Source organism: Phytopseudomonas argentinensis, from assembly GCF_900113905.1.
Lineage (GTDB): Bacteria > Pseudomonadota > Gammaproteobacteria > Pseudomonadales > Pseudomonadaceae > Aquipseudomonas > Aquipseudomonas argentinensis.
Map to the genome: position 1 here is coordinate 544,772 of NZ_FORC01000002.1, position 454,604 is coordinate 999,375.

General features: G+C 63.6%; 407 protein-coding genes, 2 tRNA genes and 3 pseudogenes (1 of these 412 cut by a window edge). 203 read left to right on the plus strand and 209 right to left on the minus strand.

Translation table 11 applies throughout. The features are described from left to right. Positions 1–4: 4 nt before the first annotated feature. Positions 5–81 (minus strand) — tRNA-Met (locus BM154_RS11050). 212 nt (positions 82–293) lie between these two features. Further along, positions 294–1,919, minus strand: coding sequence for a methyl-accepting chemotaxis protein (locus tag BM154_RS11055; protein ID WP_074883269.1), 1,626 nt, complete (start codon positions 1,917–1,919; stop codon positions 294–296). Positions 1,920–2,328: 409 nt separating this feature from the next. Between BM154_RS11055 and dinB the strand changes: the two genes are divergently transcribed. After that, a complete protein-coding gene (gene dinB, locus BM154_RS11060; protein ID WP_074883271.1) occupies positions 2,329–3,405 on the plus strand; it encodes a DNA polymerase IV in 1,077 nt (358 codons plus the stop codon). A 44-nt stretch (positions 3,406–3,449) separates the two neighbouring features. Here dinB and BM154_RS11065 read toward each other — a convergent pair whose 3' ends face one another. From BM154_RS11065 to BM154_RS11080, 4 genes are all read right to left on the minus strand, one after another. Then, the gene (locus tag BM154_RS11065) at positions 3,450–3,851 is read right to left on the minus strand and encodes an META domain-containing protein (RefSeq protein WP_074883274.1); all 402 of its coding nucleotides are present in this window, start codon (positions 3,849–3,851) and stop codon (positions 3,450–3,452) included. After that, positions 3,851–4,288: a hypothetical protein gene (locus BM154_RS11070; protein ID WP_074883277.1), complete on the minus strand. Its 438-nt coding sequence runs from the start codon at positions 4,286–4,288 to the stop codon at positions 3,851–3,853. Before BM154_RS11070 ends, BM154_RS11065 begins: the two co-directional genes overlap by 1 nt. A gap of 94 nt (positions 4,289–4,382) precedes the next feature. Continuing rightward, entirely contained in the window at positions 4,383–4,985 is a 603-nt protein-coding gene (locus BM154_RS11075; protein ID WP_074883280.1) for a biliverdin-producing heme oxygenase, read from the minus strand. Positions 4,986–5,001: 16 nt separating this feature from the next. After that, complete coding sequence (locus BM154_RS11080; protein WP_074883283.1) at positions 5,002–7,755, minus strand: ATP-binding protein; 2,754 nt, start codon at positions 7,753–7,755, stop codon at positions 5,002–5,004. 134 nt (positions 7,756–7,889) lie between these two features. On the opposite strand from BM154_RS11080, the gene BM154_RS11085 reads away from it, so the two are divergent. From BM154_RS11085 to BM154_RS11150, 14 genes are all read left to right on the plus strand, one after another. Beyond that, positions 7,890–8,597 (plus strand): response regulator transcription factor, encoded by a 708-nt coding sequence (locus BM154_RS11085; RefSeq protein WP_074883286.1) that lies wholly within the window; start codon positions 7,890–7,892, stop codon positions 8,595–8,597. 1 nt (position 8,598) lies between these two features. Beyond that, positions 8,599–9,954: a sensor histidine kinase gene (locus BM154_RS11090; RefSeq protein ID WP_074883289.1), complete on the plus strand. Its 1,356-nt coding sequence runs from the start codon at positions 8,599–8,601 to the stop codon at positions 9,952–9,954. 147 nt (positions 9,955–10,101) lie between these two features. Next, positions 10,102–12,387 carry a TonB-dependent siderophore receptor gene (locus BM154_RS11095; RefSeq protein ID WP_074883292.1) on the plus strand — a complete coding sequence of 762 codons (2,286 nt, stop codon included), beginning with the start codon at positions 10,102–10,104 and terminating at the stop codon, positions 12,385–12,387. Positions 12,388–12,452: 65 nt separating this feature from the next. After that, positions 12,453–13,958, plus strand: coding sequence for a class I SAM-dependent methyltransferase (locus BM154_RS11100; protein WP_074883295.1), 1,506 nt, complete (start codon positions 12,453–12,455; stop codon positions 13,956–13,958). Beyond that, positions 13,955–14,911 carry an alpha/beta hydrolase gene (locus BM154_RS11105; protein ID WP_074883299.1) on the plus strand — a complete coding sequence of 319 codons (957 nt, stop codon included), beginning with the start codon at positions 13,955–13,957 and terminating at the stop codon, positions 14,909–14,911. The genes BM154_RS11100 and BM154_RS11105 overlap by 4 nt, the downstream gene beginning before the upstream one ends. Positions 14,912–15,032: 121 nt before the next feature. After that, a complete protein-coding gene (locus tag BM154_RS11110; RefSeq protein ID WP_139225440.1) occupies positions 15,033–15,956 on the plus strand; it encodes an ABC transporter substrate-binding protein in 924 nt (307 codons plus the stop codon). Next, on the plus strand, positions 15,953–16,966 hold the full coding sequence (locus tag BM154_RS11115; RefSeq protein WP_074883303.1) for a FecCD family ABC transporter permease: 1,014 nt from the start codon (positions 15,953–15,955) through the stop codon (positions 16,964–16,966). Before BM154_RS11110 ends, BM154_RS11115 begins: the two co-directional genes overlap by 4 nt. Further along, a complete protein-coding gene (locus BM154_RS11120; protein WP_074883306.1) occupies positions 16,963–18,021 on the plus strand; it encodes a FecCD family ABC transporter permease in 1,059 nt (352 codons plus the stop codon). The genes BM154_RS11115 and BM154_RS11120 overlap by 4 nt, the downstream gene beginning before the upstream one ends. A gap of 38 nt (positions 18,022–18,059) precedes the next feature. Further along, entirely contained in the window at positions 18,060–18,878 is an 819-nt protein-coding gene (locus tag BM154_RS11125) for an ABC transporter ATP-binding protein (protein ID WP_074883309.1), read from the plus strand. A 195-nt stretch (positions 18,879–19,073) separates the two neighbouring features. After that, positions 19,074–19,979, plus strand: coding sequence for a cysteine synthase CysM (gene cysM, locus BM154_RS11130; RefSeq protein ID WP_074885290.1), 906 nt, complete (start codon positions 19,074–19,076; stop codon positions 19,977–19,979). Next, positions 19,979–21,328: a 23S rRNA (uracil(1939)-C(5))-methyltransferase RlmD gene (gene rlmD, locus BM154_RS11135; protein ID WP_074883313.1), complete on the plus strand. Its 1,350-nt coding sequence runs from the start codon at positions 19,979–19,981 to the stop codon at positions 21,326–21,328. The genes cysM and rlmD overlap by 1 nt, the downstream gene beginning before the upstream one ends. A 111-nt stretch (positions 21,329–21,439) precedes the next feature. Continuing rightward, positions 21,440–23,686: a GTP diphosphokinase gene (gene relA / locus BM154_RS11140; RefSeq protein WP_074883320.1), complete on the plus strand. Its 2,247-nt coding sequence runs from the start codon at positions 21,440–21,442 to the stop codon at positions 23,684–23,686. Positions 23,687–23,728: 42 nt separating this feature from the next. Then, on the plus strand, positions 23,729–24,556 hold the full coding sequence (gene mazG, locus BM154_RS11145; protein WP_074883323.1) for a nucleoside triphosphate pyrophosphohydrolase: 828 nt from the start codon (positions 23,729–23,731) through the stop codon (positions 24,554–24,556). Positions 24,557–24,633: 77 nt separating this feature from the next. Further along, complete coding sequence (locus BM154_RS11150; RefSeq protein ID WP_074883326.1) at positions 24,634–25,173, plus strand: DUF2058 domain-containing protein; 540 nt, start codon at positions 24,634–24,636, stop codon at positions 25,171–25,173. 53 nt (positions 25,174–25,226) lie between these two features. Here BM154_RS11150 and BM154_RS11155 read toward each other — a convergent pair whose 3' ends face one another. From BM154_RS11155 to purM, 4 genes are all read right to left on the minus strand, one after another. Beyond that, entirely contained in the window at positions 25,227–25,409 is a 183-nt protein-coding gene (locus tag BM154_RS11155) for a hypothetical protein (protein ID WP_074883329.1), read from the minus strand. Between the two features lie 201 nt (positions 25,410–25,610). Next, positions 25,611–26,327 carry a DUF3108 domain-containing protein gene (locus tag BM154_RS11160; protein ID WP_074883333.1) on the minus strand — a complete coding sequence of 239 codons (717 nt, stop codon included), beginning with the start codon at positions 26,325–26,327 and terminating at the stop codon, positions 25,611–25,613. Continuing rightward, positions 26,312–26,986 (minus strand): phosphoribosylglycinamide formyltransferase, encoded by a 675-nt coding sequence (purN, locus tag BM154_RS11165; protein WP_074883335.1) that lies wholly within the window; start codon positions 26,984–26,986, stop codon positions 26,312–26,314. Before purN ends, BM154_RS11160 begins: the two co-directional genes overlap by 16 nt. A 10-nt stretch (positions 26,987–26,996) precedes the next feature. Further along, positions 26,997–28,055, minus strand: a complete 1,059-nt coding sequence (purM, locus tag BM154_RS11170; protein ID WP_074883338.1) for a phosphoribosylformylglycinamidine cyclo-ligase — start codon at positions 28,053–28,055, stop codon at positions 26,997–26,999. A 295-nt stretch (positions 28,056–28,350) separates the two neighbouring features. Here purM and BM154_RS11175 point away from each other — a divergent pair, with 295 nt between their 5' ends. The 3 genes from BM154_RS11175 (at position 28,351) to hda (ending at position 31,492) form a co-directional block, all read left to right on the plus strand. Then, positions 28,351–29,451, plus strand: coding sequence for a DUF2066 domain-containing protein (locus tag BM154_RS11175; protein WP_074883341.1), 1,101 nt, complete (start codon positions 28,351–28,353; stop codon positions 29,449–29,451). A gap of 102 nt (positions 29,452–29,553) precedes the next feature. Then, positions 29,554–30,648 (plus strand): AI-2E family transporter, encoded by a 1,095-nt coding sequence (locus BM154_RS11180; RefSeq protein ID WP_074883344.1) that lies wholly within the window; start codon positions 29,554–29,556, stop codon positions 30,646–30,648. Between the two features lie 139 nt (positions 30,649–30,787). Further along, the gene (gene hda / locus BM154_RS11185) at positions 30,788–31,492 is read left to right on the plus strand and encodes a DnaA regulatory inactivator Hda (protein ID WP_074883347.1); all 705 of its coding nucleotides are present in this window, start codon (positions 30,788–30,790) and stop codon (positions 31,490–31,492) included. 23 nt (positions 31,493–31,515) lie between these two features. Here the strand turns inward: hda and BM154_RS11190 are convergent, their stop codons facing one another. Genes BM154_RS11190 through arsC form a run of 3 tightly spaced genes read right to left on the minus strand, consistent with a single transcriptional unit; the run spans position 31,516 to position 32,886 of the window. Further along, the gene (locus tag BM154_RS11190; RefSeq protein WP_074883350.1) at positions 31,516–31,938 is read right to left on the minus strand and encodes a DUF2069 domain-containing protein; all 423 of its coding nucleotides are present in this window, start codon (positions 31,936–31,938) and stop codon (positions 31,516–31,518) included. Further along, positions 31,931–32,536 carry an NAD(P)H:quinone oxidoreductase gene (gene wrbA, locus BM154_RS11195; protein WP_074883355.1) on the minus strand — a complete coding sequence of 202 codons (606 nt, stop codon included), beginning with the start codon at positions 32,534–32,536 and terminating at the stop codon, positions 31,931–31,933. Before wrbA ends, BM154_RS11190 begins: the two co-directional genes overlap by 8 nt. Beyond that, complete coding sequence (gene arsC / locus BM154_RS11200) at positions 32,533–32,886, minus strand: arsenate reductase (glutaredoxin) (RefSeq protein WP_074883357.1); 354 nt, start codon at positions 32,884–32,886, stop codon at positions 32,533–32,535. Before arsC ends, wrbA begins: the two co-directional genes overlap by 4 nt. 229 nt (positions 32,887–33,115) lie before the next feature. Between arsC and BM154_RS11205 the strand changes: the two genes are divergently transcribed. Both BM154_RS11205 and BM154_RS11210 read left to right on the plus strand, forming a co-directional pair. Further along, complete coding sequence (locus tag BM154_RS11205; protein WP_074883360.1) at positions 33,116–34,345, plus strand: YihY family inner membrane protein; 1,230 nt, start codon at positions 33,116–33,118, stop codon at positions 34,343–34,345. Positions 34,346–34,480: 135 nt separating this feature from the next. Further along, the gene (locus tag BM154_RS11210) at positions 34,481–34,687 is read left to right on the plus strand and encodes a hypothetical protein (RefSeq protein WP_074883362.1); all 207 of its coding nucleotides are present in this window, start codon (positions 34,481–34,483) and stop codon (positions 34,685–34,687) included. Here the strand turns inward: BM154_RS11210 and BM154_RS11215 are convergent. Both BM154_RS11215 and BM154_RS11220 read right to left on the minus strand, forming a co-directional pair. Then, a complete protein-coding gene (locus BM154_RS11215; RefSeq protein WP_074883365.1) occupies positions 34,672–35,070 on the minus strand; it encodes a hypothetical protein in 399 nt (132 codons plus the stop codon). The two genes, BM154_RS11210 and BM154_RS11215, sit on opposite strands and share 16 nt — an antisense overlap. Positions 35,071–35,173: 103 nt before the next feature. Continuing rightward, positions 35,174–36,574, minus strand: coding sequence for a PilZ domain-containing protein (locus BM154_RS11220; protein WP_074883368.1), 1,401 nt, complete (start codon positions 36,572–36,574; stop codon positions 35,174–35,176). Between the two features lie 30 nt (positions 36,575–36,604). Between BM154_RS11220 and BM154_RS11225 the strand changes: the two genes are divergently transcribed. Both BM154_RS11225 and BM154_RS11230 read left to right on the plus strand, forming a co-directional pair. Next, on the plus strand, positions 36,605–37,084 hold the full coding sequence (locus BM154_RS11225) for a TlpA disulfide reductase family protein (RefSeq protein ID WP_074883371.1): 480 nt from the start codon (positions 36,605–36,607) through the stop codon (positions 37,082–37,084). 3 nt (positions 37,085–37,087) lie between these two features. Beyond that, the gene (locus tag BM154_RS11230; RefSeq protein WP_074883374.1) at positions 37,088–37,363 is read left to right on the plus strand and encodes an acylphosphatase; all 276 of its coding nucleotides are present in this window, start codon (positions 37,088–37,090) and stop codon (positions 37,361–37,363) included. 4 nt (positions 37,364–37,367) lie between these two features. On the opposite strand, the gene BM154_RS11235 is transcribed toward BM154_RS11230, so the two are convergent. The 3 genes from BM154_RS11235 to BM154_RS11245 all read right to left on the minus strand — a co-directional run bounded on the left by BM154_RS11235 (position 37,368) and on the right by BM154_RS11245 (position 41,570). Next, a complete protein-coding gene (locus tag BM154_RS11235) occupies positions 37,368–38,321 on the minus strand; it encodes a hypothetical protein (RefSeq protein WP_074883377.1) in 954 nt (317 codons plus the stop codon). Positions 38,322–38,338: 17 nt separating this feature from the next. Continuing rightward, the gene (locus tag BM154_RS11240) at positions 38,339–40,054 is read right to left on the minus strand and encodes a proline--tRNA ligase (protein WP_074883380.1); all 1,716 of its coding nucleotides are present in this window, start codon (positions 40,052–40,054) and stop codon (positions 38,339–38,341) included. A gap of 259 nt (positions 40,055–40,313) precedes the next feature. After that, positions 40,314–41,570 (minus strand): OprD family porin, encoded by a 1,257-nt coding sequence (locus BM154_RS11245; RefSeq protein ID WP_074883383.1) that lies wholly within the window; start codon positions 41,568–41,570, stop codon positions 40,314–40,316. A 657-nt stretch (positions 41,571–42,227) separates the two neighbouring features. Here BM154_RS11245 and BM154_RS11250 point away from each other — a divergent pair. Together BM154_RS11250 and BM154_RS11255 are read left to right on the plus strand one after the other, a co-directional pair. Next, positions 42,228–42,653 carry an HIT family protein gene (locus tag BM154_RS11250; protein WP_074883386.1) on the plus strand — a complete coding sequence of 142 codons (426 nt, stop codon included), beginning with the start codon at positions 42,228–42,230 and terminating at the stop codon, positions 42,651–42,653. After that, positions 42,654–42,860 (plus strand): SlyX family protein, encoded by a 207-nt coding sequence (locus BM154_RS11255; RefSeq protein ID WP_074883389.1) that lies wholly within the window; start codon positions 42,654–42,656, stop codon positions 42,858–42,860. 57 nt (positions 42,861–42,917) lie between these two features. On the opposite strand, the gene BM154_RS24655 is transcribed toward BM154_RS11255, so the two are convergent. Both BM154_RS24655 and BM154_RS11265 read right to left on the minus strand, forming a co-directional pair. Continuing rightward, positions 42,918–43,520, minus strand: coding sequence for a cold-shock protein (locus BM154_RS24655; protein WP_074883392.1), 603 nt, complete (start codon positions 43,518–43,520; stop codon positions 42,918–42,920). 239 nt (positions 43,521–43,759) lie between these two features. Continuing rightward, positions 43,760–44,230 carry a Dps family protein gene (locus tag BM154_RS11265; RefSeq protein ID WP_070885442.1) on the minus strand — a complete coding sequence of 157 codons (471 nt, stop codon included), beginning with the start codon at positions 44,228–44,230 and terminating at the stop codon, positions 43,760–43,762. Positions 44,231–44,513: 283 nt separating this feature from the next. Between BM154_RS11265 and aspS the strand changes: the two genes are divergently transcribed. The 15 genes from aspS (at position 44,514) to BM154_RS11340 (ending at position 56,594) form a co-directional block, all read left to right on the plus strand. Next, positions 44,514–46,289, plus strand: coding sequence for an aspartate--tRNA ligase (aspS, locus tag BM154_RS11270; protein WP_074883395.1), 1,776 nt, complete (start codon positions 44,514–44,516; stop codon positions 46,287–46,289). Positions 46,290–46,381: 92 nt separating this feature from the next. Beyond that, positions 46,382–47,128, plus strand: coding sequence for a YebC/PmpR family DNA-binding transcriptional regulator (locus BM154_RS11275; RefSeq protein WP_074883399.1), 747 nt, complete (start codon positions 46,382–46,384; stop codon positions 47,126–47,128). A 187-nt stretch (positions 47,129–47,315) separates the two neighbouring features. Next, complete coding sequence (gene ruvC / locus BM154_RS11280; RefSeq protein ID WP_074883402.1) at positions 47,316–47,840, plus strand: crossover junction endodeoxyribonuclease RuvC; 525 nt, start codon at positions 47,316–47,318, stop codon at positions 47,838–47,840. Positions 47,841–47,927: 87 nt separating this feature from the next. After that, positions 47,928–48,533: a Holliday junction branch migration protein RuvA gene (gene ruvA, locus BM154_RS11285; RefSeq protein ID WP_013790635.1), complete on the plus strand. Its 606-nt coding sequence runs from the start codon at positions 47,928–47,930 to the stop codon at positions 48,531–48,533. Next, the gene (gene ruvB, locus BM154_RS11290) at positions 48,534–49,589 is read left to right on the plus strand and encodes a Holliday junction branch migration DNA helicase RuvB (RefSeq protein ID WP_074883405.1); all 1,056 of its coding nucleotides are present in this window, start codon (positions 48,534–48,536) and stop codon (positions 49,587–49,589) included. 50 nt (positions 49,590–49,639) lie between these two features. Next, positions 49,640–50,095: a tol-pal system-associated acyl-CoA thioesterase gene (gene ybgC / locus BM154_RS11295; RefSeq protein WP_074883408.1), complete on the plus strand. Its 456-nt coding sequence runs from the start codon at positions 49,640–49,642 to the stop codon at positions 50,093–50,095. 32 nt (positions 50,096–50,127) lie between these two features. Next, positions 50,128–50,799, plus strand: coding sequence for a protein TolQ (gene tolQ, locus BM154_RS11300; protein ID WP_074885293.1), 672 nt, complete (start codon positions 50,128–50,130; stop codon positions 50,797–50,799). A 33-nt stretch (positions 50,800–50,832) separates the two neighbouring features. Continuing rightward, the gene (gene tolR, locus BM154_RS11305; RefSeq protein WP_070881690.1) at positions 50,833–51,291 is read left to right on the plus strand and encodes a protein TolR; all 459 of its coding nucleotides are present in this window, start codon (positions 50,833–50,835) and stop codon (positions 51,289–51,291) included. Continuing rightward, positions 51,288–52,271, plus strand: coding sequence for a cell envelope integrity protein TolA (gene tolA, locus BM154_RS11310; RefSeq protein ID WP_139225441.1), 984 nt, complete (start codon positions 51,288–51,290; stop codon positions 52,269–52,271). The genes tolR and tolA overlap by 4 nt, the downstream gene beginning before the upstream one ends. Continuing rightward, on the plus strand, positions 52,268–53,566 hold the full coding sequence (gene tolB / locus BM154_RS11315) for a Tol-Pal system beta propeller repeat protein TolB (RefSeq protein WP_074883414.1): 1,299 nt from the start codon (positions 52,268–52,270) through the stop codon (positions 53,564–53,566). Before tolA ends, tolB begins: the two co-directional genes overlap by 4 nt. A gap of 57 nt (positions 53,567–53,623) precedes the next feature. Then, positions 53,624–54,121, plus strand: coding sequence for a peptidoglycan-associated lipoprotein Pal (pal, locus tag BM154_RS11320; protein ID WP_070885435.1), 498 nt, complete (start codon positions 53,624–53,626; stop codon positions 54,119–54,121). A 6-nt stretch (positions 54,122–54,127) separates the two neighbouring features. Next, on the plus strand, positions 54,128–54,949 hold the full coding sequence (gene ybgF, locus BM154_RS11325; RefSeq protein ID WP_074883417.1) for a tol-pal system protein YbgF: 822 nt from the start codon (positions 54,128–54,130) through the stop codon (positions 54,947–54,949). Positions 54,950–55,135: 186 nt separating this feature from the next. Then, positions 55,136–55,783: a 7-carboxy-7-deazaguanine synthase QueE gene (gene queE, locus BM154_RS11330; protein WP_074885295.1), complete on the plus strand. Its 648-nt coding sequence runs from the start codon at positions 55,136–55,138 to the stop codon at positions 55,781–55,783. Position 55,784: 1 nt separating this feature from the next. Beyond that, positions 55,785–56,459: a 7-cyano-7-deazaguanine synthase QueC gene (queC, locus tag BM154_RS11335; protein WP_074883420.1), complete on the plus strand. Its 675-nt coding sequence runs from the start codon at positions 55,785–55,787 to the stop codon at positions 56,457–56,459. 59 nt (positions 56,460–56,518) lie between these two features. Then, positions 56,519–56,594 (plus strand) — tRNA-Lys (locus tag BM154_RS11340). A gap of 119 nt (positions 56,595–56,713) precedes the next feature. On the opposite strand, the gene BM154_RS11345 is transcribed toward BM154_RS11340, so the two are convergent. After that, positions 56,714–57,733 carry a branched-chain amino acid aminotransferase gene (locus tag BM154_RS11345; protein ID WP_074883425.1) on the minus strand — a complete coding sequence of 340 codons (1,020 nt, stop codon included), beginning with the start codon at positions 57,731–57,733 and terminating at the stop codon, positions 56,714–56,716. A gap of 377 nt (positions 57,734–58,110) precedes the next feature. Here BM154_RS11345 and nadA point away from each other — a divergent pair, with 377 nt between their 5' ends. Continuing rightward, complete coding sequence (gene nadA / locus BM154_RS11350; RefSeq protein WP_074883428.1) at positions 58,111–59,169, plus strand: quinolinate synthase NadA; 1,059 nt, start codon at positions 58,111–58,113, stop codon at positions 59,167–59,169. Positions 59,170–59,223: 54 nt separating this feature from the next. On the opposite strand, the gene BM154_RS11355 is transcribed toward nadA, so the two are convergent. Beyond that, positions 59,224–60,660: a M48 family metalloprotease gene (locus tag BM154_RS11355; protein ID WP_070885430.1), complete on the minus strand. Its 1,437-nt coding sequence runs from the start codon at positions 60,658–60,660 to the stop codon at positions 59,224–59,226. A gap of 109 nt (positions 60,661–60,769) precedes the next feature. Between BM154_RS11355 and BM154_RS11360 the strand changes: the two genes are divergently transcribed. Next, a complete protein-coding gene (locus BM154_RS11360; protein ID WP_074883431.1) occupies positions 60,770–61,021 on the plus strand; it encodes a sulfurtransferase TusA family protein in 252 nt (83 codons plus the stop codon). A 49-nt stretch (positions 61,022–61,070) separates the two neighbouring features. Here BM154_RS11360 and BM154_RS11365 read toward each other — a convergent pair whose 3' ends face one another. Both BM154_RS11365 and BM154_RS11370 read right to left on the minus strand, forming a co-directional pair. Beyond that, positions 61,071–61,541, minus strand: a complete 471-nt coding sequence (locus tag BM154_RS11365) for a peroxiredoxin (protein WP_074883434.1) — start codon at positions 61,539–61,541, stop codon at positions 61,071–61,073. A 13-nt stretch (positions 61,542–61,554) separates the two neighbouring features. Beyond that, entirely contained in the window at positions 61,555–62,112 is a 558-nt protein-coding gene (locus tag BM154_RS11370; protein ID WP_074883437.1) for a glycine cleavage system transcriptional repressor, read from the minus strand. A 199-nt stretch (positions 62,113–62,311) separates the two neighbouring features. On the opposite strand from BM154_RS11370, the gene dapA reads away from it, so the two are divergent. From dapA to estP, 5 genes are all read left to right on the plus strand, one after another. Next, positions 62,312–63,190, plus strand: a complete 879-nt coding sequence (gene dapA / locus BM154_RS11375; protein ID WP_070885426.1) for a 4-hydroxy-tetrahydrodipicolinate synthase — start codon at positions 62,312–62,314, stop codon at positions 63,188–63,190. A 17-nt stretch (positions 63,191–63,207) separates the two neighbouring features. Further along, positions 63,208–64,326 (plus strand): outer membrane protein assembly factor BamC, encoded by a 1,119-nt coding sequence (gene bamC, locus BM154_RS11380; protein WP_074883440.1) that lies wholly within the window; start codon positions 63,208–63,210, stop codon positions 64,324–64,326. Positions 64,327–64,481: 155 nt separating this feature from the next. Continuing rightward, the gene (locus BM154_RS11385) at positions 64,482–65,348 is read left to right on the plus strand and encodes a phosphoribosylaminoimidazolesuccinocarboxamide synthase (protein WP_074883443.1); all 867 of its coding nucleotides are present in this window, start codon (positions 64,482–64,484) and stop codon (positions 65,346–65,348) included. Positions 65,349–65,719: 371 nt separating this feature from the next. After that, the gene (locus BM154_RS11390; protein ID WP_074883445.1) at positions 65,720–66,310 is read left to right on the plus strand and encodes a recombinase family protein; all 591 of its coding nucleotides are present in this window, start codon (positions 65,720–65,722) and stop codon (positions 66,308–66,310) included. 202 nt (positions 66,311–66,512) lie between these two features. Further along, positions 66,513–68,357, plus strand: a complete 1,845-nt coding sequence (gene estP / locus BM154_RS11395; RefSeq protein ID WP_074883448.1) for an esterase EstP — start codon at positions 66,513–66,515, stop codon at positions 68,355–68,357. Between the two features lie 151 nt (positions 68,358–68,508). Here the strand turns inward: estP and BM154_RS11400 are convergent, their stop codons facing one another. Both BM154_RS11400 and BM154_RS11405 read right to left on the minus strand, forming a co-directional pair. Further along, positions 68,509–69,480 (minus strand): membrane dipeptidase, encoded by a 972-nt coding sequence (locus tag BM154_RS11400; RefSeq protein ID WP_074883451.1) that lies wholly within the window; start codon positions 69,478–69,480, stop codon positions 68,509–68,511. Positions 69,481–69,577: 97 nt separating this feature from the next. Next, the gene (locus BM154_RS11405; RefSeq protein WP_074883453.1) at positions 69,578–70,489 is read right to left on the minus strand and encodes a pyridoxal-phosphate dependent enzyme; all 912 of its coding nucleotides are present in this window, start codon (positions 70,487–70,489) and stop codon (positions 69,578–69,580) included. Positions 70,490–70,893: 404 nt separating this feature from the next. On the opposite strand from BM154_RS11405, the gene putA reads away from it, so the two are divergent. From putA to BM154_RS11420, 3 genes are all read left to right on the plus strand, one after another. After that, complete coding sequence (gene putA / locus BM154_RS11410; RefSeq protein WP_074883456.1) at positions 70,894–74,070, plus strand: bifunctional proline dehydrogenase/L-glutamate gamma-semialdehyde dehydrogenase PutA; 3,177 nt, start codon at positions 70,894–70,896, stop codon at positions 74,068–74,070. A 182-nt stretch (positions 74,071–74,252) separates the two neighbouring features. Beyond that, entirely contained in the window at positions 74,253–75,743 is a 1,491-nt protein-coding gene (gene putP / locus BM154_RS11415) for a sodium/proline symporter PutP (RefSeq protein ID WP_074883459.1), read from the plus strand. Between the two features lie 100 nt (positions 75,744–75,843). Continuing rightward, on the plus strand, positions 75,844–76,056 hold the full coding sequence (locus BM154_RS11420) for a VF530 family protein (RefSeq protein WP_074883461.1): 213 nt from the start codon (positions 75,844–75,846) through the stop codon (positions 76,054–76,056). 528 nt (positions 76,057–76,584) lie between these two features. Here BM154_RS11420 and BM154_RS11425 read toward each other — a convergent pair. Beyond that, the gene (locus BM154_RS11425; protein WP_074883464.1) at positions 76,585–79,695 is read right to left on the minus strand and encodes a transglycosylase domain-containing protein; all 3,111 of its coding nucleotides are present in this window, start codon (positions 79,693–79,695) and stop codon (positions 76,585–76,587) included. Positions 79,696–79,863: 168 nt separating this feature from the next. On the opposite strand from BM154_RS11425, the gene BM154_RS11430 reads away from it, so the two are divergent. Next, entirely contained in the window at positions 79,864–80,685 is an 822-nt protein-coding gene (locus BM154_RS11430; protein ID WP_074885299.1) for an aldo/keto reductase, read from the plus strand. 277 nt (positions 80,686–80,962) lie between these two features. On the opposite strand, the gene rapA is transcribed toward BM154_RS11430, so the two are convergent. Beyond that, positions 80,963–83,806: an RNA polymerase-associated protein RapA gene (gene rapA, locus BM154_RS11435; protein WP_074883466.1), complete on the minus strand. Its 2,844-nt coding sequence runs from the start codon at positions 83,804–83,806 to the stop codon at positions 80,963–80,965. A 175-nt stretch (positions 83,807–83,981) separates the two neighbouring features. Here rapA and BM154_RS11440 point away from each other — a divergent pair, with 175 nt between their 5' ends. The 7 genes from BM154_RS11440 (at position 83,982) to BM154_RS11460 (ending at position 88,768) form a co-directional block, all read left to right on the plus strand. After that, a complete protein-coding gene (locus BM154_RS11440) occupies positions 83,982–84,278 on the plus strand; it encodes an aspartate-semialdehyde dehydrogenase (protein WP_074883469.1) in 297 nt (98 codons plus the stop codon). Between the two features lie 5 nt (positions 84,279–84,283). Further along, complete coding sequence (locus BM154_RS11445) at positions 84,284–84,907, plus strand: alpha-ketoglutarate-dependent dioxygenase AlkB family protein (protein WP_244157134.1); 624 nt, start codon at positions 84,284–84,286, stop codon at positions 84,905–84,907. After that, positions 84,904–85,065 carry a hypothetical protein gene (locus BM154_RS24180; protein WP_167364680.1) on the plus strand — a complete coding sequence of 54 codons (162 nt, stop codon included), beginning with the start codon at positions 84,904–84,906 and terminating at the stop codon, positions 85,063–85,065. Before BM154_RS11445 ends, BM154_RS24180 begins: the two co-directional genes overlap by 4 nt. Before the next feature lie 346 nt (positions 85,066–85,411). Then, positions 85,412–85,528 (plus strand): cytochrome c oxidase subunit CcoM, encoded by a 117-nt coding sequence (gene ccoM, locus BM154_RS24555; protein ID WP_279626219.1) that lies wholly within the window; start codon positions 85,412–85,414, stop codon positions 85,526–85,528. A gap of 202 nt (positions 85,529–85,730) precedes the next feature. Beyond that, positions 85,731–87,716 carry an FUSC family protein gene (locus BM154_RS11450; protein WP_074883472.1) on the plus strand — a complete coding sequence of 662 codons (1,986 nt, stop codon included), beginning with the start codon at positions 85,731–85,733 and terminating at the stop codon, positions 87,714–87,716. Beyond that, positions 87,703–87,906, plus strand: a complete 204-nt coding sequence (locus BM154_RS11455; RefSeq protein WP_074883475.1) for a DUF1656 domain-containing protein — start codon at positions 87,703–87,705, stop codon at positions 87,904–87,906. Before BM154_RS11450 ends, BM154_RS11455 begins: the two co-directional genes overlap by 14 nt. A gap of 10 nt (positions 87,907–87,916) precedes the next feature. Further along, entirely contained in the window at positions 87,917–88,768 is an 852-nt protein-coding gene (locus BM154_RS11460) for an efflux RND transporter periplasmic adaptor subunit (RefSeq protein WP_074883478.1), read from the plus strand. A 130-nt stretch (positions 88,769–88,898) separates the two neighbouring features. Here the strand turns inward: BM154_RS11460 and codA are convergent, their stop codons facing one another. The 4 genes from codA to BM154_RS11480 form a co-directional block, all read right to left on the minus strand. Continuing rightward, complete coding sequence (codA, locus tag BM154_RS11465) at positions 88,899–90,134, minus strand: cytosine deaminase (protein ID WP_074883481.1); 1,236 nt, start codon at positions 90,132–90,134, stop codon at positions 88,899–88,901. Further along, positions 90,131–91,372, minus strand: a complete 1,242-nt coding sequence (locus BM154_RS11470; protein ID WP_074883483.1) for a PucR family transcriptional regulator — start codon at positions 91,370–91,372, stop codon at positions 90,131–90,133. The genes codA and BM154_RS11470 overlap by 4 nt, the downstream gene beginning before the upstream one ends. Then, positions 91,369–92,640: a cytosine permease gene (codB, locus tag BM154_RS11475; protein ID WP_074883485.1), complete on the minus strand. Its 1,272-nt coding sequence runs from the start codon at positions 92,638–92,640 to the stop codon at positions 91,369–91,371. Before codB ends, BM154_RS11470 begins: the two co-directional genes overlap by 4 nt. Before the next feature lie 388 nt (positions 92,641–93,028). After that, positions 93,029–93,535, minus strand: coding sequence for a DUF1993 domain-containing protein (locus tag BM154_RS11480; RefSeq protein ID WP_074883488.1), 507 nt, complete (start codon positions 93,533–93,535; stop codon positions 93,029–93,031). Positions 93,536–93,879: 344 nt separating this feature from the next. Here BM154_RS11480 and BM154_RS11485 point away from each other — a divergent pair, with 344 nt between their 5' ends. After that, positions 93,880–94,851 (plus strand): IS110 family RNA-guided transposase, encoded by a 972-nt coding sequence (locus tag BM154_RS11485; RefSeq protein ID WP_074883491.1) that lies wholly within the window; start codon positions 93,880–93,882, stop codon positions 94,849–94,851. A 65-nt stretch (positions 94,852–94,916) separates the two neighbouring features. Here BM154_RS11485 and BM154_RS11490 read toward each other — a convergent pair whose 3' ends face one another. Both BM154_RS11490 and BM154_RS11495 read right to left on the minus strand, forming a co-directional pair. Further along, the gene (locus tag BM154_RS11490) at positions 94,917–95,387 is read right to left on the minus strand and encodes a MaoC family dehydratase (protein WP_074883495.1); all 471 of its coding nucleotides are present in this window, start codon (positions 95,385–95,387) and stop codon (positions 94,917–94,919) included. Then, positions 95,384–96,346 carry an alpha/beta hydrolase gene (locus tag BM154_RS11495; protein WP_074883498.1) on the minus strand — a complete coding sequence of 321 codons (963 nt, stop codon included), beginning with the start codon at positions 96,344–96,346 and terminating at the stop codon, positions 95,384–95,386. Before BM154_RS11495 ends, BM154_RS11490 begins: the two co-directional genes overlap by 4 nt. Positions 96,347–96,495: 149 nt before the next feature. On the opposite strand from BM154_RS11495, the gene fadD2 reads away from it, so the two are divergent. The 6 genes from fadD2 (at position 96,496) to BM154_RS11525 (ending at position 105,483) form a co-directional block, all read left to right on the plus strand. Continuing rightward, positions 96,496–98,184: a long-chain-fatty-acid--CoA ligase FadD2 gene (gene fadD2 / locus BM154_RS11500; protein WP_074883501.1), complete on the plus strand. Its 1,689-nt coding sequence runs from the start codon at positions 96,496–96,498 to the stop codon at positions 98,182–98,184. Positions 98,185–98,545: 361 nt separating this feature from the next. Beyond that, positions 98,546–100,234 carry a long-chain-fatty-acid--CoA ligase FadD1 gene (gene fadD1, locus BM154_RS11505; RefSeq protein ID WP_074883504.1) on the plus strand — a complete coding sequence of 563 codons (1,689 nt, stop codon included), beginning with the start codon at positions 98,546–98,548 and terminating at the stop codon, positions 100,232–100,234. Between the two features lie 138 nt (positions 100,235–100,372). Next, positions 100,373–101,281 (plus strand): LysR family transcriptional regulator, encoded by a 909-nt coding sequence (locus BM154_RS11510; RefSeq protein WP_074883507.1) that lies wholly within the window; start codon positions 100,373–100,375, stop codon positions 101,279–101,281. Between the two features lie 138 nt (positions 101,282–101,419). Further along, complete coding sequence (locus BM154_RS11515) at positions 101,420–102,970, plus strand: MFS transporter (protein ID WP_074885304.1); 1,551 nt, start codon at positions 101,420–101,422, stop codon at positions 102,968–102,970. 16 nt (positions 102,971–102,986) lie between these two features. Further along, entirely contained in the window at positions 102,987–104,045 is a 1,059-nt protein-coding gene (locus tag BM154_RS11520) for an HlyD family secretion protein (protein ID WP_074883510.1), read from the plus strand. A gap of 1 nt (position 104,046) precedes the next feature. Then, positions 104,047–105,483: an efflux transporter outer membrane subunit gene (locus BM154_RS11525; protein ID WP_139225442.1), complete on the plus strand. Its 1,437-nt coding sequence runs from the start codon at positions 104,047–104,049 to the stop codon at positions 105,481–105,483. Between the two features lie 29 nt (positions 105,484–105,512). On the opposite strand, the gene BM154_RS11530 is transcribed toward BM154_RS11525, so the two are convergent. The 6 genes from BM154_RS11530 to BM154_RS11555 form a co-directional block, all read right to left on the minus strand. Beyond that, positions 105,513–106,538 carry an apurinic/apyrimidinic endonuclease family protein gene (locus tag BM154_RS11530; protein ID WP_074883515.1) on the minus strand — a complete coding sequence of 342 codons (1,026 nt, stop codon included), beginning with the start codon at positions 106,536–106,538 and terminating at the stop codon, positions 105,513–105,515. A 66-nt stretch (positions 106,539–106,604) separates the two neighbouring features. Beyond that, complete coding sequence (gene phnE / locus BM154_RS11535; RefSeq protein WP_074883519.1) at positions 106,605–107,372, minus strand: phosphonate ABC transporter, permease protein PhnE; 768 nt, start codon at positions 107,370–107,372, stop codon at positions 106,605–106,607. Then, entirely contained in the window at positions 107,369–108,196 is an 828-nt protein-coding gene (locus tag BM154_RS11540) for a PhnE/PtxC family ABC transporter permease (protein ID WP_074883522.1), read from the minus strand. The genes phnE and BM154_RS11540 overlap by 4 nt, the downstream gene beginning before the upstream one ends. Next, entirely contained in the window at positions 108,190–108,987 is a 798-nt protein-coding gene (locus BM154_RS11545; protein WP_074883523.1) for a phosphonate ABC transporter ATP-binding protein, read from the minus strand. The genes BM154_RS11540 and BM154_RS11545 overlap by 7 nt, the downstream gene beginning before the upstream one ends. Beyond that, the gene (locus BM154_RS11550) at positions 108,984–109,835 is read right to left on the minus strand and encodes a putative selenate ABC transporter substrate-binding protein (RefSeq protein ID WP_074883526.1); all 852 of its coding nucleotides are present in this window, start codon (positions 109,833–109,835) and stop codon (positions 108,984–108,986) included. Before BM154_RS11550 ends, BM154_RS11545 begins: the two co-directional genes overlap by 4 nt. A 163-nt stretch (positions 109,836–109,998) precedes the next feature. After that, on the minus strand, positions 109,999–111,300 hold the full coding sequence (locus tag BM154_RS11555) for an Nramp family divalent metal transporter (protein WP_074883529.1): 1,302 nt from the start codon (positions 111,298–111,300) through the stop codon (positions 109,999–110,001). 200 nt (positions 111,301–111,500) lie between these two features. On the opposite strand from BM154_RS11555, the gene selD reads away from it, so the two are divergent. After that, positions 111,501–112,535 carry a selenide, water dikinase SelD gene (gene selD / locus BM154_RS11560; RefSeq protein WP_074883532.1) on the plus strand — a complete coding sequence of 345 codons (1,035 nt, stop codon included), beginning with the start codon at positions 111,501–111,503 and terminating at the stop codon, positions 112,533–112,535. Further along, complete coding sequence (mnmH, locus tag BM154_RS11565; protein ID WP_074883535.1) at positions 112,535–113,626, plus strand: tRNA 2-selenouridine(34) synthase MnmH; 1,092 nt, start codon at positions 112,535–112,537, stop codon at positions 113,624–113,626. Before selD ends, mnmH begins: the two co-directional genes overlap by 1 nt. A 141-nt stretch (positions 113,627–113,767) precedes the next feature. On the opposite strand, the gene BM154_RS11570 is transcribed toward mnmH, so the two are convergent. Both BM154_RS11570 and BM154_RS11575 read right to left on the minus strand, forming a co-directional pair. Beyond that, on the minus strand, positions 113,768–114,928 hold the full coding sequence (locus BM154_RS11570) for a cyanate transporter (protein ID WP_074883538.1): 1,161 nt from the start codon (positions 114,926–114,928) through the stop codon (positions 113,768–113,770). Continuing rightward, on the minus strand, positions 114,925–115,827 hold the full coding sequence (locus BM154_RS11575; protein WP_074883541.1) for a DMT family transporter: 903 nt from the start codon (positions 115,825–115,827) through the stop codon (positions 114,925–114,927). The genes BM154_RS11570 and BM154_RS11575 overlap by 4 nt, the downstream gene beginning before the upstream one ends. Positions 115,828–115,910: 83 nt before the next feature. Between BM154_RS11575 and BM154_RS11580 the strand changes: the two genes are divergently transcribed. Further along, a complete protein-coding gene (locus BM154_RS11580; protein ID WP_074883543.1) occupies positions 115,911–116,408 on the plus strand; it encodes a MarR family winged helix-turn-helix transcriptional regulator in 498 nt (165 codons plus the stop codon). A gap of 14 nt (positions 116,409–116,422) precedes the next feature. Next, on the plus strand, positions 116,423–116,719 hold the full coding sequence (locus tag BM154_RS11585; protein WP_074883546.1) for a hypothetical protein: 297 nt from the start codon (positions 116,423–116,425) through the stop codon (positions 116,717–116,719). A 49-nt stretch (positions 116,720–116,768) separates the two neighbouring features. Here the strand turns inward: BM154_RS11585 and BM154_RS11590 are convergent, their stop codons facing one another. Both BM154_RS11590 and BM154_RS11595 read right to left on the minus strand, forming a co-directional pair. Further along, positions 116,769–119,309, minus strand: coding sequence for a bifunctional diguanylate cyclase/phosphodiesterase (locus tag BM154_RS11590; RefSeq protein ID WP_083414540.1), 2,541 nt, complete (start codon positions 119,307–119,309; stop codon positions 116,769–116,771). Between the two features lie 281 nt (positions 119,310–119,590). Beyond that, the gene (locus BM154_RS11595; protein ID WP_074883554.1) at positions 119,591–120,484 is read right to left on the minus strand and encodes a LysR family transcriptional regulator; all 894 of its coding nucleotides are present in this window, start codon (positions 120,482–120,484) and stop codon (positions 119,591–119,593) included. Positions 120,485–120,578: 94 nt separating this feature from the next. Here BM154_RS11595 and BM154_RS11600 point away from each other — a divergent pair, with 94 nt between their 5' ends. The 4 genes from BM154_RS11600 (at position 120,579) to BM154_RS11615 (ending at position 123,994) form a co-directional block, all read left to right on the plus strand. After that, positions 120,579–121,748, plus strand: coding sequence for an MFS transporter (locus BM154_RS11600; protein ID WP_074883558.1), 1,170 nt, complete (start codon positions 120,579–120,581; stop codon positions 121,746–121,748). A gap of 419 nt (positions 121,749–122,167) precedes the next feature. Then, a complete protein-coding gene (locus BM154_RS11605) occupies positions 122,168–122,470 on the plus strand; it encodes an ArsR/SmtB family transcription factor (RefSeq protein WP_070885386.1) in 303 nt (100 codons plus the stop codon). A gap of 157 nt (positions 122,471–122,627) precedes the next feature. After that, positions 122,628–123,632: a zinc-dependent alcohol dehydrogenase family protein gene (locus BM154_RS11610; RefSeq protein WP_074883561.1), complete on the plus strand. Its 1,005-nt coding sequence runs from the start codon at positions 122,628–122,630 to the stop codon at positions 123,630–123,632. Positions 123,633–123,643: 11 nt separating this feature from the next. Beyond that, positions 123,644–123,994 (plus strand): antibiotic biosynthesis monooxygenase family protein, encoded by a 351-nt coding sequence (locus tag BM154_RS11615; RefSeq protein WP_074883564.1) that lies wholly within the window; start codon positions 123,644–123,646, stop codon positions 123,992–123,994. 106 nt (positions 123,995–124,100) lie between these two features. On the opposite strand, the gene BM154_RS11620 is transcribed toward BM154_RS11615, so the two are convergent. Beyond that, entirely contained in the window at positions 124,101–124,541 is a 441-nt protein-coding gene (locus tag BM154_RS11620) for a helix-turn-helix domain-containing protein (protein ID WP_074883568.1), read from the minus strand. Between the two features lie 67 nt (positions 124,542–124,608). On the opposite strand from BM154_RS11620, the gene BM154_RS11625 reads away from it, so the two are divergent. Both BM154_RS11625 and BM154_RS11630 read left to right on the plus strand, forming a co-directional pair. Beyond that, positions 124,609–126,012, plus strand: coding sequence for an MFS transporter (locus BM154_RS11625; RefSeq protein WP_074883572.1), 1,404 nt, complete (start codon positions 124,609–124,611; stop codon positions 126,010–126,012). Between the two features lie 287 nt (positions 126,013–126,299). After that, a complete protein-coding gene (locus tag BM154_RS11630) occupies positions 126,300–127,514 on the plus strand; it encodes an aldose 1-epimerase family protein (protein WP_074883574.1) in 1,215 nt (404 codons plus the stop codon). 227 nt (positions 127,515–127,741) lie between these two features. Here the strand turns inward: BM154_RS11630 and BM154_RS24410 are convergent, their stop codons facing one another. The 8 genes and pseudogenes from BM154_RS24410 to BM154_RS11665 form a co-directional block, all read right to left on the minus strand. Further along, positions 127,742–128,284 carry a hypothetical protein gene (locus BM154_RS24410; protein WP_244157138.1) on the minus strand — a complete coding sequence of 181 codons (543 nt, stop codon included), beginning with the start codon at positions 128,282–128,284 and terminating at the stop codon, positions 127,742–127,744. 42 nt (positions 128,285–128,326) lie between these two features. Then, positions 128,327–128,791, minus strand: coding sequence for a hypothetical protein (locus BM154_RS24415; protein WP_244157140.1), 465 nt, complete (start codon positions 128,789–128,791; stop codon positions 128,327–128,329). Positions 128,792–128,899: 108 nt separating this feature from the next. Next, positions 128,900–129,120 (minus strand): annotated as a pseudogene (locus tag BM154_RS24295) (LasR-specific antiactivator QslA). A gap of 72 nt (positions 129,121–129,192) precedes the next feature. Further along, a complete protein-coding gene (locus BM154_RS11645) occupies positions 129,193–129,435 on the minus strand; it encodes a hypothetical protein (RefSeq protein ID WP_074883577.1) in 243 nt (80 codons plus the stop codon). Positions 129,436–129,898: 463 nt separating this feature from the next. Beyond that, the gene (gene fabF / locus BM154_RS11650) at positions 129,899–131,188 is read right to left on the minus strand and encodes a beta-ketoacyl-ACP synthase II (protein WP_074883580.1); all 1,290 of its coding nucleotides are present in this window, start codon (positions 131,186–131,188) and stop codon (positions 129,899–129,901) included. Positions 131,189–131,241: 53 nt separating this feature from the next. Next, complete coding sequence (locus BM154_RS11655; protein WP_074883583.1) at positions 131,242–134,322, minus strand: efflux RND transporter permease subunit; 3,081 nt, start codon at positions 134,320–134,322, stop codon at positions 131,242–131,244. Next, complete coding sequence (locus BM154_RS11660) at positions 134,319–135,425, minus strand: efflux RND transporter periplasmic adaptor subunit (protein ID WP_074883588.1); 1,107 nt, start codon at positions 135,423–135,425, stop codon at positions 134,319–134,321. The genes BM154_RS11655 and BM154_RS11660 overlap by 4 nt, the downstream gene beginning before the upstream one ends. An 80-nt stretch (positions 135,426–135,505) precedes the next feature. Further along, positions 135,506–136,120, minus strand: coding sequence for a TetR/AcrR family transcriptional regulator (locus tag BM154_RS11665; protein WP_074883591.1), 615 nt, complete (start codon positions 136,118–136,120; stop codon positions 135,506–135,508). Between the two features lie 89 nt (positions 136,121–136,209). On the opposite strand from BM154_RS11665, the gene BM154_RS11670 reads away from it, so the two are divergent. Next, positions 136,210–137,673 (plus strand): efflux transporter outer membrane subunit, encoded by a 1,464-nt coding sequence (locus BM154_RS11670; protein ID WP_074883596.1) that lies wholly within the window; start codon positions 136,210–136,212, stop codon positions 137,671–137,673. A gap of 122 nt (positions 137,674–137,795) precedes the next feature. Here the strand turns inward: BM154_RS11670 and BM154_RS11675 are convergent, their stop codons facing one another. After that, positions 137,796–139,916: a TonB-dependent siderophore receptor gene (locus BM154_RS11675; RefSeq protein WP_074883599.1), complete on the minus strand. Its 2,121-nt coding sequence runs from the start codon at positions 139,914–139,916 to the stop codon at positions 137,796–137,798. 707 nt (positions 139,917–140,623) lie between these two features. Between BM154_RS11675 and BM154_RS24560 the strand changes: the two genes are divergently transcribed. Both BM154_RS24560 and BM154_RS11685 read left to right on the plus strand, forming a co-directional pair. Beyond that, positions 140,624–141,916 (plus strand): methyl-accepting chemotaxis protein, encoded by a 1,293-nt coding sequence (locus BM154_RS24560; protein WP_074883602.1) that lies wholly within the window; start codon positions 140,624–140,626, stop codon positions 141,914–141,916. A 127-nt stretch (positions 141,917–142,043) separates the two neighbouring features. Beyond that, entirely contained in the window at positions 142,044–142,715 is a 672-nt protein-coding gene (locus BM154_RS11685; protein ID WP_074883605.1) for a response regulator transcription factor, read from the plus strand. Here the strand turns inward: BM154_RS11685 and BM154_RS11690 are convergent. Next, complete coding sequence (locus BM154_RS11690) at positions 142,696–144,327, minus strand: hybrid sensor histidine kinase/response regulator (RefSeq protein ID WP_074883609.1); 1,632 nt, start codon at positions 144,325–144,327, stop codon at positions 142,696–142,698. The genes BM154_RS11685 and BM154_RS11690 overlap by 20 nt on opposite strands. Positions 144,328–144,573: 246 nt before the next feature. On the opposite strand from BM154_RS11690, the gene BM154_RS11695 reads away from it, so the two are divergent. Together BM154_RS11695 and BM154_RS24305 are read left to right on the plus strand one after the other, a co-directional pair. Beyond that, positions 144,574–145,083, plus strand: coding sequence for a ProQ/FinO family protein (locus BM154_RS11695; protein WP_074883612.1), 510 nt, complete (start codon positions 144,574–144,576; stop codon positions 145,081–145,083). A gap of 832 nt (positions 145,084–145,915) precedes the next feature. Further along, positions 145,916–149,299 (plus strand): PAS domain S-box protein, encoded by a 3,384-nt coding sequence (locus tag BM154_RS24305; RefSeq protein WP_244157167.1) that lies wholly within the window; start codon positions 145,916–145,918, stop codon positions 149,297–149,299. Between the two features lie 100 nt (positions 149,300–149,399). Here the strand turns inward: BM154_RS24305 and nhaA are convergent, their stop codons facing one another. The 5 genes and pseudogenes from nhaA to BM154_RS11725 all read right to left on the minus strand — a co-directional run bounded on the left by nhaA (position 149,400) and on the right by BM154_RS11725 (position 153,393). Beyond that, positions 149,400–150,671: a Na+/H+ antiporter NhaA gene (nhaA, locus tag BM154_RS11710; protein WP_074883614.1), complete on the minus strand. Its 1,272-nt coding sequence runs from the start codon at positions 150,669–150,671 to the stop codon at positions 149,400–149,402. Positions 150,672–151,074: 403 nt separating this feature from the next. Next, positions 151,075–151,188: pseudogene (locus BM154_RS24600) on the minus strand (arsenical resistance protein ArsH); the annotation flags it as partial. Positions 151,189–151,245: 57 nt separating this feature from the next. Next, positions 151,246–151,716: an arsenate reductase ArsC gene (locus BM154_RS11715; RefSeq protein ID WP_074883617.1), complete on the minus strand. Its 471-nt coding sequence runs from the start codon at positions 151,714–151,716 to the stop codon at positions 151,246–151,248. Between the two features lie 26 nt (positions 151,717–151,742). Continuing rightward, complete coding sequence (locus BM154_RS11720) at positions 151,743–153,026, minus strand: arsenic transporter (RefSeq protein WP_074883620.1); 1,284 nt, start codon at positions 153,024–153,026, stop codon at positions 151,743–151,745. Between the two features lie 19 nt (positions 153,027–153,045). Further along, complete coding sequence (locus BM154_RS11725) at positions 153,046–153,393, minus strand: metalloregulator ArsR/SmtB family transcription factor (protein WP_074883623.1); 348 nt, start codon at positions 153,391–153,393, stop codon at positions 153,046–153,048. 578 nt (positions 153,394–153,971) lie between these two features. Here BM154_RS11725 and BM154_RS11730 point away from each other — a divergent pair. The 5 genes from BM154_RS11730 to BM154_RS11750 all read left to right on the plus strand — a co-directional run bounded on the left by BM154_RS11730 (position 153,972) and on the right by BM154_RS11750 (position 161,319). Beyond that, entirely contained in the window at positions 153,972–154,265 is a 294-nt protein-coding gene (locus BM154_RS11730; protein WP_167364681.1) for a hypothetical protein, read from the plus strand. 111 nt (positions 154,266–154,376) lie between these two features. Further along, on the plus strand, positions 154,377–158,459 hold the full coding sequence (locus tag BM154_RS11735; RefSeq protein WP_244157142.1) for a CHASE domain-containing hybrid sensor histidine kinase/response regulator: 4,083 nt from the start codon (positions 154,377–154,379) through the stop codon (positions 158,457–158,459). Positions 158,460–158,463: 4 nt separating this feature from the next. Next, the gene (locus BM154_RS11740; protein ID WP_074883628.1) at positions 158,464–159,459 is read left to right on the plus strand and encodes a diguanylate cyclase domain-containing protein; all 996 of its coding nucleotides are present in this window, start codon (positions 158,464–158,466) and stop codon (positions 159,457–159,459) included. A gap of 195 nt (positions 159,460–159,654) precedes the next feature. Continuing rightward, complete coding sequence (locus BM154_RS11745; RefSeq protein WP_074883631.1) at positions 159,655–160,425, plus strand: SDR family NAD(P)-dependent oxidoreductase; 771 nt, start codon at positions 159,655–159,657, stop codon at positions 160,423–160,425. Between the two features lie 309 nt (positions 160,426–160,734). Further along, on the plus strand, positions 160,735–161,319 hold the full coding sequence (locus BM154_RS11750) for a DUF1349 domain-containing protein (protein ID WP_074883637.1): 585 nt from the start codon (positions 160,735–160,737) through the stop codon (positions 161,317–161,319). A 123-nt stretch (positions 161,320–161,442) separates the two neighbouring features. Here BM154_RS11750 and soxR read toward each other — a convergent pair whose 3' ends face one another. Then, on the minus strand, positions 161,443–161,844 hold the full coding sequence (soxR, locus tag BM154_RS11755; RefSeq protein WP_083414542.1) for a redox-sensitive transcriptional activator SoxR: 402 nt from the start codon (positions 161,842–161,844) through the stop codon (positions 161,443–161,445). Between the two features lie 59 nt (positions 161,845–161,903). On the opposite strand from soxR, the gene BM154_RS11760 reads away from it, so the two are divergent. The 5 genes from BM154_RS11760 (at position 161,904) to BM154_RS11780 (ending at position 169,806) form a co-directional block, all read left to right on the plus strand. Next, the gene (locus tag BM154_RS11760) at positions 161,904–162,323 is read left to right on the plus strand and encodes a RidA family protein (protein WP_074883642.1); all 420 of its coding nucleotides are present in this window, start codon (positions 161,904–161,906) and stop codon (positions 162,321–162,323) included. 224 nt (positions 162,324–162,547) lie between these two features. Continuing rightward, a complete protein-coding gene (locus tag BM154_RS11765; RefSeq protein WP_083414578.1) occupies positions 162,548–165,481 on the plus strand; it encodes a PAS domain-containing hybrid sensor histidine kinase/response regulator in 2,934 nt (977 codons plus the stop codon). A gap of 371 nt (positions 165,482–165,852) precedes the next feature. Beyond that, complete coding sequence (locus BM154_RS11770; RefSeq protein WP_074883649.1) at positions 165,853–166,368, plus strand: RNA polymerase sigma factor; 516 nt, start codon at positions 165,853–165,855, stop codon at positions 166,366–166,368. Positions 166,369–166,370: 2 nt separating this feature from the next. Beyond that, entirely contained in the window at positions 166,371–167,291 is a 921-nt protein-coding gene (locus tag BM154_RS11775) for a FecR family protein (RefSeq protein WP_074883652.1), read from the plus strand. A gap of 91 nt (positions 167,292–167,382) precedes the next feature. Beyond that, positions 167,383–169,806 carry a TonB-dependent siderophore receptor gene (locus BM154_RS11780; RefSeq protein ID WP_074883655.1) on the plus strand — a complete coding sequence of 808 codons (2,424 nt, stop codon included), beginning with the start codon at positions 167,383–167,385 and terminating at the stop codon, positions 169,804–169,806. Positions 169,807–170,057: 251 nt separating this feature from the next. On the opposite strand, the gene BM154_RS11785 is transcribed toward BM154_RS11780, so the two are convergent. Next, on the minus strand, positions 170,058–170,822 hold the full coding sequence (locus BM154_RS11785) for an AraC family transcriptional regulator (protein WP_074883658.1): 765 nt from the start codon (positions 170,820–170,822) through the stop codon (positions 170,058–170,060). 305 nt (positions 170,823–171,127) lie between these two features. On the opposite strand from BM154_RS11785, the gene BM154_RS11790 reads away from it, so the two are divergent. Further along, on the plus strand, positions 171,128–172,816 hold the full coding sequence (locus BM154_RS11790; RefSeq protein ID WP_074883661.1) for a 2-isopropylmalate synthase: 1,689 nt from the start codon (positions 171,128–171,130) through the stop codon (positions 172,814–172,816). A 238-nt stretch (positions 172,817–173,054) separates the two neighbouring features. Here BM154_RS11790 and BM154_RS11795 read toward each other — a convergent pair whose 3' ends face one another. Further along, positions 173,055–173,297, minus strand: coding sequence for a DUF7660 family protein (locus BM154_RS11795; RefSeq protein WP_074883664.1), 243 nt, complete (start codon positions 173,295–173,297; stop codon positions 173,055–173,057). 241 nt (positions 173,298–173,538) lie between these two features. Between BM154_RS11795 and BM154_RS11800 the strand changes: the two genes are divergently transcribed. Next, positions 173,539–173,988 (plus strand): hypothetical protein, encoded by a 450-nt coding sequence (locus BM154_RS11800; protein ID WP_074883667.1) that lies wholly within the window; start codon positions 173,539–173,541, stop codon positions 173,986–173,988. Between the two features lie 11 nt (positions 173,989–173,999). Here BM154_RS11800 and BM154_RS11805 read toward each other — a convergent pair whose 3' ends face one another. Continuing rightward, positions 174,000–174,221 (minus strand): hypothetical protein, encoded by a 222-nt coding sequence (locus tag BM154_RS11805; protein ID WP_074883669.1) that lies wholly within the window; start codon positions 174,219–174,221, stop codon positions 174,000–174,002. Positions 174,222–174,414: 193 nt separating this feature from the next. Here BM154_RS11805 and BM154_RS11810 point away from each other — a divergent pair, with 193 nt between their 5' ends. Continuing rightward, on the plus strand, positions 174,415–174,633 hold the full coding sequence (locus BM154_RS11810; RefSeq protein WP_074883671.1) for a hypothetical protein: 219 nt from the start codon (positions 174,415–174,417) through the stop codon (positions 174,631–174,633). A 24-nt stretch (positions 174,634–174,657) separates the two neighbouring features. On the opposite strand, the gene BM154_RS11815 is transcribed toward BM154_RS11810, so the two are convergent. Beyond that, positions 174,658–175,440, minus strand: coding sequence for a helix-turn-helix transcriptional regulator (locus tag BM154_RS11815; protein ID WP_074883674.1), 783 nt, complete (start codon positions 175,438–175,440; stop codon positions 174,658–174,660). 139 nt (positions 175,441–175,579) lie between these two features. On the opposite strand from BM154_RS11815, the gene BM154_RS11820 reads away from it, so the two are divergent. From BM154_RS11820 to hrpA, 4 genes are all read left to right on the plus strand, one after another. Then, entirely contained in the window at positions 175,580–176,395 is an 816-nt protein-coding gene (locus BM154_RS11820) for a carbon-nitrogen hydrolase family protein (RefSeq protein WP_074883678.1), read from the plus strand. A gap of 102 nt (positions 176,396–176,497) precedes the next feature. Further along, the gene (locus tag BM154_RS11825; RefSeq protein ID WP_074883681.1) at positions 176,498–177,820 is read left to right on the plus strand and encodes an APC family permease; all 1,323 of its coding nucleotides are present in this window, start codon (positions 176,498–176,500) and stop codon (positions 177,818–177,820) included. 190 nt (positions 177,821–178,010) lie between these two features. Next, positions 178,011–178,811, plus strand: coding sequence for a PA3715 family protein (locus BM154_RS11830; protein WP_074883684.1), 801 nt, complete (start codon positions 178,011–178,013; stop codon positions 178,809–178,811). Between the two features lie 190 nt (positions 178,812–179,001). Next, positions 179,002–183,045, plus strand: coding sequence for an ATP-dependent RNA helicase HrpA (gene hrpA / locus BM154_RS11835; RefSeq protein ID WP_074883687.1), 4,044 nt, complete (start codon positions 179,002–179,004; stop codon positions 183,043–183,045). A gap of 167 nt (positions 183,046–183,212) precedes the next feature. Here hrpA and BM154_RS11840 read toward each other — a convergent pair whose 3' ends face one another. Both BM154_RS11840 and BM154_RS11845 read right to left on the minus strand, forming a co-directional pair. After that, entirely contained in the window at positions 183,213–183,767 is a 555-nt protein-coding gene (locus BM154_RS11840; RefSeq protein ID WP_074883690.1) for a nucleotidyltransferase family protein, read from the minus strand. Continuing rightward, entirely contained in the window at positions 183,764–184,669 is a 906-nt protein-coding gene (locus BM154_RS11845) for a LysR substrate-binding domain-containing protein (protein WP_074883693.1), read from the minus strand. The genes BM154_RS11840 and BM154_RS11845 overlap by 4 nt, the downstream gene beginning before the upstream one ends. A gap of 159 nt (positions 184,670–184,828) precedes the next feature. On the opposite strand from BM154_RS11845, the gene ycaC reads away from it, so the two are divergent. The 3 genes from ycaC (at position 184,829) to BM154_RS11860 (ending at position 189,109) form a co-directional block, all read left to right on the plus strand. Next, complete coding sequence (gene ycaC / locus BM154_RS11850; protein ID WP_074883695.1) at positions 184,829–185,461, plus strand: isochorismate family cysteine hydrolase YcaC; 633 nt, start codon at positions 184,829–184,831, stop codon at positions 185,459–185,461. A gap of 195 nt (positions 185,462–185,656) precedes the next feature. Beyond that, complete coding sequence (locus BM154_RS11855) at positions 185,657–188,005, plus strand: FdhF/YdeP family oxidoreductase (protein ID WP_074883698.1); 2,349 nt, start codon at positions 185,657–185,659, stop codon at positions 188,003–188,005. A 198-nt stretch (positions 188,006–188,203) separates the two neighbouring features. Then, entirely contained in the window at positions 188,204–189,109 is a 906-nt protein-coding gene (locus tag BM154_RS11860; protein ID WP_074883701.1) for an SDR family oxidoreductase, read from the plus strand. A 250-nt stretch (positions 189,110–189,359) separates the two neighbouring features. On the opposite strand, the gene BM154_RS11865 is transcribed toward BM154_RS11860, so the two are convergent. Further along, positions 189,360–189,578 carry a hypothetical protein gene (locus BM154_RS11865; RefSeq protein ID WP_074883704.1) on the minus strand — a complete coding sequence of 73 codons (219 nt, stop codon included), beginning with the start codon at positions 189,576–189,578 and terminating at the stop codon, positions 189,360–189,362. 213 nt (positions 189,579–189,791) lie between these two features. On the opposite strand from BM154_RS11865, the gene BM154_RS11870 reads away from it, so the two are divergent. Beyond that, positions 189,792–190,229: a hypothetical protein gene (locus tag BM154_RS11870; RefSeq protein ID WP_074883707.1), complete on the plus strand. Its 438-nt coding sequence runs from the start codon at positions 189,792–189,794 to the stop codon at positions 190,227–190,229. A gap of 3 nt (positions 190,230–190,232) precedes the next feature. Here the strand turns inward: BM154_RS11870 and BM154_RS24660 are convergent, their stop codons facing one another. Both BM154_RS24660 and BM154_RS11880 read right to left on the minus strand, forming a co-directional pair. Further along, positions 190,233–190,499, minus strand: coding sequence for a DUF1652 domain-containing protein (locus BM154_RS24660; RefSeq protein ID WP_074883710.1), 267 nt, complete (start codon positions 190,497–190,499; stop codon positions 190,233–190,235). A 90-nt stretch (positions 190,500–190,589) separates the two neighbouring features. Further along, the gene (locus BM154_RS11880; protein ID WP_074883713.1) at positions 190,590–190,814 is read right to left on the minus strand and encodes a PLDc N-terminal domain-containing protein; all 225 of its coding nucleotides are present in this window, start codon (positions 190,812–190,814) and stop codon (positions 190,590–190,592) included. Positions 190,815–191,212: 398 nt separating this feature from the next. On the opposite strand from BM154_RS11880, the gene BM154_RS11885 reads away from it, so the two are divergent. Beyond that, a complete protein-coding gene (locus BM154_RS11885) occupies positions 191,213–191,554 on the plus strand; it encodes a hypothetical protein (protein WP_074883716.1) in 342 nt (113 codons plus the stop codon). 58 nt (positions 191,555–191,612) lie between these two features. Then, positions 191,613–191,885, plus strand: coding sequence for a DUF1652 domain-containing protein (locus BM154_RS11890; RefSeq protein ID WP_083414544.1), 273 nt, complete (start codon positions 191,613–191,615; stop codon positions 191,883–191,885). Positions 191,886–191,907: 22 nt separating this feature from the next. On the opposite strand, the gene BM154_RS11895 is transcribed toward BM154_RS11890, so the two are convergent. The 3 genes from BM154_RS11895 to BM154_RS11905 all read right to left on the minus strand — a co-directional run bounded on the left by BM154_RS11895 (position 191,908) and on the right by BM154_RS11905 (position 196,452). Then, the gene (locus tag BM154_RS11895) at positions 191,908–193,707 is read right to left on the minus strand and encodes a methyl-accepting chemotaxis protein (protein WP_074883722.1); all 1,800 of its coding nucleotides are present in this window, start codon (positions 193,705–193,707) and stop codon (positions 191,908–191,910) included. A 252-nt stretch (positions 193,708–193,959) separates the two neighbouring features. Next, positions 193,960–195,120, minus strand: coding sequence for an L-talarate/galactarate dehydratase (locus BM154_RS11900; RefSeq protein ID WP_074883725.1), 1,161 nt, complete (start codon positions 195,118–195,120; stop codon positions 193,960–193,962). Positions 195,121–195,414: 294 nt separating this feature from the next. Next, positions 195,415–196,452, minus strand: coding sequence for a LacI family DNA-binding transcriptional regulator (locus BM154_RS11905; protein WP_074883728.1), 1,038 nt, complete (start codon positions 196,450–196,452; stop codon positions 195,415–195,417). A gap of 83 nt (positions 196,453–196,535) precedes the next feature. Between BM154_RS11905 and pnuC the strand changes: the two genes are divergently transcribed. From pnuC to BM154_RS11945, 8 genes are all read left to right on the plus strand, one after another. Beyond that, positions 196,536–197,198: a nicotinamide riboside transporter PnuC gene (pnuC, locus tag BM154_RS11910; RefSeq protein ID WP_244157144.1), complete on the plus strand. Its 663-nt coding sequence runs from the start codon at positions 196,536–196,538 to the stop codon at positions 197,196–197,198. A 1-nt stretch (position 197,199) separates the two neighbouring features. Continuing rightward, the gene (locus tag BM154_RS11915; protein ID WP_074883731.1) at positions 197,200–198,240 is read left to right on the plus strand and encodes an AAA family ATPase; all 1,041 of its coding nucleotides are present in this window, start codon (positions 197,200–197,202) and stop codon (positions 198,238–198,240) included. Between the two features lie 91 nt (positions 198,241–198,331). Continuing rightward, complete coding sequence (locus BM154_RS11920; RefSeq protein WP_074883734.1) at positions 198,332–199,498, plus strand: zinc-dependent alcohol dehydrogenase; 1,167 nt, start codon at positions 198,332–198,334, stop codon at positions 199,496–199,498. Between the two features lie 333 nt (positions 199,499–199,831). Further along, positions 199,832–200,185 carry a DUF3509 domain-containing protein gene (locus BM154_RS11925; protein ID WP_074883737.1) on the plus strand — a complete coding sequence of 118 codons (354 nt, stop codon included), beginning with the start codon at positions 199,832–199,834 and terminating at the stop codon, positions 200,183–200,185. A 295-nt stretch (positions 200,186–200,480) separates the two neighbouring features. Next, positions 200,481–200,990 carry a ferritin-like domain-containing protein gene (locus BM154_RS11930; RefSeq protein WP_074883739.1) on the plus strand — a complete coding sequence of 170 codons (510 nt, stop codon included), beginning with the start codon at positions 200,481–200,483 and terminating at the stop codon, positions 200,988–200,990. A gap of 80 nt (positions 200,991–201,070) precedes the next feature. Further along, positions 201,071–201,619 (plus strand): RipA family octameric membrane protein, encoded by a 549-nt coding sequence (locus BM154_RS11935; protein WP_074885314.1) that lies wholly within the window; start codon positions 201,071–201,073, stop codon positions 201,617–201,619. 121 nt (positions 201,620–201,740) lie between these two features. Continuing rightward, a complete protein-coding gene (locus tag BM154_RS11940) occupies positions 201,741–202,349 on the plus strand; it encodes an SCO family protein (protein ID WP_074883742.1) in 609 nt (202 codons plus the stop codon). After that, positions 202,342–202,992 (plus strand): cytochrome c oxidase assembly protein, encoded by a 651-nt coding sequence (locus BM154_RS11945; protein ID WP_074883745.1) that lies wholly within the window; start codon positions 202,342–202,344, stop codon positions 202,990–202,992. The genes BM154_RS11940 and BM154_RS11945 overlap by 8 nt, the downstream gene beginning before the upstream one ends. A 46-nt stretch (positions 202,993–203,038) precedes the next feature. Here the strand turns inward: BM154_RS11945 and BM154_RS11950 are convergent, their stop codons facing one another. Continuing rightward, the gene (locus BM154_RS11950; protein ID WP_074883747.1) at positions 203,039–204,685 is read right to left on the minus strand and encodes a methyl-accepting chemotaxis protein; all 1,647 of its coding nucleotides are present in this window, start codon (positions 204,683–204,685) and stop codon (positions 203,039–203,041) included. Positions 204,686–205,023: 338 nt separating this feature from the next. Between BM154_RS11950 and BM154_RS11955 the strand changes: the two genes are divergently transcribed. From BM154_RS11955 to BM154_RS11985, 7 genes are all read left to right on the plus strand, one after another. Further along, positions 205,024–205,875, plus strand: a complete 852-nt coding sequence (locus BM154_RS11955) for an STAS domain-containing protein (RefSeq protein WP_074883750.1) — start codon at positions 205,024–205,026, stop codon at positions 205,873–205,875. Positions 205,876–205,879: 4 nt separating this feature from the next. After that, entirely contained in the window at positions 205,880–206,242 is a 363-nt protein-coding gene (locus tag BM154_RS11960; protein WP_074883752.1) for an STAS domain-containing protein, read from the plus strand. Beyond that, positions 206,239–206,643, plus strand: coding sequence for an anti-sigma regulatory factor (locus BM154_RS11965; protein ID WP_074883754.1), 405 nt, complete (start codon positions 206,239–206,241; stop codon positions 206,641–206,643). The genes BM154_RS11960 and BM154_RS11965 overlap by 4 nt, the downstream gene beginning before the upstream one ends. Further along, positions 206,640–207,650, plus strand: a complete 1,011-nt coding sequence (locus BM154_RS11970; protein WP_074885316.1) for an ATP-binding protein — start codon at positions 206,640–206,642, stop codon at positions 207,648–207,650. Before BM154_RS11965 ends, BM154_RS11970 begins: the two co-directional genes overlap by 4 nt. Next, complete coding sequence (locus tag BM154_RS11975; protein ID WP_074883758.1) at positions 207,643–208,518, plus strand: sensor histidine kinase; 876 nt, start codon at positions 207,643–207,645, stop codon at positions 208,516–208,518. The genes BM154_RS11970 and BM154_RS11975 overlap by 8 nt, the downstream gene beginning before the upstream one ends. Continuing rightward, positions 208,508–210,451, plus strand: coding sequence for a response regulator (locus tag BM154_RS11980; RefSeq protein WP_074883762.1), 1,944 nt, complete (start codon positions 208,508–208,510; stop codon positions 210,449–210,451). Before BM154_RS11975 ends, BM154_RS11980 begins: the two co-directional genes overlap by 11 nt. 352 nt (positions 210,452–210,803) lie before the next feature. After that, positions 210,804–212,762: a methyl-accepting chemotaxis protein gene (locus BM154_RS11985; RefSeq protein ID WP_074883766.1), complete on the plus strand. Its 1,959-nt coding sequence runs from the start codon at positions 210,804–210,806 to the stop codon at positions 212,760–212,762. A 245-nt stretch (positions 212,763–213,007) separates the two neighbouring features. Here BM154_RS11985 and BM154_RS11990 read toward each other — a convergent pair whose 3' ends face one another. The 4 genes from BM154_RS11990 to BM154_RS12005 all read right to left on the minus strand — a co-directional run bounded on the left by BM154_RS11990 (position 213,008) and on the right by BM154_RS12005 (position 215,937). Beyond that, complete coding sequence (locus tag BM154_RS11990) at positions 213,008–213,394, minus strand: NUDIX hydrolase (RefSeq protein WP_074883769.1); 387 nt, start codon at positions 213,392–213,394, stop codon at positions 213,008–213,010. A 207-nt stretch (positions 213,395–213,601) separates the two neighbouring features. After that, positions 213,602–214,882: an OprD family porin gene (locus BM154_RS11995; protein ID WP_074883772.1), complete on the minus strand. Its 1,281-nt coding sequence runs from the start codon at positions 214,880–214,882 to the stop codon at positions 213,602–213,604. Then, on the minus strand, positions 214,879–215,280 hold the full coding sequence (locus tag BM154_RS12000) for a DoxX family protein (protein ID WP_074883776.1): 402 nt from the start codon (positions 215,278–215,280) through the stop codon (positions 214,879–214,881). The genes BM154_RS11995 and BM154_RS12000 overlap by 4 nt, the downstream gene beginning before the upstream one ends. 468 nt (positions 215,281–215,748) lie before the next feature. Beyond that, positions 215,749–215,937, minus strand: a complete 189-nt coding sequence (locus tag BM154_RS12005) for a con-10 family general stress protein (protein ID WP_074883779.1) — start codon at positions 215,935–215,937, stop codon at positions 215,749–215,751. Between the two features lie 328 nt (positions 215,938–216,265). Here BM154_RS12005 and BM154_RS12010 point away from each other — a divergent pair, with 328 nt between their 5' ends. Next, positions 216,266–216,529, plus strand: coding sequence for a DUF1652 domain-containing protein (locus BM154_RS12010; protein WP_074883782.1), 264 nt, complete (start codon positions 216,266–216,268; stop codon positions 216,527–216,529). 47 nt (positions 216,530–216,576) lie between these two features. Beyond that, positions 216,577–216,831, plus strand: coding sequence for a hypothetical protein (locus BM154_RS12015; RefSeq protein ID WP_074883785.1), 255 nt, complete (start codon positions 216,577–216,579; stop codon positions 216,829–216,831). A 12-nt stretch (positions 216,832–216,843) separates the two neighbouring features. On the opposite strand, the gene BM154_RS12020 is transcribed toward BM154_RS12015, so the two are convergent. Together BM154_RS12020 and BM154_RS12025 are read right to left on the minus strand one after the other, a co-directional pair. Then, positions 216,844–219,390 carry a PAS domain-containing protein gene (locus tag BM154_RS12020; RefSeq protein ID WP_074883787.1) on the minus strand — a complete coding sequence of 849 codons (2,547 nt, stop codon included), beginning with the start codon at positions 219,388–219,390 and terminating at the stop codon, positions 216,844–216,846. 4 nt (positions 219,391–219,394) lie between these two features. Further along, positions 219,395–220,330 (minus strand): substrate-binding periplasmic protein, encoded by a 936-nt coding sequence (locus BM154_RS12025; protein ID WP_074883790.1) that lies wholly within the window; start codon positions 220,328–220,330, stop codon positions 219,395–219,397. A 257-nt stretch (positions 220,331–220,587) separates the two neighbouring features. Between BM154_RS12025 and BM154_RS12030 the strand changes: the two genes are divergently transcribed. After that, positions 220,588–222,399: a sensor domain-containing phosphodiesterase gene (locus tag BM154_RS12030; protein ID WP_074883793.1), complete on the plus strand. Its 1,812-nt coding sequence runs from the start codon at positions 220,588–220,590 to the stop codon at positions 222,397–222,399. 88 nt (positions 222,400–222,487) lie between these two features. Beyond that, positions 222,488–223,120, plus strand: coding sequence for a LysE family translocator (locus BM154_RS12035; RefSeq protein WP_074883795.1), 633 nt, complete (start codon positions 222,488–222,490; stop codon positions 223,118–223,120). Between the two features lie 83 nt (positions 223,121–223,203). On the opposite strand, the gene BM154_RS12040 is transcribed toward BM154_RS12035, so the two are convergent. Both BM154_RS12040 and BM154_RS12045 read right to left on the minus strand, forming a co-directional pair. Next, entirely contained in the window at positions 223,204–224,670 is a 1,467-nt protein-coding gene (locus BM154_RS12040; protein ID WP_074883797.1) for an alanine/glycine:cation symporter family protein, read from the minus strand. A gap of 246 nt (positions 224,671–224,916) precedes the next feature. Further along, positions 224,917–225,978, minus strand: a complete 1,062-nt coding sequence (locus BM154_RS12045) for an SDR family oxidoreductase (protein ID WP_074883800.1) — start codon at positions 225,976–225,978, stop codon at positions 224,917–224,919. Positions 225,979–226,064: 86 nt separating this feature from the next. Here BM154_RS12045 and BM154_RS12050 point away from each other — a divergent pair, with 86 nt between their 5' ends. Then, positions 226,065–226,445 (plus strand): winged helix-turn-helix transcriptional regulator, encoded by a 381-nt coding sequence (locus BM154_RS12050; RefSeq protein WP_074883804.1) that lies wholly within the window; start codon positions 226,065–226,067, stop codon positions 226,443–226,445. A 79-nt stretch (positions 226,446–226,524) separates the two neighbouring features. Here BM154_RS12050 and BM154_RS12055 read toward each other — a convergent pair whose 3' ends face one another. Continuing rightward, entirely contained in the window at positions 226,525–229,716 is a 3,192-nt protein-coding gene (locus BM154_RS12055; RefSeq protein WP_074883807.1) for a hypothetical protein, read from the minus strand. A 317-nt stretch (positions 229,717–230,033) separates the two neighbouring features. On the opposite strand from BM154_RS12055, the gene BM154_RS12060 reads away from it, so the two are divergent. After that, positions 230,034–230,930, plus strand: coding sequence for a glycoside hydrolase 64/thaumatin family protein (locus tag BM154_RS12060; protein ID WP_074883809.1), 897 nt, complete (start codon positions 230,034–230,036; stop codon positions 230,928–230,930). A 28-nt stretch (positions 230,931–230,958) separates the two neighbouring features. Here the strand turns inward: BM154_RS12060 and BM154_RS12065 are convergent, their stop codons facing one another. Beyond that, positions 230,959–232,404 carry a SulP family inorganic anion transporter gene (locus tag BM154_RS12065; RefSeq protein ID WP_074883811.1) on the minus strand — a complete coding sequence of 482 codons (1,446 nt, stop codon included), beginning with the start codon at positions 232,402–232,404 and terminating at the stop codon, positions 230,959–230,961. 320 nt (positions 232,405–232,724) lie between these two features. Between BM154_RS12065 and fabV the strand changes: the two genes are divergently transcribed. Further along, on the plus strand, positions 232,725–233,933 hold the full coding sequence (gene fabV / locus BM154_RS12070) for an enoyl-ACP reductase FabV (RefSeq protein WP_074883814.1): 1,209 nt from the start codon (positions 232,725–232,727) through the stop codon (positions 233,931–233,933). 67 nt (positions 233,934–234,000) lie between these two features. Here fabV and BM154_RS12075 read toward each other — a convergent pair whose 3' ends face one another. After that, complete coding sequence (locus tag BM154_RS12075; protein WP_074883816.1) at positions 234,001–235,107, minus strand: Gfo/Idh/MocA family protein; 1,107 nt, start codon at positions 235,105–235,107, stop codon at positions 234,001–234,003. 204 nt (positions 235,108–235,311) lie between these two features. Between BM154_RS12075 and BM154_RS12080 the strand changes: the two genes are divergently transcribed. Continuing rightward, entirely contained in the window at positions 235,312–235,689 is a 378-nt protein-coding gene (locus BM154_RS12080; protein WP_083414552.1) for a DUF1090 domain-containing protein, read from the plus strand. A gap of 65 nt (positions 235,690–235,754) precedes the next feature. Here the strand turns inward: BM154_RS12080 and BM154_RS12085 are convergent, their stop codons facing one another. The 14 genes from BM154_RS12085 to BM154_RS12150 all read right to left on the minus strand — a co-directional run bounded on the left by BM154_RS12085 (position 235,755) and on the right by BM154_RS12150 (position 252,780). Beyond that, positions 235,755–237,050 (minus strand): NAD(P)/FAD-dependent oxidoreductase, encoded by a 1,296-nt coding sequence (locus BM154_RS12085; RefSeq protein ID WP_074883822.1) that lies wholly within the window; start codon positions 237,048–237,050, stop codon positions 235,755–235,757. Positions 237,051–237,096: 46 nt separating this feature from the next. Further along, complete coding sequence (locus tag BM154_RS12090) at positions 237,097–237,519, minus strand: RidA family protein (protein WP_074883824.1); 423 nt, start codon at positions 237,517–237,519, stop codon at positions 237,097–237,099. Between the two features lie 27 nt (positions 237,520–237,546). After that, complete coding sequence (locus BM154_RS12095) at positions 237,547–238,686, minus strand: ornithine cyclodeaminase family protein (protein WP_074883827.1); 1,140 nt, start codon at positions 238,684–238,686, stop codon at positions 237,547–237,549. A gap of 432 nt (positions 238,687–239,118) precedes the next feature. Next, positions 239,119–241,062 (minus strand): methyl-accepting chemotaxis protein, encoded by a 1,944-nt coding sequence (locus BM154_RS12100; RefSeq protein WP_074883831.1) that lies wholly within the window; start codon positions 241,060–241,062, stop codon positions 239,119–239,121. Between the two features lie 196 nt (positions 241,063–241,258). Then, positions 241,259–243,202 carry a methyl-accepting chemotaxis protein gene (locus BM154_RS12105; RefSeq protein ID WP_074883834.1) on the minus strand — a complete coding sequence of 648 codons (1,944 nt, stop codon included), beginning with the start codon at positions 243,200–243,202 and terminating at the stop codon, positions 241,259–241,261. Between the two features lie 168 nt (positions 243,203–243,370). Beyond that, a complete protein-coding gene (locus BM154_RS12110) occupies positions 243,371–244,135 on the minus strand; it encodes a hypothetical protein (RefSeq protein WP_074883837.1) in 765 nt (254 codons plus the stop codon). A 35-nt stretch (positions 244,136–244,170) separates the two neighbouring features. After that, positions 244,171–245,001, minus strand: a complete 831-nt coding sequence (locus tag BM154_RS12115; protein ID WP_074883840.1) for a metal ABC transporter permease — start codon at positions 244,999–245,001, stop codon at positions 244,171–244,173. Between the two features lie 2 nt (positions 245,002–245,003). Then, complete coding sequence (locus tag BM154_RS12120; RefSeq protein WP_167364682.1) at positions 245,004–245,858, minus strand: metal ABC transporter permease; 855 nt, start codon at positions 245,856–245,858, stop codon at positions 245,004–245,006. Beyond that, entirely contained in the window at positions 245,858–246,739 is an 882-nt protein-coding gene (locus BM154_RS12125) for a manganese/iron ABC transporter ATP-binding protein (RefSeq protein ID WP_074883846.1), read from the minus strand. The genes BM154_RS12120 and BM154_RS12125 overlap by 1 nt, the downstream gene beginning before the upstream one ends. Next, the gene (locus BM154_RS12130; protein ID WP_083414554.1) at positions 246,739–247,644 is read right to left on the minus strand and encodes a metal ABC transporter substrate-binding protein; all 906 of its coding nucleotides are present in this window, start codon (positions 247,642–247,644) and stop codon (positions 246,739–246,741) included. Before BM154_RS12130 ends, BM154_RS12125 begins: the two co-directional genes overlap by 1 nt. A gap of 296 nt (positions 247,645–247,940) precedes the next feature. Further along, on the minus strand, positions 247,941–249,041 hold the full coding sequence (locus tag BM154_RS12135; RefSeq protein WP_074883849.1) for a polyamine ABC transporter substrate-binding protein: 1,101 nt from the start codon (positions 249,039–249,041) through the stop codon (positions 247,941–247,943). A gap of 41 nt (positions 249,042–249,082) precedes the next feature. Further along, complete coding sequence (locus BM154_RS12140; protein WP_074883852.1) at positions 249,083–250,111, minus strand: histone deacetylase family protein; 1,029 nt, start codon at positions 250,109–250,111, stop codon at positions 249,083–249,085. A gap of 182 nt (positions 250,112–250,293) precedes the next feature. Then, positions 250,294–251,298 (minus strand): AraC family transcriptional regulator, encoded by a 1,005-nt coding sequence (locus BM154_RS12145; protein WP_074883855.1) that lies wholly within the window; start codon positions 251,296–251,298, stop codon positions 250,294–250,296. Between the two features lie 684 nt (positions 251,299–251,982). Beyond that, the gene (locus tag BM154_RS12150; protein ID WP_074883860.1) at positions 251,983–252,780 is read right to left on the minus strand and encodes an undecaprenyl-diphosphate phosphatase; all 798 of its coding nucleotides are present in this window, start codon (positions 252,778–252,780) and stop codon (positions 251,983–251,985) included. A gap of 228 nt (positions 252,781–253,008) precedes the next feature. Here BM154_RS12150 and BM154_RS12155 point away from each other — a divergent pair, with 228 nt between their 5' ends. Both BM154_RS12155 and BM154_RS12160 read left to right on the plus strand, forming a co-directional pair. Further along, complete coding sequence (locus BM154_RS12155; protein ID WP_074883864.1) at positions 253,009–254,292, plus strand: MFS transporter; 1,284 nt, start codon at positions 253,009–253,011, stop codon at positions 254,290–254,292. 74 nt (positions 254,293–254,366) lie between these two features. Next, the gene (locus BM154_RS12160) at positions 254,367–254,807 is read left to right on the plus strand and encodes an HIT family protein (protein WP_074883867.1); all 441 of its coding nucleotides are present in this window, start codon (positions 254,367–254,369) and stop codon (positions 254,805–254,807) included. A 113-nt stretch (positions 254,808–254,920) separates the two neighbouring features. On the opposite strand, the gene BM154_RS12165 is transcribed toward BM154_RS12160, so the two are convergent. After that, positions 254,921–255,850 (minus strand): DMT family transporter, encoded by a 930-nt coding sequence (locus BM154_RS12165; RefSeq protein WP_074883869.1) that lies wholly within the window; start codon positions 255,848–255,850, stop codon positions 254,921–254,923. A gap of 159 nt (positions 255,851–256,009) precedes the next feature. On the opposite strand from BM154_RS12165, the gene BM154_RS12170 reads away from it, so the two are divergent. Continuing rightward, positions 256,010–256,438 (plus strand): 3-isopropylmalate dehydratase, encoded by a 429-nt coding sequence (locus BM154_RS12170; RefSeq protein ID WP_074883872.1) that lies wholly within the window; start codon positions 256,010–256,012, stop codon positions 256,436–256,438. A 36-nt stretch (positions 256,439–256,474) separates the two neighbouring features. Further along, a complete protein-coding gene (locus BM154_RS12175; protein ID WP_074883877.1) occupies positions 256,475–257,776 on the plus strand; it encodes an FAD-dependent oxidoreductase in 1,302 nt (433 codons plus the stop codon). Here the strand turns inward: BM154_RS12175 and BM154_RS12180 are convergent. Then, positions 257,773–258,969 (minus strand): MFS transporter, encoded by a 1,197-nt coding sequence (locus BM154_RS12180; protein ID WP_074885321.1) that lies wholly within the window; start codon positions 258,967–258,969, stop codon positions 257,773–257,775. The two genes, BM154_RS12175 and BM154_RS12180, sit on opposite strands and share 4 nt — an antisense overlap. An 84-nt stretch (positions 258,970–259,053) precedes the next feature. Next, positions 259,054–259,842 carry a substrate-binding periplasmic protein gene (locus BM154_RS12185; RefSeq protein WP_074883879.1) on the minus strand — a complete coding sequence of 263 codons (789 nt, stop codon included), beginning with the start codon at positions 259,840–259,842 and terminating at the stop codon, positions 259,054–259,056. A gap of 192 nt (positions 259,843–260,034) precedes the next feature. On the opposite strand from BM154_RS12185, the gene ahpC reads away from it, so the two are divergent. Next, a complete protein-coding gene (gene ahpC, locus BM154_RS12190; RefSeq protein ID WP_070881569.1) occupies positions 260,035–260,598 on the plus strand; it encodes an alkyl hydroperoxide reductase subunit C in 564 nt (187 codons plus the stop codon). A gap of 236 nt (positions 260,599–260,834) precedes the next feature. Continuing rightward, complete coding sequence (gene ahpF, locus BM154_RS12195; RefSeq protein WP_074883887.1) at positions 260,835–262,388, plus strand: alkyl hydroperoxide reductase subunit F; 1,554 nt, start codon at positions 260,835–260,837, stop codon at positions 262,386–262,388. Between the two features lie 854 nt (positions 262,389–263,242). Here ahpF and BM154_RS12200 read toward each other — a convergent pair. Further along, positions 263,243–263,638 carry a hypothetical protein gene (locus BM154_RS12200; RefSeq protein ID WP_074883888.1) on the minus strand — a complete coding sequence of 132 codons (396 nt, stop codon included), beginning with the start codon at positions 263,636–263,638 and terminating at the stop codon, positions 263,243–263,245. Positions 263,639–263,775: 137 nt separating this feature from the next. On the opposite strand from BM154_RS12200, the gene BM154_RS12205 reads away from it, so the two are divergent. After that, entirely contained in the window at positions 263,776–264,906 is a 1,131-nt protein-coding gene (locus tag BM154_RS12205) for a M14 family metallopeptidase (RefSeq protein WP_074883891.1), read from the plus strand. Here BM154_RS12205 and BM154_RS12210 read toward each other — a convergent pair whose 3' ends face one another. The 3 genes from BM154_RS12210 to BM154_RS12220 all read right to left on the minus strand — a co-directional run bounded on the left by BM154_RS12210 (position 264,907) and on the right by BM154_RS12220 (position 269,605). After that, positions 264,907–265,437, minus strand: coding sequence for a hypothetical protein (locus BM154_RS12210; RefSeq protein WP_074883896.1), 531 nt, complete (start codon positions 265,435–265,437; stop codon positions 264,907–264,909). Positions 265,438–265,592: 155 nt separating this feature from the next. After that, positions 265,593–267,968: an ATP-dependent DNA helicase gene (locus BM154_RS12215; protein ID WP_074885324.1), complete on the minus strand. Its 2,376-nt coding sequence runs from the start codon at positions 267,966–267,968 to the stop codon at positions 265,593–265,595. Continuing rightward, positions 267,965–269,605: a VRR-NUC domain-containing protein gene (locus tag BM154_RS12220; RefSeq protein ID WP_074883898.1), complete on the minus strand. Its 1,641-nt coding sequence runs from the start codon at positions 269,603–269,605 to the stop codon at positions 267,965–267,967. Before BM154_RS12220 ends, BM154_RS12215 begins: the two co-directional genes overlap by 4 nt. A 152-nt stretch (positions 269,606–269,757) precedes the next feature. Here BM154_RS12220 and BM154_RS12225 point away from each other — a divergent pair, with 152 nt between their 5' ends. The 7 genes from BM154_RS12225 to BM154_RS12255 all read left to right on the plus strand — a co-directional run bounded on the left by BM154_RS12225 (position 269,758) and on the right by BM154_RS12255 (position 278,765). Continuing rightward, entirely contained in the window at positions 269,758–270,918 is a 1,161-nt protein-coding gene (locus BM154_RS12225) for a two-component system sensor histidine kinase NtrB (protein WP_083414555.1), read from the plus strand. A 108-nt stretch (positions 270,919–271,026) separates the two neighbouring features. Continuing rightward, on the plus strand, positions 271,027–272,469 hold the full coding sequence (locus BM154_RS12230) for an ATPase domain-containing protein (protein WP_074883909.1): 1,443 nt from the start codon (positions 271,027–271,029) through the stop codon (positions 272,467–272,469). Positions 272,470–272,499: 30 nt separating this feature from the next. Further along, the gene (locus BM154_RS12235; protein ID WP_074883912.1) at positions 272,500–272,862 is read left to right on the plus strand and encodes a response regulator; all 363 of its coding nucleotides are present in this window, start codon (positions 272,500–272,502) and stop codon (positions 272,860–272,862) included. 324 nt (positions 272,863–273,186) lie between these two features. Further along, positions 273,187–274,695, plus strand: a complete 1,509-nt coding sequence (locus BM154_RS12240; RefSeq protein ID WP_074883916.1) for an ATP-binding protein — start codon at positions 273,187–273,189, stop codon at positions 274,693–274,695. A 452-nt stretch (positions 274,696–275,147) separates the two neighbouring features. Then, complete coding sequence (locus tag BM154_RS12245) at positions 275,148–276,257, plus strand: nitroreductase family protein (protein ID WP_083414557.1); 1,110 nt, start codon at positions 275,148–275,150, stop codon at positions 276,255–276,257. A 23-nt stretch (positions 276,258–276,280) separates the two neighbouring features. Continuing rightward, positions 276,281–277,570, plus strand: a complete 1,290-nt coding sequence (locus BM154_RS12250) for a flippase (protein ID WP_167364683.1) — start codon at positions 276,281–276,283, stop codon at positions 277,568–277,570. Position 277,571: 1 nt separating this feature from the next. Then, complete coding sequence (locus BM154_RS12255) at positions 277,572–278,765, plus strand: polysaccharide pyruvyl transferase family protein (RefSeq protein ID WP_074883929.1); 1,194 nt, start codon at positions 277,572–277,574, stop codon at positions 278,763–278,765. Positions 278,766–279,725: 960 nt separating this feature from the next. Here the strand turns inward: BM154_RS12255 and BM154_RS12265 are convergent. The 16 genes from BM154_RS12265 to BM154_RS12340 form a co-directional block, all read right to left on the minus strand. Continuing rightward, on the minus strand, positions 279,726–280,520 hold the full coding sequence (locus BM154_RS12265) for a WecB/TagA/CpsF family glycosyltransferase (protein ID WP_074883933.1): 795 nt from the start codon (positions 280,518–280,520) through the stop codon (positions 279,726–279,728). A 241-nt stretch (positions 280,521–280,761) separates the two neighbouring features. After that, a complete protein-coding gene (locus BM154_RS12270) occupies positions 280,762–282,192 on the minus strand; it encodes a mannose-1-phosphate guanylyltransferase/mannose-6-phosphate isomerase (protein ID WP_074883936.1) in 1,431 nt (476 codons plus the stop codon). Further along, a complete protein-coding gene (locus tag BM154_RS12275) occupies positions 282,189–282,941 on the minus strand; it encodes a WecB/TagA/CpsF family glycosyltransferase (protein WP_074883944.1) in 753 nt (250 codons plus the stop codon). Before BM154_RS12275 ends, BM154_RS12270 begins: the two co-directional genes overlap by 4 nt. 62 nt (positions 282,942–283,003) lie before the next feature. Beyond that, positions 283,004–283,768, minus strand: a complete 765-nt coding sequence (locus BM154_RS12280; protein ID WP_074883946.1) for a glycosyltransferase — start codon at positions 283,766–283,768, stop codon at positions 283,004–283,006. After that, positions 283,731–285,014 (minus strand): hypothetical protein, encoded by a 1,284-nt coding sequence (locus BM154_RS12285; protein ID WP_074883951.1) that lies wholly within the window; start codon positions 285,012–285,014, stop codon positions 283,731–283,733. Before BM154_RS12285 ends, BM154_RS12280 begins: the two co-directional genes overlap by 38 nt. A 68-nt stretch (positions 285,015–285,082) precedes the next feature. Beyond that, positions 285,083–285,544 (minus strand): GDP-mannose mannosyl hydrolase, encoded by a 462-nt coding sequence (locus BM154_RS12290; protein ID WP_074883952.1) that lies wholly within the window; start codon positions 285,542–285,544, stop codon positions 285,083–285,085. A gap of 1 nt (position 285,545) precedes the next feature. Beyond that, positions 285,546–286,520 carry a GDP-L-fucose synthase gene (fcl, locus tag BM154_RS12295; protein WP_074883954.1) on the minus strand — a complete coding sequence of 325 codons (975 nt, stop codon included), beginning with the start codon at positions 286,518–286,520 and terminating at the stop codon, positions 285,546–285,548. Between the two features lie 2 nt (positions 286,521–286,522). Next, positions 286,523–287,647 carry a GDP-mannose 4,6-dehydratase gene (gene gmd / locus BM154_RS12300; RefSeq protein ID WP_074883957.1) on the minus strand — a complete coding sequence of 375 codons (1,125 nt, stop codon included), beginning with the start codon at positions 287,645–287,647 and terminating at the stop codon, positions 286,523–286,525. A 65-nt stretch (positions 287,648–287,712) separates the two neighbouring features. Next, positions 287,713–288,861 (minus strand): glycosyl transferase family 2, encoded by a 1,149-nt coding sequence (locus BM154_RS12305; protein ID WP_074883961.1) that lies wholly within the window; start codon positions 288,859–288,861, stop codon positions 287,713–287,715. A 30-nt stretch (positions 288,862–288,891) separates the two neighbouring features. Further along, a complete protein-coding gene (locus BM154_RS12310) occupies positions 288,892–290,256 on the minus strand; it encodes a lipopolysaccharide biosynthesis protein (protein ID WP_083414561.1) in 1,365 nt (454 codons plus the stop codon). A 22-nt stretch (positions 290,257–290,278) separates the two neighbouring features. Next, positions 290,279–291,625, minus strand: a complete 1,347-nt coding sequence (locus BM154_RS12315; RefSeq protein WP_074883967.1) for a UDP-glucose dehydrogenase family protein — start codon at positions 291,623–291,625, stop codon at positions 290,279–290,281. Between the two features lie 55 nt (positions 291,626–291,680). Next, the gene (locus BM154_RS12320; RefSeq protein WP_074883970.1) at positions 291,681–293,072 is read right to left on the minus strand and encodes an undecaprenyl-phosphate glucose phosphotransferase; all 1,392 of its coding nucleotides are present in this window, start codon (positions 293,070–293,072) and stop codon (positions 291,681–291,683) included. Between the two features lie 234 nt (positions 293,073–293,306). Then, the gene (locus BM154_RS12325) at positions 293,307–294,032 is read right to left on the minus strand and encodes a tyrosine-protein phosphatase (protein ID WP_074883973.1); all 726 of its coding nucleotides are present in this window, start codon (positions 294,030–294,032) and stop codon (positions 293,307–293,309) included. Between the two features lie 46 nt (positions 294,033–294,078). Further along, a complete protein-coding gene (locus BM154_RS12330) occupies positions 294,079–296,310 on the minus strand; it encodes a GumC family protein (RefSeq protein WP_074883975.1) in 2,232 nt (743 codons plus the stop codon). 2 nt (positions 296,311–296,312) lie between these two features. Beyond that, positions 296,313–296,852, minus strand: a complete 540-nt coding sequence (locus BM154_RS12335) for a polysaccharide biosynthesis/export family protein (protein ID WP_074883977.1) — start codon at positions 296,850–296,852, stop codon at positions 296,313–296,315. Between the two features lie 129 nt (positions 296,853–296,981). After that, positions 296,982–298,139 carry an outer membrane beta-barrel protein gene (locus tag BM154_RS12340; protein WP_074883980.1) on the minus strand — a complete coding sequence of 386 codons (1,158 nt, stop codon included), beginning with the start codon at positions 298,137–298,139 and terminating at the stop codon, positions 296,982–296,984. 1,254 nt (positions 298,140–299,393) lie between these two features. On the opposite strand from BM154_RS12340, the gene BM154_RS12345 reads away from it, so the two are divergent. After that, positions 299,394–300,437: a glycosyltransferase family 2 protein gene (locus BM154_RS12345; protein ID WP_074883983.1), complete on the plus strand. Its 1,044-nt coding sequence runs from the start codon at positions 299,394–299,396 to the stop codon at positions 300,435–300,437. Here BM154_RS12345 and rfbC read toward each other — a convergent pair. The 10 genes from rfbC to BM154_RS12395 all read right to left on the minus strand — a co-directional run bounded on the left by rfbC (position 300,429) and on the right by BM154_RS12395 (position 310,995). Continuing rightward, on the minus strand, positions 300,429–300,977 hold the full coding sequence (rfbC, locus tag BM154_RS12350; protein ID WP_074883986.1) for a dTDP-4-dehydrorhamnose 3,5-epimerase: 549 nt from the start codon (positions 300,975–300,977) through the stop codon (positions 300,429–300,431). The genes BM154_RS12345 and rfbC overlap by 9 nt on opposite strands. Next, positions 300,974–302,335, minus strand: a complete 1,362-nt coding sequence (locus BM154_RS12355) for an NAD(P)H-dependent oxidoreductase (RefSeq protein WP_074883989.1) — start codon at positions 302,333–302,335, stop codon at positions 300,974–300,976. The genes rfbC and BM154_RS12355 overlap by 4 nt, the downstream gene beginning before the upstream one ends. A 13-nt stretch (positions 302,336–302,348) precedes the next feature. Next, positions 302,349–303,125, minus strand: a complete 777-nt coding sequence (gene rfbF / locus BM154_RS12360) for a glucose-1-phosphate cytidylyltransferase (protein ID WP_074883991.1) — start codon at positions 303,123–303,125, stop codon at positions 302,349–302,351. 75 nt (positions 303,126–303,200) lie between these two features. Continuing rightward, on the minus strand, positions 303,201–304,247 hold the full coding sequence (locus BM154_RS12365; protein ID WP_074883994.1) for an NAD-dependent epimerase/dehydratase family protein: 1,047 nt from the start codon (positions 304,245–304,247) through the stop codon (positions 303,201–303,203). Positions 304,248–304,539: 292 nt separating this feature from the next. Continuing rightward, positions 304,540–305,514 (minus strand): D-2-hydroxyacid dehydrogenase family protein, encoded by a 975-nt coding sequence (locus BM154_RS12370; RefSeq protein WP_074883997.1) that lies wholly within the window; start codon positions 305,512–305,514, stop codon positions 304,540–304,542. A 50-nt stretch (positions 305,515–305,564) separates the two neighbouring features. Then, positions 305,565–307,079 carry a tripartite tricarboxylate transporter permease gene (locus BM154_RS12375; RefSeq protein ID WP_074884000.1) on the minus strand — a complete coding sequence of 505 codons (1,515 nt, stop codon included), beginning with the start codon at positions 307,077–307,079 and terminating at the stop codon, positions 305,565–305,567. A 4-nt stretch (positions 307,080–307,083) separates the two neighbouring features. Then, on the minus strand, positions 307,084–307,539 hold the full coding sequence (locus BM154_RS12380; RefSeq protein WP_074884003.1) for a tripartite tricarboxylate transporter TctB family protein: 456 nt from the start codon (positions 307,537–307,539) through the stop codon (positions 307,084–307,086). A gap of 45 nt (positions 307,540–307,584) precedes the next feature. Next, a complete protein-coding gene (locus BM154_RS12385) occupies positions 307,585–308,568 on the minus strand; it encodes a Bug family tripartite tricarboxylate transporter substrate binding protein (protein ID WP_074884006.1) in 984 nt (327 codons plus the stop codon). A 44-nt stretch (positions 308,569–308,612) separates the two neighbouring features. Beyond that, the gene (locus BM154_RS12390) at positions 308,613–309,875 is read right to left on the minus strand and encodes an OprD family porin (protein ID WP_074884010.1); all 1,263 of its coding nucleotides are present in this window, start codon (positions 309,873–309,875) and stop codon (positions 308,613–308,615) included. Between the two features lie 34 nt (positions 309,876–309,909). Beyond that, positions 309,910–310,995 carry a 4-oxalomesaconate tautomerase gene (locus BM154_RS12395; RefSeq protein ID WP_074884013.1) on the minus strand — a complete coding sequence of 362 codons (1,086 nt, stop codon included), beginning with the start codon at positions 310,993–310,995 and terminating at the stop codon, positions 309,910–309,912. 213 nt (positions 310,996–311,208) lie between these two features. Here BM154_RS12395 and BM154_RS12400 point away from each other — a divergent pair, with 213 nt between their 5' ends. From BM154_RS12400 to BM154_RS12455, 12 genes are all read left to right on the plus strand, one after another. Further along, the gene (locus tag BM154_RS12400; RefSeq protein ID WP_074884016.1) at positions 311,209–312,123 is read left to right on the plus strand and encodes a LysR family transcriptional regulator; all 915 of its coding nucleotides are present in this window, start codon (positions 311,209–311,211) and stop codon (positions 312,121–312,123) included. A 147-nt stretch (positions 312,124–312,270) separates the two neighbouring features. After that, complete coding sequence (locus BM154_RS12405) at positions 312,271–312,582, plus strand: YgaP-like transmembrane domain (RefSeq protein WP_074884019.1); 312 nt, start codon at positions 312,271–312,273, stop codon at positions 312,580–312,582. A gap of 69 nt (positions 312,583–312,651) precedes the next feature. Next, on the plus strand, positions 312,652–312,978 hold the full coding sequence (locus tag BM154_RS12410; protein ID WP_074884022.1) for a thioredoxin family protein: 327 nt from the start codon (positions 312,652–312,654) through the stop codon (positions 312,976–312,978). 84 nt (positions 312,979–313,062) lie between these two features. Then, positions 313,063–313,500 carry a phosphotransferase system, HPr-related protein gene (locus BM154_RS12415; RefSeq protein WP_074884025.1) on the plus strand — a complete coding sequence of 146 codons (438 nt, stop codon included), beginning with the start codon at positions 313,063–313,065 and terminating at the stop codon, positions 313,498–313,500. A 129-nt stretch (positions 313,501–313,629) separates the two neighbouring features. Beyond that, positions 313,630–314,016: a MerR family transcriptional regulator gene (locus BM154_RS12420; protein ID WP_074884028.1), complete on the plus strand. Its 387-nt coding sequence runs from the start codon at positions 313,630–313,632 to the stop codon at positions 314,014–314,016. A 58-nt stretch (positions 314,017–314,074) separates the two neighbouring features. Continuing rightward, on the plus strand, positions 314,075–315,256 hold the full coding sequence (locus BM154_RS12425; RefSeq protein WP_074884031.1) for an isovaleryl-CoA dehydrogenase: 1,182 nt from the start codon (positions 314,075–314,077) through the stop codon (positions 315,254–315,256). An 81-nt stretch (positions 315,257–315,337) separates the two neighbouring features. Continuing rightward, positions 315,338–316,945 (plus strand): carboxyl transferase domain-containing protein, encoded by a 1,608-nt coding sequence (locus BM154_RS12430; RefSeq protein WP_074884035.1) that lies wholly within the window; start codon positions 315,338–315,340, stop codon positions 316,943–316,945. A 107-nt stretch (positions 316,946–317,052) separates the two neighbouring features. Continuing rightward, positions 317,053–317,850: a gamma-carboxygeranoyl-CoA hydratase gene (locus BM154_RS12435; protein WP_074884038.1), complete on the plus strand. Its 798-nt coding sequence runs from the start codon at positions 317,053–317,055 to the stop codon at positions 317,848–317,850. Beyond that, the gene (locus BM154_RS12440; protein WP_074884041.1) at positions 317,847–319,745 is read left to right on the plus strand and encodes an acetyl/propionyl/methylcrotonyl-CoA carboxylase subunit alpha; all 1,899 of its coding nucleotides are present in this window, start codon (positions 317,847–317,849) and stop codon (positions 319,743–319,745) included. Before BM154_RS12435 ends, BM154_RS12440 begins: the two co-directional genes overlap by 4 nt. Beyond that, entirely contained in the window at positions 319,742–320,644 is a 903-nt protein-coding gene (locus tag BM154_RS12445) for a hydroxymethylglutaryl-CoA lyase (RefSeq protein ID WP_074884044.1), read from the plus strand. Before BM154_RS12440 ends, BM154_RS12445 begins: the two co-directional genes overlap by 4 nt. 249 nt (positions 320,645–320,893) lie before the next feature. Beyond that, complete coding sequence (gene bamJ, locus BM154_RS12450) at positions 320,894–321,631, plus strand: BamJ family beta-barrel-assembly machinery protein (RefSeq protein ID WP_074884048.1); 738 nt, start codon at positions 320,894–320,896, stop codon at positions 321,629–321,631. A 354-nt stretch (positions 321,632–321,985) separates the two neighbouring features. Further along, positions 321,986–322,417 carry a YkvA family protein gene (locus tag BM154_RS12455; RefSeq protein WP_074884050.1) on the plus strand — a complete coding sequence of 144 codons (432 nt, stop codon included), beginning with the start codon at positions 321,986–321,988 and terminating at the stop codon, positions 322,415–322,417. A 13-nt stretch (positions 322,418–322,430) separates the two neighbouring features. Here the strand turns inward: BM154_RS12455 and bdcA are convergent, their stop codons facing one another. Then, positions 322,431–323,144 (minus strand): SDR family oxidoreductase, encoded by a 714-nt coding sequence (bdcA, locus tag BM154_RS12460; RefSeq protein ID WP_074884054.1) that lies wholly within the window; start codon positions 323,142–323,144, stop codon positions 322,431–322,433. A gap of 32 nt (positions 323,145–323,176) precedes the next feature. Further along, positions 323,177–324,379: an MFS transporter gene (locus BM154_RS12465; protein ID WP_074884057.1), complete on the minus strand. Its 1,203-nt coding sequence runs from the start codon at positions 324,377–324,379 to the stop codon at positions 323,177–323,179. Between the two features lie 111 nt (positions 324,380–324,490). On the opposite strand from BM154_RS12465, the gene BM154_RS12470 reads away from it, so the two are divergent. Further along, entirely contained in the window at positions 324,491–325,096 is a 606-nt protein-coding gene (locus BM154_RS12470) for a TetR/AcrR family transcriptional regulator (protein WP_074884060.1), read from the plus strand. A 56-nt stretch (positions 325,097–325,152) separates the two neighbouring features. Here BM154_RS12470 and BM154_RS12475 read toward each other — a convergent pair whose 3' ends face one another. Further along, entirely contained in the window at positions 325,153–326,334 is a 1,182-nt protein-coding gene (locus tag BM154_RS12475) for an acetyl-CoA C-acetyltransferase (protein ID WP_074884064.1), read from the minus strand. A 175-nt stretch (positions 326,335–326,509) separates the two neighbouring features. Between BM154_RS12475 and BM154_RS12480 the strand changes: the two genes are divergently transcribed. The 3 genes from BM154_RS12480 (at position 326,510) to BM154_RS12490 (ending at position 328,996) form a co-directional block, all read left to right on the plus strand. Then, positions 326,510–326,791, plus strand: coding sequence for a DUF2218 domain-containing protein (locus BM154_RS12480; RefSeq protein ID WP_074884067.1), 282 nt, complete (start codon positions 326,510–326,512; stop codon positions 326,789–326,791). Positions 326,792–326,856: 65 nt separating this feature from the next. Continuing rightward, positions 326,857–327,777, plus strand: a complete 921-nt coding sequence (locus BM154_RS12485; RefSeq protein WP_074884070.1) for a lipid A biosynthesis lauroyl acyltransferase — start codon at positions 326,857–326,859, stop codon at positions 327,775–327,777. A gap of 22 nt (positions 327,778–327,799) precedes the next feature. Then, a complete protein-coding gene (locus BM154_RS12490; protein ID WP_074884073.1) occupies positions 327,800–328,996 on the plus strand; it encodes a patatin-like phospholipase family protein in 1,197 nt (398 codons plus the stop codon). Positions 328,997–329,032: 36 nt separating this feature from the next. Here BM154_RS12490 and zapE read toward each other — a convergent pair whose 3' ends face one another. The 3 genes from zapE to BM154_RS12505 are packed head-to-tail and all read right to left on the minus strand — an operon-like array spanning position 329,033 to position 330,716. Beyond that, positions 329,033–330,148 carry a cell division protein ZapE gene (gene zapE / locus BM154_RS12495; RefSeq protein WP_074884075.1) on the minus strand — a complete coding sequence of 372 codons (1,116 nt, stop codon included), beginning with the start codon at positions 330,146–330,148 and terminating at the stop codon, positions 329,033–329,035. Further along, a complete protein-coding gene (locus BM154_RS12500; RefSeq protein ID WP_074884078.1) occupies positions 330,145–330,342 on the minus strand; it encodes a helix-turn-helix transcriptional regulator in 198 nt (65 codons plus the stop codon). Before BM154_RS12500 ends, zapE begins: the two co-directional genes overlap by 4 nt. After that, a complete protein-coding gene (locus tag BM154_RS12505; RefSeq protein ID WP_074884081.1) occupies positions 330,339–330,716 on the minus strand; it encodes a hypothetical protein in 378 nt (125 codons plus the stop codon). Before BM154_RS12505 ends, BM154_RS12500 begins: the two co-directional genes overlap by 4 nt. 136 nt (positions 330,717–330,852) lie before the next feature. On the opposite strand from BM154_RS12505, the gene BM154_RS12510 reads away from it, so the two are divergent. From BM154_RS12510 to BM154_RS12525, 4 genes are all read left to right on the plus strand, one after another. Then, entirely contained in the window at positions 330,853–331,350 is a 498-nt protein-coding gene (locus tag BM154_RS12510; protein ID WP_167364684.1) for a GNAT family N-acetyltransferase, read from the plus strand. 83 nt (positions 331,351–331,433) lie between these two features. Next, positions 331,434–331,880: an acetyltransferase gene (locus BM154_RS12515; protein ID WP_074884086.1), complete on the plus strand. Its 447-nt coding sequence runs from the start codon at positions 331,434–331,436 to the stop codon at positions 331,878–331,880. A gap of 141 nt (positions 331,881–332,021) precedes the next feature. Then, positions 332,022–332,807, plus strand: a complete 786-nt coding sequence (locus BM154_RS12520) for a sulfite exporter TauE/SafE family protein (RefSeq protein ID WP_074884089.1) — start codon at positions 332,022–332,024, stop codon at positions 332,805–332,807. A gap of 131 nt (positions 332,808–332,938) precedes the next feature. Beyond that, positions 332,939–333,910 carry an aldo/keto reductase gene (locus BM154_RS12525; RefSeq protein ID WP_074884090.1) on the plus strand — a complete coding sequence of 324 codons (972 nt, stop codon included), beginning with the start codon at positions 332,939–332,941 and terminating at the stop codon, positions 333,908–333,910. Here BM154_RS12525 and BM154_RS12530 read toward each other — a convergent pair whose 3' ends face one another. Further along, complete coding sequence (locus tag BM154_RS12530) at positions 333,911–334,429, minus strand: O-acetyl-ADP-ribose deacetylase (protein WP_074884093.1); 519 nt, start codon at positions 334,427–334,429, stop codon at positions 333,911–333,913. It abuts the gene before it with no gap. Beyond that, entirely contained in the window at positions 334,426–334,869 is a 444-nt protein-coding gene (locus tag BM154_RS12535) for a hypothetical protein (protein ID WP_074884096.1), read from the minus strand. The genes BM154_RS12530 and BM154_RS12535 overlap by 4 nt, the downstream gene beginning before the upstream one ends. Before the next feature lie 92 nt (positions 334,870–334,961). Between BM154_RS12535 and pdxY the strand changes: the two genes are divergently transcribed. Continuing rightward, positions 334,962–335,840 carry a pyridoxal kinase PdxY gene (gene pdxY, locus BM154_RS12540; RefSeq protein WP_074884099.1) on the plus strand — a complete coding sequence of 293 codons (879 nt, stop codon included), beginning with the start codon at positions 334,962–334,964 and terminating at the stop codon, positions 335,838–335,840. Further along, the gene (locus tag BM154_RS12545) at positions 335,837–336,238 is read left to right on the plus strand and encodes a hypothetical protein (protein ID WP_074884102.1); all 402 of its coding nucleotides are present in this window, start codon (positions 335,837–335,839) and stop codon (positions 336,236–336,238) included. The genes pdxY and BM154_RS12545 overlap by 4 nt, the downstream gene beginning before the upstream one ends. A gap of 12 nt (positions 336,239–336,250) precedes the next feature. On the opposite strand, the gene BM154_RS12550 is transcribed toward BM154_RS12545, so the two are convergent. Together BM154_RS12550 and BM154_RS12555 are read right to left on the minus strand one after the other, a co-directional pair. Beyond that, complete coding sequence (locus BM154_RS12550) at positions 336,251–336,505, minus strand: hypothetical protein (protein WP_074884105.1); 255 nt, start codon at positions 336,503–336,505, stop codon at positions 336,251–336,253. 102 nt (positions 336,506–336,607) lie between these two features. Further along, the gene (locus BM154_RS12555) at positions 336,608–337,018 is read right to left on the minus strand and encodes a hypothetical protein (RefSeq protein ID WP_074884108.1); all 411 of its coding nucleotides are present in this window, start codon (positions 337,016–337,018) and stop codon (positions 336,608–336,610) included. Between the two features lie 274 nt (positions 337,019–337,292). Between BM154_RS12555 and BM154_RS12560 the strand changes: the two genes are divergently transcribed. From BM154_RS12560 to rbsD, 6 genes are read left to right on the plus strand one after another with little or no spacing between them, the layout of a single operon-like run. After that, positions 337,293–338,249, plus strand: coding sequence for a sugar ABC transporter substrate-binding protein (locus BM154_RS12560; protein WP_074884111.1), 957 nt, complete (start codon positions 337,293–337,295; stop codon positions 338,247–338,249). Continuing rightward, positions 338,246–339,814 (plus strand): sugar ABC transporter ATP-binding protein, encoded by a 1,569-nt coding sequence (locus BM154_RS12565; RefSeq protein WP_074884114.1) that lies wholly within the window; start codon positions 338,246–338,248, stop codon positions 339,812–339,814. Before BM154_RS12560 ends, BM154_RS12565 begins: the two co-directional genes overlap by 4 nt. After that, positions 339,811–340,791, plus strand: coding sequence for an ABC transporter permease (locus BM154_RS12570; RefSeq protein WP_074884118.1), 981 nt, complete (start codon positions 339,811–339,813; stop codon positions 340,789–340,791). Before BM154_RS12565 ends, BM154_RS12570 begins: the two co-directional genes overlap by 4 nt. 6 nt (positions 340,792–340,797) lie before the next feature. Continuing rightward, on the plus strand, positions 340,798–341,805 hold the full coding sequence (locus BM154_RS12575; RefSeq protein WP_074884121.1) for a LacI family DNA-binding transcriptional regulator: 1,008 nt from the start codon (positions 340,798–340,800) through the stop codon (positions 341,803–341,805). 39 nt (positions 341,806–341,844) lie between these two features. Then, a complete protein-coding gene (gene rbsK / locus BM154_RS12580; RefSeq protein WP_074884123.1) occupies positions 341,845–342,753 on the plus strand; it encodes a ribokinase in 909 nt (302 codons plus the stop codon). After that, positions 342,750–343,154 (plus strand): D-ribose pyranase, encoded by a 405-nt coding sequence (rbsD, locus tag BM154_RS12585; RefSeq protein ID WP_074884126.1) that lies wholly within the window; start codon positions 342,750–342,752, stop codon positions 343,152–343,154. Before rbsK ends, rbsD begins: the two co-directional genes overlap by 4 nt. A 255-nt stretch (positions 343,155–343,409) precedes the next feature. Here rbsD and BM154_RS12590 read toward each other — a convergent pair whose 3' ends face one another. The 10 genes from BM154_RS12590 to BM154_RS12635 form a co-directional block, all read right to left on the minus strand. Then, complete coding sequence (locus tag BM154_RS12590) at positions 343,410–344,132, minus strand: leucine-rich repeat domain-containing protein (protein ID WP_074884129.1); 723 nt, start codon at positions 344,130–344,132, stop codon at positions 343,410–343,412. A gap of 313 nt (positions 344,133–344,445) precedes the next feature. Continuing rightward, positions 344,446–345,030: a DUF805 domain-containing protein gene (locus tag BM154_RS12595; RefSeq protein ID WP_074884132.1), complete on the minus strand. Its 585-nt coding sequence runs from the start codon at positions 345,028–345,030 to the stop codon at positions 344,446–344,448. Between the two features lie 242 nt (positions 345,031–345,272). Further along, positions 345,273–345,737 carry a hypothetical protein gene (locus BM154_RS12600; protein ID WP_139225444.1) on the minus strand — a complete coding sequence of 155 codons (465 nt, stop codon included), beginning with the start codon at positions 345,735–345,737 and terminating at the stop codon, positions 345,273–345,275. Positions 345,738–345,742: 5 nt separating this feature from the next. Next, the gene (locus tag BM154_RS12605; protein WP_074884140.1) at positions 345,743–346,165 is read right to left on the minus strand and encodes a hypothetical protein; all 423 of its coding nucleotides are present in this window, start codon (positions 346,163–346,165) and stop codon (positions 345,743–345,745) included. A gap of 380 nt (positions 346,166–346,545) precedes the next feature. Beyond that, entirely contained in the window at positions 346,546–347,199 is a 654-nt protein-coding gene (locus BM154_RS12610; RefSeq protein ID WP_074884143.1) for an HAD family hydrolase, read from the minus strand. Further along, a complete protein-coding gene (locus BM154_RS12615) occupies positions 347,199–348,185 on the minus strand; it encodes an ABC transporter ATP-binding protein (RefSeq protein ID WP_074884146.1) in 987 nt (328 codons plus the stop codon). The genes BM154_RS12610 and BM154_RS12615 overlap by 1 nt, the downstream gene beginning before the upstream one ends. Then, positions 348,182–348,979 carry an ABC transporter permease gene (locus BM154_RS12620; RefSeq protein WP_074884149.1) on the minus strand — a complete coding sequence of 266 codons (798 nt, stop codon included), beginning with the start codon at positions 348,977–348,979 and terminating at the stop codon, positions 348,182–348,184. Before BM154_RS12620 ends, BM154_RS12615 begins: the two co-directional genes overlap by 4 nt. Next, positions 348,966–349,814 (minus strand): ABC transporter permease, encoded by an 849-nt coding sequence (locus tag BM154_RS12625; protein ID WP_074884152.1) that lies wholly within the window; start codon positions 349,812–349,814, stop codon positions 348,966–348,968. The genes BM154_RS12620 and BM154_RS12625 overlap by 14 nt, the downstream gene beginning before the upstream one ends. Next, complete coding sequence (locus tag BM154_RS12630; RefSeq protein ID WP_074884156.1) at positions 349,811–350,617, minus strand: alkaline phosphatase family protein; 807 nt, start codon at positions 350,615–350,617, stop codon at positions 349,811–349,813. The genes BM154_RS12625 and BM154_RS12630 overlap by 4 nt, the downstream gene beginning before the upstream one ends. Positions 350,618–350,723: 106 nt before the next feature. Continuing rightward, a complete protein-coding gene (locus tag BM154_RS12635; RefSeq protein WP_074884160.1) occupies positions 350,724–351,782 on the minus strand; it encodes an ABC transporter substrate-binding protein in 1,059 nt (352 codons plus the stop codon). 292 nt (positions 351,783–352,074) lie between these two features. Between BM154_RS12635 and BM154_RS12640 the strand changes: the two genes are divergently transcribed. Together BM154_RS12640 and BM154_RS12645 are read left to right on the plus strand one after the other, a co-directional pair. Continuing rightward, positions 352,075–352,791, plus strand: coding sequence for a UTRA domain-containing protein (locus BM154_RS12640; protein ID WP_074884163.1), 717 nt, complete (start codon positions 352,075–352,077; stop codon positions 352,789–352,791). A gap of 778 nt (positions 352,792–353,569) precedes the next feature. After that, a complete protein-coding gene (locus BM154_RS12645) occupies positions 353,570–354,760 on the plus strand; it encodes a sugar transporter (protein ID WP_074884166.1) in 1,191 nt (396 codons plus the stop codon). Positions 354,761–354,779: 19 nt separating this feature from the next. Here BM154_RS12645 and BM154_RS12650 read toward each other — a convergent pair whose 3' ends face one another. Together BM154_RS12650 and mdaB are read right to left on the minus strand one after the other, a co-directional pair. Further along, positions 354,780–355,325 carry a GNAT family N-acetyltransferase gene (locus BM154_RS12650; protein WP_074884169.1) on the minus strand — a complete coding sequence of 182 codons (546 nt, stop codon included), beginning with the start codon at positions 355,323–355,325 and terminating at the stop codon, positions 354,780–354,782. Positions 355,326–355,391: 66 nt separating this feature from the next. Next, positions 355,392–355,979, minus strand: a complete 588-nt coding sequence (gene mdaB, locus BM154_RS12655) for an NADPH:quinone oxidoreductase MdaB (protein ID WP_074884172.1) — start codon at positions 355,977–355,979, stop codon at positions 355,392–355,394. A 156-nt stretch (positions 355,980–356,135) separates the two neighbouring features. On the opposite strand from mdaB, the gene BM154_RS12660 reads away from it, so the two are divergent. Beyond that, entirely contained in the window at positions 356,136–356,447 is a 312-nt protein-coding gene (locus BM154_RS12660; protein WP_074884176.1) for a putative quinol monooxygenase, read from the plus strand. Here the strand turns inward: BM154_RS12660 and amaA are convergent. Continuing rightward, a complete protein-coding gene (amaA, locus tag BM154_RS12665) occupies positions 356,437–357,723 on the minus strand; it encodes an L-pipecolate oxidase (RefSeq protein WP_074884179.1) in 1,287 nt (428 codons plus the stop codon). The genes BM154_RS12660 and amaA overlap by 11 nt on opposite strands. A 13-nt stretch (positions 357,724–357,736) precedes the next feature. After that, positions 357,737–359,230, minus strand: a complete 1,494-nt coding sequence (gene amaB / locus BM154_RS12670; protein ID WP_074884181.1) for an L-piperidine-6-carboxylate dehydrogenase — start codon at positions 359,228–359,230, stop codon at positions 357,737–357,739. Between the two features lie 162 nt (positions 359,231–359,392). On the opposite strand from amaB, the gene BM154_RS12675 reads away from it, so the two are divergent. From BM154_RS12675 to BM154_RS12685, 3 genes are all read left to right on the plus strand, one after another. After that, positions 359,393–360,298, plus strand: a complete 906-nt coding sequence (locus BM154_RS12675) for a LysR substrate-binding domain-containing protein (protein WP_074884184.1) — start codon at positions 359,393–359,395, stop codon at positions 360,296–360,298. 119 nt (positions 360,299–360,417) lie between these two features. After that, positions 360,418–361,815 (plus strand): 2-oxoadipate dioxygenase/decarboxylase HglS, encoded by a 1,398-nt coding sequence (gene hglS, locus BM154_RS12680; RefSeq protein ID WP_074884187.1) that lies wholly within the window; start codon positions 360,418–360,420, stop codon positions 361,813–361,815. A gap of 63 nt (positions 361,816–361,878) precedes the next feature. After that, a complete protein-coding gene (locus tag BM154_RS12685) occupies positions 361,879–362,463 on the plus strand; it encodes an eCIS core domain-containing protein (protein WP_074884190.1) in 585 nt (194 codons plus the stop codon). A gap of 7 nt (positions 362,464–362,470) precedes the next feature. Here BM154_RS12685 and BM154_RS12690 read toward each other — a convergent pair whose 3' ends face one another. Both BM154_RS12690 and BM154_RS12695 read right to left on the minus strand, forming a co-directional pair. Continuing rightward, the gene (locus tag BM154_RS12690; RefSeq protein ID WP_074884194.1) at positions 362,471–362,827 is read right to left on the minus strand and encodes a DoxX-like family protein; all 357 of its coding nucleotides are present in this window, start codon (positions 362,825–362,827) and stop codon (positions 362,471–362,473) included. Then, on the minus strand, positions 362,820–363,245 hold the full coding sequence (locus BM154_RS12695; RefSeq protein WP_208609435.1) for a thiol-disulfide oxidoreductase DCC family protein: 426 nt from the start codon (positions 363,243–363,245) through the stop codon (positions 362,820–362,822). The genes BM154_RS12690 and BM154_RS12695 overlap by 8 nt, the downstream gene beginning before the upstream one ends. Before the next feature lie 333 nt (positions 363,246–363,578). Here BM154_RS12695 and BM154_RS12700 point away from each other — a divergent pair, with 333 nt between their 5' ends. Both BM154_RS12700 and BM154_RS12705 read left to right on the plus strand, forming a co-directional pair. After that, positions 363,579–364,892: a methyl-accepting chemotaxis protein gene (locus BM154_RS12700; protein ID WP_074884200.1), complete on the plus strand. Its 1,314-nt coding sequence runs from the start codon at positions 363,579–363,581 to the stop codon at positions 364,890–364,892. 153 nt (positions 364,893–365,045) lie between these two features. Continuing rightward, positions 365,046–365,903, plus strand: coding sequence for an alpha/beta hydrolase (locus tag BM154_RS12705; protein WP_074884203.1), 858 nt, complete (start codon positions 365,046–365,048; stop codon positions 365,901–365,903). A 40-nt stretch (positions 365,904–365,943) separates the two neighbouring features. Here BM154_RS12705 and BM154_RS12710 read toward each other — a convergent pair whose 3' ends face one another. From BM154_RS12710 to antA, 9 genes are all read right to left on the minus strand, one after another. After that, the gene (locus tag BM154_RS12710) at positions 365,944–367,197 is read right to left on the minus strand and encodes an OprD family porin (RefSeq protein WP_074884206.1); all 1,254 of its coding nucleotides are present in this window, start codon (positions 367,195–367,197) and stop codon (positions 365,944–365,946) included. Positions 367,198–367,320: 123 nt separating this feature from the next. Continuing rightward, entirely contained in the window at positions 367,321–368,010 is a 690-nt protein-coding gene (locus BM154_RS12715) for an ABC transporter ATP-binding protein (protein ID WP_074884210.1), read from the minus strand. Beyond that, entirely contained in the window at positions 368,003–368,752 is a 750-nt protein-coding gene (locus tag BM154_RS12720) for an ABC transporter ATP-binding protein (protein WP_074884213.1), read from the minus strand. The genes BM154_RS12715 and BM154_RS12720 overlap by 8 nt, the downstream gene beginning before the upstream one ends. After that, positions 368,749–369,768: a branched-chain amino acid ABC transporter permease gene (locus tag BM154_RS12725; RefSeq protein WP_074884216.1), complete on the minus strand. Its 1,020-nt coding sequence runs from the start codon at positions 369,766–369,768 to the stop codon at positions 368,749–368,751. The genes BM154_RS12720 and BM154_RS12725 overlap by 4 nt, the downstream gene beginning before the upstream one ends. Positions 369,769–369,778: 10 nt before the next feature. Then, complete coding sequence (locus BM154_RS12730; RefSeq protein WP_074884219.1) at positions 369,779–370,690, minus strand: branched-chain amino acid ABC transporter permease; 912 nt, start codon at positions 370,688–370,690, stop codon at positions 369,779–369,781. A 58-nt stretch (positions 370,691–370,748) separates the two neighbouring features. Beyond that, complete coding sequence (locus BM154_RS12735; protein WP_074884222.1) at positions 370,749–371,912, minus strand: ABC transporter substrate-binding protein; 1,164 nt, start codon at positions 371,910–371,912, stop codon at positions 370,749–370,751. A gap of 113 nt (positions 371,913–372,025) precedes the next feature. Continuing rightward, positions 372,026–373,051 carry an anthranilate 1,2-dioxygenase electron transfer component AntC gene (gene antC, locus BM154_RS12740; RefSeq protein ID WP_074884228.1) on the minus strand — a complete coding sequence of 342 codons (1,026 nt, stop codon included), beginning with the start codon at positions 373,049–373,051 and terminating at the stop codon, positions 372,026–372,028. 19 nt (positions 373,052–373,070) lie between these two features. Continuing rightward, positions 373,071–373,562: an anthranilate 1,2-dioxygenase small subunit gene (gene antB / locus BM154_RS12745; RefSeq protein WP_074885330.1), complete on the minus strand. Its 492-nt coding sequence runs from the start codon at positions 373,560–373,562 to the stop codon at positions 373,071–373,073. A 2-nt stretch (positions 373,563–373,564) separates the two neighbouring features. Continuing rightward, positions 373,565–374,962 (minus strand): anthranilate 1,2-dioxygenase large subunit, encoded by a 1,398-nt coding sequence (antA, locus tag BM154_RS12750; RefSeq protein ID WP_074884232.1) that lies wholly within the window; start codon positions 374,960–374,962, stop codon positions 373,565–373,567. A gap of 559 nt (positions 374,963–375,521) precedes the next feature. On the opposite strand from antA, the gene BM154_RS12755 reads away from it, so the two are divergent. Beyond that, positions 375,522–376,532, plus strand: coding sequence for an AraC family transcriptional regulator (locus tag BM154_RS12755; RefSeq protein ID WP_074884234.1), 1,011 nt, complete (start codon positions 375,522–375,524; stop codon positions 376,530–376,532). Positions 376,533–376,543: 11 nt separating this feature from the next. Here BM154_RS12755 and BM154_RS12760 read toward each other — a convergent pair whose 3' ends face one another. Then, entirely contained in the window at positions 376,544–376,981 is a 438-nt protein-coding gene (locus tag BM154_RS12760; protein ID WP_074884237.1) for an Lrp/AsnC family transcriptional regulator, read from the minus strand. Positions 376,982–377,112: 131 nt separating this feature from the next. Here BM154_RS12760 and BM154_RS12765 point away from each other — a divergent pair, with 131 nt between their 5' ends. After that, the gene (locus BM154_RS12765) at positions 377,113–378,012 is read left to right on the plus strand and encodes a DMT family transporter (RefSeq protein WP_074884239.1); all 900 of its coding nucleotides are present in this window, start codon (positions 377,113–377,115) and stop codon (positions 378,010–378,012) included. A gap of 62 nt (positions 378,013–378,074) precedes the next feature. Here the strand turns inward: BM154_RS12765 and BM154_RS12770 are convergent, their stop codons facing one another. From BM154_RS12770 to BM154_RS12785, 4 genes are all read right to left on the minus strand, one after another. Next, the gene (locus BM154_RS12770; protein ID WP_074884242.1) at positions 378,075–378,803 is read right to left on the minus strand and encodes a SapC family protein; all 729 of its coding nucleotides are present in this window, start codon (positions 378,801–378,803) and stop codon (positions 378,075–378,077) included. A gap of 43 nt (positions 378,804–378,846) precedes the next feature. Beyond that, the gene (locus BM154_RS12775) at positions 378,847–392,097 is read right to left on the minus strand and encodes a two-partner secretion domain-containing protein (RefSeq protein ID WP_074884245.1); all 13,251 of its coding nucleotides are present in this window, start codon (positions 392,095–392,097) and stop codon (positions 378,847–378,849) included. A gap of 15 nt (positions 392,098–392,112) precedes the next feature. Beyond that, the gene (locus BM154_RS12780; protein WP_074884248.1) at positions 392,113–393,792 is read right to left on the minus strand and encodes a ShlB/FhaC/HecB family hemolysin secretion/activation protein; all 1,680 of its coding nucleotides are present in this window, start codon (positions 393,790–393,792) and stop codon (positions 392,113–392,115) included. An 834-nt stretch (positions 393,793–394,626) separates the two neighbouring features. Beyond that, on the minus strand, positions 394,627–396,630 hold the full coding sequence (locus BM154_RS12785) for a peptidase U32 family protein (protein WP_074884251.1): 2,004 nt from the start codon (positions 396,628–396,630) through the stop codon (positions 394,627–394,629). Positions 396,631–396,782: 152 nt separating this feature from the next. Here BM154_RS12785 and BM154_RS12790 point away from each other — a divergent pair, with 152 nt between their 5' ends. Next, positions 396,783–397,430: a UPF0149 family protein gene (locus BM154_RS12790; RefSeq protein WP_074884254.1), complete on the plus strand. Its 648-nt coding sequence runs from the start codon at positions 396,783–396,785 to the stop codon at positions 397,428–397,430. A gap of 10 nt (positions 397,431–397,440) precedes the next feature. Here the strand turns inward: BM154_RS12790 and BM154_RS12795 are convergent, their stop codons facing one another. Continuing rightward, entirely contained in the window at positions 397,441–397,896 is a 456-nt protein-coding gene (locus BM154_RS12795) for a BRO-N domain-containing protein (protein WP_074884258.1), read from the minus strand. Positions 397,897–398,008: 112 nt separating this feature from the next. Here BM154_RS12795 and BM154_RS12800 point away from each other — a divergent pair, with 112 nt between their 5' ends. Beyond that, on the plus strand, positions 398,009–398,416 hold the full coding sequence (locus tag BM154_RS12800; protein WP_074884261.1) for a transcriptional regulator: 408 nt from the start codon (positions 398,009–398,011) through the stop codon (positions 398,414–398,416). 169 nt (positions 398,417–398,585) lie between these two features. Here BM154_RS12800 and BM154_RS12805 read toward each other — a convergent pair whose 3' ends face one another. The 4 genes from BM154_RS12805 to BM154_RS12820 all read right to left on the minus strand — a co-directional run bounded on the left by BM154_RS12805 (position 398,586) and on the right by BM154_RS12820 (position 402,375). After that, positions 398,586–399,407, minus strand: coding sequence for an HDOD domain-containing protein (locus BM154_RS12805; protein ID WP_074884264.1), 822 nt, complete (start codon positions 399,405–399,407; stop codon positions 398,586–398,588). 335 nt (positions 399,408–399,742) lie between these two features. After that, on the minus strand, positions 399,743–400,831 hold the full coding sequence (locus BM154_RS12810) for an SMP-30/gluconolactonase/LRE family protein (protein ID WP_074884268.1): 1,089 nt from the start codon (positions 400,829–400,831) through the stop codon (positions 399,743–399,745). Positions 400,832–401,068: 237 nt separating this feature from the next. Continuing rightward, positions 401,069–401,416, minus strand: coding sequence for a cupin domain-containing protein (locus BM154_RS12815; protein ID WP_074884271.1), 348 nt, complete (start codon positions 401,414–401,416; stop codon positions 401,069–401,071). Between the two features lie 101 nt (positions 401,417–401,517). Then, positions 401,518–402,375 (minus strand): DMT family transporter, encoded by an 858-nt coding sequence (locus tag BM154_RS12820; protein WP_074884274.1) that lies wholly within the window; start codon positions 402,373–402,375, stop codon positions 401,518–401,520. Positions 402,376–402,626: 251 nt separating this feature from the next. Between BM154_RS12820 and BM154_RS12825 the strand changes: the two genes are divergently transcribed. Next, a complete protein-coding gene (locus BM154_RS12825) occupies positions 402,627–403,328 on the plus strand; it encodes a DUF2076 domain-containing protein (RefSeq protein ID WP_074884278.1) in 702 nt (233 codons plus the stop codon). Between the two features lie 29 nt (positions 403,329–403,357). Here the strand turns inward: BM154_RS12825 and BM154_RS12830 are convergent, their stop codons facing one another. Further along, positions 403,358–404,530, minus strand: coding sequence for a GGDEF domain-containing protein (locus BM154_RS12830; protein ID WP_074884281.1), 1,173 nt, complete (start codon positions 404,528–404,530; stop codon positions 403,358–403,360). 146 nt (positions 404,531–404,676) lie between these two features. Continuing rightward, a complete protein-coding gene (locus tag BM154_RS12835; RefSeq protein ID WP_074884285.1) occupies positions 404,677–405,345 on the minus strand; it encodes an ion channel in 669 nt (222 codons plus the stop codon). A gap of 230 nt (positions 405,346–405,575) precedes the next feature. Between BM154_RS12835 and BM154_RS12840 the strand changes: the two genes are divergently transcribed. Next, the gene (locus BM154_RS12840; RefSeq protein ID WP_074884288.1) at positions 405,576–406,319 is read left to right on the plus strand and encodes a class I SAM-dependent DNA methyltransferase; all 744 of its coding nucleotides are present in this window, start codon (positions 405,576–405,578) and stop codon (positions 406,317–406,319) included. Between the two features lie 238 nt (positions 406,320–406,557). On the opposite strand, the gene BM154_RS12845 is transcribed toward BM154_RS12840, so the two are convergent. Both BM154_RS12845 and BM154_RS12850 read right to left on the minus strand, forming a co-directional pair. Next, positions 406,558–407,073 (minus strand): hypothetical protein, encoded by a 516-nt coding sequence (locus BM154_RS12845; RefSeq protein WP_244157149.1) that lies wholly within the window; start codon positions 407,071–407,073, stop codon positions 406,558–406,560. A 148-nt stretch (positions 407,074–407,221) separates the two neighbouring features. Then, complete coding sequence (locus BM154_RS12850; protein WP_074884291.1) at positions 407,222–407,914, minus strand: GNAT family N-acetyltransferase; 693 nt, start codon at positions 407,912–407,914, stop codon at positions 407,222–407,224. Positions 407,915–408,046: 132 nt separating this feature from the next. Between BM154_RS12850 and BM154_RS12855 the strand changes: the two genes are divergently transcribed. Both BM154_RS12855 and BM154_RS12860 read left to right on the plus strand, forming a co-directional pair. Continuing rightward, complete coding sequence (locus BM154_RS12855; RefSeq protein WP_074884294.1) at positions 408,047–408,382, plus strand: hypothetical protein; 336 nt, start codon at positions 408,047–408,049, stop codon at positions 408,380–408,382. Further along, complete coding sequence (locus tag BM154_RS12860; protein ID WP_074884296.1) at positions 408,366–408,554, plus strand: DUF1289 domain-containing protein; 189 nt, start codon at positions 408,366–408,368, stop codon at positions 408,552–408,554. The genes BM154_RS12855 and BM154_RS12860 overlap by 17 nt, the downstream gene beginning before the upstream one ends. Before the next feature lie 57 nt (positions 408,555–408,611). Here the strand turns inward: BM154_RS12860 and BM154_RS12865 are convergent, their stop codons facing one another. After that, positions 408,612–409,244 (minus strand): hypothetical protein, encoded by a 633-nt coding sequence (locus tag BM154_RS12865; protein ID WP_074884298.1) that lies wholly within the window; start codon positions 409,242–409,244, stop codon positions 408,612–408,614. Positions 409,245–409,355: 111 nt separating this feature from the next. Further along, positions 409,356–410,099, minus strand: coding sequence for a hypothetical protein (locus tag BM154_RS23900; protein ID WP_139225445.1), 744 nt, complete (start codon positions 410,097–410,099; stop codon positions 409,356–409,358). Between the two features lie 344 nt (positions 410,100–410,443). On the opposite strand from BM154_RS23900, the gene BM154_RS24430 reads away from it, so the two are divergent. From BM154_RS24430 to BM154_RS24435, 3 genes and pseudogenes are all read left to right on the plus strand, one after another. Beyond that, positions 410,444–410,866, plus strand: coding sequence for a tetratricopeptide repeat protein (locus BM154_RS24430; protein ID WP_244157154.1), 423 nt, complete (start codon positions 410,444–410,446; stop codon positions 410,864–410,866). Positions 410,867–410,881: 15 nt separating this feature from the next. Then, positions 410,882–411,049, plus strand: a pseudogene (locus BM154_RS24565) (tetratricopeptide repeat protein); the annotation flags it as partial. 6 nt (positions 411,050–411,055) lie between these two features. After that, the gene (locus BM154_RS24435) at positions 411,056–411,409 is read left to right on the plus strand and encodes a tetratricopeptide repeat protein (RefSeq protein WP_279626225.1); all 354 of its coding nucleotides are present in this window, start codon (positions 411,056–411,058) and stop codon (positions 411,407–411,409) included. 136 nt (positions 411,410–411,545) lie between these two features. Here the strand turns inward: BM154_RS24435 and BM154_RS12875 are convergent, their stop codons facing one another. Next, the gene (locus tag BM154_RS12875; protein ID WP_074884301.1) at positions 411,546–411,899 is read right to left on the minus strand and encodes a MerR family transcriptional regulator; all 354 of its coding nucleotides are present in this window, start codon (positions 411,897–411,899) and stop codon (positions 411,546–411,548) included. Positions 411,900–411,982: 83 nt separating this feature from the next. Between BM154_RS12875 and BM154_RS12880 the strand changes: the two genes are divergently transcribed. Then, positions 411,983–412,789: an aminotransferase class IV family protein gene (locus BM154_RS12880; protein WP_074884304.1), complete on the plus strand. Its 807-nt coding sequence runs from the start codon at positions 411,983–411,985 to the stop codon at positions 412,787–412,789. 126 nt (positions 412,790–412,915) lie between these two features. On the opposite strand, the gene BM154_RS12885 is transcribed toward BM154_RS12880, so the two are convergent. The 5 genes from BM154_RS12885 to BM154_RS12905 all read right to left on the minus strand — a co-directional run bounded on the left by BM154_RS12885 (position 412,916) and on the right by BM154_RS12905 (position 420,755). After that, positions 412,916–413,662, minus strand: coding sequence for a substrate-binding periplasmic protein (locus tag BM154_RS12885; protein WP_139225446.1), 747 nt, complete (start codon positions 413,660–413,662; stop codon positions 412,916–412,918). 1,093 nt (positions 413,663–414,755) lie between these two features. Next, positions 414,756–415,868, minus strand: a complete 1,113-nt coding sequence (locus tag BM154_RS12890; protein WP_074884311.1) for a protein kinase family protein — start codon at positions 415,866–415,868, stop codon at positions 414,756–414,758. Positions 415,869–415,870: 2 nt separating this feature from the next. Then, positions 415,871–416,284, minus strand: a complete 414-nt coding sequence (locus tag BM154_RS24665) for a DUF3010 family protein (protein ID WP_074884314.1) — start codon at positions 416,282–416,284, stop codon at positions 415,871–415,873. A 124-nt stretch (positions 416,285–416,408) separates the two neighbouring features. Then, complete coding sequence (locus BM154_RS12900) at positions 416,409–417,671, minus strand: ribonucleotide-diphosphate reductase subunit beta (RefSeq protein ID WP_074884316.1); 1,263 nt, start codon at positions 417,669–417,671, stop codon at positions 416,409–416,411. Between the two features lie 171 nt (positions 417,672–417,842). Continuing rightward, entirely contained in the window at positions 417,843–420,755 is a 2,913-nt protein-coding gene (locus BM154_RS12905; RefSeq protein WP_074884318.1) for a ribonucleoside-diphosphate reductase subunit alpha, read from the minus strand. Positions 420,756–420,765: 10 nt separating this feature from the next. Between BM154_RS12905 and BM154_RS24570 the strand changes: the two genes are divergently transcribed. Then, positions 420,766–420,894 carry a hypothetical protein gene (locus tag BM154_RS24570; RefSeq protein ID WP_279626221.1) on the plus strand — a complete coding sequence of 43 codons (129 nt, stop codon included), beginning with the start codon at positions 420,766–420,768 and terminating at the stop codon, positions 420,892–420,894. 595 nt (positions 420,895–421,489) lie between these two features. Here the strand turns inward: BM154_RS24570 and BM154_RS12910 are convergent. From BM154_RS12910 to minC, 7 genes are all read right to left on the minus strand, one after another. Beyond that, on the minus strand, positions 421,490–422,323 hold the full coding sequence (locus tag BM154_RS12910; protein WP_074884320.1) for a 5'-nucleotidase, lipoprotein e(P4) family: 834 nt from the start codon (positions 422,321–422,323) through the stop codon (positions 421,490–421,492). A 136-nt stretch (positions 422,324–422,459) separates the two neighbouring features. Continuing rightward, a complete protein-coding gene (locus BM154_RS12915; protein ID WP_074884323.1) occupies positions 422,460–424,607 on the minus strand; it encodes a TonB-dependent siderophore receptor in 2,148 nt (715 codons plus the stop codon). 129 nt (positions 424,608–424,736) lie between these two features. Then, positions 424,737–425,309 (minus strand): class I SAM-dependent methyltransferase, encoded by a 573-nt coding sequence (locus tag BM154_RS12920; RefSeq protein WP_074884326.1) that lies wholly within the window; start codon positions 425,307–425,309, stop codon positions 424,737–424,739. Further along, positions 425,309–425,944 carry an RluA family pseudouridine synthase gene (locus BM154_RS12925; protein ID WP_074884329.1) on the minus strand — a complete coding sequence of 212 codons (636 nt, stop codon included), beginning with the start codon at positions 425,942–425,944 and terminating at the stop codon, positions 425,309–425,311. Before BM154_RS12925 ends, BM154_RS12920 begins: the two co-directional genes overlap by 1 nt. A 183-nt stretch (positions 425,945–426,127) precedes the next feature. Next, positions 426,128–426,382, minus strand: a complete 255-nt coding sequence (gene minE, locus BM154_RS12930; RefSeq protein ID WP_013790888.1) for a cell division topological specificity factor MinE — start codon at positions 426,380–426,382, stop codon at positions 426,128–426,130. Further along, positions 426,379–427,194 carry a septum site-determining protein MinD gene (gene minD, locus BM154_RS12935; protein ID WP_074884333.1) on the minus strand — a complete coding sequence of 272 codons (816 nt, stop codon included), beginning with the start codon at positions 427,192–427,194 and terminating at the stop codon, positions 426,379–426,381. The genes minE and minD overlap by 4 nt, the downstream gene beginning before the upstream one ends. A gap of 181 nt (positions 427,195–427,375) precedes the next feature. Further along, positions 427,376–428,107 carry a septum site-determining protein MinC gene (minC, locus tag BM154_RS12940; RefSeq protein WP_074884337.1) on the minus strand — a complete coding sequence of 244 codons (732 nt, stop codon included), beginning with the start codon at positions 428,105–428,107 and terminating at the stop codon, positions 427,376–427,378. Between the two features lie 160 nt (positions 428,108–428,267). Here minC and BM154_RS12945 point away from each other — a divergent pair, with 160 nt between their 5' ends. From BM154_RS12945 to BM154_RS12965, 5 genes are all read left to right on the plus strand, one after another. After that, positions 428,268–428,804 (plus strand): AAA family ATPase, encoded by a 537-nt coding sequence (locus tag BM154_RS12945; protein WP_074884340.1) that lies wholly within the window; start codon positions 428,268–428,270, stop codon positions 428,802–428,804. Continuing rightward, positions 428,801–429,316: a GNAT family N-acetyltransferase gene (locus BM154_RS12950; RefSeq protein WP_074884343.1), complete on the plus strand. Its 516-nt coding sequence runs from the start codon at positions 428,801–428,803 to the stop codon at positions 429,314–429,316. The genes BM154_RS12945 and BM154_RS12950 overlap by 4 nt, the downstream gene beginning before the upstream one ends. Positions 429,317–429,349: 33 nt before the next feature. Next, positions 429,350–430,249, plus strand: a complete 900-nt coding sequence (locus BM154_RS12955; protein ID WP_074884346.1) for a LysR family transcriptional regulator — start codon at positions 429,350–429,352, stop codon at positions 430,247–430,249. A 185-nt stretch (positions 430,250–430,434) separates the two neighbouring features. Then, entirely contained in the window at positions 430,435–431,649 is a 1,215-nt protein-coding gene (locus BM154_RS12960) for an MFS transporter (RefSeq protein WP_074884349.1), read from the plus strand. A gap of 221 nt (positions 431,650–431,870) precedes the next feature. Next, on the plus strand, positions 431,871–432,539 hold the full coding sequence (locus BM154_RS12965; protein WP_074884352.1) for a TIGR04211 family SH3 domain-containing protein: 669 nt from the start codon (positions 431,871–431,873) through the stop codon (positions 432,537–432,539). Between the two features lie 268 nt (positions 432,540–432,807). On the opposite strand, the gene BM154_RS12970 is transcribed toward BM154_RS12965, so the two are convergent. Continuing rightward, complete coding sequence (locus BM154_RS12970; RefSeq protein WP_074884355.1) at positions 432,808–433,707, minus strand: LysR family transcriptional regulator; 900 nt, start codon at positions 433,705–433,707, stop codon at positions 432,808–432,810. Between the two features lie 105 nt (positions 433,708–433,812). Between BM154_RS12970 and BM154_RS12975 the strand changes: the two genes are divergently transcribed. After that, positions 433,813–435,168: an MFS transporter gene (locus BM154_RS12975; protein ID WP_074884358.1), complete on the plus strand. Its 1,356-nt coding sequence runs from the start codon at positions 433,813–433,815 to the stop codon at positions 435,166–435,168. 59 nt (positions 435,169–435,227) lie between these two features. Then, complete coding sequence (locus tag BM154_RS12980; RefSeq protein ID WP_074884361.1) at positions 435,228–436,502, plus strand: glucarate dehydratase family protein; 1,275 nt, start codon at positions 435,228–435,230, stop codon at positions 436,500–436,502. A 46-nt stretch (positions 436,503–436,548) separates the two neighbouring features. Here the strand turns inward: BM154_RS12980 and BM154_RS12985 are convergent, their stop codons facing one another. After that, entirely contained in the window at positions 436,549–437,106 is a 558-nt protein-coding gene (locus BM154_RS12985) for a cysteine hydrolase family protein (protein ID WP_074884365.1), read from the minus strand. Positions 437,107–437,351: 245 nt separating this feature from the next. Between BM154_RS12985 and BM154_RS12990 the strand changes: the two genes are divergently transcribed. Further along, positions 437,352–437,702, plus strand: a complete 351-nt coding sequence (locus BM154_RS12990) for a hypothetical protein (protein ID WP_074884368.1) — start codon at positions 437,352–437,354, stop codon at positions 437,700–437,702. 97 nt (positions 437,703–437,799) lie between these two features. Here BM154_RS12990 and pgm read toward each other — a convergent pair whose 3' ends face one another. Then, the gene (gene pgm, locus BM154_RS12995; protein ID WP_074884371.1) at positions 437,800–439,464 is read right to left on the minus strand and encodes a phosphoglucomutase (alpha-D-glucose-1,6-bisphosphate-dependent); all 1,665 of its coding nucleotides are present in this window, start codon (positions 439,462–439,464) and stop codon (positions 437,800–437,802) included. 326 nt (positions 439,465–439,790) lie between these two features. Between pgm and BM154_RS13000 the strand changes: the two genes are divergently transcribed. Continuing rightward, positions 439,791–441,428, plus strand: a complete 1,638-nt coding sequence (locus BM154_RS13000) for a methyl-accepting chemotaxis protein (protein ID WP_074884374.1) — start codon at positions 439,791–439,793, stop codon at positions 441,426–441,428. Between the two features lie 68 nt (positions 441,429–441,496). Beyond that, positions 441,497–441,898: a hypothetical protein gene (locus tag BM154_RS13005; RefSeq protein WP_074885336.1), complete on the plus strand. Its 402-nt coding sequence runs from the start codon at positions 441,497–441,499 to the stop codon at positions 441,896–441,898. An 18-nt stretch (positions 441,899–441,916) separates the two neighbouring features. Here BM154_RS13005 and BM154_RS13010 read toward each other — a convergent pair whose 3' ends face one another. After that, positions 441,917–442,366 (minus strand): Rrf2 family transcriptional regulator, encoded by a 450-nt coding sequence (locus BM154_RS13010; RefSeq protein ID WP_074884377.1) that lies wholly within the window; start codon positions 442,364–442,366, stop codon positions 441,917–441,919. A gap of 146 nt (positions 442,367–442,512) precedes the next feature. Between BM154_RS13010 and BM154_RS13015 the strand changes: the two genes are divergently transcribed. The 4 genes from BM154_RS13015 to epsC all read left to right on the plus strand — a co-directional run bounded on the left by BM154_RS13015 (position 442,513) and on the right by epsC (position 447,185). Further along, positions 442,513–443,400 carry an NAD(P)/FAD-dependent oxidoreductase gene (locus BM154_RS13015; protein WP_074884381.1) on the plus strand — a complete coding sequence of 296 codons (888 nt, stop codon included), beginning with the start codon at positions 442,513–442,515 and terminating at the stop codon, positions 443,398–443,400. Positions 443,401–443,476: 76 nt separating this feature from the next. Then, a complete protein-coding gene (locus tag BM154_RS13020; RefSeq protein WP_074884384.1) occupies positions 443,477–443,905 on the plus strand; it encodes a c-type cytochrome in 429 nt (142 codons plus the stop codon). Between the two features lie 120 nt (positions 443,906–444,025). Next, positions 444,026–446,101: a maltose alpha-D-glucosyltransferase gene (gene treS / locus BM154_RS13025; protein WP_425272833.1), complete on the plus strand. Its 2,076-nt coding sequence runs from the start codon at positions 444,026–444,028 to the stop codon at positions 446,099–446,101. Positions 446,102–446,222: 121 nt separating this feature from the next. Continuing rightward, complete coding sequence (gene epsC, locus BM154_RS13030) at positions 446,223–447,185, plus strand: serine O-acetyltransferase EpsC (protein ID WP_074884390.1); 963 nt, start codon at positions 446,223–446,225, stop codon at positions 447,183–447,185. A gap of 251 nt (positions 447,186–447,436) precedes the next feature. Here the strand turns inward: epsC and BM154_RS13035 are convergent, their stop codons facing one another. From BM154_RS13035 to BM154_RS13075, 9 genes are all read right to left on the minus strand, one after another. Then, complete coding sequence (locus tag BM154_RS13035) at positions 447,437–448,324, minus strand: metal ABC transporter solute-binding protein, Zn/Mn family (protein WP_074884393.1); 888 nt, start codon at positions 448,322–448,324, stop codon at positions 447,437–447,439. Next, positions 448,321–449,220, minus strand: a complete 900-nt coding sequence (locus BM154_RS13040) for a metal ABC transporter permease (RefSeq protein ID WP_074885339.1) — start codon at positions 449,218–449,220, stop codon at positions 448,321–448,323. The genes BM154_RS13035 and BM154_RS13040 overlap by 4 nt, the downstream gene beginning before the upstream one ends. Beyond that, complete coding sequence (locus BM154_RS13045) at positions 449,220–449,975, minus strand: metal ABC transporter ATP-binding protein (RefSeq protein ID WP_074884396.1); 756 nt, start codon at positions 449,973–449,975, stop codon at positions 449,220–449,222. The genes BM154_RS13040 and BM154_RS13045 overlap by 1 nt, the downstream gene beginning before the upstream one ends. Further along, positions 449,972–450,898: a metal ABC transporter substrate-binding protein gene (locus tag BM154_RS13050; RefSeq protein WP_074884399.1), complete on the minus strand. Its 927-nt coding sequence runs from the start codon at positions 450,896–450,898 to the stop codon at positions 449,972–449,974. Before BM154_RS13050 ends, BM154_RS13045 begins: the two co-directional genes overlap by 4 nt. A 36-nt stretch (positions 450,899–450,934) precedes the next feature. Continuing rightward, positions 450,935–451,501 (minus strand): DUF6162 family protein, encoded by a 567-nt coding sequence (locus tag BM154_RS13055; protein WP_074884402.1) that lies wholly within the window; start codon positions 451,499–451,501, stop codon positions 450,935–450,937. Continuing rightward, entirely contained in the window at positions 451,498–451,824 is a 327-nt protein-coding gene (locus BM154_RS13060; RefSeq protein WP_074884405.1) for a hypothetical protein, read from the minus strand. Before BM154_RS13060 ends, BM154_RS13055 begins: the two co-directional genes overlap by 4 nt. After that, a complete protein-coding gene (locus tag BM154_RS13065) occupies positions 451,821–452,366 on the minus strand; it encodes a thiamine pyrophosphate-binding protein (protein WP_074884408.1) in 546 nt (181 codons plus the stop codon). The genes BM154_RS13060 and BM154_RS13065 overlap by 4 nt, the downstream gene beginning before the upstream one ends. Next, positions 452,363–453,550: a PepSY-associated TM helix domain-containing protein gene (locus BM154_RS13070; protein WP_074884411.1), complete on the minus strand. Its 1,188-nt coding sequence runs from the start codon at positions 453,548–453,550 to the stop codon at positions 452,363–452,365. The genes BM154_RS13065 and BM154_RS13070 overlap by 4 nt, the downstream gene beginning before the upstream one ends. Before the next feature lie 187 nt (positions 453,551–453,737). After that, on the minus strand, positions 453,738–454,604 hold the 3' portion of the coding sequence (locus BM154_RS13075; protein WP_074884414.1) for an AraC family transcriptional regulator. Its footprint extends 192 nt past the window's final position; 867 of the gene's 1,059 nt are visible here — the last part of the coding sequence; its start codon lies beyond the right edge, outside the window; it ends in the stop codon at positions 453,738–453,740.

The window sequence follows — 454,604 nt, forward strand, 5'->3', positions numbered from 1 at the left end:
TATCTGGTTGCGGGAGCCGGATTTGAACCGACGACCTTCGGGTTATGAGCCCGACGAGCTACCAGACTGCTCCATCCCGCGGCCGCCATTCTATTCATCTGAGGCCGGCTGTCAACGCTTATCAGGGAAAAATCTGTTTTCCGTTCAAATGCTTAGCGTATGAGAGCAGCGGTTCCCAGGGCTCAAGCACGCGTCCTGCGGGGGCGCCGGCGTGTTGTTAGGTTGTCCTTCTCGGCCGATCAAACGGCGCGGCTCGGCCCCGATCGCTCGGTGCCAACAGCGCCGCCGAACGATCAAATCACGAACTCTCCCACCACACGGTTGAGGCCAACCGCGAGCTTCGAAACCTCACCGCTTGCCAGGGCAGTCTGGCTGGCGCCCTCGGCGCTTTGCGCCGACAGATCCCGGATGCTGGTGATATTGCGATCGATCTCTCGGGCCACCTGGGCTTGTTCTTCCGCTGCGGTGGCGATGAGGATGTTGCGCTCGTTGATCAGGGTGATGGCCTCGGAAATCTGCTGCAGCGAGCTGTTGGCATTCTGCGCGACCGATGTGGAGTCGCTGGCCATCTGCTGGCTATGCTCCATGGCCCGGACGGCCTGCACGGAGTCGTTCTGTATGCCGCCGATCATCTGCTCGATTTCCTGGGTGGACTGCTGGGTGCGATGCGCCAGTGCGCGTACCTCATCGGCCACCACAGCGAAGCCACGGCCTTGTTCGCCAGCGCGAGCCGCTTCGATGGCGGCATTGAGGGCCAGCAGGTTGGTTTGTTCGGCGATGGCGCGAATCACCTCGACCACCTTGCTGATTTCCTGGGCGCGCGATGACAGCTGCTGCACCTGGCCACTGGTGTTGCCCACGTTCTGGGTCAGGTCCTGGATAGCCTTGAGCGTGCGAGCCACGTTGTCGATGCCGGCGCTGGTGAGTGCGTGGGTGCGCTGTGAGGCGTCAGCTGCTTCGGCGGCGTTACGGGCGACCTCATCAACGGCGGCGCTCATTTCGGTTACCGCCGTCGCCGCCTGGTTGACCTCGTCATTCTGGCGGACCAGGCCACGGCTGGATTCCTCGGTTACCGAGGCCATTTCCTCCGAGGCAGAGGCCAGTTGATTGGAGCTGTCGGCGATGTGGCCGATGGTCTGGCGCAGGTTTTCCTGCATCTGCTGAAGGGCGCTCAACATGGCAGCCGCTTCATCGTTGCCGACCAATACGATTTTTTCCGTCAAATCCTTCTTGGCGATCCGCTGGGCAATCTGCACCGCTTCGCTGATCGGTACGGTAATACTGCGGGTCAACAGGTAGGCCAGCAGAATAGTGGCACCGATGGCGATAGCGATCAGGGTGCCGACCAGGGTCAGTCCGGTGGAATAGGCTTGGCTGGCGCGAATACCCGCCGCTTCGGCACCACGGTCGTTGTAATCGCGCAGGGCGCTAATCTGTTCCTGCATGGCATTGGTCGCCGGCCTGATCGTAGTGTTGATCAATGCCACGGCCGCAGCATTGTCACCGCTGCGCATCATGGGTTCGAACTGATCCAGAAGCCGTGCGTAAGCCTGGGCGCTGGTACGGATATCCCCGTAGAGCTTGCGCTCGTCTTCGCTTGACACCAGCTTCTCGTAGTTATTGACCGCCTCGAAGAATGCCGTCCGGTACCCCGCGAAACCATCGAGGGTTTGCTGGCGAATTTGTGGGTCTTCCGAGGTGGTGCCCCGCAGGCTTTCCAGTCGCAGCCGCAGTACGCCGGCGTTCATCAGGCCTGCCAGGCGTACGCTGGCCATCCAGTTGGTTTCCACGTCCTGTTCGACTTCGCGCAGGGTTTTCATCTGGATGATCGCCACTGCGCCCAGCAGCACGACGATCAACACGATTAATGAGAAAAACAATGCTGCTCGTGGAGCCACATTTATGCGTCGTAGAAGCATGATGATCGCCTTTCGCTGGATGGAACGCCGTTACCTGGGTTATCGGCCGTGGCAGACGTGGCTTCAGTCCACATCCGCCGCGAGGTCGCCGATTTTTCTGCTGCAAGGGGAACTTTCGGATGGCCGGTCATAGGGCGGTAAAAAAGCGCCGTCTGATGTATTCAGGTGTAGCTCTTCCATCAGGAATTGCTGGGCGGATGCGCATTCGCGGAAGACAATGGCAGGCATGCGGCAGATCACTGGCGCTGTAAGGACTGCAGCAGCAGGTGTTGAGTCTTTACAATGCGCTGGCAGTTTTGCGGGCGCATGAAACACCGTATTGCGATGCCCCGGCGAGCGCCGACATGCCGCAGTTGTTCTGATGCGCTGGCGCTAAACCCCTTTAATCTGGGAACACTCGATAATTTGCATGGATAGGCGGCAGAGAAAGATCATCCACGTCGACTGCGATGCCTTCTATGCCTCGGTCGAAATGCGCGACAACCCGGCCCTGGCCGACAAGCCGATGGCCGTGGGCGGCTCGGCTGATCGGCGCGGGGTGATCGCCACCTGCAACTACGAAGCGCGAGCCTATGGTGTACGTTCGGCGATGGCCTCGGGGCATGCGCTGAAGCTGTGCCCGGATCTGCTGATCGTCAAACCACGCTTTGATGTGTACCGCGCGGTGTCCCGGGACATTCACGCGATCTTTCGCGACTACACCGACCAGATCGAGCCATTGTCCCTGGACGAGGCCTTTCTCGATGTCTCTAACTGCGAGCAGTTCGGCGGTAGCGCCACGCGTATAGCCCAGGACATCCGCCGGCGCGTGTCCAGCGACCTGCACATCACCGTGTCCGCCGGCGTGGCACCTAACAAGTTCCTCGCCAAGATCGCCAGCGACTGGCGCAAGCCCAACGGCATCTTCGTGATCACCCCGGATCAGGTCGACAGCTTCGTGGCCGAACTGCCGGTCAACAAGCTCCATGGGGTGGGCAAGGTCACCGCGGACAAGCTAAGCCGCCTGGGCGTACGCACTTGCCGTGACCTGCGCGAGTGGAACAAGCTGCGCCTGGTGCGTGAGTTCGGCAGCTTTGGTGAGCGTCTGTGGAACCTGGCTCATGGCATCGACGAGCGGGTGGTGCAGACCGACAGCCGCCGCCAGTCGATGAGCGTGGAGAACACCTACGATCAGGATCTGCCGGACCTGCCGGCATGTCTGGCGCAACTGCCGGCCTTGCTGGAAGAGCTGGAGCGGCGCATGACGCGCCTGGACAGCAGCTATCGGGTGGGCAAGCCGTTCGTCAAGGTCAAGTTCCACGACTTCACCCAGACCACCCTGGAGCAGGCGGGTGCCGCGCCAGACTTGGAAAGCTACCGGGTGCTGCTGACCAATGCCCATGCGCGTGGCAATCGGCCGGTACGTCTGCTGGGCGTTGGCGTGCGCCTGCAGGATTTGCGCGGCAAGCATGAACAGCTGGATCTGTTCACCAACCTCGGGCAGTAGAGAGCACCGCCAGGCGGGCCCGCGCCCACCTGCCGCGCGTCTGGCTACTGGTCAGGCCACAGGCGGATCGGCTTGCCGCTGGCCGGCCACAGGCGCAACTGGTCGATCGGCGAGATATCCCAGCGCTCGATGGTCGTCAGGCTCTGCAGAAAACGGTTTTCCTGCTCCATCAACGCCGGCGCGCACATTTTGCGGGTGCTGCCGGCGTCACTGAAGGTCAGCTTGTCGCCATCTCGCTGATAGCTGGCGAACCAGTGGTTGCAGCCGGCGTTGCCGTAGGCACGGCCATCTTCGCCGAGGATGATGGTCAAGTGACTGTTGTCGATCAGCGGGCGTTCGCCGATCCATTCCACGCTGTAGGTGCGCTCGGTTTCCAGTTGCAGGGGTTTGCCAGCACAGCCAGCCAGGGCTGCGGCGAGCAGGCCCAGGGCGAGAAGCGGTTTCATCAGGCCTCCTTGTTCAGGCACGCAGGGCAAAGGTGGTTGTCCTGCTGTTTACGCCAGCCCAGCTCGACAAGCCGGGCGTCGGCGGCGGGCGCCTGGGCTTTCTTGCCCAGTGCAGTATCGACCGCGAATTCGAAGTCCAGTTGCTTGCCACAGCTGTCGCAGGTGACTTGCCAGTTGAAGATCGACAGCTCGCTGAAGGCCGGCCCATGGGCAACGGCGACCCACTGGCCAGGCGGGTTGATCAGGTGGCGAACCTTGTCGACCTGCAGGCGCATGCTCAGGTCGCGGCTGCCCTTGAGGCTGACGACCAGGGTGTCGCTGCCCTTGATCGAGCCACCATTGCCGGTGACCTGGTAACGGCCTGGAGCCAGGGCGCGGCACTCGATCAGGGTGTGTTCGGGGTTGAGCAGGTTGTAGCGAAAATCGTGTTCGGCCATGGGTCCTCCGGGTGAGGAGGGCATTCTAGCAGGCCGCGACACCGGCGGGCGGGGTGGCGACGCCAGGGCCTGGCCCAGGCGTCGCGGTGAGGCATCAGGTGGCAGGAAAGACGTCCCGCAGGGCTTCCCGGTAGCAATCGAATGCCGCCACCGCGCCGCTGACGGCTTCTTCACACTGGCTTTCGCTCAGCGCCAGGCCATCGAGCAGGGCAACGAACTGATGCCAGTGCAGGCCTCGGCCATCCGGGTGGGCGGCCAGGTGGCGGGCACCTTTTTCAGCGCTCATGCCGATCTGCCGGGTGTGCTTGAACAGAAACGCGGCACCCAGGTTGGAGCCCTCGCTGCAATACAGCCAGCCCAGCGCGGCATAGATACTGGTCGGGGCAATGGCAGAGGGCGTGGGTGGCAGCGGCAGGCCCAGATCGGTGATGTCGGCGCACACCGCGTCGAAGCGTGGCAGCTCGCTCAGGCCCGGCAGCAGGCGATTGAGTTCGGTGTCGTCGTACAGGGCGCCGATCGAACCATGAAAACGGTGCTGCAGGCGCAGGAAGCAGCCGTAACGCTCGAGGCTGTCGAAAGGCCGAGACTGCATGACCAGCGTATCGACACTGTCGTGATCACGGCGGGTGCCGGCCTTCAGCTGCTTGCTCAGCGGCAGTTGCCCGGGCGACGTCACCGGCATCGTTACCGCGCGCATTGCTGGGGCCTCTTGATCAGACGGGCGCATCGTACGCGTCCTCCTGCAGGCGTTCGATCGCCTGTTCGAGCTCGTCGAGGCCGCTGCTGCGGATCGGCTGATCCTGCTTGAGCTGGGTTTCGCTGTGCTGGCAGGCGGCGCGCAGTTGCGGCACGCCGCAATAGCGGGTGGCACCGTGCAGGCGGTGGATGCGCTCGATCAGCGCGTTGCGATCGCCGTCGGCGCGTGCCTGGCGGATTGCCTGCAGGTCGCCCGGCAGCCCGGCCAGCAGCATGTTGAGCATGTCGGCGGCCAGGTCGGCCTTGCCGGCGGCCAGGCGCAGGCCTTCTTCCTTGTCGAGCACCGCCGTGGCAGGCGCGGCGGCGGCTTCGGGTGGCGGCTCCTGGGGGTTGCCTGCCAGGGTCAGGCCAGTCCACTTGAGCACCACCTGGGCCAACTGGCGCTCGCTGATCGGTTTGGTCAGGTAGTCGTCCATGCCGCTTTGCAGCAACGTGCGTTTCTCGTTGGCCAGAGCGTGGGCAGTCAGGGCGACGATGGGCATCGGCGTGCGGGCGTTGTCGTGTTCCCACTGGCGGATCGCCTCGGTGGTCTGGCGACCATCCATGCCGGGCATCTGCACGTCCATGAACACCAGGTCGAAGTCCTGTTCCTGAGTGATCGCCAGGGCATCGAAGCCGCTGCTGGCGACCGTGACCTTGGCGCCCATGTCATCGAGCAGGGTCTGCACCAGCAGCAGGTTGGCGGCGTTGTCATCGACACAGAGAATGGCCGGTGAGCGTGCCAGGTTATGGCGCACCGCCTGGCGTACCTGCCGTGGCACCAGCAGTTCGATGAGGGCGCGCTGCAGGCGTCGGGTACAAGCCGGTTTGGCCTGTAGCTGGCTGTGCCAGTCGGGCACGCTGTCCTGGTAGAGCGTTTGCTCGGTGGTGGGACAGAGCACCAGGCTCTTGCAACCCAGGCGCTCGAGATTCCAGACGTACTTGTCCAGTACGTTGGGCGGCAGCGTATCGCTGGTGACGCCCAGCACGGCGCAACTGAAGGGTTGTGCGCTGCCGGCCGCCGAGGCGATCGCGTCGTGCAGGCCGTCAAGCTCGCTGAACACACCGACCTGCAGGCCACAATCCTCCAGTTGATGCTGCAGCGCCTGGCGGGCCAGCTCGTGGGCTTCGAGGATCGCCACCCGGCGGCCGGCCAGGGCGCGCGGCTGCTCGTCGACTTCGCTGCGGGCCTTGGGCAGGTTGAGGCTGACCCAGAACTCGGAGCCTTCGCCCGGCGTGCTGTCCACGCCGATCTCGCCGCCCATCTGCTCGATCAGGCGCTTGGAGATCACCAGGCCCAGGCCGGTGCCGCCGGCCTGGCGGGTCATCGAGTTGTCGGCCTGGCTGAAGGCCTGAAACAGGGTGCGCAAATCCTCTTCGGCCAGGCCGATGCCGGTGTCGCGCACACTGATGCGCAGCTGCGCGCGGTCGTTGCTTTCTTCCTCGAGCATGGCGCGGATGACGATGCTGCCTTCGCGGGTGAACTTGATGGCATTGCTGACCAGGTTGGTCAGCACCTGTTTGAGGCGCAGCGGGTCGCCCGACAGCCACACCGGGGTGTCGCGATAGACCAGCGAGAGCAGTTCGAGCTTCTTCTCGTGGGCGGTCGGCGCGAGGATGGTCAGGGTATCCTGCAGCAGGTCGCGCAGGTTGAAGGGGATGTTTTCCAGCACCAGCTTGCCGGCTTCGATCTTCGAGAAGTCGAGCACCTCGTTGATGATGCTCAGCAGGCTGTCGGCGGATTTCTCGATGGTGCTCAGATAATCCTGCTGGCGCGGGCTCAGCTCGCTTTTCTGCAGCAGGTTGGTGAAGCCGAGGATGCCGTTGAGCGGGGTGCGAATCTCGTGGCTCATGTTGGCCAGGAACTCGGACTTGATGCGGCTGGCTTCCAGGGCTTCCTTGCGGGCGAAATCCAGCTCGATGTTCTGGATCTCGATGTTTTCCATGTTCTGGCGCAGGTCCTCGGTGACCTGGTCGATGCTGTGCTGCATTTCCTCCTGGGCGGCCTGCAGCGACTCGGCCATGCGGTTGATGCCCGACGCCAGCTCGTCCAGTTCGTGGCTGCCCAGGGGCGGAAGGCGGGTTTCCAGCTGGCCGTCCTTGAGCAGGGCGACGCCATGCTTGATACGCAGCAGTGGGTCGTTGATGCTGCGGCTCATGCGCAGGGCCAGCAGGCCGGTGATGATCAGCCCGGTGACCACCAGCAGCAGGCTGGTGAGCAGGCTGCGGTAGCCGCTGAGCAGGGTGTTGTGGTGCGACAGTTCCAGCTCCACCCAGCCGATCGGCTCGGCTTCGGTGCTGGCCCTTTCCTCGCCACTGAGGGTCAGGTGCTGGGCCATCACCGGCAGCAGGAAACGCGTCGCGTCCTGGCTGCTGTGTTCGGCGATATCCACGGTGTCGCTGTCGATCACCGGGCGCTCGTTGAGCATGCTCGGGCCGGCGTGGGCCAGGCGGTCGCTGTGGGTGGCCAGGAAGCTCACCGCGCGCACGTCCGGCTGCTCCAGCGCCTCGGTGGCGATGCGCTGGAGCAGCGCCTGGTCGCCATGCAGCAGGGCGGGGGCGGCCAGGGGCGCCAGTTGTTCGGCGATCATGTGGCCGCGTTGCAGCAGTTGCGCCTGCAGCCCGGAGAGCTGCATCCAGATGAAGTAGCCGCCCAGCACCAGTGCCAGCAGGCTGGTGGGCAGCAGGGTAAGCATCAGTACCCGGCCCTTGATGCCGATATCCTTGAACACGCAATGCCCCCTTTCGACGATGCCAGGCAGTGTAGCGATTCCGGCCGGGCGACGCTTGCCCGTCGTAAGGCGGGTTACGGGCGTCCGGGCAATAGGTAGAATCGCTCGCATTTGCTTTGCAGAGCCACTTTGTCATGACCCCTTCATCCAGCAGCCCCACCCGGATTCTCGCGGTCGAAGACGATCCGTCCCTGGCCTCGCACCTGCAGGCGCACCTGCAAGGCCACGGCTTCGAGGTGACCCTCAGCCACGATGGCTGCGAAGGCCTGCGCCTGGCCCGCGAGCAGCACTTCGATCTGATCCTGATGGACATCCTGCTGCCCGGCAGCAACGGCCTGGACGTGCTGCAACGCCTGCGCAAGCAGCGCCATGTGCCGGTGATCCTGATGTCTGCCCTTGGCGCCGAGCAGGATCGCATCGCCGGTTTCAGCAAGGGGGCCGACGACTACCTGCCCAAGCCGTTCAGCCTGGGCGAACTCAGCGTGCGTATCGAGGCCATCCTGCGTCGGGTCGCCTACGAGCGGCGCGGACAGCCGCCGTTGCAGGCCGATGCCCTGAGCTTTGATGAAGAGCGCTGTGACGTCTGCCACGATGGCCAGTGGGCGATGCTCACCTCGACCGAGTACCGGCTGCTGGAAACCTTTTCCCGGCACGCCGAAGAAGTGCTCAGCAAGGCTTTCCTTTACCAGCATGTGCTGCACCGTGGTTATTCCCAACACGACCGCAGCCTGGACATGCACGTCAGCAACGTACGGCGCAAGCTCAAGAGTATCGGCTACAGCGGCAAGCGTCTGGAGTCGGTGTGGGGCAAGGGTTACGTGCTGACGGCCCGGGAATCCTGAGGTGCCGGGATGGCATTCGCTGTTCTGGAAACTGATCGTCGGCTTGGCGCTGTTCTGCCTGCTGACCGTCAGCATGCACCTGGACCTGGAGCAGCGGGTGTACGACTCGATGTCCACGCTCTCCGCCAGCAGTCGTCAGGAGCTGACGACGTTCGCCCGCGAGGCGGAAGGTGCCTGGCGTGAGCGAGGCCGAGTCGGCCTGGACGCTTTTCTGCGCGACTTCTACCAGCGCGAACAGGTCTGGATCGTGGCGGTGGACGAGCACCACCAGTCGTTGTCCAGCTGCCCGCTTAGCGAGGAGGAGGCGCTGCGCCTGAGCTTCGTGCGGCGGCTCGATCAGAAGGTCGGTCGGCCCGGCGGTCGGCCGGTTTTCTATGTGCCCTTCAGTGATGGCAGCGGGCGCCTGGTGATGGAGCTGCCGGCGCGCCTGGACCCACGCACCGACCGCCCCCTGTGGGAGTTCTTTCTGCGCAGCGTGCTGCCGGCCTGCCTGGCGATTCTGCTGGGTACGCTGTTGTACCGCTGGCTGATCGCGCCGCTGGTGATTCTGCGCCGCCAGGCCAACAGCCTGAGTGCCGGCGACCTGCGCGCCCGGGTCGGTCCGCAGGTGGCGGTCCGCCAGGACGAGCTGGGCGAGCTGGGGCGCGCCTTCGATCACATGGCCGAGCGCCTGCAGGGCACGGTGGTGTACCAGCGGCGCCTGCTGCGCGACCTGTCCCACGAACTGCGCACGCCGCTGAGCCGCCTGCGTGTGGCCAGCGATGGCGAGAGCGACCCGCAGGTGCTGCGCCAGCGGCTCGACCGGGAAATCACCATCATGCAGACCCTGGTGGAGAATTCCCTGGAGCTGGCGTGGCTGGATTCCGAACGCCCGCAGTTCGCCCGCGAGCCGATCCTTGTGCTGCAACTCTGGGACATGCTGGTCGAGGACGCCTGCTTCGAAGCCGGCTGGTCCAGCGAGCGCCTGCTGTTCGAACTCGATGAACACTGCACGGTGTACGCGAACCTGACCAGCCTGGCCCAGGCCCTGGAAAATCTGCTGCGCAACGCCATTCGCCACTCACCGCCGCAAGGGCGGGTGCGCCTGAGCGGCGTGCGGGAAGATGATTGCTGGCACCTATGCCTGGTCGATGAAGGCCCCGGTATCGATGAGCGCTACCTGGAAACCATTTTCGAACCCTTCGCACGGCTCGACAGCGCCCGCCCCGGGGACGGCGGCTTCGGCCTCGGCCTGAGTATCGCGCGCAGCGCCATCGCCCTGCAGGGCGGCCGGCTATGGGCACAAAGCCCGCCAGGCAGCGGGCTGCAGATGCACCTGTTGCTACCCGCCGGCGAAGTCGCGGAGCAAAATGTATAGACTGTAAATGACGTTTACTCTCATATGATATTAACTATCATTTGCGCCGTTATCACGGCGGGAAGGCTCTAGGAAGCGCCTTCAGAAGATCCACTACCGCCGTTTTCGCCCGCCTGGGCCTGACAATCATGCGGTATGGGGACGTCGATGAATCCAAAGTACAAACCGAGTCTGCTGGCCACGGCCATCATGGTGGCGTTGGGTGCGCCGACGGCAGTCACTGCACAAACCAGCGAAATCACCCTCGATGAGGCGGCCGTCAGCGACGGCCTGCAGGTCGAACAGGGTGGCCAGGCACTGGAAATCGGCGAAACTCGGATCATCGGTACCGCCGAGCAGGAGCTCAAGCAGGCCTCGGGGGTGTCGATCATCACTGCCGACGATATCCAGCGTCACCCGCCGGCCAACGACCTGTCGGAGATCATCCGGCGCATGCCGGGCGTCAACCTGACCGGCAACAGCGCCAGCGGGCAGTTTGGCAACAGCCGGCAGATCGACCTGCGCGGCATGGGCCCGGAAAACACCCTGATCCTGATCGATGGCCGGCCCGTCGCCTCGCGCAACGCGGTGCGCATGGGCCGCTCCGGGGAGCGCAATGGCCGCGGCGACAGCAACTGGGTGCCGGCCGAGGCGGTCGAGCGCATCGAGGTGCTGCGCGGCCCGGCTGCTGCCCGCTATGGTTCGGGGGCAGCAGGCGGGGTGGTGAACATCATCACCAAGGCCCCCGGCAAGACGGTCTCCGGCTCGGTCACCGCTTACACCAATGTGCCGGAAAACAGCGATGAAGGCGCGACCCGGCGCTTGAGCTTCAACACGGCCGGGCCGCTGACCGACAACCTGTCGTTTCGCGTGTACGGCAACCTGAACAAGACCGAAGCCGACGACGCGGCACTCAACGAGGGTTACGCAGTGGGCGCCAACCCCGCGCCGGCCGGGCGCGAAGGGGTACGCAACAAGGACATCAACACGCTGTTGCGCTGGGACGTCACCGCGCAGCAGAGCCTCGAATTCGAGACCGGCTTCAGTCGCCAGGGCAACATCTACGCCGGCGAACGTGCCCAGGATCACCCCAGTACGGTGGCCAACACCAATACGCTGCTGGGCCGTGAGACCAATACCATGTACCGCCAGACCGCGGCGATCACCCATCGTGGCGACTGGGACATCGGTACCTCCCAGGTCGGTATCTCCTACGAGAACACCCGCAACCGGCGGATGGCCGAAGCACTCGCCGGCGGGCCGGAAACCGGCATCAGCGGACAGACCAAGTCGACGTCCGAACTGGACAATTACCGCCTGCATGGTGAGCTCAACCTGCCACTGGAACTGGGTTTGCACCAGACGCTGACCGTTGGCGGTGAGTACCTGCGTGAAGAGCTCGACGACCCGTACTCCAATGGCCAGGCTGCCTCGTTCGGCGGCATCAGCCTGCCTGGGTTCGCCCAGGGCGCGCGCAGTGGCAAGTCGGATGCCGACAACTACGCACTCTACATCGAGGACAACATCGAGCTGACAGCCGACTGGACGCTGACCCCGGGCCTGCGTTTTGACGACAACAGCATCTTCGGCAACAACTGGAGCCCCAGCCTCAACAGCGCCTACAAGCTGACCGATACCCTCACCCTCAAGGGCGGCGTTGCCAAGGCGTTCAAGGCGCCGAACCTGTATCAGTCCAACCCCAACTACATCTACTTCACCAAGGGCAATGGTTGCCCGGATGGTTCGGGTGGTGGTGGCGGCTGCTACATCCTCGGCAACGCCAATCTGGAGGCCGAAACCAGTATCAACAAGGAACTGGGCATCGCCTTCGATGACGCGGGCTGGGTCGCCGGGCTGACCTATTTCCACAACGACTACAAGAACAAGGTCGTGGCCGGGATGGGCGATGGCTCCGCTCCCATCCAGGTGCTTCCGGGCGCCGGCAACTACGCCGAGGTCTATCAGTGGGTCAATGCACCCAAGGCCATCGTCTCCGGTTGGGAGGGCAATCTGAGCATTCCGCTGCTTGGCAATCAGGGCGAGACGCTGAGCTGGAGCAACAACTTCACCTACATGATCCAGAACAAGAACAAGAGCACCGGGGAGCCGCTGTCGGTGATTCCCAAGTACACCGTCAACTCGATGCTCGACTGGGGCGTGACCGAAGCCCTCGATCTGTCGCTGGTCGTCACCCACTACGGCAAGCAGGAGCCTCGGCGCCTGACCAGCCAGGGCAGCGCCGCCTCGGGTGATGCATTACGAGCCAGAGACCCGTACACCCTGGTAGGCCTCAGCGCCGATTACCAACTGAACGATAACTGGCGCTTCGGCGCCGGCGTCAACAACCTGTTCGACAAGCAGATCCGCCGTGAAAGCATCGCCGGTGGCGAAGGCGCCAACACCTACAACGAGCCTGGCCGGGCGTTCTATGTATCGGCAACGGCTTCATTCTGACGAGCTGCATCCAGGCCACCGCCCTCGACCAGGGTGGTGGTTTTGCATGGAAACGGACTGACCCGATGGCTGCCGATTACATCACCGACGTTGCCTACCCGCACTTCTTCCAGCTTGAGACCACGCCGATCTGGCTGAGCTTCGCCGCGCGCGCGCTGGGGCGCCCGAGCCCGGATCTGCGCCAGCCCTACGTATCCTGCGAACTGGGCTGCGGTCAGGGCTTCGCCACGCTGCTGCAAGCCGTCGCCAACCCCCAGGGCCACTTCGTCGGCGTGGATTTCAACGCTGCGCACATCGCCCACGCCAGGGCGCTGGCACAAGCGGCCGGTGTAACCAACGTGGAATTCGCCGAGGACAGCTTCCAGGGCGTGCTCGAGCAGGCCGAGGCGCCGCCGCGTTACGACTTCATCATCCTGCACGGCATCTACTCCTGGGTATCGACGACGGATCAGCAGCGCCTGCGGCAGTTCGTCGAGCGCCAGCTCAAGCCCGGCGGCATCGTCTTCGTCGGCTACATGGCCCAGCCGGGGCTGGACTTCTTCGCGGCGCCGCGGCGTTTCGTCCAGCAGTACGCGCAGACCCTGTCAGGCAATTCGGCCCAGCGTGTGGTCGAGGCGCTGCGGGCGCTGCAGCGCCTGGCCGCAAGTGGGGCAGGGCTGTTCGCCCATGACCGCCAAGTGGCGACCTATGTGCAGCGCTGCCTGCAGGACGACCCTCACTACCTTGCCCATGAGTTGCTCAACGAGCACTGGCACACCTTGCCGGTCGCCGATGTGATGGCCGCATTCGAAGCCTGTGGCACTTGCTACATGGGCAGCGCCAGCCTGATGGACAACATCGACGATCTGTCCCTGCCTACCAACGTGACCGAGCAGCTGGCTGGCCTGCAGGGCAGTGCGCTGCGGGAGACGTTCAAGGATCTTGCCCGTAACCAGACCCAGCGCCGGGATCTCTACCAGCGCGATACGCGGGAACTGGATGAGTATGCCCACAAGGCGGCGCTGTGCGATCAGGTGGTGGCCGCGTTGCCAGGTGCGCCGACCCAGGGCTGCGTGACGTTCGATACGCGCATTGGCGCGGTCGAAGGGGCCGAAAGCCTGTTTTCGCCGATCCTGCAGGCACTGGCGCAGCGGCCGCAGAGTTTTCCCAGCCTGTTGCGGCTGCCGGCGCTGGCCGGGCAGGCCGGCAGCATCAGCCCGGCGCTGCAGGCGTTGGCCGCGGCAGGTCATGTACACCCGCTACTGCCCGGGCAGGTCAATGTGGCCGCTTGTCAGGCCTTCAACCGGGTGATCTGCGAGCGTGTACTGGCAGGCGCCCGCTATTCCCATCTGGCGGCACCGAGCCTGGGATCGGGGGTGGCAGCGAGTTTCGTCGAGATGGCCGCCGCCCGCGTGCTGCTCGACCATCCGACGCTGCGTGGCGCGCCGCTGGGCCAGACCGTGGATGCCTTGCTGCGCAAGGTCGGCTGGCAACCGCTGGACGAGCCGGCCGACTCGCTGCAGGCCCAGTTGGAACGCTTCGAGCGTGACACCTTGCCGATCTGGCAGCGGCTTGGGGTGGTCGGCTCATGAACCGGTGGCTGAGCACTCTCCTCGTGCTGCTGACCCTCAGCGGGGCCGCCGTGGCCAAGCCTGATCTGTCCCAGCCACTGGGCCCGACCCTGGCCGATCGCGGTTCGCCGCATTACCGTTTCAGCCGACAGGAACTCGCCTCGGTCGACGGCCAGCGCCACTACCGTGTCTGGATCGCCATTCCCGAGCAGCCCGCGCCCCGGGCAGGTTATCCGGTGCTGTACCTGCTCGATGGCAACGCTGCCCTGGGCGCTTTGCAGGACGCGCAACTGGCCGATCTCGCCAGGCGCGGGCCGCCGGTGCTGGTGTTTATCGGCTACGCCACCGACCTGCGCTTCGATGCGACGGCGCGCGCCTATGACTACACGCCGCCGCTGCCAGGCGGCGAGCCGGTGATCGATGACATCGCCCGGCAGCGGCGTGGCGGCGGGGCGGATGTGTTTCTCGACCTGATCGAACAGCGCATCAAGCCCCTGGTGCAGGCCCAGGCGCCCATCGACCGGCAGCGTCAGAGCCTGTGGGGGCATTCCTACGGCGGTCTTCTGACCCTGCACGCGCTGTTCACCCGGCCGGCAAGCTTCCAGCGCTATATCGCCGCCGATCCGTCGTTGTGGTGGCAGGGCGGGTTCATCCTCCAGGAGGCCCAGGCTTTCACCGCCAACCCGCGACCCTTCGACCTGACGCTGCTTACCGGTGGTGCGGTGCGCGAACGCCCGCCAGCTGGCAACGACGCGGACCCGCAGGTGCGTGCCCGCCGTGAAGCCGTCGCAGCACTACCGGCCAATGCCGCCGAGCAGTTGGCCGAACAGCTGGCAGTTAGCGGGCACGGCCCGGTTCGTTATCGACGTTATCCCGATCTGAGCCACGGGCCGATGTTGCCGGCCTCGCTGGGCCCGGCGCTCCGCCTGAGCGCCGGGGATGACGGCGGCATTGCCCGGTGGGTACCGCATTGAGTTACCAGGGATTTACATATGTAAATGACAATCTTGCGCATTTGTGCGGCAGTATTGCCGTTGCCGCGCCACGGTCGTCGGAGGCCGTGGCACGTATTACCGTTGAAGAAAGGATATGTTGATGATCGCTCGCCTGTCTCGATGCTCCCGCCTGCTGGCGCTCTCCGGCCTGTTCGCACTGCTGCCCCTGGGCGGTGCCCTGGCCGAGTCGCGCAGCCTGGATACCGCTTATGGCGAGGTCAAGCTGGCGGGCACGCCGCAGCGTGTGGTGACCCTGAGCGAGAACGCGCTGGACGTGGCCCTGGCGGTTGGCGTCAAGCCCCTGGGCAGCGTCGCCACCCGCGGCGGCAGCGACGTGTCGGCGTACCTGAAGGACAAGGCGGGCGATATCAGGATCGTCGGCACCGCGCGGGAAACCAACCTGGAATCGGTATTCGCCCTGCAGCCGGATCTGATCCTGGCCGCGCCGGAGCTGACCAGGGACCAGTACCAGAAACTCAGCCTGATCGCGCCGACCCTGGTGCCAAAGGGCAATTCCTTTGACGACTGGCGCCACAACGTCGAGTTCTATGGCCAGGCGCTTGGCAAGCAGCAGGAAGCCGAGGCCGCCATCGCGGCGGTCGATGCACGTATTGAAGGCCTCAAGGGCAAGATCGAGCCAGGCCAGGTGGCCTCCGTGGTGCGCTGGAGCCCGCAAGGGCCGGGCGTGATGTCCCAGCACCTGTTCGTCGGTCAGCTGCTGGGCCAGCTAGGCTTTGCGGGAACGGCCATGGCCGCCGAGCTGACCAAGAAACCCCATAGCGATGCCCTGAGCCTGGAGAACCTGTCGCGTATCGACGGCGACTGGTTGTTTCTCGCCACCCTCAACGCCGACGGCGACAAGGCGCTGGAGCAGGCCCGCCAGCAGCCGGCGTTCGCGCGCCTGAAGGCGGTCAGCAGTGGCCGTGTGCAGAGCGTCGACGGGCAGATCTGGAGCAGCGGTGCCGGGCCGCTCGCCGCCCAGGTGATTCTCGATGACGTGGAGAAGGCCGTCACCTCGCAATGAGCAAGGCTGCAAAACAGGCTCGTCTGCCCCTGGCCAGTGCGCTGCTGTGGGTGAGCGCCGCGCTGGCGTTGCTGTGCATCGCTAGCCTGCTGATCGGCGCAGGGGAGGTGGGCATCCTGCGCAGCCTGTCGGCGCTGGTTGGCGCCACGGACGACGAAGCGCGTTTCGTGCTGGTCGAGCTGCGCCTGCCGCGCACCCTGCTCGGCGTGCTGGTCGGCGTGGCGCTGGGCGCGGCGGGCGTGGTGCTGCAGTCGGCCACTCGCAACCCGCTGGCCGAGCCCGGTCTGCTGGGTGTCAGCGCAGGTGCCTCGTTCGCCGTGGTGCTGGCGATCAGCCTGGGCGCCAGTGCGGCCACCCTGAACCTCGGTGTGGCCGTCGGCGGCGCCATGGTCGGCTGTTTGCTGGTCTTGCTGGTCACCCAGGTACGCGGCGTCGGCGACGACCCTGTGCGTCTGGTGCTGGCCGGTGCCGCGTTCTCGGGCATCCTCACCGCGATCAGCACGCTGATCCTGCTGCACGACCAGCGCAGCTCCGACGAAATCCGCTTCTGGATCATCGGCGCCCTGGCCGGTCGCCCCCAGGACGTGCTGACCTGGAGCGCCCCAGGGCTGCTCCTGGGCTTACTGCTGCTGACGCCGTTGATTCGTCCGCTGGCGGCCCTGGCGCTCGGCGAGAAGATGGCCACCGGGCTTGGCCATCATCCCGGCCTGACCCGTCTGGGCGCCTTGCTCGGCGTCGCCGTGCTGGTCGGCACCGCGACGGCAGCTGCCGGGCCCATGGCCTTCGTCGGCCTGGTGGTGCCCTTCGTGGCGCGCCGCCTGGTGGGGCCGGACATCCGCCGCACCATCGGTCTGTCGCTGCTGCTCGGGCCGATCATCGTGCTGTTCGCCGACATCCTCTCGCGCCTGCTGGTCAGCCCCTACGAACTGCCGATCGGCGTGGTGACCGCGCTGATCGGCGCGCCGGTGCTGATCGCAGTGGTGCGCAGCCACCGGTTGCCGACCTTATGAAGGCATCGTCTTCAGTCAAGGCGCCCAGTGGCTACTGGTTGCTGGCCCTCGGCTCGCTGCGCGTACTGCTCAACCGCCGCGGCGTGTTCGCCGCGTTGGGCCTTGCCCTGGCCATCGTGATCACCAGCGCTGTCAGCCTGGCCTCCGGCGCCGCCGGTCTGTCGCCGTGGAAGGCCCTTGCTGCTGCCTTTGGTCAGGGCGAGCCGATGCACGTATTTCTGGTACAGGAGCTGCGCCTGCAGCGCCTGGTCGCCGGCCTGCTCACCGGCGCGGCATTCGGCATCGGTGGCTGCCTGTTGCAAACCTTGGCGCGCAACCGCCTGGCCACCCCAGGGGTGATCGGCATCGATGACGGCGCCACGGCCTTTGCGGTGGCGTCCATCGTCGCCGTGCCGACCACCCTGGCGCCTTCCGCCCTGGCGCTTACCGGCGCCACCACGGCCGCGGTACTGGCCTTCGGTTTGAGTGCTGGGGCCGGGGCGCGGGGCTATCGCTTCATCGTGGTGGGTATTGCCGTGGGCGCGGTGTTCGGCGCGCTGACCAACCTGATGCTGGCGCGCGCCGATATCGACGCCGCCAATGTCGCCTATCCCTGGACGGTCGGCAGCCTCAATGCGCGGCCCGCCCAGGCCGTGTGGCTGTTGGCTATCGGCCTGCTGTTGTGCCTGCCGCTGGTCAAGTACCTGGCCCAGCGCCTGGAACTGATGCGCTTTTCCGACAGCGTGGCAGTGGGCCTGGGCGTACGCCTGAGGGCCATGCGCCTGCTGACGCTGATCACCACGGTGCTGCTCACCGCGCTGGCGGTCGCCGTGGCCGGCCCGGTTGGGCTGGTGGCACTCGCGGCGCCGGAGATGGCCCGCTACCTGAGTGGCCACCGCGGCGTGCCGGTGCTCTGTTCGGCGCTGGCCGGTGCGCTGTTGATGACCGTGGCCGACTGGGTGGGGCGCACCTGGCTGGCGCCCATCGAAATTCCCGTCGGGGTGATCACCGCCGTGGTGGGCGGGCCCTATCTGCTGTGGATCCTGTTGCGCCAGCCGTCGCGCAAACTGACATGAAAGGCCGTACCAATCGTGGCCGCTGTGGAGCTGAACCCATGACCACCTCCAACCTGTTCGCCACCAGGCCCGAGGCCGAGGTCACCCTGCAGGCCGAGCGCCTGAGCCTGGGTTACCCGCAGGCGGCGATCATCGAAGCACTGTCCCTGCGCATTCCGCCGGGGCAGGTCACGGCCATCGTCGGCCCCAATGGCTGCGGCAAGTCGACCCTGCTGGCCGGGCTGTCACGCCTGCACAAGCCCACGGCCGGCGCGGTGCTGCTCAACGGCAAGGCTATCGGCAGCCTGCCGTCCAAACAGGTCGCCCGGCAACTGGCGCTGCTGCCCCAGGACGCCTCCGCGCCGGACGGCCTGACCGTCTCCGAACTGATCCGCTTCGGCCGCCAGCCGCACCAGAGCCTGCTGCGCCAGTGGTCGACCGAGGACCAGGCGATCGTCGAGGAAGCACTGCGCGTGGCCGACCTGCAGGCCCTGGCCGAGCGCCCGCTGGAGTCGATGTCCGGCGGCCAGCGCCAGCGCGCCTGGATCGCCATGGCGGTGGCCCAGCAGACGCCGTTGCTGCTGCTCGACGAGCCCACCTCGGCGCTGGACCTTGGCCACCAGATCGAGGTCTTCGAGCTGATTCGCGATCTGGCCGCGGCCGGCAAGACCGTGGTCATGGTGGTGCACGACCTGTCCAGCGCCTGCCGCTATGCCGATCATCTGGTGGCGATGAAGGCCGGGCGCATCGTCGTCGAGGGCGCGCCAGCCGATGTCGTCACCCCCGAGCTGGTCGAACAACTGTACGAGGTGCGCTGCACCCTGATGCGCGACCCGCTCAGCGGTACGCCAATCATCGCTGGCATCAGTCGGCGTTAGATGAATCGGTTATCAGCTTAGATCGCCTGGTTCGCCGACACCCGGCCACTAGCCGGCAAGGCCGCCAGCGGCGGGCTCGGGCGCGATCGGGGCGTCATGCCCGTTCCCGTTGGCGCGCGTAGCGGGGAGTAGGGGTTGCATCGATTTGCCGGTATCATGGCCGCCCCCTGCAGCCGTCTGGACCCGATCGACGCCATGACCCAGCAATACCCCACGATCGCCGAATGCGTCGGCAACACGCCGCTGGTTCGCCTGCAACGCCTGCCCGGCACCACCAGCAACACCCTGCTGGTCAAGCTCGAAGGCAACAATCCGGCCGGCTCGGTGAAGGATCGCCCGGCGCTGTCGATGATCGCCCGTGCCGAGCTGCGCGGTGACATCCAGCCTGGCGACACGCTGATCGAAGCCACCTCCGGCAACACCGGCATCGCCCTGGCCATGGCCGCGGCGATCAAGGGTTACCAGATGATCCTGATCATGCCGGACAACTCCAGCGCCGAGCGCAAGGCGGCGATGACCGCCTATGGCGCCGAGCTGATACTGGTCAGCAAGGAAGAGGGCATGGAAGGCGCCCGCGACCTGGCGCTGGCCATGCAGGCCGAGGGCCGCGGCAAGGTGCTCGATCAGTTCGCCAATGGCGATAACCCGGTCGCCCACTACACCAGTACCGGCCCGGAAATCTGGCGCCAGACCGGCGGGCAGATCACCCACTTCATCAGCTCCATGGGCACCACCGGCACCATCATGGGCGTGTCGCGTTACCTCAAGGAGCAGAACCCGGCCGTGCAGATCGTCGGCCTGCAGCCAATGGAAGGAGCGGCCATTCCGGGCATCCGCCGCTGGCCGCAGGAATACCTGCCGAAGATTTTCGAATCCGAGCGGGTCGACCGCATCGTCGACATGGGCCAGGCCGAGGCTGAGGATGTGATGCGCCGTATGGCCCGGGAAGAGGGCATCTTCTGTGGCGTGTCGTCCGGTGGCGCGGTGGCGGCCATGCTGCGCCTGTCCCGGGAACTGGAAAACGCCGTGCTGGTCGCCATCATCTGCGATCGCGGCGACCGCTACCTGTCCACCGGCGTGTACGACGCCGTCGCGCGCTGATGGCCCGCAAGAACGGCGGCCTGCGCTTTCAGCCCAGCGGTGGCACCCGTGCCGCCCAGGTGCCGGTGGGCAAGAAACAGCGCCTGACGATCGAGCGCCTGGCCAACGATGGCCGGGGCATCGCCTTTATCGACGGGCGTACCTGGTTCGTCAGCGGTGCGCTGCCGGGTGAAGAGGTCGAGGCCCGGGTACTGGATGCGCGCAGCAAGGTGGTAGAGGCGCGCACCGAACGGGTGTTCCAGGCCAGCCCCGAACGTCGCCCTGAGCCCTGCGTGCATGCGCGCATCTGTGGTGGCTGCAGCGTGCAGCATATTCCCCATGCCGAGCAGCTGGCACTCAAGCAGCGCATGCTCGCCGAACAGCTCGAGCGCCTTGGCGGCCTGCAGCCCGAAAGCTGGGCCGAGCCGCTGACCAGCCAGGAATTCGCCTACCGTCGCCGCGCCCGTATTGCGGTGCGCTGGGATGCGCGCAACAAGCGCCTGGAGGTCGGCTTTCGCGCCGCGGCCAGCCAGGACATCGTCGCCATCAGCGAGTGCCCGGTGCTGGTCGAGCCGCTGCAGCCGATCCTGCGCGCACTGCCGGCGCTGCTCGGCGGTTTGCAGGCGCCGCGCGCCATTGGTCACGTGGAGCTGTTCCAGGGCACGGCCAGTGCCATCCTTGTCCGCCATACCGAGCCCCTCAGTGAAGTGGACCTGGCCCGCTTGCAGGCGTTCTGCTCGGTCCATGACGCCCAGTTGTGGCTGCAGGGCGAGGGCGCGCCGCAACCGCTGGATGCCAGCCAGGTGCTGGGCTATTGCCTTGATGAGTGGGATCTGCAGTTGGCCTACCGACCAGGCGACTTCGTGCAGGTCAACGCGGCGGTCAACGCCGCCATGGTGGCCCAGGCCTTGCAGTGGCTGGCACCGCGTGAACACGAGCGGGTGTTGGATCTGTTCTGCGGGCTGGGCAATTTCGCTCTGCCGCTGGCCCAGCGCGCCCGCGAGGTGATCGCCGTGGAAGGCGTGCAGGCCATGGTCGAGGGGGCGGCGGACAATGCCCGCAGCAACGGCCTGGCCAATGCGCACTTTTACCAGGCCGATCTGTCCAACCCGCTGGCCGAGGCCGGCTGGGCGGCGGGCGGTTTCGACGCCATCGTGCTCGACCCGCCGCGTGACGGCGCGCTGCAGGTGGTCAGGCAGATGGCCAGTCTTGGTGCCAGGCGGCTGGTTTACGTTTCCTGTAATCCAACGACCCTGGCGCGCGACAGTGGCGAATTGTTGCAACAGGGTTATCGCTTGAAGAAAGCCGGTATTCTCGACATGTTTCCGCAAACGGCGCATGTCGAGGCGATGGCGCTGTTCGAGCGCTAAGCTGTCAGTAATGCAGTGGCGCACAGGATTTGCGCCGATTGGTCAACCGACCGGCTCGCAGAAGCCCGGCGACATTCAGCGGGGCGTGCCCCGTGATAGGGAAGGTAATAGATGGTTCAGGTTAGAGTGCACCAGCCCATCAACGACGATGGCAGTATCAATCTCGAGGCCTGGCTGGAGCACGTCACGAGTGTCGACCCGGCGCTCGACCGCGACGCGCTGCGTGCTGCCTGTGAATTCGCCCGGGCGGCCGAGCAACAGGCCAACGCGGCGCAGAATCTGTGGACCGAAGGTGCCTCCAGTTTCAGTGCGGGCCTGGAAATCGCCGAGATTCTCGCCGACCTCAAGCTCGACCAGGACTCGCTGGTCGCCGCCGTCATCTATCGCGGCGTGCGTGAAGGCAAGATTCCCCTGGCTGACGTACGCCAGCGCTTCGGTCCGGTGGTCGCCAAGCTGATCGAGGGTGTGCTGCGCATGGCGGCCATCAGTGCCAGCCTCAACCCGCGCGGCGAGTCCACGGTGCTGGGTTCCCAGGCCCAGGTCGACAACCTGCGCAAGATGCTGGTGGCCATGGTCGACGACGTGCGCGTGGCGCTGATCAAGCTGGCCGAGCGTACCTGCGCGATCCGCGCCGTCAAGGACACCGACGAGGAGCGCCGCCAGCGCGTGGCCCGCGAGGTCTTCGACATCTACGCGCCGCTGGCCCATCGCCTGGGCATCGGCCATATCAAGTGGGAACTCGAGGATCTTTCGTTCCGCTACCTGGAGCCCGAGCAGTACAAGCAGATCGCCAATCTGCTGCACGAGCGGCGCCTGGACCGCGAGCACTACATCAACGAAGTGATGGAGCAGTTGCGCGAGGAACTCGAGGCTACCGGCATCCAGGCCGACATCAGCGGCCGGGCGAAACATATCTATTCGATCTGGCGCAAGATGCAGCGCAAGGGCCTGCAGTTCAGCCAGATCTACGACGTGCGCGCGGTGCGCGTGCTGGTGCCGGCGGTGCGCGACTGCTACACCGCCCTGGGTATCGTGCATACGCTGTGGCGGCACATCCCCAAGGAGTTCGACGACTACATCGCCAACCCCAAGGAGAACGGTTACCGCTCGCTGCACACCGCGGTGCTGGGCCCGGAAGGCAAGGTGCTGGAGGTGCAGATCCGCACCTCCAACATGCATGAGGAGGCCGAACTCGGCGTCTGCGCCCACTGGCGCTACAAGGGCACCGACGTCAAGTCCGGCTCCAACCACTACGAGGAGAAGATTTCCTGGCTGCGCCAGGTGCTCGAATGGCACGAGGAGCTGGGCGACATCGGTGGCCTGGCCGAGCAGCTGCGCGTCGACATCGAGCCTGACCGGGTCTACGTGTTCACCCCCGACGGCCACGCCATCGACCTGCCCAAGGGCGCCACACCACTGGATTTCGCCTATCGGGTGCATACCGAGATCGGCCACAACTGCCGCGGCGCCAAGATCAACGGGCGCATCGTGCCGCTCAACTACAGCCTGCAGACCGGCGAGCAGGTGGAGATCATCACCAGCAAGCAGGGCACGCCGAGCCGCGACTGGCTGAACTCCAACCTGGGCTACGTGACCACCTCGCGGGCACGGGCGAAGATCGTCCACTGGTTCAAGCTGCAGGATCGTGACCAGAACGTCGCTGCCGGCAAGGCCATGCTCGAGCGAGAGCTGGCCAGGGTCGCGCTGCCACCGGTGGATTTCGAGAAACTCGCCGAGAAGGCCAATCTCAAGACCGCCGAGGATCTGTTCGCGTCCCTGGGCGCTGGCGACCTGCGCCTGGCGCAACTGGTCAACCTGGCCCAGCAACTGGTCGAGCCGGAGCGTGGCAACGAGCAGCTCGAACTGATCCCGCGCAAGGCCCAGGGCTTCAAACCGGGCAAGCGCGGCGACATCCAGATCCAGGGCGTCGGCAACCTGATGACCCAGATGGCCGGCTGCTGCCAGCCGCTGCCGGGCGACCCCATCGTCGGCTACATCACCCTGGGCCGCGGCGTCAGCATCCACCGTCAGGATTGTGCGGCGGTGCTGCAGCTCGGCAGCCGCGAGCCCGAACGGATCATCCAGGTCAGCTGGGGGCCGGTGCCGGTGCAGACCTATCCGGTGGACATCATCATCCGCGCCTACGACCGTTCCGGCCTGCTGCGCGACGTCACCCAGATGCTGCTCAACGAGAAGCTCAACGTGCTGGCGGTCAATACCCGCTCCAACAAGGAAGACAACACCGCGTCGATGTCGCTGACCGTGGAGATTCCCGGCCTGGATGCCTTGGGCCGCCTGCTCGGACGCATCTCGCAGCTACCCAACATCATCGAAGCGCGGCGCCACCGGGCGCCGTGAGTACCCGGGCGCGAGGCGCCCCGGCATCGACTGGATCTGTACATGTACCAACTCAACGATCTGCTCAACCTGATGGCCCGCTTGCGAGACCCGCAGCACGGCTGCCCGTGGGACGTGAAACAGTCCTACGCGAGCATCGTGCCGCATACCCTCGAGGAGGCCTACGAGGTGGCCGATGCCATCGAGCGCGAGGCCTTCGATGAACTGCCCGGCGAGCTTGGCGACCTGCTGTTCCAGGTGGTCTATTACAGCCAATTGGCCAGGGAGGAAGGGCGCTTCGATTTCGCTGCGGTGGTCGATGGCATCACCCGCAAGCTGGTGCGGCGCCACCCCCACGTATTTCCCGATGGCGACCTGTATGGCCCGCTCGATCAGCCGCGCCTGAGTGAAGCCGAGGTCAAGCAGCGCTGGGAGGCGATCAAGGCCGAGGAGCGGGCCGAGCGTTCGGCGGCGCCGCAGCAACTGTCGCTGCTCGATGACGTGCCCGCCGTCCTGCCGGCGCTGAGCCGCGCCAAGAAGCTGCAGGGTCGTGCCGCGCGGGTCGGTTTCGACTGGCCGGATGCGCTGCCGGTGCTCGACAAGGTGCGCGAGGAACTGGACGAAGTGCTCGAAGCCATCAGTGAGAACGACCCCGAGGCCATCGCCGAGGAGATCGGCGATCTGCTGTTCAGCGCCACCAATCTGGCCCGGCACCTGAAGGTCGATCCCGAGGCGGCCTTGCGTGCGGCCAACGGCAAGTTCGAGCGACGTTTTCGCTTTATCGAGCAGGCATTGCGCGAAGCGGGCCGGCCCATCGAGAATTGCACCCTGGATGAGCTCGACGCCCTGTGGGGCGAGGCCAAGAAAATCGAGAAGCAGCGGGGTTGCTGAGCCGTACAGGCGCAGCGGCTTCGACGGATATCCGATGGGCATGCCCATCTCATTAATTGTCTGCGGATAGGTAGGTTATGGCGATTTCACTACGTGACCAGTTGCTCAAGGCAGGGCTGGTCAACGAGAAGCAGGTCAAGCAGGCCAGCAAGCAACAGCACAAACAGCAGCGCATGGTGAAGAAGGGCCAGGCCGAAGAAGACAAGAGCAGCCAGCTTGCGGCCCAGCAGGCCAAGGCCGAGAAGGCCGCGCGCGACCAGGAACTCAACCGCCAGCAGCAGGAAAAGGCCGAGCAGAAGGCCCGTGCGGCGCAGATCAAGCAATTGATCGAGGCCTCGCGCCTGCCCAAGCTGACCACCGAGGACTACTACAACTTCGTCGACGACAAGAAGGTCAAGCGTCTGCCGGTCAATGCCCTGATGCGTGACAAGCTCAGCCGCGGTTCGCTGGCCATCGTGCGCCACGGCGGTGGTTACGAGGTGATCCCCCGCGAGGCCGCGCTGCGGATCCAGGAGCGCGACCCACAGCGCGTGCTGCTGCTCAACACACCGACCGAAGCGCCCGACGAGGACGATCCCTACGCGGCATATCAGGTACCTGACGACCTGATGTGGTAAGCCATTGAGGCATGAAAAAGCCCGCGATCAGCGGGCTTTTTCATGCTGTTTGGTCAGTGGGTCTGGGCTGCTTCGGAGGATTCCAATTCCGCTCGGTAGGCAACGGCCTCTTCTTCAGAGGGAAAGATGCCGACCAACTGGTCGTTCTGATAGACGTCCCAGATGCGTTTGCCTTCGGCCTGGGCTTCATGAGACATGTGGTGTTCGTCACGCTCGGTCACTACTACTACGCTCATTGTTGTTTCTCCAGTTTTGCCGGATAGATGCGGCGCAAAGCCTTTTACGTGCGTGCTTAGCCTGCTAAGCAACGACAGGATTACGACTGTATCAATTAGTTACAAGTTCCCCGGGCGCTTCGTTTGTGCCATGACGCCGTCTGCAAACGACAGGCGCAAAAAAGCCGGGACATGCCCGGCTTTTCGTTGCAACGATCGCTATCAGTCTCGTCGACCCTCGACATTCTTGCCGTCGACCGTGCCCGACTTGAGCATGATCTGGTATTCCTTGCCGTCCTTTTCCACCTGATGCAGGCGTACCAGTAGGTAGTCCCAGTCCTTGGCGAACCACAGGATGGTCTTGCGGCTGCTTTGCGTCGGGTCACGAACACGCTCGACCTTGATGGCGTCGATCAGGCCGGCGGCGGTGCGTACCACCTCTTCGCCCAGAATTCGGAAGTCGTAGGTTTCGATCTCGTCGCCATCGACCACCTGATAGCTCATGCTCTTCTCGCCGGCGGCCACGTCATGTTGCAGGGCCAACTGGTAGGTCGACTTGTCCTGCATGCCGCGGTTGAGCGGAAAGCGCACCGGATTGCCACGGTCGCTGCCGATCACCTGTTTTTGCGACCAGTCGAAATCGAACTCCACGTCCTTGCTCTTGCCAAGGCCGCTGCGCTCGAACTTGTAGCTTTGCGGCAGGAAGGCATCACCATCGACCGTGAAGGTGCTCTGTTCGGTCAAGCCGGCGACCAGCATGGAGGCCTTGAAGACCAGTTGCCAGCGGCCATCGTCGAGCTTTTGCAGGCTGCGTTCGGCTGAGCCGCTGACCGGAACCTGCTTCCAGTCGGCGGTGTAGCTGGCGGAGAAGGGCTTCGGCTCTGCGGCGAGGGCAGGCAGGCTGAACAACGCCAGGGCAAGCATTAAGGCGCGGCGCATGGAGTCTCCTTGCTATTGATGGGGTAACCGGTGGGCGGCAGTGCAACACCGTCGAACTGGGGGCCGGCGTCCGTGAGGAGCAAACGCCCCTCGGCGAACCAGCGTACGGCCAGCGGGTAGATCCGGTGCTCCTCGGCGTGAACCCGCTGCGCCAGGCTGGCGGCCGTGTCCTGCGAATGTACCGGGATCACTGCCTGTACGACCAGAGGGCCACCATCGAGTTCCTCGGTCACGAAGTGCACGCTGCAGCCATGTTCGGTGTCACCGGCCTCCAGCGCGCGCTGATGGGTGTGCAGGCCTTTGTGGCGCGGCAGCAGCGAGGGATGGATGTTCAGCAGGCGACCATGGTAGTGGCGCACGAAGGTCGGGGTGAGAATGCGCATGAAGCCGGCAAGCACCACCAACTGTGGGTCGAAGCCGTCAATGGTCTGCATCAGCGCGGCATCGAAGGCGTCACGGCCCTGATAATCACCGTGCTCGAGTACCCGGGTAGCGATGCCGGCGGCCTGCGCGCGTTGCAGGCCGTAGGCATCGCTGCGGTTGGCGATCACCGCGGCGATGCGCGCCGGGTTCTCGCCATCAGCGCTGCTGTCGATCAGCGCCTGAAGGTTGCTGCCGGTGCCCGACAGCAGCACCACTACATTGCAGGATGGCGGCATTAGGTGCCTATCAGTGGGTTTTCAGATTGTTCAGCACCACGCGCTCGGCGCCTTCGGCTGCCGCGGCGATCTGGCCGATGACCCAGGGCTGCTCACCGGCGCTGCGCAGGCTCTGCAGGGCGGTGTCGACCTGATCCTGAGCGACGCAGATGACCATGCCCACGCCGCAGTTCAGCACGCGGTGCATCTCGTGCTCGTCGACATTGCCTTTGTCCTGCAGGAAGTCGAACACCGCCGGGCGCTGCCAGCTGGCCACGTCGATCACCGCCTGAGCGTTGTCCGGCAGTACGCGCGGGATGTTGTCCAGCAGGCCGCCGCCGGTGATGTGGGCCATGGCCTTGACCGCGCCGGTCTTCTTGATCAGCTCCAGCAGCGGCTTGACGTAGATGCGCGTCGGCGCCATCAGCAGGTCGGCCAAGGGCTTGCCATCGAGCTGGGTGTTCTCGATATCGGTGCCGGACACTTCGAGGATCTTGCGGATCAGTGAGTAGCCGTTGGAGTGCGGGCCGGAGGAGGGCAGGGCGATCAGTGCATCGCCAGTGGCGACCTTGGAGCCGTCGATGATCTCGGCCTTTTCCACCACGCCCACGCAGAAACCGGCCAGGTCGTAGTCTTCGCCTTCATACATGCCCGGCATCTCGGCGGTTTCCCCACCGACCAGCGAGCAGCCGGCCAGCTCGCAACCGGCGCCGATGCCGGTGACCACGGTGGCAGCCACGTCGACATTGAGCTTGCCGGTGGCGTAGTAGTCGAGGAAGAACAGCGGCTCGGCGCCACACACCACCAGGTCGTTGACGCACATGGCGACCAGGTCCTGGCCGATGCTGTCGTGCTTGTTGAGGTTCAGCGCCAGGCGCAACTTGGTACCCACGCCATCGGTGCCGGACACCAGTACGGGCTGCTTGTAGCCGGCCGGGATCTCGCACAGGGCGCCGAAGCCACCCAGGCCACCCATGACTTCAGGACGGGCGGTGCGCTTGGCTACGCCCTTGATGCGTTCGACCAGGGCTTCGCCCGCGTCGATATCTACACCTGCGTCCTTGTAGCTGATGGAGGGTTGCTTGCTCATAGATCCAGGCCTTTGGAAGGGGAAAGTCGGAATAGCGTCGACCCCTGGGGGCCGTTCTGCGAAGGCGCGCGATTTTATCAGGCTTGCCGGGCAGCGGCCAGCCACCGTGCCGAGTGCGGGTCACCGGGCAGGGGGGCAGGCGCTGAAACCTGGCCTGGCATCGCCGGTCATACCCTGGGCCAGCCATGGGCGGTAATGGCCACGCGCCTTGCGATGCCATGGCAACAGCCCCTAAGGTATAGCGCCACGGCCTGTTACCGCGCGCCGCCTTCTTTCAGCCGAGAGTTCTCCGTTCATGCGCCCGACCTTCCGCCCCCTGCTTCTTTGCCTGTCACTGCTGAGCCTGCCGACCCTGGCGGCTACGGTAAGCGACCTTTACCAGGTGCGCGAAACGGTTGCCAGCCAGCAGCCCGAAGAGCGTGATGCGGCCTTGCAGCGCGCGGTCGAGACGCTGGTGCTGCGTCTGACCGGCAAGCCGGAGGCGGCCAAGGGCTCGGCACTGGCCGAATTGCGCAAGGATCCCCAGCAGATCATCAGCCAGTACGGTTATGAGGGCGATCATCTGGTCGTCGATTTCGATGCGGTGTCCACCGATCGCTCCCTGCGCCAGGCCGGCTTGCCGCTGTGGGGTGTCAACCGCCCGGCCATTCTCGCCTGGTGGCTGAACGAAACGGTCGATGGCGCGAATGTGGTCGGTGATGGCCAGGCCGCCGCCGAGCCACTACGTGAGGCGGCCCAGCACCGTGGCCTGCCACTGCGCCTGCCGCTGGCCGATCTCAGCGAGCAGCTGGTGGCCACCAAGGAAGCGCTTGGCGCCAAGGATCCGGGTGAGCTGCGGTCGGCCTCCGAGCGTTACGGCGCCGACGCCTTGCTGGCGGTGCGCGCCAGCCAAGCGGACGGCAAGTGGCAGGCCAACTGGCAACTGTGGCTGGGCGACGAGCGCGAGCAGGGCAAGGCCGAAGGCGCTGATCAGGCCGCGTTGGCCGATGCCGTGTTGCTGGCGGTTAGCGAGCGCCTGGCGCCGCGTTTCGTCGTCGCGCCGGGCGCCAGCTCGACGCAGACGGTGGAAATCATCGGTGCCGATCTGTCGCGTTATGCGGAATTGCAGCGGGTGCTCGAGCCCTTTGGCGGTCAGTTGCAGTCGGTAGCAGCCGATCGGCTGATCTACAAGGTCAGCGCCAGCGCCGAGCAACTGCGCACCCAGCTGGGTCTGTTGCAACTGCATGAGGTGTCGGCTGCCGAGCTGGCTGCCGAGGCGCCGGCCCCCCTAGAGCCGCAAGCCTCCGCCGAGCCGCAGGAGCCTGTGGACGCCAGCCAGCCGCCCACGCAGCCTCAGGCGACTCCGCCGGCAGCCGATGCTAAACCCCGTGGCGATGTCCTGTACTTTCGCTGGTAGACTGCCGCTCATCTGAACCGCTTCGCTTTCGACGACCTCGGCCATGGCCGAGGTCGTTTTGCGAGTGCGCCCTGACCTGATATCTGTTTCTGAGGATCGAGCATGCCCGTTTCGTCTCGCTGGCTGTGGATCACTGCCGTGCTGGTGCTGGGCGGCCTGCTGTACCTGTTGCATCCGATCCTGTCACCGTTTCTGGTCGGTATTCTGATCGCCTACCTGGGTGATCCGCTGGTCGACCGCCTGGAGCGCCTGAAGCTGTCGCGCACCTGGGGCGTGATCGTGGTATTCGGCCTGTTCACCTTGCTGATGGCGCTGGCCTTGCTGGTGCTGATCCCGATGTTGGGCAAGCAGCTGGCGCGTCTTTACGAACTGCTGCCGCAGATGCTCGACTGGGCGCAGAACCAGGCGCTGCCCTGGATCCAGATCAAGCTCGGGTTGAACGAGGGCTTCTGGCGGTTCGACCAACTGAAGCAAGCTTTCTCCGAGCATCTGGGCCAGACCACCGGCATTGCCGGACTGGTACTCTCCCAGGTCACGGCCTCGAGCCTGGCCCTGGTGGCCTGGGTGGCCAATCTGCTGCTGATCCCGGTGGTCAGCTTCTACCTGATGCGCGACTGGGATCTGCTGGTCGCCAGGCTGCGCAGCCTGGTACCGCGCGACAACGAAGGCGTGGTGGTAAAGCTGTGCGGCGAATGCCACGAGGTGCTGGGCGCCTTCCTGCGTGGGCAATTGCTGGTGATGCTGGCGCTGGGCGCGATGTACGCGGTCGGTCTGATGGCCATCGGCCTGGAGCTGGGGCTGTTGATCGGTGTGTTGGCGGGGCTGGCGAGCATCGTGCCGTATCTGGGCGTGGTGGTGGGCATCGGCAGTGCGCTGCTGGCCGGCCTGTTCCAGTTCGGTGGCGACCCTTACCCATTGCTGGCGATTGCCGGGGTGTTCGTGGTCGGGCAGTTGCTCGAAGGCATGCTGCTGACGCCGCTGCTGGTCGGTGATCGCATCGGCTTGCACCCGGTGGCGGTGATCTTCGCGATAATGGCCGGCGGTCAGTTGTTCGGCTTCACTGGCATCCTCCTGGCGCTGCCGGTCGCGGCGGTGATCATGGTGCTGTTGCGTCACGTCCATGCGCTGTACACGCATTCGGGCACCTACGCCGGGCACGGCCCGGTCGCGCAGCGGGAAGGGCGCAACAGGCGTTGATCACGATTCGCCCTTCCAGCGCAGCTAAGCCCTTGTATTGCCTTGTAAAGTGCGGCAATGACAGGAGCCTGCCAAGGGTATAAACTGCGCAACCTTCTATCCAGAGCGTCAATCGGGGCCGACGAGCCCTCTCTCCAGCATGAAGCCGATTCAATTGCCCCTGGGTGTGCGTCTGCGTGATGATGCCACCTTCGCCAACTACTACCCGGGCGCCAACGCCGCTGCCCTTGGGTATGTGGAGCGTCTGTGCGAAGCCGAGGCAGGCTGGACGGAGAGCCTGATCTACCTGTGGGGTGGCGAAGGCGTCGGGCGTAGCCACCTGCTGCAGGCCGCCTGCCTGCGTTTCGAACAGCTCGGCGAGCGCGCCGTCTACCTGCCACTCGCCGAGGTGGTGCAATACGGCCCGGCGATTCTCGACAACCTGGAGCAGTTCGAGCTGGTATGCCTGGATGATCTGGAAGCCGCCGCCGGCCAGCGAGCCTGGGAAGAGGCGCTGTTCCACCTGTTCAATCGCCTGCGTGACAGCGGTCGGCGGTTGTTACTGGCTGCCAATGCATCGCCTCGCGAGCTGTCGATCAAGCTTCCAGACCTCAAGTCTCGCCTGACCCTGGCCCTGGTGTTCCAGCTGCAGTCGCTCTCCGACGAAGACAAGCTGCGCGCCCTGCAGCTGCGTGCTTCGCGCCGCGGCCTGCACATGAGCGATGAAGTAGGGCGCTTCATCCTCACCCGCGGCGAGCGCAGCATGAACGCGCTGTTCGAGCTGCTCGAGCGTCTCGATCAGGCCTCGCTGCAGGAAAAGCGCAAGCTGACCATTCCGTTTCTGAAAGAAACCCTGGACTGGTAGTCGGCGCTTCGGCGCAGCCCCTCTCAGCCTTCGCTATTCTCGTCAACGCGGCCGATGCGCTGGTACTGCGCGCACCAGCGTGTATAGAGCAGCGCGCTGGTGAACAGCGTGAGGCTCAGTAAGATCTCCAGCCAGCCGAATACCCGCTTGGAAGGGTCGAACGCGGCCAGCACGCCCTGGATGAAATACAGGTTGACCACGAAGCAGGCCCACGAGTGGGTGCGCGGGTGGCCGCCGATGATGCCGGGCGCGAGCAGCAGCAAGGGCAGCAGTTGAAAGGCCAGCACCGCCCACAGCAGCGATCGGGGTACGGCCGCATAACCCAGGTTCCAGACCAGCAGCAGTAACGCCAGGGCGAAAAAGCTGGCTAGGCTCAGGTAGCGACAGATGCGCAGGCGCGGCAGCAGCCAGTCCACGCTGGGCAACGCTCTGGCTGCCCTAGTCACGGGTGTCGCCCAGCTTGAGGGCGATGCTCGCCAGGCGCTGGCCCAGGGCGCGGCACAAGGCCACCTCGTGCTCATCCAGGGCGCGCTTGCCATCGGCTCCTGCGTGATGGCTGGCCCCATAGGGCGTGCCGCCACCGCGGGTTTCGACCAGCGCAGATTCGCTGTAGGGCAGCCCGGCGATCAGCATGCCATGGTGCAGCAATGGCAGCAGCATCGACAGCAGGGTGCTTTCCTGGCCGCCATGCAGGCTGGCCGTGGAGGTGAATACGCCAGCGGGTTTGCCGACCAGGCTGCCGGTCAGCCACAGGTTGCTGGTGCCGTCGAGGAAATACTTCATGGGCGCGGCCATGTTGCCAAAGCGGGTCGGGCTGCCCAGCGCCAGGCCGGCGCAGTTCTTCAGGTCGTCGAGGCTGGCGTAGGGCGCGCCCTCTGCCGGAACACTGGCACTGACCGCTTCGCATTCGGTGGAAACCGCCGGTACGGTACGCAGGCGCGCCTCCAGCCCTTGGAGCTCGATACCACGGGCGATATGGCGGGCCATCTCGGCGGTGGCGCCGTTGCGGCTGTAGTACAGCACCAGGATGTAGGGTGGGGTCATGGCAGCAGCTCCAGGATGTTTTCCGGCGGACGACCAATCACCGCACGGTCCGCGGTTATCAGGATCGGGCGCTCGATCAGGCGCGGGTGGCTGATCATGGCATTGATCAATTCGGCGTCGCCAAGGTTTTCGTCGGCGAGGTTCAGCTCCCGGTACTCGTCTTCGCCCTGACGCAACAACTGGCGTGGCGACAGACCAAGCTTGTCCAGCAGCTCGCGCAATTGCGTCGCGCTGGGCGGGTTGTCGAGGTAGTGCACCACGGTCGGCTGTAGGCCGCGCGCTTCCAGCAACTGCAGGGCGGCGCGGGATTTGGAGCAGCGCGGGTTGTGATAGAGAATCAGATCGGTCATGGCGGGCATCGCTTCTGGCAGCAGATGGCGGCTATTCTAACCGCGTCAGCGGCCCTCGCTGAACGGGGTGCGGCAATCGAGGCGAACCTAAGTGCCACCCCAGCGTCTGTAATGCGTCGGTCACCATGGCTTGTGGCCAGCTTTTCCTGCTCGTCTGCATTGCTGGTGCCGCCGATGGTACCGGCCTGAGAATGACAGGCACGTTTCCGACTGCCCTTGTGAGGTGGGTATGCAGCAACGTCTGCACGATTGGTTCGAGTTCTGGCGATTCCTCTGGCAGCGCTTTCTTGACAATCGTGGTGCCGATAACGCGGCGGCACTGACCTACACCACATTGTTCGCCGTGGTGCCGATGATGACCGTCACCTTCGCGGTGCTCTCTGCCGTGCCGGCATTCCAGGGCACCGGGGAGCAGATCCAGGCGTTCATCTTCCACAACTTCGTGCCGTCTGCGGGCGAGGCGCTGCAGGAGTATCTGCGCAATTTCACCACCCAGGCGCGGCAACTGACCTGGATCGGCGTGGCGGTGCTGGCGATCACCGCGTTCTGGATGCTGGTGACCATCGAGCGCACCTTCAACACCATCTGGCGGGTGCGCCAGCCGCGCCGCGGTATCGCCACCTTCCTGTTGTACTGGGCGATTCTCAGCCTTGGTCCGATGCTGCTGGGCGCCGGCTTCGCGATCAGCACCTACGTTGCCTCGTTGTCCCTGCTCAGCGGCCCGGATGCGGTGGTCGGCGCCCAGACCCTGCTGCGCTTCACGCCACTGCTGTTCAGCGTGGCGGCTTTCACGCTGCTGTATGCGGCCGTGCCCAATGCCCGGGTACCGTTGCGCCATGCTCTATGGGGCGGGCTGTTCACGGCGGTACTGCTGGAACTGGCCAAGGCGATATTCGGCATGTACGTGCGCGTCTTTCCTGGCTATCAACTGATTTACGGCGCCTTTGCCACAGTGCCGCTGTTTTTGCTGTGGGTGTTCCTGTCCTGGCTGATCGTGCTGCTGGGCGCCGAGCTGGTGTGCAACCTGGGGGTTTCCCATCAGTGGCGCAGGCGCGCGATGCCCAGGGCACTGGTACTGCTGGGTATCCTGCGGCTGTTCCACTCGCGTCAGCGTTCAGGGCTCAAGGTGCGCCATCGCGATATTCAGCGCCAGGGCTGGCTGCTGCCCGAGCACGAGTGGGCGGAGGTACTGAGTTTTCTGGAAAGCCAGCGCCTGGTGGCCAGCACCGGCGGCGATAGCTGGATGCTCAGCCGCGACCTGTCCCATTATTCGTTGCAGCAGCTGTTCGAGCGCAGCCCTTGGCCGCTGCCCCATCTGAGCCAGCTGCCTGAAGAGCTGGACGAGCCCTGGTACCCGGCGCTGCGCACGGCGCTGCAGCGGCTGCACGACGAACAGACGCTGCTGTTCGGTGACAGCCTGGCGCATTGGCTTGAGGGGCAGGGCAGCGACACAAAGTGACGGTTTTCAGCACATCAGGTTGCTGCATCCCAGCATGCAAGTACCTGAGTTTCCGCCGATTGCTTGGCGTCAGTAAGCTGGCATGTTTCTGGCTAAGGGAGTTGCATCAATCGCGCGCCAGCAAGAGAGCTTTCCATGACACGCCTACCTGCCAAGGTTGTGATGCTTCACGCGCCGGATAGCGACCGCGCGCTGGAGAACCTCAACCGCATCACCGGCCTGCGGTTCAGTCGCTGGCCCGAATCGCTGGCGCTCGCAGAAGATGACTCGTCTCGGCCCGCTGCCGATCGCTTGCATGGCGAAGGCGCGACACCGGCTGCGCTCAGTCAGGCATTGGCCTGAGCTGTCAGCGCGGGAGCAACCGTGGGTTCTACGGCCTGCACGAAGAGTTCCTCGACCTTCACCTCGAGGCGCGGCAGCGCCGAACGCAGGCGGATCTGCATCTCCTCGATCCGCTGGGCGACCGGCAGGCGCGCGACGCCTGAGAGCAGGATCTTGTCCTGGGCGCCGACCTTGGCGTGATCCAGATTGACCGAGCGCAGTTGGTCGCCATCGCGGTAGCGAACCTGAAGGGACACCAGGCTGTTGGCCTGGCCCGGCAAGTGCAGCCAGGCGGCGACGTTGAATTCCGCCACCCGACCTTCATAGTCGGTCAGCTGCAGGTGCGCGCTCTGCACTAGGTGCGCGGGGACTTGGCCGATCAGCGTTTCATGGGCGTTAGGCATGCGAATTCCCTGGCTGGCGAAAGACGTCAGCGGGCAAGTATAAGGAGCACGCCTACCCGCAAACTGTGCGCCAGGCCGCCATTGCACGTGATCTGCTTCTCATTCAGGGCAATTCCAGCGGATGGCGGCTCACCGTTGCGCTGGCCAGGTTGCTGGGCGCGAGTTGCAGGGAATTCTGGCTGACTGCGTTGGGTAACTGCAGCCAGAGGTTTTCGCCGTCGGTGAATTGCTTGTGCGCGACCCAGAGACCATGGTGCCAACCCTGCCGTGGCTTGGGGGTGCTTTGCAGGATGCCCAGGTGCGGCTGGCTGCTGGGTGTACGCCTGAGCCAGGTGGGTTGCGCCAGCCCCTTGAGATAGCGCAAGCCCAGGTGCAGCCCCTCGCTGTTGAGGTGGCGCCAGCAGACCAGCGCCAGCACATCGCTGTCGGCAATCAGCAGTACCAGTTGACCGATCGGTAAGTCCTGGGCGGCGTGTGCCGGGCAGATCAGCCGTGCGCCGCCCGGGCCGATATCCAGAACCTGCGCCGGCGTGCAGGGCGGGCGCTGTTGCAGCAGTTGGGCATGAATGGCGGCGATGCCGATGGCCAGCCGGCAGTCGCTTTGCTGCGGGGTGCGCGGATGGCGGCGCTGGTCGTTACCCAGCCAGTGATGATGTACCCGTTCGAGCAGGTCGCTTTCTGCGCGGCTGCGCAAAGGCGCGGGCTCGCCGAGCGCTACCAGCAGTGCACCCAGTTCCAGGCGGCGCAGGGTGTCGTGGCCCTCCTGGGGGCGCTGCTGATGGGGCAGGCAGGGTTGCGCGCACTGCAGGTCGATCAGCGGGCCGTCGGATTTGTCCTCGGCGTCCCAGGGCAGCAGGCGGGCGAGGGCGGCAAGGGGCGCCAGGGCCGAAAAAAGTTGCTGGCTTTCATGGGGGTGCAGATGGGGCGGGTTGCTCAGTGCCAGCAGCAGCGTCTGCTGGTAAAGGCCGCGCAGGGTATCTGCAGGCGTCGGCGAAAAGGCCGCTGCCACCGGTTCGTCGAGGCAGTGGTGCTGCTCGCCGAGCCAGTAGAGCAGGTGGCTGTCGCGCCACAGTGCGGCCTCCGGCTCGCGATACTGCTGGTAGTGGCGCAGCAGGGTCTGGGCAACGAAGTGCTGGGCCATGTACAGGCACCATGCCAGATGCGGTTGCGACGGTTTATGGCCCTGGAGTATCTGCAGCAGCAAGCGCTTGTAGCCGATCGCCAGTTCAGCGCACAGCCGTAGGGCTGGCTCCACTGCTACGCTGGCGCACGCCACGGTGGCGTAGTAGCGGTATTGATCGCTGAAGTTTTGCAGCGCCCGTTGTCTTTCGAGTAAGGTCATCGCGCTGCGGTTAAGCTGTACGAGTAACCCGAGGACCGCTTCCAGCCCGGCTTCGGCCGGCAGCTGGCGAGCCGCGCTCAGGCTTTCGCCTAGCGCTGTCTGGTTGACCGAATCGGTCTGCAGCGCGTCAGGTATGTCGAGCTGCGAGGCATCCAGCGTCATAGCAACCTTATCAATATGAGGACCGTTTCCATGGTAAAGCGACTCCAGTCAGCCAGGCGGCTCGTGATGGTGCTTGTCACTGCTGCGCTATTGGCAGGTTGCGGGGATGATGTGGGTGTCGACCAGCATGGACAGAAGGTAGCGGTTGAGCGTCTTGAAGGCCAGTGGCTGGTTATCAATTATTGGGCCGAGTGGTGCGGCCCCTGTCGTTCCGAAATCCCCGAGCTGAACGCGCTGGCGCCAGAACTGGCGAAGCAGTCGGTGGGGGTATTCGGGGTGAATTTCGACGGCCTGCAGGGTGAGGAACTCAACAAGGCGGCCACGGCGCTGGGCATCGAATTCACCGTGCTGGCGAAGGATCCGGCCGAACGCTACGGGCTGCCGCCCAGCGACGCGTTGCCGGTGACCTATATCGTCGATGACCAGGGCCAGGTGCGTGAGCGCCTGCTCGGTGAGCAGAACGCCGAGGGGCTCAAGGCGCGCCTGGCGGCGCTGCGTCAGGACAGCTGAGCAATGGCTGCCATCTGTCGGCACGCGTATGTCGCGGGGCGTGTGCAAGGTGTCGGCTTTCGCCAGAGCACGATGTTGCAGGCCAGGCGTCTGCAGTTGGCTGGCTGGGTGCGCAACCTGCCAGATGGCCGGGTGGAAGTGTTGTTCGAGGGCGAGGAGGGTGCCGTGGGTTTGCTGGCGCAATGGCTGGGGCAGGGGCCGGAGGGTGCTCTTGTATCGTCCGTGACGCTGCAAGAGCAGCCTGTGCAAGGCGTGCGAGGCTTCGAGGTGCTGCGCTAGCTGCTCAGTCCTCGCCCGGGTCGGCGGCAAGACGGCCGGCGTTCTGGGTTAGTGAACGCAAGAACTCCGCTTGCAGTTCCGGATCGTTGCGGGTCAGTTCGATCAGGCTCTGTTCCAGTTCGCTGGCCTCTTCTTCGAGCCCCAGGTCAGACAGGCGCTTGACGCGATGCACCCACTGCTCGACATCGGCGCCCTCGAGGTCATCGTAGATCAGGTCATGGGCCTCACGCAGCTTGCCGCGCAGTGTGCGGCTGACCAGCAGGGTGGCTTCGGCGCTGGTGGTGTCCTGCTCGTCGGTGACGGTCAGCAGCAGGGTGCCGACGCGGGCGATGTCCTGGTCGGCGAAGGGGCTGTCGAGCAGGTTGAGGCGCAGCACACCATTGCGGTCGGTGAGCAGCTCGTGGGTGTGCTCACCGGCCTTGATCATCACCGGTCGCTCGGCCCAGGGCAGGCTGGAGTAGTCGGTGCGGGTGTCCTGGCGTTTTTCGTCGATAGCCGCCAGGTTCTGCTGCGAGCGGCCATTGGACTCAACGTTCATGAACGGATTGATCCCGGCCACGCCGTAACTGATCCAGTCCTTGGTGGCGGTATCGGGAATGCGACCCAGTGCCACCACGTTGAGCACGTTGGCGCCAATGCCGCCGACGATGGCCACCGCTCCCAGCGGCACCTCGTACAGCTCGCGCCATGGCTGGTAGGGCGTGTAGCGGTCGTAATGACGGGTGACTTCGAATGGCGTTACCTCGAAAACCTTCTGCTCATGCACCCGCACCCGCCGTTGCGGCAGTTCCAGCACCTCGGGTTGCCCCACGTCGATCTGTAGGCTGTGACTCAGCAGTTTGCGTTCGACGCGCTCCTCATGCTCGCTGCGCTGCGGCAAGTGATTGGCGCAGCCAGCGAGAAATAGGGCGCCACAGGTAGTGGCGCCAAGAAGGCGTAAGGTGCTTCGCTTGAACATGACGGCTCTTCGGCGGGTCAGCGGCGGATACGGTTCTGGATGAACGGCAGGATCTCGTTGACGGCAACTGGCTGAGCCTCGGTGTCCAGGCGGCTCTTGTACTCCAGGTTGCCCTCAGCCAGGCCGCGGTCGCTGACCACGATGCGATGCGGAATGCCGATCAATTCCATGTCTGCGAATTTGATGCCCGGACTGGTCTTTTTGTCACGGTCGTCGAGCAAGACTTCGAAACCGGCTGCGGTAAGTTCGGCATACAGCTTGTCGGTCGCTTCGCGTACCGCATCGGTTTCATAGCGCAGCGGCACCAGGGCGATCTGGAAGGGCGCCAGGGCATCGTTCCAGATGATGCCGCGCTCGTCGCTGTTCTGCTCGATGGCGGCAGCCACCACGCGGGACACGCCAATGCCGTAGCAGCCCATGCTCAACACCACCGGCTTACCGTTCTCGCCCAGCACCTGGCAGTTCAGCGCCTCGCTGTACTTGGTACCGAGCTGGAAGATGTGCCCGACTTCGATGCCGCGCTTGATCTCCAGGGTGCCTTTGCCGTCCGGGCTCGGGTCGCCTGCCACCACGTTGCGCAGGTCGGCGACGGTCGGTACCGGCAGGTCGCGCTCCCAGTTGACGCCGAAGTAGTGCTTGTCGTCGATGTTGGCACCAATGGCGAAATCGCTCATCAGCTCGACCGAGCGGTCGATGATAATCGGCAGCGGCAGGTTCAACGGGCCCAGGGAGCCCGCACCGGCGCCGATGGCGTCGCGCAGCTCGGCATCCGAGGCCATCACCAGCGGGCTGGCGACGCCGGGCTGGTTGGCTGCCTTGATCTCGTTCAGTTCGTGGTCGCCGCGAACGATCAGGGCGATCAGTTTGCCCTCTTCTTCGGCATGCACGATCAGCGTCTTGATGGTGCGCTCGATAGGCAGGTCGTAACCCTCGACCAGTTGCTGAATGGTCTTGGCGTTCGGGGTGTCGACCAGGCGCAGCGCTTCGCTCGGCGCAGGGCGCGCGGACTCGCGAGGAATGGCCTCGGCCTTCTCGATATTGGCGGCGTAATCGGAGGCGTTGCTGAACACGATATCGTCTTCGCCCGACTCGGCCAGTACGTGGAATTCGTGGGAGCCGGCGCCACCGATCGAGCCGTTGTCCGCAACCACTGGGCGGAAGTTCAGGCCCAGGCGGGTGAAGATATTGCAGTAGGCCTGGTGCATGCGGTCGTAGGTCTGCTGCAGGGAAGCCTGGTCAGCATGGAAGGAGTAGGCGTCCTTCATGATGAATTCGCGGCCGCGCATCAGGCCGAAGCGCGGGCGGATCTCGTCGCGGAACTTGGTCTGAATCTGATAGAGGTTCAGCGGCAGCTGCTTGTAGCTGTTCAGCTCGTTGCGGGCCAGGTCGGTGATCACTTCCTCGTGGGTCGGGCCCACGCAGAATTCACGGTCGTGGCGATCCTTGACGCGCAGCAGCTCAGGCCCGTACTGCTCCCAGCGACCAGACTCCTGCCACAGCTCTGCAGGCTGGATGGCGGGCATCAACACTTCCAGAGCGCCGGCAGCATCCATCTCTTCGCGTACGATTCTCTCCACCTTGCGCAGGGTGCGCAGGCCCATCGGCAGCCAGGTGTACAGGCCGGATGCCAGCTTGCGGATCATGCCGGCGCGCAGCAGCAGCTGATGGCTGATCACGACAGCATCGGAGGGCGTTTCTTTGAGGGTCGAAAGCAGGAACTGACTGGTGCGCATGATGGGCCGTTCTGTCGATTGCAAAGGGAATTTTATGGCTCGGCATTGTACGGCGCGCGGCTGGTGGCGTACAGGATGCGAAGTGCTGAGGGGGATTACGATGGTAGGTTAGGGAGCAGGTGTGCGGTCGATTGCTCGGTGAGACCGCGGACAAGCAGGCTTGTCGTGGGCTCGGTGCATTTACGGGCTGAGTGCATGACGGGCAATAAAAACCCGGCCGAAGCCGGGTTTTCTGGACTGCTATCAGGCTTTTGCGAGATTACAGAACGCTGAGCGGGTAGTTCACGTAGAAACGAACTTCGTTGGTGTCTTGAACGTTTTGGGAGCTGACGTCCGAGTTGGCGCGCAGAACCGAGCTACGCAGGCGGAAGGACAGATCCTTGGCCGGGCCGTTTTGAACGGTGTATTTAACTTGGTTGAAGAACTCGTGTTCTTTACCGTTGTTGCTCTCGGCGGTTTGGATGTTATCAGCCCAGATGTATGCGGTCTTGAAGCTGAGGCCTGGCACGCCATAAGTGGCGAAGTCCAACTCGTAGCTGGCTTGCCAGCTGCGCTCGTCTTCCTGGTTGAAGTCGGAGAGGAAGCTGTTGGCTACGAAAATCGCGCCACCACCGTCACCTACGCCGTAATCGAAACCACGGTCACCGGTGTTGCGCTGGTGAGCCAGGATGAAGGCGTGCGCGCCAACGCTGTACTTGGCTGCCAGGCTCCAGATGGTGTTGTCACCGCCGCCGAACTGACGGTCGTAGTCGCTCTTGTAGATGTTGAAGTCGAAGCCCAGGGCTTGCTCTTCGGTGAGCGGCAGGTTGTAGTTCAGATTGGCGTACTTACGCTTGTAGCGATCTTCCAGATCGCTGTAGTAGAGCGCAGCGCTGAAATCCTTGGTAAAGGCGTAAGAACCACCTGCCACGTTGATGGACTTCAAGCCGGCGCTGTCGCGGCCGGATTGACGCATTTCGTTTTGTGCGGTGAAGCGACCGGCGTTCAGCTCGAGACCTTCGATCTCCTTGCTGGTGACCATGGTGCCTTCGAAGGTTTCCGGCAGCAGGCGGCCGTCATCGTAGGCCAGAACCGGCAGGGCAGGCATTTGCGAGCCGTAGGTCAGCGTGGTGCTGGAGATGCGTGCCTTGACTGCAGCATTGGCGATGCTCAGATCCTTGCCTTCGTTCTCCGGGAACATGTTGACGCCACGGCGGCCGCCGCCAGTGTCCAGCTGCCAGAGGGCGCCGGCATAAGCGTTGACGCCGAAGCCTACAGTGCCTTGGGTAAAACCGGACTCGAACAGGGCACGGGCGCTGGCGCCCCACTCTTCAGAGTAGCCATTACGGCGGTTGGTATCGCTTGGACGAGCCGAACCATTACGGGCATCACGGTTGTAGTACATGCTGCGCGCCAGGAGCGACAGGGTGCTGTCTTCAACGAAACCCTTCGATTCGGACTGCTCCGAAGCCACTGCCATCTGAGAGGTACCCGCGGCCACAGCCAGGGCGATTACGCTCCACTTCATCACTCGCATCGTGATTTGCTCCTTTGGTTTAGAAGAGTACTACCACTGCTCAATAAGGTTGTTATGGCGAGCAGCTCTATTTCTTTTTGTGTCGGATGGAACTTATAGCACGGCACTTTGTATTGGCGATAGTTTCGATCTATCCATTTCGTCGCCATCCCCGCACTTGTCGTTGCGCGCGAAAGGTGCGTCGCAACCAGACAAGCCCGTACCGGCTGAGTACCATCCAACGATTTACAGCTCAATTACAGGGCTTTGAAGCGTTACCGCCAAGCCCCATTCGGGAGCATTGCAGGCTTCAAAGCAAAAGCCGTGCTCAAAATTACCTGGGGTGCTGAATTACTGGGGTTCATGCACTTCCTTTTGCGAGAAAGTACAGATTATCGACCTTAATATCCGTTTTTCCCCTCTCTTGTTAGTGTGCTTTTTAGTAGCTGGCTATCTATGTAGCTAAGTTATTGATAATGAGTTTTAGTTGACGTTCGAATGTGCGGGTCAATGTTTACTTTGGGAAACAATATGGTGCGTCTGAAAAGTCGAATTTGCAGATTGTGCACGCTTTTGGTGCGCTTGGTTTGGGGTTAATTTTCAACACTTTGCCGAGTATGCTGCGCCCTTTATCGGGCTACCCGCTCCGCTAGGGGCTCATTGAGATGAGGTGAGCACATGTTCGTAATGGATTCGCGCCTGCAGCAAGACACCTTCGTGCTGGGGGATCTGCCGCTGAGTCGCGTACTGCTCAGTAACGATGCCCGTTATCCGTGGTTCATTCTGGTGCCGCGGCGTGAGGATGTCAGTGAGGTCTTCCAGCTGAGCCGCGAGGATCAGCAGGCGCTATGGGCGGAAACGGCCTTGCTGGGCGAGGTACTCAAGGATGCGTTCAAGGCCGACAAGATCAATATCGCCACCCTGGGTAACGTGGTCAGCCAGTTGCATATGCATGTGATCGTGCGTTATCGAGGTGACGATGCCTGGCCCGCGCCGGTGTGGGGGCGCCATCCGGCCAAGCCTTACGAGCAGGCGCAGGTGGTTGCGCTGCGTGACAAGCTGCGCTCGGTGATGCCGGGGCAGTATCGGCCTGGAGATGTTTGAATGAACCCGCTCGAAGAACGTATCGTCGAGCTGGAGAGCCGCCAGGCTTTCCAGGATGACACCATCCAGGCACTCAATGATGCCCTGGTGGAGCAGCAGAAGCTGATCGAGCGCCTGCAGATTCAGATGCAGGCACTTGCCAAGCGTCAGGAGGAAGTCAGCCCGTTCAGTGGTACGCAGGATGAAGCGCCGCCGCCCCATTACTGATGGCAGTGCCAATATGAAAAAGCCCAGCAGATGCGGGGCTTTTTGTTGCTTGGTGGATCAGCGTCGAGTGGGCAGGGCAGCGATCACGTCTTCAGCTTGCAGGCCCTTGTCGCGCTGCATCACGGAAAACTCCACGCGCTGGCCTTCGACCAGTACGCGGTGGCCTTCGCCGCGGATCGCACGAAAGTGCACAAAGATATCCTCGCCTGCATCGCGGGAAATAAAGCCGAACCCCTTCGAGGTGTTGAACCACTTTACTGTACCGGTTTCGCGATCCCCCAGGTCTTGCGCAGGCGCCGCCTTCTTTCTATCGAAGCGCAGGTTGGTGGCAAGGTGCAGCGCAACGGCGAGGGCGATGATCAGCAGGCTGAACAGCAGGGCGGGCTGTTCGGCGATAAACGGCAGCGGAGCGATCAGGATCAGCGCCTGCAGCAGGGTGCCAAGGATCAGCAGGGCGCACGCCAGGTTCTGCAGATGTTGGCGGGCATTGCTGTGCCACAGTGGAAACTGCGTAGCCAGCAGTAGGTTGAGAAAGCCGAAGAGCGCCAGGCACAGAGCGTCGGGGTGTTGCAGGAACGGCTGAATGCCGTCGTTCAGGCCAGGGGCGATGGATAACAGCAGGGCAGACAGCCCTACCAGCAGGTGGACGATTTTCAACATGTTCAACGCACTCACTAGATAAAGGATCACCAGGAAGAGCTGGCTCCACGCGATTTGCCGTGAGGTAAGGGCGATGAAGGTTCGGGAGGGCCAGCCTATGCGCCGGCCCAGGAAGTTGGGATGGCGGCACGGGGCGTATTTAACAGCAAAGAGAAGGGCTACTCAAATTGATCACAGCTGCGCTGTGGTGTGGCGGCAAGAAACGAAACAGGGCTGCCGTAGCAGCCCTGTTGGTGGACTCAGGCAGCCAGCAGGCTGCGCAGCATCCATGCGGTTTTTTCGTGAACCTGCATACGTTGGGTCAGCAGGTCAGCGGTCGGTTCGTCGCTGACCTTGTCGAGCAGCGGGAAAATGCCGCGAGCGGTGCGCACCACGGCTTCCTGGCCCTGCACCAGCAGCTTGATCATCTCGTCGGCGCTTGGCACCCCTTCTTCTTCCTTGATCGAAGACAGGCGAGCGTAGGCCGCATAGGTGCCCGGAGCAGGGAAGCCCAAGGCGCGAATGCGCTCGGCAATGGCGTCAACAGCCAGGGCCAGCTCGGTATACTGACCTTCGAACATCAGGTGCAGCGTATTGAACATCGGCCCGGTAACGTTCCAGTGGAAGTTATGGGTTTTCAGGTACAGGGTGTAGGTGTCCGCGAGCAGGCGCGACAGGCCTTCGGCGATGGCTTCGCGGTCTTGTTCGGCGATGCCGATGTTGATTTCCATGGTTGCTCTCCTAAGTAAGCAATGGGTAAGAGTCGATGGCAAAAAGCCTATCATGACCGTTCGTCACATGCTCCGGGTTCGTCTCAATAGCGGCCATGCTTTGAATCAATCGTAGCGCGGCAGGTTCACCTCTTTTACCAGAGCGATGGCGCATATCACGTGCTGCGCCATGCCGATAAAGGCTATATAATTCCGCCCTTTTCACGCGTGCGGCTCAGGCGCTCTGCCCAAATGGCAGGCGATGTCGACGAAATCAGAACCGATCAGAGAAGCGAACCCGATCATGATGCGCAGCCACTATTGCGGCCAGTTGAACGAAAGCCTGGACGGCCAGGAAATCACCCTCTGCGGATGGGTTCACCGTCGTCGTGACCACGGTGGCGTGATCTTCCTCGACATCCGTGACCGTGAAGGCCTGGCCCAGGTGGTGTTCGACCCGGATCGCGCCGAGACCTTCGCCAAGGCTGATCGCGTGCGCAGTGAATACGTGGTCAAGATCACTGGCAAGGTGCGCATGCGCCCGGAGGGTGCACGCAACGCCAACATGGCGTCTGGCGCCATCGAAGTGCTCGGCTACGAGCTGGAAGTATTGAACGAGGCGGAAACCCCGCCGTTCCCGCTCAACGAATACACCGATGTGGGTGAAGAAACCCGCCTGCGCTATCGCTTCATTGACCTGCGTCGCCCGGAAATGGCCGAGAAGCTCAAGCTGCGCTCGCGCATCACCTCGAGCATCCGTCGCTACCTGGACGAGAACGGCTTCCTCGACGTGGAAACGCCGATCCTCACCCGTGCCACGCCGGAGGGCGCCCGCGACTACCTGGTGCCGAGCCGTACCCACGCCGGCAGCTTCTTCGCCCTGCCGCAGTCGCCACAGCTGTTCAAACAGTTGCTGATGGTCGCCGGCTTCGACCGCTATTACCAGATTGCCAAGTGCTTCCGCGATGAAGACCTGCGTGCCGACCGCCAGCCGGAATTCACCCAGATCGACATCGAGACCAGCTTCCTCGATGAAGCCGAGATCATGCATCTCACCGAAACCATGATCCGCAACCTTTTCAAGGAAGTGCTGGGCGTGGAATTCGGCGAACTGCCGCACATGACCCTGGCCGAGGCCATGCGTCGTTTCGGCTCCGACAAGCCGGATCTGCGTATTCCGATGGAGCTGGTCGATGTCGCCGACCAGCTCAAGGATGTCGACTTCAAGGTCTTCTCCGGCCCGGCCAACGACCCGAAAGGCCGCGTAGCCGCGCTGCGCGTTCCGGGCGGGGCGAGCATGCCGCGCAAGCAGATCGATGACTACACCAAGTTCGTCGGCAACTACGGCGCCAAAGGCCTGGCCTATATCAAGGTCAACGAGCGCGCCAAGGGTATCGAGGGTCTGCAGTCGCCGATCGTGAAGAACATCGCCGAGCCGAACCTCAACACCATCCTTGACCGCGTTGGTGCCGTTGACGGTGACATCGTGTTCTTCGGCGCCGACCGCGCCAAGGTGGTTAACGATGCCCTAGGCGCGCTGCGCATCAAGCTCGGTCATGACCTCAACCTGCTGACCGCCGAGTGGGCGCCGCTGTGGGTCGTCGACTTCCCGATGTTCGAAGAGAACGACGACGGCAGCCTGACCGCCATGCACCACCCGTTCACCTCGCCGAAATGCACGCCGGCGGAGCTGGAAGCCAACCCGGCCGCTGCGCTGTCGCGCGCCTACGACCTGGTGCTCAACGGCACCGAGCTCGGTGGTGGTTCGATCCGTATCCATGACAAGGCCATGCAGCAGACCGTGTTCCGTGTGCTGGGCATCAGTGAAGACGAGCAGCAGGAGAAGTTCGGCTTCCTGCTCGACGCGCTCAAGTACGGTGCGCCGCCCCACGGTGGCCTGGCCTTCGGCCTCGACCGCCTGGTGATGCTGATGACCGGCGCTTCGTCGATCCGCGAAGTGATCGCCTTCCCGAAAACCCAGAGCGCAGCCTGCGTCATGACCCAGGCGCCTGGTGTGGTGGACGGCAAATCGCTGCGCGAGTTGCACATCCGCCTGCGCGAGCAACCCAAGGCCGAATAAGCCGACACAAGAAGCCTGGTTATCCAGGCTTCTTCGTTATTGAGCGTGAGTTTTCAACTTCTGCAATCACTGTAATGATGATGGAGTGAGTTATGGCTGGTCATTCCAAATGGGCCAACATCAAGCATCGCAAGGGACGCCAGGACGCCAAGCGCGGCAAGATCTTCACCAAGCTGATTCGCGAGCTGACCGTCGCCGCCAAGCACGGCGGCCCGATCCCGGCGGATAACCCGCGCTTGCGCCTGGCGGTCGACAAGGCGCTGACCAACAACATGTCGCGTGACGTGATCGACCGCGCCATCGCCCGCGGGGCTGGTAACAACGAAGCCGATAACGTCGTCGAGTTCAGCTACGAAGGCTACGCGCCGAGCGGCGTGGCGATCATCGTCGAAGTGATGACCGACAACCGCAACCGCACCGCCGCCGAAGTGCGTCACGCGTTCACCAAGTGCGGTGGCAACCTCGGTACCGATGGTTCGGTCGCCTATATGTTCGAGCGCAAGGGGCAGATCAGCTTTGCCTCCGTTGACGAAGATGCGCTGATGGAAGCAGCCCTGGAGGCGGGCGCTGATGACGTGGAGATGGGCGAGGAGGGCGATGCCCTGGTGTCGACCAGCTTCACCGAATTCCATGCCGTCAACGAAGCCCTGGCCGCTGCCGGATACAAGGCCGAGGAAGCGGAAATCGCCATGATCCCCTCGATCAGCGCGCCGATCAGCGATCTGGAAACCGCGCAGAAGGTCTTCAAGTTGATCGACATGCTTGAAGACCTGGATGACGTGCAGAACGTCTATCACAACGCCGAGGTCTCGGACGAGATCATGGAGCAGCTGGGCTGATCCATCGCTCTATACAGGCCGGAAGTTTGCCGTCGTGCGCTTCCGGCTTTTTTATGGGCGCCGTTCCGGCGGTCGTTGCACAACGCCTGGGCGAATCCTTTGGGTGACGGCTAGCGCTCGGCGCCCCTATACTCGCGCCTGGATAAATAGACAGTGTGGCGACCTAAGCCACTGGTGGATTAAAGGCATGACGCTGATTCTGGGAATCGACCCCGGCTCCCGCATTACCGGCTACGGTGTAATACGCGATACCGGGCGCGCCTGCGAGTACGTGGCCTCCGGCTGTATCCGCACTGGCGCCGGGCCGTTACCCGAGCGGCTGCAGATCGTGTTTCGCGGCGTCAGCGAGGTGATCCGCACCTTCGGCCCGGTGACCATGGGCATCGAGCAAGTGTTCATGGCGCGCAACGCAGATTCCGCCCTCAAGCTCGGTCAGGCGCGTGGCGCCGCCATCGTCGCGGCGGTCGAGGCTGGCCTGGAGGTCAGCGAGTACACTGCCACCCAGGTCAAGCAGGCGGTGGTGGGTACTGGCGGGGCCGACAAGGAGCAGGTACAGATGATGGTCATGCACCTGCTCAAGCTGGTGCAGAAACCGCAGATCGATGCCTCGGATGCGCTGGGCATCGCCTTGTGCCACGCGCATCATCGGCAGAGTCTTATTCCCCATGGGCTGGCGGGCGCCAAACGGCGCGGTGGCCGGCTTCGCTTGTAAGCCCTGTTCGCCGTTGCGCAGCTCGTTGAGCGTTCTCGCCGGCAAGGCTGCAAGCAGATTTGAATTTTCTACACGAGGAATGCGCCGGTGATCGGACGTCTACGCGGCACCCTGGCGGAAAAACAGCCGCCCCATTTGATTCTGGATGTGAATGGTCTGGGCTATGAACTGGAAGTCCCCATGACCACGTTGTACCGTTTGCCTCCGGTAGGTGAGCCACTGACGCTGCACACCCATTTGGTGGTACGCGAGGATGCTCACCTGTTGTATGGCTTCTTCGAGAAGCGCGAGCGTGAGCTGTTTCGCGAACTGATCCGCCTCAATGGCGTGGGCCCCAAGTTGGCCCTGGCGCTGATGTCCGGGTTGGAGATCGATGAGCTGGTACGCTGCGTGCAGGCCCAGGACACGGCTGCGCTGGTGAAGATCCCCGGCGTCGGCAAGAAAACCGCCGAGCGGTTGCTGGTCGAGCTCAAGGATCGCTTCAAGGCCTGGGAAGCGGTACCCGGCATGGCCCCGCTCGTGGTTGAACCTCGTGCCGGGGGCGCAGTCTCAAGCGCGGAGAATGATGCGGTAAGTGCGCTTATTTCCCTGGGCTACAAGCCACAAGAAGCCAGTCGCGCCGTTTCGGCAGTCAAAGAAGATGGATTGAGTAGTGAAGACATGATCCGCCGCGCGCTGAAAGGAATGCTGTAGATGCTCGAAGCCGACAGGTTGGTGACGGCTGGTGGCCGCGACCGCGAAGAGCAGGTCGACCGTGCCATTCGTCCGTTGAAGCTGGCCGAGTACATCGGGCAGCCGGTGGTGCGCGAGCAAATGGAGCTATTCATTCAGGCAGCGCGCGGACGCAAGGAGTCCCTGGATCACACCCTGATCTTCGGCCCGCCAGGGCTGGGCAAAACCACCCTGGCCAATATCATTGCCCAGGAGATGAACGTTTCCATCAAGAGCACCTCGGGCCCGGTGCTTGAAAGACCGGGCGACCTGGCGGCGCTGCTGACCAATCTCGAGCCGGGCGATGTGTTGTTTATCGACGAGATCCACCGTCTTTCACCCATCGTGGAAGAGGTGCTGTATCCGGCAATGGAGGATTTCCAGCTCGATATCATGATTGGCGAAGGCCCCGCAGCGCGCTCGATCAAGCTGGATCTGCCGCCGTTCACCCTGGTCGGCGCCACCACTCGGGCCGGCATGCTGACCAATCCACTGCGTGACCGCTTCGGTATCGTCCAGCGCCTGGAGTTCTACAACACCGAGGATCTGGCCACCATCGTCAGCCGTGCCGCTGGCATCCTCGGTCTACCCATCGAAGCGCGCGGCGCCGTGGAGATCGCCCGTCGTGCCCGCGGCACGCCGCGCATCGCCAACCGCCTGTTGCGCAGGGTGCGTGATTTCGCCGAAGTGCGCGGTCAGGGTGCGATCACCCAGCAGGTCGCCGACCTGGCGCTGAACCTGCTGGATGTCGACGAGCGCGGCTTCGATCATCAGGATCGGCGTCTGCTGCTGACCATGATCGAGAAGTTCGACGGCGGCCCGGTGGGCGTCGACAGCCTGGCCGCGGCGATCAGCGAGGAGCGCCACACCATCGAGGACGTGCTCGAGCCGTACCTGATCCAGCAGGGCTACATCATGCGCACGCCGAGGGGGCGTGTGGTCACCCGGCACGCTTATCTACACTTCGGTCTCAATGCCCCGAAACGCATGGATGAGCGGCCGACGCTCGATCTGTTCGACGAGGGAGAGGCGCCATGAAAAAAATACTTGCGCGGCCAATTGGCAAGACACGGGGCTGGCACTAGAGTATGCGCGCGCAAGATGCCGGTCAGCCGTTCGCTCATCGTTGTCGGGTCTATTACGAGGATACCGATGCGGGCGGAGTCGTCTATTACGTCAACTATCTCAAATTCATGGAGCGTGCCCGTACCGAGCGATTGCGCGAGCTGGGGTTTTCCCAGTCGACGCTGGCCGGGGAGGGGCTGCTGTTCGTGGTGCATTCCAGCGAGGCGCGCTATCACGCGCCGGCGCGGCTCGACGACGAACTGATGGTCAGTGCCGAAGTGAGCGAGTTGAACCGTGCCAGCCTGCGCTTCAGGCAACAGGTAAGGCGGGTTGCGGATAATGCGCTGCTCTGTGAGGGGCAGTTTCTGGTGGCCTGTGTGCGCGCCGATACTTTCAAACCCCGGGCCATGCCCTCGTCTCTGCGAATCGCGTTCGCCGAGCAGGGCGGCGGTGCCGGTACATCTACTGCAGGAGAGTAAGCGTGGAAGCCAACGCAAATGCCGTTGACCACATGTCGATGTGGAGTCTGATCAGCAACGCCAGCCTGGTGGTGCAGTTGGTGATGCTCACCCTGGTGGCCGCGTCGGTCATGTCGTGGGTGATGATTTTCCAGCGCAGCAATTTCCTGCGCTCGGCCAAGCGAGCGCTCGACAGCTTCGAAGAGCGTTTCTGGTCTGGTATCGACCTGTCCAAGCTGTATCGTCAGGCTGGCAGCAACCCGGATCCGGATTCCGGCCTGGAGCAGATCTTTCGCGCCGGCTTCAAGGAGTTTTCCCGCCTGCGCCAGCAGCCGGGCATGGACCCTGACGCGGTGATGGATGGTGTGGCCCGTGCCATGCGGGTGGCCATTTCCCGTGAGGAAGAGAAGCTCGAGCAGAGCCTGCCGTTCCTGGCCACCGTCGGCTCCACCAGTCCCTATATCGGCCTGTTCGGCACCGTGTGGGGGATCATGAATTCCTTCCGCGGCCTCGCGCAGGTACAGCAGGCGACTCTGGCCACCGTCGCTCCCGGTATCGCCGAGGCGCTGATCGCCACGGCTATCGGCCTGTTCGCGGCGATCCCGGCGGTTATCGCCTACAACCGTTTCTCCGCGCGTGGCGAAATGCTGATCTCGCGTTACTACACCTTCGCCGACGAATTCCAGGCGATCCTGCACCGCAAAGTACACAGCAGCGAAGAATAAGCTTCCGGCGCACTCAATACAGGTTTCAAGACCATGGCCAGAGCCAGAATTCGCAACAGACGCAAGCCCGTCGCCGAGATGAACGTGGTGCCCTACATCGATGTGATGTTGGTGCTGCTGGTCATTTTCATGGTCACGGCGCCCATGCTCAACCAGGGCGTCAAGGTCGATCTGCCCCAGGTCAGCAGCGAAGTGCTGCCCCAGGACAACGACTCTCAGGTGCTGACCATTTCCATCAAGTCGGACAAGTCCTACTACTGGAACATGGGCACCGAAGTGGACACCGATACGGTTCAGGATCGCGCCCTGACCCTGGATGAAATGACCCGCGCGGTGACCGCCATCATCAACCAGACTCGCAGCCAGGGTAAGCAGGTACAGGTGTTCGTGCGCGGCGACAAGGCCGTTGATTACGGCACCGTGATGTCCGCCATGGGCGGTCTGCAGCAGGCGGGCGTGGGTAACGTCGGCCTGATCACCGAGGCGCCCTGATGCAGCAGCGTGAACGCTCACCTTCGGAAAGCCTGTTCTGGCCGGTGGTCTGGGCCGTAGGGCTGCACGTGCTGATGTTCGGCATGCTGTTCGTCAGTTTTGCCTTCGCACCCGAGCTGCCGCCTGCAAAACCGATCGTGCAGGCTACCCTGTACCAACTGAAGTCGCAGAGCCAGGCCACCACCCAGACCAATCAGAAGATTGCCGGTGAGGCCAAGAAGACCGCTGCGCCGCAATACGAAACCGAGCAGCTCGAGCAGAAAAAGGCCGAGGCGGCAGCGCAGGCCAAGGCTGAAGCGCAGAAACAGCAGGCTGCTAAAGCGGCGGAACAAAAGAAAGCCGAGGAGGCTCAAAAAGCCGATGCGGCCAAGAAGGCCGAAGCGGATGCAGCAGCCAAGGCTGCCGAACAGAAGAAACTTGCTGATGTAGCCAAGGCGAAAGCTGCACTGGAGGCCGACAAGAAGAAGGCCGCCGAAGCCGAGGCGAAGAAGAAAGCCGCCGAGGATGCCAAGAAAAAGGCAGCCGACGCCGCTAAAAAGAAAGCAGCCGAGGATGCCAAGAAGAAAGCGGCGCAGGCTGCCGAACGCAAGGCTGTCGAGGACAAGAAAGCGGCCGCACTGGCCGAGCTGCTGTCCGAGGATACCGAGCGCCAGCAGGCGTTGGCCGAGACCCAGGGTGACCAGGTGGCCGGCAGTCTCGACGATCTGATCGTCAAGCTGGTGAGTGAGCAGTGGCGACGTCCGCCGTCTGCTCGCAACGGCATGAGTGTCGAGGTACTGATCGAGATGTTGCCCGATGGCACTATCGTCAATGCCAGCGTCAGCCGTTCCAGCGGTGATTCGCCTTTTGACAGTTCAGCGGTACAGGCAGTACGCAACGTGGGGCGTATTGCAGAAATGCAGCAACTTGATCGTGCCACGTTCGATCGGCTCTACCGGCAGCGTCGTGCCGTCTTCAAACCGGAGGATTTAGGTCTGTGAATACCCTGATGCGAATCGTTGTACTGGGTCTGGCCATGCTGGTCGGTACCGTGCAAGCGGCTGACCCTTTGGTCATCAGTACCGGCACCGATCGGGCTACCCCGATTGCCGTGGTGCCCTTCGGCTGGCAAGGCGGCAATGTGCTGCCCGAGGACATTGCCACCATCGTCGGCAACGACTTGCGTAACTCCGGGGTATTCGAGCCTATTCCGCGGCAGAACATGATCAGCCTGCCGACCCAGGGCAGTGAAGTCATCTACCGTGACTGGAAAGCCCTCGGCGCCCAGTACGTACTGGTGGGTAACATCGTGCCCAATGGCGCGCGCCTGCAGGTACAGTTCGCGCTGTTCAACGTGGCGACCGAGCAGCAAGTGCTGACCGGTACCGTGGGCGGCGGCACCGATCAACTGCGCGACATGGCCCACCATATCGCCGACCAGTCGTTCGAGAAGCTCACCGGTGTCAAAGGTGCGTTCTCTACTCGGATGTTGTACGTCACTGCAGAGCGCTTCGGGGTCAACAATACCCGCTACACCCTGCAGCGTTCCGACTATGACGGCGCCCGCGCGGTGACCTTGCTGCAGTCGCGCGAACCGATCCTGTCGCCTTCCTTCGCCTCCGATGGCAAACGTATCGCCTACGTGTCGTTCGAGCAGAAGCGCCCACGCATCTTCGTGCAGCACATCGATACCGGCCGTCGCGAGCAGGTCACCAACTTCGAAGGCCTCAACGGTGCGCCGGCCTGGTCGCCGGACGGCACCAAACTGGCATTCACCCTGTCGCGCGATGGCAACCCGGAAATCTACGTGATGGACATGGGGTCGCGTAACCTGCGCCGTGTCACCAATCATTCGGCCATCGATACCGAGCCGTTCTGGGGTAAGGATGGTCAGACCATCTACTTCACCTCCGATCGTTCCGGTAAGCCACAAATTTATAAGACCAACATCAACTCTGGTGCGGTCGAACGAGTGACCTTCGTCGGCAACTACAATGCCAACCCTAAATTGTCTGCCGACGAAAAGACCCTGGTAATGATTCATCGCCAGGACGGTTACACCGTGTTCAAGGTAGCGGCTCAGGACCTCGAGCGTGGCAATCTGCGTATTCTTTCCGACACAAGTTTGGATGAGTCGCCTACTGTTGCGCCCAATGGCACCATGCTAATCTACGCTACCCGCCAGCAGGGGCGGGGAGTCCTGATGTTAGCGTCCACCAATGGTCGCGTTAGGCTCCCTCTACCTACCGCTCAAGGCGAAGTTCGAGAGCCATCCTGGTCCCCCTTCCTGAACTGATGCGCGGTGCTTTACCTGTTTGATGCTTAACACACTGGGGTTCATTAGGAGTTACACATGGAAATGCTGAAATTTGGCAAGTTTGCTGCACTGAGCCTGGCTCTCGCCGTGGCTGTTGGCTGTTCCTCCAAAGGCGGTGACACCGCTGGCGAAGGCGCTGTAGATCCGAACGCTGGCTACGGTGCTAACACCGGTGCCGTTGATGGTAGCCTGAGTGAAGAAGCCGCTCTGCGCGCTATCACCACTTTCTACTTCGAATACGACAGCTCTGACCTGAAGCCGGAAGCCATGCGCGCTCTGGACGTTCATGCCAAGGACCTGAAAGGCAATGGCGCTCGCGTCGTTCTGGAAGGCCACGCTGACGAGCGCGGTACCCGCGAATACAACATGGCTCTGGGCGAGCGTCGTGCCAAGGCCGTCCAGCGCTACCTGGTTCTGCAGGGCGTTTCCCCAGCTCAGCTGGAAGTTGTTTCCTACGGTGAAGAGCGTCCTGTTGCCACTGGCAACGACGAGCAATCCTGGGCTCAGAACCGTCGCGTCGAACTGCGTAAGTAATTCGATATGCGAACGTGCCGACGTGTAGTAACCGTTTTGGCCCTGAGCCTGCCGCTTGCGGCTTGGGCTCAGGTTCCCGTTCAGGATGGCGGTACCGGCAACGGTAGTGGTTATCCGGCAGGCGGTGGCGGCACGTCCGGCGCCTACGCTGGAGGTGGAGTGCAAACTCCATCTACAGCGCAGGGCATGCTGTTCAGTCAGCTCCAGCAGATGCAGCAGGAAATTGCGCAACTGCGTGGCATGCTCGAAGTGCAGCAGAACGACATTCAGCGTTTGAAGCAGGAAAGCCTGGAGCGTTATCAGGACCTCGACAAACGTCTGAGCAGTGGGGCCGCCGCTGGCGCAGCCACCACCCAGAATTCTCAAGCCGCGGGTGCCAGCAATGGCGCCGGTGGTGCTTCCGCAGGCGCCGGTGACGCAGGGGCACAAGCCTCCGGCGAGCCGGCCGATCCTGCCAAGGAAAAGCTGTTCTACGATGCAGCTTTCGACCTGATCAAAGCCAAGGATTTCGACAAGGCCAGCCAGGCATTTGCCGCTTTCCTGCGTCGTTATCCCAACAGCCAGTATGCTGGTAATGCACAGTATTGGCTGGGCGAGGTGAACCTTGCCAAGGGCGACTTGCAAGGCGCCGGCCAGGCGTTTGCCAAGGTCAGCCAGGCCTATCCGCAGCACTCCAAGGTGCCGGATTCGCTGTACAAGCTGGCCGATGTGGAAATTCGCCTGGGCAACAATGACAAGGCCAAGGGCATCTTGCAGCAAGTCATCGCGCAGTACCCGGGTACTTCAGCAGCCCAGTTGGCGCAGCGCGATCTGCAGCGCATCCGCTAGTCTCCTGTTGCCAAAGAAACCCGCGCCTGTCGCGGGTTTTTTGTGCCTGCTGTTAGGCATCGGTGCGCGCTGCAGTCTGCCGCCGGCCGTATGGCATGGCTCTCAGCCATTCTTTTCGTTTAGAATTGCCGCCCTTTTTCGCAACGGAGGCGGATGGCCTGTTTCGCCGTCACGCCCGTGGCCCCAATGAAAGATACCCTGCGCATTACCGAGATTTTCTTCTCGTTGCAGGGGGAAGCGCGTACCGCCGGCTTGCCGACGGTATTCGTACGCCTGACCGGCTGTCCCCTGCGCTGTCAATATTGCGATACCGCCTACGCGTTCAGCGGCGGTGAGCTGCTTACCCTGGATGCCATCCTCGAGCAGGTGGCGAGCTATCGCCCGCGGTATGTCTGTGTGACTGGCGGCGAGCCGCTGGCGCAGCCGAACTGCATCCCCTTGTTGGAAAAACTTTGCGATGCCGGCTACGAGGTTTCTCTGGAAACCAGTGGTGCCTTGGACGTTTCGGCTGTGGATCCGCGGGTCAGCAAGGTCGTCGACCTGAAAACCCCGGGCTCGGCGGAGATGGGCCGCAACCGCTACGAGAACATCGTGCACTTGCGACCCCACGATCAGGTCAAGTTCGTGATCTGCTCGCGGGAGGACTATGACTGGTCGGTGAGCAAGGTCATCCAGTACGGCCTGGCCGAGCGGGTGAGCGAGGTGCTGTTTTCGCCGAGCCATGGGCAGGTCAGCGGGCGACAGTTGGCCGAGTGGGTGATTGCCGACAACCTGCCGGTACGCATGCAATTGCAGCTGCACAAGATCCTTTGGAACGACGAGCCGGGGCACTGACATGAGCGAAAAGAAAGCGGTCATCTTGTTGTCGGGCGGCCTTGATTCGGCCACCGTCGTGGCGATGGCCAAAGCGCAGGGTTACAGCTGCTTCAGCATGAGTTTCGATTACGGCCAGCGACACCGCTCTGAGCTGCAGGCAGCCGAGCGCGTCGCGCGACAGTTGGGCGTGATCGAGCACAAGGTCATCGGCATCAACCTCGACGGTATCGGTGGCTCGGCGCTGACCGATGCCAGCATCGACGTGCCGCAGGCCCCGACGACAGGTATTCCGGTTACCTACGTGCCAGCGCGCAATACCGTGTTTCTGTCCCTGGCGCTGGGTTGGGCCGAAGTGCTGGGCGCGCAGGACATCTTCATCGGCGTCAATGCGGTGGACTATTCGGGCTACCCGGACTGCCGGCCGGAATTCGTAGAGGCCTTTGAGCGCATGGCCAATTTGGCCACCAAGATGGGTGTGGAAGGGCAGAGCATTCGCATCCAGGCGCCGTTGCAGATGATGAGCAAGGCGGAAATCGTGCAGGCTGGTTCGCGCTTGGGGGTGGACTACGGTCTGACCGTATCCTGCTACCTCGCGGACGCCGATGGTCGAGCCTGTGGCAGGTGTGACAGCTGTCGGCTGCGTGCAGCCGGTTTTGCCGCCGCCGGCATGGTTGATCCAACGCGTTATCAGTAAAAAAGTTTTGGCGGGTGTTGAATTTCTGAATTAAATCAGTATTATACCGCTCGCACCACGGGTCGTTAGCTCAGTTGGTAGAGCAGTTGGCTTTTAACCAATTGGTCGTAGGTTCGAATCCTACACGACCCACCATCTCAAGCCTTCCAAGCGAAGGCGCACTAAAAAGCCCGAATCTCGAGAGAGCTTCGGGCTTTTTAGTTTCCGCTTCGCAGGGTGGGGCTGGCAGCTCAGTGAGCTGCCAGCTACGCGGTTTACACCTTGACGATCCAGCCTTGCGGCGCCTCGACGTCACCGGCCTGAACGCCAGTGAGTTCGGCATACAGGCGACTGACCACCGGGCCCACTTCCGTCTCGCTGTAGAATACGTGCAGCTTGCCGTTGTACTCGATGCCGCCGATCGGGGTGATCACCGCGGCGGTGCCACAGGCGCCGGCTTCCTTGAAATCCCCTAGGTTATCGATGAGCACATCGCCCTCGATGACTTTCAGGCCAAGGCGGCTCTGGGCCAGCTCGATCAGCGACAGGCGAGTGATGCCCGGCAATACCGACGGCGATTTCGGGGTAACGAACTCGTCGTTGTGGGTGATGGCGAAGAAGTTGGCCGAGCCGACTTCTTCGATCTTGGTGTGCGTCTGTGGATCGAGGTAGATGCAGTCGGCGAAGTTGTTCTTCTTGGCCTGGGAGCCGGGCATCAGGCTGGCCGCGTAGTTGCCACCGACCTTGGCAGCGCCGGTGCCCTGAGGGGCTGCACGGTCGTAGCTGGAGATCACGAAGTTGTTCGGCTTCATGCCGCCCTTGAAGTACGGGCCGACCGGGATACAGAACACCGAGAAGATGAACTCTGGAGCTGTGCGCACGCCGATGTTGTCGCCCACGCCGATCACGAACGGGCGCAGGTACAGCGCGCCACCGGAGCCGTATGGCGGGATGAAGCGCTCGTTGGCCTTGACCACCTGCTTGCAGGCTTCGATGAACTGCTCGGTCGAGGGTGCCGGCATCAGCAGGCGGGCGCAGCTACGCTGCATGCGCAGGGCATTCTGGTCGGGACGGAACAGGTTGATCGAGCCGTCCTTGCAGCGGTAGGCCTTCAGGCCCTCGAAGCATTGCTGGCCGTAGTGCAGGGCGGTCGAGCCTTCACTGATGTGCAGCACGTTATCTTCGGTCAGCTTGCCTTGGTCCCACTCACCGTCGCGCCAGTGCGACAGGTAGCGCTGGTCGGTCTTGATGTAGTCGAAACCCAGCTTGTCCCATTCGATGTTTTCGTAAGCCATGACATCCTCAATCGCTGAACGGCCACTGCGGCGCGCGCATGTCCGTTGATTTTTTCAAGGTGATCACACAGGTACGGGCTTGTGCGCTCAGGTAAAAGGGTGGGCTGCATGGTTGGTCAGGCGATTGAAGCTCGCCTGACAGATTAACGATGGCCTTGGTGGTGATGATGCGGCGGATTATCACGGCGATCAACCGGTGTCGCGTCGGCCGGTGGGGCGAGATTGAAAAAACCTGGCCAATGCACCACCATGCGCGCCCGCGCCACCCGCCGTTGCCCATTGTTCTGGGCTCGAGGGCGGCGTGTTCCGACCGGCGCAGTGCGTCTGGCGGTATACTCCACGTCCCGTGCAGATAGACCTCGATAGGCCCTGACGACATGACGCACATTGCCGAACGACTTCTTGTCCAGGCTCACCTCGATGCCAAGCAGCCAGAGACGCTGACGGCGGAGCAGGAAGCGTTCTACCGTGATGAAATTGGCAAGGAACTGAAGCGCCAGAATGCCGTTCTGGTCGCCCACTATTACTGTGACCCGGTACTGCAGGCGCTGGCCGAGGAGACCGGTGGCTGCGTGTCCGATTCGCTGGAAATGGCCCGCTTCGGCAACCAGCATTCGGCGCAGACCGTGCTGGTGGCCGGCGTCAAGTTCATGGGCGAGACGGCGAAGATCCTCAACCCGGAAAAGCGCGTGCTGATGCCGACCCTGGAGGCGACCTGCTCGCTGGATCTGGGCTGCCCGGTCGACGAGTTCGCCGCTTTCTGCGACCAGCATCCGCAGCGCACCGTGGTGGTCTATGCCAATACCTCGGCTGCCGTGAAGGCGCGCGCCGACTGGGTGGTAACCTCCAGCTGCGCGGTGGAGATCGTCGAGCACCTGATGGATAACGGCGAGAGCATCATCTGGGCGCCGGACCAGCACCTGGGGCGTTACATCCAGAACAAGACCGGCGCCGATATGCTGCTCTGGGACGGTGCCTGCATCGTCCACGAGGAGTTCAAGGCCCGCCAGTTGGAAGAGATGAAGGCGCTGTACCCCGACGCCGCTGTGCTGGTGCACCCCGAGTCGCCCACCGCGGTGATCGAGCTGGCCGATGCGGTCGGCTCCACCAGCCAGTTGATAGCAGCGGCCCAGCGCATGCCCAACAAGACCTTTATCGTCGCCACCGACCGCGGCATCTTCTACAAGATGCAGCAGCTGTGCCCGGACAAGGAATTCGTGGCAGCGCCCACCGCCGGCAACGGCGCGGCGTGTCGCAGCTGTGCCAACTGCCCGTGGATGGCCATGAACACCCTGCAGCGCACCCTGCAGTGCCTGCGCGAAGGCAGCAACGAAGTGTTCGTGGATTCGGCGTTGATTCCGCGGGCCATCAAACCGCTCAAGCGCATGCTCGACTTCACCCAGGCTGCCCGCCTGAAACTCGCCGGCAACGCCTGACCGTCGGCAGCACGGGCTATCGGTCGATAGTTCGTGCTGCCGATTGCTGCGCCATCAGCCGCGCAGCATTTCCTCGGTCATCCGCTTCTCTTCGATCAACTCCTTCTGGCGCGCATCGATGCGCGAGGCCATCTGGAAGTTGTTGGCCGCGCGACGCTTGGCGAAGTCGAGCTGTTCGATGGCCTGGTTGAAGTCGCCGACCAGGGCGAAATATTCGGCCCGGGCCTGGTGCAGGCCGATGGTGTTGCCGCTCAGGCCGCGCACTTCCGCCACCTGATACCAGACGTCCGGATCCTTCATGCGCCGCTTGAGCAGGTCGTTGAGCGCCTGTTCGGCCGCCGGGATCTTGCGCTGCTTGAGCAGCAGGTCGATGCGCGCCTGGTTGACCGGGTAGTTATTGGGGTACAGCTCGAGCAGGCGGGTGACGCGTTGCTCGGTAGCCGGCAGGCGATTGGCCGCCGAGTCCAGACTGATCTGCGCCAGGTTGTAGGTGATGTCGTTGGGCGCCTTCTGCAACAATGGCGCGAGCACGTCGCGCGCCTCGTCGAACTGGCCCCCCTTGGTCAGGGCGATGGCCAGGCCGTAACGCGCCGTGTCCATGTTCGGGTTTTCATCGAGCTGGGCGCGGAAGCGCTTGGCGGCGATACCTGGGGTTTCTTCGTAGGTCAGCTGCACGCGGGCGCGCATCAGTTGGTAGCGCAGGCTGTCTTCTGTGCCGCCGCCGGGGAACTGCTCGGCGCGGTTGCGGGTATCGGCGATTCGCGACTCGGACACCGGGTGAGTGAGCAGGAACTCCGGCGGCATGCGGTCGTATCGGTACTGGCGCATCAGACGCTCGAACATGCTCGGCATCGAGCGCGGGTCGTAGCCGGCTTTCTCCAGGTTGACCAGGCCGATCCGGTCCGCTTCCTGCTCGTTCTGCCGGGAGAAGCGCCGCTGTTCCTGAATGGCCGCCGCCTGGGTCGAGGCGATGGCGGCGATACCGGCATCACCGGCACCGGCGGCAGCGGCGACGATACCCGCGAGCATGGCCGCCATCACCGGCAGCTGCATGCGCTGCTGGGCTTCCAGGCCACGGGCGAAGTGGCGCTGTGACAAGTGCGCCAGTTCGTGGGCCAGCACCGAGGCGTATTCGCCTTCGGTCTGCGCATAAAGGAACAGCCCGCCATTGACGCCAATGATCCCGCCAGGGGCGGCGAAGGCGTTGATCTGCGGGCTGTTGAGCAGCACGAATTCGAGGCGCCGGTCCTGTACCTGGCTGGTTTCGGCCAGGCGGTAGACGCTGCTTTCGACGAAGTCCTTGAGCTGCGGATCCGACAGCTGGCTGACCTGGCCACGCACGATGCTCAGCCAGGCGCGGCCCAACTGATATTCCTGTTGCGGAGACACCAGCGCAGAGCTGGCATCGCCGAGTGAGGGCAGGTCGCTGGCCATGGCCGGTTGTGCCAGCAGGCAGGCGAGCGTCAGCAGGGTGGGGCGCAGAACATTCATGCACAAGGCTCTTGTTTGATCAGTGGCGTACTGTAGCCGGGTGGAGACTTGCCTGACCAGCACCGGCAGGCCTTGGGTTATGCTGTCGGACTGCAAACGGGAGGGTGTTATGAGTGATGTATCGGGTTGGCAGGGCGAGCATCAGGCCGAGCTGGATGCCTGTGGGCTGAATTGCCCGCTGCCGCTACTCAAGGCCAAGGTGGCGCTCAATGGCCTGGCCAGTGGCGAGGTGCTCAAGGTGTCGGCCACGGATGCCGGGTCGCAGCGCGACTTTCGGGCTTTCGCGCGCCTGGCCGGCCACGCGCTGTTGCGCGAGGAAAGCGAGGGCGGGGTGTTTCGCTACTGGCTACGCAAGGCGTAACCCTGGGGGATGAAAAAATGCCGCTCGAGAGCGGCATTTTTCAACTGTATCAGGCTTTGTTCAGGGCCTGGGCGGCGGCCAGTACCGCGTCGACATGTCCGGGCACTTTCACCCCGCGCCACTCCTGGCGCAGCACGCCGTGCTTGTCGATCAGAAAGGTGCTGCGGTCGATGCCCAGGTATTCCTTGCCGTAGAGCTTCTTGAGCTTGATCACGTCGAATAGGCCGCAGACGCTTTCGTCCTTGTCCGAGATCAGCTCGAAGGGAAAGCCTTGCTTGGCCTTGAAGTTCTCGTGGGTCTTCAGGCTGTCGCGGGAGACGCCGACGATCACCGTGTTGGCGGCGGCGAAAGCCTCGTGGGCATCGCGAAAGCCCTGGCCCTGGGTGGTGCAGCCCGGGGTGTTGTCCTTCGGGTAGAAGTAGATCACCAGTTGCTTGCCCTTGTGGGCGGCGAGGTCGAAGTCACCGCCGGTGGCCGGCGCGCTGAAGTCGGCAACGGGGGAATCGATAGCGATGGCCATGGGGCAGGGCTCCTTATGGATTCTGGGGGCGCCAGGGTTCGATCAGGGCATCCAGGTTCAGCGCGTCGGCGAAATCCAGGAACTGGTCGCGCAACCAGCTGATCTGGGTGCCCGCTGGCAGGGTGACGGTCAGCGTGGCGTTGAGCATGGTGCCGCCGGTCTGCGGTGCCTGGTAGGTATCGCAGGTCAGCGCTTCGAGTTCGACACGGTGGTCGATGAAGAACTGGCACAGCTCGTTGAGAATGTCCGGGCGGTACACCGAGCTTACGTAAGCCACGTAAGGCAGCGCCTGGGGGCGGACTTCCTGGGCGGCGCTGCGGATCACGTTGGCAGTGAACTCGTGTTTCTTGGCCAGTGCCGGCAGGCCGGCTTCCAGACGCGCCAGAGCATCCCAGCTGCCGGAAATCTGCAGCACCAGGGCGCTGAGCTCGCCGTGGCGGCTCAGGCGCGTGCTGATGACCGCGCAGCGGTTTTCATGGCTGGCCCGGCACAGCACATTGGTCAGCTCCATGGCATTGCTACCAAGGGCGCTGATGACGAGAAATTGTTCGCGAACGGGGGGGGTGGACATGCAGCCTTCCTAAACGTTGGACGCCCGGCGCTATAGACAGCACCAAACAAACTCGCAGGGTAGCGAAAAGCGCTCGCCAGGGGAATGACCAGATGGGGGCGAGCGCACGTAATGCCAGTAATCACAGCCACCTGGTCGCTTGTGCAAGGCTGGTGGCGCCAGTACCATTACGGCTCTCTTTTTCGGCAGGAGCGGTTGCATGATTGCGGGCAGTATGGTGGCACTGGTCACGCCCATGGATGCGCAGGGTAATCTCGACTGGGAGGCCCTGAGCAAGCTGGTGGATTTCCACCTGCAAGAGGGCACCCACGCCATCGTCGCGGTCGGCACAACCGGCGAGTCGGCGACGCTCGATGTCAACGAGCACATCGAAGTCATCCGCCGCGTGGTGGATCAGGTCGCCGGGCGCATTCCGGTCATCGCCGGCACCGGCGCCAACTCCACCCGCGAAGCGGTCGAGCTGACCCAGAATGCCAAGACCGCCGGCGCCGATGCCTGCCTGCTGGTCACCCCGTACTACAACCGGCCGACCCAGGAAGGCCTGTACCTGCACTTCCGCCATATCGCCGAAGCCGTGGCCATTCCGCAGATTCTCTACAACGTGCCGGGCCGTACCGCCTGCGACATGCTGCCGGAGACCGTCGAGCGCCTGGCCAAGGTCGACAACATCATCGGCATCAAGGAAGCCACCGGCGACCTGCAGCGTGCCCGTGACATCCTCGACCGCGTGGGCTCGAATTTCCACCTGTACTCCGGCGACGACCCGACTGCGGTCGAGCTGATCCTGCTCGGCGGCAAGGGCAATATTTCGGTGACCGCCAACGTGGCGCCGCGGGCGATGAGCGATATGTGCTCGGCAGCCATGCGCGGCGAAGCGGCGATCGCCCGGGCCATCAACGACCGCCTGATGCCGCTGCACAAGAACCTGTTCATCGAAGCCAACCCGATTCCGGTGAAGTGGGCCCTGAATGAAATGGGCATGATGGCCGACGGCATTCGCTTGCCGCTGACCTGGTTGAGCCCCCGTTGTCACGAACCGCTGCGTCAGGCCCTGCGCCAGTCCGGTGTATTGGTCTAATCGAGGAATTACGACGCATGAAGCGACTGGCCGGACTTTCCGCACTTGCCCTGATCATCACCAGCACCAGCGGCTGTGGCTGGATCTGGGGCGAAAATGGCTACTTCCGCGACCGCGGCAGTGACTACCTGACCGCACGGCAGACCGCGCCGATGCAATTGCCGGCCGACGTCCAGGCCAAGCGCCTCGACCCGCTGCTGCCGGTTCCCCAGCAGATTCGCGATAGCGAAGCCAAGGGCGAATACGAAGTGCCGCGCCCGCAGGCGCTGGCCGTCAGTGACAACGTCAGCGAATTCAGCCTGCAGAACAGCGGCGATTCCAGCTGGCTGGTCGCCCAGCGCGTGCCGGCCGAAGTCTGGCCAGGCGCTCGCCAGTTCTTCGAGGATGGCGGCTTCCGCATCGTCGACGAACGTCCGCAGACTGGCGAGTTCAGCACCGATTGGCAGCGTTTCGATGCGCTGTCGAGCAGCATGCAGAGCCGCCTGACCGGCCGTGTCGGTGGTCTCGACAGCAACACCGAAACCCGCGTGCACGTGCGCCTCGAGCCTGGCGTGCAGCGCAACACCAGCGAAATCTTCGTGGTCACCGCGCAACGCCCGGCGGGCAGCAACGCCGAGGTGCCGTTCACCGAGCGCAGCGTCAACAAGACCCTCGACGCCGCGCTGCTCGACGAGCTGCAGGCCAGCCTGACCCGCGGCGTGGAGCAGGGCGGTTCGGTGTCCCTGCTGGCCGGCCGCGACTTCGATGCGCCAAACCGCGTAGCCCTGTCGCAGGATGGCAACGGCAACCCGGTGCTGAACCTGAGCACCGACTTCGACCGTGCCTGGTCTGGCGTGGGCCGCTCGCTGCGCATGGCTGACCTGCGTGTCGACGACATCAACCGTACCCTGGGCGTCTACTACGTCAACCTTGCCGAAGGCCCGCAGCGTGCCAACGAAAAGCCAGGCTTGTTCAAGCGCATGTTCGGCGGCTCGGACGACAAGGAAGCCATCGAAGCGCGCGCCGAGCGCTACCAGGTACGCCTGACCGCCGTGGGCGACACCGTGCAGGTGACCGTCGAGAAGGACATCAACACCGTGGCGCCGGCCGATGTGGCCCGCCGGGTGCTGGGCATGATCCAGGAGAACCTCGGCTAGGCATTCCTGGCACGTGGTTGGCGATAGGCGAAACCCCATGGGTTTCGCCTTTTGTTTTCACAGGCAGGGCGTTTCCCTGTCGACCCTTACAGCCGTGACGCGTCTGCTTTGACGCCATGCGGCGCGACTATCCCGCGACGAGGCGCTATCTCGACATGACCACACCTTCCCTGAGCCTGAAAAAAATCTATTCGGGCAAAGTCCGCGACCTCTACGAGATCGACGACAAGCGCATGCTGATGGTCGCCACGGATCGCCTCTCGGCCTTCGACGTGATCCTCGAGCAGCCGATTCCGGACAAGGGCAAGATCCTCACCGCGATCTCCAACTTCTGGTTCGACAAACTGGCCCACGTGGTGCCCAACCACTTCACCGGTGATCGCGTCGAAGACGTGGTGCCGGCTGCCGAACTGCCCCTGGTCGAAGGCCGCGCCGTGGTCGCCAAGCGCCTCAAGCCGGTGGCCGTGGAAGCCATCGTACGCGGCTACATCGTCGGCTCCGGCTGGAAGGAATACCAGAAGAGCGGCACCGTATGCGGCATCGCGCTGCCTGCCGGCTTGAAGGAAGCGGCCAAGCTGCCCGAGCCGATCTTCACTCCGTCGACCAAGGCCGCCGTGGGCGACCATGACGAGAACATCAGCTTCGCCCAGTGCGAGGCGATCATCGGCGCCGAACTGGCCGCCAAGGTGCGCGACACCTCTATCGCCCTGTACAAGGCAGCGGTGGAATACGCGGCCACCCGCGGCATCATCATCGCCGACACCAAGTTCGAGTTCGGTCTCGACGAAGACGGCACCCTGACCCTGATGGACGAAGTGCTGACCCCCGACTCCAGTCGCTTCTGGCCCGCCGACAGCTACGCCGAAGGCAGCAACCCGCCGAGCTTCGACAAGCAGTTCGTGCGCAACTGGCTGGAGTCCACTGGCTGGAACAAGGAGCCGCCGGCGCCGGCCGTGCCGGCTGACGTTGCCCAGAAAACCGCCGACAAGTACCGCGAAGCGCTGACCCGGCTGACCGCCTGAGCATCGATTGCCAGAGCAGGCGCCGCCGTTACCGCAAGGTACTGGCGGCGTTTCTGTTGCGTTCGGCGCGGTTGTGTGGGGAGCGCCGTCGGCCGAGGGCGATATCCCTCGGCAGCCTGTAGCGCGCGTGCCCCCTGCGTTGCCGAGCGCACACCCAGCCTTTTCTCGCCGTAACGCTTGGTGTAGGTTATTGCCCGGGTGCCACCGCCGTTGCGGCAAGGCAGGTTCAATTGCGCACTGGTCGGGCCGCCAGCGCAGAGCAAACGCAGCGTGATTCCAGCCTTGTCTCGCCAATCCTCGCCAATGAATCCACACACATCCTGCAGTGCCTCACTGGCTCGAAATGACGCCCCGATGGGGGCTGCCCAACGATGAGCCAGCCGGATTCGGGGCAGAGCGGCCCCCGTTACCTGGGCTATGCACGAGCCAGTGAAACGCCCAACCTGCTCAGCCAGCTGTTCGGCCTGGAGTTGGCAGGCTGTACCCGACTGGTATCCGAGCAGACCAAGAACAATTGGCGCAATCGCCCTGAACTGACTCGCCTGCTCGGCGAGCTGGGCCCTGGCGACGTGCTCACCGTGACCAAGCTCGACCGCCTGGCACGCAGCACCCGCGAATTACTGGAAATCGCCGAACGCATTCATATCAGCGGCGCAGGCCTGCGCAGCCTGTCCGAGCCCTGGGCGGATACCACCACCGAGAATGGCCTGGCGGTGCTGGCGGTATTCGCCGGCATCGTCGAGTTCGAGCGCTCGCTGATCCTCGAGCGAACCAAGGACGGTCGCGAGGCGGCCAAGGCGCGTGGCGTGAAGTTCGGCGCGAAACCCACTCTGAGCAGCGAGCAGATCGACGAGGCGAAACGTTTGATCAATCAGGAAGGCCAGTCGGTCGAGCAGGCTGCCAAGATGCTCAAGGTGCACCGGTCTACGCTTTATAGGGCGCTGCGGCGGGTTGAGAAATAGCGCCTTGGTAGTCGATGCGCCGGCCGCATCAGCTGTGCCGGCAGGGTTTTTCCGACAGTAAGGTTGGTGAGCGACCACACCGTCCCCCGGAGTGCAAGTGCTCCAATAACTAAAAACTATTCCCTTTCCTTCAGGCTGCGCTTTCGTCGCACACTGGCTACAGTTTGTCGGGCGGTTCACTCCAATAATAAAAGGACTTGCCATGAAACGCTTGCTCACGCCCCTGGCGGCTGCCGGTCTGCTGGCCAGCGCCACCTCGCTTTACGCCGCGCCGTATGGGGCGCTCTACGTCTTTGGTGACAGCCTCAGCGATGCCGGGTGGTTCGCCGATGCCGATGGCCCGGCAGGGGCGACCACTCGTTTTACCAACCGTACCGGCCCGACCTATCAGGATGGCAGCGGCGAAATTTTCGGTGAGGTATCGCCCATGCTGCTGGGCAATGCACTCGGGCTGTCGGGCCCCGGCCTGGGATCAGCCAATACCGTGGCCGGTGGCAACAACTGGGCAGTTGGCGGCTATCGAACCGATCAAATCCTCGCTGCCATCACCGGGCCCGGAGGCTATCTGCAGTCCACAGGCGGCCGAGCCGACCCCAACGCCTTGTACTACCTGACGGGCGGCGGCAACGATTTCCTGCAGTTTCGGGTCGTCGACGGGCCCAGCGCCCAGGCGGCAGCGGGGCGTCTGGTCGATAGCGCCGAAGCGCTGCAGCAGGCGGGTGCGCGCTACATCATGGTGTGGGTACTGCCGGACCTTGGGCTGACGCCGAACTTCTTCGGCAGCCCCCTGCAGGGCCAGGTCAGTGCACTGGGGGCAGCCTTCAATACCGAGCTGGTGAGCCAATTGGCGGCGCTTGACGCCAATGTGATTCCGTTGAACATGCCGCTCTACCTCTCCGAAGTGGTCAGTGATCCTGGCCGCTACGGCCTGGTCGCCGATCGCGCCACGGTGATCGGTACCTGCTTCTCGGGGTGCAGCAACCCCAACCCGATTTTCGGGCTCAATGGCAGCGCGCCGGATCCGACGAAACTGCTGTTCAACGATGGCGTACACCCGACCATTGCCGGCCAGCGCCTGATCGCCGACTACGCCTACTCGCTGCTGGCGGCGCCCGGGGAGGTCACCCTGTTGCCGGAAATGGCCCTGGGCACGCTGCGTGGCCATCAGGATCAGCTGCGCGCGCAATGGCTGGCGGACTGGGAGGGCTGGCAGGCGGTCGGTCAGTGGCGCACCTTCGTCAATGGCGGCGGCCAACGGCTGGAATATGAACGTCAAGGTGGCAATGCCGATGGCAATGGCTACAGCCTCAACTTCGGCGCCAGCTATCGCCTCGACGACGCCTGGCGCGTCGGCCTGGCCGCCGGGCTGCATGAACAGAATCTCGAGGCCGGCGCGGCGGACTCCGATTACACCCTGCGTAGTTACATCGCTACCGCGTTCGCCCAGTATCAGCACGATCGCTGGTGGGGCGATCTGTCGGCCAGTGCCGGTCACCTCGACTATGACAACCTGAAACGCAAGTTCGCCGCTGGCCCGGCCACCAATTCGGAGAAGGGCGACACCGACGGCAAGCTCTGGGCCGTCAGCAGTCGTTTCGGTTATGACATTGCCAGGCCGGGTAGCCAATGGCACCTGAGCCCCTTTTTCAGCGCCGACTACGCGCAGGTCGATGTGGACGGTTACCGTGAGAAAAGCCAGCGCTCCACCGCGCTGGGCTTCGACGACCAGACGCGCAAGTCCCGGCGGCTGGGGGCTGGTCTGCAAGGGCTGTATGACCTGAGCCCGCGGACCCGGGTATTCGGCGAGCTGGCAATGGAGCGCGAGTACGAGGATGACCCCGCCGAGCTGCGCATGTCGCTGAACAGCCTGCCGGCAGTCGGCTTCGAGCTGCCCGGCCATCGCCCGGACGATCGCAGCCTGCGCGGCCACTTCGGTGTCAGTCATCGCCTTGGCGAGGGCCTGTCACTGCGCGGCAGCTACAGCTACCGACACGCCGACGACGAGTTTCAGCATGGCTTGAATCTGTCGGTGGCGTTGGATATCTGACCCGGCAGCGACGATTTCGCCACGCGCTCATGGCTCGCCAGCCCGATCACACTCAGGTTCACGTCAGCCAATCGAGAAAATCTTCATGCAAGAGTGGGGAAGGGGGACAGGTGTTGATCGGTGATGCGGCCCACGCCGGGGTACTGGGCGCCTATTCGGGCCATGCGGCCCGTGCAGTGCGCATGAAGTTCTCACCGAAGATGGCGCGGATGTCGGCAGGCGCATAGCCGAGATCCTGCAGGCGCTCGGCTACCCTGCCCAGATCTTCTGGCTGCAATTGCCTGTGTCCGTTCATATGGCCGTAATGCGCGTGGGGCCACCAATCTTCCTCCGCTGCGTCTTCCGGTAGATCCTTGTTTTCCGGGTGCAGCTCGGTGTCCAGGCCCAGGCCAATGTGATGCGCCCCGACGCGCTCGGCCAGGTAATCGATCTGGCGAACGAAGGCCTCTACCGACGCCTCGGGGTCGCCCATGAAAATTCCCAGGCCGGTAAGGCCGATAACGCCGCCCTGTGCGGCGCAGGCATCGATCTGCTGGTCGTCGATAGTTCGCGGATGATCGAAAATGGCTTTGACGTTGCTATGGGAGAAGATCACCGGTCGGCTGGAGATCTCCATGATCTCGAGGCTTGAGCGTTTGCTTGCATGGGAGCAGTCGATGACGATTCCCGAAGCATTGGCCACGCGTACAACATCGCGCCCAAGTGGCGTCAGGCCGGTACCTGCCCCGTGGCATCCACCGGCGCAACTGTTGTCTCGATTGTAGGCGAGCAGCATCTGCCGCACGCCCAGCGCCCCATACAGCTCGACCATCGCGGGGTCATGAAGCAGCATGTTCGAACCTTCCAGATCGAATGAAACGGCAAGCTTTCCAGCCTTGCGAGCGTTGTTCAGATCGGCAATGGTGCCAGCCAGTACGAACGCCTCGTGGTGCCGATCCAGCCAGCTTCGAAAGCCGGCGATTACCTGCATCACGGTGGTGAAAGGCGTCATGTCCATGCCCACGTTGACCGACACGTGGTGAAAGCCGGCATCCCGGTAACGGCCCAGGCGGGACATGTCCTGCCCGGGAACCAGGGGCAGGCAGGCGTGGGCTTCCCAGTGAAATGCAGTAGCGTCGCTCATCTTGACTAACACCTCGGCTCTCGACAGTCGCCACATGCACCCAGGCCAAGCGCGGATGGCCGGCAGCAGAGCGCTCGTGCTGCATTGAAGGCAGGCATCAGCCGCGCATGGCGAGCAGCGATTCGATGGTTGCAGTGGAGCCACCGCATACGATGACGAGGACATTGCTCCGCTCATCGAGGGGCGTTTTGTTTCCATACAGCATGGCCAAGGAGGCGCCACAGGCTGGCTCGACCAGGGTGCGGTGATCATCCAGGTAAGCCAGGCAGGCCTCTACAGCCTCCTGGTCGGTCACCTGAACGGGGATCACCGGGCGCTCCCGGGAGACCTCGTATGCGCGACGGCAGACCTGGCGAGCTGCAAGGGAGGTGGCCACCCCGGAAACCGCCGGGATCTCCACCAGCTGGCCGGCGTTGATCGAGGCCTGCAGCGAGGCCGTTCCCTGCGTCTCGACGGCATAAACCGGCACGCTGTCCAGGCCATTGCGGCGCAGGCCCTCGTCGACGCCAGCCAGCAGGCCGCCACCGCCGACAGACAGCACCACGGCATCCGGGCGCACGCCATCGGCAACCACCTCATCGATCATCGACGCATGGCCCTGCCACAGCAACGGATCGTCGAAGGGGTGAATGAAGGCGTCCGCTGCCGTCTGCAGCGAACGGGCAAGCTCATTGGCCTCGAACCACGACTTGCCGTGCACGATCACTTCAGCGCCTTCCAGGCCCAGCAGGCTGCGCGCCCGCGCTGTGGTTGTCTCAGGAACCACCACGATGACCGGTACACCCAGGCGCCGCCCGGCGTAGGCAACGGCGAGGCCGGCATTGCCGCCCGAGGAGGAAATGAAACGCTGGGCGCCCTGTGCATGGTGCTGCTCACAGGCGAAGCCAACGCCACGGATCTTGAAGGATCCGCCTGGTTGCATGGCCTCCATCTTCATCCACACCTTGGCGCCAACACACTGGCTAAGGGGCAGCGAGTGCAGAAGAGGGGTCTTGATGCTCAGCGACATGCGTTCAACTCCGCGAAATTAAATTGATTCGGTTCATGGCCAGCAGGCGAGGCTTGCCACCTACGACCAGGGCAGCACGACCCGCCTCGAGTAAGGCCAGAGAATACCTGTTCGGCTGGCCGATGACTAAAGCGCATTAATCACCTGGGCAGCGGCCGTGAACCTCTGATGAGGCTACCCATTTCTGCGCCGTACAGCTGGGCGGTCGTGTTCGTTTCCAGGGCTAAGGGGTTGTTCGGAGTTTTCCGCAAAAACTCCAGAGCTTTCTGCAAGAAGCGATCATCGATCTGCCACTAAATTCCGCCATCCGCTTCTGCACGCGTGGGATCGCCAGATTCCCGTATCTGGGCTAGACCCAAAGCAGAGGTACCCCCATACATAATCCCTACAAGAGGATGGGCGTGATGTTCAAAGCCAGTCACGTCTTGCACCAGGAGTTCCTCGACCGGATCTCCGCTGCCAAGGCCGCCGATTTCTTCCCCACCATCAGCGCCAACTACAACGTTGACGAAGCCGCCTATCTGCAAGAGCTGCTGCAGCTGGCCGACCCGGGCGCTGCCGGTATCGAGAGCATTCGCCAGCAGGCGCGCAGCCTGATTCAGGACGTGCGCGGCCGCGACAATGCCGTCGACACCCTCGATGCGTTGCTGCGCCAGTACAGCCTGGATACCCAGGAAGGCCTGATGCTGATGTGCCTGGCCGAAGCGCTGCTGCGGGTGCCGGATGCGGCCACCGCCGATGCGCTGATTCGCGACAAGCTCAGCGCCGCCGAGTGGGAACGGCACCTGGGCAAGAGCGACAACGTGCTGGTCAATTTCGCGGCCTGGGGCCTGGTGATGACCGGCAAGGTGGTCGACCCGCAAGCCGCGGACGGGCGCCCGAAGAAGGTGCTCGGCCGGCTGATCCAGCGCTCCGGCGAACCGGTGATTCGCGCGGCGATGAACCAGGCCATGAAACTGATGGGCAAGCAGTTCGTACTCGGCCGCACCATCAGCGAGGCGCTGAAGAACGGCCGCCCGGAGCGCGAGAAGGGCTACACCTATTCCTTCGACATGCTCGGCGAAGCTGCGCTGACCGCCGAAGACGCCGAGAAGTACATGGCCGACTACCGCAAGGCCATCGACACCGTCGGCGCCGAGCCGCAGGTCGGCCCAGGCCCTAAGCCATCGATCTCGATCAAGCTTTCCGCGCTGCACCCGCGTTATGAAGTCGCCCAGCGCGAACGCGTGCTGAGCGAGCTGTTCGCCAACGTGCGCGAACTGGCCATCCGTGCCCGCAAGCTCGATGTCGGTATCTCGGTGGACGCCGAAGAGGCCGACCGCCTGGAACTGTCCCTGGAGCTGTACGAGAAGCTGCTGCGTGATCCGGCCATCGCCGGGTGGGGCGAGTTCGGCCTGGTGATCCAGGCGTATTCCAAGCGCTGCTTGCCGGTGCTGGTGTGGCTGACCCTGCTGGGCAAGGAACTCGGTGAAAAGATGCCGCTGCGCCTGGTCAAGGGCGCCTACTGGGACAGCGAGATCAAGCAATGCCAGGTGTGGGGCCTCGACGGCTACCCGGTGTTCACCCGCAAGGAGGGCACCGATACGTCCTACCTGGCCTGCGCGCGCTACCTGCTCAGCGACTTCACCCGTGGGGTGATCTACCCGCAGTTCGCCAGCCACAACGCCCACACTGTCAGCTGCATCCTGGCCATGGCCGCCGAGCAGTCGTCGCCGCGCGACTTCGAGTTCCAGCGCCTGCACGGCATGGGCGATGCGCTGTACGACACGGTGCTGGAGAAGCACCGCAAGACCGTGCGCATCTACGCCCCGGTCGGCGCCCACAAGGACCTGCTGCCGTACCTGGTGCGCCGCCTGCTGGAAAACGGTGCCAACTCCTCGTTCGTGCACCAGCTGGTCGACCCGAGCGTGCCGGTCGAGTCGCTGATCGACCACCCGGTTACCCAGCTGCGCAAGTTCGCCAGCCTCGCCAATAACAAAATCCCGCTGCCGCCTGCGCTGTACGGGGCCACCCGGAAAAACTCCCAGGGCATCAACATGAACATCCAGAAATCGCTGACCGAACTCGAAAACGCCTACCGTCCGCAACTGGATCGCCAGTGGCAGGCCGCGCCGGTGATCAACGGCCAGACCCTGAGCGGCACCGCCCAGGAGGTTCGCTGCCCCTTTGATCTGAACAAGCTGGTCGGCACCGCCCAGTTCGCCACCGCCGCCCAGGCCGCCCAGGCCCTGGATGGCCTGAGCGCCGCCTGGCCGAACTGGAACGCCACCACCATCGACGCGCGTGCCAGCGTGCTCGAGCGCCTCGCCGACCTGCTGGAAAAACATCGCCCCGAGCTGATGGCGCTGTGCACCGTGGAAGCCGGCAAGTCGCTGCAGGACGGTATCGACGAAGTGCGCGAGGCAGTGGATTTCTGCCGTTACTACGCCCAACAGGCGCGCCTGAAACTCGGTCGTGAAGAGCTCAAGGGCCCGACCGGCGAGCGTAACGAGCTGTTCCATGAAGGCCGCGGCATCTTCGTCTGCGTCAGCCCCTGGAACTTCCCGCTGGCCATCTACCTGGGCCAGATCAGTGCCGCGCTGGTGGCCGGCAACGTGGTGCTGGCCAAGCCGGCCGAGCAGACCAGCCTGATCGCCGCCCGCGCCCTGGAGCTGATGTTCGAAGCCGGCCTGCCGAAGGACGTGATCGCCTTCCTGCCAGGCGACGGCGCGACCCTGGGCGGCGTGTTCTGCCGCGACCCGAGGGTGGCCGGCGTGTGCTTCACCGGCTCAACCGACACGGCACGGATCATCAACCGTCAACTGGCCGAGAAGGACGGCATGATCGCCACCCTGATCGCCGAGACCGGCGGCCAGAACGCGATGATCGTCGACTCCACCGCGCTGCCCGAACAGGTGGTCAAGGATGCCGTCGGTTCGGCCTTCACCAGCGCCGGCCAGCGTTGCTCGGCCCTGCGCGTGCTATACGTGCAGCGCGATATCGCCGACCGGGTGATCGACCTGCTCAAAGGCGCCATGGCCGAACTGAAGATCGGCCCGACCCACCTGCGCGAGAACGATATCGGCCCGGTCATCGATGCCGAGGCCCGAGACGGCCTGCTGGCCCATATCAACCAGCTCAAGGGCGAAGGCAAGCTGATCGCCGAGGCCTCGGTGGCAGGTGATCTGAACGGCCATTTCGTCGCGCCGGTGGCCTTCGAGATCGGCGGTATTCACGAACTGAAGAAAGAACAGTTCGGCCCGGTGCTGCATGTGGTGCGCTATGACGCCGCCGATCTGGAGAAGGTGGTCGCCGCCATCAACGCCACTGGCTACGGATTGACCCTTGGCATTCACAGCCGAAACGAGGAAACTGCCGCCCGCATCGAAGCCCTGGCGCGGGTCGGCAACCTGTACGTGAACCGCAACCAGATCGGTGCGGTGGTCGGCGTACAGCCGTTCGGGGGCTGCGGCCTGTCCGGCACCGGCCCGAAAGCCGGTGGCCCGAGCTACCTGTTGCGCTTCGTCAACGAGCGCACCACCTCGGTGAACACCACGGCGGTGGGCGGCAACGCCTCACTGCTGTCGCTGGGCGACGAGTAACAGACAACGGGTGGGAATCGATGAGATTTCTGCCCGTTTTGCTATTGGGGGCTGATGTCCCGAATCGGTAACGCCACCATAGAGCGGCGTACCTGGAGCACGACCGAGATTGATGGTCGTGATGTGCCAACTGGATCGGAAATCCCGGTTCGAATAAAAACAAACGAGAGGGGCTTTCCCCAATGACTGCAAGTACTCCCATGCTGGTCACCTTCGTGGTCTATATCCTGGCCATGGTGCTGATCGGCTTCATTGCCTACCGTGCGACCAAGAACTTCTCCGACTACATCCTCGGCGGCCGCAGCCTCGGTAGCTTCGTCACCGCGCTTTCCGCCGGTGCCTCCGACATGAGCGGCTGGCTGCTGATGGGCTTGCCGGGCGCGATCTTCATCGCCGGTATCTCGGAGAGCTGGATCGCCATCGGCCTGATCCTCGGCGCCTGGATGAACTGGCTGTTTGTCGCCGGTCGCCTGCGGGTGCACACCGAGCACAACAACAACGCGTTGACCCTGCCTGACTTCTTCACCCACCGCTTCGAAGACAACAGCAAGCTGCTGCGCATCTTCTCGGCGCTGGTGATTCTGGTGTTCTTCACCATCTACTGCGCCTCTGGCGTGGTGGCCGGTGCGCGCCTGTTCGAATCCACCTTCGGCCTGAGCTACGACGTGGCCCTGTGGGTCGGCGCGGCGGCGACCATCGCCTACGTCTTCGTCGGCGGCTTCCTCGCGGTGAGCTGGACCGACACCGTGCAGGCCACCATGATGATCTTCGCGCTGCTGATCACCCCGGTGTTCGTGATTCTCTCCCTGGGCGATTTCGATGCGGCGATGACCACCATCGAGCAGGCCAACCCGGCCAACTTCGACATGTTCCGTGGCCTGTCCTTCGTCGCCATCGTGTCGTTGCTGGCCTGGGGCCTGGGCTACTTCGGCCAGCCGCACATCCTGGTGCGCTTCATGGCGGCCGATTCGGTCAAGTCGATTCCGGCCGCACGCCGTATCGGCATGATCTGGATGGTTCTGTGCCTGGGCGGCGCCGTGGCGGTCGGTTTCTTCGGCATCGCCTACTTCGCCAACAACCCGGCCCTGGCCGGCCCGGTCAGCGATAACAGCGAACGCGTGTTCATCGAACTGACCAAGATCCTCTTCAACCCCTGGGTTGCCGGTATCGTGCTGTCGGCCATTCTGGCCGCGGTGATGAGCACCCTGAGCTGCCAGTTGCTGGTGTGCTCCAGCGCCCTGACCGAAGACTTCTACAAGGCCTTCCTGCGCAAGGGCGCGAGCGAGAAGGAACTGGTGTGGGTCGGCCGTCTGATGGTGCTGCTGATCGCCATCGTCGCCATCGCCATCGCCTCCAACCCGGACAGCAAGGTACTGGGCCTGGTGTCCTACGCCTGGGCGGGCTTCGGCGCGGCCTTCGGCCCGGTGGTGATCCTGTCGCTGGTCTGGAAGGGCATGACCCGCAACGGCGCCCTGGCCGGCATGGTGGTCGGTGCGGCCACCGTGGTGCTGTGGAAGAACTTTATCGGTCTGGGTCTGTACGAGATCATTCCGGGCTTCATCCTCGCTACCCTGGCCATCGTGGTGTTCAGCAAGATAGGTAGCCCGGCCTCGCCGGCGATGGTCAAGCGCTTCGACGAAGCCGAGAAGGAGTACCAGGACGCGCATCTCTGATCGCACCTGCGTAGTGTGTTGAGCGAAGGCCCGGACAGTGTCCGGGCCTTTTCATTGGCGCCTGCTGGTAAGCTTGTCGCCCAGCCATCAGGAACCCGCCATGACCCCCTCCAAAGACCCGCTGCACGGCATTACCCTCCAGGCCATCCTGACCGAGCTGGTCGAGCAGCTGGGCTGGGACGGCCTGGCCCAGCGTATCGATATCCGCTGCTTCAAGAGCGACCCGAGCATCAAGTCCAGCCTGACCTTCCTGCGCAAGACGCCCTGGGCGCGGGAGAAGGTCGAGGCGTTGTATCTGAGGCAGAAGCGCTAGCGATTATTGGTGGTAGTTAGAGAGATGCGCATAAGGCAGAAGCGGGCGTGCGCGTAACTCGTAGGAGGGGCCCGGCGGCGATCCGCTTTAGCCGCGAGCTCTTTACGTTCCATACGTGATGCGTGAGCTGTGGTTTGCCAGCGTTGTTGCGTTGTTCATACGTTCGGTTCCGCTCTATCGAGCGGGTTTCTTTTGGCATCGCCCGGATGGCCGGCCCCGCCAAAAGAAACCAAAAGGTCTAGCCCCGACATCCGGCCCCGGCTTCGCCGGGGTTCCCTCGCTACATCGTTGCTCCGAGGGCCCGACCTAGGCGGCCCCCCACGAAGGGCCATCCTTGGCCCATCGCGGCTCTCGCGACATCCATGTCGCTCAAGGCTGCCCGCTCGGCCCTCTCCGCAACGATTCCGCTTGGCCTCCTGAAGGGGCGATTGCTGTCGCCTGCTAATTTTTCGGCATGAGGAGCACCGAAAGCCAAAGCGGTCGACCGGCTGCTCGTGCCATAGTGGCCAGCCTATATCGAAGCCGCCTCTAGCGCACCAATTGCGCCGTCTGCTGCTGCGGTGGCGGCGCACATTGTGTGCGTGCGCCGGTTTGCAGGTAGGGCGCCAGGATCGGCTGCATGCCCTTGAGCACCTGCACCGGCAGCGCCGAGGTGAAACGGAAGTTCTCCGCCGCGCGGCCGGGTACGAAGGCGGTGAGGGTGCCGAAATGATCCGGGCCGAGGAAGAACACGAAGGTAGCGGTGCGGTTCTGTACCCGCGAGCTGATCACCTGGCCGCCGCGGCCCACGCTGGTCATGCGGTTGTCGCCGGTGCCGGTCTTGCCGCCGAGGACCAGCGGGCTGCCATCGGCCAGGGTGAAGGCGCCCTGCAAGCGCCGCGCGGTACCGCCATCCACTACCTGTGACAAGGCTTCGCGCAGCGCTGCGGCGACCTCCGGGGCCATCACCCGCTTGCCGGCCTCGAGCACATGCCCCAGGCGTGTATCGTAAGGCGTGTCCTCGGCGAAGTGCAGGCTGTCGATGCGCACCGTGGGCAGGCGGATGCCGTCGTTCTGGATGATGCCGATCAGCTCGGCCAGGGCCGCAGGGCGATCCCCTGAGCTGCCCAGGGCGGTGGCCAGAGAAGGTACCAGGTACTCGAAGGGGTAGCCCAGGTTCTGCCAGCGCTGGTGAATATCCAGAAAGGCCTCGACCTCCAGCATGATGCGAATGCGGCTGTCGCGGGCGCTCTTGTGGCGGCTCTTGAACAGCCAGCCGTAGACCTCCTGGCGCTGCTCGGCGCTGGCGGTGACCGCGTCGTTGAAGGAGGCCTGCGGGTGGTCGATCAGGTATTTCAGCAGCCACAGCTCAAGCGGGTGCACGCGGGCGATATAGCCCTGGTCCGGCAGGCTGAAGGCGCCCGGGCCATAGCGTCGGTAGAGCTCGTCGATACGCTTGTCGTTGATCCGTACACCGGGCAGGTGCGCGCGGATGAAATTGGCGAAGGTCGCCTGATCCACCCCGGGCATCAGGTAGCGGTGCACCGCCGCCAGGCGCGTGTCGGTCAGGCGCAGGCCACCGATAAAGGTGTACAGACGCTCCTGGGCAGACTGGCCCTGGTACTTGCGCCAGAAGCGCAGCATGAAGGTGGTGCCCTCGCGGTCGGCGAAGCGGCTCAGGTACTCCTGGCGTCGCGGGTCCTTGTCGTCCTTGAGCAGGGCAGCGCTGTTGCCCGGCGCCTGGTAGGTGCTGTAGCGCACCAAGTCGCGCATCAGGCGCACGAAGGGCAGGTTGATCGATTCGCGTAGTGACTCGCGCAGGGTCGGGCGCCGGCCATTGTCCTCATTGCGGAAGTTGCCGAAGGTATGCAGGCCACCGCCGGTGAAGAAGCGTTCCGCCGGGCTGGCCGAGTAGCGACGCTCCAGTGCAGCACCGAGCATGGGGGTGAGGTTGGCACCCGGGTTGCTCAGCAGGTAGTCGATGGCCCAACGGCTGAGCAGGTCCTGGTCGGCCACCTCCTGGCTGCGCAGCTGCGTCGGGCTCATGCCGGCGAGCCGGCCATGCAGTTCGGCGATCACTTCCAGGTAGGTGGCCATCACCCGCAGCTTGGCGGTGGAGCCCAGTTCCAGCTTGCTGCTCTCGTTGATGTCGAAGGGCTGGTGGGTGTTGTCGGTCTGCACGCGCACCTGGTTGCCATTGGCCGTACGTTCGAACAGGGTGAAGCTGTAGCGCACGTCACCGGTCTTGCTGGGCGACAGCAAGCGGTCGCCGAACAGGCCGACGCCTTCGGCGAAGGCCGGGTCGGCGAGTTGTTCGAGGTACAGGCTGACCTGTTGCTGCAGGTCCGAATTCAGGCTCGAGCGCGCTTCCAGGTCGAGCCTGTCGAGTTCGTAGTAGGACAGGTTGAGCAGCCCGGCCAGTCGTGCCCGCGCCATGCTGATGCCCTTGTCGCTGTCGATACGCTGCAGGTTGGGGTCGGTCTGCCAGTCGCGATAGGTCACCTGCTGGGCCAGGGCCACATCACGCAGCCGGCTGTCCAGCACGCCACCATCGGCCAGCAGGCGCAGGTGGCTGTCCACCAGCGCGGCCAGTTCCGCCCGGCCCTGGGCCAGGTAATACGACGGCCTGCGCTGGGCGATCATCAGCGACAGCACCTGGCGCAGAGCCAGGCCGCGTTCGGCCAGGTTGGCATCGTCGGCCTGCTCGGTGCTGAGCAGGCGGTTGGTGGTGACGAAATCCACGCCGAACCAGATGCGCAGGCCGTCGGCCAGGCCGTGCACCTCGCCATGGCCAGGGGCGGCCGAAAGCGGCACGCTGTTGAGGTAGTCGCGCACGATGTTCTGGCGGGCGTCGAGGGTCTGCGGCCCGCCCTGATAGGCACGCACGCTGGCGGAGATCATCTGCCGCAGTTTTTCGACCGGCGCATGGGTGATGCCGTCCGGCGAGTGACGGTATTTCTCCAGCTGAGTGGCCAGGGTGCTGCCGCCGGCGGACTGATCCTGCATGCCGACGTACTTGCCCACCTGGGAAAGCGCCGCCTTGACGAAACGCGGCCAGTCCACCGCCGGGTTGGCTTCGGCCGGCTCGGCGGCAAGCAGCTGGCGATCCTCGATGAACAGCAGGCTGCCGACCACCAGCGGCGGAATCGCGGCGAAGTCGCTGTAGCGCTGACGTGGGTTGCGCACGGTGTAGAAGGGCGTGCCGCGGCAATCCTCGATGTTCACGCCGGTCTGCGCCTTCTCGGCATAGGGCGGGAAAAAGCCGCGCTCGGCGTAGTCGCTCAGCGCTGCGGAGAAACGGGCCTGCTGCAGCACCTCGAAGCCGCGGCCCTGCAGGCGCTCGATAAAGCTCGGCAGACGACTGTAGCCCTGGCGTTGATCGAAGGGGCCATTACCGGGATAGACGATGGCATCGCTGGGGCCGTCCTTGACCTCATAGGTGAGCGTGGCGGCATAGCGGCTCAGCTCGGCCGATTGGAAATGGGCGGTGCGCAGTTCGAACACCGCAAACCCGGTGACGCCAATGAGCCCGAGCAGCAGCATCGAGCCCACCACCCAGCGCACGCGATGCCTGCCGGGCCGAGATTTGCGCGGCACCGCGGTCGCGACTTTATGTTCGCGGGCAGGCGGTGCGGGGTCGGATCGCCATAGTGCGCCCATCTTCAACTGGCCCTGGCTTGTCCTTTCCATGCAGCGTAGTCGCTGCGTGGCGCACTGTCCGACCGATCGGTCAAAAAAAGCCAGTCTTTACATATGCCTAGGTTTGGATCATTGGCTTGAACCTGAGCTATAGGCGCGGGTCAGGATGCAGTCACTGGAGGAAGCATGATGCGCACACTCGAATTGGCCGGCGTTCAGGTGCCGGTGATAGGCCAGGGCACCTGGCGCATGGGGGAAAACCGCGATCGGCGCAAAGGGGAAGTCGCTGCGCTGCGTGAAGGTATCGAGCGCGGCTTGCGGCTGATCGATACCGCCGAGATGTACGGCGAAGGCGGCGCCGAAGTGGTCGTTGGCGAGGCGATCAGCGGCAAGCGTGATCAGGTGTTTCTGGTCAGCAAGGTCTACCCGCACAACGCCAGCCGCAGTGGCGCGGTGGCGGCTTGTGAGCGCAGCTTGCAACGCCTCGGCACCGAATACCTCGACCTCTATCTGCTGCACTGGCGCGGCCAGCACCCGCTGGACGAAACGGTCGAAGCCTTCGAGCGCCTGCGTGAGCAGGGCAAGATCGGCCGCTGGGGCGTGTCCAATTTCGATCTGGACGATCTGCAAGAACTCGGCGAGCCGGCCTGTGCGACCAATCAGGTGCTCTACAACCCCGAGGAGCGTGGTGTGGAGTTCGACCTGTTGCCCTGGCAGCAGTGCCAGAACATGCCGTTGATGGCCTACTGCCCACTGGGGCAGGGCGGTGCGCTGCTAGCCGATGCGGCACTGCGACAGGTGGCCCAGCAGCATGGCGTGAGCACCGCCCAGGTCGCCCTGGCCTGGGCGCTACGCCAGCCCAACGTGCTGGTGATTCCCAAGGCCAGTGACCCGCGGCACCTGGCCGAGAACGCCGCGGCCGCCGAGCTGCAGCTCAGCGCTGACGACCTGCAGGCGATCGACAGCGCCTACCCGGCGCCGACGCGCAAGCAGCGGTTGCAGATGGTATAGAAGAGCGCGCAAGGCCGCGCGCTCACGCTTGTGGTCGCTTGGGAGCCGTGCCAGGTGGCACTTGTGTGGGAGCGCGCCATGCGCGCGATGGCTTCGCGGGCATGGACTAGGCGTCCACGTCTGACCTCACAAAGCCGCTTGGGAAGAACCCATGAGGGGGCCGGTGAGGCTGACGCCATTTGATGGGTTGCACCCATCCTGCAGACTCAGCCTCGTAGGATGGGCCGGGCCGCGTAGGTGAAACCCATCAATGGATTGGCGGGGCCGCCGGCTTACCTCAACCCGCGACCAGCACCCGTATGGCTTCCAGGCGCAGGGCAGCCTTGTCGAGCATGGCCAGGCCTTGCTCGCGCTGCTCGCGCAGGGCCTCCAGTTCGCTGTCGCGCACGCTTGGGTTGACCGCTTGCAGCGCGGTCAGGCGGGCCAGTTCTTCGTCCAGTTCGGCGGCCAGGCGGCGTTTGGCTTCGCTGACGCGCTCGACATGGCGCGGTGAGACCTTGGCCTCCCCGGCGGCGATCTTCGGCGTCAGCGCATCACGCTGGGCCTGCACGAACTTGTTGGCGCTGGCGCGCGGCACCGCTTCGAGCTGGTCGTTGAGGGTATCGAAGGACACCTTGGAGGCCAGGTCGTTGCCGTTGCCGTCGAGCAGGCAGCGCAGGGCGGCAGGGGGCAGGTAGCGGCCCAGCTGCAGTTTGCGCGGCGCCACCACCTCGCTGACGTACAGCAGCTCGAGCAGCACGGTGCCAGGCTTGAGCGCCTTGTTCTTGATCAGCGCCACCGAGGTATTGCCCATCGAACCTGAGCGCACCAGGTCCATGCCGCCCTGCACCATGGGGTGTTCCCAGGTCAGGAACTGCATGTCTTCGCGGGACAGGGCCAGGTCGCGGTCGTAGGTGATGGTCACGCCTTCGTCGTCGCCGAGTGGGAAGCTGGCATCGAGCATCTTCTCGCTGGGGCGCAGGATCAGGGCATTGTCGGAATGGTCTTCGCTGTCGATGCCAAAAGCGTCGAACAGCTGCTCCATGTACATCGGCAGGGCGAACTGGTCGTCCTGCTCGAGGATCGCCTCGACCAGCGCCTCGCCTTCACCGGCACCGCCGGAGTTGAGTTCCAGCAGGCGGTCGCGACCGGCGTGCAGGTCGCCTTCCAGGCGCTTGCGCTCGTTGGTGGCTTCGTCGATCAGCGCTTGCCACTGGCCGTCGTCGGCGTTTTCCAGCATCGGCAGCAGGCGGCTGCCAAACTGGTGCTGCAGGGCGTTGCCGGTCGGGCAGGTGGCCAGGAAGGCATTCAATGCCTGGTGGTACCACTGGAACAGGCGCTCCTGGGGGCTGTTCTCCATGTACGGCACGTGCAACTGGATCTTGTGCTTCTGGCCGATGCGGTCGAGGCGGCCGATACGCTGCTCGAGCAGGTCCGGGTGGGCCGGCAGGTCGAACAGCACCAGGTGGTGGGCGAACTGGAAGTTGCGGCCTTCGGAGCCGATTTCCGAACAGATCAGCACCTGGGCGCCGAACTCCTCATCGGCGAAGTAGGCCGCGGCGCGGTCGCGCTCGAGGATGCTCATGCCCTCGTGGAAGACGGTGGCCGGGATGCCGGAGCGCACGCGCAGGGCGTCCTCCAGATCCATGGCGGTTTCGGCGTGGGCGCAGATCACCAGCACCTTGAATTTCTTGAGCATCTTCAGGGTGTCGATCAGCCACTCGACGCGCGGGTCGAAGCGCCACCAGCGCTGGTCTTCCTCGATGTCGGCCTGGCCCTGGTAGCTGACTTCCGGGTACAGCTCGGCGTGCTCGCCGAGCGGCAGTTCCATGTACTCGTCCGGGCTCGGCAACGGGTAGGGGTGCAGCTCGCGCTCCGGGAAGCCCTGGACCGCGGCGCGGGTGTTGCGGAACAGCAGGCGGCCGGTGCCATGACGGTCGAGCAGCTCGCGTACCAGGCGGGCGCGGGCGTCGGTGTCGCCACCGTCGGCGGCATCCAGCAATTGGCGGCTTTCATCGCCGAGGAAGCTACCGATGGCATCGCGGGCCTGGGCGCTGAGCTGGCCCTGGTCGAGCAGCTCCTGTACCGCCTCGGCCACCGGTTTGTAGCTGGCGCTTTCGGCGCGGAAGGCATCCAGGTCATGGAAACGATTCGGGTCGAGCAGGCGCAGGCGCGCGAAGTGGCTGTCCTGGCCGAGCTGTTCCGGGGTGGCGGTGAGCAGCAGCACGCCAGGGATGACTTCGGCCAGTTGCTCGACCAGGCTGTACTCGCGGCTGGCTTTTTCCGGGTGCCAGACCAGGTGGTGGGCTTCGTCGACCACCATCAGGTCCCAGCCAGCGGCGAACAGCGCGTCCTGGGCCTTTTCGTCCTCGCACAGCCACTCCAGCGCAACCAGCGCCAGTTGTGCGTCCTCGAACGGGTTGCTGGCGTCGCTCTCGATAAAGCGCTCGGCGTCGAACAGCGCGACTTCCAGGTTGAAGCGCCGGCGCATTTCCACCAGCCACTGGTGCTGCAGGTTTTCCGGCACCAGGATCAGCACGCGGCTGGCGCGCCCGGAGAGCAGCTGGCGATGGATCACCAGGCCCGCTTCGATGGTCTTGCCCAGGCCCACTTCGTCGGCCAGCAGTACGCGCGGGGCGATACGGTCGGCCACTTCACGGGCGATGTGCAACTGGTGCGCGATGGGTTGCGCACGCACGCCACCCAGGCCCCACAGCTGGGACTGCACCTGCTTGCTGGTGAACTCCAGGGTGCGGTAGCGCAGGGAGAACCACGGCAGCGGGTCGATCTGCCCGGCGAACAGGCGGTCGCTGGCCAGGCGGAACTGGATGAAGTTGGACAGCTGGGTTTCCGGCAGGGTGACGGCCTGGTTCTTGGCGTCGAGGCCGTGATAGACCAGCAGGCCATCGACGTCGTCGACTTCGCGTACGGTCAGCTTCCAGCCTTCGAAGTGGGTGATCTCGTCGCCCGGCGAGAAACGCACGCGGGTCAGCGGCGCATTGCGAGCCGCGTACTGGCGGGTTTCGCCGGTGGCGGGGTAGAGCACGGTGAGCATGCGGCCGTCCTGCATGAGGATGGTGCCCAAGCCCAGTTCCGCTTCGCTGTCGCTGATCCAGCGTTGCCCCGGTTGATACTCCGCCATGCTGCCTGTCTCCACCTGTGAAAAAGCCGGCTATGTTACCGCAGTGCCAGGTTTGACCAAAGGTGCATCACGGCCGATTTGGCACTTACCGACGCTCGCCCGGTCAGACAGTGTAGTAACGCAGCCATAAAGTCGCCCGCCGTATGGCCGATAAGGCTGCAAAGGGAGGTTCTCCATGCTGCCGCCGATTCCTCATAGCCTGATTCCCGTCACCGCCCAGCAGGACGTGGTCAAGCCGCGCCCGGATATCGCGCCGGTGACGGCGACCGCCGAAACGGCTCAGGAAGATTCGGTCGGCCTGGACAAGCGCCATCCCGACGAAGTGGCCGAGCGCCTGCGCGAAGAGCAGCGCCGCCGGCAGCGACGTGGCTACACCGCGGCGGAGTTGGCCGAGGGCGAAGTCGACGAGGCCGATGAGCCGGCCATCGACCAGTTGCCCCGCCAGGGCCTCTGGGTAGACGTCGAGGTTTGACCCGCGTGGATGCTCCTGGCACTCAGGGCGGGCTGTTCGATGGCGGTGCATTGCAACTCGCCGATGCCCAACTCACTTATCTACCCGACTGGCTCGACGGCGCCACGGCCGATGATTGGCTGCATCGCCTGGTCGAAGAGACGCCCTGGCAGCAACCCGAGGTGGTGCTGTTTGGTCGCCAGTTGCCGGTGCCACGTCTGGTGGCCTGGTATGGCGACCCCGAGGCGCGCTACCGCTACTCCGGCATGACCCACCAGCCGCTGCCCTGGACGCCGCTGCTCGGCGAGATCCGCCAGCGCCTGGTCAATACCTTGGGCCAGCCGCTCAATGGCGCGCTGCTCAACTACTACCGCGATGGCCAGGACTCCATGGGCTGGCACAGCGACGACGAACGCGAGCTGGGCGCCGAGCCGCTGGTGGCATCCCTGAGCCTGGGCGGCGTGCGGCGCTTCGACCTGCGTCGCAAGGGCACCACGCGCATCGAGCACTCGCTGCAGCTGGAGCACGGCTCGCTACTGGTCATGAGCGGCCAGACGCAGCATCATTGGCAGCACCAGGTGGCCAAGACGCGCAAGCCCTGTGCCCCTCGCCTGAACCTGACGTTTCGTCTGATCCGGACGCCGCTATGAGCAATGATGTGAAACTGATCGACTTCGCCGCAGAGCGCGACAAGCGCATCCACGACCTGCGCGACAGGAAGCTCGAGGAGATGCGTAACGCCTTCGAACAGGCGCTACCACTGCCCAAAGGCAAGAAGAAGCCCAAGAGCAAACCGAAGAAACGATAGGAACCTGCTCAGCATCCTCGAGCCGGATTTCATCGATGCTGGCTGCAAAGTAGCGTAGCGACCCGGTCGCGATCGTGGGAGGGGCCGGCGGCGATCCGCTTCAGCCGCAAGCTTTGAGGTGCAAAGGGCTCTCGGCTGAAAACCGCTCCACCAATAGAACGCTCTGCTCACCGCATTGCAGCGTATCTGTTTGCACTGCCCCACACCTGTCCAAATTGATGCAGATCAGCCGCTGTCTGGCGTTGGGGCTCGCGCGTGCCTGGCAGTTGACCTGGATCAATGGCCGGCGGCGCCTGGCTGTTAACGTAGCCCCATACCCGAGCAACAACGGATGCAAGGAGGCAGCATGTTCCTAGATGTAGTGGTTCTGGCCGGTATCGGCACCGTTGGATTGATGATTGTGTTTGGCGTCGGGTTCACCTATTTCGTCTGGAAGGATGCGAGCAAGAAAAAGCCGCTGTGATATCCGGATTCACGAGCACGCAAGGCATTGGGGCGACTTCGGTCGCCCTTTTTTTCGTCCTGCGTTTGCGCACGGATGATCTGAACGCCGCGCCTGCTCTGGATAGTACATGCTTAGCTAGCTAATAATTCGCGTCCTGCACGGAGGCGGAACCCTTTGGCTAGGGCTATGTTCAGAGCTGAGACCCTTTCAGGTAACCACCGTGCGTGATTCCTTGCTGGCGTTCATTGCGCCGAGCACCCAAGCCCTGCAATTTGCGATCAAGACCCTGCTAGGCGGCGGTCTGGCGCTCTGGCTCGCCCTGCGCCTGGGCCTCGAGCAGCCGCAGTGGGCCCTGATGACCGCCTTTATCGTCGCCCAGCCGCTCTCCGGCATGGTGGTGCAGAAGGGCCTGGCGCGCCTGTTGGGTACCCTGGTCGGCACCTTCATGGCGGTGGTGATGATGGCACTGTTCGCGCAGATGCCGCTGCTGTTCGTGCTGGCCTTCGCCCTGTGGCTGGGCCTGTGCACGGCGGCCTCGACCATGCTGCGCAGCGCCTGGTCCTACGCTTTCGTGCTGGCCGGCTATACGGTGGCGATCATCGGTTTGCCGGCCATCGGCAAGCCCCAGGTGATCTTCGACGAAGCCATCGCCCGTTCCACGGAAATCTGCCTGGGCATCGTCTGCGCCACCCTGAGCAGCGCATTGCTATGGCCGCAGCGGGTCGAGCGCCAGCTGGCCCAGCAGGCCCGCGATGCCTGGCAGACCGGCCTGAAGGCGGCGCGCCAGGCGCTGACCGGCGAGGAGGAGGCGCGCAAGGGCCTGCTCGAAGCCCTGTCACGTATCGTCGCCGTGGATGCCCAGCGCGAGCACGCCTGGTTCGAGGGCGAGCGCGGTCGCCAGCGGGCCATCGCCTTGCGGGTACTCAGCCGCGACCTGCTCGGCGTGCTGCGCCTGGCCCGCGGAGTGGCGCGCCAGTGGCGGCAATTGAACAGCCTCGAGGCTGAGGCCGTGGCGCCCTGGTTGCAGGAAGTGGACGAGCGCCTGCAGAACGACGCAGGCGACCGGGCGCAGCTGATCGAGCGCTTGCGTCAGGCTGCCGGGGACGATGAGCTCAACGGCGGGCAGCAGCTGTGCCTGGAGCGCATGGCGGTGCTGCTCATGCGTATCGAGGATGCCAGCCGTGCGCTGCTGGCCGTCGAGCAGGGCAGGGCGCCGGCCGATGCGCCGCGGGCGCTGTCCTGGCACTACGATTGGCAGAGCGCGCTGGTCTATGGCTCGCGCAGCGCGCTGGCCTTCCTGACCCTGGCAAGCTTCTGGCTGGCCACCGGCTGGACCCACGCCACCGGCGCCATGCTGCTGGCCTGCGTGGTGTGCAGCCTGTTCGCGCGGCTGGAGGCAGCGCCGCAGATCGGCCTTATGTTCCTGCGTGGCATTTTGTACGCGCTGCCGGTGGCGTTCTTCGTCGGGCAGATCCTGATGCCGCAGATCGACGGTTTCGTGATGCTCTGCATGGTGCTCGGCGTGCCGCTGTTCTTTGGCGTGCTGGGCATGGCCAAGCCGGCCGTGGCGGCTACGTCCACGGCGTTCTGCCTGCACTTCATCGTGCTCTGTCTGCCGCCACCAGGGGTCGGCTATAACGTCGAATTCTTCCTCAACGAGGCGCCGGGCATGCTCATGGGCGTGGCCGTGGCGGTCATGGCATTTCGCGTGATCGTGCTGCGCAACCCGGTTTGGCATGGCCGGCGGCTGGTGCATGCCATGCTGGTCGACCTCGGCCGGCTGACCCGTCGCGACCTGGGCCGGGCGGAAAACTGGTTTGGCGGGCGCATGGCCGACCGCCTGCTGCAACTGGCGCGGCATTACCCGGCGCGCCCGGATCAGGCACGCAGCCGCTGGGACGAAGGCGTGGCTGGCCTCGATCTGGGCGATGAGCTGCTGCACCTGCGCGCCTGCCTGGCCAGGGCTGATGCCGGCCTGGCGCGCTCTCAGCAGCGTTTTCTGCAGCGCCTCGATGACGCCCTGGAGCGCGGCCCCGCACCGGGCCGCGAGGACGCGCTGAACGCGCCGGTGGCCGAACTGCAGGAGGCCCTGCGCGCCTGCACGCCGAGTATCGACAAGCGCCTGGCCGAAGCGGCGCTGTTGCAGTTGCAGAATGGCTGGCGCCACTGGTGCCAGCTCAGAGGAGATACATATGGGCTTGCATGAATGGTCGCTGGGCGGCGTATTGCTGAGCCCCATGGCGGCCTACGCGGTATTGGCGTTGTTGCTTACCGGCGTAGTGCGCCTGGGGCTGCAGCGCGTTGGACTGGCGCAGTGGATCTGGCACGAAGCCCTGTTCGACTGCGCCCTGTTTGTTTGCGTCCTGGCGGCGGTTATAGCTTTGCTGGGAACCTGAGGAGATGAGCATGCGTTCGACCATTCGCGTCGGCATTACCCTGGCTGTGGTGGTAGCGGCGATCTTTGCTGGCGCCTGGATCTGGCAGCACTACATGTATTCGCCGTGGACCCGGGATGCGCGGGTGCGCGCCGATGTGGTGACCATCGCGCCGGACGTGTCCGGCTGGGTGCTCGAGCTAAAGGTGCGCGACAACCAGCAGGTCAAGGCTGGCGACCTGTTGATGACCATCGACCGTGACCGTTACCAGGCCGCGGTGGAAAAGGCCCAGGCCGTGGTGGATATCCGCAGGCAGCAACTCAGCCTGCGCGAGCACGAAGCCTCCCGCCGTGCGCGTCTGGGCAGCCAGGCGATCAGCGCCGAGTTGCGCGAGAACGCGCAGATCAACGCCGAGATGGCCCGTAGCGAATACCGCGAGGCCCAGGCTGATCTGCGTATCGCCCAGCTCAATCTGGAGCGCAGTGAAGTGCGCGCGCCGCGCGACGGCCAGATCACCAACCTGAGGTTGGCCCAGGGCAACTACGTGACGGCTGGGCAGGCGGTGATGGCCCTGGTCGATACCGCCTCGTTCTACGTGCAGGCGTACTTCGAGGAAACCAAGCTGCCACGCATTCAGGCCGGTGCGCCGGTGGAGATCTGGCTGATGGGCGGCGAGCAGGAGATTCGCGGCCAGGTGGAAGGTATCAGCCGCGGCATCACCGACCGTAACGCCAGCCCCGACGGCCAGTTGCTGGCCAACGTCGAGCCGACCTTCAACTGGGTGCGCCTGGCCCAGCGTATTCCGGTGCGCATCAAGCTCGATGCCCTGCCCGAAAACGTTCAGCTCAGTGCCGGCATGACCGCCAGCGTGCGGGTGGAGTAGGGCGCGTTTGGTCATTGTAGGAGGGGCTTTAGCCCCGATCTCTTCAAGGCATATCGGGGCTAAAGCCCCTCCCACGGTTTCGTAGCCCGGGTATCGCTGCGCTCAACGCCAGGCCACGGGCGGTGATTGATCAGCCGCGCTGCACGCTAGCCGGGGTACGGCGCATCAGCACTTCGCCATGGCGCACCGAAACCAGCGCATGGCCCTGGGTGCGGATCATCTCGTAATCGTCGGGCGCCGAGAGAATCAGCAGGTTGGCCGGGCGTCCCACTTCCAGGCCATAACGCTCACCCAGGTGCAGGGTGCGGGCACTGTTGTCGGTGATCAGGTCGAGGCTGCGCTTGAGGTCTTCGTAGCCGAGCATATGGCAGATATGCAGGCCGGCTTCGAGGATGCGCAGGATGTTGCCGTTACCCAGCGGGTACCAGGGGTCGACGATGGAGTCCTGACCGAAGCAGACGTTCATGCCGGCGCGGTCGATCTCCGCCACGCGGGTCAGGCCGCGGCGTTTCGGGTAGGTATCGAAGCGGCCTTGCAGGTGGATGCTTTCGGTCGGGCAGGAGACGAAGTTGATCCCGGACATCTTCAGCAGGCGAAACAGCTTGGAGCAGTAGGCGTTGTCGTAGGAGCCCATGGCCACGGTGTGGCTGGCGGTGACCCGTTCGCCCATGCCGCGTACCCGGGCTTCTTCGGCCAACACCTCCAGAAAGCGCGACTGCGGGTCGTCGGTCTCGTCGCAGTGCACGTCCACCAGGCAGCCGCTGCGCTCGGCCAGGTCCATCAGAAACTTGATCGATGACACGCCCTGGTCGCGGGTGTTCTCGAAGTGCGGAATGCCGCCGACCACATCGGCGCCCAGTTCCACCGCCTGCTCCATCAGCGCGCGGCCGCCCGCGTAGGACTCGATTCCTTCCTGGGGAAAGGCGACGATCTGCAGGTCGATCAGGTGGCGGGTTTCCTCGCGTACCTCGAGCATCGCCTTGAGCGCAGCCAGGGTCGGGTCGGTGACGTCGACGTGGGTGCGCACGTGCTGGATGCCATGGTCGACCAGCATGTCGATGGTCTTCTTGGCGCGGGTCTTGGTGTCCTCATGGGTGACCAGGGCCTTGCGCTCGGCCCAGCGCTCGATTCCTTCGAACAGCGTGCCGCTCATGTTCCAGGCCGGCTCGCCGGCGGTCAGCGTCGCGTCGAGGTGAATGTGCGGCTCGACGAAGGGCGCGACCACCAGGTTGCTGGCGGCGTCGAGATCGCCCGCGACGGCGCTGACCACCGCCGGCTGCTCGCTGATGGCGGCAATCTGCGAGCCGTCCAGCGTGATATGGAAAAGACCTTCGCGGCCACGCAGGCGGGCGTTGACGATGTTCATGGGGTACTCCTTGGCAGGCTATGAGACGACAGGCGACGAATCAGCAGGGCAATGCTGATATTCAGCCGATCGTGAGGATCATCGAACGAACAGCCGGTCAGCGCTTCGATACGTTGTACACGGTAGCTCAGGGTGTTGCGGTGTACGCCCAGGCGTTGCGCGGCCAGGGCGAGGTTGGCGTTCTCGAAGAACCAGGCTTCCAGGGTCGGCATCAGCACCGGCTCGTGGCGTGAATCATCGCCGATCAACGGGCCCAGGGTGCGTTCGACGAAGCGCTCGAGCAGGCTGCGGTCGCGGATCGCACCGAGCAGTTCGATCACGCCCAATTCGTTGAAACTACATAGTCCCAGGCGTTCGGGAAAGGCCTGGGCGGCGACCAGTGCCTGGCGGGCCTGGCCAAGGGCGAGGGCAAGGCGCTGGGGAGGGTGGCCGCCGGTGCTGAGCCCGAGCACCGGGCGCTGCGGTTGCAGACGTTCGTCCAGTTCGCCGAGCAGCTCGCTAAGCAGCCTGCGGTTACGCTGTTCGTCCTGGCTGCCCGTGCAGGGCAGCAGGGCGATCCAGTGTTCGCCCTGGCTGATCAGCGGCAGGGCACCGCCCAGCTGCTGCAGGCATTGCTCAAGGCTCTGCTGCAGGCATTGGCGGTTGTCACGCAGCAGGCGTTCGCCACTGGCGGCCGCCTCACCGTCGAACAACTGCTCGCTGTTCTGCAAACGCAGCAGGGCGACCTGGCGCGGTACGCTCAGCGGCAGATCGAGGCTGGTGGCGCGCTGCAGCAGCACGTCGAGGGACTGGTAATCACCTTCCAGCAATTGCGCCAGCACGTGCTGGCGCGAGCTGCCGAGCATCTGCTGCTGCACCAGCGCGGTGCCGATGGCCTGGGTGACCACCACCATCTTCAGCCCGTAGGGCTGCTCCAGCAGTGGCAGGCCCAGGCGCTCGGCTTCGGCGATCACGCCTGCCGGAATCGCCTGGATGTACTCGGCGCCGGTGAGGATCACCAGCCCGGCGGTGGCCCGCTCGACCGCCTGGCGCACCAGAAGCAGCAGGTTGGCTTCGTCGCGTGGGTGGTTGATGCCGGTGACGAACACCAGTTCGCCGCCCATCACCCAGTCGGCGATATCCGCATTCTCGGCCACGTAGGGCCAGCGCACCGGGTTGCCCAGGGCTGCCTGGCCGGCGCGCAGGTGCAGGTCCTGCAGGCCGGGCAGGGCCAGTACGTCGGCGACGCTCAGGCTCATGCGCGGACGACCACGTCGCGTGTGGTGAAGACCTTCTTGGTTTCGAACAGAACGATGTACGCCAGGGCTGCGACGGCGATCCCCACCAGCGGCGCAACCCAGGGCGAGAAGTAGGCGCACAGCGCACCGATGCCGTAAGCGCCGAGGCCGACCCAGTTGAATGCAGGCAGGCGCACGTCGGCGAGTAGCGGGTATCTGCCCTTATGGCCGTAGCAGTAGTCAGCCATGATCACCCCACCAATCGGCGGGATGATCGAGCCGAGCAGGATCAGGAACGGGATCAGCATCTCGTACATGCCGCCGATGGCCAGCAGGGTGCCGATGCCGGCGCCCGCGATCGTTACCGTCTTGCGGCGCTCGGTGCGCAGCAGGTTGCAGCCAGCGGCGGCGAAGTTGTAGATGGTGTTGTCCTGGGTGGTCCACAGGTTGAGAAACAGCATCACCACGGCAGCGATGGACAGGCCCTGCAGCACCAGCACTTCGACGACGTCCGGCTGTTGGTAGACGATGGCGCCGTAGGCGCCGGCAACGATCATCAGGCCGTTACCGAGAAAGAAACCGACCATGCTGGCGATCACCGCGATACGCCCGGTACGGGCGAAGCGCGTCCAGTTGGTGGCTTGGGTCGCACCGCTGACGAAGGTGCCGAAGACCATGGTGATGGCCACGCTGAGGGTCATGCTCTGGGTCGGCTCGATGGCCATCAGTGCGCTCAGGCCGCCGATATCATCGGTGGCGATCCACAGCGAGCAGAGCAGCAGGGCGAGCATCGCCGGCACGGAGATCCGCGAGAGAATATCCAGGCCCTTGTAGCCAATGAATGCGGTGATGCAGAAGGCGAAGCCGAACAGCACCATCAGCGGCATGATCAGGCTTTCCGACAGGCCGAGAATCTTCACCAGCACGATGGCGACCGTCGCAGTGCCCCAGGCGTACCAGCCGATTTGGGTGAAACCGAGCAGCACATCGGAGAGCTTGCTGCCGGCTTCGCCAAAGCAGAAGCGACCCATCAATACCGAGTTGAGGCCGCTGCGGCAGGCGATCAGGCCCAGCACTGCAGCGTAGGCGCCGAGCAGCAGGTTGCCTATGATCGCGGCCCAGATCAGCGTCTTGAAGTCGAAGGCCATGCCGATCTTGCCGCCGGCGAACATGGTGGCGGTGAAGAAGGTAAAGGAGAACAGCATGATCGAGGTGGAGAACAGCCCCTTGCGGGCGCCGGCCGGCACTTCGCTCAAGGGGTAGTCGCTGTCGGTGGTGGGGTGGGTCATGGCCTGGCTCCACGGGGTGAGGGAAGCCATGGCTATAGCAGGCGACGTGCCAACTGATCGGTTCGGCAGCTGGTACAGCGCCGGTTGTGCACTGTGCACAATGAAATGGGGATTTATAGCTTTATCGCGGATTATTTTTGTTAGGGATAACCAGGCTTGACCCGTCTTGGTGCGCTACGCGCAGGGCATGCACCAACAGGTCACGGCGCGCCTCAATAGGGTTTTACCTGCCAAGTGGCGCAAGCGGTCGTTCGCTATTTTTGTGGAGGTGGCGTTGTGGAAGCGGGCGGGGACGCCTAGTCCATGCCCGCTTTCACAGTAAATAACCCTCCCCAGCGTGCGTCTTGTCGCAGTCGCTTCACACGGCTTACAGAGACCGGGAGAGCACTTAGCGGGTGCCGAGGAAGTCGCGCTTGCCCAGTTCCACGCCGTTGTGACGCAGGATGGCGTAGGTGGTGGTGATGTGGAAGTACAGGTTCGGCAGCACGTGATCGAGCAGGAAGGCCTGGCCCTGGAAATGGGTTTCCTTGTCGCGGCGCTTGAGCGTCACGGTGCGGTCTTCGCTGCCGTCGAGCTGCGCAGCGCTGATGCCCTGCACGAATTCGAGGGTCTTGGCGATGCGTGCCTGCAGCTCGGCAAAGCTGGTTTCGTCATCGGCATGGCTCGGCGCTTCGACGCCAGCCAGCAGGGCCGCACCGGCCTTGACGGTATCGCAGGCGATCTGCACCTGGCGGCTGAGCGGGAACATATCCGGCGCCAGACGCGAGCCGAGCAGTACGCTCTGTTCGATCTTGCGCGCTTCGGCATTGGCGGCAGCGATGCCGAGAATGGTCGACAGGTTGGTCAGCTGGCGAGTGAACACCGGGATCGAGATGGAATGCATGGACAGTGGCATGGAAAGCTCCAGGGGAAGAAGGGAAGGCGCAGGTCCAAAGATCCGGCCTGATAACCGTGGGTGGGGCGGGCAGCGTAAGTGCAACCCATCATCAAGGCCGATGGGTTGCACCCATCCTTGTATCTCGACCAAAGCCTCCTGGTGAGGCTATGGTTCCCGACTGATCATCGGGGGAGGAGCTGCAAGCCGTATCCATCCTTAAGCCTCGAGCTTGCCTCGTAGATTGCGCTGCGCTCCTCCACACTCATCCGCCAAGTCCGAACGGTATCCAGAGCTTCGAGCTCGCATCAGCAAGGTTGGACAGGATGACGTGATGATCGGTGAAACGCTGAGGAGGAGAGATCATGACAGCGGTAGTGGGTGTTGATATCGCCAAGCGCACCTTCGATCTGGCGATCTTGCAGCCTAACGGCAAGCACAGAACTAAAAGCAAACTAAGCAATGACAGGGCTGGCTTTGCGGTTTTCGCCGACTGGCTGCAGCGTTATGCCGAGTCTGGCGCCTGGATCGTGATGGAGGCCACGGACATCTACCATGAGGCCCTTGCCGAGCACTTCCATGGCCTGGGTTATCGAATTGCGGTGCTCAATCCGGCACAGATCGCCCGTTATGCGCAGAGCCAACTGCAGCGCAGCAAAACGGACAAATTGGACGCCAAGCTGGTCGCCACCTATGGCCAGCTACACGTCGATCAATTGCGTACCTGGCAGCCGGAGCCCTTGTCCGTGCGTAAGCTGCGCGCACTGACCCGGCGTCTTGAGGATCTTCAGTCGTTGCGGCAGATGGAGCTCAATCGTCTCGATGTCAGCTCGGCCACTGTCCAGAACTCAATTCAAGCCGTCCTGCAACGGCTCGATGAACAGATTGCTTGGACGCTCGAGCAGATTAAGCGCCATATCGACGATGATCCGGATCTACGTGGCAAACGCGATTTGCTGGTGAGCATCGATGGCATCGCCGATAAGACCGCAGCTCTGATACTGGCTGAACTCGGCGATATCCAACGTTTCACCGATGCACGCGCCGTCACGGCCTTCGCCGGTCTGGATCCACGGCTGCAGGAATCTGGTGTCTACCGCGGCCACACTGGCATCTCGCGCACGGGCTCGTCCAGGCTGAGGACGGCGCTGTATCTGCCGGCCGTCACGGCACTCACCTATAACCCCGCTATCAAGGCACAGGCTGAACGTCTGAGAGCCAAAGGCAAGAAAGGCAAACAAACCGTCTGCGCCGCGATGCGCAAGCTGCTGGGCATCGCTTACGGCGTACTGAAATCGGGCAAGCCTTTCGATCCCGCTTTGGCGATTGCACGGTAGGGCCGAAGACGGTATCTACTCGTGAGTAAGTCGATGCGACGCTATCCACCAATAGAACTATGAAATCAGCCGATGCTGATCGGCGGCAGGGTGGCCAGCTCGACGGTAAGGGCTTTACGTGGCGCGATGATTTCGGCTTCGCCGTCGACCACCAGTTCGTCGTGCTGGTTGAACACGCGGGTGGCGATGCGCACGCGGAATTTCGGCAGTTTCTCGAGAATCTCCAGACGCACGGTCAGGGTGTCGCCCAGCTTGACCGGCTTCTGGAAGCTCATCTGCTGGCCCACGTAGATGGTGCCAGGGCCGGGCAGGGTGCAGGCCACTGCGGCGCTGATCAGCGCGCCGCTGAACATGCCGTGGGCGATGCGCTCCTTGAACATGGTGGTGGCGGCGTAGTCGGCATCCAGGTGCACCGGGTTGTGGTCACCGGAAACGGCAGCGAACAGCAGGATGTCACGTTCTTCCACGGTCTTGCTGTAGCTGGCGGTCTGGCCGACTTCGAGGGCTTCGTAAGGCGTGTTGCTGCTTTGCGTCATAGGTTGGGTTCCTGAGGGGGTGATGGTCGCTGCTGGGGCTGTGCAAGCGTCTGTTCCAGCCAGTCGATCAGGTCGCGGGTGACCTCGTCACGGTTCAGCTCGTTGAGCAGTTCGTGGCGGGCCTGTGAATAGCGTTTCAGTGTGGTGCGGGTATGTCCTGCCCCGCTTAGCGCATCGGCCAGGCGTTGCAGACCGCCGCCTTGGCTGACCGGGTCCTGGTCGCCACCAATGATCAGGATCGGCAGCTGCGGGGCAATCTGTTTCAACGAAGCCGGCGGGGTGATGCGCTGCAAGCCTTCCAGCAGGTCGAGCCACAACTGGTTGGTGCAGCGAAACCCGCACAGGGGGTCGGCAATGTAGCGGTCGACTTCCTTGCTGTCACGGCTGAGCCAGTCGAACGGCGTACGTGCGGGCTCGAAGGCCTTGTTGAAGGCGCCGAACGACAGCCGTTCGATCAGTGCGCTACGCCCGGTCGCGCCCTGGCGCCAGCGCTCGAGGCGGGCAACCAGCGCCGCCGCCCGGTAAGTGCCCGGCTTGGCGTAGTTGGAGCCGCTGAGAATGGCACCCTGCACGCTGCTGCTGTGGTGCATCAGGTAGGCGGTGGTGACGAAGCTGCCCATGCTGTGGCCAAGCAGGATGATCGGCGTTTGCGGCCGCTGGTGGCGGATGTGGTGATTGAGCGTGGAAAGGTCGCCGACTACATGGTTCCAGCCATTCTCGTCGGCGAAATGGCCAAGCAGGCCGTGTTGCGCCGTCTGTCCGTGGCCACGGTGGTCGAGTGCGTAGAGCTCGAAGCCGGCGCCGACCAATGCTTCGCCAAGGCGTGCATAGCGGCCACTGTGCTCGGCCATGCCGTGGGCGAGCATCACCACCGCCTTGGGCTCGCCCGGGGCGTGCCAGTGATTGACGTACAACGGCACGCCATCACTGCTGTCGAGCCAGAAGCTGCGGTGTTGCATGGCGAAATCCCTTCCTGCTGGTGCTGGGCATTGTAGACCCTGCAGGTGCTGAAATTCACGGTATTGATTGTGGCTTTGCCAGGCCGTGGCCGGCTGCTAAGTTCGTTCGGGTGACCTCACGCACCGTCGGAAAACAAGGGATAACAACAATGCAGCCCGATTTCTGGAACGACAAGCGCGCCCCTGGCGTGGCCAACGACATCGACATGGACGCCTACCAGTCGGTGGTCGAGGTGTTCGAACGCTCCTGCAAGACCTTCGCCGACCGCCCCGCCTTCAGCAACCTGGGCAAGACACTCACCTACGGCGAGCTGGACAGACTGTCCGCCGCCTTCGCCGCCTACCTGCAGCAGCGTACCGATCTCAAGCCCGGTGACCGCATCGCCGTGCAGATGCCCAACGTGTTGCAGTACCCGATTGCCGTGTTCGGGGCGATGCGTGCCGGGCTGATCGTGGTCAACACCAACCCGCTGTACACCGCCCGCGAGATGCGCCACCAATTCAAGGACGCCGGCGTGCGCGCCCTGGTGTACCTGAACATGTTCGGCAAGCTGGTGCAGGAGGTGCTGCCCGACAGCCAGATCGAATACCTGATCGAAGCGCGCATGGGCGACCTGCTGCCCACCCTCAAGGGCTGGCTGGTCAACACCGTGGTCAAGAAGGTCAAGAAGATGGTGCCCGTCTACCATCTGCCCCAGGCGCTGCCATTCAAGCAGGTGCTGGCCGATGGCGCGCGACTCGACCTGCGGCCGGTCAGCGCGGCGCAAAGCGATATCGCCGTGCTGCAGTACACCGGCGGCACCACCGGGGTGGCCAAGGGCACCATGCTCACCCACGCCAACCTGATCGCCAACATGCTGCAGGCCAACGCCTGCATGCTGCAGCACGGCCCCGACGGCACCCCGCTGATGAAGCCCGGCCAGGAGGTGATGATCGCGCCGCTGCCGCTGTACCACATCTACGCCTTCACCATGAATTGCATGTGCATGATGGTCAACGGCAACCACAACGTGCTGATCACCAACCCGCGGGATATCCCCGGTTTCGTCAAGGAACTGGGCAAGTGGCAGTTTTCTGCATTACTGGGCCTCAACACCCTGTTCGTGGCGCTGATGGATCATCCCGATTTCGACAAGCTCGACTTCAGCCATCTCAAGGTCACCAACTCGGGTGGCACGGCGCTGGTCAAGGTCACCGCCGAGCGCTGGCAGCGCCTGACCGGCTGCGCGGTAGTGGAAGGCTATGGCCTTACCGAAACCTCGCCGATCGCCAGTGCCAACCCCAGCGGCGACCTGGCGCGCCTGGGCACCGTCGGCATTCCGGTACCGGGCACGGCGTTCAAGGTCATCGATGACGACGGCAACGAACTGCCCCTGGGTGAGCGCGGCGAGCTGTGCATCAAGGGGCCGCAGGTGATGAAGGGCTACTGGAATCGCCCCGAAGCCACTACCGAGGTCCTTGATGATGAGGGCTGGTTCAAGTCCGGCGATATCGCGGTGATCGACGAAGACGGTTTCGTGCGTATCGTCGACCGCAAAAAGGACATGATCATCGTCTCCGGCTTCAACGTGTACCCCAACGAGATCGAGGAGGTGGTGATGGCCCACAGCAAGGTGGCCAGTTGTGCGGCCATCGGCGTGCCCGACGAGAAATCCGGCGAGGCGGTGAAACTGTTCGTGGTCAAGCGCGACGAAAGCCTGACCGCCGAGGAGCTCAAGGCCTACTGCAAGGAAAACTTCACCGGCTACAAGGTGCCGCGGCAGATCGAGTTCCGCGAGTCGCTGCCCATGACCAACGTCGGCAAGATCCTGCGTCGCGAGCTGCGCGACAACGCCTAGCCACGACGACCCCGGTCCGGGAGGGCGCTACGCTCGACCCGGGCGTAGGCAGATCATCCGCGCGCACCGGTGCATGGATTGCCAATCTCGTCCTGCACAAAACCGTGCAGGCGTCTATCATGGGCGCTGCCTGCCAGCCGAGGCTGCTAGCCAGAAGATTTCCGGTGGTGTGCGGCCGTGACCATTTATAGCAAGGCGGTCACTTTCGATACTGATCGGCCTTTTCGAGCCCTGGTCGGTATCTGGCAACTCTGCTAATCTCGGCCCGCTTTGCGCTCCACGGGAGCGAACAGCCAGGTATACATACAACAAACAACCGCCTTGGCGGTGAAGACAAGCTGTTGCTTAGGAGTGGGTGTCCATGACCGAAAACTTCTGGACGGACAAGTATCCCGAGGGGATCGCGGCCGAGATCGATCCCGACCAGTACCCCAACGTACAGACGGTGCTGAAGCAGTCCTGCCAGCGTTACGCCGACAAGCCCGCGTTCACCAACCTGGGCAAGACCCTCACCTACGGCGAGATGTACGAGCGTTCTGGTCACTTCGCTGCCTACCTGCAGCAGCACACCGATCTCAAACCCGGCGACCGTATCGCCGTGCAACTGCCCAACGTTCTGCAATACCCGGTCGTGGTATTCGGCGCCATGCGTGCCGGCCTGGTGGTGGTCAACACCAACCCGCTGTACACCGCGCGGGAAATGGAACACCAGTTCAACGACTCCGGTGCCAAGGCATTGGTGTGCCTGGCCAACATGGCGCACCTGGCCGAGCAGGTGGTGCCCAAGACCGGCGTGAAGACGGTGATCGTCACCGAGGTCGGCGACATGCTGCCGCCGCTCAAGCGTCTGCTGGTCAACGCCGTGGTCAAGTACGTGAAGAAGATGGTGCCGGCCTACAACCTGCCGACTGCCATCACCTTCACCGAGGCCCTGAGCCAGGGCCGTGGCAAGGCGGTCAGCGAAGCCAGCCCCGACGCCCAGGACGTGGCCGTGCTGCAGTACACCGGCGGCACCACCGGCGTGGCCAAGGGCGCGATGCTCACCCACCGCAACCTGATCGCCAATATGCTGCAGTGCCGCGAGCTGATGGGCTCCAACCTCAACGAGGGCAGCGAGATCCTCGTTGCACCGCTGCCGCTGTACCACATCTACGCCTTCACCTTTCACTGCATGGCGATGATGCACTGCGGCAACCACAACCTGCTGATCACCAACCCCCGTGATCTGCCGACCATGGTCAAGGATCTGTCCAGGTTCAAGTTCAGCGGCTTCGTCGGCCTCAACACGCTGTTCGTGGCGCTGAGCAACAACGAAGGGTTCCAGCGGCTCGACTTCTCCAAGCTCAAGGTCACCCTGTCCGGCGGCATGGCGCTGCAGCAAGCGGCAGCCGAGCGCTGGAAGCAGGTTACCGGCTGCCCGATCTGCGAAGGCTATGGGCTGACCGAAACCAGCCCGGTGGCCTCGGTGAACCCCATCACCAATATCCAGATGGGCACCATCGGCATTCCTGCGCCCTCGACCCAGTTCAAGGTCATCGACGACCAGGGCAACGACCTGGCGTTGGGCGAAACCGGCGAGCTGTGCATCAAGGGCCCGCAGGTGATGAAGGGCTACTGGCAGCGCCAGGAAGCCACCGACGAGGTGATCGATGCCAACGGCTGGTTCAAGACCGGCGACATCGGCATCATCCAGCCCGACGGCTACATTCGCATCGTCGACCGCAAGAAGGACATGATTCTGGTGTCCGGCTTCAACGTCTACCCGAACGAGCTGGAAGAAGTGCTGGTGGCCCTGCCGGGCGTGCTGCAGTGCGCTGCCATCGGTGTGCCGGACGAGCGCTCCGGCGAGTCGATCAAGGTGTTCGTGGTGGTCAAGCCAGGCATGACCCTGACCAAGGAACAGGTCATGCAGCACATGCACGACAATCTCACCGGCTACAAGCGGCCCAAGCAGGTCGAGTTCCGCGAGAGCCTGCCGACCACCAACGTCGGCAAGATCCTGCGCCGCGAACTGCGTGACGAAGAGCTCAAGAAGCTCGGCAAGAAGTAACCGTCGCGCTGCACACCAAGGCCCTGCAGTGCAGGGCCTTTTTTATTGCCTAGGCGATACCCCGGGGCATTTGCCCGCAGAGCAAATATGCCTAGACTTGCGCCCTGTGCACTGGTCGGCGCTGGAGGCGTGCCTGCGATGCAATTACCGGATCTGAATCTGCTGGTCGCCCTCGACGTGTTGCTGGAGGAGGGCAGCGTGGTCGGCGCCGCACGGCGCATGCACCTGAGCCCGCCGGCCATGAGCCGCACCCTGACGCGCATTCGCGAGGCCGTGGGCGATCCGATTCTGGTACGCGCTGGCCGCGGCCTGGTGCCGACGCCCCGGGCCCTGGAGCTGCGCGAGCAGGTGCGCGACCTGGTCGAGCAGGCCAGCCACGTGTTCCGTTCCCAGGAGGTGGCGCTGGGCAGCCTCGACCGGGCGTTCAACATCCGCACCAACGACATCTTCATGGTCTGTTACGGCGGCCGGCTGGTCGAGCTGATCCGTGAGCAGGCGCCCAGGGTGATGCTGCGCTTCGTGCCGGAAATCGACGGCGACGACGATGCCATGCGCGCCGGGCGCATCGACCTGGCCATCGGCGCCTCGCTGCAGCTACCGCCGGAGATCAAGCACCAGGGGCTGTTCATGAGCCGCTTCGTGGGCATGGCACGGGCCGACCATCCGATCTTCGACGAGATGATCAACGCCGAGCGTTTCGCCGCCTTCGACCAGATCAGCGTGTCGCGGCGTGGCCTGGCTCGCGGGCCGATCGACCAGGTGCTCGAACGGCAGGGACTGTCGCGTCGCGTGGTGACCGTGTCGCCGAGTTTTTTCTCGGCGGTGCTGGCGCTGCGTGATTCGGACCTGATCCTGCCGATGCCCAATCCGGTGGTCGCCGTGTGCAGCCAGCTGGGCCTGGCCCTGCGCAGCTTCGAGATCCCCTTGCCACTGTCGCCGGTGCGGGTCCACCAGTCCTGGCACCCGCGCTTCGACAACGACCCGGCCCATCGCTGGCTGCGGGAGCTGGTCAAACGCTGCTGCGAAGAGAACGCTTTAGGCGTCTGAATGCTGCGTCTGGCGCAATCATTGATTAGAAACATTGCAATTTTCGGTAATGATCGTTTTCCCTAGACTGCCGGCTAAACACGTTACCGGATATTTCCACATGTTCTGCCCTTGCCAGGCGGGCGGTTGCGCATCGTCATGAATGCACCTGCGCTCGCGCCTTTGCCCCTCGCCGTGCCCCCTACGCCACAAGCCGCACCGATGCAGGTGAGCCCCTTCGGGCTGCGCATCGTCGTCGGCCTGCTCGGCGTGCTGCTGGCCGTGCTGGTGTCGGGTTTCAACGAGAACGTCACCAAGATCGCCCTGGTCGACATCCGCGGCGCCATGGGCATCGGCCATGACGAAGGCAGCTGGCTGCTGGCGCTGTACATGGCCGCCTCGGTCAGTGCCATGGCCTTCGCGCCCTGGTTCGCGGTAACCCTGTCGATACGCCGCTTCACCCTGTGCGCCATCGGCGCCTTCATGCTGCTCGGCCTGCTGTCGCCGCTGGCGCCCAACGAACGCGTGCTGATGCTGCTGCGCGCTCTGCAGGGGCTGGCCGGCGGGGCGTTGCCGCCGATGCTGATGAGCGTGGCGCTGCGCTTCCTGCCGGCCAACATCAAGCTCTACGGCCTGGCCGCCTATGCGCTGACGGCGACCTTCGGCCCCAGCATGGGCACCCCCCTGGCCGCATTCTGGGTGGAGTACGCCGGCTGGCAGTGGGCGTTCTGGCAGATCATCCCCGGCAGCCTGCTGGCCATGGCCGCCGTGGCCTGGGGCCTGCCGCAGGACCCGTTGCGCCTGGAGCGCTTCGCCCAGTTCAACTGGCGCGGCCTGCTGCTCGGCCTGCCGGCGATCAACCTGCTGGTCATCGGCCTGCTGCAGGGCGAGCGCCTGAACTGGCTGCACTCGCCGCTGATCGTCAGCCTGCTCGGCGGTGGCAGCCTGTTGCTGGTGCTGTTCCTGCTCAACGAATGGCGCCACCCGCTGCCGTTCTTCAAGCTGCAACTGCTCAAGGCGCGTAATCTCAGTTTTGCACTGTTCACCCTGGCCGGTGTGTTGCTGGTGCTGTTGGCGTCGAGCCTGATTCCGTCGTCCTACCTGGCCCAGGTGCAGGGTTACCGGCCGCTGCAGACGGCGCCGATGCTGCTCTGGGTGGCCGTGCCGCAACTGCTCGCGCTGCCCTTGGTGGCCGCGCTGTGCAACCTGCGCCAGGTCGATTGCCGCTACGTGCTGGCAGCCGGGCTGGGGATGATGGGCCTGACCTGCGTGCTCGGTTCGCAGCTGACCTCGGCGTGGATTCGCGATGACTTCCTGTTGATCCAGTTGCTGCAGATCTTCGGCCAGCCGATGTCGGTGCTGCCGCTGCTGATGCTTTCCACCGGCAGCATCCAGCCGATCCAGGGGCCGTTCGCCTCTGCCTGGTTCAATACCGTCAAGGGCCTGGCCGCCGTGGTGGCCACCGCGGTTCTCGACCTGCTGACCACCGCGCGCCTGCACCTGCATTCCAACAACCTGGTCGATCGCCTCGGCAACCAGCCGCTGTTGCCCGACGGCGCGGCGAGTCACCTGGCCAGCCGCCTGCACCAGCAGGCCCTGGTGCTGACCTACGCCGACCTCTACCTGTGCGTGGCGTTGGTCGCCTTCGCGCTGATCCTGATCATTCCCTTCGTGCCCACGCGCATCTACCCTCCGCGTGCCGCCCACTGAACCGATGGACTCCACCATGACTACCCTGCGCAAACCCGCTCTGCTGATCGGCCTGCCGGTCGCCGGCCTGCTGGTCTGGGGCGCCTGGCAACTGCTGTTCGCCGAGCACTACCAGCAAAGCACCAACGACGCCTTTATCAGCGCCGACTTCACCCTGGTGGCGCCGAAAGTCGCCGGCTTCGTCAGCGAGGTGCTGGTCGAGGACAACCAGCGGGTCAAGGCCGGGCAACTGCTGGCACGTATCGACGACCGCGATTACCGCGCTGCGCTGGATGTGGCCAAGGCCGGCGTGGCCAGCGCCGAGGCGCAGCGGGTGAATGCCGAGGCCAGCGTGCAGCGCCAGCAGTCGGTGATTGACCAGGCGGCCGCCACGGTCAAGGCCGACCAGGCCGAAGTGCGCTTTGCCGAGCACGAACTGCAGCGCTACAAACACCTGGCTGGGCAGGGCGCCGGCACCCTGCAGAACGCCCAGCAGGCGCAGAGCCGTTTCGATACCGCCCTGGCGCGCCAGCAGCAGAACCAGGCGGCGCTGGCCGCCAGCCGCCAGCAAACGGCGATCCTCATCGCCCAGCGCGATGCCGCCGCTGCCGCGGTCGAGCGGGCCGCGGCCGAATTGCAGCGTGCTGAGCTGGATCTGTCGTATACCGAACTGCGCGCGCCCATGGACGGCATGGTCGGCCGCCGCGCCCTGCGCGCCGGCGCCTACGTCAGCCCCGGCAACGCGGTGCTGGCGGTGGTGCCGCTGGAGCAGGCTTTCGTGGTTGCCAACTTCCAGGAAACCCAGCTCAACCGCGTGCGCCCGGGCCAGCCGGTGACCATCGCCGTCGACAGCTACCCGGACCTGCAACTGCGTGGCCATGTCGAGAGCCTGGCGCCGGCCACCGGCGTGACCTTCGCCGCCGTGGCGCCGGACAACGCCACCGGCAACTTCACCAAGGTGGTGCAACGCATCCCGGTGAAGATCGTGCTCGATGCCGACCAGCCCGTGGTGGGTTACCTGCGCGTCGGCATGTCGGTGGAGGCGAGCATCGACACCCACGAAGTCGATGACCGGCAACTGGCCCAGGCGCACTGATATGAACCGACTGTATCGACTGACGCTGCTCGGCCTGGGCATCGCCCTGAGCGCCTGTACCTTGGGCCCGGACTTTCGCAGCCCTGATGCCCGCCTGCCGGACGCCTGGGCCCTGCAGCAAGGCCCGGTACGCAGCCAGCCAGAGGCGGCCAGCGTGCAGGCGCGCTGGTGGGAAAGCTTCGCCGATGCGCAGCTCTCCGCCTTGCTGCAGCGCGCGGTGGCCGGCAACTTCGACCTGCAACTGGCTGCCAGCCGCGTACAGCAAAGCCGCGCCGTGCGCCTGAGCAGCGGCGCCGCACAGGGGCCGAGCCTGGATGGCCAGGCCGGCTACAGCCGCGCCCGCAACAGCGAGGAGGGCCTCAACGACCCGTCCGGCAACGCCGGCAAGAGCGACTACAACCTCTGGCAGGCCGGTCTGGGCGCCAGCTGGGAGCTGGACCTGTGGGGTCGCGTACGCCGGGAAGTGGAAGCCGCCGACGCGCAGCTCGCCGGCAGCCAGGCACTGCGTGACGGCGTGGCGCTGTCGGTGCTGGCGGAAACCGCCAGCGACTACATCCAGCTACGCGGCGCTCAGCAGCTGCGGCTGATCACCGAGCAGAACCTGCAGATCGCCCAGCGCAGCCTGACCCTCAACCAGACGCGTCTGGACGACGGCGTGGCTACCCACCTGGAAGTCGCCGAAGCGGCTTCCCGCGTGGCATCCCTCGAGGCGCGCCTGGAGCCGCTGCGCCTGCGCGAGCGGCGGCTGGGCAACGCCCTGGCGCTGATGCTCGGGCAGGCCCCAGGGAGCCTGCAGGCGGAACTCGGCGAGCCAGCCGAGATTCCCCAGGGCCCGCTGCGCGTACCGGTCGGTCTGCCCAGCGAGCTGGCCCGCCGCCGCCCGGACATTCGCCAGGCCGAGGCCCAACTGCACGCGGCCACCGCCAGCATCGGCGTGGCCGAGGCGGACTTCTATCCGCGCATCACCCTGTCCGGCGATCTCGGCCTGCAGGCGTTGCAGTTAGGGGACCTGGACGGCTGGTCCGCCCATCGCTTCGCCATCGGCCCGGCGATCAGGGTGCCGCTGTTCGACGGCGGGCGTCGGCGCGGCGCCCTGCAATTGCGCGAGGCGCAGCAGCAGGAAGCGGCCATCGCCTACCAGCGTACCGTGCTCGGCGCCTGGCACGAAGTGGACGACGCCATGGCCGCCTATGAGGCCCAGCAACGTCGCCATGATCGATTGCAGGGAGCGGTCGAGCAAAGCCGCGTGGCACTGGACAATGCCGAATTGCAATACCAGGAGGGCACGGTGGATTACCTCAACGTGCTGAGCGTGCAGCAGGCCTTGCTGAGCAACGAGGGAGAACTGCTGGACAGCCGCCAGGCCACCTCCCTGGCGCTCGTCGGCCTGTACCGCACACTGGGTGGCGGCTGGGAGCAACACGCCGGCGGCGCATGAACCCAGGCCAAGCAAGCGGCACCGGCAAACTAGGCGCTTTTCAGGTAACGCTCGTAGAACTCCACGGTCGCCAGGTTCTTGTCCTTGGCTTCGAACATGATGTCGAAGCGATCGAGAAACTGCAGCACGTACTCGTTGGTCCAGTGGTTCCACATGCGCGCGCTGTGGCCATACAGCTCGCGCTTGGGCGCCACCGCCAGCACTTCGGGCATCTGCAGTTTCTGCTCGGCGCTCAGCCCCAGTTCCTGCAGGCGCTCCTGAGGTTGTGACAGGTGCATGGTCGGGCGCACGCCGCGCCAGCTGTCGATGATCCGCGCCACGCGCTCGCTGTGCGGGTCGATGTAGTCGTCCTCGTGGATCCAGCAGTGGTGCACGTCGAGCACCACGGGGGCGAGATCGGCCAGGGCCAGGCAGGCATCCACGCCATAGGTCTTCTCGTCGTTCTCGAAGGTGATGCACTGGCGCGCCTCATGGGACAGCCGCGGCCATACCGCGCGAATACCGTCGCCACCCAGCTTGCCAGCGATATGCAGGTTGCACTTGAAGTCCTGAAAGATCCGCCCGTAGCCCATCATGCGGATCATATCGGCGTGATACTCGAACTCGGCAAGGCTGTTCTCCACCACGTCGGGGCGATCCGAGCCCAGCACGCAATACTGGCCGGGGTGCATGGACAGGCGAATGTTGGCGGCGCGCGCCACTTCGCCGATGGCTGCGAAGCCTTCGATCAGGCGTTGTTCCATTTCTGGCCGCTGATAGAAGGCGGCGACCTTGGGGTGGCTGTAGAACGGCAGCAGGTCGCTGCTCAGGCGCAGCATCTGCAGCGGCTCGGGCAGGGTGACCACGTAGGCGAGCAGACGCAGCTGGGCCTGCAGGTTGTGCTCGACTATCTCGGTCAGCTTGGCGTAGGCCACCGCCTGGCTGACGCTGTCCATCCAGCGCAGGGTGGTGGTGCGCGGGTTGAAGGCCGCCTCGATGATCTTCAGCTCGCCAGCCGGCAGGCTGCGGTCGGGGTGGCGGTACTGGCAGGCGAAGCCAATGCGGGGTACGGACATGGACGAGTCTCGGAATAGGCTGTGCAGGCAGTTTCAGACCGCGGCTAGCGCCCCGGCGCTCCCGGATTAATTGCGCACCCAGCGCTGTCGCGTCCAGCCGCTGAAGGCGTCGACCGCCAGCACCAGCAGCAACATGGCGAGGATCACCGTGGCGGCCTGGGCCTCCTGGAACAGGCTCAGACTGACGTAGAGCATTTGCCCTAAACCGCCGGCCCCGACGAAGCCCATGATCGCCGCCATGCGGATGTTGTTCTCCCAGCGGTACAGGCTGTAGGCCAGCAATTGCGGCCACAGCGCCGGCAGGGTGCCGTAGCAGAACGCGGCCCAGGCGCCGCCGCCCTGCAGGCGAATGGCGTCGGCGGGCTGCGGCGGAGTGTTCTCCAGGGCCTCGGCGAACAGCCGGCCGAGCACGCCAGCGGTGTGCAGCGCCAGCGCCAGGGTGCCGGCGTTGGGGCCCAGGCCGGCAGCCAGCACCATCAACACCGCCCACACCAGCTCGGGAATCGCTCGCAGGGCATTGAGCAGCAGCCGCGTGGCAGCCTGGGCGAGGGCGCCCAAACGACCGGCCGCGGGCAGGGCCAGCAGCAAACCGAGCACGGCGGCGAGCAAGGTACCCACGGCCGACATGGCCAGGGTCTCCAGGGCGCCGTGGGCGGTGGCCTGTAGGTGGCTGGCGCTGAAATCGGGATTGAGAAAGCGCGCCGCGTAGCTGCCCATCTGCCCGAGGCTGTCGGCGCCGAACAGACCGGCCAGGTCCAGGCCGAGATAGACGAAGGAGCCGATCACCGCTGCGGCGATGCCCAGCACCAGCAGCAGGTTGCCCAGGCGCCTCATGTGAACCTCGCGCGCAGCAGGCGGCTCAGTTGATCAGCCAGCAATACCAGCAGCAGAAAGGTCAGCAGCATGCTGGCCACTTCGGCGCCGGCGAACATGCGCATCGACAAGTCGATCTGCTGGCCCAGGCCACCGGCGCCAACGAAACCCATCACCACCGAGGCGCGCACCGCACATTCCCAGCGGTACACCGTATAGGAGGTCAGCTCCGCGGCGGCGGCCGGCAGCACGCCATAGGCGAAGGCGGCCAGGCGTCCGCTGCCGCTGTTCAGCAGCGCGTGCACGGGGCGTTGGTCCACCGACTCGAAGATTTCCGCGTAGACCTTGCCGAGCATGCCCGCGTAGGTGATGGCGATGGCCAGCACCCCAGCGGTCGGGCCCAGGCCCACGGCGCGCACGAACAGCAGCGCCCAGACGATTTCCGGCACGCTGCGCAGCACGATCAGCGCACCGCGTACCGGCCAGCGCATCCAGCGGCCCAGGGCACCCGGCTGGCCGCCGCGTGAGGCCGCCGAGAGCGACAGCGCGCGGCTGGCCAAGAGGCTCGCCGGCACCGCCAGCAGCAGCGCCAGGGCCATGCCGGCGGTGGCGATGGCCAGGGTCTGCAGGGTGGCATCCAGCAGCAGGGTGAGGAAGTCCTCATCGTGGGCCGGTGGCCAGAAATCCTTGAGAAAGCCGCCCATGGACCCGGCGCTGTCCGGGTGCAGCAGCACGCCCAGGTCCAGCTCGGCCAGCTGCATGCCTGGCCATAGCAGGACAATGGCCAGCAGCGCTAAAGCCAGGCGCGGCAGGGCCGCGGGGTCGCGGTGAGCGTGGTTCAGCATCGCGCCGCCCAGGCCCCCGGCGCAGGCTCAGCAACGCGGGCGGTGCTCAGCTGTTCGTTGGCGTACAGCGCCTGCAGACGTTCGGGGTCGACTTCGCCGGCCGGCAGGTCGAAGGCGATGCGCCCGTCACGCACGCCGACGATGCGTGGAAAGTGCGCCAGGGCCAATTCCACCGTGTGCAGGCTGGCGACCAGGGTCACCCCGCCGGCTCTGGCATGGCCCACCAGCAGCGACAGGGTGTGGTCGGCCAGGCGTGGGTCCATGGCCGAGACCGGCTCGTCGGCTAGCAGCAGTTGCGGGGCCTGATACAGGGCGCGGGCGATGCCGACGCGCTGCAATTGGCCGCCGGAAAGTTGCCCGCAGCGGGCGAACAGCTTGTCGCCCAGGTCCAGCTTGTCCAGCTGCGCACGGGCGCCGGGAATGTCCAGTGGGTGCAGCAGGTTGAGCAAACTTCGGGCCAGGCCCCACTGGCCGAGGCGCCCGGCCAGCACGGCGGTGACCACCCGCTGGCGCAGCGGCAAGGGCGGCGCCTGGTGGATCAGGCCGATGCGCGTGCGCAGGCGTTGGCGCTGGCGGCTGGACAGTTGCCACGGGCGCTCGCCGAGCACCTGCAGCTCGCCCCCGCTGGGCGCCAGGGCGGTGGCCAGCAGGTTGAGCAGGCTCGACTTGCCGGCGCCGGACGGGCCGATGATCGCCACCCGCTCGCCCTGCGCGACGCTCAGGTCGATGCCCTGCAGCGCCTGTACGCCATTGCCGTGCGTGAGCCCGACGGCGCTCAGGCGCAGGCTCATTTCAGCAGGTCGGCAGCGCGGGCAGCCTCTTCGATGCCCTTGTAGTTTTCAGGCTTGGTCTCGATGAAGCGGCTGGCCGCCTGCAGGTCGAGAATCGCCTTGTGCTCCGGGTTGGCGGGGTCGAGGGCCAGGAACGCCTGCTTGATCTTCTCGGCCAGCGCCGGGTCGAGAGTGCCGCGCACCGTCCAGTTGTAATCGAAGTAGGTTGGCGTGGTGGCGAAGACCTTGACCTTGCTGGTGTCGACCTTGCCGCTCTTGACCAGCTTGTCCCACACGCTGGAGTTCAGCACGCCCGCGTCGACCTTGCCGGCCTGCACCCAGGCAGCGGTGGCATCGTGGGCGCCGGAGTAGGCGACGCGGCTGAAGTAGCTTTCCGGCTTGATGCCGTCCTGCAGCATGAAGTAGCGCGGCATCAGGCTGCCGGAGGTGGAGGAAATCGAGCCGAAGGCGAAGGTCTTGCCCTTCAGGTCCTTGAGCGACTTGACCTGCGGGTCGGCGCTGATGAAGGTGCTGGTGAAGGCGGCGTCCTGTTCGCGCTGCACCAGGGGCATCGCGTTACCGGTCTTCAGGTTCACCTGCACGAAGGTGAAGCCGCCCAGCCAGGCCATGTCCAGGCGATCGGTGGCCAGGGCCTCGACCACGGCCGGGTAGTCGGCCACCGGCACGAATTCGACCTTCATGCCCAATTGCTGCTCCAGGTAGGCGCCCAGCGGCTTGAACTTGCGCAGCAGCTCGGTGGGGGCTTCATCGGGAATCGCCGAGACGCGCAGGGTTTCGGCAGCGTGGGTGGTAAGGGCAGCGGCGGACAGAGCGAGGCCGGCGAGCAGCGACAGGGTGCGCTTGAGCATGGAGTTCTCCGGTTCAATGGCGGAAAAAACGAGAGGATGTGTGCGGCGTACGGGCAGATGCGGTGCTGCTCAGGCGTGGCTGGGCGGCTGGTGCGCGGCACGGGCGGCGCAAGTATAGGGGCAGTCGCCCCCCGCGGCGAGCACCGCGGGGGGTGGTGTGGGCCTAGCCGATCAGGCGGGCCAACTCGTTCAGGCAGAGCACCACGAAAAGCGCCGCGGCAATTCCCAGCAGGCCGTTGGACAGCCAGCCCGAGCGCCACTCTGCCGGCACCCGTTGCGAATTGAGCAGCCAGATCAGCGTGAGCGCCAGGAACGGCATGAAGAACGCACCGAAGGCGCCGTAAGCGATCACCAGGCCGAATGGCCGGCCCAGGGTGAGCAGCAACATCGGCGGGAAGGTCAGCCAGAGCACGTAGAAGCGGAAGGCCGGGGTTTTTTCCAGGTCCTGGCGGGCACCTTTTGCCTGCTCGCCGCCCTGCACCTGGCGCACGAAGTCGGCGAACAACAGCGACACACCGTGCCAGACACCGAGGATCGACGAGAAGGTGGTCGCCGCGAAGCCGATCAGGAACAGGGTGGATACAAAGCTGCCGAAGCGCTCGCGCAGGATTTCATCGAGGTCGAGCAGGCCGCGGTCACCGCCCGCCAGGGTGACCTGGGCGGTATAGAGCAGCTCGGCGCCGACGATCAGCATCGAAATCACGAAGATGCCGGTGGCGATGTAGGCCACCCGGTTGTCCAGGCGCATCATGCCCATCCACGCCGGGGTGCGCCAACCCTTGGCCTGCACCCAGTAGCCGTAGGAGGCCATGGTGATGGTTCCGCCAACGCCGCCGATAAGGCCCAGCGTGTAGATCGCCGAGCCTTCGGGAATGGTCGGTACCAGGCCGGTCACTGCCTGGCCGAGATTGGGCATGACCAGAATGGCGAGGCCGACGACCACCACGAACATGATGCCGATGAACAGCTTCATGACCGTCTCGAAGGCGCTGTAGCGGTTGAACAGTACGAACAACGCGCCGGCGATCCCCGACAATGCGCCCCACATCCAGAACGGCATCACGTCCGGAAACAGCGCGGCCAGCGGTAGCGCCGTGGCGCTCATCGCCGTGCCGCCGTACACGAAGCCCCAGATCACGATGTAGATACCGAAGTACCAGTACGTCCATTTACCCAGCGAGCGCCAGCCTTCGAGAATGGTCGAGCCGGTAGCCAGGTGATAGCGCGCCGAGCCTTCCGCGAGGGCGATCTTGACGATGCAGCCCACCACCGCGGCCCAGAGCAGGGCGTAGCCGAAGCGCGAGCCGGCGATCAGGGTCGCCACCAGGTCGCCAGCGCCGACACCCGTGACCGCGACCACGATGCCCGGGCCGATGAGCTTCCAGCGCGCCGCCGTGCCGCTTGGCGGGGCCGACTGGGAGGGTTCTTCCATCGAAGGTGCGCGCGTCTCGTTGTTGTCGTTCATGGCATCTTCCTGTGAGCGCCGCCAGGGCATTTTCATGGAGCATAGATAGGGCGCGGAGCCTTGCGTGCCGGGGTGCGGATGAAAAGTGTTGCAGGTCGTACAGCCACGCGCGGCCATGCAGTTCGGCTGCTCGCCTCTGCGAGGGCGTGCACGGGCTGGTAGAATCCGCCGCCTGTTTTCCCGTTGACGAGAGCGTTGCCATGAGTGAGCCGATCCGCCTGACCCAGTACAGCCACGGTGCCGGCTGCGGCTGCAAGATTTCCCCCAAGGTGCTGGAGGTGATCCTGGCCGGCAGCGGCGCGCAGAATCTCGACCCCAAGCTGTGGGTCGGCAACGCCTCCCGTGACGATGCGGCGGTGTACGCCCTCGATGACGAGCGTGGCGTGGTGTCGACCACCGACTTCTTCATGCCCATCGTCGATGACCCCTTCGACTTCGGCCGCATCGCCGCCACCAATGCGATCAGCGACATCTACGCCATGGGCGGCGACCCGCTGATGGCCATCGCCATCCTCGGCTGGCCGGTCAACCTGCTGCCGCCAGAGGTCGCCCGCGAAGTGATCCGTGGCGGCCGCGCGGTGTGCGATGCCGCCGGCATCCCCCTGGCCGGTGGCCACTCCATCGACGCCCCGGAGCCGATCTTCGGCCTGGCGGTGACCGGCGTGGTGAGCAAGCAGCACATGAAGCGCAACGACACTGCCAGGGCCGGCGACACCCTGTACCTGACCAAGCCCCTGGGCATAGGCATCCTCACCACCGCCGAGAAGAAGGCCAAGCTGCGTGGCGAAGACGTGGGCCTGGCCCGCGACTGGATGTGCACCCTGAACAAGCCGGGCAGCCGCTTCGGCAAGCTGGCCGGCGTCAACGCCATGACCGACGTCACCGGCTTCGGCCTGCTTGGCCACTTGGTGGAAATGGCCGACGGCGCCAGCCTCACCGCCCGCCTGGACTACGCCGCCGTGCCGCGCCTGCCGGGCGTGGAGCACTACCTGGCCGAGGGCTGCGTACCCGGCGGCACGTTGCGCAACTTCGACAGCTACGGCGAACGCATCGCTGCGCTCAGCGACAGCCAGCGCGATCTGCTCTGCGACCCACAGACCAGTGGCGGCCTGCTGATCGCCGTCAGCGAAGCGGGCGAGGCCGAGTTTCTCGCCGTGGCCGCCGAACTGGGCCTGCACCTGGCCCCCATCGGCGTGCTGGTGGAGCGACAGCGTCACGCCGTCGAGGTGTTCTGATGCGCGAGGATGCCCGCGATTTCCGTGCCCTGTTCCTCGACGGTGTACCGATGATGGATACCCGCGCACCGGTGGAATTCACCAAGGGCGCGTTCCCCGGCGTGGTCAACCTGCCGCTGATGACCGACCTGGAACGCCAGAAGGTCGGCACCTGCTACAAGCAACACGGCCAGGAGGCGGCCATCAAACTGGGTCACCAGCTGGTCGGTGGCGAGATCAAGGCCCATCGGGTCGCGGCCTGGGCGGCCTTCGCCCGCGCCAACCCAGATGGCTACCTGTACTGCTTTCGCGGCGGCCTGCGCTCGCAGATCGTCCAGCAGTGGCTGCGCGAAGCGGGCATCGACTACCCGCGCATCACCGGCGGCTACAAGGCGATGCGTACCTTTCTGCTCGATACCCTCGAAGAAGCCGTAGCGCAGTGCCGCTTCGTGGTGGTCGGCGGCATGACCGGCACCGGCAAGACCGATGTGCTGGCCCAGCTGCCCGATGGCCTGGACCTGGAAGGCCATGCCAACCACCGCGGCTCCAGTTTCGGCAAGCGCGCCACCGGCCAGCCGGCGCAGATCGATTTCGAGAACGCCCTGGCCGTGGACATTCTGCGCAAGCGTGCGGCGGGCATCGAGCGCTTCGTGCTCGAAGACGAAGGGCGCATCGTCGGCAGCTGCAACGTGCCGCTGTCGCTGCATCAGGGCATGCAGACCTACCCGCTGGTGTGGCTCGAAGACAGCTTCGAGGGGCGTGTGGAGCGCATCCTGCGTGACTATGTGATCGACCTGTGCGCCGAATTCATCGCCGTCAATGGCGAGGAGCGCGGCTTCGACCTGTTCGCCGCGCGCCTGCTGCAGAGCCTGGACAACATCCACAAACGCCTGGGCGGCGAGCGCCACCAGCGCCTGCGGGCAATCATGGTCGACGCCCTCGGCGCCCAGCAGCGTAGCGGCGCCGTAGGCTTTCACCGCGACTGGATCGCCGGGCTGCTGCGTGAATACTACGACCCCATGTACGCCTACCAGCGCGACAGCAAGGCCGAGCGCATCGTCTTCGCTGGCGACGAGGCCGCGGTGGTCGCCTACCTGCGCGAAGCACATTAACCTCACCGCGACGTAGGGCGTTCCGAGCGGCGTTCCCTTCGCGCAGCAGTACGCCGCGCGTCGGCATGGCGGACTGTTCGCTGACGCTACGAGCGGCCGGCGTCTCGGGCCGCCCTACATGACTGAGTCCGCCCTACGCCCTCAGCGGGTATGGAAATGCCCGCTGCCCGGTTTGAAGCGCTTTGCCATGAGCATCAGCACCAGCGTGGCGGCGGCCATCATCAGCCAGCTTAGGCGCAGGTTGTTGGTGTACTGGCGCAGCAGGCCGGCGAGCAGCGGCGAGGTGGCGGCGATCAGGTAGCCGCCGCCCTGCACGAAGGCCAGCAGGTCACCGGTCTGGCGTGGGTCGTCGAGGTGATCCTGCGCCACCACCAGCGATAGCGGAAACAGGGCGCCGATACCGATGCCGATCAGCACGCAGATCGGCACCACCAGCGTCAGCGGCGCAAGCACCAGGGCGATCAGCCCGAGCAGCAGACACACCAGCACGAAACTCAAGAGCACCCGGCGATCCGGGCAGCGCGCCAGCAGGCTCGAGGCCAGCAGGCCGGCGGTTACTTCGCAGAGGGTCAGGGCGGCCAGCAGCAGGCCGCTGGACTCGGCGCTCCAGCCCAGCGAGGTGTAGTAGGGCGGCAGCCAAGCCAGCACCAGCGTATAACCGGCGGTGCCGACGCCGAAAAAGGCCATCAGCAGCCAGGCGCGTGGCGAGCGCCAGGGGTTGAGCGGTGCCGCCGAGCCGCTTGTGGTCGGCTCGTCCGCCGGCGCGGCGCGCTTCCACAGCAGGCAGGCGATGATGGCCGGCAGAGCCCAGGTGGCCAGTGCCCACGACCAGCCCAGCCACTGCGCCAGCCAGGGCGTCAGCGCAGCACCGAAGGCGGCGCCGCCCATGATCGCGCAGCTGTAGAAGCCGATCAGCCGACCCGCATCGTGGCTGAAGCGTGCCTTGATCAACCCCGGTAGCAACGCTTGCACGAAGGCGATACCGGCGCCTGCCAGCAGGGCACTGATCAGCAACGGCGTGGCACTGGGCACCAGGCCACGGGCCAGGCAGGCGAGGGCTATCAGCAGGGTGCCGAGCCAGATACCGCGTCGCTCGCCGAAGCGCCCGCGTAGAAAGGTGGCCGCCAGGGCGCCGAGGCCCATGATCACGATCGGCAGGCTGGTCAGCAGGCTGGCGCCCACGTGCCCCAGGTGGGTGTCCAGCTGGATGCGGTCGAGCAGCGGGCCCACCGCCGCGAGCACCGGGCGCAGGTTCAGGCCCAGCAAGATGATCGCCAGCAGCAACAGGGTCTGGCGTTTCATTGCGCCTTCTCCTGGGCGCCGCGCCAGGCCACCAGCAGCACACCGCTGACGATGCACAGCCCGGCCAGCAGCATCGACAGGCTACCCTGTTCACCCAGCAGGCCGATGGCCATGGCGGCGCCGAGCACGGCGGCCACCGAGCCGATCTGGCTGAGGAATACCGCGCCGGCGAGCTTCTGCAGCACGAAGAACAGCGCATAGACGATGGCGAACAGCGCCATCTGCACCAGCAGCAGAAGTATGGCGGCCTGGCTGCCCAGCTGCGGCGCCAGGTCGGCGCCCAGCAGGCCCATGGGCAACAAAAGCAGGGCGCCGCCCAGCAGCATGCCTGGCGCCAGGGACAATGGGCTGGCACCGCTCGGCCAGTAGCGCGAGCGGTAGATATTGCCCATGGCCAGGAACAGCGGGATCGACAGTGCGGCCAGCACCCACAGTCGAGGGGCGTCGCCATCCTGCAGCTTGCCCAGGGCCAGCAGCACGCTGCCGACCAGGCCGATGCCAATGCCCAGCAGGCGAATGCGGCTCAGCGGCTCCATGCGCAGGGCCAGGGCCATTAGGTAGGTGAACAGCGGTGGGAAGGCCAGGCACATCGACGCGAAGCCGGCACCGACATGGCCGATGGAGCTGAACAGAAGGCCATTGGGCAGGGCGATGCTGATCAGCCCGGCAATCAGGTAGTAGCGCAACAAGGGCGGCGTTATGCCCGTGCGCTCGCCACGCAGACGTACTAGTACCAGCAGCGCCAGGCCGCCGCCGAGCAGGCTCCACAGCAGGAAGGCCAAGGGCTGCCAGCCTTGCTGGCCGGCGAGTTTCACCAGGTTGCTGGTCAGGCCCATCAGGGCGCCGATCGCCAGCAACAGGAACAGCGCCAGATAGGGGCGCTGCAGGGGCTGTCTCATACCTGTCTCCAAAGCCGATCTACGATAAGATACAAACATTCTTTTTGAAAAGTATCTTGATAGCAAGGTAAATCGAGGGCGACATGCAGGATCGAGCACAACTGGCCGCTGAACAGTGGCGTGAGCAACGCCCGGATCTGGACGGCTTCGCCATGGCGGTGATCGGCAGGCTGGGCGAATTGAGCCAGGTGATCAGTCGTGATCACCTGTCGCCGTTCTTCGCCAGCCATGGCCTGCAGGCCGGCGAGTTCGACTTGCTGGCCACCCTGCGCCGCGCTGGCGAACCCTATGCGCTGATGCCCACTGCCCTGTACGAAAGCGCGATGATTTCCTCCGGTGGCATGACCAGCCGCATCGACCGCCTGGAGAAAGCCGGGCTGATCGAACGGCGCAAGCATCCGTCCGACCGCCGCGGCATCCTCGTGGCGCTGACACCGGCGGGCTTTGAACTGATCGACAGCATGCTCACCGCCCACGTTGCTAACCTGCAGCGTGTTCTGGCCGCCCTCAGTGACGAGGAAAAACAGCAGTTGCATGGGCTCACCGGCAAGCTGCTGGCCAACCTGCAACTCGGTGAATGAAAGGAATCCAGCCCATGTCTCTTCCGGCATTGATCATCGGCGTATTCGCCCAGCTGTTCTTCGCAGGCCTGCAAGGCTTGATCGTGGTGTTCTCCGCCGCCGCCATCGCCAATAACAGCGAACTGACACCTTTGCAGGATCGTCTGCTGTCGAGCCTGATGCTGCTGCTTCCCGGCCTCTCGTTGGCCACCGCCGGCTTGCTGGTGGTCGGTTACCTCAGCTCGGCGCCGTGGCTCTCCAACTTCTGGCACCTGCTGCCGGTGGTGGCTTTTGGGCTGTACCTGCTGTTCGCGTGGGGCCTGAATCGCTGAGTAGGTCGCCGCGCAGCGATGTCCCCATGGGCCACTCGACGCTCGGCTGCTAGGGGCGCGCGAGGGAGGCGGAGGTTATCAAGCGCTCGAATTGTTCCAGCGAATGTGGGCGGCCGAGGTAGTAGCCCTGGGCCTCGTCACAGTGAATGCGGGCCAGGTCGCTCAACTGGCTGGCGCTCTCCACGCCTTCTGCCGTCACGGTCATTGACAGGGCACGGCCCAGGCCGATGATCGACTCGATGATGGCAACGGCGGTGGTCTTGGCGTCGCCCTGCAGGTCCGCGATGAAGCTGCGGTCTATCTTGATCGCGTCGAAGGGGTAGGTGCGCAGGTAGCTGAGCGCCGAATAACCGGTGCCGAAGTCATCCATGGACAAGCGAACCCCCAGGCGTTTGAGCTGCAGCATGATCTGCAGGGCGGCTACGGAGTCCTTGAGCATTACGGTTTCGGTGATTTCCAGTTCCAGGCGGCCAGGGGCCAGCTGCGTCGCCTCCAGCGCATGGCGCACGCGCGCCACCAGGTCGCCTCGCTGGAATTCCACCGGCGACAGGTTGACCGACACCTGAAGGTCGTCGGGCCATTGGCTTGCCGCCGTGCAGGCGTTGTGCAGCACCCAGTCGCTGAGCGCAATGATCAGGCCGGTCTCTTCGGCGATGGCGATGAAACTGTCCGGCATCAGCAAGCCCCGTGTCGGGTGCTGCCAGCGCACCAGGGCCTCGGCGCCGGATACTGTCTGCCGGCTGATGGTGTAGCGAGGCTGGTATTGCAGAAACAGCTCGCCGCCACGTAGGGCATTGCGCAGATCGGTTTCGATCTTGCGGCGATTGACGATGCGCTCGTTCATTTCACTGGCGTAGAACTGCCAGGTACTTCTGCCGGCGGCCTTGGCTTCGTAGAGCGCGATATCGGCGTAACGCAACAGTTCGCTGGCCTGCACGGCATCCTGCGGCGCGATGGCCACGCCGATGCTGGCGCCCAGCAGCAGCTCATGCTCGCCGCTGACGAACACCTTGCCAATGGAGTCGCAGATGCGCGCGCACAGCGGTTCCAGTTCGACCCGCTGCAGCGGGTCATCGATCACCAGCACGAATTCGTCGCCGCCGAGCCGGGCCACCATATCGTCGTCGCGCACGCACTGCTTGAGCCGCTGTGCCACCTCGGAGAGCACTTCGTCACCAATCGAATGGCCGAGGGTATCGTTCACCGGCTTGAAGCGATCCAGGTCCAGGCTCAACAGAAACACCCGGCCTTGTGGGTTCTCCAGTTTGCTCTGCAGGTGCGCTTGCAGATAACGGCGATTGGGCAGGCCGGTCAGCGCATCATGGTGGGACAGGTGACTGATCTGGCGCTTGGCTTCGACCTCTTCGGTGATGTCGGTCACCGTGCCCTGGTAGCCCAGGTGTTTGGTACCTTCCGCAACCATGCCGATGGACAGCGTGCAGTGCCGTGAGACGCCCTGCGCATCAGCATAGGAACATTCGATTGGGCGCCGCGGCAGGCTCGCTTGCGAGGAGGCCTGGGCCTGGGCGAGGAAGCTGTGCGGCGGCAGGCCGAGGAGTTCATGCAGATGCCGGCCTTGCCAGGCGCTGACGGGCAGGCCGGTCATGGCCGTGAACCGCTCGGAAATGAAGGTGAGGCGCCCTTGCTGATCGGTCTCCCAGATCCAGTCGGAGGTCGATTCGGCAACCGAGCGAAAGCGCTCCTCACTGACACGCAGGGCCTCCTGACTGGCATCGAACAGTGCAGAGGCCTTCAGCATGCGGCGCTGCAGTGCCCGCATCGCCAGGGCAAATACAATGGCGATGAGCACCAGCAAGGGCAGCAATGCGGTAAGAAACGCATCGCCGGGCCGGGCCGGCGTCCACGTCAGGACGTAGGTCGAGCCGAATGCCGGCTCCAGCTTGAAATAGGGGTGGTCGCCGGGCGGATGGCTGACCGCCCGCAGGTCAGCCAGGTTGGCGTTGAGGCCGAGCGCCTGGATGTCGAGGATGTCCACGAACAGCATGACGGAGGTGGCGGACAGCGATTTCGGATCGCTCATCCCCTCGGATTTGATCGCCGCCGCGTAGGCCCCGGCAATTGCATCACCGACCGGGTAGTAGCCGAAAGCCGCCTGGCCCCCACCAGCCTGTTGCCGGGCCGCCTCAACCAGCGGCGCGAAGTCGGCGGAAATGAAATCGGCGGCGCTCCGCGAACTCAGCTCGCCCTTGATCACCGAGTAGAGGGTTGCTTGCGCGGGGTCGATGATGAACGCGCCATCGATCGAAAAGCTCGAATAAAGCGACTCGCCCATGTTGTCTCGCCCATAGGCCCAGTCGATATCGACCTGACCGCTGCCGACCTTGGCATAGGCGTCGTCCCAGAAGGCATAGTCCATCACCGTGGTGTGCAGCGAGCGTTTGATGGCCCCCAGCGATTGCGCGAGTGCCAGTTCGTCATGTTCGACCTGGGCGAGGTTTTTCTGATAAGCGATGGCAATCAGCGCAGCACAGGCAATTGCGAGCAGGCTCGCCATCAGCAAGGCAAACCCGGCTGCGAACTTTCGCGTCATTTCGGTATGGCTGCGCATACCGCCGACATCCTCTGGCATTGATGACTACCTTCAACTCATTGCAATCGATTCTGGCGTTGCGCCAATCCCTTTCTATCGGCTGCCCGAGGCTTTTCGTTAAGGTCGGCGGCGCCGCCCTGACGGAGTGCCCCGTGTGAGGCGACGCTTGGCGCATTTGCCCGGGGACAGTCTCGCTCCCACGCTCCGGCATGGGCCTCAGGCCAGCGTGCTCCGCGCCCGCCCGCAGCGGACGCCGAGCGCTCCGCAAGCATTTTCACGCGCAGCCTGAGCAGCGGGCAGTTGGGTAGGGGCAAAATTCCCTACAGCCGGTGATGCTCGATCAGAAAATCCACGAACAGCCGTACCCGCGCCGGCATCGTCGGGCCGCCGACGAATACCGCATGAATCGGTTCCCGTTCGCCGGGGTTGTAGGCTTCGAGCAGCTGCACCAGGTCACCGCGCCCGATGTCCTCGTTGACCGTGAAGGCGCCGATGCGGGCGATGCCGGCGCCAACCCGGGCCAGTTGCGCCAGGGCTTCGCCGCTGCTGCATTCGATGTTGCCGCACACCTTCAGGGAGAACACCTCGCCGTCGCGCACGAAGGGCCAGTTGGGCTCGGCGCGGCGGAAGTTGAAGCGCAGGCAGTTGTGCTGCAGTAGGTCCTCCGGCGCCTGGGGCGTGCCGTGGCGCGCCAGGTAGTCGGGTGAGGCCACCACGATCTGGCCGGTTTCGCCGACCTTGCGGGCGGTCAGCGGGCTGTCCGGCAGCGGGCCGAAACGCACCGCCACGTCGGCCTGGCCGCCAAGAATATCCACCACCTCATCGCCCAGGGTCAGGTCGACGACGATGTTCGGGTAGCGCGCGCTGAAGGCCGCCACCAGCGGCACGATGGCCAGCCGGCCGTGACCGAGCGCGGCGCTGACGCGAATACGGCCCTTGGGCACGCTCTGGTCGGCGATGGCGTCCTCGACCTCCGCCAGGTCGGCGAGGATGCGCCGGGCGCCGCGCAGGTACGCCTCGCCTTCGGCCGTGAAGGTGATCGCCCGGGTGGTGCGCAGCAGCAGGCGGGTGCCCAGGCGCTGCTCGGTGCGGGCAATGATGCGGCTGACCGCCGAGGGCGTCATGCCCAGGGTGCGCGCCGCCGCCGACAGGCTGCCTTCCTGCGCCACGCGCACCAGCACTTCCATCTCGCCTGATCGGCCGCCTACGTCCATTTGTGCCTCTGTAGCAAAGGTGTTTGCCAGAAAAGCGGTCTACCGCCCATGGGATGGGGATCGTAGCATTTGCGGCATAGATAAGGAGCCTCTCATGCGTATCAATCCACCCCTCGTCGCGCTCGCCATCGGTGCCTTCGGCATCGGCGTTACCGAGTTCGCCCCCATGGGCATGTTGCCCGGCATCGCCAGTGACCTTGGCGTGTCGATTCCCGCTGCCGGCCTGCTGGTCAGCGCCTATGCCATCGGTGTGCTGATCGGCGCGCCGCTGATGACTCTGACCACCGGCAGGATTCCTCGGCGCTACCTGCTGATCGGGCTGATGGCCATCTTCACCCTCGGCAACCTGATGTCCGCCCTGGCCACCGACTACACCAGCCTGCTGATCGCCCGGGTGGTCACCTCGCTCAACCATGGCGCCTTCTTCGGCGTCGGCTCGGTGGTCGCCGCCAGCCTGGTCGCCCCGGACAAACGGGCCGGCGCGGTGGCGGCGATGTTCATGGGCCTGACCCTGGCGACCATCGGCGGCGTGCCGCTGGCCGCCTGGTTCGGTGAACTGCTCGGCTGGCGCACGGCGTTCTGGGGCATTGCCGGCCTGGGCGTGATCACCATGCTCGCGCTGTGGTTCGCCTTGCCCAACGTCGAGTTGCCGAAAGGCGACGGCGCGCTCGCCGAAATCCGCGTTCTGGGCCGTGGCCCGGTGCTCGCCGCGCTGGCCCTGACCGTGGTCGGCTCCAGTGCGATGTTCACCGTGTTCACCTATATCGCGCCGATCCTCAGCACCCAGACCCATGCCTCCACCGGCTTTATCACCGCCATGCTGGTGCTCTACGGTGTGGGCCTGACCCTGGGCAACATGTGGGGCGGCAAGGCGGCGGATCGCTCCATTGACCGCACCCTGATCGCTTCGCTCAGTGCGCTGATCCTGGTGCTGCTGGCCTTCACCGTGCTGATGCGCTGGCCGCTGCCGGCCGCCGTGGCCATCCTCATCTGGGGCATCGCCAGCTTCGCCATCGTGCCGCCGCTGCAGATGCGCGTGATGGAAGCCGCCAAGGACGCCCCCAACCTGGCCTCGGCAGTGAATATAGGTGCTTTCAACCTCGGCAATGCCGTTGGTGCGGCCCTGGGCGGCGCGGTGATCAGCGCGGGGCTCGGCTACCCGGCGATCTCCCTGGCCGGCGCGGCGATGGCAGCGCTGGGGCTTTTGATGGTGCTGGGGTTTGCCTGGCGAGCCAGGGCGGTGGCGCTGGCGGTATGCCGTTGATTCGGGTGTAAGAACCTGTCCAAAGTCTGCTGCGCATCGGCACTGCGGCGTTAAAAACAGGCTGGATTGCCAGCCTAGTCGGGCTGCTCATTTACAGCTCGTAAACTCCGCGTCCTCGCCTGTTTTCGCCTTGCATTGCTCTAGCTCGCGAGACTTTGAACAGGCTCTAAGGCTGCTAGGGCGTACCTGGCGGCGTTCCGTTCGCGAAGCAGTCTTGGCAGGTGGACTGTTCGCTGGCACTACGAGCGGCCGGCGTTCCGATCCACCCTAGGCGCTGCTGTGAACAGGGTAGGGGCCACGGTTCGAGATGAACCGTGGCCCTTTGCGTTTGTGGCAAGGCGTGTGTCGCATCAGACCGACGGCAGTCGTCAGAACATTCCCTGGATTGACATATCGGTAAATCTCGATATTATCGCGCCATGGACTTGATCGACGTATTCAAAGCACTCTCCAATCGCACGCGCCTTGAGATTCTCAAGGGCCTGAAGGATCCCGCGAAGAACTTCCCGCCACAGGATGAAGGCGACGTTCATACGGTGGGGGTGTGCGTGAGCAGCATTCAGGAAGGGGTGGGGCTGTCGCAGTCGACGGTGTCCGACTACCTGGCGACGCTGCAGCGAGCGGGCCTGGTGGAAGTCAGGCGCATCGGGCAGTGGACCTATTACAAGCGCAACGAGAAAGCCATCAGCGCGCTGGCCGAACTGATAGGCAAGGAACTGTAGTTTTTCTTTATTCCTGAATATCGGCAAATCCCGATATTCCTTTTTACCGAAGCGAGGGCTTGCCTGGACTGAGCGCGTAGCGAAATCGCCGTAAATTTTTTGTGTTCACATATCGAAAAATCTCGATATCCCTTTTTCCAGAAGCGAGGAATCAACAATGAAAGCGCAGATACTCAACGCCTTTGGCGGCCCGCAAGCATTCCAGTTGGTCAACGTGCCCAAGCCCGTGCCGCAAGCGGGGCAGGTGTTGGTACGGGTACATGCCACGTCCGTCAACCCGCTGGATTATCAGGTACGCCGCGGCGACTACCCCGACCTGGTGCCACTACCCGCGATTACCGGGCATGACGTGTCCGGTGTCGTCGAAGCGGTCGGGCCGGGCGTGACGGGCTTCGCGCCTGGCGATGAAGTCTGGTACACGCCACAGATCTTCGAGGGCCCTGGCAGCTATGCCGAGTACCACGTGGCTGACGAACGCATCGTCGGCAGCAAGCCGTCCTCGCTGAGCCATCTCGAGGCGGCCAGCCTCACCCTGGTTGGCGGCACCGCATGGGAAGCTCTGGTGGTGCGCGCGGCGCTCAGGGTGGGCGAGAGCGTGCTGATCCACGGTGGGGCGGGTGGCGTCGGCCATGTGGCGATCCAGCTGGCCAAGGCCATGGGCGCCAAGGTGTTCACCACCGTACGTGAGGCCAACTTCGAATTCGCCCGCAGCCTGGGTGCCGATGTGGTGATCGACTACGCGCAGGAGGATTACGCCCAGGCCATCCTGCGGGAAACAGGCGGGCAGGGCGTCGACGTGGTGTTCGACACCATCGGCGGCGACACCCTGGCGCGCAGCCCCGACGTACTCGCCCAACTCGGCCGGGTGGTATCGATCGTCGACATCGCCCTACCACAGAACCTCCTGCAGGCCTGGGGCAAGAACGCCAGCTACCACTTCGTGTTCACCCGGCAGAACCGCGGCAAGCTCAATGAGCTGAGCGCCTTGATCGAGCGCGGCCAACTGCGGCCGCACCTCGGTGCGGTGTACTCGCTGGCCGATATTCCGCTGGCCCATGCGCTGCTGGAAACGCCCAACAACGGCCTGCGTGGCAAGATCGCCATTGCCGTGGTGCCAGAGGCGCGCCCCGACACCCACACCCAACCGTCGAACCCACGCTGAGGAGGTGCCCCATGGTTTATGAAATCGCGCTGCTGCCCATCCACGAGCGACACCTCGAACGCTTCAGGCGGGCATTCGCCGAGGTGGTGCCATTGCTCTGCCGGGCCCAGGGCTACGGCGGCCACCTGCTCGCGCAAGGCATCGAAAACCCGCTGCACTTCAACCTGATCGTGCGCTGGCAGTCCCTGGAGGATCACACGCAGCGCTTCGAAGTGAGTGACGACCACCAGCTGTTCATGCAGGCCCTGGAGCCGTGCTTCTCGGGAGAGCCGACCCTGTACCACATCGAAGGCGCCGCCTTTGCAGGTGCAACCTCGGGCGAGCAGGGCGGCCCCTTTGGCAGCGAATGGCCGGTCGCTTGAGCGCGTAATGGCAAAGCAGTATGCCGTTTGTATTGATAGGCGGACTGTTCACTGGCGTTACGGGCGGCCAGCGTTCCGGTTCGCCCTGGCGCTGCCCACGCCGGCGTTAAGCGTCTCCAGCTCTGCCGCTGCGAGGTGTTGCCTTGGCCTCCGGCAGCGAAGGGCAGACCACACGCAGCAGCTTGCGAAAGCGCGGACAATCCATATGCGACGGCGCCGGGCATTCGGCCACGTGCCTGAGCAGGCGGCTCATGGTGGTCATGCGCAGAATCTGGCGGTCGAGCTCATCGGCGCGTTGCAGCAACCTGGGCCGCGGCAGGGCGGCGCTTCGATCCTCGTCGAACATGCCGCCTATCTCTTCCAGCGAAAACCCTGCGGCCTTGCCCAGGCTGATCAGGGCCAGCTGCACGATCGTCTCCTCACTGTATTGGCGGCGTAATCCGTTCCGGCAAACTGGTTGGATCAGGCCCACTTCTTCGTAGTAGCGCAGCGTGGACGTTGCCAGCCCGCTGGTTTTCGAGAGCGCCCCGATGTCGACGAGTTTCATTGTTGACCTCAAGTTGACTTGAAGTTGCATAGTAGGTCATCCGGACCTCGACAGGCAGACTTCACCCATGAAACCGCAAGCATCCCTCGCAGCCAAGGTGCCCACGCTCGCGGCACTGGCGGGCGCCATCCTGTTGGCATCGCTGGCCACCAGCATCGTGACGGTTGCGCTGCCGCACCTGGCAACGGTGTTCTCGGCAGGTGTGCCAGCGGTGCAATGGGTGGTGCTGGCCTACCTGCTCTCCGTGACGGTAGCCATCGTGGTGGCCGGGCGCCTGGGGGATCTGTATGGCAATCGCCGCGTATTGCTCGCCGGCATCGCGCTGTTCACCCTGGCCAGTGTCTGCGGCGCCATTGCGCCGAGCCTGGGTTGGCTTATCGCCGCTCGTGCGCTGCAGGGGCTGGGAGCGGCCGTGCTTATGGCGCTACCGATGTCGATCGCCAAAAGTCTGATCGCCAAGGCGCGCCTGGGCGCCGCGATGGGCCTGCTGGGCAGCATGTCGGCCATCGGCACCGCACTGGGGCCATCGGTTGGCGGCTTGCTGATCGGCCAGTTCGGCTGGCGCTCCATGTTCGTGCTGTTGGCGTTGTGCGGCGCCGGCCTGCTGGTGCTGGCCTGCGCAGGTGTCGGCAAAACCCCAGCGGCGGCGGCCTCTGCCCGTATCGACTGGGCCGGCTGCGCCTGGCTATGCGCTGCACTATTGGGCATTGCGCTGGCGGCCACCGGCAGCCAGGCGGGCATTGCCGTTCAACCCTGGGCATTGCTGATACCGGGGCTGGTGGCAGGCCTGCTGTTCATCCGCAGCGAACGGTGCGCGGAACATCCGCTGATCCCGGTGGCACTGTTTCGCGAGCGCGCTATCGTCGCACCGCTTTGTATGAACCTGCTGGTCGCCAGCATCATGATGTCCACGCTTGTGGTCGGGCCGCTGTTTCTGTCCTTCGGTTTGGGCTTGAGCGAGGTGGGGATGGGGTTGGTTATGGCCGCCGGGCCGGTTGCCGCAGCGCTATCCGGCGCACCCGCTGGCCGGCTCACCGATCGCTTCGGAACCGACCGTGTGCTGCTCGCGGGCCTGCTATTGGCTGCCGTGGGGCTGTGTGGCTTTGCGGTGTTGCCGGGGCTTATCGGGGTGCCGGGTTACCTGACGGCGATGCTGTTGATGACCCCAGGCTTTCAGCTGTTCCTGGCTGCCAACAACACCGCGTTAATGAACCAGGCCGCTGAGGCGAACCGCGGCGTGCTCTCGGGGTTGCTGGGCCTATCGCGCAATCTCGGTTTGCTGGCGGGCGCCACCGCGCTGCCATTGGTGTTCGCCTGGTTGCTGGATGGCACAACCCTGGCCGACAACTCTGCCACAGTTATCGGCAAAGCCTTTTCCATGACCTTCCTGGGTGTGGCGGGCCTGTGTTTCCTCACCTTGTTGTTCGCCGCAAGAGGCCGATTACAAGCTTGCGGCCATCACCCGATCTAGAAATGCAAAGCGTACCGGGCGGGGTTCCGGTCGCGAAGCGCCTTTGCCTGGTTCGGCGGTCTGTTCGCTGGCGCTACGAGCGGCTGGAGTTCCGGGCCACCCTCCGGCATACCCGCTGCCTTTGGCCGATAGGAACTTGTTGTGGATGGCAGCCAGAGCCGTTGGCGACGTTATCGCGTGTGATCTGCGCTCGCTGCCAACCTACTCGGAGGAGGACGACTTTTTAGCTTGCTGAAACGTTTCATCACGTTTATAAAAAAGCCACAACTTCAAGAAAGGCCGCCGCCATGACTCCGCTCAAATTCTTCGTTGCCCTCAGCGCATTGTCCGCCGCCTCCCACGCCATGGCCTGGGATTACGTTCTACTCGACACCGACAAGGCCGCCCAGAGCTGGCAGATCACCAGCCAGCAACTCGGCATAAAAACCGACAAACCCTTCAGCGTTACCCTGCGCACCTTGCACGGCGGGCGGCAGGAGGGCGTCAGCATCGTCGACATCGATAACGGCACGATGAAGCTTTCGGTGGTGCCGACTCGCGGAATGAACGTCTTGCAGGCCTCGGTCGGCGATGTGCGCATGGGCTGGGATTCTCCGGTCAAGGAAGTGGTCAACCCGGCCTTCATCGAACTCAATGGCCGCGGTGGCTTGGGCTGGTTGGAAGGGTTCAATGAACTGGTCACCCGCTGCGGATACGAATGGGTCGGCCACCCCGGCGTGGACAACGGCGAACTGCTGACCCTGCACGGTCGAGCCGCCAACATTCCGGCGAGCAAAGTCACCCTGCATATCGATGAAAAACCACCCTACGCCATCACCCTGCGCGGCGAGCTGAAAGAGCAGGCGTTCAAGAAGGTCGACTTCTCGGTCGCGACCGAACTGGTCACCGAACCCGGCAGCGTCGCGTTCACGCTCAACGACACCCTGACCAACAACGGCGACTATTCCAAGGAATACCAGGCGCTGTATCACAGCAACTTCAGCACCCCGTTCCTGGAGCAGGGCGCTCGTTTCGCCGCGCCGGTCAAGCAGGTGTCACCGTTCAACGACAAGGCCAAGGGCGATCTGCCCGACTGGCAAACCTACCGCGCACCGACCAGGGACTACGACGAAACCGTCTACAACGTGGTGCCCTATGCCGATACCAAGGGCGATACCTTGACCGTATTGCATAACAAGGCCGGCAGCCTGGGCGTTTCGGTCGGCTTCAATACCCAGACACTGCCCGTGTTTTCGCTATGGAAAAACACCGATACCCAAGGCCAGGGCTACGTCACGGGGCTGGAGCCGGGGACGAGTTTTTCCTACAACCGCCGTTATCAGCGGCCGCTGAACCTGGTACCGACAATCGGGCCAAAGGAGCACAAGCAGTTCCGCATAAGCTACAGCCTGTTGGCGGATAAGGCGGCGGTGGACAAGGCCTTGAAGCAGGTGAGCGATATTCAGGATGGGCGGGAGACCGAGGTGCGGCAGACACCATTGGTTGACCTGACCAAGGAGTGACACCGGCTGGAGCATTGTCGACCGATAGTGCAGCCCTCGGCCAAGCGTTCGCGTCTGATCCCGTCGGCTTGTTCAAGGACCGCCAGCAAGCGACCTTGAGCTGTCGACGGGCTGCCTGCAGCCATTCGGTCACTGCCCGGTGAGCAGGGCGGCCAGAAGGCGAGGCGGCTGCTAAGCCATGGCCGGCGTGCTTGTAACAGGGCCGGCGTTCCGGTTCGCCCTACGCGCTAATGCCTGGGAAACAACCCCTCGACGACGACACCCCGCGTGAGCAGCCTGGCCGCATCGTGGCCCACACCGGCGACGGTGATCTGCGGGTGATGGACGGCCACGCCCCACTGTCGCGAGAGAAAGGCCTCGTAGCGCAGGTAGTTGAGCTGGCGTTGCAACCGATTGGGGCCTTGCAGGGCGGCGGCGCAGGAACGATCAAGCACACGGTGCTCGGGGTTGTCGTCGTGCTCGCCGACTATGAAGGTCACGTCGCGCGCGGCGTAGCGGCGAAATAGCTGCTCGGCGCTCAGGTGTTGGCGCGACAGGTAAGGCGGTGCGGCCTCCAGGCCGTAGCGGTAGCGGTTGTAGTCCGGGCAGTCGGCAGCAGAGACAGGTCCGACAGTGCCCGCCTGCACGCGGTTGCCGTCGAGATACACGTACGAAGACGGGCTGGAAATCACGTAGCGCACCGCAATGCCCTGGCTCGCCAGGTGTGCATCACCCTGGCCCAGTACGGCGTAACGCTGCATCAGCTGGCCGCCGGCCGAATGGCCGATCAATACCACCTCCTCCAGCGCCGGAAAGCGCTTGCGATCCGCCAGTTACGCCAGCACATCATCCAGCACCGCGAACGCCTCGATGCCCGACCGGCCTTGCTCCGAGGCCGTGCCATGCATCCATTTGTCCCGTGCCCACAGGGGCATGTCCTTCGCGGTGCGGCGATCCTCGGCGGTGAGAAAGTTGAGCGACAGCAGCAGGTTATCGTGGCCATCGAGGCCGGCCTTGCTCAACAACCGCAAGCCCGTTTCAAAGTAATCGTCGGCATTGCGCCGCACACCATGCACCAGCACCACGGCCCGAGAGGCCTGGCTGGCGCCCGTCATATCGGCATTGGCATAGGCGAGAAAGTTATAGGGCGCGTCCTGGCCCAGGTGCAGTACATAGGGATTGGCGCTGCAGAGCCCGCCATATAAGGCCGTTGCCAACAGCGAGAGGGCCAGCAGTACCCCTTTGCAGTGGCCTGGCTTGTGCCTGGCGCATCGGCGCCCCGGAACGTTACGCGGCATATCCACCTCGCGAAAAGAGCTGCCTCACTCTAGCGCTTGGATGGCGGCGCCGATACCCGAGCGAGCGCCAAGCGGTGGGCTATCTATCACAGCCCACCGCTTGCCGGCTTACAGCTGCAGCTCCGTTCGCCTGGCCAGGTGCCCACCACCCAGGGGCGAGCACAGGCGTTGGTGAATACGGCTGAGAAAGCCCAGCTCGAAGGCATGGCGCTGCGCACCGGCCGGTAACTCCTGGCGCTCCAGCAGCAGCCCGTCCATAGCCAGCCGCTGCTGCTGTCGTCCAGCCAGGCCTGGGCCTGTTGGGCGCCATGGGTGAAGCCGCTTGGCAGTTCTCGCTCAAGCCGAAGGTGGCCGCCCCGTGCCCGTCATGCGCCGGCAGGTAGGCGAAGTGTTGTTGGCGTTCACTCATGCCCGGCCCTCCCTTGCGCCTGGTTGATGGCCTGGCGATACAGCACCACCAGTTCGCTGAGCATCGCGTTGCTTATATCCGCCAGCTCCTGCTCCGGCATATGCCTGAGCAACTTGGCCAGCAGCGCAGCCCGGTACTCGGCGGCGGCCAGCACCGAATAATCATTGGCCACATGGCTGAGCAGTGGGTTTGCCGGTGTAGGGAAGGGGATAACGACGGATTCAGATCGGCTCATGCAGCACCTCCAGAATGGAAGCGGACAAGACGACGTGCAGCCCAGGGCGGTGCCCTTGGGTAAAAGGGGGATAGTGCATTTTCCTTATGCTCCTTGGTTCGCTTAAGGAGCCGCGCCCACTCGTTACCACACGAATGGAGGCGGACCGTGCAAGGGTGGTAAACCGGGAACCAAGGGAACCGGCCGGGCCGAAGCCCGCCTCACACGGCCCGCCATAGATGCACGAAAACGGCAGGCATAAAAAAACGCCTGCTATTTCAGAGCAATGGCGCTTCGCGCCTTGATTCCCACGGGTTACCACACCCGGTCACGGGATTTACCGTGACGGGGGGACTTTAGCGTGGGGGGACAGAGGAGGCAAGTTCGGGTAGCAGAGGCTTTGTGGATAGCTGCTTTCGGCCAGATGCAGTCAGTCGCCGAGACACCACGCCGCCACTCGCCGCGGTTCCGGGCTGCTCCTTCATCACGCCCCTTCCCAGCGGCGAAACAGCACGCTGGCATTTACCCCACCAAAGCCGAAGCCATTGGAGAGCGCATGGGTGATCGGCGTCGGGCGGGCGTTCAGCGCGACCAGGTCGAGCCCCGCCGCAGCTTCGTCCCGGTTGTTGAGGTTCAGGGTCGGCGGCGCGATCTGGTCACGCAACGCCAGCACTGTGAAGATCGCCTCGAGGCCGCCGGCGGCTCCCAGCAAATGGCCCGTGGCGGATTTGGTCGAGCTGATCGCGACGCCTGCATGGGCGCCGAACAGCGCCTGAATGGCTGCCAGCTCACCCTTGTCGCCAACCTGGGTTGAGGTTGCATGGGCGTTGATGTGCTGCACCTCTTCAGGTTTCAGGCCTGCCTGCTGTAGCGCCTGTTGCATGGCGCGGCGCGCCCCGCTGCCATCTTCGGGGCCAGCGGTAAGGTGATAGGCATCGGCGCTGGTGCCATAGCCCACCAGCTCGGCCAGCGGCATTGCGCCGCGCACCTGCGCATGTTCGAGTGACTCGATCACCAGCATCCCGGCACCTTCGGCCATGACGAACCCGTCGCGGTCACGGTCGAAGGGGCGCGACGCCTCCTGCGGCCGCCCGGCAAAGCCGGTCGACAGCGCGCGGGCAGCCGCGAAGCAGCCCAGGGTGACGCGATCGATAGCCGCCTCGGTACCACCACAGATGGCGATATCGGCCTCGCCGCTTCTAATCAGCCGAGCCGCATCGCCAATCGCCTGAACACTTGCCGCACAAGCCGTCACCGGCGCGCCAAGCGGGCCCTTGAAGCCGTGGCTGATCGACACGTGCCCCGCTGCCATGTTGGCGAGAAACGACGGCGCGGTGAACGGCGATAGCCGGTGTGGCCCGCGCGAGTCGGTAATGCGTACGGCATCGGCGATCGCGCCGAACCCGCCCACCCCCGATGCGATGACCGTCGCTGTACGCTGCCGCGCCTCCTCCGTGCCAGGCCGCCAGCCCGCTTGCTGCAATGCCTCATGCGCGGCTACCAGGGCGAATTCGATGAAGCGATCCATCTTCTTGCGTTCCTTGGCCGCGATGACGAGCTCGGGTCGATAACCGGCAACACCATCCTCCTCGAGCGAGGGCACTTGCCCCCCGACCGTCACCCCGGTGCCGTCGCTGATGGCTGCCGGCAGCGTACGGATGCCCGAGCGCCCGGCAAGCAAGTGCTGCCACGCCGTCTCGGTACCACAGCCCAGGGGGCCGACGAGGCCGACACCGGTTACCACGATGCGCTTGTGCTTTTGGAAATTGATCATTGCAGCCTCTCAGCCAGGTTGGTGGCGAGCAGCCCAGTACTGCTTGCCGGGGATTACGCGTGTGCGTCCTTCGGTTCGTCGCTCGGGCGGATCCTGAACCAGATGGCATACATCGCCGGCAGGAACACCAGCGTCATGATGGTGCCCACGAAGGTGCCGCCGATCAGGGTGTAGGCCAGGGTTCCCCAGAACACGGAGTGCGTGAGCGGAATGAAGGCGAGGATCGCCGCCAGTGCGGTCAGCAGTACCGGGCGAGCGCGCTGCACGGTGGCCTCGACCACGGCCTGGAAGGGGTCGAGCCCTTCGCGCTCGTTATGGTGGATCTGCCCGATCAGGATCAGCGTGTTGCGTATCAGGATCCCCGACAGCGCGATCAAACCGACCAAGGCGTTGATGCCGAACGGCTGCTGGAATAGCAACAGCACCGGAACCACGCCAATCAGGCCCAGCGGTGAGGTGAGAAACACCATGACCATGGCCGAGATCGAGCGCACCTGCAGGATGATGATCAGCAGCGTCAGGGCGATCATGATCGGCAGCAACGGCGCGATCGCCTTGCTGGCCTTGCCGGACTCCTCGATGGAGCCGGCCATCTCGATCCGGTAGCCGGCCGGCAGCGCCTCGATGATCGGTTGCAGGTCTTTCCACACGGCCGTGGACACGTCCGGCGGCTGCAGCCCTTCGGCGATGTCGCCGCGCACGGTGATGGTCGGCGTGCGGTCGCGGCGGCGCAGGATCGGGTCTTCCATGCGCACATCCACTTCGCCGACCTGGGACAGCGGAATGCGCTGGCCGGCCGAGCCAACCAAGGTGAAGCCTGCGATCTTCGCCGGGTCGAGGCGAATATCCCCCGCCGCGCGACCGACCACCCGCACGGCGCGGATGTCCTCGCGCACCGAGGTAATTGGCACGCCGCTGAGCAGGAACTGCAGTTGCTGCGCCACGGCGTTGGAGCTCAGGCCAACGGCCTGCAGACGATCCTGATCCAGCGAGAAATGCAGCGTGGGTACTAGCGGCCCCCAATCGGCGTTCACCGTGCGCATCATCGGGCTGGCCTGCAACACGGACTGCACGCGGCTGGCGATTTCGCGCAGCTGCATGGCATCGGGCCCCATTACCCGGTAGGCCACCGGGTACGGTGAATACGGGCCGAACACCAGTTGGGTGACGCGCACCTTGGCCTCGGGCGCCAGGCCTTCGGAGGCCGCTTCACGGATGCGCAGCTTGAGCGCTTCACGGGCCTCCTGACTGTCCGTCAGCACCACGATCTTGGCAAACGAAGGGTCGGGCAACTCCGGCGCCATGGCCAGGAAAAAGCGTGGCGGGCCCTGGCCGATGTAGGCGGTGACGATCTTGGCTTCTTCCTGCTCGCGCAGCCACGACTCGACCTTGATGGCCGTGGCGTTGGTCTGCTCGATGGACGTGCCGTAGGGCATCTGCAGCTCGACCAGCACTTCCGGGCGGTCGGACGTCGGGAAGAACTGCTTCTTCACCAGCCCCATGCCCAATATGGCCACTACGAACGCGGCGACGACTACCCCGGCCACCAGCCATTTGTAAGCGATGACGCGGCCCAGCAGGTTGCGGAAGCGGTTGTAATGACGCGTGTCGTAGATGGCTGCATGCCCACCCTCGACCTGCTTGATGTCGGGCAACAGCTTCACGCCCAGATAGGGGGTGAACGCCACGGCCACAACCCAGGAGGCGATCAACGCAATACCGACGATCCAGAACATGTTGCTGGTGTACTCGCCGGCCGTGGACTGCGCGAAGCCGTTGGGCATGAAGCCGATGGCCGTGACCAGCGTACCGGAGAGCATCGGCGCTGCAGTGTGGCTCCAGGCGTAGGCCGAGGCCTTGAAGCGGTCGTAGCCCTCCTCCATCTTCACCACCATCATTTCGATGGCGATGATGGCGTCGTCCACCAGCAGGCCCAGGGCGAGGATCAGCGAACCCAGGGTAATGCGGTCGAAATTCTTGCCGGTTGCCGCCATCACCACGAAGACGATGGCCAGGGTCAATGGTACGGCGGCCGCGACCACCACGCCCACGCGCCAGCCCATGCTGATAAAGCAGACCAGCATCACCACCAGCAGGGCGACGAAGAACTTGACCATGAACTCATCGACGGACGAGCTGATGTTGACCGCCTGGTCGGTGACCTTGGCCAGCGTCATGCCCAGCGGCATGGCGTCATTGATGCTCGCCGTTTCCGCATCCAGCGCCGCGCCGAGGTCGAGGCCGTTCCAGCCATCGCGCATCACCACGCCGAGCAGCAGCGCGGGCTCGCCACCGTTGCGCACCAGAAAGGTGGCGGGATCCTCGTAGCCACGCTCCACGGTCGCCACATCGGCAAGTTTCAGGGTGCGCCCCTGCACGGCCATCGGCGTGTCACGGATCTTCGCCAGGGTGTCGAACGCGCCATCCAGGCGCATCACCACTTGCGGGCCGGAGGTTTCCACCGAGCCGGCTGGGGTCAGCGCGTTCTGGCTGTTGAGTGCGGCGAAGATGTCCTGTGCAGTCACGCCCAGCGTCGCCAGCCGGTCATGGGAAAAGGACACGAAAATGCGCTCGGCCTGCTCACCGATGATGTTGACCTTTTTCACGCCCGGCACATGCAGCAGGCGCTGACGCAGTGACTCGGCATCGCGCACCAGTTGGCGCTGCGGCTCGCCCCTGGCCTTCAGGGCATAGACCGCGAAAGTCACGTCGGAGAACTCGTCGTTGATCATTGGCCCGATGACACCGGCCGGCAACGTCTTGGCTTCATCACCCAGCTTCTTGCGGGCTTGGTAGAACTCCTCCTGCACCTGCGAAGGCGGCGTACTGTCGAGCAACGACACCATGGTGAACGCCAGGCCCGCGCGGGTGTAGGTTTCGCTGCGGTCGTACCAACGCAGCTCCTGCATGCGCTTTTCCAGAGGTTCGGCAACCTGATCCTGCATTTCCTGAGCCGTAGCGCCCGGCCAGGCGGTGATGACGGTCATCTGCTTAACGGTGAACGGCGGATCCTCCGCGCGGCCCAGCTGGAAGAACGCCAGGGTGCCGGCCACAGCGATCAGCAGGATGAGAAACAGCGTGATGGAACGCTCGCGCACCGCCAGGGCGGACAGGTTGAAACGCCCGTCGCTCATGGCTGGCTCCCGGCGACTACAGGCACAGCGACCTGGGCAAGCCGCACTTCCTCGCCATCACGTAGCAGGTGGGCACCGAGGGCCACCACCTGCTCGCCGGCATTGAGCTGGCCAGCGACACGCGCCGCCTCATCGCCGATACCGACTACCTGAACGGGGCGCCAGGCGACTTTCGCCGGCTCGCCAGCAATCACCCACACGCCCGTACCAGTGCCCGGATCGTAAAGCGCGGCGATGGGTACCTGCAGCACCTGAGCCGCGCTGTTCGCGGCGGCGATATCGAGGGTGATGGTGGCGCCAAGTGGAGCATTGGCCAGCGCGCCGTCGAGTACGTAGCGGGCTTCAAAGGTACGCGTGGTGGCATCGGCGGCTTCGGAAAGCAGTCGCAGCCTGGCCGCAACCGAGGCGCCGCTGCTGCCATACAGCGCAGCCTGGGCGGTCGAGCCCGGCGCCGGTCGCAGGGTTTCGGGCAAGTGCACGATGGCTTCGCGCTGCCCTGCTCGCGCGAGGCGCACCACTGGCTGCCCGGCACTGACCACCTGGCCGGGCTCGGCCAAGGTGTCCATCACCACCCCGTCGGCGTCGGCCAGCAGCGCCGCGTAGCTCGTGGCATTGCGCGCCACATCGGCCTGGGCCTGGGCAGCGCTGAGCTGCGCCCTGGCGGAATCGGCGGCGGCCTTGATCTGATCGTAGGTCGAGGCCGACACCGCCCCGGCAGCGACCAACCCGCGGTAACGCACCTCATCGTCAGCCGTCTGCTTGGCCCGCGCCCGGGCAGACGCGACGGCCTCCTGCTGCGCCCGCGCATGCAGCTGCAGGTCGACGGGGTCGAGGCGCATCAACGGCTGGCCACGCCTGACTGTTTCGCCGGTATCGACCAAGCGCTCGAGCACTTTGCCTGACACACGAAAGCCAAGGTCGCTCTGGGTGCGTGCGACCACCACCCCAGTGAAGGAACGGGCGGCCCCGGCTGCCTGTTCGACCGCTGCCCCGCGAACCAGCGGGGGCTTGTTGCGGGGGTCTTTCTGGGCAGACGAGTCGCCGCACGCCACCAATACGAGAGGCAGCAGGCAAACGGCAAATACGGCGGGCATGAGGCGCATGGGGTTCCATCACTCGAGAGCAAATAAGGAACCTCATTTTCAAACTAGTGACCGATATTGTCAATGGTCACCAGACATAACTACGGAGCCAGGCTACGCAAAATAAGCGCCGGCAGGTGCGCGGCGGCCTCGGCGGCGTCGTCCAGGTTGTACTGCAACTGGGCGGAATTAACGTAGGGCCGCAGGATCAGAAAGATCGCATTGGTGGTTTCGTCCAGCGGCGTCTTGCGCTCGAATTCGCCCGCTTCACGGCCCTCGAGGAGAATCTGCTGGATCAGCTCGCGAATGCGCAGCTCGTGCGCCTTGACCGAAGGCCACTGGTCGCGCGAGGCCACCGCCGCGATGTCGTAGAGCTTGCGGTCGTGAAAGAACAGATCGCTGCCAGCCTCTGAAATCGAGCGAAACAGGCGCCTCAGCTTCTCAGAAGCACTTGGCGCGTCGGCCATCGCCGCTTCGACGATGCCCATGATCATGGCCAGGCGATTGGTGCAGATCACCCCACCGATCGCCTGCTTGGAATCGAAGAATTTGTAGATGTAGGCCTTGGAGAAACCGATCGCCTTGGCAAGATCCGAAACCGTGGTTTTCTCATAGCCGTAGTGGCCGAAATGTTGGGTCGCAGCGTTGATGATCTGGTCGCGGATCTCGTGATCCTGCGGCCCACGTGTGGTCGAGTTGTTCATATCTTCGTTCATGCCTAAAGCTTAACTCCACGGTGAGCTGATTGACAGCAAGTGACCAATATATAATATAGTCACAAACCACATTTGCCTAAGAGATTCCCATGCCAGCCATGCGCACCCTTGCACTCGTGATCAGCACCAGCCTGGCGGCGGGGTGCGCTGTCGGCCCGGATTACCATCGCCCGGACGCACTTCTGGCCGACCGTTACCAGGGTCAGGCCGCCGTAGAGCAGCGAGTTGCGCCGACACCCGCCAGTTTCGCCCGCTGGTGGGAGGGCTTCGGCGACGTCCAGTTGAGCGCACTGGTCGACGAGGCCCTGGCGCAGAACCTCGACATCGCACAGGCCCGGGCCCGCGTTCTGCAAGCCCGCGCAGGCCTGGGCGCTGCCGATGCAGCGCTGCTTCCCTCCGGGGCAATCAACGGCCAGGCTGCACGTGCTTATCAGTCGGTGGAAACGCCCCTGGGCCGGGTGCTGGACGCCACGCCCGGCTACGACCGCTATGGTAATAGCTACGAGGCAAACCTCGAAGCGAGCTGGGAGCTGGATGTATTTGGCGGCCTGGGCCGTGGCAAGGACGCCGCCCTGGCGGAGTACCAGGCGTCAGAAGCCGGCGTCGTCGCCACGCGGCTGGCGATCGCCGCGCAGACTGCCGACATCTATACCAGCATCCGCGGCCTGCAGACGCGCCTGGCGATTGCCGAGCGACAGGTCGACACCCAGCAGGCATTGCTGGAGAAGGTTCGCCTGCTGAACGAGCGCGGCCTGGCCGCCGACTACCAAGTGCAACAGACCGAAGGCGAGCTCGCGCAAGTCAGGGCCAGCGTGCCGGTCTTGCAGACGGGCCTCGATGCAGCCATGAATGTGATGGATGTGATGCTCGGCAGCGCGCCGGGCACCCACCGTGCCGAACTCGCTCACCCACGGGCCATTCCACGTGCGCCGCAGCTCGCGGCGACGGGCACGCCCGCCGACCTGCTGCGCCGCCGGCCGGACTTGATCGCCGCTGAGCGCCGACTGGTCGCCGCCAATGCGCGCATCGGCGAGGCGATCAGCGAGTATTACCCGAAGTTCTCACTCAGCGCCCTACTCGGCAGTGCCACCACGCAAAGCGGCAACCTGTTCAACGCTGGGGCCGCGCAATCGGCGGGTGTGCTGGGACTGCGCTGGCGGCTGTTCGACTTCGTGCGCATCAATGCCCAGATCGATGGAGCCAAGGGCCAGGAAGCCGAGGCCCTCGCGGCTTACCGTGAGTCGGTACTGCGCGCCAGTGAGGATGTGGAGAATGCCTTCTCGGCACTGGTCAACAGCGAGACCCAGACGGATACACTGACGGCCGGTGAAACCTCCCTGGCAAGCGCCCGCCAGTCGTCCTTTACCGCGTATCAGAACGGCGCCGCCAGCCTCATCGACGTGCTCAACGCCGACCAGACCCTGTTGCGCGCGAGGGACGCTAGGGCCCAAGCCCAGATCGAATCCTCACGTGCAGGCATCGCAGCATACCGTGCTCTAGGAGGAGGCTGGAATTCCGAACAACTGGCACGTGACCGCGCTGTTGAAAGGTGAATACTTGGAGTCCGCTTTTGGCCGATAGCAGCCAATAGCTAGTCTTCCGTGCAAGGCAGCGCCAGAGGTGCGCTGGCCCCCGCGCACCCACACCAAGCCACCCCCTTGATCCCCCGCACGCCCTACAACGCCGTACGCATCACCAGCGCGAAACTTCGCGGTTCGCCATAGGTGTTGTAAGTATTGAAGTTGCCGACCCGTGCGTAGTAATGGCGGTCGAAGAGGTTATTGCCCATCAGGGCCACCGAGGTCTTGCTACTGAATTCATAACCGACCTGGGCACTGGCCAGGGCATAACCGCCCTGGCTGCGTAGCGGGGTGTCGCTGCTGCCATCGGTGCCGCTGCTGACATGCAGGCCGCCCCCCACGAACAGGCCCTTGAGGCCGCCGTCCAGCAGGCGATATTTGGCGTAGGTTTTCAGGGAGTGGCGTGGCTCGTAGAGCGAGAACTTTTCGCCGGGCAGGAAGCGGTCCTCGAGGTACTGGCTGGTCAGGTAGCTGTAGCCGATCGAGAGGTTGAGGCTGTCGCTGGGCTTGCCGCTGATTTCCATTTCCCAGCCTTCCACTTGCACCTCGCCAGCCGAAACGAAGAAGCCTGGGTTGTTCAGGTCGCTCATGGCCCGGTTCGTGTCCTTGGTGCGGAACAGCGCAACGGAGGCGTCCACCGCGCCGTCGAGAAACGACGCCTTCAAGCCGGTTTCCCATTGCGCGCCGATTCTCGGTTCCAGGCTGGTGCCGCCGACCGTTTGCTGTGCCTGGGGAATGAATATGTCCGAGTAGCTGACGTAGCCGTTGAGATTGTCGGTGAAGGCGTAGATCACCGCGCCATAGGGCGTGAACTCGCCGGTTTCCTTGCGCGAGGCGTTCCAGGCGCTCGGGGTGGAGGGCGCGACGCTACGGCTGCGGTATTCGAAGTCGCTGCTGCGCCCGCCGAGCACCACCGTCAGTGGGTCGGTCAGGGACAGGCGCAACTGCCCGTAGATACCCCGCTGGGTGGTCTCGTTTTCGGCGCCATTGGTAAACACGAAGTCGGGTTCCGGAACGACGTCTGGATCGTTTATCGGCACCCCAAAGAAGGGCGCCGCATTGACGCTGCGCGACTGGTTCGCCTGGCGATCCTGGTTGTAGCCCAGGGTGGCGTGGTGGTTTCGGCCCAGCGCGGAGAAGGGACCAGTGAGGTACAGGTCGAAGGCGTTGCGCTCGGTGTCGCCGTCGTTCTTGCGGCGGTTGTAGCGGGCGATCATGCCGCTGTCCGGATCGACGCCCGCGCCTGCTCCCGGTGCGGGAAAGGCATCCTTCCAGAATTTGTCCTGGGTACGGTTGATCAGCTTGCTCTTGAGCTGCCAGCCGTTGGCGAAGGCGTGCTCGAGATCCAGGGCAATTTCCGTGGTTTCGTAGGCGAAGCGTGCCCACTCGGGGTACACGTGGGTCGAGCGCGGCACGTCGAGAAAGCGGCCGTCGGTATAGGCCGGCAGGCCCATGCTCGGCGAGTCCATATGGTCTTCCTGGTGGCTGCCGGTCAATGACACCACGGTGTCCGGGGTGAGCTGGTAGTCGAGCGTGGCGTAGCCGAGCCACTTGTCCTTGTGGCTCACATCCCAGAAGTAATCCTGCTCCTGCCAGGCAGCGACCACGCGGCTGCGCAGGCGGCCGTCTGCATCCAGCGGTGCGCCGGCGTCGACCATGACCCGATGGTTATTCCAGGAGCCGACCGAGGTGGTCAGCGACACGCCTGGCTCGTACAGCCCGCGTTTACGCACCATGTTGACCAGCCCACCACCGCTGCCGGAGCCCATGAACAAGGCGGCCGGCCCGCGCAGTACTTCCACGCGCTCGTAGATGGCCATGTCGTATTCCTGGATTCCCGAGCTGCCGCCATACACCGGTACGCCGTCGTAGGCCATGTCCAGGCTGTAGCCGCGAGAATAGTACTGCTGGGTGATGGAGTCCCACGGCACCACCGATACCCCGGTCACTTCGTTGAGCACTTCGCCAATGGTGGTGAGGTTCTGATCATCCATGCGCGTGCGGGTAATGGCGCTGACCGACTGCGGAATGTCGATCGGCGCCAGGGCGCTCTTGGTGCCTACCGTCAGCGCTTCGGCCTTGTAGCTGGCGCGTTCTTCGACAGACCCGCTGACCTTGGTAGCCGGCAGGGTGCGGGTTGAGGTTTCGGCCCAGGTCTCTGCAGTCAGAGTTGCCAGAGCGGTAAAGGCCAGGAGGCGGTAGGGAGGCTGGTTCATCGACAGGGCGCCAGAGAAAGGGGCGCAAAGATTAATAGTAACGTTATTATGTAACGATCGATAAATGTAACAGTTTGTGTCTTTAGCCTGGGCACTGAGTCTGCTCAGTCGGGAGCGTGGAAAAAATCATCGATGCAACTATTGATTGTGGTGCGCGGTGATCAGGCGCCTGCTCGATTGCAGCTCGCTGTCACCACCGGAGAATGCGCAACATGGGTGGAGCGCTGCGGTGATGACCAAGTCCGTAGCGGCAGTCCGGCAATAAGAGGCGAGCACCAATCGATGCGTGCGCCGAGCTTGGTTCCCAGCGCCAGCAGCGACCGTCCAAGCGCCTTATAAAGCTCCATGCTCTTACTCCTAAGGTTGGCAGAAGGCGCAGGGCTTGCCCTGCTAGCGAACAGGCGCAGAGGTGAGCGCGCGTCCCCCAACGCCGCAACAAGGTGGTGGGAAAGGGGCGGCGCCCCCGACGCAGAGCGCAGCGTCGTGCTTAGGTTCTTCGCATGCGCCAGGCAGCGGTGTGAGCAGACCATAGGTCGTAGGCGCCGGTTGCAGATGCCGATATCATAATGATGGCAAAAAAGGCGCAACCTTTCTTGTGCTACCCCAGTCCTACCCAGCGCTGACGACTCCCCCGAGTGGCCAGCCTGCTGAAAGCACACCGTTCGCCATGGATTCGGCATTTCTCGCATTCTTCTGAGTACCGAACCATGCTTCATCTCTTTCGTCCGCGTGGTGAGCTCCAGGCTCTCAAGCAACTGACCGCTTCGCTTCCGATCTCTGCCCAGGGCACTGCCAACTGGGCAGAGGTGCAGCGTGAATGGACCTCACGCGAACAGAAGGCCGTGCGCGACGACGCGCGCATCGCCGAACTCGAGCGCGAGCTGGAAGCCGCGCGGCTCATGCTGGCTGAAGCCGACGCCAGCGCCCGCGCCTCGGAAACCCGTTTCGATCTGGTCAACCGCGCCTCCAGTGAAGGCCTCTGGGATATGGAAGTGATCGCCGGCGACCCGGTCAACCCGCGCAACCGCTTCTGGTGGTCACAGCAGTTCAGGGAGATGCTCGGCTTTCGCAATGAGCAGGACTTTCCCAACGTGCTGGCCAGCTGGGCCGACCGCCTGCACCCCGAAGACAAGGCCGCAACCCTGGATGCCTTCGCCCGCCACCTGAACGACAAGTCCGGCATGACCCCTTACCGGGTCAGGAATCGCCTGGCCATGAAGGACGGCAGCTACCGCTGGTTCTTCGCCCAGGGCGAAACCCTGCGCGATGGCCGTGGCGTACCGCTGCGGGTCGCCGGGGCGCTGCGCGATATCCACGATGAGCTGCAGCGTGAGCAGGAGCACGATGTGATCATCACCCGTTTCGAGCTGGCCCGGGAGATGCTCTCGGACGGCCTCTGGGACATGGAAGTGATCGCAGGCGATCCGGTCAACCCGAAAAACCCCTTCTGGTGGTCGCCGCAGTTCCGTCGCCTGCTGGGTTTCGAGACGGTCGAGGAATTCCCCGATGTACTGGACAGTTGGGCATCGCGCCTGCACCACGAAGACAAGGCCTACAGCCTCGAGGCGTTCCAGGCGCACCTGAACGACCGTACCGGCAAGACGCCCTTCGATATCGAGTATCGCTTGAAGATGAAGAGCGGTGAATACCGCTGGTTCCGGGCGCGGGGCCAGACCAAGCGCGACGCCTCGGGCGCGCCGCTGCGAGTGGTCGGTGCACTGGTGGACGTTGATCTGCAACACCAGCAGAACGCCATGCGCGAGACCGAGGCGGCTCACCAGCGCACCCTGGAAGCCAACATCGCCAAGCTCACCCAGATCGTCGGCACCATCCAGAGCATCGCCAGCCAGACCAACCTGTTGGCGCTGAACGCGGCGATCGAGGCGGCCCGCGCCGGGGAGGCAGGCAGAGGTTTTGCGGTGGTGGCCGATGAGGTACGCAAGCTGGCGACCCGGACGACGGAAGCCACCGAGCAGGCCGCCGAGATGATGCGTAGCTAAACGGTACGCGTTCACGCCTGGGTTGACGGCAGGCTGGCGCGCTGCCATTGCGCCGGCCAAACCCAGGCTGCGATGCACGAGGCGATGGGGTAAGGTGTCGAGCACAGACCCCCGGACGTTCCCGCAGATGGCCCATGATCTTTTCATCGTCGCAGACGATCACCCGCTTTTTCGTGATGGGCTGGTGCGCCTGCTTGCGCAGGCGCGGCCGGATGCTGTGATCGAAGAGGCGGCGACGCTGGATGAGGCATTGCGCTTGGCTCGGTCGCAGCGCCCTGCGGGCATCCTGCTGGACCTGATGTATTCGAGCGATAACCAGTGGGCGTCTATTACCGATTGGCGCCAGGAGTTTCCTGCTTCGCTGCTGGTGGTGGTGTCGATGTGCGAAGACCCGCTGGTGGTCGAGCGGATCATGAACCAGGGTGCCAGCGCCTTTATCGGCAAATCGCTGCCGCCGCACGAGGTCGCCGAGGCGTTGACGGCGGCGTTGCAGGGCGAGCCCGTGGTTCGCTGCGCGCCCCAGGGAAGCTTCACCGCCTATGAGCCGCCAGCCACCGCCGAGCTTTTCTCGGCGCTCACGGCGCGGCAATTCGAGGTGCTGCAGCTCATCACCAATGGCCTGAGCAACAAGGAGATCGCGCAAATCCTGGGTATCTCCCCCTTTACCGTGCGCATTCATGTATCGGCGCTGCTTAGCGTTCTCAAGCTGAGCTCGCGTTCGGCCGCCGCGGCACTAGGCGCGCGCCATGGGCTGGGTGCTGGGAACCAGAACGCCCCGGTCAGGGAAGGGGAGCGCTGACCTGGCGCCCGGCCAGTTCGGCGATCACCCGTTGCAGCTCGGCCGAGCGCACAGGCTTCGAGAGCAGCGGTATGCGGGGATCCGGTAGTGCGGCCATGATCCTCTCCGGGTCGTGACCGGTGAGGATCACGGCCGGTAACGCGCGGCCATGCCACTTTTCCAGCTGCGCCAGGCATTCGATGCCGGTGGCCTCTCGGCCCAGATCGAAATCCGTCACCACTACATCACAGGGCAACGCTTCGCTGGGAGGGCCGTCGAGGGCGGTCACCTGGCAGCCCCAGGCGCGCAGCAGCTTGGCCATCGCCTCCAGCACGCTGCGATCATCCTCGATGAGCAGCACGTGAATGCCTTGCAGATCGGCGACAGGCTCGGCCGGTGGTCGTGCATTGGCAACCCGGTGGGCCGTGACTGCCGGCAGGCCTGCCAGGGTGATCGAAGTGCCGTGGCCGACTCGCGAGGCGACACTGATGCGCAGGTCGAGGAGGGTGGCGATGCGCTTGACGATACTCAACCCCAGGCCGATGCCTTCGACATCCCGGTCACGCGCCTGGCGCACCCGATAGAACTCCTCGAACAGGTGCGGCAGGTGCTCGGCGGCAATGCCCGGGCCACGATCATGCAACTGCACGGTGAGGGTCGAGCCACGCCGGCGGCAGGCGATGAGCAGCGGGCTGCCCGGCGCGTATTTGATGGCGTTGGAGATCAGGTTCTGCAGCAGGGTGCTGAGTAGGGCGGGGTCACTGTAGGTCAGCGTGGCGGCGCCCCGTAGGCGGATCTCCACCCCGGCCCAGCGCGCGGCCTCGCTGTTCTGCTTTTGCAGATCGACCAACAGTCGCTGCAGGTTCACCGTCTGTTTGTGCGGCATGACCTGCTGCTGGTCGAGCGTGTAGATGTCGAGCAGCGAGCGGAAAAGCTGCTCGACGCTGAGCAGGGAGCGGTCGACGCTGTCGATCAGCTGATGTTGCTCGGCATTGAGCGGCGTGCCACGCAGGCAGGTGGTGAACAAGCCGATCGCGTGGATGGGTTGGCGTAGGTCGTGGCTGGCCTGGGCCAGAAAGCGCGACTTGTCCTGATCGGCACGCTTGGCGGCCGCCATGGCCTGCTGCAGACGGCCCAGCAGGAAGTAGCTGAAGGTGGGCAGCACCAGCATGCTCAGCACCATCATCACCAGAACCGCCGGGTGCTCCTGCAGGAAGGGCACGAACACCGCGATGAGCGCGAGGGAGGCAAGGCCGAAGGTGGTGGCCAGAATCAGATAGGGCCGGCCAAAGCGCACGCCATTGCCGACCGTCATGCTCAAGAGCACGCAGAAGGTGGGCAGCAAGGTTTCCTGGCCAAGGATCATCACCGCGCAGGCGCCCAGATTGTCCAGCAGCATGCCGGCGACCCTTCGCCACACCATGGGCTGCGGCAAGAACCAGAGGTGCGCGAGCAGCAGCACTGACAGCAGCGTGAACAGCGCGCCGGTAACCAGAACCGCCTTCAGCAGATTGGCATCGAGCAACCCCAGCGGATACATGATCAGGGCATAGAGCGACACCACGAACGCCACTACCAAGCGCAGCTGTGCCTGGCTGAATTCCAAATCCTCTAAGCGAAACAGCGACTTCATGAAGGGGCTTCCGAGACCTGATCATGCGGGCGACCTTAACGGAATTCATTCCTGAAGGGGCACGCGCTGGTTGGAAAGGCCTGAAAATCACCGTTCGCTCCGCCCATCCCCACAAGCGCTGGGGCTAGCTGATGTTGGGCGACCATCAAGCGGGAAACCGACAGTAAATGCCCCTGTGGGCTGCCCTGAGCGGCTGCATGGGATAAGCTTGCGCCATTAATCAACCACCAAGCTGTGAACTGAACGATGGGTTTTGAGCAACTAGCTGATCTACGTGACCGCCTGCGCGCTGAAAAACAGCAGGTGAAGACTGAGACTACCAAGCAGCCCAAGCGCCAGCCTGCCGCGCCGCGCAAGCCTCAGGAACAGGATCCTGCTCTGGAGGCGATCTGGCGGTTGCAGAAGCATTTTCCGCTGGCTTTCCCGGTCAATCCTGCCCCGAAGGTGCCGCTCAAGGAAGGCATTCTCAAGGATGCGGAGCAGCATCTGGAGCAGCTGGGCATCTCCAAGGAGCAGCTCAAGCTTGGCCTGGCTTCCTGGTGTCGGGGAACCCGCTACTGGGCCTGCATGACCGAAAATGCCCCGCGCCTGGATCTCGATGGCCAAGCGGCGGGCACCGTGACTGCGGCCCAGGCGCTGCATGCCAAGCAGCAGGCCAGGCGCCAGCGCAGCCAGGCACGACGGGCTCAGGCGAAGCCCAAGGCGCCTGCCGAAACAGCCACAGCCGACGCACCGGCGGAGGCCAGCGCACAGTGAACCTCGCGTGGGCGATTCAGCCTACGCTGGCGCGCTGAGGCGCTGCCGTCAGCGCCGCGAGCGCCCGCCGATGGGCTGGCCGCCGCCCGCCAATAGCCCGCCGCCCTGCGGCTGTTAACTGGAAGGTCTTTGGCGAGTAGCGTGTGGCTGCAGCCGCCGGGACATTGCCACTTAGTTGCCGCTCCTGCATCTCGCCGGCTGAAAAGGTAGCCGGGGCGGCTCATCGCCGCTGCCACACAGCGCTCCGGATGCTCGACAGCCCCTCCCTCATGCCGCTGTACCCCGAATGGCCGCGTATCGTTCTGGGCAACCAATTTTCGCTGGTATCCCCCTTGCTTTCGTGCAGTCGGGTGAGCGAACGCGCGCTTGGCGAATCTACCCACGTGATAGCGCCACCGCTGGTCGCTTTCAGCCCGCTGCCGCGTTCGTATCCGCCTGCTGAATGCGGTAGTCTCGCACCGCCACGACGCCCGCTTCGCTCGTCCTCACGACTGCCAGCGAGACGCCCGGATAGCGAGTGACGCATTTCAGCCTCATCGAATTGGTGCAGCACTGTTTCAAGTTGCTAGATCGACATCTACGATTAGCGGTGAGGCGCCTGGTCGCCTGCCTGGAACACCGAATTGCACCGCGCCGCCAAGGGAGTAGAGCACCATCCCTTGGCGGCCCATTTGATTCTTAGACCAGCCCGCGGAAAGCTATCTGTGGTCGTCCTTGGGAGATAGGTTTGCCTACTGATGCGCTAGAACCAGGTGGTGACGAGCGTCTGTCGCACGTGCTCAGTGCCAGTGAGCGGCTGGCCGTGGCCGAGTCGGTGGCCGAGGTCGTCGACGTGCTTCGCGATACGGCCCGCGCTGCCGTTGGTGCAGAGGGCGTGGCCGTGGTCATCGAAAACGACGGGCGCTGTTCCTACGTAGCGGAAGACGCCGTCTCGCCCCTCTGGCAAGGCCAGAGTTTTCCGGCCGACCACTGCATTTCCGGCTGGGCGATGCACCACGGCGAGACGGTCGCCATCGATGACGTGCGGCTCGATTCGCGGATCCCACAGGATGCCTACGCCCCGACCTTCGTGCGCAGCCTGGTGATGGTGCCCATCGGCAGGCCTGTGGCGGTCGCTGCCCTGGGCGCCTATTGGGCGCAAGTGCGCAGCCACGACCCGGATACCATCAAGCGCCTGGAAAGCCTGGCGCGCCTGGCCACCATTGCCATCGAAAATGCGCGCCTCACCCAGGCGCGCAATCGCGCGGCAGCACTTGGAGCCGCGCAGAACCGCATCCTGGAGCGGGCCGTTGCCCAGACCCCTCTAGATATCACGCTGGATGAGATTGTCCGTGAGGTGGAAGGGCTTTCCACCTCTCGTTTCCTGGGCAGCATTCTGCTTCTGAACGAGGAGCAGGGGCAGGTGCGACGTTGCGCTGGGCCGAGCCTGCCGCGTGCTTACCACGAGGGTCTCGAGGGCCTTTGCATCAGCCCGCTCGCGGCCTCCGGCGAGACCGCGGCGCTTTTGCACGAGTCGGCGTTCGACGTCGCCCGCGATCCACGCTGGGCCGGGTTCCGGGAGCTGTCCAGCAGCCATGGTCTTTACGCCTGCTGGGCTGCCCCCATCCGTTCGGCCCAGGGCGTCCTGCTTGGCATCTTCGTCCTGTACCACCCCGAGCTGCGCGAGCCGCTGCCGGCGGATATCGAGATCGTCGACTTCGTGGTCCAGACGGTTGCCCTCGTGGTGCACCGTGCGCAGGCGGAGGCGGCGATCCGGGTCAGCGAGGCGCGTTACCGGCAGATCGTCGAGGGTGCCGAGGACTTCGCCATCATCACCTTCGACGCACAGGGAAGGGTCACCAGTTGGAGCATCGGTGCCGAGCGTGTCGTCGGTTACCGTGCCGAGGACATGGTCGGCCGCGAGGGTGATCTGTTTTACACCCAGGCGGATCAGGCCGAGCGGGTGTTCTACGGCGAGCTCGAGCTTGCCCAGAAGCATGGGCGGGCGGTCAACGAACGCTGGCACGTTCGCAAGAACGGTACGCGTTTCTGGGGCTCCGGCCTGATGATGCCGCTGGCCATGGATCATGGCGGCTTCGTGAAGATCTTCCACGACCGTACGGTCGAGCACGAGGCGCAAGCGGCACTGCAGGAAAGCGCGGCGCGGCTGCGTTTTTTCGACGAACTCGACAGCCAGCTTTTCAATATTCGCCGGGCCGAAGACGCCTTGCTCGTCGCCACCGGCTTGCTCGGGCGCAAGCTCAACGTGTCGCGCTGTGCCTACGCGGATGTGGACATCGACCACGACCGCTTCTGGATTCGCAGCGACTACACCGCGCCGGGTATCCAGAGTTCGGCCGGCACCTATAGCCTCGACCTGTTTGGGCCACGTTCCGCGGCGGACATGCGCGCCGGTCGCACGCTGATCGTGCGCGATGTCATCGCCGAGCTGAGCGAAGGCGAGGGGCGCGAGACCTTCCGCGCCATCGGCATCGACGCGATCATTTGCTGTCCGCTGGTAAAGGACGGCCGGCTGACGGCCATGATGGCGGTTCATCAGAGCCAGCCCCGGGACTGGGCACCGTCCGAGATCTCGCTGGTCAGGGAGGTCGTCGAGCGCTGCTGGGCACATGTCGAGCGGGTGGGCGCCGAGATGCGCCTGCGCGAGAGCGAGGAGCGGTTGCGCCTTGCCGTCGACAATGCCGAGGTTGGCTTCTGGGACGTGGACAACGTGCACAACACCTTGATCTGGCCACCACGTACCAAGGCGATCTTCGGCATTTCGGCTGACGTGCCGGTCACCCTCGATGACTTCTACGCCGGCCTGCACCCCGATGACCGGGATGCCACCATCACGGCCTTCGAGGCGGCCGCCGACCCGCAACGCCGCGCCCTCTACGATGTCGACTACCGCACCATCGGCCGCGAGGATGGGGTCATTCGCTGGGTTGCCGCCAAAGGTCGAGGCGTGTTCGATGCGGCCGGGCGTTGCCTGCGCGTTACCGGCACGGCAGTGGATATTTCGGCTCGCAAGGCCGCCGAGGAAGAGCTGCGTGAACTCAACGCCACCCTCGAGGGGCGCATAGCCCAGGCCGTCGCCGAACGGGAGAAGGTCCAGGAGGCGCTGCGCCAGAGCCAGAAGATGGAGGCGATGGGGCAGCTGACCGGTGGCGTTGCCCACGACTTCAACAACCTGCTTACGCCCATTGTCGGTACCCTCGACATGCTCCAGCGTCGGGGCGTGGGCGGCGAACGGGAACAACGCCTGATCGCCGGCGCCATTCAGTCGGCCGATCGGGCCAAGACGCTCGTGCAGCGGCTGCTGGCCTTCGCGCGGCGTCAACCGCTGCAGGCGGTTCCCGTCGACGTGGCGAAGCTGGTGAGCGACATGGGCGACCTGGTGGCCAGCACCACCGGCCCGCAAATCAAGGTGGTCGTCGATGCGCCAGCGGGCCTGCCGGCGGCCATGGCAGACCCGAACCAGCTGGAGATGGCGCTGCTGAACCTCTCGGTGAACGCGCGCGATGCCATGCTCGAGGGCGGGACGATGCGGATTTCCGCCAGCACCGAGTTGGTGGGTGAGGGGCATCGTTCCAAACTTCCGGCTGGCGAGTACCTGTGCCTGTCCGTCGCCGACACCGGCACCGGCATGGACGCGGCCACCCTTGCCCGGTCAGTCGAGCCGTTCTTTTCCACCAAGGGCGTTGGCAAGGGCACCGGCCTTGGCCTCTCCATGGCACATGGGCTGGCGTCCCAGCTCAACGGCGCCCTGACGATCCAGAGTTCACTCGGCCTGGGCACCAACGTGGAGCTCTGGCTGCCGCGCAGCCTGGCCGCACCGGCAGCCGCGCCGCGCCCGGTCGAGGCACCGGAGACCCGGGCGACACGAGGCGTCGTGCTGCTGGTCGACGACGAGGAGTTGGTACGCACGAGCACCTCGTACATGCTGGCCGACCTGGGTTACCGGGTGATCGAGGCCGCGTCAGGCGAGGAAGCCATGCGTTTGCTGGAGGCCGGGCAGCCGTTCGACCTGCTCGTTACCGACCACCTCATGCCAGGCATCAACGGTACCGATCTGGCCCGGGCGGTGCATACCGCTCGGCCCGATACCGGGATCCTGATCGTCTCGGGCTATGCCGAACTGGAGGGGCTCAACCCCGATCTCTCGCGGCTCACCAAACCCTTTCGCAAGCACGAGCTTGCCCTTTGCCTGGCTCAACTCGGCGGCGAAGCCTGAGAGACGCCCGCTCGGCGCAAGGCTGTGAGCGTTGGCGTCTGCCGGTCAGGTGGTGTGGGAGGCACCCGGTGAGGGAGGTAGCACCTCCCCCTCGGTTCACTCAAACGCGTTTGACGTCGCCGTCCTGGAGCATTTCGGCGGCCTGCCTGTTTTCCTCCAGGCTTTGGTCGGCCGCCTTGGGCGCAAAACGCAGTATCAGGCAGGCCAGCAGCGCCGACAGTAGCGAACCGAGCAGGATGCCGAGCTTGGATTCCTCGACGAACCCCGGGTGGCCGGGAAATGCCAGGCCGCTGATAAAAAGGCTCATCGTGAAGCCAATACCGCAGAGCATCGACACGGCGTAGATCTGCAGCCATGTGCAGCCCCGAGGCTTAGCCGCCAGCCCGGTCTTGACCGCCAGCAGCACCCCGCCGAAAACGCCCAGCTGCTTGCCCAGGAACAGGCCCGCGGCGATGCCGAGCGGCAGGGGGGCAAAGATGGCGCTCAGCGAAATGCCGGCAAAGGAGACACCGGCGTTGGCGAAGCCGAATGCGGGCACGATGAGGAACCCCACCCAGGGCGCGATGCCATGTTCGAGCCGGTGCAGGGGCGAATTGGCGTCGTCAGGTTGGCCTGGAGAACCGATGTAGGGGATGAGGAAGGCGCCGACAACGCCGGCGATGGTGGCATGCACGCCGGACAGCAAGGTCACGTACCAGAGCAGCGCCAACCCTAGCAGGTAGGGCCACAGGGTCATGACCCGCAGGCGATTGAGCATGAACATGACGCCAATGATCACCGCCGCGGCGAGCAGGGCGATCAGGTTGATCGACGAGGTGTAGAAGATCGCGATGATCGCAACCGCGCCCATGTCATCGATGATCGCCACGGACACCAGCATCAGCTTCAGGGAAAGCGGCGCATGGCGTCCCAGCAACGCCAGTGCGCCGACGGCGAAGGCGATATCGGTCGCTGCCGGAATGGCCCAGCCGTTGGCGAGCAGGGGCACTTCTTTGGTCAGCGTCAGGTAGATCAGCGCCGGCACCATCATGCCCATCAATGCCGGTAGTGCGGGAAGCCGCCGCTGCTCCCACGACGACAGGCGTCCATCTACCAACTCGCGTTTGATCTCCAGGCCGACCAGCAGGAAAAAGATCGCCATCAGGCCATCATTGATCCACAGGTGGGGCGTCATCGGCCCCAGCTTCTCGCTCAGTGTCGGGCCGCTCAGGCCATGCAGGGCGTGGTGGTAAATGGCGGCCAACGGGCTGTTGGCAACCAGTATGGCAGCGGCGGCTGCGATCATCAGCAGTACACCGCCGGCTGCTTCGCTGGCGAGAAATCGCTTCAGCGCAGACTGCCGGGCGGCAGGTGTCGATGACGAGGGTGTCATTGCAAGGTCTCCTTTGGCGGATATGAAACACGCAGGCGCCGAGCAGCCAGCAGGCTGCTCGAACGCATAAGCTGGACGCGAAAAAAACCTGCCAGGGCTGGCAGATACTTATGAGATAGGGGGTATAGCGGCACCCAGGCCTGGCGGTGGCTCAGGGCAGGCGTTGTAACGGAAGGGAATTGGCATCGCGTAAACATCAGGGCCTCACGGAAAACGACTAATCGTTCTCCGTATAGGGGCAGGGCCCCGGCGCACGCAGCACACGCCATGGATACATGTTACGAGAGCTGATCCGCGCATTCAACCCGTGCGTGCATCAGCCTTTTGCTGCCCTGCACGCCTGAGGCCGGGGGTAGCGCTACGGCGCTCAAGGTGAGGGTGGCTACAGCTGCCCGGCATCGCGCTCCAGCAGGCGGGCAGACTCCTCGACCTGCAGGCGGCTGAAAGAGCGTTCGCGGGTCGACCGGTGGAGCAGCAGGATGCGTGGCTTGTAGGTGCTGTGGTCGTTGCCCGACACAACGCGATGGCCAGCTGCGGATTGAGGTCGGGAAGTTCGCTGGACATGGGGCTTCGTTCAAAGGCAGCCGATGCGCTCCAGTTCGTACCTGAGCTCGTCACGACTGAGGGCGTCGAACGAGAGGTCGAGAAAGGCCCGGCAGCGCTGTTCGATGCGCGCCAGGGTGGCGGCGAAGGCCGCATCGACGCAGACCTCGTCGCCACGCACCTCGGACGGATCCTCCAGCCCCCAGTGGGCTTTCAGCGCCGGCCCGAAATACACGGGACAAGCCTCGCCCGCCGCCTTGTCGCATACGGTGATGACGATATCGGGCGGGTCGCCGGCGAAAGCGTCGTTACCCTTGCTGCTGAGGCCTGCGGTTGCGATACCGGCGCGCTCCAGGGTGGCCAGGCTGCGCGGCAGCACCTGCCCCCTGGGAAAGCTGCCAGCACTTACCGCCGTGAAGCCCTCAGGTGCCAGGTGGTTGAACAGCGCCTCGGAAAGAATGCTGCGACAGCTGTTGGCCGTGCACATGAAAAGTACTCGCATACGTGCTCCTGTCGGCAACGCTGGTGTCAAAGGCTCAGGCGTAGCGCCAGTGCCGAAAGGGTGATGAGCAGAACCGGAAAGGTCAGCAGGGCGCCAACCCTGAAGTAGTAGCCCCAGGTGATGCGGATGCCCTTGCGGTGCAGCACGTGAAGCCAGAGCAGAGTAGCCAGGCTGCCTATCGGGGTGATTTTCGGCCCCAGGTCGCAGCCGATGACATTGGCGTAGATCATCGCCTCGCGTACCAGGCCGCCGCTGTCGGTGGCATCGATCGCCAGCGCGCCGATGAGGACGCTGGGCAGGTTGTTCATCACCGACGACAACAGCGCAGACACCAGCCCTGTGCCCAGGGCGGCCGCCCAGATGCCATGCCCGGCGAAGCGGTCGAGCAGGTGCGTCAGATAGTTGGTGAGGCCGGCATTGCTCAACCCATAGACCACCAGGTACATGCCCAGGGAAAACACCACGATTTGCCAGGGCGCCTCACGCAGCACGCGGCCGGTGGCGATGATGCGTCCGCGCGCGGCGACCAGCAACAGCAGTGCAGCGCAGGCCGCCGCCACGGCGCTGACCGGGACGCCCAGCGGTTCGAGCACGAACATCCCGACCAGCAGAAGCCCCAGAACCCACCAGCCGAACACGAAGGTCGCACGGTCGCGGATAGCCGCCTGTGGCGCCTTCAGGTCGGCCAGGGCGTAGGTGGCGGGCACGTCCCGGCGAAAGTACAGGGATAGCACCAGCAAGGTGGCCGCCACGCTGGCCAGGGTGACGGGCACCATGACCGAGGCGTAGCGAGCGAACCCCAACCCGAAGAAGTCGGCCGAGACGATGTTCACCAGGTTCGACACCACCAGCGGCAGGCTGGCGGTGTCGGCAATGAAGCCCGCCGCCATCACGAATGCCAGGGTGGCGCCCGGCGAAAAGCGCAGCGCGACCAGCAGGGAGATGACGATGGGGGTAAGGATCAAGGCCGCGCCGTCATTGGCGAACAAGGCCGACACGGCAGCGCCAAGCAGCACGATGAAGGCGTACAGGCGCCGGCCGTTGCCATTGGCCCAGCGTGCCACGTGCAGGGCCGTCCACTCGAAGAACCCGGCCTCGTCCAGCAGCAGGCTGATGATGATGATCGCGATGAACGCGGCGGTGGCATTCCACACTACGGCCCAGACCGTGGGAATGTCTTGCAGCGACACCGCGCCGACGGCGAGGGCCAGGGCGGCGCCGATGCTCGCGCTCCAGCCCACGCCCAAACCTTTGGGCTGCCAGATCACCAGGGTGAGCGTGAAGGCGAAAACGGCTGCTGCTATCAGCATGATGGGCTCCCTAACAGGTTCAGCAACAACTGGCGGCACGCGCGGGGCGCCCCACCATCTTTTTCAGGCGAGCGGTACAGGCCTTCATCCAGGCAGCATTGCCGCCTGCCGTGGCGCTCAGCACCTCGTTGAACCAGCGGGGAAGATCAGGATTGAGCCGGTAGTAGACCCATTGCCCCTGGCGGCGATCCAGCAGCAGCCCGGCGCTGCGAAGCTGCGCCAGGTGGCGACTGACCTTGGGCTGGTTGTCGTCCAGCGCGCACGTCAGTTCGCAGACGCACAGCTCGCCATGCTGGGCAATCAGCAGGATGGCGCGTGCGCGGGTCTCGTCGGCGAGGCACTTGAAGGCTTCGGGTGGTGTGAGCATGGCATTTACATGTGTACATACGAATATGCGGATAATCACATATACATGAGGATTCTGCCAATACGCATTCGGTTGGCTGGAGGGTTCCGGGCACAGGGGGCAGGGCTGCATGGCTAAGCAAGGTTTCACAGCGCCTGGAACCCGCGGCTTCGGATCGGCTCCTGTACTCCCCGCAATGCAAGCGGACACGACAACTTGCGGAGGCGGATGGCGAACCGGGCAGGGGAGAAACCGGCAAGAAGTACCTGCAGTCGGATGCTGCTAGCGAGGACATCTCCAGCTATCGGATGGACTCGATCTGGATCGTTACTCACTGTGAGCAGCTTTTTCATCCTCGCGCCCAGCCACGCCTTCTACTACTAATGGATAGGAGGCAGATCGAGTGCCGGTAATATCATATTGATATCTCTTGCTAGCCTAATGGGCTATGCGCGGCGTGCACCGTTAGGGACAAGCCGAGGTTGCCTATCCGCTATTGGGTATGGAGCCTTTTTGTCCAAGCGGCGCTGATTCCCACTGCCTACGAAATACGGGCGCTTGCCCACAAGACTGAGCAGTCGACGCGTAGAGTCGAGGCCATGATTGGCCATATCGAAACGGATACGGCCCAGGCGGTTCATTCCATGGACAGCAGCAATGACCTCGCCAACAGACCCAGGATGTGGCTCAGGGCGCCGGGTCCGCCTTGCAACAGCTCATCGAATCGGTTGGCAATCACCGAGCGCAACCTGATGATCGCCAGTGCCACCGAGGAGCAAACTCACGTGGCACGAGAGGTCGACCGTAGTTTGCTGAACATTAGTGATCTCTCGCTGCAGAACTCCGCAGGATCGGAGCAAGCCAACTCGGCGAGCCGGGCACTTTCGGACTAGCGCGTGATCTGCCAGGCACGGTGGCGCGCTTCAGCGTCTAGATTGATTCAAGGCCATGCCTGAAACGCCAGGCCATAGCCCGCTACCTGATACTGCGAGAGCCCATTGCCCATGAAAGTCTTTTCCCCAGCACGCATCACCCTCTGGATGGCCCTGGTGCTGATGGTGGGTATCACGATCAGTTGGTTGATCGAGCGTGAGCAGGAAAAGGATGTCGGCATGCATGTAGAGCGCGCGCTAACGGATGCCAGTAGGGAACTCGAGCGCGATCTTTTTGCCCGGCTGCGCGTATACGAGTATCGGCTTCGGGGAATGCGCGGGGCCGTAAATATGCTCGGTGCGAATAATGTGAGCACCAGCCTCATGCGCCGCTACAGCCGCGGCCGTAACCTGGACAAGGAATACCCGGGCGCCCGCGGTTTCGGCTTCATCCGTCGTGTCGCGCTGGCGGATGAGGCTGACTATATCGAGCAAATTCGCAGCAGCGGACAACCGGACTTCAAGCTGAGTCAGATCAGCAAGCATGGTGGAGAACGCTTCATCATCCAGTTCATTGACCCCATCGAGCGCAATGCGCAGGCGATAGGCCTGGATATCGCGTCGGAAACTGCACGGCACACGGCTGCTGTCGGCTCCATGCTCAGCGCGCAGGCCACGCTCTCGGCACCGATAACGCTTCTCCAGGATTCCGGGCAAAGGCTCAGTTCCTTCCTGTTCCTGCTGCCGGTTTACAGCACGCCGGAAATACCGTCCGAGGCGCAACGCGAGGCCATGGCGATCGGTTGGACCTATGCGCCCCTGGTGATGCGGGAGGTAATGGGAAACCTCGACCTGCCTGACCACCGCTTGCATCTCAAGCTTTACGATGTGGCAGCCAGCGGCGAGCAACTGATCTACGAGACGCAGGATGATGGCCGCGAGCCTGAGCTGTTACACACCCGTTCATTCGAGCGCGAGGTGTATGGTCGTCTCTGGCGTCTTGAGGTGAGCGCACATCCACTGTTTGTCGAGGCCGTGGATCCCACGCCACCTGGGCGCTTCTTTCTGATCGGTCTGCTGGCCAGCATTCTCCTGACCGGCCTGGTCGGCACGCTGCTGGTCGCTCGCCAGCGAAAGCAGCAAGTGGCCGCTGAACAGGCGCGCTTGGCCACCATCGTGGAAGACTCCAGTGATGCAATCATTGGCGAGGCCCTCGATGGTCGAATCATCACCTGGAATCGCGCCGCAGAGTTGATGTTCGGCTACACCGAGGCAGAAGTACTCGGCAGGCCGTTGGCGCCCTTGCTGGTACCCGAGTGGCGCCTTGCCGAAGATGAAGAGTTGCTGGAGCGAATTGGCCGTGGCGATCGCGGTGCCCCCCTGCAAACCCAGCGCCTGCACAAGTCGGGCCGGCTGATCGACGTGACCATTACCTGCAGTTTCATCAGGGAAGCCGATGGCCGCATCCTGGGGGCGGCCAAGATGATGCATGACATCAGCGACAGCAAACGCGTACAGCGCTACCTGATGGAGTTCAACGCAGAGCTGGAGCAGCAGGTCGGTGAGCGTACTGCCGAACTGTCCCGCGTGGCGGGGCTGTTGCAAACGGTACTGGATGCCTCCTCGGAAGTGTCGATCATCGCCACTGATGTCCAGGGCGAAGTCATCGTCTTCAATCGCGGAGCGCAGCTGCTGCTTGGCTATAGCACGGAAGAGACCATTGGCTGCAAAAGCATCCTGGACTTTCACCTGCAGTCCGAAATGGACGCACGTGCGAGTGAACTCACGGCAGAGCTTGGAGAGGCTGTCCGAGGTGTCGGGGTGTTCTGGCACAAGCCGGACAAGCAAGGTGCGGAAACACGCCAGTGGACCTACGTGCGCAAAGACGGCTCGCAAGTGCCCGTATCGATGGTCGTCACGCCGATTCGCACCGAATCGGGTGGGCTCAGTGGCTACCTGGGCATTGCCCAGGACATAACCGAGCGGCTACAGAGCAGTGAGCAGCTGCATGCGGCAAAAGCCTTGGCGGAAGCCGCCAACGCAGCGAAGAGCCTGTTTCTGGCCAATATGAGTCACGAAATCCGCACGCCGATGAACGCGGTAATTGGAGTGGCTCACCTGCTGCAGAACACGCCGTTGAACGATCAGCAGCGCATGCTGCTTGGCAAGCTGCAGATCGCCGGGCGCTCATTGCTGGGGATCATCAACGACATTCTCGATATCGCCAAGATCGAAGCTGGCGAAATGAGGCTGGAAAGCGCGCCGTTCAGCCCACGCCAATTGATCGATGACCTCGCCCAGCTGTTCATGCCGCAGGCCGAGCTCAAGGGGCTGCAGTTCTCCGTGGAAACGGCGGGCCCTTTGCCAAACCTGTTGCTAGGCGATGCGCTGCGCATCAATCAGATTCTCATGAACCTGACCGGCAATGCCCTCAAGTTCACGGTGGCAGGCAGTGTGAAAATCAGCGTGGGCTGCGATCAACAGCAGAATGCAACCTGCTGGTTGCGCCTCGCGGTCGCTGATACTGGCTGCGGGATTGCCGAGGACGTAGTCGGGCAACTGTTCTCACCCTTTACCCAGGCAGATGCCTCCATAACCAGGCGATTCGGTGGCACCGGGTTGGGCCTGTCGGTGGTGCGCGGTCTCGCCGAGCAGATGGGCGGGCGAGTCGGTGTGCGCAGTCAACTGGGGGCTGGAAGCGAATTCACCGTAGAGCTACCGCTGCAAATGGTCGACGAGTCGGACGAGCACGCCTGTTCGCACAAGGCGCTGGATGTCTGGCTGATCAATCACGACCCCAAGGCGCTCCAACAGCTCATTCGACTGGTCAAAGGCCTTGGCTGGCGCACCACCCGGGTGGAAAGCCCGGCCGCTTTGCAAGCGCTCTGGGAGCTGCCGCAAAAACGGGCACACTCGGTCCCGGACATTCTGCTCGCCTCGCTTGGCGAAATGCAGGTATTGCGGCAGCTGATGCAGGGTTGTGGCCATGCGCGACAGCCGTTGGTGTGGATCATCGAGCCAGCACTGCAGTCAGCGAGCCAGGATGCGGCCTGTGAGCCTTGGGAGCGGGTAGTGCCCGGTGCGCTGGATGCCGTGACCCTGTTCAATGCCGTCAACGAGTGCCTGGCGTATCGCGATGGTGATACTGCGCGCGTCAATCAGGCCAGCGAATTCGATACCTCTGCAGCGCGCTGGCTCGATGGCCTGCAGATACTGTTGGTCGACGACAGCGCCATCAACCTCGAGGTCGCCGGCCTGCTGCTTTCCCAGCAGGGCGCCCAGGTACAAACCTGCAGCAATGGCCTTGAGGCCCTCGAGCGACTCAAGCTGCTACCCGATCATTTCGACGCTGTCCTGATGGACGTGCAGATGCCTGAAATGGATGGCTATGAAGCAACCCGCAGGCTTCGCGAGGATCTGGGGCTGACCCTGCTGCCGGTGCTCGCCCTGACCGCCGGCGCAATGGCCGAGGAGCGTCAGCAGGCCAAGGCGTCGGGAATGGATGATTTCCTGACCAAGCCCCTGGAGCCCTCTGCCCTTATTCGTGCTCTGCGTCTTGCCGTCGAGCGCACACGCGGGCGCCCGCTATCGGCGCTGCCTCTTACCTCGCCAGACAACGGCCTCGAGGATTGGCCCCGTATCCCGGGAATCGACGCCGAGGATGTCGCCCATCGATTGGGCTATGACCAGTCGCTGTTTCAGTCTTCGCTCAAGCGCTTCTTCGCGGACTTCGTGGAATTCAGCGACCAGGGTGTGTTGTCACGCTTGTCCCGAGAATTAGCGCCGCGGTTGCACAAGCTGCGCGGTACTGCGGCGCTGCTGGGGGCCAGGCACCTCGCCAGCCAGGCGGCACAGGCAGAGCAATTGCTGCGCGATGGCGCTGCCGATGCTGCAATGAGGCCTGGGCTTGAGTCGCTGCTGGCCGCCTATGCCGAGCTGGATGGGCATACCCGCGTGTTTCGCGAAACGACCCCCTCGGTACCGGCGGACGATGCCGATCAACGCCAGGCCCCGCAGGCACTCGCCGAACTCAGGGAGCAATTGCGCAACCGCGACATGGCTGCACTGGACACCTTCGCACGTGCTGCCGTCGCCATCCGCGACATGACGGGGGAAACCCAGGTGGCCGAGTTGTGGCAGGCCATCGACAATCTGGATTACGAGTTGGCGCTGGTGTTGCTGGAGCGGGTCAGCCCCGAGGCCAAGGAGGCATAAAGCTATGGAACATGCTGCGACCATATTGATTGTTGACGATGATGTTTCGGCCGTCCGTACCCTCAGCAAGGCTATCGCGGGGCTGGGCCGGATCTTTTTTGCCACTCAGGGTGACGCCGCCGTCGAACTGGCGCGCGACCAGAAGCCTGACCTGATACTGCTGGACGCGGAGATGCCAGGCATCAGCGGCTTCGAGGTATGTCGCATCCTCAAAGAGGACCCGTCGACCAGCAACATTCCGGTGATCTTCGTCACTGCCCATACCGAAACCGATAGGGAGGAGGAGGGCCTGGCGCTCGGGGCCGTGGATTTCATCGGCAAGCCAATCCGTCCGGCCATCGTGGCCGCGCGCGTCAAAACCCATCTCTATCTCAAATTGGCAATGGACAGGTTGAATCGCCAGGCGCAGACCGATGGCATGACGGGCCTGGCCAATCGGCGTGCACTGGATCAGACGATCGCCCGTGAATGGCAGTCGGTGTTGCGCACTCAACGTGCGTTTTCCCTCTTGCTGCTCGATATCGATTTCTTCAAGCGCTACAACGATCACTATGGTCATCTCATGGGCGATGAATGCCTGATCGCGGTTGCACGGGCGCTTGCGGGTTGCGCAGAGCGCCCCATGGATCTGGCCGCCCGATACGGCGGAGAGGAGTTCGTCATTGTGCTACCGGAAACCACGCGCGATGGAGCATGTCAGGTGGCCACGAAAATCATCGAAAGCGTACGTGCCTTGAACATACCCCATGCTGCAAGCGAGCTGGGCATCGTCACCGTTTCAGTGGGCGCGGCGAGTTTCGACGCGGACAGCGGCGGTTGGAGCCTGCTGGAAAATGCGTCAGCTAACCCGCCGGGCTTGAAGTTCAGTGCCAGCGAGTTGCTCTGTGTGGCGGACAAGGCGCTGTATGCCGCGAAACAAGCCGGGCGTAACAGCAGCCGTTTCGAGGCGATAGAGGCAAGAAGCGCCGAAAAAGTCGGCCCCGTCACGGGAGGCAACTGAGCTACCGCTGCTCGCGCCATCTCTCGCGAGGCTTGGGGTGAAGTCGGTGCCTGCGCCGAGGGGTATCCACGATTTGCCATCGTGAGAGGAGCCTGGGTGTTCTAGAGCTCTGTGGGCCGACGCGCTCCCTGCACCTGAACGCCGTGTCCTGCTCTGAAGTCAAAACTACCTTAGCCATGCTCTTCAAGGTGCGTAATGAGTTTGATACCCGGATTGAACGGCGCAGCCCAGGTGCTGATAGGCGGAGCCAGCCGAGGTATCGGCCTGGCACTGTGCGCGGCATTGCTCGCTCGCGATGATGTGGCTCAGGTATGGGCGCTAGCGCGCAACGCTGGCACCTCTCCGGAGTTGGCAAGGCTCGCCGAGCAATATGGCCAGCGCCTGAAGCGGGTCGACTGCGACCTGCGCGATGAGCGATCCCTTGAAACGCTGGTGAGCGAGAGGCTTGCAGGATGCGAGCATCTGCACCTGGTCATCAGTGCGCTGGGCATTCTTCATCAGGACGGCGCAAAAGCTGAAAAGGGCCTGTCGCAGCTGACGCTGGCGAGCCTGCAAGCAAGCTTCGCGACCAATACCTTTGCACCTATCCTGCTGCTCAAGCACCTGCTGCCATTGTTGCGTAGACAACCGACTACCTTCGCGGCGCTTTCGGCGAGGGTCGGCTCCATCGGCGATAACCGATTGGGCGGCTGGTACAGCTACAGGGCCAGCAAGGCGGCGCTCAACCAACTGCTGCACACCGCGAGTATCGAGTTGAGGCGCCTGAATCCGGCCGCGACCGTCCTGGCGCTACACCCAGGCACGACAGACACGGACCTGTCCAAGCCATTCCAGGCCAAGGTGCCTGAAGGACAGCTATTCGAACCGGCATTCTCGGCGGATCGCCTTATCGAGCTGGTCGGCGCACATGGCCCCGACGACAGCGGTACCTTCTGGGCCTGGGACAACAAGCCGATTGTCTGGTGAGCCACCGCATGGCAAGGCCGAATATGGCTATCGGCCGTCCCGGTCCACTTGGGCGACAGCGATCGCCAGCTGCCGGGGGGAGGGGATCAAGGGTAGGGGCAACGGGGCCTGCGTCACTTGCTCGTGCCTGCCGGTCTGCCGGCTCGGGCAGTCATACCCAGTCGCCGTTCTTGCAGCCTCCACGAGAGGTATGTCGGCAGCGGGTCTTGACTGAAGTGCAGGGTTCGGCCGACTTTAGCCCGGCATGCAGATCGCTTCTTCGCGCGGACGTTATCAACGCCCCCAATCATGAATGCCTGGAGTGCCCGAATGGATATCGATTTCAGAAATGGACAATGGCTGAATGCTCCCGCCACCGCAGAGGCCTGCGAACACAGCCTGACGCTGACAACCGATCGACAAACGGATTTTTGGCGAGAGACCCATTATGGGTTTATCCGCGACACGGGGCATTTCCTGGGTGTTACCACCGCCGACGGTTTCACGGCGAAAATCCGCGTTCAGGGCCAATTCCGCTCCTTGTACGACCAGGCTGGCCTGATGGTGCGTATCGACGAGAAGCGCTGGGTAAAGACCGGGGTCGAGTACACCGATGGGCAGGCGTTTCTGAGCACGGTCGTCACCGACGGCAAGTCGGATTGGTCGGTCTCACAGCCTTTCAAGGAGTTGGAGGATTTTTACATCCGCGTCACGCTTTCCAAGGGTGCGATGCGCATTCAAGCGTCCCGTGACGCACGCTTCTGGCCACTTCTGCGGCTGGCCCACTTCCCGGTCGTAGATACTTACCAGGTTGGACCTACTGCCTGCACGCCGGAACGAAGCGGGCTCGTTGTGCGCTTCTCGGAATTTGAAATTAACCCGGCCATCACCAAAGACCTTCACGACCTGACTTGAGCGCGCGATCTGCCACGAGCTCGGCTTGGCATGACAGCCATCAAGATGGCCACTGTGATCTCCCGCAAGCGGCCTTCTTTGGCCGCCCACCGCTGGATAACGGGCCTGCATGGAGCCCGCCGGCTAGGTTCTTAGCGGGCAGTTGCTCAAGGAGAGGCATCCACAATCGATGCATGAGTCCAGCTTGTTTCTAAGCACCATCAGCGAGTCGATTCGACTATCCAGGTCAGATTGCCAGTGCTGCGAAAGCACGCTCCAGTCCGCTGCGGTGGGGGTACGGTTTGCCGGCAGAGCAGCGAAACGCTCGGCTATCTCATTCAGCGATATGCCGATTTGCTGGGCGATCTTGATGATTGCAATCCGCCGCAATACATCCTTCTGATACCGACGCTGATTGCCAGCGCTGCGGTACGCACTGATCAGACCTTTCGCTTCGTAGAAATGAAGCGCCGACACGTTGATCTTGCACTGCTCAGCGACCTCTGCAGGTGTGAGTAGGGCTATTCGACTCCTCGGTTGGGACATGCTTGACCTCAACTTAACTTGAGGTTGGATACTAGCCGCCCCAACCTTAGGAGCGATACATGAACGTGTTAACGTCCCAACCGGCATTCCAACTATCCAATCCTGATGCGCTTTACGATCCCACGACCAATGGATATTCCCATCTGGCCCAGGTAAACGGCGGTGCCCGACTGGTATTTGTTGCCGGCCAAGGCGGCGAGGATCGCAACGGTACCTTATCGGCATCGTTCTCCGAGCAGGCAAGGCAAGCGCTTGCGAATGTGCAGTCGGCATTAGCCTCCCAAGGCGCAGGCTTGCAAAACGTTTTCAAGCTGACGCTACTGATCGTCGATCATTCCGAAGAGAAGCTGCGGGCTTGGGTGGCGGAAGCTGATCGCGCCTGGGGTGACCAGATGAAACCTGCCTGCACGCTAATTCCAGTGCCGCGCCTTGCGCTTGAAGGCATGCATGTTGAGATCGAGGCAATCGCGGCGCTGTGACACCGGCCCTGGCCATCTCGCTTCCACATGAGCTGGCCTACTCATCAGCGTGCCGGCAGCACTTTCAAACCACAGCTGTATCTTGCCTGGGCGTCGGCTTCTGGCCGACAGCTGCCTCTACTGGCGGCCTATCGGCGATAATGCTGGCTGGTGCATGCGGCCAATCTTATGATGGGCTGGTGATTGGATTGAGGTGTCGCGCCTGTGGCGCTAGTGAGGGCCAAATTCTGAAAAGCCTTACTCGAGAGGAACTCGAATCCGAGATCGAGTGCCTGCGTGCGGCCCTTAGGCGGGCGGGCGTAGCGCCTGTATCTTCTGATGAACGTCGTCGCTTGGCGGACCAGGCAGCCCCAGGTCAGGACACGGCACGTCAGAGAGCCGTCTTCGACAGCGCTGTCGACTTCGCGATCATTCTGACTGACCTGACCGGCACCATTACCGGCTGGAACTCAGCCGCCGTGCATTTGACCGGCTGGAGTGCCGAGGAAATGTTCGGCCAGAGCGTGGCGCGGATTTATACCGCTCAAGCTCAAGAAGATGGCCGTGTCGACGCTGAGATGCAGCACGCGATCGAGTTCGGCTATGCCTCAAACGAGCGTTGGCACCTGCGCAAGGACGGTCAGTCGATCTGGGTCTCCTGCGAGACGATGCCGCTTTACTCGGAAAAGCATGCCCATCTTGGGTTCATGACGATTCTGCGGGATCGTACGAAGGAACACCTCGATAGCCGCGCCATGGAAGAAACCAAGGAGCGTTATCGACTGGCGGCCAAAGCCACCAATGATGCTATCTGGGATTGGGATCTGACGGCCAATCAGGTTCTCTGGAACGATGCGCTCGCTGATGCTTATGGCCATTCGTTGGCGACGTCGGAGTCCACCGGCGACTGGTGGCTGCAGCACATACATCCAGAGGACAAGCAACGCATCTACAACTCCATCCACGCCGTCATCGATGGCGACGGCAGTGCCTGGAGTGATGAGTACCGCTTTCAGCGCAGTGACGGCTCCTACGCCGAGGTGCTGGACCGTGGCCACGTGATTCGCGGCGCTGACGGCAAGGCCTTGCGTCTGATCGGGGCGATGCTCGACCTGACCTCGCGACGCAAATCGGAAACGGCGCTGCGCAAGAGCGAAGAGCGCTTCAGAACCATCGTCGAGACCATCGAGACGGCGTTCGCCATCGTCGAAGTGAAGTTCGATGCTGAGGATCGTCCCGTAGATTATCGATTCATCGAGGTCAATCCGGCGTTCGAACGTGAGGCCGGGGTCGACTTGCGTGACAAGTGGGTAACCGAATATGCGCCCGAGCTGGAGCAGTTCTGGTTCGACACCTACGGGCATGTCGCCAAGACACGCGAGCCGCTGGCCTTTGAAAGCTATGCCAATACGTTCGAGCGCTGGTTTGATGTCAGGGCTGTCCCGGTGGGTGACCCCGCCGAGAGACAGATCGGCGTCTTTTTCAATGACGTGACCGCGAGGCGCAACGCTCAGGAGCGGCTAATGGCCAGCGAGGCGCTTGCCCACGAGAATATCGAACGTGTCCAACTCGCCTTGGCGGCGGGGGCGATCATCGGCACCTGGCATTGGCACGTACCAACCGACCGCTTTACGGTGGACAAGGCATTTGCCGAAGCCTTCGGGCTCGATCCGGCACTCGGATTCAAGGGGCTGAGCCTCGAGCAAATCATCGCTACGGTGCACCCGGACGACCGAGAGGGGGTCATCGCCTCCATCGACGACGTGATTGCCCGTGGCGGCGCTTTCTCCCATCAGTACCGGGTCAAGCGTACGGATGAACGCTATTACTGGATCGAGGCCAATGGGCGTGTCGAACTCGGCGCCGATGGCACCGCGCAGAACTTCCCAGGCGTGCTGATTGACGTCGAGGAGCGTCGGGCGCTGATGGATGAGCGAGACCGCGCGACCGCGGCGTTGAGAGCGCTCAACGACACCCTGGAACAACGCGTTGCAGAGCGTACCGCCGACCTGATGCAGGCCGAGGAGAAATTGCGCCAGTCGCAGAAAATGGAAGCGGTTGGACAGCTCACGGGTGGCCTGGCCCATGACTTCAACAACCTGTTGGCAGGCATTTCCGGTTCGCTGGAAATGATGGGCTTACGTATCGCACAAGGCCGCCTGGGCGAGCTGGAAAAGTACATCCTGACCGCTCAGGGAGCCTCCAGGCGCGCCGCTGCACTGACACATCGACTCCTGGCATTTTCGCGCCGGCAGACGCTCGACCCGCGCCCCACCGACGTGAATGCGTTGCTGCTGGGCATGACCGAACTCATACAACGTACGGTAGGGCCGAGCATCACGCTCGAAACCCTCGGAGCCTCTGAGCTCTGGCCGGTGAAGGTCGACGCCAGCCAACTTGAGAACGCGCTGCTCAACCTGTGTATCAACGCACGGGACGCAATGCCGGACGGCGGCCGGATAACCATCGAAACGGCCAATCGCTGGCTCGATCGTGAAGTTGCTCGTGCGCACGACCTCACTGAGGGGCAGTACCTTGCCCTAAGTGTCACGGACACGGGTTTCGGCATGGCACCGGATGTCATCGCCAAGGCCTTTGACCCATTTTTCACCACCAAACCGATAGGGCACGGCACCGGGCTCGGCTTGTCGATGATCTATGGTTTCGCCAAACAGTCAGGTGGACAGGCACGTATCCACTCCGAGGTGGGCGTCGGGACGACCCTGACCCTCTATCTGCCCCGATACTTCGGCAGCGTGGATGCGGAGCGCGAAGAGCTCTACTCCAATGCGGTGGAGCTGTCGGAACGCGGGGAAACCATACTGGTCGTCGATGACGAGCCGACGATCCGCATGCTTTTGGTCGAGGCGCTGAGTGAGCGTGGCTATTCGGTCATCGAAGCAGCCGATAGCGTAGCGGGTCTCAAGGTGCTGCGCTCCGATGTGCATATCGATCTGCTGATCAGCGATGTGGGGCTTCCAGGCGGTATGAACGGCCGGCAGATGGCCGATGCCGGCAGAGAACTTCGCCCCGGCCTGAAGACGCTGTTCATAACAGGCTATGCGGCAAATGCCGCCGTCGGTGACGGGCATCTGCAGCCAGGCATGCAGGTCATCACAAAGCCGTTCTCCGTGGATGCACTCACGACGAGGGTTCAGGAGTTGATGGCTGCGGAGTAGGTCCGAACCAGAGCGCGATCGGTTATAGGTTGAGCAGCCCCGGGGGCGGGGGATCGCGCTTTTACTCACCCAATGCTTTCAGAAGCTGCCAGACCTCTGAAGTCGGCTGCAAAACTGTCGCCTGCTTTCCTCAAAAAAACAGGCCCGGTCGTGCTGGCCGCCAGTTCGCGGTCCACCGGTCAACGAGCCCGTCATGTGTGGACCTTTGAGCGAGTTCAATGATGTGAGTTGTTGGCTGCCGACCTCGCGGATCCCGTAGAGCCTACAGGTCAAACGCCTGCCTCGGGCTGACGTGATCTCGGTCTATGCTTGTGAACGGTTCTCAACAGCGTTAGCATCGCGGGCCTCCATCTCAGTCGCCACGTCAGCCCATGTCCGATGAGCAGCAAGCCCGCAGTCTTTCGCTGCTCTACCAGCGTCATCGCAACGAATTGCTGGCGTTTCTGACCCGCAAGGTGCGCTGCCGCGAAACTGCCCGGGACCTGCTTCAGGACACCTTCGTTCGTCTGCTGCATACCGAGCATGGCGAAGTAGGGAATGCGCGCGCGTTCCTTTACCGCATTGCTACCAATCTGAGCATCGATCACGCCCGACGTAGCCAAGTGCGCGGGGTAAGTGACGAGCAGGCGCTGGACGAGTTGCTGACCGAGGCGACTCCGGAGCGCAGTGCGGTGGCAGGTAGCACGCTGGCGTATCTGGAGCGGTTGATTGATGGCCTGCCATCGCCCACCCGCGAAGTGTTTCTGCTGGCTCGGGTGGATCAGATGGGCTACAAGGAAATCGCCGCACGGCTTGGCATCAGCGAGCGCGCTGTCGAGCGGCATCTGAACAAAGCCCTCAGTCACTGCGCGGCGGCGGCGCTGTATGCACGTAGCAAGACCGATTAGCCATGACTAATTCTTCCGAGAACTCCGTCTCCCAGCAGCAGGCTCTGGACTGGTTCACCCGCTTGCGCGACGAAAGGCTTGATAGCGCCGAGCGTGAGGCATTCGAAGCCTGGATCCAGCTGCCGCAAAACGCCCAGGCTTACGCCGAAGTGGAGCACTTGTGGCGAACCCTGGAACTACCTGCGCAGCGGGTACGCAAGGCGGAGCGCTCGCGCAGAAGACCATGGCGCCGCCTCGCGGCCGTTGCCTGTCTGGTAATGGCTGCGGGCGTGGCCTGGATTTCCGCGCCGAGGTTGCAAGGCCTGGGCAGCGATTACGTTACGGCGGCAGGCGAGCGCCGGGAGGTGCTACTCGGCGACGGCACCCGCCTGTGGCTGGACAGCGCCAGCGCGGTGGATGTGGATCTGCAGGGCCCGATGCGCAGGGTGTGGCTGCGCGAGGGGCGCGTATTTGCCGATGTGGTACGGGACGGCCGGCCGTTCGTGGTCCAGGTCGATCAGGCGAAGGTCGAAGTTTTGGGCACGCGCTTTTCGGTAAGTCGATCGGCGGTGGGCGATGAAGTGGTATTGCTCAGTGGCCGGGTGCAGGTCAGGACCCCCCTACAACAGCAATTGCTCACCCCTGGGCAGCGGTTAGTGGTGCTGGACCAGCAGGTTCAAGCACCCCAGGCGGTGGATGCCGAGCGCTTGCTGGCCTGGCGCTCGGGCCTGCTGCAGGTGCGCGAAGCCCCCCTCAAGGACGTGCTGCGGCAACTGGCCGAGTACCAGGGCAAGCGCTTGGTGTTGCTCGATGAAAAGGTCGGCCGGCAGCCGGTGAGCGGCAGCTTCAATCTGGATCGCGCTGGCAGTGCCCTCGATGCGCTGGTCAGCAATCGCCAGTTGCAGGCGCACACGCTGATGGGGCACTGGTTGATCATCCACTAAATTTTCTCTGTCGCCCCGGGGGGAATTTCGTTTCTGCTGCGTCTCACTCCACATAAGAAATATTTTCATTCTTATTTTCCGGGGAGTACACATGCAGCACCAACGCAATTGCATTTCCAAGCGCCGTCCGCTGGCCAACGTCGTGCTGATAATGGGTCTGCTTTCAACACTGCCTTCATTAACCGTGAAGGCGGCAGATGCTGGCCCCGAGGTAGCCGAGCAGGTTCGATTGGATTTTGACATTCCAGCTCAGCCCTTGGCTGACGCGCTAGATGCCTTCAGTGCGCAAAGTGGCTACCAAGTTATCTACAACGCCAGCGAACTCAGTGGCCAATCCTCTGTGACGGTCCAGGGGACGTACAGCGCTGGTGAGGCTATCCGCGGGTTGCTCAGTGCAAGTGCTGCGCAGTTGAGCCAGCCCAACGCCAGCAGCTTCGTCATCATCCTTCCAGCTACGGCAGGCAATAGTCTGCAGCTAGACGCCCTGAGCATTTCTGGCAAGGCGCCGGGCTCGACCACCGAGGGTACCGGGCTTTACACCACCTATTCCTCAAGCAGTTCGACACGCCTGAACCTGTCGTTGAAGGAAACCCCACAAGCGTTGACGGTAATGACCCGCCAGCGTCTGGACGACCAGAAGCTCACCACCCTCAATGAGGTGCTGGAGCAGACCCCCGGAATCACCGCCTCGCACACCAGCATCAGCGCCGAGAACAACACCTATTGGTCGCGTGGCTTCCAGATCAACAACTTCGAGATCGATGGTGTTCCGACCTCCTCACGGATCGACAACTCCACCCATTACACGGCGATGTACGATCGGGTCGAAATCGTGCGCGGCGCCACCGGGTTGATCAGTGGCACCGGTACGCCCTCGGCGACCATCAACCTGATTCGCAAGCGGCCCACCTTCGAGCCGCAGGCCAGTGTCAGTGCCGAAGCTGGCAGCTGGGATCGCTATGGCCTGGGGGTCGATGTATCGGGGCCGCTGACCGAAGCAGGCAATGTGCGCGGGCGCCTGGTGTTGGACTACAAGGATCAGAAGTACTGGGTCGATCGGATGTCCTCCGATGCCGCGCTGGTGTATGGCATTACCGAGTTCGACCTGACCGAGTCGACCTTGCTCACCCTGGGTTTCAGCTACGCCAATACGCATACCAACGCACCGCTACGAGCGGGTTTTCCCGCGTATTTCAGCAACGGCCGGAAGACCGACTTCTCGCGCTCTACCAACAGCTCTCCTGATTGGGCCTACTACGACCGTAAAGTGACCAACCTGTTTGGCTCCGTCGAGCACACTTTCGACAATGGCTGGAGCGCCAAGGTCGAACTGAGCCACACGCAGAACTCCTTCGATCAACTTACCAGTTACCTCAACGGCAGCATCGACCAGCAGACCGGCGAGGGCGCCTACCTGTACCCCAACCGTTGGACCGGAACCCCGCGCCAGGACACTCTAGATGCATACGTCACCGGCCCATTCAGCCTGTTTGGCCGCGAGCATGAATTGATCGTTGGCACCACGTTCTCGCGTTACCGCGAGCACACTCCGGAGCGTGGCGGCTGGTACGGACCGTGGACCGGCTATGACGGCACCATCGACAACTTCTTCACCTGGGATGGCAGCGGTCCACGGCCCGACACCACCCCGGTGGGCAAAAGCCTGATCGACGAAAACCAGTACGCAGCTTTCCTGACCTCGCGCTTTCACGTTACCGACAACACCCACCTGATCCTTGGCAGCCGGGTAACCGACTGGAAGCGTGAGAACGAGACCATTGGTTACAGCGGCGATAACCGCAAGGACAGCCAGAACCGGCACGGTATCTTCTTACCCTATGCAGGCCTGGTCTACGACTTGAACGACACCTGGTCGCTCTACGGAAGCTACACCAAGATCTTCAATCCGCAGCAGTACGGCATGAAAGACACCAACAACAAGGCGCTCGACCCGCAAGAAGGCGTGGGCTACGAGTTGGGGGTGAAGGGCAGCTTCAACGACGACAAGCTCAACGCCAGCCTGGCATTGTTCAAGATCGAGCAGGACAACCTGGCGGTGTACCTGCGAGACCCGGATATCTACACCCTCGAACAGGGCACGACCACCGAGGGTATCGAGCTTTCGTTGGATGGAGAGCTGGCGCAAGGCTGGCAGGCAATGGCCGGCTACGCTTATAGCGTCAGCACCGATCAGGACGAGCGGCGCATCGTGACGAACATTCCGCGTCACAGTATCAAGACCTTCACCAGCTACCGCCTACCAGGTGCACTGAGCAAGCTGACCGTCGGTGGCGGGGTGAACTGGCAGAGCAAATATGGCCAGGACCTACACACCTTCACCCAAGGCAGTTTCGCCGTGGTCAACCTGATGACCCGCTACGACGTAACGCGCGACTTGAGCGTGAAACTGAACCTCAACAACGTGCTCGACAAAAAATACTACGGCTATGCCGACAGCTGGGTGGTATATGGCGAGCCGCGAAACGTCATGACCAGTATGGAGTATCGGTTCTGAATCATGGCTTGCTGCAACGTCCGGCTGTTAACCTAGAGCCTTCACGACTCTGTAGGAGTAGCTCTGCTGCAAGCGCACTTGAGTTTCAGCAGAGAGTTTTGCCTGAGGTAGCTAAGACATGCCTGCTCCGACCTAATCGAAAGCCAGCTCAACCTACAGGGCAGTGCTCATGCGGGGCGGACTAAGGTGACACCTCGCCCTTCTGGCGAAAGCCGCGGCCTGGCTTCGCTTGCCCTTGGCCGATGTCCGCTTCATTTGTAGAAGCTCGAAGGCGCAACGCCGAACTGCCGTCGGAATGCTGCGGCAAAGGCGCTTTGGCTCTCGTAGCCATGCTGCAAGGCCACTTGCAGCACCGGCTGGCCTTCGGCCAATGCTTCGAGCGAGAGCAGCAGGCGCGCCTGTTGGCGCCAGCGGCCGAAGGTGATGCCGGTGCTGCTGAGAAAGCGTCGATGAAAGGTTTTCGGGCTCATGGCCAGCTGGGTTGCCCAATGTTCGGCGCCATCGGCCTGCGCCGGGTTCCGTGCCAAGGCCAGGCAGACGCGGGCGATGCGCTCGTCTTCCGGCCAGGGCAGGTGGAAGGGCAGCACGGGCAGGCTGCGCAATTCATCGAGCAACAAACGCATCAAGCGGCCGTTCCGGCTGTCCGCGCTGTAGGTCGCGGGCACCTGGGTCGCTGCCAGGATGAGCTCGCGCAGTAAGGGCGATACATCGATCACGCAGTTGCCCGTGGGCAGGCCGTCGACAGCCTCCGGGTTGACGAACAGGCTGCGCATGCAGGCTTTGCCGCGTATGCCCAGGGAATGCTCGACGCCTGCCTGCACCCACACGCCACGGGTCGGCGGTATGACCCAGCGGCCGGCCGCCGTTTCGACCAGCAGCACCCCGGAGATGGCATAGATCAATTGCGCGTACGGATGGCTGTGTGCAGGTACCTGATGGCCACTGGCGTAGTCGACCGAGACGCCGGTAACCGGCATGACCAGGGATTCATCCGGCAGGTGGCTGTGGTCGACCATGGGCGGGTTCCGGGATGTGCGGCCCGCCAGCTTAGCGGCATTAATGACCATTTGGCGACAACGGTGGACCATTTGTCGTGAGTGGTCAGCTCGTTGGCCGCCTATGCTGGCCATCTGTCTTACCGGAATGGCGCCATGAACCTTCTGCTGCCCTCGCTAACGCTACTAGCCCTGAGCCTCGGCCGGGGTCTGTCGCCGCGTGTGTGGCGTCGACTTGCGATCTCCCCCAGATCCCGGTCTTGAACAGCTCGCCATCGCGGGCAGGGGAGGTCGGCAACGTCCGTCTTTCGTTCGAGGTTCGCCCCATGCTGCGCAATCCACAAACCAAGTACCGTGCCTTTCCCTGTATCGACCTGCCCAACCGCCGCTGGCCGTCGCGCCGTATCGCCCAGGCGCCGGTGTGGTTGTCCACCGACCTGCGCGATGGTAACCAGGCGCTGTTCGAGCCGATGAATCGGCAGCGTAAGCTGCACCTGTTCGGCGAGCTGGTGCGCCTGGGTTTCAAGGAGATCGAGATGGGCTTCCCGGCCGCCTCGCGCACCGATTTCGAGATCATCCGCCAGTTGATCGATGAGGGCGGCATACCCGATGACGTCACGCCCATGGTCATGACCCAGCTGCGCGAGGATCTGATCGACGAGACCGTGCGCGCCGTCGCTGGCGCGCGGCGGGTGATCGTGCACCTGTACAACGCCATCGCGCCGGTGTGGCGGCAGGTAGTGTTCGGCCTGTCGGTGGACGAGGTGGAGCAGCTGGTGGTGCGTCACGTGCAATTGCTCAAGGACAAGGTGGCGGCGCACCCGCAAACAGAGTGGGTGCTGCAGTACTCCCCGGAGACCTTCTGCATGGCCGAGCTGGAGGTGTCGTTGCGCATGTGCAACGCCGCCATCCGCACCTGGGACGCCGGCCCCGGTCGGCAGATCATCATCAACCTGCCGACCACGGTGGAAGTGGCGACGCCCAATGTCTTTGCCGACCAGATCGAATGGATGCATGAGCGCCTGGAGCGCCGAGAGCACGTGGTGCTCTCGGTTCATCCACACAACGACCGTGGCACCGGCGTGGCCTGCGCCGAGCAGGCCCTGCTGGCCGGCGCCCAGCGGGTGGAAGGCTGCCTGTTCGGCAATGGCGAGCGCAGCGGCAATCTCGACCTGGTCACCCTGGCGTTGAATCTCTATACCCAGGGCGTCGACCCGCGTCTGGATTTCTCTGACATCGCCGGCGTGGCGCGGGTGGCCGAGACCTGCACGGGGCTGCCTATCCATCCGCGCCATCCCTATGTCGGCGACCTGGTGTTCACCGCCTTCTCCGGCTCACATCAGGATGCCATTGCCAAAGGTTTCGCTGCCCAGGACCCGGAGGGTTTCTGGGAAGTGCCTTATTTGCCGATCGACCCGAAAGACCTGGGGCGTACCTATGACAGTATCGTGCGGGTCAACAGTCAGTCTGGCAAAGGCGGCATCGCTTACCTGCTGCAGCGTGACCACGGCGTGTCGATGCCGCGGCGGATGCAGGTGGAGTTCAGCGCCATCGTGCAGAAAATGGCGGACAGCAGCGAAACGGAATTGGCCAGCACCGAGCTCTGGGAATTGTTCCAGCGCCATTACCTGGCACCCGCTCGTGCCGGTGGAGAACTGGTTTACCTCGGCCACCAGCTGTTCGAAGACGAGGCTGGCCAGGGGGTGATGCTGGAGATCGAGCTGCCCAACGGCAGTCGGCAGAAGCTGCAGGGCATCGGTACCGGTCCCATCGACGCCGCCGTGGCGGCGCTTGGCCTGCCCATCCGAATCGATAGCTACGAGGAGCGCAGCCTGGGTGGCGGTGCTGCCGCTGACGCTTTGGCGCTGGTCGAGGTGGCCTGGCCGGGCGAGGCCGGCTCGCGCTTCGGTGCGGGCAGCCACGCGAACATCGTTGTCGCCTCGATCCAGGCGTTGCTGGTCGCGGTGTCCCGTTTCGAACACGGCCCTGCCCAGCTGCTGCAAAGGTCGAGCTAGGGCGCACTGTCGCTGACCAACAAAGGCCTTTGGCAGCAAAGGCGGGCACTGCAAAGTGCCCGCCGCCGCCCTGGGCGATCAGCAGCCCTCGCTCGGCAAGGCGCCGCTGCCCGCGCGCAACGCGTGGATCCGGGGCGGCGTGGATTCAGGCGATGAGGGTCTTATGGCCTGCTGCGCTTACCGGGGTATTGACGAAGCAAGACTGCCATCGAGCATCCCCGATGCCTGTCGGCAGGTGTCACTCATAAAGCTTCCCGCAATATAGAAAAACCGCGAACTGCTGCCAGGGATTGGACGATGCCAGCCCCTGGCTCAGGCCGAAGTCGCTGTCTTGCGCCCAGGCAATTGCACCTTCCAGAAACGCTCCTGGCGTGGTGTTTTCCCAGTCGCTGCTGGTGGCGTGGTCCCGTGCCAGTGCGCGCGCGAATTCCAGGAAGCTTGCCGAGTCCCTGACGGCGCCCAAACGCTCGTGAAGCTCCATGTTGTTGGTCTCGAATCAGCAGAAGTGGGCAATGGTAGTGGTTGGCTTGCGCAGCGAACAGGTTAGCTGGCGTACGCAGCCTGGCCAGGTGGGTAGAATGGCGTGCTTCAACGTAAGGAAGTGATATGAAGAGTCTTGGCCGAAGGGTTTTCGCAGCCCTATCCAGATCGATCAACCGATCTCCAGCAGGGTGTGCGCAGGCCAGCGCTTGGGGCGGTTCGAATGCCGGGGGTTGCGCCTAATGCTGGGTAAACTCGGTCTGTGCCTCGGCGCCGTGCTCCTGCCATTGCTCACCGCCTGCACCGGCAAGCCCATCGAGCGCAAAGTGGTTTACGAAAATTCGGTTTATCACTGGCGTATCGAGCATGTGTTCGTGCGTAACTTTCCGGCGGGCAGCCACCAGTACTTCGAAGTGTTCCTTGAGGATCGGCCGCTTATCTTGCCGGCGTCGGCCTTCAACGATCAGCGTGATATCGGGCAGTTCATCGCCGCCGGCGGCTTCGATATCGGGCACTGGCGCAACAAGTCGATCGTGGTGGCATTCGAGAATGTTCAGGCTCGCGAAGGGCAGACGGTGCGGCTGATCCGCTCGGTGATGATCACCCCGGATTTCGGCGAAGGCGAAGTGGTGCTGACGGACATGTACACCCAGCAGGAGGTCGTGGTGCAGCGCGTCGAGCCAAACGACTGAAACGGTGCTGACTAGGCTTCGCGTTGGATCAGCACGTTGGCTTCGCGGGCGATGGCTAGGATGTTGGCTTTGGACTGCTTGCACAGGTGCGCTTCGATGGCGCGGATGATCTCGTCGGTGATGGTCGAGTTCTGCGCGGCCACCAGCGCCTCGAGGCGAGGGGCCATGCCGACGGGCAAGCATTTGAGAATGTCGGCGGACAGGTTCTGGGTGGGGTGGTCGCTCAGATGCATTGTTATGTCTTCCGTGAGAGGGGTGCAGGCACAGAAAATGTGAACGCGATCTAAATCCGAGAGAGGCTGTTGCAATTGGTTCCGGTTTTTTTTGCGCACTGCGCAAACGTGAGCCACGCTACATCCAACGCCGCGAGACAGTGGCGACTTATCGTCCTTGAGTGCCTGTTGAAATCCATGGAAAGGGTTATCTATGAGCGCCAAACCTACCAATCGCCAATTGGCTGATTACCTGGGCCTGTCCGAAGACGAAGTGGGCAGCTACCGACTCGACTCCATCCAGGAGGGCAGCCACTGGCGTGTGGCCTTCACGGTGGAAATGCCCAAGAGCCTGCGCAGCAAGCTGCCGGCCTGCCTGATGGTGGTGGTACCGGGCAGCATCCCGTCGGACAGCTCTTTGCGCCACCTTTGATTGCAGCCCTGCAGCCTGGCGTGGTCAGCCGCGCTGGGCCTGCAGGAACAAGGCGAACAGCTCCGACTGCGACTTGATGCCCAGCTTGCTGTAGACGTGCTTGCGGTGCACCTTCACGGTCTCCGACGAGATAGCCAGCTTGCGAGCCACCTCCTTGCTGGAATGGCCGCTGAGCATCAGGCGCACCACTTCCAGTTCACGGCCGGTCAGCGCCGTTTCCACCTGTTGGGCCATCTGCTCCAGGCGCTCCTGCCAGGGCGGCGCGGCGGCGGGCTCGCTGGGCTCCGGTTCGATCTTCAGGCGCTGGCGCATCAGCGCCGCGACCCAGGGCTGAACCAGCGACAGCAGGGCGATCTGCTCCGGCAGGAAGCGTTGCCGCGAACCCAGGGACAGGCACAGGGTGCGCGCGCCGGGCAGGGCGACGTTGAACTGCACCTCGTCGGCCACCACGTTGAGGCTGAAGTAGCGCTGGTAGTAGTCGGTCTGCTCGAAGCATTCCGGGGCGATGTCGCCCAGGCGCACCAATCCTTCACGCGAGGTCTCGCGGCTGGCGATATAGAAGGGGTCGAGCAGGTACAGGCCGTGCAGGTAGTCCTGGAAAAGCAGGTCCGGCGCGCCATCGTTGCCGGGGCTTTCGGCCAGCACCTGGGGGCGGCCTTCGCTGAAGATCAACGCCACCCAGCTGTCGTGGTGCACGTACTGGGCCAGCGCGCGGGCCAGGGTGCGCCAGAAGTGCGGGCTTTCCAGGGCCTCGATGAGCTCGGCCACGCTGCGGTGGAAGGCGATGTCGTGCAAGGTCATGGTCATCTGTCTACCCCTGTGGGGTTACCCCGCGTGCGTGATTTCGCCTGTGCAGCTCAGCCTCCATACTCGAACCCAGGCGGATGGGTCCCGGCATTCTGTGTGTGCCCTCTGCGTCATGCAACAACAAGAACGGAGCCCCGTCATGCAAGTCGAACTCGCTCAGCTCACCGGTCGTGACGGTGATACCGCCCACAACCTCGCCCAGGCCCTGGAGGCCATCGCCTCGTGCCAGGTGGGTACACGCCTGCTGGTGTTCCCGGAAACCTACCTGACCGGCTTCCCGACCGTGGACAACATCGCCGCGCTGGCCGAGCCCCTGGATGGCCCGAGCCTGACCGCCATCGGCCGGGCCGCTGCAGCGCGTGGGCTGGCGGTGGCCATCGGCATTGCCGAAAACGACGGCGGCAGCTTCTACAACACCACGGTGCTGATGGACGGGACGAACATCCTGCTCAAGTACCGCAAGACCCACCTGTGGGCCTCGGATCGTGGCGTGTTCACCCCAGGCGACCGCTACGCCACGACGCTGCTCGATGGCGTGCGCGTCGGCCTGCTGGTGTGCTTCGACATCGAGTTCCCGGAGAGCGCCCGGGCCCTGGGCGAGTTGGGCGCCGAGCTGCTGATCGTCACCAACGGCAACATGGATCCCTACGGGCCGACGCACCGCACCGCGATCATGGCCCGGGCCATGGAGAACCAGGCCTATGCGGTGATGAGCAACCGGGTGGGCGAGGGCGACGGTGGCCTGGTGTTCGCCGGCGGCAGCGCCGTGGTCGACCCCAACGGCAGCCTGCTGCTGGAGGCCGGCCGCGAGCCGTGCCGGCAGAGCATCGCGCTGGACTTCCAGCGCCTCGCCGAGGCGCGCCGTGATTACCGCTACCTGGAAGAGCGGCGCATGCCGCTGCCAGGCGAGCGCGTCGACCACACCAATGGCCTGCGTGAGCTGCTGATCCCCTGATTGACCTGCCGGGCGCCACAGAAGCGCCCGCTGCGGCTTTGCCGCGTGCTTTTGCCGACTTCGGCTCTGCCATAACAACGTATAAAACTGGAGTAGCAAGTAATGGCTCGTCTGCAACGATCCCTGTCTCTGGGCGCGGTGGTGCTGTTCGGCATCGCCTACATGACGCCGATCATCGTGCTCGGCACCTTCGGCATTCTCGCCGAGATCACCCGCGGCGCGGTACCGGCCGCCTACGTGGCCGCCTCGCTGGCGATGTTCTTCACCGCCCTCAGCTACGCGCGCATGGCCAGGCTGTTTCCGGTTGCCGGTTCGGCCTACAGCTACGTGCGCCGCAGCATCAGCGATCACCTGGGCTTCATCGCCGGTTGGGCGGTGTTGCTCGACTACCTGTTCCTGCCCATGGCCATCTGGCTGATCGGCGCGGCCTACCTGCATTCGGCATTTCCGCAACTGCCCCAGGCGCTGTGGGTGCTGACCTTTATCGTGGTCACCAGCGTGATCAACGTGGTGGGCCTGCGCCTGGCCAAGGGCATCAACGGTGTGCTGATGCTGGTGCAGTTCCTGGTGCTGCTTGCCTTCGTGGCGCTGTGCGTGCACTACGTGCTGGGCGATGCCAGCAAGCCGTTGTGGTCGCTCGAACCGTTCTTTGGCGAAGGCATGAACCTGAACCTGGTGATGGCCGGCGCAGCGGTGGCCTGCTACTCGTTCCTGGGTTTCGACGCGGTGAGTACCCTGACCGAGGAAACCCATGACCCGGAGCGCACCATTCCGCGGGCAATCCTGCTTATCACCCTGATCGGCGGGCTGATCTTCGTGGCCACCGCCTATTTCGTGCAGCTGGCCCATCCATCCCTGGTGTTCCAGAGCAGTGATTCGGCCGCCTACGAGATCGCCCGCAATATCGGTGGCGATGTGTTCGTGTCGGTGTTCCTGATCGGCCTGATCGTCGGCCAGTTCACCTCGGGTCTGTCGGCCCAGGCCAGCGCCTCGCGGTTGATGTTCGCCATGGGCCGCGACGGCGTGCTGCCCCGCGCACTGCTCGGCACCCTGAGCCCGCGGTTCGGCACACCGGTGGGCGCGATCCTGGTGTGCGCCCTGGTGGCGCTGCTGGCCCTGAAGCTGGACGTGACCACCTCGACCTCGTTCATCAACTTCGGCGCCTTCCTGGCCTTCAGCCTGGTCAACCTCTCGGTGATCGTCCACTTCGCCCGCCAACCCCAGGCGCGCGGCCCGCTGCAGCTGCTGCTGTACCTGCTGTGCCCGCTGATCGGTCTGCTGGCGACGCTGTGGCTGATGGCCAGCCTCGACCGCCTGGCGATCATGCTCGGCTGCGCCTGGCTGGTACTCGGCGGCCTCTACCTGACCTGGCTGACCGGCGGCTTCCGTCGCCAGCCACCGCAGTTGCAGTTCGACGCGGAGTAGTGCATAGGTGTGGCGAGCCGCTCGTGTAGGCGGCTCGCCCCCTGCCTCGACGCCACGGCCTGCCCGCCGCGGGCCGAATCTGCGACAATCGCCGCTTTCTGCGGCTCCTCAGCGCGCCTACAAAAGGCGCCTGCTGAGGCCGCTTTAGCTAATGCGCGGGCCATGAACTGGCCCGAGAGGAATCGTCGACATGGACCGTTTTAAGCGTATCTTCCCGGCATTGGCCCTCTGCCTATTACCGCTCTCCTATTCCGAAGCACGCCAGGCACAACCCTGCGAAGACGCGATGCTGCAGTCGCTGTCGGCCCAGTTGGGGCAGCGCGGTTGGTCTAGCCCCAGTGAGAATGCTCAAGGTCCTCTGGTGGCAGCTGCCTGCAAGCCTTGGCCGGATGACCCGAATCTTTCGGTGGTGACTTTGGCTTATCAAGATGCCAAGAATTCTTCGTCCCCAGGAGATCGAAACCTGAATTGGCTGGTAGCGAAGGTCGACACGCGAAGCGGGCAATTGCGCGAGCGGTATGACGACTATCTGGGTGAGGATTCAGCACTGGTACTGGACGCCGACAGCCTCCGGCTGGATACGGCGCGCTACCATCTCGCACCTGGCATGCGTGCGTTCGGCGTAGTGGTCAGCAGTGTTGCTCGCGGGGCGAGCTGTCCGGACGCGGGCTCCAATGATTTGCTTACATTAGTGGTGCCGAAAGGAGCCAAGCTTAGGCCAGTATTCTCCACGTACTTGCATGCGTGGACGACGGTCAAAGGCACATCATGCGTAATGGATAGTGATTTCCAGTCGGAGCAGGCCGAGCTGACGTTGGCTATCGCGCCCACTCGCTCTCACGGTTACGCCGATCTGCTGGTGAGCGCTCGTGTTCGCGCAGGTCAGGAGGAAAACGTACTGCGCACGGTGAGCACGACCGTTCGCTACGATGGCAGTCAATACCCGTTCAAGCAGTTCGCTACCTTCTGGACGAGGGAAGAGCAGCCGTAGCTCGGACGAAAAAGGGATGAATCGAATCGCCGTAGGAGGCGCATTCGCTCACTGCCGGATAGTCCTAGTCCAGCCCCATCTGCCATCGTTTGACCTTTCAGTTTGCCCGCGGCATTGGGTTGTCTGGGCTGCACGTTAGGCGTTGGAATCTGCGACAATCGGCGCTTTCCCGCGAACCGCCCCGAGCCTGATGACCGACGCCCCCTTCGATATCGCCGCCCTGCAGAAGAACCTCGACCACGCCATGATCGCCGACCGCCATCGTTTGCGCCGGCAGTTGCACGAGCTGCAGAAAAAGCCCGATGACGCCAAGCAGGCGCATTGGCTGGAGCGCTTCCAGGCCTCGTGTGCCAAGGTCGAGGCGCGGCGCTCGAGCGTGCCGGTGATGCGCTATGACGATGCGCTGCCGATCGCCGCCAAGCGCGACGAGATCAAGGCGGCGCTCGAGAAGCATCAGGTACTGGTGATCGCTGGTGAGACTGGTTCGGGCAAGACCACCCAGTTGCCGAAGATCTGCCTGGAGATCGGTCGTGGCCAGCATGGCCTGATCGGCCATACCCAGCCACGGCGGCTGGCGGCGCGCAGTGTGGCCACGCGGGTGGCCGAGGAGATCGGCACGCCGTTGGGCGAGCTGGTCGGCTATCAGGTGCGCTTCGAGGATCAGAGCAAGGACAGTTCGCTGATCAAGCTGATGACCGACGGCATTCTGCTCGCCGAAACCCAGCACGACCGCTACCTGGAAAAGTACGACACCATCATCGTCGACGAGGCCCACGAACGCAGTCTCAATATCGACTTCCTCCTTGGGTATCTGAAAACCCTGCTGCCGCGCCGCCCCGATCTCAAAGTGATCATCACCTCGGCGACCATCGACCTGGAGCGCTTTTCCAAGCACTTCGGTGGCGACGGGCTGCCGGATGCACCCATTGTCGAGGTTTCCGGGCGCACCTATCCGGTGGAAACCTGGTACCGCCCGCTCGCCGCCGAGGTGGACGAGGAGGGCGAAAGCCTGCTCGACGACCTGACCGTCGACCAGGGCATTCTCGCTGCACTGGATGAAATCGCCGCCCATGAGAAGAGCGTCGGCCAGCGCCCCGGCGATGTGCTGATCTTCCTGCCCGGCGAGCGCGAGATTCGCGATGCTGCCGAGGTACTGCGCAAGGCCAACCTGCGCTTTACCGAAGTGCTGCCGCTGTATGCGCGGCTGACGCCGGCCGAGCAGCAGAAGATTTTCGCGCCCATGGCCGGGCGCAAGATCGTGCTGGCCACCAACGTGGCGGAAACCTCGCTGACTGTGCCGGGCATTCGCTATGTGATCGACAGCGGCACGGCACGCATCAGCCGCTACAGCTACCGCGCCAAGGTGCAGCGCCTGCCCATCGAGGCCATCTCCCAGGCCAGCGCCAACCAGCGCAAGGGCCGTTGTGGGCGGGTCGAGCCGGGCATCTGCGTGCGCCTCTACAGCGAGGAGGATTTCCTCGGCCGGCCGAGCTTTACCGATCCGGAAATTCTGCGTACCAACCTGGCGGCGGTGATCCTGCAGATGCTCCATCTGCGCCTGGGCAGCATCGAGGATTTCCCCTTTATCGAGCCGCCGGATGGCAAGGCCATCAGCGATGGTTTCAACCTCTTGCAGGAGCTTTCGGCGGTCAATCGCGAAGGCCAGCTGACGCCACTGGGTCGCCAGCTGGCGCGCCTGCCCATCGACCCGCGCCTGGGCCGTATGGTGCTCGAAGCGGCCAAGCTCGGCAGCCTGCCGGAACTGCTGATCGTCGCCAGTGCGCTGTCCGTGCAGGACCCGCGCGAGCGGCCGATGGACCGCCAGCAGGCGGCCGACCAGGCCCACGCGCAGTGGAAGGATGTCGATTCCGACTTCGCCGCGCTGATCAACCTGTGGCGCGGCTTCGAGGAAAAACGCCAGGAGCTGGGCTCCAACCCGCTGCGCAGCTGGTGCAAGAAAAACTTCCTCAACTACATGCGCCTGCGCGAATGGCGCGATGCCCATCGCCAGCTGGTGCTGCTGGCCAAGGATCTGCAACTGGCACCCGGCAAGGCCGGCGCCCAGGCGGCGGACGGCGGCAAGCCTGCGCAGAGCCCCGTGCAGGCGACCACCGACACCAAGGTCAACGTGATCCTGCGTGAGCAGGCCGAAGCCAGCGAGGCGGCGCAGCGTGCCAAGGGTTACGCCGCCGTGCACAAGGCGATTCTCAGCGGCCTGCTCAGCCAGATCGGCCAGAAAGCCGAGGAGGGCGATTTTCTCGGTGCCCGCCAGCGGCGCTTCTGGGTGCATCCGTCTTCGGTGATCGGCCGCAAGAAACCCAACTGGATCATGGCCGCCGAGCTGGTCGAGACCACCAAGCTGTTCGCCCGCCAGGTGGCGAAGATCGAGCCGGACTGGATCGAGCCGCTGGCCGGCCACCTGATCAAGAAGAACCATTTCGAGCCGCACTGGGAGAAGAAGCGCGGCCAGGTGGTGGCCTACGAGCAGGTGACCCTGTACGGGCTGATCGTGGTCGGTCGGCGCCCGGTGCATTACGGGCCCATCGACCCGCAAGCATCGCGCGAGCTGTTCATTCGTGAAGGGCTGGTGCGCGGCGAAATCAACAGCCGCGCCAAGTGCCTGAACGCCAACCGTGTACTGCTGGAAAAACTCGACGAGCTGGAAGCCAAGGCGCGCCGCCGCGACATCCTGGCCGACGAGGAAACCCTGTTCGCCTATTACGAGGCGCGCATTCCCGCGGACATCTACCAGACCGCCACCTTCGAGAGCTGGTACAAGCGCGAAAGCGCCAAGGATCCGCAACTGCTGATGATGCGCGAGGAGGACGTGCTGGCCCGCGAGGCACTGGAAGTCACCGCCGCGCAGTATCCGGACACCCTGCATGTCGGCGAGCTGCAATTGCCGCTCACCTATCATTTCGAGCCCAATCACCCCCGTGACGGCGTGACCCTGCGTGTGCCGGCGCCGCTGTTGCCGCAACTGCCGGGCGAGCGCCTGGAGTGGCTGGTGCCGGGGCTGATCGAAGCCAAGGCCATCGACCTGGTGCGCGGCCTGCCCAAGGCCGTACGCAAGAACTTCGTGCCGGTGCCGGACTTCGTCGGCGCCGCCCTGAGCAAGCTCACCTTCGGCCAGGGCAGCCTGCCGGAAAGCCTGGCCCGCGAGCTGCAGCGCATGACTGGCGCGCGGATCGACGGCGAGGCGTGGATCGAGGCCACCCGGCAGCTGGAGACCCACCTGAAGATGAACATCGAGGTGATCGATACCCACGGCAAGCTGCTCGGCGAAGGCCGCGACCTGGCCGAGCTGACCGCGCGCTTCGCCGAGGCCAGCCAGGCCGCATTGGCCATCCCGCAAGCGGACAAGGTGCAGAAACCGGTGGAAGCCAAGGGCTTCGCCCAGGTCGCCGAGAAGACCCAGCAGAAGGTTGCTGGGCTTTCCATGACAGTGTTCCCGGCGCTGGTGGAAGAAGGGGGCGTGGTCAAGGAAGGGCGCTTCCCGACCCAGGCCGAAGCCGAGTTCCAGCACCGCCGGGCGTTGCAGCGCCTGTTGCTGCAACAGCTGGCCGAGCCCGCCAAGTTCCTGCGCGGCAAGCTGCCGGGGCTGACCGAGCTGGGCCTGCTGCACCGCGAGCTGGGCCGCGTCGAGGCGCTGGTCGAAGACATTCTGCTGGCCAGCCTGGACAGCTGCATCCTCGACGGTGAGCAGCCGTTGCCCCGCGACGGCGCTGCCCTGGCCGCCCTGGCCGAGAAGAAACGTGGCGCCTGGGCCGAGCACGCCGAAAAGCTGGCGCGCCTGACCCTGGACATTCTCAAGCTCTGGCACGGCCTGCAGAAGCGCTTCAAGGGCAAGATCGACCTGGCCCAGGCGGTGGCGCTCAACGATATCAAGGCGCAGCTGGGCAACCTGGTGTACCCCGGTTTCGTGCGTGAAACCCCGGCCGAATGGCTCAAGGAAGTGCCGCGCTACCTCAAGGCCATCGAACAACGCTTCGACAAGATCGCCGCGCAACTGCAACGCGACCGGTTATGGAGCGGCGAGCTGGCCGGCTACTGGGAGCAATACCAGGCGCGCCTGGGCAAACATCTGCAGGAAGGCAAGCGCGACGCCGAACTGCAGACCTACCGCTGGATGCTCGAGGAATACCGGGTATCCCTCTGGGCCCAGCAGCTGGGCACCAGGATGGCCGTGTCGGACAAGCGCCTGAGCAAGCAGTGGAGTCAGGTGGAGGGGTGATCGCCTGGCGCTCTGGTAGCCCGGGTCGAGCGTAGCGACACCCGGGAGATCGATGCCCTGGGTATCGCTGCGCTCGACCCAGGCTACAGGGGCGGCGCACCGTAGGGCGGATGTCGCTCTTTGCACCCGCCATGGTGGATCGGTGAAGCGTGATCCACCCTACAGGTCTAGTCGAGCACGGTCAGGCCAGGCCATTTCGTTAGCCACTGTTTGTTTTGCAGCCGCTCGACAAACAGGTGTCGCTTTTCTTCCCGAAATCTTTCGGTGGGGCGCACGACCAGATCGAAGAGATCATCCAAACCAAAGGGCGCGGCAATCTCCAATTCGTCATCCGCAGCCAGCCGTACGGCGACTGCCGTTGCGGTTTCGGGCCAGTAAATCATCGCATCCGTTGCTGATGCGTAAGGTTGATCGCCGTTGCGCAGATGCATGCGTGCCTGGTTTTTCACCGACCAGTTGAACCGGTTATCGACTTGCAGCAATTGTGCTTCGAGCTCGGCGTCTTGCTCCGGCAACGCACTGTCGGGATCGAACCAGATCACGTCGATATCGGGTGGCAGAGAATATGCAGTGCAACCATGCAGGTGATCCCATACGGCGCTACGGACGAAGCCTGCGGCCACCCAGCAATCGGGCAACTGCAGTGCTCGAACGTGCTGAAGTATCTGCCAGCGCGGTGACTCGGTTTTCAGCAGTGCCCGCAGGCTGTCGAAATGACTCACGCCATATCACTCTGCCCAAACTCCTCGGCCAGGAAGTCGATCAGCGTGCGCACCGACGGTAATAGACCGCGGCGTGACGGGAAGATGGCGTGGACGATGCCGCATTTGGGTTCCCAGCCTGGCAGCATTTCCACCAGGGTGCCGGCTTCCAGGTCCTCACGTACGGCCACCCTTGGAACGTGGGCGATGCCGACGCCGGCCAGGGCGCCGTGGCGCAGGGCGATCAAGTCGTCGGTGACCATGCGCGGGCGATGGGGGATGACCAGCCTCGCATTCTCCGGGCCGAACAGTTCCCACTGGTACTCACGCTGCGAACCACCCCAATGCAGGCTCGGTAGCGCGCCCAGGTCGCCTGGCTGGAATTTCTTCGGTAGCTGTTCGAGGAAATCCGGGCGGCCCACCAGGCACTGGCGGCTGTTGCCCAGCACCTTCATCACCATGTCGGTGTTTTGCAGCGGCGGGAAGCGCACACGCAGGGCGATATCGAAGCCTTCGTGGAGCACGTCGACGCGCCGGTTGGTGCTCTCGATGAATAGCTCCACGGCCGGGTAGCGCAGCATGAAGCGCGTCAGCATCGGCCCGACCCAGGAGTTCAGCAGGGTGGTCGGGCACGCCAGGCGCACCAGGCCGCGCGGTTCGCTGCGGTTGCGCTCGATCACCTCGGCAGCGCCCTCGGCTTCCACGCGCATGGCCACGCAGCGCTGGTAGTACTCCTGGCCAATCTCGGTCAGCGAGCAATGGCGGCTGGTGCGCTGCAGCAGGCGTACGCCGAGACGCTCTTCGAGCAGGGCGATGCGCCGGCTCAGCTTGGACTTGGGAATATCCAGCGCCCGGCCGGCCGGGGCGAAGCCGCCGTGCTCTACCACCTGGGTGAAGTAATAGAGCGTGTTGAGGTCTTCCATGGGATTACCGTTCTGAAAATGGAACGCTAGAGGCGATTTTTGCCGTCTGGTGCGAGTTGGGTGTCGAATTTAATCTTTCCCACATGCAGCGACAACTGCAAACCACCCAAACAGATCAGCCGAATGAATCGGCAACCACCCAAGAAAGAGGATCGCACCATGACCAACTCCATCGCCTACAACCGCCTGGACAAAGACAACGCCGCCATTCTGCTGGTCGACCACCAGGCCGGTCTGCTGTCGCTGGTACGTGACATCGACCCGGACAAGTTCAAGAACAACGTGCTGGCCCTGGCCGACATCGCCAAGTTCTTCAACCTGCCGACCATCCTCACCACCAGCTTCGAAACCGGCCCGAACGGCCCGCTGGTCCCCGAGCTGAAGGAGATGTTCCCGGACGCGCCTTACATCGCCCGCCCTGGCCAGATCAACGCCTGGGACAACGAAGACTTCGTCAAGGCGATCAAGGCCACCGGCAAGAAGCAGCTGATCATCGCCGGCGTGGTGACCGAAGTCTGCGTGGCGTTCCCGGCCCTGGCGGCCATCGAGGAAGGTTTCGATGTGTTCGTGGTCACCGATGCCTCCGGTACCTTCAACCAGATCAGCCGTGATTCGGCCTGGCAGCGCATGACCGCCGCCGGCGCGCAGCTGATGAACTGGTTCGCCGTGGCCTGCGAGCTGCACCGCGACTGGCGCAACGACGTGGAAGGGCTGGCGAAGATCTGCTCGGACCACATCCCCGACTACCGCAACCTGATGACCAGCTACGCGGCGCTGACCGCCAACAAGTAACCCATGGCCCATGCCACAAGGCACCTCCTGCAGGTGCCTTTTGGCGTTGCCGGGAACGCGCCTCGACCGGCCGTTTCGCCTGTCGCGCCTGGCACACCTGCTCACCAATCGCCCGGCCGACCGCAGGGCCGTTAGCCCGAACCTTTCTGCACAGGGTTTCGTCGTACCAGAACGAACCACGTGCAGGAGAGGGACATGCTGACTGATCCAAAGACCCGCTATCGACCTTACACGGACGCATCCGGAGGCTGGGGCTCGGCCAAGTCCGTGGCCGGCATCCTGCTGCGCGAGCAGGCGGTGTTGAAGATCGGTGCAGCGCTGCTCAAGCAGAACAAGCCCGATGGGTTCGCCTGTGTGAGTTGCGCCTGGGCCAAGCCTGGCGACACCCACCCGATGGAGTTCTGCGAGAACGGCGCCAAGGCCACGGCCTGGGAGTTGACCGCCAAGCGCAGCAGCCCGCCTTTCTTCGCCGAGCACAGTGTCAGCGAGTTGCGTAGCTGGTCGGCTTATGCCCTGGAGCAACACGGCCGGCTGACCCATCCGATGCGCTACAACCCAGGTACCGACCGCTACGAGGAAACCGACTGGAACACCGCCTACCGGGAAATCGGCGCCAGCCTGCGTGCGCTGGAGCCGGATAAGGTGGTGTTCTACGCCTCCGGGCGCGCCTCGCTGGAGGCCTCGTTCATGTACCAGCTGTTTGCCCGCGCCTATGGCACCAACAACCTGCCGGACAGCTCCAACATGTGCCACGAGAGCACCTCCGTGGGCCTGCAGGAAAGCATTGGCGTGCCGGTCGGCACCGTGACCCTGAACGATTTCGAACACACCGACTGCCTGCTGTTCTTCGGCCAGAACGTGGGCAGCAACAGCCCGCGCATGCTCCACCAGCTGCAGGAAGCGCGGCAGCGCGACGTGCCGATCATCACCTTCAACCCGCTCAAGGAGCGTGGCCTGCAGGAGTTCGTCAACCCGCAGTCGCCAATCGAGATGCTCGGGCCTAGTTCCACGCAGATCAGCACCCAGTATCACCAAGTCGCCATCGGCGGAGATACCGCGGCTATCGTTGGCGTCAGCAAGGCACTGCTCGATCTGCACGATGCCGCCCGTCAACGTGGCGAGCCCGGCGTGCTGGACATGGCCTTCATCGCCGAGCACACCAGCGGCGTCGACGATTTCATTGCCTATGTGCGCGGCCAGGAGTGGGCGCAGATCGAGGCCATCACCGGCCTCAAGCGCGCGGCCATGGAGGCCACGGCACTGGTCTACGCCCAGTCGCAGCGGGTAATGGTGGTCTACGGCATGGGCCTGACCCAGCACCGCCAGGGTGTGCAGAATGTGCAGATGCTGGTCAACCTGCTGTTGCTGCGCGGCAATATCGGCAAGCCCGGTGCCGGTATCTGTCCGGTGCGCGGGCATTCCAACGTGCAGGGTCAGCGCACCGTGGGCATCACCGAAGACCCGGCCAAGGTGCCGGGGGACCTGATCGAACAGCACTTCAACTTCAAGGTGCCCGAGCAGATGGGCCTGAATACCGTCGATGCCTGCACCGCCATGCTCGATGGCCGAGTACGCGGTTTCATCAGCCTGGGTGGCAACTTCCTGCGTGCGGTGCCGGATACCCGGCAGATCGAGCCGGCCTGGCAGCGCCTGGCGCTCAACGTGCAAGTGGCTACCAAGCTCAACCATTCGCACCTGCTGCCCGGCGAGCAAGCCTGGTTGCTGCCGTGCCTGGGGCGTATCGAAATCGATCGCCAGGATGGCGTCGAGCAAAGCCACAGCACCGAGGACAGCACCGGCTGCATCCATGGCTGGCGCGGCAGTGCCGAGCCGGCCAGCGGGGAGCTGCGCTCGGAGCCAGCGATCATCGCCGGGCTGGCGCGTGCCACGCTGAGCCCCGACGTCGCCATCGACTGGGATGCCTGGCGCCGCGACTACGGATTGGTGCGCCAGGCGATCGCCGCGGTGTACCCGGAGATCTTTCACGACTTCGAACAGCGCATGTGGGAGCCCGGCGGCTTTCATCGGCCGTTGGGCGCGACGCGGCGCGAATGGGCGACCGAAAGCGGCAAGGCAGAGTTCGTGGTGCCCCAGCAGTTGGTCGCCGATAACGACGTGAGCGCCGCCTTTGCCCGGCGCGACGTGCTGCAGCTGATGACGATCCGCAGCAACGACCAGTTCAATACCACCATCTACGGCTACGACGACCGCTTCCGTGGCGTGCATGGCACCCGCTCGGTGATCTTCATGAACGCCGACGATATTGTTCGCCTCGGCCTCGCAGCCGGCGACTGGGTGGATGTGACCACCGCTGTGGAACCGACCGTGGAGCGTCGGGTCGGGCCGCTGCAGATCCTCGCCTACGACATCCCCCAGGGGTGTTGCGCGGCCTACTACCCGGAGTGCAACCCGCTGGTGCCGCTCTGGCACCACGCCGAGCGCAGCAAGGTTCCTGCGGCGAAATCGATTCCGGTGACCCTGGCCCTGAGCAGCGCTACGGCACCGGGAGATGCGCGGCCGGTGCTGATTGCCGCGCAGCGCTGAGCGGCCCGCCGCCAGCTCGCAGCGAAGCGGCGGGCGGAGCCGCGTTCCAGAGCGGTTTGCCGCCGCTGCTCGGAAGGGTGGAACTTCCAATGCCGCGGTTTTCTCCCAACCTGTAACGCAGGCGATTTGTGCCTGCGGCGATTGCGCTTCAGACGTGGCGGCAACCGTGAATCCACCAGCAACCAGCAGGAGAGTCTGATGACCCGCAACACCTCCAATCAATTCGCCATGCAGAACCCGCTGACCCAGTACCCGCAGCCCGAGTTTCCTGCTCAGCATCAGGTCGAGCCGGGCCTGGACAGCAAAATGAAACCGGAGCCTGATCACGGTGAAGAGAGCTACGTGGGCTTTGGCCGGCTGGCCGGCCGCAAGGCGCTGATCACCGGGGGCGACTCCGGTATCGGCCGCGCCGCTGCCATTGCCTATGCCCGTGAAGGCGCCGACGTGGTGATCAACTACCTGCCCGAGGAAGAGTCGGACGCTCGCGAAGTGATAGCGCTGATCGAGGCCGAAGGGCGTCGTGGGGTTGCCATTGCCGGCGATCTCAAGGACGAAGCCTTCTGTGTGTCACTGATCAAGGACGCCGTCGCGGCCCTGGGTGGCCTGGATATTCTGGTCAACGTGGCCGGCAAGCAGATCACCCAGAAGCATATCTCCGAGATCACCACCGAGCAGTTCGACCACACCTTCAAGACCAACGTCTACGCGATGTTCTGGCTATGCAAGGCCGCCGTGGCCCACATGCCGCCGGGCGCGGCGATCATCAACACGGCGTCAATCCAGTCCTACGATCCGTCCGGCACGCTGCTCGACTACGCGTCCACCAAGGCGGCCATCGTCGCCTTCACCAAGGCGCTGTCGAGCCAGGTGATCGAGCAGGGCATCCGTGTCAATGCGGTCGCACCGGGGCCGATCTGGACCGTGCTGCAGCCCACCGACGGCCAGCCGCACGAGAAGATCCCCACCTTCGGTTCCCAGGTGCCCATGAAGCGCCCTGGCCAGCCGGCCGAGTGCGCGCCGCTGTACGTACTGCTGGCATCCCAGGAGTCGAGCTACATCACCGGTGAAACCTTTGGGGTGACCGGCGGCAACCCGCTGCCGTAAGGCCCGGGGCTCGCAGTACGCCCGCTGCGGGCCCGTTTCGCCCGATACCCATGAGCCACGGGATGTGGTTGCCTGCCTAACCGCCTCGCTACCTATAGTCGGCGCTATTCAGTCGCTGATCGCTTATCTTATCGATTAGGCGGACTGCCAGAGCGTCCAGGCGAACGCGGCGCAAGGGATGGTGCAGTCCTGACCCACAGCAGTGCCTCAGGATAGGGCGCCGGCCGACCGGCCAGCGCCGTGCGGCGGGTTAATCGTCAAGCTTGCGGCGGGCTTCTTCCGATGCCTGCTTGATCTTTTCCGCTTCCTGCTCCTTGGTCTTGATGGACGTCGGGGTAATAGTCCGGTCGACCGCTTCGGTCTTTTCGCCAGGGCGCTGGTTCTCTTTCTTCACCACGTTGACATTGTCACCTTCGACATCCTTGGCGGGGCTGTTCGGTGGGGTCTGGTCGATGGGGGACTGGCTCATGGGTATCTCCTTGGTGGCTGAATACATGGGGCTGACACGCCGCCTCTAGTTACGAGGCCTGGACCCGGCATTGAGTTCGGATAATCGCCTTCTGTATCCGGATGCTTCGAAAACGCCGATTCCACCGGGATGCCGGTGCATAAAACCGGAATCTCTGGAGCCGATCCGACTCGAATCCCTAGACAGTCATCCATCAGAATCTGGGAGAACGACATGGGCGAATTCAGGATCTATCTCGACGATGAGCTGCAATGCGCGACCACTTCGCCGGTCCTGGCGCAGGCGGCCTGGAACCGCGCTTCGCGCGACGGCCGGGTTGCCGAGAAAGGTGGCTCGGTACGCGCCTACGAGGGAGAGGTTACGGTGGCCGAAATGCGCCCCGAGCCCCGTGTCGGTCATCCCTGGCCCGATGGCCGGGATCATCAGGCCGATCTGCGTGATGTATGGGACAGCCTGATACGTGTGCTCAAGCAGCAGGGTCTCGACGACCAGGCGCTTGCGGGTGCACTGAATCGCTTCGGGCTGACCACCACGAGTGTCGAGGCCTCGGTGCAGGACGAGCTCGGTGGCCGCACCGTGCCTTCGGCGGCTGAGCTGGTGGTGTTGCTCGAAGCGGTTTACCAGGATCGTCAGCGCGAACCCCAGATGTAAACCTCAGGGCAGGCGCATCTGGTTCACGCAGTGACGCCGAAACAATTCAGGTTTCTCGCAGCGAATACGCGCTTCGATAAGTTCGATGATGCTGAAAACCTCCGTCGGAGTCAGCGACGTCCTGCAGGGGATGTCGCGAACTTCGAAGGAGGTTTTTGAATCGATGTCCGAAAGCTGTACCAACATACGTGTTGGCGATTCCAATGACACTTGTATAACAAGTGGCTGGAAATAATTGTACAACAACGCAGCGGCGTCCAAGAATCTCATGTTTGCCACAGTTATTGCTCTCGGTATCACTCCTTAATAGCGGTCAATAGTGGCGAACTGGGCGGTTTTGTCAATTACCACGCCTATTGGTTATTTGCTTTGCTCAGGCGAGGTTGGTGGTTTCGGCATGCCGCGCGGACCGACGAGCCCCCAGATAATCAAGCCCACCACAGGTAGCAAGATAATTATCAGCGCCCACATTAAACGAGTATTGGCGCTTTTTTCGCTGCGCCAGAGATTCATGATGGTGACCAGATCAACGAATGCGATGACCACGAATGCGCCAAGCCAGAACAGCAGAGACGGATCGCCCATGGCAGATCTCCTTTTATTGTGGCAAAGGGCCAAGTAGTGCGCCCTTGTCAGATGAATGAGGTCGAGGCAAATGGCTGCCTGTTTGTAGCAATGGCTTACAAGGCACTCGCCCTGTCTCTATTACGAAGTATCCAAGCCTGATTAAGTTCGCCTGGAAAGATGGTCGGTGGCGACAAAGGCCGTATTGCTCAAGGCAGTCCTCGAGAACGTGCACGATGCCCGTGCAAGTCAGAGGCAGTCATGCATTGTGCAAGGTAAATGAACAAGCGTAAGCGGCTTTATATCCAGTAGAACCGGCAGATTCGTTTATCGGCCGTATTGGCATATGTGATGCACCTGTAGTGGTGCACCTGAAAAAACAATACCTGCCTGATGAACGCCCTAATAAGGATCTGCCAATGAATACCGCCAATGTCGATAGCCTTAGCACTGCGCTGCCGGATCACACCATCTCGATCAGCCCTCGCCCTGATGGACGTTACCTGCTGACCATCAGCAAGGAAGGCGAAGACATTCTGCTCAAGGCAGTCGACAAAGGCGCCGTGGATACCGAAGAGGGTGCCCGTGCGTTGCAGCGCGAAATCCTGCGTGATCGCAAGCTGGTTAGTGGTGAAGTGAACTGGAAGGGTAGCGGTGCGCAGTGGGTCTCACGCCATCTACCGACCTTTACCGGCGAGCCGGTGAACCCGACCGCTGCCAAGATGATGTGGTCGCGGCGCAATCTGGACGGCCTGCATTGAGCTGTCAGCAGTTTCGAAAAAGCCCCGCCGAGTCGGGGCTTTTCGCGAGCCACCTGCAATGAGCGCCGAGGCGCAACCAATGCCGGCCGGCGAGTTGGTCCGGCAGTTGGAAGCCGCCTTTCTGCCCTGGTTATGCCGCTGCCAGATCACCCATGAGGATGCCCTGGTGATGCGTATCAGCGATCCTGCCAACGGTGATGTGCTGCTGCAGATACTGGGCAAGCCGCGCGCCAGCCTGAGCACTACGGCCGATCTCCAGCGCTTTGTGCTGCAGTTGCGCCAGGAGCTGCACGAGCAGGTTCGCTTGGGAGAGATCAGGCCGGGCGCATGAGAGGTGCGCCCGACCGGCGCGATCAGGAGTGGCCCAGCAGTTTCGAGGCATCGAAGCCCATGCGCATATTGCCCCAGTGGCGGCCTTCGAAGAAGAACGGCACGTCGATCTCGGTCATGATTTCGCCGGTGTCGCGCAGGTAGGTCTGCAACAGGAAACGCTGGGTGTTGCTCGCCGCCCGCAGGCCGACCGGGTCGGCGAACATGCGTTTGTTGCGGCACACCGGCAGGTCGACGGCACGGTTGCCGGTTGGCGCCTTGGAGACCCAGCTATTGTTGACCGGGCAGTAGCCCTTGGTGTCGACGATAAAGGTCACGATGCCGCCCGCGGTGCCCTTGGTCAGGCGGTCGATCTCTTCCTGGCAGATCTGCGCGAAGCGCTCGGTATAGCCAGTCATGTACTGCTTGGGGTCGGTGTTGGCGATCAACTTGTAGTTCTGATCGAACAGATTGACGCCTTCGCGTTGCAGCGCCGCCAGGCGAGTCTGCAGGGCATCGCGGCACTGGGTGGCGCGGCTGATGGCGGCGTCCAGTTCGCCCTGGCCGAGCACGAAGCGGCCCAGCAACGTCTGCACCCGCTCGGCAACGGCAGAGAGATCCCGAGTGGCGGTGGCCGAGCGCTGCATGCGTTGGTCGATTGCCTGGCTGTCGGCATGGATCTGAGTTACCCGGTCGTTGATGCCGGTATTGGCGTCGGCCACCTGCTGGATGTGCTCGGCGATCTCCGCCAGCTTGCCGTTGGTGGATTCGAAGTCGCCGATCATGGTCTCGAAGTGGCCCGTTGCCCGTTCGACCACCTCCTGGGTTTCCCGGGCGCTCTGGCTGATGCGCGCGGTCTGCTCGTGGGTGGTGCTGACTTCCTTGAGCATGGCATCGATATTCTGCGAGATGTCGCCCGTGGCGCGGCTGACGTTTTGCGCCAGGGTGCGCACCTCGTCGGCGACCACGGCAAAGCCGCGGCCGCTTTCTCCGGCGCGGGCTGCTTCGATAGCGGCGTTGAGGGCCAGCAGGTTGGTCTGCGAGGAGATCTGCTGGATCAGTCCGACCACCGACTTGATGTTCGACGAGCGCTCGTTGAGCGCGGAAACCAGGGTGCTGAATTCGTTGAGGCTGGTGGAAATGGCGCTGATGTTGCCGGTGACTTCCAGCAGTTCGGCGTAGGAGTCCTGAGCCATGCTCAGGTTGTGTGCGGTGGTGCTGGAAATCGCCTGGGTCTGCTGCGACACCTCGTCGATGCGGCCAACGGCGCTGTTGCTCTCGCTCATCACTTCGTTGGCGAAGCGCGCCTGATGGGTGGCGCTGTCGCTGGAATCACTGATGTTCTTCAGCGAGCGGGCGGATTCGACGGCGATCTGCACGGTCAGCGCCTGTACGTTGCTGATGATCTCGCGCTGCTTGGCCAGGAAGCGGTTGCAGGTACTGGCCAGGGTGCGGATCTCGTCGTGGGTCAGCAGGGGCAGGTCGCGGGACAGGTCACCTTCACCGCTGGCGATTTCTTCCAGGGCGCGGGTCATGTTGTCGACCGGGCGCACGATCAGATGGCGGAAATACCAGACCATGAAACTGACCATGCCCAGGGTGAACAGCGCGCTAAGCGCCAGGGCAGTGCCCAGGGTGTCGAGTTTGGCTTCGACCTGCTTGAGCAGGGCGGGATCGAGCTGCGCAGTGTGCAGCAACTGCACGATATCGCCACGCAGGCTGATGGCGACCCAGAACAGCAGGCCGCTGACCAGCACGAGCAGGAACAGGCTGGATAGTTTCTTGGTCAGGGTATCGAAAAAGTGCATCTCGATTGAATCGTATAGCGACTTTAACGACTGCATGCTGCAGCTCCTGAAAGAGAAAGATCCTTGGATTTCCACTACTTCGACCGGCTGCGCGCAACCTTTAATCAAAATAGTGCAGGTCGGCGACCTTTACCTACGGTGCTGAATGTGCCGCAGGGCGCGCAGTGTAGTGCCTCGCCTGTTACGGATAAAGAGTCCAGCCTACAAAAAAATGACGTCAATTCTGCTTTTTTGAGGTGCCGCCATCGGTGCCATGCCGATAGCGGCTTTTTCGCTCAGGCCATGGGGTCAAGCACGCCTGCCGAACTCCGTCTGCTGGGCGGTCCAGCCGGCCACCCGTTCGCTGAGCGACAGGCCCAGGCCAGGGCGATTCGGCACCCGCATGCGGCCGTCCCGGGTTTCCAGGCGCTCGTTGAACAGCGGCTCCAACCATTCGAAGTGTTCGACCCAAGGCTCGGTCGGGTAGGTGGCCGCCAGGTGCACGTGCAGCTCCATGGCGAAGTGCGGGGCGAGCATCACGCCGGCCTGTTCGGCCATGGCGGCGATTTTCAGGAACGGGGTGATGCCACCGACCCGCGGTCCATCGGGCATCAGGTAGTCGGCGCCGCGGGCTTTGATGAACTCGGCGTGCTCGGCGACGCTGGTGAGCATCTCACCGGTGGCGATCGGCGTATCGAAGGCAGCGGCCAGGGCGGCGTGGCCTTCGGCGTCGTAGCAGTCCAGGGGCTCCTCGATCCATACCAGGTTGAATTCCTCGAAGCGCCGACACATGCGCTGGGCAGTGGGGCGGTCCCATTGCTGATTGGCGTCGACCATCAGCGGGAAGTCGTCGCCCAGGTGCTGGCGAATGGTGGCGACGCGGTGCAGGTCGAGGGCCGAGTCGGGCTGGCCGACTTTCAGCTTGATGCCGCCGATGCCTTTCTCCCGGGACAGGTCGGTGTTCACTTTCAACTTATCCAGTGGCGTATGCAGGAAGCCGCCGGAGGTGTTGTAGCAGCGCACCGAGTCGCGCTGGGCGCCGAGCAGACGGGCCAGGGACAGATTGGCGCGCTTGGCTTTCAGATCCCACAGGGCTACGTCGAAGGCGCCGATGGCCTGGGTCGACAGACCGCTGCGGCCCACCGAGGCGCCGGCCCAGCACAATTTGGTCCACAGTTTCTGGATGTCGCTGGGGTTTTCGCCGAGCAGCGCCGGGGCGATCTCCTGGGCATGGGCGAACTGGCCGGGGCCGCCGGCGCGTTTCGAGTAGCTGAAGCCCAGACCGCGGTGGCCGTCCTTACTCTCGATCTCCACGAACAGCATGGCGATCTCGGTCATCGGCTTTTGTCGGCCGGTCAGCACCTTGGCATCGCTGATCGGATTGGCCAGGGGCAGGAACACCGAAGCGACGCGGACCCAGGCGATCTGATCCTGGTCCGCGCAGCCTTGGGAAGGGGTGTGGTCATTCACGCTTGTTACCTCGCTTGACGTTCTTGTTGGGGGCCGCCGGGTGGTTCGAACCACCGGCGTGATCCCGGACGTTAAGCTGATTAGGTAATCATTCAAGCTGGTTCGGCTCGCCTCATGAGTGGCGTGTCGGTCGTAGTCGTAGGATGGACGACGCTTGCCTGCGCGGCCCGATCCGTCCACCGCTCTGCGATCGCAATGGTGGACAAAAAGAGCATTGCCCACCCTACGGGGGTGTCTGCTCCCACCACTCAGCAGCCAAGCAGTGAAGTCGGGGCTGGAAATACGCGGCGGTTCTCAGGCGCTCTGCCGCTCGACGATGCTGAACCCCGTATCGATGCGCACCTTCACCGGCTCCTCATCTGGATGGTCGAGGCGCTGCAGCAGGGCGCGAGCAGCCTGCAGGCCGATATCGGCGCCGTTGACGTGCACGGTGGACAATGGCGGCTGCAGGTGCGCGGCAATATTCAGGTCACCGAAGCCCATCACCGCCAGCTCGTCGGGCACGCGGATGCCGCGTTCGGCGGCCTCTACCAGCACGCCATGAGCCAGGGTGTCGGAGCTGCACACCAGCACCTCGGGGCACTCGCCAGCAGCCAGCAGACGTTGCAGCCCCTCGCGGCCAAGGTTGACCGTAGCCGGTGGCGGTAACACCACCCGCGGCACATCACCGATACCCTGGCTGGCCAGTTCCCCGACCAGGCTGTCGCAGCGCCGCTGGCCCCGTGGGTCGTCGAGGGTCATCACGGCGAAGCGCCGGTAGCCCTTGGCGGTCAGGTAGCGGGCGACGGCCACGCCGACCGCTTCGTGGGAAAAGCCCACCAACATGTCCAACGGCCGTGGCGCCAGGTCCCAGGATTCGACGATGGGGATGCCCGAGCGCGACAGGCGCGTGCGACTGGCCTTGGTGTGCAGGGTGCCGGTGAGCACGATACCGTCGGGGCGGCGGCGCAGGATGGTATCGAGCAGCTGCTCTTCGCGCTCGGCGCTGTAGTTGGTCAGGCCGATCAGGGTTTCGTGGCCCGCTTCGGTGAGGGTGCCGATCAGCGCCTGCACGGTGTCCGCAAAGATCGAGTTGGCCACGGTCGGCACCAGCAGGGAAATCAGCCGGCTGCGCTGGGCGCTGGCTTCGGTGAGCATGGCCGGCACGTAACCGGTCTGCTGCACGGCGCGAAAGACCTTTTCGCGCAGCTCGGCACGCACGATCTCGGGCTGGTTGAGGGTGCGCGACACGGTGATCGGTGACACCCCGGCGACCTTGGCGACATCTGCCAGGGTCGGCGCCTTGCCCGCCAGCAGACGCGAACGCGTGCGGGTGGGGCGGTCATCACTCATGGGCAGCCTCGCGCGGATTGTGCAGCGGGCGATAGTAGCAAGTCGGGTGAGGGCCGCGCGCGTTGGCGGTAAGCATTTGCGCTATGCTGCGCGCCGGCATCCTGCCCGGTGCCTTTCACCTTATCTTCGACATGGCCCACTGGCGGCACGGCTGCCCCGACAAGGATCCGTTGATGCCCAGTACGCTGGAACTGATTGCCGATATCGCCAACCTGATCGCCGTGTTGCTGGCGGCGCGCAACAGCGTGCACACCTGGTCGCTGGGTATCGTCGGCTGCCTGCTGTTCGGCTGGCTGTTCTTTACCGTGCAGCTGTATGCCGACGTCACCCTGCAGGGCTTTTTCATCGTCACCAGTGTGATGGGCTGGTGGGCCTGGCAACGCGGCAATGCCGGTGGCGAGCTACCGATCAGCCGCACGCCGGCGCGGGCATTGCTCGGCTATCTGGCCCTTGCGGTGATCGTTGCCGTCGCCTACGGTCTGTTGCTGCATCGCTTTACCGATGCCTACGCGCCCTTGGTAGACTCCCTGGTACTGACCTTCAGCGTGCTGGCGCAGTTGCTGCTGATGCGCCGGCGCCTGGAAACCTGGTATGGCTGGCTGCTGGTCAACACCCTGGCCGTGCCGCTGTTCGCCTCTCGCGAGCTGTACCTCACCGCCGGGCTGTATGGCCTGTTCTGGTGTAATGCCTGGTACGGCCTGTACCGCTGGCGCCGCGTGCTGCAGGTGCAGGAGCGGTTGGCCTGAGATGCGCAAAGCCTTTCGACGCGGCCTGGTGGTCGGCAAGTTTTCACCCCTGCACCTGGGCCATGAGCTGCTGATCCATGAGGCGTTGGCCCAATGCGAACAACTCACCTTGCTCAGCTACTCGCTGCCCGAGCTTTCCGGTTGCGAGGCACCGCGCCGCCAGCGCTGGCTACAGGCGCGCTTTCCTGACGTACCGGCCCTGGTGGTCACCCCTGCGTGCATCCAGGCCTGGCGCGGCGAGGGCAAAGTGCTGCCCGACTTGCCGCACAACGAAGCGCCCGATCACCAGCAGCGCCAGTTCGTCGCCGAACTGTGCCAGGTGGTGCTAGGCACCACGGTGGATGCGGTGTTCACCAGCGAATCCTATGGCGATGGTTTTGCTGCGCACCTGACTCGGTGCTTCGGCCACCCGGTGCAGCATGTCTGCGTCGATCAGGCCCGTAGCGCCGTGCCCATCTCCGGCACCCGCTTGCGTGAGGATCCCCACGGCCTCAAGGCGTTTCTCGCCCCGCCGGTGTATGCCGATTTCGTCGAGCGCATCGTGCTGCTGGGCGGCGAGTCCACCGGCAAGAGCAGCCTGGCCGCAGCCCTGGCCCAGGCACTGGGCAGCGTGCACGTTGCCGAATATGGTCGCGAATGCTGGCTGGCCCGCGGGGGAAATCTGCACTATGACGACCTGCTGCATATCGGCTTCACCCAGGTTGAGCACGAGAACGCCGCAGCCGAACGGGCCAGCCGCTACCTGGTCTGCGACACCTCGCCGCTGACCACGCTGTTCTACAGCGACGCTCTGTTCGGGCGCGCCGAGCCTGAGCTGCAGCGCCTTGCCGAGCGGCCTTACGGGCACATCCTGTTGTGCGCCGACGACTTCCCCTTCGTGCAGGATGGCACCCGCCAGGACGATACATTTCGCCGCCGCCAGCAGGCCTGGTACCGCGACCAGCTGGAGCGCCGTGGCTGGGCCTATCACGAGCTGCACGGCCCGCTCAGCGAACGCGTCGCTGGTGCCCTGGATCTACTGCAAAGGCCGCCACAAGCGTAAGCGGCCACTCATCCTCGCAGCTGAACTAAAGGAATCGGCGCTTCCTCGGACTCTAGAACAGGCACCCAAAATCCTCGTTCTGGAGAGCAGCATGCGCGCATTGACCTACCATGGCAGCCACGACGTTCGCGTCGACAACGTAGCGGATCCCATCATTCAGGAACCCGACGACATCATCCTGCGGGTGACCGCCACCGCGATCTGCGGCTCGGACCTGCACCTTTACCGCGGCAAGATTCCCCAGGTGAAACACGGCGACGTGTTCGGCCATGAGTTCATGGGCATCGTCGAAGAAGTTGGCAGTGCCGTAACCGCGGTCGCCAAGGGCGACCGGGTGATCGTGCCGTTCGTGATTGCCTGCGGCAGTTGCTTCTTCTGCGACATGAACCTGCATGCCGCCTGCGAAACCACCAACGATGGGCGCGGTGCCATCCTCAACAAGAAGCAGATTCCCTCGGGCGCTGCGCTGTTTGGGTACAGCCACCTGTATGGCGGCATGCCTGGCGGGCAGGCAGAGCTGGTGCGGGTGCCCAAGGCCAATGCCGGCCCTTTCAAGATTCCCGATGAACTCGACGACGAGCGCGTGCTGTTTCTCACCGATATTCTGCCGACCGGCTACCAGGCGGTGATCAATGGCGGGGTGAAGGAGGGCAGCAGCGTGGCCATCTACGGCGCCGGCCCGGTGGGGCTCATGGCCGCCGCCTGCGCGCGGATGCTTGGCGCCAAACAGATCTTCATGGTCGACAACCAGCCCTATCGCCTCGAGTACGCGCGGGCGACCTACGGGGTGGTGCCGATCAACTTCGACAAGGTCGACGACCCGGCCGAGGCGATCATCGAGCAGACCGAAGGCTATCGCGGTGTGGATGCCGCCATCGACGCCGTCGGTTTCGAAGCCAAGGGTAGCGCCACCGAAACCCTGCTGACCCAGCTCAAGCTGGAAGGCAGCAGCGGCAAGGCGCTGCGCCAGTGCATCGCCGCGGTAAGGCGCGGTGGCACGGTAAGCGTACCGGGCGTTTATGCCGGGTTCATCCATGGCTTTCTGTTCGGCGATGCCTTCGATAAAGGCCTCACGTTCAAGATGGGCCAGACCCATGTGCATGGGTTGCTGCCGGATCTGCTCGAGCGTATCGAAAGCGGCGTACTGCAACCGGAGATCATCATCAGCCACCGCATGAACCTGTCCGATGCTGCCGAGGGCTATCGGCTATTCGACAAACAGGAAGACGATTGCCGCAAGGTGATCCTGCGGCCATGACACCGGCCCGGCCGGGAGATCGTCCGCCGGCGATCTCCCGGCAGCCGCTGGTACCTTTCTTATATAGGTGGATAGGGCGATTCTGTAAGTATTGTAAATAACCTGGAAGTTGCCTTTAAAAGTTCGGAATTCCGAGGGAAGTGTGTAGTTGTATTTTGATGGCATGCAAAATGCGGTGCTGTTTAAGTTGCATCTTGCACTTTGCAATCGCCGAGGCCTGACAACTTCCATGATGGGCCCGGTTTATAGGCGTTTAAAGACATCTCTTGGTTGGCATGCAGCGTGCAATACCCAGTGACGTTCACATCGTCATTCACCAAGGGAGTTTTTCCGATGACTGCTGTTGCCATTGAAGTGCTTGCGTCCGCGCTGCCTGATCATGAAATTACTCTCACACCACGCCCGGACGGAAAATTTCTGCTGACAGTTGCCAAGGGTGGCACCACGCAACTTAGCCGCGCTATCGATCGCCGTACGGTTGTCGACGACAACGAGCTGCGTGCTCTGGCCCATGAACTCGAGCGTGATCAGAAGCTGGTAAGCGGCGAAATCTCCTGGAAAGGCGCAGGCGCGCGCTGGGTACGCCGCAAGTTGCCGACCTTCACCGGCGCCCCGGTCAGCCCGACCGCGGCGAAAATGATGTGGACGCGGCGCAATCTGGATCATCGCCAGCGCCCGACTGCTTAAGTGCAGCTAATTTGCCAAGCCCCGCTAACTCGCGGGGCTTTTTATTGATCGCTATTAAAATGCCAGCAAAGAGCGCGCTATAACTTATACATGGAGTTATACAGAAAGCATTAAATGAATGATTGTTTTCCTGTTGTACGGGTTTTGTCGTAATGGCGTGGTGAATTGGTTGGATTTCCCTGCATCGTACTTTTTGGAAAACAGGCTGCGCATTAACCGCTCGTCCTTAATTGCGAACGTATTGCTCATCGCGCCATTCCCAATAATGAATCCTTACTGTTCAGGAGCAATGACCATGGCGACCAAGACCGAAAACCTGTTGAGCTGGCTGCGCGACGCCCATGCAATGGAGCAACAGGCTGAGCAGATGTTGAAAGCGCAAGCGTCGCGCCTCGAGCATTATCCAAAGCTGAAAACCCGCATCGAACAACACATCGAAGAAACCCAGGGCCAGCGCGAATTGCTGGAAGGGTGCCTGGAGCGCCTTGGCGAGAAGCCGTCGATGCTCAAGGACATGGCCGGCAAGCTCACTGCCTTTGGTCAGGCAATTGGTGGTTCGGTGATGAGCGATGAGGTGATCAAGGGCGCGATGAGCGGTTACGTGTTCGAGAATCTCGAGATTGCCTCCTACACCGTGCTGATCGCCACGGCCAAGGCGGTCGGTGATCACGAAACCCAGCGCGTTTGCGAGACCATCCTGCCCCAGGAAGAAGCCATGGCCGAATGGATCAAGGACCATCTGCCGGAATTGACCGATGCCTTCCTGACCCGCTCCGAGGCGCCTGATACCCAGGCCAAACGCTAGCGGCCCTGCGGCGCCCGGCGATGAGTTCGTCGGGCGCCGCCATCGCCAACCCTCCTTACCGTCGTACTGGTAGCTTCAAATTGTCCAGAATCATCACCTCTGCAGATCCCGAACCCGCCGCGGAGAACACTGAAGTCTCCGATTCGATGATGTTCGGTACCCCCAAGGAACGTCTGGATTTCTATCGGCGGGAAATCCACTACGAAACCAACCTGCTGGCCGACCGTACCAACGCCTACCTGGCTGCACAGTCGTTTCTGGTCATCGCCTATGCGTCGTCCATGGCCAATGCCAACCCGGACTGGGGCGATATGTTCACCCTGGTGGTTCCCTCGATGCTGGCCTTGCTGGGTATCGTCAGTTCGTTGAATGCCTGGCCGGGTATCAGGGCGTCGTCGGCGATCATCGGCCATTGGCATTTCAAACAGGAGCAATTGCTGCGTAGCGAACCCAGGTTCGGCCATGCCTACGACGAGTCGCCGCTGTTCAGCGAGCACGAGTCCAGTGATGAACGCTACTTCAAGTCCCTGCGTTTTTCGATGCGCTCGCCGTGGCTGTTCACCCTGTTCTGGGCCGGGCTGGGCCTGTTCTCCGTATGGCTGCAACTGTCGTCCTCGGCCAAGGTATGAGGCGTTGAGCCTGGAGATGTGCGGTAACCTTTATCAGATCGCACTGCGCGTGCGGCTACGTGGTCAGTAGCACGAGGCAGGCATAAGGGCGCTGCCGTCAACGGACGAGGAGGCCGCGCACGTGAAACGTACCCTGATCGCCAGCGCACTGATGGGCGTGTTGTTGCTTGCCGCCTTGCCGTTGTCGTATCAGCTCTGGCCGGCGCGCATACCGGTGGCCGCTGCCGTCGATGCCGGCACACCCATTGGTGGGCCATTCGAACTGCGTGATCAGCAGGGCCGTGCCGTCAGCCAGGAGAGTTTCGACGGGAGGTGGCTGCTGGTGTTCTTTGGCTTCACCCGCTGCGCCGATATCTGCCCCACCACCCTGATGCATGTCGCCAAGGTGCTGGATGGCCTTGGCGAGCAAAGCGCACGGCTGCAGCCCCTGTTCATCAGCCTGGATCCCGAGCGCGACACGCCAGAGGTGCTGGCCGCCTACACCGGATTCTTCGACGAACGCATCCTCGGCCTGACCGGCACTGCCGAGCAGATCCGCCAGGTTGCCGATGCCTATGCGGTGTATTTCAAGAAGGTGCCGATGGGCGATACCTATATGCTCGACCACAGCGGTTCGATCTACTTGATGAGCCCTAAGGGCGATCTGGTCAGCCTGATTTCCCTGCAAACGCCAACGGCCGACACGGTGCGCACGATCTCCATGGCTCTGGCGGACTCACGCGATGGGTGATCATGGCACGCTGGCCAGGCCAGCTCCCAACTGGCCACTTGTGGTCGGCTTCCTGGTGCTGGCCGCCTGCTGGTTGGGCCCGCTGCCTGCCATGAGCCGTACGGCCTTTTCCGCGCATATGCTGCTGCACCTGGGGGTGGTGGCGCTGGCGGCGCCGTTGCTGGCCATCGGCCTGGCCCGCGCAGGGTTGCGGGTGGACAGGTGGCGGCATAACAGCGCCGGGATCTTTCTGGTATTCGGCGCCGAAATGCTGGTGGTATGGGGCTGGCACGCGCCGCCGTTGCACAAGGCCGCTGCGCTCAATGTCTGGGCCTTCGTCGCCCAGCAGGCCAGCTTTCTGGCCGTCGGGCTGGGCGTCTGGTTGCTCGGCTTCGCCAGCGATTCACGCCGGGGCCTGGCCGCGGCGATGTTCGGCTTCTTCCTGACCTTCGTGCACATGACCATGCTCGGTGTGGTGCTGATCATGGCGCCCAGGCTGATCTACCCCGCCGAGCTGTGCCTGGGCGCGTTCGGCTTCGAGCAACTGGACGATCAGCGCTTCGGCGGCATCCTGATGGCGGCGTGGAGCGGCGTGGTCTATTTGGGCGGGGCAGTGGCGCTGGCCGCACGCCTGTTGTCTACCGGGCGGCAGGCGAGGGCCTGAAGGTGGCTGGCCTGCCGCCGGCATCGCGCCGACGGCGGCCGCGTGCTTACAGCTTGAAGTTGCCTACCAGCTCATCGAGCTGGCGCGACAGGTTCTGCAGGTTGCTGCTGGCGTCGTTCAACTGGTCGGCGATCTGGGTGGTTTCCTGAGTGAACTGGTTGATCTGCTCGACGTTGCGGTTGATTTCCTCGACCACGCAGGATTGCTCTTCGGTGGCCGTGGCGACCTGGATGTTCTGGTCGCTGATCTGGCTGATATGACCGTTGATCTGCGCCAGTGCTTCGGATGCCTTGCCCGCATACTCCACCACCCGTTCGCTTTGCTGGCGCCCCTTGGCCATGGCCTCGACCGCCGAGCGCGACTCGGCCTGCAGGCGATCGATGACCTTCTGGATTTCTTCGGTGGACGCACCCGAACGGCTGGCCAGGGTACGCACCTCGTCGGCCACCACGGCGAAGCCGCGACCCTGTTCGCCGGCGCGTGCGGCTTCGATGGCGGCGTTGAGGGCCAGCAGGTTGGTCTGTTCGGAAATGCTGCGAATGGTGCCCAGGGTGGCGCTGATCGCGTCGATCTGCCCGGCCAACGCGCCGACCACGCCGGCCGTCTGTTCCAGCTCGCCGCTCAGCGCATCGATCTGCCGGTTGGCCTGATCCACCACCTCGCGGCCGCCATTGGCATGCTCGGTGGCCTCGCGGGCGACACGCGCGGCATTCTCGGCGTTGCCGGCGATCTCGTTGACCGTCGAACCGAGTTCATGGATGGCGGTGGCCACCTGCACCGTTCGATCGCTCTGAGCCAGGCAGTTGCTCTGGGTCAGGCGTGCCCGCTCGGCCACCTCGCTGGCCATCGCTGACAGCTCGCGGGAATTGCCGGCCAGCCGCTGCATGATGCCATGCACCTTCTCAAGGAAGCGGTTGAAGCTCTGCGCGATGTCGCTCAGCTCGTCGCTGCCGCTGAGTTCGATCCGGGCGTTGAGCGCCAGGTTGTCGGCGGCATGGCCCAGGCTGCTCTGCAGCGTGGACACGCGGCGGCGCAGGTTGGTGACGATCAGCCAGGAGGCGACGAACGATATCAGCAGGCCCAGGGCGATGATCACCAGCTGGCGTACGCGGCCCTGTTCGTAATTGTTGGTGCTGTTCCGGTTCTGCTGTTCGGCCTGCTGCAGCAGGGCATCGAGCAGTTCGCTGGCGCCCCCGCGCATTGCCCCGTAGCTCTTGGCGTACTGATCGCGGTAGATCTGCTGGGCCCTTGGCATGTCGCCGCTGTCGAGCGCCTGCAGCATCGGTGTGAGCTCATTGCTGACCATCGCTTCGAACTGGTCGAGCAGGCGCTGCGCCTGGGCACGTCGCTCCGGGTTGACCTGGGCCTCGACCGCGTGGCGCATGGCCTCACGCATGCCGGGAATGTCCTCGTTGAGTGCTTCCTGCACCCGCGTCTTGACCCCGCGCTCGTCGCGCAGGGCGGTGTCCTGCAGCAGCATCATGTCGATACCCACGCGCATGCGTGGAATCCGCGAGGCAGCTTCTGCCATGGCACGCATGGGGGCAGCGGTGTTGAGGTAGAGCGCGCTGGCCTCTTTCTGCATGTTCGACATGCTGTTGAGGCTGGCCAGGGCGATCAGCACCAGGGCGATGCAGGGGATGGCCACTGCGATGATCAGACGGGTCTTGAGTGTCAACGTGTCGAGGCGCATGGGTGGGTTTCCATGTCGTTGGAGTCGTCCCAGTATAGGGGCGTCGATGATCGCATGTCGCCATTATTTGCGAGTGTTCGAAATCTTCTACAGGGTCCGGCAGTGCAGGCGTTTGTGCCCTTTGTCAGGGCTTGCCAGGGCGCTTTGAACGCGCCGTTTCGGGCGCCTGTGCACAGGGCCGAAAATGATGTCAGTTTGACGTGGCATTTTGCTTTTTTACCAAGTGCATTGCCCTTACTATGCGCGCCTGAAAGCTGCTCCAACTATTACTACCCCCCACTGTCACTGTCTCATGCCGATAAAAAAATCGGCCTGTATTCGTTTAGGAGTTATGGCTTATGGCAGCACTGCATAGCGGCACCGTTGAGGCGATCAGCAACAACCAGGCGCAATTGCTCAATGAGTGGAGCACAGGCCTCGAGGCCAGCGGCGCGACCCGTAACCTCAAGGAGCAGGAGCTGCAGCAGCAGACCAGCGAATTCCTGCAGCTGACCCTCGCCGCATTGCACAGCGAAAGCGGTTCGAACATCGCCACGCCGGCCTGGGAAAAGGTGCGTCACTTCCTCGAGCGCCTGTCGGCCAGCCGCGCGCTGCTTGGCCACGACTCCCACCAGGCCGCCACCTTTATCTTCGCCCTGAAAGGGCCGCTGTTCGCGCTGTTGCAGCGTCACTACAGCGACCAGCCGCAGGTGCAGGCTCAGCAACTGCTGGATATCTCCGAGCTGCTGGACAGCCTCGGCCTGCATACCATCCGTACCTTCCAGAAGTCGCGTGAAGCGGTGATCAAGCGTCAGCAGGAAGAGCTGCTGGAGCTGTCCACGCCGGTGGTCAAGCTGTGGGACGGCATCCTGGCGTTGCCGATGATCGGCACCCTCGACTCGCAGCGCACCCAGGTGGTCATGGAGTCGTTGCTGCAGCGCATCGTCGATACCGGCTCGGAAATCGCCATCATCGACATCACAGGCGTGCCGACCGTCGACACCCTGGTGGCCCAGCACCTGCTCAAGACCGTGACTGCCATTCGTCTGATGGGCGCCGATTGCATCATCAGCGGTATTCGCCCGCAGATCGCCCAGACCATCGTGCACCTGGGCCTGGACCTGCAAGGGGTGATCACCAAGGCCAACCTGTCGGACGCCCTGAAGCTGGCGCTGAGCCGCCAGGGCGTCAACCTCGACAAAGCGGTGTGAGCCCATGGAGCGCATTCCGATTTTGCGGATGGGCGAGTTCCTGCTGGTGACCATTCAGGTCGACATGCATGACCAGTTGGCCCTGACCCTGCAGGACGACCTCGCCGAACTGATCAGCTCGACCTCGGCACGCGGGGTATTGATCGATATCTCCGCACTGGACATGGTCGATTCGTTCATTGGCCGGATGATCGGCACCATCTCCGGCCTGTCGCGCATCATGGATGCCGAGACCATGCTGGTCGGCATGCAGCCGGCGGTGGCGATCACCCTGGTCGAACTGGGCATGACTCTGCCGGGCGTCAGCACCGCGCTGGATGTCGAGCGCGGCATGCAGCGCCTGCGTGAGCGAGTGGCGCTGCGATGATCGTGCGCAGCAGTGGTACCCAGCCGATCGCCATCGAGCAGGACGTGGTGCTGGCCCGCCAGACCACCCGCAAGCTGGCCACCGAGTGCGGCATGCGGCTGATCGACCTGACCAAGCTGGTCACCGCGGTCAGCGAGCTGGCGCGCAACACCATGGTCTATGGCGGCGGCGGTGACATGGACTGGCAGGTGCTCGAGGACAGCACGCGGGTTGGCCTGCGCCTGATCTTCCGCGACGAGGGGCCGGGTATCGCCGACCTCAAGCTGGCCATGACCGATGGCTGGACATCCGGCAACGGCCTGGGGCTCGGTCTCACCGGGGCCAAGCGCCTGGTCGACGAGTTCGAACTCGATACTGCACCCGGCGAGGGCACCAGGATCACGATCACCCGATGGACATGAACATCAGCGGCAGCGTCACCCAGGTGCTGCCGATCGACGACGGCAGCCAGGTCGGCCATGCCCGGCGCACCGCGCAAAAGCTCGCCGAAGGGCAGGGCTTCGACGAAACCGATGCGGGGCGTGTCGCGCTGGTGGCCACCGAGTTGGCCAGCAACCTGCTCAAGCATGCCGGGCGCGGCGAGCTGCACCTGAGGGTATTGCCCCGGGCCAATGGCGCCGGCATCGAGATCGTGGCGGTGGACCGTGCTGCGGGCTTCGACCTGCAGGCCTGCCTGGCCGACGGTTACTCCACGGGCGGCACTCAGGGTATCGGCCTGGGCGCCATTACCCGGCAGGCGGAAGTTTTCGATGCCTATGCCGACACCCGTGGCGCGGTGCTGCTGGCGCGCCTTTATCCGCGCCAGGCAACGAAACCGGATCTGCCGATTGCCGTCAGCCAGCACGCGCTCAATGCCGACCCCGCCTGTGGCGATACCTGGCACGTGGCGCTCAACGAGCAGGCCATCAGCGTCCTGGTGATCGACGGCCTGGGCCATGGCGAGGAGGCCGAACAGGCCGCCCTGGCCGGGGCACGGGCCTTTGCCCTGGTGCCGTTCAACGATCCGCTGCTGTTGATCGACGACCTGCACGCTGCCATGCAGGGTACCCGTGGCGGGGCGGTGGCCATCGCCCAGGCGCGGCTCGACCTCGGCAACCTGCGCTTCGTCGGCATCGGCAACATTGCCGCCAGCCTGATCGGCCCAGGCAAGTCCCGCGGGCTGGCTTCCCACCCAGGTATCGTCGGCGGCCAGTACCGCAAGGCGCGGTCATTCGACTTCGAGCAGGTGGCCGGGCAGTTGCTGATCCTGCACAGCGATGGCCTGCAGTCGCGCTGGAACCTGGGCGACTACCCGGGCCTGGCCTATCGCCATCCGGCGGTGATCGCCGCCGTGCTGCACCGAGACTTCTGCCGCGGCCGTGACGACGTCACGGTCGTGGTCATCGCACTGGAGGCCAGCCATGGCTGAGTCCGAAAACCTGACCCATGCCGAGCAGGCCGCACTGATCGCCCAGTTGCAAAGCGAAAGCGCCGCGTTGCGCGAGGAACTCGAGGAAACCAACCAGGGTGTGCTCGCCCTGTATGCCGAGCTGGACAACCAGGCAGACGAGCTGCGCCAGGCGTCGGACCTGAAGAGCCGTTTCCTGTCCTACATGAGCCACGAGTTCCGCACCCCGCTGGGTTCTATCCTGAGCATCACCAGCCTGCTCAGCGATGAGCTCGACGGTCCGTTGAGCCCAGAACAACATCGCCAGGTCGCCTTCGTCAGTACCGCTGCCCGTGAGCTGAGCGATATGGTCGACGACCTGCTTGATCTGGCCAAGATCGAGGCGGGGCGCATCAGCATTTCGCCGGCCTGGTTCGACATGCTCGACCTGTTCTCCGCGTTGCGCGGCATGTTCCGGCCCATCGTCGATGCCCGCGCGGTGGATCTGATCTTCGAGGAACCGGTCGGCCTGCCGCGGCTGTACACCGACGACAAGAAGCTCGCGCAGATTCTGCGCAATTTCATCTCCAACTCGCTGAAGTTCACCGCGCGCGGCGAGGTGCGGGTGTCGGCACAGCTCGAGGGCACCGACCGGGTGCGCTTTGCGGTCAGCGACACCGGTATCGGTATCGCTGCCGAGCTCCACGACACCCTGTTCGAAGACTTCTCGCAGATCGACTCACCCCTGCAGAAACGCTTGCGCGGCACCGGCCTTGGGCTGTCGCTGTGCAAGCGTTTCGCGGCCTTGCTCGGTGGCGAGGTCGGGGTGCAGAGCGAGCCCGGTGTGGGTTCGCTATTCTTCGTGATCATCCCGCTGGCCATTGCCGCAGAGGTTGCCGATGAAAACTGACAGCCGCCTGCTGATCGTCGATGACAATGTCGCCACCCGCTATGCCTTGCGGCGGCGCCTGGAGCGCCATGGCTATCAGGTGCTGGAGGCTGGTACTGGCAGCGACGGGCTGGCTCTGGTTCGTGGCGAGACGATCGATGCGCTGATCCTCGACGTCAACCTGCCGGACATGAGCGGCTTCGACATCGTCCGCCTCCTGCGTGCCGATCCGCGTACCGCGCTGCTGCCGGTGATTCACGTGTCTGCGGCGTCGATCCAGAGCGGTGATATCGTCACCGGCCTGGAGGCGGGTGCCGATGCCTACCTGGTGCATCCGGTCGACGCGGACGTGCTGCTGGCCACGCTGCGCACGCTGTTGCGGGTACGCGACACCGAAGACGCATTGCGCGCCAGCGAGGCGCGTTTCCGGGAGATTTTCGTCAATGTCAGCGCGCCGATTGCCGTGCTCGATGGCGACCTCAACGTGCATGAGTGCAACCATGCCTTCGCTCAGTTGATTCAGGGCGACGGCGCTGACCTGGGGCTGCGTGGTTGCTTCGCCGCTGACCAGGCGGCGATGCTCGATGAGTTGCGGGTGCGGGCGGCAGCCGGCGAACGCTGGCGGGGCTCGCTGACCATGCAGGTGCACGGTGAAGCGCGGGAAACCGAGTGGCAGGTGTCGCCGTATCGGGCTTCCGGCTTGAGCCTGGTGTTTATCGAGGACGTCACCGAACACCGCCGCCGCGAGCATCTGCACAAGGCCCAGCTGGACGATGCCACCAATCAGCTGGCCCACGAGGTGGCCGCGCGTGCGCGCACCGAAGCGCAGCTGCTGCAGATGCAGAAGATGGAGGCCCTGGGCAACCTTACCGGCGGCATCGCTCACGATTTCAACAATATGCTCACCGGCATCATCACCAGCCTGGAATTGATCCAGAAGCGGGTCAGCGAGCACCGTCTGGATCGCGTGCAGTTGTATACCGAGGCCGCCCTGAATTCGGCGATGAGCGCGGCGGCCTTGACTCACCGGCTGCTGGCCTTTGCCCGCAAGCAGCCGCTGGACAACCGCGCGGTGGATGTCAACGAACGCATAAAATCCCTGGAAGAGCTGCTGATGCGAACCATCGGCGAGCAGATCTCCCTGATCCTGGAGCTCAACGGCAAGCCCTCCATCGCTCTGGTCGACCCCAGCCAGCTGGAGAGCGCAGTGCTCAACCTGGTGATCAATGCCCGCGATGCCCTGCCCGACGGCGGCCATATCTGGGTGACCACCTACACGGCGCATTCCAGCGGCGATCCGAATCTGGCCGATGGCGCCTATATCGCCCTGTCGGTACGCGATGACGGCAGCGGGATCGAGCACGCCCTGATCGACAAGGTTTTCGATCCCTTCTTCACCACCAAGCCCGTGGGCCAGGGCACCGGCCTGGGGCTGTCGACCATCTACGGCTTCGCCCGCCAGTCCGGCGGCCATGCGGGCATTCGCAGTGCCCCGGGGCGCGGCACCGAAGTCACCCTCATGCTGCCGGTGAGCAGCGAGCCGCTGCAGGTGCAGGGGGTTGTCGAGCAGGCTGATTACCGCGGTGCCGGCGAGCATGTACTGATCGTCGAGGACGTGCCCTCGGTGCGTTCTTTCGTTGCAGAAGTACTTGAGGAAGCGGGCTACCGCTGCATCCAGGCGGGCGACGTGGAAACCGCGTTGGCCCATCTGCAGGGCAATACCCAGATCGACCTGCTGCTCACCGACGTGGGCTTGCCGCGCATGAACGGTCGCGAACTGGCCGAACGGGCACGTGCGCTGCGCAGCGGCCTGCCGATCCTGTTTATGACCGGTTATGCCGAGAAAGCCATCACACGCCAGGTATTTCTCGACAGCGGGATGGAATTGCTGGCCAAGCCATTCAAGATGAACGAATTGCTGGAAAAGGTCCGGGCCTCGCTTCCCGAACACTGATCCCACGTCTTCTGGCATACAGGGGCGGGGCTGCGTGGCGCAGCTCTGACGCCCACCCTTGCAGCCTATGACGCCAGCCTCTGCGCTGCTCCTCTCCGACTGTCCTTGATCGCACCCTCTGTCGAGGGGGCTGTGCTTCGCCGTTTGCATGACGCGCGGTGTTTGGCAGTAGCCAGATCAGCTCCTCAATCTTTACAAAATTTACAGTTTCCGGCTGGTCCGCCGATAGCGGTCATGCACTAGCAAATCGCCGCGCGTCTCTACCGCACGGTTTGCTAGGCATTCATGACATGCGCCAAGACGCATGACTTCTGGGCCCAAGGCCTCATTGCATCATCAGGGGAGTTATTCGATGTCCATCGCAAACCTATTGCTCAACATGTCCGTCAGGAAGAAATTGCTCAGTGGCTTCGGCCTGATCCTGGCCATTACCCTGGCAATCGTCTGGGTTGGCCAGTCGGCCCTGCAAACCACCCTGCGACGCTTCGACATTCTGCTGGGCGTTAACAGCATCGACGCCCGGCTGACCGAGGCGCGCCAGCAGGAGAAGAACTTCCTGCTGCGCGACGACGACACCTACATGCAGCAGGCCGTGGCCCTGACCGACCAGATCCAGCAGCAGGCCAAGGCCAGCGAAAACCAGATGCAGCGGCCGCAGAACAAGGAGCTGATGCGCAAGATCCAGGAGGACGTGCAGGGCTATCGCGATGAATTGCAGAGTCTCAAGCAGGCCACCGAAAGCAGCCAGTCGGCGCAGGAGGCCATGGAGCATGCCGCCCGGGGGGCGCTCGAGCGTTTCTCGGTTCTCGAGGAGCGCCTGCGCAAGGCGGCCGTCGAGCAGATCCGCCTGACCGGCGACCAGACCAGCATCGACGTGCTGAGCCAGGCCAATCAGGCCAACTCCCTGGCCATGGAGCTGCTCGAGGCACGCCGCCGCGAGAAGGACTTTCTGCTGCGCAAGGACGAGCAATACGCCAATCTGCTCCAGCAGCACTTCGCCTCGCTGGAACAGAAGGGCCGCAGCCTGACCCGTGAACTCAGCAACCCGACCGACCAGGCGGATGTGGAGTCGGCGTTGGTCCAGTTGCAGCAATACAACGAGCAGTTCGCTACCTTGCGCAGGGCCATTGCCGAATACGACACCACCGAAGAGGATATGACCCAGCGGGCGCGGCAGGTCGCGGCGTCCGCCGAAAAATCGCTGGAACTGCAGTTCGGCCTGCTCAGCAGCGATGCCAGTAAAGCCAAGACGCTGCTGTTCAGCGCCGCGGCCATCGCCTTCGTGCTGGGGCTGCTGTGCGCGCTGCTGATCACCCGCCTGATCGTCGGCCCGCTGCAGCGGGTGGTCGGCGTGGCGCGCCAGGTAGCCAACGGCGACCTGTCCGGCGATATCGTGCCGGACCGCCACGATGAGCTGGGCCAGTTGATGCAGGCCATGCAGGACATGACCCTGAGCCTGCGCGACCTGCTGGGGCGCCTGGGCAATGGCGTGGCGCAACTGGCCACCGCGGCCGAGGAACTGTCGGCGGTGACCGAGCAGACCAGTGCCGGGGTTGCGCAGCAGCGCATGGAAACCGAGCAGGTGGCTACCGCCATGAACGAGATGACTGCCACCGTGCTGGATGTCGCACGCAACGCTGAATCGGCCGCCGAGTACGCGCGCAACGCCGACGAGCAGACTCAGCAGGGGCAGCAGACCGTGCAGCAGGCGGTGTCGCGCATCGAGAAACTGGCCGGAGCCATCGAGGATTCTGCCCACGCCATCGAATCGCTCAAGCATGACAGTGGCAACATTGGCACCGTGGTCGACGTGATCAAGGGCATCGCCGAGCAGACCAACCTGTTGGCCCTCAACGCAGCCATCGAGGCGGCCCGGGCGGGCGAGTCGGGCCGCGGTTTTGCCGTAGTCGCTGACGAGGTGCGTGCCCTGGCGCGGCGCACCCAGGAGTCCACCGAGCAGATCGAGGGGCTGATCGGCAATCTGCAGAACGGCGCGGAGAAGGCCGTGGCGATGATGGGGCAGAGCTGCGCCCAGGCGCAAACCACGGTGCAGGCGGCCCAGCAGGCCAACGGCGCCCTGAGCGCGATCAATTCGGCGGTCTCGGAAATTCAGCAGATGAACCAGCAGATCGCCACGGCCGCGGAACAGCAGAGTTCGGTGGCCGAGGAGATCAACCGCAGCGTGTCGAGCATCCGTGACGTGGCCGAGCAGTCGTCGGCGGCCAGCGAAGAGACCTCGGCGGCCAGCGTCGACCTGGCGCGCCTGGGGGCGGATCTGCAGGCGCAGGTCAACCGCTTCAAGCTGGCGTGACACGCCCGGGGCCTGCGGCGCGCCGCCAGCGGCATGACGTGCGCGCCGCCACGGCCACCGGGGGCAAAGGAAATTTATGACCGGCTAGGGTGCGAATTCGGAGATCGGCAACGGCCTTCCGGAGCAGGGCATGGGCCTGATGACCAAAGCCTTCACCAGGCACGCCTGGCCAGCCGCATTTACGAAATGATCGAGGGCAACGGTGGTCTTGAGCCGCGCTCAGTCGCCAGGCTGCTGAGCCGCGTTCAGGCGGGTTCGCCAGGGCCTGCGGCGAAGTACAGCTCCAGCAGCTTGCGTGCCGGCTTCTTGATCGCCTTGTCCAGATCGACCGCGGAGAACCAGCGGCAATCGGCGATCTCGTTGAGCGGACGCGCCGCCAGGGTTTCGGGCACCGTCACCCGGAAGACGTGATGGGGGCGACTGTCGAACTCGTGCAGGGCGAGAAATTCCAGCGCCTGGCTGTCCAGGCCGGTTTCCTCGCAAAGCTCACGCAGCGCCGCTTCGGCGGGCCCCTCGTGCGCTTCGATCTTGCCGCCTGGCAGTGTCCATTTCTCGTCGGCCTTGCGCACCAGCAGGACTTTGCCCTGCTGGTGGCAGATGACGGTGGCGCGGTGTTTGGCGGATTTGATCATGGTTTTCCCGAGCGTCGTTTACAGTGTTCATACAGGGTGCGGGAACGGCAAAAAGTTCGGACTGTTTGATCGACGTCGTCATCACTGTCACGCCCCATGTAGCGACTGTAGACGCTTGCGTCGATGATTTCAGTCACAACCCATGCCGTATGTCGAATCGATCACGGCTCCGCCTCGCCGATCTCGGCGTTCGCGCACCCGCTACGCTTAGAAGACGCCGCCGATCGGGTATTCGACGACCAGATAGAGGCGGTCGATGTCGTCGCCGGCCTGGGCGCTGTTGGCCCGATGGGTGACGTGGGAGAGGGTGATCGACAGATCCTTGGCCGCGCCACCGGGCACCTGGTAGCGCAGCTCGATATCACGCTCCCAATGCTTGCCACCTTCGCCCTGCTGCGGGTCATAACGATTGCGTTGCGCGTCATAGGGGTAGTAGGCGCCCCCTCTGGGAGCGTGGCTGCCGTCGATACCGCGACCGCTGACATAGCGTGCCATGGCGCTCAGGCCGGGAATGCCCAGCACGGCCATGTCGAGGTCATAGCGCAGCTGCCAGGAGCGCTCGTTGGCACCATTGAAATCGGCGTACTTGATCGCATTGGCCAGGTAGATCGAGTCGCCACCGACGAAGTCGAATGGTGTATCGCCTTCGATGCGCTGATAGGCCAGCAGCAGGCCCTGGGCACTGAATCGGTAACGCGCGGCCAGGCTATACGCCAGGGTATCGATGGCCCCGGCATTGGCAGCGCCATGATCGCGGGTGCGGTAAAGGTTGGCATCGAAGGTGACTGCGCGCTCTGCCAGCTTCAGGTTCGCATAGGCCTGGCGCCAGGTGTCGTCCAGCTGGGCCCCATAGAGCGCCGCCGACCATGGCCCTGGCGGCGAGTAGCGTGTGCCGAGCAGGCTGATGCCGCCGCCCTCGGTACTGGCGCCATAGCCGGTGAAGTCGGCATGCCCTGAGCTGTTGGCCTGACTTTTGAACGCCGTGAAGCGCCCGGCCTGCAGCTGCAGGGAGTCTGACAGGGCGCTGTCGAGCAGCACGCCAGTGGCCTGTTCCGGTTGCAGGCGTTTGTCGGCGGTGGCGAACACCGGCGTGGCTACGCGCATCTCGCCGACTTTGAGCAGGTTCTCGGCATAACGCAGCTTCACTGCCGCGCCGGCCGATGCGTAGTCGCGCTCTGCGCGCCCATCGGTATCGCGGGGCAGCAGGCCGGTGCCGGCATGGCCGCGCCCACCGTCTAGCTTCAGGCCCGCGAAGCCGTGGGCATCCACGCCCAGGCCAAGGGGGCCTGGTGTGAACCCCGAGCGCAGCTCGCCAATAAAGCCTTGCGCCCATTCCTGGCGGTAATTGGGCGGCAGCGAACCGTTGCGCGTATCGCTGTGCAGAAAGTAGTTGCGGCTGAGCAGGTTCCAACCTGGCTGTTCATCCGCCCATGCCGGCGTGCCACTTGCTGCCGTCCCAGCTGCCAGCAGCAGTGCTAGGCGCTTCATTGCCAGGGTAGCCGCTGGCCCAGGGCGAACCTGCCGGGGCCGCCTATCAGCAGCGTGGTGAAAATGATTGCCAGCAGCCAGGCAAATTGCCCTTCGCCCAGGCTCCACTGCGGATGCACCACTACCAGCGATACCAGCAGCACGGCGAGTATCGGCAGCGTGGCCAGCCGGGTGAACGGGCCGGCGATGATCAGCAGCGGGCACAGCACCTCCGCGAAGATGGCCAGGCTTAGCGTAAGGTGCGCGCCCAGGCCGAACGGGTCCTCGATCAACCCGAGTTCGGCCTGGAAGTTGAGCACCTTGGGCAGGCCGTGCACGAACAGCAGCAACAGGCTGCCCGTTACCCGCAGGAACAGCAGGGCCCAGTCGTGGGTGTGTCGGTGAGATGCGGTCTTCATGAAGCCTCCTGTGCGAAGGCCTCACTGTGCGCCTGTGCTCGATCCCAGGTCTTGTATGGTTGTGCTCTATAAAAAAACCTCAGCCGCTAGGTAATCCACTGCGTGGCTGACCTGCGTCACTGCGCTATAACGCCATCCCTGTTTCGCTGGCAGTCGAGCTCAAGGCTGCAGTTTTTTGCGTGCGCAAACTTGCTGTTGACAGGTAATTAAACGGTTATCGAGTACGAAGTTTTATAATCTTGTACATCGACTTTGTTTGTATAGGAGGGGTGTGCATAGCAAGGATTTAGTTTCTATGGCGGTGCTGGGTATTTCAATGATCGAGGGCTAAAGTTGCCACACTCAATCGAAATTAACTTATACAGGGTGTTGGGGTGTACAAGTTGGATTTGTACATTACGTTGCGGTTATAAACTGTAATGTTGCTAAAGAACGCCAGGCCCGATTGCAGGGCCTGGGTTATCACAGTCAGGAGGAGCGCTTAGCGCCAGTACCGCCACCTCCGCCATGGCTGTTCTGGCCACCTTTGCGGCCTGCCTCCGCGGCCTTTTCACGGTCATTGGCAAAATTACCGCCGCTGTTCTTGCCACCCTTGCGGCCGGCTTCCGCTGCTTTCGTAGGATCATTTGCAAAGTTGCCTGGATTGCGATGAGCCATGTTCATCTCCTTGTTTTATGAAGTGAGGGATGCCTCAGGAATACGAAGTGACTTCAGCAGATTTTGTTCGAGATGAATAGCGAATAATAAGATGAACGGCACTTTCATGGCAGGGCATACACTGTGGGGGCTTTACAGTTTGGCGTGCAAAATGCCAGATCATTTCGCAGGGTTGTTGCATTATGCATGATTGATATTTTGAACACTGTTGTTTTGCTTGGGATTTTTTTTGGCACTGCAAATGCAGAGTTTTACCGACGCGCTTATTAACTTCGCGCCGCCCACAACTTTGTTTTTATCCTGCGCCCAGTATTCGAGGTGAGCTGTGATGATGTCTATTCTGGAACAACGGCAGATCATTGAATCTGCATTTCTGCCCCTCAACTGCCGTTGCACCATCGAAGCCGACGATTGCATGACCCTTGAGATGCGTGCGCGCGAGGATGATCGCGTGCTGTTGCGTGTCGAGGGCATCCAGCGCAGCGAGCTGTCCAGTTCCCGTTCCATCTCGCAACTGGTACTGCGGGTGCGCCAGCAGTTGGCGACGCATGAGGTGGAGAGCTCAGCCCGGCAGATGAGTGCCATGGCCTGATTGGCCGTACGCGCTCGTCACTACCACCAGCCTTGGACAGGTGACCCATGATCAGCGAGCCGATGGATACCTTGTGGGCCGAACAACGCAGCAGCGTGCTGGCCCAGGCCTTGGGCATCAGCCGCGAAGAGGTTGAGCGCTGGGTGATCGCCGACTATCCGGAAACCGACAACGCGGGCCCACTGGCGGGCCACATCGTGGAGCTTTCCGCCGAGGCCCCGCCATCGTTGCTCGAAAAGCTTGGCGGCAGCGTTGTCACATTGCCGCCGCTACCGTTCCAGCAGGGGCTGGAAGGCGCTTGAGGAAACACCGGCTCAGCTCGAGCCGGTGGTTTCGCTCTTGCTCAGCAGTTGCGCCAGACGATCAGCCAGGTCCCGACGGCGGAAAGGTTTGGCCAATACCTCGAAGCTGCTGATCTGGCTGGGCGTCAGGTTGGCATAGCCGGTGATGATCAGCACCGGCAGCGCGGGCAGGCGCTGGCGCAGCTCCTGAGCGAGTTGCGCACCTGTCATGTTTTCCATGATGTGATCGGTCACCAGCGCGTCGGGGCGCAGGCCTTCGTCGATCAGCTTCATGGCTGCAGCCGCAGAGTCCACTTCGGTCACCTGATAACCCAGGTCGTGTAGCTGCAGGCTGGTGGTGTCGCGTACCAGGGTTTCATCATCGACCAACAGGATGTGGGTCGGACGCGCCGCGCGGGGCACTTCTTCTTCATCGCGTTCGGGCTTCTCGCAGGCCACCGGCGCGTCGGTGGTCGGCAGCCACAGCCTGACCCGAGTACCTTGACCTGGCGTCGAGTCGATGGCGAAGCCGCCCCCGGACTGCATCAGCAGGCCCTGAACCATGGACAGCCCCAGGCCGGTGCCCTTGCCCACACCCTTGGTGGAGTAGAACGGCTCGGCGCAACGCCGCAGGGTTTCCTCATCCATGCCACAGCCCGAATCACTGATCATCAGACAGGTGTACTGGCCACTGCCCAGCCCGGCGGTGTGCTCGCTGAGCACCTCGTGCAGCTCGGCGCTAATGCTCAGTCGGCCGCTTTCGCCCATGGCGTCGCGGGCATTGACCGCGAGATTGAGCACTGCCAGTTCCAGCTGATGCGGGTCGATGAATACCGTCGGCATGCGTTCGGCAATATCGATGCGCAACTCGATCATCGGCCCCACGGAACGCTGGATCAGGTCACGCATATTGCGGATCAAGGTGCACAGGGCCACGGGTTGCGGCTTGAGAGTTTGTCGCCGTGCAAAGGTCAGCAGCCTGCCAACCAGGATGCGTGCGCGGTCAGCGGCCTGCAGCGCACCATCGGTCAACTTGATGCAGCGATCATCCGGCAGGCGCCGACGAATCAGCTCCAGCGAAGCCATGATGGGCGTCAGCAGGTTGTTGAAGTCGTGGGCAATGCCACCGGTCAGTTGGCCGACCATTTCCATCTTGTGCGCTTCATGCAGCTGAGCGAGCGCTGCTTCGCGCTGCGCCACCATGGTCGCTACACGATCTTCCAGGCACTCGTTCAATTCGCGTAATTCGGCCTCGGCCCGCACCCGTTCGCTGATATCGACGCATACGCAGATGGTGCCGGCTACCTTGTGCTGTTCGTCCAGCAGCGGCGAGACGTGATGCTGCACCCATACCTTACTGCCATCAGGGCGGCTGTAGCAGCGCGTGGTCTCGAAAGGCCGGCCATGGCGCAGGCTGTATTCGCAGGCCAACGTGGCCAAGGCGCTTTCATCGGCCTCGGCGCGTTCGTACAGGCTGCGGCCGAGCAGTTCGTTGCGGCTGCGCCCGACGATCTCGCAATAGTGGTCGTTTACCCGTACCAGGCTCATGCCGGCATCGCATACGGCGATGCCGGCACCGGCCTGGTCGAACATCGCGGACAGTTGCGTGGAACTCAGGCGCAGCGCGACTTCGGCACGTGCATGGGTGATCCAGGCCCAGGCCAGCTTGGCGGTTTCCTCGGCGAGGTGCACCTCGTAGTCGGAAAACACATGCTTGCCGCTGTGTTCGATGACCAGCACCGCCTCGAGCATGCCATGGCGCACCACCGGCACATGCAGGGCGGCAGGCGAGCCGACGGCGCTTTCCTGGACCAGCGCGCGTCCGGTCAGCAACGCCTTGTTCTGGGCCGCGCTATAGCGCTGCAGAGGATGCTCGGGTGATGCCTGCGTGCGCTCCTTTGGGTGGATACCGAACGCCGCCTCGGCGTTCAGGTCTTCGGCGAAGAATACCTGCGAGGCATTCAACTCTTCAGTCAGTCTTTGCAGCACCAGGGCTTCGACCAGGTGCGGTTCGCTGATCGACGGCAACGCCTGGCTCAATTCGAGCAGGAACGCCTGGCGGCGTTCGAATTGCACGCGCTGGGTGGTTTCGTTGACCACGCACAGCACCCCGCCGATCGAACCGTCTGCTTCGCGCACGGCCGAATACGACACATCGAAGTACACCGCTTCACCGTGCCCATGGCGCTCGATGTAGAAGGGCCGGTCCTTGGCCGCGAAGGTTTCGCCGGTCTCGCGCACGCCGCGCAGCAGCGGCTCGAGGTCATCCCATAGCTCGGCCCAGTTCTCCACGGCCGGGCGGCCCAGCGCCCTTGGGTGTTTGTTGCCGATGCTCGGGGCATAGGCGTCGTTGTACAGTGCAACGTATTGCGGACCCCAGAACAGCACGATCTGCGCCTTGACCGGCAATACGGTGCTCATCAGGGTCTTCAGGCTGGGCGACCAGTCAGCCGGGGCGCCCAACGGCGAGTTACTGCTGTCGAGGCGCTGCAGCAACTGGCCCATCTTTGCGCCATTGGCGAGAAAGCCCAGGCGCTCGGTGAAGGCATTTTCGGGGGCGGGCTGGGTCAAGTGGTCCATATCATCACGGCGAGCGCAGTAATCGAGGGGCAAGACGACGTTGTCTGAGAGCTAAGAGCAGGCGAAGCGGTGTGGCGTTCCGCCTATTCAGGGTTTTTTGACGATCCCTGTGCTGGTGAACTACGGGCGGCTCGGCCAACGGCCTGCGACCACCAGCAGCGGCCGGCGATCGCCGGCCGGGCTGGATGCCTGGAACAGCCAGATAGCTGCGGCGGATGCGCTCGACCTCGCCGCTGCGGATCAGCGCCTGCAGCGCCGCATTCAGCAGCGGCAGCAGGTCGGCGTGCTGGCGCTGCAGCTTGATCACCAGGGGCGCATTGCTGAGTTGTGCGCCCCGTACGAAGCGATGGCTCTCCAGCTGGCGGGCGGCCAGCAGGTTATCGAACAGGTCGTCGACCACAGCGATAGCGTCTACCCGACGCGCCAGCAGCAGGTCGAGCAGGGCCTGGTCCCGCGAGGTTTCCAGCGTGCTCAGCCGGCCGCCGGCCAGCGCGCTGCCCAGGCTGGGATAGTGGTAGCCGCGCACCACACCGATGCGTAATCCCTGGAGTTGCTCGACGGGCAGGTGGCGGGCAGGGTGGTCGTTATGAAAGTACAGGTATTCGCGCACGCGCAGATAGGGCTCGGAGTAGACGAAGCGCTGGCTGGCGTCACCGCTATTCCACAAGGGCGAATCCGCGTAGTTGAGATCCAGGCGGCCTTCGTCCAGCAGCCTGTTGAGACGCTTGACCGGGTAGAAAACCAGTTCCAGCCGATAGCCACTCTGCGCCATGGCCCGGCGCGTGATATCCACGGCGATGCCGCTGGCCTGGCCGACGGTGTCCTGATAGCTGTAGGGCGGCCACTGCGTGGTGCCCCCCGACAGACTCTGCGCCAGGCCGGTACTGCACCACAATGCGGCGATTACCATGTAGCCGTATAGCGAATGGCCAGATCCCATGCACACCTCGTGATCATCCATGCCGGTAGCACGCCAGTCTACTCGCCGAGCGACCATGGCCGATACATCGCGTTGCTGGCCGGTATCGCCATTGCCATGCGAAGGCAGCAGATGCGTGTGGTTCTTAACGGCCCAACGGTGGTAAAGATATACGCAACTCGCTGTCGGTGGTGATGTCATTTGGTTATCATCTGCCGGCGAGTCTGCGAAGACGATTCCGGCGGCCGTTTTTGCACGCAACAACCGAGAGAAGAAAGATGCTGGCTCCCTATCCACCCCTGCCAATGAACGAGCTGAGCCGGCAGCGCCTGATTGATGCGCACCCGTGCCTGGTGGAAGGCAACAGCGATTCGTTTCTCGATGAGGTGGTGAAGATTGCCGCGCTGTACTTCAATACGCCGATCTGCCTGATCACCATCCTTGATCGCAAGCGCCAGTGGTTTCGGGCGCGCCTGGGTACCGACCTGCAGGAAACGCCGCGCGCCGATTCGTTCTGCGCCTACAGCGTGGCCATCGGTGAGAGCGTGGAAGTCTGCGATGCCCAGCAGGACGAGCGCTTCCGCCGCAATCCGCTGGTTACCGGCGAGCCGGGCATCCGCTATTACGCCGGGGTTCCGCTGGTACTCGATGACGGTCTGGTACTGGGTAATCTGTGCGTGATCGACACCCAACCGCGGCCAGCGATGTCGGCCACGGACATGATCATGCTGCAGCAGATCGCCCGCCTGGCCGTCACCCGCCTCGAGGAAATGCGCGTCGCCGCGTTCATTGATGGTGCCAGCGGCCTGTACAACCACGCCAAACTCGATGCAGACATCAACGATGCGCTCGACAGTGGCGACAGCCCGATGGCCGTGGCGATCGAGCTGCTGTCGCCAGCGCAGCTGAACGACATGCTCAAGTCGCTCGGCTTTGATTTCCTGACCAATTTCACCTTGCAGCTGAAAGCCAAGCTGCGCGCCCTGCTGCCGGCCAGCTGGGAACTCTACAAGATCAGCGCGCTGCGCTTCGCCTGTGCCGTACCCGGCAATCAGGTGGAGCAGATCTCGGCGGTATTCGCCACACTTGTGGAGGCGTTCAGCAAGCCGCTCCATTGTCAGGAGCTGCCGGTACTGCCGCAGCTGGGTATCGGCGTGCTACGTCTGAAGCCAGGCAAGGTGCCTGAAGACTGGATGCGCTTGATCGTCTGTGCTGCCGATGAAGCGCGCATCTCCGGGCGGGGCTGGGCCTATTACGACGAGCAGATGGACGCCGCCCAGCAACGCAGCATCCGCTTGCTCAACGACCTCGCCGATGCAGTGCGTGCCGACGACCAGCTGCGTCTGGTGTTCCAGCCTCGGGTCGACCTGAACAGCGGCGCTTGTCTGTCCGTCGAGGCGTTGCTGCGCTGGACCCACCCGATTCTGGGCGAGGTGAGCCCCGCCGAATTCATTCCCCTGGCCGAGAAGACGCCGCTGATCCATGCGGTGAGTTTCTGGGTGATCAACCAGGCCGTCAGCCAAATCGCTGCCTGGCGTCAGCAGGGCCTGGACCTCAAGGTAGCGATCAACGTGTCGGCCCAGGATCTGAACAACGATCACCTGACCGACGAGATCGTGCGCCTGCTGGCGCGCAACGACCTGCAGGGTTCCTGCCTGGAGGTGGAGTTCACCGAAAGCGCGCTGGTCGGCGATTTCTCGGTGGTGCTTACCCAGATCGAGCGCCTCAAGGCGATGGGCGTTGAGATCGCCATCGACGATTTTGGCAGCGGTTACAGCAACTGGTCATACCTGCGCGATATTCCAGCCGATACGGTGAAGCTCGACCGCTGCTTCATGGAGGACCTGCAGCCAGGCAACAAGGACTGGAACATCGTGCGCGCGTTGATCAGCCTGGCCAGGGAGCTTGGCCAGCGGGTGGTCGCCGAGGGCATCGAAACCGAGCACACCCTCGAGGTGATTCGCGAATGGGGTTGCCAGGAGGCTCAGGGCTATTACATCTCGCGACCGCTGGCGCCGCACGCGTTGCTCGCCTGGCTGGGCGCGCGCACGCCCATGACCGCCGGCTTGGGCGGCTCGGAGCTGGCCTAGTTCGGTTGGAAAAAAAACAGCGTGAGTGGCGTCTGAAATATTCGGTTACTGCTAGCATCAAGCTCGTCAGCCATCACGAGCCGCCGCCATGGCCCTGCACCTCTGGTTCACCTTCTTTCTGGCCTATCTGGCCACCACCATGACGCCTGGACCGAACGTGCTGCTGGTGGTGCGCAATGCCTTGCGCCACGGGCCTGCAGCCATGGGCGCCACCCTGGTTGGCAACCTGACGGCCCAGTTGCTGGTGGTCACCGGGGTTGCATTCGGTGTTGGCGCGCTGCTGGTAGCCATGCCGTCGGCGTTTCTGGCCCTGAAAATCATTGGCGCCGGCTACCTGATCTACCTGGGCGTGCGCCAACTATTCGGTCGCAAAGTGGCCAACAATGCGGCTGAGGTGGCGGCGACCAGTAGCCCGTTGGCGAAATGGCGTATCGCTGCCGAGGCGTTTCTGGTTTCGATCAGCAATCCCAAGTCGATGATCTTTCTGTGCGCCTTTCTGCCGCAGTTTCTGCAGGCGGATCGTTCCGTGCCGGTGCAGTTCGTCGTCATGTACCTGACCATCGCTGCGGTGGTGATCAGCGTGCACGCCGTCTATTGCTACACCGCCTTTCGCTTCAGCAAACGCCTCGGTGCGGCGTATTGGGTCGCACTTATCAAGCGCTTGAGCGGCGCGCTGTTCATCGGCCTGGGTCTGCGCCTGCTCACTGCCAGGGCACTGTAATCCGCTTGTTGGTTAGCGGATGCGGATAGCAGAACGCCGACCTGGGCAGGTCGGCGTTCTGGTCTGCAACGGTGTGCGTCTGCTTAGCTCTTCAGCGCTTTGGTAGCCGATTCGCGGTAGGTTTGCGCGCAGGTGACGTGGTCACTGCCGTCCCAGCACTCGATGTTCTTCAGGTCCGGCATGTCGTCACGGTGGAACACCGGCTCCACGCCCTGGCGACGCTGGGCGTTGTAATGGCTGAGCAGGCGCGCGGCGATCGCTGCCAGCGGCAGAATGGCGATCAGGTTGGTCAATGCCAGCAGCGGCATGAACACGTCGGCCATTGACCACACGACCGATACCTTGACCACCGAGCCGATCAGTACGAAGGCCATGACCAGTACGCGGAACAGGTTGAGTAGCAGCTTGCTGTCGAACATGTACTGGATATTGGACTCGCCGTAATAGTAGTTGCCGATCACCGAGGTGAAGGCGAACAGCAGGATGGCGAAGGTCAGGTAGTGAATCGCCCAACTGCCGAGCTGCTCGGCCAACGCCCACTGGGTCAGGCTGGCGCCCAGGGTGGCATCACCGTAGGCGTGGCTCGGATCGGCGACCAGGATGATCAGCGCCGTCATGGTGCAGATGACCAGGGTGTCGAAATACACGCCCAGGGTCTGCACCAGGCCCTGCTTGACCGGGTGGGAAACCGAGGCGGTGGCGCTGGCGTTGGGTACCGAGCCCATGCCCGCCTCATTGGAGAACAGGCCGCGGCGCACGCCCATCATGATCGCCGCACCGATGCCGCCACCGGCGATTTCGCGCAGGCCGAAGGCGTGGGCGAAGATGTCGCTGAATACCCGCGGCACCTGGTCGATGTTGAGCAGGATCACCACCAGGCCGATGCCCAGGTACAGCAGGGCCATCGCGGGTACCACGGTGACCGAGACCTTGGAGATGGTCTGCACGCCGCCGAAGATGATCACCCCGGTCAGTACGGTCAGCGCGATGCCCACGCCCCAGGCGAGGGTGCGGCTGCCGCCTTCACCGCCAAAGGAGGTCTGCATGGCATCGACGATGGAGTTGGCCTGCACCGAGTTGAACACCAGCCCGTAGGTGATGCTGATCATCACCGCGAACACTACGGCCAGCCAGCGCCAGCCCAGGGCGCGCTGGATGTAGTAGGCCGGGCCGCCATGGTAGCGGTACTGCTTGTCCGACTTGTACAGCTGGCCGAGAGTCGACTCCACGAACGACGTGGCGCCACCGACCAGGGCCACCATCCACATCCAGAACACCGCACCCGGCCCGCCGACGGCGATGGCCGTGGCCACCCCGGCGATATTGCCGGTGCCCACCCGCGACGCCGCGGAAATGGTGAATGCCTTGAAGGACGAGATCGCCTGCTTGTCACCATGGTTGCGCTCGAGAATCACCCGGAACATTTCCGGAATCATCCGTAGCTGCACACCGCGGCACACATAGGTGAGGTAGAGGCCGCTGAGCAGCAGCATGGGGATGGCAAGGTAGGTCCAGAGCAGGCCGGAGAAGGCATCGAGCAACGCTGACACGGGCGTCTTCCTGTGGTGGTCTTGTTCGAAGGGGCGCGAGGATAGGGCAATACGCCCAAATTCCCAAACCCGATTGCGCTGACGGCGGGCCGCCAAGCCCATCCCAATGACCCGCAGCGGTACTGCTTAGGGCGGAAACGGGCGGGTTGGTTCAGGTTAACGAGGCGGCGTGCGGGCTCTTGCAGGCCGCTGTGGCCTGGGGAGTGGAAGCCCATTGCGGGCTTCCAGATTATGACGAGGTATTGCTCAGGGAATCAGCTTGGCCGCGCGCAACTGCTCGAACACCGCAAAGAATGCATCGTCACTGGCCTGGTAGTCGAGAAAGCCAAGCTTGCGGCTTTTCGACATATCGGTGACCACTTCAATGGGGCGACCCAGGTCGGCATCGGTGTGCCAGGGTGAGACCAGGCGCTCGATCTCGGCTTCGGCCAGGCCGTGCTTGGCGGCCAGGGTATGCCAGATCTCCGCATCGTTGGCCATCTGCTCTTCGAGTGGTGCGGGCTCACCTTCGAAGGGCGCGGCCTGGATACCGAACCATTCGGCGATGCGTTGCCACATCCATTTCCAGCGAAACACGTCGCCGTTGACGATATTGAACGCCTGGTTGGCAGCTGCCGGGGTGGTCGAGGCCCAGTGCAGTTGTTTGGCCAATTGGCGGGCATCGGTCATGTCGGTGAGGCTGTTCCACTGCACGGCCGAGCCGGGGAAGCGGAAAGGGCGGCCGGTTTCCCGGCAGATCGAGGCATAGACGGCAAGGGTGGTTGCCATGTTCATCGCATTACCGACCGCCACGCCGGTGATGGTATGCGGGCGGTGCACGCTCCAGGTGAAACCGTCACGCTTGGCGGCGGCGAACACTTCGTCTTCCTGGGCATAATAGAAGTTCTCCACGTCCAGGCGGCCCTGCTCCTCGCGAAACGGCGTCTGCGGCAGGGTGCCCTTGCCGTAGGCCTCAAAGGGGCCGAGGTAGTGCTTGAGCCCGGTGACCAGGGCGACATGCTTGACGCTGCCGGCCGCGCGCAAGGCATCCAGCAGGTTGCGGACCATCGCCGCGTTGACGCGAATGTTTTCCGCCTCGGTGGCCTGCCGCGCCCAGGTGGTCAGGAACACGTGAGTGGGCTTGAGGCCTTCGAGGGCGCTGGCCAGCGAGGCGGGGTCGAGCAGGTCGGCGGCCAGCGGGGTGACGTTATCGGCGGTGTTAGGGTTGCGGGCCAGACCGGTGACCTGCCAGCCCTGTTCGGCCAGCAGCCGCGAGGTAGCGCTGCCGACGATACCGCTGGCGCCGACGACCAGTGCGTGATGTGCCATGAATCTATTCCTCCACAAGAACGAGTATTGGCACCATAGCGAGGCTGCAGACTCAAACCAAGACGGCACCAAAAGGTAACCACCCGATGCAACCCGGCACTCCCGATGAACAATGGCGCGAAGACTGCGCACCGCGCCGCGTACTCGAACTGTTCGCCACCAAGTGGACGAGCATGATCCTGCACACCCTGCATGCCCGCCACGGCGGCTCGGCCCGCACCGGCGTGCTGCAGCGCAGCCTGCCCGGCATCTCCAAGAAAATGCTGGTGCAGACCCTGCGCGAACTGGAAGCCAGTGGCCTGATCGACCGCCAGGTGCATGACAGCGTACCGCCCACGGTCGACTACTCGCTTACCGAACTCGGCCAGCGGCTGGTAGAGCCCATCGAGATGATCTACGACTGGGCGCGAGACAACGCCCCGGCGCTCGATGCCTTGCAGCCGCGGCAGACGTCGCGTAGGCGTTGACTGCGCGTCCCGATCCCCTACGGGTCTTTTCGGCGTGTAGCGCCCGCTGCGCAGGCGCTCATACCACCCCGACCTGGCCTCAGGACGCCACGGTTGACCCCCGATCCATGACGGTATCCAGGTTGTCGCCATCACCCTCGTAGTCTTCGTGCTGGCCGTCCCAGTAGGTGTGGCCCTTGTCGACGAAGTAGTCGTATTCGTCGCTGCGGTACTCGAAGATGCTCTCGTCGTCCGGCGCGTCGCGCTGGCCGTAGCTGTGCATGTATTCGTCGAGGAATTCGAAGCGGCGCAGGCCATCGTCGGTGAGCAGGTCGTCGCCTTCCAGATCGGTGAACAGGTCCTTGAGGCTGTCGCGGTAGTCGTCGAGTTTGTTGTTGTATTTGATGTCTTCGATGATGCTGAAGGGCAGGGTGGCAATGGTCAGCGCGGCGGATATCCAGAACATCGGGCCGACCGCGGCGCGGGCGAAGCTGAGCTTGGCCAGGGCGCCGGCCGAGGCTGCGCCGCCGCCCACGCCGAAGGCACCGGCCGCCACCGTGATGGCGCCCTGAGCGATCATCGCCTTGTCGCCGGTATCGGCGCCTTTTTTGATCATCAAGCCGCCAAGTACCGCATCGGCGACGCCGACGAAGGTATTGGCGCCGGCATCCAGCACCCGCAGGAAGGCACCGGCGCCGCGGCTGAAGGCGTTGGAATCGGCCAGTACCGGCGTGCCGCTGAAGCCTTCCTTCATGCCCTTGATGACCTCTTTGTAGTCGGATTGCGAGAGGTCGAGCTTGTCAGCCATCTTGGCGTCGTCGGCCAGTGGCGCGCTGGCCAGCAGCTCATCGAGGTTGGTCTGGAAGCGCGCGCCGATTTCCGAGGTGAACGGCCGGTTCTCCGGCAGGTCCTTGCCGAAGATCTCCGGTAGGGATTTGTCCAGGCCCAGCATGGCGTTGACGTGGCTGCCATTGACCTTGTCGATGATGTTGGTGCCCAGGTTGACGAAGTGCTGGCTGGCGCCGAAGAAGGCGACCATTTCCTTGGCGATGGCCAGGCGTTCCTCTGGGGTGCCGCCCAGCTTGCCGCCGGCCATCTGGTAGATGCCCGATGCCAGGGAGATCAGGCCGCCGGCAGAGCCCAGGGCGCCGTTGCTGTTGAGTACGCTGATGGCCGACAGCATGCCACCGCCGGTCTTCTCGTTGAGCGCCTTGTAAACGTCCTTCTTCATCAGGTCGTCGATATCGCCCTGGGTGATTTCGCCGTTCTTGATGAAGCGGTCGCCCAGTTCCTGCAGCGCCTTGCCGAAATCCTTCGCGGTCTGCTTGTCGCCGAGGAATTCGTTGACGAACTTGTCGAGGCTTTCGGCGGTGCGCCGCGGCAAGTCCACACCGGCTTTTTTCAGGGCAGTGAGTACGGTCTTGACCACGTCCTGGGTGGCCAGGGCCAGGTTGCCGTCATTGACCAACTCGGGATTGGCCATCAGCTTGTCGAGGTCGACGATGGTGGCGTCGAGCTGTAGCTTCTGGGCAAACTCGGCGGCCTTTTCCGGGTTGGCGATGGCCAGTTGCGCGTAGGTTTCGCGGATGTCGGCGGCGGCCAGGTCGTTTTTCTCGTCGGCCTGCAGGTCGCGGATGTGCTTGACGTAGTCCTCGCTGAAGGCCATGTCTTCGAGTTTCTTGGTCACCTCGTCCTTGTTGGGCAAGGCGTCGAGGGCGCTTTTCTGCGCCTCGAGGAAGTCCTTCTGCACGGCTTCGCTGGAGAACAGCGTGGTGAGCTGTTCGTCGACCTTGCGGCCGTCGATGATGGTTTCGAAGTCTTCACCCTTGGTACCGCTGGTGCTCTGACCCTTGCTGATGTCCAGGGTGACCATGTCCAGGCCGCCCTCCAGCGTGCCCTGGGCGCGCAGGGTGCGGTACATCTTGGCGCGGTCGTCATCTTCCTTGATGGAACCGTCTTCGATGCCTTTCTTCCAGCCGTCTATGACCTTTTGCCAGGTCAGCTCACTGACGGTGAGCGAGCGTTTGCTGTCCTTGGGGTCTTTCTCGCGGGTTTCCATGCTGCCGATATCCAGCTCGCCGGTGCTCGGCAGCTTGCTGTCGCCACGGGCATCATCGACCATCTCGAGGTTGTTGCGGCGGCCCTGGTCTTCGGCGACCAGGCGGTCGTACAGGGTGGGATTGAGTTCGCGGGAGACGATGACCTTGCGGCTCTTGTCGCCATCGAAGACCTCGGCGCGTACATAGCCATCGCCGACCTCGCCTTCAGGGCCGATGGTGGCACCGGCGATCTCCTCGCTGGTCAGGTAATCGTCCGGGTGCAGCATGGCGTAGCCTTCCTTCTCCTGCTCGTTGGCCTTGAGCATGATCTCGGCGTTCTTTTTGAGCTGGGCGAAGAGTTCCGGGCTGACGGCAGCCGATACCGCGACCTTGTCGCCGTCCCAGGTTTCGTAGGTGATGAGGCCGTTGTCGCCGACGTTGCCTTCCCAGCGGATGGCCTTGTAGTCGGGGTAGGGCGGTGCTTCGCCGTCGCGCTCGAGCAGGCTGTGGCCATCTGCCTGGGCGCGGTCCATGGCGCCACGGGAGTCCGGGTTGCTGATGAGTTTTTCCATTTTGCTCAGGTAGTCGAACAACCCCGGGTTGTCGTCCTTGTGCAGCACCACCTTGTCGTCGCCGTTGTGATAGCGGATCACCCCCGGGCCCATTTCACCGACCTTGCCGACGCCCAGGCCGCTGTAGGGCGGCCAGGTCTCGTTGTCGCTGGCGCGGCGGTAGCCGTCCTCCTCGCTGGCCTGGATGCCGTCGAGGGGTTCCTTGAAGCTGCTGAGCTTGTCGAACATGTCCGGGTTGTCGGCCCTGGCGAGCACCACCCCATCACCGTCCCTGTTGCGGTAGCGGATCACCTCGGGCGAGAGGCTTTCGATGGCCTGGTAGTCGCGCACGCTGTCCGGCGCCTTGTCGTCCTTGCCGGCGCGGCGGTCACCCTCGGCGGTTGCCTGGTTGAGCGCCTTGAGGGTCTCGAAATCCTTTTTCACCTGCTCGAACAGCGCCGGGGAGGTGGAGCGCAGTACGATGATCTTGTCGCCGCTGTGGGTCTCGTAGCGAATGGTGTCGTTGGCCACCTCATTGGCCGGGCCGATGTGCTTGTAGTCGCCGAGGGCCGGCGCCTTGGCGTCTGGCGCCGCGGGCTTGTAATCCTGGCGCGGCTTGGTCTGGGCAAGGGCCAGGTTGGCATCGAAGGTTTTCTCGGAGGAGGACGGCGGCGTTTTCGCCAGACGTGGGATGCTGCTCATGGTGGGCTCCATTCGACCAGAGGTATGAGGGTTGCCTGACAACCACGACTCCAGCATGGAGCCGCTACAAGCACGATGGCCGCGGTTGCGCCGCGGCAAACGGGACTGTGCGAGGCGCGGATGACAGATTGATTGCAATTGCGGCTGGGGAAAATGCGTGAACGTGGAAGCGCTGCAGCGATAGCCAGCGTGGCTGCGGCCAGCAGCGCGACTGGCGGGCGGATGGAGCTCGTCGTGTTTAACAGTTTTTCACAGCGCCCCGGTTCGGCTTGTCGCTAGTGTTTCTTGCACAACAGGGCTTGAGCGGAGGAGCCAGCATGAATGTCGAGAATGTCGGGCAATTGAACACGGTGCCGGGGCAGGGTGATCCGGGCCCAGAATTCGATGCCGCGCTGGCTGGCGCCTGGCAGGGCGAGTGGACCCGCCGCGAACAGGCTCGCGACCAGGCAAAGGCCACGGGTGACGAGGCCCTGGCGCAGCATTACCAGAACGAGCTGGATGTGCTGCAGTTGATGATGCCGGGGATCATGCCGGGCGAGGCACCGCCGCCCCCGGTGCCCGCCAGCCTGGCGCAATTGCCGCCCCAACAGCAGGCACTGGTCGACCATGACCCCGTAGTCGACCAGCACTCGCCGCCCGTCACGCCCACCGACAATGTCGCCCACGACGCCGCGATTCCCAAGGGCAACAGCCTGACCTTCGTCAACGAAGGCGATACGCCGCTGACCATCGAGTTCACCGCCAATGCGGGGCAGGCCGGTATTCCTTCCATCACCCTGCAGCCCGGCGAAACGCTGGCGCAGGGTTTCCCCACGGGCTGGTCCGGCAACTTCCGCAGCACGGCCGGCGACGGTGCCCATGTGACGCTGGGTGAAGTGGCCTTCAACGGCGGGGTTGACGGCAACCAGACCTTCTATGACGTCAGCTATATCGAAGGCAACAATGCGCGCATGACCATAGAACCAAGTGAAGGCGGTGCCAAGTCCGGCACCCTGGACGATATCGTCAGCGACGCGCCGGATGCCATCAAGGCGCGGGATGAGCAGGGCAATGTCTACGGCCTGAAGAAGACCACCACCTCGGAGGTCTTCGATGACCCGGTAATCGACTACTACCGCGACGCCGTGGGCGAAGGTGAAGGTTACGTCGTGCCCAAGGATGACATCAGCACCCTGGGCACCGGCTCCAACAGCCTGACCGTGCGCGTGGCCTGAGCCTGCGCCGGAACGCAGCCCCTGGGCCTCAGGCCGGATGCATGCCCGAGCGTTTGAGCAGCTGCTTGCAGCGCTCGGACAGGTGCACCACGCGCAGGTGCTTGCCAGCCTTGGTGTAGCGCTCGCGCAGGGTGATCAGGGCGGCGATGGCCGAGTAGTCGACGAAGCTCAGGTGGCGGCAGTCCACCGTGACGTGCTCGGGATCGTTGGTGGTATCGAACTGATTGAGAAACTGCGTGGTGGAGGCGAAGAACAGCGTGCCCCAGGGTAGATAGAGCTTGCTGCCATCGGCCTCGATACGGGTCTCGGCGTGCAGTTCGCGGGCGTGCTGCCAGGCGAAGTTCAGCGCGGCGATGACGATGCCGCACGACACCGCCACGGCCAGGTCGGTGAGCACGGTGATGACGGTCACGGCGACGATCACCAGCACGTCGTTGAGCGGCACCTTGCCGAGCACCCGTAGCGACGCCCAGGCGAAGGTCTGCTGGGCGACCACGAACATCACGCCGACCAGCGCAGCGAGGGGGATCAGCTCGATCAGCGGCGACAGGAACAGGATATAGAGCAGGATCATCACGCCCGCGACGATGCCGGACAGGCGGCCGCGACCGCCGGAGCTGAGGTTGATCATGGTCTGGCCGATCATCGCGCAGCCGCCCATGCCGCCACACATGCCCGAGGCGATGTTGGCCGCGCCCAGGGCCACGCACTCGCGGTCCGGGTGGCCACGGCTTTCGGTGATCTCATCGGTGAGGTTGAGGGTCAGCAGGGTTTCCAGCAGACCGACCATGGCCATCAATACTGCGTAAGGCAGGATGATCTTCAGGGTTTCCAGGGTCCAGGGAATCTGCGGCAGCGCCGGTACCGGCAGGCCGCCGGCGATCTTCGCCATATCGCCCAGGGTGTGGGTCGGCAAGTGGAGGAAGTAGGTCAGCAGCCCCACGCTGAGGATCGCCGCCAAGGCCGGCGGAATCGCCTTGGTCAGGCGCGGCAGGATATAGACGATGGCCATGGTCAGCGCCACCAGGCCAATCATCAGGTACAGGGCGTTGCCCTCGATCCAGCGACCGTCGTGCTGGAAGTGTTCCAGTTGCGCGGTGGCGATGACGATGGCCAGGCCGTTGACGAAGCCGAGCATCACCGGGTGCGGCACCATGCGCACCAGCTTGCCCAGACGCAGCAGGCCGAAGGCCGTCATGATCAGGCCGCCGAGCAGCACGGTGGCCAGCAGGTACTCGACGCCGTGCTGCACCACCAAGGCGATGATGACCACCGCCATGGAGCCGGCCGCGCCGGAAATCATCCCCGGACGACCGCCGAACAGGGCGGTGATCAGGCAGATGAAGAAGGCGCCATACAGGCCCATCAGCGGGTTGACCTGGGCGACCAGGGCGAAGGCGATGCACTCGGGCACCAGCGCGAACGAGGACGTGAGACCGGCCAGGATATCGGCGCGCAGACGAGCGATTTTCATGGGTTACCTGAATCGAGCAAGACGGACGCCCGGCAGGCGCGGGGCGTGATACGGCCTGTGCGGCCTTGGAGTTGGAAGGCCTGCGATGGTAAGGAATCACGGTCGTGAAGGCCAGTGCCGTGGAGCTGAGCGCTGATGCGTTGCCCGGTTTCGCGGCGTTGGGCCTGGCAGCGAACTGCCCTGCGACAACAAGGCCGGCCAGCAAAAATGTGGCCTGGCTGGCTTTTGGAGCGACCAATAGGTCTAATTAGGCTTTTTCTCAGGCGCAAAATCGGCAGTAGACTGTCGCCTGCCCAAAAAACGATGACGAGGTAAACGCGTTGATTATTCACCCTAAAGTTCGTGGCTTCATCTGTACCACCACCCACCCGCTGGGTTGCGAGCGCAACGTGGCCGAGCAGATCGAGGCGACGCGCAAACTGGGCGTGCGTAATGACGGGCCGAAAAAGGTGCTGGTGATCGGTGCTTCCAGCGGCTACGGCCTGGCTGCGCGCATCACCGCCGCCTTCGGCTTTGGCGCCGATACCCTGGGCGTGTTCTTCGAGAAACCGGGCACCGAAACCAAGGCCGGCACTGCTGGCTGGTACAACTCGGCGGCGTTCGACAAGTTCGCCAAGGCCGAGGGCCTGTACAGCAAGTCGATCAACGGCGACGCCTTCTCCGATGAAGCCCGTGCCAAGGTCATCGAGCTGATCAAGAACGAGATGGGCGGCAAGGTCGACCTGATCGTCTACTCCCTGGCCTCGCCGGTGCGCAAGCTGCCGCAGAGCGGTGAAGTGGTCCGTTCGGCACTCAAGCCCATTGGCCAGCCCTACAAGTCGACCGCCATCGACACCAACAAGGACACCATTATCGAGGCGTCCATCGAGCCCGCTACCGAGCAGGAAGTTGCCGATACCGTGACCGTCATGGGCGGCCAGGACTGGCAGCTGTGGATCGACGCCCTGGCTGGCGCCGACGTGTTGGCCGAAGGCGCGCGTACCGTGGCGTTCAGCTACATCGGCACGGAAATCACCTGGCCGATCTATTGGCACGGTGCGCTGGGCAAGGCCAAGCAGGATCTGGACGAAACTGCCCTGCGCCTGGACAAGAAGCTGGCCGGTGAAGTCAAAGGCGGCGCCAACGTGGCCGTGCTCAAGTCGGTGGTCACCCAGGCCAGCTCGGCCATTCCGGTGATGCCGCTGTACCTGTCGATGGTGTTCAAGATCATGCAGGAAAAGGGCGTCCACGAGGGCACCCAGGACCAGCTCGACCGCCTGTTCCGTGACCGCCTGTACCGCGCTGACGGCGCCCCGGCTGCAGTCGACGAAAAAGCCCGCCTGCGCCTGGACGACTGGGAACTGCGCGACGACGTACAGGACGCCTGCAAGGCCATGTGGCCACAGGTGACCACCGAGAACCTGTTCGAGCTGACCGACTATGCCGGTTACAAGAAGCAGTTCCTCAACCTGTTCGGCTTCGAGCGCAGCGACGTGGACTACGATGCCGATGTGGCTACCGACGTCCAGTTCGACGTGGTGCAGCTGTAACCCGCGCACTGCCAGCATGCAAAAAGGGACGCCGAGGCGTCCCTTTTTGTTGCCTGCTCGATAAGCCTCAGCTCACCGGTTCGCTGGTGTTGACGTACTCGGGCACCTCGGCCAGCGGCAGGCGGCGTGCCTGCTCGACGCTGACGCCAGGGCGCTTGGGCAGCGGGTCGAGGCGCTGCGGCTGGCCGCTTTGCAGGGCGCGCTCGATGGCTTCGAGTACCCGCACGTCGCGCCAGCCCTCGTCACCGTCTGGCTCCGGCTCGCGGTTCTGCAGGATGCAGTCGGAGAAATACTGGGTTTCGCCGGCGAACTGGTCGACCACCGGGTGTTCATGCTCGGTGGTTTTCCCGTCGATGGTGGCGCGGTAACTGATCGCCGTGCCGTCGCCAAAACCGAAGCTGGGCGACGCCTCGAACTCGCCCTTGCTGCCGATCACCTGCAGGCGTTCGGTGCTGGGCAGGCTGTAGCTCACGGTGAACACCGCCATGCGTTCCTCGGCGAAGCGCATGGTCACGGTCACGGTATCTGGCGTGTTGATTTCGCAGCCGGGGGTCTGCACGGCCACGGCGCGCACTTCCAGCGGCTCGTCATCGAACAGGTTGCGCACGGCATTGATCGGGTAGGGACCCATGTCGGTCACCGGGCCGGCCCAGTAGCCGCTCTGCATGCGGTGGTTGGCCGGGTCGACGGTCTGGGTGAAGGTGGCAGTGAACAGCCGTGGGTCGCCGATGTCACCGGCGCGGATACGGTGGATCATCTCCACGGTTCCCGGCTCGAAGTGCAGGCGGTAGGCGATCATCAGTTTGGCGCCCGAGCGCTCGGCGGCTGCGGTGATGGCCTTGCAGTCTTCCTCGCTGGTGGCCATGGGCTTTTCCAGCAGCACGTGGATGCCGGCATCCAGGGCCGGCTCGGCGAATTCACGGTGGCGGAAGTTGGGCGTGGCCAGGTAGATGGCGTCGATCTCGCCGGAGGCCAGCAGGGCGGGAAATTCTTCGTAGCGGTAGCTCTTGATACCGTAGAGCTTGGCCAGCTTGTCGGCCTTGATCGGGTCGCCGGTGACCAGGGCGGTGATCACCGAGTTGTCGGTCTGGCCTACGCCTGGCATGAAGGCACCCTGGGAGATCCAGCCGCCACCGACGACCGCGTAACGAACCTTGCGTTGAGCATCGGGCATTTCATCAACTCCTCTGCAACGCCGAACCGCATTGTCCGGCCTCTATTCAATCGGCAGGTGGCGCGCCATGAAGTTCAGGCAAAGCGCCTACCGGTTGCGCTGGCGCGGCATTTACTCCGTCCATGAAATCATCGGGACGATCTGCGGTCTGTATGCCCGGCACGCCGACCGGCGCTGTTGTTTTGCCGTTAACGGAGCGTTTTGATGAAAGCCCTGATTTCCAGCCTGTTGCTCGTCGCCGCTCTGCCGGCACTGGCCGATACGGCTGCCAACCCACGTTGCGAAGCGAAGGCGGCGAGCATCGAAAAGCAGCTTCAGGCGGCCTGGGCCGAAGGTCATACGCAACAGGCCAAGGGGCTCAGCGCAGCCCTGGACGGCGTGCGTGAGCACTGTACGGACAAGGAGCTGATGCGCGAACTGCAAGCCAAGGTCAACAAGGCCCGTGACGAGATACGCGAGCGTGAAGCCGACCTGCGTGAAGCCGAGCTGGCAGGCGATGCGGGAAAGATCGCCAAACGCCAGGCCAAGCTCGATGAAGCGCTCGAGGAATTGAAGGCCGCCGAGGCCGAGTTCAACCGCTGACACGCCCGCTGCAAAGCAAAAGCCCTGCGACATTGCAGGGCTTTTTGCTTTGCAGCGGTTGCTCGCTAGGCGAGGCGCTCGAAGCGGTAGGGGCTCGGGTCGACGATCGGCGTGGTCCCGCACAGCAGGTCAGCGGCCAGTTGTCCGGCGGCCGGCGAGGTGCCGAAGCCGTGGCCGGAGAAACCGGTGGCCAGGGTCAGGCCAGGCAGCTTGGCGACCGGGCCGATCACCGGGTTGGAGTCCGGGGTGATGTCGATGACGCCGGCCCAGCTCTGTTCGATCTGCGCTTTCTCGAACACCGGCCAGGCGGCGACCAGGTTGCGCATCGCTTCGTCGTTGAGCGCCGGGTTGGCCGCCGGATCCAAGGTGCGCACCTTCTCGAATGGCGTCACCGAGTTGCCGGTCCAGCGCCGCGCCAGCTTCAGGTCCCGGAAGAACTCCTTGCCGAAGGACACCCTCAGGAAGTCACGCTGCGCCTTGAGCTGCGGCAGGTAGCGCATGCCGATCAGCAGGTGGTCGAGGGTCAGGTGCGCATCCAGTGCGCCGCGCTGGGTGACGATGAAGCCACCATCCTTGTGGCGACGGAAGGAGAAGTCCGGCGCGCCCAGGGCGATCTCGGTCGGCCCGTCCATTGGCCCCGTGCGCATCACCGAACAGGTCAGCGGCAAGGTCGGCAGGTTGATGCCGTGGTTGCCGAGAAAGCGCCGCGACCACATGCCAGAAGCCAGCAGTACCTGCTCGCAGCGGATCTCGCCGCGTTCGGTCAGCACGCCGCTGACCCGTCCGGCCGTGGTGACCAGGGTACGCACCGCGCAGTTCTCGATGATCAGCGCGCCTTTGGCCATCGCCGCCCTGGCGATCGCGCTGGAGGCCAGGGTCGGCTCGGCGCGAGCGTCGGACGGCGTGTAGATGCCACCAGCCCAGTGGCCCTGGCCGCCGGGCGCCAGCTTGGCGATTTCCGCGGCGCTGACCAGGCGCGAGTCCAGGTTCAGCGACGCCACCGATTTCAGCCAGCCTTCGTGCATGCCCATCTGTGCGTCGTTACGGGCGACGAACAGGATGCCGGCCTGGCGGAAGCCAACGTCCTGGCCGACGCGTTCCGGCATTTGCTGCCACAGCCGCTCGGCGGCCAGGGCCAGGGGAATGTCGTGCATATGGCGGTTGGTCTTGCGCACCCAACCGAGGTTGCGCGAAGACTGCTCGGCCGCAATGCGGCCTTTTTCCAGCACCACCACCGGAATGTTTCGCTCGGCCAGGGTCAGGGCTGCGGTAAGGCCGATGATGCCCCCACCGATGATGACCACCGCGCTGCTCGAGGGAAACTCGGTGGAGGTTTGTACGGGCTCTATTCGAGGCGACATGAACAGCACTCAACAGTAAGGGTGATGAGGTGACCGCAAACCCGGCTCACTGAGCCAGGTTGATTTTCTTCACCTCGGCGCGCGAGGCGCCACGGAAGGCGGTCAGTTCCAGCTCGACCTTGTAGACGGTGGAGCCCAGGGGCGGGCAGGTAACGGTCGAGGCCGGGTCGATGCCGCGAAACTTCTCGCCGACGATGGTCATCACCCCGGGTACGTCCTGGGGGTTCTGGATGAACACGCGCGAGCACACCACGTCGGCCAGGCTGGCATCCACGGCGGCGAGCGCCGCCTTGATGTTGGCGAACACCTGGTGGGTCTGCTCGGCCAGGTCGTCGGAGATTTCCTTGGTGTCCGGGTTACGGCCGGCGGTGTTGGACACGAAGATCCAGTCGCCCACCGCAACCACACGCGAGTAGCTGCCCATGTCTTCGTACTTGGAACCGGTTTTGACTTTGCTGATGGTGGTCATGGCGTAATGTCCTTGAATGAAGGGGGATTAGCGAAGGGCCGGGGTTTCCCAGAGGTTCAGCTTCACGCCGATGCCCAGTTCGAGCGCCTTGCGGTACACCACGGTGCCCCAGGCCACGTCCTCGACAGGCATGCCACCGACCGACATGATGATGATTTCCTCGTCGTTACGACGGCCGGGCGCTTCGCCGGCGATGATCTTGCCGATGTCCTCGAGCTGTTCGAGGCTCAGCTTTCCTTCCTCGAGCATGTCCATGAAGTGCACGCCGATCACCGGCACGTGGTTGTGGGCAGGCTTGGGCAACTCCGCGTACCAGGCCTGGTACAGGCCGATGTTGTCCAGCACCTTGCGCACGTCGTGCTGTTCCATGCCCTCGTCGATGTTGCAGCCGGCCGGCATGGCCAGGAAGGCGCCGGGCTTGACCCACTCGCGCTTGACCAGCGGGTACTCGCTGGGGTTGCCGGTCCTGCCGGAGGTGCAGTAGGTGACCAGATCCGAGCCGCGCACCACGTCTTCGATGCTGTCGACCACCTCGATGGTGGTGATCTGCGGGTAGGTTTGCGTAACCCAGTCGATGAACTCCTCGAGGCTCTTCTGGCTGCGGCCCTTGAGCTTGAGGGTGTCGATCAGCGGGCAGACGGCCAGAAAGGCGGCGAGGGTGGTCTTGCCCATCACGCCCGGGCCGAGCAGGCCGACCACCCGTGAATCCTTGCGGGCCAGGTGGCGTGCGCCCACCCCCGGAATGGCGCCGGTGCGGTAGGCCGACAGCAGGTTGGCCGACATGTGCGCCAGCGGCGCACCGGTGTCGACGTCATTCAGGGTGAACATCAGGATCGAGCGGGGCAGGCCCTTCTCGCGATTCTCGACGTTGGAGCCGTACCACTTCACGCCGGCGGTGCGGAAGCTGCCACCCAGGTAGGCAGGCATCGCCATCATGCGGCGATCGGCAGCGTGGCGAGGCATGTTCGGGAAGGGTGAGTCTTCGGGAAAGCAGACCAGCGCGCCGTGGGAGTCATTGTTGGCGCCGGCCATTCGATAGTCGCCCTTGTAGAGCAGGTCGAACACCTCTTCCATGGTATTGACGCAGGCGAGCATGTCGGTCACCCCGGCGCGGATCATGTCCTGCTCGGAGAGGTAGAGGAAGTCGATTCTTGTATGAGTTGTCATGGCATTTCTCGAGGTCGGAAGTGCGGGCCTGGCACAACGGGGGTGTTAGCTGCAGCGCTCGGCATGCCTGAACGTCGCTGGACGTGCCGTGCGCGGCTGGAGCAATGGATGTCTGCCGGCAATGGGCATTCGCATCGCAATGCCACGGCAGAACCAGTCGGGCCGAATCGATGGTAGGTAAGTCGCGGCTGGGCCAGTTAGCCCAAATCGGCCACTGTTAAGAGGGCGTCCGGTTGCCCGGTGCACACTTTTGGGGCGGCTTGGAAGCGGCCATCATGCAGACGCGCTCGCCCTCGTACGGGGGCTGAGCAGGCGCTTGTAGGGAAGGGTGATCGCCCGTCGTTGCGAGCCGGGCTGTTGAGCAGCGGCCGCCATGACCTGCAGGGCACGGCGGCGACGAGGCGCAAGCGGGGCGCTTGCGCCTTGGCAGGGTCAGGTTCGGAAACGCCCCACCAGACCATTGAGTTCACCGGACAGCGATTCCAGGCGCTGCGAATCGCTGCGTGCCGAATGAGCCAGCTCTTCGACCAACTGCGCATCGGTATGGATCTGCGCGATGTGCCGGTTGATGTCCTCGGCCACGTGGTGCTGCTCCTCGGCGGCGGTGGCGATCTGGTTGTTCTGGTCGCGGATCTCGTCGACCGAGGTGCGGATCTGCTCGAAGCTGTCGCGGGCCTGCTGGATGCGCTCCACGCTCTGCAGCGACATGCTCAGGCTGTTCTGCATCTGCTTGGTCACCTCCTGGGTGCGGCGCGCCAGGCCACCGAGCAGGCCGTCGATCTCCCCGGTGGAGTCGGCGGTACGCTTGGCCAGCGCGCGCACTTCGTCGGCGACCACCGCGAACCCTCGGCCCTGCTCGCCAGCGCGCGCCGCTTCGATGGCCGCGTTGAGGGCCAGCAGGTTGGTCTGCTCGGCGATCGAGCGGATGGTGTCCAGGATGGCGTTGATGTTCTTGCTGTCCTGCTCGAGCACCTGCATGGCCTGGGCGGACTTCTGCAGATTCTCGCTGAGCTGGGTAACGCTGCCGGTGGCCTCGTCGATCTGCAACTGGCCGTCGTGCACCTGGCGCTGGCCGGAGTCGGCTGACGACGCGGCGTTGCTGCAGGAGCGGGCCACTTCGTTGGCAGTGGCGACCATCTCGTTGAAGGCGGTGGACACCAGTTCCACGGCTTCGCGCTGGCGGCCGGCGGCGTCGTTCATGTCCCGGGCCACGCGGGTGCTGGCGTCCGAGGCAGTCTGCAGGTCCGCCGAGGCGCTGCCGATACGCTGCACCAGGGTACGGATGGCGCCAAGGAACTGGTTGAACCAGCGTGCCAGCAGGGCGGTTTCGTCATTGCCGCGCACGTCCAGGCTGCGGGTCAGATCACCTTCGCCCTGGGCGATGCCTTCCAGGCCACCGGCCACGCTGCGGATCGGCTTGACGATCAATCCTGCGAAGCTGGCGCCGACAATGGCGAACAACACCGCCAGCACCGCGGCGATCACCGCGATCTGCCAGGTCAGGCTGGTGGCCTTGGCCATCACTTCGCTGCGCTCGATCAGGCCGATAAAGCGCCAGCCAAGGCTCTTCGACGACCATACGTTGGCCATGTAGGACACGCCGCCGAGCTCGACTTCGACCAGGCCGCTCTCGACGCCGGCCAGCTCCGCATAGCCGTCGCCCAGCTCGCTGATCAGCTTGAAGTTATGCTCTGGGGTGCGCGGGTCGACCAGCACGTTGCCGTTGCTTTCCAGCAGCATCAGGTAGCCGCTTTCGCCGAGTCTGATCTGCTTGACCAGTTCGGTGAGCTGCTTGAGCGACACGTCCAGGCCCACCACGCCGACCTGCTGCCCCTGGGCATTGTCGACGGTGCGCACGGTGCCCATCAGCACCACGTCGTCGGGCGCCCAGTAGTAGGCGGCGGTGCGCACGGTCTTGCCGGGCGCGGCCATGGCCGCCTTGTACCATGGGCGCACGCGGGGGTCATAGCCAGTGAGCTTGGCATCGTCCGGCCAGGAGGCATAGCCGCCGTCGGCCTTGCCGAGTGACAGATAGGCAGTGCTCGGGTGGCTGGCGGCGAACTGACCGAACATGTCCAGAAACGCCTTGTTCTCATCGGTCAGCGGAATCGACGCCGCATCGGTGCCCGAGTAGTTCTTCAGCTCGCCGGCGTTGCGCACCGCCGGGTGCTTGGCCAGGTATTCGACGTTCTGCGCGATGGCATCGAAGAACTGGTTCATGGCGTTTTCGATCTGCCTGATCTCGCGGCTGCTGCTGTCCAGGAAGTCGTCCCGCGCCTGTTCGCGCAGGTTGACCACCACCACGACGGCGACCAGAACGACGGGCACACAGGCAATGGCCGCGAAGGCCCAGGTGAGTTTCTGTTTGATGTTCACGGTGGTTCCTGCAGGGTGGTAAAGCGTTTTTGTTGGGTTTTTACAGCTTAGAAGCAGGCAGAAAAGGCGGCTGGCAAATTTGCAGTCGCTGTGAACATTGAGTCGGCGTGGCGGATACAAACTTGAGCACCCGCCCGTCACGTTTTTTTACATGATGGGCGGGCGTGGCGGGCGGGTAGACGGCGGTAGGGAAGTATCAGGTCCGGAAGCGGCGGACCAGCCCGTTGAGTTCGCCGGAGAGCGTTTCCAGGCGCTGCGAGTCGCTGCGCGCCGAATGGGCCAGCTCCTCGACCAGCTGCGCATCGGTATGGATCTGCGCGATGTGCCGATTGATGTCCTCGGCGACCTGGTGCTGCTCCTCGGCGGCGGTGGCGATCTGGCTGTTCTGGTCGCGGATTTCGTCCACCGAGGCACGGATCTGCTCGAAGCTGTCGCGGGCCTGCTGGATACGCTCCACGCTCTGCTGCGACATGCTCAGGCTGCTCTGCATCTGCCTGGTGACCTCCTGGGTGCGCTTGGCCAGGCCGCCGAGCAGGCCGTCGATTTCACCCGTTGAATCCGCGGTGCGTTTGGCCAGGGCGCGCACCTCGTCGGCGACCACCGCGAAGCCCCGGCCCTGCTCACCGGCCCGGGCTGCTTCGATGGCGGCGTTGAGGGCCAACAGGTTGGTCTGCTCGGCGATCGAGCGAATGGTGTCGAGGATGGCGTTGATGTTCTTGCTGTCCTGTTCCAGCACCTGCATGGCCTGGGCGGATTTGTGCAGGTTCTCGCTGAGCTGGGTGACGCTGCCGGTGGCTTCGTCGATCTGCAGCTGGCCGCCATGCACCTGGCGCTGGCCGGAGTCCGCCGAGCTGGCCGCCTGGCTGCAGGAGCGGGCCACTTCGTTGGCGGTGGCGACCATTTCGTTGAAGGCGGTGGACACCAGCTCCACGGCTTCGCGCTGGCGCACCGCTGCGTCGTTCATGTCCAGGGCCACGCGGGTGGTGGCGTCGGAAGCGGTCTGCAAGTCCGCCGAAGCGCTGCCGATGCGCTGTACCAGGGTGCGAATGGCGCCCAGGAACTGGTTGAACCAGCGCGCCAGTAGGGCGGTTTCATCGTTGCCGCGTACATCCAGGCTGCGGGTCAGGTCGCCTTCGCCCTGGGCGATGCCTTCCAGGCCGCCGGCCACGCTGCGGATCGGCTTGACGATCAGCCCGGCGAAACTGGCACCGACGATGGCGAACAGAACCGCCAGCACGGCAGCGATCACGCCGATCTGCCAGGTCAGGCTGGTGGCCTTGGCCATCACTTCGCTGCGCTCGATCAGGCCGATAAAGCGCCAGCCCAGTTTCTCCGATGACCAGACGTTGGCCATGTAGCTCACGCCGTCGAGCTCGACCTCGGCAAAGCCACCGGTCACGCTGGCAAGTTGACGATAGCCGTCGCCCAGTTCGTCGAGGCGCTTGAAATTGTGCGCGGCATCGCGTGGGTCGACCAGCACGTTGCCGCTGTTTTCCAGCAGCATCAGGTAGCCGCTTTCGCCGAGCTTGATCTGCTTGACCAGGTCGGTGAGCTGCTTGAGCGACACGTCCAGGCCGATGGCGCCCAGCGGCTGCCCCTGGGCATTGTCGAGGGTGTGTACGGTGCCCATCAACACCACGTCATCGGGCGCCCAGTAGTAGGCCGGAGTGCGCACGATCTGACCGGGTGCGGCCATGGCGGCCTTGTACCAGGGGCGCTGGCGCGGGTCGTAGCTGTTGAGCTTGGGATCGTCCGGCCAGACCAGGTAGCCGCCATCCTGGTGACCCACCTGCAGGTAGGCGGTGGTCGGGTGGCTGGCTGCGAACTGGTTCAGGCCATGCAGCAACGCCTGGTTGCTGGACGGCAATGGTACTTGCGCGGCGTCTGCTGCGCTGTAGTTCTTCAGGTTCTCGGTGTTTCGCAGCAGGTCGCTCTTGGCCAGGTATTCGACGTTCTGGGCGATGGCGTCGAAGAACTGGTTCATCGCATTGTCGATCTGGCGAATCTCCCGGCTGCTGCTGTCGAGAAAGTCCTCCCGGGCCTGCTCGCGCAGGTTGATGACGACCACGATGGCGACCAGCACCACGGGCACACAGGCAATGGCCGCAAAGCCCCAGGTAAGTTTTTGTTTGATGTTCACGGAGGGTTCCTGCTCGGGCGATGGATGTTGTTATTGGGCAAGAGCGGTCACGAAGCGCAGGGTTCGATGCTGGCTTTTCGCTATTTTCACCGGCGCAGTGAGCCTACATTATTGGTATTCGGTATGCCATAGATGTAGGCATCTGAGTCGCTTGCCCTGTCGGCCTGCTCAGCTACCTGACAGAAGTGCCTTGGCTCGCCATGGCGAGTAGTCGAGCGTTACGCTGAACACGTATTGGCCCTGGGCATTGACGGGCTGCCCGGGAATCAGCGGCACATCATCGAGGCGCGAGCAGGCCTGGCCGAGATGTTCGAGCAGGTCGTTGTCCTGCTTGAATTCGCGGCGCCGCATGGGGTGCGGCTCGATGATCACTTGGCAGGCACTGACGTTGTGCTGCGCATCGAGGATACCAATCAGGCGAGCCCTGCCAATGCTGTCCAGGGTCCGGTTGGCGAACAGCTGCTGCCAGAAGTAGTCATTGCGCGCGTACTGGGCGGCTTCGCGAGCATGGCTTTGCGGATCCGAGGCCTGCTCGGGGAACAGCAAGGGTGCGATCAGCTCGGTGGTCGGGCCTTCGTCCATCAGCTTGCTGGGCATCGGCGGCAGTACGGTCTGCCAGCAAAGGCGATTCATCCGCTCGGCCACCTGCGGGTTGAAGGGCAGGCCATCGGACAACTTGGATTTGCTGACCGGCCTGGCCTGGCAATCGATGACCTGATTCTGGCGATCGATGATAAAGCGCACTTCCAGGCTGGCCTGGCGCCAGGCGGGGTTGGCTCTCCGGCCTACACCGTAGAGGGCCTGCATGGCGAGGCGAGTGAAGTGTTCCTGGGCGAGTTCGTCGCTTGTCTTTGGCGCAGCGGGTGGTGCGGGCGTGCTGCAGGCGACCAGTGCCAGGCAGCCGGTCAGCATGATCAGGCGGGGCTTGAGCATGACATTCCTTGTCGAGCGTGGAGGCGCTGCGGATTCTACAGCTTCGCCGCGCTCGTGCGCTCGCGCCGGCTGGAATAAATGAACACCCCGGCGAACAGCGCGCTGAGCAGCACCACGATGGTCGGCCCCGGTGCACTGTCGATGAAGAAACTCAGGTACACGCCGCTCACCGCCGCGCCGACGGCAATGGCCACGGCAGTGATGAGCATGGCGCCCATGGTGCGGGTGAGCAGGAAGGCGATGGCGCCCGGGGCGATCAGCAGCGCCACGGTGAGCACGATGCCAATAGCCTTGAGGGCGCCGACGATGGTCAGCGACATCACCGCCAGCAGGCCGTAGTGCAGCAGGCCTACCGGCAGGCCGACGGTGCGTGCCTGCACCGGGTCGAAGGCGTGCAACAGCAGGTCGCGCCATTTCAGGGCAATGAAGGCGCTGACCGCCAGGGCGATCAGGCCGCTCTCCAGCAAGTCCGCCCAACCGATGCCGAGCATGTCGCCAAACAGGATGTGATCCAGGTGCACGTCGCTGTGGATCTGCGTGTAGAGCAGCAGGCCCAGGCCGAACATGCCGGAGAACACCACGCCCATGAGGGTGTCCTGCTTGATCCGGCTGTTTTCCTTCAGGTAACCCGCGGCGATGGCGCAGAGCATGCCGGCCACGAAGGCGCCGAGGGAGTAGGGCAGGCCGACCATGTAGGCGATCACCACGCCGGGAAATACCGCGTGAGCAGTGGCGTCGCCCATCAGCGCCCAGCCCTTGAGTACCAGGAAGCACGATAAGAGCGCGGCTGGGATCGCTACCAGCACGGCGATCAGCAGGGCGTACTGCATGAAGTCGATTTGCAGCGGCAGGAGCAGCAGGTCCATGGTCAGATCTCCAGCCTGGCCTGGGCGGCGCGCCGGCGGGCGGCGAGCAGGCCATGCTTGGGGGCGAAGACGAACGCCAGCAGGAACACGCACGTCTGCAGCACGATGATGATTGCCCCGGTGGCGCCGTCGAGAAAGTAACTGGCGTAGGCGCCGATAAAGCTGGAAAGCCCGCCGATGCAGGCGGCAATCAGCAGCAGCCGCTCGAAACGGTCGCTGAGCAGGTAGGCGGTGGCGCCCGGGGTGACGACCATGGCGATGACCAGAAAGGCGCCGACCGTCTGCATCGCCGCCACGGTGCAGGCCGACAGCAGGATGAAGAAGATCGCCTTCAGGCGTGTCGGGCTCAGGCCGATGGAGCGCGCGTGGTGCTCGTCGAAAAACACCACCATCAGATCCTTCCAGCGCAGCGCCAGCACCGCCAGGGTGATGCCGGCGATCAGCAGCAGCTGCAGGGTGTCGCCCGGGGTGATGGCCAGGATGTTGCCGAGCACGATGGTCTGGATGTTCACCGAGGTGGGCGACAGCGAGACCATGAACAGCCCGAGGCCGAAGAACGACGAGAAGATCAGCCCGATGATCACGTCTTCCTTGAGCTTGCTGCGCTGGTTGAGAAACAGCATGGCGCCGGCGGCCAGCGTGCCGGCGCCGAATGCGCCGAGGGCGAAGGGCAGGCCGAGCATATACGCGCCGGCCACGCCGGGCACGATGGAGTGGGCCAGGGCGTCGCCGATCAGCGACCAGCCCTTGAGCATCAGGTAAACCGAGAGCAGCGCGCAGACCACGCCGACCAGGGTCGACACCCACATGGCATTGACCATGTAGCCGTAGGAAAAGGGTTCGAGCAGGCTGGACACTATGGATCCTTGTCGTCGACGCGGCCGCGAATGGTCGACTTGCCGTCGTACAGCACCAGGGGGCGCTCGTCGTCGGTGATGATGCCGATCAGCGGCGACGCGCGCTGGTCTTCGCCCGGCAGCTCGAAGTGGCGCAGCACGCCGCCGAAGGTGCGCTCCAGGTTCTCGCGGGTGAACACCAACTGGGTCGGGCCGTAGGCGAGCACAGTGCGAGCCAGCAGCACGGTGCGGTCGCAGAACTCCGGCACGCTGCCCAGGTTGTGGGTGGACACCAGCATCACCCGGCCTTCGTCGCGCAACTCGCCGAGCAGCCGCACGATGGCGTCTTCGGTTTTCACATCGACACCGGTGAACGGCTCGTCGAGGAGGATCACCCTTGAATCCTGGGCCAGAGCGCGGGCCAGGAACACGCGCTTCTTCTGGCCGCCGGACAGCTCGCCGATCTGCCGCTTACGCAGCTCGCCCATGCCGACCCGGCCAAGGGCCGCGTCCACCGCCTCACGGTCGGCTGCCTTGGGGCGGCGCAGCAGGCCCATATGGCCATAGCGGCCCATCATCACCACGTCCTCGACCAGCACCGGGAAGTTCCAGTCGACGTCTTCGCTCTGCGGCACGTAGGCGATCAGGTTGCGTTTCAGCGCCTCGCGCACCGGCATGCCGAGCACGCTGATGCTGCCCTGGGCCAGCTTGACGAAACCCATGATGGCCTTGAACAGCGTCGACTTGCCGCTGCCGTTGACGCCCACCAGGGCGGTGATGCTGCCACCGGGGCTCGCGAAGCTGGCGTCGCGCAGGGCGGTGTGGCCGTTGCGGTAGGTGACGCTGATGCCATCGACGCGGATGCCGCCCAGGCTGTCTTCTTCGTGCAGAGCGTTGGGCATTATTCGGCCAGCCCGTCGGCAATGGTCTGCGAGGTAACGCGCAGCAGGTCGAGGTAGGTCGGCACCGGGCCGCTCGGCTCGCTGAGCGAGTCGACATAGAGCACGCCGCCGTACTTGGCGCCGGTCTCGCGGGCCACTTGCTGGGCCGGGGAGGCGGAAATGGTGCTTTCGCTGAAGATCGCCGGAATCCGGTTGGCGCGCACCGCGTCGATCACCTTGCGCACCTGTTGCGGGGTGCCTTGCTGGTCGGCATTGATCGGCCACAGATACAGCTCCCTGAGGCCGAAGTCGCGGGCCAGGTAGCTGAATGCACCCTCGCTGGATACCAGCCAGCGGCGCTCTTCGGGCACCTTTTGCAGGCGCTCGCGGATCGGCCCGACAGTGGACTTGATCAGCGTCTGGTAGGCCTTGGCGTTGCGCCGGTAAGTGTCGGCATTGGCCGGATCGTGCTCGACCAGTGCATCGCGGATATTGTCGATATAGATCATCGCCGCATCCGGCGACATCCAGGCATGGGGGTTGGGTTTGCCGCTGTAGGGGCCCTCGGCGATGCCGATCGGCTCGACGCCCTCGCTGAGGGTCACCGCGGGCACGCCCTGCAGGCGCTGCAGGAAACGCTCGAACCACTGCTCCAGGTTCATGCCGTTACGCAGGATCAACTGCGCATCGCGGGCCTTGAGGATGTCGCCAGGGGTCGGCTGGTAGTTGTGGATCTCGGCGCCGGGCTTGGTGATCGACTCTACCTCGGCGGCGTCGCCTGCTACCTGTCGGGCCATATCGGCCAGTACGGTGAAGGTGGTCACCACCTTGAACTTGCCCTCGGCGGAGGCCAGTTGCGGCAGCAGGCAGACAAGAAGGGCGGCAAACAAGGGGGCACTGGTGCGCAAGGGGATCCGATTGAACATCTCTATCCTCGTATGGCTTGACCGATCTATGTCACCGGCAGGGTGACCCCGGACAGGGTTGCCACTCTAGCGACAAAACGACGCTAATGAAAACTATTATCAGTATTGAATTTTTGCTATTGCGCAGCCTGTCTCGGCTGCTCTAGAGGGCTTTTTGAGCTGACCCTTCGAGCATAGCCGCGCGGTGTCTGTATGTGAGCGGCTGTGCGCCTGGCAGGTTCAGACAAACGGGTCGCAGCGCTTGCCATGAATGCAGACCCCGCGCCTGGCGCGGGGTCGTTGGGGAGGGAGGTGGCTCAGCTGCCGCTCTTGATCTTGGTCCAGGCACGGGTGCGTACCCGTTCGATCTTTTGCGGCAGCGGCTCGACGCTGTAGAGGGTCTTCTGTGCTTCGGCGGTTGGCGTCAGGTCGGGGTTCTCGCTGATCGCCTTGTCCACCAGTGGCATGGAATCCTTGTTCGGGTTGGGGTAGCCGAGGAAGTCACTGATAGGCGCGATGACCTTTGGATCGAGCAGGTTGTTGATGAATTCATGGGCTTCCTCGACGTTCCTGGCGCTTTTCGGAATGGCGAAGGTGTCGAACCAGATCGGCGCGCCTTCCTTGGGCATGCGCCATTCGACCGTAACGCCGTTGCCGGCTTCCTTGGCGCGGTTGGCGAACTGGTAGAAACTGCCCGAATAACCGATGGCCACGCAGATGTCGCCGTTGGCGATATCGGTCATGTACTTGGCCGAATGGAAGTAGGTCACGTAGGGGCGCACTTTCATCAACAGCTCGGTGGCCTTCTCGTAATCGTCCGGGTTGGTGCTGTTCGGCGGCAGGCCCAGGTAATGCAGGGCGATGGGCAGGATCTCGTTGGGCGCATCGAGCATGGTCACACCGCACTGCTTGAGCTTTTCCATGTTCTCGGGCTTGAACACCAGGTCCCAGCTGTTCACGGGCGCGTTCTCACCGAGCGCTGCCTTGACCTTGTCCGGGTTGTAGCCGATCAGCACCGTGCCGTACATGTAGGGCACGCCGTACTGGTTACCGGGGTCGTTGGTCTCCAGCAGCTTGAGCAGTGCCGGGTCGAGGTGTTTCCAGTTGGGCAGCTTGCTCTTGTCGAGCTTCTGGAACACACCGGCCTTGATCTGGGTGTCGAGAAACATGTTGGACGGCACCACCAGATCGTAGCCCGAGTTGCCGGTGAGCAGCTTGGCCTCCAGGGCCTCGTTGGTCTCGAAGGTGTCCCAGGTCAGCTTGATGCCGCTGTGCTGCTGAAAGTCCTTGAGGGTCTGCGGCAGCATGTAGTCGGCCCAGTTGTAGACGCGCAGCTCGCGCGCCTCGGCCATGGCGCTGCTGGCCAGCAGGGCGGCGCCGCACAGGGCGCTGCAAGCCAGGGTTTGGAAGGTTTTCATCGTCGTGTACTCCCTTGAAACGTCAGTTAGTGGCAGCAGGCTCAGGCGCCTTCGAAACCTTCCAGTACGTTCACCGCATTGATGCCGATCTCCTCGACGGCGTAGCCACCCTCCATCACGAACATGGTGGGCTTGCCGAGGCGGGCGATGCGTTCGCCCATGCGCAGGTAGTCCGGGCTGTCGAGCTTGAACTGGGAAATCGGGTCTTCCTTGAAGGTGTCCACGCCCAGCGACACCACGATCACCTCGGGGGCGTAGGCGGCGATGCGCGTGCAGGCCTGTTCCAGTGCCGCGCTCCAGCGATCCCAACCACTGCCGGCGGCCAGCGGCAGGTTGAGGTTGAAGCCCTCGCCGGCGCCTTCGCCGACCTCGTCGTGGTAACCGAGGAAGAACGGGAATTCGAAGGACGGGTCGCCATGGATGGAGGCCACCAGCACATCGTTGCGTGCGTAGAAGATCGACTGCGTGCCGTTGCCGTGGTGGTAGTCCACGTCGAGGATCGCCACTCGCTTGCAGCCCCCGTCGAGAAACGCCTGGGTGGCGATGGCCGCGTTGTTCAGGTAGCAGTAGCCGCCCATCAGATCGCCGGCAGCGTGATGACCTGGCGGGCGGCACAGCGCAAAGGCGCTGTCGGCACCATCGCTGATCAGCGCTTGGCCGCTGAGGGCGACCTGGGCAGAACTCCAGGCCGCCTGCCAAGTGCCGGCGGTGATCGGCGCGCCGCCGTCGAAGCTGTAATAACCCAGCTGGCCGAGCAGGGTGTCCGGCAGCACGCTGCGCAAGGTGCGCGCCGGCCAGGTGAAGGGCAGGATGTCGCCGTCGCGGCCCATGTCCGTCCAGCGCGCCCAGGCGCCTTCGAAGAAACGCAGGTAGTCGGCATCATGGATGCGTTCGATCGGTGCGCGGCCGAAGTCCTTTGGCGCCAATACCTCACCGAGGCCTTGCTGGCGTACGCGCGCCAGCACGTGGTCGGCTCGTGACGGCATCTCGAAGCAGGGTTTGAGTTCCCCGTCGATGATTTCACAGCGTCCGTGGTGCAGGTGATGGTCATCGCTATAGATGGTGCGCATGCTCGGCCCTCCGCTTGTGGTAGCTGCATTCTTGGTCGCATTTCGGCGCCAGGGAAATGAGCGGAGCGGCCAAAAGGGGATAGATATGGCCACGAAATGGCGCAGTGGCGAGCCGGATCGGTGCGCCTGGCTCGTCAGGCGGCGCGCACCGTGGCTGGCGATTGGCTGCTGGCAGCTGGCGGTCAAGCCAGGGCCGGGCGCCGGTAGCGGCTCGGCGAGGTGCCACTCCAGCGCTGGAAAGCGTGGCGAAAACTGGCCGTCTCGCTGTAGCCCAGGGCTTCGGCGATACGCGCGATGGGCAGGCGCTCTTCGCCCAGCAGGCGCCGCGCCTGTTCGAAGCGCAGCTCGTCGAGCAGGCTCTGGTAACTGGTGCCCATTTCCTGCAACTGCCGGCGTAGAGTGCGTGAGGAGTAGCGCAGCTGGCGCGCCAGGCCGTCGAGCCCCGGCGAGTCGGGCAATTGGCTGGCAAGCAGCTGGCGCACGCGGCTGATCAGCGCCTGGTGAGAGAGGAACTCGCGGTTCAGCTGACGGCAGCGTTGCAGGGTGTCGCGGTGCGTCACCGGGTCAGCCAGCGGCAAGCGGCGATCCAGCCAGGCGCTGTCGAAGACGATGACATTAGCGGCGGCGTTGAACTGCACCGGGCAGGCGAAATCACGCGTGTACTGGCGCTGGTAGCGGGGTGCCCTGTGCGTGAAACGAGCACTCGTCAACGGCAGTGGGCGGCCTAGCAGGTCATCGCAGATCAGCTTGAGCGACGACAGACAAAACTCGGTATTGAAGGTCGCCAGCTCTGCAGCATCGCGGTAATCGCTGGCTTCGATCCATGCCTGCGCACCATCGCGGCGCAAGTGCAGGGTGAACAGCGTGCCTAGCAAGGCGGGAAAACTGAACGCCACTTCCAAGGCTTCGCCCAGACTCGCCGCCGACAGCAGGCTGAAGCCCAGCAACCCGTAGGACGATACATGCATGCGCCGGCCCAGCAGCAGGCCGAGATCCTGGCAGCGGGTGGTGGCATTGCGAAACACCTGGCGCTCCTGGGCGATGCTGATACGCATCTCCGGACGCTGCAGATCAGCCGCGGCGATACCGCTGCCGGCCAGCAATTGGTCGATGCAGGCGCCGTCCTGGCAGAGCGTGTCCAGGGCCAGGACGACGGCGTGGAGGGTGGTCAGCTGGGAGTGCTGCATGGGGGCACGCCTTCTCGTAACGGATCCGAGAGTCAGGCAATAAGCATGCCCGTAGCCGGCGTCGCCCGCTCTGGCGTTTCGCTGGGCAACGCGGCGCGCGGATGTAGGAGAAGGTAACGCCGGGCCAGCCTGCTTGCCTGCCGGCGCTCGACCAGTGCTCAGAAACTGTTCAAGATCCTTGTGCGCATGACGCGGCAGCTACAAGGCAAAAGCGGACGTTCGCGGAATTCGTGGGAGGGGCTTTAGCCGCGAGCTCTTTACGTCCCACACGCTATGCGTGAGCTGTGGCTTGCCCGCTTTATCGCGTTGTGGATACGTTCGGTTCCGCTCTGTCGAGCGGGTTTCTTTTGGCATCGCCCGGATGGCCGGCCCCGCCAAAAGAAACCAAAAGGTCTAGCCCCGGCATACGGCCCCAGCTTCGCTGGGGTTCCCTTGCTCCATCCTCGCTCCGAGGGCCCGACCTAGGCGGCCCCCCACGAAGGGCCATCCATGGCCCATCGCGGCTCTCGCGACATCCATGTCGCTCAACCCTCTACGCAAAGATTCCGCCCGGCCTCCTGAAGGGGCGATTGGTGTCGCCTGATAATTCTGGGGCATGAGGAGCACCAAATCGGCCGACCGGCCGCTTACGCCACTTAGCCGCCAACGTCGGCGAACCTGGAGTGAAAGATCGTGAGCAGGTTCTTACAGCGCCACGAACAGCAGGAAGGTGCCGAGGATCAGGCGGTAGATGACGTAGGGCAGCATGCCGACGCGATCCAGCGCGGCCAGGAACAGCTTGATGCACAGGAACGCCGAGACGAACGACAGGCCGATACCCCAGGCCATGTCGCCCCAGTGCGCGCCGCCGCCCTGTTCGATCAGGTGCACCGCCTTGAGGCTGCCGGCAGCGAGAATCAGCGGTATCGACAGCAGGAAGGAGAAGCTCGCCGCGCTCTTGCGATCGAAGCCGAGCATCAGCGCCGCGGTCATGGTGATGCCCGAACGCGAAGTGCCGGGGATCAGCGCGAGCATCTGTGCGAGGCCGATCAGCAGGGCATGGCGCCAGGTCATGCGGCTCATGTCAGCATCGCGGCTGCCTTTCACGTCGGCCCACCAGAGCACCAGGCCGAAGAAGATGGTGGTGGTGCCGATCACCAGCATGGAGCGGGTGTACTGCTCGATCAGCGATTCGAACACCAGCCCGGCCACGGCGGCCGGAATGGTCGCCAGGATGATCATCCAGCCCATGCGGCTTTCCGGGCTGGCGCGGCGCTGCAGCACATGGCCCAGCCAGCCGCTGACGATGGCGGCGATCTGCTGGCGAAAGGCGAGTACCACGGCCATCAGGGTGCCGACATGCACGGCGACGTCGAAGGCTTGGCCTTGGTCCGGCCAGCCCAGCAGTTGTGAGGGCAGGATCAGGTGGGCGGAGGAGGAGACGGGGATGAATTCGGTAACGCCCTGGATGAGCGATAGAACGAGCAGGTGTAGCCAATCCATGGGGTTCCTTAATGAGGGCGCTGACGGATGCGGACTGCGGGTATGACCCGGCGAGGGCTCATTTTCTCCATCACAACCTGTCGGTTTCCTGAAATATACGCATACAATTTCCCGGTCAGGGCCGATTCTGCTTCTTTACGGCGCTGTCCTCGGGTCACGAATTTGCTATCGTGAGCGCCCCGCGGGCCAAGCGCACCGCGGTTCCGTAGACCTCCGAGAAATCCTTCCATGCATTCTGCAGCCTCGTCGGCACCCGGCCGGCCCCTGACTCGTAGCGATTACAAGACCTTGTCCCTGTCCGCACTCGGCGGCGCCCTGGAATTCTACGATTTCATCATTTACGTGTTCTTCGCCACCATCGTCGGCAAGCTGTTCTTCCCGCCGGACATGCCTGACTGGCTGCGCATGCTGCAGACCTTCGGCATCTTCGCTGCCGGCTACCTGGCACGCCCGCTGGGCGGCATCATCATGGCGCACTTCGGCGACCTGATCGGCCGCAAGCGCATGTTCACCCTGAGTATCCTGATGATGGCGGTGCCGACCCTGATCATGGGCCTGCTGCCGACCTATGCGCAGATCGGCATTCTCGCGCCGCTGATGCTGCTGCTGATGCGCATCATCCAGGGCGCGGCGATTGGCGGTGAAGTACCCGGCGCCTGGGTATTCGTTTCCGAGCACGTGCCGGCACGCCATATCGGCTACGCCTGCGGCACCCTGACCTGTGGCCTGACCACCGGCATCCTGCTCGGCTCGCTGATGGCCACGCTGATCAACAGCGTGTTCACCGCCGAGCAGGTGCTGGACTGGGCCTGGCGCGTACCGTTTCTGATCGGCGGCGTCTTCGGTCTGTTCGCCATGTATCTGCGCCAGTGGCTGCATGAAACCCCGGTGTTCACCGAGATGCAGCAGCGCAAGGCCCTGGCCGCGGAACTGCCACTGAAAACCGTGGTGCGTGATCATCGTGGCAGCGTGGCTATTTCCGCGCTGCTGACCTGGCTGCTGTCGGCCGGCATCGTGGTGGCGATCCTGATGACGCCGACCTTCCTGCAGACCCTCTACGGCTTCGATGCGGTCACGTCACTGAAGGCCAACAGCCTTGCCATCGTCATGCTCAGCATCGGTTGCATCATCAGCGGCGCCCTGTGTGACCGTATTGGCGCCGGCCGGGTGCTGGTGGTCGGCTGCAGCGCGCTGGCCATCTGTGCCTGGTTCTTCTATAGCGGCCTGCACGCCAACCCGCAGTGGCTGTTCCCGCTGTATGCGCTGGTCGGCTTATTCGTCGGCACCATCGGTGCGGTGCCCTTCGTGATGGTGCATGCCTTCCCGGCGCCAGTGCGTTTCAGCGGCCTGTCGTTCTCCTACAACATGTCCTACGCGGTATTCGGTGGGCTGACGCCAGTGGCGGTTTCACTGCTGGTCAAGTGGAGCCCGCTGGGCCCTGCCTATTACCTGATTTCCCTGTGTGGCGTAGGCGTGATCATCGGCCTGGTTCTTCTACGCAGGGGTCGTTGAGAACGCAGGCTACTTCGCACCAGCCGGCCGAGCCGGTATGGTGCGAGCACGTTTATAACGCGATGGAGAAGCCCATGAGCCTTTACGGCGATTACGATTCGCAGAACATCTTCGCCAAGATCATTCGCGGCGAGATGCCTTGCTACAAGCTGTATGAAGACGACGACGTGCTGGCCTTTCTGGATCTGTTCCCGCAGTCGTTCGGCCACACCCTGGTGATTCCCAAGCGCGCCGAAGCGCGCAACCTGCTGGAAATCGACACAGACAGCCTGACCAAGTTGACCCTGGCCGTGCAAAAGGTGGCCCGCGTGCTGGCCGACGAGCTGCAGCCCGATGGTGTGCAGATTGCCCAGTTCAACGGCGCGCCTGCCGGGCAGACGGTGTTCCATATCCACATGCACGTGATTCCGCGTTTCAGCGAGCAGGGGCTGCACGCACACGCCAGTGGCAAGGCCGACCCGGCCGAGCTGGAAAAGCTGCAGGCCAGGCTGGTCAAGCGCTTCCAGAACGCCTGAGCGAAGCGGCATCAGTGGGAGCGCGCCACCGGGGCGAAAATGGCGGGTATGGCTTAGGCGTCTCGCCCGCTCCCACAGGTTGTCCTCATGATGCCTAGCGCTGCACTGTATTCTTACCGCGCACGCCGCTTGAGCCACTGGCTCAGCCACTCGTAGCCGCTGACCAGCAGGATGCCGCACAGCACCAGCAGGGCGCCGAGAATGAAGTTGGTTTCCAGCGGCTCGCCCAGCAGCACCACGCCGAACAGGATGCCGAACATCGGTGTCATGAACGACAGCACGCCCAGGCGCGATGCCAGGTAGTTGCGCAGCAGCCAGAACCAGGCCAGAAAGCTGGCGAACGACACCAGCAGCGCCTGGAATATCAGGCCTCCCACGGCAATCGGGGTGGGCTTGAAACGCAGTTGGTCGGTCAAGGCGCACACCATGATCAGCAGCACGAAGCCGCCGAGCAACTGGTAGAACAGCGTCTGCGTGACCGGCGCGTTGGACAGCCGCGAGCTGCGCACCACCACGGTGGTTGCGCCCCAGGCCATGGCGCCAAGCAAGCCGAGAAAATCGCCATACAGCTGGCGGCCGGCATCTGCCGCCTCCACGCCGCCGGAGCGCCCGGCGAATGACACCACGATACCCATGAAGGCGATGCCGATACCCAACCATTGCAGGGGCTTGAGGCGTTCGGCAGGCAGCCGCCATTGCAACCCCAGCGCCGCGAAGATCGGCGCCGTGTAGAGAAAGATCACCATGTGCGAAGCGCTGGTATGGCGCAGCCCTTCGCCAACCAGCATGAACTCTAGGGCGAACAGAAAACCGACCACCAGCCCGGGCCGCCAGTTGCCGGCGCGCACGCCGAGTCCGTCACGTCGCCAGAGCATCAGCAGAGCCACCAGCAGGGCGGCGATACCCGAGCGCAGGGCGAGCATCAGCACCGGCGCCACGTCCTCGGCGGCGGCCTTGAGCACCACCTGCTGCATGCCCCAGATCATGCACAGGCCAACCATCAGGCCGCCGGCCAGGCCGTCGATGTTCTTGCGCGTGTCCATGAAGGTCGCTCGTCGAGATGTGGGGCGCCATTATGGTGCTGCCGAGTTGTGCAAGCCAGCGCGTGCATGGCGATGGATTTATTGCACGCTTATGGCAATGTGCTTGTCTGTGAGCAGAGCCTGTCGCTCGATGCCCCCGTGATTATTCGGAGAGAACCCATGCGTCTGATCTACGCCGTACTGCCTCTGCTCGCCCTGGCCGGTTGCTCGTCCTATCAGGCCGATTCCGACAAGGTCACCGATATCCCGACCGAGCGCCTGCGTGCTTATCAGGCGCCGGTGCAGGGCGGCGGCGAAGTGGTGGTCACCCGTGACCTGGGGCTGATGGGCGGCGGCTGCTACGTGGCCGTAATGGTCGACCGCAAGCTCGCGGCGCGCATCGCGGTCGGCGAACGGGGCCGCTTTCAGGTACCGGCCGGCAATCGCATCGTCGGTATCGCTGCCGACAGCGAAGACCAGACCCTATGCGGCAAGGGACGCCTCAACCGCGAGGTGCTGGTGAAGGTTGAGGCGGGCGGCGTGGCCAATCTGCGCATCGTCAGTCAGAATCGTGGCGGCTTCGACATTCTTCCCGAGCAGGCGAGGTAGAATCGTCCGCCACTCGATACCGCACAGGATGTGCCCGTGAAGGATTTACCCATTGCGATCGTTGGCGCTGGCACCGCAGGGTTGGCCAGCGCCATCCTGCTGGCTCGCCAGGGCTGGTCGGTCACCCTCTACGAACGGGTCGCCGAGCTGCAGCCGGTGGGTGCCGGCATTCTGCTCCAGCCCTCGGGGCTCGCGGCCTTGCGTCATCTCGGTTTGCTCGACGAATGCACCGACCTCGGCGCGCCGATCAGCCGCTTGTTCGGCACCTCGGCTTGCGCGCAACGGGTGATTCTCGACACCCGCTATGCCCACTGGCAGGCCGATTCCTCTGGGCTCGGTATTCACCGCGGCGTATTGATGACTGCTTTGCTCAATGCCGCGCGTGCCGCCGGGGTGAACCTGCGTACCGGTATCAGCATTTCCCGCTTCGTGCAGTTGCCCAGCCACGTGCGTCTGCTCAGCGACGATGGCCAGGGCAATGAGGCGGTGCTGGGCGAACATGCGGCGCTTATTCTGGCCGACGGCACCCGTTCGCAGCTACGCGCGCAGATGCAGGTGCGGCAAACGGTCAAGGCCTATCCCTGGGGCGCTTTGTGGAGCATCGTGCCGACTCCCGAGGGCGCCGACTCCACGGACCTGCGCCAGTGGTACCGTGGCTGCTCGCAGATGTTCGGCATAATGCCCACCGGTTGTACCCACGCCGACCGTCACACGCGCCTGAGCAGCCTGTTCTGGAGCCTGCCGGTGGCCAGCCATGGTGCCTGGCAGCAGGCTGGCCTGGAGGCCTGGAAAGATTCCGTGCGCCAACTGGCCGGTGCACCGGCGGAGGCCTTTTTGCACACGCTGGACACGCCCGAGCGGCTGATGCTGGCCAGCTACGCCGACGTGCGCATGCAGCAGTGGCATGACGGCCGGGTGCTGGCCATCGGCGATTGCGCCCACGCCATGAGCCCTCAGTTGGGGCAGGGCGCCAACATGGCGCTGGTCGATGCCGTGGCCCTGGGTGATGCTCTGGGCGCTTGCGGCATTGGCCAGTCTGCCGATCCTGCCGCCTGCTTTGCCGCCTATGGCGCTGTGCGCCGCGCCCACCTGGGTTATTACCGCCAGGCCAGCCGCCTGCTGACGCCATTGTTCCAGTCACACAGCAGCCTGTTGGCGGTGCTGCGCGACACCGCCCTGTTCCTGGCCCGGCACCTGCCCATGGGGCGCCAGCACGCCGTGACTACCCTGGTCGGCGCGCGCACCGGCTGGCTGTTCTCGGGTAACGGCGCTGCGCCCTTGCATGCCTGGCGCAAACCTGCTCCCGCACAGCCGGTGCTGGAAGCGACCTCGGTCTAGGCAGCCGTCTCGGCCTTCTGCACCTGCCAGGCCCAGACGAACACCAGCAGACCGGCGACCGCGGTTGCCGCGCCTATGTAGCCCGTCGAGGTCCAGCCGAAACCGGCGCTGATCGCCAGGCCGCCGAGCCACGGGCCCAGGGCGTTGGCGATGTTGAAGGCTGCATGGTTGGATGCCGCGGCCAGCGTCTGGGCGCCGGTCGCCACATCCATCAGGTGGGTCTGCAGGGCGGGCGACAGCGCGGCGATGGTGCCCAGGGCGAGAATCGCCGGCAGCATCGTCCAGATCGACTGGCTGGCCGTTGGCAGCACCAGCAGTACCAGCGCACTCCACAGCAGGATCCAGGCCACCGACTTGAAGCGCAGGCGATCGAACAGCCAGCCACCGGCCATGTTGCCGAGAATGCAGCCGACACCGAACACCGCCATGGCCACCGGGATCATCCCCGGGCTGACCCGGGTGACTTCCAGCAGCGTCGGCGCCATGTAGCTGAACACGCAGAACATGCCGGCGAAGCCGATCGAGCCGATGCCCAGGGCCAGCCAGATCGGTGCGCGGTTGAAGGCACGCAGTTCGCTGATCGGGCTGCTGCGCACCTCGCTGCGATCCAGGGGCAACAGCAGGGCGATCATCGCCACGGTGGCCAGGGCAATCACGCTGACCAGGGCGAATGCGAAGCGCCAACTGGCGCTCTGCCCCAGCCAGGTGGCCAGCGGGTTGCCGACCAGAATGGCCACACTCAGGCCCATCAACACCCTGCTCACCGCCTTGGCGCGCTTGTGCGGCGCAGCCATCGAAGCGGCGACCAGCATGGCGACCCCAAAGTATGCGCCATGGGGCAGGCCGGCGAAGAAGCGAAACACCAGCAGCGACAGGTAGTCTGGTGCCAGAGCACTGGCCAGGTTACCGATCGCGAACACGCCCATCAGCAGCAACAGCAGGTGCTTGCGCAGCAGGCGCGAACCCAGCATCGCGAGGATCGGCGCCCCCACCACCACGCCCAGGGCGTAGCTGCTGATCACATGGCCGACCTGGGGTTCGCTGACGCCCAGATCCTGGGCCACGTTGGGCATCAGACCCATGATGGAGAATTCGCTGGTGCCAATGGCGAAACCACCAAGCGCCAGGGCCAGTTCGATCAGCAGGATCGCTCCGGCGCTCAGGCGCGGGGCGGCGTGGGCAGAGCCACTCATGGTGTACCTCATCTGGGGGGCGGCGAACAGGCGGGGCATTATTCACGCATTGGCCGGCCGAGAAAACCTCGGCGCCGCCCGAGGTCAACGGTAACGCTGCAGGATGGCCGCGAACTCGCCACTGTCCTGCATCTGCCGCATCGCCTCGAGCAGCGCCCGGGTCGGCATGTCCGGCGCATCGCGCACCAGGCAGGCCACCTCATCGCGGGTCAGCTCGTGCACTTCATGAAGCTGGTCAGCGCTGCTGCGGCCCCGGTTGAACCACAGCAGGGCCAGCTCGTTGCTGACCGCATAATCGTAACGTCCGGCTGCCAGCTTGCGCAGTACCAGGCCCTGGGTGCGGGCATCATCACGCTTCAATGTGCCACTGGCGAACAAGGCGTCGAGGGTGGGGTAGTTGAAGCCCAGTACCGTGCCGATGGACTGTGCACCAAGCGCCTCGGGAGCAATCGGTTGTTCGGAACGGCTGACCAGCAGATCACGCTGCACCATGAACGGGGCGCTCCACAGGTAACCGGGATAGACATCAGTCAGCCACTTCGGGTTGACGTAACAGCGCACGTCGATCTCCCGGTTGATCAGCGCGCGATGCACACGCATGCGCGGCAGCACCATCAGCTCGGCCTGACGACCGACCTTGGCGGCCACGCCCAGGGAGAGATCGCGAAGAATGCCGTCGACTGCCTGACCGTCGCGGATCTGTGCCATGGGCATGACGCCGCTTTCGATGATGGAAAAGCGCAGCGGTGGTTGCCCTGCGCTGCAGATGCCGCTCATCAGGGCAAGTGCCAGGGCGAGCGGATACGCCAGATAGCGGCGAACCAGGCGGGAAAAGGTGGTGTCGCACAAAGAGGTGGTCTGAAATCTGGTCATCGGTCGCTCGCGGTATGCTGAACGTTCGCCCATTGCAGAGCACGAAATTTTCAGATTACTGTTTTAAAAGGCTTTTTATGTGGTTCGATTGACACAGCTTATTGGATTGATGCTTTCAATCAATGGGCTCTCTGACCCATAAGGGGCTACTATCCCTCCTGTAAATTTTTCAACCCTCGAAGGAGTTCACAGATGTCTTTGATTAACACTCAAGTCCAGCCGTTCAAGGTCAATGCCTTCCACAATGGCAAATTCATCGAAGTCACCGAGGAAAGCCTGAAAGGCAAGTGGTCGGTACTGATCTTCATGCCCGCTGCGTTCACCTTCAACTGCCCGACCGAGATCGAAGACGCCGCCAACAACTACGAAGCCTTCCAGAAGGCTGGCGCCGAAGTGTACATCGTCACCACCGACACCCACTTCTCGCACAAGGTATGGCACGAAACTTCGCCGGCCGTTGGCAAGGCTCAGTTCCCGCTGATCGGCGACCCGACTCACCAGCTGACCAATGCCTTTGGCGTGCACATCGCTGAAGAAGGCCTGGCGCTGCGCGGCACCTTCGTGATCAACCCGGAAGGCCAGATCAAGACCGTCGAAATCCACTCCAACGAGATCGCTCGTGACGTGGCCGAGACCCTGCGCAAGCTGCAAGCCGCTCAGTACACCGCTGCCCACCCGGGCGAAGTGTGCCCAGCCAAGTGGAAAGAAGGCGCTCAGACCTTGGCTCCTTCCCTGGACCTGGTCGGCAAGATCTAAAAATGGGCGTAGCGCTACTGCGCTAGGCATTGTTTCGTTGAAATCAGGCTCGGGCTGCTCATTACAGCTCGTAAACTCCGCGCCCTCGCCTGATTTCGCCTCGCACTGCAGTCGCTCGCGACGCGCTACATCCCATTTTCCACCTACAAGCCAACAGGCTTTAAAGGTGCCCGAACGCCCGGGCGTAACCCGTCCGGGCGTTTTATTGCCCGAATTTCGTCATTGAGGACTCGTATATGTTGGACGCAACCCTTAAAACCCAGTTGAAGGCGTACCTGGAAAAGGTCAGCCAGCCGTTCGAGATCGTCGCGTCCCTCGATGACAGCGACAAATCTCAGGAGCTCAAAGGCCTGCTCGACGATATCGTCAGCCTGACCGACAAGATCACCCTGAAAACCGATGGCACCGACGCTCGCGTGCCGTCGTTCGCCCTGAACCGCCCGAATGGCAACATCAGCCTGCGCTTCGCCGGCCTGCCGATGGGCCACGAGTTCACCTCGCTGGTGCTGGCTCTGCTGCAAGTGGGTGGCCACCCATCGAAACTGGCGGCCGAAGTGATCGAGCAGATCCAGAACCTGGAAGGCGAATTCAACTTCGAGACCTATTTCTCGCTGTCCTGCCAGAACTGCCCGGACGTGGTCCAGGCGCTGAACCTGATGGCTGTGCTCAACCCGAACATCCGCCACGTCGCCATCGACGGCGCACTGTTCCAGGACGAAGTCGAGTCCCGGCAGATCATGTCGGTGCCGAGCATCTATCTCAACGGCGAACTGTTCGGCCAGGGCCGCATGGACGCCGAGCAGATCCTCGCCAAGATCGACACCGGTGCCTCGGCCCGTGATGCCGAGAAGCTGAATGCCAAGGAGGCCTTCGACGTGTTGGTCATCGGTGGTGGCCCGGCCGGCGCCGCGGCAGCCATCTACGCCGCCCGCAAAGGCATCCGTACCGGCGTTGCCGCCGAGCGTTTCGGCGGTCAGGTGCTGGACACCATGGCCATCGAGAACTTCATCTCGGTGCAGGAGACCGAAGGCCCGAAACTGGCCCGCGCCCTGGAAGAGCACGTCAAGCAGTACGAAGTCGACATCATGAACCTGCAGCGCGCCAGCGCGCTGATCCCGGCATCCAGCGCCGGCGGCCTGCACGAAGTGAAGTTCGAGAGCGGTGCCAGCCTGAAGGCCAAGACCGTGATTCTCTCCACCGGCGCGCGCTGGAGGGAAATGAACGTGCCGGGCGAGCAGGAATACCGCAACAAGGGCGTGGCCTACTGCCCGCACTGCGACGGCCCGCTGTTCAAGGGCAAGCGTGTGGCGGTGGTCGGCGGTGGCAACTCCGGTGTGGAAGCGGCCATCGATCTGGCCGGTATCGTTGCCGAAGTCACCCTGCTCGAGTACGACAGCAAGCTGCGTGCTGACGCCGTGCTGCAGAAGAAACTCTACAGCCTGCCCAACGTCAAGGTGATCACCAGCGCCCTGACCAGCGAAGTGAAAGGCGACGGCCAGAAAGTCACCGGCCTGGTCTACAAGGATCGCAACTCCGACGAGTTCATCCCGGTAGAGCTGGAAGGCATCTTCGTGCAGATCGGCCTGCTGCCCAACTCCGAATGGCTCAAGGGCTCGGTAGAGCTGTCGGACCGCGGCGAGATCATCGTCGACGCCCGTGGTGAAACCTCACTGCCAGGCATCTTCGCCGCTGGCGACGTGACCACGGTGCCGTACAAGCAGATCGTCATCGCCGTGGGCGAGGGCGCCAAGGCATCGCTGAGCGCTTTCGATCATCTGATTCGTAGCTGATCCGCCGCTGCACATGAAAAACGGGCCTAGCGGGCCCGTTTTTTTGTGTTCCGCAGAGCTTGGGGGAGCATGCGGGGTGACACCGGACTGGCAAGGTTGTGTGAGTGCGCGGGTGTTTTCCGCGCTCAAGCTGCTTATCTACGTCTACTGACGTCTCCGGTTTCGCCCTCCGGGCGAGTCACTTTTGCGGGCAAAAGTAACCAAAACCCTCCGCCCGATCATCCGGCCCCGGCTACGCCGGGGTTCGCTCACTCCATCGCCGTTCCAGAGGCCCGCCGCGAAGGGCCATCCATGGCCCATCGCGGCTCTCGCGGCATCCATGCCGCTCAACCTCTTCCACGACGATTGCGTTCGCCCTCCTGGACGGGCTCTTCCCGTCCGCTGAACCGGAGGCAATTCACGGAGCTTTGTGGGCTTGGGCATGAGATCAGCCCTGGGCTGACCTGGATGCAACTATAGGTTACTTCCCGTAAGCCCCGTTCGTGCAGGCGCGCGAATTGTCCCCTTCAGGAGGGTGAGTGGAATCGTTGCGTAGAGGGGCGAGCGGCATGGATGCCGCGAGAGGCTTAAAGGGCCAGGGATGGCCCTTGTAAGCCGACCCTCGGAGCGACGATGGAGCGAACGAACCCCGGCGCAGTCGGGGCCGGATGATGGGGTGCGCTTTCTTTTGCTTACTTTTCTTTGCGCACTTCAAAGAAAAGTGAGTCGCCCGAGGGGGCGAAACAGGGAGTTTCTGCACACAACGCAGTGGCGTCTAAACACCTAACGACACGACACACTGATTTGCCAGTACGGTGCCAAGACTGACGCTACTGAGATTATGCGAAGAGCCTTCTTCCTGCCATACGCCCGACTCAGTCGGTGTCTTCGTCACGAATCAGCACGTAACTGCTGCCGTTCTCATCGTCCAGGCGCTCGCAAACGAAGTACATCTCCACCTTGCCGGCGTTCATGGCGGCCAGCAGGTCGCCGGCCTGGGGGGCGAAGAAGGCCTTGGAGCCGGGCTTGGCTTCGCAGGCGATCAGCGCGGTGACGAACAGCGCCGGGTCGGTACCGTCGAAGTAATCCTCGCGCTCGTCGGCATCCCATTCCTGGGGCGGCTCGAATGGGCCGGTGAACAGTACCTTGGCATCGCCCAGATCCTCTTCCTCGGCGTCCAGGTCGTCTTCGTCCGGGCGGTAGACCGTGCAGTCCAGGGCGTCGGCGGCGTCCAGCACGTGCTGGCGATTTTGGTCATCGGCTAGGGACACGTTGGCTCCGGTTCTCGATAAAGGAAGGCGTCAGTGTGCGGTGCAGCACCGCGCGCTGCAATCGTCGTGTGTGCATTTCCTCGGCGTCGGGAACCTGCGATGCTGCGGCCACCGTGAACACAGCAACGAGAACAGCCATGAAGATCAGCTCGGATTTCGACAGCGGCAACATCCTCGTGCAGGACGCCAGCAACCCGCACAAGGTGCTGCTGGCCATGCGCAAGGATCTCAACAGCGATCACTTCCAGTGGTTCCATTTCCATGTCGAGGGTCTGACGCCGGGCACGCGCCATGACTTCAGCATCACCAATGCCGGGCAGTCCGCATACAGCCATGCCTGGACGGGCTATAACGCCGCTGCATCCTACGATCAGCAGACCTGGTTCCGGGTGCCCAGCCGCTTCGAGGATGGCGGGCTGCATTTTGGCCTGGAGCCCGAGCACGAGCAGATCTGGTTCGCCTACTTCGAACCCTACAGTCGTGAGCGCCACGCCGCCCTGATCGACAAGGCGCTGGCCTTGCCAGGTGTCGAGCTGCAGGCCCGCGGGCGCAGCCTCGAGGGCCGCGACATCGAGTTGCTGCGCGTGCATCGCCATGCCAGCGCGACGCGCAAGGTGTGGATCATCGCCCAGCAACATCCGGGCGAGCACATGGCCGAGTGGTTCATGGAGGGCATCATCAGGCGCTTGGGCGACTCCGCTGACAGCGAACTGGATGCACTGTTGCAACAGGCCGACCTGTACCTGGTGCCTAACATGAACCCCGATGGCGCCTTCCGCGGTCACCTGCGCACCAATGCGGCGGGGCAGGACCTCAATCGTGCCTGGCAGTCGGCGAGCGCCGAGCGCAGCCCGGAAGTGCTGTTCGTGCAGCAGGCGATGCGCGAGATCGGCGTGGACCTGTTTCTGGATATCCACGGCGACGAGGAAATTCCCCACGTGTTCACCGCCGGCTGCGAAGGCAACCCCGGCTTCACGCCGCGCCTGGAGGCACTGGAGAGCGAGTTTCGCCAGCGCCTGGTGGACAGCGGCGCCGAGTTTCAGACCCGCTTCGGTTACCCGCGCAGCGCACCGGGCAAGGCCAACCTCAACCTGGCCTGCAACGCGGTTGGCGAGGAGTTCGACTGCCTGTCATTCACCCTGGAGATGCCGTTCAAGGATCATGACGATACCCCCAATCCTCAGACCGGTTGGAACGGCGAGCGCTCGATGAAGCTGGCTGCCGACATGCTCGGCGTGATTGGCCAGATGGTCGATCGTCTGCGCTGATCAGGCGTGTTCGTGCAGGCTGCCTGGTTCATCCTGCGCGGCCTGCAGCTCCTGAAGCGTCTGCAGCTTCTCGGCGATTTCCCGTTCGGCTGCGGCACGCTGCTCAGGCGGCAGGTTCTCAAGCTCGTCCTCGGTCATGCCGACCTCCTTGAGGATCTTGTCGCGCATCTTCTCAGCCGGCGTCATGTTCATGTAGGCCATGAACTCGTCGACGGCGCTCGGCTTGGCCAGGGCTTTCGCGTCGTCGCTGGCCGAAAGTGCGCCTGCGCTCTGCGCATCGCCATCACTTGACTGGTTGACCGTGCTGTTGAGCGTAATCAGCATCCGCGCGAAGGCTTCATCGTAGGCCTGCTGGTGGGCGTTCGACGCATCGCTCTTGAACGTCGGTGCGACCTGCCCGTTTTCCCGCGGCTTGCCGGGCTCGATTAGCAGCGCAGCATCGCTGCTTTTCTTGAACTCCAGCTCCTCGGCGCGGGTGCGCTGCAGGGACGTGGCCATGGTGTAGGGATTGAATGATCCAATGATGCTCATGACGGGCCTCCTTGTCGTGAGCATGTAGCTCAGCAAGGCCTGTGCCACTCAAGGGAATTAAAATAAATTATTGATATTGAATGAATTTTTTCCATGCTCTGGCTGCCTGGCAGGCAGCCGTTTGCCACCGGCGGCAATGGGCTGCCGATGATCTTTCAGCCTGGCGGGTCGAAAAGACCGCGCTGGGTAAGGGCGGGCAGGGGGGCGGCAGGTGCAGGCTGTTTTACCGGTGCCGGTCGCCGAACCATGGGCGGCAGCATTGGCGTTTGCGGCACCCGACTGCGCTCCACCTGCCACCAGCCCGGCAGCAGAGCGCGTACTTCAGGCAGGGTGAAGCGGTCGTCCATCAGGTGCACCACGCCATTGTCCTGAGGGGTGCGGATCACCCGCCCGGCCGCCTGCACGACCTTCTGCAGGCCGGGGTACAAGTAGGTGTAGTCGTAGCCGCTGCCAAACATCTCGGCCATGCGCAGCTTGATCTGCTCGTTGATCGGGTTGATCTGCGGCAGCCCCAGGGTGGCGATGAAGGCGCCGATCAGCCGGTCACCCGGCAGGTCGATACCTTCGCCGAACACGCCGCCGAGCACGGCGAAACCGATGCCCTGGCCGCCAGGCGCGAAGCGTTCGAGAAATTGCTGACGCTCGGTCTCGTCCATCTGCCGCGCCTGTACCCAGCGGGTAAGCTGCGGATGCTCGCGGTCGAACAGTTCCAGCACCTGCTGCAGGTAGGCGTAGCTACTGAAAAACGCCAGGTAGTTGCCGGGCCGCTCGCTGAACTGTCGCGCCATCAGCGCGACGATGGGCGCCAGCGAGCGCTCGCGGTGCTGGTAGCGGGTCGACAGATTGCTCACCGCCTGAACCTGCAGTTGCTGGGCCTGAAAGGGCGACTCCACATCCACCCAGGGGGTCGCCTCAGGCAAGCCAAGCAGGTCGGCGTAATAGCGCGCCGGGCTCAGGGTGGCGGAGAACAGCGTGGTGCTGTGGCTGTCCTCGAAACGCGGCGCCAGAAAGGGCGCCGGCACCACGTTGCGCAGGCACAGCACCGAGTGGCTGCGCCCACGCAGGACTTCCTTGCGGCTGATATCGAACAGTGAATGCGGGCCGAAGGCCTCGGCCAGCCGGCAGAACGCCATGGCGTCGAGGTAGAACTGCAGCAGCTCGCCGTCATTGCCGGTGGGTTGGTCGGTCAGATGGTCGGTGAGCGCGCTGACCGCTTTCTGCAGGGCCAGAAGCAGCAGATCCGGTGGCTGCGGATAGGTCTGGTAGTCCTCGCGCTGCTCCTTGTGCAATTGCTGCCAGTGCCGGCTGATACGCGTCAGCACCGAGTTCAGGCCCTTGGGGGCGTTGCTGCGCATGGCTTCGAAGCGCGCCTGGTCGAGTTCGGCGCTGTACATGCGCCGGGCGCGCTCGATCAGGTTGTGGGCCTCGTCAACCAGCAGCGTCACCCGCCATTCGTTGATCAGCGTCAGGCTGTAGAGCAGGGCGCTGAGATCGAAGTAATAGTTGTAGTCGCACACCACCACATCGGCCCAGCGGGTCAGCTCCTGGCTCAGGTAGTAGGGGCACACCTCATGGTGCAGGGCGATCTCGCGTACCGCGGCCTGGTCCAGCCAGATGCGTTCGACCGCCGCCTGGCGGGCGGCGGGCAGGCGGTCGTAGAAGCCTCGGGCGAGCGGGCAGGAGTCACCATGGCAGGCCTTGTCCGGGTGCTCGCAGGCCTTGTCTCGCGCCACGTGTTCGAGCACCCGCAGCGGCAATGATTCGCCGCGCAGAATATCCAGGGCGTGCAGCGCCAACTGGCGGCCCGGGGTCTTGGCGGTCAGGAAGAACAGGCGGTCGAGGTTGTTTTCCGGGAATGCCTTGAGCTGCGGGAACAGTGTGCCCAGGGTCTTGCCGATGCCGGTGGTCGCCTGGGCCATCAGACAATGGCCATCGCGCGCCGCACGGTAGACGGACTCGGCCAGTTGCCGTTGGCCCAGGCGAAACTCGCGATGAGGGAAACGCAGCTCGGCCAGGGCGGCATCACGGACCAGGCGGTGCGCCTGCTCCTGCTCTGCCCAGGTGATGAAGCGCCTGCACAGCGTCTCGAAGAATTCCTGCAGCTCGGCGGCCGTGCGGGTTTCGCGGAATACGCTTTCCTTTTGGGTCAGTACGTTGAAGTACACCACGGCGAGGTCGATCTGCTCGAGGTCGCGGCTCTGGCAGAGCAGCCAGCCGTAGACCCGCGCCTGGGCCCAGTGCAACTGGCGGTGGTTTTCCGGGATGCGACCGATGTCGCCGCGATGGGTCTTTATTTCCTCGAGCAGGTTGCTCAGCGGATCGAAGCCATCGGCCCGGCCGCGCACCTGCAGCGACGCGAATTCCCCGGCCAACGGCACTTCGGCCTGGTAGTGCTCGCCGCGCCGGGCGACCACCGTGGCGTGGCCGGCCATGCCTTCCTGGGCGGTGGGCGAGGGCGTGAAGCGCAGGTCGAGGTCACCACACTTGGCGGTGAACTCGCACAGGGCGCGCACCGCCACGCGGTAACTCACGCCTCGGCCCATTGCACGTAGCAGACATCCACCGGCATGCCGTGCTCGGCGCAGAATGCCAGCCAGCGGCGTTGGTTGTCCTGCAGGCGATCGCCGGGGCCTTTCACCTCGATCATCCGGTAGCGCTTTTCCTCGGGCCAGAACTGGATCAGATCCGGCATGCCCGAGCGGTTGGCCTGGATATCACCGAGCAGGCGGCGGAACCAGGCCTGCAGGTGGGCCGCCGGCAGGCAATCCAGCGCCTGCTCCAGCAAGGTTTCGCTGAGCACACCCCAGTGCACGAACGGCGACTGGATGCCGAACTTGTCGCGGTAGGTCTGGCGAATGCTGTCGCGGTAACGGTCGTCGTCGAGTTGCGCGAGGCAATCGGCAAACAGCGCGCGGCGCCGCGCATAGAACTCGGCGGTAAGCAGGTCTGCCGGGCCATGCTGGAACGGGTGGAAGAACGCACCAGGCACGGCGGCGAATATCGCCGGCCAACAGAGCAGCCCGAACAGACCGCAGATCAGCGTGTTCTCGACGTAATGCACCGGCGCGTCGCTGCACTGCAGGTGCTGTTGCACCAGCCGCTCGACTGCCAGCATGGGCGTTTTGGGCAACTGCAGATCCAGGCGCGCGGGTGCTTGCGCCTTGCCGCGTTTCTGCGCCGGCAGGCCCAGGTGGCGGCTCAGGCGCACCAGCGCCCGTTCGGCCAGCTGCAGCTCGCCATCGCTGAGTGGCTCGGCAACCGCCTGGCTGGCCAGCTCGAAGGCTTCGCGGTGCTGCAGGGTGCGCTCCAGCACCCGGATGCAGCGTTGCCGCGCTGCGCCGTAACCGCTGCTGGCGTACACCTGCAGCGCCAGCTCGAAGTTGGCGCAGCGTTCCAGCTGCTGGCCGATACGAAACAGCAGCTTGGCGCGACGCTCGGCGATATAGGGGTTGTCGTAACGGCGGGCGTCGATGCAGGCGAGCAGTTCATCGCTGACCTCGCCAGCTTCGAAAGCTTCGCGGCAGCGCTGCAGGTGCAGGTAGTCGTCGACGTCCTCGCGGCAACGCAGGGCCCGTGAGTCCGCCGGGAAGTCGACCCGTTCGTAACGAAATATGCCCAGGTCGGCGAGTACGAACTCCGACCACTCCTGGCGCAGGTTGCCAAAGAACATCAGGCGCAGACGCTCGCTGAGGTCAGCGAGGGTCAGGCTGTAGAGCGCGTCCTCGAGGGTGGGGCACCAGGCAATGAACGACTGGTTGGCGGTAAAGTGGACGGCAAGTTGCTGCGCCAGGTCGCTCTTGCGGGCGCGGCGGTCACTGAGCTGCCCGGCGAAGCTGGCGACGATCTCGTCCTTGCGCAGCAAACTCAACAACTCGTCGAGTGGCAGCGGCGCGTCCTCGCGCACCCAGCCGTTGGCGATCAATGCCACCGCGGCCCGCCGGCAGCAGCCAATCTCCTCGTAGCTGAGTTTGCTGGCGCGAAAGTGCGTGCCTTTGCGCATGATCATGCGCACCAGCAACGCCTGGGCCGACCACTCGAGCGCATCGAAGGCCTGCAGGAATGCCCGCTCGCGGTCGTCGAGCAGGTCGGCATGACGTTCGCCAATCCAGGCCAGTGCCTTGCGAAAGTTGTGCAGGTAGTAGAAACGCGGATCGATGGTTGAAGACATGGGAGCTGGCAGGGTACTGTTTTTTTATACAGATATCAGGCTGCCCGTGATCTGGCAATCGCTACGGGATGGGCGGGGGTTACGGCGCGCTGTCACTGGGCAGCGGTAGCGGACTACACTGATCGTCCATTTGCCGCCTTGAACGGGCCATCATGAACAGCCAGCTAGCGCCTCTCTCATCCAGCACCTTGAACGAGCGGCATTACGAGATGCTGGTTCAGGCCGTGGTCGACTACGCCATCTACATGCTCGACCCCGCGGGGTATGTGGTGTCCTGGAATGCCGGGGCGGCGCGCATCAAGGGCTATGAGGCGGGCGAAGCCATCGGCTTGCATCTGTCGGTGTTCTACACGGACGAAGACCGCCGCATCGACAAGCCCAGGCACCTGCTCGACCGTGCGCTGCGCGAGGGGCGTGCCCAGGATGAAGGCTGGCGGCTACGCAAGGACGGTACGCGTTTCTGGGCCCTGGTGGTCATTGATGCGATCCGCAATGAGCAGGGCGAGATCATCGGCCTGGCCAAGATCACCCGTGACATCACGGACCGCCGCGAAGCCGAAGAGCGCTACGACGCCCTGCGTGCCCAGCTGTTCCAGGCCCAGAAACTCGAGGCGCTGGGCCAGTTGAGTGGCGGCATGGCGCATGATTTCAATAACCTGCTGACCATCATTCTCAGTGCCGCCAAGCTGGCCAGCCGTAGCAATGATCCGGCGCGCCTGGCCAGCCTGTTGGACAATATCCAGGCCGCTGGCGAGCGCGGTGCGCAGATGACCCGCAACCTGCTTACCTTCGCCCGTTGCGAGCCCAAGCCCAACCACCTGGTCGATATCAATCAATTGCTGGCGGCAGCCACTTCCTTCATCACCCAGGCGCTGCCCCAGACCATGACCATCGAGATGCAGGTCGATGATGGCCTGCACCGCGTGCAGCTCGACCCCAGCGAACTGGACATGGCCCTGCTCAACCTGATTCTCAACGCCCGCGATGCCATGGGGGGGCGAGGCACGATAACGCTGCAGGCCAGCAATCGGCGTCTGGCCGGGGAGGTGGACGGCCTGCACGGAGAATTTGTGGTGATTGCGGTGGTCGACCAGGGCTGCGGAATCGATCCGGCGATCCTTCCACGATTGTTCGAGCCTTTTTTCACCACCAAAGGCATTGGCAAGGGAACCGGATTGGGCCTCAGCCAGGTCTATGGTTTTGCCCGCCAGGCGGGGGGCTGTGTGCAGGTCGAGAGCTCTACCGGCCGTGGCGCCACCCTGAAACTGTACCTGCCAGCGTCCTTTGGTCGGGCAACAGATGCGCAAGCCTGAACATGGTAGTATCGCCAATCATTTTTTCAGCCAGCGCTACGGGGGTTGGGTGACGCGTTCGCGGGCCCAGGCCATATCTGCGTAATTTCGACTGAGGCAAGTCAGATCTTGGAACAGCTACAACGCCTTCAAAGTGGGATCGAGGGACTTGACGCTCTATTGAAGGGCGGTCTGGTGGCCGGTGCATCCTATATCGTTCAAGGGCGCCCCGGCTCTGGCAAGACGATTCTCGCCAACCAGGTCGCGTTCAATCACGTGCGCGAAGGGGGCCGGGTTCTGGTGGCTACCCTGTTGGCCGAGTCCCATGAAAGGCTCTTTCAGTTCCTTTCCACGATGACCTTTTTCGACCCCGGCAAGGTGGGTGCGGAAATCCAGTTCGTCAGCGCCTTCGATACCCTGGAAAACGAGGGGCTCGACGAGGTCGTCAAGTTGCTGCGGCGCGAGATCAGCCGTCAGAAAGCCACGCTGCTGATCGTCGATGGTCTGCTTAACGCCCGCTCCAAGGCGGACAATCAGATCGACACCAAGAAATTCATTGCCGAGTTACAGGGCCATGCCGCCTTCGCCGGTTGCACGGTCCTGTTCCTGACCAGCTCGCGGCTCGATGACGGTAGCCCCGAGCACACCATGGTCGACGGCGTGATCGAGATGGGCGAAGAGCTGTTCGGGGCCCGTTCGGTACGCCGCATTCACCTGCGCAAAACCCGCGGCAGCGGTGCCTTGTCGGGCTTGCACGAGTGCGAGATCACCGATGACGGACTGGTGATTCATCCACGGCTCGAAGCCCTGTATAGCCAGCCGACCCAACCTGACAGCCTTACCCTGGCGCGAATCACCAGCGGCGTGCCAAGCCTGGATACCTTGATCGGTGGTGGCCTTTCGGCCTCCTCGGTAACCCTGATCATGGGGCCTTCCGGCGTCGGCAAGACCACCCTGGGGCTCAATTTCCTGGCCCAGTCCACGGTAGAGGAGCCAGGCCTGCACTTCGGCTTTTACGAGACACCGCAGCGCCTGCGTCTCAAGGCACAGGCCCTCGGGCTGGACTTTGAAGCCATGGAAGCAAACGGTGCGCTGCACATCATGTGGCAGCCCACCACCGAAGGTCTGCTCGATGGCCTGGGTGCGCGGGTCATCAAGGCGGTGCGGGAGAAGGGCATCAAGCGCCTGCATATCGACAGCCTGGGCGGCATGGCTCGCGTGGCAACGGGTAGTACGCGACTGATCGAATTCTTCAGTGCGCTGATGAGCCAATTGCGCGCCATGGGCGTCACGGTGTTTGCCACCTGGGAAATGCGTGATCTGTTCGCCGCCGAAATCAATGCGCCGGCCCCGGAGCTGTCGAGCATCGTCGACAACCTGATCCTGATGCGTTTCGTGGAAAAAGACGCTGAACTAAAGCGTCTGCTGTCCATACTTAAGATGAGGGACAGCCGTTACGATCCCTCGCTTCTGGAAGTGGTCATCAGTGATCATGGTATTGAACTCAGCAAGGCCTTTAGACATGCGGCTGGTGCGCTGTCAGGCAATGCCGTCCCTGCGCAGGACGCCTGAGCCATGTGTGCCTGACCGAGCCGATAAACTATGACAACCATCCTGATAGTCGACGATGAATACCTTATTGCAGATATTCTCGGCTATGCCATGGAAGATGAAGGCTACATGGTGGTCAAGGCCAGCAATGGTCGCCGCGGCCTCGAGGTGCTCGATCGCGAGCGCCCCGAACTGGTGATCACCGATTTCATGATGCCGGTCATGGATGGTCTGGAATTCGCCCGTGCCATTCGGGCCAGGCCTGGCTCGGCCGAGCTGCCGATCCTTCTCATGAGCGGCGCCCAGGGTAGCGTCGGGCGCGCCAGCCCCGAGCTGTTCGCCGCGGTGTTCGACAAGCCCTTCGATATCAATCAGGTCATCGCCAAGGTCAAGGAACTGATCGGGCCGGGCTGATCGCGCACTGCCCCATCACATCTGCACGCTGCTGCAGTGTCCTGCTGTCCTGTCTCTTACCAGCGGAACGCCCCGAGGCCCTAACGGTCGAACGCTGGGCAGCCACCGGCACGTTGCAATGCGCCCTGGCAAATCGATGTAGCGAGAGCGGAATTCCATGGATGAAGGTGCAGGACGGACATCGGTCAATGCCGAGCTGTCGATTTCGATGTCTGTGTTGAATAGGGGCAATGCCGCGTATCTGGTCTGCTGTGGGCGGACGGCACCCCAGGCTTGTGACGTGCTGCATTGGCACCCGGTTGTCGAGACCCGAGGGCGTCCGCCGTGCACATCCTGATCTGCAGCGATGAATTCCCTCAACTGGTAACGCTACTCGCGCCTCTGGGCGCCACCTGCCAGCCCTGCGAGAGTCTTGCAGATACCCTTGCCGCGCTGGCCGAGGGCGTCGATGCCCTGCTGCTCGCCGAGCAGGCGCTCGATGGTCAGTGCCAAGCGCTGCGCACAAGGCTGGTGCAATCCAGCGTTCCCATCCTGCTATTGGGCGCAGCCAGCCCCGGACGGCTTTCGCCGCTGGCTGGACGGCGCAGAACCCTGGTGGTGGAGCGGCCATTCACGTCGCGCTCGCTGTGCAGCTCGCTGCTGACCTTGCTCGACCGCACGCCTGCCAAGAGCGCCGAGCTGCGCTCGCGTGAAGAGGAGTTGGCGCTGCAGCAAAGCCAGCGTATGGATGCGGTCGAATCGGTGATCGACGGCGTCGCCCATGACTTCAACAATATGCTCACGGGGGTTATCGGCGCCCTGGATATCATGAAACGCCACGTCCTATCCGGGCGTTTCGATGACTTGCCGCGTTTCATCGAGGCGGCGAGCATTTCCGCCGACCGCGCCGCCGCCCTGACCCAGCGCTTGCTGACATTTTCCCATCGCCAGCCCCTGGTGGCGCAGCCTAATGAAATGGGGCCGCTGCTGGCGTCACTGGAGGGGCTGATCAGACGGTCGATAGGCGAGCGCATCGAATTGCGCGGCGATTATCGGCACGCAAGCGTGCGGGTGCTGGCCGATACCCGGCAGCTGGAAAGCGCCATTCTCAACCTGGCCATCAATGCCCGTGACGCCATGCCCGAGGGCGGCCAGATCGGCCTGCATACATCGCTCGTCGACCTGCTGGCGGAGAATCGGGCGGCCTTGCCGGACCTGCAGCCGGGCCGTTACCTGCTGATTGCATTGTCGGATACCGGCCGCGGTATGAATGATGCAACCCTGGAGCGGGTCTTCGATCCGTTCTTCACCACCAAATCGATCGGCCAGGGCAGCGGCCTGGGGCTGTCCATGGTGCATGGCTTCGCGCGCCAGAGTGGCGGGCAGGTGACGATTCACAGCGAGCCGGCGATCGGCACCACGGTGCGTCTCTATCTGCCCATCGTCGACGAACCTGGCGGCGCCGCCTGGCAGGAGCCGGGCGAGGCGCCACGCGCGCAATCGCGCATCCTGCTGGTGGTGAGCGATTCATCGGTATGCCTGCTGGTCGGTGAGGTGGCGGGCAAGCGTGGCGATGAGCTGGTCAACGCCGCCGACCCGCATGCGGCGCTCGACCTGCTGGGCCGCGAGGCATTCGACCTGTTGATTGCCGACGTCAGCCTGCCGGGGGGCAGCGGCGCGCAGTTGGCAGCCGCGGCACTGGTGCAGCGGCCCGCGTTGTCCGTGCTGCTGGTCGTCGCGCCTGCCGATGTCGGGCCGCCAGCTTCGGTTGCGCCGCTCAGGCACATCGCTAAGCCATTCTCCTTGCGCGAGCTGAGCCAGACCCTGGACGACCTGCTGCCCGCGCGCGGCTGATGGCTGGGGCCGGCGCCGTCGGGGTTCCCGGGAGCCGCTCTGGGGCCTGGCGCCAGCGCGTTACTGCGCAGCGAAGCGGCGCTGCGGCAACTTTTTTCACGCAAAGCATGCCGATGCGGAATCAAAGCGTTGCTCCGTAGTCCTAAACCCTGACAACGAATAGCGGCACCCCAGAAAGCCGCCTCCAAGCCCCGTGATACACCGGGTTGGATGTCCAACCGTTGCAGCACCAGATGCCGTTTTTCAGCCTGCGCTCGATGCCGAGAGCAGGTGCGATGCGGTGGGTTGCCAAAGGAAGGGATGCTGCTGTCTGCGCTGCCTCGACGAGCATTCGCTGGCGTGCAGATGCGTGCGGTTGGGCTGATAACTGCCAGCGTCCATCAACTGAGTGTCGCCGTACCGTTACGGTGATTGTGGGGGAGATATTAACCATTGAACGGTAAACACAGCCTATGAAAATGTTGAAGGATTCCCTCAAGAAGGTCTTGCCTCGGGACAGTATCGATAACCTCAAGGCCTTGCAGAAGAGACTTGCCATGGGCTGGGTTCGGGCGTTGTCGCGCTCGGCCATGTTGCGGCGTTTTCATTACTCGTTCTTCTCCTCGGCGTTCGACCGTGAAGCTTACGCGGTAGTGGTCGGTCACCTGCAGCACGAGCAGAACCTCTCTGGCGCCGAGCCGGTGAACTACTTCCTGCGTCGCGCCGTGCACCGCATCGAGAAGGGCCTGATCATGCAGCCGCGGCGCCAGGTGTTCGCCCTCGACTACATCAACGATACGGTCGACAGCTACATCGCTTCGCTCAACGGCAACGTGGATCGCGACGAGGTCAGCTGGGCCCACGATGTACTCGCCGAATACTTCGCCGTTACCGGCGACCACCCGGTGCTCAATCGTGCCCGCGAAAAGTTCGCCCGTTTCGAACGCCCCAGCGGCTCGCCGGAGAGCCTGCGCCACCCGGATGCCGAGCGCGTGCCGTTCGCGGCCGACATGAGCGTGCCCAGCGTCGACTACACCGCCATGCGCCAGCTGGCCATGAAGCGCCGCTCGGTGCGCTGGTATCAGCAGGACCGTCCGGTACCGCGCGAGGTGATCGACAAGGCCGTGGCAGTGGCCGTGCAGTCGCCCAGTGCCTGTAACCGCCAGCCTTATCGCTTCGTGGTGTTCGATGATCCCGCCTCGGTGGCCCAGGCTTCGCGCCTGCCCATGGGCGTAGCCGGCTTCGATCACAACTTCCCGGCCATCGTCGCCGTGGTCGGCCGCCTGCGTGCCTACCCGCACGTGCGTGATCGTCATGTGATCTATATCGACGGCGCGCTGGCGGCAATGTCCTTCATGTTCGCCCTGGAGACCCAGGGTGTGTCGTCCTGCTCGATCAACTGGCCGGACATTCCCGAACGTGAAGAGGCCGCGGCCAAGCTGCTCAAGCTCGACCCGGACGAGCGCATCGTCATGTTCATTTCCCTAGGCTATGCCGCCGACACCGGTCTGGTGCCGTATTCGCAGAAGCTCTCGCTGGAGGAAGCCCGCAGCTATATGCGCCTGGAGTCGCCCGCTCGATGAGTGCCTCGCGTGTCCAGGAGGGCATGAAGTACCTCCTCAATTCCGGCTGGATGCTGGCCGAGAAATTCCTCATGCTGGCCATTGGCCTGGCCACCACCGTGGTGCTGGCGCGCTACCTGGGCCCCGAGGATTTCGGTTACCTGAACTACGCGCTGGCGCTGCTGGGCTTGCTCAGTATCGTCGTGCACCTGGGGCTCACCGGCCTGGTGGTCAAGGAACTGCGCAGCAACCCGGACAACGAAGACCAGATCCTCTCCACGGTATTCGTGATCAAGGTTGGCTGCTCGGTGATCGCCTTCGCGATCATGATGAGCACCTACCTGTTTGGTAACGACCAGAACTTCCTGGTGCTGCTGTTCACTGCTCTGGCGCTGTTCTTCACCCCGTTCGAAATGCTCATCGACTGGTTCCAGGCGCGGGTGCAGGCCAAGTACGCGGCGGTGGCCGGTTTCGTTGGCCAGCTCGGTGGCAACGGCTTGAAGATGATCCTGGCCATCGCCGGTGCCGGCCTGGTGTATATCGCGCTGGCCCATGTGGTGGTGGTGATGGTCACCTCGGCGATCCTGGTCTGCTACGCGGTGATGCTCAAGCGCGATTTCCGCTTCGACTTTTCCTGGCCATTGGGCAAGACGCTGCTCAAGAAGAGCTTCCTCATCTTCCTGGGCTCGCTGTCGGCGGTGATCTACCTCAAGGTCGACCAGATCATGCTGCAGTACATGCTCGGCGAGTACGCCGTGGGGGTGTATTCGGCGGCGTCGCGGCTGTCCGAGGCCTGGTACCTGATCCCGACCATTCTCATGGCGTCGGTCTTCCCGAAGATGATCGACCTGCACAAGAGCGACACCGCCGGCTACAACCGCTTCATGCAGGTGGCACTGGACGTGTTGTTCTTCATGGCCTTCTCCCTGGCCGTGGTGGTGTTCTTCCTCTCCGACTGGATCGTGCATGTGCTCTACGGTGCCCAGTACGTCGATGCCGGCCCGGTGCTGGCGATCCACATCTTCGCCGCGACCTTCGTGTTCATGCGCGCGCTGTTCAGCAAGTGGATCATCATCGAGGAGGCCTTCATCTTTTCCCTGGTCACCCAGGGCCTCGGCGCGCTGAGCAACATCGTGCTCAATTACTACCTCATCCAGAGCCACGGTGTGGTCGGCTCGGCCTGGGCGACGCTGATTTCCTATTCCATCGCCGGCTACGTGAGCTTGCTGCTGTCACGCAAGACACGGCCGCTGTTCATCATGATGACCAAGAGTATTTGCCTGCACGTGTTCATTAGCGTGCCCCAGTTGATTCGTGAATTCAGGAGAAGGTGATATGTACGTCGAGATTCGCAAGGCCGGTTTCGTCAACAAGGGGGCTGCCCTGATGCTGCATGCCGCCCTGCAGCAAGTGCGCAAGAACCTGCCGGCTGCCAAGGTGGTGATGGAACCCGGTCGGGCCAAGAGCCCTTATCCTTATTTCAACCGTGCGTCCCTGGGGCTGTACCAGAAGGCCTGGTTGTGGCGCAAAGGTATCCCGTTCGGTGACCTGGCGGCGGTGGTACCGGCCGGTATCCGCGAGCAGTACGGCATCGTGCTCGACAAGGAAATCAACGTGGTGCTGGACGCTGCCGGCTTCGCCTACAGCGACCAGTGGGGCCCGGACCTGTCGGAGGAGCTGGCACGTTCCAGCAAGCGCTGGAAGAAGCAGGGTTCCAAGGTGATTCTGCTGCCCCAGGCGTTCGGGCCGTTCCGCGACCCGCGCAGCCGTGAAGCGGTGAAGGCGTTCGTCGACAATTGCGACCTGATCTTCGCCCGCGAGCAGATCTCCTACGACTACCTCACCGAGATCGTCGGCGAGCGCGACAACATCAAGATCGCTCCGGACTTCACCAACCTGATGTCCGGGCCGGTGCCGGACTATTTCGATCCTGAAATCCATCAGATCTGCCTGGTGCCCAACTGCCGCATGCTCGACAAGACCGACGACAGCATCGCCAAGGGCTATGCACCGTTCCTGGAGCGTGCTGCTAAGGCACTGGTAGAGCGTGGCGCCAAACCGTTCCTGCTGATCCACGAAGGCGAGGGCGATGCGCGCCTGGCCGAACAGGTTTCCAAGGCGGTAGGCGGCCTGCCGATCCTGCGCGAGACCGACCCGCTGGCCATCAAGGGCATCCTCGGCGCCTGCCGCGGTACCCTGGGCAGCCGCTTCCACGGCCTGGTCAGTGCGCTGTCCCAGGGTGTGCCGTCGCTGGCCACCGGCTGGAGCCACAAGTACCAGATGCTGTTCGCCGACTACGGTTTCTCCGAAGGCGTGCTGAACATCAACCTGAGCGATGAAGAGCTCAATCGCGCGCTCGACAACCTTACCGATCCGGTGCAGATGCAGGCGCTGTCCGCGCGCCTGAACGCCCATTCTGCCGAGCTGAAGGGCCGCACCCAGGCCATGTGGAACGAGGTGTTCGCGCTGATCGAGCAGGGCCGCAACGTACGCAGCGAGAAGCCGGTTGCGGTGGCAGCAGGGCGTTAAACGGGCAAGGGCGATGCAGCCTCCGCTGCCTCGCCTTTTCCAGCGTGCCAGATAAAGGTTCTTCGCTCTGTTGGGAAGCGCCTGGTTGATACCGGACTGGCAAGTTTGTGTGCGTATCACTTACTGGCTTCGCACTATCCATTACCGCGTCTGCTGAACCTTTGGGTTGCGCCCCTTACGGGCGCCACACCTTTCTTGCTTGCCCAAGAAAGGTGTGCCAAAGAAGGGCACCCCGACATCCGGGTTTCGCTGCGCGAAACTCCCCTCGCTCCGGCGCCGCTCCGGGGGCCGGCTTACATGGGCCATCCCTGGCCCATTAAGCCTCTCGCCGCGTCCATGCGGCTCGTCCCCCTACGCACCACCTCCACTCGGCCTCCTGACGGGACCGGAGCGCGAGCCTGCAAGATTTCCACGGGCTCAAGCTCGGCGGGGTCTGTTTTTGCTTTTGCTCTTGAGCTGCGATCGAACAGATGACGCACAAGCCCCCTCAGGAGGCCGAGTGGAATCGCCACGTAAAGGGCCGGGCGGGTAGCCATGAGCGACATGGATGTCGCGAGAGCTGCGATGGCCGGGGCCGCCTAAGCAGGGATAGCCCTTCGCAGCGTGCCCCTGAAGTGGTGATGGAGCGAGGGAATCCCGGCGCAGCAGGGCGGGGGCGCCTAGCCCGTATGTAGGGGTGTGTTTCTTTGCTTACTTTCTTTGCACAAGCAAAGAAACGTAGCGAAGCGCAGTAACAGCCACAGGCTGGCCCGAAGGGTGAGCGAAGCGAATCAAGGTGAGGCGCCCGAAAGGGGCGAAACCCATCCGGCCAGGCGGCGGGATAACGGAAAGTGCCAAGCCATCGGCAACGACCATTTACTTGCCAGTCCAGTGCCAAGGCTAACTTTTCTGAAACTCCGCGAAGCACAAAAACCGCCCGGGCGATCACTCGTCCGGGCGTTTTAGTTCCTGCGGTCGACCTCAGGATTTGCGGTTGTAGGCGCCTTGCTCGCTGACGTCGACGTTGCCGTCACGGCCATTGCGCACGATGTAGTAGAAGAACTGCGGAATGCCGATGACGTAGCGGGCGAACAGCCGGCGCGGCTCCATCAGCAGACGGTAGGCCCACTCCATGCCGATCTTGCGGATCGCCGCCGGGGCACGGTTGAAGCGCTGGGCGGCAAAGTCGAGGATCGCGCCGCCGCAGATCATCAGCGCCGGACGGCCCAGCTGGCGCTGCAGCCTGACGGCTACCTCTTCCTGGCGCGGCATGCCCATGCCCATCACGATCAGGGGAATCTTGCCTGGCTCCAGGTGCTGCTGGACGAATTGCAGGTAATCCTCCAGGGGCTGGAAGCCATCGATGGCATGGAAGCTGCGGCCGCTGAACAAAGCGCTGGCGCCCTGGCTGGTCCAGGGTTCGCAGGTGCCCATGGCGAAAAGCTGATACTGCTCTCCACGCTCGCTGTGCAGCGCGTGTTCGATCAGCGCGGGGATGAAATCGGTGCCATTGAGGTTGGCACCAGGCTCCAGACCATTGAGCGCACAGGCCAGCTTGATGCCGATACCGTCACGCAGCAGGTAGTTGACCTGCAGGAAGTGACGGCGGGCACGTTCATCCTGCTGGATGAGGTTGTAACCATGCTGGTTGAGGAAGCCGACGATAGTCGGTTTCTTCGGGGCGCTCAGCTCATTGAGCAGGGGCGTCACATCATGTTCTTCCAGCAACTTCAGGTTGTGAATGACCGGGTCGTACAAGAGTTGAGAAGTTTTCACGGGCGAGCCTCGTTGTCGGAAAGTTGGGAAAATCATCCGGGGGTTCGTTCACGTGGCGGCGCGCTTTGCTTGTTCTTGTAAAAGTCCGTTTTGCAGCGAGATTAAAGGCAGTCCTTGCCCCATCGATCGTGAACTGGCAGTGCCATGGGATTGGTGGCGCACCACCGCGTGGTGAGGCTCGGATGAGCCCCGACGATGATGACCGGGGACGGACGCACGAAGCGCCGCCCCCGGCCGGTTATCAGGCTGCGGAAACCTTGAGTTCCTTGACGCGGCCATAATTGTCGGAAAAGCGAATGATATCGTCTTCGCCCAGGTAAGTGCCCGATTGCACCTCGATCAATTCGAGCGGGATCATACCGGGATTCTCCAGGGCATGGATCTGGCCAATCGGAATGTAGGTCGACTGGTTTTCGGTGACCATGTAGGTCTCGTCGCCATTGGTCACCTGGGCAGTGCCGCTGACCACGATCCAGTGCTCGGCGCGGTGGTGGTGCATCTGCACCGACAGCTTGGCGCCCGGCTTCACGGTGATGCGCTTGACTTGGTAGCGTGCGCCCTGATCGATGGAGTCGTACATGCCCCACGGACGATACACTTCGCGATTGTTGAGGTGCTCGCAACGCTCCTCGCGCTTGAGCTGCTCGACGATGCGCTTGACCTCCTGGGCCTTGTCCTTGTGGGCGACCATGATGGTGTCCTTGGTCTCGACGATGATCAGATCCTCGACGCCCACGGTGGTCACCAGGCGGTAGTCGGCGTGCACGTAGTTGTTGCGGCTATCGTGGCTGAGCACGTCACCCTTGTGCACGTTGCCGTCGGCGTCCTTGTCACTGACGTCCCACAGCGCGGACCACGAACCGATGTCGCTCCAGCCGGCGTCCAGGGGCACCATCACGGCGTCTTCGGTCTTTTCCATCACCGCATAGTCGATGGAGTCTTCCGGGCAGGCGGCGAAGGCCTCCTTGCCGATGCGCACGAAGTGCATGTCTTCTTCGCTCTGCGCGCTGGCGCGGCGGCAGGCGTCGAGCATTTCCGGCTGCCAGCGTTGCAGCTCTTCGAGGTAACGGCTGGCGCGGAACATGAACATGCCGCTGTTCCAGAAGTGCTCTCCGGAGGCCAGATAACGCTCGGCGGTTGCGCTGTCGGGTTTCTCGACGAACTGTTTGACGGTAAAGCCACCTGTACCCGCAGCCTCACCCTTCTGCAGGTAGCCGTAGCCGGTTTCGGCATGGCTCGGCACGATGCCGAAGGTCACCAGCTTGCCGGCCTGGGCGAAGGGCAGGGCGGTTTCTACGGCGCGGTGGAAGGCAGCGACATCCTTGATCAGGTGGTCGGCAGCGAGGATCAGCAGCACTGGGTCGTGTTCCTTTTCCAGCGCCTTGATCGCGGCCAATGCGACGGCGGGCGCCGTGTTACGGCCCACCGGCTCGAGCAGGATGCTGGCGTTATCGATGCCCAAGGTGCGCAGCTGTTCGGCGGCGAGGAAGCGGTGCTCCTCGTTGCAGATCAGGCACGGCGGGCTGACCTCGAGGCCCTCCAGGCGGCGAATGGTCGCCTGCAGCATGGACAGCGAGTCATCGGCGATCGGCAGGAACTGCTTGGGGTTGAGTTGGCGCGACAGCGGCCACAGGCGCGAGCCGTTACCGCCGGAAAGAATGACAGGAATCATCGTGGAGCTCCTCCCATGAAGAGTGATTGCCGGAGTTTGAATTCCCTGAGCAGGATCGGCAGGATCAGGAACGCGTCACGCGCGTAACGGCCCACCAGGCGGCGAGGTTCGGTAAATGCACGGTGCAGCCATTCCAGCGAGTAGCGTTGCATCCACAGCGGGGCGCGACGCAGCTTGCCGGACAGGAAGTTGATCGAGGCGCCCACGCACAGGCCGATGCCCACGGCCTGATCGGTTTCGAAAATCTTGTGCGCGAGAATCTCCTGGCGCGGGCAGCCGACCGACAGCACCACCAGATTGGACGGATGCTCGATGACGAAGGACAGGCAGGCCTGAATCGCTTCCTCACTGTTGATGAAGCCCATCGGTGGGTTGTGGTGGTGGAAGGTGATATGCGGGAAGCGTTCGCGCAGACGTGCGATGTCGTCGTCTTCGCAGCCGATGATGGTCACGTCCCAGGCGCGTTCCTCGGCGATATCGATCAGCTCGGCAGTCAGCGTGCTGCCTGGAATGGCATCCTCCACCGGCACCCTGAGCATGCGCAGCAGCGGCAGCAGCACGCGGCTGTCGCAGATGCGATGGCGAGCCACTGCATAGGCGCGCTTGAGGTCACGGTCGGTTTCCAGCTGCACCACATGGTTGATGTTGGGCGTCACGATATAGCTGTATTTTTCAGTGCTGTGCGCAACCAGGTCGTCAATCAGACGATCCTTGGGGCCAGCATAGAATTCGATGTCAAAAGCCTTCATCAACACCTCTTTGCGCCACTGGCGCGTGTTACGGACAGGCAACGACGGTTGTTGCTCACGATTCATTTGCCCAAAGCCGCTTTCAGCAATTTGCTGTGGGTGTGCACGTAGTGCAGGACATACAAAGAGATACTGTGCAACGGCGATAGTTTCATGACCTCCCGACGAATGCGCATGTCTTCCTTCAGCGCATCGAAGCGGCGGCTGGTGGAAACCCCGGTGGTGTCGAAGATGCACAGCGGCGAGTCGATCTTCAGCACGTCACGCTGATGATCCTGGCCCTGGAGGAATTCGACGATCATGCAGTAGTCGGCCGAGAGCTTGAAATCGTCGCGAAAGCGCACGTTGCGCAGCCGCTCGTTTTCGAAATACATGGCCTGGTGGCTCGACGGCATGCCCAATACCAGGTGCTCGATCTTCTTGGCCTTCTGCGGGGTGAGGCGACCCTCGGCGTTCTGCAGGTAGTAGTCGCCGTACACGTAGCGCGGTTTGCCAGGCGCCTGTTCGATGGCATCGGCAACCTTCTGCAGCACATGCTCGTCGTAGAAGAAGTCGCCGCTGTTGAGGAACAGGGTGTAGCCCTCGGTCGCCGAGCCCTTGATCAGGCCCTTGTTCATGGCGTCGTAGAGGCCCTTGTCGCGCTCGCTGGTGATCTCGGCGTAGGGCTCGTCGATGGTCGCCAGCCACTCGGCGCCGCCGTCGGTGGAGGCGCCGTCGACCACTATCCAGCGAAAGTTGCGGTAGGTCTGGGCGGCCACACTCTGGTAGGTCTGCTTGAGACCTGCCAGGTTATTCCAGTTGATGGTTACGATACTGAATTGGGTCATGGCGTGTGCCTCTGATCTCACGAGTCGGGGAAGCTTGCGCGGCATAGGCGCGGGAGTAGTACAGGAAGCAGGCGGCGCCGATGCCCAGGACATCGCCGCCGTACATCAGGGAGTTGGACAGGAACATGTTGAGCATCTGGAACCAGAACACCAGCTGGAAAGCGCTGAGCAGCGGGCCCTTGTTCGGGCAGCGTTTCATGATGCGCAGGTAGCCGACGTAAAAGATCAGCGCGATCAGCGGGGTGAGGAAACCGTAGCGGTAGTACACGCCGAAGATACCCACGTCCGACAGGTAGAAGTGCGGGTTGTAGAGCGTGCTGAAACCGCCTTTCCACTGCAGCGACAGCGAGCCCATGCCGATGTACATGTTGTCGGCCACCGCGCCGATGATGATCGCCGTGGTGGTGTCGCGCACGCCGGGGCCGGTGGTGGCCTCGTCGAGCAGCGCCTGGAACTTGTCGAACTGGGCGTAGTAGAAGTCCGGGAAGATGAAGAACGAGGTCACCAGGATGGTGGCGGCCAACAGACCCAGCTTGAGCAGCGAATCGATGCGGTCGCGGAAGATCCACAGACCGGCCAGGCACCAGATGATCATGGTCTGCCGGGTTTGCAGTACCAGCCACAGGTAGGAGGCGAAGAACAGCAGGGTGCAGACCTTGGGCAGCGAGATGCGATCCTTCATGCTGTACATCAGCATGAACGCACAAAGGGTCACGTAGCTCGAGCCGATGCGGAAGCGATTGGGGCGCAGCAGCACGTCGCCGGCATCCTTGGCGTCCACCGTGAAGGACACGTTGGTGTTCTCCGGGATGATCCCGAAGTAGTAGCAGTAGCCGACGAAGGCGCAGGCCAGGCCCGAGTACAGGAAGAAGGTTTCCAGGTGCTTCTGGGTGGGCGCCGTCTTGATCATCAGGAACAGTGCCGGGAAGAACACCAGGTAGGCGAAGCTGCGCCGCTCTTCGAGCAGGCCGTAGAGGAACGGCTGGTCGAAATTGAGTTCGGCCATGATTGCCGAGACCACCGGCAGTACCACGCCCATGAAGATGATCCACAGGCTGGTCTTGGACTGGTAGATGCGCTTCCAGACCAGGAACAGCGCCGCCGAGCTGCCCAGAATGCCGAGCAGCCACAGCTCGCGCAGGTAGGGTATGCCAGCCTTCTTGTCGTCGGTCAGAAAGAAACAGGCCGAGTTCAGGACAAACAAGATCAGCAGCAGATTGCGGTATGCCAGGAGTTGCTTGAACAAGCTCGCCTTCCCATATCGAAATTGTCGTGGCTCGCAGCGCCGCCGCGTAGGCGTGGCTTGCGAGGTATCTAGTAGAGCGCCTGCAGATAGTCGCGAGTATTGCTATGGATGCGCGGTTCGTCGCGCATCTCCTCGATCAGCCACCAGCGGTAGCGACCGTGTTGCACGCTTGGCGGCTGCAGGTTCTGTTGCGCGCCCAGTTCCAGTGCATAGGCGATGACCACATAGTGGGTATCCGGCGCCTCGCCGAACACGCTGTCGGTGTAGAAGTGTTCGTACACACCGAGCAGCCTGGCCTGGTCACGCTGGAACGGCTGGCCCAGTTCCTCCTGGGTCAGCCGGGCGAACGCCGTGTCCAGCGGTTCGTTCTTCAGGATGCGCCCGCCCGGGGCGAACCAGCTGCCCTGGGCGGGGCGGTTGAGGCGCTCGCCCAGCAACAACTCACCCTGCAGGTTGCGTACCAGCAGATCGATGGACACCAGCGGCGTGCCGGCGACCACGGTCTTGAAGGTATCGGCCGGCAGGAACATGTCAGCTGCGCACATCGTCGATGTGCTCGACGAACCAGCGATAGGCGTCACGCAGACCGGTTTCCAGGTCGATGCTCGCCGTCCAGCCAAGCTTGGCCAGGCGCGAAACGTCCATCAGCTTGCGTGGCGTGCCATCGGGCTTGCTGCTGTCGAAGCTCAGGCGGCCCTGGAACTCGGTGACCCGCGCGATGGTTTCCGCCAGCTCGCGAATGGTGCAGTCCTGGCCGGTGCCGACGTTGATGTGCGAGAGCATCGGCTGGGTGTGCGCCTGGTACGTGGCTTCATCCAGATTCATCACGTGGACGCTGGCCGCGGCCATGTCGTCGACGTGCAGGAACTCGCGCATCGGCGTGCCGCTACCCCAGATCACCACTTCATCGTCGCCACGCAGGGTCGCTTCATGGAAGCGGCGCAGCAGGGCAGGGATGACGTGGCTGTTTTCCGGGTGGTAGTTGTCGTGCGGGCCGTACAGGTTGGTCGGCATCACGCTGCGGTAGTCGCGGCCATGCTGGCGGTTGTAGCTTTCGCACAGCTTGATGCCGGCGATCTTGGCGATCGCGTAGGGCTCGTTGGTCGGCTCCAGCACGCCGGTCAGCAGCGCTTCTTCACGCATCGGCTGCTCGGCATGTTTCGGATAGATGCACGAGCTGCCCAGTGACAGCAGCTTCTGCACGCCAGCTTCGTGGGCGGCGTTGATGACGTTGGCCTCGATCATCAGGTTCTGATAGATGAAGTCGGCCGGGTACTGGTTGTTGGCGTGGATGCCGCCGACCTTTGCCGCGGCCAGGTAAACCTGGTCGATGCGCTGCTCGGCGAAGAAACGCTTCACGCTGGCAGCATCGACCAGGTCCACGCTTTCGCGTGGCGCCGTGACGATGCTCTGGTAGCCCTGGCTCTGCAGGTGGCGCACGATCGCCGAACCGACCATCCCACGATGGCCGGCGACGAAGATGCGCTGATCAAGAAGCGCGTTCATGCTCAGTTCTCCACGGAGACCGGCATGTCGTGGCCATGTTCCTTGAGCAGGGCATGACGCTGGGCGACCTTGAGGTCTTCACGAACCATCTCGGCGCACATCTCCTGTACGGTGATTTCCGGCGTCCAGCCCAGCTTGGTCTTGGCCTTGGTCGGATCGCCCAGCAGGGTTTCCACTTCGGCAGGACGGAAGTAGCGTGGGTCGATGCGCACGATCACGTCGCCGACCTTGAGGGCCGGGGCCTTGTCACCGTCGATGCGTTCGACGATGCCTTGCTCGTCCACGCCGCTGCCTTCGAAGCGCAGGTGCACACCCAGCTCGGCCGCCGACCAGGTGATGAACTCACGCACCGAGTACTGCACGCCGGTGGCGATCACGAAATCGTCCGGTTGCTCCTGCTGCAGCATCATCCACTGCATGCGCACGTAGTCCTTGGCGTGGCCCCAGTCGCGCAGCGAGTCGATGTTACCCATGTACAGGCAAGGCTCCAGGCCCTGGGCGATGTTGGCCAGGCCGCGGGTGATCTTGCGGGTCACGAAGGTTTCGCCACGGCGCGGCGACTCGTGGTTGAAGAGGATGCCGTTGCAGGCGTACATCCCATAGGCTTCGCGGTAGTTGACCGTGATCCAGTAGGCGTACAGCTTGGCGACCGCGTAGGGCGAGCGCGGGTAGAAGGGGGTGGTTTCCTTCTGCGGGGTTTCCTGCACCAGGCCGTACAGCTCGGAGGTGGAGGCCTGGTAGAAACGGGTTTTCTTTTCCAGGCCCAGCAGGCGGATGGCCTCGAGGATGCGCAGGGTACCCATGGCATCGACGTCTGCGGTGTATTCCGGCGCTTCGAAGCTGACCGCTACGTGGGATTGTGCGCCGAGGTTGTAGACCTCGTCAGGCTGCACTTCCTGGATGATGCGGGTCAGGTTCGACGAGTCGTTGAGGTCGCCGTAGTGGAGGATGAAGTTCTGGTTGTCGACGTGCGGATCCTGGTAGATGTGATCCACGCGCTGGGTGTTGAAAGACGATGCGCGGCGCTTGATGCCATGCACCTGGTAACCCTTCTCCAGCAGGAACTCGGCCAGGTAGGAGCCGTCCTGACCTGTGATACCGGTGATGAGTGCTTTTTTCTGTTCCATTGCGATACCTGCGATGTCCAATTGATTAGAGAGCTGTAGCCAAATCGCTGCGCGCGGTCGGTGGATCAGGCGCGTTTGAGCAGCAATTGCAGGCGTTCCATAACGCCGAGAAAAATGATCCGCACCGACGGAAACTTGTAAAAGAAACGGTAGATGTCGTACTGCGCCTTCTGTTGCGATTTGCTGTCGCTGACAAGGTCGGCGGAGTCGATCAGGGCTAGGCCCTCACCTTCGATGTTGTGCAGGATGCTCAGTTCCATGGGCTTCATGGAAAGGCTGAAATTGTGCAGGCCACGGGCCTCGGTACGGGTCAATTGCAGGCCTTTGCAGGTCTTGCTGCCGTACAGATTGACCGTGAAGTCGTAATCGGCGAGCAGCGGATTGCGGCGCTTGAAACACGATGGCAGCAGCTCGCAATAGGCGTCGTAGACCGACAGGCTGTCCTCGCGGCGGGCGAACCTATAGTCGACCGGCTGCTGCTGGATCGGCACCTGGAAGCGTGAAGAGGCGATGTTGAAGTGCTGTCCCGGGTCGCCGAAGTTGGTGGTCAGCGAGCGGAACGGGTACACGAAGTACAGATCCTTCGAAATGATGTAGGCGGTGTACAGCTTGAGCCATGAGGACTCCGGCCAGCCGCGAATGTCCGCCGGGATGCCCTCGATATGGCTGATGTCGGTGCCATTGCTTTCCAGCCACTGGCGAAAACCCTGCCAGTGCCGGCGCGACCAGGCCTGGCCCCAGGACGCGGCCATCTGGATGAAATGCACGTGGGAGTCGCCATCGTCGATCGGCATGAAAGGCAGGTCGACGGTCTGGTTGAACTGCACGCTGTACAGACTGATACCAGCCACGCCGGCGTCATCGGCATAGGCCTGCAGGGCCTTGCTGGTGTAGTCGTAGAAGAACGGTGAAACGAACAGGTCGTCTTCCAGGATGATCACGTCGCCGTATTGCTCGGTCAGGTCGCCACAGCTCAGTACGTGCTGGCGCAGCCCCAGGCGCTGCGGGTGGGCGATGATGCGCTTCTCGCCGTGGGGCCAGTCGAAGGCCTCGGCAACCTGGCGCGGCTGCGGGTTGCCGGAGTTGTCGAGGCTGATAACCAGGCGAATGTCGCCCTCGGGATAGCGCGCCGTGAGCAACGAGCCGAGCAGGCGGCTGAGGCTTTTCGGCCGGTTGTAGCCGATGACGACGATAGTGGGCAATGGTGCTGTCATAGGATCGAAGCCAGTCTCTGATGAAAAGGGTTAGGAACGGTCACGGGGCATCTGCCGATCCGCCGTGGCATGCCAGCGGCGTGCGGCGAACAGCACGCTGGCAATCAGACTCAGGTAAATCAGGATGCTCGCCGCAGCGAACGCCATGACGGTCTGCCCGGCTTGTTGCAGGAACAGCGCGCCAGCCATCAGGGCAGCGATGCGCAGCACGGTGCTGAGCACTTCAAAGACGAGAAATTGGCCCTGCAGGGCAAGGGCGGGCACCGCCACTGCGCAGGGCCGGCTGACGAAAATCATGTATTCGGCCAGGGCCAGCCAGCGCGCGTACTCACCGGCCACTGCCCATTGCTCGCCGAATACCAGCGCGAACAGCTGCGGGCCAAAGCAGAACACCAGGGCGAAGGGCAGCAGGCCCACCAGGGCCAGCGCTGCCGTTGCCTTTGCCAGCATGGCGGCGACCGGCTGGCGCTCGTGCACCGCTGTGCTGATACGCGGGTAGTAGACATCTGCCACGGACTTGCCGAGCAGTTGGGTCGGCACGTTCAACGCCTGCTTGCACAGCGCGAAGAAACCGGCGGCCACCGGCCCGAAGAACACGGCGAGCACCAGCGTCGGCAGGTTCTGCGACACGGCGTTGATAAGCATCTGCGGGGCGCGGTAGAGCGGAAAGTCGTGGTAGCGCGCGGCGAGTTCGCGAGTACCGAGCGGCGGCGCCTCGCCAGCCGCCTGGGTGGCCCGTGCGAGGGGGCTGCGGCGCAGCGACCAGTTGAGCATCAGGGTATGCAGCAGCGGCCCGACAGCCGTGCTCAGCAGCAGCGCCGCGGGGCTGGCGTGCAACAGGCCGACGCCGATACGCAGGCCGTTGTGGGCCAGGGCCTGCTGTACCGCCACACCGGCAGTGAGGCGGTAGCATTGCTTGCGAATCAGCCACTGCTGAGTCACTTCGAGTGCAGCACTGGCCAGCAGCACCAGCGGCAGCAGCATCAGAAAAGGGGTGATCTGCGTCACCCCAGCCGCGGCGGCCAGCGCTTCGCCAAACAGGGCAATCAAGCCTGCGGCGAATAGGGCAAAACCAGCGGCAATCAGCAGGGAGAGACGAATCAGACCACGGGCATCGGCATCGCGCTTGGGCAATACGATGGCGATGGGATAGGTGAGGGCGGCAATCGGGATGACCATGAACGCCAGGCTCATGAACACCCCGAGCACGCCATACGCCTGGGGGCCGTAGAGGCGAGTGATCACCGGCATCAGCGCCAGGGTGATCACTTGCGCACCGGCCGTTCCGGACGCCACGGTGACGATGTTGCGCAATACGGGGCTGCGCAATGCCGCCCTGCCGGCTGCGCAGAAGCGCGTCCGGAGGGCGGCTGGGGTGGTGACTTCAGGTTCCATGACGTCCACTGTCGGAAGGGTCTCAGCCGTTCACTTGCTTGCGGCCGATGCCGTAGTAGTCGAAACCTTCGCGGGTCACCTGGCTGAGGTCGTACTGGTTACGGCCGTCGATGATCAGCGGTTGCTTGAGCAGCTTTTTCAGGGCCTTGAAGTCCGGGCGGCGGAACGGCTTCCACTCGGTGACCAGCACCAGCGCGTCGGCATCGATGGCCGCTTCGTACTGGCCGTCGACGATCTGCAGGCGACCTTCGTTGAACCAGTGCTCGGGGAACTCACGCACGGCGGTTTCGCGGGCGATCGGGTCGAAGGCTTTGACCTTGGCTCCAGCGTTGATCAGGCTGTTGATCAGCACCACGCTCGGCGCTTCGCGCATGTCGTCGGTGCCAGGCTTGAACGCCAGGCCCCATACGGCGAAGGTGCGGCCCTTGAGGTCACCCTCGAAATGCGCGGCCAGCTTGTTGAACAGCGACTGCTTCTGCTGCTCGTTGCGCGCTTCGACGGCCTGCAGCAGCTTGGGCTCGAAGTCGTTCTGGTGAGCGATGCTGATCAGCGCCTTGACGTCTTTCGGGAAGCACGAGCCGCCATAGCCGCAACCGGCATAGATGAAGTGGTAGCCGATGCGCTGGTCCGAGCCGATGCCCAGGCGCACGTTCTCGATGTCCACGTCGAGGCGGTCGCACAGGCTGGCGATTTCGTTCATGAAGGAGATCTTGGTGGCCAGCATGGCGTTGGCCGCGTACTTGGTCATTTCCGCATCGCGCACGCCCATGAACTTGATGCGCGGGTTGTTACGGATGAACGGCGCGTACAGCTCGCTCATCACCTGGCGGGCGCGTTCGCTGTCGGTGCCGATGATGATGCGGTCCGGGTGCATGAAGTCGTCGACCGCGGCACCTTCCTTGAGGAATTCCGGGTTGGAGACCACATCGAAGCTGATGTCCTTGCCGCGCAGCTCGAGCTGCTCGAGGATCTCGGCGCGCACCAGGTCGGCGGTACCTACCGGAACGGTGGACTTGTTGATCACAGTGGTGTGGCGGGTCATCAGGCTGCCGATCTGGCGCGCCACTTCCAGCACGTAGCGCAGGTCCGCCGAGCCATCCTCACCGGGAGGGGTGCCGACGGCGATGAAGATGATGTCCGACTGCTCCATGGCTTCTGGCAGCGCGGTGGTGAACAACAGGCGACCGGCCTCGAAGTTCTCTTCCACCACGGTTTCCAGGCCCGGCTCGTAAATCGGCAGGATGCCTTTCTTGAGGTTCTCGATCTTTTTCGGATCGACATCCACGCAGACAACCGTGTTGCCCATCTCGGCAATGCAAGCGCCGGTGACGAGGCCGACGTAGCCGGTTCCAACGACAGTGATATTCATGGATAAACTTTCCTTGAGTGAGCGTTAATCGTTACGTGCGCCAAAACGGGCGCGGTCAATAAATGTCGCGGGAGAACAGGGTGAAGGGCGTTTTCACCAGGATCTTGATGTCCAGCCACAACGACCAGTTGTTGATGTAGGCCAGGTCCTTCTCCACACGCTGCTGCATTTTTTCCAGGGTTTCGGTTTCACCACGATGACCGGTTACCTGGGCCAGGCCGGTGATACCCGGCTTGAGACGGTGACGGGCCATGTAGGCGAGAATCTTGTCGCTGTAGTAGTTGTTGTGGGCCACGGCATGCGGGCGCGGACCGACCAGGGACATTTCGCCGCGCAGTACGTTGAACAGTTGCGGCAGCTCGTCGATCGAGGTGCGCCGCAGGAAGCGACCGACCGGGGTGATGCGCGGATCTTCACGGGTCGCCTGCTTGACCTTCTGGTCGTCATGCATGCGCATCGAGCGGAATTTCCACACCAGGATCACGCCACCATTCCAGCCATGACGCGGCTGCAGGAAGAACACCGGGCCGGGCGAGGACAGCTTCACGGCGATGGCCGCGATGATGAACACCGGGCTCAGAGCCACCAGCGCGAGGAAGGCCAGGGTGCGATCCATCAGCTCCTTGCTGAAGACCGCCGCCGGGTGCGAACTGATCGGGCTCTCGTTGAGGTAGATGGCCGGCAGTTGCTCGATCTGCGAGATCGACTGGTTGAGCAGCGGCATGCTGCCGAAGTCCGGTACCCAGACCACGTCCACGCTCATGTCCAACAGGTCGATATAGAGCTTCTCGATGTGCGAGATCTCGTCCAGGGTCAGGGCGATGTACACGCGGCGCACGCCGTGCTGCTCGGTGATGTCGCGCAGCTCCTGCAGCTTGCCGAGAATCGGGAAGCGGCCGTCCTGAGTATGGGCATCGTCGCTGGAAGCGATCAGGCCGACCAGCGGCACGCGGTTGTTGGCGGTCAGGCGTTCGGCCAGCTCATGGGCTTTCTCGCCGGAACCGATGATCAGTGAAACGCGCTCGTTGCGCAGTTTCTCCGAGTGCAGACGGGCGAAGTAGCGCAGCGGGATGAAGGCGATGGCCTGGGCCAGGAAGCCCAGCAGCGCCCATTCACGCATGATCTCGAAGGAGAAGCGCTCCAGGCTCTGGCTGAAGTAGGCGATGAACAGCAGGCCGGCGAGCAGGGTCAGCCAGCCGGCCAGCAGGTGGGCCAGGCCGGTCAGGTAGCCGAAGCGCTTGTGGTACACGCGCAGCAGGCCATAGGCCGGCACCGAACCCAGCACCGTGAGGACGATCAGCAGGCGGTACTCGGTGGGGACGTCACCGTAGCGCTGTACGACCAGGTAGCAGAGCAGCATGCTGACCAGAGTAATGGCGCAGGTCCATTGACCCCAGAACGTCAGTCCCCTGCGGTTCTCGGCAGGATTGATCCGTTTGGAAATCATTTGCGGCGATCCTCGTGCAAATCTTCGATGAAGTAAGTGGCCTCCGGAAAACGCACGAGAGGCGACATGTCCTTGGGTGAAGCAATGGCGGGCGTGCCCAGGGTCGTGCAGCGCGGTAGCGCCTGCTGAAAGGGTTGCGCCCTGAAACTGAACTCTCGACGCATGGTTTTCCAACCTCCAACAAATACGAATCCTGCGGCCTGAACCCACAGGCACGCGTTATCAGGCAGTCAACTAAGCGAAGTGCTGGTGTGCGATGCGCCAGGGCGTGTCGATGACCAGACGTTCGGCCTCTCTCTCGCCCAGGATCCGGGCGGCTTGCAGGAGGCCTTCTTGTAATAGGGGAGGGCGGTGATCCAGGTTATGGGCATCAGTCGCCATAATGCTGACCACGCGATTGCTCAGCAGTTCGTGAGCCAGGTGCATGGCGCGTTCGCCAAAACGACCGGCGGCAGAAGCGGCGGTCACCTGCAGCAGGCAGCCCTGTTCGATGAACGGCTTGAGCTTGCCCGGGTTGTTCATCAGCGCCTTGTTGCGCTCCGGGTGGGCGATGATCGGCACCACGCCCTTGTCGAGCAGCCACTGGCTAAGGCGTTCGGCGCCAAAGGGCATCTCGCCGTGGGGAAACTCCAGCAGCAGCACCTTCTTGCCTTCCCACTGGCCGAGAAACGGAATGCTGCCGTCCAGCACGCGGGTCATCAGCTCGCCGGAGAAGCGCACCTCGGCAGCGGCGCCGACCTTGAGGTCGATGCCAGCCTCCTGCAGCGCGCTGTTGAAGCGGCTGCAGGCCTCGGCGATGCTGCGGCTGTCGTTTTCGTAGCGGCCGATATGGATGTGCGGCGTGCAGACCACGTGGCTGATGCCGTTGGCCACTGCCATGCGTGCCATGTCCAGCGCGGTCGGCAGGTCTGCCGGGCCGTCGTCGATGCCCGGCAGCAGGTGATTATGCAGATCGATCATCAGGCACCTCCTGCTGTCATGCGCTGGTAGTGGGTCATGCTGGCAATCAGGCCTTGCGGTCGCTGTAGCCATAATGGTCGTAGTAGCCGCTGTAATCGCCGGAGCGCGCAGCCTTTTCCACGTCCACCTGGTTGAGCACCACGCCCATCACCGAGGCGCCACTCTGCAGCAGGTGGCCAACGCCGCGCTGGGCTAGCGGGATAGAGGTGCCGTCGGCCTTGACCACATAGATCACCGAGTCGGCGAAGGTGGACAGCAGTACGGCATCGCTCACGGCCTGGCTGGGCGGTGAATCGATGATGATGTGGTCGTAGCGCTCCTTGATCATCTCCAGGAACTTGGCGAAGCGCGGCGAGGCCAGCAGCTCCAGCGGGTTCGGTGGTACGGCGCCGGCCGGCAGCATGTCCAGGTTGGTGCCCATGTTGTGGATGCACTCTTCGACCTTGGCGCTGCCGGTGATCAGGTTGGCCAGGCCGGGAGTGCCGACCGGGAAGTCGAAGCTCTTGGCCAGGGTCGGGCGGCGCAGGTCGGCATCGATCAGCAACACGCGCTGCAGCTGGCTGAGGGCGAACGCCATGTTGGCCACCAGGGTGCTCTTGCCTTCGCCCGGCGAGGAGGAGGTGACCACCAGTACTTTCTGCGGGCGCGAGGTGTCGGCCAGCATCAGGCTGGTTCGGATGGTGCGGATCGATTCGCAGAAGCGTGGATCCTCGCCATGCTCGAACAGGTGCGCCGCGGTGTACTTGGTATTGTTGGTGATCAGCGGAACGATGCCGAGTACCGGCAGGTTCAGCTTGTTCTCCACATCGTCGGCGCTCTTGAAGGTGTTGTTGAGAATGTCGCGAACGATCGCCAGGGCGACGGCGAACACCAGTGCCAGGCCGGCGGCCAGGACGATCAGCAGCTTCTGGTTCGGCGCGGCTGGCTGCAGCGGCGCGATGGCCTGATCGATGATCCGCGCGTTGCTGGAGTTGACGTCCTGAGTGGCTGCGGTTTCGCGCAGGCGGGTCATGAAGGTCTCGTACAGCGAGCGATTGCTTTCCACGTCGCGGGTCAGCTCACGCACCTTGAATTCCTTGCGCGAGATGTCCTGGATCTGCTCCTTGTTCTTGTCGAACGAGGCGTTCAGCGAGTTCTCGTTGGCCACGGCGAGCTGGTAGTTGCGCTCGATGCTGGCGACCACCTGTTCGACCTGGGCACGCAGGCTTGCCGAGGCGGCGCTGAGGTCGGACTTGGCGGCGAGCATGGCCGGGTGGCGATCACCGTAGCGACGCGACAGCTCCTCGACCTTGGCGCGCGCGCGGGCTTCCTCGGACTTGAATTGCTGGATCAGCGGGTTGCCAAGTACTGCCGGCACGCTGGCCAGGCGACGCCAGTCACCACTGCCCATGGACTGCACCTGACGGTACTGGCTTTCCGCCTCGGCGCGCTGGCGACGGGCGTCGATCATGCGGTCGCCGGTCAGCGACAGTTCGTTGTTGCTGATGGTGGCCACGCCGTTGACGTCCACCAGGCCCTCGGCCTCGCGATAGGCCTGCAGGCGATTCTCGGCTTCCTGCAGCGAGCTGCGCAGCTCGGTCAGGCGGGTGTTCATCCAGGTGGTGGCCGACAGCGACATCTCCATCTGCGCTTCGAGCTGGCTGTCGATGTAATTGCTGGCCAGGGAGTTGGCGATCGCCGCGGCGGTCAAGCGATCGGGCAGGTCGACGGAGATGTTGACCAGCTGGCTCTTGCCTTCGACCCAGATAGTGGTGCGATCCATGACGATCTTGGTGACGATGTCCAGCAGCTCGGCTTCGCTCATCGGCTTGGCCGGCTCGGGCTCGTCCACCAGGCCGGTGACCGACAACGCGCTCTGCAGGCCGCGGGCCACGGAGCCGAAGTTGATCAGTGGCTGTGGCTGCTGGCGGGGATCGAAGTCCGGGTGCTCGGTAAGGTTGAGCTCACGCACCACCTTCTCGGCCACTACACGGCTCCTGATCAGGCCGAGCTGGGTCTGCAGGTATTCATTGACCGCACCGGTGGTGTCGGTGACCTGCTGGAAGGACACCAGCTGGGTGCCCTTGGTCTCGATCATCACCGTGGCGACGGCGCGGTAGATCGGCGTCATGCGCGAGACCGCGACGGCGGTGATCAGGGTGACCACCACGACGAACAGGGCAATGGCCCACTTGCGCATCCATACCGCATTCCAGATGCGTCGCAGGTCGATGTAATCGCTATCTGCTTCCGAGGGCGATGGCTGCCACTGTCGGATCGTTCGTGCAGGACTGTTCATATTCAGAAGAACCCTTGATCGATGGTGATGGTGTCACCCGGCTTGACCAGGGTGTCGAGCGTGGCTTTCTCCGAAGCGCGGGACTCACCCGTGCCGCGGGCGATGGTGATGCGTTTGGTCGAGGCACGTTCAGTCAGACCGCCAGCCAGCGCAATGGCGCGGTCCAGGGTCAGGCCGGGTTGATAGGGATAGCCGCCTGGGGCCTTCACTTCGCCGCTGATATAGAACTCGCGGTAGGTGGTGACGCTGACCGATACGCGCGGGTCGACCAGATAGCCATCGGCCTTGAGGCGCTCGGTGATCAGGCGCTCGATGTCGGCTGCGGTCTTGTCGCTGGCCTCGATCGCCCCCAGGAACGGGTAGGAGAAGGTTCCGGCATCGTTGAGGCGGATTTCCTCGAAAGACAGATCGGGCTCGCCGAACACGCTGATCTTGAGCACGTCGCCGGAACTCAGCCGATACTGCGGGTTGGCCTGCGCGCCGGCTGCGAATGCGAGCATCAGCAGTAGCGAGAAGGCTTTGAACAGATGGTGGACTGACATCCGCATACTCCTTGTGGTTGCTTGATCATCAGGCGCGGGAAAAAGGGCGCCCGCCGTTCGCCTGCAAGGGCAAACGGGAAAAGGTTGATTGGGGTGGTGACGTCGTCACCCTGTTGAGGAGCCCGGGTGTTAGAGGCTCAAGCTCAACGACAGCTGATAGATGTTCCGGTCATAGGATTTTTCCCGCACGCTCGAATCGTTTTCGGTGTGGCGGTAACCCAGCGATACATCAGCCCAGCGCAGCGGGGAGTAAGTCAACTCCAAGCCATAGCTGGTACGGTCGTCCTGGCGCTCGGTTGCCTTGTAGTCGCGGTCGGAGTAGCGGTAGAACAGCTCCGAACTGATGAAGGCCGACCATTCGTGTTCCCAACCCAGGCGCGTGGTGGTGTCCTGAACGGTACTGGCACCATCTTCGCCTTCGTCGAAAGAACGACGCGTGTCGAGTTTGACGGTGGAGTAGGTGCGCGGTTCCCAGGCTACACCCACTTCCCACATCGGGCTGGTGTAGTCTTCGCGGCTGCTGCTGTCGAAATTCTTGCGCTGGGCGCCCAGGCGCACGGTGCCGGAGGTTTTGGCGGTGGCATCCCAGGTGGCGCCGAATAACAGGGCGTCATCGGTGCTGTCGCGGTCGCTCTCGCTGAGCACGTATTGATTGACGGTATGGCGCAGCTCGACCAGGGAGCGGGTGCTGCCACCCAGGCGGTGGTACCAGACGGAGTTCAAGGTAGTGCTGTCGCGGTCCTGGTCATCGTTCAGGCCGCCGCTGTTGCGATAGCGGATGGACTCGTAGTTGACGCCGAAGTCGATCTGGTTGAGCCCGGTCTGGGTACCGAAGGTGTACACGGCACCGGCCACGCCGCGATCGTATTTGTCGTTTTCGTCCTTGTCGGGGTCTTGCACGTCAGTGGTTTCCTCGACGCGGTGATAACCCAGGTTCCAGCGCAGGCGGTTGCGCGAGTCGAATTCCATGATGCTGCGAAAACGCAGGTGGTGGTCGGTGTGGCTGGCCTTGTCGTCGGAATGGTAGTTCTGATCATCGAGCTCGTACTCGAGCTGGTAGCCGGTATTGCGGGTCTCGGCACTGAGCAGGAATTTCGGGTTGATGCTGGTCACCCAGGAAGATCGCGCTTTGTTCAGGCCGCGGTAGTTACTGTCGTAGCTTTCGCCGACATCCAGGGTTGGCGTGAACTCGAACCCAGCCAGGTCGATGTGTTGTGGGTCAGTCGCCCAACTGGCTGTAGACAGCGTACCTGCTAATGAAGCCGTCAGTATTTTGGTGAGTTTCATGGTGCCAAATCCCTTCCCGGGGTCTATCGCTTGGTGTGGAGAACCGTCTGGCATTGCGACGAAAGGGAGCTGGCATGAGAATGTCAGTTACCTATCGCATTGACTTGCGGCCATTTTTCATGAGTCATTGGTTGTCGGCTCCCGTAAGAAGTTCCCTGGGGGCAGTGAAACTCGTCACAGCCGAACCGATAAAAAAACATGGAACTTAACGCGCTCTCCCGAATAGCGATTTGGCGGCTTTCGATTATCGGCGATTCGTCTGCAGCACCGCAGCATGGGCCGATGTCCCAAGGTTATCGTTCTTGACAGCGCCACCGTCTTGAAGCTGCTGAGCCTAATAGTGGCGCTTAGTTATCCAGCTGCGCATTTTCCTAGGACAGCGTTACAGCATTATTAATAAGTTGAGCAATATTCATGCCCCTTGAGTAAGGAGCTTCTCAGGCGGAATTGTCAGTCGCTGCGGATGATTGAAATCGAGCTGATTATTGCGTGCGGTTCTATCGGCAGCCGCGGCCTATATAAATGGTGCTCCAAGGCAGGTGTTGCGGCTATTTAGGTCTGCGCTGAGTAACTTGCAAAATAATGGCGCCATTAATGCGTCAGGGTATGCGCGCAGAAACTTACGCCTTTATTAGTGCCGCAGTACCAGCCCATCTTCCTGGTTTGATAGATAACCCGAAATAATGATGCCGGGCAGTCTGCCGTGTTAGGACTGGCTGTGGTCGCCTTGGTTTGCTGACAGGGCGCCCGATCCCCAGCCTGCACAGGCGCTTTAGAATGCTTTGATCCTGCCGCGCTGCACCGAATCGGGTTGTTGGTAGCTGTTTGCGCTGCATATCGGTGCATCTTGGATGCTGGATTTCAGGCTCCTGCCACGCGCCGTTATATGGCAACGCTGCGCAATACAACAAATCTCTTTACCTTATCGTGGACAGTGCGCCAGTGGCAGTGGGTTAGTGAAGTGAGGGTGATTAAAATCCGACAAGTGGTTGTCGAAAAGGTGTGGTGCGCAGGTATTTATTAGCATTGAAAGATGCATAGTAGATGCGTGTGATAGCTGTTTTAAAAAGTTCAATTTCCAATTGTAAGCGTTTTTATGGCGCCTGTTTTCTGTTGGTCATCAGCTTTTCGAGGGCAGGTTATCGGATTACCTGAACCGATCCTGCAGTCTCACATCTCCATTAGCGACCAGCAGTAAAAGGGCAGGATTCATAATGGCGAAGAGATATCAACTCTGATTAAGGATGATGAGTCATGTCGCATATATACGCAGTAGTTCTGACCTATAACCGCAAGGACCTGCTCAAGCGCTGCCTGGAGGCGTTGTACGCACAAACGAGACCCTGTGACGGCATCATCGTGATCGACAACGCCAGTACCGATGGCACCGAGCAGATGGTTCTGGATCTGGCCTTGGCGGATCTCGAACTATATGTGCTATCGGCCAACGTTGGCGCCTCGGGGGGCTTCAACGCAGGCTTTCGCATGGCCTATCAGCGCGGCGCCGATTTCATCTGGATGATGGATGACGACGTGATCCCCAGCCCCGACGCCTTGCAGCGTTTGGTAGAGGCCGATGAGTTGCTCGCCGCCCGGGACATCAAGCGCAGCTTCCTGCTGTCCGGTGCCTACACGCAGGAGGGGCTGGTCAACAATTCACCGGCGCTGGATCAGCGTCGCAACCGTATCGATTACGAGTGCTGGCCGGCCACGGTGGAGCTGGGCGTGATGCCGGTGGCGCGTGCCACCTTCGTGTCCATCCTGGTGCCGCGAGCAACGCTGACCGAGCATGGCGTGCCGATCTCGTCGATGTTCATCTGGGGCGAGGACACCGAGTTCACCCTGCGCGTGACGCGGGATGCGCCAGGCTACCTGGTGGGTGCCAGCAAGGTGCTGCACTTGCGTCAGGAGGGGGGCGGGGCCATCAACATCCGCACTGAAAGGAGCCCGGCGCGGATCCGCTATCACCGCCATTTCGTGCGCAACGAGCTGTTCATCACCCGCAAGTACGCCAGCCGCCGCCGGTTGCTGAAAACCCTGGCGTATCGCCTGTGGGGTACCGCCAAGCTGCTGCTTGCCGGCGAGTTCTTCAAAGCCCGAGTGACCCTGGTAGGGCTGCTGGAGGCGTTGGCGTTCTCGCCGCGGGTCGAACCGGCAGATGCGCCGCTGGCAACGCTGCGCGTGCAGGTACGGCAGGCGGTGCGCCCCGGCTTCGAGCTGGCCGCACCGGCGCCAGCCGAAGAAATGGGGCCGGTGGTCAGCTTCCTGCAGCCGGAAATGATGCCTCGCTCAATATAGTTTCCCGGTGCGGTCGGCAAGCAGAGGCCAGGCCGCATCCTTTTCCGACAGCGTGGTCACGGCCAGCGGCCAGTCGATTGCCAGCCGCTCGTCGTTGTAGCGCAGGCCGCGCTCGGCGCTCGGCGTGTAGGACGCCGATACCAGATAGCTGACCTCCACATCATCGCTCAGGGTCTGGAAGGAATGGGCGAAACCCGGTGGCACATACAGTTGCCGATGGTTGTCGGCGGTCAATTCGAACGCCTCATGCTGCAGGTAGGTGGGTGAGTCTTCCCGTATATCAACGATCACATCGACGATGGCGCCGCGGGTGCAACGCACCAGCTTGGCCTCCCCGTAGGGTTGCATCTGGTAGTGCAGGCCGCGCAGGGTGCCGCGGCGCGCCGAGCGCGAGGTGTTCTGCTGGACGAACTGGCTTATCAGGCCGTGGCGCTGGAACGCCTCGGCGCAGAAGGTGCGCGCGAAGTAGCCGCGTTCGTCGCCGCGCAGCTCGAGCTCGATCAGCCAGGCATCATTGAGCGTGGTGCTGTGAAAAATCATGGGTACTCCTGGCCGATGGCCGTGCGAAAACCTGAGGTGCTGGCGGCGTCTGGCGCGAACAGGCTTTCCTGTTCCGCATAGAGGCGATCGACCAGGCGGCCGGCCGGGAACTGCACGTCGTCGAAGGTCAGTGCCGTGTCCTTGGCGACCGCGCGCTTGAGCGTGCAGCCGAGCGCCAGGCCGATGGGCAGCAGGCTCTCGGCGCGGATGGCCGCCATGTTCTCGGCAACGCCGTAGGCTTGATAACCACCGAAATCGTCGATGCTGTCGCCCGGGCTCAGATCCTGCTTGGCCACTGCGATCACGCCTACGCTCGGCCCGCCGCTGGGTGTCAGCACCGGGTCGCTGAACAGCACCGCACGGGCCACCGAGTTGGGCACTTCGAAGTGGCAAAGGTGGTAGGGCGTGTAGAAGCTGTAATAGGGGCCTTTGCCGAGTTTGTAGAGCTCCAGGTAGTGGCGCTGCCGCGGGTTTTCCAGGGTGCCGATGACGAATACTCCAGGACCGGGCCGGGCGCCCACTACGTAGTCGACCAGGCCGGGCTCATGGGGATCGAGGTGCGACTCGAACGCTGCCAGGGTGTCCTCGATAGGCACCAGTGGCGCCCCCGGGTTGCCGCCGGAAAAGTCCGGGCCGAGCATGCCGCGACGAGCGACCCGCATGCCGGTGGCGTTGGCGACGATGGCCTGCTCGAAGGAAATCTTGGTGCCATCGGCGAACGAGGCGACCATCGCCGGCTTCTGGCCCCAGCGGCGCGCGAACTCCTGCTGGGTGGTCGGGTTGCGGTAGGGGTCGTGCAGGCCCTTGATGTTGCCGCACAGCACCGGCTTGACGCCCAGCCCCGCGACGAAACGATAGAGGTTCATCTGCACGCCTGGCTGGTCGCCATCCGAGAAGGTGTAGATGACCCCGGCCTGGTCGGCCTTGTGCTTGAGAATCGGGCCGATGGTGCCATCGAGCTCGGCGTTCATCTGCACCACGTGCTTGCCGGCTTGCAGGGCTGCCAGTACGGCATGGGCGGCGTACTCGATGGAGCCGGTCACTTCGATGATCGCGTCCAGGCCCTCGGCGCATGCCAGTGCCTGGGCATCCTCGGTGACCGCCGGCGTGCCGCTGGCGATAGCCCGTTCCAGCTCGGCCTGGGTGTCGCAGCGCAGCGGCTCGATACCGGCCTGGTCATACACGCCCACGGCGCTGCCGATGTTGCGGTTGGCCACGGCGCACAGGCGCATGCCGGTGGTGGCGGTGAGTATCTGCAGGGCGATGCCGCTGCCCTGGAAGCCCGCGCCAATCATGCCCACGCGAATGGGGCGGCCCTCGGCCTCGCGTTTGGCCAGGGCGGTGTCTACGATGATCATCGGTGCGGCTCCTTCAGTCCTTCCACTGTTTCCAGGGGGCGCCACTGGCCCAGGCGGTTTCCAGGGTGATCTTGTCGCGTAGCGAATCCATGCTTTGCCAATAGCCGTCATGGTGATAGCTGCCAAGCATGTCGAGTTCGACCAGACGATCCATGGGTTCGTTTTCCCAGGTGGTCTGGTCATCGTCGATCAACTCGAATACTTCCGGCTGGCAGACGAAGAAGCCGCCGTTGATCAGGCCGCCATCGGCCGCGCCTTTCTCGCGAAAGGCCTCTACACGGCTAAGGTCTTCGTTGAGTCGCAGCGCGCCGTAACGCCCGGGCTGGGTGACTGCGGTCAGGGTGCACCAGCGTTTCGAGGCCCTGTGCACCTCGACCAGTTGGCGAATGTTGACGTCGCTGACTCCGTCGCCGTAGGTCAGGCAGAAGGGGCCATCGCTGAGCAGGCGCATGGCGCGCTTGAGTCGCCCGCCGGTCATCGAGTCAGCACCGGTGTCGAGCACGGTGACGCGCCAGTCCTCGCTGACGCTCTCCAGCCAGTCGATGCTGCCGGTTTTCAGGTCAATGGTGTAGTCGGTACGCTGGGCGCGATAGTTGAGGAAATAGTCGCGGATATAGTCGACCTTGTAGCCGCCGAGAACCACGAAATCGTTGAAGCCGTGGTGCGCGTACATCTTCATGATGTGCCAGATGATCGGCCTGCCGCCGATCTCGACCATCGGCTTGGGGCGCACCGTCGTCTCTTCGCTCAGCCGGGTGCCGAAGCCACCTGCAAAGATCGCTACTTTCATGATGTTATTGCTCTCTCGATTAAGGGCGCTGAAATCGCGATAGGGCCGGACGGCCCCCGCAACGCGCTGTGCTCCCTAGCGGGAATACCAGCGCAGATCCTCGGACAGGCGAGCACTGTCGATATGGCCTTGCAGCACCCGCAGCCGCATCAGGGGCGAGGTGCGAAACTGGCTGTCGGCGAAATTCATGCCCTGGAGTCCGGCGATCAGTTGGCCGATGGATTTGTCCAGGGTCATTTGCGGTTGGTGATCGGGAGCAAGACGGGCGAACAGGCTGAAGTCGACCTGATAGGAACGGCTGTCGACTGGTGCGGCGGTGTTGATGCTTACCTCGGTACCGGGCAGAGCGGCGGCCACGGCGGCGGCCAGGTCGCGAACCTGATGGTTGCGCGCGTTGCTGCCGGTGTTCACGCGCAGGATGCGCCCACCGTTGTCGGCGCTGCGTTGGATGGCCCAGTCGATGGCGCGGGCCATGTCCGCGACGTCGATCAACGGGCGCCAGGGCGAACCGTCGCTGAGCACCGTGATGCGGCCTTCGCTGAGCGCGCCGGCGACGAAGTCGTTGAGCACCAGATCCAGGCGCAGGCGGTCGGACATTCCGCAGGCCGTGGCGAAGCGCAGGCTGGTGATCACCATCTCTCCGTCGATATCCGCGAGGGCATCCTCGCTGCCGATCTTCGAGCGCGCGTAGGCGGTCATCGGCGCGACCGGATCGTTTTCGGTGCGCGGCCCGCCTTCGGCCACGCCGTAAACACTACAGCTCGAAGCGAAAACGAAATTGCGTACGCCGGCGCGCGCAGCGGCCCGGGCAATGCGGATGGTGGCGTCCTGGTTGATCGCCGCGGTCACCCCGGCAAAGCGGTCGCCCATCGGGTCGTTGGACACCGCTGCCAGTTGTACCACGGCGTCGTAGCCGGCCAGTGCCTGTTCCGAGAGGTCACGCACATCGCCGAAGAACTGCTGCGCAAGGCGCTGTTCGGGCAGGGTATGGGCGTTAGTGAGGCAATGTGCGAAGTAGGCATTGTCATAGCCGTGCAAGACGGCCGAAGGGTGGCGAGCAGCCAGCTCGCGGATCACTGCGGGGCCGATATAGCCCATGTTGCCCAGAACGAGAATCTTCATATGCCATCCTTGCGCCGTCCAGGGGTGGACCGGCATCCAATAGATGGCCAGATAATATTACCGCGACAGAAAAATGCTGAATTTTTCTGATGAATGGTTTAGCGGTCTTAAGTCATTGATTATTAAGGTATTTTTATATGTATTTGATTTTATTGGCTTTTCGTTTAGACCCGGCACTGACCCCACGACCCCGCCTGGAGAACCCTGGAGCCCTTGAAAAGCCTGGTTTCTAAGGCTTTCAGGGGCTGCAGCGGGCCGTCGTGCAGGCCTTCACAGAATTTACATTTGCACGCTATGAGGATCGTGGACGAACCTCAGGATTGGCCAGCATGGAGGCTTCGCCACTGAAATAGGACAGTACGTTGGCGAAGGCATCAGCGAAATACAGCTCGTACCCCTCCCGCTCCACATAGCCCAGATGCGGCGTGCAGAGCACGGCTGGGTGCTGCAGGAGAGCATGATGTGGGTCGATCAGCGGCTCTTGTTCGAATACGTCAAGCGCTGCGAAACCTGGCCTGCCGCTGTTGAGGGCGTCGAGCAGGGCGCCCGGGGCAATCAACTCGGCACGGCTGGTATTGACCAGTAGGGCCGATGGCTTCATATGAGCCAAATCTTTGACGGTTACCAGGTGTCGGGTGCTGTCGGCGAGACGCAGATGCAGGCTGATCACATCGGCCTGGGAAAAGAACGCCTCTCGTGATTCGGCGGCCCGATGGCCGTCGGCCACGGCTGCCTGGCGTGACGCCTCACTGCCCCATATCAGCACCGGCATCTCGAAGGCCTGGGCGTAACGGGCAAGGCGTTGGCCGATCTTGCCGTAGCCCCAGATGCCCAGTGTCTGCCCGGCCAGGCGTTGGCCCAGATTGATCTGCCATTTGCCGGCATACATCGCCTGCATGGCAGGAAACAGCTGGCGCCGTGCATTCATGATCAGCGCCCAGGTCAGTTCGGCCGGTGCGATGGGTGAGCCGCGCCCCTCCATCACCGCCACACCGTGGCGGGTGCAGGCGGCTACATCCAGATGGCTGGAGACCTTGCCGGTCTGGCTGATCAGCTTGAGCTTCGGCAGGCGCGCCAGCAGTGCTTCATCTATACGGGTGCGTTCGCGGGTCAGCACCAGGGCGTCGGCGTCGGCAAAACGCTCGACGAGCACCTGCGCATCGTCCATGGCATCGTGGTAGAGGCTGACCTGATGCCCGGCCAGGGTGGCGAAGCAGTCGAGGCTGCGAATGACGTCTTGGTAATCATCGGGAATGACGATATGCATGGCGGCTCCAGAAACGCTTCAGGCTCCCGGAGGAGCCTGATTCGGTGGGATTAGCTGGCGCTCTGTAAGGTCGCTGCCTTGCGGCGGGCGCGCCAGATTCGCCAGATGGGCAAGGCTACCATCATCGCCACCAATGCCCATACGGCCAGGCTGATCGAACTGCTCCACAGGATGCTCAGATCACCGTTGGACAATGACAGGGCGCGACGCAGGTTCTGCTCCATCAAACCGCCGAGAATGAAGCCCAGCAGAATCGCCGATAGCGGGAAGTCCATCTTGCGCAAGATGTACCCGGCGACACCGATACCAATCATTAGGTACAGGTCGAACGCGGTGGCGTGTACGGCGTAGACGCCGATCGAGGTGATGATAGCGATGGCCGGCACCAGTGCCCAATAGGGCACGGCAAGGATCTTGGTGAAGATCTTTATCATCGGCACGTTCATCACGATCAGCATGATGTTGGCCACGAACAGCGAGGCGATCAGGCCCCAGACGATATCCGGCTGGTTCTGGAACAGCAGCGGGCCCGGGGTGATGTTGTACAGCGTCAGGGCGCCAAGCATCACGGCAGTGGTGCCCGAGCCCGGCACGCCGAGGGTCAGCATTGGCACCAGTGAGCCGCACGCAGAGGCGCTGTTGGCGGTTTCCGGCGCGGCCAGGCCACGCAGATCGCCTTCACCGAACTTGTTGTCCTTGGTAGCCAGGCGCTTTTCGCTCATATACGCCACGGCGCTGGCCAGGGTCGCACCGGCGCCCGGCAGAATGCCCAGGCCAAAACCGACCGCGCCGCTGCGCAGGTTGGTGGCCAGCACCGACAGGCCTTCCTTGAGGTTGAACAGCATGCGGCCCTTGGCTTCGATGGCCTTCTGACCGTGGTGGGTGCGCTCGAGCAGCACGAGGATCTCGCTGACCGAGAACAGACCCAGTACCAGCACCACGAACTGGATGCCATCGGCCAGGCCCAGGCTGCCGAAGGTGAAGCGGTACACGCCGCTGTTGGAATCGATACCGACGCACGACAGCAGCAGGCCGATGCAGCAGGCGATGGCGGTCTTCATTGGTTTGTTGCCGGCCATGCCGGCGAGGCAGGTGATGGCGAACACCATCAGCACGAAGTATTCGGCGGGGCCGAAGGCCACTGCCCATTTCGCCAGCAGGGGCGCGAACAGCACCACACCGCAGGTGGCCATCAGGCCGCCGACGAACGAGCTCCAGGCGGAGATCGACAGGGCAACACCCGCCTTGCCCTGACGCGCCAATGGGTAGCCGTCCAGGGTGGTCATCACGGCCGAGGCCTCGCCTGGGATGTTCAGCAGGATCGAGGAAATACGACCGCCGTATTCGCAGCCCAGGTACACGGCAGCGAGCAGGATCAGTGCGGTTTCCGGCGGCAGGCCGAGGGCGAAGGCGATCGGGATCAGCAGCGCCACGCCGTTGATCGGGCCCAGGCCCGGCAGCAGGCCGACGATGGTGCCGATCAGGGTACCGCACAGGGCGGTGAACAGGTTGTAGGGGCTCAGGGCGACGCCAAAGCCTTGTCCCAGGTAGCTGAAGGTATCCATGCAGTCAGAACTCCAGGCCGGAAAGCAGGCCAAGTGGCAGGGGTACGTCGAGGGCTTTGTCGAACAGCAGGTACAGGCCCACCGCGAGCAGCACGCCGGAGGTCAGGCTGGCTTTCCAGGTGCCCTCGTACAGGCGCGCCATGGCGATGGCGAACAGGGTGCTGGCGATGATGAAACCGGCCAGTTCGAACAGCGCGGAGTAGATCAGCAGGGCAACGATGCACAGCACGATCTTGCGAATCACGTGGCGATCCAGCGCGGGCTCGGCACCTTCGCCACTGGCCCGTGAGGGTCTGAACAGCAGGTAGATGGCGCCCAGGGCGATCATCACGAGCAACAGCAGCGGAAAGGCCCGTGGGCCTACAGGCTCGTATGAGAACGGCGCATGGTAGCTCCAGGCTGCCAACGACAGGCCGAGACAAAGCAGCAGGCTGACGCCCGCAAAAATACGGTCTTGCATGGTAGTGCTCCGTGAGGAGAGCCGAGCGGCTCTCCCGGAAGGGATTTATTCGACCAGCCCGAACTCGCGGCCCAGTTCGCGGTACTCGGCCACTTGCTTGCGGACGAGGGCCTGCAGGTCTGCGCCGCTCACGTACATTGGCAGCACGTCACGGTCGACCATGTAGCGTTCGAAATCGGGCGATGCCTTGAGTTTAGCGAACGCCTCACGCCACCACTGCACCTGCTCCTTGGGTACTTCCGGGCCGACGAAATAGCCACGGATCAGCGGCCACTGAATTTCATAACCCTGCTCGCGGGCGGTCGGAATCTCGGCTAGGTCGCCCGGCAGGCGTTCTTCGCTGAATACCGCCAGGGTGCGGATGTCGTTGCCTTTCTGTGAGGCGATTTCGCTGGCGCTGCCCGTGACCAGGTCGACGTGCCTGCCCATCAGCGCCATGTAATGCTCTGAACCGCCTTCGAACGCGGCGTAGCGCAGCTCGCTCGGATTGACGCCAGCGGCCTTGGCGAGCAGGGCGATCTTCATCCAGCCCTGGCCACCGATGCTGCCGCCACCGCCGACGACGATGCTTTTTGGATCCTTCTTCAGCGCCTTCACCACGTCGTCGAGATTCTTGTACGGCGAGTCGTCACGTACCGCCAGGGTGCCGTAGTCGGTGCCGATGGTGGTCAGCCACTGCACTTCGTTCTCGTCGAAACGACCGTATTTGCCCAATGCCAGGTTGAGCAGCGAAGCGCCGGAGAAGGCCACCAGGGTGCCGGGATCATTGCGGCGGTTGGCGACGATTGCGTTATAGGCCACGGCGCCGATGCCGCCCGGCATGTAGGTGACGCGCATCGGCGACTTGAGCACCTTGTGGTCTTTCAAGCCGGCCTGAGCGAGTTTACAGGTCAGGTCAAAGCCACCGCCCGGCTTGCTTGGCGCGATGCACTCGGGGCGATTGGGCTGATCGGCGTGGGCCGCTGGAAGGCCGCTTAGCAGCAGAGCGCCGGCGAGTGGCAAGAGGAATCGATTCTTCAATAATTTCATTGGGTTATACCTGTATTGGAGTTGTTTGCAGGTGAGCCGCCGGTTCACCAGATCGGCAGGGCGTAGCTCAGAATCAGGCGGTTCTCGTCCATCCCTCGGGCGAAATTGGCGCGATACGCCGCGTTGCGCCAAGTGACTTTCAGGTTCTTCAACGGGCCTTCGCTGAAGGCGTAGGCGAGGTCGGTGTTGCGCTCCCATTCCGCACCGGTGGTGCCGTTGGCCAGGTCGATGCCGCTGCCACGCACGTAGCGGGTCATGAAGGTCAGGCCGGGGATGCCCACCTTGCTGAAGTCGTAGTCATAGCGAGCCTGCCAGGAGCGCTCGTCGGGTCCGGCGAAGTCGTTGAGCTGCAGGAAGTTGGTCAGGTAAGGCGTGGCGCCGTTGACGTAGGTGAAACCGTCTTCGCCGCGCATCTGCTGGTAGCCCACGCCCAGGGCATGGCCGACCAGGCTGTAGGTGAACATGGCGTTGTACACCTGGTTGTCGATTTCGCCAGCACGTGCCTGGCCGCTCTCACTGTTGTTGAAGTAGCGCAGGTCGGCTTTCAGCTTGCCCGGGCCGAGTGCCAGGGTGTGCTGCAGGCCAAGGAAGTGCTGACGATAGATGTCGCTGAGCTGGCCCTGGTGATAGCTGACTTGGGTGTTGGGCGCCAGGGCGTAATCGAGGCCGCCGAAGCGCAAGTGGTCGCTGCTCGGGCTGGCACCGAAACGTCCGTTCTTGTTGTTCAGCGTCAGGTCGGCGGAGCCAGACACGTCGCGCTGCACCACGCGAGAAATCTCTCCGAACGAGGCCGTCAGGCGCTCGATATCCTTGCTCTGTACCTGCCAGCCTTCGAAGGTCTGGGGCAGCAGGCGGCTGTTGCTGAACTGCAGGGTGGGCATTTTCGGCAGCAGGGTGCCGGCCTTGAGGACGCTCTCGGCCACGCGCACCTTGGCAGTCACCCCAAGCTTGCTGTAGCCGTCTTCGGGGCGCCCTTTGCTGTCGCGTGGCAGCAGCGCGGTGCCGGAACGGTCCGGCGAGGAGTCGAGCTTGACGCCGAGCATGGCCAGGGCGTCGAGGCCGAAACCGACCGTGCCGCTGGTATAACCCGACTCCATATTGAGAATGAAGCCCTGGGCCCATTCTTCGCGCTTGTTCTGCCCCGGGCCGTCACGAAAATCACGGTTGAGGTAGAAGTTGCGCAGCTCCAGGCTGGCCTTGCTGTCTTCGATGAAACCGTCGGCCAGCGCCGTGCCGACGGCCAGAGGCAGGCCGGCCAGAACGGCAGCAGGGGCAACGGAGGCATGAAAAAGGTGTTTTCTTGTCATTATTAGGTACTCGTAAGGGCATCGTTGGATGGCATCAGTTCCTGCGGGCCGTGCCTCGCAGGGCCTGTGGCACATACACAGCACCAGCGAACAGACGGCGGGCGGTGCGAATCAGCGAGGCCTGCATGTTTTGCGGACGCGCGTCTTCGCCAGGCACCAGCGACACTTCGATTTCGCCACCTGGATGCTCCAGGCGCACCAGCGTCGCGCCGGTGACGGGGGCGATGTCGAACGCCACGCTGCCGGGCAGGGCACAGGCGCTGGCCAGGCCGATGGCGCCGGTGGCGGCGATCGAGCGGTGGCAGTTGTGGGGCATGAAATAGCGGGCCGACAGGGTGCCGCCCTTGCGCGGTGGCGCGAGCAGCACCGGCTTGGGAATCACCATCTGGCTGACGTCGCCCAGGCCCATGGCGGCGCCGGCCTGCAGGCGAATGCGCTCCAGGCGTTCGAGCAGCGCCGTGTCGGCATCCAGCTCGGCGGGGGTTTCGTAGCCGGTCTTGCCCAGCGCTTCGGCGTGCACCAGCACCATGGGCATGGCCATATCGATGCAGGTGGCGTCGACGCCATCGAAGTGATCGCGCACCTTGCCGGTGGGCAGCAGCTGGCCGGTCTTGGCGCCGGCGGCATCGAGAAACGTCAGCTTGATCGGCGCCGCGCTACCGGGCACACCATCGATAGTGGTGTCGCCGTCGTAGCGCACCTTGCCCTTGGGCGTCTGCACTTCCGAGTCGACCAGGGTATTGGTGTTGAGATTGCGAATGCGCACGCGGGTGACCGGCGTGCTGACGTTGACCAGACCATGCTCGATAGCGAACGGACCAACGGCGCAGAGCATGTTGCCGCAGTTGGGCGCGGTGTCGACACGCCGCTGGTTGACCATGACCTGCACGAACAGATAGTCGACATCGGCGTCGGGGTGATCGGAAGTGCTGACGATCGCTACCTTGCTGGTCTGCGGGCTGCCGCCGCCGATACCGTCGATCTCCAGCTCGTGGCCGGAGCCCATCACATTGAGGAGCAGCTCGTCGCGCTGGGCGATATCGGAAGGCAGGTGGTTGGCCAGAAAGACCGGGCCTCGAGATGTGCCGCCGCGCATCAGCACGCAGGGGATGGATTGCATGATGTCTCCAGTGCAATAAATTTACTTATTGTTGCTTTTGCTAAATGGTGAGCAGCTTGATTTGTTTTGTAAATTGCATATATTTCTTTAATTGATGTGTTATTTGCATTAATGCGCGAGCGCTGGCTTTGCGATGAGCGCCAATCGCCAAATGCGGTTTGAATGGACTAATCTGCTTTGCAAAATAAAAATATCGATTGATAGGTTTTTTGCATGAATTATGAGCTTCAGGACCTGCGCGCCTTCGTCAAGATCGCTGAATTCGGCAACTTCCACGAAGCTGCCAATGCCATCCACCTGTCCCAGCCTGCCCTTACCCGGCGCATGCAGAAGCTGGAGGAGGGGTTGGGCACCCAGCTGCTCGACCGCACCACGCGGCGGGTCAGCCTCACCGCGGTCGGTCGGGATTTCCTGCCCAAGGCCCGGCGCCTGCTCGATGATTTCGAGCGCTCCATCCTGGGCATTCGCGAGCTGGCCGAGCGTCAGTCCGGGCAGGTGACGCTGGCGTGCATCCCGACGGCAGCGTTTTATTTCCTGCCAACGGTGATCCGCGAGTTCAATCGCCAGTACCCCAAGATCCGCATCCGCATCCTCGATCTGAGTGCCCATGAGGGCCTGGAAGCCGTGCTGCGCGGCGAGGCGGATTTCGGCATCAACATGCTCAGCGGTCAACACGCCGAGATCGATTTCACGCCGCTGGTCAACGAGCCCTTCGTGCTGGCCTGCCGGCGTGACCATCCGCTGGCCGAACAGCCCCAGGTGGCTTGGCGTGAACTTAGCGACTACCGGCTGATTGGCGTCGGTCGCCTGAGTGGCAACCGGGTATTGCTCGATCATGGTCTGGCGCATCTGGACTGGCGGCCCAGTTGGTTCTACGAGGTACAGCACCTGTCTACGTCCCTGGGCATGGTGGAGGCAGGGCTGGGGATTGCCGCGATGCCGAGCCTGGCGATGCCGGCCGAGGATCATCCGATACTGGTACAGCGCCCCCTCGTCGATCCCGTGATCAGCCGTACCCTTGGGCTGGTGCGACGCCATGGATCGTCGCTGTCGCCTGCCGCGGAGCAGTTCGTCGATACACTGCTCAAGCAATGGCCCGGCTACACCGCCCTGGGGACGGACAAATAGGCCTAGGAGCGAGGAGGGCAGGTGATTCCGGTATCCGGCAGAAAGTGGCCCAAGCCGCCATCCCCCTAATCCGCCTGTCGGCATGGTCGAACGCCAGGCCGCCGCGGTCAGTCGGTTGCATATCAATCACCGACTGGAGCGAACGCAATGTCCACATTTGATAAACAAGGCAGCAGTAACGTCCAGGGTTGGGAGCGTGCGCTTTCCATCGGCAGCGGTATCGCCATGGCTCGTGGCGGCCTCAAGCGGGGCGGTATCCTCGGCCTGGCGCGCGCGGCGTTCGGCGGCATGTTGGTGGCCCGTGGCCTGAGCGGCCATTGCCGGCTCAAGAGCATCATGGAAGACGCCCGTTCGATGCGCCCCGACGTCGACCGCATCACCGATACCGTGAGCCGCCTCGAAGGCGAGATCGCCGAGCGCGTCAAACCTGTCGTCAAGAAGGCGACCGAGGGCGTCTGACAGGCTGCTGGCAAGCATCGCCCCGCCCGAGCGGGGCGGTTTCGTTCTGGCCATTGGCAAGGAGATTCCATGAGCAATTCATACAGCGCCACGGCGCCGACGCCAGCCGAAGTGCAGGCCAGGCCGGGCATGACCCTCCTCGAATTCGGCACCGACTGGTGCGGCCATTGCCAGGCCGCTCAACCGTTGCTGGCCAAGGTGTTGCCGGACTACCCGGAAATCGAGCACCTGAAAATCGAGGATGGCAGCGGCCGCCCACTCGGGCGCTCGTTTCGGGTCAAGCTGTGGCCGACCCTGATACTGCTGCGCGACGGTGTGGAGGTCACCCGGCTGGTTCGCCCGACCAATCTCAGCGCAATCGAGGAGGCGTTGGAGCAATTGGTGGGTGAAGGATGAGCGGCCCGGCTGGCGCCCGTCACTTTCCCTGAATTTTCCCGCTGTGGGGCGAGTCCACCAGATAGACCCACAGCGGAGACCATCATGAGCATACCCAAGCAACCTGCCACGCCCCAGGAGATCGATGATATCGAGGACCGCATGGGCTCCATGGAGCAACTCGATTTCAGCGACCGCCAGGATGATCGACAAGGGCGTATCGGCGATCGTCGCCCTGACGAAGAGATCCAGCACGAGTACCCCGAAGAGCGTGTGCGTGAAGCGGGCCAGAGTGGTGGCGAAACCCTGGGTGAAGGGCGCCACGAAGATGGCGTGAGCCTGGATGACCTGAGTCCGGAAACCCTGATCGACGACACCGGCGCGCGCTCCCCTCGTGAGCGTGGCGACGACATGCCGGCCGACCGCGATCTGAGCGTGGTGAGCGAAGGCGATATCGGCGCAGGGGAAGGGCTCGACGAAGAAGAGATGGCGCGCCGCCGTCCCCTCGATGGCGTGCCGTGGGACGGCAAGCCGCAGCCTTGAGTGGATGAAAGGCATGGCCGCACTGGCCATGCCTTTTTCGTTTCAGCCAGGAGGTTACCGATTGATTTGACAGTCCTGCAGTTGCAGGCTTACGTTTACGTAAAGGTAACTATCGGTCAACGGTCTGCCATGAGCATTTCCCACAGCATTTCCGATCTGGCCCATGAGCTGGGTGTCACTACCCGCACCATTCGTTTCTACGAGGAGCAGGGCATGCTCGCCCCCGAGCGGCGCGGCCAGGAACGCATCTACAGCGCTCGCGACCGGGTGACCCTGATGCTGATCCTGCGTGGCAAGCGCATCGGCTTTTCCCTGGCCGAATGCAAGGAGCTGATCGACCTCTACGACCCGGCTGGCGGTAATCGCAAGCAGCTCGACCACTTTCTGGAAAAGATCGCCGAGCGCCGTGAGCACCTGGCTCGCCAGCTGCTCGACATCCAGCAGATGCAGCGTGAACTCGACACCGCCGAGCAGCGCTGCCTGAGCGCCCTAGAGGACATTCCTGCGACCGCCTGAATTACCGATCACTGACCGTTTGACGCTTCCTACAACTACAACAACGGAGAGTCGTTACATGAGCACCCTGCCAGGCCTGAATTTCTTCCTCGGCGAGGAAATCGACATGCTGCGCGACGCGGTCGCCGGCTTCGCTGCCAAGGAAATCGCCCCGCGCGCCGCCGAGGCCGACCGCACGGACCAGTTCCCCATGGACCTGTGGCGCAAGTTCGGTGACATGGGCCTGCTCGGCCTCACCGTCAGCGAAGAATATGGCGGCGCCGGCATGGGCTACCTGGCACATATGGTGGCGATGGAAGAAATCTCCCGCGCCGCCGGCGGCATCGGCCTGTCCTACGGCGCCCATTCCAACCTCTGCGTGAACCAGATCAACCGCAACGGCAGCGAAGCGCAGAAGCGCCGCTTTCTGCCCGGGCTGATCAGTGGCGAACATATCGGCGCCCTGGCGATGAGCGAGCCCAATGCCGGCTCCGACGTGGTGTCGATGAAGCTGCGCGCCGACCGCAAGGGCGACCATTACGTACTAAACGGCAGCAAGATGTGGATTACCAACGGCCCGGATTGCGACGTGCTGGTGGTGTATGCCAAGACCGATCCGGCGGCGGGTGCCAAGGGCATGACAGCGTTCATTGTCGAGAAGGGCAGCAGGGGTTTCTCGGTGGCGCAGAAGCTCGACAAGCTCGGCATGCGTGGCTCGCACACCGGCGAATTGGTGTTTCAGGACGTCGAAGTACCGGCCGAGAACATCCTCGGCGGTGTTGGCGAAGGTGCGCGGGTGCTGATGAGCGGCCTGGATTACGAACGCGCCGTGCTTTCCGGCGGCCCGTTGGGTTTGATGCAGGCCTCCATGGATGTGGTGGTGCCCTATATCCACGACCGCAAGCAGTTCGGCCAGAGCATCGGCGAGTTTCAACTGATCCAGGGCAAGCTGGCCGACATGTACACCACCCAGCAGGCTTGTCGCGCTTACCTGTACGCCGTCGGCAAGCAGCTCGATGCATTGGGCAGCGAGCACGTGCGCCAGGTGCGCAAGGACTGCGCCGGGGTGATTCTCTACGCCGCCGAAAAGGCCACTTGGCTGGCCGGCGAGGCGATCCAGATTCTCGGTGGCAACGGCTATATCAACGAGTTTCCGGTCGGCCGCCTGTGGCGCGACGCCAAGCTTTACGAGATCGGCGCAGGCACCAGCGAAATACGCCGCATGCTGATCGGCCGCGAACTGTTCAACGAAACGGCTTGATCGGAGCCCCTCGTTTTCCTGTTACCGGGCATCTTTAAAGGCAGATAGCTTTTGAAGGTGTTCGTCAGTCGGAGCCGCGTCATGGCAACACTGCTTACGCAACTCAATACACGCACCCCCGAGTACGCCGCCAACCGTGAGGCGATGCTCACCAAGGTAGAAGAACTGCGCGCCTTGCTCGCGCAGACCTGTGAGGGCGGTGGCACCAAGGCCCAGGCGCGGCATACCGGCAAGGGCAAGCTGCTGCCGCGCGAGCGCATCGACCGCCTGCTCGACCCCGGCTCGCCGTTTCTGGAAATCGGTGCGTTGGCCGCCCACCAGGTCTACGACGAAGAGGTCGCTGCCGCCGGGGTGATCGCCGGCATCGGCCGCATCGAAGGCGTCGAGTGCATGATCGTTGCCAACGACGCCACGGTGAAGGGCGGCAGCTACTACCCGCTGACCGTCAAGAAGCACCTGCGTGCCCAGGCCATCGCCGGTGAGAACCGCTTGCCATGTATCTACCTGGTGGACTCCGGCGGCGCCAACCTGCCGCGCCAGGACGAAGTGTTCCCGGATCGCGAGCACTTCGGGCGGATCTTTTTCAACCAGGCCAACATGAGTGCCATGGGGATTCCCCAGATCGCCGTGGTGATGGGCTCGTGCACCGCCGGCGGCGCCTACGTGCCGGCGATGAGCGACGAAACCATCATGGTGCGCGAACAGGCGACCATCTTTCTCGCCGGCCCACCCCTGGTAAAGGCCGCCACAGGCGAGGTGGTCAGCGCCGAGGCGCTGGGCGGCGCCGATGTGCACTGCCGGGCAAGCGGCGTAGCCGACCACTACGCCGAGAACGACGAACACGCCCTGGCCCTGGCGCGGCGCTGCGTGGCCAATCTCAACTGGCGCAAGCTCGGCCAGTTGCAGGTGCAGGCACCGATCGCGCCCCGCTATGGCGCCGATGAGCTGTACGGGCTGATTCCCGCCGACGCCAAGCAACCGTTCGAGGTGCGCGAGGTGATCGCCCGGATCGTCGACGACTCGCAGTTCGATGAATTCAAGGCACTGTTCGGCACCACCCTGGTATGTGGTTTCGCACACCTCAATGGCTACCCGATCGCCATCCTGGCCAACAACGGCATCCTCTTCGCCGAGGCCGCCCAGAAGGGCGCGCACTTCATAGAACTGGCCTGCCAGCGTGGCATCCCGTTGCTGTTCTTGCAGAACATCACCGGCTTCATGGTCGGCAAGAAATACGAGGAAGGCGGTATCGCCAAGCACGGTGCCAAGCTGGTCACCGCGGTTGCCTGTGCCCGGGTGCCGAAGTTCACGGTGATCATCGGCGGCAGCTTTGGTGCCGGTAACTACGGCATGTGCGGCCGTGCCTATGACCCGCGCTTTCTGTGGATGTGGCCCAACGCCAAGATCGGTGTGATGGGCGCGCAACAGGCAGCCGGGGTGCTGGTGCAGGTCAAGCACGAGCAGGCGCAGCGCGCCGGCCAGGTGTTTTCCGCCGAGGACGAACAGCGCCTCAAGCAGCCCATCGTCGAGCAGTACGAGCGCCAGGCCCACGCCTTCTACTCCAGCGCCCGGTTGTGGGACGACGGGGTAATCGACCCGGCACAAACCCGCGAAGTATTGGCCCTGGCGATTTCCGCCAGCCTCAACGCGCTCATCGAGCCGACACGCTTCGGCGTGTTCCGTATGTGATCCGTGGGAGGGGCTTTAGCCGCGACGGCCGCAGCAACGCTCGCGGCTAAAGGGATCGCCGCCCGGCCCCTCCCAGCAGAGCCAGCGTCTATTTCGAGCCCATCGCCATGACCAATTTCAGCACCCTCCAACTTGAAAAAGACCCGCGCGGCGTCGCCACGCTGTGGCTGAACCGCGCGGACAAACACAACGCCTTCAACGCCGAGATGATCGCGGAGCTGATCCAGGCGCTACGCCAGGTAGCCGCTGATGACAGCCTGCGTTTTATGATCCTGCGCGGGCGCGGCAAGCACTTTTCTGCCGGCGCAGACCTGGCCTGGATGCAGGCCTCGGCTGCGCTCGACTATGCCGCCAACCTGCGCGATGCCCACGAGCTTGGCGAATTGATGAGCCAGCTTTACCACCTGCCGTGTCCGACCCTCGCCGTGGTGCAGGGCGCGGCATTCGGCGGTGCGGTGGGACTGACCGCCTGCTGCGACATCGCCATCGGGGCCAGTGACGCGCTGTTCAGCCTTTCCGAAGTGCGCATCGGCCTGGCGCCCGCGGTGATCAGCCCCTACGTGGTGCAGGCCATTGGCGAGCGCGCGGCGCGCCGCTATGCCCTGAGTGCCGAGCGTTTCAGTGGTGAGCACGCCCGGGAGCTGGGCCTGCTCGCCGAGTGCTATCCGCCGGCGGAGCTGGAGAGCGAGCTGGAGCAGTGGGTCGCCACGCTGCTGCTCAACAGCCCCCAGGCCATGCGCGAAACCAAGGCGCTGCTGCACGGTGTTGGCAGCGGCGTGTTGAGCGACGCACTGCGCCAGCGCACGGAAAGCGTGATCGCCGGCATCCGCATCAGTGAAGAAGGGCAGGAGGGCCTCGGCGCCTTTCTGGAAAAACGCACACCCGCCTGGCAGGCCCAGTCATGAAAACCATCACCACACTGTTGATCGCCAACCGGGGCGAAATCGCCTGTCGGGTCATGCGTACCGCCAAGTCCCTCGGGCTCACCACCGTGGCGGTGCATAGCGCCATCGACCGCAGCGCCCGGCACGTGCGCGAGGCGGACATCGCCTTCGCCCTGGGCGGCGCCAAACCGGCCGACAGCTACCTGCTGATGGACAAAGTCATCGAAGCCGCCCGGGCCAGTGGCGCCGAGGCCATCCACCCCGGCTACGGCTTTCTCTCCGAGAACGCCACCTTCGCCCGCAAGCTCGAAGCCGCCGGGCTGCTCTTTCTCGGCCCGCCGGCCAGCGCCATCGATGCCATGGGCAGCAAGTCGGCGGCCAAGGCGCTGATGGAGGAAGCCGGTGTGCCTCTGGTGCCCGGTTACCACGGCGAGGATCAGGAACTGGAAACCTTCCGCCAGGCGGCTCAGCAGATCGGCTACCCGGTATTGCTCAAGGCCACCGCCGGCGGCGGCGGCAAGGGCATGAAGATCGTCGAGCGCGAGGCGGATCTGGCCGACGCCCTGGCCTCGGCACAGCGCGAAGCGCAGTCGGCCTTCGGTGACTCGCGCATGCTGGTGGAGAAATACGTGCTGCAGCCGCGCCACGTGGAGATTCAGGTATTTGCCGATCAGCACGGCAACTGCCTGTACCTCAACGAACGCGATTGCTCAATCCAGCGCCGTCACCAGAAGGTGGTCGAAGAGGCGCCGGCGCCCGGCCTGTCTGCCGAGCTGCGCCGGGCCATGGGTGAGGCCGCGGTACGGGCCGCCCAGGCCATCGGTTATGTGGGCGCCGGCACCGTGGAGTTCCTGCTCGATGCCCGCGGCGAGTTCTTCTTCATGGAGATGAATACCCGCCTGCAGGTCGAGCACCCGGTGACCGAGGCGATCACCGGCCTTGACCTGGTGGCCTGGCAGATCCGCGTGGCCCGTGGCGAGCCGCTGCCAATCCGCCAGGATCAGGTACCGCTCGATGGGCACGCGATAGAAGTGCGTCTGTATGCCGAGGACCCGGAAGGCGGTTTTCTGCCGGCCAGTGGGCATCTCGACTTGTACCGTGAGCCGGCAGGCGGGCCGGGGCGGCGGGTCGACAGCGGCGTGGAGCAGGGCGATGAGGTGTCGCCGTTCTACGACCCGATGCTGGCCAAGCTGATCGCCTGGGGCGAAAGCCGCGAGGAAGCTCGCCAGCGTCTGCTGGCCATGCTGGCCGAGACCCTGGTTGGCGGCTTCAAGACCAACCTGGCGTTTCTGCAGCGTATCCTCGCCCATCCGGCGTTCGCTGCCGCCGAGCTGGACACCGGCTTTATCGAACGGCATCAGGCGCAGCTACTGCCGTCAAGGCAGGAGCTGCCGGATGCCTTCTGGCAACAGGCGGGTGCTGCCTTGTTGGCCACCGATGCCACCCGCCAGCGAGCCGACGATCCGAATTCGCCCTGGGCTGCCCGCAACGCCTGGCGCAGCGCCTTGCCAGCAGGCACGCCAATGAGCCTGACCTGCGGCGACTTTACCCGTCGCGTGCACGTCGAGCCGGCAACTGCCGCGCCGAAAACGTCCCTGCGCCAGGGCGACACCCTCTATCTGCGCTGGGGCATGGAGTGGCTGGCCGTGCGTCGTTGCGATCCGCTTGCCGCCGCCGCGGTGGGTGCTGCCCTGCAGGGTGGGCTAACTGCGCCCATGAACGGCAGCATCGTGCGCGTGCTGGTCGCGCCCGGGCAAAGCGTCGAAGCGGGCGCTGCCCTGGTGGTGCTGGAGGCCATGAAGATGGAGCACAGCATTCGCGCGCCCCAGGCAGGTGTCATCAAGGCCATATACTGCACCGAGGGCGATCTTATCGGTGAAGGAACCGTGCTGGTCGAGCTGGAGGCGCAGCCATGAGCCTGCCCAGCCATGTGCGTCTGGTGGAAGTCGGCCCCCGTGATGGCCTGCAGAACGAGAAGCAACCGATAGGCGTGGCTGACAAGGTGCGCCTGATCGATGACCTGAGCGCCGCCGGGCTGGGCTATATAGAGGTCGGCAGCTTCGTTTCGCCCAAATGGGTGCCGCAGATGGCCGGCAGCGCCGAGGTATTCGCCGGCATCGACCAGCGCCCCGGCGTCACCTATGCGGCATTGACCCCCAACCTGCAAGGGCTGGAGGCAGCACTGGCGGCCGGGGTAAGGGAGGTCGCGGTGTTCGCCGCGGCGTCCGAAGCCTTTTCACAGCGCAATATCAATTGCTCGATTGCCGAGAGCCTGAAGCGCTTCGAACCGGTCATGGCGGCCGCCCAGGATCATGGCATTCGGGTACGCGGCTATGTGTCCTGCGTGCTCGGCTGCCCCTACGACGGCGCTATCCAGGCCCAGCAGGTGGCGGTCGTCTCCCGCGAGTTGCAGGCCATGGGCTGCTACGAGGTATCCCTGGGCGACACCATTGGTGTGGGTACCGCCGGCGCGGTACGTAACCTGTTCGAGGTGGTCGGTCGCGAGGTGCCACGTGAGTGCCTGGCCGGGCATTTCCATGACACCTACGGGCAAGCGCTGGCCAATATCTACGCCAGCCTGCTGGAGGGCATCGCGGTGTTCGACAGCTCGGTCGCCGGCCTTGGCGGCTGCCCTTATGCGAGGGGCGCGACCGGCAATGTGGCCAGCGAAGATGTGGTCTATCTGCTGGAGGGCCTGGGTATCGAAACCGGGGTGGACCTGCCTGGACTGATCAAAGCGGGGCAGCGTATCAGCCAGGTGCTGGGGCGTGACTCCGCGTCGCGGGTGGCACGAGCGCGATCAGCGCTCGAGTGAGCCCGCTTTCGCTGGCCGCCGCTGAACTTCTGGCCTCAGGAAAACTCATATCGGCTAGTCAGTTACGTCGCCGTGTTGGCACGGGCTGGACGTTTCGGTTGGCTTTTTGCCACCGCTCGCTACTTCTCGCAGCGTACGTGTGATTTGCCTGGATAAATCCGGGCGCCGCGGCTTGCGTTGATACACTCACACACCCTAAGCTCGCGCCTTCACTCGATAGCCCTAGGGCGCAGCGGACAAGGAATCAGCATGAAACAGCATCGTTTGGCAGCAGCGATCGCCCTGGTGGGCCTGGTGCTCGCCGGTTGCGATTCGCAAACCAGCGACGTAAAACTGGAAACTCCGGCGCAGAAGGCGTCCTACGGTATCGGTCTGAACATGGGCAAGAGCCTGGCTCAGGAAGGCATGGACGACCTGGATCCGAACGCCGTTGCCCAAGGCATCGAAGACGCCATCGGCAAGAAAGAGCAGCGCCTGAAGGACGAAGAGCTGATCGAGGCCTTCGCCTCTCTGCAGAAGCGTGCCGAAGAGCGCATGACCAAGATGAACGAAGAAGCTTCTGCCGCTGGCAAGAAGTTCCTGGAAGAGAACGGCAAGCGTGACGGCGTCACCACCACCGCTTCCGGCCTGCAGTACGAGGTGGTCAAGAAGGCCGATGGCCCGCAGCCCAAGGCTGACGACGTGGTCACCGTTCACTACGAAGGCAAGCTCACCGACGGCACCGTATTCGACAGCTCGATCGAGCGTGGCACCCCGATCGACCTGCCGGTTGGCGGCGTGATCCCGGGTTGGGTTGAAGGTCTGCAGCTGATGCACGTTGGCGAGAAGGTCAAACTGTACATCCCTGCTGAACTGGCCTACGGCGCCCAGAGCCCGAGCCCGGCGATTCCGGCTAACTCGGTACTGGTGTTCGACCTCGAGCTGCTGGGCATCAAGGACCAGAACGCTGCCGAGCAAGCCGCTCCCGAGGCCGCTCCGGCCAAGTAAGCGCGCTGATTGAAACAACGCCCCGCCTGCCGGGGCGTTGTCGTTTCTGAAGGCTCGATTTGCGCCTTCCTAATCGCAAAAGATGCTGAATGCAAGCCCTTGACAGCTCGGTTATGCACATGTGTACAAAGATTGTCATTCGCTTGGTCAGGTTTTTTACTAAATCTTTTGATTTTTTTAACTGATTGATTTAGCAGGGTTTTATTGGCTGGATAAAAAATGTCCGATCTGTGGCGAAGCCGCATGGCAAGGGGCTTTGGTAAGCTAATCCCATAACTGTTCACAAGGTTATCCACAGCTATGGTGGATAACCGCAGACAGCCCAGCAGCTGTGCGGGCTGACGAGGAGTGGTCATGAATGCACCGTGGAATTTCGCCCGTTACCTGCCCATTGCGCAGCGCTTCCTCAAGCGCGGTCGTCTGCCGGCGCTATTGCTGGCGGTAACCCGTAAGAGTGGCGGTGGCAGGCGCAGTCTGTCGTCGCTCAGGAACGATCTGGGCCTGCTGCAGGAGCTATGTGTGGCCTGGTGGCGGGGCAGTTACCGGTCGATCAACCCGCAGGCGCTGGTGGCCATCGTCGCCGGGCTGATCTACTTCGTATCGCCGCTGGACGCCATTCCCGATTTCATTCCCGGCCTTGGCCTGGTCGACGACCTGGCAGTCCTGGCCTGGGTGATGAAGACCTGGGGCAGCGAGCTGGATGCATTCCGCGCCTGGCGCGACGCCCAGGATCGGGAAACCCGCGAAGCCATTGCCAAGCTGCCGGTGGCCGAACGGGTAAGCTGAGCAAGCCAGGCCCTCAGGCGGCGAAGCCGCCGTCGAGGGTCAGCGCGGCGCCGGTCACCAACCTGGCCTCGCTGCCCGAGAGCCAGGCCACCATGCCGGCGACTTCCTCGCTGCGGGCATGGCGCTTGATCGCCATGAAACTGTGCATCAAGTCGTTCAGCGGGCCGTCAGCGGGGTTCATGTCGGTGTCCGTCGGGCCTGGCTGCACCAGGTTCACGGTGATGCCGCGGGGACCGAAGTCCCGGGCCAAGCCCTTGACCATGCCGGTCAGCGCCGCCTTGCTGGCGCTGTAGGCGGCGACGCCCGGCATCGGCACACGGTCGGCATTGGTCGAGCCGATCAGGATGATTCGCCCGCCGTCTGGCATCTGCCGCGCTGCGCTTACTGCTGCGTGGTAAGGCGCGTTGACGTTGATGGTGAAAAGCCGGTCGACGGCATCGGCATCCAGCTCCAACGGGTCGCCGCCGACGAAGACGCCGGCATTGACCACCACTACGTCGATGGCGCCAAGGCCCTCGATAGCCGACGTCAGGGCCTGGCGGTCGGCACTGTCCAACTGCAGGGCGGTGCTGCCGGTTTGCTCTGCGAGCTCAAGAGCAGGTGCTGCCGAGCTGGCGTAGGTGAAGGTGACCCGCGCGCCATCGCTGGCGAAGCGACGCACGATGGCGGCGCCGATACCGCGGCTGCCGCCGAGGACGAGAACGGATTGAGGCTGTGAGTAGGGCATGCTGACTGGCTCCTGCTTGGTAAGGGTGAAGGTCAATGGCCGGCGACCAGCACGTCGGTGCGCCGCTGGCCGGCAGGGAAACCGTGTTGGCTGGCCGCCGAGGCGATCCACAGGGCGATCAGCAGCAAGGCGAGCATCGCCCAGGGGAACACGCCGACGCCGAACTGGCCGAGCAACAGCCCGCCAGTGAGGCCTGCCGCAGCGATGGCGCTGTTCCAGATCACCACGTTCAGCGACATGGCCACGTCGGCGCCGGAGCCGGCAGCGTCGGCCAGCGCGGTTTGCAAGAGGGTCGCGGCGCCGCCGAAGGTAAGCCCCCAGACGAACACGCCGAGGTACAGCACCACTACCGATTGGGCGTACAGGCCGAACAGCAGGGCGACCAGGGCAAAGCCGGCAAGGCTGGTGATGACCGTCTGGCGCAGATAGCGATCGACCAGCCGGCCGGTGATCCAGATGCCGATCAGCGCGGCAACGCCGAAGCTCAGCAAAACGACATCGACCTGGTTGCCCAGCCCGGCAGGCGCAATGAAGGGGGCGACATAGGTGTAGAGCATGTTATGGGCGAGCATCCAGGTCAGCACCACCGCCAGCACGGGACGTACGCCCGGGGTCAGCAGCACCGCGCGCAGCGGTATGCGCTGCGTGCGCGCCTGGCCGGGGTAGTCCGGCACCTTGGCCAGCACCCAGACGATCAGCACGATGCTCAGCAGCGACATCAGCCCAAACGCCGTGCGCCAGCCCACCACTCCACCGAGCCAGGTGCCGATGGGCACGCCCAGGGACAGCGCGATGGGCGTGCCGACCATGGCCAGCGCCAGGGCGCGGCCCTGCTGGTGCGGGGCGACCATGCGCCGGGCATAGCCGGCGATCAGGCTCCAGGCCAGCCCTGCCGCCATGCCGGCGAAGAAGCGCGCGATCAGCGTCAGCACATAGTCGGAAGACCAGGCGGTGATCGAGTTGAACAGCAGAAAGCCGACGATTGCCAGCAACAGCACGTTGCGTCGCCGCCAGCCCTGGGTGGCGATGGTCAGGGGAATGGCCGCCAGCAGCGAGCCCAGAGCGTAGAGAGTCACCAACTGGCCGGCCAGCGCCTGGGATACGCCAAGGCCGGCGCTGATCTGCGGCAGCAAGCCTGCCGGCAGGGTTTCGGTGAGGATGCAGATAAAGCCGGTCATCGCCAGGGCGAGTAGTGCGGACACGGGGAGGGCGTCGGGTTTCGTAGAGGATGTCATGGTGGGATGCTCATATATGTATCGGTCGATACAAATGTAGGTCGATCGATACCCGGTGGTCAATGACTTTTGTATCGACTAGTATTTATGTGGTCAGGCAGGAGGATGCATATGGCACAGATGGGGCGCCCACGCACATTCGATCGGCAGGCGGCACTGGTACAGGCGATGCACCTGTTCTGGGAGCACGGCTACGAAGCCACTTCCCTCAGCCAGCTCAAGGCCGGCATCGCTGGCGGCATTTCCGCGCCGAGTTTCTACGCCGCTTTCGGCTCCAAGGAAGCGCTCTATAACGAAGTCATGGCGCTCTACATGGAGACCCACGGGCGGGTTACCGAAAGCCTGTTCGACACTGAGCTGCCGGCCCGCGAGGCCGTCGAGCTGGCACTGCGGCGCTCGGCGAGGATGCAGTGTGAAGTCGGCCATCCGCGCGGCTGCATGGTGGCGCTCGGGGTGATCGGCGTGTGCACGCCGCCACAGGGGTTGACGCTGCCGGGTGAAAACCGCCAGCGCACGCGAGAGGGGATTCGGGCCTGTATCGAGCGGGCCATCGCCGCAGGCGAGCTGGCCGGCGACACCGATGTTGCGGCGCTGACCGCGGCGTTCGACAGCTTCCTGCTCGGGCTTTCAACCCTGGCGCGCGACGGCATCGAGCATGCCGCGATGGACGCGGCGGTCACTCAGGTCATGAAGCTCTGGGACGGCTGCCGCGCCTAGCGGACAGGGCCGCATGCGTGGATCTGGTGCAGCAACCAAGACGGGGGTCTGGGTATTCAGTCGCGTTCGAGCAGCAAGGCCACTCCCTGGCCACCGCCGATGCACAGGGTAGCCAGGCCCTTTCTGGCATCGCGCTTGAGCATCTCGTGGAGCAGGGTGACCAGCACCCGGCAACCCGAGGCGCCAATCGGGTGGCCAAGGGCAATGGCGCCGCCGTTGACGTTGACCTTGCTGGCATCCCAGCCCAGCTCCTTGCCCACCGACAGCGCCTGGGCGGCAAAGGCTTCGTTGGCCTCGATCAGGTCCAGCTGGTCCAGCGTCCAGCCGGCCTTCTCCAGGCTGCGGCGGGTGGCCGACACCGGGCCAATGCCCATGATCGCCGGGTCGACGCCAGCGTTGGCATAGGCCTTGATGCGTGCCAGCACCGGCAGGCCCAGCGCCTGGGCCTTGCCCGCGCTCATCAGCAGCACCGCCGCGGCGCCGTCGTTGAGGCTCGAGGCGTTGCCGGCGGTCACGCTGCCATCCTTCTTGAAGGCCGGTTTGAGCTTGCCCAGGGCGTCGGCCGTGGTGCCGGCGCGGGGTTGTTCATCGGTGGCGAACGCGACGGGCTCGCCCCTGCGCTGGGGGATCAGGATCGGGGTGATTTCGTCGGCGAAGCGCCCGGTTTCGATGGCGGCGATGGCTTTCTGTTGCGAGGCGGCGGCGAAGGCGTCCTGGTCTTCACGGCTGATGGCGTATTTGTCCACCAGGTTTTCGGCGGTGATGCCCATGTGGTAGTCGTTGAAGGCATCCCACAGGCCGTCGCTGATCATGCTGTCGACCAATTGCCCATGGCCCATGCGCAGCCCGGTGCGCGCCTTGGGCAGCACGTAGGGCGCCAGGCTCATGTTTTCCATGCCGCCGGCGATGATCACCTCGGCATCGCCGCAGCGGATCGCCTGGGCGCCCAGGTGCAGGGCCTTGAGCCCCGAGCCGCAGACCTTGTTGAGGGTCAGCGCCGGCACCGCAGGGGGCAGGCCGGCCTTGATCGCGGCCTGGCGCGCGGTGTTTTGCCCGGCGCCGGCGGTCAGCACGTGGCCAAGGATCACTTCGTCGACCTGGGTACCGTCCAGGCCCGTCTGCTCGAGCAGGCGGCGGATCACCGCAGCGCCCAGTTCGGTGGCCGGTACATCCGCCAGCGCGCCCTGGAAGCTGCCAATGGCGGTACGGGTGGCGGCAACGATGACGACATCTTGCATGGGGTTCTCCTGGCCGTGGGGGCGGATATTGTTATTGACTGGCTACGATCCTGACGCCCCCTCAGCTGCCATGCAAGTCCGGGTTTTTCGATTGTTTGCATCGATAATGGCGTGTGCCGGGCAGTGAGGCAGCGTGCTAGATTCCGACCTCCTCGACGACATCAGGAATACTGTCATGCCCGAATCCCGTGCAACGGTCACCACCGAACAGGGGCTGCGCTGCCTGACCCGCCTGTGCCGGCACTGGAGTCACAAATTCCAGGTGAGCTTCGACGAGCAGCGCGGCGAGATCCTCTTCGATCCGGCGCGCCTTGTCCTGAGCCGTTTCGAGGGTGGCCTGACGGCAGTCATCGACGCGCCGGATGCGGCAACCCTCGATCGCCTGGAACCGGTAGTGGCCGACCACATGCAGCGCATGGTGGCCGACGAAACCCTGCAGATCGACTGGCAACGCTGAGCACTGCCGAGAGCGGCGAGCGTGCTGGTAGACTAGGCGGCTTTGAACGCCATCCAGGATCGTCAATGGATCGTCCCGTTTTTCGTCGCGCCTTTCTTCACCCGCGCTTCTGGCCACTGTGGGCCGGGCTCGGCCTGCTCTGGCTGACCGTGCAGCTGCCCTACGGCGCGTTGCTGCGCCTGGGCCGTGGCCTGGGCTGGCTGATGTATCACCTGGCCGGCTCGCGGCGGCGAATCGCCACGCGCAACCTGGAACTGTGTTTCCCGCAGATGCCTGCAGAAAAGCGCGAGCGCCTGCTCAAGGAGAATTTCGCCTCCACCGGCATCGCCTTCTTCGAGATGGCCATGAGCTGGTGGTGGCCGCGCCACAAGCTCGCCCGCCTGGCGCATATCGAGGGTATCGAGCATCTGCAGCAGGCCCAGGCGCAAGGGCAGGGCGTGATCCTCATGGCCGTGCATTTCACCACGCTGGAAATCGGCGCCGCCCTGCTCGGCCAGGTGCACACCATCGACGGCATGTACCGCGAACACCGCAACCCGGTGTTCGATTTCGTGCAGCGTCGCGGCCGTGAGCGCCATAATCTGGACGCCACCGCCATCGAGCGCGAGGACGTGCGGGCGATGATCAAGGTGCTGCGCGCCGGCCGGGCGATCTGGTACGCGCCCGACCAGGACTACGGTCGCAAGCAGAGTCTGTTCGCGCCCTTGTTCGGTATCCAGGCGGCCACCGTCACGGCCACCACCAAGTTCGCGCGCCTCGGGCGGGCCATCGTGCTGCCGTTCACGCAGATGCGCCTGCCCGATGGTGGCGGCTATCGTTTGACCATCCACCCGCCGCTGACCGATTTCCCGGGTGAGAACGAAGAGGCCGATTGCCTGCGGGTCAACCAGTGGGTCGAACAGGCCATCGTCACCTGCCCCGAGCAGTACCTGTGGGCGCACCGGCGCTTCAAGACCCGCCCGGAAGGCGAGCCTAAACTCTACTGACCACCCGAACCGGAATCGACCCATGAAGCAGGACGCTACCGACCTCCCGGCCACCACCGGGCTCATCCTTTCAGGCGGTGGCGCACGGGCCGCCTATCAGGTCGGTGTGCTCTCGGCGATCGCCGAGCTGCTGCCCGAGGATGGGGCGCACAATCCCTTTCCGGTGATCGTCGGCACCTCGGCAGGGGCCATCAACGCCGTCAGCCTGGCCTGTGGGGCGCTGCACTTTCGCGAGGCGGTCAAGCGCCTGAGCAGCGTGTGGCGCAGCTTCCATACCCATCAGGTGTACCGCAGCGACTGGCCCGGCGTGCTGCGCCAGGCCAGCCGTTTCATCGGTCACAGCATGCTCGGCCTCGGCAAGCAGGTGCCGGTGGCGCTGCTCGACAGCTCGCCGCTGGCAGCGTTGCTCGAGCGTGAACTGGATTTTTCCGGCATCGCCGCCGCGGTTCGCCACCGCCAGTTGCGCGCCGTGGCGGTGACCGCGTTCGGCTACGAGTCGGCCCAGGCGGTGACCTTCTACCAGGGCCGCGCCGCCATCGACCCCTGGTTCCGGCATCGCCGGGTCGGCGTGCCGACGCGCCTGGCGTTGCCGCACCTGCTGGCCAGCACGGCAATTCCACTGATCTTCGAGCCGGTAAAGATCAACCGCGAGTACTTTGGCGACGGCGCGGTACGGCAGATGGCGCCGATCAGCCCGGCCCTGCACCTGGGCGCGACCAAGGTGCTGGTGGTAGGCGTCAGCGGCAACCCGGTCGGCAACCCGGTCGGCAACCAGGCCGGCGGGGCGCCCGTGCCGGTGCCCGGCGGTGTGCAGCCAAGCCTGGCGCAGATCGCCGGGCACATGCTCAACAGCACCTTTATCGACAACGTGGAAAGCGATATCGAGTTGCTTGAGCGCCTCAACCTGCTGGGCCGCCTGGTGCCGGCCGAGCAGCGCAGCCGCACCTATGGGCTCACCCCGGTGGAGGTACTGGTGATCTCGCCGAGCCAGCCGCTGGACGTGATCGCCGCCCGCCACCGTAGGGAAATGCCGGCGGCGCTACGCCTGTTCCTGCGCGGACCGGGCGCGACCCGCGACGGGGGTGGCGGGGTGCTCAGCTACCTGCTGTTCGAGCCGGGCTACTGCAGCGAACTGATCGAGCTGGGCTACCAGGACGCCATCGCCAAAAAGGCGCAGATCCAGGCGTTTCTCGGGCTCGTGCCTGCCGCCACGGATTGAGCCGTCGATCCTGGGCAGCGCTTCGCGGGCTAAGTATCAGCCGAAGCGCTCCAGCTGCATTTCCTGCAGGCGGCTCAGGGTGCGGCGGAAGGCGAAGGCCAGGTAGCCCTCGGTATACAGCTCATCCAGCGGCACCGCGGCTTCCACATACAGGGGCACGCGACGGTCGTAGCACTCGTCCACCAGGGCAATGAAGCGCCGTACGGCATTGTCGTGAATCGACAGTGCCGGCAACTGGCGATCGCCGGCAACCACCCGTTCGGCGGCATCTTCGGTGCCGCGGGCGATCCTGGCGGGGCGCTGCTGCGCGCTGAGGGCCGGTACGTCGCCCAACACGATGGCCTTGAAGCGGTCACAGAGCAGAATGAAGTCCCCGGTCGCCAGCGGCTGTTCGCAAAGCTGGTCGAAGCCGCCGTGCAGCACCCGTTCGCTATGGCTGTGTACATGGATGCGGCGATGGCCGACTTGCAACGGTTCGTGGCTGACCGGCTCGCCTTGGCGCAGTGCCGCCAATAGCGCGGGCAGGGCGCTCGGCTGGCCGGCTTCGCGCACCCAATAGCGCTGGTGCCGTTGGCCGGGGTGCTGGCGATGATCCTGGCTGCCGTCCACCGCTACCACCTGCATGTGCTGCAACAGGGCATCGATGGCGGGCAGGAAGCGCTCGCGGTTATGGCCGCCGGCGTAAAGCTGCTCTGGCGGCTGATTGGAGGTAGCGACCAGCACCACGCCCTCGTCGAACAGCGAGCGGAACAGCCCACCCAGTAGCATGGCGTCGCCAATATCACTGACGAACAATTCGTCAAAGCACAGCACGCGTATTTCTTTGGCCAGCTCCCGCGCCAGTACCTGCAGTGGTTCGGCAGTGCCTGTCAGCTGGAACAGACGGCGATGCACCCAGCCCATGAAATGATGAAAGTGTTGCCGCCGTGCCGGCACCTGCAGCGCGTCATGAAAACTGTCCATCAGCCAGGTCTTGCCACGCCCGACCGGGCCCCAGAGATAAACGCCCTGTGGCAAGCCACCGCGATGCAGGGCTTGGTAACAGCGCTGCAACTGCTCGGCCGCGTGCTGCTGGGCGGCATCACTGACGAAGCCCTGCTGCTCGACGGCCAGGCGGTACACCTCGAGCGGCGTGAGAGTGTGGTTATTCATGGGTCGGGCGCCTGGAAGATGGTTTCGATAGGGCGTTCGAACAGCCGGGCGATCTTGAAGGCCAGTGGCAGGCTGGGGTCATAGCGGCCGGTTTCGATGGCATTCACCGTCTGCCGGGAGACGCCCAGGCGTTCACCCAGCTCGGCCTGGGACCAGCCCTGTTGGTTGCGCAATTCGCGCACCTGGTTGATCACCGGTAGCGTCTCCAGCTGATACAGGTTCCTAAGGCCCATAGCGAGGCGAGCAGCGGCCATACGAAGAACATCGACAGGCGTGGGAAACCGGCGGTTTCCAGAAAGCCGTAGCTGAAGGTGATCAGTGCCGTGCCGACAAAGGCGATGGCCAAGGCTTCCAGGTGAACGGCGCGGGCCAGTTCGTCGAGCTGGCGCACCTGGCGAATTACCGTGACCGCCACGATGATCATCGGCGCGATGGGAATCAGTGCACAGAGGGTACGCAGCGAACCTGAGGGGAGAATGGCGAGCAGCACACTGCTGACAACCACGGCTACCGCATAGGCGATCATCGCCACGGCAAACTGAACGAGAAAGGGGCGCGTACGGGTCATGTCTATGGCTCAATATGGAAAGCGTGCTTTACACTGTCGTATTCGTGGTTCGTAGTCAAGCTAGCTTTACATGGGAATGATGCGCCGGGCCGTCCTTTCCTCTAGCATGCCTCTGTTTCCAGTGGCAGAGATCAATATGCAGCCGCGCAGAATACGCCTGGGCGACCTCGATGGCTTCCACGCCCTGTTCAATGAAGTGGCGGCAGAAGGTCTGTTTTCCACCCGGCCCTGTGCACCCCCAAAGGCGGTGATCGCCCGTGCCCTGGAGAAGGCCGAGCAAAATGGCTGGGCGGTGTATGTGATCGAGCATGACGGCCGTATCATCGCCACGGCCGAAGCCTACCCGGACAGCTATTGCCGGCCTGAAAGCGACCCCAGGGTGGGGATTCTCGGCATGCAGGTGCAGGCACGCTGGCGCCGACAGGGGTTGGGCCGGTTGCTGCTGAACACGCTGATCGAGCATTGCCGACAGCAGGGCATGGAGCGCATCGAGCTGCAGGTGTTCAAGTCCAACCACTCGGCGCTGGCGCTGTATGAGCGATACGGTTTCGCCTGGGTGGCCGACCTGCCGCCTTGCCAGATGCCTGCAGGGCATCGGGATCAGGCGCAGAGGATGCGCCTGGTGCTGGCATAACCGCCGTGCATGGACATCAATCGGCTGAGCCCCGCCATGCCTGCCAGTGGCCTGTTTCATGAGATGGATGGAGTTTTACCGCTATGTTCATTCGCCCTCGCCAACCCGCCGATCATGCTGTGCTGCTGGATATCTGGCATCGCGCCGTGCTGGCCACCCATGATTTTCTCACCGCTGACGATGTGCAGGCGCTGCATGTGCAGATGGACGAGGTCTACCTCGACGCCGTGGAGATTCGCGTGCTGCTCGGGGCTCAGCAGCAGGTGCTTGGCTTCATCGGCCTTTCCGGTAGCCACGTGGAAATGCTGTTCGTCGATCCCGATTGCCATGGCCGGGGTGTGGGGTCGCAGCTGCTGGACGATGCCCGCGAGCGCTGCGGCGCGCTGACCGTGGACGTCAACGAACAGAACCCGGCTGCTCACGGCTTCTATCGCCGCTACGGGTTTCACGACATCGGGCGCAGCGAAACCGATGGCGGAGGGCGGCCGTTTCCGCTGATTCATATGGCATATCGGGGCGGTGCAGCCTGAGCATCGACAGGCGGGCGGGAATCGTCAGCCTGAATCGTTATAACTGTTATAAGCAAATTCTTACTCGGTATATGTCCTTTCGCTCCAGATGGTTATCCTGCGCCGCTGACAAATGAGCCGACAACGGCAATTGGGGCAGGTATGGATTTTGGCGGTTTGGGCTTTGTTGTCGCGGGGCTCGTGGTTGGCTTCATCGTGGGCATGACGGGTGTGGGCGGTGGTTCGCTGATGACGCCCATCCTGTTGTGGTTCGGCATCAGCCCTGCGGCAGCGGTGGGCACCGACCTCTTGTACGCGGCGATCACCAAGGCTGGCGGGGTGTTCGTCCACCAGCGCAACCGTAATATCGACTGGTCGGTGACCGCCTGGCTGGCTGCCGGCAGCGTGCCGGCCGCCTTGCTGACCCTGCTGGCACTGACCCTGATTCCGGGCGACCAGCACGCCACCAACGCTCTGATCAAGCATGCGCTGGGCATAGTGCTGCTGCTCACCGCCACGGCGATCCTGTTCAAGAAGCAGCTGTTCGCCTTCGCCAGCCGCCATGCCGGCGACGGTTTCCACTTCAGCCCCGGGCGCCTCAATGCGCTGACCGTGGTGGTCGGTCTGGTGCTCGGTTTCATGGTTACCCTGACCTCCATCGGCGCGGGCGCTCTGGGCACCGTAGCGCTGTTTCTACTCTATCCGCTGATGGCCACCCGCCGCCTGGTGGGCACCGAAATCGCCCATGCCGTGCCACTGACCCTGGTGGCCGGGCTTGGCCATGCCGGGCTCGGCAACCTGGACTGGGGCGTGCTGGGTTACCTGCTGCTGGGCTCGTTGCCAGGCATCTTCTTTGGCAGTCACCTTTCAGGGCGGGTGTCCGACAACCTGCTGCGCCCATTCCTGGCGATCATGCTGATGGTGATCGGCTACAAGCTAGCGTTCTGAGCCGCACCTGAGCCGGGTCGCCAGGCCCTGCTGGCGCAAGTAGGCATGTGAGGCCGCTGCCGGGCGGAAAGGCCGAACGAATGGGCGTGGATGCCTGTCCCCAGCAGACACATCCACGATCAGGAGGCAGCATGCGTATCCAGCTCCCAACCCTCGGTTTCGGTGGCGCGCCGCTCGGCAACATGTTCAAGGCGGTGCCCGAAGGTCAGGCTCAGGCCACCCTGGAAGCCGCCTGGCAAGCCGGTATTCGCTACTACGACACCTCGCCCCATTACGGCGCAGGGTTATCGGAACAACGCTTCGGAAAATTCCTTGCTGGCAAGCCGCGCGACGAGCTCGTGCTGAGCAGCAAGGTTGGCCGGCTGTTGCAGCCCGCCGACCAGCCCGAGAACGCCAAACCCTTCACCGGCGAATTGCCCAACCGCCGGGTGATCGATTACTCGGCCGACGGTGCCCGGCGCTCCATCGAGAGCAGCCTGGAGCGCCTCGGCGTGGATCGGCTGGATCTGGTGTTCATCCACGACGTGTCCGAAGACCAACATGGCGCCAAGTGGCGCGACTACTTTGCCGAGGCTATGCAAGGCGCGGCGGTGGCGCTTACACGCATGCGCGAGGAGGGCATGATCGGTGGCTGGGGGCTGGGCGTGAACCTGGTCGAGCCCTGCCGCCTGGCTCTGCAGCAGTCCGACCCGGACGTGTTTCTGTTGGCGGGCCGCTATACGCTGCTCGATCATCGCGAAGCGCTGGAAACCCTGTTCCCCGACTGCGCCACGAGCGACGTTGGCATCGTGGTCGGCGGGCCATTCAACTCAGGGGTGCTGGCCGGCGGCGAGCACTTCGAATATGACCGCATTCCTGAAGAGGTGCACCGCGAGACCGAGCGACTGCGCCTGCTGGGCGAGCAGTTCGGGGTCGATATCCGTGCCGCGGCGCTGCAGTTCTGCCTGGCCCATCCAGTGGTGCAGTCGGTCATTCCCGGCAGCGCCACGCCAACTCGCCCGGCGCAGTACGTCAGCCTGCTGGAGGCCAGAATTCCGGTGGAATTCTGGCAGGCGCTGCGCGAGCAGGGCCTTGTGCCCGAGGATGCGCCGCTGCCACGCTGATCAACCGTGCTGCTCGGCCAGCGCCTGTTGGTAGACCGCCAGGTCGTTGGCCGAAAAACAGCAGAACAACACCTTGTCGATCTCTGGATACTGGGCCAGTTCATCACGCACCGTGGCCACCGCCAGGCGGGCGGCGGCCTCGATGGGATAGCCATAGATGCCGGTGCTGATGCTGGGAAAGGCGATGGAGCGGGCGCCGCTTTGCGCGGCCACGCGCAGTGCGTTGTGATAGCAGGCGCCGAGTAGGGCTGGCTCGCCCTCATCGCCGCCGCGCCAAACCGGCCCCACCGTGTGAATGATGAACGAGGCCGGCAGTCGATAGCCTCGGGTGCGCTTGGCTTCACCAGTCTGGCAGCCGCCGAGCAATCGGCATTCGTGCAGCAGTTCGCTGCCGGCGGCGCGGTGGATGGCGCCGTCCACGCCGCCGCCGCCGAGCAGTGAGGAATTGGCGGCATTGACGATTGCATCGACCTGCAGCGTGGTGATATCGGCCTGGATGGCTTGTACGCGGGCGTTCATTGCGGGGGCTCCTGCCGGTGAGTCGTGCTGACGACCATGAACCATTTGGGTTGCATGCGCCAGAAGTCGGTGCGCAGGTTGTGCTTGAGGCTGCGCTTGGAGTCCAGTACGCAGGCATTGCCTTGATCGCGGGCGAACACCACCCAGTGCCAGAAGGGCCGGCCGTGTTCCAGGCGCCAACGGATGGCCAGCAGGGCACGCTCCGGCAGTTGTTCCCAAGTGGAAAACGGCGCCGGTGGCTGGGCGTCGAGCCCCTGGGCACGCAGCAGCCGGGTGACGTATTCGGTGTCCGACCACAGGGCCTGGTCCTCGGCGTAGATGCCGAGCCCGTTGGCGATCCTCCGGCTTTCGCTGTAGCTGACGCCGGCGAGCGCTGCACAGGCGGCGATGCCGCAGCCCGTGGGTTGCTCCTGGACGACCGGGGTGATGGGGTAGGGCATTGGGCACTCCGCTTGCCGTGGAATCTCAGGAGGGATTGGCGAATAATGCCGGCACTGGCCTCGCGCCGTCCATGACAGGATCCCGCCCGCCCATGAGCGCTACCACCCCACCTCTGGTGCTATCCATCCAGTCCCATGTCGCCCTGGGCCACGTCGGCAATGACGCCGCGGTGTTCCCGCTGCAGCGCCTTGGCTTCGAAGTGCTGCCGGTGCACACCGTGCAGTTTTCCAACCACACCGGTTATGGCCAGTTTCGCGGCCAGGTGTTCGATGCCGAGCATATTCGTGAAGTGCTTGCCGGCCTGCGTGATCGCGGCGTGCTGTCGAAGGTGTCGGCGGTGCTCTCCGGCTATCTCGGCGATGCGGCCATCGGTGCGGTGATCCTCGAGGCGGTGGACGAGATTCGTCGTGACAATCCGAGCGTGCGCTACCTCTGCGATCCGGTGATGGGCGACGTCGGGCGCGGCGTTTTCGTCAGCGCGGCGATCCCGGATTTCCTGCGCAACCTGGCGATTCCCTGCGCCAACATCATCACCCCCAACCAGTTCGAGTTCGAGCTGCTCACCGGCAGCAAGCTGGGCAGCGTCGACGAGGCCGTGCGGGTGGCGCGTCAGCTGCGCGGTCGTGGCCCGGACGTGGTGGTGATCACCAGCCTGGCCACGCCCGATATCCCTGCCGACCAGCTATGCACCCTGGCGGTCAACGGCGAGGGTGCCTGGCTGGTCAACACCCCGCGCCTGGCCCTGCATCCGCTGCCCAACGGCATGGGTGACGTGTTCTCGGCGACCCTGTTGGCGCGTTTGCTGTCGGGTCACGCCTTGCCCCAGGCGCTGGAACTGGCCACCGCAACGCTTTACGCCCTGGTGCAGGCTACCGCCGAAGGCTCCCGTGACCTGCCGCTGGTCAGCGCCCAAGAGCAGATCGTTCAGCCGGGGCAGCGCTATAGCGCAAGCGAAGTGGTAAGCCCGTGAAGTGCGCTGCATGCAGCGCCGTCGCGCTGCTGCTGATCAGCTTGCAGGGCCTGGCCTGCGAAGTGGATACGGCGGGCGCGGTTCGCGACCAGGCCTATGGCAATTTCGTCATCCCGGTGCGGGTCAAGCCTGGCGAGCGCTGCGTGATTCTCGATCACCTCAGCGAGGAGGGTCGCAAGACGCGCATCAACCTATGGGTGCCAGTGGAGAAAATGGGTAACAGTACGCCCAGGCTGGGCCGCTGGAAGCGTGAATACAAGGTCGAGGGCGATGTCGCCAAGGTCGACCGTTTCGTCTATTTGGCGGGCGGCAAGGCGGGGGAGGACTCGGTAGTGTTTTCCTCTTTGCATGGTGGGAAAGAGCGGCGGGCCGTGGAATACCGTATCAGTATCGAATGACCCGCTCCCGCGTCAGCACTTGTACGGGCTTTCGCTCTTCAGCTCTTCGCCGCTCTCGAGGTCGCGGATAATGACCGTGGCGTGCGGATGGACCGAGCACATCGCATTGCGCGCGCTGTAGATGCCACTGCCTTGTGCTGTCATCTTGATGTTCTGGGGCAGCGGCTGGCCATTGGCGTCCTGCAGGGAGAGTTGGTAGGTGCCGGACAATGTCATGCAGCCGGTGAGCAGAGCGCTGGTGATCAATACCGCGGTGAGACTTTTCATGCGTTCTTCCTTGAGCAGTGCGAGGTTCACCGGGCTGTTCGGTGAACCTTGCGCTACGGGTGAGATGCGAGTTTGGTTCAAAGGGCACCAGCAATCACGGCATCAATGGCCGGCGCGGTGCTCGGTAAAGCGGTAATCCGCCTGGCAATCGGCGGTTGGGTCGGCGTTGAGGTTGACGTACTCGACGGTGTTCGCATCGACGAAGCGATAGTCGTACACCTCGGTGGTTTTCACGCCGTCGGTGGTCAGGTGGTTCTTGCCGTCGTGGGCCGTCCAGGTGCCCTGTTCGGTCTGGATCAGGCGCGTTCTCTGCTCATCGGCGAAGAAGCTGATCGTGAAGCGACCGTCGGCACCGAAGCTGGAATTCCAGGCGAAGAACTGACACGGCCCATTCTTGTCGCGCATGCCTTGCCATTCGCCGAGCAGGCGTTGGTCCAGCGGTTGGGTGGGGTGGCTGGAGCAGCCAGCGAGCAGGGCGGCAAGGCCGACGCCCATCAGGAGGGGTTTGAGCATGGTGACATTCCTTGGTCGAGAAACAGCCAGGGGGCCAAACGGGGCGCCCCCACCTTTGCCGGCAACGCGGCAACCTGAATGGACGCGCCGGAAAGCGAAAAGTTCGCCGGCCCAATCAGCCTGATTACAGCGCTTCGCTTTTGCCATCGAGCAGTCCTCGGCAGATGGCGCAGCGCTGCGTGAAAATTTGACAATTTACCGGCCATTTCATAATTTTATGTGCACGCAAACGTTTGCGTATTGATAACAACGACAATAATCATGGAGTTCGCCCATGTCCGGTTTCCGTCCTGCCCGGCTCTGCGCCGCCATCGCCCTTGGCGCCGCTGCCCTCGTCAGTTTCTCCAGTGCCCATGCCGCCGAAGGTGATACGCCTCGCGTTGCACTGGTCATGAAATCCCTGGCCAACGAGTTCTTCCGCACCATGGAAGATGGCGCCAAGGCCTACCAGAAAGAAAACCCTGCGCAGTTCGAATTGATCGCCAACGGCATCAAGGACGAGACCGATACCTCGGCGCAGATCCGTATCGTCGAGCAGATGATCGTTGCCAAGGTCGATGCCCTGGTTATCGCCCCGGCCGATTCCAAGGCTCTGGTGCCGGTGATCAAGAAGGCCAGCGATGCCGGCATCAAGGTCGTCAATATCGACAACCGTCTTGACCCCGAGGTGGTGAAGAGCAAAGGCCTGGACGTGCCGTTCGTGGGCCCGGACAACCGCAAGGGCGCGCGCCTGGTCGGCGAATACCTGGCCCAGAACAAGCTCAATGCTGGCGACGAAGTCGGCATCATCGAAGGCGTGTCCACCACCACCAACGCTCAGCAGCGCACCGGGGGCTTCAAGGACGCCATGGAAGCGGCCGGCATGAAGATCGTCGGCGTGCAGTCGGGTAACTGGGAAATCGACCGTGGCAACGCTGTGGCCTCGGCCATGCTCAACGAATACCCGGACCTGAAAGCGCTGCTGGCCGGCAACGACAGCATGGCACTCGGCGCGGTATCTGCCGTGCGTGCCGCTGGCAAGAAAGACCAGGTGCAGGTGGTCGGTTACGACAACATCAACGCCATCAAGCCGATGCTCAAGGACGGTCGCGTACTCGCCACCGCCGACCAGTTCGCGGCTCGCCAGGCGGTGTTCGGCATCGAAGCGGCGCTCAAGCTGGTCAAGGGTGAGCCTACCGGCGCCAAAGATGGCGTGATCGAGACTCCGGTCGAACTCGTGACCAAGCCGTGACCCATGCAGCAGTGGCCGGCGAGACCGTTCTCGCCGCCCGCAATATCGGCAAGACCTACGTCCAGCCCGTGCTGGGCGGGGTCGAGCTGGAGCTGCGCGCCGGTGAAGTGCTGGCGCTGACCGGCGAGAACGGCGCCGGTAAAAGTACCCTTTCGAAGATTTTCTGTGGGCTGGAGCAACCGACTACCGGCTCCCTGAGCTTTCTCGGCCAGCCCTATGCGCCGGCCAGTCGCCGCGAGGCCGAGCGCCTCGGTGTGCGCATGGTGTTGCAGGAGCTCAACCTGCTGCCCACCCTGACCGTGGCCGAGAACCTGTTTCTCGACAACCTGCCCAGCCTTGGCGGCTGGATTGCCCGTGGCCGCCTGCGCGAGATGGCGCGTGAGGCCATGGCACGGGTCGGCCTGGAGGCCATCGACCCGGATACCCCGGTGGCCGCGCTGGGCGTGGGCCATCAGCAGATGGTCGAGATCGCCCGTAACCTGATCGGCGATTGCCGCGTGCTGGTACTCGACGAGCCAACGGCGATGCTCACCGCCCGTGAGGTCGATTTGCTGTTCGAGCAGATCCAGCGCTTGCGCGATGCCGGTGTGGCCATCGTGTATATCTCCCACCGCCTCGAAGAACTGGCGAAAGTGGCTCAGCGCGTGGCCGTGCTGCGCGATGGCCAACTGGTCGCCGTGGAGCCCATCGACCGTTACAGCAGCGACGAGCTGGTCACCCTGATGGTGGGCCGCGATGTCGGCGACGCCATCGATCTGGGCGAACGGCAGATTGGTGCGCCGCTTTTGCAGATCAGCAATCTGTGCCGCCGCGGCAAGGTAGACGACGTGTCGTTCAGTGTGCGGGCAGGGGAGATCTACGGCATTTCCGGGCTTATCGGCGCTGGCCGTACCGAATTGCTGCGGCTGATCTATGGCGCCGACCCCGCTGACAGCGGCCAGGTGGCCATCGGCACTCCGCCTGTGCCGGTGCGCGTGCGCTCGCCCGCTGAAGCGGTGGGCCATGGCATTGCCTTGATCACCGAGGACCGCAAGGGCGAAGGCCTGCTGCTCGGCCAGCCGATTGCCGCCAACCTGGCGCTGGGCAATATGCCGGCGGTATCCAAACACGGCGTGATGCGTCCGGCGGCCGAACAGGCACTGGCACAGCGGCAGATCGATGCCATGCGCATTCGCTGCAACGGCGCCCATCAGGCGGTCGCGGAATTGTCCGGCGGCAACCAGCAGAAGGTGGTCATCGGCCGCTGGCTGGAGCGCGACTGCCAGGTGCTGCTGTTCGACGAGCCGACCCGCGGCATCGACGTTGGCGCCAAGTTCGAAATCTACGGCCTGCTCGGCGAGCTGGCCCGCCAGGGCAAGGCGCTCGTGGTGGTGTCCAGTGACCTGCGCGAGCTGATGTTGATCTGCGACCGTATCGGCGTGCTGTCCGCTGGCCGCCTTATCGAAACATTCGACCGCGACGACTGGAGCCAGGACCGTTTGCTGGCTGCCGCTTTTGCCGGCTACCGCAGCCGCGAAGCCCTGATCGGCGATGTCGCCCCCCCGTTACAGGAGCTTTCCCAATGACCACTCCGTCCGCCACGCCCACCAAGCGCAGTGGCACGCACCAGGGCCTGGGCACCTACCTCGGCCTGGCTGGCGCGTTGCTGGCGATGATCGTGCTGTTCTCATCGCTGAGCAGCCATTTCCTGTCCTACTCGACCTTCACCACCCTGGCCAACCAGATCCCCGACCTGATGGTGCTGGCGGTGGGCATGACGCTGATCCTGATCATCGGCGGCATCGACCTGTCCGTCGGTTCGGTGCTGGCGCTGGCCGCTGCCGTGGTCAGCGTGGCGACCCTCGGCTTTGGCTGGGGCATCCTGCCCGCGGCGCTGCTGGGTATGGCCTGTGCGGCGTTGGCTGGCAGCGTCACCGGGATCATCACCGTGGCCTGGGGCATTCCGTCGTTCATCGTGTCCCTCGGCGTGCTGGAAATGGCCCGCGGCCTGGCTTATCAGCTCACCGACTCGCGCACCGCCTATATCGGCGACGCCTATGCCTGGCTGTCGACGCCGTTCGCCGCCGGTATCTCGCCGTCGTTCGTGATCGCCTTGTTGGTGATCGCCGCCGCGCACCTGCTGCTCACCCGCACCGTATTCGGCCGTTACCTGGTGGCCATCGGCACCAACGAGGAAGCGGTACGCCTGGCCGGCATCAACCCCAAACCCTACAAGATTTCGGTATTCGCCCTGATGGGCCTGCTCGCCGGTCTGGCGGCGCTGTTCCAGATTTCCCGCCTGGAAGCCGCCGACCCGAATGCCGGTTCCGGCCTGGAGCTGCAGGTGATCGCCGCGGTGGTCATCGGCGGCACCAGCCTGATGGGTGGGCGTGGCTCCGTAATCAGCACCTTCTTTGGCGTGCTGATCATCTCCGTGCTGGCCGCAGGCCTCGCGCAGATCGGCGCTACCGAACCGACCAAACGCATCATCACCGGTGCGGTGATCGTGATCGCGGTCATTCTCGACACCTACCGCAGCTATCGCGCCAAGCGCCGGGGCTGATCGGCCATGGCCACCATCAAGGACGTTGCCGCGCGGGCGGGTATTTCCTACACCACGGTGTCGCACGTGGTGAACGGTACCCGGCCGGTCAGCGATCCGGTGCGTAGCAAGGTCGAGGCGGCCATCGCCGAGCTGGGTTATGTGCCCAGCGGCGTGGCCCGCTCGCTGCGAGCACGCGCCACCGGCACCATCGGGTTGCTGGTACCGAACGCCAGCAACCCGTACTTTGCGGAGCTGGCGCGCGGCATCGAGGACCACGCCGAACGCAACGGCTACAGCGTGATCCTGTGCAATTCCGACGACGACATCGACAAGCAGCTGCGCTACCTGCGCGTGTTGCTGGAGCGGCGCATCGACGGGCTGATCGTCGCCACCGTGGCCAGCGACGCGGCCTTCGCCCAGGCCCTGGCGGGTTTGAACGTACCGCTGATGCTGGTCGACCGTTCCCTCGATGGTGTGACGGCCGATCGCGTGCAGGTCGACCACGAACGCGGCGCCTACCTGGCGACCCGGCACCTGATCGAGCTTGGCCATCGCCACATCGCCTGTATCGGTGGGCCGGCCAGCACCCAGGTGGTTCAGCTACGCGCGGCCGGTTATCGGCGCGCGCTGGCCGAAGCCGGAGTCGAGGCGCAGCCGGTGGTGGACTGTGCCTTTACCAGCCCGGCCGGGCACGCGGCGGCGCAGGTGCTGCTGAACGGCGATGAAGTGCCAACGGCGATCTTCGCCGGCAACGACATGATCGCCCTGGGCGTGCTGCGCGCTGCCGCCGAATGTCAGGTGAGCGTGCCGCGGCAGCTCTCGGTGGTGGGGTTCGATGACATCGAAGTCAGCCGCTACCTGCACCCGGCATTGACCACGGTCGGCCAATCCATCGGCCAACTTGGCGAGACCGCGGCCGCGCGGTTGCTGGCGCGTATCCGCACCCCCGGCCTGAGCGCCGAGCAACGACTCATCGAACCCACGCTCGTGCTGCGCGAATCCAGCGCGGCGCCCCTTGTTGAAGCGGCCTGAGCGCGTGCGCGCTTTGGCGGATTGAGAGGAACACCGGTAATGCACGCGAAAGTAGTTGTGGTGGGCAGCTTGAACATGGACCTGATCGTGCGCATGCCGCGTTTCCCGGTTGCCGGCGAAACGCTGGCCGGGCACGGCTTTGCCACTGCCGCCGGCGGCAAGGGCGCCAATCAGGCGGTAGCCGCAGCGCGCCTCGGCGCCACGGTGGCGATGGTCGGTTGCTTGGGAGATGACGCCAATGGCACAGAGCTGCGCGCCGGCCTGCTTGCCGAAGGCATCGACTGCAGCGGCGTGGCGACGGTGCCCGGTGTGGCCACCGGCATCGCGACGATTCTGGTCGACGACGCCGGCCAGAATGCCATCGTCATCGCGGCGGGCAGCAACGCTGAAATGACCGCCGAGCGCCTGGCCGACCATGATGGTCTGCTGGCGGCGGCCGATATCGTCATCGCCCAGCTGGAAGTGCCCACGGCCACCGTCGAGGCCACCTTGCTACGTGCCCATGAGCTGGGCCGCACGGTGATCCTCAACCCGGCGCCCGCCGTTGGGCCGCTGCCGGAAAGCTGGTACAGCCTGATCGACTACCTGATTCCCAACGAGAGCGAAGCTGCGCTGCTGACCGGCATCGCTGTCGACTCGCCGCGCAGCGCGCTGCAGGCTGCGCAAAAGCTGCTCGCCAATGGCGCCCGCCGCGTACTGATCACCCTCGGCAGCCAGGGCGTTTTCTACGCCGATGGCGAGCGCCACCTGCACCTGCCGGTCGAGCCGGTGGTGGCGGTCGACACCACCGCCGCCGGTGATACCTTTGTCGGCGGCTTCGCTGCTGGTCTGGCCGAAGGCATGCCGCTGGAAAGCGCCATCCGCCTCGGCCAGCAAGCTGCCGCCCTGGCCGTCACCCGGCCGGGCGCACAACCCTCCATCCCTCATCGCCACGAGTTGCCCGCATGAAGAAGACGCCACTGCTCAACGCCGAACTGTCAGCCGCCATCGCTCGCCTGGGCCATGGCGACATCATCGTCATCGGCGACGCCGGCATGCCGGTACCTGCAGGTACGCCATGCATCGACCTGGCGCTGACCGCCGGTGTACCGGACTTCGTTACCACCCTGAAGGTGGTGCTCAGCGAGATGCAGGTGCAGGGCCATCTGCTGGCGCGGGAAACCCTGGAGGTAGCGCCCCTGGCGCTCGAGGCCATCGAAAAACTGAGCGCAGAAGGCGAGCTGGGCGAGCGGCAACTGGTCAGTCATGACGAACTCAAGGCCGCCTGTGCCAAGGCTCGCGTGCAGATCCGTACCGGGGAATGCCGGCCGTACAGCAATATTGCGCTGATCGCGGGTGTGACGTTCTAAGAAGCTGTTCAGGATCTTCTTGAACGTGTCACTTGGCAGCATCAAGGCAATTGCAGCGCTGACACGGGCAGCTACCGGCCAGAAGCGGTCATTGAGTGTCTGCGAAAGCCGAGGCGATTCACAGTGACGGTAAGCGTCGTTTAGCAATTACCTTTCACCCATCAATGAGAGGCTGCGATCGGCCAAAACGGACAGCGTTGAACCATTTAATAATCGTTCGAGACGAGTACTGGAAGCGTCTAGAAAATTAAGTTGTCATGCATCGTTTACCTTTTTTTCGAACTGTCTGGTGAGTTTTTCAAATCGAGATGCATCACATACCGGACACAGGAAAGGCATTCTTCGCCCCGTAAACATCGACGTGAGACTGTTGCATTTCATGCAAAGGAGGTGTGTTTGTACGTACGCGGTCAGAGGTTCCACAAGCTGCTCGTTCAAGCGGCTTGCGAGAAAAGCGACCTGAGATCGATCAAACTGGTTAGTCAGGCTCAAATGCCGTAGATGTGTACAGCGAACGAGGCTGGTGATGTCGTCGTCCTTGAGCTTCACATTAGACAGCGAAAGTCTGGTGAGCCCGGATATACGGGTGACGGGTTCAATTGATTCAAGGCGTAGCGGCGAGCCTCCACCCAAGCTGCCGGATAGACGCAGCTCTTTCAGCTCGCTTAGCTTCTCCAGCCCGTCGAGTTGTTGCAGCCTTGGAAAGTCTCCAATTGCCAGATGCGTCAGGCCACTCAGCTTGGAAACAGGTTCCAGCGATTCGATCTTTGCTCCCCATTCCAGCGTCAATCGTCGTGTATGAGTTAACCTGTCGATTCCCTCAAGTGAAGCAAGCTTAAGATGGTAAAGGCGTAGTTCCTTTGCTGTGCATTTAGAGAGCAACGTCGGCCATATTTTTGCTGAAATGTTCCGCAGATCAAGTTCGTCCCTTTCCGCCAGTTCTTGTTGAGAGAACTCGCGATCCAAACACAGAATCATGGCTCACATCCTTCGAAATTGTTCCGTGAGGGGAAACGGGATGCCTCGACAGGGTTCAGGGGCGCCGAGGCTATCGACTGACTGCAAGGCTGTCCAGCGGCTGCTTCTGGCCGGTAACTGTCCGTCGTCACTGGCTGCAACTGGCCAGGAGCGGAGTTTTAGAGCAGAGAAATAAATCTGTTCTCTTTTCCCAATGGACATCACCGCGGTGTACGCAGCGCTATCGCGTGGTGCGCACAGCGCTCTCTACAAAGGCTCCTGAGCACGTGGTGCCGCGCAATGAGGCGAAGCATGGACTTCGCGCACGCCAACGTTATGCCTGAGCCAATGCATTAGCGAACCACTCGTAGAGTGCCTGGGGGTGGTATTGGGGAAAATACGCAACTAGCACGGTTGAGGTTACAAACGTCAGCACCACCAACAGCGCAGCAAGTACCTTTACCAACGTTGAGAGAGGTGGGTTGGGCGGGCCGTATTTATTAATCGCTTTACGCCCCGGAAGCATCATGAGCGGAAGCGTTATTACAAAGCCGATAACAGGGAACGCGGAGAGAATTCCCCATATCGGGCTCCAGCCTAGATCACGTGCCCTGCGTACCAGTAGAGACACGCTGAGCAGGATCGCAGGAACGACAACGGTGGCACCGACTATCAGCAAAACCACCAGTTGATGGCGCAACCCAACCATAAAGAACGCCAGCAAAATGCACGGAAGAACCAGCACCAAGGGCACATGAATCAGCCAGAAGCGCGCCAGAGAAATACGCCCGGAAAAATCAAAAATCTTGGGTTTTGAAAACGTGACAACCTCGTCGTCAATCAGTTGAGCATCGCTAGGTTGGTATGGGTTCTCGATTTCGCTGCTGATACTGCCGAAAACGGGTTCTATCCTTGCCATTTAGCGCTATTCCCTTGTGTTTGATGGGGCTATTTACTTCACAACCTTTACGCCTCATATCTAATCGAAGGCCGGCATCAAACTCAAGAGAAGACGCTATCGTGTAAGGGGCTGTGTGCAGCACAGCATGCGTGGGTCTATCGCATGGTTCGCGCGGTCCACCTTACGAAGTGTTGTGCCGCCAGTAGGAAGGCGGGTCATGTCCCTACTCTGAACGGCGGCCTCTGGCCGATAGCGGCCTCTTAAGCCCTGCCCATTTCCTCGTACCAACCGTCTACAAGATGGCTCTGCTCGCCCCAGACTATGCCTGCTATCTCTTGCATGATTTCGGCTAGCAACTCGACGTCCACACCAACCGCTTCAAGGCAAGCCAGCCGGCCTCTCGACCAATCGAGAACGCTGCACTGAGGATACCTCTCTAGCAGCGGCCTCAGAACTTGCCGCGGATCCATGTTAGCACCATACCTAAAGTCGAAATATGGCGCCTCCGAGTCCTGAAGCGGGTAAAGCAATATCCCGCTGTTGGCGGAGCCGGCATAGCACAGCGTGACGTAACGGTACCCCCATTCAGAGCTACCGTGTTTTATACTGCGAAGCACTTCGAGGAGCGGCTGGTTTTTGCAGAAACGGATGTACGTGCCTCTTGAGGGAAACTCCAGAGCCCAGCTGGGTGTATCTGTAAGAGCAGCGCCTTCATCTTCGCTCATGATGATCAACCGTGTGGAGTTGCCTTACGTAACGTGATGAGTGCTTGGCATTTCTCTGCAAGTTCCGGGGTAGCAGCAGCTATCTTCGACAGCACTTGATGCATCTCGTGGGCGTTTATAAATGGATAGACATCTAGACTCAGGGCAATCGTAATTTTACGCGCGTCCTGCCCCTCCCTAAGCCACGTCTCGACCTCACGCGTCATGGCAGAACCATTATCTTTTGTTTGCCAAGCCAACAGATTGAAAAGGTCAGCAACCAGACCTTCGGCGACTGTTTGAGGTATTTCCTCGAACATGCGATTGGCCAGGTTGAGCTCGCCGAACACGCTGACCACCTCACGCACAGAATCAAAAGCCAGATCGTATTCGGCAGCATTGCGCTCAATCGCGATGATATCGAGCGCTTGTTTTAGCGACGGGTGCATTCGGTCATTCCATGGTTTTGCAAACTTCGGTTAATCATCGGGCACAGAATTCAATATCTCGATCCAACCGGTGCCTGAGCTGCATCACGCATTGTGCGGACAATCACTTCGTCTAGATACTCGATTGCGGCTCTACAAATTTCAGCGGGTGAGCCACTTTTACAAGGTCTGAAGCAAGCATCTGGCGCAAAAGAAACAGGTTTAGCTTTCTCGATGCAAACGTCCGCTTTTGGCCAAAAGCGGACGGTGAACGGAGCTTTTGTGGGAGGCCGGGCGGCGATCAGCTTCTTTGCCAGGCTAAGCGTAAGAGCTCGGGGCTAAAGCCCCTCCCACGATCGTGAACGGCCGCTACCGCCACATTGCTGCTATCGACCTCTGCCTCAACTCCAACTCAGGATCGGCCAGCCCTCGCGCTCGGCATGCTCGCGCAGCACCGGGTCCGGGTTTACCGCATGGGGTTTGTCGACCCGTTGCAGCAGCGGCAGGTCGTTGCGTGAGTCGGAGTAGAAGTAGGCGCCGTCCAGGCTTTCGCCGTGCTCTTCCAGCCAGGCGTGCAGGCGGGTGACCTTGCCTTCGCGGTAGGTCAGCACGCCCCTGGTCTTGCCGCTGTAGTGGCCGTACTCCTCGTGCAAATCGATGGCCAGCACCTCGCCGACCTTTAGGCGTTCGGCAATGGCGCTGACCAGAAAATGCGCCGAGGCCGAGATGATCAGGATGCGGTCGCCGGCTGCGCGGTGGTTGGCCAGGCAGCGGGTGGCGTCGCTGAAGAAGATCGGCTCGATCACGTCTTCCACGAAGGGCTCGACCACGAAGGCGACTTCCTCCGGCGTGCGGCCCACCAGCGGCGACAGGCTGAAGGTCATGTAATCCTCCATGGCCAGTTTGCCTTCTGCGTACGCCGCCATCAGCTGGTGATCCTTGGCGATGAAGCTCTCGCCGTCGACCCAGCCCAGGGTGGCCATGTGTTCGCTCCACAGGCTGGCGCAGTCGCCGTTGATCAGGGTTTCGTCGAGATCGAAAATTGCCAGGGCCATCAAGCTACCTCTTTTACGGCGCTAGCCGCGATATCCAGTGAGATGGGGTGGCCATTGGCGTGCAGGTCGTCGGCGCTGCGGTTGAGCACGTCGACCAGCAGTTCCACGCCGCCGGCGTCCACCCGGTAGCGGATGATATTACCGAGCAGGCTATGGCTGCGAATGATTGCGCTGATCGGGCCCTGGCCAAGCACGATGGCTTCCGGGCGAATCGCCACCTGGCTGCTCAAAGGGCGGCCGAGCAGACGGCTCGCCGTAGGTGCGTCGAGCAGGTTGTAGTTGCCGATAAAACCCGCGGCAAAGGCGTCGGCCGGCGCGGTGTAAAGGGTTTCCGCGTCGCCGCTCTGGACGATGCGCCCGGCGTTCATCAGGAAGATGCGGTCACTCATCACCAGCGCCTCTTCCTGATCGTGGGTGACGAAAATCGTGGTCAGGCCAAGCTCCTGCTGAATGCTGCGGATCTGCTCGCGCAGGTGCTTGCGAATGCGCGCATCGAGGGCCGACAGCGGCTCGTCGAGCAGCAGCAGCCGAGGGCGGGTGACCAGCGAGCGGGCCAGGGCGACGCGCTGGCATTGGCCGCCGGACAGCTGATGCGGGTAGCGGCCGGCGAAGTCGCCCAGCTCGACCATCGCCAGGGCTTCCTGCACGCGGGCGGCGGATTCTTCCTTGCCGACCTTCTGCATGCGCAGGCCGAAGGCGACGTTCTGGGCGGCGGTCATGTTGGGGAACAGCGCGTAGCTCTGGAACACCATGCCGATGCCGCGCTTTTGCGGCGACAGCGGCACCAGGTCTTCGCCGCCGAGCAGGATCTTGCCGCCGTTGACCTCGGTAAGGCCGGCGATGCAGCGCAGCAGGGTGGATTTACCGCAGCCAGACGGGCCGAGCAGGGTGACGAATTCGCCTCTCTCGATCTCGGCGTCGATGTCGCTGAAGATCGCGGTGCTGCCGTAATTCTTGTGCAGGTTCTGGATGCTCAGGAAGCTCATGCCTTGTCCCTGTTCAGTCGATTGGCCGCCCAGGTGAACACCAGGACGAAAAAGAAGTAGGAGATCACCAGGGCGCTGTTGAAGTGTCCGCTGCTGTTCTTCATGTTGTTCAGATACACCTGCAGGGTTTCGTAGCGCGTGCCGACCAGCAGGTTGGCGAACACGAACTCGCCGAACAGAAAGCTGAACGACAGGAACAGCGACACCATCAGGCCCTTGCGCAGGTTTGGCAGCACCACCAGAAAGGCGGCCTTCCAGGTGCTGGCGCCGAGCAGGTGGGCGGCGTCCATCAGGTCGCGCAGGTTGATGGCCTGCAGGTTGTTGGTGATGGCCCGGTACATGAATGGCAGGGCGATGGTGAAGTAGCAGCCGATCAGGATCCACGGCGTGCCGACCATGGCCAGCGGCCCGGAACCATACAGCTGCAAGAGGCCGACGGCGGACACCACCGGCGGCACGGCGAACGGCAACAGGATCAGCACGTTCATCACCGCATCGAGTTTCGGGAAGTGGTAATGCACCACGAACAGCAGCGGCAGGATCAGCAGCACCGACAGCGCCAGGGCGCCGAAGCAGACCAGCAGCGACTGGCCGAAGGCTTTGAGAAAGCGCGGCTCGCCCCATAGCTCGAGGTACCACTTGAAGGTCAGCCCGTCCGGCAGGATGGTCGCCGACCAGCTGGTGGCCAGAGAGTAGAGCAGGGTGCCGGCCAACGGCAGCAGCAGGATCAGGAACAGCAGCCAGACCACCGTGCGGTGATAGAGGCTGGCTCCCGGGGCATCAGCGCGGGACATGGTAGCTCCTTCTCAGCAGCAACTGATGGACCAGGGTGATCGCCGCCATCAGGCCGACCAGGATCATCGCCAGGGCGCTGGCCATGTTCGGGTCGAGGGAAATGTCCCCGGAAATCATCGCCGCGATACGGATCGGCAGCACGTTGAAGTTGCCGGTGGTCAGGTAGTACACCGTGGCGTAGGCACCCAGGGCGTTGGCCAGCAGGATCACGAAGGTGCCGAGCAGCGCCGGGGTCAGCACCGGCAGGCCGATATGCCGCCAGAAATCCCAGGTACCGGCGCCGAGCAAGGCAGCCGACTCGCGCCAGTCCTGGCGCAGGGCGTCGAAGGCCGGGTAGAGCAGCAGCACGCCGAGGGGAATCTGGAAGTAGGTGTAGAGCACGATCAGGCCGTTCTTGGAATACAGGTTGAAGCTGTCGATCAGCCCGGCCTGGATCAGCAGCAGGGTCAGTGCACCGTTGAAACCGAGCAGGATGATGAACGCGAAGGCCAGGGGCACGCCGGCGAAGTTGCTGGTCATGTTGGAAAAGGCGATCACGAAGTCGCGCAGTTTCGAGTCCACCTGGCGCAGCGAGTAGCTGCCGATGATGGCGATCAGCATGCCGAACACGCTCGACCAGAAGGCGATCTGCAGGCTGTGCTTGACCGCCTGCATGTAGAACTTGGAGGCGAAGGCCTTCTCGAAATTGCCCAGCCCCCAGCCGTCCGGTGTATTCAGGCTGTTGAGCGCGACCCACACCAGCGGCGCTATCTGGAAGGCGATAAAGAACACCGCGAAGGGCAGCAGGCACAGCAGTGCCAGCCATTTGCCGCGCGGTTTGTGGGTGGCGCTCATCGCAGCAGCTCCTGGCATGAGGGTTTGTCATGGGCCACGCCGAGCAGCTCGCAGATGGTGCCGCACAGCTCCAGTTGCTTCGGTGCGGCCGATTCACCGAGGCTGAAGGCATCACCGAGCACGAACAGCGGTACTTCGCGCTCTTCGGCCAGCAGGCCGTTGTGCGAGCGGTCGTCGTTCATGCCGTGGTCGGCGGTCACCAGTACCTGGTAACCGGCGTCCAGCCAGCCTTGCAGGTAATTGGCCAGCAGGATGTCGGCAACCCGCGCGGCATTGCGGTACCCGCTGCTGTTCAGGCCATGCTTGTGGCCGGCGTCGTCGATGTTCATCGGGTGCACCAGCAGAAAGTCCGGCGCATGGGCGAGGCGCAGGCTCTCGGCATCGTCGAACAGGTGCGAGTCGGGGTAGTGGTCGACGTAGTAGAAATGCCCGTGCTGGATCGGCAATTCGGCATCGCTGGTATGCCGGTCGCGGGCGGCTACGAAGGGCGCACGGTTATACAGCTCGCTCATCCAGTGGTAGGCAGCCGCTGCTGTGCTCAGGCCGGCGGCGCGGGCGTAGTGGAACACGCTGCGCTCCTTGCTGAGGCGCACCACGTTGTTGTGCACCACGCCGCTGTCGATGGGCGTCACGCCGGTGAGAATGCACTCGTAGAGTGGGCGCGACAGGGACGGCAGCTCGCACTCGAGTTTGTACAGGGCAGCACGGCCAGCGGCGCGATAGGCCTGCAGGTGGCCGAGTGCATGCCGGGCGACCTCGTAATTGAGGCCGTCGAGAATGACGAGGATGACCTTGTACGACATGGGTAATCCTGGGTTGAGAGAGTCGTAGCCTGGGTTGAGCGCAGCGATACCCAGGGCAGGTTAACCCGGGTGTCGCTACGCTCGACCCGGGCTACAGGTGCCTGGATCACTCCATATTGATGATCACGTTTTCCTGCCACTGCTGCGGCAGGGCCTTGGAGGTCGCCTCCCAGGCGGCGGCGTCCTTGATCGGCTTGACCTTGGCGTACTGCTCGTTAGGCAGCAGCTTGGCTTGCACTTCGGTCGGCAGGGTCAGGTGCTCGGCGCGGATCGGCCGGGCGTTGCCCTTGGCCAGGTTGATCTGCCCGGCGTCGCTGAAGATGTACTCGCGGGCTAGCTTGGCGGCGTTGGGGTGCTTGGCGTACTTGTTGATGATGGTGGTGTAGCCGGAGATCACCGAGCCATCGGACGGGATCAGCACCTCGAAGCGGTTCGGGTCGATCTGGTCACGGTAGGACAGGCCGTTGAAGTCCCAGACGATACCCACTTCCACTTCGCCTTTTTCCAGGGTCTGGATGGTCGGGTTGGCCAGCGACAGGCGACCCTGCTCGGCGATCTCGGCGAAGAAATCCAGGCCCGGCTGGATGTTCTTCTCGTCGCCGCCATTGGCGATGGCCGCCGCCAGTACGCCATTGACCGCCTGTGCGGCCGCGCTGACGTCACCGATGGCCACGCGGTACTTGCCGGTTTTCAGGTCCGCCCAGCTTTTCGGCACATCCTTGACCAGCTGCTTGTTGACGATGAAGGCGATGGAGCCGGTGTAGGCGAGCGCCCAGTGGCCGTCCTTGTCCTTGGCCCATTCGGGAATCTGCTCCCAGGTGCTTGGCTTGTAGGGCTGGGTCACGCCCTGCGCCACGGCGATGGGGCCGAAGGCGGCGCCGACGTCACCGATATCGGCGCTGGCGTTGTCTTTCTCGGCGGCGAACTTGGCGATTTCCTGGGCCGAGCTCATGTCGGTGTCCATGTGCTTGAGGCCGTACTTGTCGCTCAGGTCCTGCCAGGTGTCCTTCCAGTTGGCCCAACTGTCCGGCATGCCGACGCTGTTCACGGCGCCTTCTTTGCGTGCGGCCTGTTCCAGTGCAGTCAAATCCGTGTCGGCGGCCATGGCGTGGGAAGCCAGAGCGATGGCGCTGCCCATCAGCGATGCCAGTAGCAGTTGTTTCATTGGAAACTCCTTTGCGATGCGAGGTTGGTCTAGATCAGCAAGAGCCAAGCCAATGTAGGCGCTGCCAATGACAGTTTTGTGTCGGCGGGGCCGCTGGCCACTCATCGGCGTTGCGCTTAGAGAGCGTAGACCAGCCCAAGGCATTGAATTGCCTGGCATGCGCCATGCTTGCAGCCTGGCTGTCATCTGTCGGTCATGGTGCTTGCCTAGCCTTGCGGCAAGAGGTGCGGCGTAGAGATGGCCGCAACATGCCCTGTGATGGGGCTGGTCTAGTCCAGAAGGAACCAGGGTGATGCGCGACGACACGCCGCGGGCCGTTACCACCATCTGCCGCGCGCTGCAGGAACAGATCGAGCACGGCCTGCTGCCCGCCAGCGGCAAGCTGCCGGCCGAGCGCCGCCTGAGCGAGTTGTTCGACACCACCCGGATCACCCTGCGTGAGGCGCTTGGGCAGCTGGAGGCTCAGGGGCTGGTGTACCGCGAGGAGCGCCGCGGCTGGTTCGTGTCGCCCGCGCGGGTGGCCTACAACCCGTCGGTGCGTACCCACTTTCACGCCATGGTCGCCGAGCAGGGGCGGGTGCCGGCTACCGAGGTGCTGAGCGCGCGGCTGATGCCGGCCAATGCGCAGGTCTGCCAGCTGCTGGGCCTGTCGGGGTTGTCGAGCGTCTACCAGATCCGTCGGGCGCGGCGCATCGATGGGCGCCTGGTGTTGTACGTCGAGCATTACCTGCACCCCGACTACTTTCCCGGCATTCTCGACTTCGACCTTACCCGCTCGCTGACCGAGCTGTACGCCAGTGAATACGACGTACGCTATGGCCGCGTGCGCTTCGACATGGTGCCCACGGCGCTGCATGCCGACGCCGCTGCCGCGCTCAAGGTCGCCGCCGGCAGCCCGGCGCTGCGCATCACCCGGGTCAACCGCGACCAGCACGGCCGGCTGATCGACTGCGACCTCGAATACTGGCGCCATGATGCGATTCATATCAGCGTGGAGGTACCGGATTAGGGCGGGTAAGTGGCGGTCGGCTGCTTTGTCTTTTGGTGCTCCTCATGCCACAGAATTATCAGGCGACACCAATCGCCCCTTCAGAAGGCCGAGCGGAATCGTTGTGGAGAGGGCCGGGCGGGTAGCCTTGAGCGACATGGATGTCGCGAGAGCCGCGATGGGCCAGGGACGGCCCTTCGTGGGGGGCCGCCTAGGTCGGGCCCTCGGAGCAATGATGGAGCGAGGGAACCCCAGCGAAGCTGGGGCCGTATGCTGGGGCTAGACTTTTTGGTTTCTTTTGGCGGGGCCGGCCATCCGGGCGATGCCAAAAGAAACCCGCTCGACAGAGCGGAACCGAACGTAAGCGCAACGCGATAACGCTGGCAAACCACAACCCATGCATAGCGTGTGGAGCGTAAAGAGCTCGAGGCTAAAGCCTCTCCCACGATTGAATATCTGCTCTTGCCTTGAAGCCGCTCCTTCCCATGTTCGTAAACAGCAACCGATGATCGCTCTGAAGACCGGCCGTCGCCCATCCAACCAACGCCTTCCCGGGCGTATTGTTCAGCCGCCAGGCAGGTGCGTAGAATCGTCGCTGCAGGCCATCCCATACCTATAATTTCCGCTCACCGCATCATCACTTCCAGCGTTCATCGTTTCGGAAGCGCGAGCTGCCGTGTGCGTGTTCGTCGTGTATGGGCTCTATTTTTCCGTTCGCTGTCTACCGCCGCTCGCTGCCATCAGGCCGCGGGCGTATGGCCGTGGTAGCGCAGCGTTCACCACGCGTGGACTCACCCGAATGAACACACCCGAGCAGACGCACAGCGGCAGCTGGCTGAGCGTGATCGCACTGGCGCTGGGCGCCTTCATCTTCAATACCACCGAATTCGTGCCGGTGGGCTTGCTGAGCCAGATCGGCCACAGCTTCGAGATGACCACCGCCAGCGTCGGCCTGATGCTGACCATCTACGCCTGGGTGGTGGCGCTGGCGTCGCTGCCGCTGATGCTGCTGACCCGCAATATCGAACGGCGCAAGCTGCTGGCATTCGTGTTCATGCTGTTCATCGCCAGCCACGTGCTGTCGGGCATCGCCTGGAGCTTCAGCATGCTGATGGTCAGCCGTATCGGCATCGCCCTGGCCCATGCGCTGTTCTGGGCGATCACCGCCTCCCTGGCGGTGCGCGTAGCACCTGAAGGCAAGCAGGCGCAGGCCCTTGGCCTGCTGGCCACCGGCAGTGCGCTGGCCATGGTGCTGGGCATCCCACTGGGCCGGGTGATCGGCGAGGTGCTGGGCTGGCGCACCACCTTTACCGTGATCGCCGTGGTGGCGGGCGTGGTGGTGCTGTGCCTGATGAAGAACCTGCCGCTGCTGCCGAGCCAGAACTCCGGCTCGCTGCGCAGCCTGCCGGTGCTGTTCAAGCGCCCGGCGCTGGTCACCGTGTACGTGCTGACCGCCCTGGTGATCACCGCGCACTTCACCGCCTATACCTATATCGAGCCGTTCGCCCTGGAAGTGGCGGGCCTCGCCGCCGACATGGTCACCGTATTGCTGTTGCTGTTCGGCTGCGCCGGGATCATCGGCTCGATCCTGTTCAGCCGCTACAGCGGTCGCTTCCCGCGCGGTTTCGTGATCGCGGCGATCAGCGTGCTGAGCCTGTGCATGCTGCTTCTGCTGCCGGTAGCCAGCGAGCACACCTACCTGGCGACCCTGAGCGTGGTCTGGGGCATCGCCATGATGTGCTTCGGCCTGGCTCTGCAGGCCAAGGTGCTGAACCTCGCCTCGGACGCCACCGACGTGGCCATGGCGCTGTTCTCCGGCATCTTCAATATCGGCATCGGCGGTGGCGCCCTGCTCGGCAGCGTGGTGAGCAGCCAGCTGGGCGTGGCCAATGTGGGCATCGTCGGCGGCCTGCTGGGTATCGGTGGCCTGCTGCTGTGCTGCGTGACTACCTACCGCTTTTCCCGCCCGCTCAAGGTGCAGCCGCTGTGATTGCAAACAGCAGCAGATTTTAAGTCTGCCGGTTTAGCCATTCTTCGCGGCTGAGCGCCCAGATTTGCGACGGTAGCCGGCCACAGACGTAGTCGCTTTCGCCGGTCTCCATCAGGCGCATACCTTCGCGCATGGACAGCCGCTGCGAGGCGATGTTGTCGACCGCCTTGGGCACCTGCATAAGCGGGCGCTGCAGCACCTCGAACCAGTAGCGGTTGACCGCCACGCAGGCTTCGCTCATCAGGCCCTGGCGTTGCCAGGCTGGGGCTATCCAGAAGCCGCGGTTGTTGCCCGGCGTGTCCATCAGGCTGACCACGCCGATCACCTCCTCGGGCTCGTCGAGGAGCCGTAGCGTCCAGTGCCATTCAGTGCCAGCGGCCATGGCGGGCAGGGCAACATCACGCAGGTAGCGCAGCGCGCCATCGGCCGGGCAGGGCCAGGGTACCTGGGCATTGAGGTAGCGCACCACCTCCCATTGGGCGAACAGTGGCTGGATCTGCTCGGCGTCGGCCAGTTGCAGGGGCTGCAACAGCAGGCGTGGCGTGTGGAGGCTGGGGAAGGGCATGCGGGCAATCCATGGCGAGGCGTAGCGACCGATAGTGCCGGTCGCCGCCTCGTTTGTCATGTCGCCTTAGGCCGTACCAAGGACGCGCGCCAGGTGCTCGCGGTAGCGTTGCACGTCACGCTCGGCATCCGGGCGCTTCATCACGTCCACGCACAGGAAGGTCGGCAGGGCGCTCATGCCCAGGAACGCCTGGGACTTGTGGAAGGGGAAGTAGACCGCGTCCACGCCCTTGCCTTCGAAGAAGTCACTCGGGTCGTCGAAGGCTTGCTGCGGGGCGTTCCAGGTCAGCGACAGCATGTATTGCTTGCCGTGGATCAGGCCGCCGCTGCCGTACTTCTGCGACGCATCGGAGCGGGTGCGGCCGTCGCTGGCGTACAGGCTGCCATGGCCTTCGGTGAACACTTCGTCGATGTACTTCTTGACGATCCACGGCGCGCCCATCCACCAGCCCGGCATCTGGTAGATCACCACGTCGGCCCAGAGAAATTTCTGCACCTCTTCGGCGACATCGTAACCGGCGTCGATCTCGGTGGTCTTGAACTCGAAACCGGCCCCGTCGAGGTAGGCGGCAGCGGTTTCATGCAGGGTGCGATTGAGGCGGCCGTCGGAGTGGGCGAATTGCTTGCCGCCGTTGAGGAGCAGGATCTTCTTCATCTTGGAGGTTCCGTAACTGATTGAATGACGCCAGGTTACGGGTTCGTGCGCGGGCGAAAAATGCCTGGGCGAGCAAATCATTAGTGACTCAAATGCATGAATGCACGGCCATTGCCTGCGTTAGGGTGTGACCCACACCATTGCGGAGCACCCCTTATGTACGGCTTCATCCTTCACGCTCACACCCGCCCGGAACGGGCCGACGACTTCGAACAGCTGTTTCGCGCCTATGTCGAACCGAGTCGCGCCGAGCCCGGCTGCATCGAATACCACATGCTGCGCGATGCCAGCGACCCGACGCTGTTCATCTTTTTCGAGGTCTGGCAGTCGCGCGAGCACCTGGCAGTGCATGCCGCCCTGTCGCATATGCGCGATTTCCATGGGCAGCGCATGCAGTATCTGCGTCGGGACTTCGAGATTCGCGAGGTCGAGATGCTCAGCAAGGCATCCGGGGCTGCTAGAGAATGACCCGCAGGCACTGGCCGGCGTGGTACAGCGAGAAACCGGTCTCGTAGAGGCTGCTGCGCAGGCCTGCGCCACGCACCGCCTGCATCGCCGAAAGGGGGATGGGCAGCGCTTGGCTGTCGCCGCTCAGCAGAAATTGCGCCAGGGCCTTGCCGACCAACGTGCCGGTGGTGTTGCCACGGCCGTTGTAGCCGGTGACCGCGACCAGCCCTGGCGCCGGTTCGAACAGGCGCATCAGGTGGTCGGGGGTGAAGTCGATACAGCCGGTCCAGTGCAGATGCCACTCGACCTTGCCGAGGGCGGGGAAGTAGTGCTGCTGGATGCGGTCGGCCCAGCCGCGGATGAACCAGTCCGGCTTGTTGTCGGCACGGCCCATGCTGCCCAACAGCAGGCGCCCCTCGGCGTCGCGGCGAATGCTGCTGAGTACCTTGCGGGTATCCCAGGAGCCCTGGCCGTGGCGCAGCACGGCGTCGGCGGCGGCGCCCTGCAGCGGCACCGAGGCAACCTGCAGGTAATAGCCGCGAAAGTAATGGCGCTGCAGCTGTGTCCATTCGCCTTCGGTGTAGGCACCGGTGGCGATGATCACCTTCTGCGCGCTCACCGCGCCCTGGCCGCTGTGCACCTGCCAGCCGTGCCCCGCACGGGCCAATGCCTGGACCGGCGAGTGCGGGTGGATGCGGGCACCAAGGCCTGTTGCTGCCCTCGCCAGACCGCGGGTGTAGGCCATCGGGTCGAGGGTGCCGGCCCGGCGGTCGAGCAGGGCGCCGGTGATCCTGTCGGTGCCGCAGTACTCGGCGCAGGCGGCACCGGTGAGCAATTCGACAGCCGCGCCGCGCCGTCGCCACTGGGCCTCGCGATCGCGCAGGTCGGCCAGCCCGGCGGCGTTGTGCGCCATATGGAGGGTGCCATCGTTGCGCGCCTGGCAGCCGATGCCATAGCGCCTGATCTGTGCGAACACCTCGGCCGGTGCCTGGCCCAACAGCGTGTTGAGGCGGCTGCCGTGGCGCCGGCCCAGGGTAGCTTCGACATCGTCCGGCTTGATCCAGGTCCCGGCATTGACCAGGCCGACGTTGCGCCCCGAGCCGCCGTGGCCCACGTCATGGGCATCCAGCACGCAGACCGTCTGGCCCTGTTCGAGCAGGTGCAGGGCCGCCGACAGGCCGGTGATGCCCGCGCCGATGATGCAGACATCGGCCTGCACCTCGCCCTCCAGCGGCCCGGACCATGCTTCGTGCGGGGTAAGCGTTTCCCACAGACAAGCCTGCTGCAATTGACGCATGGCGCGACCCCGCTCAGTCGAAGACGATGCCCTGGGCCAGGGGCAGCTGGCGCGAATAGTTGACGGTATTGGTCTGCCGGCGCATGTAGGCCTTCCAGGCGTCCGAGCCGGATTCGCGACCGCCACCGGTTTCCTTCTCGCCACCGAAGGCACCACCGATCTCCGCCCCGCTGGTGCCGATATTCACGTTGGCGATGCCGCAGTCGCTGCCCGAGGCGCTCTGGAAACGCTCAGCCTCGCGTACGTCGAGGGTGAAGATGCACGACGACAGGCCCTGGGGTACATCGTTGTTGAGCTGTAGGGCCTCCTCGAAGTCGTTATAGCTCAGCACGTAGAGAATCGGCGCGAAGGTCTCGGCGCGCACCACCTCGGTCTGCCCCGGCATGTCGACGATGGCCGGGCTGACGTAGTAGGCGCCCGGGTAGCGTGCCTGCAGCTGGCGCTCGCCGCCGAACACCGTGCCGCCCTGGTCGCGGGCACGGCCCAGGGCGCTCTGCATGGCGTCGAAGGCCTGCCTGTCCATCAGTGGGCCAACCAGGTTGTTGTCGCGCGGATCGCCGATGCGGATCTTGCCGTAAACGGATTTGAGGCGGGCCAGCACTTCGTCCTTGATCGAGCGGTGGACGATCAGCCGGCGCAGGGTGGTGCAGCGCTGCCCGGCGGTGCCGACGGCGCTGAACAGGATGCCGCGCACGGCCAGGTCCAGGTCTGCGCTGGGCGCCAGGATCATCGCGTTATTGCCGCCCAGTTCGAGAATGCTGCGCCCGAAGCGCGCCGCCACCCGCGGGCCGACCTCACGGCCCATGCGGGTGCTACCGGTGGCGCTGATCAGCGGCACGCGGGTATCGTCGACCAGCGCCTCTCCCGCTTCGCGGTCGCCGATGATCAGCTGAGCCAGGCCCTCGGGCGCATCGTCGCCGAAACGCTGCTGGGCCTTGTCGAACAGCGCCTGGCAGGCAAGGGCGGTCAGCGGCGTCTTTTCCGACGGCTTCCAGATCACCGCATTGCCGCAGACCAGGGCCAGCGTGGTGTTCCAGGCCCACACCGCCACCGGGAAATTGAACGCGCTGATCACCCCGACCACGCCCAGTGGGTGCCAGGTCTCGCGCATGTGGTGGCCGGGGCGCTCGGAGGCGATGGTCAGGCCATAGAGCTGACGCGACAGACCAACGGCAAAGTCGCAGATGTCGATCATCTCCTGCACCTCGCCGAGGCCTTCCTGGGTGATCTTGCCGGCTTCGATGGACACCAGTTCACCCAGCTCGGCCTTGTGCTCGCGCAGCACCTCGCCAAACAGGCGCACCAGTTCGCCGCGGCGCGGGGCCGGCACCTCGCGCCAGGCCAGAAAGGCCTGGTGGCCGGCGGCGATCCTGGCTCGCACCGCCTCGGCAGTTTCCAGCGTCACGCCGGCGATCCGGCTGCCGTCGATTGGCGTATGAACGGCATGTTCGCCACCCTGGAAACTCTGAGGGGCTACGCCCAGGCTTGCGAGCAATTGGCCGACCATGGTGTTCTCCTCGGTTGCCGCCTGCCGGCGAACGCGACAGGCACTGAAGGGGCATCGTTGGCGGCAGTATCGACTTGAATGTTTTTTGCGAACAAACGACCTTTACGCAGCACGTCATTCCCTCAGAGAATGACCTGTCGCGGTCGAGCCTGTGGAGTGTTCATGTCCAAACGCCTGCTACCCACCATGGCTGCCCTGCAGTGTTTCGAGGCGGCTGCCCGGCACATGAGTTTCACCCGCGCCGCCGAGGAGCTGCACCTGACCCAGAGCGCGGTCAGCAAACAGGTCGCGCAACTGGAGGAGATGCTCCAGCACCCGCTGTTCCATCGCATACGCCGGCGCCTGCAACTGACCCCCGCGGGCGAGCTTTACCTGGCCGAGGTCGACAAGATCCTTACCCAGGTGGATATCTCCAGCCGCTACATTCTCTCCTACGGTGGTGAAACCGAAGTGCTGCGCGTGGCCACCCAGCCGACCTTCGGAGTGCGCTGGCTGATCCCCAATCTCAAGGGCTTTTCCAGGGCGCACCCGAACCTGCACCTGGATATCCGCAACGAGCTGGAGCCCTTCGACCTGGTGCAGGCCAAGGCCGACGTGGCCTTCTTCTACGGCAATGGCACCTGGCCGGGCGCGCTGTGTATCGAGCTGTTCGGCGAAGACGTGGTGGCGGTGTGTGCCCCGTCCATCCTGCCGGCTGCGGCCCTGACCAGTGCCGGCGACCTGACCGGCCTGGTGCTCCTGCAATGCGCCTCGCGGCCCGAAGCCTGGCACCAGTGGTTCGCCGAGCAAGGTATCGACACCGAGTTCAGCTATCACGGCCCGCGCTTCGACACCTTCTACATGTGCATACGCGCCGCCCAGGACGGTTGTGGCGTGGCCCTGGTGCCGCGCTTCCTGGTCGAGGACGAACTGGGCGAGGGCAAGCTGGTGATTCCCTGGCAGCACCTGAAGGTCAGCGAGGGCGCGCATTACCTCGCCTGCGCCGAGCAGTCCCTGGAGCTGCCCAAGGTGCGCGCGCTGGTCGACTGGGTGCTGGGCAAGGCGCGGGCACTGCCGGCCAGCCGGTGAGCCTGCATTCCCTGAGGGAATGAAAAGCTGAGCAGATATCGGTTGTCGGCCTGCAACCCGCTACGCAGAATCGCCTATGAAGGTCGCCGTCAGTGGCCGGTCGCAAAGAAGGAGTCACCATGAACAGCGCTGCATTGGTCAGCCCGGACTCGATCCGAGCGCAGTTTTCCCGTGCCATGTCGGCCCTGTACAAGAGCGAGGTGCCGCTCTATGGCACGTTGCTGGAGCTGGTGGCAGAGACCAACGCACAGGTTCTAAGGACTCAGCCAGAGGTCGCCGAACGGTTGCGCAGCAGCGGCGAGATCGAACGCCTGGAGGCCGAGCGCCACGGTGCCATTCGCGTGGGCACGGCTGAGGAACTGTCGACCCTTCGCCGGTTGTTCGCGGTGATGGGCATGCAGCCGGTGGGGTACTACGACCTGGCGCCAGCGGGCGTGCCAGTGCACGCCACGGCGTTTCGCCCCATTCACGAGGCCGCGCTGCAGGTCAGCCCGTTTCGGGTGTTCACCTCACTGCTGCGCCTGGAGCTGATCGAGGATGCCGGATTGCGTGAAAGGGCGGCCGAGTTGTTGAGCCGGCGACGCATCTTTACCCCGCGGGCCATCGAACTGATCGAGCAATTTGAAGCCGCGGGTGGCCTGCAGGCTGGCGAGGCGGACGAATTCGTCCGTGAGGCGCTGGAGACATTTCGCTGGCATAGCCGGGCTACGGTGAGCGCCGAACAGTATCGCCAGCTCCACGACCAGCATCGCCTGATCGCCGATGTGGTGGCCTTCAAGGGGCCGCATATCAACCACCTGACGCCGCGCACCCTGGACATCGACGCGATTCAGGCCGGGATGTCGCAGCGTGGTATCACCCCCAAGGCGGTGATCGAAGGGCCGCCGCGGCGCAACTGTCCGATCCTGCTGCGCCAGACCAGTTTCAAGGCGCTGCAGGAGGCCGTGGCCTTTGTCGGCCAGGACGGGCCGCAAGGTAGCCACACTGCCCGGTTCGGCGAGGTCGAGCAGCGCGGCGCGGCATTGACGGCCAAGGGCCGCGCGCTCTACGACCGCCTGCTCGACAGCGCTCGCCAGGCCCTGGGCGAGGCGCCCAGCGAGGCCAATGCCAGGCGCTATGACGCGCTGATGGCCGAGCACTTCCAGGCCTTTGCCGACGACCAGGAGACCCTACGCCGTGAGGGGCTGGCCTATTTTCGCTATTTCCCCACGCCCGTCGGCCTGGCCGCGGTGAACCAGGCCAATCGCCCGCGCGGGCTGGACGCGTTGATCGAGGCGGGGCACGTGCGTTGCGAACCGCTGGTGTACGAAGACTTCCTGCCGGTCAGCGCGGCGGGCATCTTCCAGTCCAACCTGGGCGGCGGAGCCAGGGCCGACTACGCCCTGGCTGCCAGCCAGGCGGATTTCCAGCTGGCCCTGGGCGCCGAGGTGCAGGATGAGCTGAGCCTGTACGCCGAGACCCAGCGGCGTTCGCTACAGGCGTGTGCCAGCGCGCTGTGCCTGGAGGCAATAAGCTGATGCGCGTTGAACTGGACATTCTGCGCCGCTAACGCCAAGGTCGACGCTTTGCGAGAGCGATCCATGCACAAACGCGGTCTGGCGCTAGCCCTCCTGGCGTGTTTTCAGGCAATTCCCGCCATGGCCTGCGCGCCTGGCGAAACCCAGGTATGCCTGGGGGGCTGCATCTGCGTCCCCGACCCCAATGGCGTGCTGGGGCCGATGCAGGAGCGGGCCGGGACGATCTCCGCCAATGCCCTGGAAGGCTGGATCCTGCGCTCGCGCGACTCTGCCGTGCGCCAGGGTACCCTGCCAATTCCCGCTGATATCCGCCGCCAGCTGCTGCCGTTCTATGCCGCTGAACTGCTCGATTCCGTGCGCTACAAGGTCGGCGACCTGGATGAGCTGAGTGCCGCCCGCAACGTGATGCAGAACCCCGACATCAAGGCGGTCACCCTGGTCGACATCATCGTGTTTCGCAACGCCGAGATGGCCGAGCACGACGCTGCCCTGTGGGCCCATGAGCTGCTGCACGTGCAGCAATACCGGGAATGGGGCACCGCCGGTTTCGCGGCCCGTTACAGCCGCGACTTCAATGCCGTGGAAGCCCCGGCCTATCGTCGCCAGGCAGAGATTTCGCGCATCCTGCGCGAGCAGGCGCGCCACTGAGGTGAAATCAGCGGGCGGCTCTGCCGCGTAGCGCGATGACGCACAGGGCGACGGCCGCCAGGTTCAGGCTCAGCGGATTGAATGCCTGGGTCAGCAGTCCGGGGGCAAAGATCGCCACGTCCACCAGCAACAGGATCAGCGCCGCCATCGCCGTCCACAGTGGCCAGTGCCGGCGACGCAGCAGCAGGATAAGCAAGCCCAGCAACACCTCGCCGACACCGGCCGCCACCAGCAACTGGTGGGGCAGCCCATGGGCATCGAGCAGGCGCAGTTCGGTGGCGTCCTGGCACAGCAGCTTGGGCACCAGGCCATGGTAGATGAAGATCGCGCCCAGCGTCAGCCGGGCCAGCCAGGCATCAGTCATGCAGAAAGCGCTCGCGGTCCTGCGGGCGCGGCACCTGGCAGCAGGCGTGGCGGCCAAACAGGCGATAGCGATTGCGGGCGATGGGGTCGTATGCCCCGTCGCGCAGGCGGCGGGGTATGACGCGCAGCACTGTCGCCCAGCGCCATGGGGCCGGCAGATGGCGCAGAATCGCCAGGATCGCATCGCTGCGCTTGAGCGCCTGATCGCCCTCGACATACAGGAGCGTGTCGAAATGATCCAGCGGCATACCGAACCACGCAAGGATCGCCTGGCCCTGGGGCGATTGCACGCTGCACAGCTTGAGCTTGCCGGCGCGGTCATGGCGAATCAGAAAGCGGCTCCAGCCATTGCACAGCTTGCACACGCCATCGAACAGCACGACGCGATCACCAGGTTGCACATGAGGTGGGTAAGCCATGGACATTCTCCACGCTGTAGACCGAGCCAGAGTAACGCAGCTGGGCGCTCGGAAACGACATTTCGCCGGCCGCGGAGCAGACCTCCTGCGCCTGACCGAGGCCGCAGTCGCGTCGCCATGGAGGTCTGAATTTTCCTGGGCACACTGTCAGTTTTCCTTCGCATCTGCCCACCTTCTCAAGCGGCATACGCTTGCTGCGCAAAAAACCGATAACCGTGTACCCATCTTCTATGCTTGATGGCAGAGCAGCCTGCAGTTTGCGGCTGAACGGTACTCAATAAATCGACAGGGCAGCCGATCAAATTCAACGTGATTGCCTTTTGGAGAAAGCGCATGTTCGGTAACCAGTGGAAAAAAGAATTGCAGGCCAAGGATGCCGAACTGTCGTTGCTCCGACAGATGTATCAGGGCATCGAGGCGGAGATGATCATGCTGTCGGTCGACCCCGATTTTCGCATCATCGATTGCAATGCCAATTTCAGCCGTCTTATCGGTTACAGCCCTGAGCAACTGAACAGTCGGTTCATGCACGACTTCGTGCCGGACTATGTGAAAAACCTTCCTTGCTACAAGGAGTTGAGCAATGTGGTCAGGACCGGCGGCTCGATCAGGGATCGCTATCGCTTCTTGCGCTGCGATGGTGCGCTGGTTTGGATCCGTGCAAGCTGGCAGGCCATCCGTGATGAACGCGGAGTCGTGCAGCGGGTTCAATGCGTTGGTATGGATGTTACCGACGCGATGAATCAAGCCCGTGAGAACGAAGATTTCATCAAGGCGCTGCTGCGCTCCACAGCGGTAATCGAATTTGATCTGGGAGGCCATGTCCTGATGGCCAATGATCAGTTCCTGCATGGCATGGGTTATACCCTGGATCGCATCAAGGGCAAGCATCACAGTCTTTTCTGCGATCCGCAGGAAACCAACTCCCTTGACTACAAGCAGTTCTGGGAGCGCCTGAATCGTGGCGAGTTCGTCGCCGGGCGCTTCAAACGTATCGACAGCCACGGCCGCGTGGTCTGGCTGGAAGCGACCTATAACCCGGTGCACGACACCCAGGACAAACTCTACAAGGTGGTGAAGTTCGCCACCGTGATCACCGATCAGGTCAACCGCGAAGAAGAGGTCAACGACGCTGCGGGGATCGCCTACGGCATTTCCCAGCAGACCGACACCACTGCCCAGCGCGGCGCCCAGGTGGTGACCGATACGGTGCAGACCATGCAGCGTATCTCCGAGCAGATGGCGTCGGCCTCTGAAGGCATCGAGGCGCTGGGCAAGCAGTCGGTGCTGATCAGCACCATGGTGCAGACCATCGGCAGCATCGCCCAGCAAACCAACCTGCTGGCCCTTAACGCCGCCATCGAGGCCGCGCGTGCCGGCGAGCAGGGGCGGGGCTTCGCGGTGGTCGCTGACGAGGTCAGGCAACTGGCCAGTCGCACCAGCAAGGCCACCGAGGAAATCGTTGGCGTGGTGCAGGAAAACCAGAAGCTGGTCGACGCTGCCGTGCGCGACATGGGTAGCAGCCGTCAGCAGGCCGAAGCGGGGCTGGAACTGGCCAACCAGGCGGGCGACGTGATCGTCGAGATCCGCCAGGGCGCCAAGCAGGTGCTGGGCGCGGTAGAGCGATTTGCCAGCCAGCTGAAATAGCCCCGCCGTCAAAGCGCGCCAGGTATATCCGCCTGGCGTTCGGCGGCCGATTAGGCGCTGCGTGAGGTTTTCTGGATAGAGAACGGCAAATTTGCGGCTTTGCGCGAAAGCCGCTGGCCCTGTTCAATCTTCGTTTGCCACGCGGAGAGCACCATGGCCGAAGACCAGCGCCCCCTCAACGAATTCTATGACCAGCAATACAACGCCCGTGCAAGCGTGGCGGATTACGCGCAATACCCGGTGTTGTATCGCTCTCTGAGTGAGGCGGCACATGCCAGGCGTCGGTCCATCAGGGATGTGGCCTACGGGCCGGGCGCCGGTGAGCGGCTGGATATCTTTCCTGCCGCCCAGGCGAATGCGCCGGTATTGCTGTACATCCACGGTGGCTACTGGCGCGCATTGTCCAAGGACGATTCGGCGTTCATGGCCCCCGCGCTGGTGGATGCGGGGGCCTGTGTGGTGGTCATCGACTATGACCTGGCGCCAATGGTGAGCCTCGATCAAATCGTCGACCAGACCCGCCGGGCGCTGGCCTGGGTGCATGGGCACATCGCCGAGTTCGGTGGGGACCCGGCGCGCATCGTCGCCAGCGGCAGTTCGGCGGGTGGGCATCTGGTCGGCATGCTGCTTGCGGGCGGTTGGCAGGCAGATTATGGCGTGGCCGCGTCCGTGCTTCACGGTGCCTTGCCGATCAGCGGCTTGTTCGATCTGCTGCCGCTGCTGGAAACCCATATCAATGCCTGGATCAACCTCGATGAGGTGTCGGCACGGCGCAACAGCCCGCACTTTCATGTACCGCAGCAGACCACCGAGTTGGTGGTGAGTTACGGTGCGCTGGAAAGCGCCGAGTTCGCTCGCCAGTCCCATGACTACCTCGAGGCCTGGCAGGCGAGGGGGTTGCCGGGACGCTTCGTTGCCGCACCGGGCAGGAATCATTTCGATGTGGTACTGCAACTCGGCGAGCCCGGCACGCCACTGCATCGGGCCGCACTGCAGTTGCTCGGGTTGTGAAGGTGGCGGGGCGGGCCTGCAGGCCCGGCCCGCAACTCACTCAGAACAGCGACAGGGTGTAGCTGAGGATCAGGCGGTTTTCGTCTATATCACTGCGGTAGTTCGAGCGCGCGGTGACGTTGCGCACCCGTACGCCGATGCCCTTGAGTGCACCACTCTGCACCACATAGCCGATGTCCAGATCACGCTCCCACTCCCGGCCCTCGAAACCTGCGCCGGTATCGACGTTGTTGCCACGGATGTAGCGCAGGGTGGTGGTCAGGCCAGGCAAGCCCAGAGTGGCGAAATCGTAATCATGGCGCACCTGCCAGGAGCGTTCGTCTGCCGAGGCGAACTCGTAGGTCGGTACCTCATTGCCCAGTGGGGTCACGTTGGCGAATACCTTTGGCAAGCCATGGTCACCGAACATGCCCTGATAGCCCACATAGAAGGTGTGCCCGCCGTGCTTCGCGGACAGCAGTGAGTAGAACGCCCGATTGTCCACGTCACCTATGCGCTGCTGGCCGTCCTCGTGGGAATCGAAGAAGCCCAGGTTGGCGCCCAGTACCCAATCGCCGACTGGTTCGGCGTGCTTAAAGGCGAGGTGGCGCTGGTTGTAGATATCTTCCAGTTGCGCGTACCAGAGGCTGGCCGTGGTGCGCTTGGCGTTGAAGCTGTAGTCGGCACCGAGGTAGTTGAAGGCCTCGGCAAAGGCCTGGCGTTGCGGCTGGTAGCCGATCATCGCCTGCATCCGGCCATCGCCGGCCTCGTTGCGCAGGCTGGTGGATTTCAGGTGGCCGGCCTGCAACGTCAGATCGCGGAATTCCTTCGACGTCAGGCTGATGCCCTGATAGGTCGGTGGCAGCAGGCGGATGTCGCTGTACACCAGCACCGGCAGGTTCGGCTGCAACTCACCGACCTTCAGCTCGGTCTGCGACAGGCGTACCTTGGCGGCCACGCCCAGGCGGCTGTATTCGTCGGCGGCGCGGCCATTGTCACGGACCGGCAGCAGGCCGGTATTGACGCGATCAGGCGAGCTGTCGAGTTTGATGCCCAGGGTGCCGATGGCGTCGATACCAAAGCCGACGGTGCCGGCCGTGTACCCGGATCTGTAGTTGAGGATGAAGCCCTGAGCCCATTCTTCGGCCTTGGATTGCGTGTTGCTGCCGACGATGTCGGAAAAGTCGCGGCTGAAGTAGTAGTTGCGCAGTTGCAGGGTGGCGCTGGAGTCCTCGAAAAATCCGGCCTCGGAGGCCAGTGCGGTAAAAGGGAGGGTGCCTAACAGAAACGGGATTGCACGGGTTTTGTCGGTCATCGCGGAGCTCTTCTTGGCGGCTTTCAGGGTGCAACCATCCGCCAACGGCCCAAGGGGCCGATGGAGAGATGGTGGCGGTTGGCAATCGGGCCCGTGTTGGCGAGCCGATGGGTTGGGCGTTGGTCAGACGCCCAGGTAGCGATGCGAAAGGTCAGGCGAGGCGGCCAATTGCTGCGGCGTGCCTTCCCAGACCTGTCGTCCCTTTTCAATGATGTGATGGCGGTCGACGACCCGGGCCATCTCCTTGAGGTTCTTGTCGATAACCAGGATGGTTTCGCCCTCGGCTTTGAGGGTGGTCAGGCAGTTCCAGATGGTTTCGCGGATGATCGGCGCCAGCCCCTCGGTAGCTTCATCGAGGATCAGCAACTGCGGCCCGGTCATCAGTGCGCGGCCCACCACGAGCATCTGCTGCTCGCCGCCGGACAGTGTTTTCGAGAGTTGTTGCTGGCGTTCTTCCAGGCGCGGGAACAGCTGGTAGATGCGCGTCAGGTCCCACCTGCTGGCGCGGCTGGCGGTGGCCAGCAGGTTCTCGCGCACGCTCAGGCTGCCGAAAGCGCGCCGGCCTTCGGGCACCAGCCCCAGGCCGGCCTGGGCGATATGGAACGGCTGCTTGCCGCGCATTTCCTTGCCGTTGATACGCACGCTGCCGGCGCTGGGTTTGAGCAGGCCCATGATCGACTTGACCGTGGTGGTTTTGCCCATGCCGTTGCGGCCGATCAGCGATACCACTTCGCCTTGCTCGATCTTCAGGTGCATGTCGAACAGTACCTGGCTCAAACCGTAGCCGGCACGCAATCCGCTGACTTCAAGCATGTTCTTCTCCCAGATAGGCAGCCCGCACCTGCGGGTCGTTGCGCACCTCATCGACGGTGCCGGTGAGGATGGTCTGGCCGTAGACCAGCACCGTGATGCGGTCGGCCAGGGCGAACACCGCATCCATGTCGTGCTCCACCAGCAGGATGGCGTAGCGGCCCTTGAGTGACATCAGCAGCTCGGTCATGCGCGCGGATTCTTCGGCGCCCATGCCGGCCATGGGTTCGTCGAGCAGCAGTACCGAGGCCTCCTGGGCCAATGCCAGGGCCAGCTCCAGCTGGCGCCGCTCGCCGTGGGACAGTTCGCTGACCAGGTCGTCGCCGCGTCGCCCGAGGCCGACCTGTTGCAGGTAGCTGTGGGCTGGTTCGAGCAGGCTCGCGTCGCCTGACAGCGGCGTCCACATACCGTAGGTACGTCGCTCCCGCGCGGCGATGGCCACCGCGACGTTTTCCAGCACGCTGAATTCCGGGTACAGCTGGCTGACCTGGAACGAGCGGGCCAGGCCCAGGCGTGGCCGCTCGTGGGCGGGCAGGGTGGTGATGTCCTGCCCGGCGAAGAGGATCTGGCCCTTGTCGGGGCGAATCTCGCCGGCAATCTGCGAGATCAACGTGGATTTGCCGGCGCCATTGGGACCGATGATGGCGTGCAGCTCACCCGCCAGCAGCTCCAGGCTGGCGTCGTTGGTGGCCTTGACCGCGCCGAAGGACTTTTCCAGGTGACGGATCGACAGTTGCGCAGTCATGGTTTGGCCTCCACTGGTGCTTGCTGCACCGCACCCTTCACGACGCGCGATTCGCGTTTGGCGCCGCTCATCAACAGGCCGTAGATGCCCTGGCGTCCGAACAGCACCACCAGCAGCAACAGCGGACCGAAGATGATCAGCCAGTGCTCGGTCCACAGGCTCAGCACCTGCTCGAGCCCCAGGTAGACGGCTGCGCCCAGCACCGGACCGATCAGTGTGCCGACCCCGCCGAGAATCACCATGGCCATCAGCTCGCCGGACTTCTGCCAGGCGCCCATGTCCGGGCTGACGAACATCGCGTAGTTGGCCCACAGCACGCCGGAAAGCCCGGCGCCGACTCCGGCGATCACGAAGGTGGTCAGCCGGTAGCGCAGCGGCTTGAGGCCCAGGCTGAGGCTGCGTCGCTCGCTCTGCTTGAGGCCGCGCAGCACGAAGCCGAACCGCGAGGTGACCAGGCGCCGGCAGAACAGCAGCCAGCCGACCAATAGGGCGACACTCAGGTAGTAGAACTGGTTGGCGTTATCCAGATCGAGGCCCGGCAGGGTGTTGCGCTCGTTGATCACGATGCCGTCGTCACCGCCGTAGAGCGACAGCGAGCCGAGAATGAAATACAGCATCTGGCTGAACGCCAGGGTGATCATGATGAACTGCACGCCACTGGTGCGCAGCGACAGGTAACCCATCACCAGGCCGAGGAGCCCGCAGCAGAGCAGAGCCAATGGCCAGATGAGCAGGGCGGCGTTACTGCCTTCCCAGCCGAACAGCGGCATGGCCTGGGAGGCATGAAAGGCGATGATGCCCACCACATAGCCGCCCATGGCGAAGAACGCGGCGTGGCCGAAGCTGACCAGTGCGCCGTAGCCGATCAGCAGGTCCAGGCTGGCGGCGGCCATGCCGTAGATCGCCAGGCGGGTGAACAGGCTGACCAAAAACGGCTCCTCCAACACGCTGGCCAGCAGCGGCATGAGAGCGAAGACGGCCAGGCAGACGAGGTCGATGATGATGCGACGGGACATGACGTTCTCCTCAGGCGCGGGCCGGTAGCAGGCCGCGGGGGCGCACCAGCAATACCAGCGCCATGACGATGTAGGCGCTGGCCGAGAGCAGCCCGGCGCTCAGCGAGCCGCTGACCTCGCTGGGCAGCAACTGGTCCAGCAGGGGTGGGATGTAGGCGCGGCCGAGACTGTCGACCATGCCGATCAACAGGGCGCCGACCAGGGCGCCGCGTACCGAACCTACACCGCCGACGACGATGACCACGAAGGTGGTGATCAGCACTTTCTCGCCCATGCCCACTTCCACCGACAGCAAGGGTGCGGCCATGAAACCAGCCAGCCCGCACAGCACGCAGCCGAACACGAACACCAGGGTGTACAGGCGCGAGATATTCACGCCCAGCGCGCCGACCATTTCATGGTCGTCGGCACCGGCGCGGATCAGCATCCCCAGGCGGGTGTGGTTGATCAGCAGCCACATGGCCAGCGCCACCACGATGCCAGCGGCGATGAACAGCAGGCGGCTGACCGGATACATCAGCCCCGGCAGCACCTCGACGAAGGCGTTGTACCAGTCCGGTGTAGGCATCGAAGGCGGGCTGCGACCGAACAGCAGGGTGATCAGCTCGTTGCTGAAAAACACCACCGCCAGGGTCGCCAGCACCTGGTCGAGATGGTCGCGGTTGTAGAGCCTGCGGATGATCGCCGTTTCAATGATCAGCCCGTAACAGGCGGCGCCGGCCAGCGCGGCCAGGGCGCCGAGCCAGAACGAGCCGGTGGTCATGGCGGTGAAGGCCGCACAGTAGGCACCGACCATGTAGAACGCACCGTGTGCTAGGTTGATCACCCCCATGATGCCGAAGATCAGCGTCAGGCCCGAGGCGAGCAGAAACAGCAGGGCGCTGTATTGCAGACCATTGAGCAATTGTTCGAGCAATAGCATGGTGAAGTCCTGCGGTAGTGGCCCGCCCATCAGCGCCGGGCGGGCTGGTGGGCTCAGGTCACAGCGGGCAGTCGGCGGCGAAATTGTCGACCTGAGCCTTGGCGATGGTTTTCACCTTGACCTCGCGCAATGCGCCATCGGCGCCGGCCTCCACCTTGAGCAGGTGCCAGTCGATGACCGCATGCTGGTTTTTGGCGAAGCTGAAGTCGCCACGCACGGAGTCGTACTTCGCTGCGCGCAGGGCGGCCCTGAAGGCCTCGGTGTTCTTCACGTCGCCGTTGGTAGCTGCCAGGGCCGAGCCGATCAGGCGTGCAGTGTCGTAGCCCTGGGCCGCGTACATGGTCGGTGCGCGGCCGTATTTTTCGTTGAAGGATTTGACGAAGGTCTGGTTGGCGGGATTGTCGCCTTGCGGGTCCCAGCCGCTGACCACGTTCATGCCCTCGGCCAGGTTGCCGGTCGCCGCCAACATGCGTTCGTCCATGGAGAACACCGGCACCACCATGGGGATGGTCTTCGACAGACCCGTGCTGCCGTACTGCTTGGCGAAGTTGATGCCGCCGCCGCCCGGGTGGAACTGGAATACCGCATCGGGCTTGAGCGAGCGCATGCGTGCCAGTTCGACGGAAAAATCCAGCTGGTTGAGTTTGGTGTAGATCTCGGTGACCTCACCCTTGAAGCCGCGTTTGAACCCGGCCAGCGCATCACGCCCGGCCTGGTAGTTGGGCGCCAGGATCACCATCTTCTTGTACCCCAGTTCATTGGCAGCGACGCCGGCCATCTCGTGGGGTACGTCGTTCTGGTAGGAGGCGACGAAGTAGTTGGCTTTGCACTGCTTGCCAGCCAGGTTGGAGGGGCCGGCGTTGGGGCTGATGTAGAAGTTGCCGTCCTTGGTGGCGCCATTGACCACGGCGGCCAGCACGTTGGAGAACATCACGCCGGTGTACAGCGAGATGCCGTTGAGGCTCATGCGGTCGGTGATCTGCTTGCCTTTGGCCGGCTGCAGGGCGTCATCTTCGACCACCAGCTCCACGGGGATACCGCCGAGCTTGCCGCCTTCCTGCTCCATGGCCAGGCGGAAGGCATCGCGGGCGTCTTCGCCGAGATAGCCGGCGGGCGTCGACAGGGTGGTTATGAAACCGATGCGCACGGGCTCGGCTGCCAGGGTGGACATCGACGAGGCCAGGGAGGCCCCGAGCATCGCAAGGGTCAGGACATTTTTCATCATTACCGCCTTGTGGTGCAGCCCCGCCTGGCTGGCAGGGTTGCGATTATTGTTGGGGGGCAGTGGGAAAACGATTGGTACCGGGTCGAGCCGGCGATCTGTTGCCGCCGGTCTCAGGTATTGCTCTCGGTGAATTTCTCGAAGTAGAGGTGGCCGTTGTCGATAGCGTTTTCGCTCAGCCAGGTCTTTACCGACTCGACCATTGGCGGCGGGCCGCACAGGTACATGTCGAACGGCGCCTCGCGCAGCGCAGCGGCATCGAAGTGTTCGGCCAGGTAGCCGCGCCGTCCGTCCCAGGCCGGTTCGGCCTCGCTGAGCACCGGCACGAAGCTGAAGCCGGGAATGCGCTCGGCGTAGGCCTGAATACGGGTCAGTTCGCACAGGTCGGCCTGCTGGCGTACGCCGTAGTAGAGGGTGACCGGCTGGCCGCAGCCGCCGCGCTCTGCGATCTGGTCGAGCATGCCGAGAAACGCCGACAGGCCCGTGCCGCCGGCGACCATCACCAGTGGGCGTTCGATCTGGCGCAGGTAGAAGGCGCCCAGGGGCGCCTCGAAGCGGATTTCATCGCCCACCTGGCAGCGCTCGCGGATGTAGTTGCTCATCACCCCGTCGGGCAACAGGCGGATGAGAAACTGCAGGCGGTTTTCGGCACTCGGCTGGCTGGCGAAGGAGTACGAACGCCAGGCGTCGGTGCCGGGAATCTGCAGGCGTGCGTACTGGCCGGGCAAGAAGTCCAGTTGGTGCTCGTCGCCGCTGGCGTCCAGGTGCAGGATCGCGGTGCCGGCCGAGACCTGCTCTACATGGCACACGCGGCTGCTGGCCTGAATGGTTCGGTTGGCGCCGCACAGCGCGGAGTCGAAATCGAAGTAGAACGAGGCGTCGGACTGCACACGGGTCTGGCAGGTCAGCACCTTGCGCTGCGCCAGGTCCTGTTCCGACAGGGCTTCTTCGTCCACGTAGTCAAGGCTGTAGCTGCCCGACTCGCAGCGGCCCATGCAGGTGGCGCACACACCTTCTCGGCAGTCCAGGGGAATGTTGATGCCATTGCGCAACGCGGCGTCGAGGAGGATCTCGTTGCCGTTGACGGGGAAGAACAGCGTCTTGCCGTCGGCGAAACTGAAGGCGACCTTGTGATTCATGATGTCTGCGTCCGCACGGTCAGAGGTGATAGAAATCCAGCACCGAGTTGATGGTGTCGTTGAGCAGCACCACATGCTTGCGGCTGATCACGAAGCTGTCGCCGCTCGGGCGCAGGTGGTAGGTGGCGTAGCCGAAGAAGTGCTCGCTCTGGCCCAGGCGGTGGTACAGGGTGGTCCAGTTGGCCTTGACCTGCAGTTGCCCGCCGGGCAGTTCGGCGATGCGCAGGTTGCTGATGTTGTGCAGGGTGCGCGGCATCGGGATGGTCGAGGCGGCCTTGCCGGTACGGATGCGGAACACCCGGTCTTCCAGCCCGGAGCGGTTGGCGTAGTAGATCAGCGACATGCCTTTCTTCGGGTCAACGGTGTAGCTGTGCTCGGACTCCCACTGCGGCAGGTGGAACTCGCTGTCTTCGCTGAACAGCGCCAGGTAGGCGTCCCAGTCCTGGGCGTCGCACAGCTCGCATTTGCGAAAGAAGAATTGCTCGATCTGGTAGTGCAGTTGCGGATTCATGTTCATACCTCGCGCAGCTTCAGGGGCTGGTCCTGGGCGATCCTGTCCAGGCCTTGCAACAGGAAGCGCTGCCAGTTGCTGTGCTGGTTGACGTACAGGCCCTCGTGGGTGAATTCGGTGCCGGTCAGCGCCGGCTGAATGCCGATCGCCTCGCTGTTGGCGGTCGGGCCTTCGACCCATTTGCCGTTGCCCCGGGAGATATCGCTCCAGCGCTCCAGGCGAGCCTGGAAGCCGCGCTGGGCTTCGCGGAATTCCACCAGGTCGTCTGGCGTACCCATGCCCGAGACGTTGAAGAAGTCCTCGAACTGGCGGATGCGGCTCTCGCGGTCGGCGTCGGACTCGCCCTTCACGCCGATGCACTGGCTGATCACCTCGGTCTTGTTCCAGGCCACCGGGCGCACGATGCGCAGCTGCGAGCTGATCTGGTCCATGAAGAACAGGCTGGGGTAGATGTTCAGGTTGCGCAGGCGGTGCATCATCCACTCGGCCTTGGCCTGGCCGTATTCGGCCACCAGGCGCGGCATCACCGTGGCGTAGCCAGGGCGCACCGTGGGGTTGGGCATGTCGCTGAACAGCAGGCTGTGCCCGTTGTGGAAGGAGAACCAGCCGTCGTCGGTCTGCGCGTCGCCGGCGCCGAGCTTGCTGTAGTCCAGGGTGCTGCTGGCGCCGCCCTTCTCGGCGTTGACCTGCTGGCGGTGCTGCACGGTGGCCACGTAGTTGTAGTGCACGGTGCTGACGTGATAGCCGTCCAGGCCGTTTTCGTTCTGCAGCTTCCAGTTGCCGTCGTAGGTGTAGGCCGACTTGCCGGGCAGCACTTCCAGCTCACCGGTGGGCGACTGGGCGACCATCATGTCGAAGAACACTTTCGAGTCGCCGAGGAATTCTTCCAGGCTGTCGGTGCCCGTCGCATCCAGGCTGATGAATACGAAGCCCTTGTAGCTTTCGATGCGCGCTTTCTTCAGGCCGCGGGTGGCCTTGTCGAAACCCTCGGGGTACTCGCCCGGCGCCTTGACCTTGACCAGGCGCCCGTCGCTCTTGTAGCACCAGGCGTGGAACGGGCAGGTGAAGGTACTCTGGTTGCCCTTCATCACCCGGGTCAGGGTGGTGCCGCGGTGCTGGCAGGCGTTGATCAGTGCGTGCAGCCGGCCTTCGCCATCACGGGTGATGATCATCGGCTGGCGGCCGGCACGCATGGTCAGGAAGTCGTGCTGGTTGGCGATCTCGCTCTCGTGGCAGGCGTAGATCCAGTTCTTTTCGAAGATCAGTTCCATCTCCAGGTCGAACAGCTCCGGTTCGGTGAACATGTCCCGGGCGATGCGGAACACGCCTTCGCCAGGGCGAAAGTCCAGGCAGCCGTTGATGAAGTCCTTCCACTGATCGACGCTTCTTGTTGGTGTCATGGTCCTGTACCTGTCGGATCGGGTGCATGGGGGAGGTACTTGCCGCAAGCAGCGGCATCCTCGTTGCGATCATTTAACGGGGGCTGGAACAGGCGCAGCTATCCGCTTTGTGGCCAAAGGCGAGCCGTAAATTTTGCGCGGTGGTGGGGTCGCGGGCGTGGCTAGCACGTGCGTCGGAGCAGCCGATATCCGCTTTTTCAGCGCTTGCTGGCCACTTTGCAGGGGCTGGCCAAACGGTAACAACGGTGGGTCGGTACGCCACACATGGGCTTGGCTGAAGGGGCCGGCACCAGGTGGCGGCACGCTGCAGTGCATTGGGCGCCCGCACCGCCTACGTGCTGGTGCAACCAGCGAAGCAGCGCTCTGTAACGGGGCGTTCAGGTCGTCTGGCGCAAGCTGCCGTCGGCTCGCCGTGAGCCGGGTTATCCGAAAAGTTGAGCATTGCTATCCGGAAAGTTCGCAGGCCTTGCAGATGGCGCTTTCATGGCCTGTGGCTTGCATCGCTGTTGCGCACGCGTCGCAGAACGCGCATAGAAAACAGCCTTGAAGAGTGCCCGTGATGAGCCTGAAGTCTGAATTTCACTTGCGTGATATCCACGCCGATCACAGCGACCTTGCCGGCGCCCGTTCGTGGATGTCGGCCATTTGCGGCCCCCACCAACTCAAAGCCAGCCGGCCGGGCCGCATCCAGTTTCGCCACAGCGCCAACGTGCTCAAATCGATGTCGACCACCTTGGGGATCATCGAATACGGCACCGACGTGACGGTCGATATCGCTGATGTCGACAGCTTCAACAGCTACAGCATCAGCCTGCCGCTGTGCGGCGAGCAGGAGTTGGCCAGAGGCGGCGAGCGGCTGCATTCCGATTCCCAGTACGGCGTGATCGTCGCGCCCAACGAAAGCCAGGAACTGAGCATCGCCGGCAATTGCCGCAAGCTGCAGGTGGTCATCAGTCGCACGGCGATGAACAAGACCCTTGAGGAAATGCTGCAGCGCCCCATGCATCAGCCGCTGCGTTTCCTGCCCGGCATGGATGCGGTCAATGGCGACGCGGCATCCTGGTGGCGCACGGCCAAGCATTTCATCGAGGAGATGGAGCGTGGCGAGCTTTACGGGCAACTGATGTTCAGCCGCGATGTGGAGAGTGCCCTGGTCAAGGGGTTGATCCTGGCGCAGCCCAACAACTATTCCGAATTGTTGCGCGAAACCCTCGGCGCCCGCATGCCCCATTATCTGGTTCGTGCCCGGGCGTACATCCAGAGCCACGCGCGTGAAGAGCTGCGGCTCGAAGATGTCGAGCGAGCGTCCGGCGTATCGCGCTTCAAGCTGTTCGAAGGGTTTCGCAAGCACTTCGGGCTTTCACCCATGGCCTACCTGAAAAAATACCGCCTGACCGCAGTGCGCCAGGAAATTCTCGAAGGCCGGGGCCTGTGCAACATCTCCGTGATTGCCATGGAGTGGGGTTTCAGCCATCTGGGGCGCTTTGCCTGCGAGTACCGCAAGCTGTTCGACGAAACGCCGAGCATGACGCTGCAGCGCGCCGAAGCACACCGCTCGCGTTCGCACTGAGGGCCACCTTCTTACGCCATCGACGGCAGCCGTCGCTTTACGGTGGTCTTCTTGACGATGGCGGTGTTGGTCAGTGCATAGACGTTGATGTGGTCGAGTATCTCATCCAGCTGCTCCATCGACCGTACGTGAAGCCGGGCGATAAAGCAGTCTTCGCCGGTGACCTTGTCGCACTCGGTGAACTGCGGCGTGGCCTGGATCTGCCGCTCCACCTCGTGCAGCTGGCCGGGCAGGGGGCGAATGCGCACGATGGCCTGCAGCTGGTAGCCGAAGGCGCGCGGGTCGACCTCTACGCCATAGCCTTTCAAAACGCCTTTCTCTTCGAGCTTGCGCAACCGTTCTGCCACGCTCGGTGAGGACAGGCCGCTGATCTGCGCCAGCGCCTTGAGCGAGCGACGGGAGTCCTCCATCAGCGCATTGATCAGTTGCTGATCTTTTTCATCGGTCATGCTCGCTCCAAAGGCGTTTTCCGAAATTCGCCTTGATACTAAAGCCTGCACGCCGTTTTTGCCTTCCTTTTGCCATGGAGCGGCTGCAAGTCGCTCGCCATACTTTGCGCACTACTTGAAGGAGCGTATCGATGGACAAGCAAACCCACAGAGGCACGCTGGAAATGGTCGCCGCCATGCTGATTTCCGGCACCATCGGCTGGTTCGTTCTGCTGTCCGGTTTACCGGTGCTGGACGTGGTGTTCTGGCGCTGCGTATTCGGCGCCCTGACACTGCTGCTGGTCTGCGCGCTGCTGGGCCACCTGCGCCTCGGCCTGCTAAGCCGCGTTACCCTCATGTTGGCCGTGATCAGCGGGGTGGCCATCGTCGGCAACTGGCTGCTGCTGTTCGCCTCTTACTCGCGCGCCTCAATCTCCATCGGCACGGCGGTGTACAACGTGCAGCCGTTCATGCTGGTGATCCTGGCGGCGCTGTTTCTCGGTGAAAAACTGACTCTGCAAAAGCTTGCCTGGCTGTCGATCTCGTTTCTCGGCATGCTGGCCATCGTCAGCGCCCATGGCAGCGCCGGGCAGGGTGGTGATGATTACCTGACGGGCATCGCCTTCGCGCTGGGCGCAGCCTTTCTGTACGCCGTGGCGGCACTGATCATCAAGAAACTCAAGGGCGTGCCGCCGCACCTGATCGCGCTGATCCAGGTCAGCGTCGGTGTGCTGATGCTGGCGCCGCTGGCCGACTTCACCAGGCTACCCCAGGGCCAGCACACCTGGTCGATCCTGCTCACCCTGGGCCTGGTGCACACCGGCGGCATGTACGTGCTGCTCTACGGCGCCATCCAGAAACTGCCTACCGCGCTGACCGGCGCGCTGTCGTTCATCTACCCGGTTGCGGCGATCGGCGTTGACTGGATGGCCTTCGATCACCAGCTCAGTGTTTTGCAGTGGCTCGGTGTGGCGGCCATTTTGCTGGCGGCTGCGGGGATGCAGCAGGGGTGGGGGCTGCGTATCGCCGGCTGGCCAAGGCTCAGCCGTTGAGAGGGAGTTTCGCCGCTTGGCTCCCGGGCAAGGGCAGGCACCTGTTACGGTGCCTGCGCAGGTCAGGCCTGGGAGCGTGCGGTGGTGAGGTCGATCAATTCCGCCCAGTTGCTCATCGAGATGAAGTGGCAGTACACCAGATGCAGCCAACCGCGCTCGCGCCATAGCACCAGGGTTTCTGCCGGCAGCTGGTTGAAGCGCGTCTCGTCGATGACCTTGAAGCCGCCCATGCTCAGTTTCTCGCCAGTGGCCAGGGTGACATCCGCACGGTTGTCATTGAGTAGCCCGGCCTCCACCAGTGCCTCGACGAAGCCGTTGGTGAACACATGGTGGCCCTGATAGTCCCGGCAGAACGCCAGGGCGTTCTCGACCAGCGCAGTCGGCTTGCCGTCTTCGAACAGTGGGCGGCCCCCTTCTTGGCTCACGCCCGCAGCGGCCTCGTCGATGCACAGGGTGTATTCGCTCTTGTCGCTGTTCTCCATGAAGATGAACGGGTAGCGACGGACATATGCCGGCACGTAGCTCGCCTGCCACTGCCCCTGTTCGCTGACGAACAGGTTTTCGCCATTGCGCAGGCCGAGCAGGGCTACCGGTTGCGGTTTTTCGCCCTCGGCAAAGACGATGGGGTAGTGCTTGCACACCTGGGTGAACTCCGCCGCTACCAGCGGCACCGAATTGCTCGCGGTGGCGAAGCGGTAGTCGCTCGCTTCGGCCAGGCCGAGGCTGGCGTCCTGTTCGGCGCGCAGCGGGCGTGGCTGCTTGTAGAAAACCGGCAGTGCTGTGGTGGTCATCGCAAAACTCTCTTTGCTTCTTTCATATGGGTCACATTCTCGCTCAAAGCTGGCAACGCAGAGCGCCACTGGTCGTGTCGGTGGTACAACCCGCCGCAAAGCGAGCGGTGTTGAGCACTTGCGGCGACATGTACACGTCCAGCGGCTCCGGGGTCAGGCCTCGGGGATCCATGCGCTGGGTGAACAGAGGGCTGGCCTGCGGCGTGGTCGGAATGGCCGAGTGCGGTACGGTCGAGGCGATCAGTTGGGCGATGGATTCATCTCCGCCCCACGGCGTGTCGTTGATGAAGTAGGGCGCACGCTTGAGTGCCGAGTCGATATCCCGTGCGACCTGACGGCCACCGACCCCAGCGATGCTGCCGTACAGCCTGGCCGAGCCGGCAGTCGGCACGGTGAGGCGGCCAACCTGCAGAAGGCTGCCGTTCTGTGCGTTGCCGCCTGGTTTGCCGATGTTCAGTGCGCCGCTGCCGGAGGACAGGGTCAGCCAGGTGGTTGGGGCCAGAAGGCCGGTCATCACGATATCGTCGGAGGTGCTGAAGGTCGCCTTCTCGGAGAGGATCTTGGCCACGCTCTGCAACTCGATGCCGCCATTGCCGATGGTGATGCTGTCCGGCAGATATACTTCAGCGCCGCCGGTCTGCTTGAAGTCGCGCATCGCACGAATGGCGGCCTTGAAGATGATCGAGCCCCGATCATCGCTGTTGTGCACCGCCACGCCGCCTTGTTCGGCGGTTACCGTCCCTTCGAACACGAAGCCCTTGCCGCTCACCACGATACCGTCTGCGCCATCGGCCAGCAGATCGCCGGAGAAGCGGGTGAGGCCACCTGCCGCCGCTTGCTGAACGCTGCCCACCCGGACCTTGGAGGCGAAGTCGATGCTGTCGCCGGCGTCGAGGGTCAGGGTACCCAGCGCGGACTGCCCACCGACCGCACCCTCAACCCGAATGTGCTGTCCGGCGGACAGGGTCAGGGAAGAGCGGTTGCCACTGTCGAGGCTGGCGCCGAACGACAGGGAACCGCGGGTGCTGCTCAGCGACTGGTTGCCATCGAGGGTGACGGCGCCCTGATAGCGCTGGTCGCCAGTGGTCACCAGCGAGCCACCGTTGAAGCGCGTGCTGCCCGCTACGCTGAGGCTGGCGAGCGGGGCGCCTGCGCCTTGCTCGCCGCCGATCAGCGCATCGCCTTCGATACGCAGCGACTGCTCGCCGGCCACCCGGCCGCCTACGCCTTTGGCGAGGGTCACGCTACTGGCCTTGAGTACGGCATCGGTGTCGATCACCAGCTTCTCGGCGTAATGCTGGACGCCCGTGGTGGTCACATTACCTTTGAGGGTACCGGTACCGGTGATACTCAAGGTGGACAACGCCGTCGTAGCGCCGACGTCGGCCAGCGTTGCATTGCCATCGATGAGCAGCGATTGGCTTGCGCCCGGCCTGGCGTCCACGCCTGCCAGGAGGATCACTTCGCTGGCCTTGAGCACGGTATCGGTGGAGAGGGTAAGGTGTTCGCCGTAGCGCTGGGTGCCAAGGGTGTCGATAGGACCGCCGGCGATTTCCAGCACGCCACCGGCACTGGTTTGCAGCGTAGCGGCCTTGAGTGCCGTGCCGAAGTGGCTGGTACCGTCGCTGTCGATCTGCATCGCGCCGAGACGCTGCAGCCCGCCGACCACGCCATTGAAGCGCACGTCGCCGGTAGCACTGGCGATGTTCAGATCATGGCTGCCGTCCAGGCTGGAGGCCAAGGTGACGTTGCCGCCCGAGGTGTTCAGGCGGGTATCGCTGACCAGGGTTACGGCACCCAGATAGGTCTGGCTGCCACGGGTGCTGATCGAGCCACCCTGCAGCAGGGCGGCACCACTGATGCTCAGGGAAGACAGCGCCTGATCCTCGCCAACCGGCCCGCCAAGCACGGCATTGCCGATGATCGACAGTGCCTGGGCGCCGTTGGCACCTGCGGCCAGGGTCACCTGGGCGCCGCTGAGCAGGATGTCCGCGGCCAGATTCAGGCGTTCGCCGTAGTACTGATTGCCCGTGGTGTCCACATTGGCAGCGAGGCGCACGGAGCCCGGATCATCGGTATAGACCGAGGCCGCACGCACGCTGCTGGCGAAGTTGGAGTCGCCGGCGGTCTGCACACGAATGGCACCGGTGCGGGCCAGGCTGCCGATGGCGCCCAGGAAATTCACGTCGCCGGCATCGTTGCTGATCACCAGCAGGTCATGGGCGCCATCGACCAGACCGGCGAAGCTCACGCCTGCCTGCTGGCTGGTCAGGGTGCTGTTGCCAGCCAACTGCACATTGCGGTACTGCTGGGCACCCGAGGTGAGGATGTCGCCCGCGAGCAGCAGCCTGCCTGTGCCGCTGACATCCAGGCTGGCGAGCGCTTCGCTGGCGCCTACGCTGCCGTCGAAGCGCACGCTGCCGCTGCCATTGGCGATGCTCAGCGCCTGGTTGCCGTCCACCGTGCCGAGGACCACCGCGCCGTTGCCACTGAGGATATTCGTCGCGCCCAACAGATGGGTGGCGCCATTGACCGTGAAGGTGCCTCCAGTGGTCAGGTAATTGCCGCGCAGCGAGGTGTTGCCGCTGTATTGCTGGGCACCGTTGCTGTTTACCCCGACCAGACTGATGGCGTTGGCCTCGATGGACAGCGCCGTGAGGCCGCTGGCGACCTGTTGCAGGTCGACGTTGCCGTCGTTGGCCTTGATGGTAGCGGTCAAGGCATGGCCGGCGAGGGCGCCGACGAGGGTGATATCGCCTTGCTGCGCGGTCAGGTTCAGGGTTTTGCCGCTACCGCTGGTGGCAATGGCATTGGCGACGAAGCCCAGGTCGTTGGTGAAGTCGATATTGCCGGTGCCCAGCACGCTGAGCGCACTGAGTTGGCCCTTGTTGACGACCACCAGGTCGTTGGCGTTGCTGCGTACGTAGAGATTGCCGCTCTGGCTGTCGAGCGTGGTGAGCCCGCCCTGGCTGCCGCTGACGAAGCGCAAGGCCCCGGCGTTGAGGGCGATGCTGCGCGGCGTAAGGCCGTCACGCAGGATATCCACCGCACCTTCCACGCGCAGGTTACCGCTGGTGGTCAGTGCCGACTGCGGCAAGCGCAGCACACCACTGCTCAGTAGCGCCAGGTCGCCATTGACCGGGGCGAGCAACTGGGTGGCGTCCAGATCGCCCGTGCTGCTGAGGTAGAGCTTGCCATCGATGCCGATCTGCACCGCATTGGCGCCGATGCTCAGGGCTGAACTGTTGGTGATGGCGACCTGGCTGGCCGCATCGGCCAGGGTCAGTACGCCGATTCGGGTACGCAGCGCATCCACCGTGCCAGTCATCACATCGGTGACGCTGCCGATGTTGCCGTCGGCATTGATCGACAGGCTGTGAGCGCTCACGTTCTGCACGTCGTTGCCCAGGCGCGCGACATTGCCCGCCGAGATCAGGTTCACGCTGCCCAGGGTCTGGCCGGCGCTGAGGCTACCCAGCAGCAGGTCACCCAGGGCGTTTTGCAGGCGAATGTCATTGCCTGCGGCATCGCTGCTGGATACCACCGAGGCCGCCTGCAGGGGACCGGCGGCACGGATGTCGATCAGCCCGTTCTGGGTGCGCACGCTTTCCAGGCGCAGGCCCGCCGCGTTGCTGTCGACCAGATACAAGTCACCGTTACCACTGACCAGCGCGCTCAGGTTGCCGGTGCGGGTCTGCAGCGCACGCGCCACGTCACCGATGGCACTCACTGCGCGCAGGTCCACGGCCGAGCCGATGATCAGCGAGGTCTGCCCGTCGTCGGCCTTGATGGCCCCGCCGGACAGCTTGACGTCGCCACCGCCTGCGTTGACGTTGCCCACGTAGAGGTTGCCCGTGGTACTGGCGTCGATCAGGCCGCCGCTGGAAAGCAGGCTGCCGAGCAACAGGTCACTGCCGGCGCGCACGACGATTGCACCGCCGTTGGAGGCAACCACCGCCAGGGTGGAGGCTTCGCTGGGTGACAGGTAGATGTTGCCGCCTGCACTGCTCACCGTGACGTTGCGGCCGATGGTGTTGAGGCCTTGGCTGCTGCTGCCGACACCGCCAAGACCGCTACTGACGATATCGATGCCCTGACCACGGATCGCGCTGCTGCCGTTGAGCGCAAGAATGCTGACCGCGTTGAGGGCGATGTTGCCGCTAGCGGCATCCAATTGGTCGGTGGTGAGGTTGCCGCTGGCGTCGACGCGGATGTTGCCGCCCTGGGAGGTGGCCTGGGAGAGCAGCAGGTTACCGTTGGCCTTGATGAAGGTATCGCCGCCATTGCTCAGGGTGCGCAGGCCGCCGCTCATGTTGCTGGTTTCCAGGTGGATGTCACCGCTACCGTTGACCTTGGCGGTCACCGGGTTGACTCCGGAGGAGACCTTGACCGCTGCGTCGGCACTGCCGATGCCGTTGACGGCTTCCAGAACGATGGCCCCGGCGGTACTGCTCAGCGTTGCCGTGCCGGCCAGGATGCTGCCATTGGCGTTGAGCGACAGCGAACTGCCATTGCCGTATGCCAGGGCGCCGAGGAAGATGTCGCCGCCGTTACGCGTGACCACCGAGATATTGCCGCCGGCACTGAGGTTGTCCAGGCGCACGCTGCCCTGGTTGTCGAGGTTGATCACACCCGGTGCGGTGGCGCTGATGTTGCTGACCGAGGTGCGCAGGGCCAGGCCGGCGGAACCGATGGAGCCTGGTGTATAGGCGTTGGAGAGGTATGCGTTGCTGGCGCTGAGGCTCAGGCTGCCGGCGGTGATCAGCGAGTTGCCGTCGAGCGCAGTGATACTGCCGTCGCGCTGATAGCCCTGGCTGCTCAACACGACCTTGCCGGTGTTGCCGACGTTGATTGTGCCGATGCTCAGCGCCTGATTGGCATTGAAGGTGAAATTCAGGCCATTGCCGCTCAGGTTGCTGATGGCACTGTCGCTGAGGTTGGCCACCAGGCCGCTGGAGGTGACCGAAATGCTGCCGCCGGTGGCGTACTGGCTACGGTTGCGGGTGATGCTCAGGCTGTCCAGGGTGCGGTTGTTGTTGACGTAGATATTCTGCGCCGACACCAGGTCCAGATTCGCTGTGCTCAGGTTGATGGGCGTGCCGGAACTGCCGATGGAGTAGGTCTCCCCCGGGGAAACGTAATCGGCTGAAAGCCTTACGCTAGCGCCGGTGACGCGATTGCCGGACAAGCCCGCCAGATTACCCCGGCTGGCAGTCAGGGCAACGGCTGCGTCGGTGGCGTTGACGGTGCCGACGGTCAGCGCCCGGCCTGCGTTGAGGGTCACGCCGCCAGGTGCGACCACCGTATTGGCAACCAGGTTGAAGGACTCGTTCAGCGCGATGCTGCCGGTAGCGCCGCGCGCATTGCTGCGGGCGGTAGCCGTGAGCGTGGTGGTGCCGTTGTTCAGTGCCGAGGTGGTGATTGCGCTGACATTGCCGATGGAACCATAAGCATCCAGGGTCACCTCGGTGACATTCTGCAGCGTACCGCTGAGGATCGAACCGCCGGTGTTGGTGACGAACAGTTTGTTGCCATTGAGGTTGATCGAGCCCAGGGCGATATCGCCGACGCTGTTGTCCAGATAACTGTCGCCTCTGGCCGTGACGCCACTCAGTGCCGATGGGTTGCTCAGCGACACGCGCACGCCGCCGCCCTGGGCATTGGCGGTGACGTTGGCGGCGTCGGCGCGTACCACGGCATTGCTTGCGCCGATACTGCCGGATTGCGAATAGAGGTTCAGGGTACCGGTGGTGATGCCATGGGTGGCGTCGCCATCACCGCTGATCGAGGCGCCGCTGTTGAGCACGCTCAGACCCAGGCTGCTGGTCCTGCCCAGATCCATCTCGCCCAGCACCAGGCTGCGCCCGCTGCTGTAGGTCAGGCGCAGGCCCTGGCTGTCGCTGATGTTCAGCGTAGTGCCGCCGCTGGCGTCGCTTGCGGCGTAGCTCAGGCCGGTCGCCGCCAGCTGGTAGGTGGCCACATTGCCGCCGGCCTGGCGCTGGGTGTTGATGGCCAGCTCGTCGAGGTGCACATCGGCGGCCAGGAAATAGCTGCCGGTGACGTTCAGGTCCAGCAACGGCGCGGAGAACTTCAGGGCGCTGCCGCTGGCGCCAATGCCGGCTGCATCATAGGTCAGGAACGACAGTTTGGCGGCAGTCATGTAGCTGCTGCCGTCCTTGGCAGCAATGGCCTTGGCGCTGATCAGGCTGAGCTGCCCGCCGTTGCTTACACCGGTCGGCGAAGTGTTGAGGTTGCCGTAGAGCAGGTTGTGCTGCGCGGTACGGGCCGTGAAGTTGATACCGGTGCTGTCGCTGAGTTGGTCGATGAGCGTATTGGTGCCGTCATCGCTCGCTACCAGGGTCAGTGTCGGGGTGGCCGAGCCGAATGCCGGGCCCGAAGTGATGCTATAGCTGGCGCCGATGTTGCCTGCCTGGGTGTTGTAAAGGCTCAGCGCGGACAGGTCCAGGCTGTTGGCCACATAGATATCACGGCCGGCGCTGAGGTCGAGGCTCAGGGCGTGGCTGTCGAATACCGCTGCGCTCGTGCCGATCGCGCCGCTGGCAGCGAGCCGGACCACGTCGCCATTGAGGTCGGCACCCTGGCTGATCAGGTTGCCCGCGGCCGACAGCGAGATGCTGCGGCCACGCTGAGCGTCCACCGTGCTGACCTGGATGTCCTTGTCCGCGTAGAAGGAGAAGTCCACGCCGCTGGCGTCGCTGACCTGGCTGAGCACGTAGCGGCTGCCATTGTCGACGATGTCGAAGAGCAGCTGCGGCGCTGTTACCTGAAGCACGTTCTGGCGATTGGCCTGGGCATGGGTGTTGCTGACGTTCAGCGAGTAGAAATCCGTAGTGCCATCGACATACAGGTCGTTATCGCTGCTCAGGCTGAGGTCACGCACGTCGAGGCGCAGGTGCTTGGCAGCGCTGCCGATACTGCCGTTGGTGGCCTGCAGGACCAAGCTGGTGGCCTTTATCGAGGCATCACCGTAAAGGATCGAGGCGTCGTTGGTGATGCGTCCCGAGCCCAGGGTGAGGTTGCCCAGCGTCAGGTTGCCAACGCCGCTGTTGGCCACGTTGAGGTAGCCCGACACCGTGCCAGCCAGCTGCGAGGTGCTCAGCAGCAGCGGCGCCGAGCTGGCGTACACGCCGACCGACCTGGCGTTGAGGGTCACGCTGCCGGCACTGATATGCGCGTTGCTCGCCTGCCCCTGCAGCGTGCCACTGGTGGTCAAGGTGGCGCTTCCGGCGATCCCGGTGTTGACCGTGTTCACCGTCAGGGTATGTCCGGTATTGATCGTCAGTGCCAGATTGTCGGCCACCACGTTGTTCAGCCGCAGGCCAAACACCGAAGGGTCATAGCTGATGTTGCCCGCGCTGATGTTGTTCGCGGTGATGTTGTAGGCGGCAGCATTGCTGTTGTTGTTGACGTTGGCGGTCAGCGACAGGCTGGAGAGGTTGCCGCTGTTGCTGACCGACACGTCGCCAGCCGAACTCAATGCCAGCCTGTCGGTAGTGGTGCTGGTATTGAGGTAGCCCATGTAACTGGCGGCGGAAAGGCTGACCGCGCCCGAGGTGATGGTGCCGCCGCTGATCCCGGCGCGCAGGCCGGTGCTGGTGTTGTAGCCGGCGCTGCTGCTCAGGGTCACCGAGCCGCTGGTGCGGCTTCCGGTATTGAGGGTACCTACCGAGATGCCGCGGTCGCTGTCGAGACTGAAGTTCAGCCCGTTCTGAGTCAGCGAGTTGATCGAGGTCAGCGTGTTGCTGTCGCCCACGTTGAAGTTCAGGCCGCTGGAAGTCAGGCGGTAGGTGTAAACCGGGGCATTGGCGGCTGTGCTGCTATGGCGCAGGGTCATGCCCAGGGTAGTGAGTGCCCCGCTATTGGCCAGATACAGGTTGCCGGTGGTATAGACGCTCAAAGCTGACGTATTGAGGCGCAGGTAATTGTCGGCGAGGCCAATGCTGCCGTGGGCGAGATCATTGGAGTTGCGCTGAGCATGCAGGGTCACGCTGCCGGCAGTGATGGCGGTGCCCGATGCGTCTATCTGGCTGATGGTATTGCTCGCGCCGGCACTGGTCTTCAGGCTTACCGCCGTGTTGGCGATGATGCTGCCCACGGCGATGTTCTTGTTGCCGGTGAAGCTGAAGGTGTTCAGGCCACTGCCGGAGATGTCGACCAGGCGGTGGGTACCCGCGCCGTCATCGCTCAGGGTGTAGGTCTGGCCGCTGGCGGCGATGGCGAACAGGTTGCTCGAGTTGCCAGCGTTGTTGACGGTCAGCGCCAGGCTATTGAGCGCGCGGTCAGCGCTTACATGGAAGTTGCCCGCCGCTTCCAGGGACAGGTTACAGGTGCCGGACAACAACAGGGTGTTGTTATCGCCGCTGGCGCCGATCGAGCTGCCAGCTTTCAGGGCCACGGTATTGGCCGCGATATGGGTACCCGTGCTGCCATCGGTACCGATGCTGCCGGTGCTGCTCAGGCTTGCCGAACCGCCAGCGGTGTCGAGGTGGCCTACGCGGATGTTGGTGGCGTTGCCGGTGAAGCTGAAATTCAGGGCGCCAAGGGCGCTGATGTTCTGCAGGTAATAGGCGCCACCGGCATTGTCGACTGCAAAGCTGCCGATGTTGCCATCCACCAGCGAGATGCTGGAGGCCGCACCCTTGCCGGTCAGGCTCAAGTCGCTGAGGCTGCCTTGGTTGACCAGGTTCATACGGCCGTTGGCCGAGGCGGTCAGCTTGCCCGTTGCCAGCAGCAATGCGGTGTCGGCAGTGCCCAGGGTGCCGTTGGCATTCAGCGTGATGGCGGCGCCACGCAGGCGCGTGCCACTGTCGCCGTCATCCACCAGGCTGCCGTTGCCGCGCAGATAGAGGTTGGCGGTGCCGGCATCGATGTTGCCGAGTTTGAAGCTCGAACTCAGGTTGTAAAGCGCGATGTCACCGGCCTGTGCAACGGCTGTGACCAGCCCGTTACTGTTGAGCTGGAGCTCCTGGCCGACACTGCCCAGGGCGCCGTTGGCGGTCAGGGTGAGGTTGGCGCCGCTGACGGTGCCGGTGCCGTAACTCATGGAGCCGTTGGCGCTATTGAGGCGTACGTCTCCCGAGGCATAGATGCCGGCGAGCTGCAGGTCGCCCTGCAAGGCGGTGACGTTGATGTCGCCACTATAAGCGTTGGCGCGCAGCTGGGTCTGGTTGATCAGCGAGTTGGTAGGCATGGCCAGCAGCAACTCGACAGCACCCGCATAGGCGTTCGCATTGATTGACTGGGCGACCAGCGTCAGCGGCGTGGCATGGCTGCCAATGGAGCCGGCAGCGGCAGTCAGGGCCACGCTGGAAGCCAGTATGCGGGTTGCGCTGTCGCCATCGTCGAATATCGAGCCGTTGCTGCTGGTGAGATTCAGGTTGCCAGAGCGCGTCAGGTTGATGTCGCCCAGGCGCAGGTCACGGTCACCGTTGAAGGTGAAGCTCAGGCCGCTGATATCGGTCAGGGTATTGAAGCGGTAGCCCTCGGCTGCATCGCTCAGGTCGAGTACCAGAGACGGCGCAGTCAGGCGGTAGGTGTAGCGCGCTGCCGGGTCGGCATGCCGACTGGTGAGGTTCAGCGAGGCGAGATCGGCGAGGTTGTCGAGGTAGACGTTGCCAGCGCTGTTGAGCGTCAGGTCGGCGCTGTTGAGGTTCAGCGCCTGTGCGGCGTTACCCAGTGAGCCCGCTGCCGCGCTCAGCGAGACCCGGGCGCCGGTGATGCGACTTTGCGCATTGCCATCGTCGAGAATGTCACCGGCGGTGGCGCGCAGGGTGATGGCGGAGGCGGTGGAGCCGCGTACCTGGCCGATCACCAGGCTCTGGTCGCCCGTGAAGGAGAAGGTGTTCAGCAGGGCGCTGTCGACGTTGCTCAGCAGGTAGCGACTGCCATCGTTGCTGATGGCGAAGCCCTGGTAAGGCGAACTGACCTGCAGAACGTTGGCGCGGCCAGCCTCGGCATGCCGGTTGTCGATAAGCAGTGTATTGAGGTTGGCGTCGTTGTTCAGGTAGATGTCGCCACCGCTGGTAAGGCTCAGCGACTGGGCTTTGCTGGACAGCCTGGCGGTAGCCTCGCCCAGGTGCCGGGAGGCATTCAGGCTGACCTGACCGGCGCCGCTGGTGACGATGGCGGTGGTGCTGTCGCCGTCATCGAGGATGGAGCCGTCACGGCTGGTCAGGGTGATCTGCCCGTTGGCGCTGACGCTTACCAGTGTGCTGTCGCCGCTCTGGTTGACCAGGCTGGCCGACGAGGCGCCGGACACCAGGCGCTCTACACGCACGCTGCCCAACTGGTCGACCGCGACAGCGCCACGGCTCTGCACGTCGAGCTGCGCGGCAGCGGTATTGATGTTGACGTTGCCGCCCTCAGTGAGGGAGCTGTCCAGGGTGACCCGGCGACCGCTGACGCGCGTGCCAGAGAGGGAATTGACCATGCCGCTGCCGAGCAGGCGCAGCAGGACGTCGGCCGCGCTTCCCGAGCCGATGTCGCCCAGGAACAGGTTGCCGCTGGCCACTTCCAGGCGCACGCCATGGGTCGAGTCGCCGCTGGTGTTGAGCGATTGCAGGCGGGTGGCGGTGGTGGTGCCACTGGTCTTGAGGTCGATGGCACCGTCTGTGGAAAGCAGGTTCAGGGTGGCAGAGCTGCCGCTCAGGGTGGCGTAGATACCGCCACTGCCACTGCTGCCGCTCAGGGAGGTGGCGTTGCTGAGCAGGCGATTGCTCTGGCTGCCCAATGCGCCGGAGGCATTGAGGATCAGCGCACCTGCGTCCAGGATCAGACCGTTGCGGCTGAGGATGTCGCCGCCATTGGCGGTCAGCGTAACCGAGCGGTTGGTGGCGGTCAGGCCATTGAGGGTCAGGGCACCGCTGGTGGTCACGGCAACGTTGCCGGTGGCCAGCGCCGTGAGGTTCAACGCGCCCTGGTTGTTCAGGTAAAGGCCGCCGTTGAGTGCGCTGGCCTGGATAAGCGGGCTGGCGGTATTCAATGCTGCGGTGGTGGAGCCGATCTGGCCCGCCGCGTTCAACGTCAGCGATGCCGCGCGCAGCTGGTTGTCGGCGCCGGCCAGCAGGCTGCCGGTGCTCGAGGTCAGGGCCAGAGCACCGCTGCCCAGGTCGAGTCGGCCCAGCCGCATGCTGCGATCACCACTGAAGGTGAAGTCCAGGCCGTTCTGCGTCACCCGTTGCAGATCATATTCGCTGCCATCGGCCATGGCGAAATCGAGACCATTGGAGGACAGCGCGTAGGTGTTGCTGGCAGTTGGCAGAATGTGCCGGCTGGTGATCGACAGGCTGTTCAGGCTGCCATCGTTGGTCACGTTGAAATGCCCGCCGGTTTGCAGGGTCAGCGCCGAGGTCGAGGTTCGCAGCGCAGTGTTGGCGGTGCCCAGATTGCCCGTGGCGGCCAGCAGCGCAACCCGTGAGCCGCTGATGCTGGCGTTGTCGGACAGGCTGGCGATGGAACCGGCGATGGTCTGTACGGTGGCGTTGCCGCTGCCGGCTGCAAGCGCATTGCCCAGGGTGATGCCGCTGTTGGAAACCAGGGAAATGTCGCCGCCGGCGGTGGTCAGCTTACCGATGTTGCTCAGCGTGCTGCCTACACCCAGCGCTTCCAGGGTGATGGCGCCGCCCCGGGTACGGATTTCGGTGGCCGCATCGGCGAAGACGATACCGTCGCTCTTCAGCGAGCGCAGGGTGAAGCTGTTGCCGCTGGTGGTTTTCAGATCGATCAGGTTGCTGGCCATCTTCTCGATGGTGATCAGGCCATCGGCCTCCAGCGTGATGTTGGCGTTGGCTGCCTGGCCTTCCAGCCAGCCACGGCTGACCTGGTTGCCGCTGTTGCTGGCGGCACTGGCATCGGTGATGTTCAGGGTGGCCGGGTCGATCAGCAACTCGCCGGTCTTGCCCTTGGCCGCGCTGAGGTCGACGTCGCCTGCCAGGACGATGGTGTCGCGGCTGGAAACCTCGCTGAAACCGCCGTTACCGCCCTGGGCGCCGCCCTTGGCGGAGATGCTGCCTTCGAAACGGGTGTTCTTCTCTGCCAGCAGGGTGACCTTGCCGCCGTCCCCCTTGGCCGTCGCGTCGGCTGCAAGGGTCGCGCCCTTGGCCACGGCCACGCTGCCCTTGGCCCAGGCCGAGCCATCCTTGCCGTCGCTGCCCAGGGCGATCTGGCCACCGCCAGCCTGGCCCGACACGTCAATACGCGTACCGGCAGCCACGCTCACGTCACGGCCGGTCACGGCCAGGCTGCCGCCACGCTCGCCAGTGCCAGAGCCAGTCGCCGTGACCTCTCCGGCAATGCTCACCGCGGCATCGCCGCCGGACAGTACGATCTTGCCGTTCTTCGCCCCCACCGAGTTGGCGGTGATTACGCCGTCGGTATTGATGACGTTGTCGATCACCCCCTGCACCGCACGTGCCGACAGCTCGATCGAGCCACCGTCGGCGGAGATACGCCCGCTGTTGACCACCAGCGCCTTGCCCTGGTTGCCCACCGGCGCCTGCGTGACCACCGAGTTGGCGCTGAAACTGAGCAGGCCATCGCCCTGGAAGTCCAGGGTAAAGGTCTCGGCGCCGCCCAGGGCAACCTTGCCGAGGCGAGCCTCGATGGTGCCGGCGTTTTCCACGCCAGGGGCGACCAGGGCGGCCAACCCGGCATCACGAATGCTGATGTCGCCGTGGTTGACGATGCGTGCGTCCTTGTTCGCCGATGCCTGGTTGAACCCATAGTTGCCAGCCATGAAATCGGCGTCATTGATATTGGCGGTAGTGGCCACCAGGCCGCCGACATCGACCCGCGAGCCGGCGCCGAAGACCACGCCGTTGGGGTTGACCAGCATGACCGTGCCGTTGGCATTGAGGCTGCCGAAGATCGCCGAAGGGTCGTTGCCGGTAACCCGGTTGAGGGTCACGCTCTTGGCACTCGGCTGCTGGAAATTGACCGTTTCACCGGCGCCGATGCTGAAGCTCTGCCAGTTGACGATCGCCTTGTTGCTCGACTGAACGACGTTCAGCGTATCCGGTGTGGCCTGCACGATGCTGGCGTTGCCGGCGACCACGCTGCCACCAGCCGGGTTGGCGTACGCCTGCACGCCGAACAGCGAGCCAAGCAGATAAACGCTGGCGGTCGCCCCGAACAGGGTGGTCAGGGTGCGCTGGTGCGCCCCCGAGATGTGCCGGGTAGCCTGGGCCAATGGCGTGTGGTGCACGATCACCGGGCGGCTGGAGCTGGCGGCTGCTTTGCTGGAGCGAGCGGTGCGGCGGGAAATGAATGGGCTCATGGCAGGCGCTCGCTATCAGTAATGGGCTACGAGGCTGAAGAATGCGCGTGCATCGCGGTCATTTTCAGTCTGTACATCGCGGTTGAGGGGCTTGGCGATTTCAGCGGTGGCATACAGATTGGCGAGCAGGTTGACCCGCACGCCCAGGCCGGTGGAGAACAGGTTCTGGTGACCTTCGAAGCGTACTTCGCCCTTCGACCAGACCTGGCCTGCGTCATAGAAGGCGTAGTACTGAGCGCCGTGCGGCAGGGCGGGGATTCCGAAGTGGTTGTAGCGCAGTTCGAGCGAAGCGGCCCAGCCATTGTCACCGGCTACCTCGCCGTCATCGAAGGCACGGCCGAAGTTCGGGCCGCCCAGGGCGATTTCCTCACTGGCCAGCAGGGGGCGGTTGGTGACCTGACCCGTGGCGGTACCAAGCAGGCTGAAGTTGCCGGCCAGTTGCTGGACACGCGTCAGGTCTGCAGTGACCTTGGTGAAGTCGCTGCGGCCATTGAAGCGCGACGCGTAGTCGGAGCCCAGGTCGCTGGCATTCATCAGGTCCAGACCCTGATGCAGGGTGGCGCGCGCGGCAGTGACACCCTTCCAGCTATCGGCGCGGTCGTAGCTCAGGCCAGCGCGCAGGATACGCAGGCGGTCGCGGTTGAAGGCGTCATCGGCGATATCGGTGTACACGTTGCGATACTCGAACTCACCGAACACACGCAGGTTTTCGCGACGCGAACGAATCAGCGGATAGGTGAGGGCGGCCACCTCGGAGATCACTTTGCTCTCCACGTCCAGCTCTTCGAGTTCCAGCCCCGGTTTCGAATTGGCATAGGAGCTGGACAGCGAGCCGGTCAGCCCGTTGCTGCTGAGCAGGGCGTCGTATACCCCGCCGACCGACCAGGAGCGATCCACGGGCAGCGAGGTGCGGGCATTGAGCGTCAGGCGGTCAGCCCGGCTGGCAAAGGAGTTGAGGCTGGCGCTGGCGCTCAGGCCGCCGTCACCCAGGTACTTGGAGTTGCGGTTATCCAGCGACAGGCTGGCATCGACGGCCTTGCGCTCGGTATTGACCACGATGACCGAGCCGCCCAGTTCGCTCGGCGAGGGCTCGAGACTGCCACGCACGGTGAGGCCGGGCAGATCGTTGGCGAGTAGCAGTCGACGCTCGATATCGGCGACGTTGATTGGGCGGATGCTGCGCAGCGGCTCGATCAGCCTGGCCACGGCCGCTTTGGCCGGGCCTATGTCATCGGGGAAGACCACGTCGGAAACGAAGCCCTCGATCACCTGAATGCGGAACTTGCCGCCGTCGATCTCCTGGGCAGGGACCACCACCCGCGTGGTGACATAGCCGGCATTTCGATACTTCACTTCCAGCGCATTGGCGATGGCGAACAGGTCGCGAACCGTCACCTGCTGATTGAGCTTGTCGCGATACAGGGGCTCCAGCTCTTCACTGGAAAACACCGTCACACCCTCGATCTGCACTTGCTGCAGGGTCAGGGTGAAATTCTCTGCGCCTTGGGGTGCTTGAACAGCGGGCGCCTGCGGTACCAGGATCGGGCCGCCTGTGGTCGATGGTGTCGGCATCACCGGCAACGGCGCCTGACGCCCTGGCTCTGCAGCCTGGGGGATCTGGGCAAAAGCCGGGAGAGCAGCAGACAGGCCGACCAACAACAGCGCCGGGGGAATGGCGCGCAGAGAATTACGCATGCTTATCGCATCCTGCAAGACAAACGAAAGGGAGGAGGGTGATGGCTATCTGCCGAGAGATGTCAGTGTGGCGCTGGATCCGCACGTCTCAAATTGACTCAACGCAAGGAACTGGCCCACATTTTGGCGCGATACTAGTCACAACGATGACGCTGTAATACTGGCGCTCGACGGACTGCACTACCGCTTGTCGCCAATCATTCAACATGCCGAACTCTTTGAACGGTATCTTGTCAGTGGCGGCGCCGAACATGGCGCTTCGTTACTTTCCGACTGACAGCCCGCGCAAGCTTTTCTGCGGCCACCGCGCTGTTTCCAGTGTTGATGGGTGGCCCAGTGATTTGACGGGCAAGCTTCAGTAATACGCGTCCCGATGGCAGCGTTGTGGCTGCGAGACCTTGCTATAGCTGGTTGCCGAATCAGTGCGGCGAAGGCGCCTTTGGGAAGCGGTGTCTGTCACCCACGCGGTCGCCATAGGCGCATAAGAATGGCCAATGCTGGTCGTGGAGGTGAATCGATGGTTTGCGGGCTAGGCGAGTTTTGTCTGAATGCTGCTGAGGGATAGGTGCTGAAACGCAGGGGGATACCCGCGGTGCTCCACCCTGAGCAGGGCAAAGCCCGGAAAGGCGCTTCATCATGCCGGGAGCCTGCTGCTGAACTGACCTGGCGCCTGCGCTCCGGTAGCGTGCGTAGCTCGATGACGTTGTAGCCGCAGAGCGCGCAGCTGCTGCGGGCTGTCCAGAGGGGCGGCCGAGCCAGCCGGCCACTCCGGTGCATGTCAAACCGCAGCCCAGGGGCTGGTTTGCTGCATCACCCCGCGAGTGGCATGGAGGCTCAGTGCGGCGCCTGTCGCCGCGCCGTCTTCAGCAGGTCCTCGGGGCTGATATGGCCAACCACCTGAGCGGCGGCGCTGCCTGGTTGCGGCAGGTCGAGGATATGGCCCTTCATCTTGCCGATCACGTGCATCTCGCACGGCTTGCAGTCGAACTTCAGGGTCAGCACTTCGTCGCCGTGCACCAGCTGCATCGGCGCCACCTTGGTCCTCACGCCGGTGACGCCCTTGGCCTGCTTCGGGCACAGGTTGAAGGAGAAGCGCAGGCAGTGCTTGGTAATCATCACCGGCACTTCGCCTTCTTCTTCGTGTGCCTCGTAGGCGGCGTCGATCAGCTGCACGCCGTGGCGATGGTAGAACTCGCGGGCCTTGTGGTTGTAGACGTTGGCCAGGAACGACAAGTGCGATTCCGGGTACACCGGTGGCGGGTTGCTCTCGGCCTTGCGGCTGCCGCGCGGGTGAGCGGCTACACGGGCTGCGGTCAGCGCTTCGATAGCCTCGCGGCGCAGGCTTTTCAGCTGCGAGTTGGGCACGAAGAACGCTTGGGGCGCGTCCAGCTGCACGCCTTGGGCGTGGTAGATGGTAGTGCCCAGTTGTGTGAGCAGGTCGCGCAGGCCTTCGAGGGCCTGTTCCGGCTTGTTGGCGGGGCCGAAGGGGCCGGCCAGGCTGACACGGGTGCTGATGCCTTCCTCGCTGGTAGCGGTCAGGTTCAGGTGCTCTTCGCGCAGTTCGGCTTGCCACTGGATGCCGATGCGGCGCTCCGCCGAGGTCTTCTGCAGCGCCTGCTGCCAGTTATGGTCGAGGTTGCGGCTCAGCGGATGGTTGGGGCGCAGGCGGAACATGCCGGCCGGCATTTCGTTGGGCTCGACGCGGTAGCGGTAGCGCTTCTCGCCGTCTTCCTCGAACTCACCTTTCAGCTCGGCGATGTTGGCCCGGAAACCGACCACCTCGCGTTTGACCAGCACGTTGAGGCCGTCGCCGTTGGACAGCGGCTCATGGGTCACGGCGATCAGGTCGCGCTTGTTCACCTTCTCGACATGACCGACAGAGAGCCCGGTAAAGGTCGGTGAGTCGAAGGCGCCGATATCCACCTTGCGGTCGGTGACGAAATAGTCGGTGCTGCCGCGGTGGAAGGTCTTGTCCGGGTCCGGTACGAAGAAGTGCGCGGTGCGGCCGCTGGAGGCGCGGGCCAAGTCCGGGCGGTCTTCGAGAATCGCGTCGAGCTCGCGGCGGTAGTGGGCGGTGATGTTCTTCACGTAGGCCACATCCTTGTAGCGGCCCTCGATCTTGAACGAGCGCACGCCGGCCTCGACCAGGGCGCGCAGGTTGGCGCTCTGGTTGTTGTCCTTCATCGACAGCAGGTGTTTCTCATAGGCGATGACCCCGCCTTTCTCGTCCTTGAGGGTGTAGGGCAGGCGGCAGGCCTGGGAGCAGTCGCCACGGTTGGCGCTGCGCCCGGTCTGGGCATGGGAGATGTTGCACTGCCCGGAGAAGGCCACGCATAGCGCACCATGAATGAAGAACTCGATGGCCGCATCGGTTTCATCGGCAATGGCGCGAATTTCCTGCAGGTTCAGCTCGCGGGCCAGCACCAGCTGGGAGAAGCCGGCCTGGTCGAGAAATTTGGCCCGGCCCAGGGTGCGGATATCGGTCTGGGTGCTGGCGTGCAGCTCGATGGGCGGAATGTCCAGGTCCAGTACGCCCAGGTCCTGCACGATCAATGCATCCACGCCGGCGTCGTAGAGCTGATGGATCAGCGCGCGCGCCGGCTCCAGCTCGTCGTCATGCAGGATGGTGTTGATGGTGGTGAAGATGCGCGCGTGGTAATGACGGGCGAACTCCACCAGCTTGGCGATATCGCTCACCTCGTTGCAGGCATTATGCCGCGCGCCGAAGCTCGGGCCGCCGATGTAGACGGCGTCGGCGCCATGCAGAATGGCCTCGCGGGCGATCTCGACATCGCGGGCAGGGCTGAGCAGTTCCAGGTGGTTCTTGGGCAAGGACATGTTTTTTCTTTATGGGCTGAGCACGGGCAAGGCGCGCATTGTACCGGGCCGCTGGCGCATCGGCACCCGTGATGTGCCGGACGGCTGGCAAGGCTGTCGGCGACCCGCCATCTGTGGGACAGTAGCGGCCTTTTTTCAGGGGGCGTTTTTCGATGGATAACAAAGGGCTCGAAAAGCTCGATCAGCTGTTGCTCAAGTACGGCAACGACGACTCGATTCTTTCCGCCAGTGAACTGGATGGCTATTTCGCGGCCATCGTTTCCGGACCGCGGCGGATCGACCCTGGCCTCTGGTATCCGCCTATCTGGGCCGAGCAATTGCCCAAGTGGGCGAGCGACAAGGAAGGCGAGCATTTCACCACCCTGGCCGTCGAGCTGATGAGCGAAGCGGCGTACATGCTTGATGAGGAGCCTGATGACTACCAGGCGATCTTCCTGGCCGACAGCAATGGCAAGGGTGAAAAGCTCATCGTGTCGCAGTGGTGCGCGGGCTACCTGCGCGGTGCCCAGGTTGCCGGCTGGATCGAGGCCGAACTGCCTGAAGCGCTCCAGGCTTCGCTGGCCACTATCCGGCTGCACGGTGAGGAAGAGGGCATGGACGCGCTCAACGCCATGTCCGATGAGGCGTACGACGCCTCTGTGGCCACCGTCGAGCCGGCCGCCGTGGCGCTGTACCAGTACTGGCAGCAGCATCTGGAGCCGGTGCTGCCGGCACGTCGCGAAGAGGCCAAGGTCGGCCGCAACGATCCGTGCAGCTGCGGCAGCGGCAAGAAATACAAACAGTGCTGCCTGCGTAGCTGAACGCGGCAGGTCACGGCACAGGCCGTGGGTCGATGGGCAGCAGCTCATCGGCACTGCCGGACAGCTGTACCGCATCCTGCATCGCCAGCCACCAGTTCTCCTGCCAGCGCAGTACCTGCATGTGATGGCCCTGGGTACTGAGCTGGTGGCGCTGGGGTTTGCTCGAATGATCGAGTTGCGAGGCCAGCACGCGGTTGCACAGCCACTCGTGGAACTGCGCGGCGCGAGCTGACGGGCAGTGGTGGCTCAGTTGCAGCACGTTGCACAGGTCGATCATCGCCTGGGGCGACTGCTGGTTGCCGAACAGGATGCCGCCAGGCCGGCAGTGATCGAGCATCGCCGCCTGGCTGTCGCCGTAGCACAGGGCTGAGCAGACGGCGTCTGCGCAGAACCACAGGCGCCCATCGATGCTGGTGCAGACGGTGATCGGTTGGCCGTCGAAATGAAAGGGTCCTACCGTGTTCATGGCACCTCCTGTGCGCGTTCAACCTCGTATTGCCTGTCATGAAACCATGAATTTAATTTACAATTAAACCGTATGTTCAATCTAGCATGGAAGCGGAATTTAACGTCCGCCCATGACCGAAAAAACCGAATTTGCCCAGCGCCTGCGCGATGCCATGCTCGCCGCCGGCTACCCTGATCGTCCTGCCGTGCTGGAGCGGGAATTCAACTCCCGCTACTGGGGGCGTTCGGTAACCTTCCAGGCGGTGTCGCGCTGGCTGCGCGGCCAGGCCATTCCCTCCCAGGACAAACTGCAGGTGTTGGCCGACTGGCTGCGTATCGAGCCCCAGGCGCTGCGCTTCGGTGAGCGTGCCGCCCTGGCGGTGCGCGAGCAGCGCAATCGTTGGGAAGATCCGCTCTTCTACCCCGAGCGGGAAGCCGTCGAGGCCTTTCTCGCCTTGCCGTCTGCGCAGCGCAAGGTGGTCCGTGATGTGATCATGGCCTTTGCAAAGACAGCCGAGCCCACGGATAGCGCCAAGTAAGTCCTTTTTCGGCGAGGCCGTGGCGCCGGAAAACGGTGCCAGGCCAATCCGCCTGCGCATCTGAGTAAGGCCGGGCAGCGTCTGCAGCCCGCCGTGCGAGCCCGGCGGTGCGCCGGTTAACAAGCCGGCGGCCGCGGTGCCAGCATCGCCCGGGCCGCCGTTGCTACGTCTAGTTGAGCAGCTCGCCGAACGCCTTGTCCGCTTCCAGTACGGCCGGCAGGGCCTCGAACAGCTTGGCCAGGTCCACACCCTCGAACAGTGGGCCTTCCAGGTCCTGTTTGGCTTCATCGGTCAAACCGTGGGCCTCCAAGCTCTCCTCGACGTGGATCGCCTGCGCCACCAGGCGAGCATACTGGCTGTCGCCTGGCGCCTGGGCCGGTTTGTTCTGGTAGGCGATAGCGTTCTGGATCAGCGCCGGTAGCTGCCAGCGTCGCGCCAGCTCGGCGCCGACTTCGGGGTAGCCGAAGCCCAGTTGCAGGGTTTCCGCTGCAGCCTGGGCAGCCGCTTCGCGTTGCGGATGGCGGTTCAGGCGGCGAGCAAAGTCCGGGGCGCCGGTCTGGATCAGTAGCTCGCCGATGTTGTACATCATTCCACAGGTAAAGGCGGCATCCGGGTCGAGCTTCGACAGTTTGGCCAGGGCGCGGGCGATGCTCGCCACGCGGAAACTGCGCAGCCAGAATTTTTTCAGGTTGAAGCCGGTATCGACCTTGAAGGCGCCGGTCATGGCCGAGGCCAGTACCAGGGTGCGCAGGGTGTTGAAGCCCAGGCGCATGGCGGCATCTTCCACGCTGCTGGCATCGCGCGAGCCGCGAAAGCGCGCCGAGTTGGCCAGGCGCAGCACCTTGGCGGCGACCACCGGGTCGCGCTCGATATTGCGCGCCACGCTTTCCAGGTTGGTGGAGGGGTTGTCGAATTGCTGGATCAGGTCCTGGGCGACCTTGGGCACGGTGGGGAGGGTGTGCAGTTCCGCGAAAAGGCTAGCAATATCCATATGAGGCTCCTGGGAAAAAACCGGGGGTCGATATGGAGTTTCAGCATAGCCGCGCTACTGGTGGGTGCCAGGCCTTGGGCGGGGTTTTTCGTCGCGCCAGAGGGCGTTGCAAAGCGAAAAAGCCCAGCTTTTCAATGTTGATTCATGGGCGACCGTGGGCAGAAGTCAGCATTGCCGGCCACCTGATTGCGGCGCGCACGTTTGCCCATATAGGCCTCCGTCGGTCGCATTTATCCGATCCTCCAGTCGCTCGTTGCCTTGGCCGAGGGGAAGGGCGGCAGTCCATGACCAGGGTGAAGGATCATGCCCGCTCCGGCCGGGCATGATCGAGCCGCTCACACCAGCGTCGCGCCCCGTGCGTTGATGAAGATCGAATAGAGCGCGTGGCTGCTGGCCATGAACAGGCGATTGCCTTTCTCGCCGCCAAAGCACAGGTTGGCGCAGCGCTCTGGCAGCGTAATATGGCCGATGGCCTTGCCTTCGCTGTTGAACACCCGCACGCCGTCGAGCTTTTCCGGCTCGCTTTCAGGCGAGCCGTTGCTGCCCCAGCCGCACCACAGGTTGCCGAACTCGTCGCACTTGATGCCGTCCAGGGCGCCGGTGTCGGTGGCTTCGATGTGTTTGCGGCGTGGGCCGAGGCTGCCGTCGTCGTTCACTGGGTAGGCCCACACCAGGCGGTTGGGTTTGGCACGCCCTTCGACGATGTACAGGGTCTTCTCGCCCGGTGAGAAGCACAGGCCATTGGGGCCGCCCAGGTCGTCGGCCACGCGAGTGACCTGCCCGGTTTCGCCATCGATGCGGTAGACGCCATGGGGCAGCTCCGGCTCGATCTTGTAGCCCTCGTAGAAATTGCCGGTCTGGAAGGGTGGGTCGGTGAACCACACCGAGCCGTCGCGCTTGACCACCACGTCGTTCGGCGAGTTGAAGCGCTTGCCGTCGAATTTATCGGCCAGCACGGTGATGCGCCCGTCGTGTTCGGTACGAGTGATGCGCCGCCCCAGCTCCTGGGTGGTGGAGCCTTCGCAGGCGATCAGGCGGCCCTGGGTGTCGCGCACCAGGCCGTTAGCATAGTTCGAGGGCTGGCGGTAGACGCCCAGGGTCTGGCTGATCTCGTCCCAGCGCATGATGCGGTTGTTGGGAATGTCGCTGACCAGCAGATAGCGGCCGTCACCGAACCACACCGGGCCTTCTGCCCAGCGCAAGCCATCGGCGAGTTTCTCTACGCTGGCGTTGAAGAGACGCAGCTGTAAAAAGCTGTCATCGAGCGCCTGCACTGCGTTGTCGGGATAGCGCAGGCCAAGCGGCTGTGCGGCGCTTGCCAGTTGTGGCAGCAATGAGCCGGCACTGGCGGCAGCGGCGGAGCAGATCAGTGAATGCTTGAGGAAGCGGCGGCGCGAGCTGCCAGTTTGCGGCGTGTCGTTCATGTCATGTCCCTTCTTGTTATTGTCGAGCCGAAGCGGCGCTAACAACTTACAAGATGTACGATGACTGTGAAAGATCTGTCGCGCCTGAATGCCGGCGCTGGATAATGAATTTTCTAATTTATTGATAGTAAATGGATTTTATTTTTCTACCTTGGGGTGGTGCGCAGATATCGGATCAGGTCATCTGATGACTTGATGATGGCCACCGCCTGCAAGCGGTGGCCGCACAGGAAGGGGTCAGGCGAACACGAAGTACTTGCGCACCGTTTCCACCACTTCCCAGGTGCCCTTCATGCCCGGTTCGACGACGAAGATATCGCCGGCCTTGAGGTGGATCGGCGCCATGCCGTCCGGGGTGATGATGCAGTAGCCTTCCTGGAAGTGGCAGTACTCCCACTTCACGTACTCGACCCGCCATTTGCCCGGTGTGCAGATCCAGGTGCCCATGATCTTGCTGCCATCGTCGCTGGTGTAGGCGTTGAGGTTGACCGTGTGCGGCTCGCCGTCGATGCGCTCCCATTTGCAGGCGTCGACTACGGGCATGGGCTGGGTGTCGCGCAGTACGGTAATCGGTTTGTTGGCCATGAACGGCTCCTGGTGTTGGTCGAAGGGAGTTCACCTTATTGTTCGCATCTACCGCCCGGTTGTCTGGGGTCGACATGGGCGTACGTATTCGCGCTACCGGCTCAAGCCGGCAAGGCGGGGCGGGCACGCAGGGTGAAACCGGCATGCACCACCAGCGTGGCAATCACCAGCGCACCGCCGTACAGCGTTGCTCGGGCCGGCACCTCGCTCAGGAAGTACCAGACCCACAGGGTGCCCAGCACGCTTTCCAGCAGGTAGAACAGCGCCACCTCGGCGGACGGCAGGTAGCGTGTCGCGCTGTTGATCAGCAAGGTGGCCACCGGCATCTGCAGTAGCCCCATGATCCCCAGCGCCAGGTAACTGGCCTGATCCAGGCCGAAGGGCTGCGCCTTGGGCAGGGCGATCACGGCAGCGACGAGCCCGCCGAGGGCGATCAACGGCATGCGGGCCAGGCTGGAGTGGCGACGCAGCAAGGTGAGGTTGGCGCCCAGCGCCGCCGAGGACAGCAGCGCATAGCCGTTGCCCAGCAGGTCGCTGGCGCTGAAGGAACCGGCGAACACCAGCACGATGCCCAGCGTCGCCACGCCGATGGCCAGCCAGGTGCGCAGTGCCACCGCCTCGTGCAGCAAGAAGCGCGTGAACAGCGCTGCGAACAGCGGCGCGGTACTGAGGATGACCACCACGTTGGCCACCGTGGTGTGGATGACCGCCAACACGAAGAAGATCGAGATCAGCGCCAGCAGTACCGCCGACACGGCGCTGGGCAGCGGTTTGGCGCGCAGGCTTGCCCGGCTTGGAGCCGACAGCGAGAAGGCGCCCAGGGCGATGAACATCAGCAGCCCGCGCCAGAATACGATGCTCCAGCCGTCCGCCTGTACCAGGCGCACCAGCAGGCCATCGAAACTGAGCAGCACGATGCCGCTGGTGACCAGCAGCAGGCCACGCGCTGAGTCTGTCATCCCGGCTTTCCTTGTCGTTATAGATTGCTGCCCCGATCATCGCGCCAATATGGTGCGCTGGCCTGCCCAGATACGCCGCCGGAAGAGGCGTTCGCGACCTGGCGAGAGGCGTCATCCGCGCTGCTTGTTTAGTGGGCAACCCGGAACTTGTAATTTTGTCGTTCACTCCAATATACGATTGAGCGGCGCCCGGCGCCGCGCGGCACCTGGAACAGGGACGTGCATTTGTTCATTGCGCAAGCGAGGCACCCATGAATTCCGAAGAGCAAACCCTGATCGATGGTCTGTTCACCCGCCTGCAAGAAGCCGAGCACGAGGGCGGCCTGCGTGACAGCGATGCCGAGGCGCAGATCAGGCGTCACCTGGCCCGGCAGCCTGCCGCACCTTATTACATGGCCCAGACATTGCTGATTCAGGAGGCCGCGATCAAGCGCCTGGATCAGCGCGTGCGTGAGCTGGAAGCCCAGGCGGCCGAAACCCAGCGCCAGCGCGCCGGCAGTGGCGGCTTTCTCTCGGGGCTGTTCGGTGGCGGCCAACCAGCCAACGTGCCGCAGCCGAGCCAGCGCCCGGCTGGCTGGGGTGAAACGCGCTTTTCCCAGAACGCCAATGCCGCACCCATGGCGCCGGCCAGCATGCCGGGCGCCGCACCGGCGGCCCAGGGCGGCGGTTTCATGCGCGGCGCATTGCAGACCGCAGCCGGGGTGGCGGGCGGGGTCATGGTGGCGGATCTGCTGACCAGCATGTTCCATCACGATCAGCCGCAGGAAATCGTCGAAGTCATCCGCGAAGACGCGCCCTTGCAGGACAATTTTGCCGGTGGCCTGGACGACGCGCCCATGCGCGATAACTTCGCAGGCGACTTCAACGACACGCCGTACGCCGACAGCAACGACATCGATACCGATGCCTTCGACAGTTCGGACTTCTTCGACGACGACAGCATGTTCAGCTAAGGCCGTGTTGGCGCGGGTAGTGCTGGGGGTTAGCCCGCCAGCGGTTCGGCGTGGGCGGTGCGATCGACCAGGCGAATGCTGTCGCGCCCGTCGCGTTTGGACTGGTACAGCGCCACGTCGCCTTGTTCGATCAGGGCCGCCAGGCTGGCGGGCGGTTGGTCGAACAGGGTGGCGCCGACGCTGAGGGTAACCGCCTGGGGCGTCGAGAAACTCACGGCGGCCAGGGCTCGGAAGCGCTCGCGCAAGCCTTCGCCCAGCTCCACGATCTGCGCGCGCGAGGTATTTCTGAGCAGAATCACGAACTCGTCGCCGCCCAGCCGCGCTGCCAGGGCGCCCTCGGGCAGCGCCAGGCGGATCATCTCGCCCAGCGCAACCAGCAGGCGGTCGCCAGCGCCATGCCCGTGCAGGTCGTTGACCAGTTTGAAGTTGTCGATATCGATCAGTAGCAGCGCGCCGGGCCGGGTGCAGGAGGCGGCATCGAGCAGGTGCGGGGCTCGTGCTTCCAGAGCACGGCGGTTGTACATGGCGGTCAGCGGGTCGCGGGCGGCCAGGCGTTCGATGCGTTTCTCGCGGCGGTAGCGCACGGTGCCGGTCATCGACAGGGCGATCAGCATCAGCGCCATCACGCCTTCGACCAGCGAGATCTGGATGATCTCGCCGCGGAAGGCGGCGAGGTCGATCAGTGTGCCGGGCACCAGTACCGGAAAGGTCTTGGCGATGTAGAACAGCCCGTGGCCCAGCAATACGAAGCGCAACTGGGCAGCGCCCGCGCCCAGTGATTTGCCCCGAGGGCGCAGCAGGAAACTGGCCCTGATGGTGATCAGCGCAATCAACAGTGAGTTGACCACCAGCATGATTTTCGACCACTGCGGCCCTTCCGGCAGCAGCAACATCGCCAACCAGATGACCAGCACCAGACCCCAGGCACGCCCTAGCCGCGTTTCGGTAAAGCGCGCCACGCCGGCGTAGAACAGCCAGTGCGAAGCCACCAGCAGGCCATTGGCGAACCAGATGCCGACCAGCAGCAGGCCGCTACCGCGCAGCAGTGCCAGGGTCGAGCCGATACTGATCAGGGCGAAGGCGGCGCTCCAGAACAGCAGCGCCGGCTCCTGCACGGTACGCCATTCCAGCGCCAGGTACAGAGCTACCGCCAGTGCCAGGGCGATGGTCATGGTCAGCAGGGTGAGGGGATCGAGCGCCACGTGTGATCGGCCTTTCTATACAGGTCAGGGGGTGCGATCTGCCGGCTGATCGGCAGTGCATCGGTCATGGCTTCGAGCATAGCCACGCGTTATGAAAATGCAGGTGCCAGTGCCGCGCCCAGGTTTCGCCCGAGCGCCTTGGCGCTTCATGGGTCACTGTGTTTCGGCCGAACCGTCAAGCTCACCAGGCGGGTGACCACCAGGCCGATGTACATCACGCCGGCGAACTGCTCGAGCATCACCAGGGCGCGGGCGAAGGGCCGCAGCGGGATGATGTCGCTCAGGCCGACCCCCGACAGTGTGGTGAAGCTCAGGAACAGCAGCTCCACCCAGGTGCGCTGCGCCTCGGGATTGACCGCCGCGGTGAAGCTGCCGGGGCTCAGCAGCTGGCATACATGAAACGCATGGGCAAACGCCCAGGCCAGCAGGGTGAAAGTGGCGCCAACGGCGAACAGCTCGTCGGTGCTGGCGCGCTGGTCCTCCATCATGTAGGCGATCAGCCCGCCAGCGGCATAGAAATAGAAGCTCGACTCCAGCGCTGCCAGCAGGATCGACAGCGCGGTATTGGCCTCGAACTCCACTGCCACGGTCAGCGTCAGGATGCACGCTGCCTGGGTGAAGGCGATCCACTGGATGGTTGGGCTGCTGCGCACCATGCGCAACGACATCGCCAGCACCACGATGCCAAAGGTGCCGACGATGGCGCGTCCCTCGGACAGCTGCTCCATGAAGGGGTAGAGCACGATACCCAGCAACTGCACGAACAGCAGGCTGGCGGATGGGTAGCGCAGCAGATAGGTATGAGCCTTGGGCATCGGAGTCGACCGGGCGAGGGGAGGTATGCAGCGGGGCGCCATTTTGCCGGGCAGTCTAAAGGATCGCCAGCGCCGCGTAAGCTGCCATTGGCCGCCGGTCAGCCAGCATGGCGTTTAGCGCGTTGCGGCCATCACCCGGGCCGATCCGCACAGCGAATAGTCGCAGCGCCGCAGGGGATTTCGGCTATGATCCGCCACCCTCGAAAACACCCCGCCATGGTCAGGTCCCGATGCCCGTCAACGCTCTCTACACGGATCTGTCCGACTACTACGACCTGATGTGCGCCGACATCGACTACCGCGCGCAAAGCCATGCCGTGCAGCGCCTGCAGCAACTGTTCGGCAATGGCGGCAGGCGGCATCTGGACCTGGCCTGTGGCACCGGGCCCCACGTGCGGCATTTTCTCGACGCGGGCTTTCACAGTGGCGGGCTGGACATCAACCAGCCGATGCTCGACAAGGCCGCCATCCGCTGTCCCGAGGCGCACTTCGCGGTGCAGGACATGTGCGCCTTCAGCGTCGCCGAGCCGGTCGACCTGATCACCTGCTTTCTCTACTCGCTGCACTACAGCGCCACGCTCGAGCGGCTCACCGCCTGCATCGCCAGCGTGCAGCGCGCCCTGCAGCCCGGCGGGCTGTTCTGCTTCAACGCGGTCGACCGCACCCGCATCGACAATCGCCTGTTCGCCTCGCACACCGTGCAGATCGATGCGGGGCACTTCACCTTCAGTTCCGGCTGGCACTACAGCGGCGCGGGCGAGCGCCAGGCGCTGCGCTTGCGCATCGAAAAGACCACGGGCGACCAAACCCTGACCTGGCACGACGAACACCCCATGGTCGCGGTGAGCTTCGCCGAGCTGCAGGCGCTGCTAGAGCCGCACTTCGAGGTGCATGTGCTGGAGCATGACTATCAGCGCATCCTGCCGCTTAGCGACGGGGCGGGGAATGCGCTGTTCGTCTGTGTGAAGCGTTAGGGAGTAGCTCTGGTCGTGGGAGTGGCTTTAGCCGCGATCCCTCCGCGACTTCAAGCCTGATCGCGGCTGAAGCCGCTCCCACGCAGTTGTGTATCGAAAGGAAGCGCACAGCACCGTGGCGCAGGTTCGGTGGCGTGAAAAAACACGCGGTGGATGAAAATCTTGGGACCTGAGCACATCGCTGAACAACTTCACCGATTGCGCCTACTACAACTCGGCGACCAACGCCGCAGGCCTGTCAGCCAGCTGCGGCCCTTTTCACCTTGGCCGCCAGCACGGCGGCCTGGAGCGCCGTGAGGCTTCGTTTGGCCGCCGGTGATTCGAACACCGCACTTTCGGCCAGGGTGTAAACGCGCTCGCCGTTGTGCAGGGTGAATTCCACGAAGGCCAGGTGCTCTGACCACGAGCGATAGCGCCGCACCATAAACAGGCTGTGCTTGGTGGTGACGGTGTGCACGCTGCCCAGCGGGATGCGTCGATGATCGTTCTCGTTGGAAATGATCAGTTCATCGCCATGTACCGAGGCCGGCCCGGCCTTGTTCAACCGCCGCCATTCCAGCGCAAATCGCCAACCCATAAGCAGCAAGCAGCCGCCAACCAGCAGGAGTTCGGGCAGCCGCATCTCCGCCGCTTTGAACAGCACCAGGCCGCCAATCGCCAGAAGGATGGCGAGGGTGATGGAGCGGTAGAAATATACGCTGTGAAAATCGGGGAAGGTCAGAAAGCGGATGTCCATGGCGTCATTCTCGTCCATAGGTCTGACTAAAGGGCGTTCCGAGGGTTGTAGGCGCAAAGCGCTGAGGGCTACGTGCCGGCACCTGCCATGGCTGCCCGGCAATCACGGCAGGTTATGGCATATACCCGATATACCGCGTGATCCGTCAAGCAAATTGGCAGCGTGATCAATGCAGCGTCGGCGTCAGCCGCTCGGCAACCAACTGACGAGCCTGATGGGCCAGTTGGTCCAGGTGATAGTCGCGCTGTTTCTCGGCTTCGCTCATGGCCTTCTTGCCGTGCTGCTTGAGCAGGTAGGCGTGTATCTGCCGTACTTCGGTGGACTGAAATACCGGCGCCAGATCCTGCACCGCCACCAGGCCATCGGAGCGCTGGTCGCGGGTGTTCATCAGCACCTGCGGCCCCTGCGCAGCCAGCACTTGAAAACCCATGGCCTCGAAGGTCGGCACCTTGCCGGCGACGCAGGCCAGCTCCATATGCGGATGGCGCTCGATGATGCGCTGCAACATGGCGCGAGCATTACCGCGCCGGCGATGGCTGGCGGCTACGGCCATATAGGCAAGGGTGCAGGCGTCGGCATCGTCCTGGCTGGGCAGGTACAGCGCGAAACCCAGCACCACGGACGGATCCTGATCATCCAGGGCCAGCAACAACTGCGTGGGGCTGTCCGGCTCGCCGTTCATGGCCTGCAGGTACATGTGCACCTCGTAGCCGATCACGTACTGGTACAGCTGATACAGCGGGTTGCTGGGCGTCAGCGGCACTGGGCTGATATCGCTGAAGTAGTCCACCACCATCTGCAGCACCTGGGCTTTGAGGGACTCGGGCGGTGTGGCATTGAGATGGGTGAGGGTGAACATCGGGTGGGCTCTTGATAAAACGGCGGGCCGCATTGTAACGCGTGGGGCTGGAGGGCGTTGGTGTCGAAGGCCTATCCATGGACCACCTCGGGTAACATGTCACCGCATCGAGCATTGATTCCGAAGGGCCTTATGGCAGCGTCGAAACGAAAATATGTAGGCATTGAGCGTGAGCTGATTCGCACCCTGACAGACGCCTGCGAAACGGCAAAGAGCGAGATCGTTGGCTTCCAGTGGCTCACCCATGAGGTGAACTACCCGCGCTTTCCAGAGAGCCTGATCGTCACCTGGATGTTCGACAGCGAGGCCAGCAAGGCAAGGGCGCTGGCCGGTGCGGAAAAGGCCATGATGCTGGCGTTGACCCAGGCCGCATTCGAAGAGGTGGGCATCAGCGTGTCTCGCATCGCCGACCATGTGGCGTTTTCGGTCGAGCAGCCGGCAGGGGGCAAGCGTGGCCAAGGACATTGAAACCCCCTGCGTGTCGCTGTGTCAGCTCAACAGCGAGCTGTGCGTCAGCTGCGGCCGTACGCGGGAGGAAATCCGCAAGTGGCGGGGCATGAAACGCCCCGAGAAGATGGCCACCGTGCAGAAGGCGGCGACGCGGATGAAGGCGATTGCCAAGAGGAAAAACAATGGCTAGAACGCGGGCCGATCAAGGGCTGTCGCTCCCATCGACCCGCTGCTGGCGCCTCGGTACCTATTCTTGCGGTTCGGCTAGAAACGGTGCGACGCTGCCAAATGGGTAACTGCCCATCCCAATGCGCAGCGGTGCGACTGCCGTTGGTGCGCTGATCCCCACCACCATTACGTTATCGAAAAGCACCTGTTCGCCGGGGTTACGATTATCAGCGGCGACGATCAGGTAATAAGTGCCATCGTGAGTAACTTGGCCAGCCAGGTCCTGGTTGACGACACCTACTTGGCCACGTATCTGGCCAAATCCTTGGCCAATTACCGTCGACTTGTCGTCCAACAGGAAAAGGTAAGGCGCCAGCACGTACTTGCTGAAACCCAGGCAGCTATTTACGCACCAAGAGTTGACCTTGATGAGAAAGGGCTTATTGGCCTTGAGGTCGACCGAAAATACGCGGTAATTGGATGGAACCCCCTCGACTAGAAGGCGAGGTTCTTGAGCGGTGATTTGCCACTGTTTGGGACGCCAGCCGGGTGCTACCTGCATCGGTTCGGCAGCGGTGTTTCGGACTGCTTCGGCGGGCGTTTTTGCGAGTGGGGTCGTGGCGTTGACCACCTGCTCTTGATAGAGGCGCTGCGGGTTGGCGCTGCAGGCGATCAAGGCCAGGCAAAAGCTTAGAAGTAGTATGAGGCGCATTGAGTCTTCCTTATTTCCTATCGTTGGTAGTCAAGAGAGAGGTGCTCTTTTCCTATAAGCCGTCGAAAAGTTTGAGGTTAAGCTTCATCATATTTATTCACGGTAAAAATTTCAGATGCCAAAAAAGCTTAAGCTGGGGCAGCCCAACTCTCTGGCTTTTTCTTTATGCTGTTTGGCTGTGTTCGGGTTTTGCTCGTGTTCTTTATTGCTGAGTAAAAGGTAGATCTCGGCTAAGTATTCTTCGTAGCTCAGTGGTGGCTTGCGTGCCATTGCCAGAATGGTAAAGGGATTGGTGTTTTTTAGATTCGGCGTGGTAGCGGCCTCGCCTAGGCGGCAATAAGCTAAGCTAATGGTGGGAAGTGGGTAGGAACGTTTGTAAGGGTCATCCAAACTCAGGGCTTCTTCTAATGGTTTCATTAGAGCGGATGCCTCCTCTGAGTCAAGAGCGAAAAGAACTTTGTTGGAAGAACAAAATTGAAAAATAGCATGTTTGGCGGCCAGTAGGTCGGCCTCCGCTGCCTGGTTCAATAAGTCGCATATCTCTTGTTTGCTGATGCCCCTGATGCTCGGTTGACTTCCCAGTATCTGAGCTGCTCTATAAATACCCGGCGGAAAACCTTTTTGTGCGGACGTTTTAATTAAAACGTGATGCTTTTTGAGTTTTTCTATAGCATTTAGAGTGGAGGGATCATCTGGGCCAGGATAGTTGTTGGCGAGCTTTGTGATCTCTGGGTCTAGAGTTTTGTATATTTCTTCAGCCGCTATGTATTCTTCTTCGCCAGGGGGGGAAGCATTGGCTGTTGTACAGCCTATAGCTAAAAGGGCTAGCGCAATCGTTGCAAACTTGTTTCTCATTGGTTTTTCCAAACAAAGAGCCCCGCACTAGGTGAGTACTCTTTATCTGAGCTTAAACCCCAACATCCATGGCAGGTGTTGGGCAAATCTACAGTGAATTCAAATTGCCATCAAATGGCTATTTTCTGGATCAGCCCTATCAGGTAAACATCGGAGCGTGCGGATTGCTGAAACTGCCGCTTTTTCTTTTCACGCTGCGTCCGCTGCGCTGATGGGCGGGGCTCGCGACCAGCGCGTCCCGCCCCTGCAACTCGGGCGCTCGAACCTGCCCCGCAGCGCTGTTTCCTTGTTTGGCTTCTAGACGCTCCTTTAAGATGGCCGGCCCTTGCAAGGCAGGAAACACCATGTGGTTCACGAAGAAAAGGACGCTCAGTGACGAGCAGGCGACGGCGCTCAATGAGCAGGCATGGGCCGCGTTTCGCGAGCAGGATCTGGACACCGCGTTGGAGTGCTTCCAGAGCCTTGCCAAGGCGTGTCCCGCCGACCCGCGCTGGATGAACGGCGTTGGCGCGGTGAGCCTGGCGCGTGAAGATCGCGCCGATGCCCGTCGACACTTCCAGATGGCGGCCAAGCATGATTATCCCGGCAGCCACTACAACCTCGGCATCATGGCCTATCAAGACGGTGATCACGATGCTGCCTGCGGACACTTCCAGAAGGCTGCCGAGCACGATTATCCGGGCAGCCACTACAACCTCGGCACCATGGCCTTCCAGGACGGTGATCAGGACACCGCCCGTCAATACTTCCAGAAGGCCGCCGAGTAAGATTGCCCCCGCAGCCACTACTACCTCGGCAGCATGGCCTTCCAGGACGGCGATCACGACGCCGCCGTCGAGCACCTCAATAATGCTGTGCGCCACGATCATCCGGAGGCAATGAACCTGCTCGGTGACATTCATCTGCACGCCGAGCGCTACCCGCAGGCCGAGCAGGCCTACCGGCGCGCCGCCGAACTGGGGAATGTCGATGGCTACAACAACCTTGGCCTGCTGTACCTGCAGCTCGAGGACTACCAGCAGGCCAAGCAGGCGCTTTTGCAGGCGCTGGAATCCGACCACGTCTACGCCCAGCACAACCTGGCGGTGGCCTATCACCGCCTGGGCGAGCTCGAGGCGGCCGAGCGCTGGTACCTGATCTCCTTTTCTCAGCATGGCAACCTGCAGTCGCTGGAGAACCTCGGCCACGTGTATGGCGAGAGTGGCCGGGAGGTGGAGGGCAAGGCGCTGGTCGCGGCCTCCGACAAGCTCTACGAGGATCAGCCCCTCAATGATTACGAGCAGTCGTTGATCGACCGCCTGCTTGCCTGAGCCACGGTGATCTTGCGAGAAACCCTCGCCTGTACTTGATCGAGGCACGGGTTTTTGGTGACGAACCGGGCATGGACGGCCGACTGTTCGCTGGTGCTACGAGCGTCCGGCGCTCCTGGCTGCCCTGGGGGCTGCTTCAGCCGCGCTCAACTTCGTGCAGAAAACTCTCCAGAATCTTGCGGCTTTGCGCCAGCTCGGCCGCCTTCTGATCAGCCACGCGGATCTGTTCGTGCAGAACATCACGCAGCTCATCACAGGGCTCGAAAGCCAGCCCTTCGCCCCTCACGCACGGCAAGAACTTCAAGATGGTCGCCAGGGTCATGCCGGCGGCGCCCAGCAACCGGATGCGTTCGACCGTGCGCACTTCTTCCAACGCGTAATCGCGGTAGCCGCCTGTTGTGCGCTTTGGTTTCAACAGCCCTTCGGCTTCGTAGTAACGGAGCATTCTCACACTCACGCCCGAACGCCTGGATAGCTCACCTATTTTCATTCTTTGCTTCGCCTTGACTCTGACAGTGCTGTCAGGGTCGATGATAGGGGCTCCATCAATCGAGCACCATCAGGAGCTGTCCCATGGCGATTCAGCCGATCCATTATCCGTCCTACATCGATGGCCAACCCGTCAGCGCTTCGGCGCTGAACCCGCTGGCGTTCGCCGGCTTTGCCCATTTCACCGCCATGCAGGTGCGGAATTCGAGCATCAAGGGGCTGGATCTTCATCTGAACCGACTGCGCCATGCCTCTCTGCAGCTCTTCGAGCGTGCACCGGATGAGGCGCTGTTGCGCGCATACATTCGAACCGCGATCGAGGAGGGCGCGAGCGACCAGTCACTGACGGTCACCGTCTTTTCACCTCACGGCGAGTTCACGGCCGACAGCATGGATGCCGAGCCCGCCGTATTCGTGCGTACAGCGGCGCCGTCGGACGGGCCGCAAGGCCCATTGCGCTTGAGTGTCATCGAGCATGAAAGGCCGCTGGCCGCCATCAAGCATGTCGGTGAAATCGGCAAGACCTATTACCTTCACCAGGCCATACGCGAGGGCTTCGATGATGCGGCCTTCGTCAATAAACGTGGGCACCTGAGTGAGGGCACCATATGGAACCTGGCCTTCTGGGACGGTGAGACGGTGATCTGGCCCGAGGCCGAGATGCTTAAGGGCACCATGATGGGCATGGTCCAGCGTCAACTGACCCGCCTCGGCGTGCCACAGCGTGCTGAACCGGTCACCCTCGAGCGTGTGAAGGCGCTTTCCGGCGCGGCTGTGCTGAACTCATGGACGCCAGGCATTGCCGTCACTGCCATCGGCTGCCATGTGCTCGACGAGGCGAGGCCGTTTATCGAGCTGCTGCACAAGGCTTATCGGGCTGAGCCAGCCTGACCACGGGCTGTGATACGGCCAAAAGCGAATTCGTCCCACGCTTCGCGTTGCAACGCAGTCTGTGGCGCTCTGCATCGAGGCTGCCTGCGTTCCACTTTGATCGACTCTGCCCGGAGCCAGAGTCGATCAGTTGTTGAGGTAGCGGGCCGCCACCTGGTCGATGAAACCTTCCTTGCGCATCTGGTCCAGTGTGCTTTGCAGTTTCTCCACGACGTCATCCGGCGTGTCCTTGTTCAGCGCCAGGTAGAGTTGCCTGCTGCTGATGGAAAAGGCCACTTCCAGTTTGCCGACGCCGGCCTTTCTGGACTCGTAGTTGCCAGCCGGATTGGTGGTTGCCCACAGGTCGAACTCGCCGGCCTGCAGTTTGCCCGGCGCGCCGCCGAGGATGTTCTTCACGGGGAAGTTTCGCTTGGCCAGATATTGGCTGACGCTGGTGCCGGCGACCGAGCCGATGCTGTACTTGCGGGCGTCGTCGAGGTTGTTGAGCGTGATCGGGTTACCGGGCATCTTCAGCAGCACCAGCTGAATTTCACTCAATGGCCCGACCCACTTGAAGCGCGGCTCGCGATCTGCCGAGCGGCTGAGCGAGTACACGGCGAAGTCGGGTTGCTTCTCGGCCATTTCCTGCAAGCGGCTCCAGGGGAAGCGCAGTGTCATTTGGTACGGTATCTCGGCACGCTTGAACAGCTCGACCACCACCTCCTTGTCGATCCCTTCTATACCCTCTTCGCGCTCGAAGTTCTTGCCATTGGCCGACATGCTGAAAGGCGGATAATTCTGCGTCAGGATTTGAACCATATTGGCCGCCTGGGCGGTACCAGCGAACAGCGGCAATAGCGTGAATGCCAAGCGGCGGATTGTCTTGTTGAGCATGGGCAACTCCTTGTGGCCTTCATTTCGTGACGCGAACGCGATGGGGTTCGCCTTTCAAGGTGGCTAGGTGAATTGGACGGTGACCGAATGGGCTCGGCGCCACGCCATATGTAAGTGGTGCTTGGCGTGACAACGCGAAAAAGCGGCGAGCGGCGGCGCAGCGCTGATCGTCAGCGAACCTGCCTGTCGCCCAGGCGTGTTTGCTGCAGGGTGGGCATTGTTCAGCAAACCTGGCTCGACGGCAGCTGTTGGATGAGTGCCGTGCGGTTTGCATCACACCTGCGGCGCAACAATGATCATCTTGGCGGTAGACGCCCCCACTAAGGGCTACCCCGGGGCAATCGTGGCATCCGTGCCGCTCATGGGTCCCGCCCAGCTTCTACATGACCATTCCACTCGGACGCGCTATCTCTTTCGTGCAGCAAAGAGAAGTGGTTCTACGTCGTAACGGCGAAACCGGTATAAGAGGCGAGGCAGAAAATAAATCTGTCCCCTTTTTGTGGGGCGTCTGGCGTCGCCTATGAGATTTGTATTTTAGAAACAGAGCCAGAGCATTGCGGCTCGGCCGCAATGCTCTGGCTTTAAGCTCTGCTTTGATTGTTGCTTTGCCTTCCACATAACGCTCAGACACCGCGATCCCCGAACCCCATCAGGAGGCCGAGTGGAGGTGCTGTGGAGAGGGGCGTTTGGCATGGATGCCAAACGAGGAACGATGGCCGGGGCCGCCTAGGTAGGGATGGCCCACCGTGACGACCCTCGGAACAGTGCCGGAGCGAGGGGAGTTGAGCGTAGCGAAACCCGGATGTCGGGCGCGCTTTCTCTTTGGTTACTTTCTCTTTCGCGCGAGCAAAGAGAAAGTGACTCGCCGTAAGGGCGAAAACGGTAGAAGAGGGCGACGGAGAAAATAAATCTGTCCCCCTGGATCTGGCGTTGGTCGGCGCAGAGCGTCGAGAGCTACGTCCCACGCGGAACGTGGAAACGATCAAAAAAGGGGGAAAGCAGCGAATCAAGTGACTCGCCGTAAGGCCGAAATCAGTAGTCGCAGGTTAATGAACTTGTCCTCTTTTTAAATTTAGATGCTGACTTGTCATGCTTAAGGCAGTCCAATCTGCTCTTTAAGTAATGCATATGCGGAATTGTAATTATCGCCGCAAATGCTGTTGTCTGTTCTGTAGTTTTTTGTTCCATGTTTCCTTTTCTTGAGAATTATTTTGTCGTTATCTTCTGTCAATAGGTAGTCGTTTTTATTCCAATTTTCTAGTTCGTAGCCATTCTCTGTTCTTATCCAGTCTGGCAGCGTTGACTTTGATCTAGATAGGTCGAGAAGGAATTCGCTGGTGTTTTTGTATCTGTTGTCAATTTTTGATGTGGCTGTTTTCAAGGTCTTTTTTATTTTTGCAGGTACATAGAATGGAAAGCTTTCCCAGTCTAGTATTTTTCCGGAGGCTGTTCTTTTTTCTATGCACTTGTCTATGAATAAAGACGCATCGCAAGGGTGGGCAGTTCTTTCTATTTCTCGTAGTTCTTTTATTTCTGCCTTGCTTAGTTGTTTGAGTAAGTCGTTGCTTAATTTTCCTCCAAATAATAAGAAGCCAATCATTCCTGCTTGATATGTGTCAGACGAAAAGTCGAAGTAAGCATTTTCTCCAAATGCTTCGGGTGGCCTGTAAAGTATGCTGTGCTTGGATGCGGGTGCTCGCCCGGTGTCGTCGTTTATTCTTCGTACTGAACCAAAATCAGCTATTACGATAGTGTCGTTGTGAACTAGTAAGTTTTCTGGTTTCAAGTCGCGATGAACAATTTTATTGTTTGAAGAGTGGAGTTCAGATAGCCCGGATAGAAGTTGGCAAAGTAGTTTGTGTGCGAGGCCTAGCGAGATATCGTATCGTGTTAGAAAACTGTGTAGGTCACCATCATTTGCTACTTGCATCATATAGTAGGAGCAGGTTTCCTCAATTTTTCTTGCGTCATACACTTTAAGGATATGGTCGTGATTGATTGCTGAGATAATTGAAGGCTCTTGGTCAATTTCATCTTTTGGGTGGAAGTATATTTTAATGGCCACCTCTTTTCTAAGTACGTTATGTCGTCCTATTAGAATGTATCCATTTGCGCCAGAGTCGTTGAAATCTGATATCTGAAATTCAGGGAATTTTGCAAGAACCGCTTGCGCTTGCACAGGTAGTTTTAGAATGTCTACCGGCATTTTTATTCTAGTCCTTCGTATGCTATGTCATAAGCCATAGCTAGGTCAGCAGTGGCCGGACGATTGCTTTTTCTTTCTTGCTCTCGACGATTTGTGGCGTTTATTGTGAGCGAGTGTACGAAGTCTATGGGTGCAGGCGATATTGCTAAGATTATGCCTTCCAAGATAAAGGTCCCAGCGCCGCCAGCACCATGCCCCGTAGTCGCTCGGCGATTAATTACTATTTTATCTACGCGGTTGTCTGTACAGTACGCTTTTAATGTCTGAGTAAATACCTCTACATCATCTTGTGTCGGATTTTTGGAGAGGCCTAGTTTGTGGAATTTAATAGCGACAGGGGAGTGCGAATCTTTTGTGCCTGTTAGCGTCACTATTCGTGCTTCGTTAGCTTTTAGGTATATTCCAGTTACTACCATGAATAAATTTCCTTATGTTTTAAGCTAAATAAAAAGCCCCGCACTAGGCGGGGCTCTTTATTAAGCTTCAACCCCAACATCCATGGCAGGTGTTGGGTCAATCTACTCTGATGTCAGCGAGCCATCAATCCCAGCTCAACGCCCCACCAGTCTGGTACTCGATCACACGGGTCTCGAAGAAGTTCTTCTCCTTCTTGAGGTCCATGATCTCGCTCATCCACGGGAACGGGTTGGTGGTGCCCGGGTATTCTTCTTTCAGGCCGATCTGGGTCAGGCGGCGGTTGGCGATGAATTTGAGGTAGTCCTCCATCATCGCGGCGTTCATGCCCAGTACGCCGCGCGGCATGGTGTCGCGTGCGTATTCGATTTCCAGCTGGGCACCCTGCAGGATCATCTGGGTCGCCTCGTCCTTCATGGTGGCGTCCCACAGGCTCGGGTTTTCGATCTTGATCTGGTTGATCATGTCGATGCCGAAGTTCAGGTGCATGGACTCGTCACGCAGGATGTACTGGAACTGCTCGGCGGTGCCGGTCATCTTGTTGCGGCGGCCCATGGAGAGGATCTGGGTGAAGCCGCAGTAGAAGAAGATGCCTTCGAGTACGCAGTAGTAGGCGATCAGGTTCTTGAGGAACTGGCGATCGGTTTCCGGGGTACCGGTTTCGAACTTGGGATCGGAGATCGAGCGGGTGTACTTCAGGCCCCAGGAGGCTTTCTTCGCGACGCTCGGGATCTCGTGGTACATGTTGAAGATCTCGCCTTCATCCATGCCCAGCGATTCGATGCAGTACTGGTAGGCGTGGGTGTGGATCGCTTCCTCGAAGGCCTGGCGCAGGATGTACTGGCGGCACTCGGGGTTGGTGATCAGGCGGTACACGGCCAGCACCAGGTTGTTGGCAACCAGGCTGTCGGCAGTGGAGAAGAAGCCCAGGTTGCGCTTGACGATGCGGCGCTCGTCTTCGGTCAGGCCGTCGGCGGACTTCCACACGGCGATGTCCGCGGTCATGTTCACTTCCTGGGGCATCCAGTGGTTGGCGCAACCATCCAGATACTTCTGCCAGGCCCAGTCGTACTTGAAGGGTACGAGCTGGTTGAGGTCGGCACGGGCGTTGATCATCTGCTTGTCGCCGACTTCCACGCGCGCGGAGCTGCCTTCGAGCTCGTCCAGGCCTTCCTGGATGTCGAGGTCGTTGAGGGCCTGTTTGGCGCGGGCTACGGCCGCGGAGTCGTTGGCGTCGACGGCGCGGGCTTCGAGGGCGGCGTTGCCGCCTACCTGGTTGAGTTTTTCCAGGCTCATGTCGGCACCGGCCTGGGCCTGTGCAGCGGTGTTCTTGGCGGGGGAGGCGGCTTCTGCGCCGTCTTCCTTGTCGAATTCATCCCAGCTCAGCATGGTGGGGCTCCTGCTTGAGAGGTCGGCTAAGGGCCGGCCTGTGTGGATAGTGGCTAATCGTCGGTAGCTCGCGGTGCACGCAGAGCGCTACGGCTGATTATCAGAGGCCGGGGCTGTACCCCGGCTCTTGGGTTATCTGTGCCGGCTGCAGTGCTGCAGCCGGCTAGGCCATTACTGGCAGGCTTCGCAGTCCGGCTCGTCGATGGCGCAAGCCTTCGGAACCGGTGCCGGGCCAGGGGAGGCCTGGGTGGCCGGCGCGGCAGCCGGGGCTGCGACGAGGCCTTCGTCGCCACCACTGGATACGGCGTTGAGCTTGCCGGTGTTGATGGTGGACTTCTCGGTGCTGGTCGCGGCCAGGGCACGGAGGTAGTAGGTGGTTTTCAGGCCACGGTACCAGGCCATGCGGTAGGTCACGTCGAGCTTCTTGCCCGAAGCGCCAGCGATGTACAGGTTCAGCGATTGCGCCTGGTCGATCCACTTCTGGCGACGGCTGGCAGCATCGACGATCCACTTGGTGTCGACTTCGAAGGCGGTGGCGTACAGGTCTTTCAGGTCTTGCGGGATGCGCTCAATCTGCTGCACGGAGCCGTCGTAGTACTTCAGGTCGTTGACCATGACCGGATCCCACAGGCCGCGGTTCTTGAGGTCGCGCACCAGGTAGGGGTTGATCACGGTGAATTCGCCGGAGAGGTTCGACTTCACGTAGAGGTTCTGGTACGTCGGCTCGATGGACTGCGACACGCCAATGATGTTGGAGATGGTCGCGGTCGGCGCGATGGCCATGATGTTCGAGTTACGAATGCCTTTCTTGACGCGCTCACGTACCGGCGCCCAGTCCAGGGTTTCGTCCAGGTTGACGTCGATGTACTTGGCGCCACGGGCCTCGATGAGGATCTGCTGGGAGTCCAGCGGCAGGATGCCCTTGCTCCACAGCGAACCGTCGAAGGTTTCGTAGGCGCCGCGCTCGTCGGCCAGGTCACAGGACGCCTGGATGGCGTAGTAGCTGATCGCTTCCATGGAGCGGTCGGCGAACTCCACCGCGGCGTCGGAGCCGTAGGCGATGTGCTGCAGGTACAGGGCGTCCTGGAAGCCCATCAGGCCGAGGCCGACCGGACGGTGCTTGAGGTTGGAGTTGCGCGCCTGGGGTACCGAGTAGTAGTTGATGTCGATGACGTTGTCGAGCATGCGCACGGCGGTCTTCACGGTGCGACCGAGCTTGGCGGTGTCCAGCTTGCCGTCGACGATGTGGTTGACCATGTTGATCGAGCCCAGGTTGCAGACCGCGATCTCGTCCTTGTTGGTGTTCAGGGTGATCTCGGTGCACAGGTTGGAGCTGTGCACCACGCCCACGTGCTGCTGCGGGCTGCGCAGGTTGCACGGGTCCTTGAAGGTCAGCCACGGGTGGCCGGTCTCGAACAGCATGGAGAGCATCTTGCGCCACAGGTCCTTGGCGGCGATGGTCTTGTGCAGCTTGATCTTGCCGTACTCGATCAGCGCTTCGTAGTACTCGTAGCGCTCTTCGAAAGCCTTGCCGGTCAGGTCGTGCAGGTCCGGCACTTCGCTCGGGCTGAACAGGGTCCACTTGCCGTCTTCGAAGACGCGCTTCATGAACAGGTCCGGGATCCAGTTGGCGGTGTTCATGTCGTGGGTACGACGACGGTCGTCACCGGTGTTCTTGCGCAGCTCGAGGAATTCCTCGATGTCCATGTGCCAGGTTTCCAGGTAGGCGCACACGGCGCCCTTGCGCTTGCCGCCCTGGTTGACCGCCACGGCGGTGTCGTTGACCACCTTGAGGAACGGCACCACGCCCTGGGATTTGCCGTTGGTGCCCTTGATGTAGGAGCCCAGCGCGCGCACCGGGGTCCAGTCGTTGCCCAGGCCGCCGGCGAATTTGCTCAGCATGGCGTTGTCGTGGATGGCGCCGTAGATGCCCGACAGGTCGTCCGGCACGGTGGTCAGGTAGCACGACGACAGCTGCGGGCGCAGGGTGCCGGCGTTGAACAGGGTCGGGGTGGACGCCATGTAGTCGAACGAGGAGAGCAGGTTGTAGAACTCGATGGCACGCTCTTCACGGTTCTTCGGCTCTTCGATGGCCAGGCCCATGGCCACGCGCATGAAGAACACCTGGGGCAGTTCGAAGCGCACGCCATCCTTGTGAATGAAGTAGCGGTCGAACAGGGTCTGCAGGCCCAGGTAGGTGAACTGCTGGTCGCGCTCGTGATTCAGCGCACGGCCCAGCTTCTCCAGGTCGTACTCCTTGAGTTTCGGGTCGAGCAGTTCGAACTGCGCGCCGGCTTCGACGTAGGCCGGCAGGGCCTTGGCGTACAGCTCGGCCATCTCGTGGTGAGTGGCGCTGGCGGCGATGTTGAGGAAGCTCAGGGCCTCGGCGCGGATGTTGTCCATCAGCAGGCGGGCGGTGACGTAGCTGTAGTTCGGCTCACGCTCGACCAGGGTACGGGCGGTCATCACCAGGGCGGTGTTGACGTCCTTCTGGGCGACGCCGTCGTACAGGTTCTTCAGGGTCTCGCGCTGGATCAGCTCGCCGTCGACTTCCAGCAGGCCTTCGCAGGCTTCGGAAATGATGGTGTTCAGGCGGCCCATGTCCAGCGGCGCCAGGCTGCCGTCGGCGACGGTCACGCGGATGCTCGGGTGCGGCTGGGCGATGCCTTCGGCGGCGTCGCTGGTCTTGCGCTTGCTGGCCTGTGCTTCGCGGTAGATCACGTAGTCACGGGCGACTTTCTGCTCGCCGGAGCGCATCAGGGCCAGTTCGACCTGGTCCTGGATCTCTTCGATATGGATGGTGCCGCCGGACGGCATGCGGCGCTTGAAGGTCGCGGTGACCTGCTCGGTCAGGCGCGCGACGGTGTCATGGATACGCGACGAAGCAGCGGCATTGCCGCCTTCCACAGCGAGAAACGCCTTGGTGATCGCGACGGTGATCTTGTCACCGGTGTAGGGCACGACGGTGCCGTTACGCTTGATCACACGCAGCTGGCCGGGTGCGGTTGCAGCCAGTGCCTGGGTGGCGTCATCACCCTGAGGCGCTTGCGCCTGAGGATTCTCACGAGTGGTGTCGGTATGCATGAAGGTCTCCATGATCAATGAAAATTTCCGGGATGAGCGTTTTGCCGCTGTCGTCACCTGTACCTGGCTTTCATTCCAATCGACAAAACCTGAGCCCGCACAAGGCAGGCAGCAGGGTGTTGCAAGAGGCGTTGATTGACTGGCTGGCGCCGGGCGCCGCTGCAGTCGGTACTGATTCGATGCAGGAACGCGTCATCCCTGGCTTAACTGGTGCTTGCTGCTGTGCGCGGCCACTAGATGTAGTGTTGCCGGTGCAAGCGCGGCGAGCGGTGTCCTAGTAGTGGCCAAACGAGGCGAATCGTTCAATGCCGATGTAGCTATTTACACCGCAGCGCGGTATCGACTCACATTTCAGTGCACCGAAACCGCGCTGGGCATGGACTTTTTCAGCGCATTTGTGCTTGGGTCCGTTTGTGCCAGAAACCCAACATATAGGGGTTTGGCGAACTGGGGATACAAGATAGTGCGGTAAGGGCCGTAAGGCAAGCCCTGCAGGCTGTGGATAAATCTGTGGGTTAGTCCGGGGTAAGTGGCGCAAATGCCCATGGTTGCTGGCGGTGCCAGGGGTCATGATTTGGCCGGGCGGCCGCTTGCCGCAGGCAGTTTTTTTTCGCCGCTGGGCGCGCGGTTTTCACTTCGTCAGCAAAACACAATATGTAGGGTTTCTCGCGCAGTTGTGGCCTGCAATATGCAGCTGCCCGCGAGCATGGGTGGCACCAGCTTCACCTGGCCCTTTACGGCAGAATCAGCGCCTGGTGCTTGAGTGCCCGCTTGCGGGCATCGGGCAACTCATCGCGGTCCTTATAGGGCGCGGTGTACCAGCCACCATAGGTGGGGTTGGGCAACAGGAACCAGCGCTGGCCGAACCAGGCCTGGTAGGGCGCTGCCACCTGGCGCTGAGCGCTCAGCCGATTGGGCGCGGCGATGAAGTCGCCATAGCTGTCACCAACCATCAGCAGCACCCGTGCGCGTTCGCCGACCCACTGGCGACGGCAGGTCTTGTCCGAACCCGCTTGCTGGCAACCGCCAATCGCCGTGCCGGCGGTGAGAATCTGACCGATGTCCTCGATGGGAAAGCCGGCCTGGCGCAGGTTGCGCAGGGTATCTCCTTCCTGCCCCGGTTCGCGGTTGGTCAGGTAATAGGGGGTGATGCCCAGGCCGGCGGCCGTCTGCATGAAGGCCACCGAGCCAGGCAGGGCGCGGGCTTCGGCCTTCTCGACCCAGCGATACCACTCGGCGTAGTCATAGGCGCCACCGTCGACCACCGCCTTGGCGTTCACCGGGGTGTTGTCGAGCAGGGTCTCGTCGATATCCACAATCAGCGCTGGCGGCAGACCGCTGAGGTCGCGCGGCGCCTGGGCGAGCGCGTCCCACTGCGGGTCGGCCAGCGCGGGCCGCAGCTGGCGGGTCGCGGCAGCGTAGATCTGCTGATAGAGCAGCTCGTGCTCGATGGCGGTCTGCGTCCACAGCACGGCATCGAGCTGATCATGGCCCTTGGGTGCCTGCTGGCAGCCGGTCAGCAGGGCGCCGAACAAGGCAATGACCAGGGCGGGGACTGTGCGACGCATGGGGCGGTCCTCTGGGTTGGTCGATGATGATTGGAGCGTCAGGGCAGGGCTGCCTAAGGTCTGTGGGAGCGGGCGGGGACGCCTAGTTCATGCCCCCGAAAATCACGGGCATGGCCGTTACCACAGGGTGTGGTGATCAGAAATTCACCGTGGCAGACAAGCGCGCCGTACGTGGGTCACCCGGGAACAGGTAGCCATCGCCCTGGTAAGCACCGGTGTCGCGCCAGTAGCGCTTGTCGAACAGGTTGTCGACGGTCAGGCGCAGCACCGTCTCGTAGCCTTCGATACGCGTGGTGTAGCGGCTGCCGAGATTAAAGATCGTGTAATCACCGACCTCTACCGTGCCGCTCGGATCGGCGTACTTGCTGGCGCTGTACTGCAGGCCCCCGAGCAGCGACAGGCCTTGAATGCCGGGTATCCGATAGTCGGCGGCCAGGCTGGCGCGCACTTTGGGCACGTTGACCGCCTGGTGGCCTTCGTAGGCTTCGGTGCCGCTGTCGATGGCCCGGGCGCGGATCACCGCGGTGCTGGCCGACAGCTGCAGGTTGCGGCTGGCCTGGCCGCTGGCGGAAAGCTCCAGGCCGATATTGCGCTGTTTGCCTTGCTGCACGTAGGTCAGGTCGCCATTGTCGTCGGGGCGGCTGTATTGCAATGCCTGATCGATACGGAACAGCGCAGCGCCCAGGCTCAGGCCCTGCCAGTCGCGTTTGAGGCCGGCCTCCAGCTGGCGCGACGTGGTGGGCGCTAGTGTCTGGCCCTCATTGGTGGTGAACCAGGGGGCCTCACCGCCCAGGGACAGGCCCTTGCTGTAGCTCAGGTAAAGGGTGGTGTCCGCCTGGGGCTTATAAAGAAGCGCGGCGTTGGGCAGGAATTCGCTGCGCCGGGTGCGGCGGTCGCTGACGCCGCTGCTGGTGAAGGCTTCCTCGATCAGGCGCACCTGGCGACCACCCAGCAGCACCTGCCAGTGTTCGTCGAAGCTGATGCGGTCGCTGAAGAACAGGCCGTACTGGCGGCTGTCCAGGCGACGTTGCTTGGGGTTGAGCGGCAGGCCGGTGGGGGCGAAGTCGGCTGGGTCCTCGTGGATATTGCCGGCACCGATTGGCACGTTGACGGAGCTACGCCGGTCTACGATTCGGCGCAATGCGCTGCTTCCGAGCGTCAGCTCGTGGCCGATGCTGCCAGTGGCGAAGGCGCCGGACAGAGTAGCCTGCATTTCGTCATGCTGACGGGTGTCGTCCGGGCTGCGGTAGTCGGATATGTCGTAGTCGCCATCGGGGCTGAAGTGCGGGGACCAGGTGCCTGAGTCCGGGTTGTAGTAGCCATAGGGGAAGGTGCTGTAATCGTCGATCACCACCTTGCTGTGAGAGGCATCGACAGCCGCTTTCCAGTTCTCGTCGAAGCGGTACTCGAAGCGCCCGCCAAGATTCAGTGAGTCTATGCCCACCGGCTTGCCCCAGCTCTGATGGCCCAGGCGCTTGTCCGGGTCGACGACGCTTGGCACCTGGGTGCCGCCGAGCAGCTGATAACCCGCCACGGACGGCTGTTCGCGGGTCTGGTATTCGGCGTCCAGCTGCAGGGTGGCATCCGGAGAGATGTTCCAGTCCAGCGCCAGGGAGATGAAGTCGCGCTTGCCATCGGCATGTTCGACGAACGAGCGGATATCCTCATGGGCCAGGTTCAGGCGCACGCCCACCTGCTGCTCGGCGCCGAACCAGTGGCCGAGGTCGGCGGCCAGGTAGCGCTCACCATCCTGATTGCTGGCCACGCTCAGCGAGCGCACGTTCTCGGCCCGCTTGGTCGCGTAGTTGATCAGCCCGCCGGGTTCGGTCACGCCGCTCTGCAGGCCGGACAGCCCCTTGAGCAGTTCGACCTGCTGCTTGTTTTCCAGCGCCACGTTCTGCTCGCCCACCAGGCTGCGGCCGTTGACCCGGTAGCTGTTGGCGGCATTGAGGGAGAAGCCGCGCACCACGAAGTTCTCGTAGTAGCCGATGGGCGCATAGGCTTCGCCCACCGAGGCATCGTTCTTCAGCACATCGCTGAGCAGGCGCGCCTGCTGGTCGTCGATCAACTGGCGGCTGACCACTGATACCGAGGCCGGCGTGTCGAGCAGTTCGGCCTCATTGAAGCCGCCCACTGCGGCGCTGCGCGCCCGGTAGCCGTCGCCGGCCTGCTCCTCGATGGTGGTGGCATCGAGCACCACCGCCGACTCGGCGGCCCAGCAGAGGGTCGGGCTCAGCGCCAGGGCGAGCAGGCTCGGGGCAAAGCGCGGGCAGGGCAGGGCCATGCAAACTCCTTGGTTGCAGAGGTGGGCGGTTGGCTATCCGGCGTACGTGCGATTTATAGGCTGCGCGGCAGCCATCGCTTGGCGGGGCGGGATTGTCGCCTATCGGGGCGGCGGTTGCCATGGCGGATATCAGCGCCGGGCGACTACCGCGAACAGGTGCCAGTGCTTGCCTTTGCCGACGGCGGTTTGCCCCTGACGGTCGATTTCCTGCAGGTCGATGATTTGCCAATCCTGAAACAGGCGCTCGACTTCGCTGCGGGTATGAATGGACAGGCCGTCTTCTGCCCAGCTGTCGCGCTCGCCGAAAAAGTGCCCGGCAAACACCCCGCAGGGCTTGAGCGCTTGCTCGATGCGCTGCCATAAAGCGGGAAACTCACCAGGTGGGCAGAAGGGCAGTGAGAAGCTGGCATTGATCAGCTCGGCCGGCGTCAACTCGGTACTCTGAAAGGCCATGCATCGGGTTTGCAGGCGCGCCTGGTGATCCCTTGGCACAAGTGAGTTCAAATACTCGAATGCCAGGGGCTCGGCATCGATGGCCGTTACCTGCCAGCCGCGACGCAGCAATTCAAGTGTATCGCGTCCTGCGCCACAGCCCAGGTCCAGCGCCGCTGCGGGCGCGCCATGCCAGTGTTGCAGTGCAAGGAGCAAGGTCGGCATGGCCGGTGCGCCCTGGGTGTTTTCGTAGAAGCGCCTGGGGTTCATCAGAACGGCGCCGGGCACTCGAAACGCAGACGCTCGCCGCTTTGCGGGTGGGTGAGGCTCAGCATGCTGGCGTGCAGGCACAGGCGCGGGTAGGCGGCCAGGGCCTGTTCGTGGGCGTACAGGCCGTCGCCGAGCAGCGGGTGGCCGATGGACAGCATGTGCACGCGCAACTGGTGCGAGCGGCCGGTGATCGGCGTCAGTTCGACGCGGGCATGCTCGGTGTGGCGTTCGAGTACGCGCCAGAACGTCAGGGCGTGCTTGCCCTGTTCATGATCGACCACGTGGCGTGGTTTGGTCGGCGGGTCGTAGCGCAGCGGCAGGTCGATGCTGCCGCTGTCGCCTTCGGGCGAGCCCCAGCACAGGGCCGTGTAGGCCTTTTCGGTTTCCCGGTCGTGGAACTGGCGCGACAGCTCGCGGTGGCTGTCGGCATCGCGGGCCAGCACGATCAGCCCCGAGGTTTCCCAATCCAGGCGGTGCACGATGCGCGCCTCGGGGTAGCCGTTTTCCTGCAGGCGGGTGACCAGGCAATCCTTGTTGTCATCGGCGCGGCCGGGCACCGAGAGCAGCAGGGTGGGCTTGTTGATCACCAGCAGGGCGGCATCCTGGTGGACGATTTCGATTTGGCTGAGCGGCATGGGCGTTCTTTGGTTGGGCGATAAAAACGAAAGGCGGCCATCGAGGCCGCCAGTCGTGGAGCTGATTGTCGCATCGGTCGATGTCGTTTCCGGCACCGCCTGGTGGGTTACGCAGCGCGTTGAGTCTGGTTGTGACGCGAATGTCACCACCAGGCGCTGCTAACCCACCCTACGGTATGCGGATCAGCGGTCGGGCAGGGTGATGTTCAATTCCAGAATCGAACAGCTGCCCTGGTTTTCCAGGGCGACCTGCACCTGGTCCGAGTCGATGGCCACGTACTTGCGGATCACCTCGACCAGCTCCTGCTGCAGGGCAGGCAGGTAGTCGGGTTGGGTGCGCTGGCCACGTTCGTGGGCAACGATGATCTGCAGGCGCTCTTTGGCGATGGAGGCTGTGGTTTCCTTCTTGCGCGAGCGCAAGAAGTCGAAAATATTCATTCGCGACCTCCGAACAGACGTTGCAGGAAGCCCTGCTTCTTCACATCAAGGAAACGGTGCGCCACTTCCTTGCCCAGCAGGCGATCGACGGCGTCGCTGTACGCCTGGCCGGCATCGCTCTGGTCATCGAGGATCACCGGCACGCCCTGGTTGGAGGCCTTGAGCACCGCCTGGGATTCGGGGATCACGCCGAGCAGGCGGATGGCGAGGATTTCCTCGACGTCTTCCACGCCGAGCATTTCGCCCTTGGTGACGCGCTCCGGGTTGTAGCGGGTCAGCAGCAGGTGCTCCTTGATCGGGTCGCCGCCCTGTTCGGCGCGGCGCGACTTGCTGGCCAACAGACCGAGCATGCGGTCCGAGTCACGTACCGAGGAGACTTCCGGGTTGGTGACCACGATGGCTTCGTCAGCGAAGTACATGGCCAGGTGGGCGCCTTTCTCGATACCGGCCGGCGAGTCGCAGACCACGTATTCGAAGTTCTGCGACAGCTCGTTGATGACCTTCTCGACGCCTTCCAGGGTCAGGGCGTCCTTGTCACGGGTCTGGCTGGCTGCCAGCACGTAGAGGTTCTCGAGACGCTTGTCCTTGATCAGGGCCTGGGTGAGGGTGGCTTCGCCGTTGACGACGTTGACGAAGTCGTACACCACGCGGCGTTCACAGCCCATGATCAGGTCGAGGTTACGCAGGCCGACGTCGAAGTCGACGATGACGGTCTTGTGGCCGCGCAAGGCGAGGCCGGTACCGATGGCAGCGCTGGTGGTGGTTTTACCGACGCCACCCTTGCCGGAAGTGACTACGAGGATCTTGGCCAAGGTGATTCACCCTAAAAATGAATAAAAGCAGGAACCTGCCGCGATTGGCGGTCTGTCGAAAGAATCGCTCGGCTGGGGGCGTGCGCGGTGCTCGCCGGGTTTGGCCGATGATTGTTTTGACAGCCCGCCCAGAGGCGTTCGAGGGCCCTGTGTGACAGTTAAAAGTGCCGGGCAGTATCCGTTAAAGACGGGTGATGTTCAACACGTCGCCCATCAGGCTGACCTGCACCGCGCGGCCCCAGTTCGGGTCGCGGCGCAGGTCTTCGGCAACCTTGTACTGGCCGGCGATGGAGAGCAGTTCGGCGCCCATCTGCTGGCAGAAAATCCGTGCTTGCCGGTTGCCCTTGACGCCGGCCAATGCGCGACCACGCATGGGCGCGTAGACATGGATGTTGCCATCGGCGAGAAGTTCCGCGCCGGCACTCACCGGGGCCAGCACCACCAGGTCGCAGCCCTGGGCGTAGATCTGCTGGCCGCCGCGCACCGGGGTGGTGATCACGCGGGTCGGTTTGACCTCGGGCTCCACCGGCTTGGGCGGCTCGACCGGTTTGGGTGCCGGGTCGATTACCCGCTCGCGGGCCCCGGAGGGCGGCAGCACCGGCAGGTCCAGGGCGTTGGCGGCGGCGATGTCTTCCTCGCGGCTGGCGCGCACGGCCAGGGTGCGCAGGCCGTGCTTGCGGCACAGGGCCATGAGTTCGCCCAGGTCGAGGTCGCCTTCCTCGCGCGGCAGTTTGTCGAGGGCCAATACCAGGGGCGTGTTGCTGAAGAAGTTGGGCGCCTGGGCGACCTTCTCGGCGAGTTGCAGGTCGAGGCGGGCAAGGTCGTTGTGCGCCAGCTCCATCACGGTGATGGCCAGCATGCTGCCTTTGAGCTGGAACACGGGGTCTTGGTCGAGGAGATCAGCTTGGCTCATGGTCTGCCTGATGGGCCTTGGAAAATTAGCGGGACTTATAACGAGAACGGCGGCGGGGCTCAAGGACAAATGTCACCGAAGCCGCGCAGGCTTGCTGCTGCAACCTGCGCACCGTTAAGGTGCTGCGCATGAAGGGTAAGCAAGGCAGGGCGGGCAGTCAGTGAGTGGTTTGGTGGTGGTTTCCGGGTGCTCGGGTGGCGGCAAGTCCACGCTGCTGGCCGAGCTGCAACGGCGTGGGTATCGGGTGATCGAAGAGGCGGGCCGGCGTTTGATCCAGGCCGGTGGCGCAACGCCCTGGGACGACTTGCCGGGTTTTCTGCAGCAGGCCATGGCACTGGCCGAGCAGGACTATCACACCCATGTCGGCACTGCAGGCTGGGTGTTCTGCGACCGTAGCCTGGTGGACCTGGCCAGTGCCTTGCAGCACCTTACGGCTGCGCCCTGTCTCGCGCCGTTGGCCACGGCCTTTCGTTATCACCTCCAGGTGTTCATGGTGCCGCCGTGGCCGGCCATCTATTGCCAGGATGACCAGCGGCGCCATGAACTGAGTACCGCCATCGGGGAATACCAGCGCCTGCTGCGCGACTATCCGGCGCTGGGCTATCAGGTGCAATTGCTGCCAAGGCTGGATGTGCCCGCTCGCGCGGATTTTCTGCTGGACGCCTTGTCGCGTGATGCCGGCGAGCTAACGCAATGAGCCAGGCCGAAGTCGACATCCAGCGCGCCGGCCTGGCCGATATCGACGAGGCGATCGGCTTCGTGATGGCGGCCCGCGCCGAGATCTTCCCGATGCTCGACAGCAGCGTGCTGCCGGCCGACCTGCAGCGCTTTGCCGAGACCTACGTACAGGGCGAGATGGGCGCCTTCTGGCTGGCGCGCTGCGCAGGCGAGATCGTTGCGGCCGTTGGCTACCTGCCCTACGACCACCGCTTCGCTCAGCTCGACTACCGGGGTGTGCGCACGGTGGAGATCGTGCGGCTGTTCGTGGTTCCGGCCTTCAGGCGCTCCGGCCTGGCCGTCAGGCTGTGCAGCGAGCTGCGCGAACATGCCCTCGGCCAGGGTGTCGAGGTGCTCTACCTGCATACACATCCCTTTCTGCCAGGCGCCATCCGCTTCTGGGAACGGCAGGGCTTTACGGTCACCGATGTGGAGAGCGACCCCGTGTGGCAGACGACGCATATGCAATGCCGGCTGAGGGACATGCGCTAGAGTCACCGCGGTCGAGCCTAGGAGCCTGTTGAGATGGATAAACTGCTGGCCTTGCAAGCCTTCGTGGCAACCGTGCGCTGCGGCGGGTTTTCCGCGGCCGGGCGCTCCCTGGGCATGGCGACCTCTTCGGTGACCCGGCTGGTCAGCAGCCTGGAAGCCGAACTGCAGAGCGTGCTGCTCAACCGCAGTACCCGCCAGGTTGGCATGACCCAGGCCGGGCAGGCCTATTTCGAACGTGCCGTGGCGATTCTCGAGGCGCTGGCGGAGGCCGATGCCGCCGTGTGTGATGGCGGCGCGCAGGCCCGCGGGCGGCTCAATGTCAGCGTGCCGGTGGAGTTCGGGCGGCGGGTGATCGCGCCCCACCTTGGCCAGCTGCTCGAACGGCACCCCGAACTGGAGATTGCCCTGCGTCTCAGTGACGACCTGGTCGACCTGCCTGGCGAGCGGGTGGACGTGGCGGTGCGCCTGGGTAGTACGCTGCTCAGCGACGAGGTGGTCAGCGTAGGGCTGGGCGAGTTCACCCGCTGGCTAGTGGCCAGCCCGGCGTACCTGGCGTGCCAGCCGCCGATCGGCGAGCCCCAGGCACTGTTGGCCCATCAATGCCTGCGTTTCGATTTTGGCGCGGGGGCGCCGCCCTGGCAGTTCGTTGCGGCCGAGGGCGTGCAGGAGGTGGCGGTGCGCGGGCGCTTGCAGAGCAACAACGCCGACGTGCTGCGCGCCGCGGCGCTGGCCGGGCAGGGCGTGGCGCTGCTGGCCGATTGGCTGGTGCGTGAGGATGTCGCCAGTGGCCGACTGGTGCGCCTGCTCGATCGCTACAGCATCACACCCGGTGCGGCGAGCGGTGCCATCAGCGTGCTCTACCTACCCAATCAGCGTGGCTCGCGGCGGGTGGCTGCGTTCGTCGAATTCCTGCGTGAGCTGCTAGCCGGCTGATGCCGGGCAGCGTTCGAGCCGGCGCAACGCTGTGTTGCGCGGCAGGTGGATTCTGCGCTCGAACGAGGCCCCGTAACCTTGCTTCACCCAGGCCGCCAGTTGGTGACGCCAGGGCTCCGTCGGGCATCCCACCCGTTTCCTGTTCCGACGAGCCGCCGTGCAGGTCGGCTTATCGCGAGGTAATCATGAGTACATCCACGTCCAACCGGTCGCACAGCCTCTCGCCAGCGCTGGTGCTGCTGTTCGCCTTCTGCTGCGGCGCCATCGTCGCCAACCTCTACTACGCCCAGCCAATCGTCGAGCTGATCGCGCCTGCTGTGGGGCTATCGATGCATCAGGCCAGCCTGATCGTCTCGCTGACCCAGATCGGCTATGCCGTCGGCCTGCTGTTTCTGGTGCCGCTGGCCGACCTGCTGGAGAGTCGCCGGCTGATGCTGCTGACCACCCTGGCGGCGATGGTCTGCCTGCTGGCAGCTGGGTTTTCCACGTCGCCGGGGCTGTTTCTTGGCCTGTCGCTGCTGGTCGGCTTGAGTTCGGTGTCAGTGCAGATGCTGATTCCCCTGGCTGCTCACCTGGCACCGGAAGCGACCCGTGGCCGCGTGGTGGGCAACATCATGGCCGGCCTGCTGCTGGGCATCCTGCTGGCACGGCCGGTGGCCAGCCTGATCGCCGAATACTTCGGCTGGCGTGCGGTGTACGTCATGGCGGCGACGCTGATGCTCGGCATCGTGCTGGTGATCGCCACCACCATTCCCCGCCATGTGCCGGATAACCGTGGCCATTACGGCCATCTGCTGCTGTCGCTGCTGGGCCTGCTGCGCCGCTATTCGACGCTGCGCCAGCGGGCGCTGTACCAGGGGCTGATGTTCGCCTCGTTCAGCCTGTTCTGGACCGTGGCGCCGATGGAGTTGGTGCGTCATTACGGCTTCACCCAGACCCACGTCGCGTTGTTCGCCCTGGTCGGGGCCATTGGTGCCATCGCCGCGCCGATTGCCGGGCGCCTGGCCGATGCCGGTCATACCCGGCGTGCCACCCTGGTGGCCCTGGTGCTGGCGCCGCTGGCCTTCGCGCTGACCCTGGCCGGCCCCTTGGCTGTCGTGCTTGGCCTGGTGCTGTGCGCGGTGCTGCTGGATTTCGCCGTGCAACTGAACATGGTGCTCGGTCAGCGCGACGTCTACGCGCTGGAGCAGAACAGCCGCGCGCGCCTCAACGCCCTGTACATGACCAGCATCTTTATCGGTGGTGCCAGCGGCTCGGCCATCGCCAGCCCGATCTACGAAACCTTCGGTTGGCAGGGCGCGGCGCTGACCGGTGCGGCGTTTCCCGCTCTGGCGCTGCTTCTGGCCTTGTGGTTCGGGCGCAGGGCGACCGGCGAGCAGCGCTTGGCTGACGGTAAGTAAGACACTGGAACGGTGCGCTGGCGCGCCGCTTCGATCGGCCAATGTGCCGGCCGCCGAGGAACCCGGCCGATCTGCTGCGGTCTTTCAGCAGTCGGCCAAACCGGTGGAAGGCATGGCGTTGCGCCATTTGCGCGCCCCCTGCACATCGGTACAACAATTCGCCTGGCCGACATTCGCGCGCTGAGTCGCAATGTGTTCCACCGCCGAGTGAAGATGTTTTTATGTCCCTAGCCCGTCCCTTTTCTGCCTGCTTTTCCCTGCCGCCGTTTCGCGTGCTGGGGACTTGCGTTCTATCCGGCCTGCTGCTGATCGCCGCGCCGGCCCACGCCCAACAGGCCAGCGACAACGTGCGCTGGGTCAGTGACAGCCTCAATACCTACGTGCGCAGCGGCCCGACCGAGGGCTATCGCATCGTCGGCACCCTGAGTTCCGGCACCCGCGTGCAACTGCTGCGCACCCAGGGCGACTACAGCCAGGTGCGTGGCGAGAGCGGCGACGCGGTGTGGATCCCCAACCGCGACCTGCAGGAGGTGCCCGGCCAGGCCGAGCGGCTGCCGGCGCTGGAGCAGAAGGTTACCGAGCTGAGCACCGAGCTCAAGAACATCAACGAGACCTGGGAAACCCGTGTGCAGGGCATGCAGGAGACGCTGGAGACTCGCAAGAAACTGATCGACGAACTCGAAGCCAACCGCAGCGCCCTGGATATCGAACTCAACCAGGCCCGTTCGGAGCTGCGTGAGGCCCAGGCCCAACTGGGCGACGAGCAGAAGCAGGTGCTGATGCGCTACATGGTCTACGGTGGCAGCATCGCCGGTGTCGGCTTGCTGGCGGGGTTGATCCTGCCAACCATGTTCCGCCTGCGCCGCAAGCGTAACGATCAGTGGGTCTGAGTCGGCCGGCTTTTTAGAGATTCACGCTTCGCCTTTGCTCTGCAGGGGCGAAAGGTGCAGCGGATATCCGCTGCCATTTTTGTGGGACTGTGGGAGCGGCGGGGACGCCCAGTCCATGCCCGCGAAAAACTGGGTCATCGACTGGCAGTTCCTGCCCACTCGCGCAAATGGGTAAAGCTTATAGATGGGAGTTCGCCCGCATGGCGCGCTCCCACATTTCTACATCCCACATCATTGGGCGCTCCTCGGCATTGAACAGCGCAGCGCCTCAGTGCACCTCAGCGGCCACCGCCGCCCGAATCGCCTCGAGCAGCATCATGCAGGCCGGGTTGTCGTTATTGCTGCGCCAGGTCAGGTGCAGTTCGCTTTGAATCCCTTCGCCCAGATCGATCTCGCGGAATGTCACCTCCTTGAACACCACGTTGGTGGCGCAGCGCGGCACCAGGGCCAGGCCCATGCCGGCGTTGACCAGGGCCAGGATGGTCAGCGACGAGCCCAGCCACTGCACGTATTCGGGCGCCACCCCGGCAGAGCGGAACATGCCGGTCAGCAGCTCGTTGAACGGCGGGTAGGCGGCGTGGGAGTACATCAGAAAGGGCGCGCCATCCAGGCTCCTGACGCCAATCTGCTCAACTCTGGCCAGCGGGTGCCCGCTGGGAATGGCCAGCACGAACGGTTCGCGCACCAGGCACTCGTTCTCGTAACCGGCCTGCAGCAACGGCTGGCGCACGATGCCCAGGTCGATGCGCCGGGTGCGCAGCGCCTCGTGCTGCTGATGGGTGTTCATCTCGCTCAGGGAAATCTTCACCTGGGGTTGATTGAGCCGCGCCTCGGCGATCACCCGGGGTAGGAATTCGTACACCGCACTGCCCACGAAGCTGATGCTCACCGAGCCAATATCGCCCGCTGCGAAGCGCCGCGCCGAGGCCGCTGCCTGGTGGGCACGCTCCAGCAGGTTCTGCGCTTCGATGAAAAATGCCCGGCCAGCGGCGGTGAGCGCCACGCTGCGCGTGCTGCGGGTGAACAGCTCGACACCCAGGCTGTGCTCGAGCAGCTGGATCTGCCGGCTCAGCGGCGGCTGGGTCATGTTCAGCCGTTCGGCGGCGCGGCGAAAGTTGAGTTCGGTGGCGACGGTGGTGAAGCAGCGCAGCTGGGCGAGTTCGAACATTGATTTAATCCAGGTATCAATCGAATGCCAATATAGATTAGACGGGATCAATACCCGCGTACATGATCGGCGCATCCCACAAAAACAATGATCGGGAGTCGCCCAGTGAATAACGTCCCAAGTCCAGCCGACCCGCAGGTTGTTGCCCGCGCGGTCTCGAAAGTGAAACGCCACGTATTGCCACTCTTCGTGGTGATGTTCATCGTCAACTACATCGACCGGGTGAACATCGGCTTCGTCCGCAGCCACCTGGAAACCGACCTGGGCATTGGCGCCGCCGCTTATGGCCTGGGCGCGGGCCTGTTCTTCATCGGCTACGCGATGTTCGAAGTGCCCTCGAACATGCTGTTGCAGCGCTACGGCGCCAAGGTATGGCTGACCCGCATCATGTTCACCTGGGGCATCGTCGCCACCGCGATGGCCTTCGTGCCCAACGAAACCTGGTTCTATATCCTGCGCTTTTTGCTCGGCGTCGCCGAGGCCGGCTTCTTTCCGGGCGTGGTGTACTACTTCACCAAGTGGCTGCCGGCTGGCGAACGTGGCAAGGCCATGGCCATCTTCCTCAGTGGCTCGGCCATCGCCTCGATCATTTCCGGTCCGCTGTCCGGCCTGCTGTTGCAGATCGACGGCCTGGGTATGAAGGGCTGGCAGTGGATGTTCTTCATCGAAGGCATGTTCTCGGTGGTGCTCTGCGGTTTCGTGTGGTTCTGGCTGGATTCGCTGCCCAAGGACGCCAAATGGCTGAGCCGCGAGGAAAGCCAGGCACTGACCGATTGCATCGACGAAGAGCAGCGTCAGCGCCAACTGGCAGCCGGCGAGACCGGCGCGGTCAAGCACTCGGCGTTAAGGCTGCTGCGTGACCCACAGATCATGCTGTTCTGCTTCCTGTACTTCTCCATCTCGCTGACCATCTACGGCTGCACCTTCTGGTTGCCGAGCATCATCCGCTCCATGGGCGGGCTGGATGACTTCCAGATCGGCCTGTTCAACTCGGTGCCGTGGATCATCTCGGTGGCGGCCATGTACGCCTTCGCGGCCCTGGCAGCGCGCTACAAGTGGCAACAGGCCTGGGCTTCGGCAGCGTTCGTGATCGCCGCATTCGGGCTGTTCATGTCCACCACTGGCGGGCCGATCTTCTCGTTCATCGCCATCTGCTTCGCGGCCATCGGCTTCAAGGCGGCGTCCTCGCTGTTCTGGCCAATTCCCCAGGCCTATCTGGATGCGCGCATCGCCGCGGCAGTGATTGCCCTGATCAATTCGGTGGGCAGCCTGGGCGGCTTCGTGGCGCCGGCCACCTTCGGCTATCTCGAAGAGCACACTGGCTCCATCGAAGGCGGCCTGATCGGTCTGGCCGTGGTCTCGCTGATCGCCGGCATCCTGGTGTTCATGACCAAGACCAGCAAAGGCGCCAAGGGCAGCGGCAACGGCGTGAGCCCCAAGCCTGCCGCATCGCCAGCCTGAAACGTACAGGCGCTGGCCTGGCCAGCGCAGCCACTCTGTCAGCACAAGGAATTCGAAAGATGAGGATCAAACAGGTACGCGTGACGCCGATTGCGTTCCGTGATGCGCCCTTGCTCAACGCCAGCGGTATCCACGAGCCCTATGCCCTGCGTTCGATCATCGAGGTGGAAAGCGACAATGGCTTTATCGGCCTGGGCGAGAGCTACGGCGATGCGCCGGTGCTCAGCGTGCTGCAGGCCATGCAGGATTCGCTGGTCGGCCTCGACCCCTTCGACCTCAACGGTCTGCGCGCCCGGGTGGTGAAGACCGTGGCCGCGCTCAAGCCGGGCACCGCGGGCGCGGAACTGGCGCCGGGCTCGCACCCCAGCAAACAGGTGGCCAATGCCTATTCGGCTTTCGAAGTGGCCTTTCTCGATCTGCAAGCGCGTTCCCTGGGCATGCCACTGGTGGATCTGCTCGGCGGTGCGGTGCGTGACCGCGTGCCATTCAGCGCCTACCTGTTTCTCAAGTATGCCGAGCACGTGGGCTCGCCCTATAAGCCGGATCGCTGGGGGGAGGGCATCAGCCCCGAGCAGATCGTCGCCCAGGCGCGCACCATGATCGAGGAGAACGGCTTCAAGAGCATCAAGCTCAAGGCCGGCACCTTGCTCGGCCCCGAGCACGAAGTGGCCTGTATCAAGGCGCTGCGCCAGGCCTTTCCGGAGGCGCCGCTGCGTATCGACCCCAACGGCAACTGGTCGGTGCAGACCTCGCTGCGCATGGCCGAGCTGATGGGTGATGACCTGGAATACTACGAAGACCCCTGCCCAGGCCTGGAGGGCATGGCCGAGGTACACAAAATCACCGGCATCCCGTTGGCGACCAACATGGTGGTCACCGATTTCGACGAGTTCCGCCGCAGCGTGGCGCTGAACAGCGTGCAGATCGTGCTGGCCGACCACCATTACTGGGGTGGCCTGCGTGATACGCAGATCCTCGCGCGCATGTGCGATACCTTTGGCCTGGGCGTGTCCATGCACTCCAACTCGCATCTGGGCATCAGCCTGATGGCCATGACCCATGTGGCGGCGGCGGTGCCGAATCTGTCCTATGCCTGCGATACCCATTACCCCTGGCAGGAGCCAGACGAGGAAGTGATCAAGGGCGGCAAGCTGCCGATCGTCGACGGCTGCGTGGCGCTGACCCGCGCGCCTGGCCTAGGCGTCGAGCTGGACTACGACCAGTTGGCCAAGCTCAACGACCAGTACCTGACCTGCGGCATCCGCTCGCGCAATGACGTCACCCAGATGCAGAAGTACGACCCGAGCTGGAAGGCGCTCAAACCACGGTTCTGATCCGCAACCTGCCGAGGTGGCCGCCCATGGCCACCTCAATCCTTTCTTATACCTGCTTGAGTAGTGCTAGCGCTGCTTGGCTTTCAATGACCTGCGCGTACTCATCCTGCAGATTGGCCAGCGCCATGGCGTGCACCTCCCCGGCGCTGCGCAGCACACCCTGGTAGTCGACCTTGGCAAAGGTGAAGCAGCCATCGGCTACTACATAGGTGGTGAAGCCCAGGTTGCCCGCCGAGCGCGCGGTCGCTTCCACCGAGTTGTTGGTGCTGACGCCAACGATCACCAGCGAGTCGATGCCGCGCACCCGCAGCCAGCGCTCCAGCCCGGAGTGGATGAACGCATCGGGCACGTTCTTCTCGACCACGTGCTCCCGGGGCAACGGCTGCAGCGCCGGCTGGAACTCCACGCCGCTCTGCCCGGGTGCGAATTGCGAGCCTGCAGATCGGGAGATATGGCGTACATGCACGACCGGCGCTGCGGCCAGGCGCCAGGCCTGGAGCAGTTCGGCCATGCGCAAGGGCGCCTGCGGGTTGTTGCGCTCGCCGGCTGCGGGGTCGAGCATGCCGCGCTGCATGTCGATGATGATCAGGGTGGGATGGGTCATGACAATGCCTTGCGTCGGGTGAAAGGGCACTTCTGCGCAAATTCTTCATCTATAGAACAAGCATGCTCGCACTCAGTATTGCATCTTGCACGACCAGAATCTGGCCACCGTGCAGGATGCATAGTTCAATTATTTTTTATTTGTAAATAGTCCTTTTAAATCAATGGTTTAGATTTTATCAATAGCTGGCACGCAGTCTGCAATATCCCTCTGGACGAAGGAACACCACTCAGAGGGTACGAGCCATGCAATACGCCATCCAGCACCTGATCGAAAACCTCCCGGACTACGCCATCGATTTCAAAAAGCGCCCCGACGGGATGTTGCTGATGACGTTGCGTAAGGATGGTGAAATTGCCTTCGTTAAGGCGATCGACCGCCAGACCGTATTCTGTGAAACCCGCGTTCAGGCGCTGCTGCATGAGATCATGCGTGACAGCAAGCTGATCAGCGGTGAAATCAACTGGAAGGGGCAGGGTGCCCAGTGGATCGATCGCAGCCTGCCGACCTTTACCGGCGCGCCGATCAATCCGACCGCTGCAAAAATGATGTGGGCTCGCCGTGGTCGTGATGGCAGCTACCGCGCCACCGCCTGAGTTCACTCAACCGGTTGAAAAAAGCCCCGCCTAGGCGGGGCTTTTTTATGGGCGTTGATCACCAAGAGCCGGCCCGCCAGGAGCCGGCTGGTGATCCTCAGCCAGCTAGCACGGTGTCGACCAGGGATTTGGCCTCGCTCTGGATGCGCTTGAGGTGGGCATCGCCCTCGAAGCTCTCGGCGTAGATCTTGTAGACATCCTCGGTACCCGATGGCCGCGCCGCGAACCAGCCGTTGTCGGTGACCACCTTGAGCCCGCCGATGGCCGCACCGTTGCCCGGCGCTTCGGTAAGGATGGCGGTGATCGGCTGGCCGGCCAGCTCGCTGGCGGTCACCTGGGATGCCGACAGCTTGCCCAGGCGGGCCTTTTGCTCACGGTCTGCCGGGGCGTCGATGCGTTGGTAGACCGGCGCACCGAAGCGCTCGGTCAGGGCCTGGTAGCGCTCGCCTGGATCCTTGCCGGTCACTGCGGTGATTTCCGCCGCCAGCAGGCCGAGAATGATGCCGTCCTTGTCGGTGGACCATGCGCTGCCATCCTTGCGCAGGAACGAGGCACCGGCCGATTCTTCCCCGCCAAAGCCGAAACGGCCTTCGATCAGGCCGTCGACGAACCACTTGAAGCCCACCGGCACTTCCACCACGTTGCGGCCGATGCCCTTGGCCACGCGGTCGATCATCGACGAGGACACCAGGGTCTTGCCGATAGCGGCCTGGGCCGCCCACTGCGGACGGTGAGTGAACAGGTACTCGATGGCCACGGCCAGGTAATGGTTGGGGTTGAGCAGCCCCACCGAGCGGGCGACGATGCCGTGGCGGTCATGGTCGGTATCGCAGGCGAAGGCCACGTCGAAGCGGTCCTTGTTCTCGATCAGCCCGGCCATGGCATGGGGCGAGCTGCAATCCATGCGGATCTTGCCGTCCCAGTCGAGGCGCATGAAGCGGAAGGTCGGGTCGATACGCGTCGACAGCACTTCCAGCGGCAGGCCGAAACGCTCGGCGATGCGCGTCCAGTAATGCACGCCGGCGCCGCCCAGCGGATCGACCGCGAACTTCAGGCCCGAGCCGCGGATCGCCTGCAGGTCGAGCACCTGCTCGAGATCGCCGACGTATTGCTCGATGAAATCGTGGCGCTGGGTAGTGGGCGCCTTCAGAGCGCTGGCATAGTCGATGCGCTGCACGCCCTTGAGGCCGGCCACCAGCAGTTCGTTGGCGCGCTCCTGAATCCACTTGGTCACGCCGGTATCGGCCGGGCCACCGTTGCTGGCGTTGTATTTGAAGCCGCCATCGGCCGGCGGGTTATGCGACGGGGTGATGACGATGCCATCGGCCAGGCCGCTGCTGCGGCCCTTGTTGTAATCGAGAATTGCCTTGGAGATGGCCGGCGTCGGGGTGTAGCCCGGTTCGCCGCCCGTTTCACTGCAGCCGGCATCGATACGGGTTTCGATGCGGTTGGCGGCCAGCACTTCCAGGGCCGACACGAAAGCCGGCTCGGACAGCGCGTGGGTGTCCATGCCGATGAACAGCGGGCCGTCGATGCCCTGGCCGCGGCGGTAATCGCAGATCGCCTGGGTTACGGCGAGGATGTGCCATTCATTGAAGCTGTTCTTCAGGGAAGAACCGCGGTGGCCCGAAGTACCGAAGGCCACCTGCTGAGCAGGGTCGCTCGGATCCGGGCGCTCGCTGTAGTAGCGCGCAACCAGACGGGGCAGGTTGACCAGACTGTGCTCGTCGGGAAGGCGCCCCGCGTTGCTGTGAATGCTCATCAATCGTTCCTTTGATAGGGTAAAAGGGCCGGGCGGCTCTGGCGCCGCCGCTGACATCGGACTCGGGGTTCGACACCAGGGCAGTAGGCTGGAGTTCCCCATACTCGTGCGCGGATGATAAAGATTGCGCGACAAAGCGCCAGTAAGCTGGCCGAGTAGTCCGCGATGATTGCAAAAGCACGAAATCCTGCATCGTTGCGATAGATTTATTTAACGTACGGGTTGGTGGCATTTTGCTATTTTGTAAGTGCGTGTGTCGGAACCGGCAGCGCATTTGCTGGGCCGACAAGGAGTGGTTGGTAGAACACCCTATATCTGGTGCCACCATGAATCTTCGCAGCTTCAACATCGCCCCCCGTGCTGCCTTCTGCTTCGCGCTCATCACCCTGCTGGTGATGGCGCTGGGCGTATTCTCGCTGTTCAAGCTCGGCGACCTCTACGATGCCGAACAGGATATCGAAACCAACTGGATGGCGAGCATCCAGGCCACCGGCGAGATGCAGAAGGATCTGCTCAACGTTCGCCTGGAAACCCTGAGGATGCTGGCCGTGGTGGAAAACACCAGCCAACAGACCATCGATGACAGCGTGGCGCAGAGCTACCGTACAGCGCTGCAGCAGATTCTCGATCAGTATGGCCAGCATATGGTGTCCACAGATGTCGAACGCGGCATGTTCAACCGGGTCAATACCAGTGCCCAAACCTACTTGAGCGGTCAGCAGCAGATCGTCGACTCTCTGCGCCAGAACCAACTGACTCAGGCGCTGGCGCTGGCCAATGGGGCGGTGCGCGAAGCCGGCGCCACCCTGCAGCAGCAACTCGATGAGCTGACTGCCTACAACATGCAGGGCGCCAAGCAGGCGGGCATCAACGCCAATACCATTTACCAGCACGGCCGCACCGGGGTGCTGGTGACCATCGCCGTTGCGGTTTTGCTGACCGTGCTGCTGGCTACCCTGCTGACTCGCTCCATCGCCGCGCCGATCCGCGAAGCATTGCAGAGTGCCGAGACCATTGCCTCGGGCGACCTGACCCGTGCCGTGCAGGTCTCGGGCAAGGATGAGGCCGCGCGCCTGCTGGCCGCCCAGGCCACCATGCAGAAGAACCTCAACGACGCCATCCGTCAGATCAGTGATTCGTCCACCCAGCTAGCCGCTGCGGCAGAGGAGATGGCTTCGGTCACCGAGGAGAGCACCCGCAACCTGCAGAATCAGAACGCCGAGATCGACCAGGCCGCCACCGCAGTGACGCAGATGAGTTCGGCGGTCGACGAAGTGTCGCGCAACGCCAATGGCGCCTCCGATGCATCCCGCGAGTCGACGGTGTCGGCCAACGCCGGCAATCAGCATGTGGCGCGAACCGTGGACGCCATCCGTCACCTGTCGAGCAATGTGATGCAGGCCTCCGATCAGGTTCAGGGCCTGGCCGACCAGGCCCGTGACATCAGCAAGGTGCTGGACGTGATTCGCAACGTCGCCGAACAGACCAACCTGCTGGCGCTCAACGCCGCCATCGAGGCGGCCCGGGCCGGCGACCATGGCCGCGGCTTCGCCGTAGTGGCCGATGAGGTAAGGGGGCTGGCCCACCGTACCTCGGCGTCGACCCAGGAAATCGAGCACATGATCGCGGCCATCCAGAGCGGCACTGAAAAAGCCGTGCAGGCCATGCGCGGCAGCAGCCAGGAGGCGAGCAATACCTTGCTGGTCGCCGACGACGCGCGTGTCGCCCTGGAGCAGATCGTGGATTCCATCGGCATGATCAACGAGCGCAACCTGCAGATCGCCACCGCTTCCGAGGAGCAGGCCCACGTGGCCCGTGAGGTGGATCGCAACCTGGTGAGCATCCGCGACCTGTCGATTCAGAGCGCGTCGGGCGCCAACCAGACCGCCGCGGCCTGCAGCGAGCTGGCGCACCTGGCCCAGGGCCTCAATACTCTGGTCGGGCGCTTCAAGCTCAGCGCCTGATCGGCGCCGATAACCGACGGCGCGTTGACCATGGTCAACGCGCCGTCGGCCTGGCTATGATGCAGGCCATGAATTCATCCCTGCCGATCCGCCATCCTTGCCCACCGGGCGCGTGCGACTGTCAGCGCGAGCAACTGCTGGAATCGCCCGGTAAGGATCAGCGCATCCTGATGCTGACCAAGAACGAGGAGAAACGCCTGCTCGAGCGCCTGGAAAACCTGGCCAGCCTCGAGGATCTCGAGCGTATGCAGCAGCGCATGGTCGAGCAGTTGGGCATTCGCGTCGAGGTGGCCCCGGGTTTCAACGAAGTGCGCAGCATGCGCGGCATTGCCATCGAAGTGCACACCTTCCCCGGCCTGTGTCGCAAGACCCGCCAGGCGATCCCTGCCGCCATTCGCCGCGGCCTGGAGCGTCGCCCGGAAATCGCCTACGCCCTGCTCAACGCCCACGACCTGTTCCGCGATCTGTAAACCCCGGTACCGCGGTGCTCAGAGGTTCTTGCACGGCACCTCGAGGGCCCGGTAGCGCGCGTCGAAGTCTTCGGCCAGGGACGCCACGCTAATTGCTGCCAGCCTCTGCAGCAGGAGCGCCTGGGCTTCGTCGAAGGCTTGCCCGAGGGCATGGTTGACGGCCTGCTCGACCAGGCAGGTGGGATTGTCGGTGGCCAGGCCGATGCTGAAGATCGATTGCGAACCCAGGGCCTGGTGAATGTCCAGCAGGGTGATCTCGGCCAGTGGCCTGGCCAGCGACCAGCCGCCGTTATGGCCCTTCTCGGAGGTCACGTAGCCCTTGTCACGCAACAGGCCCATGGTGCGCCTTACCACCACCGGATTGGTTTCCAGCATGCGCGCGATGGTCTCCGAGGTGGTGCGCTGTTCATGGCGATCCATATGGATCAGTACGTGCAGCATGCGGGACAACCGGGTGTCGTTTCTCATGGGCGTCTCGGCGTGGTGGTGCGATAGCGGCAAGTATGATTCGTAATGGTAAAAGTTACGAGAGGTTGACGGTCATCTTATATGTAACTTATGGTGTTTCGTGATGGCTCGGTCTTCTCCCGGGCCGCGCATGGAGGAGCAACGCCATGAGTTATGACGCAATCATCGTCGGCGGCAGCTATGCCGGCTTGTCCGCAGGCCTGCAGCTGGCCCGGGCCCGGCGCCGCGTGCTGGTCATCGATGCGGGGGTGCGGCGCAATCGATTCGCCAGCCATTCCCATGGGTTTCTTGGCCAGGACGGGCGCGCGCCCGACGATATCGCCGCCGATGGGCGCGCCGAGCTGATGGATTACCCGAACGTGACCTGGCAGGTAGGCGAGGCCACCGAGGTGCAGCGTGATGGCGAGGGCTTTCTGGTGACGCTGTGCGGCGGCCAGGTGCAGGCCGGGCGGCGGCTGATTCTCGCCGGCGGCGTGCGTGACGAGTTGTCGCCCATCGACGGCCTGGCCGAGCGCTGGGGGCGTCATGTATTTCATTGCCCCTACTGCCATGGCTATGAGCTCGACCAGGGACGCATCGGCGTGCTGGCGGTTTCGCCAATGTCGATCCACCACGCTCTGATGCTGCCGGATTGGGGCAGCACCACGTTCTTTCTCAATGGCGCCTTCGTGCCCGATGCCGAGCAGCTCGAACAGCTGGCGCGCCGTGGCGTGGTGGTCGAGCCGGACCCCGTGCTATCGATGAGTGGCGAGCGTATTGACGTCAACCTGGCCGACGGCCGTACGACGGCGCTGGACGGACTGTTCGTGATGCCGCGCACCCATCAGCACAGTCCATTGGCCGAACAACTTGGCTGCGAGCTGGTGGAAGGGCCGATGGGCCTTTACCTGCAGACCTCCGAAACCCAGGAAACCAGCGTGGCAGGCGTGTTCGCCTGCGGCGACGCCGCCCTGGCCGCCGGTTCGGTGGCGCTCGCCGTGGGTACTGGCGCGCGCGCGGGGGCAGGGGCACACCAGTCGTTGATCTTTCGCTAACGCGGATCAATGAATCGGCTCTGCCACTTCGGGCATACTGGTGCTCCCCCTTGGTAAGACCGAACGCCGCGCACCGATGACCGCTTTTCTCTCTCTGCTTCGCACCAGCGCACCACTGCCTGGGCGTGTTGCCAGCCATGTGCTGGTGATCGCCGCAGCGGCCTTGTTCACCCAGCTCGCCTGCGCCGAGGCCGATATCGCCGCCGGCGAGGCGCTATTCAAGCGCAGCTGCGGCAATTGCCATTACGTGGGGCCGGGCGCGCGCGCCGCTTTCGGTCCTCAGCTCAACGGCCTCTTTGGGCGGCATGCCGGCTCCACGCCCGACTACAGCTATTCGCCTGCCATGCAGCAAGCGGCGGTGGTGTGGGAGCGTGAAACGCTCAGTGCTTTCATCAAGGACTCCGACAGCGTGGTGCCTGGCAACAAGATGCGTTTTTGGGGCATCGGCGACCAGGAGAAGATCGACAGCCTGCTGCTCTACCTGCAATCCCATCAGGATCACTAGCCGCGCGCTCCTGGCGTCTGCAATCAATCTGAACGAAGCCCGCCGATACCGGTTCTGAATCTACAGAACCAGCGGACGGCCCGGCCGTTCGCGATCCTTCCTTTCACTCCCGGGATCGCTATGGCAGATGAACAACAGATCAACTGGTTGGTCGAGCAGTCCATGCTGCACGCCGCCCGCCAGCGCACGCGCCTGTATTCGGGCCAGGCCCGTTTGTGGCAACAACCCTACGCACTGGCCAGGCCACGCAGCGTTACCGCGGTAGCCTCGGTGTGGCTGGCGGTCTATCCCGCCTCGATCATCACCGCCCCCGAGGGCTCGGTACTCCAGGCGCTCGGTGACGAGCGCCTGTGGGCGGCTTTGTCCGAGCTGGGTGTGCAGGGCATCCACACCGGGCCGCTGCGCCGCTCCGGTGGTTTGCAGGGGCGCGAGTACACGCCCACCGTCGATGGCAACTTCGACCGCATCAGCCTGGAGATCGACCCGCGTTTCGGCAGCGAGGAGCAGCTGGTGCACCTGAGCCGAGTGGCCGCCGCGCACAACGCGGTGACCATCGACGACTCGATCCCTTCGCATACCGGCAAGGGTGCCGATTTCCGCTTGGCGGAAATGGCCTACGGCGACTATCCCGGCCTGTATCACATGGTGGAAATCGCCGAAGCCGACTGGGAGCTGCTGCCGCCGCTGGCCGAAGGCCGCGACTCGGTGAACCTGTCGCCGGCTACCGTCGATGCCCTGCGCGACAAGCACTACATCGTTGGCCAGCTGCAGCGGGTGATCTTTTTCGAGCCGGGGGTCAAGGAAACCGACTGGAGCGCCACCGGCGAGATCACCGGTGTCGACGGCAAGGTACGCCGCTGGGTGTACCTGCATTATTTCAAGGAAGGCCAACCGTCGCTGAACTGGCTGGACCCGACCTTCGCCGCCCAGCAACTGGTCACCGGCGAGTCGCTGCACGCCATCGACGTGATCGGCTCGCGGGTGTTGCGCCTGGATGCCAATGGCTTTCTCGGTGTCGAACGGCGCAGCCAGGGCAATGCCTGGTCGGAGAGCCATCCGTTGTCGCTGACCGGCAACCAGCTGCTCGCCGGGATGATCCGCAAGGCCGGTGCGTTCAGCTTCCAGGAGCTGAACCTGACTCTGGACGACATCGCCTCGATGTCCCAGGGCGGCGCCGACCTGTCCTATGACTTCATCACCCGGCCGGCCTACCAGCACGCGCTGCTGACCGGCGACGTCGAGTTCCTGCGCCTGATGTTGCTGCAGATGCACGACTTCGGCATCGATCCGGCATCGCTGATCCACGCCCTGCAGAACCATGACGAGCTGACCCTGGAGCTGGTGCATTTCTGGACCCTGCATGCCAACGACACCTATGTGTTCCGTGGCCAGAGCCTGCCGGGCAGCATCCTGCGCGAGCATATTCGCGGCGAGATGTACGAGCGCCTGACCGGCGAGCATGCGCCCTACAACCTGAAGTTCGTCACCAATGGCGTGGCCTGCACCACGGTGAGCATCATCACCGCAGCGTTGGGTATTCGCGACCTGAGCACCATCAGCGACGCCGATATCGAGCAGATTCGCCGCGTGCACCTGCTGCTGCTGATGTTCAACGCCATGCAGCCCGGCGTGGTGGCGTTGTCGGGCTGGGATCTGGTGGGCGCCTTGCCGCTGGAGGCCGAGCAGGTGGCCGAGCTGATCGCCGACGGCGATACCCGCTGGATCAACCGCGGCGGCTATGACCTGGTCGACCTCGACCCGGACGCGCTGCTGTCCGCCGAAGGCCTGCCACGCTCGCGGCAGCTCTACGGCAGCCTTAGCGAGCAGTTGCAGGATCCCCAGTCGTTCGCCTCCCAGGCGCGCCGGCTGTTCGCCGCGCGACGTTCCCATGGCGTGGCTTCCAGCCGGCAGATCGCCGTACCGGTCACGCAGCATCCGGCATTGCTGATCATGGTCCACGAGTTGCCGGCGGGTCGCGGCATTCAGGTCACGGCGCTGAATTTCGGCGCCGAGCCGATCGATGAGGTGATCATTCTCGAGCACGTCGAGCCAGGGCCGGTGGTGGACATCATCCACGAGCGGCTGCTGGGTGATCTGTCTGCCGAAGGCGAGCTGCATATCCAGCTCGAGCCCTATGAAGGGTTGGCGCTGCGGATCGCCAGCATGGCACCCGGTATCGCGCCAATGGATGGCTGAGCGTTATGCCTTCGGGAACTAAGCTCATAACCTTCGAATAGTTGAGCGCGCCTGGCGGCGCGCCGTATTGTCGCTATCCAGGCTGGCCGAGGGTGCTGGCCCATGCTGAGTTGAGGTTTCCATGAACGGCGAGTTTGCCATCTGCAGCGAAGATGGCGCCGAGGCTGATCTTTCATCGCGCCCCATCAACTGGGAGCTGGAACAGACCGTTGCCGGTCTGCGTGCAGCCCGCGCCGAGTGGCGCAGCCATACCGGTCGCAATTCGCAGTTGGGTGGTCGCGAGTTGCCCTCGCGGCAGGCCATGGCAGCGATTCTCAGCGGCCTGTGCGGGGCACTCTTCCCGATGCGCCTGGGCCCAACCGAGCTGCGCGAGGAAAGCGAGGATTATTACGTCGGCCACACCCTCGATCGCGCGCTGAACGCACTGGTGGCGCAAGTGCGCATGGAGCTGCGTTATGCCGCTCGCCAGCGCGGCGACCATACAGCCCAGGTGGATCATCAGGCCGTGGCCATCGTCCGCGACTTCGCGGCCGCCTTGCCAGCGCTGCGCCGCCTGCTCGACCAGGACGTGGTGGCCGCCTACAACGGCGACCCGGCGGCCCGCAGCGTGGATGAAGTGCTGCTGTGCTACCCCGGCGTGCTGGCGGTGATCTATCACCGCCTGGCCCACCACCTGTATCGCGCCGGCCTGCCGCTGTTGGCGCGCATCGCGGCGGAAACCGCCCACGGTGCGACCGGCATCGATATTCACCCGGGCGCGCAGATCGGCCACAGTTTCTTCATCGATCATGGCACCGGTGTGGTGATCGGCGAGACGGCGATCATCGGCAACCATGTGCGCATCTACCAGGCAGTGACCCTCGGCGCCAAGCGCTTCACCAGCGACGAGAGTGGCCAGTTGCACAAGGGCCAGCCACGCCACCCGATCGTCGAGGACGAAGTGGTGATTTATGCCGGGGCCACCATCCTGGGGCGCATCACCATCGGCAAGGGCTCGGTAATCGGCGGTAACGTCTGGCTCACCCGCAGTGTCGAGCCGGGTAGTAATGTGTCCCAGGCAAGCACGCAGCAAGGTGGTTGCTGATCCATGTCACAGGATTTTCACGCAGCTTGCATAGACTCGGTGCGAGACTAAAGAGAAAGGAAAAGAGAGATGGACGATTATCAGGAAGAGTTGCTCGAGTCCCGTGCTTTGGAGCAGGACGTGCCCGAGTTCGCCGAAGACGCCACCGAGCTGTGAGCCCGGCGGCCGGCTGGGGGTGAGCCCCACCACGATCAATACAAAAAGGCCCGATGCAGCTGCATTGGGCCTTTTTCATTGCTGCACCAAACCCTTTATTGGGTCAGGGCCTTGACCAGTGCGTTGAGGTTGCCTTCCAGTTCGGCGACCGGATCGTCGCTGTCGGTTGCCAGTACCAGCAGCGGCACACCGGCTGCCTTGATGGCTTCCAGCACCGGCTTGGGCGGGTTGCGGTGCGCCAGCACCAGGGCCACGTCATCGGCCTGCAGGCTACTGCCCAATGACTGCAGGGCGTCGGCATCCCAGTCGCGGTCATCTCGGCTGTCGCTGCTGACCAGGTCGAGGTTGAGGCCGCTGATCAGGTAGTCCAGGCGATCGCTGAGGCTGTACACCGACAGGTTGTCGGCCTTGGCCAGCTCGCGCTCGCTATGGGCGTTGAGCTTGAGCAGGCGCTGCTTGAGGGTGGCCAGGTTCTGCTCGACCTTGGTCTTGGCGTCCGGTGCCAGGCGCACCAGGTCGGCGGCCATCACGTCGGCCATGCGCCCCATGTTGTTGATCGCCAGCCACGGGTGGCCCGCCAGATCGTTGTCGCCGGCGCTTTCGGCCTGGATGGCGATGCCCGGCAGGGCGCCGTCTACCGGGCGGGCAGCGTCGATCTCGACGATGCGGATGTTGCTGCGTCTGGCCATGGGGTAGAGCGGGTCTTCGGCCCACAGCGAGCGCAGGCCGATGGCCGCGTCGGCGCCGCTGGCCACTTTCTGCAGCGCGGCGGCGCCACGCCCGGCGAAATACGACACCTGGCGGCTGGCCGGCAGGTTGGCCGGCGCGGCGCGTTCGATGTGCACCGCGGTGCCGTCGAGCAGGTCACTGGCCAGGCCGAAGGTGATCGGCTGCGATACCAGGACGGTGACGTCCTTGGCGAGGGCCAGGCCCGGCAGGCTGAGGAGCAGGGCAAGGCCCAGGTGGTGAAGTCGATGGGTCATCCCAGGTTCCCTTTCAAGCTTGGTACGACGCCGCGCGCGATGGCGGCGAGGGCGAAGGCGATACCGGCGATCATGATGATCGCGGCGCCGGAGGGGATCGGCAGATCCAGCACGATGGGCAGTAGGATGCCGAGCAGCGTGCTGACGGTGGCGATCAGCACCGAGAGCCAGAAGAAGCCTTTCAGCGACTGGCTGAGCAGGCGCGCGGCGGCCGCCGGAATCACCAGCAGGGCGCCGACCAGAATGGCGCCGATGACCTTGACCGCAGCCACGGTGATCAGCGTCACCAGAATCACGAACAGGTAGTCCAGGGTCTTCACGGCAACGCCGCGCACCGCGGCCAGCTGCGGGTTGAAGCTGGCCAGCATGATGCGGTTGTACATGGGCAGCGCCAGGCCCATGACCAGGCCGCCGACCACTAGCAGCACCAGCAGGTCGGTACCGTTGACGGTCAGCACCGAGCCGAACAGCACGTTTTCCAGAATGTGCACGTTGATGCGTCCGGCCAGCACCAGCAGCAGGCTGGCGCCCATGGCCAGGGACACCGACAGGAACACCCCGATCAGTGTGTCCGGGGCCAGGCCGGTACGATTGCGCAGGTAGTTGAGCAGGATGCCGAACAGCAGCGCGTAGCCGAACAGCGCGCCGTAGGGGCCGGTGTAGGGCTCGCCGAGCAGGATGCCGATGGCCACGCCGGTCAGCGCGGCGTGGCCCACCGCCTCGGAAAAGAACGCGAAGCGCTTGACCACCACCAGGGTGCCGAGGCCGCCCAGCACCGGGCCGATCAGCAGGCCGGCGAGCAGCGCATTGACCACGAAGCCATAGGCCAGCGCGGCGGGCAGGTAGCCGGCCGAGGCCCAGCCCTGGATCAGCAGGCGAAATTGTTCATAGTCGATCATGGCTGGGCGGCCTCCACAGTGCGGGCATGGGTGGAGAACAGGCCCAGCAGGCGCTCCGGGGTCAGGGCCTCGGCTGGCGGCGCATCGAACAGCACGCGGCGGCTCAGGCCGGTGACGCGGTCGGCCAGGCGCTTGACCGCCTCCAGGTCGTGCTCGATCCATAGCACGGTCATACCGGCGCGGCGCCAGTCGCCTAGCAGGCGTTCGAATACCTGGATGCCGGCTTCGTCGAGGGCCGACATCGGCTCGTCGAGAACCAGCAGTTGCGGCGTAGGGATCAGCCCCTGGGCCAGCAGCACGCGTTGCCGCTCGCCGCCGGATAGCGCGCCCATGCGCCGTTTGCGCTTTTCCAGCATGCCGACGCGAGCCAGGGCCTCGTCGATAGGTTTGCTGAAATGCTTGGACAAGCCAAGAAAGGCCGGCCGGCGCTGGCACATGGCAGCCATGAAGTCGTCGACTGTCATCGGCAGGCCGCGGTCGAACTCCAGGGCCTGGGGCACGTAGCCGATGGTGCCGACGGCGCCGGGCCACTGCAGGCTGAGCGTGCCTTGATGGGGCATCTGGCCAAGCAGGGTCTTGATCAGCGAGCTCTTGCCACCGCCGTTGGGGCCGACCAGCGCATGCACGCTGCCCGGACGCACCTGGAAGCTGACGTTGTCGAGGATCGAGGTGCGCCCCAAGACCAGGCTGACCTGCTGGAAATCGAGGGTCGGGCCAATGGCTTTCACGCCCAGGTTTTCGGCCGCGGTCATTGGCCGGCATCCTGGATGGCGCGCACCACGGTGTTCATGTTGTTGGCCATTTCCTTCTCGTATTTTTCGGCGCTGTAGTCGCCGTAGGAAATGTGGGACAGCGGGTAGAGCTTGACGCCGGACTCGCGCTGGATGGTGTCGACGTAGGTGGACGGGAAGTCCAGCTCGGAAAAGATCACCTTGACGTCCAGCTCGCGCAGCTGGTCGATGGTCTTTTTCAGCTGGCTCGGGCTCGGTTCGATGCCATGGGCCGGTTCCACCACCGCGGTGACTTCCAGGCCGAACTCACGCAGCAGGTAGTCGTAGGCCGCGTGCACAGTGGCCACGCGCAGGTCGGCGTCTGGTGCTTCGGTCAGTTGGGCGAGGGCATCGGCGCGCAGTTTGCGCAGGCGTTTGCCATAGGCGCGGGCGTTCTGGGTGTAGACCTTGGCGTTGTCCGGGTCGAGCTTGCCGAGCTCGCGGGCGATGTTGTTGACCTGGGCGATGGAAGCGCTGATCGACAGGAAGGTATGCGGGTTGACCACCTTGCCGGCACCCCGGGCGGCAATGCCGGTGGCCGCCAGCAGCGGCACGTTGGCATTGGCTTCGATCACTTCGATATCCGGCTTCTCGCTGGCGGCGATCATGCGGTCGGCGAAGTCGTCATGACCCACGCCGTTGAGCACCACCACGTCCAGGGTGCCGATGCGCTTGATGTCTTCGGCGCGCGGCTCGTAGGCGTGGGGGTTGAAGCCGGCGGGAATCAGCGGCACCACCTCGGCCTTGTCGCCGACGATATTGCTCACGTAGCTGTAGTAGGGGTGCAGGGTGATACCGATGCGCAGCTTGGCATCGGCCGCGCTGGCCAGGCCGAGCAGGAGCAGGGCGCCGATGCTCAGGCGTGACAGCAGAGGGCGTGCGCGGAAAAAGCGGGAAATGGGCATGGGCGGGCGGTCTTCTGTCGGGTGAGTCAGAGGTGATCAGTGGCGATGCTGCCGGGTCACACCTGCGTCGTACTGGGAGGCGATCTGCTGCCAGCCGGCAGCGATCAGGTCCGGCGCGTCGAGGCTGACGGGCGCGCTGGCGGTATTGCGGTTGAGCCACACGTCAGCCTGCTCGTGCTCGGCATCGAGGCGCATCAGCAGGGAGCCGGCAACCTCCAGCGCCTGGCTGGCGCCGAAATAGGCGGCCACGTCACCAGGCAGCAACTGCCACTGGTGGCTGCCGCGGCTGGTCGCGCTGGCATCATTCACGAAGGGCGGGAAGCCTTCGTCGGCCAGCTCAGCCGGGCTGAGCAGGGCCTGCTCTTCGTCACGGCGGATGCGGATCTCGTCGGCGGCCACGCGCAGGTCGGCGTAGATGCCCTGTTCGGCGGCGGTCAGGTCGCGGCGGGCGTCGATCTGGTGGCTGGCGATGGCGGTTTCAGTGTCCGTCTCGCCATGCCAGGCCACCACCGAACCGGCCGCCAGCACGATGACCAGGCACAACAGGAGCACATAGAGGGTTTCATGACCGGCACCGGCGGGGCGTACTACCTGAACCGTCATGGGGCCTCGATTTCCGTGTGGTCGATTTCCACGATATGGCCGGGGCCGGCGTCGAACAGCACGTAGAACTCACCCTCGGGCTTCTTGAAGGTCAGGGTCGAGTCCTCGGCCAGCTTGCCGGGCACCAGAATGCTCTCGTCGTAACCGATCACATCCAGGGTCACGCCGGCGGCGCCGCTGCCGTCGGAAAAGCCGCCGGTGCAGCGAATGTTCTCGGCGTCGAGTTCCTCGCACTGGCACATCGGGTTGTGGGCCAGGGCCGCGCCGCTGAGCGACAGCAGGGCGATAGCTGCGACGTTGCGCAGGGTGTTGGGCTTGATCATGGTTTGCCTCCTTGATGTTTCTGCAGCCACGCGACGGTGGATGGGGATGCCTGCTCGAGGGGTACCGCGGCCTGGTGCACGGAGCCGTCCCAGCCCTCCATGGTGATCCACAGTTCGGCGTCGGTCTTGGTGCGGGTCGGCAGCGGCACGGTGGCGCCCATGCGGTAGGCGCTGCCGAAGAAGATGCCGCCGGCGGCGCGCAGGCTGCGTGGCTTGCCGATGCGCAGGTAGGTGGCCTTGACCTGGCTGATGCATTCCTTGCACAGCGCGCCGGTAAAGGTCTTCATGTAGCCGGCCGGGCCGTCGAGCTCCGGCGGCGCGGCGCGAAATTCCGCCAGGGTGATCGACCAGGGGCCCACCGGTACTTCGCCAACCGTACGCTCGCCCAGGCCGCTGGTGCCGCGAAACAGCGCGACATCGGCGAAGTACTTGGGCATGAACCCCAGCGGGATGAGCACCAACAGGATGTTGATGTGGAAGCGCCACTTGTACCAGAAGCGGCTCAGTGGCGAGGCGGGTTGTGCTGCCATGGCCTTGCTCATGCCTTGACCTCCGAACTGTCGCTGAGGGCTTCTGCTGCACGGGTGCGCGCCGGGCGCTTGATTACCTTGGCGGTGGCCTGGGCGGTGCGCTTGGTCCAGATCAGCAGGCCGCTGAGCACCATCATGCTCAGTACCAGGCCGAAGAAGAACCAGATCATCTTCACCCACAGGCCGCCGAAGTCACCGGTGTGCAGCGGGCGCATGGACTCGGTAACGAACTCCAGCTTGGAGCGATCCTCGAGCAGGCGCTGCTGGGCCACTTCGCCGGTGTAGGGGTTGATCGAGGCGCTCTGCATCATCAGCGGGTACCAGCCGCGGCCGCCGACGGCGATATGGTCGTAGGCATTGCTGGGCAGGCGGGTGAAGCTGACGTCCAGGCTTGGAACCTTGTTGATGGCGATGCGCGCGGCTTCGTCCACGTCGAGCATCGGGATCGGCTCGCCGGGCCGTACGATCGGCACGTCTTCGCGGGCCACCACGGCGGGCACGCCCTCGGTGGAGATGGAAATCTGGTTATCGAACAGGATCGCCTGGATCAGGAACCAGATGCCGGTGATCGACACCACGGCGATGAACCAGATCGACCAGATGCCGCTCAGGCGGTGGAAGTCGCCCCAGAAGATCCGCGCGCCCTGATTGAAGCGCAGGCGCGGTTTGAAGAAGCCTTTCCAGAATTTCTTGTAGACCACCAGACCGGTGATCAACGACAGCAGCATCGGGATGCCCATCATCGACACCAGGTACCAACCCCAACTGAACCCGTTGGTGAAGGGCACCAGCCACCAGCCGTGCAGGGCGCGGGTGAACTGGCGGAAGTCGAACTCGGGGCTGATGCCCTGGATGGCGCCGGTGTAAGGGTTGACGTAGATGGTCGGGTTGCTGCCGTCCGGGTAGCTGACCCGCGCGGTGAGAGCGAAATGCGATTCGTCCGGGCGGCTGATGGTCTGCACCACCAGCTCCGGCTCGGCCTTCTTGATCTCGGCCAGCACCTGGCCAAAGGTCAACAGCTCGGCGTCATCGGACGGCTTGCTGGCGCGTACGTCCGGGTTGGCCAGCCAGACGATTTCCTGGCTGACCACTGCCAGGGTGCCGGTGACGCAAACGATCAGCACGAAGAACCAGATCGGCAGGGCGAGCCAGCTGTGCACCAGGAACCAGATTTTTGAACGCGACTTCTTGGACATGTATATCAGTCTTGTCTGAGCCCACGTGCGCTGCACGGTGAGCGATTTAGGTACGAACGAAGCCTCGCCAGCCCGGGCCAGCGAGGTGAACAAACCGATGAGGTGCCCGCCAGGGCGGGCACGAATGGATCAGTTATCTTCTAAGACGGATGAGAAGCGTAAAACCCGCAGCTGCAAATGAAAATAGTTATTTCATAGATTCAGATGTGCTGCTGGCCTGCCGATAGCGGCGGCGCATTTCCCCCGGGGGTTGCTTGAGCCAGCGTTTGAAGGCGCGCTGGAAGGCTTCTGCCGATGCGAAGCCGAGCAGGTAGGCGATTTCACCGAAGCTCAGCTCGGTGTCGCGTACATAGGCTACCGCCAGATCACGCCGGGTTTCATTGACGATGGCGCTGAATCGCGTGCCTTCTTCGGCCAACCGCCGGCGCAACGTCCAGGCCGGCAGCTGCAGCTGGCGAGCGATATCCTCCATGTCCGGTTCACGGCCATGCAGGCGCGGCCCGAGCAACTGGATGACCCGATCACGCATGTTTTGCGGGCGGGTCAGCCCCTGTAGCTCTCTCTCGCAAAGTTGTAACAATTCATGCCAGGTGCCGGGGCAATGCTGCGGATTACGCAGATTGAGGGTCTGCTGGTCGAGCCTGAGGCCATTGAAGTCCGCCTCGAAGCCAGGCGCGCAGCCGAACGCAAGTGGGTAGCTATCGGCATAGCTGGGCGGCGAAAATTCCAGGTGCAGAGCCTGGGCAACCAGGGGCTTGCCTGCCAGGGCGGCCAGTTGCTGCAGCCAGGTAGCCAGCACGCTGTCGACGACGAAACGGTTGTAGGCGTTGTAGGGGCCGATGGAGTGGAAGCGCAGCCAGGCGCCGGCGCTGTCTTCCTGCAGGCTGGAGCGGCCTCGATAGTTCGCGGCGTAAAGGGTTTCGAAGCGGATCAGCGTGCGGGCGGCTTCACGCACCGTGGGCGCCTGGGTCGCGGCAATGCCGGCCAGGCCAAGGCGGTGCAGGTAGGCGAAGCGGCCCATTAGCATGCCCAGAGCCGGCTCGCCGGTCAGCGT

Bases quoted from the DNA above. Each gene is read 5' to 3' on its own strand.
- BM154_RS11055 (WP_074883269.1), bottom strand. From the start codon at position 1,919: ATGCTTCTACGACGCATAAATGTGGCTCCACGAGCAGCATTGTTTTTC.
- dinB (WP_074883271.1), top strand. From the start codon at position 2,329: ATGGATAGGCGGCAGAGAAAGATCATCCACGTCGACTGCGATGCCTTC.
- BM154_RS11065 (WP_074883274.1), bottom strand. From the start codon at position 3,851: ATGAAACCGCTTCTCGCCCTGGGCCTGCTCGCCGCAGCCCTGGCTGGC.
- BM154_RS11070 (WP_074883277.1), bottom strand. From the start codon at position 4,288: ATGGCCGAACACGATTTTCGCTACAACCTGCTCAACCCCGAACACACC.
- BM154_RS11075 (WP_074883280.1), bottom strand. From the start codon at position 4,985: ATGCGCGCGGTAACGATGCCGGTGACGTCGCCCGGGCAACTGCCGCTG.
- BM154_RS11085 (WP_074883286.1), top strand. From the start codon at position 7,890: ATGACCCCTTCATCCAGCAGCCCCACCCGGATTCTCGCGGTCGAAGAC.
- BM154_RS11095 (WP_074883292.1), top strand. From the start codon at position 10,102: ATGAATCCAAAGTACAAACCGAGTCTGCTGGCCACGGCCATCATGGTG.
- BM154_RS11100 (WP_074883295.1), top strand. From the start codon at position 12,453: ATGGCTGCCGATTACATCACCGACGTTGCCTACCCGCACTTCTTCCAG.
- BM154_RS11105 (WP_074883299.1), top strand. From the start codon at position 13,955: ATGAACCGGTGGCTGAGCACTCTCCTCGTGCTGCTGACCCTCAGCGGG.
- BM154_RS11110 (WP_139225440.1), top strand. From the start codon at position 15,033: ATGATCGCTCGCCTGTCTCGATGCTCCCGCCTGCTGGCGCTCTCCGGC.
- BM154_RS11115 (WP_074883303.1), top strand. From the start codon at position 15,953: ATGAGCAAGGCTGCAAAACAGGCTCGTCTGCCCCTGGCCAGTGCGCTG.
- BM154_RS11120 (WP_074883306.1), top strand. From the start codon at position 16,963: ATGAAGGCATCGTCTTCAGTCAAGGCGCCCAGTGGCTACTGGTTGCTG.
- BM154_RS11125 (WP_074883309.1), top strand. From the start codon at position 18,060: ATGACCACCTCCAACCTGTTCGCCACCAGGCCCGAGGCCGAGGTCACC.
- cysM (WP_074885290.1), top strand. From the start codon at position 19,074: ATGACCCAGCAATACCCCACGATCGCCGAATGCGTCGGCAACACGCCG.
- rlmD (WP_074883313.1), top strand. From the start codon at position 19,979: ATGGCCCGCAAGAACGGCGGCCTGCGCTTTCAGCCCAGCGGTGGCACC.
- relA (WP_074883320.1), top strand. From the start codon at position 21,440: ATGGTTCAGGTTAGAGTGCACCAGCCCATCAACGACGATGGCAGTATC.
- mazG (WP_074883323.1), top strand. From the start codon at position 23,729: ATGTACCAACTCAACGATCTGCTCAACCTGATGGCCCGCTTGCGAGAC.
- BM154_RS11150 (WP_074883326.1), top strand. From the start codon at position 24,634: ATGGCGATTTCACTACGTGACCAGTTGCTCAAGGCAGGGCTGGTCAAC.
- BM154_RS11155 (WP_074883329.1), bottom strand. From the start codon at position 25,409: ATGAGCGTAGTAGTAGTGACCGAGCGTGACGAACACCACATGTCTCAT.
- BM154_RS11160 (WP_074883333.1), bottom strand. From the start codon at position 26,327: ATGCGCCGCGCCTTAATGCTTGCCCTGGCGTTGTTCAGCCTGCCTGCC.
- purN (WP_074883335.1), bottom strand. From the start codon at position 26,986: ATGCCGCCATCCTGCAATGTAGTGGTGCTGCTGTCGGGCACCGGCAGC.
- purM (WP_074883338.1), bottom strand. From the start codon at position 28,055: ATGAGCAAGCAACCCTCCATCAGCTACAAGGACGCAGGTGTAGATATC.
- BM154_RS11175 (WP_074883341.1), top strand. From the start codon at position 28,351: ATGCGCCCGACCTTCCGCCCCCTGCTTCTTTGCCTGTCACTGCTGAGC.
- BM154_RS11180 (WP_074883344.1), top strand. From the start codon at position 29,554: ATGCCCGTTTCGTCTCGCTGGCTGTGGATCACTGCCGTGCTGGTGCTG.
- hda (WP_074883347.1), top strand. From the start codon at position 30,788: ATGAAGCCGATTCAATTGCCCCTGGGTGTGCGTCTGCGTGATGATGCC.
- wrbA (WP_074883355.1), bottom strand. From the start codon at position 32,536: ATGACCCCACCCTACATCCTGGTGCTGTACTACAGCCGCAACGGCGCC.
- arsC (WP_074883357.1), bottom strand. From the start codon at position 32,886: ATGACCGATCTGATTCTCTATCACAACCCGCGCTGCTCCAAATCCCGC.
- BM154_RS11205 (WP_074883360.1), top strand. From the start codon at position 33,116: ATGCAGCAACGTCTGCACGATTGGTTCGAGTTCTGGCGATTCCTCTGG.
- BM154_RS11210 (WP_074883362.1), top strand. From the start codon at position 34,481: ATGACACGCCTACCTGCCAAGGTTGTGATGCTTCACGCGCCGGATAGC.
- BM154_RS11215 (WP_074883365.1), bottom strand. From the start codon at position 35,070: ATGCCTAACGCCCATGAAACGCTGATCGGCCAAGTCCCCGCGCACCTA.
- BM154_RS11220 (WP_074883368.1), bottom strand. From the start codon at position 36,574: ATGACGCTGGATGCCTCGCAGCTCGACATACCTGACGCGCTGCAGACC.
- BM154_RS11225 (WP_074883371.1), top strand. From the start codon at position 36,605: ATGGTAAAGCGACTCCAGTCAGCCAGGCGGCTCGTGATGGTGCTTGTC.
- BM154_RS11230 (WP_074883374.1), top strand. From the start codon at position 37,088: ATGGCTGCCATCTGTCGGCACGCGTATGTCGCGGGGCGTGTGCAAGGT.
- BM154_RS11235 (WP_074883377.1), bottom strand. From the start codon at position 38,321: ATGTTCAAGCGAAGCACCTTACGCCTTCTTGGCGCCACTACCTGTGGC.
- BM154_RS11240 (WP_074883380.1), bottom strand. From the start codon at position 40,054: ATGCGCACCAGTCAGTTCCTGCTTTCGACCCTCAAAGAAACGCCCTCC.
- BM154_RS11245 (WP_074883383.1), bottom strand. From the start codon at position 41,570: ATGCGAGTGATGAAGTGGAGCGTAATCGCCCTGGCTGTGGCCGCGGGT.
- BM154_RS11250 (WP_074883386.1), top strand. From the start codon at position 42,228: ATGTTCGTAATGGATTCGCGCCTGCAGCAAGACACCTTCGTGCTGGGG.
- BM154_RS11255 (WP_074883389.1), top strand. From the start codon at position 42,654: ATGAACCCGCTCGAAGAACGTATCGTCGAGCTGGAGAGCCGCCAGGCT.
- BM154_RS24655 (WP_074883392.1), bottom strand. From the start codon at position 43,520: ATGTTGAAAATCGTCCACCTGCTGGTAGGGCTGTCTGCCCTGCTGTTA.
- BM154_RS11265 (WP_070885442.1), bottom strand. From the start codon at position 44,230: ATGGAAATCAACATCGGCATCGCCGAACAAGACCGCGAAGCCATCGCC.
- aspS (WP_074883395.1), top strand. From the start codon at position 44,514: ATGATGCGCAGCCACTATTGCGGCCAGTTGAACGAAAGCCTGGACGGC.
- BM154_RS11275 (WP_074883399.1), top strand. From the start codon at position 46,382: ATGGCTGGTCATTCCAAATGGGCCAACATCAAGCATCGCAAGGGACGC.
- ruvC (WP_074883402.1), top strand. From the start codon at position 47,316: ATGACGCTGATTCTGGGAATCGACCCCGGCTCCCGCATTACCGGCTAC.
- ruvB (WP_074883405.1), top strand. From the start codon at position 48,534: ATGCTCGAAGCCGACAGGTTGGTGACGGCTGGTGGCCGCGACCGCGAA.
- ybgC (WP_074883408.1), top strand. From the start codon at position 49,640: ATGCGCGCGCAAGATGCCGGTCAGCCGTTCGCTCATCGTTGTCGGGTC.
- tolQ (WP_074885293.1), top strand. From the start codon at position 50,128: ATGTCGATGTGGAGTCTGATCAGCAACGCCAGCCTGGTGGTGCAGTTG.
- tolR (WP_070881690.1), top strand. From the start codon at position 50,833: ATGGCCAGAGCCAGAATTCGCAACAGACGCAAGCCCGTCGCCGAGATG.
- pal (WP_070885435.1), top strand. From the start codon at position 53,624: ATGGAAATGCTGAAATTTGGCAAGTTTGCTGCACTGAGCCTGGCTCTC.
- ybgF (WP_074883417.1), top strand. From the start codon at position 54,128: ATGCGAACGTGCCGACGTGTAGTAACCGTTTTGGCCCTGAGCCTGCCG.
- queE (WP_074885295.1), top strand. From the start codon at position 55,136: ATGAAAGATACCCTGCGCATTACCGAGATTTTCTTCTCGTTGCAGGGG.
- queC (WP_074883420.1), top strand. From the start codon at position 55,785: ATGAGCGAAAAGAAAGCGGTCATCTTGTTGTCGGGCGGCCTTGATTCG.
- BM154_RS11345 (WP_074883425.1), bottom strand. From the start codon at position 57,733: ATGGCTTACGAAAACATCGAATGGGACAAGCTGGGTTTCGACTACATC.
- nadA (WP_074883428.1), top strand. From the start codon at position 58,111: ATGACGCACATTGCCGAACGACTTCTTGTCCAGGCTCACCTCGATGCC.
- BM154_RS11355 (WP_070885430.1), bottom strand. From the start codon at position 60,660: ATGAATGTTCTGCGCCCCACCCTGCTGACGCTCGCCTGCCTGCTGGCA.
- BM154_RS11360 (WP_074883431.1), top strand. From the start codon at position 60,770: ATGAGTGATGTATCGGGTTGGCAGGGCGAGCATCAGGCCGAGCTGGAT.
- BM154_RS11365 (WP_074883434.1), bottom strand. From the start codon at position 61,541: ATGGCCATCGCTATCGATTCCCCCGTTGCCGACTTCAGCGCGCCGGCC.
- BM154_RS11370 (WP_074883437.1), bottom strand. From the start codon at position 62,112: ATGTCCACCCCCCCCGTTCGCGAACAATTTCTCGTCATCAGCGCCCTT.
- dapA (WP_070885426.1), top strand. From the start codon at position 62,312: ATGATTGCGGGCAGTATGGTGGCACTGGTCACGCCCATGGATGCGCAG.
- bamC (WP_074883440.1), top strand. From the start codon at position 63,208: ATGAAGCGACTGGCCGGACTTTCCGCACTTGCCCTGATCATCACCAGC.
- BM154_RS11385 (WP_074883443.1), top strand. From the start codon at position 64,482: ATGACCACACCTTCCCTGAGCCTGAAAAAAATCTATTCGGGCAAAGTC.
- BM154_RS11390 (WP_074883445.1), top strand. From the start codon at position 65,720: ATGAGCCAGCCGGATTCGGGGCAGAGCGGCCCCCGTTACCTGGGCTAT.
- estP (WP_074883448.1), top strand. From the start codon at position 66,513: ATGAAACGCTTGCTCACGCCCCTGGCGGCTGCCGGTCTGCTGGCCAGC.
- BM154_RS11400 (WP_074883451.1), bottom strand. From the start codon at position 69,480: ATGAGCGACGCTACTGCATTTCACTGGGAAGCCCACGCCTGCCTGCCC.
- BM154_RS11405 (WP_074883453.1), bottom strand. From the start codon at position 70,489: ATGTCGCTGAGCATCAAGACCCCTCTTCTGCACTCGCTGCCCCTTAGC.
- putA (WP_074883456.1), top strand. From the start codon at position 70,894: ATGTTCAAAGCCAGTCACGTCTTGCACCAGGAGTTCCTCGACCGGATC.
- putP (WP_074883459.1), top strand. From the start codon at position 74,253: ATGACTGCAAGTACTCCCATGCTGGTCACCTTCGTGGTCTATATCCTG.
- BM154_RS11420 (WP_074883461.1), top strand. From the start codon at position 75,844: ATGACCCCCTCCAAAGACCCGCTGCACGGCATTACCCTCCAGGCCATC.
- BM154_RS11425 (WP_074883464.1), bottom strand. From the start codon at position 79,695: ATGGGCGCACTATGGCGATCCGACCCCGCACCGCCTGCCCGCGAACAT.
- BM154_RS11430 (WP_074885299.1), top strand. From the start codon at position 79,864: ATGCGCACACTCGAATTGGCCGGCGTTCAGGTGCCGGTGATAGGCCAG.
- rapA (WP_074883466.1), bottom strand. From the start codon at position 83,806: ATGGCGGAGTATCAACCGGGGCAACGCTGGATCAGCGACAGCGAAGCG.
- BM154_RS11440 (WP_074883469.1), top strand. From the start codon at position 83,982: ATGCTGCCGCCGATTCCTCATAGCCTGATTCCCGTCACCGCCCAGCAG.
- BM154_RS24180 (WP_167364680.1), top strand. From the start codon at position 84,904: ATGAGCAATGATGTGAAACTGATCGACTTCGCCGCAGAGCGCGACAAG.
- ccoM (WP_279626219.1), top strand. From the start codon at position 85,412: ATGTTCCTAGATGTAGTGGTTCTGGCCGGTATCGGCACCGTTGGATTG.
- BM154_RS11455 (WP_074883475.1), top strand. From the start codon at position 87,703: ATGGGCTTGCATGAATGGTCGCTGGGCGGCGTATTGCTGAGCCCCATG.
- BM154_RS11460 (WP_074883478.1), top strand. From the start codon at position 87,917: ATGCGTTCGACCATTCGCGTCGGCATTACCCTGGCTGTGGTGGTAGCG.
- codA (WP_074883481.1), bottom strand. From the start codon at position 90,134: ATGAACATCGTCAACGCCCGCCTGCGTGGCCGCGAAGGTCTTTTCCAT.
- BM154_RS11470 (WP_074883483.1), bottom strand. From the start codon at position 91,372: ATGAGCCTGAGCGTCGCCGACGTACTGGCCCTGCCCGGCCTGCAGGAC.
- codB (WP_074883485.1), bottom strand. From the start codon at position 92,640: ATGACCCACCCCACCACCGACAGCGACTACCCCTTGAGCGAAGTGCCG.
- BM154_RS11480 (WP_074883488.1), bottom strand. From the start codon at position 93,535: ATGCCACTGTCCATGCATTCCATCTCGATCCCGGTGTTCACTCGCCAG.
- BM154_RS11485 (WP_074883491.1), top strand. From the start codon at position 93,880: ATGACAGCGGTAGTGGGTGTTGATATCGCCAAGCGCACCTTCGATCTG.
- BM154_RS11490 (WP_074883495.1), bottom strand. From the start codon at position 95,387: ATGACGCAAAGCAGCAACACGCCTTACGAAGCCCTCGAAGTCGGCCAG.
- BM154_RS11495 (WP_074883498.1), bottom strand. From the start codon at position 96,346: ATGCAACACCGCAGCTTCTGGCTCGACAGCAGTGATGGCGTGCCGTTG.
- fadD2 (WP_074883501.1), top strand. From the start codon at position 96,496: ATGCAGCCCGATTTCTGGAACGACAAGCGCGCCCCTGGCGTGGCCAAC.
- fadD1 (WP_074883504.1), top strand. From the start codon at position 98,546: ATGACCGAAAACTTCTGGACGGACAAGTATCCCGAGGGGATCGCGGCC.
- BM154_RS11510 (WP_074883507.1), top strand. From the start codon at position 100,373: ATGCAATTACCGGATCTGAATCTGCTGGTCGCCCTCGACGTGTTGCTG.
- BM154_RS11515 (WP_074885304.1), top strand. From the start codon at position 101,420: ATGAATGCACCTGCGCTCGCGCCTTTGCCCCTCGCCGTGCCCCCTACG.
- BM154_RS11520 (WP_074883510.1), top strand. From the start codon at position 102,987: ATGACTACCCTGCGCAAACCCGCTCTGCTGATCGGCCTGCCGGTCGCC.
- BM154_RS11525 (WP_139225442.1), top strand. From the start codon at position 104,047: ATGAACCGACTGTATCGACTGACGCTGCTCGGCCTGGGCATCGCCCTG.
- BM154_RS11530 (WP_074883515.1), bottom strand. From the start codon at position 106,538: ATGTCCGTACCCCGCATTGGCTTCGCCTGCCAGTACCGCCACCCCGAC.
- phnE (WP_074883519.1), bottom strand. From the start codon at position 107,372: ATGAGGCGCCTGGGCAACCTGCTGCTGGTGCTGGGCATCGCCGCAGCG.
- BM154_RS11540 (WP_074883522.1), bottom strand. From the start codon at position 108,196: ATGCTGAACCACGCTCACCGCGACCCCGCGGCCCTGCCGCGCCTGGCT.
- BM154_RS11545 (WP_074883523.1), bottom strand. From the start codon at position 108,987: ATGAGCCTGCGCCTGAGCGCCGTCGGGCTCACGCACGGCAATGGCGTA.
- BM154_RS11550 (WP_074883526.1), bottom strand. From the start codon at position 109,835: ATGCTCAAGCGCACCCTGTCGCTGCTCGCCGGCCTCGCTCTGTCCGCC.
- BM154_RS11555 (WP_074883529.1), bottom strand. From the start codon at position 111,300: ATGAACGACAACAACGAGACGCGCGCACCTTCGATGGAAGAACCCTCC.
- selD (WP_074883532.1), top strand. From the start codon at position 111,501: ATGAGTGAGCCGATCCGCCTGACCCAGTACAGCCACGGTGCCGGCTGC.
- mnmH (WP_074883535.1), top strand. From the start codon at position 112,535: ATGCGCGAGGATGCCCGCGATTTCCGTGCCCTGTTCCTCGACGGTGTA.
- BM154_RS11570 (WP_074883538.1), bottom strand. From the start codon at position 114,928: ATGAAACGCCAGACCCTGTTGCTGCTGGCGATCATCTTGCTGGGCCTG.
- BM154_RS11575 (WP_074883541.1), bottom strand. From the start codon at position 115,827: ATGAGACAGCCCCTGCAGCGCCCCTATCTGGCGCTGTTCCTGTTGCTG.
- BM154_RS11580 (WP_074883543.1), top strand. From the start codon at position 115,911: ATGCAGGATCGAGCACAACTGGCCGCTGAACAGTGGCGTGAGCAACGC.
- BM154_RS11585 (WP_074883546.1), top strand. From the start codon at position 116,423: ATGTCTCTTCCGGCATTGATCATCGGCGTATTCGCCCAGCTGTTCTTC.
- BM154_RS11590 (WP_083414540.1), bottom strand. From the start codon at position 119,309: ATGCCAGAGGATGTCGGCGGTATGCGCAGCCATACCGAAATGACGCGA.
- BM154_RS11595 (WP_074883554.1), bottom strand. From the start codon at position 120,484: ATGGACGTAGGCGGCCGATCAGGCGAGATGGAAGTGCTGGTGCGCGTG.
- BM154_RS11600 (WP_074883558.1), top strand. From the start codon at position 120,579: ATGCGTATCAATCCACCCCTCGTCGCGCTCGCCATCGGTGCCTTCGGC.
- BM154_RS11605 (WP_070885386.1), top strand. From the start codon at position 122,168: ATGGACTTGATCGACGTATTCAAAGCACTCTCCAATCGCACGCGCCTT.
- BM154_RS11610 (WP_074883561.1), top strand. From the start codon at position 122,628: ATGAAAGCGCAGATACTCAACGCCTTTGGCGGCCCGCAAGCATTCCAG.
- BM154_RS11615 (WP_074883564.1), top strand. From the start codon at position 123,644: ATGGTTTATGAAATCGCGCTGCTGCCCATCCACGAGCGACACCTCGAA.
- BM154_RS11620 (WP_074883568.1), bottom strand. From the start codon at position 124,541: ATGAAACTCGTCGACATCGGGGCGCTCTCGAAAACCAGCGGGCTGGCA.
- BM154_RS11625 (WP_074883572.1), top strand. From the start codon at position 124,609: ATGAAACCGCAAGCATCCCTCGCAGCCAAGGTGCCCACGCTCGCGGCA.
- BM154_RS11630 (WP_074883574.1), top strand. From the start codon at position 126,300: ATGACTCCGCTCAAATTCTTCGTTGCCCTCAGCGCATTGTCCGCCGCC.
- BM154_RS24415 (WP_244157140.1), bottom strand. From the start codon at position 128,791: ATGCCGCGTAACGTTCCGGGGCGCCGATGCGCCAGGCACAAGCCAGGC.
- BM154_RS11645 (WP_074883577.1), bottom strand. From the start codon at position 129,435: ATGAGCCGATCTGAATCCGTCGTTATCCCCTTCCCTACACCGGCAAAC.
- fabF (WP_074883580.1), bottom strand. From the start codon at position 131,188: ATGATCAATTTCCAAAAGCACAAGCGCATCGTGGTAACCGGTGTCGGC.
- BM154_RS11655 (WP_074883583.1), bottom strand. From the start codon at position 134,322: ATGAGCGACGGGCGTTTCAACCTGTCCGCCCTGGCGGTGCGCGAGCGT.
- BM154_RS11660 (WP_074883588.1), bottom strand. From the start codon at position 135,425: ATGCGCCTCATGCCCGCCGTATTTGCCGTTTGCCTGCTGCCTCTCGTA.
- BM154_RS11665 (WP_074883591.1), bottom strand. From the start codon at position 136,120: ATGAACGAAGATATGAACAACTCGACCACACGTGGGCCGCAGGATCAC.
- BM154_RS11670 (WP_074883596.1), top strand. From the start codon at position 136,210: ATGCCAGCCATGCGCACCCTTGCACTCGTGATCAGCACCAGCCTGGCG.
- BM154_RS11675 (WP_074883599.1), bottom strand. From the start codon at position 139,916: ATGAACCAGCCTCCCTACCGCCTCCTGGCCTTTACCGCTCTGGCAACT.
- BM154_RS24560 (WP_074883602.1), top strand. From the start codon at position 140,624: ATGCTTCATCTCTTTCGTCCGCGTGGTGAGCTCCAGGCTCTCAAGCAA.
- BM154_RS11685 (WP_074883605.1), top strand. From the start codon at position 142,044: ATGGCCCATGATCTTTTCATCGTCGCAGACGATCACCCGCTTTTTCGT.
- BM154_RS11690 (WP_074883609.1), bottom strand. From the start codon at position 144,327: ATGAAGTCGCTGTTTCGCTTAGAGGATTTGGAATTCAGCCAGGCACAG.
- BM154_RS11695 (WP_074883612.1), top strand. From the start codon at position 144,574: ATGGGTTTTGAGCAACTAGCTGATCTACGTGACCGCCTGCGCGCTGAA.
- nhaA (WP_074883614.1), bottom strand. From the start codon at position 150,671: ATGACACCCTCGTCATCGACACCTGCCGCCCGGCAGTCTGCGCTGAAG.
- BM154_RS11715 (WP_074883617.1), bottom strand. From the start codon at position 151,716: ATGCGAGTACTTTTCATGTGCACGGCCAACAGCTGTCGCAGCATTCTT.
- BM154_RS11720 (WP_074883620.1), bottom strand. From the start codon at position 153,026: ATGCTGATAGCAGCAGCCGTTTTCGCCTTCACGCTCACCCTGGTGATC.
- BM154_RS11725 (WP_074883623.1), bottom strand. From the start codon at position 153,393: ATGCTCACACCACCCGAAGCCTTCAAGTGCCTCGCCGACGAGACCCGC.
- BM154_RS11730 (WP_167364681.1), top strand. From the start codon at position 153,972: ATGATTGGCCATATCGAAACGGATACGGCCCAGGCGGTTCATTCCATG.
- BM154_RS11735 (WP_244157142.1), top strand. From the start codon at position 154,377: ATGAAAGTCTTTTCCCCAGCACGCATCACCCTCTGGATGGCCCTGGTG.
- BM154_RS11740 (WP_074883628.1), top strand. From the start codon at position 158,464: ATGGAACATGCTGCGACCATATTGATTGTTGACGATGATGTTTCGGCC.
- BM154_RS11745 (WP_074883631.1), top strand. From the start codon at position 159,655: ATGAGTTTGATACCCGGATTGAACGGCGCAGCCCAGGTGCTGATAGGC.
- BM154_RS11750 (WP_074883637.1), top strand. From the start codon at position 160,735: ATGGATATCGATTTCAGAAATGGACAATGGCTGAATGCTCCCGCCACC.
- soxR (WP_083414542.1), bottom strand. From the start codon at position 161,844: ATGTCCCAACCGAGGAGTCGAATAGCCCTACTCACACCTGCAGAGGTC.
- BM154_RS11760 (WP_074883642.1), top strand. From the start codon at position 161,904: ATGAACGTGTTAACGTCCCAACCGGCATTCCAACTATCCAATCCTGAT.
- BM154_RS11770 (WP_074883649.1), top strand. From the start codon at position 165,853: ATGTCCGATGAGCAGCAAGCCCGCAGTCTTTCGCTGCTCTACCAGCGT.
- BM154_RS11775 (WP_074883652.1), top strand. From the start codon at position 166,371: ATGACTAATTCTTCCGAGAACTCCGTCTCCCAGCAGCAGGCTCTGGAC.
- BM154_RS11780 (WP_074883655.1), top strand. From the start codon at position 167,383: ATGCAGCACCAACGCAATTGCATTTCCAAGCGCCGTCCGCTGGCCAAC.
- BM154_RS11785 (WP_074883658.1), bottom strand. From the start codon at position 170,822: ATGGTCGACCACAGCCACCTGCCGGATGAATCCCTGGTCATGCCGGTT.
- BM154_RS11790 (WP_074883661.1), top strand. From the start codon at position 171,128: ATGCTGCGCAATCCACAAACCAAGTACCGTGCCTTTCCCTGTATCGAC.
- BM154_RS11795 (WP_074883664.1), bottom strand. From the start codon at position 173,297: ATGGAGCTTCACGAGCGTTTGGGCGCCGTCAGGGACTCGGCAAGCTTC.
- BM154_RS11800 (WP_074883667.1), top strand. From the start codon at position 173,539: ATGCTGGGTAAACTCGGTCTGTGCCTCGGCGCCGTGCTCCTGCCATTG.
- BM154_RS11805 (WP_074883669.1), bottom strand. From the start codon at position 174,221: ATGCATCTGAGCGACCACCCCACCCAGAACCTGTCCGCCGACATTCTC.
- BM154_RS11810 (WP_074883671.1), top strand. From the start codon at position 174,415: ATGAGCGCCAAACCTACCAATCGCCAATTGGCTGATTACCTGGGCCTG.
- BM154_RS11815 (WP_074883674.1), bottom strand. From the start codon at position 175,440: ATGACCATGACCTTGCACGACATCGCCTTCCACCGCAGCGTGGCCGAG.
- BM154_RS11820 (WP_074883678.1), top strand. From the start codon at position 175,580: ATGCAAGTCGAACTCGCTCAGCTCACCGGTCGTGACGGTGATACCGCC.
- BM154_RS11825 (WP_074883681.1), top strand. From the start codon at position 176,498: ATGGCTCGTCTGCAACGATCCCTGTCTCTGGGCGCGGTGGTGCTGTTC.
- BM154_RS11830 (WP_074883684.1), top strand. From the start codon at position 178,011: ATGGACCGTTTTAAGCGTATCTTCCCGGCATTGGCCCTCTGCCTATTA.
- hrpA (WP_074883687.1), top strand. From the start codon at position 179,002: ATGACCGACGCCCCCTTCGATATCGCCGCCCTGCAGAAGAACCTCGAC.
- BM154_RS11845 (WP_074883693.1), bottom strand. From the start codon at position 184,669: ATGGAAGACCTCAACACGCTCTATTACTTCACCCAGGTGGTAGAGCAC.
- ycaC (WP_074883695.1), top strand. From the start codon at position 184,829: ATGACCAACTCCATCGCCTACAACCGCCTGGACAAAGACAACGCCGCC.
- BM154_RS11855 (WP_074883698.1), top strand. From the start codon at position 185,657: ATGCTGACTGATCCAAAGACCCGCTATCGACCTTACACGGACGCATCC.
- BM154_RS11860 (WP_074883701.1), top strand. From the start codon at position 188,204: ATGACCCGCAACACCTCCAATCAATTCGCCATGCAGAACCCGCTGACC.
- BM154_RS11865 (WP_074883704.1), bottom strand. From the start codon at position 189,578: ATGAGCCAGTCCCCCATCGACCAGACCCCACCGAACAGCCCCGCCAAG.
- BM154_RS11870 (WP_074883707.1), top strand. From the start codon at position 189,792: ATGGGCGAATTCAGGATCTATCTCGACGATGAGCTGCAATGCGCGACC.
- BM154_RS24660 (WP_074883710.1), bottom strand. From the start codon at position 190,499: ATGAGATTCTTGGACGCCGCTGCGTTGTTGTACAATTATTTCCAGCCA.
- BM154_RS11880 (WP_074883713.1), bottom strand. From the start codon at position 190,814: ATGGGCGATCCGTCTCTGCTGTTCTGGCTTGGCGCATTCGTGGTCATC.
- BM154_RS11885 (WP_074883716.1), top strand. From the start codon at position 191,213: ATGAATACCGCCAATGTCGATAGCCTTAGCACTGCGCTGCCGGATCAC.
- BM154_RS11890 (WP_083414544.1), top strand. From the start codon at position 191,613: ATGAGCGCCGAGGCGCAACCAATGCCGGCCGGCGAGTTGGTCCGGCAG.
- BM154_RS11895 (WP_074883722.1), bottom strand. From the start codon at position 193,707: ATGCAGTCGTTAAAGTCGCTATACGATTCAATCGAGATGCACTTTTTC.
- BM154_RS11905 (WP_074883728.1), bottom strand. From the start codon at position 196,452: ATGAGTGATGACCGCCCCACCCGCACGCGTTCGCGTCTGCTGGCGGGC.
- pnuC (WP_244157144.1), top strand. From the start codon at position 196,536: ATGCTGCGCGCCGGCATCCTGCCCGGTGCCTTTCACCTTATCTTCGAC.
- BM154_RS11915 (WP_074883731.1), top strand. From the start codon at position 197,200: ATGCGCAAAGCCTTTCGACGCGGCCTGGTGGTCGGCAAGTTTTCACCC.
- BM154_RS11920 (WP_074883734.1), top strand. From the start codon at position 198,332: ATGCGCGCATTGACCTACCATGGCAGCCACGACGTTCGCGTCGACAAC.
- BM154_RS11925 (WP_074883737.1), top strand. From the start codon at position 199,832: ATGACTGCTGTTGCCATTGAAGTGCTTGCGTCCGCGCTGCCTGATCAT.
- BM154_RS11930 (WP_074883739.1), top strand. From the start codon at position 200,481: ATGGCGACCAAGACCGAAAACCTGTTGAGCTGGCTGCGCGACGCCCAT.
- BM154_RS11945 (WP_074883745.1), top strand. From the start codon at position 202,342: ATGGGTGATCATGGCACGCTGGCCAGGCCAGCTCCCAACTGGCCACTT.
- BM154_RS11950 (WP_074883747.1), bottom strand. From the start codon at position 204,685: ATGCGCCTCGACACGTTGACACTCAAGACCCGTCTGATCATCGCAGTG.
- BM154_RS11955 (WP_074883750.1), top strand. From the start codon at position 205,024: ATGGCAGCACTGCATAGCGGCACCGTTGAGGCGATCAGCAACAACCAG.
- BM154_RS11960 (WP_074883752.1), top strand. From the start codon at position 205,880: ATGGAGCGCATTCCGATTTTGCGGATGGGCGAGTTCCTGCTGGTGACC.
- BM154_RS11965 (WP_074883754.1), top strand. From the start codon at position 206,239: ATGATCGTGCGCAGCAGTGGTACCCAGCCGATCGCCATCGAGCAGGAC.
- BM154_RS11970 (WP_074885316.1), top strand. From the start codon at position 206,640: ATGAACATCAGCGGCAGCGTCACCCAGGTGCTGCCGATCGACGACGGC.
- BM154_RS11975 (WP_074883758.1), top strand. From the start codon at position 207,643: ATGGCTGAGTCCGAAAACCTGACCCATGCCGAGCAGGCCGCACTGATC.
- BM154_RS11980 (WP_074883762.1), top strand. From the start codon at position 208,508: ATGAAAACTGACAGCCGCCTGCTGATCGTCGATGACAATGTCGCCACC.
- BM154_RS11985 (WP_074883766.1), top strand. From the start codon at position 210,804: ATGTCCATCGCAAACCTATTGCTCAACATGTCCGTCAGGAAGAAATTG.
- BM154_RS11990 (WP_074883769.1), bottom strand. From the start codon at position 213,394: ATGATCAAATCCGCCAAACACCGCGCCACCGTCATCTGCCACCAGCAG.
- BM154_RS11995 (WP_074883772.1), bottom strand. From the start codon at position 214,882: ATGAAGCGCCTAGCACTGCTGCTGGCAGCTGGGACGGCAGCAAGTGGC.
- BM154_RS12000 (WP_074883776.1), bottom strand. From the start codon at position 215,280: ATGAAGACCGCATCTCACCGACACACCCACGACTGGGCCCTGCTGTTC.
- BM154_RS12005 (WP_074883779.1), bottom strand. From the start codon at position 215,937: ATGGCTCATCGCAATCCAGGCAACTTTGCAAATGATCCTACGAAAGCA.
- BM154_RS12010 (WP_074883782.1), top strand. From the start codon at position 216,266: ATGATGTCTATTCTGGAACAACGGCAGATCATTGAATCTGCATTTCTG.
- BM154_RS12015 (WP_074883785.1), top strand. From the start codon at position 216,577: ATGATCAGCGAGCCGATGGATACCTTGTGGGCCGAACAACGCAGCAGC.
- BM154_RS12020 (WP_074883787.1), bottom strand. From the start codon at position 219,390: ATGGACCACTTGACCCAGCCCGCCCCCGAAAATGCCTTCACCGAGCGC.
- BM154_RS12025 (WP_074883790.1), bottom strand. From the start codon at position 220,330: ATGGGATCTGGCCATTCGCTATACGGCTACATGGTAATCGCCGCATTG.
- BM154_RS12030 (WP_074883793.1), top strand. From the start codon at position 220,588: ATGCTGGCTCCCTATCCACCCCTGCCAATGAACGAGCTGAGCCGGCAG.
- BM154_RS12035 (WP_074883795.1), top strand. From the start codon at position 222,488: ATGGCCCTGCACCTCTGGTTCACCTTCTTTCTGGCCTATCTGGCCACC.
- BM154_RS12045 (WP_074883800.1), bottom strand. From the start codon at position 225,978: ATGGCACATCACGCACTGGTCGTCGGCGCCAGCGGTATCGTCGGCAGC.
- BM154_RS12050 (WP_074883804.1), top strand. From the start codon at position 226,065: ATGCAACCCGGCACTCCCGATGAACAATGGCGCGAAGACTGCGCACCG.
- BM154_RS12055 (WP_074883807.1), bottom strand. From the start codon at position 229,716: ATGAGCAGCATCCCACGTCTGGCGAAAACGCCGCCGTCCTCCTCCGAG.
- BM154_RS12060 (WP_074883809.1), top strand. From the start codon at position 230,034: ATGAATGTCGAGAATGTCGGGCAATTGAACACGGTGCCGGGGCAGGGT.
- BM154_RS12065 (WP_074883811.1), bottom strand. From the start codon at position 232,404: ATGAAAATCGCTCGTCTGCGCGCCGATATCCTGGCCGGTCTCACGTCC.
- BM154_RS12075 (WP_074883816.1), bottom strand. From the start codon at position 235,107: ATGCCCGATGCTCAACGCAAGGTTCGTTACGCGGTCGTCGGTGGCGGC.
- BM154_RS12080 (WP_083414552.1), top strand. From the start codon at position 235,312: ATGAAAGCCCTGATTTCCAGCCTGTTGCTCGTCGCCGCTCTGCCGGCA.
- BM154_RS12085 (WP_074883822.1), bottom strand. From the start codon at position 237,050: ATGTCGCCTCGAATAGAGCCCGTACAAACCTCCACCGAGTTTCCCTCG.
- BM154_RS12090 (WP_074883824.1), bottom strand. From the start codon at position 237,519: ATGACCACCATCAGCAAAGTCAAAACCGGTTCCAAGTACGAAGACATG.
- BM154_RS12095 (WP_074883827.1), bottom strand. From the start codon at position 238,686: ATGACAACTCATACAAGAATCGACTTCCTCTACCTCTCCGAGCAGGAC.
- BM154_RS12110 (WP_074883837.1), bottom strand. From the start codon at position 244,135: ATGCTCAAGCCCCGCCTGATCATGCTGACCGGCTGCCTGGCACTGGTC.
- BM154_RS12115 (WP_074883840.1), bottom strand. From the start codon at position 245,001: ATGGACCTGCTGCTCCTGCCGCTGCAAATCGACTTCATGCAGTACGCC.
- BM154_RS12125 (WP_074883846.1), bottom strand. From the start codon at position 246,739: ATGCCCAACGCTCTGCACGAAGAAGACAGCCTGGGCGGCATCCGCGTC.
- BM154_RS12130 (WP_083414554.1), bottom strand. From the start codon at position 247,644: ATGTTCAATCGGATCCCCTTGCGCACCAGTGCCCCCTTGTTTGCCGCC.
- BM154_RS12135 (WP_074883849.1), bottom strand. From the start codon at position 249,041: ATGAAAACCTTCCAAACCCTGGCTTGCAGCGCCCTGTGCGGCGCCGCC.
- BM154_RS12140 (WP_074883852.1), bottom strand. From the start codon at position 250,111: ATGCGCACCATCTATAGCGATGACCATCACCTGCACCACGGACGCTGT.
- BM154_RS12145 (WP_074883855.1), bottom strand. From the start codon at position 251,298: ATGCAGCACTCCCAGCTGACCACCCTCCACGCCGTCGTCCTGGCCCTG.
- BM154_RS12150 (WP_074883860.1), bottom strand. From the start codon at position 252,780: ATGGATTGGCTACACCTGCTCGTTCTATCGCTCATCCAGGGCGTTACC.
- BM154_RS12155 (WP_074883864.1), top strand. From the start codon at position 253,009: ATGCATTCTGCAGCCTCGTCGGCACCCGGCCGGCCCCTGACTCGTAGC.
- BM154_RS12160 (WP_074883867.1), top strand. From the start codon at position 254,367: ATGAGCCTTTACGGCGATTACGATTCGCAGAACATCTTCGCCAAGATC.
- BM154_RS12165 (WP_074883869.1), bottom strand. From the start codon at position 255,850: ATGGACACGCGCAAGAACATCGACGGCCTGGCCGGCGGCCTGATGGTT.
- BM154_RS12170 (WP_074883872.1), top strand. From the start codon at position 256,010: ATGCGTCTGATCTACGCCGTACTGCCTCTGCTCGCCCTGGCCGGTTGC.
- BM154_RS12180 (WP_074885321.1), bottom strand. From the start codon at position 258,969: ATGAGTGGCTCTGCCCACGCCGCCCCGCGCCTGAGCGCCGGAGCGATC.
- BM154_RS12185 (WP_074883879.1), bottom strand. From the start codon at position 259,842: ATGACCAGATTTCAGACCACCTCTTTGTGCGACACCACCTTTTCCCGC.
- ahpC (WP_070881569.1), top strand. From the start codon at position 260,035: ATGTCTTTGATTAACACTCAAGTCCAGCCGTTCAAGGTCAATGCCTTC.
- ahpF (WP_074883887.1), top strand. From the start codon at position 260,835: ATGTTGGACGCAACCCTTAAAACCCAGTTGAAGGCGTACCTGGAAAAG.
- BM154_RS12205 (WP_074883891.1), top strand. From the start codon at position 263,776: ATGAAGATCAGCTCGGATTTCGACAGCGGCAACATCCTCGTGCAGGAC.
- BM154_RS12210 (WP_074883896.1), bottom strand. From the start codon at position 265,437: ATGAGCATCATTGGATCATTCAATCCCTACACCATGGCCACGTCCCTG.
- BM154_RS12220 (WP_074883898.1), bottom strand. From the start codon at position 269,605: ATGTCTTCAACCATCGATCCGCGTTTCTACTACCTGCACAACTTTCGC.
- BM154_RS12225 (WP_083414555.1), top strand. From the start codon at position 269,758: ATGAACAGCCAGCTAGCGCCTCTCTCATCCAGCACCTTGAACGAGCGG.
- BM154_RS12235 (WP_074883912.1), top strand. From the start codon at position 272,500: ATGACAACCATCCTGATAGTCGACGATGAATACCTTATTGCAGATATT.
- BM154_RS12245 (WP_083414557.1), top strand. From the start codon at position 275,148: ATGAAAATGTTGAAGGATTCCCTCAAGAAGGTCTTGCCTCGGGACAGT.
- BM154_RS12250 (WP_167364683.1), top strand. From the start codon at position 276,281: ATGAAGTACCTCCTCAATTCCGGCTGGATGCTGGCCGAGAAATTCCTC.
- BM154_RS12255 (WP_074883929.1), top strand. From the start codon at position 277,572: ATGTACGTCGAGATTCGCAAGGCCGGTTTCGTCAACAAGGGGGCTGCC.
- BM154_RS12270 (WP_074883936.1), bottom strand. From the start codon at position 282,192: ATGATTCCTGTCATTCTTTCCGGCGGTAACGGCTCGCGCCTGTGGCCG.
- BM154_RS12275 (WP_074883944.1), bottom strand. From the start codon at position 282,941: ATGAAGGCTTTTGACATCGAATTCTATGCTGGCCCCAAGGATCGTCTG.
- BM154_RS12280 (WP_074883946.1), bottom strand. From the start codon at position 283,768: ATGACCCAATTCAGTATCGTAACCATCAACTGGAATAACCTGGCAGGT.
- BM154_RS12290 (WP_074883952.1), bottom strand. From the start codon at position 285,544: ATGTTCCTGCCGGCCGATACCTTCAAGACCGTGGTCGCCGGCACGCCG.
- fcl (WP_074883954.1), bottom strand. From the start codon at position 286,520: ATGAACGCGCTTCTTGATCAGCGCATCTTCGTCGCCGGCCATCGTGGG.
- gmd (WP_074883957.1), bottom strand. From the start codon at position 287,647: ATGGAACAGAAAAAAGCACTCATCACCGGTATCACAGGTCAGGACGGC.
- BM154_RS12305 (WP_074883961.1), bottom strand. From the start codon at position 288,861: ATGACAGCACCATTGCCCACTATCGTCGTCATCGGCTACAACCGGCCG.
- BM154_RS12310 (WP_083414561.1), bottom strand. From the start codon at position 290,256: ATGGAACCTGAAGTCACCACCCCAGCCGCCCTCCGGACGCGCTTCTGC.
- BM154_RS12315 (WP_074883967.1), bottom strand. From the start codon at position 291,625: ATGAATATCACTGTCGTTGGAACCGGCTACGTCGGCCTCGTCACCGGC.
- BM154_RS12320 (WP_074883970.1), bottom strand. From the start codon at position 293,072: ATGATTTCCAAACGGATCAATCCTGCCGAGAACCGCAGGGGACTGACG.
- BM154_RS12325 (WP_074883973.1), bottom strand. From the start codon at position 294,032: ATGATCGATCTGCATAATCACCTGCTGCCGGGCATCGACGACGGCCCG.
- BM154_RS12330 (WP_074883975.1), bottom strand. From the start codon at position 296,310: ATGAACAGTCCTGCACGAACGATCCGACAGTGGCAGCCATCGCCCTCG.
- BM154_RS12335 (WP_074883977.1), bottom strand. From the start codon at position 296,852: ATGTCAGTCCACCATCTGTTCAAAGCCTTCTCGCTACTGCTGATGCTC.
- BM154_RS12340 (WP_074883980.1), bottom strand. From the start codon at position 298,139: ATGAAACTCACCAAAATACTGACGGCTTCATTAGCAGGTACGCTGTCT.
- BM154_RS12345 (WP_074883983.1), top strand. From the start codon at position 299,394: ATGTCGCATATATACGCAGTAGTTCTGACCTATAACCGCAAGGACCTG.
- rfbC (WP_074883986.1), bottom strand. From the start codon at position 300,977: ATGATTTTTCACAGCACCACGCTCAATGATGCCTGGCTGATCGAGCTC.
- BM154_RS12355 (WP_074883989.1), bottom strand. From the start codon at position 302,335: ATGATCATCGTAGACACCGCCCTGGCCAAACGCGAGGCCGAGGGCCGC.
- rfbF (WP_074883991.1), bottom strand. From the start codon at position 303,125: ATGAAAGTAGCGATCTTTGCAGGTGGCTTCGGCACCCGGCTGAGCGAA.
- BM154_RS12365 (WP_074883994.1), bottom strand. From the start codon at position 304,247: ATGAAGATTCTCGTTCTGGGCAACATGGGCTATATCGGCCCCGCAGTG.
- BM154_RS12370 (WP_074883997.1), bottom strand. From the start codon at position 305,514: ATGCATATCGTCATTCCCGATGATTACCAAGACGTCATTCGCAGCCTC.
- BM154_RS12375 (WP_074884000.1), bottom strand. From the start codon at position 307,079: ATGGATACCTTCAGCTACCTGGGACAAGGCTTTGGCGTCGCCCTGAGC.
- BM154_RS12380 (WP_074884003.1), bottom strand. From the start codon at position 307,539: ATGCAAGACCGTATTTTTGCGGGCGTCAGCCTGCTGCTTTGTCTCGGC.
- BM154_RS12385 (WP_074884006.1), bottom strand. From the start codon at position 308,568: ATGAAATTATTGAAGAATCGATTCCTCTTGCCACTCGCCGGCGCTCTG.
- BM154_RS12390 (WP_074884010.1), bottom strand. From the start codon at position 309,875: ATGACAAGAAAACACCTTTTTCATGCCTCCGTTGCCCCTGCTGCCGTT.
- BM154_RS12395 (WP_074884013.1), bottom strand. From the start codon at position 310,995: ATGCAATCCATCCCCTGCGTGCTGATGCGCGGCGGCACATCTCGAGGC.
- BM154_RS12400 (WP_074884016.1), top strand. From the start codon at position 311,209: ATGAATTATGAGCTTCAGGACCTGCGCGCCTTCGTCAAGATCGCTGAA.
- BM154_RS12405 (WP_074884019.1), top strand. From the start codon at position 312,271: ATGTCCACATTTGATAAACAAGGCAGCAGTAACGTCCAGGGTTGGGAG.
- BM154_RS12410 (WP_074884022.1), top strand. From the start codon at position 312,652: ATGAGCAATTCATACAGCGCCACGGCGCCGACGCCAGCCGAAGTGCAG.
- BM154_RS12415 (WP_074884025.1), top strand. From the start codon at position 313,063: ATGAGCATACCCAAGCAACCTGCCACGCCCCAGGAGATCGATGATATC.
- BM154_RS12420 (WP_074884028.1), top strand. From the start codon at position 313,630: ATGAGCATTTCCCACAGCATTTCCGATCTGGCCCATGAGCTGGGTGTC.
- BM154_RS12425 (WP_074884031.1), top strand. From the start codon at position 314,075: ATGAGCACCCTGCCAGGCCTGAATTTCTTCCTCGGCGAGGAAATCGAC.
- BM154_RS12430 (WP_074884035.1), top strand. From the start codon at position 315,338: ATGGCAACACTGCTTACGCAACTCAATACACGCACCCCCGAGTACGCC.
- BM154_RS12435 (WP_074884038.1), top strand. From the start codon at position 317,053: ATGACCAATTTCAGCACCCTCCAACTTGAAAAAGACCCGCGCGGCGTC.
- BM154_RS12440 (WP_074884041.1), top strand. From the start codon at position 317,847: ATGAAAACCATCACCACACTGTTGATCGCCAACCGGGGCGAAATCGCC.
- BM154_RS12445 (WP_074884044.1), top strand. From the start codon at position 319,742: ATGAGCCTGCCCAGCCATGTGCGTCTGGTGGAAGTCGGCCCCCGTGAT.
- bamJ (WP_074884048.1), top strand. From the start codon at position 320,894: ATGAAACAGCATCGTTTGGCAGCAGCGATCGCCCTGGTGGGCCTGGTG.
- BM154_RS12455 (WP_074884050.1), top strand. From the start codon at position 321,986: ATGAATGCACCGTGGAATTTCGCCCGTTACCTGCCCATTGCGCAGCGC.
- bdcA (WP_074884054.1), bottom strand. From the start codon at position 323,144: ATGCCCTACTCACAGCCTCAATCCGTTCTCGTCCTCGGCGGCAGCCGC.
- BM154_RS12465 (WP_074884057.1), bottom strand. From the start codon at position 324,379: ATGACATCCTCTACGAAACCCGACGCCCTCCCCGTGTCCGCACTACTC.
- BM154_RS12470 (WP_074884060.1), top strand. From the start codon at position 324,491: ATGGCACAGATGGGGCGCCCACGCACATTCGATCGGCAGGCGGCACTG.
- BM154_RS12475 (WP_074884064.1), bottom strand. From the start codon at position 326,334: ATGCAAGATGTCGTCATCGTTGCCGCCACCCGTACCGCCATTGGCAGC.
- BM154_RS12480 (WP_074884067.1), top strand. From the start codon at position 326,510: ATGCCCGAATCCCGTGCAACGGTCACCACCGAACAGGGGCTGCGCTGC.
- BM154_RS12485 (WP_074884070.1), top strand. From the start codon at position 326,857: ATGGATCGTCCCGTTTTTCGTCGCGCCTTTCTTCACCCGCGCTTCTGG.
- BM154_RS12490 (WP_074884073.1), top strand. From the start codon at position 327,800: ATGAAGCAGGACGCTACCGACCTCCCGGCCACCACCGGGCTCATCCTT.
- zapE (WP_074884075.1), bottom strand. From the start codon at position 330,148: ATGAATAACCACACTCTCACGCCGCTCGAGGTGTACCGCCTGGCCGTC.
- BM154_RS12505 (WP_074884081.1), bottom strand. From the start codon at position 330,716: ATGACCCGTACGCGCCCCTTTCTCGTTCAGTTTGCCGTGGCGATGATC.
- BM154_RS12510 (WP_167364684.1), top strand. From the start codon at position 330,853: ATGCAGCCGCGCAGAATACGCCTGGGCGACCTCGATGGCTTCCACGCC.
- BM154_RS12515 (WP_074884086.1), top strand. From the start codon at position 331,434: ATGTTCATTCGCCCTCGCCAACCCGCCGATCATGCTGTGCTGCTGGAT.
- BM154_RS12520 (WP_074884089.1), top strand. From the start codon at position 332,022: ATGGATTTTGGCGGTTTGGGCTTTGTTGTCGCGGGGCTCGTGGTTGGC.
- BM154_RS12525 (WP_074884090.1), top strand. From the start codon at position 332,939: ATGCGTATCCAGCTCCCAACCCTCGGTTTCGGTGGCGCGCCGCTCGGC.
- BM154_RS12530 (WP_074884093.1), bottom strand. From the start codon at position 334,429: ATGAACGCCCGCGTACAAGCCATCCAGGCCGATATCACCACGCTGCAG.
- BM154_RS12535 (WP_074884096.1), bottom strand. From the start codon at position 334,869: ATGCCCTACCCCATCACCCCGGTCGTCCAGGAGCAACCCACGGGCTGC.
- pdxY (WP_074884099.1), top strand. From the start codon at position 334,962: ATGAGCGCTACCACCCCACCTCTGGTGCTATCCATCCAGTCCCATGTC.
- BM154_RS12550 (WP_074884105.1), bottom strand. From the start codon at position 336,505: ATGAAAAGTCTCACCGCGGTATTGATCACCAGCGCTCTGCTCACCGGC.
- BM154_RS12555 (WP_074884108.1), bottom strand. From the start codon at position 337,018: ATGCTCAAACCCCTCCTGATGGGCGTCGGCCTTGCCGCCCTGCTCGCT.
- BM154_RS12560 (WP_074884111.1), top strand. From the start codon at position 337,293: ATGTCCGGTTTCCGTCCTGCCCGGCTCTGCGCCGCCATCGCCCTTGGC.
- BM154_RS12570 (WP_074884118.1), top strand. From the start codon at position 339,811: ATGACCACTCCGTCCGCCACGCCCACCAAGCGCAGTGGCACGCACCAG.
- BM154_RS12575 (WP_074884121.1), top strand. From the start codon at position 340,798: ATGGCCACCATCAAGGACGTTGCCGCGCGGGCGGGTATTTCCTACACC.
- rbsK (WP_074884123.1), top strand. From the start codon at position 341,845: ATGCACGCGAAAGTAGTTGTGGTGGGCAGCTTGAACATGGACCTGATC.
- rbsD (WP_074884126.1), top strand. From the start codon at position 342,750: ATGAAGAAGACGCCACTGCTCAACGCCGAACTGTCAGCCGCCATCGCT.
- BM154_RS12590 (WP_074884129.1), bottom strand. From the start codon at position 344,132: ATGATTCTGTGTTTGGATCGCGAGTTCTCTCAACAAGAACTGGCGGAA.
- BM154_RS12595 (WP_074884132.1), bottom strand. From the start codon at position 345,030: ATGGCAAGGATAGAACCCGTTTTCGGCAGTATCAGCAGCGAAATCGAG.
- BM154_RS12600 (WP_139225444.1), bottom strand. From the start codon at position 345,737: ATGAGCGAAGATGAAGGCGCTGCTCTTACAGATACACCCAGCTGGGCT.
- BM154_RS12605 (WP_074884140.1), bottom strand. From the start codon at position 346,165: ATGCACCCGTCGCTAAAACAAGCGCTCGATATCATCGCGATTGAGCGC.
- BM154_RS12610 (WP_074884143.1), bottom strand. From the start codon at position 347,199: ATGGCCCTGGCAATTTTCGATCTCGACGAAACCCTGATCAACGGCGAC.
- BM154_RS12615 (WP_074884146.1), bottom strand. From the start codon at position 348,185: ATGAGCTTCCTGAGCATCCAGAACCTGCACAAGAATTACGGCAGCACC.
- BM154_RS12620 (WP_074884149.1), bottom strand. From the start codon at position 348,979: ATGTCCCGCGCTGATGCCCCGGGAGCCAGCCTCTATCACCGCACGGTG.
- BM154_RS12625 (WP_074884152.1), bottom strand. From the start codon at position 349,814: ATGAGCGCCACCCACAAACCGCGCGGCAAATGGCTGGCACTGCTGTGC.
- BM154_RS12630 (WP_074884156.1), bottom strand. From the start codon at position 350,617: ATGTCGTACAAGGTCATCCTCGTCATTCTCGACGGCCTCAATTACGAG.
- BM154_RS12635 (WP_074884160.1), bottom strand. From the start codon at position 351,782: ATGAAACAACTGCTACTGGCATCGCTGATGGGCAGCGCCATCGCTCTG.
- BM154_RS12640 (WP_074884163.1), top strand. From the start codon at position 352,075: ATGCGCGACGACACGCCGCGGGCCGTTACCACCATCTGCCGCGCGCTG.
- BM154_RS12645 (WP_074884166.1), top strand. From the start codon at position 353,570: ATGAACACACCCGAGCAGACGCACAGCGGCAGCTGGCTGAGCGTGATC.
- BM154_RS12650 (WP_074884169.1), bottom strand. From the start codon at position 355,325: ATGCCCTTCCCCAGCCTCCACACGCCACGCCTGCTGTTGCAGCCCCTG.
- mdaB (WP_074884172.1), bottom strand. From the start codon at position 355,979: ATGAAGAAGATCCTGCTCCTCAACGGCGGCAAGCAATTCGCCCACTCC.
- BM154_RS12660 (WP_074884176.1), top strand. From the start codon at position 356,136: ATGTACGGCTTCATCCTTCACGCTCACACCCGCCCGGAACGGGCCGAC.
- amaA (WP_074884179.1), bottom strand. From the start codon at position 357,723: ATGCGTCAATTGCAGCAGGCTTGTCTGTGGGAAACGCTTACCCCGCAC.
- amaB (WP_074884181.1), bottom strand. From the start codon at position 359,230: ATGGTCGGCCAATTGCTCGCAAGCCTGGGCGTAGCCCCTCAGAGTTTC.
- BM154_RS12675 (WP_074884184.1), top strand. From the start codon at position 359,393: ATGTCCAAACGCCTGCTACCCACCATGGCTGCCCTGCAGTGTTTCGAG.
- hglS (WP_074884187.1), top strand. From the start codon at position 360,418: ATGAACAGCGCTGCATTGGTCAGCCCGGACTCGATCCGAGCGCAGTTT.
- BM154_RS12685 (WP_074884190.1), top strand. From the start codon at position 361,879: ATGCACAAACGCGGTCTGGCGCTAGCCCTCCTGGCGTGTTTTCAGGCA.
- BM154_RS12690 (WP_074884194.1), bottom strand. From the start codon at position 362,827: ATGACTGATGCCTGGCTGGCCCGGCTGACGCTGGGCGCGATCTTCATC.
- BM154_RS12695 (WP_208609435.1), bottom strand. From the start codon at position 363,245: ATGGCTTACCCACCTCATGTGCAACCTGGTGATCGCGTCGTGCTGTTC.
- BM154_RS12700 (WP_074884200.1), top strand. From the start codon at position 363,579: ATGTTCGGTAACCAGTGGAAAAAAGAATTGCAGGCCAAGGATGCCGAA.
- BM154_RS12705 (WP_074884203.1), top strand. From the start codon at position 365,046: ATGGCCGAAGACCAGCGCCCCCTCAACGAATTCTATGACCAGCAATAC.
- BM154_RS12710 (WP_074884206.1), bottom strand. From the start codon at position 367,197: ATGACCGACAAAACCCGTGCAATCCCGTTTCTGTTAGGCACCCTCCCT.
- BM154_RS12715 (WP_074884210.1), bottom strand. From the start codon at position 368,010: ATGCTTGAAGTCAGCGGATTGCGTGCCGGCTACGGTTTGAGCCAGGTA.
- BM154_RS12720 (WP_074884213.1), bottom strand. From the start codon at position 368,752: ATGACTGCGCAACTGTCGATCCGTCACCTGGAAAAGTCCTTCGGCGCG.
- BM154_RS12725 (WP_074884216.1), bottom strand. From the start codon at position 369,768: ATGTCCCGTCGCATCATCATCGACCTCGTCTGCCTGGCCGTCTTCGCT.
- BM154_RS12730 (WP_074884219.1), bottom strand. From the start codon at position 370,690: ATGCTATTGCTCGAACAATTGCTCAATGGTCTGCAATACAGCGCCCTG.
- BM154_RS12735 (WP_074884222.1), bottom strand. From the start codon at position 371,912: ATGAAAAATGTCCTGACCCTTGCGATGCTCGGGGCCTCCCTGGCCTCG.
- antC (WP_074884228.1), bottom strand. From the start codon at position 373,051: ATGAATCACAAGGTCGCCTTCAGTTTCGCCGACGGCAAGACGCTGTTC.
- antB (WP_074885330.1), bottom strand. From the start codon at position 373,562: ATGAATCCGCAACTGCACTACCAGATCGAGCAATTCTTCTTTCGCAAA.
- antA (WP_074884232.1), bottom strand. From the start codon at position 374,962: ATGACACCAACAAGAAGCGTCGATCAGTGGAAGGACTTCATCAACGGC.
- BM154_RS12755 (WP_074884234.1), top strand. From the start codon at position 375,522: ATGAGCCTGAAGTCTGAATTTCACTTGCGTGATATCCACGCCGATCAC.
- BM154_RS12760 (WP_074884237.1), bottom strand. From the start codon at position 376,981: ATGACCGATGAAAAAGATCAGCAACTGATCAATGCGCTGATGGAGGAC.
- BM154_RS12765 (WP_074884239.1), top strand. From the start codon at position 377,113: ATGGACAAGCAAACCCACAGAGGCACGCTGGAAATGGTCGCCGCCATG.
- BM154_RS12770 (WP_074884242.1), bottom strand. From the start codon at position 378,803: ATGACCACCACAGCACTGCCGGTTTTCTACAAGCAGCCACGCCCGCTG.
- BM154_RS12775 (WP_074884245.1), bottom strand. From the start codon at position 392,097: ATGAGCCCATTCATTTCCCGCCGCACCGCTCGCTCCAGCAAAGCAGCC.
- BM154_RS12780 (WP_074884248.1), bottom strand. From the start codon at position 393,792: ATGCGTAATTCTCTGCGCGCCATTCCCCCGGCGCTGTTGTTGGTCGGC.
- BM154_RS12785 (WP_074884251.1), bottom strand. From the start codon at position 396,630: ATGTCCTTGCCCAAGAACCACCTGGAACTGCTCAGCCCTGCCCGCGAT.
- BM154_RS12790 (WP_074884254.1), top strand. From the start codon at position 396,783: ATGGATAACAAAGGGCTCGAAAAGCTCGATCAGCTGTTGCTCAAGTAC.
- BM154_RS12795 (WP_074884258.1), bottom strand. From the start codon at position 397,896: ATGAACACGGTAGGACCCTTTCATTTCGACGGCCAACCGATCACCGTC.
- BM154_RS12800 (WP_074884261.1), top strand. From the start codon at position 398,009: ATGACCGAAAAAACCGAATTTGCCCAGCGCCTGCGCGATGCCATGCTC.
- BM154_RS12805 (WP_074884264.1), bottom strand. From the start codon at position 399,407: ATGGATATTGCTAGCCTTTTCGCGGAACTGCACACCCTCCCCACCGTG.
- BM154_RS12810 (WP_074884268.1), bottom strand. From the start codon at position 400,831: ATGAACGACACGCCGCAAACTGGCAGCTCGCGCCGCCGCTTCCTCAAG.
- BM154_RS12815 (WP_074884271.1), bottom strand. From the start codon at position 401,416: ATGGCCAACAAACCGATTACCGTACTGCGCGACACCCAGCCCATGCCC.
- BM154_RS12820 (WP_074884274.1), bottom strand. From the start codon at position 402,375: ATGACAGACTCAGCGCGTGGCCTGCTGCTGGTCACCAGCGGCATCGTG.
- BM154_RS12825 (WP_074884278.1), top strand. From the start codon at position 402,627: ATGAATTCCGAAGAGCAAACCCTGATCGATGGTCTGTTCACCCGCCTG.
- BM154_RS12835 (WP_074884285.1), bottom strand. From the start codon at position 405,345: ATGCCCAAGGCTCATACCTATCTGCTGCGCTACCCATCCGCCAGCCTG.
- BM154_RS12840 (WP_074884288.1), top strand. From the start codon at position 405,576: ATGCCCGTCAACGCTCTCTACACGGATCTGTCCGACTACTACGACCTG.
- BM154_RS12845 (WP_244157149.1), bottom strand. From the start codon at position 407,073: ATGGACGAGAATGACGCCATGGACATCCGCTTTCTGACCTTCCCCGAT.
- BM154_RS12850 (WP_074884291.1), bottom strand. From the start codon at position 407,914: ATGTTCACCCTCACCCATCTCAATGCCACACCGCCCGAGTCCCTCAAA.
- BM154_RS12855 (WP_074884294.1), top strand. From the start codon at position 408,047: ATGGCAGCGTCGAAACGAAAATATGTAGGCATTGAGCGTGAGCTGATT.
- BM154_RS12865 (WP_074884298.1), bottom strand. From the start codon at position 409,244: ATGCGCCTCATACTACTTCTAAGCTTTTGCCTGGCCTTGATCGCCTGC.
- BM154_RS23900 (WP_139225445.1), bottom strand. From the start codon at position 410,099: ATGAGAAACAAGTTTGCAACGATTGCGCTAGCCCTTTTAGCTATAGGC.
- BM154_RS24430 (WP_244157154.1), top strand. From the start codon at position 410,444: ATGTGGTTCACGAAGAAAAGGACGCTCAGTGACGAGCAGGCGACGGCG.
- BM154_RS12875 (WP_074884301.1), bottom strand. From the start codon at position 411,899: ATGAAAATAGGTGAGCTATCCAGGCGTTCGGGCGTGAGTGTGAGAATG.
- BM154_RS12880 (WP_074884304.1), top strand. From the start codon at position 411,983: ATGGCGATTCAGCCGATCCATTATCCGTCCTACATCGATGGCCAACCC.
- BM154_RS12885 (WP_139225446.1), bottom strand. From the start codon at position 413,662: ATGCTCAACAAGACAATCCGCCGCTTGGCATTCACGCTATTGCCGCTG.
- BM154_RS12890 (WP_074884311.1), bottom strand. From the start codon at position 415,868: ATGCCGGTAGACATTCTAAAACTACCTGTGCAAGCGCAAGCGGTTCTT.
- BM154_RS24665 (WP_074884314.1), bottom strand. From the start codon at position 416,284: ATGGTAGTAACTGGAATATACCTAAAAGCTAACGAAGCACGAATAGTG.
- BM154_RS12900 (WP_074884316.1), bottom strand. From the start codon at position 417,671: ATGCTGAGCTGGGATGAATTCGACAAGGAAGACGGCGCAGAAGCCGCC.
- BM154_RS12905 (WP_074884318.1), bottom strand. From the start codon at position 420,755: ATGCATACCGACACCACTCGTGAGAATCCTCAGGCGCAAGCGCCTCAG.
- BM154_RS24570 (WP_279626221.1), top strand. From the start codon at position 420,766: ATGATCAATGAAAATTTCCGGGATGAGCGTTTTGCCGCTGTCGTCACC.
- BM154_RS12910 (WP_074884320.1), bottom strand. From the start codon at position 422,323: ATGCGTCGCACAGTCCCCGCCCTGGTCATTGCCTTGTTCGGCGCCCTG.
- BM154_RS12915 (WP_074884323.1), bottom strand. From the start codon at position 424,607: ATGGCCCTGCCCTGCCCGCGCTTTGCCCCGAGCCTGCTCGCCCTGGCG.
- BM154_RS12920 (WP_074884326.1), bottom strand. From the start codon at position 425,309: ATGAACCCCAGGCGCTTCTACGAAAACACCCAGGGCGCACCGGCCATG.
- BM154_RS12925 (WP_074884329.1), bottom strand. From the start codon at position 425,944: ATGCCGCTCAGCCAAATCGAAATCGTCCACCAGGATGCCGCCCTGCTG.
- minE (WP_013790888.1), bottom strand. From the start codon at position 426,382: ATGAATATTTTCGACTTCTTGCGCTCGCGCAAGAAGGAAACCACAGCC.
- minC (WP_074884337.1), bottom strand. From the start codon at position 428,107: ATGAGCCAAGCTGATCTCCTCGACCAAGACCCCGTGTTCCAGCTCAAA.
- BM154_RS12950 (WP_074884343.1), top strand. From the start codon at position 428,801: ATGAGCCAGGCCGAAGTCGACATCCAGCGCGCCGGCCTGGCCGATATC.
- BM154_RS12955 (WP_074884346.1), top strand. From the start codon at position 429,350: ATGGATAAACTGCTGGCCTTGCAAGCCTTCGTGGCAACCGTGCGCTGC.
- BM154_RS12960 (WP_074884349.1), top strand. From the start codon at position 430,435: ATGAGTACATCCACGTCCAACCGGTCGCACAGCCTCTCGCCAGCGCTG.
- BM154_RS12965 (WP_074884352.1), top strand. From the start codon at position 431,871: ATGTCCCTAGCCCGTCCCTTTTCTGCCTGCTTTTCCCTGCCGCCGTTT.
- BM154_RS12970 (WP_074884355.1), bottom strand. From the start codon at position 433,707: ATGTTCGAACTCGCCCAGCTGCGCTGCTTCACCACCGTCGCCACCGAA.
- BM154_RS12980 (WP_074884361.1), top strand. From the start codon at position 435,228: ATGAGGATCAAACAGGTACGCGTGACGCCGATTGCGTTCCGTGATGCG.
- BM154_RS12985 (WP_074884365.1), bottom strand. From the start codon at position 437,106: ATGACCCATCCCACCCTGATCATCATCGACATGCAGCGCGGCATGCTC.
- BM154_RS12990 (WP_074884368.1), top strand. From the start codon at position 437,352: ATGCAATACGCCATCCAGCACCTGATCGAAAACCTCCCGGACTACGCC.
- pgm (WP_074884371.1), bottom strand. From the start codon at position 439,464: ATGAGCATTCACAGCAACGCGGGGCGCCTTCCCGACGAGCACAGTCTG.
- BM154_RS13000 (WP_074884374.1), top strand. From the start codon at position 439,791: ATGAATCTTCGCAGCTTCAACATCGCCCCCCGTGCTGCCTTCTGCTTC.
- BM154_RS13005 (WP_074885336.1), top strand. From the start codon at position 441,497: ATGAATTCATCCCTGCCGATCCGCCATCCTTGCCCACCGGGCGCGTGC.
- BM154_RS13010 (WP_074884377.1), bottom strand. From the start codon at position 442,366: ATGAGAAACGACACCCGGTTGTCCCGCATGCTGCACGTACTGATCCAT.
- BM154_RS13015 (WP_074884381.1), top strand. From the start codon at position 442,513: ATGAGTTATGACGCAATCATCGTCGGCGGCAGCTATGCCGGCTTGTCC.
- BM154_RS13020 (WP_074884384.1), top strand. From the start codon at position 443,477: ATGACCGCTTTTCTCTCTCTGCTTCGCACCAGCGCACCACTGCCTGGG.
- treS (WP_425272833.1), top strand. From the start codon at position 444,026: ATGGCAGATGAACAACAGATCAACTGGTTGGTCGAGCAGTCCATGCTG.
- epsC (WP_074884390.1), top strand. From the start codon at position 446,223: ATGAACGGCGAGTTTGCCATCTGCAGCGAAGATGGCGCCGAGGCTGAT.
- BM154_RS13035 (WP_074884393.1), bottom strand. From the start codon at position 448,324: ATGACCCATCGACTTCACCACCTGGGCCTTGCCCTGCTCCTCAGCCTG.
- BM154_RS13045 (WP_074884396.1), bottom strand. From the start codon at position 449,975: ATGACCGCGGCCGAAAACCTGGGCGTGAAAGCCATTGGCCCGACCCTC.
- BM154_RS13050 (WP_074884399.1), bottom strand. From the start codon at position 450,898: ATGCCCATTTCCCGCTTTTTCCGCGCACGCCCTCTGCTGTCACGCCTG.
- BM154_RS13055 (WP_074884402.1), bottom strand. From the start codon at position 451,501: ATGACGGTTCAGGTAGTACGCCCCGCCGGTGCCGGTCATGAAACCCTC.
- BM154_RS13060 (WP_074884405.1), bottom strand. From the start codon at position 451,824: ATGATCAAGCCCAACACCCTGCGCAACGTCGCAGCTATCGCCCTGCTG.
- BM154_RS13065 (WP_074884408.1), bottom strand. From the start codon at position 452,366: ATGAGCAAGGCCATGGCAGCACAACCCGCCTCGCCACTGAGCCGCTTC.
- BM154_RS13070 (WP_074884411.1), bottom strand. From the start codon at position 453,550: ATGTCCAAGAAGTCGCGTTCAAAAATCTGGTTCCTGGTGCACAGCTGG.